Origin of the sequence: Polaribacter sp. 20A6, from assembly GCF_011378915.1 — a bacterium.
Lineage (GTDB): Bacteria > Bacteroidota > Bacteroidia > Flavobacteriales > Flavobacteriaceae > Polaribacter > Polaribacter sejongensis.
The window spans coordinates 57,672-519,044 of sequence record NZ_WTPZ01000001.1 but is presented as its reverse complement, the minus strand read 5'-3'; the positions used below and the strand labels follow the sequence as shown (position 1 = coordinate 519,044).

Sequence of the window (461,373 nt, the reverse complement as noted above, 5' to 3'; positions counted from 1 at the left end):
AATGTGTTTATGAAACGGAGAATAAGCGGCTTTATGAAACGGTAAATCACTACCAGAACCCAACAAAGGTTGATTAAAAATAATGCTTTGCCAGTCTGAAGTATTTCTATCATACTGACCTGATGCAATATTTTTACGGATTACAGTAGCCATTTTTTCAGCAGTTTCTGTATCACCTTCCCAAGTTGCATAAGTTAAAAGAGATTCGAAAGAAGAAATATTAGCGGGTCCACCACGCATATCTCCAAAAACCACTAAATTTCCTCGTGCATCTAACCATCCTAAATTTGCCAAAGCAGCCTTGGTTATAATAGGGTTACCGGCCAAAGTATTTATACCAGATTTATACAACTTTACGCCCATTTCTAATACTAAGGGAATCATACCAGAAGCATATCCTGGAGATTCTGGCCATAAACCTGTAGTTTTATTATAGAACTCCATGATTACAGGCAAACCTGCAAAATGATCTGACGCTTTTACTTCTGTATAAAACGGAATGTAATATTCTTTCCCTTTTCCATCCTCATAAAAATCATTAGACTCTAAAACAAGCATACTATTCAGTATATTTTTATAACGGTTTACATTCCAGTTTCCATGTTTCCCTCCTCTAATCAATCCAATTTCTATAAAACGTTTAAACACATTACCAGCAACTTCTGTAGTGGTTTTGTTTAATATTTTTAAATGAGGATGTGGATTTGCATTTAAATAATTATACAGAAAATCGTAAGCAGCAGCAGCAGGAATTTGTCTATCGTCATGAATCACTTCATAATCATAGAAGCCCATAATACCACCAGCTTCATAACCACCAGGTCCTTTAGTAGATTGCTGAGGATCTAAAGGTGGCTGCATATAATAGGTACCTAATAACCAAGTCCATAAAATATCCGAAGAAAATTTAGCATATTTTTCTTCTTGCGTAATATAATAGGCAAAAGCCGCTTTTTCTGCTAACTTTAAAATTTCCATGTTGTTTGCACGAATCATGTGTCCTGTTTCTTTATAAGGAATTAAAACAGGTGTTTTGTCTGCGCTAGATCTGCTAACCCCTAATAAATCTCCAGATTCGTTATACGGAATTCTATCTTCTAGAGGTACGTTTACATAATCATTCCAAGTACGCATACCAGGTAATCTTACTGTTGGTAAAGGTGCATTTCCTTCTCCATAATCCCAATTTTGTTTCTTAATATAACATTGTGTAAAATGTTCTCCATCTTTCCAATACATTGCTAAACGCGATACAATCCATTCCGGATCTTTAATATGACGCGTTACATAAGGCGTAATTTCTTCTTGTAATTTTTTCCAAGATGCTTTTGCCCAAACTTCACTTTCTATTTTAGACAAAATCTCTTGCCTATCAGATTTATCTGCAAAAACTCGAGGATGATCCCCTATTTTTTGAGCGTGTATAAAACTTTTTGTTAAAAATAAAATGATTAATAATGGAACTAATTTTGATAATTTCATCTGGATAAAAACTATTTTATGACTATTATTTTTAATTACTTTTTAATGAAGCGGAACTGTTTCTATATCTGGATTGTTCTTTGCTTCTAAATATTTTCTTAATATTTCTTGATCTAATTCTGAACTATCTCCATATTCTTTACGTAATTCTACTAATTGTTTTTTCAGTTTTATCACAACGTCTGCATACGCAGGATCATTAATAACGTTATTCATTTCGTTTACATCATTTTTACGATCATACAACTCCCATTCATCTACATCATAATAAAAATGAGCCAATTTATATTCTTGCGTAATAATAGCATAATGCCTTTTTACCATGTGAATCCCAGGATATTCGTAATAATGATAATAGACAGCATCTCTTGTCCATTCTTCATTATTACCCAATAATAACGGAATTAAACTTTCCCCTTGCATATCTGAAGGTGGCACAATATGAGCTGCCTCCAAAATAGTCTGGGCAAAATCTAAATTCTGCACCATTTCTGTATTTGTAGTTCCTGGCTTTATTACGTTTGGCCACTTTATTAATAAGGGTGTTTTAAAAGATTCATCATACACAAAACGTTTATCGAACCAACCGTGCTCTCCCAAGTAAAATCCTTGATCTGATGTGTATATAATAATGGTATTTTCATCTAACTTGGTTTCTTCTAAATAATCTAATAAACGTCCTACATTTTCATCAACCGAAGCAATACAACCTAAATAATCTTGCATATAACGTTGGTAACGCCATTTCATTAATTCGGTTTTATTCATAGAAGGATATTTCTTTTTAAAGTCTTCCATCATTGGTTTATAAACCGAATCCCAAACAGCTCTTTGTTCTTTATTCATTCTACCAACTTCACGCTCAAAAGCTTCTAAATCCCAACCAGACATATCTTTTATGCCTAATTCTGCCATCATTTCTGGATACAATTTAGAATCTCCAGCCCAATTCATATGCGTTAAAAGATTCATTTCTGCTGTTTTAGCAGCAGTTCCTCTTCCTTCGTAATCATCAAACAACGTTGCTGGTTCTACAAATGTTTTTTTTGTGTATTCTTTAAAATGACGAGGTGCAGGCAACCACTCTCTATGTGGTGCTTTTTGCATAGAAAACAACATAAAAGGTTTGTCTTCTTTTCTGTCATTTTTTAACCAATTTAGGGTCATATCCATAATGATATCGGTTACATAACCTTCAACTGTAATTCTACCATCGTTGGTGTTAAAATCTGGATTGTAATATTGACCTTGACCCGGAAGGATTTTAAATTCGTCTATTCCCTTTGGATTATTTCCGAAGTGTAACTTACCAAACATTGCTGTTTGATAGCCTGCCTTTTGCATCAATTGTGGAAACGTCATTTGAGATTCATCAAACGGAAAAACATTATCTACCTTACCATGAATATGTGTATGTTTTCCTGTTAAAATAGTTGCTCTTGATGGCGCACAAATAGAATTAGACACACAAGCATTGGTAAACTTTACACCTTCATTTGCAATACGATCTATATTTGGAGTTTCAATTAAATGATTACTATATGCACTTATTGCCTGATATGCATGATCATCAGACATCATAAAAATAATATTTGGTCTTTTTTGTGGTAACGTTTTTTTCTCTTTTTTTTGCTCTGTTTTACAGGAAATCACCATACCTATAAAAAGCAAAAGTGATATTTTTTTAAAAAAAATAATTCTATTTCTCATTTTAATATTTTATGGTGTTTATATTTTTACAATATGAATTACAAAACCATTATTCTTTTTTATGGTTAAATTTAATTTTGAGGTATTATTTATTTCAATTTCCTCTATTTTAACATGTGTTCTCGTTTTTACCGTTTCATCATCGGTATATACTTTTGCTTTATATGTTTGATGATCCGTTAAAAAAGAAAAGTCTAAAGAAACCTTACGTTCTGTATTTCCATTGATTGCTCCAACAAACCAATCATTTCCTTTTCTACGAGCTATAATTCCTATTTTAGTTATTTCGGCCTCTAACACTTTCGTTTGATCCCAAGTGGTAGGTACTGCATTAAAAAACTCTAATTCAGGTTCGTTTCCTATATGACGCGTATCGCCCCATAAACCATCTAATTTTTCTGGTGAAGCCGCTGGTTTGTCATACCAATATAAAAATTGTAGTGGACTAAAAATACAAACTGTTTTTGCTAATTGAGAAGCTCTAGATCCCATTTTATCAACTCTACTACTGTAATAACAAACCGTATTATCTGAGGCACCTGCAAGATTTCGTGTAAACATGCTAATTAAAGTATGTTCATTTGGTACTGTTTCCTCGTCTCCACGAATCCCCTCTTGAGTTAAAAGATTAGGATACGTTCTTGAAAATCCTGTTGGCCTATATTCATCATGTACATCTACAATTAGACCGTACTTGGCTGCTTTTTTTATAGCCTCATGCATCCATGTAGTTGCGTCTTGATCTCCAACACGTACAAAACCAAATTTAATTCCTGCTACGCCCCATTCTTTAAATAAAGGCAGTAATTCGTCCAATTGTTTTTCTAAAGATCTACGGTTTACGTATAAAATAAGTCCTATTCCATTCTCTTTTCCATAAGTAGTAACCGCTTTCATATCTAAGGGACCTTTTGATCTTTTTAAATCTAAAGTAACAGTAGTGGCATCCGAACTATTTTTCATTTCATCTCCATACCAGCCTGCATCAAACATAATATATTGCATATTGTGTGAAGCGACAAAATCTATAGCGGCAAAAGCTCCTTGGGTTGTTAATGTAGTTTCTCTTAAAACTTTTCCTGGTTTAATCCAAGATTCGTCAGCAATTTTAGATGGATCGTTTAGGTTTTGAATTATGTAATTATTTTCTAAAAGTTCACCTTCATTTTCCCCCATCATTACTACTCTCCAAGGAGATTGAAAAGGTAGTTTTTTATAAATGTTTAAACCAGTTTCTCTTTCTGCTAAAATAGCACCTGTAATAGTATCTTGTTTTTGATCATTCATTTTACCATCTAATGTTGATAAAATACTGTATTTAGAAGAAGTCCCTTTATCAAAACTCAATCTTGCATAATCCACTAGTTTTGCTTCTGCCAAAGCAATTATTAAACTATCATTTATTTCGATAACTAAAGGTCTTTCGGAACCTACTTCTAACTCCGTTAAAGGAATTCTTTTATATTCTCCTTGTGCCGTTAAAACACCTGGACCTCTTTTAGGAGTTGACCAAAGCTGATGGTTTTCTTTAAAGTTATAATGAATTTTTTCTCCTAAACTTATTTCTGTAATATTTTGTTGATTCGGAATTTCATAAGCAAAAGCAATTCCTTCGTTATAAGCTCTCCCTATAATATTAAGGTAACTATCACCTAATTTTAAATATATTTTAACTTGATTGTAATTATCTGGAATAATACTTAATTCACTAAAATTAGAGTTCCATTCGTTTTCTACTGTAGACTCTTCTATATTTAAAACTGACACTTCTCCTAAAAAATCTATTTCTTCAGAAACAAGCTCTAACACAGAGGGTAATACTACTTCTTTATTTTCGTATTTTATAGAAAACGAAAGTTCGTTATTTTTCTTATTCTCTAAAAAAGTGATTTTTTTAGTTTCATCTGGAGACCTTAATTCTATAAATTTTGGCTTGTTACAGTTAAATAATAACAAGAAAATTAAAACAATTACATACTTAATTGATAAATTATTCATATAATCTTATTTTTTTTAACATTTAACACCAGTTCTATATATTTGATATAATTAAAGAGTAAATATCAATTTTCACGCACCCAAACATGACTCCCGTCTAATAATTCTTTATATTGAATTTCGAATTCTTTTTTAATTTCATTAAAAACTTCTAATTCTTTTAAAGACAAATCTTGTAATTCTTTTTGATCTTCCTTCATATTAAATAATTGAAAATCTGTTAGTTTGGCACTTTTTACAAACGCTTCGTTACCATCATATAAATTATGAATATTTGGTAATGTTTTATTATCGATTTCTAAACGTCCCATAATTTTCCAATCTCCCATTCTCATAGCAACTCTTCTTTCATTTAAAGCATCATAAAAAGCCCAAATTAAAGGTGTTTTTCTATCAAAATTACCTGTATTTAAAAGTGAGTTAAAAGATTCTCCATCCAATTTTCTATTTGGTAATTTTGCGCCTGATAACTCTGCAAATGTTGGCAAAAAATCGAGTGCAGAAACTACTTTATCAAATGTACCTGTATAAGTTTCTTTCCCTAGCCACTTTACAATTCCGGGTACTCTAAAACCAGCTTCGTTTGTCCATAATTTCATTCCTTTTAATTCTCCAGGAGAACCGTAAGAATGTTTAGCTTTTGGATGTCTATTTAATGTTTCAGGACCGTTATCTGAACTAAAAACGATTAAAGTGTTCTCTCCATAATTTTTTTCGATATATTCAACTAATCGTCCAACAGCAATATCCATATTTTCTACATTGGCAAAATATTCTGCTTGTTCTCTATTTTTTGATTGCGGTAAATATTTTTGAACCAAATCTTCTGGAGACGCAATAGATTCATGTGGTTCATGAAAAGCAACTTCTAAAAAGAATGGTTTATCTGAGTCTTTTTTATTTAACCAATCAATAGCTTCTGTAACTACAATCTGACTACTAAAACCTTCCATTGCTCCTACTGCTACTCCATTTCTAATAAAGTTTTTTGGATTTTTATGACTTGGTGAAGCATTGTTGTGTGTAGCCATCCAATGATCGAAACCAAAATCGTTTGGTTGCGGTTGTTTATCAGAATTAAATTGAGAACTACAATGCCACTTACCTACCAAACAAGTTTCATATCCTACTGATTTTAGCATTGCAGGAATTGTTTCTTCATGAGCCTGAAGGTGTACTAAATCTCTATTATCTTCACTTTTTTTATGACCAGGAATAAAGTCGTAAACTCCTGCTCTATTAGGACTTCTACCTGTTAACAAACCAACTCTAGAAGGGGAGCAAACTGGTGCTGCCGAATAAAAATTAGTTAATTTAATTCCGGATGAAGCTAATTTGTCTAAATTCTCTGTTTTAATAATAGGATGTCCAAAAGAGCCCAAATCTCCATACCCTAAATCATCACATAAAATCACAATAATATTTGGTTGTTTTACGCTTTCCTTTATAGTAATTTTACCATCAGATTTTGATGTTTGTTTTGATTTACAAGAAATACTTATTACAAGAATAATGAGTAATACATATTTTAATTTGTTCATCATCTTTATTTAATTATTAAAGAAATCGTTAAAAAACAATAGTTGATATTTTATAGAATTACTCCAATATTTGTTGGTATGTCCACCAGGTCTTTCTATATAATCATGTGGAATATTTCTTTGTAATAATTTTTTATGAAGTCTTACATTAGCATCATAAAAAAAATCATCTACACCACAATCAAAAAGAATTTTCAAACTGGTTTTATCTAATAAATACACCATATTTATTACCGTATTATTTTCCCAAGTTTGTTTATTATCAGCATAAACACCCAATCTTTTTGAAAGATCCCATCCTAAAGGAAACGGTCTAATATCTACACCACCACTCATACTTGCAGTTGCTCCCCAAATATCTTGATGTTTAAAAGCTAAATACAAAGCTCCATGACCTCCCATAGAATAACCAGAAATTGCTCTATTATTTTTGTTGATAATTGTATTGAATGATTTGTCTATTTCGGTAACTAATTCTTCTGAAATATAGGTTTCATATTGCATGGTTTTATCAATAGGGCTATTAAAATACCAACTTGTTTTGTTTCCGTCCGGACAAACAATAATTACATTATATAAATCTGCATATTTTTTTAATTCTGGTGCTTTTTTTAACCACGCTTTATAATCTCCACCAGCTCCATGCAATAAATAAACAACAGAATATGCTTTTCCTTTTTTTGAATATGAATCTGGAGTGATTACTACATTTTTTATATGCTTATTCATCGATTTACTATACAAATTTAAAGTATCTACTTTAGCTGCAAAAAGCTGAAGTGAACAACAACAAAAAAGTATAAATCCGAATATATTTTTCATGTTATAAAAGTTTATTTTTACTATTTCTTTAAAATAATATCCTCTAATTCTTCTAATGTTTTTCCTTTTGTTTCTGGCATCATAAAGGCTACAAATAGCAATTGTAAAACCATCATTCCTGCAAATACTAAAAATACCATTCCACCTCCAATTGCTTTTAACATAAAAGGAAATAATGAAGGAATAAGTGCTGCTAAAACCCAATGTGTAGAACTACCAAAAGATTGCCCTGAAGCTCTTAAATGATTCGGGAAAATTTCTGATATAAATACCCAAATTACGGTTCCTTGCCCAATGGCATGTGCACCAATAAATAAGAATAAGAAAAAAGGAACTGCCATACCTGTCCACTCTAAAAAGAACGCTGCAGATAAAAGACTTAATGAAATAATATACGCTGCAGACCCAACATACATTAAGGTTTTTCTTCCTAATTTATCAATTAAAAACACACCTAATAATGTAAATACAAGATTGGTAACTCCTAAACCAATACTATTTAATAAAGCTGAACTTTCTTCTAAACCTGCTGCTTCAAAAATACGTGGCGCATAATATAAAACGGCATTAATTCCAGAAAACTGATTAAAAAATGCTATTAAAAAAACCAAGATTAATGGAAATCTATATTTTTTAAGAAATATGGTTTCTGTTTTATCACTTTTTTCATTGTGAGAATTAAAATCGCTAATTTCTTTTTCAACATCTGCATTTTCATCAATAAATTTTAAAATTTCTCTTGCTTCTGTTTCTTTTCCTTGAGATAATAACCACCTAGGACTTTTAGGTAATTTTAATGCAAATAACATATATAATACTGCAGGAATAGCCTCTACACCTAACATCCATCTCCAAGCATTTTCGCCAATATCACTTAATAAATAGTTAGATAAATAAGCAATCATAATACCGAAAACAATATTAAATTGATACATAGCAACCAAACGCCCTCTGTCTTTTGCCGGTGCAATTTCTGAGATATATGCTGGTGCCGCAATGGTTGATGCTCCCACTCCAATTCCTCCAATAAAACGAGCAAAAGCAAATATATATGGATCGTTTGCAAAAGCAGAACCTATTGCCGAAACAGCAAACAAGACCCCAATTGCTAGAAGTGTATTTTTTCTTCCGTATTTATTAGTTGGTATGCCTCCAAAAATGGCTCCAAGTACGGTTCCCCATAACGCCATTCCCATAACAACAGAACCATGAAAAGAATCTGAAGATCCCCATAAAGCTTGTAATTTTTGATCGGCTCCAGAAATAACAACTACATCAAATCCAAATAGAAACCCAGCTAAAGCTGCGGTAATAGACCATAATAATATTTTTTTGTTCATCTTATATCTTAATTTAGTTTGTTCTTCTTAATACTACTTTAATGGAATAACCATATTCCAAGTTTTTGTTCCGTTACCAAATCCTCCAGGACCATTCATTGTTGCAAAAAAGATATGTGTTGGTTCTCCATCTTCAACTAAAACAAAAGGGCGTTCTAATTGTCCTTGTTTAATTATTTTTCCATTATTCCACTGTATCGTTTTCGTATATGCTTTTGGCTTATCATCAATAACCCAATTAATTCCGTCTTTAGAATGTGCTAAAACACCATCACCTTTTCCTCCTGTTAATAATCCTCTTTGGTCTTTTGCAATCATGTGGTATCCTTTGTTATCACTCCATAAATGAGGATCTTCAACTTCTCCAAATTTTTCCATTGAAAATAATGGTTCATCACCAACAACAGTATATCTACCATCAAAATGAGGTGCTGTAGCAACACCAATACTCATATCACTTTGTGCTATTCCATCTTCTTTATAACTTCTTCCTTTAAATAATAAAACTACCGATCCGTCCTTTTTAATTAAAGGAGATGGATTGGATGTTAAAAAACTGTAATACGAATTCGGTTTTATATCTAAAATTGGTGATTCTTTTCGCTCCCAAGGTCCGTAAGGACTTTTAGAGGTTGCTATACCAATGCGTTTACTCCATCTTGCAGCAATACTCCATTTACTACCTAATTTAAAGTCTTTTAAATTTTCTTTATTAACATCTTCAAAAGGATGTGTAGACCCCATATAGTATAATATATAAGTATCTTTATATTTTACAATTTTTGGATTGTGGCAAGATTTTCCGTCCCAATATTGTGCGCCTCTTTCTCCTAAAGCAACATCTTTAAATTGATAAGGTCCTTCTGGTGTTTTAGAAGTTGCATGCACAATTTCAGATTTAATCATCCACCCTGGATGAAACGGTAACATTTTTGGCCAACGAGATGCATACATATGATACATATTATCATCTCCTTTTATTACCGAGCTTCCCCAAACCCAATAATTTTCCATTTCTAAACCTCCATTAATTGGCGCTTCTTTTAAATTATCAAAAATGACATTCTGTGCCTTGGTAGACATGATACATCCGATAAATAAAAGAAGAAAATATTTCATTTTTTAAAATGGTTTTATTTTTTAATAGGTATCAATTTTATATTTTTTAGATTGATCGCATTCCATCTTCCTGCAACTGGCATGATAGACAACTCATACTTCCCAGCTGTATCAACGTTAAAATCTCCTAAATCGACTGTTTTAAAACGTTTTGGATTTGTACCTGTTTTAGAAACTTTTACAATTTTAGTTTTTCCATTAAGCGTTATTGCAATTTCTGAATTTTCTTCTAACAACGAATATCCTAATTCAGCCTCAAAATTACCTGGTTTATCTATTTGAAAAGTCCAATACACACGTGCAGTTTCACTTTCCCAATGAGATATACAATCCCATTCTTCATGATATAAGGCTCCTGGTCCTTGTAAATTTTCATATTGTGCTCTGTATGCAGATAATGTTGCCAATCCGTTTTCATCTTGACCTAAAGGTTTTATAGGCAATGCATTTGGCATTTCCTTCAATTTTAAAACAATAACAGAAGCTATACTGTTTGGTGCATTTCCTGTTATTTTAACCTGAATTCCATCATCAAAGGCTACGGTTTCAAATGTTCTGCTTTTATCATTTAATAAATAACAAGATTCTACATTATTTTTTAAACGAATTGGTAAAGACGCTCCATCTTCCCAATCATATACATGAAGATATAATAATGCTTTATTATTTTCTGTTTTCATGGTAATTCTTCCCCAATCTGGTGCTGTACTTGTAGGACTCGCCTGTGTACCATAAATAGCTTCAGAATTTTTAGACATCCAAGTTCCAATCGCTTTCATGCGTTCTACCGCTTGTGGTTTTAAAATTCCTTCATGGGTTGGACTCACATTTAGTAAATAATTTCCTCCTTTACTACTTTGGTCTATCAAGTTCTTAATTAAAGTAGTGCTTGATTTAAAATCATCATCATCACTACGATATCCCCAACTTCCACTAACTGGTTGACATAATTCCCAATATTTAGCCTCCGGCTGATGTCTTGGTCCGTTTCTTTCAAAAGTTTTATGATCCCCAGGGTAATCATCTCCCAAACGATCGTTAGTAATTATTCTTGGTTGCAACGCAGTTGTAATATGATGCAAACTATCTACCACAGATTTTGTCATTTCTCTTGGTGTATCCCACCAAAAAATTGAAATCGGACCATATTCTGTTAATAATTGCTTTACTTCTGGTAAGGCTTTTTCATACACATACTCATCACTACTTACTCGTTTTAAATCTTTATCCCAAGTATTTCCTAAACCTCCTGGATGATGCCAATCTTGTGCCTGAGAATAATAAAAACCAAATTTTAAACCTTGTTTTTGACATTCTATAGACAACTCTTTCATTACATCTCGTTTAAAAGGAGTTGCGTCTACAATATTATAATCTGTTGCTTTAGAATCGAACATAGAAAAACCATCGTGATGTTTAGCTGTTATAACGATATATTTCATACCAGCCAATTTTGCTAAACTTACAAACTCTCTTGCATTGAATTTTTCAGGATTAAACTCGTCTGCAAATTTCTCGTATTCTGCAATCGGAATTTCACCTTTATTCATAATCCACTCTGCACTATTAGAAACTTCTTTACCTTTATAAAAACCAGCAGGGACCGTGTAAATTCCCCAGTGAATAAACATACCAAATCTTGCTTCAGACCACCATTCCATGCGTTCTTCATCAGTAATATTTTCTACTTTAATATTCTTAGTAACCACTTGTTTTGTGTTTTTTACGCTACAACTAATTACCAAAAGAATCAAAAGTAGTACTAGTGCCGGTTTTTTCATATTTGTATATTTTACTAATTTAAACTCTATTACTATTATTTAGTTTCCCCTGCTGCAACTTGCATTTTATTTAAACGCACTAACGCTTCCATATAATAATAATCTGCATAAACAATTGGTACATCAATTTCAGAGTTATGAGGTAAATGACCTGTTGAATGTAATAATAAAGCTTGGTTTGTATCTCCACTTAAATATTTATCGCTAGAAAGTTCTTTAATATAACTCACTGCTGCATTATAATACTTTGTTTTTAATTTTTCATCTTTAACCAACGTAGACAACTCTAACATACCAGCAGCAGCAACTCCTGCAGCAGAAGCATCTTTAGGTGCATTTGGTATTTTTGGATCATCAAAATCCCAATAAGGTATTTTATCTTCTGGTAAACGTTCCATATAATGGTCAGATAATTTAATTGCTGTATCTAAAAATGCTTGCTCTCCTGTTTCTCTATATGCCATAGAAAAACCATAAATACCCCAAGTTTGTCCTCTTGCCCACATAGATTCATGTGCATAACCTTGGTGCGTGTATCCTCTTAAAAATTCTCCTGTATTTTCATCAAAAGAACCAACATGATAAACAGCATTGTCTTTACGCACAATATGTTTCATGGTTACTTCTGCATGACTTTTAGCAATGTCATATAAATCTTTACTCCCTCCATTTTTAGCTGCCCAAAAAAGCAACTCTAAATTCATCATATTATCTATAATAGTATTGTATTTGAATTTATGCATTTGACTTGGCCAAGATAAAATAGTACCAACTTTAGGGTTATATAAAGTAGCTAAAGTATCTGCAGCTGCCAATAAAACTTCTTTATACGCTTCATTACCCGTTAATCTATAACCATTACCGTAACTACAATACACCATAAATCCTATATCATGATTATCTGCCTTTGTATATGCTATTTCTTTAAGAGGTAATGTAAATCTTTCTGCCTGTTTTCTTATTTCTTCATCTTTAGCGTATTCATAGGCAAACCATAAAGCTCCAGGATAAAAACCACTACACCAATCTTTTACATCTACAAAATTCCAGTTTTTATTTCCCTTGTCTATATTTCTAGGAAAACTGTCTGCACTCACCAGTTTTGAGGCAACTTCTTTAGCCTTTAAGGTGGTGATATCTAATACCTCTTTTGTATTAAATGCATCTAATTGTATTACAGTCTCTTTCTCTTTCGTTGAATTGCATGATATTACTATAAGTAATACCGCTAAAAGCATTAATGTTTTTTTGATTATCATCTAATTTGTTTTTTAATTGATTTTTTTTTTTAAAACTATGAGTTGACAAAAAACATTCAACCCCAATTATACTGGTTACAATTATAATAACAATACTAAATAATGAACATAACTTATAACTCAAAGGCTATAAAACATCATCCTTTTATCTACTTATCACCCATTTTAAAGGGTGAAACTGCCTTTATTAGAAATAAGTCAAGAAAAAACTCAAATAAATCTATAGGCGCAATCCTAATACCTATAGAGGTATTATTAATTCTTATAAATAATAAAACTTAAAAAAAATCAATTTTAAGGTTATAAATTATATCTGATAATCAAATTATTAAAAAAAGATAAAACTGTCATAATACTTCACTTTTTGAAACCTTTTATAATAGAAAGTTTATTTCAAAAAATTTAGTTGCTAATAATAGTAGCTTATTTACTTTAATTATAAATGAAACAATTAATAACAAGACCAATTTTGTACTTGTATATTGTAGAGAAAGTAAGAATGATAAAAACAAAAAAAATAGATATGATTGTGAATTAATAATAAATAAAGAAAAAGATACAATTTGTAAAAGTCAAAGAATAACTTACAACAAAAGAATCTTTATTTAAAAAGATAAAAAAGTTACACTGCTTCTATAGCATTAAAAACAGTGCAACTTAACACTACTAATTCCCCTTCTTATAATCTTCTAAAAATTGAGCCAATCCACTATCTGTTAAAGGATGTTTTAACAGTCCTGTAATAGATGATAAAGGTCCTGTCATTACATCAGAACCTAATTTAGCACAGTTAATTACATGCATTGTATTACGTACAGATGCTGCTAAAATTTTAGATTTAAACCCGTAATTATCATAAATTAATCTCATTTCTGATATTAAATTTAACCCATCTGTAGAAATATCATCTAATCTTCCTAAAAAAGGAGATACGTATGTTGCCCCTGCTTTAGCAGCTAATAATGCTTGTCCTGCAGAAAAAATTAGTGTCATGTTTGTTTTAATTCCTTTATCAGAAAAATATTTACATGCTTTTACACCATCTGCAATCATTGGTAATTTTACCACTATTTGAGAATGTAACGCTGCTAATTCTTCTCCTTGCTCAATCATTCCATCATAATCTGTTGCAATTACTTCTGCAGAGACATCTCCTTTTACAATGTCACAGATTTTTTTATAATGGTCTAAAATATTTGCTACCCCTGTAATTCCTTCTTTTGCCATTAAAGATGGATTTGTAGTTACACCATCCAAAACTCCTAAAGCTTCTGCTTCTGCAATATCATTTAAATTTGCTGTGTCAATAAAAAACTTCATACGTTTATTTTTATACTGTTTTTAAATATGCTAATACTTGTTGACTTACTTTTTCTCCTGTAAAACCAAACTTATCATCTAAGATGTTTGCTGGTGCAGAATACCCAAAATGATCTAATCCAAACACTTTACCTGCATCTCCAACCAAACTTTCTAAGTTTACAGGTAAACCTGCTGTTAAACCAAATAATGGTTTGTTTTTAGGAATAACACTTTGCTGATATTCTTTAGACTGTAATCGAAATACTCCTTCAGAAATTACAGAAGCAATGTTTACTTTTAAACCATTTTCAGTTTCTAAAATTTCTGCAGCAACTACTAAGGTTGCTACTTCAGAACCATTGGCTACTAAAACAACATCGGGGTTTGCTACTTCTTTTACCAAATAACCACCTTTTTCAGCAGCTAAAGCTTCTTGATATCTTGATGCTTTTGAAGCTGGTAAATCTTTAATTCCTTGTCTTGATAAAATTAAACCTGTTGGTGTATTTTTATTTTTTAAAGCCATTTTCCAAGCAACGCTTGTTTCTGCAGAATCTGCAGGACGTAAAGCCATAAAACTAGGATTTCCACTATGGTTTTTTAATTTTTCTAACAATCTAATTTGTGCTTCTTGCTCTACAGGTTGATGCGTTGGTCCATCTTCTCCAACTCTAAAAGCATCATGTGTCCACACATATTTTACACCTAACTCTTGAATTCCGCTTAATCGAATCGCTGGTTTCATATAATCTGAAAAGACAAAGAAAGTGGCCACTACAGGAATAATTCCTCCGTGTAATGCAATTCCGTTTGCAATACAAGACATGGTTAACTCTGCAACACCTGCTTGTAAGAATGATCCAGAAAAATCGCCTTTTTTAAGTGCATGTGTTTTCTTTAAGAATCCGTCTGTTTTATCTGAATTTGATAAATCTGCAGAAGAAACAATCATGTTTTCTACCTTTTCCGCTAAATACCCCAATACTCCAGAAGATGCTGCTCTAGTTGCTAAGCCTGCTTTGTGTGCTATTGATTCAAAATCTAATTCTGGTAATTCTCCTGATAAAAAGAAATCTAATTTTTCAGCTAATTCAACATTTGCTTCTCTCCAAATGGAAATATCGGCTTTCTTATCTCTCGCTTCTACTATTTTTCTATCTAATAAATCTTTGTAAAAAACACTTACACCTTCATAAATATCAAAAGGTTTTTCAGTATTTGCTCCTAAATGTAAAAAGGTTTTAGTATAATCTGCTCCTGTTGCCCCAATTGGCTGACCGTGTAACTCACATTCACCTTCAAAAGTTTTATCATCTGCAGTAACACAACCTTTTCCCATTATTGTTTTACCAATAATTAACGTAGGTTTTTCTGTTTCGTTATTTGCATCTTTTAATGCTTTTCTAATTTCATCATGATTATGACCATCAATTGTAACTACATTCCAACCCCAAGCTTTGTACTTCATCTCCGTATCCTCAGAAGTTACTTCGTCTGTTGGTGTAGATAATTGAATGTCATTAGAATCGTAGAACATAATAAAATTGCTTAACCCTAAATGCCCAGCAATTCTACCTGCTCCTTGAGATATTTCTTCTTGCACTCCTCCATCAGAAATAAAACCATAAATTTTATGATCCATCCAATTTCCAAAACGTGCTTCTAAAAATTTAGCCGCAATTGCTGCCCCCACTCCCATAGTATGCCCTTGTCCTAAAGGTCCTGATGTATTTTCTATCCCTCTTGCAACATCTAATTCTGGGTGACCAGGAGTAATTGAACCCCATTGTCTAAAGTTGGCAACATCGTCTTTTTCATAGTTTCCTAAAAGATAATACTGTGCATACATTAAGGTTGATAAATGTCCTGCATCCATAAAGAAACGATCTCTAAAAGCCCACTCCATATCCGAAGGGTCAAAATTAAAGAATTCTGAATATAAGATGTGCATAAAATCTGCACCTCCCATGGGGCCTCCTGGATGTCCTGAATTTGCTTTTTCTACCATGGCAACACATAATGCTCTAATATTATCTGCTGATTGTTGGTCTATTTTATTGTTCATGTTTATTTTTTATAATAAACTTCGTTTAAAAACTTTAGCTTAAACGAAGCTTATTCCTGTTTTATAATTTAATTTTTAAGGTTATTTTTTCCAAAGTTTTTCCATTTCCTCTAAAGTTTTTCCTTTTGTTTCCGGAATGTATTTCATGATAAATAACATCGCTAAAATACTCATGATACCATACACCCAATACGCAAATCCATGATTGAATAAACCTGTTAAATATGAATTATCATTCATCATCGGGAATGTTAAAGAAACTAAATAGTTAGAAACCCATTGCGCCGCAACAGCAATTGCCAATGCTTTTCCTCTAATTTTATTTGGAAAAATCTCTGCTAATAACACCCAAGTAACCGGTCCCCAACTCATTGCAAAACTTGCTACATACAACATCATACAAAACAATGCTAAATAACCCGTTGCACCTGAATAAAAAACAAAACCTAATGATAACATGGCTATCGCCATACCTAAAGCTCCAATAATCATTAGTGGTTTTCTACCGTATTTATCTACAGTTTTTACCGCTACAATAGTAAATAAGAAGTTTACAACACCTACTATAATGGTCATTAATAATGCACTATCTGTACCCGTTGAAATGGTTTTAAAAATTTCTGGAGCGTAGTACAACACGACATTAATACCTACAAATTGTTGAAATATAGATAACAAAACTCCTATTATGATAACTAACCACCCAAAAGACAACAAGTTTCCTGATGATGTATCATTCATAGAATCTTGTATTTCTGCTAAAATTTTAATCCCCTCTTTTTCTCCATTTACTTTTACTAATACCTCTAATGCTTCTTCTGGTTTGTTACGTAACACTAAAGAACGTGGTGTATCTGGTACAAAGAATAAAAGCCCTAAAAATAAACCTGCAGGAATTACTTCTGATGCAAACATCCATCTCCATCCAATTTCATTTAGCCATGCATCAGAACCTCCACCTCTTGAAATAAAGTAGTTTACAAAATAAACCACCATAAAACCACCAACAATAGCTAGTTGATTAAATGACACTAATTTTCCTCTACTACCTGCGGGTGCAATTTCCGCTATGTATAGCGGAGACAACATAGATGCTAAACCTACTCCAATACCTCCAATAATTCTATACACAATAAAAATGGTTGAAAACGTATGATCTAATTCACCAATAGGCGCTATAAACATTTCTGGCATTGCAGAACCTAAAGCGGATATTAAAAACAAAACAGCTGCTAAAATCAACCCTTTTTTTCTTCCTAATTTTTTACTGATAACTCCTCCAAACAGACCACCAATAATACAGCCTATTAATGCACTTGAAACTAAAAATCCTTTAAAAGCACTTGCGGCTGTTTCTGACATCCCTTTGGGGATTACAAAAAAACTATCTAAAGAACCTACTGTTCCAGAAATTACACCGGTGTCATACCCAAATAATAAACCTCCCAAAGTTGCCACTAAGGTTAGTTTTATAAGGTATCCTGAATTTGTTGAATTTGCCATAATATGTTTTAGTTAATTGTTTCTAACACTTCTGCTAAAATGTAGTTTAAAATAAGGTGTATATAAAAAGACCTCTTAGATTTTAAAATCTAAAAGGCCTATTCTTTTTATATATATTGATTGATAATATTTTCGAATAATTCTTGTTTACCACTTTGTAAACTTAATTCTCCGTTTTCTTTAGCTATTTTGTACAAGTCTGACAACTCCAATTTACCTGTTTCAAAATCTTTTCCTTTTCCTGCATCAAAAGAACTGTATCTTTTTTCTCTTAATGAATTATATGAAGATGATTGTAAAATTTTATCTGCCGTAAGTAACGCTCTAGCAAACGTATCTGCTCCACCAACATGCGCATGAAAAACATCTTCTAAATCTGTAGAGTTTCTTCTGATTTTTGCATCAAAATTAACCCCCCCCCCTTGTAAACCACCTGCTTGTAGAAATACTAACATCGCTTCTGTAGTTTCTTGAATGTTATTTGGAAACTGATCTGTATCCCAACCATTTTGGTAATCTCCTCTATTTGCATCAATACTACCCAACATTCCTGCTTTAGCTGCAACAGCCAATTCGTGTTGCATGGTATGTTGTGCTAGAGTTGCATGGTTTACCTCAATGTTTATTTTAAAATCTTTATCTAAACCGTATTCTTTTAAAAATCCGATAGCTGTAGCCGAATCAAAATCATATTGGTGTTTCATTGGTTCCATTGGTTTAGGCTCAATAAAGAAGGTTCCTTTAAACCCTTGCGCTCTTGCATAGTCTCTTGCCATGGTTAAAAATTGGCCCATGTGGTCTAATTCACGTCCCATATCTGTATTTAATAAAGACATATAACCTTCTCTTCCTCCCCAAAACACGTAGTTTTCTCCGCCTAATTTAATAGTAGCATCTAAAGCCAATTTTACTTGACCACCTGCTCTTGCAACTACATCAAAATCTGGATTTGTAGCAGCTCCGTTCATGTAACGTGGATTAGAAAAACAGTTTGCTGTTCCCCATAATAATTTTACACCGCTTTCTGCTTGTTTTCCTTTAATGTAATCTGTAATGATCTCTAATCTTTTTTCTGATTCTGCAAATGTTGCGCCTTCTTGCACTAGATCATAATCATGAAAACAGAAATAATCAAACCCCATTTTGTTGATGAATTCAAATGCAGCATCTGCTTTGTCTTTTGCTGCTTGAATAGCGTCTGAAGATTGATCCCAAGCAAAATTTTGTGTTCCTGGTCCAAAAGGATCTCCTCCTTGTCCGCAGAATGTATGCCAATAGGCTATTGAAAATTTAAACCAGTCTTTCATTTTTTTTCCTGCAACCATTTGTTCCGGATTGTAGTATTTAAACGCTAACGGATTGTCTGATTCTTTACCTTCGAATTGAATTTTATTAATTCCTTTAAAATATTCTTTACTTGCCATTTTGTATGTTGTTTAAGTGTTTATTTGTGTAATTGATGTTTTATGTACTGCATTCGCGTTAGGGATTGCAGTGGAAATCCTTTTTATGAGTTACTAATAAAAAGATTGATGCCTTTCGACTTCGCTCAAGATAAACTCCAAGCCCGACCTTTTTAGGAACGCACAAATACTATTTATTTAAAACGAGTTCTAACTCTTTTTTCCAATTTTGATAAGCTTCTAAATATGGTTTTTGGTCTTTAAAAGGCATAAAAGTCATAACGTGATCATTGTCCATTATCGCTTTGCTGAAAGCTTCGAAATCTCCTTTATGAAGATTTGCCGCTCTTGCCGCACCAATTGCACCGGTGGTATTGTAGATTTCTATTTCTTGCTGAATTAAAGTGGCAACGGTATTTGCAAAAATTTCTGAACGAAATAAATTATCGTTTCCTGCTCTTATAACACTTGGTTTAATTCCGTCTGATTTTAAAATTTCTATTCCGTATACAAATGAGAACGCAATACCCTCTAAAGCTGCTCTACACATGTGGCCTTTATGATGATTATTAAGGTTCATATTTACAATACGTGTACCTATTTCTTTGTTATTTAACATGCGTTCTGCACCGTTACCAAAGGGAATTAAGCAAACTCCGTCTGAACCAACAGGAATTTCTGAAGCCAAGTTATTCATCTCTTCGTAAGAATTTACATCCAAATTATTTAGCAACCAACGATACTGAATTCCGGCTCCGTTAATATTTAATAGTTTACCGATTCTTTTATTTTCTGATGAATAATTTACGTGTGCAAAATTGTTAACGCGCGTACTTTCTTTTCCTGATAAATTATCTGTAACCGCATAGACAACACCAGATGTTCCGCCAGTTGCAGCAACTTCTCCGGGATTAAATACGTTTAAAGAAAGTGCATTATTTGGTTGATCTCCGGCTCTGTAATAAATTGGAGTTCCGGCTGCAATACCGCTTTCTTGCTCTCCTTTTTCATCCACTAAAGATTGAATTCCGAAGGTGTCTACAATATCTGGTACTAAAGATTTGTCTATCCCGTAATATTCTAAAAGGAAATCTGCTACGGAATTGTTCTTAAAATCCCAAAAGATACCTTCTGATAAACCTGAAATTGTGGTATTTATTTTGTTTGAAAATTTATATGCCACATAATCTCCTGGCAACATAAATTTATAAATCTTCTTATAAATATCTGGCTCATTTTCTTTTACCCATTTTAATTTTGAAGCTGTAAAGTTTGCTGGTGAGTTTAATAAATGTGAAGCACATTTTTCTGTTCCAATTCCAGCAAAAGCCTTGTTACCAATCTCTACCGCTCTACTATCGCACCAAATAATACTTTTACGAAGTGGTTCTCCTTTTTTATCTACCAACACTAAACCGTGCATTTGATAAGAAATACCAATTCCTTTTATTTGGGTTCTGCTAACATTATATTGCTTTTTCAAACTTGTAATGGCGTTACAAATATGTAGCCACCAATCGTTTGGTTTCTGTTCTGCCCAACCGTTTTTCTGAGCAAACATGCTCATTTCCTCTTTGGGTTCTTGTACAACTCCCAAGCTTTTACCGGTTGCAATTTCTACTAGTGCAGCTTTTATGGAAGAGCTTCCAATATCTAATCCTAAGTAATACATAATTTTACAATGATTCTCTTATTATTAATTTTGTTGGAACATAATACTGCATTGGTTTTTCTTGTAATACAAACTCTGCAGCCTTGGTTCCTAATTCTTTAAAATCTGTTGAAATAACTGATATTCCTTTATAAATAAATTTTTTCATTGGTGTTTCATTGTAGGATAAAAAACCAACATCAACCCCAGGTTCTAAATTTTTGATTTTACATTGTTCTAAAAAAACACCTAACATTCTATCGCTTGTGCTTATATACGCAGCATCTTTTTGGAGAGAGAAAGCATTAGGATCTGTAACTATTTGATATTTAAATTGAAATAATTCACAATATTTTTTAAAATAAGTAATCGTTTCTATCGGGTGATATGTATAGGTTGGATATAAAAAAACCAGTTCTTTATACTTTCTAAAAACATCTACTGCTTCTTTTAAAGCTTCATAAAAAGAGTTACCAAAGTCTTGAAAAACATAATTATTACTAGTATTGGAATGTACGCTCCAATCTATCAACAATAATTTATCATTATCAATGTCTGCTAATACAGAAGGTACCTCATCATTATTAAAAGTCATAACTACATACTTATAATATTTTCCGGCTGCATTGTTTAAAATTGTTTTAAAATTATCTATATTATAATGATGAAACTGCACATCTGTAATAATATTATCTGGCAAATTATTAACAAATGAATGGTACAAAACTTCTTTATAAGCCTTAAAAGTATCTAAGAGTAATAAAACTTTTTTAGTTTCATTTGCTACATAATATCCTTTATTAGGTACAGATTCTATAACACCATTTTCTTTTAAAATTGAATACGCTTTAAAAACGGTATCTCTAGAGAGCTTACTCATTTTGCAAATTTTGTTTACAGAAGGTAAAGCATCTCCTTTTTGTAATATATTTTCTCCAATAGCATCATTAATAGCATTTACCAATTGCTGATATTTTGGTATATCGCTTTCATGATTAATGGTTAGTGAAATTATACTTTTATTCATGTTTTTCTATGCTGTTATTTAAATATGTTACTATTCTTTAGATGGCTTTTTTATTTGTTTTAAACCTGCTGCCCAAAGAATTCCTCCTTCAATCATTTTTATAAACCGAACATCTGTATAAGATTCATTTGTATGCCCTAAACCTGTATAAAAGACTCTACCTCCATCATAATTATGAAACCAAGTTATTGGATGTCTTTTTGTATGCATTCTTTTTCCTTGATAAGAACTTTCGTCTAAAGAAGCCAATACATTAACGTATTTTGCAACAGGCTTTATAAAATTATACCATTCGTCTTTAAAAACTTCTTCTTTTTTTAAGTGATTAACTGCAGGATGATTACTAGACTTGTCAATCATCAAACTTGCATTTTGCACCTTTGGATGATCTTTAAAAGTAGCTCCCACCATTTCATTATACCAACCCCATTCTTTTTCCGTATCGGAAGCAGCATGAATACCTACAAATCCATTACCTTTTTCTATATATCTTTTAAATACTTTTTGCTGCAGATCATTAAAAATATTTCCGGTTGTATTTAAGAATACCAACACGTTATATTTTTTTAAATTTTCATCAGTAAAATCATTAGAATTTTCTGAAAAGCTAACATTCCAATTATTTTTAGCCCCCAACTCGGTCATTAGTGTAACACCTGCTGGAATAGATTTATGGCGAAAAGCTGCCGTTTTAGAAAAAACTAAAATATTTGGATTACTATTTTGAGACTGAATACTACCAACTATAATTAATAGAAATAAAACAATAAAAGTTATTTTCTTATAAGACATTTTTAATAATTTAAATTTGGTGTAAAGACTACATTAAAATCATTCTGTTCTGTTCCGGTATGCAACAGTGTAAATATATATTTAAAATTTTAAAAAATTGATATAATACTTTATTAAATAAAAATAAATTTATAAAAACTATAATTTTCAGAATAAAAAAAACACTTAAAAACAGAATTATTTCTTTAAAATATTAATATCATTAACAAAAACTTAGCATAACTTATAATGCAAACTACATAAAGCATAATCCTTTTATTAGTCTTTAAAATCTAAAATCAACATCATTTTTTTTAACACTTAAACTCTCTAAAAACGTTTAATAAAAGTATATTTATATTTTTAACAGCATACATTAATAACAACTATCAATTCATCTCTTAAAATATAATAATTAAATGCTTTTTAAACTCCACAATTCTTATTCTCTAAGTAATTTTTATTCAATTTTGAAATTAAACCAACAAACTAATTAAGTAAAACACACTTTTTAGATTGTATCTTCTATAAGTTAAAATTTTCAACACAATTAAAAAATCAGATTTACATTCTTTTCAAAGACCTAAAAAGAACATGTAAAAATAAAGATTACACATTCATATATAATATTATGTTAAAATACTATTACCATTACATAATTAACAAAAAAAAGAGATAATAACCTCATATCAATGATTTAACAGGGTATAATTTATTAAATGGATGATATTTTATGTCCTTTGAATACTAATTTACAATCTGTTTCTCTAATAATTTTTAACATTGTTTAACGATTTAATAACAAAGAAAATCGATACAAATTAATTAACTTAAAAAAATAATTTATGACTAAACTAAGACAATGTCAGATTAATCTGAAAATTTTCGCAAGTCTATTTTGGATAGTGGGCTTTGTGATTTGTGGTTCATTTACACAGTTGCACGCAGCCACACCAACTTATTCTTCTTTTGACAACAACCAAGACAGAACTATAACTGGTCAAATTTTAGGAGCAGAAGACAAAATGCCTCTTCCTGGAGTAACTATTATAGTAAAAGGAACAACTACTGGTACAGTTTCTGATTTTGATGGAAATTATACTATTAGTATTCCTGAAAATGCAACTTTAGTTTATTCTTACTTAGGCTATGTTACTAAAGAAGTTATTGTTGGAAATAGTAACTCTATTAATGTGAGTCTTATATACGACTCTACTACATTAGATGAAATTGTTATTGTTGGTTTTGGTACACAGAAAAAAGCTACACTTACAGGATCTGTAGCACAAGTAAAAGGTGACGAAGTTATAAAAGGGAAAGGAACATCTAGTGCTGTATTAGCATTACAAGGTGAGGTTCCTGGTTTAGTGGTAACACGTTCATCTACTCGTCCTGGTGTAGAAGGAACTTCTATTAGCATTCGTGGAGACATTTCTGTTAATAGTATTAGTCCTCTTATTTTATTAGATGGTGTAGAAATTTCACAAGGAGACTTATCTGCAATTAACGCAAATGATATAGAAACTTACTCTATATTAAAAGATGCATCTGCTGCAATATTTGGAACTAAAGCTGCAGGTGGAGTTATACTTGTAACTACTAAAAAAGGGAAACAAGGAAAAATGAGAATTACTTATAAAGGTGAAACTCAATTAAATTTACCTAAAGAATTCCCTGTTGCAAATATGAGTGAATTTGCAGATGCATGGTTAGCAGCAGCAACAAATGATGCTATTGATTTTGTTGATGGTGATGGAAATGCTCAAACAGCAGCAACAAGTTTTAGATTTTTTACAGAAGAACAGTTTCAGATGATGTCTAACGGAACATTACCAACAGCTCCAGATTCTTTTTATGTATTTGGTAATGATCATTACTTTTCTGATACGAGTCAGTTTGATGCTGTTTACGGCACAACGATTACAGAAAGACATGATTTATCTCTTTCTGGAGGTAATGAAAATGCTACCTACAGAACATCTTTTGGGTATGCAAACGAACGCTCTCCAATAGCATTTGTATACGACGGACAAAAACGTTACAACTTTAGAACAAATGTAGGATACAAAGTAAATGATTTTATAAAAACAGATTTTAATATCTCTTATAACAGTAGCACTATAGACACACCTACACAAGGTATTGGATTTGGAATTCAAGATATGAATATTTTTCCACTGTATAATCCTGATGGACAATTTTACGATAATTTTGGAGGAAACAATCCTCTTGCATATTTAAAAGAAGGTGGTCGTGTAATAAACCGTACTAATGTATTTCGTTTAGGAGGTAAGATCTCGGTAGACTTAGACAAATACGTAGAAGGATTAGCTTTCTCTTACTTTGGAAACATAGCAATGACACAAAGTAGAAAAAATAAAACCTGGAAACCTGTAACAATGTACGATTGGGAAGGAAACGAAACAAGTACTCCAACAACATTATTTAACTCTAAATTAGAGGTAACAGAGGCAGATTACGTATTTCAAAACCATATTTTTCAAATAAATTACAACCGTTCTTTCGGAAATCATAATTTAGGTGTTATGGCAGGGTATACAGCAGAACAGTCAGAAACAGATAAATACTTTATGTCTCGTTCTAATTTAGTTGATGCATCTCTAAATGATTTAAATGCTTTTGATACTCCTACACAAACAAATAGTGGAGGAAGTAATGTAGTTGGTTTGGTATCTTATTTAGGGAAAATAAATTACAATTACAAAGAAACTTATTTATTAGAAGCGTTAGGTCGTAGAGATGGTTCTTCTCGTTTACACCCAGACTATAGATGGAAAAACTTCTTTGGAGCCTCTACAGGTATTGTATTCTCTGAAATGTCATTTATGGATGATAGTAAAATTAACTTATTAAAATTACGTGCATCATACGGAGAAACAGGTTCTGTAACAGGTATTGGTGCTTACGATTATTATTCTAGTATTGGTAATGGTACTGTATTGTTTGGTAATACGCCACAATTAACATCAACCTCTAATATTAGCGGAATGACTTCTTTAAACCGTACTTGGGAGCGTGTATCTACAAGTAATATTGCTGTAGATTTTGGGCTATTAGATAATAGATTATCAGGTAGTGCAGAGTATTTTATTCGTAAAAATGATGATATGTTAGTTAATATTACATATCCAGAAATAATAGGTGCTACTGCTCCAAAAACAAATAGTGGTAATTTTAAAACTAAGGGTTATGAATTATCTTTAAACTGGAGAGATCGTATTGGAGATGATTTTACATACCGTGTTGGTCTTGCTTTTTGGGATAATGAAGGTGAAGTTACCAAAATGGAAGGAAAAACAACCATTGGTTTAGGTAAAAATAGTATTGTAGAAGGAAAACCATTAAATGCAATATATGCATATAAAACAGATGGTATATTATCTACAGAGAGTCAAGTATTAGATTATTATAACCAATATGGTTTTACAGATCCTTCAGACCAAACAGACATGAAAAACAAAACAAAGTTGCCTAATTACAGAAGTGCAGATCGTTTAGTACCAGGAACCGTAAACCGTGTAGATGTTAATGAAGATGGTATAATTAATGAAGACGATTTAGTTTACGTAGGCGATGCAAATCCTCATAAAAGTTTTGGTATTAATTTAGGATTCACTTATAAAAACTTCGATTTTAGTGCTTTCTTTCAAGGAGTTGCAGACATAAATATTGTTAGAACAGGTTCTCTTTCTTATCCATTTATGCAATGGTGGACAAATCAAAACCCGATTTTTACAGATAAAACCTGGACACCAGATAATCAAAATGCCGAATACCCTGCAGCTTTTCTTAACGGATCTAGAAAAACATGGAATTATGGAAATTTAAATGATGTTAATGTTATTAAGGCTGCATATTTAAGAGCCAAAGCAATATCTATTGGATATGGATTACCACAAGACGTGTTAGAAAAATTTGGAATGGATAAAATTCGTTTATCTATAACTGGTAACGATTTGTTTACAATTTCTAATATAAAAGATGGTTTAGATCCAGAATTTGGTGAAGGAACAAGACAAGGAAGTTTAATCCCTTTTTCATCTGCATTGATCTTTGGTCTTGAAATCGGATTTTAATTACTAATTTTAAATTTAAAGAATATGAAAAACATACATTATAATATAAAAAGAATAGGTCTAACAGCCATTGTAACGGCATTCATGTTTGCAGGATGCTCAGAATATCTAGACCAAGAGCCACTAGATTCTGTTACAGAAGCTGTTTATTTTACAACTCCGGAACAGTTTGAATTAGCTGCCAATTATTTTTATCGTCAATCATTTGGTTATGATGATGGAGACCAATCTTCAGATTTATCTGGAAATCTAGAAACTTCGCCTTCTTACGGTCAAGGTCAAACTTCTATTCCTACTTCAGACGAAATTTGGGATAATAATTATGATCAAATGAGAGAGGCCAATCAACTGATAGAAAAAGCTGCAGAATATGACGGAAATCAATCTGAAATAACAAGCTATGTAGCAACAGCTCATTTCTTTAGAGCTTGGAATCATTATAAATTATTATTACGTTTTGGTGGTGTACCAATAGTTACTCGTTCTTTAGACGTAGATTCAGAAGAATTACACGCTCCAAGAAATAGTCGCTACGAAGTAGTTAATCAAATATTTATTGATTTAGATGTAGCCATTGCAGGTTTACCTTCAGAAAACACAATTCCAGATTCTGAAAAAGGGAAACTTTCTACAGAAGCTGCTAAATCTTTTAAAGCTCGTATTTTATTATATGAAGCTACTTGGGAAAAATACGTAGGAACAGCAACAGACGGTGATGGACTTAACGTAGGAGCAGGATCTAATAAACCTGCAGGATATCCTAGTGTAGAAGAAATGTTAACAGAAGCAAAACAACAATCTTTAGCAGTTATTAATAGTGCAGCTTACCAATTATGGGATCATCGTGCAGAATTTGGAGATAGAAATTTATTTTATCTATTTAGTTTAGAAGATGATGGCTCTAACCCTGCTGGATTATCTAAAGCAAATAATAGAGAGTTTATTATTCAAACGGTTTATGACAACCCATTAAGAAGAATAAATCAAAACTTAACACATTCTAAAAAACATACACCTTCACGTAAATTAATGGATATGTATTTGTGTTCAGATGGTTTACCTGTACAACACTCATCAGTTTTTGAAGGCTATGATGAAATGATTTCAGAATTTCAGAACAGAGATTATCGTCTAACAAGTTTTGTTAGCGAACCTCTTAAAGAATATTGGGGTTGGGGAAATAGTACAAATGGTGGAGGTGCACAATATGGTGTAGATTTTGCAGATGCTGGTACAAATTTCGATTATAGATATGTTCCTCAATTAACAAGTCCTGCAGCAGGACGTAATATTGGATACCAAGGTGTTAAATTAACAACTGAAGATAAAGGAAGTGAAACTAAAGATGAGTCTTTTAATTACCCACATTTACGTTATGCAGAAGTATTATTAACATATGCTGAGGCAAGTGTAGAGTTAGGAGGAGGTGCAATTTCTGATAGTGATTTAGATATTTCTATTAATAAAATTAGAGAACGTTCTAATGTAGCACCTTTAACAAATGCATTAATTACTCCATATGCAGATTTAAATATGTTAGGAGAAATACGTAGAGAGCGTGCTATTGAGCTATTTGGTGAAAACCAACGTTTCAATGATTTAAAACGTTGGGGTATTGCAGAAGAAGAGCTTAGTCATGCTGTATCAACAACATACGTAATAGGTACAGAATTTGAAACAGCTGTAGACCCAAAGAACCCTAGTTCTACAATTTATAATCCTTCTGCATTCTCATATGGTACAACAACTACTGAACAATCAGTATCAAGTTACGCAGGTATAGCAACCACTAAACCAGGAGCATTAATTTTAGATATTTCAGGAAACAGAAACTTCTCTATAAGTAATTATATAGATCCTATTCCTTCTGTTCAGATAGATCAAAACCCAGAATTATTACAAAACCCTGGTTGGTAAATAATTGTTTTATTATTTGAATTATTTTACAATTAATTACAGCTGTAGATATAAAATATCTACAGCTGTTTTTTTTTATATAAGAACTTTACATTTATACTAAAAGTTGCATTTGGAAACGCTATTTCTATAGCTATAAGTTTACCATATTTTACCAATTTAAAGCTGAACAACACCTACACATCTAAAAAACACCTTCTTATACACACTAAATTAGTGTATAAATTGAATCGTTTATAAAAAAACTTTTTTTAACTAAACATAACTTTCCTATCGATATAACAATAATGTTTTATCATAATTTTTTGTCTTCTTAACAAATTGCAAAAGACATATTCAATTTAAAGTTACCTTACCTAAGGTTCGTTAAAATGAACGTTTAAAATTAGACGAAGTTCTTTCTTTTACAATTATAAACTCATTAATAGTTTGAAAAGATTATAAAGAGTCTATTATGAGAGTGAATAATACAATACTAATAATTAGATATGTATTGAGTTTCAATAATATTTATCTTTTCTTACAAGCCTTGTTTTTAATTATATTTTACTGTCCCAATCAATTATAAAAACAATTGCTTAAAACTTAATTTTAAAAGATAATAAGGCGGTTCCAACCACAATCCCTAATATATAATAGGGAAAAACATAAAGCACTTCCCTGAATATATAAAGTAGGACTATATTAAGGAAAGCCTTAATCAATCATTTAAATGAAATATTGTAGTATTGAATTATCAAACAATGAAAATTGCTTGGCTAAAAAGGTAATTGATATGTATAATTTCCACAAAGAAAAACCCAATACGTTTTAGTAAAACATATTGGGTTTTAAATTATTTATATGGATAAATAATTGATATCGATGCTACAACAAATCAAACTGTCTAGGTAACCAAAGTGTTAATTCCGGGAAATAAGTAATTAGTAACAACACACCTATCATTACCAAAAACAAGGGCAATAAAGGCTTTATTACTTGTTGTATTTTTAAATCTGCAACACTACATCCCACAAAAAGAACCGAGCCAACTGGTGGTGTACAAAGTCCAATACATAGATTCATGATCATAATAATTCCGAAATGAATAGGATTCATTCCTAATTCTGTTACTATTGGTAAAAAGATTGGTGTAAAGATTAAAACTGCCGGAGTTATATCCATAAAAACTCCTACAAATAATAATATTAAGTTGATAATAATTAAGATTATTACCGGATTATCACTAATAGCCAATAACGTATTACTAATTTCTTGCGGAATGTTTTCATAACTCATTACCCAAGACATTGCAATAGACGTTGCTATTAAAAATAGTACAATTGCAGATGTTCTTATTGTTTCTAAAAAAATTGGAGAGAGATCTTTTATTGTAATTTCTTTATAAACAAAACCTAAAACCAATGTATAAACTACCGCAATGGCAGAAGCTTCCGTTGCTGTAAAAATTCCGGCTACAATTCCTCCAATTACTACAACCAATAACATTAAACTAGGGAAAGCTGCAAGAAATCGTTTAAAAAACTCTTTAAAAGTTACTAATTTATCTGTCGGGTATTTTTTTATGATTGAATAAACTAAAGCAACAACCATCAAAGCAAAACCAATTAACAAACCAGGCACATAACCTGCTATAAATAATGCCGCAATAGAAACTCCTCCACTCGCTAAAGAATAAACAATTAATACGTTACTTGGTGGTATAATTAACCCTGTTGTAGCACTTGTAATATTTACAGCAGCACTAAAAGACTTATCATAACCTTCCTTCTCCATCATTGGGTTCATAAAACCACCAATGGCAGAAGCAGCCGCAACTGCAGAACCAGAGATTGCTCCGAACAACATACACGAAATAATGTTTACAAAAGCCAAGCCTCCAGGAAGTGGTCCTACAATAGCCTTAGCAAAATTGATTAATCTGACGGCAATTCCTCCCCGGTTCATAATTTGCCCTGCTAGGATAAAAAACGGAATTGCAGACAATGTAAAACTATCTAAAGATGTTGCCATTCTTTGCGCCATTGTAGCTACAGTTGGCAGAAAAGGCATTGAACTTAACAAGGTTAATAGGGCTGCTAAACCAACAGCATAGGCTATTGGGACTCTTAATGATAAGAAAATTAAAAAGCTGGTTACTAAAATTAGGACTTCAACTAAATTCATATCTTTTTAGGCTTTATTTAATTTTCTTTTATTAATTAATGTATCTATGGTGTAATAGCAAATTAGAATTCCAGAAATAGGAACCACTAAATAAACAATTCCCAAAGGAATCTCTAAAGTTGCAGATGTTTGACCGAACTGGAAGCTTAACTGACACAATCTAATTCCTCCAATAACCATTACTATAAAGGCAAAAAAGAAAGTAGATAAGTAGACAATTCCATCAAAGAAACTTTGTTTTTTTGCAACTACATGTTCCGGTATTAAATCAATCGCTAAATGTAAATGTTTACCAGTTGCATACGCAGCCCCCAATAATCCTATCCAAATTAGAGAGAAACTAGAAATTTCATCTGTTATAGTACTTGGTGCTCCTAAAATAAATCTTGAGAATACCTGCCACACAACACTTAACAACATTATTGTTAAGATTAAAAGCACTAATTTTTCTAATATATTATCAATTTTCGCTCTCATTATTGTTTGTTTTTTATGGATAGTATTAAGGACTTCATAGCTTCATTATCAGCAAACATATCTAAAACACCTTGCGTCTGTTCTTCAAAAGGTACTTTATCTGGATAAAAAACCTCCACACCTGCTTTTTTAACTGCTGCTAGAGATTCTTTTTCTGATGCTGCCCATAATTTTCTTTGTACAATTGTACTTTCTGCAACCGCTTCTTTTAACCAACCTTTCTCTTGTTCATTAAATCGTCCCCAAGTATCTGTACCAATTAATAAAACATCGGGTACCGACGTGTGTTCATCCAAAGAAAAAAACTTACAAACCTCATAATGTTTTGAAGTATAAAAACTTGGAGGATTATTCTCTGCTCCGTCTACAACTCCTTGTTGAAGTGCTGTATATAATTCTCCCCAAGAAATTGGTGTTGGAGACCCTCCCAAATCATTAACCATAGCAACTGCCATGTTACTTTTTTGAACTCTTATTTTTTTACCCTTTAAGTCTGCAGGTGATTTTACTGGTTTTTCTTTCATATAAAAACTTCTACTACCCGCGTCATAAAAAGTTAAACCTCGTAGTCTAAATTTTTCTCCTTTCAATAATAAATTGTCCCCTATCTCACTATCAAAAACACTAAACATATGTGTTTTATCTCTAAACATGTAGGGCACACTAAACACTTTATATTCTGGTATAAAATTCTCTAAAACAGCAGCAGATACTTTTGTAATATCTAAACTTCCAATTTGCAATAATTCTAAACATTCTCGCTCCCCACCTAATTGGCTACTTGGGTAAATGTTTACAATTAGTTTACCGTCTGATTTTTCTTTTAGTCGCTCCCCTAAAATTACCATTGCTTTGTGAACTGGATGTTGTGTGTCTAAAGCATGAGCTAACTTTAAAACTTTTACTGTTTTCTCAGTTTTACATCCAGATAAAGACAAGAGAAAAACAAAAAGAAAAGCAGTAATAACAGTATTTCTATTAATCATTATGTATAAAATTTATTAATTGTAAATTTAAAAACCACAACAGTTTATACATATAATTTATAAACCAATTCTATAACCTATTACCCATTTTGAAGTAAAAATGCCTAAAATAACTTTGTGATTAAAGCCCTTAGACTGTACGATTTCTTTTAATGTTATTCTGAGAGTTCATAAAACGTAAGACTTTTAAAAAGCAAGTAAACTTTTGTTTATTTTATAGATTGATATTATTAAACACACTTGTATATATATTTAGTTAAAATGAAACTAATGCCATCTTTGTTTAAATAAAACTTAAAAGAAAAAATATAAGTTATAAACTATCAATATAAATTTAGCTTTTCGATTTCTTATAGTGTAGAAATTCATCTAAAAAATAAATCCCTGAAGCAGCGCTTCAGGGATTTATTTGAATTTAAAAAACTTAATTGAATCTATCCATATTTCCTCAATACAAATCAATTTCGATTTTTCTCCTACTCCATTTTCCATATTCTAAGGAAACTGGTTTTAAAAGCTTCATCATTATTCGTTGATATACTATTTTCTAAATACGTTTGTATTTCATTCATTCTATGACTTCCTGAAGGATGGGTAAAAGAACTACCTCCTAACAAGTTTTGTAAAAAAGAAAAGTCTGTACTTAATAAACAAAACTCATTATTCAGTTTTGATTTAATTAAATGAATTGCAATTAAATCTGCTAAATATTCTGCTTTTTTATAATCGTTTGTGATACTACCCTTTGGTATGCTACCTTCTAAACCAAATAATCTTGCTTGCGGAATGGTTACTATATGTGCCACTTCATGTGATAAAGCAAATAGTTGAATATGTTTTTTTGTTACGTTTATCAAACCTTGGCTTATTTCTACATAGCCAAAACTAGCACCCGCATTTATGCTTAAATCACTTTTATCAATTTTAAATTCTGTAGGTATTTCTACATCAGAATATTCTTTAAATAAGGGTAAAACAGACTCGTTATATATTTTTATAATTTCTTCTTCTTTTGTTAATGGAATAATTTCATTTTCAGGAAGTATAACTTCGTTAGAGGAATTTGAATTGCAAGCGCACATCAAAAAAACTAAGAATATTAAACGGAATTTCTTCATTTAAAATAAGTGTTATATAAACAAACACCCTTAAAATTAAGGGTGCTTGTTTTAAAAATAAAAAAAAGGGGGTTGTTATTGATGCTATTTATTAATTAGCGTAATATGTAAATGTTTTTTCTACAGTATTTCCTCCATCATAAGAAGTATAAGAAGCACTTAAAGGGTAGTTATCAGTATTATATATATAAGTAACAACATCATCCGCTAAAGAACCAGAAATAGGGTTATTTGTATTTATTGATTCAATTCCGACATTAATAGCAGCATATGCGGTTGGATACATTCCTTTAAAAGGGTTATTATTAATATCGTAAGTAGCAATGTAATCAGTTCCGTATCTAACTTCTTTTGTAACGTTTCCATCAACAACAGTAAATAAAGTTTCAGTTACTTCATCTTCATCTCCTGTTTTATCTGTTCTTTTCTCAGAGATTAAATCTCCAAATTCATTATATGCATAATTATAAACGTACGTTAATACATCATCTACAGAATAATCTGCTTCTGTAATTTTTCCAGATTCATAAGTATAAATAGTGCTTTGATTAGTTGCTGTTACTTTTTTCTCTATTATTTGATTTTTATCGTCATAAACCAAATCAGTTACCGTTGTAATTATAGTTCCCCATTCATCTGCTTCTTTAGTTATTGAATTAGCAAAATTAGCATCGTTATAAGAATATGTAGTTGTTGATAAACCAAACCAAAGTTCATCTACCTCATAAGTTTTTAATTGAGAACCACTACCAACTTCACCACGAACAGTTATAGTTACAGTATAATTTTTAGTAGTAACTTCATCTTCTGCAGTTACCGTAAAAGTTTTAGCTTCACCATCTACAAAAGAAATTGCTGCACCAGAAACTGGAGAAACAGTTGCATTTTCTGAAACCATAATTGTAGGAACAACGGCAGTTAAGTTTGTTCCAAAAGGAACAGTAACAAGAATATCGGTTCCTAAGTCGTAAACAATATCAGCTGCATTTACACCATCAATAGCAATTGAAAAATCGGTAATAGTTGCCAAAGATGATTCTATTGGAGCATCATCATCACTTGAACATGAAACAGTTGTTACAGCTAAGGTTAAAAAAACAGTAAGAATCGAAAAAATTTTCTTCATAATTTAAATATTTAATTGGGTTATTTTTATCTTATTATTAAAATTGTAACCTATAAGATAATAAAGGGTTACAACTGTTTTTATTTATAAATTAGGGTTATTAATAGTAGCATCATTAGGAAAAGGAATCACATATCTAGCATCGTTTTCCTCTAATATGTAGGTTACTCCGTCAAAAATCTTAGTTAATTTAGGTTGCGTAGTTCTTCTTAAATCATTCCATCTTTGACCTTCAATAGCAAACTCTCTTCTACGTTCTTCTAAAATTTCTATTTTTAGGTCGTTACTTTTTAATGAATTTACGTTTGCTTTATAAGTATTAAAACCATCGGTTGTATATCTATTTTCTGCAAATGATATTAATTTTTCTTTTGCTAAAACATCTTTATTTAACGCAGCTAAACATTCTGCAATGGTTAAATGTAATTCGGCTGTTCTATAAGAAACTTTAAATTTAGTTTCTGCCCCTTTTTTAGAACTAAAACTTCCGTCTGTATTTTGCTTAAAATAAAGTGGAAAACGTAAATCTGTCGTTTGATTATAAGCGTTGATTAAAGCATCTGAAATGGTTGTATTACTAACCAAATCTACAGAAGCAATGGTTTCTAATGCCAAAATAGATTCTACGGAGTTGTATTCTGATGGCATTATAGAAGTATCAGCATTCAGATTTTGAATTTCAGCATTTATAGCAAGTGCTTCATTTGCTACGTCTATTGCTTTTTGCCATTCTTGTTGATATAAATACACACGCGACTTCAATGCTTTTATAGCAACTACAGAAAATCTATAATTATATCCTACATCTTGTTTTTGAATGTTTATTAATATTTCTGCTTTAGCAAGATCACTTAAAATTAATGCATACACTTCTTCAACCGTTTGCACATCATATTCCTTTTCTGCATCATATTCTGTAGTAATTGGCACACCAGCATCTGTATTTGCTGTTGCTTTATTGTAAGGTTTTGCGTATAGATTTATCAATTCAAAATACTGCATTGCACGTAAAGCGTACGCTTCTCCTACCAATTGTTCTTTCTCTGACAAATTTCCTTCTATAGTGGCTTCACTATTTATTACATGATTGGTGTAAAAAATAGTATTGTAAAAAGTAGCATACGGAAAAACAGTTGTTAAAGGACTTGGGTTTAGATCATTCCAAATAAAAAGATCTTGATAAAACTCTATTCCAGCTGCGTCTGCACTTAAAGATAATTCATCGGTTCTGTACGTTGTTAAAACCTTATGATTTTTGGCTATTGAATATGCTGAAGTTAGAAAACTTCTATACTCTTCTACAGATTTAGGGATTACTTGCCCTACTAGTTCAATATCTAAGTATTTATCACAAGAGATAAAACTTAAAGTGACAAAAATGCTATATATTAATTTTTTCATAAATTATTTTTTAAAAAGAAAGATTAAATCCTGCTGAAATAATTCTAGGAATAGGTTGTGCATATAAACTACCATACGTTTCTGGATCAAAAAAGCCATCATAATCTGTTCCGATCACAAATAAATTACGTCCTTCAAGGTTAAAGTTTAAGCTTGATATTTTTAACTTTTCTAACTTTTTGATAGGTATTGCATAACTCAACTTAATACTACTCACTCGGATATAAGAAATATCTTTTACCCAAATATCTAAGTCATTATACGTTTGTCCGTCATCTGAAGAATTGAACCAAGTGTACACTAAATCGGTATCGAAACCAGGAGAGGTTGCTCCAATTAATGCTGGATAATTACCAGTTCCTGCTTTTAAAATATCTGTACTATAATTATTTCCGGGTTGTGCTAAGGCAAGGTTATAACTTGGAGCAGCTTTTACAGTTTGTTTTATATTAAAATTAGTTAATACACGTAAATCAAATTGTTTGTATTTAAAACTATTTCTAAATCCACCACTAAACTTCGGTGTTCCATCGCCCACATAAGAATATAAATTTCTGTGTTCTTCTCTTGTTAATTGACTTCCGTTGGTTCCTGCTTCTAAATTATAAAAATCTACTGCAGAAACTTTTTTACCATCTTTCCAAAATAATGGTAATCCGTTGCTATCTAATCCTGCAGTTTTAATTGCAAAAATGGCATTTACACTATATCCTTTTAAAGAAGGTTTAAAGTCTTCTTCTCTAATTTCAATATTATCAACAATACTTTTATTGTGAGAGATATTTAAACCACTTGTCCATTTAAAATTAGGTGTATCAATATTGGTGGTATTTATAGCAAGTTCAAATCCTTTATTGCTTACAGTAGCCCAATTGGTATTGATAAAATTATAACCACTTTCTAATGGTACAGATCTTAAACCTATTAAATCGGTACTTTTTCTTGCATAATAATCTCCTGAGATATAGATTTTATTATTTAATAACCCTAAATCTAAACCGACGTTTGAGGATACTGTTTTTTCCCATCTTAAATTTCCATTAGGTGCGTTTAACGCTCTAATAGTTTCTTCGCTAACTCCCGGAAGAATCGATTCTGTATAATATTCTCCAACCACAAAAGGTGATGTAGACTTATCAATATTCCCTTGCACACCGTAAGATGCTCTTAGTTTTAAATCGGTTACAAAATCAACATTATACATAAAGTCTTCTTTATATACATTCCAAGAACCTGCAAAAGACCAAATAGGTAAGTATCTATATTTAGGATTTACCCCAAATAAGTTAGAACCATCATATCTTAAACTTGTAAAAGCTGTATATTTTTTATCGTATGTATAAGAAGCTGTTCCGAAGAAAGAAGCGTATGCATTTTCGCTCAATGTTTTTTGATAAGGATCAAATAAAGAATTGGTTAATGAACGTTCATCTGTAATAGCAACAGAAGTTAAAGTGTTTGCATTGTACCCAAAACCTTTGGTATGAATTTGTGTTCTTTTGTTTCTTCTAAATTCTGTCCCTAACATAACATCTAGTTCATGAACATCATTAAAAGAAGTGTTGTAATTAGCAGTTGTTTTCCAGTTATATTGAAAAACATCTGCATTCCAATTCTGAATAATTCCACCTTTAGGCATATAATAAGAAGTACCTGTAGATGATGCATATTCAGATCTTTGCTCATATTTACGGGTATAGTAACTGTCTTCTGCACTATACTTTTCAGTTTTATCAAAATCTAATTGTAAACCTAATTGTGTATTAAAGTGAATATCTTTATTCAATTTATAACCAACATCAAAAATGGCTTTTAATGAGCTTGATACTAACTCGTAATTCGTATTTTCTCTTTCTTCTAAAATATTATAATCTAGATTTAAATCTGATCTTTCTACCAAATCTGGATCATACATATAATTGCCATCCGCATCCTTTACTTTTAAATATGGATTGGCATTTCTTGAGTAATTAGAAGGATTTGTATATGCATCTGCTCCTGTAATATAAGAAGATGTTGTGGTTTGACTACCAAATAACGCTACACCAACTTTTAGTTTTTCGTTAACCTTAAAATTATCTTTTAACGTAATATTAAATCGTTTCTGACCTGTACCTTTCGTTGTTCCTTTTTCATCGAAAATACCTGTAGAAAAATAGTAATCATTATTTTCTGTTCCTCCAGAAAGACTAACACCATATTGTTGGTTTATAGCCATTTCATACAACTCATCTCCCCAATTAGTATTGGTGTTTTTTAAGTTATTGATATCATTTTGAGCATCACTAGAAATACTACCAAAACCATTATCTCTAAAATTGTCATACTCGCTGTAATTATTCAAAATTCTAGCAACTTCACCTCTATCTTGTTGATATTTTAAATCGGATCTACTTGCCAAAAGTAATTCGAAATCTACTTTTTGAGCAGAATTCATTAAATTCAACTTACTAAAATCTGGTTTTTGAGTTACAAATACATTCGCATTTACATTTATGCGCATTGCTCCTTTTTTTCCATTTTTACTAGTGATCACAATTACTCCATTTGCTGCTCTTGCACCATAAATAGAAGTAGCAGAAGCATCTTTTAAAACCGTAATACTTTCTATGTCTTCTGGATTTAAACCTGCAATTGGGTACGATTGTAAATTATCGATATTATCTTTATCTCTAAAATCTTGTGGAATATCATTTCCTTCTAACGGAATTCCGTCTAACACCCATAAAGGATCTGAAGAACCATTTAAAGTTGCAGCTCCTCTAATAGATATTTTTGAAGGTGCACCTGGAGCACCACTTATAGGCTGAATAGATACACCCGATAATTGCCCAACCAACATTTGATCTACACTAGCAACACCTGCTTGATTGATATCTGTCATTTCTACCTCTGCATAAGAAGAGGTTATTTTGCGCTTTTCAATTTTTTGATATCCAGTTAAAACAACTTCATCCAAACTTTCTGAACTCTCTTTTAAAGTAATAGATACGTTTGAAGTAATTTTAGAAACATCAATTTTTTCAGTTTCATATCCCATATAAGAAACCAAAAGAAACTTAATGTCTGCTCCTATTTTTAGAGAAAAATTACCATCAAAATCTGTGGTAGTTCCCAACATTGTGCCTTGTATAACTCCGTCTGTATTGGTTGTATTTCCTATAATTGCAGACGATGCGTACACAGATGCACCAACAATTGGCATTTTAAAGCCAGCGTCAATAACTTTTCCGTTGATTACTTTTTCTTGCTGTGCAAAAAGTAAACTAGGAATAAAAACTAACAGGTATATTAATTTCTTCATGATTTAATTTTTCAAATTATATTCAATTCTTGCCATTAAATCACTATAATGTGCTTTAGTAGCTCTATTTCCTCTATTTTTCTTTCTTTTTAAAAGCACCAATATTTTCTCTAATGCAGCTCTTTTACTAGTTCCAATATCTGCAACTCTAGGTAAATATGAAAAGTGTACATTTTTAAAATTATTAGCGTCTTCAGAAATTGTATTTTCCTTTGTTTTTTCTAACAACTTATTTCTATCTACAGTTAAAACATCTACATAGTTTTTCTGTGTAATACGATCAAACATATCTAAAGATGCTCCTTTCTGAGTTTTCTGAAAAATGGCTTCAAATAAACGATCAAACACATACTCTTCTGTAAAAACGTCTGTATCATCACTTTCTAAAACTTTGTTTTCCGTAATTCTCATCAACCTTTCTGTCTTTATCAAAGCATAAATAACATTTGTTTGATGAATGCGTAACATAGAAACAGGTGAGTAATATCTTTCTCCGTCTGGAGCATCTCTTACGGCAAAAACTTTATTTATAATTTCCGGCATAAATAACCATTTCTGAGGTAAAACAGCATTTTTTATAATATAATTCAATGCTTCCTTCTGTCTTTTAACAGATACAGGTTCAAAGGTATTTTTACCATCTCCATAAACGGTATTGTTAACATAAACACCACCAATATTTGCCATTACATGACCGTTATAAGTTCCCCATTGATCTATAACCGCTTTGTACAATTTAGATGCTTTGTAATAATCTTGCCCTTCTGCCGCTGTCCAATCTAAAATGTTTGGCAATATTCTCTTTAAATTCTTCAATCCGTATTCACTTGCTTTTACAGCATCATCTCCCAAATCTTCACTTTGAGACCTTGGATCAATTATTTCAGCTTGTTGCGGTCCATAAAAATATAAAGGATCATTTTCGTGCTGACGAATCCATTGGTTTAAAATAGGAAGTTCTTCGTGAGCAGACGTATTTTCAATCCAACGATATCCCCAATCAATTGCATAGGTATCATACACACCAATTTTAGGTGTAATATCCGTAACCTTATCTTCTGGTTGCGCTACATAATTAAAACGAGCATAATCCATAATAGACGGTGCTGTTCCTCCCATTTTAGAGGTAAACGTTTTAGATCTTAAAGAATCTACTGGGTAGCTAAATGATGCGCCCATGTTATGTTTTAATCCAAAGGTATGGCCAACTTCGTGCGATGAAACAAAACGAATTGCTTCTCCCATATGTTGATTTGTAAACTTGTTTGGTCTTGCTTTTACATCAATAGGACCTGTTTGTACACGAATCCAAGAATGCAAACCCTTCATTAAATTATGCCACCAAATAATATCCGATTCTAATATTTCTCCACTTCTAGGATCTACAATAGAAGGTCCCATAGCATTCTGTTTTTCTGATGCTGCATAGGTAATTACAGAATATCGTACATCATCTGCATCAAAATATTTATCCTCTTTAGAAGGAAACTTTACTTTTAATACATTTTTAAATCCAGCTGCTTCAAAAGCAACATTCCAATCATACACACCCTGTTCTATAAAGGGACGCCATTGTTTTGGGGTAGCAGGATCTAAATAATAAATGATTTGTTTTTTTGGTTGCACCAATTCTCCACGTTTATATTTTTCAATATCTTCCTCTTTAGGCTCTAACCTCCATCTTGTAATCATTTCTCTAGATTCAACTTCTTGTTGATCATCAGAAAAATAATCCATTGGTTTTGTAAAATACCCAATACGTTTGTCTGAAAAACGAGGTTTCATTACATCTGTTGGTAATAAAATAATATTTGTAGTAACACCTATTGATAAAGGTAAAGCAGCACTTCCGCCTTCTTTTACAGAGGTCGTTAATAAAGATTTTACAACAATGTTTTCTGGAAAAGATTTAATGCTTTCTAAAATAGATAAGTTTGTTTTTACACTTCCCCCCAAACCAATATTGGTTAATACATCACTAAAACTTTGCTCTTTACCATTAAAAATTTTATTCACTTTAATAAATACAGAAGTGGAATCGGTGTTTTTGGTTTCAATTTCAAATTCTTCTATAATAGATTCTCCAAAGTTATCTTTTACTGATAAAGTAATTGCATCATTTTCGGGAGATTGAACCCTAGGATTTATCGTTTTAACCCAAACTTTATTTAAAACAGTGTCTTTATAAAATCGAACAAGTTTGGTTTCAAAAGTCATTCCTTTGTTTAATCCATGTCCGTTTAAGGCATAAGGAACGCTAGATACTTTATTTACAATTAATAAATCTCTTGATAATAATGAATCTGGAACTTCAAAATAGTAATCTTCTTTTATAGCATATACATTGAACAATCCTTTTTTAACGTTTCCTTCTTTTAAAAATTTCTGATACGTCAATTTTTTAGCATCAGTTGTTTTTATAGAGTCTTTTTTCTCTTGGTGATCTTTCTTTGCATTTTCTTTTTTACTCTGAGAAAAACCAGAAAAACTAATCAGAATTAAAATAGCAACAATTAAATTCTGAACCAATAAAGTACCTTTTAAAGAGGTTGTTTTCATAAATGATATTATTAAAACATCAAATTTGCTTGTTATTAACAACTTAGAAAAACAAAACAGAGTGAACTCATTAAAAAACGGAGTGAAATGCTATTTTTGAGTAATATATGGTAATTTACACACGTATTCATCACCAATTACTCCCGTTTTAAAGGTGTAAATTTGATAATATTGGTATGTATTCTCTAAATAATTCAACCCAATATAATAGCTATCCTTGGTTTTACACTTTCTTGGTGTGTAATTATTTTTGACCGTAATAAACTCTTTATCAATAAAAATCTGAATAACCAACGGATTTTGTTTTGTTATTTCATTGTGTTTTATTGCATTTTCTACCAACGTTTCTAAAGATAGAAAGGGTATTTTTTTAAGTAAAATGGTTTCATCACAATTATTTTTAATTATTACATGTAAACTCTTATTAAATCTAATTTCTTGTAAAAAAATATACTGTTCTAAAAAGCTCATTTCTTTTTTTACAGAAATTAAATTCCCTTCTCTCTCATCTAAAAGGTATCTATAAACATCGGCTAACTTTAAGACAAACTGTTGTGACAAATCTGGATTTACATCAATTAAAACATGCAGTGAATTTAAACTATTGAATAAAAAGTGAGGATTTATCTTTTTCTTAAGTTGATTCAATTGAAGAATTGCATTTTCTTTCTGATACTTTTCATTGCTATATATTAATTGCTCCTTCTCTTCTACTACCTTTAAATTTTCTACATATTCTTTTTTTAACTGCAATCTAGAAGCTATTAAAAGCAACATAAATGTAGTAAATGCTAAAAAACTAATCCAAGAAAAATATCCTTGTAAATTTTTTGTGGTTTCTTTTAAATGAATATCAACAGGAAAACTAACGACAACAATTAAAGGAGTATTTCCTATTTTAATGGTATCGAAATATCGTAAAACCTCTAAATCTAAAAACTCTGATATGGCTTTATCTTTAAGAGAGTTGATATTATTTGGTACATAGTATCCATTAATTTTAAGAGAACTATTTAAAATTTGTTCAATAGAAATGGTACTAAAATAAGTGTCTATTTTTTTCCCTATGTACGCCGTATCCGGATGCAACATACAAATACCGTCTTTATTGGTAACTACCGTATAACCACCATCTCCTTTATAAGTTTCAGAAAAATAGCGCCAAAATGAAATTAAATCAACATCATAACCTGTATAAACAACGGTATTGTTTGGTAATTTTTTAATATAGATTTTCCTATTAATTACGTTATTTGATCTCGTTATAATAGTATCTATAACCACCTCATCTTCTACAAAATGAATATTTTTTAGAAATGTATGTATTTCGTTTTGATACAAAGAATCTTTCTTATTCGAAAAATGAGTTTCACTTATTGTATTAGGTAGATTTATGGACACAAAACTATTATAAATGCTATGATTCTCTATAGCCAAATCTGAAGTGAATAGTAATTTCTCCTTTAAAAATTCAAAAGAATTATTTTGTGAATTTCTAAGAATTTTTTGGGAGTTTTTGAAAGAGTTATTCAGTTGATTAAATTCAAAAGCTACAATATTTTCTTTGGATTTTAAATTACCTTGAATAATATCTTGAATTAAATCTTCTGTAACCGATGTAATTTTAGGCGTAATTAATGAACTTCCAATAAAAAAAACAGCAATCAACAGCATACTTATATATAAATATTGCTGATGCTTTTTTAAACGAGTCCAAAATATAGAGGTTTGCATATTAATTATTTAACCATTCTTTAAAAGGACGCACATTTTTTGAACTAATTAAAACAAAATCATTTTGTTTAGAAGAAGGTTCTAATTCTATTTTTAAACGATTCTGACTGTATTTGATAATTGTTTTTATAGCTGTATGTCTTACAATGAATTTTCTATTTATTTTAAAAAAATCTTTTTTTGATAACTTTAAATCTAAATTCATGATTGTATCATCATACAAAAAACTGTCTCCTTTAATTGTATATAAAAAAAGAGATTTGTTTTCTGCCATAAAATAGGCAATTTCATCAGCAGTTATAGAAATTAATTTTTCGCCTCTAGAAACTAAAAATCGTTGTTGCGCTTCTTTTATTTCTTTAGTTTTTTTAAAATGATTTAATAGTTTTTCTAAATCACTAGAATCATTAGCAGGAGTTATCGCGTAGTTTTTATACTTTTCTAGCGCAGTATTTAATTTATGTTTGTCGTATGGCTTTAATAAATAATCAATAGCAAAAAATTGAAATGATTGAATTGCATACTGATCAAATGCTGTTGTAAAAATAATTGGAACATTAATTTTTAAAGCTTCAAAAATCTCAAAACTTTCTCCATCTCCTAAATGAATATCACTTAAAATTAGATCGCACGAGTTATGTTGAAACCACGCTATAGATTGTGCAACACTTTCTAATCGCTTTATAATGTTTACAGTGAAATCACTTTTTAACAGTAATTTATCTAAAGACGCAGCTGCTAAATCTTCATCTTCAATAATAACAATATCCATTCTAAATTATTTATATTTTTATAAGCCGAGGGCAACTTACTCAATATTATTATAAATAATTATGGTTATTTATAATGATATTGAAAAGCAAAAATATGAAACTAAAATTTAGTACTACTTTGTTTATTAGAACCATCGCAAAAATTAAAAAATTCATTTTATTTAAACGAAACAAGAAATTTACTTTACTTCTTTACGTTTGTCTAATGCTATTCTAATTTCTCCAGCACGTTTTTCTGAAAGGTCATAATTTCTCATGATGTACATTGCAATAAGAGTTCCTGCTATAGGAAACCCTGAAAAGAATAATCTCAACCCAATAAGTGCCTCTTCTGTCTGAATATTAACTGCAGAATCAAACCCTACAACAGATAAAATTGCACCACTTAATCCACCAGCAATTCCGAACCCGAACTTCACCATCCACCAGTAAATAGCACCAAAAACACCTTCTCTACGTTTACCCGTATTTAGCTCATCTAAATCTATTACATCTGCTGTCATAGACATCATTAAGGTAAATAAACCTCCAATACCAAAAGAAAAGAAAGGCAAAGCAAAAAGAAACATATAGGGTTTACCAGGAATAAACAAGAACCATAACATAATATAACCAACTACAGAAATCCCTTGAGACACCATAAAGGCTTGTTTTTTACCTAACATTTTAGACATTTTAGCCACAATAGGAATCACTAAAAAAGTAGTTACCAAAGCTCCAACACTTCCAAATAGCGTTGGCCAAATTCCTGCGGCAGCAGCATCTCCTTTAAAAAGATAATACACAATAATAAAAAAGGTAAAACTTGCTACGGTATTAAATGCATTAAAAACAAAGAAAGTAGCAAAACATAGTTTCTTAAAAGGTTTAGATTTAAAAGCTTCTACAAAGTTATTTCCTATTTCTTTTAAACTTCCTCCAATATTTTTTAATGTTAAAGAAGCATAATTTTCATTTATAGTAGACTTACTTTTGATAAAAATAGCAGGTACCATTGCACAAATTGCAAAAATAACGCCTACCCAAACAGCCAATTCTCTTACCGCAACATCTGCTGTAACATACCATTCTGGATCATACATAATAACCCAAAACCAAGGCGCAATTACCCAAGCCCATTGACCAACCCATTGTGCCACTGCCATGATACTTGTTCTCTCATGAAAATCGTCGCTCATCTCATAGCCCATAGCCACATAAGGAACACTAAAAATGGTAAGACCTAAATAAAAAGCAAATGACGTTAATAAGAAATACCAAAAATTATAATCGAGCGAGTTTTCTCTAAACAACTGCCACATAATTATAAAAGAAATCCCCATTACAATGGCCCCAATAAAAACATATTGTCTTCTTCTTCCCCAACGAGATTTGGTATTGTCTGAAATGTATCCCATAATAGGATCTGTAATCGCATCAAAAATTCTTGGCACTAAAGAGATAACTCCCCACATCCATCCTGGAAAACCTAAATCTTTTACCAAAACGACTATAAATATTCCTATTACAGCTGGAAACATTTGATTTGCAAGCATACCTACTCCAAAGGCAATTTTTTGACTCAATGGAACTTTAGAAGACGTTTTAGTATAAGACATAATTTAGATTTTATTTAGTTGCTATCATTATCGTTTGTAATGCTTGTGCATCTATATTTATAAGTGTTTCTTTTTCTCCTAAAGAGATTTTAAAACTTTTCTTTGTTTTTCCTTCATTAAAAACTACCACAGCTATAGAACCATCTGGATTTTGAGCTGCTGTAACTTGCAACTCTTTATCAGAATTTTCTAAACCAATTACTTTTGCTTCTGGTCTAATGTATTTACTAAAATGTGCCATGGTGTAATACAATGGTGTAAAATAAACTTCATCGTTTTCAGGATCTACAATTACCGGAGCAACACACCAGTTCTCAAACCAGTTTGGTCCTCCTTTTGTATCTAAAACCATGTTCCAGTCTACCCAACCGTCTACCCAATTATTTAGGCAACCAATAATATCTCTTGCATATCTATTTACAGGAGCATATTTTGGGTGTAAATATTTATTTTCTGGTTCTCTCCAGTCATATCCCCAATCTGTTGCTTCTTTTTTCCAATACCAAGCATCGTCTTGCCAAACAGGTATTTCAGAATCGATACATCCTTCTGTTTCAATTAAGTATTTTTCTGGTGCTTTATTATGTGCATATTGTAATGCTTCTGGGAAAACTTCATAGGTACTTTCATACCAATGAATAGCAGTTCCATCAAAATATTTAGATGAACTTTCACTTCTATACATTTCATCTACCCATTCTTTTAAGCCTTCTCTATTTTGATCGTAGCCTAAAATAATTTTATCGCCATACCCCTCTTTTTCTAATCTTGGACCTAAATGAAACTCAACAAAATCGGTCATTTCTTTAGGCGTAAAATGCATACTCTCCCAATTATTTCCATTTCCGTGTGGTTCGTTTTCTACAGTAAACCCCCAAATATCAATTCCTTCTGCCTCGTAAGCATCTATGTATTTAGAAAAGAATAATGCCCAAGTATCATAATATTTTGGCAATAATTTACCACCAACCCATTTGTTATTATCCTTCATCCACGGAGCAGCTGTCCAAGGAGAAGCAAATATTTTAAATCCGTCTTTAGACGCTTTCATGGCATCTTTTATCATCGGAATTAAATCATCCATATCATCTTTAATAGTAAAGTGTTCTAAATTAACATCATCTGCTACCGGAGAATATGAATACTGACTGATAGAAAAATCACAAGAATTCATGTGGGTTCTTGTTAACGAATAATTTGCGCCTTCTTCTGAGAAATACGCTTGAATAATGGTATCTCTATTTTTCTGACTTAATTTATTTAATAAATAAGCAGATGATTCTGTAAAAGCACCTCCAAAACCAGTAATTGTTTGAAAGGTTTTATCAGTATTTAATGTAATTGTAGCTGCATTTTCAGCAGGAGTAAAATCAGTAATTTTAGTTAACTTATTTCCTGCTTCCGAAGTTTCATAAACATCCACAGATAATTTATTATCCTTCTGGCTACAACTAATCATTATGACTAAAAATAGTGTGTAAAAAAAATAGTTTGTTTTCATTGTTGTTATTTTTATCTATTATATTCTGTGTTCGGAACCAAAACATCGTTTATTAATGCTTCTTTATTTCCATTATATGTTTTTGTAATTTCTTTCCCGTTTCTTGTTAAACCCTTAAAAATACCTTTATCAACCAAACTCCAAAGTGAATATTTAGCTTCTCCTTTTAAGTTGATTAAACCAAAGTGATTTTCAGATCCATTTGAGTTATTTGCATCTTTCCATTGTTCATCAAAAGCTTCAAAATAGAAACAAGAAATTCCTTCTTTATGCGTCCATTCTCTTAAATGTTGATAATACAAACCTTGCTTATATTCATCTGTAGCTCTAGAACCATTTACGCCATAATGCCCACTAGAAATAGTTGCCCAACCAGTTTCGCCAATATGAATCGTTTTGGTAGCATCTATACTTTTTACATAATTTACAACATCACTATATTGTTTTTTAGCAAACGTAAAAGCACGCAACATGGCATTGTCTACCTTTTCTTTGTCAGATAAACTTTTTTCATTTTCAAGAACTTTCCAAAATTCTGGATTATAGTGAGAATTATGATATGCATACGTGTGCATAGAAACATAATCGACCGCTTTAATTAAATCTTCTAAGTCTTTGGTATGATAAACAGGATCTCCGCCTCCCCAAGAAGCAAAATCATCTGAACTTGTAATCCAAACATCTTTAGACAATGCGCCGTTTTTCTTTAAATTTTGAAGATGATTTACCCATTTTAAAATTACATTCGGTTGCACAAAATAACTTGCCGCCCATTTTACCATCGCTTCATTACCCACTGCAATTACTTTTACAATGTCTGGATATTTGTTTGCCAACGCTACTGCTCTTGCAATTTCTCCTTCATTTTGATCACTTTCAATATCATGATTTGGTTCTTTGTCCGTCCAAGCACTTAAACAATCTATCCAAGCCCCCAACATTACATACATTTCAAAATTGGCATCATCTTTTTTAAGTTGATGAATGGCTTCTAAAACATTCGCGGCATGTGGTAATTCTGGTTGTACATTATAGGTTCTTAAAATCTTAATACCCATTGCCGAAAGAATTTTTAAATCCTCTTTCAACTCTTTTATTGTAGGTTGATTTTCTCTTGAATTCTCTCTATAACCTCCATAAGAAATGGCTAAATACTCTGGATTTCCTAAAATATGTTCTGCTGTTATTACTACCTTTTGCTCTTCTTTTAACTTCACTTTAGAATTACAACCAACACCAAAAATTAACACAATAATTGCAAACAAATTTTTTATAATTGAATTCATATTTTTGATAATTAAATGCTATTTACACATCAAGATTTATAACCTTGAATATATTTATTTAGAATACCGATTTGTATAAGAAACATAGCATTTAAATTGACACTATATTTCAGTTTTACCCTTAGCCTAGTCTACCTTAAAGCATACGTTTTGATTTTTTTTTACTTATTACGTAAATCAATCGTTTGAACAGCTCTAGGTGCTATTTTCGTTGTAAAAGTCTTAGTTTCTAAAACAATCGATACTTCATGAGCTTCTTCATTTTGGTTAAAAACAACCACAGCAATAGAACCATCTGTATTTTTTGCAGCTGTATATATTACGCCATCTACTGCTTCACCTTTTACACCGATTCTGTGTGCATCTGGGCGAATGAACTTACTAAAATGACTCAATAAATAATATAAAGGCGTATAAATTACTTCGTCAGTAACAGGATTGATAAGTACTGGTGCGCTATTAAAATTATCGTAAGGATTTGGTTGTCCTTTATTACTAAGAATGCTACACCACTCAATATATCCTTGAGTTCCGTGGTTTAAATCTGTAATAATATCGTTTGCATACGTTTCGAAAGGCACAAAAGTACCTGCATAATCTGTACTTGATCTCCAATATTGACCAATTGGATCATTGGCATCAATATCTATACTAGATTCGGTATGAATCATCCCTTTGTTTGGCCAATTCTTCTGTAATTCTGCCAATTCTTTTGCATACCAATTATTCTCTTTTAACTCTGAATTTGTATACCAATGAAAAGCAGTTCCCCAAGCATATTTAGATGCTTCTGGATCTTCATACGTTTTTGCAACATAGTCATTCATTGTAGACTTATTATGGTCATAAATCAATACGTGCAATCCAGCATCTAAATCATCAAGATTAAGATGACCATCTTTAACCAATTGAGGCCCCAAATGATCTCTTAAAAAGTCTCTCCCTTGTTCTGGCGTAAATCCATTACTATCCCATTGTGCATCATGCGCATGTAATGGTTCATTCTGTGGCGTAAGCCCCCAAAGAGTAATACCTTGTTCTTTATATGCAGATACATATTTAGACATATATTCAGCCCAAAGGCCATAATATTCCGGTAGTAAACTACCATTAGTCATTTTAGCAGTTTCTCCTGATTTCATCCAAGATGGAGGACTCCAAGGTGAAGCAATAATCTTAAAATCTGCACCAGGAATACTAGCTGCTTCTAAAATCATTGGAATAAGATCATAGTTTGGATCTATCAATTCAATGCCACGTACCTGATCGTTTTCTTCCCCAGAAAATCCTTTCATATCTTCATGGATACTAAAAGTTGAAAGATCTTCATCTCCCTCTTCTACGTAAGTGTAATGATTGTTTGAATAATCACTACTGTTAATGTGCGTTCGTGTAAGCGTAAAGCCAGCACCTTCTGTTGGACTAAAAAGTTTGGCTAAAACTTTTTTACGAGAATCGACTGGTATGGTAGCTAAATTCCATGCTGAAGATTCAGTAAAAGAAGCACCAAAACCATAATACTTTTGATATTCTTCATTAGGAAAAAGCTGTAATGTTACTTTTTTTACTTCTGTAGCAGGTGTTTTAACTTCATCACTTGATAGTAATTTAAGGTTGTCACCAGCTTGTGATGTTTGATAAACATCTGACACATAATTTTCATAAGCACTTTTTGGTGAGCAGCTAACAAAAATTATGGATATAAATAAAAACCATAACCCGCCAATATTTAGAATATCAGATTGCATATTCATTTTTCCAGTATAATTTTTCATTTTCCTTTTGATATTAAATATGTTCATTCCTTACTATATTTTACGAATACTCCACCAACTGTAAAGCAAAAACCTTACAGCTGAGTTGTATTATTTACTTTTTTACTGAAACCTCTATGCGATCTATTTCTCCTGTTCTTTCGAACATCATTTTAGAAATAGCAATGTTAAGAGTTAAACTTTCTGAGTTTTCTTGTTCTCCATTCACAAAAAAGATAGTTACACTTTCTTTACCTGTATTTTTATAAATAACAGGCACTTGACAATACGTAAAACAAAGCGAACCTTTTTCTAAATCAATCAATTTTGCTTCTTTATTAATTGCGTTATATTTAAAAGTTTTAGGAGTTTCTACAAACTCACTTGCTCTTAATAACCTTGGATTAAAGTTTATTTTTCCTTCTTTTACAAAAACGCCTAACTCACCTATTCTACTTAAAACATCTTCTTTAACCTGACCAGTCATTCCTGGTTGCTGTGCTCCTTTTCCGCCTGGTGTATGAGAATATGGATCTGTAGGAAATGCACCATATAATTCTGGTGATTTGTGTACTCCAATTCCTGCCTGAATTTCATAATAATGATCTAATAACGCACCAATAAGAACCTCATCTTCATTATTTTTTATTGCTAACAAGCAATTTTCTTGCACTGCTAACAACAATTTAGAAACCATGTGCCAATAAATAGAACCTAACCCTTCATAACCAAAAAAGGTTCCTGAACGACCTGTAAATGCTTTGTGGTTAAAAACCTCTTCGAAAATAGTTGCTAATAATTGCCCTTCTTTTTCAACTAAATCTACATACGTTTCTGGTAAGTCTTTAAAAGTTGCTTTTAAACTATTTGCGTTGTTAAAATTGGCATTAAAATGATAGGTACCCAAAACATCTTTATTAATGATTTGCGTATTGTTATCTGTAATTAATTTTAATAACAACTCAGAGTTTTCTACTGAAGATTTCGGAATTATATTCTTTTCATCAAAACGAGCTAATTCTTTATTCGGATATAAAATATAACTGTATTGATCTTCTCTAAACAGCGCACTTGCTTTCATTCCGTCTAAAACTTTTAAAGCTTCTTTTGACGATAAATAGCCAGCACTTAAAACAGCAACTTGCCCTTCTAACATTTCAGACAAATAAGAAACAGACACTTCTGTATCGTTTTCAATTGTCATTAAATTATAAGAATGATATAAATTATCTGTACGTTTATTTGCTTTTATGGTATGATCTAAATACTCTTTTGTAATGGTAAAAAAGTCTAAAAGAGCTGCTTTTTTAAGAATAATTTTATCACTAGAAAATCCGTTTTCATAAATTGAAGTTCTAAATTTACTTCCAGCTTCACCTAAACCATCTAAAACAGTTTTTCTTTCTGCATCAGAAAATTTTCTTGATAAAATATTTTTATTTTGATTAAAAGTAGTTACAACTTCATTAAAAAATGTTGCTAATTCTGAAGAAACGGCAACTTCTTCTGCTGTTGATTTTACAACTACTTTTTCGAAGAAATTAATAAAACGATTTAGGTAGTTAAGTGTTACCATAGAAACACCGTTACCAACCAAAGCGTTGTTTGCGTCATTCCATTCTGGTCTTTGAGTGTTCATCCAAATTCCACCTTCAGGAATAAAATTAGATACTTTTGCTAAAACGGTAGCTAATAATTTCTCGATTAAATTTACTTTATAAATAAAATAATTTTCATCTCTTAGTAAAGCACCATCAGCACCTAAACGTTCTCTTCTTTGTTCTATATTTTCTTGTTCTTCAAAATCAAAATCAATTGTATCTTTTGGATTTTTTAAAATATCTTCATATTTCTTAATTCTATAAGGCACATTTGCATAGACAAAAATAGCTTCAGAAAAACGTTTTTCTAATTGATTTGGATAATGGTTTTCTATAAATTCTAAGAATTTTAATAAGTAAATTATCTGATGATCTCCCCAATATCCAATATAAGACCAAGGGTCATTTTCTTCAATCGTTTCCCAATCAAAACCATCTTTTGTAACTCTATACGGATTGTAGCCATCAAAAGTAGTTGCATTTAAAAACTTATGAATCATGCTTTCTATAAACTCTGGATACGAATGCGCTAGAGTTTCCCAATTCTGGAAAATATCTCGCCAATTCCCTTCATAATCTAAAATTTTAGAACCATCAATTTCATTTTTTGTATTGATAGAAAACTTATTCCAAGGTCTACTTGGGTCTCCATGTCTTCTACTAAACTTTAATGGTAAATATTCAAAACAAAGTCTTTTAAAGTTTTTATCTTCATCTTTTTCTGCAATATTTAGAATAACATCTAATGTAAATAAATCTGGTAATGCATTTAAAAGGTCTTCTTTTAGTTTTAGAACTTTTTTGTTTGCTTTACCAATATATTTTATAAAATCTTCTTTTTCAATTTTATAATCATCATCAAAAGTACCACCTCTCATTAAATTGAAAAGCGTATTTGCAAAATGTCTTGTGTTTACCAAAGCATCATCGGTTACTTGTAAACCATCTGCTGCTCCAGTTAAAGCAATTAAGTTTTTTGTCCCTAACTCAATATCTTTAGTAATAATTTCTAATAAATTTTTATCTTCTTTTATTGCTTTAGAAACTTTTTGAATATCACCAATTGTTTGATTTACGTTTGCAATAAAACGCCATTCTTTAGATTCATTAGCTTCTAAGGCGATATCAGAACTAATAAAATAAGCTCCTTTTTCTGCTTTTACATCTACCTCTTGTTGTAATTCTAGACCTCTTCTAAAATTATTTAATTGTAATGATGACAATAAATACATAGGATTATCTACCCCTAAAGACCAAACAATATTTGCTTTTAAAGCTTCACTTGGCTCTGCTTTATCAACAATAATTGCACTTAAAGCATAAACACCTAAACCAACTTCTTTTTGTAATTCGCTCTTTTTATAGGCGTCTACTAAATTACTATAAGAGTTTTGCAAATCTGTAGTTACATCCGAAGGAATAATATTTTGCAAACCATCTAAAAAAGTAACTTCAATTTTTTCAGGTGAATTATTAATTAAAGTCGATTTTTTTACAAACCCAAATTGATCAGAAGAACTCCATTGATATCTAAAAGTGATTCCTAAATCTTCATTAATTTCTTCGAAAATAACTTTATTACCAAAACTGTTTTTATATAAATTTTGTTTTGTTTGATATAAACCTATCTGTCTTTGAGAAAAAGGTTCCCAAACATACGTTTTGTCATTTTTAGTAACTTGAAAAATAGATTTACTCCCTGTTACATCTGCAGACTCTGTAATTTTATCATCTGTATAATAAGGAAAAAGTGAGTATTCACTATTTTTTCTACCAGCAGATAAACCTCCATTACTAGAAATAAACATCCAATGGTTAGAGTCTGAAACAATACTCATAAAAAAAGGTCTCATTTCATTGCTATTCGAAATTTTATAATACACTTCATTTTCGAAGTTTATCATTTCTCCTTTTACCTCTTGCGCTTTAAACGCTGCTTTATTATTTCCTAAAAAAATAGTCTTTTTTGTCATCAAAATTATTTTTTGAACCTCTTATAATTCATTTAAAGAGGTTGTTATTTATTGATTCCACAAGGTGCTTTTCAACCTTATAGAATTTTATATATATACCTACAGGTTTAGAAACCCTGCAAGAAGAAGCGCTTGAAGCTTCGTTAAAATTTTATTTCTTTAAAATGCTCCGAAATCAAATCGGTTGTCATTCCTTTTGCATATGGATTTAATTCATGTGCTTTTTGTAAAGCAAAATAAGCTGCCCTAGGTGATAATGTGTAAAAACCATTTTTATCTGTTAATCCTTTTGCACAGATACCAAACCATTCTTCATTCATGTTATTTGCTCCTTTTTCATAATCTATTGCATAGCCTGCATTAGACCAAGAAGCATGATTATCATGAATATTTAAGCCTGTAGTTTGTCCATTTTTCCACCAGCCATCACTAAATTGAAACGTAAAACCTCCAATAGCATTTTCTGCCTTACCTAAGCCTGCCACATTTTCATAAATCTCTTTCCAATTTTCTACCATATAATAGGCTTGCATTTTTTGATCTTCTTTCTGGGTAATTGAGTTAAAAGCATCTGCCCCAAATTCTGTAAATAAGATAGGCATGTCTAATGTGTTTTTTACTTTTTCAAATGCGTCTCCAAAAGACTTTCCTCGGTACATATTTGTTCCATAAATATCTACGTCTTTACATTCTTCTGCAATAATATCTATATATAAATCGTCTCCGTTACAAATAGCAACGGGATGATTTACATCTATATTTTTCATTATAACAGCTGCTTCATTCATTAATCGATACATTGCTCTACCTCTTAACTCTCCTATTTCTTTCTTTTCATTTTCTCCTTCTGGAAAATCTTCTGTTTCTGAACCAGACCAAAAAAGTCCGTAGTTGTTTTCGTTACCTAAAAGAAACATTAATAATCCCGGAATATCTTTATAGGTTGTTGCCATTTCACTTACTTCTGTAAGTAAACTTTGTTGTGCGTCTGAATTTCTGTAATCTGTTTCTGGTTCCCAGTTGCCATTTATAGCAACTCCGTATCTACCAAAAGAGTGGTTTAACATGGTATAAATGCCATAATTTTTATAGATATACGTAATCCATTTTGGTTGAATCCCTTTATAAACACGAATTGTATTAACGCCCATGTCTTTCAGCAAAGTCATTTCTGTATCTAATGCCGTTTTTATAAATGCTTCTGGTTGTTCCCACAAACTATAAGCGAAATTTGTACCAACCGGAAAATAATCCCAATTCATTCCATTAATTATAAAAGCTTCTCCATTTACAACTAATTTCATTCCTTGTTCATTCTTTAAAACAGCAACTTTATCTGTCTTGTTATCACAAGAGTTTAAAGTAAAAAAAAGTAGGATTATTGGTAAGAAAATGTATTTCATAAATATCAACTTTAATGCGTAAGTTTTTAATGTATCATCAAACTAAAGAGAAGAAAAAATAAGGCCAGCCATAAAACACTGACCTTATTAAATAAACCAAAAAATATTATTGATATACTTTTACATAATCTATTTCCATGGTATCTTCTGTAAATGTATCTGCTACATCTCCACCAAGAGTACCTCCAACGGCTACATTAAGAATTAAAAAGAAATCTGCATTAAATGGCAATGTTTCACTGTTTGTCATTTCATAAAACATTACATCATCTAAATAAATTTTAACAGACTCTTCTGTCCATTCCATACCGTAAACATGAAACTCTGAAGCTGCATTAGAAATCGCAGTAGTTTCTCCATAACTTGCGTTTGAAGAACTAGCATCATCAAACCAATGTAAAGTTCCTAAAGAGGTATTTTTATCATCTCCTGTTTGCTCCATAATGTCAATTTCTCCACATTGTGGCCAACCAACAGTTGGAAAGTTAGATCCCAACATCCAAATTGCTGGCCAAGTTCCTGCCGCAGCTGGTAACTTCGCTTTTACCTCAACTCTACCATATTTAAATTGATACAATCCTTGAGATTTTAATCTTGCAGAAGTATAACCATCACTTACATCAGCTTTAGCTGTAATAATTAAAGAACCACCTTCTACCTTCACATTTTCTGCAGCTTCTGTATAAGTTTGTAATTCTCCATTACCCCAACCACCTGCACCTAAATCATAGGTCCAATTTGCAGCATTAGGGGCTCCATCTGTATTAAAATCATCTTCCCAGACTAAATTGTTATAAGTATAATCAGGAGTAATTGCACCTTCCACAGGTTTGGTTGATGTAAATTTATGATACCAAGCAGCACCACTTCCTGAAGCAGAATTTTCTATAATTCTAACTATCATCTCATCATTAGTAATCGAAATAATATCATACGTGCTAGCACCTACATACCATCCCATAAATCCTCCATCTGCAATTTCGAATTCTGTACCTCTATAAGGTTCATCATTATACGATCCTTCTGTTCCTGCTTTAGATGTTGATGGTCCAAAAGCAACCGTTTTTACACCAAACATTGTCGTTGCTACCGTTTCATCATAACATTGATCTCCATCTACATCTATTAAATCTCCATAAGTACCAGGTATAAAAGCTGGTCCAACAGTTTGCTCAAAAGTAAGTCCGTTTGCAGTTCTTGTAAATACAAACTCATTATCATACATACAAGATTTTTCATCATCCCAGGCCTTAATTCCATTCCACCAAGCCTCATATGCAAACTCTCCATTCCCATAGTCATCTGTAGCTGGTCCCATACCTACATGTACTGCAACATCTGCTTGCCAATACCATTTTTTACTATCACCTACGTTTGCACCACTTAAAAAGTTTTCTGCCTCCACATCAGAAAAAGAACTATAAACTTCTACATCTATTGTTTTTGTTGATGAAACGCCACCTGTACCATTTGCTTTTACAACAACGGTATATAGATTTACACCTACTTTAGAAAACCTTTTTGTTAAGACTCCTGATGGTGAAGCTTGTGCAACTCCATCAAAATAATATACATAAGAAGAAGCATTGGCAGCTATTGCTGTTAAATTTACAGAACCACTTCCGTCTCCGTAAGGATTATTAGCATCTACACCTACAACTTCTGCCGTTATTACGATGTCTGTTGGAGAAACAATTTCTCCGAATTCGTACTCATTCTCTTGACATCCATAAAGGACTGTCATTAAAGAAAATAAGATTATATAAATATTTTTAAGTTTTTTCATAATCATTATTTTAAAATTGTGATATATCATCTAGATAAATAGTATAATTAGCAGAACCATCTCCTTCTGTACCATTATCCATTATTAAAACTAGGTTTGTAAAGTCTACAGAAGTACTTATTCCAGAAAAATCAAACGTTAACTCCTCCCAAGCATTCGCTGTGGTTGTAGTTGCTGTAATTTCTGCTGAAGCCACGGTATTTGGCCACGGAGTAGCATCTTCAAATTTTAATAGTACATCTAAACCTGCTCTTGGAGACCAAACTTTAACTTTAACACTTGTTCCTCCAGTAAAACTAAATGGTGTAGGAACTGTAATTTTAGATCCTGCCCAAAGTTGACCTGCATTTTTTACAAGTTTTGCAACCATTGCAGATGCGTTTCCGTTTGTGTCTGGATTTGCAATTACAGAAATTGCACCACCATCAAAAGAACTTAATATAAACTCTGGTTCGAAATCTAAAACAGGACTTGTAGAAATATCATCTACGTAAATAGTGTAGTTAGCAGATCCATCTCCTTCCGTACCGTTGTCCATTATTAAAACTAGATTATTAAAATCTACACTCGTGCTTATTCCAGAAAAATCAAATGTTAACTCTTCCCAAGCATTCGCTGTAGTTGTAGTTGCTGTAATTTCTGCTGAAGACACAGTATTAGGCCACGGAGTAGCATCTTCAAATTTTAACAATAAATCTAAACCTGCTCTTGGAGACCAAACTTTAGCAGTAATTGTTGTATTAGAAACATCAAATGTTGACGAAATTGTAATTTTAGATCCTGCCCAAAGCTGACCTGCATTTTTTACAAGTTCTAAAACTGAAGAAGATGAATTTCCATTTGCATCTGGATTTGCAATAACGGAAGCAGATCCACCATCAAAAGAACTTAATTCATAATCTGTTTCAAAAGTTAATGGAGTTACACCAGTAACTGGCGCTGAACTCGCTTTGTAAAAATAAAGATTGTCTATAAACACAGACCCCGAACCTTCAAACTTGAATTGGTGAATATCATCTACTGATAAACCTTGCTCTGTAAATGCTGAAATAGGAATGTTAATCGTTGTCCAAGCATCTTTTGTTAATGCTGTTTTTATCATTTTTTCTCCGCTTGCAACACTAATTAAATAGGTATCTAATTCTGTAGCATCTGCAGTCCAAACATCTAAATGAAGAAACTCCATACCAGAAATATCTTGTGTTTCACCAATTTGAATTCCTTGATAGTTTAAATTACTATACTGAATCATAGCATCACCATTTAACTCAAAAGGAGTATAAACAGTTGTTTGGCTCCAATTCGGGTTAAAATCTGTACCTGCAACATCTGTATAGGTATCACTAAAAATAGAAATAACATCTGCAGCGTCTCTTGCTGGTTGTGTATTTGCTGATTTTAAAGGTGCTAAAATAGCAGTAACTTCAAACTCACCGGTATATTCTGTTGTTTCAATTGCACCACCTTTAGCTATTACTTTTACATTGTAAGTACCTGCTGTAGCGTATTGATAATTTATGACATCTCCAATATTAGCTGATGCTGCTGGTTGAGCTACATCTGCTTCTCCTGAATAAAAATCGTAAGTAGCTGCAAAATCTGCTTTCGCGGTAACATTTAATTGTTTAGAAATTGCAATATCATTTTCTATAGTAACTTCTAAATTTTCTGGAGCTTTAAAAGAAACGACTAATTCTTGTGTTGCTTCTGCTGTATCTCCTTTAGTATTATAAGCTACCACTTTAACATTATACGTTCCTTCCTCATAGGTATGTTGCGCCATTTTACCAGCCTCAACACCTTTTTCTTCTGCAGATGCATCTCCAAAAGACACATCAAACAAGGTTGCACCAACCGCAGTTGGTAAAATAGTAACCAAACCAGAATTATCTTGCGATAAATTATAACTAGCAGCAACATTAGATGGAGGTGCTACATTATCTAAGAAGTCTAAAGATCTATCTTCTTCTGTACAAGCATTAATAATCAAAAGTATTACTAATGCTTTGTATATTATTTTTAATTTCTTCATAATTATTAGTATTTATCGTTTTGTTTCCAATTTCCTTGTGAAAATTGTATTTCTTCAATCGGAATTGGAAAAACCTCATTTTTACCCGTTGTAAAACCTGGTATTTGAGCCCCTCTACCTGTTCTTACCAAGTCGAAAAATTGATGACCTTCTCCTACTAATTCTACTCTACGCTCTTTATAAATTGCAGCTGTTAAATTAGAACCTGTTGTAACAATATTATGATCTGCATCACCAAAAGCTCTTTCTCTTACTCTGTTTAAATATGTTTTAGCTTTAGCATCATCTGCTGATGGTTTTCTATTATTAGCTTCTGCTGCCATTAATAAAACATCTGCAAAACGAATAGCTCTATAATTATTAGGGTTTGTTAAGTTTAAGTCTCCTGCTGCTTCTTCACTTCTTTTTCTAGGAAGATATTTTCTATTAAAATAACCTGTATGCTCATAACCTGTAGTAAATTTTGCTCCAGTTGAAGCTGCCCATGCATCAATATCTAAAATAGCAACCTCTTTTCTGTTATCTCCATCTTCAAATTCATCTACCACTTCTTGAGTTGGTACATTAAAACTAAATCCTGAAGTAAATAAACTTCCTTCATATCCTCTTACACCCTGATACCCAACGGCAACATTACCTTCACTACACTGTAAACAATCGAAACTTGCACCTTGTGTATCTGTATATTGCACTTCAAAAACAGCACCTGTACCGTTTTCTCCGTCAAATTCAAAAATTTTGTCATAATCAGATTCTAAAACATATCCTCCGTTATTTATAACACTTTCTAGAACAGTTGCAGCTTCATCAAATTTATCTTGATATAAATAAACTTTTCCTAATAATGCTTGTGCTGAACCTTTTGTTGCTCTACCAACTTGAGGCGCTGTATACGTCATGTTTGCAATTGCATATTCTAAGTCTGCTTCAATTAATGCATATACATCTGCTTTTGGCGATCTTGGTATTGTTTTTTCATCACCCAAAACAAAACGACCGTCTGCTTTAATAGGAATATCTCCAAACCATTTTACCAATTCAAAATTATAATACGCTCTTAAGAAATAAGCTTCCCCAAGAATTACATTTTTACCCGTAAAGTCGGTTTTATCTTTAAACTCAATAATATAAGCAGCTCTATTAACACCTCCGTACATTAGGCTCCAAAGGTCTTGAAGTTGATCGTTAACAGGAGTATGCGTCATATCATCTATTTGCTGATATCCAGGAACATCTGTAGCTGTTTCTCCACCACACAAAGTATTGTTAGAAGCTATTTCTCCCATTAATACATTTCTAAATGTAGATTGTAAAGGATCATAAGCTGCCACTAAGGCATTGTAATAATCTGTTTCTGAATTGAAGAAAGATTCAGAATCTTCTGCATAAACTTTTGCATTATCTAAGTATTCATCAGAACAAGCACTTAAAAGAAGTAAACTTGCCATAAAGATGAATCCTAATTTTATTATTTGATTGTAATTTCTCATCTTTTATTTTTTAAAATTCAACATTTAAACCTAACAAAAACTGTCTAGCAGATGGATAGTTACCAGAATCGATACCTGCACCAATTGCTCCGCCATTAATAGAAGGATCATAACCAGTGTAGTCTGTTAGCGTAAATAAGTTATTGATAGAAGTATATAATCTTAATTTAGACAGCCCTACTTTTTCTAATAAATCTGGCGCAAAAGTGTATCCTATTTGTATATTTTGCATACGTAAAAAAGAAGCATCTTCTACAAAGAAATCTGAAAACAGTCTGTTGTTTGTAGCATCGTTAGTTAACCTAGGTACCGAGTTGCTTGTTCCTTCACCTGTCCATCTATCTAAGTAATAAGCTGGTTTATTCACATTTGGTAAAAAACGTTCAAAATTTCTAACCATGTCTTTTCCTAGCTCTGCATATAAATAAGAAGTAAAATCCCAGTTTTTATATTTTGCAGAAATATTGAATCCCATATAGAAATCTGCTTGCGGATTACCAATGTTCACACGGTCGTCAAAGTCTATAACACCGTCGTTATTTGTATCTTTATATCTGATATCTCCAGGAGAAGTAACACTTGCTCCTAGCCCAGTTTGCGAAGGATGTGCATCTACTTCTGCTTGTGTTTGGAAAATTCCGTCTGTTTGTAAGCCTAAGAAATAACCAATTGGTTGTCCTACTTCCATTCTTGATATAGGAAGGTTACCGATTCCAAAATCACCTCCTTCTACAATAGCGTCGTCTAAAACATCTGTTACTTTGTTTTTTACATAGGTAACATTGTATCCAAAATTTAAAGAAAAATCTTCTTTAGAAATAGCATTGTAATTAATTGCCAATTCTCCACCTGTATTTTTAGAAGTACCTGCGTTTACCGTTGGGTTTTCACCTCCTGCTGCGCCAGAACCTAACAAACCAGAAACTGGAAAGTTTTCAATTAGTAAATCCTTTCTTGTTTCTTCAAAATAATCTGCAACAATAGTCAGTTTATCATCAAATAAGTTGATATCTAAACCAATGTCCAATTTTTCTGCTGTTTCCCATGTTGCTGACGGATTAGACAAAGCGCCTTGTGCAGTACCATCAACTAAATTTCCATCAAAAACATATTCTCCTTCACCATCTAATAAAGATCTATATAAATTATCTCCAACTAAATTACCTAAAGTACCATAACTAGCTCTTAATTTTAAAAAATTAATAGTTTCATTATCTTTTAAGAAGTTTTCATCAGAAATTTTCCAACCTGTAGTTACAGACCAAAAATTATCTACTCTTTGATCTTCTGCAAAAACAGAAGCACCGTCTCTTCTAATTAATCCAGAAAATAAATATTTCCCTTTATAATCATATTGAGCTCTACCAAAAAAAGATGTTAATCTAATATCTCCACTACCTGTATCTATACTTCTTTGCTCACTTTGTGAGTTTGTTAAACTAATATCTGCAAATTCATAAGAATTATTTGGCACATCAAAACCTGTAGCATAAATACCATCAAATAAATCATTCTGTACACTTGTACCTGCTGTAAAAGTAGTATTATGATTTTCTGCAAACGTTTTCTGATAGGTTGCAAATGTTTCCCAATTTACTCTTGTAGAAGTTGCTTTAAACTGATAAACAGAACTTTGTGTTTTATTATATACTTTACTAGAACCATAGTTTTGAATAGGTGTAAATGTGCGTTGCTTTTCGTTATAAATCTTATAACCCACACGCGACACTATATTTAAACCTTCTATTGGCTTGTATTCTAATTTAAAGTTTCCTTCAATTCCGTTACCTTCATTTTCACCAAATGTGTTGTTTAATAATGATAAAGGATTTACAACTTCAATTCCTAAAAAGTTATTTGTATCCTCTTCATTTACTCCAAAAGTAGGAGCGTAATTTAAACCATTAAATAAAAGAGAAGCATCAAAACCTTCTGAAGCACTCGTATAATAGTTTGCTATTAAAGAAAAATTTAATTTCTCACTAATATCAACTCCTAGGTTTAATTTAATATTATTTCTAACAAAATTAGATTTTTCTTTTGCAATAATTCCATCTTGTTCTGTACGAGAAGCACTTACAAAATATCTAAAATTTTCTCCACCACCAGATAAACTAATATTATGGTTTACTAACATTGCGTCATTAAAAAGTTCATCTTGCCAATTAGTTCCTACACCTAAATCACTAATATTACTAAAAGGAACAGTTTGTCCACTTGCTGCGTATGCTTCATTTAAAACTAAAGCATATTCTGTTGCATTTAAGTAATCTAATTTTTTAGTAGTTTGTTGAAAAGCAGCATATGTATCATATTTTACAGTTGCTTGCTTATTTTTCTTACCTCTTTTAGTAGTTACCAAAACAACACCATTTGCACCTTTTATACCGTAAATAGCAGCTTGTGCATCTTTTAAAACAGTAATAGATTCAATATCATTTGGGTTTATACTATTTAAATCACCTTCATAACCATCTACAATTGTTAAGGGTTGGTTGTTTGTATTAGAACTAACCCCTCTAATTAAGATATTTACTTTTGCACCAGGTGCACCAGATGAAAGATTAACTGCAACACCAGAAGTTGTACCTTGTAATGCACTTGTTGCATCAATAGGTTTTAAAGCTTCTAAAGTTTTTTCTCCTACAATAGATACAGAACCTGTAACATCTTTCCTTTTTTGTTTACCATAACCAACAACAACAATTTCATCTAAAGCCTCTGCAGACTCTTCTAAAGAAACATTTAATGTTTGCTGATTTACCACAACTTCTTTTGCAGCATATCCTAAATAATTAAATACAAAAGTTGCTCCTTCCTCCACTTTGGCAAAACTGTAAAGTCCATCAAAATCTGTTTCAGTTCCAACTGTTGTTCCTTTAATTAATATACTTACTCCCGGCAATGGATCACCCGTTTTAGCATCTTTAACAACACCCTTTACTGCTATAGTTTGCGCAGAAGCACAAAAACCTATAAGTAAAAGGAGTAATAATGTGATTTGTTTTCTCATGAATAAGGTATTTATTATTTTGATTATAAAATTATAGTTAAATTATAGTTAAATGGCAAAAACAGCCACAACAAAAAACATACATCACAAATAAAACGGCAAAAAAATGATGAATCCTCAATAAACACAAGGCTTACAGAATATATGAAATATTAACCCAAAACATAATTATATTACCCTTGTATAGGTATTGTAGTGGTGAAAAAAAGTAGTGTTTGGGTATTAAATCTCCAAAATGTAGTTTGTTAGGTTCTCATCATGAGCTAAACCCATTTTTTTTCTTAATCGGTATCTTTTAACCTCAACACTTCTCGGAGAAATGTTTAATAAAGGAGCTATTTCTTTAGAAGATAGGTTTAACCTTAGATAAGCACAAAGTCTTAAATCGTTTGGAGTTAAACTTGTATGTTTGTCCTTTACTTTTTTTAGAAAGTTTTTATCAGCATTGTTAAATGCTTCTTGAAACATTTTCCAATCATCTGTATTGTTTAAGTTCTTATCAATAATCTTAACTACTTTTGAGATATCTTTACTCTCACTGTTTGCCAATTCAGTTTTAATAGTATTTAAAAAATCATTCTTCTTTATAATATTCATTGTAGAACTTGCCAACTCTCTACTTTTACTCTCTATATCTACTCTTAACTTATCATTATTAAGTTTCATTATTATTTGAGCACTTTCTAATTCTTTTAGCTTTAATTCTTTTTGAGCTTTCTCTAATAGAGATTTACTTTTAAGTTTATACCTTCTTCTATAATAAATATTTATCAAAATAATAATGAATAAAACAGCTATTACATAAAATACGATGTATAGATTACTTAAATAAAAAGGGCGTTTGATAGAAAAGTTAAAAGATTTAATGTTTGCTATCTGATTTCCATATTTTCCTCTTACCTGAAAAATATAGTCTCCATAAGGTAGGTTCTCATATAATTGAGATGAATTCTCCGTCCAATCGGACCAGTTGTTAGACAGTCCTTCTAATCTATATTGATATTCGTTTTTTATCATTTTATCATACTTAGAAATACTATATGAAAATTCTATATTGTTGTGCTTATTCTCTAACACTGGTGCTTCTGTCAATGAAAGGGCCGTTTTTACACCATCTATCTTATTTACAAGTACATGTTGAAGGGAAATAGTTACGTTCTTTTCTTTTTTTACAAGAGCATCATTTAAGAGTAAATACCCGTGAGAAGTACCTATTAAATAATTATCTGCACTAATTTGTGTTAAGTTCTCGAAACCTAAAACATTATTTCTGATGCTACCAGCAATAGGAATTGCTTTTACTTGCGGGCTTAAACTAATACTATTAGAGGTTATAAGAAGTATATTATTATTAGAAAAACTATACAACCTGTTCTCTTGTTCCGCTAATTTTCTTATCGTTGTAATATTCTCTAAATCATTTATTTTTTTTGAAAACAAAGAATCTACTTTAAAACTACCATCAGTTTGTTTTTTATATATTCCTACTGAAGATGAGTAGAATAAATCATTCCCAAAAGAAAAAACATTAGACCCATACCCTATTTGGGGAATGTTTATTTTCTTTTTTTTGATCACTTTAGTATAGCTTTCATCAATTTCTAGTTCATAGAATCCTTTCAACTCATGATTTACATATAATTTATCGTTATAAAACTCATAAAACCGACTAGAAATATCGAATCCATCAATTTTATTTTTAAACTGCCAGCTCCCATTATCCTTTTCTAAAATAGATAAACCGTCATAACCACCTTGAATAAGAATATCCTTATTGTTTGGTACTTCTTTTATATTCCAAGTACCAAGTTCTTTAGTTATAGCACTTATTATCTTTTTATTTTTAATAACAAACGTTCCTTTATCATGTCCACAGAAAAGATTTCCTTCAATTTCTTTCAAAAACCAAACTTGACCTTCTGTATTTTCAATTAACTTAAACTTTAAATTTTTATCTTTAAAAAACAATCCCTGATTGGTCCCCAAATAAAGTTGATTATCAAAAAACAAAGAAGTATAAATAGTTCCTAAAGCGCCATCTTCATCTTCAAAAATTTTAAATGCTGATGATACATTTAAGTAATTTATACCGTTATCTAAACCAACCCAAATATTATGAGAATTGTCTTGAAATAAAGAAAGTGCAGTATTGTTACTTAATCCTTTTTTTCGATTTATAGTAGACGTAATTTCTCCATTTTCACTCAGAAAAATAATACCATTAGAAATTGTACCAAGCAAGAAACTTTTATCCTCTAATTGAATAGCACTAAAAATTAAAAAACTGTGTTTATTTAAATCCGTTTTTTGTTGTGTAATACCTGTTTCCTTTACCGTAACAAAACCTTTTTCTTTGGATAAAAAAAGCAATTCTTTATTATGATAAAAACAATTAATAATTTTATTATCCTTAAAAAAAGCATCGTTTGAGAAAACTTTTTCTTCTCCATTTTGGACAGAAAATAAACCTACATTCTTTTTTTGAAAAAAAATGGTATTATTTGATACAAAAAGTCCAGAAATAATTTCTTTAGATTCTATTATTTTAACCTCTTTAGAAACGGTATTCAAAAAATAAATTCTTGTATTGGATTTAAAAAGAATCCAATTTTGATAAAATTTGACATCCCAGAATTCTTCTCCTTCTTTTAATTTTATTGATAACTTTTCTACTAATGAGCTGTATTCTAATTGTCCTTTTTCATTTTTTTCCCAAAAGCCAAAATCCATAAAAGAACCTGAATAAATTATTTTGTCTTTAACTTTTACAGATCTTAAAATGGGGTTTGAAATATGCGTATATAGTTGCCACTGTTCTCCATTATATTCGAGAAGCCCACCATTATTAGCTACATATATTAAATTATCTTCAGACTGCGCTATTCCCCAATTCTGATTTTGACCTTTATAATCTTCTGCTGTAAAAATTTTAATTGGAGGTAATTCTTGTGCAAATCCAACAACATTAATAAAAAAAAATATAAATAAAAATCTATACATAACTTGTAACAATATGTTTGGTTACTAAATTACATTAAATATCATTAAACAAGACTAAAATCAATAACCTGTATGGTTTTTATTTTGATAATAAACCTCACTAATAAACAATATAGCAACCCAATTACCTTAAGCTCAATTATATGCTTGTGATAAAAATAATTCTATTTTTTAAGCTTATTATATCTTTATTTTTTACTCTTCGTTCAATGGTTTTCCTATGGTTGCCAAAATTCCACCATCAACATATAAAATATGTCCGTTTACAAAATCGCTTGCTTTAGATGATAAGAAAATTGCTGCACCAGCCAAATCATTAGGATCTCCCCATTTTCTTGCCGGAGTTCTGTTTACAATAAAATCGTTAAACGGATGGCCTTCGACTCTAATTGGGGCTGTTTGTGAAGTTGCAAAATACCCTGGACCAATACCGTTTATTTGAATATTAAAACGCGCCCACTCAGTCGCCATGTTTTTAGTTAACATAACCAAGCCTCCTTTTGCTGCAGCATAAGCCCCAACAGTATTTCTCCCCAACTCGCTCATCATAGAACAAATATTAATAATTTTACCAGATTTTCTTTCTATCATTCCACGAACTACGTGTTTAGAAACAATAAAAGGACTCACCAAGTCGATATCTACTACTTGCTTAAAATCTGCAACTTCCATATCTACCAAAGGAGTTCTTTTAATAATTCCGGCATTATTTATCAAAATATCAATGACACCAACTTCTTTTTCTATTTTTTTAACGGCAGCAATAACCTGAGCTTCATCTGCCACATTAAATTGATAACCAAAAGCTGTAATTCCTTCTTTTTTATATTCAGCAACGGCATTGTTAACTTTTTCTTGTGATGAATTTCCATTCACAACAATAGTAGCACCTGCTCTCCCTAAACCCATAGCCATTGCCATTCCTAAACCATGTGTAGAACCTGTAACTAAAGCTACTTTTCCTGTAATATCAAATAATGTTTGAGACATATTTTTATCTTAATTTTATGTTTATGTATTGTGAACTTATCTATATTGGTCTTTTTTCTTATTCTGATAAAATTAAAGAATAAAAACTTAACTTTTAATTATATTTATTTTTTTATGTATATCAAACTTTAAACTTCGTTTGTTTAAACAGTACTTCTCTTTAATTTAAAATAATTATACTGACTTCTAATTTAAATTTCTAAGCTAAATAAGCGTCTTGTTCGAGAATTACCATGGTTTATTTTTTTTTATCAACGAATATTTTATAACCATAAAATAGTCTTTTAAAAACAGTAAAATTAATTATGAAGTTATAAAATAGCTTATTATTGTAAACTTAAAAGTCTAAACCGTTCAAAAAAATGACAATTCAAGATTTAGTTGGTACATATTCTATTATTGGAAGTAATCAAGATGCAGATGAAAACTCCTACAAAGGAGAACTTCATTTATCTTTAGATGAAAATAAAAGAATTGTTGCAAAATGGATGATTGATGAAACTCAAGAACAAGTTGGTACAGGTTTTTTTAAGAATAACATTCTTGTTATTAACTTTAAATACTTAGGTTTTGAAGATAAGATATATAAAGGCGTAGTGGTTTACCAATGCCTTAGTAAAGATATTTTAGAAGGTTTTTGGTCTGAAGAATTGGGTAACCCAAAATTCTTGGGAAAAGAAAATTGTTTTAGAGTACAAAACTCTAAAACAATTTTAAATTAATTTATAACTTTATTTTGGCACACTTGCCTTATAAATTTCAACCTCAGAATCTGTAGTAATTTTATACGTTGTATTCGCTTTTATAAGTACAGACTGCCCTTTATCTAAAGAGATAGTTTCATTATTCTGAAAAACAGTAGCAGCTCCTTTTAAAGCCATTAATATCTCTACAGAATTTGAAGTTGAAGAATGAGATACTGTTTTTGTCAATTCAATTTTACTTAATTCGAAGTCTTTAGCTTTAGTTTTAAAAACAACTTCTCCATTCTCTTTATTTTCCTCACCGAATAAAATAATAGGAATCGTTTCTTCAAATTTTGTATTTTTTATAAGCTCTTCAACATCTATGTGCTTGCTAGTTAATCCTGCTCTTAACACATTGTCTGAATTTGCCATTAACTCCATATTTACTCCTTCTAAATACGCATGTGGCACACCTGCATCTTGAAAAATAGCTTCTCCTCTACTTAAATTTAAAATATTAAAAAAGTAAATAGAAAAAATACCTTTATCAATGTCTTCAGAATCTTTATTGTTTAATGATTTGGCTGCCCAATATGCTGGTGAAGATTTTTCTAATTCATTATTTACAAATTTTGGAAGAATTCTTTTTACCAAAGGTCTCAAAATTGTATTTACTTCTTCTTGTGAGTATTCCATCACTTTTTTATAAAGCCCTAAATAACCTTCTTCTAAGAAGGTATTTAACAAGAAACTTAACTCTAAAGTTTCTTTTAAGTTTTTTGCTAGTTTTTCACTTTCTAAAAACCCATGCAAGAGCCAAAAATCAGTTAAAGCCACCATTATTTCTGGCTTGTGATTTTCGTCTTTATAATTTCTATTATCGGCAGTTAAAGGAATTCCTTGTTCATTTTCTTTTTTGTACCCTATTTTAGCAGCAGCAATACTTGGGTGTACTTGAATAGATAGCATTTTACTTACATCTAAAACTTTGAATAAATATGGTAGTTTACCAAAGTCTTTTGCAACTTCAGCTCCTAAATTTTCTGTTATATTTTGTGCTAAAAACTCATCTAATGAAACACTACCTTCCTCAGTAATAACTTTTGAAGGTGCTTTTAAATGTGCTCCTAACCAATATTCTGCATACGTAGTGTTTGGCTTTATAGTTTCTGAAACTAAATTAGGAATGAAGCTTTCTCCTCCCCAATCATAATTTTGCACTTTACCTTCAATTCTAAGTAGTTTGTTGTCTAAGTTTTTCATAAGTTGTTTTACTCCTTTTTATTATATCAGATTAAAATCTGTTACTTTCCGTAAAAATATTCATTTTTTTTTATTTAACATCTGAATATGTTTCTATAATGCATAAAATATTTACTTTATACATTTGATATTTACTAAAAAAATTACTTATCATAAAAAAACTCCAACTTTTCAGTTGGAGTTTTAAATTTATAAAAATAGTTTAGACTATTTTCTTACTGCTTTTACAATAGCTAAAGCTGCTCTCACATCTTTTTCTAACTTAGCGTAATCTTCATTTGCTATAATTTCTTTAGAAATTAATTTAGATCCCATTCCAACGCAAGTTACACCTGCATCAAACCAACCTTTTAAGTTTTCTTCAGTTGGAGAAACTCCACCTGTTGGCATTAAGCTAGTCCAAGGTTGAGGTCCTTTTACTCCTTTTACAAATTGTGGTCCATAAATATCACCAGGGAATAATTTTACGATTTCACATCCTAATTCTTCTGCTCTAGTAATTTCTGTTAAAGTACCACAACCAGGAGACCATAATACTTTTTTACGGTTACAAGCAATTGCAATATCCTCTCTTAAAACCGGAGTTACAATAAAGTTTGCTCCTAAAGCCATGTATAAAGATGCTGCTCCTGCATCTGTTACAGAACCAACTCCCATAATCATACCTGGTAATTCTGCAATAGCGTATTTAGTTAACGCTCCAAAAACTTCGTGAGCGAAATCTCCACGTGCTGTAAACTCCATTAAACGAGCTCCACCATCGTAACATGCTTTTAATACTTTTTTACTTAATTCTATATCGTTATGAAAAAATAAAGGAATCATTCCTGTTTCTTTCATTACTTGCGCTACTTCTAATCTTGAAAATTGTGCCATTTTTTTATTGTTTATTTGTGTAATCGTTTATTTGTGTAATTGTGTAATTGTGTAATTGTTTGATTGTGTAATTGTTGAATTGTACCTGAGTGTTACAGTTACACAATTTAACAATTAAACCCTTTAACAATTTTAACTCCAGTTTAATATTTTTTTGAAATCATATGCTTCTGGATTGGTAACATATTTCTTCGCATTTTCATAGTCCTTTTCTTTTAAAAAGAATAAGTTTTCTATGAATAATTGTGCCATATCAGAGTTAATATCTACTAATCTTGGTGGAATTTTACCATTTTCATCTTCAAAATCTTTTAGATATAAAGGTGAAATATCTCCATTAGAATTAGCACTTACAATACAACCTGTAGCACCTTGATCAAATAATTTTTTAACTCCAATACCAAGTAAAGTACATAAGGTTAAATCGAATGCTATAGGATTACAACATCTTAATTCATACCCCAATTCTACTGGTCTAGATTTAATATCTAATCCTATTTCTTTTAATTTAACTTGCAGTAAGTAATTAAATATATGCGATTTACTTACGTTCCCTAATTCTGGATGTCCGTGATCATCATAGGTAAAATTAATCCCTGAATTGATGATTTCTTTTTCTTCCATAAAGTGAAAAACACCTTCGCTAATTAAAGCGACACCGTATTCTACACCCATAACTTTACATTTTATAATAGAAGAAATAATCATATTGATTAACTTCTCGAATGTAATGGTTGTTTTGTTAAACATTTCTGGAATAATCACCATTTGGAAATGACATGCCGAAGCAATTCCAAACGCCAAATGTCCAGCAGAACGTCCCATTGCAGACATTACAAACCAATTTTCACTAGTTCTTGCATCTTCATAAACCGTATTTCCAATACGTACACCTTCATCTTTTGCGGTATGAAAACCAAATGTTGGGTTTCTATCTGGCAAAGGTAAATCGTTATCTATTGTTTTTGGTACATGAATATGTCTAACGTCTAACGCTTCACTTTTTAAATATTTGGTTAATCTATTTGCTGTAGAAGCGGTATCATCTCCACCAATAGTAACCAATAATTTTACATTATTTTTCTTAAAAAAATCTGCTTTAAAATCACTGTCTTTAGGTTTAAATCTACTCATTATAAGACTAGAACCACCTCTACTAAAAATACGATCTGCACGATGAAAATCAAAAATCTCCAATTCAGGATTTTCCGAAAGCAATCCTTGATATCCATGATGGACACCAATTACCTCATAACCATCTTTCATAAAGGTTTTAGCAACAGTACTAATTACTGTATTAATTCCTGGAGCAGGACCACCTCCACACATTATAGCTACAGATTTCTTCATATTTTATCGTTGATTTTAAAATTAGTATGTGTACAGTTATAAATTTGTTTAACTGTTAAATAGTGTAAACTACTTAACAGTTAAACAAGAAACTAGATTTATCTAGCTACTCTTCCAGATGCATCACCACCCATCAATTTATTTACTTCTGCAACTGTAACTAAGTTTGCATCACCTTTAATAGTGTGTTTTAAACAAGATGCAGCAACTGCAAAGTCTAATGCATTTTGATCGTTATCTGGGTAAGTTAATAATCCGTAGATTAAACCTCCCATAAAAGAATCTCCACCACCTACTCTATCTACGATATCTGTAATTTGGTATTGACGTGTTTGTAACATTTCATTTCCATCATATAAAACTCCTGCCCAAGTATTGTGAGATGCAGAAATAGAACCTCTTAAAGTAGTAATTACCTTTTTAGCTCTTGGAAATTTCTCCATCATTTGCTTACAAACAGATAAGAAAGCTTCTGCTTTTACATCATGTCCTGCTGTTTGAACTGCAGCTCCATCAGGCTTAATTCCGAAATGCATTTCTGCATCTTCTTCATTTCCTAAAACTACATCACAGTAAGAAGTTAATTCAGTCATAATAGACTCTCTATGTGCGTCATCACAGAAATTCCATAATTTTGCACGGTAGTTTAAATCTGTAGAAATAGTAATTCCTTTTGCACTAGCTGCTTTTAAAGCTTCTAAAGTTACATCTGCTGCACCTTGAGAAATTGCAGGGATAATACCTGTCCAATGAAACCATTCACATCCTTCAAAAACTGCATCCCAATCGATCATTCCAGATTCTACTTCTGCAATAGCAGAATGCGCTCTATCATAAACCACTTTAGATCCTCTAGATACAGCACCAGTTTCTAAGAAATAAATTCCTAAACGGTCTCCACCATAAACAATCTTATCTACACCAACACCTCTTTTACGCATTTCCATCATTGCACACTCACCAATATCATTCTTTGGTAAACGTGTTACAAAATCTACATCTATTCCGTAGTTTGCTAATGATACTGCTACGTTAGATTCTCCTCCTCCGTAAACTGCATCAAAATTATTTGCTTGTGAAAATCTTAAAAATCCTTGAGGAGCTAATCTTAACATGATCTCTCCGAATGTTACTACTTTTGCCATTTTAATCCTTTTTTAAATATTATAGTTAATTGGTTAAACGTTTAAGCAATGTTTCAAAATAAAATCAAAAGGAAAGAAATGAACTATCGTTTTGATTATATTAAATATCGAATTATATTTGCTTAATCGATTAAGCAAATATATAAAAAAAAGTATTATCAAAAAGAAAACTACCATAAAAGATATTGCAAGTGTTTTAAACATCTCTCCAGCAGCTGTTTCTAAGGCATTACATAACGACTCGCGAATAAGTGAGAAAACAAAAAAAGCCGTTAGACAAGTTGCAAAAAACCTAAACTACCAGCCCAATCACCTAGCAAGTGCGCTAAGAAGTGGAAAAAGTAAACTTGTTGGTGTAATTGTACCTAGAACAAATAGCAATTTTTTTTCATCTGTAATACAAAATATAGAAGAAGTACTAAATAAAGAAGGCTATAACATTATAATCACACAATCTAACGAGTCTTTTAAAAAAGAATGTGCTAGTATAGATACTTTATTATTTACGCAAGTAGATGGTATTATTGCTTCTATGGCAAATGAAACTGTCGACTTAAGTTATTTTGAAAAAGTAAAAAAAGCAGGAATTCCTTTAATTACATTTGATCGTGGAGAAAATGATTTAAATGTAGATTATATTGGTATTGATGATTACAACAGTAGTCATTTAATAGTAGAGCACCTTGTTGCACAAGGTTGTAAAAGAATTGCACATATTGGTGGTTTTAAACGTACTCGAATTTTTAACAACAGAATTAAAGGATATATAGATGCTTTAAATAAACACAACTTACCTCTCATAGATGAGTTATTAATAGAAAGTAACCTAACAACTGAAGATGGTAGAGAAAAAATGCATCAATTACTAGCATTAGAACATAGACCTGACGCTGTTTATGTAGCTGGAGATTATGCAGCTCTTGGTGCGTTGCAAGTGTTAAATGAAGAAAAAATTAGTATTCCAGATGAAATAGCTTTGGTTGGTTTTGGTAATGAACCTTTTAGCTCTATGGTTACCCCTTCTATTACAAGTATAGAGCAACATAGTGAGGAAATAGGGAAACTCGCAGCTCTATCTTTTTTAGAACATGTTAAAAATGATGTTGTAAAACAAACACTTACCAAAAAGATTTTAGATGTAGAATTACTTATTAGAGATTCTTCTAATAGAAAACACTCCTAACCTTTTCTTTTGCTTATTTTTGTTAATACCTAATAGACAATAATCAAACCTTATGAAACAATTAATTATTTTACTTTTATTGATTATTGCCTTTTTTATTGGATACGGACAGTATTCTCAATATCAAAGATTCAATTCTCCTAATGTTGATTATAAAACGACAAAAGAAATAGATAACGCTTACTACAACCAGGAAACGGTTATTAATTATTATAAAGCTATTGAAGATTTAAATAGTTTTTTAAAACTGCAGTGGACAGCTAATCATATTGATGTTAGAACTCCAGAAGAGGATACAGAAGAAACTAAATTAGCCGTTAAAAACTATGCTGATAAAGTTGCTACTCTTAAATTTTATGAAAGCAAATTAGAACAATCTGCTGTATTAAAAATGAAAGGTTTGTCTAATGAAGAAATTCAATTTTTAGAAAATTCAGGAACCGACTTAAAATCTCACCAAAAATCAATTACAGTTAACAAAATTAAAAGTATGTTTAATCCTGATAAAACAATGTTTTCTGGGTATAAAAGTGCTTTAATATTTGAAGTTCAAAAGCAATTAAATCAAAAGGGATTCGAGATAAAATTAGATGGGGTTTATAAGCTTGAAACTTTAAATGCGATTAAAGGTTTTGAAGAAAAAAATAACCTTTTTGTAGATGGTGTTTTAGATGTTTTAACTCTAGACGCTTTATTTGAATAAAAAAACTGTCTAAAAAAAAATGTCAATCTGAATTTATTTCAGATTCTTATGAAGATTGAACTTCAGTAAGTTGATCTACAGAAACAAGATAAGTATATCAATATTTAATCCTTATTTAGACAGCTCTTTTAAACTTATTTCTTGTTTTTAGGAGTCTTACCGGGTTTCTTTGTTGCTTTTGCTTTCTTTTTCTTAGGCATTTTTCCTTTTATTCTCTCTTTTTCGATAACAATATCTGCCATAAATTCTGAATTAAAAGTATGCTCTTTTGCTAACTTTATAAAAGTAAGAGCTGTTTTATAGTCTTTTAATTGCTCATGTAAAATTGCTTTCTTTAAATATAAAAGTGCTTTATCAGATCCTTTTACTGTTAAGGCAAAATCTATAAAATCTTCTACTTCTTTATAATCTTCATTCCATAGAAGTGTATTTATATAAGGTGTATACACCTCAAAAGCATGAATATTTTCTGCTAAAGCCTGTTTAAAATATACAATTGCTTCTTCATATTTATACAACTTTTCCGCATAAACTCTACCCATTAAAGTTAATGCCATTGTATTTTTATCATCATAAGATAATGCAAAGTTTAAAGCTTCCATTACCTCCTCTAAATCGAAAGGGTAACTTTCTAATGCTTTAAAAATATAATTATTTACCAATGTTCCCATATTATTTCTTTATTTGTCATTTTACAAAATGACTCTTTATTTTTTCAAAAAAACACCGTTTTAAGCTGACAGCAACCAACTTTAATAATATTTTTTTTTGTGTACTTAATATTATAATTTACAACTTTTTTTTGTAATATCTAAATAACACACTTATTTTGTTTACCTATTCATCAATTATGCCATTTTCTAATAGATCTTTATTTTATGAATAATTGCTAGTTAAATTGCTTCTAAATACGCTGTTTTTTAGCAAGTACAAAAGTACGCTCTGTTTGCCCTATTCTTACGGATATTTGTATTATTTTTTTGATTGGTTTTTCTTTTTTTAATAAATAGAAAAAAGGAGTTCAAATACAGACTAAAAAAAGCCTTCTTTATAAAATTTTATTCATTCTTTTATTTTGTTCTATTGTTAGCAATCTTGCTTGCGTTAGGGATTGAAACGGCATCCTTTTTGTTTTTCTCAAAAAGATATAGTGTAAAGCCCGACCTTTAGGTAACGCCCTGAAAATAACTTAATTTGCATAAAAAAAACGTCCAAAAATAAATTTTTACCGTTTGCGTTACTACTTTGATAATTAAATTTTACTGTTTCTCTAACAAAACAAGATCAAATTCTGAATCTATAATTACTTTTCCGTCTTTAACTTCTACTTTATCTGCTGATGCTTTTTCTTTACAACTAAAAAAAATATAAGTACACTATTACCTGTCTTTTAGTTTTTTTAAGACACTAAAATTACTGTCCGTATTTGTGCAGTTATAGAGAGTTTAACAAACTCTTTGAATTATTGATATGTAGATAAAACTTACATGATGTATTGCCATCAATTGGTTTTAAAAAAATTATAAAAAAATAGTCCAAAAAATTAATTTTGGACTATTTTACTGTTTTTATTTTTTTTAACCTAAAACATCGACCTATAAAGCAGCAGTTTAGCGTCCTTTTTAGGTGATTTAAATATAATCAAAAGTTATTACTTTTGTTATTTTATTATGATGCATAATATGTATGTAAATTGGTTACATTTCCAAATTTTGATTGTAAAAACTATTGTACCTAATAAATTAATTCATTTTCTTAATACTAATCGCTAATCCACCTCCTTCAGCTAAAGGAAATTTTAGTTTAGAAGTGCGTTGTAATTCTATAGTTTGAAACTCAATATCTAATGGATTCTTGTCCCAATGAGCATTTTTACCGTCTTTGTAAATCTTAGCTTCGTATAATTGATTGTCATCTAAAAAACTAAAATCTACTTCAATTTCTCTTGAGTTTTCATCAGAAATACTTCCTAAAAACCAATTACCTGTTCCACGTTCTTTTCTAGCGATTGTAACAAATTCACCAACTTCTCCATCTAAAACTTTGCTTTCAGACCAATCTATACCAACATCTTTAATAAATTGAAGTGGTTTTGGGTTCGCCTCATAATGCTCTACTAAATCTGCAGCCATTTGAACTGGACTGTAAATAACCACATATAAAGCAAGTTGATGCGCCAAAGTTGTATTTACCTGATTATTCTTTTTATAGTCATCAAATTTAATATTAAAGATTCCTGGTGTATAATCTATAGGTCCTGCCAACATTCTTGTAAAAGCGACAATTGGTAAATGCTCAGGAGGGTTTCCTCCATCAGAAGACCAAGCATTAAATTCTTGACCTCGTAAACCTTCTCTAGAAATTATATTTGGATATGTACGTCTTAAACCTGTTGCTTTTATGGGTTCGTGTGCATTTACAGCTACTTGATATTTTGCTGCTTTTATGGCTGCATTGTTATATTGATTCACCATATATTGTCCATGATGATATTCTCCTTTCGGTAAAATTTTACCAACATAACCAGATTTTACTGCATGCATTCCATATTTCTGCATTAATGCATACGCAGCATCTAGTTGTTTTTCATAAGTCGCAGTTGCTGCAGAAGTTTCATGATGCATAATAATTTCTACACCTTTTTCTTTTGCATACGCAGTAACTTCGTCTAAATTATAATCTGGATAAGGAGTTACAAAATCAAAAACACCTTCTCTGTCTTCAAAACCAATCCAACGTTCCCAACCAGTATTCCAACCTTCAACTAAAACACCACCAATATTATTCTTTGCTGAAAAGTCGATAAAACGTTTTACATTTTCTGTGGTTGCTCCATGTTTTCCATGCGCTTTTCCTGTATCTGTCCATTTTCCATCAACCATTTCCATTCCATAATCCCAAGAAGATTTTCCTAAGTGCATTTCCCACCAAACTCCTGTATATTTCATAGGTTTAAACCAAGAAACATCACCCAATTTATTTGGTTCGTTTAAATTTACAATTAAGTTAGATTGAATTAAATCTGGTGCATTTTCAGTAATCTGAATCGTTCTCCAAGGGGTGTGAAATGGCAATGTTCTTTTTACTTTATAAGTTGTATTTCTAGAACCTACTAAACTACTTTTAAAAGATAATTTATCTGTATCAACTTTTAAAGTCATTCCAGAATAATTTACCAAAGCAGCTTCATGAAAACTTAAATGAATGCCATTTTCACCAACTAAAGTAACTGGTGTATTTACAGCATTTTCTGGAATGTATGTTTGTCCTAAACTTGGGTGGTTTCTTTTAACAGATGCATCAATTTCTGATAACTTTGTAGTGCTATACAAATGCTCGTAAATATCCCAATCTCCGGGAATCCAAAAAGTTTTATAGTCTTCTGTTAAATTAAATTGTGTATTTTCTTCAGTTATAAAAGCTTCCGAAAAATTATCTTGTTTTGGGAATTCATATCTAAAACCAACACCATCATTGTATATTTTAAAAACAATATTTAACTTTCTTTTTAAATCTGATTTTTCCTGCAATTCTACTCTTAATTCATTGTAATTATTTACAACATCTAATTGCTCTCCCCAAGGCATTTTCCAGGTTTCGTTAAATTCTTTTGTTGATGATTTAATGACTTTAAAATTATCTAAAAATGGTTTACTGTTTTCAAAATCGAAACCTAAAGAAGATTCTTTTATGATTGATTTATTCTTAAAAAAGACAGTATAAAAAGGTTTTCCTTGTTTATTTAAAGAGAATTCAAGAGAAATAGCTTCATCTGGAGAAACTAAAACCTTTTCTGATTTCATCCAACAAGAAGACAAACTAATACAAATAACTACTAATAAAAACTTAATTTTCATAACTTATTTTTTTTTCTAATAAGACCACAGTGTCTTTTGATGTAAAACTTACTTTTCCTTCTTTAACTTCGACTGTTTGATTTGAGTAAAAATCATTTATTTTTTCGCCATTATTAAAGATTGAAGAAACAATAATTTCTTTATTTCCTTGTGGTAAATTAAGTCCGACTACAACTTTATCATCGTTTCTAACTCTAGAAAAAACCAAACCATTTTCTTCAGAAATTAATTCATGCTTTCCTGCTCCAACAGCCATATGATTGGCTCTAAACTGACCTAATTTTTGCCAATGTTCTAAAATTTTCTGAGTTTCTTCTTTCGATTTAATGTCTTCCCAATTCATAAAAGAACGCAAGGTTGCATCTCCCACAGTGCCTTCTATGGTTAAATCTCTTGCCGATTCATCTCCATAATATACTTGAGAAGTTCCGGGTGTTAACAACAACATTGTTGCCGTTTTATAAGGCTGCTCTCTTTCTTTATCAAAAGGCTGACCATCATCATGCGAGGTTAAATAATTTAAAATACCGTATCCTTTAATATCTGTATGTAAAAGGGAATCATATTTTTGAAAAACAGAAGCTGCTGCCATTTGTTTCACATTCCATTTCAACTCAAAATTGATTAAACTTTGAAAAGCATTGTCATAATAATTGATTTTCTCTCCACCTAAATCAAATGCTTTTCCATCGGATATGGTGTAATTATACACCTCGCCTACTAAATAAAAATTGTTTTCATCTAAAACTTTCTCAGGATTATTTTTTTTGTAAATAGCAAAAGCAGCATCGCATTCTTCTTTAAATTCTTGCCAGACAAATTCTTCTGTATGTTTTACGGTGTCTACTCTGTAGCCATCAATTCCGAATTCTGTAATATAATCCGTTAACCATTTCATAATGTAAAAACGTGGTGCTCTTGGGTGACCAGTTCTTGCAAAAAAGGCATCTAATTCTTTTACTTCTTGATCGTAACGTCCTTCTGCTTTCCACTTTTCTACCAACTGAATTGGCAATTCTACAACCTCATTACTTTCTGTTTTAATGTCTGGTAAATTTTCTACCAACGTACAAGAAACCGTATTTTCATAAGAATCATACGTACAAGCTGGTCCCGTTCTTACCCAATCTGAAGGCCAAACCGGATCTTTTTCTGTAACTGGACCTGTGTGATTGATAACGGCATCTAATAAAATACGAATTCCGTTTTTATGCGCAATAGCTACCAATTCTTTCAAGTCTTCTTTGGTTCCAAAATTCGGATCTATACTTGTCCAATCTTTTGTCCAATAACCATGAAAACCATAAGATACACCAGTACCTTCATCGGTTCCACCATGAATTTGCTCTACAATTGGCGTCATCCAAATGGCATTGATTCCTAGTTTGGTAAAATAACCTTCTTTTATTTTTTGAGTAATTCCTTTAATATCTCCACCTTCAAAACCACGTAACTTTCCTGTTTCTTTAGTTCTTTCAAAATTGATATCATTGGTGGTATCTCCATTATTAAAGCGGTCTGTCAATAAAAAATAAATATTTGCGCCTTCCCAAACAAACTCTTTTTGAACTGTTTGTGTTGCTACTTTTTCTGTTGATGAATTTTCTTTACAACTAATAATAGTTGCTAACAAGATGAAAAAAACAAGGTTCTTCATAATTATATTTTATGTTTTAAATCTCAAAGATTTTAACCCCCTTTGAGGTTTATGCTATTAATATTTAACTTTAAGGATAAAAGATTCTAATGGTTTTAGATCTACTCTAACTCTAGCTTCTCCGTTTTTTACTTTTAAAGTTGATGAATACTCTTTATACAATTGATCTTCTACTTGGTATTCGCCATCTTTTAAATTCCATTTTGCAATAATATCTTGAGATAAACCTAACTCAAATCCATAGGTGTCATTTGCATTAAAATTAGAAACAATAATTAATTTTTCATCATCGCTGTAACGTACAAAAGACAAAACTCTTTCATTATACCATTCTGTATGCTGACGGTTAAAATGATGAATATCTTGGTACTCGCCCATTAAGGCATCACTTTTAATGGTAAAGTTTAATAAACGTTTGTAAAAATCTCTTAGGGCTAGTTCTTCTTTTGTAGATTGCCCGCCATCATACTCTTTACCGTTTACCCAACGTTGTAATGTTGGCACACCAATATAATCGAAAATAGAAGTTCTAGATGGACTTCCAAATCCAGCATTTTCTGCTCCTGGCTCTCCAAATTCTTGTCCGAAATACACCATTGTTGGTGCTGTAGAAATGGTTGCAGAAACCACCATTGCTGGTTTTCCTTTTAAGGCGTCTCCGGCAAACTCCGGACTCGCAATTCTTTGCTCATCATGGTTTTCTAAGAAATGCAACATATTGTGTTCAATATCTTTTAAATCTTCTTGAATTGGCGCAATATGATCTGTTAATCCATGACCCTGCATAATATTTTTTATGGTATCATACAACTGCACTTTGTCATATAAATAATCCATTTTCCCTTTTCGGATGTAATTTCTATATTCATTTGGGTTGTACACTTCTGCCAATAGAAAAGCATTTTCATTTTTCATTTTAATAGCAGAATTCATAAAACTCCAGAATTCAACAGGCACCATTTCTGCCATGTCATATCTAAATCCGTCTACTCCTTTTGCAGTCCAATACAATGCAATATCTCTAAATTTAATCCAAGAACTAGGTACTTTTTTGTCTTGCCAAAACTCAAAGTGTTTTTTGTAATCTTCGTTATCAAAACCTTCTGGTAATTCGTCAAAATCTTTTTTCCCCTCAGGAGAAACACCATAATTTACTTTTACAGTTTCGTACCAATCATTAAAATGAGGTTTTGCAGCTCGTGAACCATTACCTGTCCACTTTGCAGGATTTTCATCAAATTTATGATCTGATAACGGATTTTTCTCTCCGCCTAAAGGCGCATATCCATTTAAAAAGTCTGGCACTTCAAATGCTTCATTAGGTACATAATAAAAGTTATTATCTACATCATACTCCACTGTTTTATCATCATCTGCACCAAAGTCTTTGGTTCCTTCTGGGTTAGATAAACTTTGATAATTTCTAGCAACGTGATTTGGTACAATATCTATAATTACTTTCAATCCATTTTTATGAGAACGCGCTATTAAAGCCTCAAATTCCTCTAATCTGTTTTCTACATTTACCGCTAAATCTGGATTTACATTGTAATAATCCTTAACCGCATACGGAGATCCTGCTCTACCTTTTACAATATCTGGATCGTCATTTGAAATGCCAAACTCTGTATAATCTCTAATTACATCATGATGCGGAACACCTGTGTACCAAATATGTGTAACACCCAAATCTTTAATTTCAGACAAGGCTTTATCTGTAAAATCATTGAATTTACCAACACCATTTTCTTCAATAGTTCCCCAAGGTTTATTAGTGGTATTTGTATTACCGAATAATCGTGTAAATACCTGATAAACCACTGTTTTTTTCTCTTGATTTGTATTCATCTTCTTAGTTTTTGGTGTTTTTTCTGTTGAACAACCAATTATTATTGCTAAAACTGAAACAGATATAACGCTGTATATTTTTTTCATAATTGATTTTTTATTTTAATGATATTTTTACTTTTAATTCTTTATTAGGATTCCATTTTAATGGAATTGTAAGCATATTTTTTTCTGATGAAATTCGTTTTCTTTTTCCATCAACTTTTACCTTTTTAGGATTCCAGTTGATATTATGTAATACCAACGTAATTTCTTTTTGTTCTGGATTCCAATTTTCACCAAATCCTGCTTTCATTTCAAACTCTAAGCAACCTTTGGTTAATTCAGATTCAAATTCTAGAATTTCATAAGCTCCTTTTTCAAATGCATTAGAAAGCAAACCATTGTCATTATAAAGCGTTCTTTTACTTTCTTTAACCGAAGCATCAAAATAATAATGAACTTCTAAAACATCACCTTTATAAGCATCTGTAGTTTGCACTAATTTTGCCATCGGTATAAAAGCACCTCCTCTAACATAGGTAGGAATTGTTGCTTCCTCTAATTCAACAGATTTTGTTTGTCCACCAACAACTTTTTCATCTGTATAAAAATTAAACCAATTGGCAGTATTTGGAAAATAAATTTCTTTGGTTGCTACCGAATCTTTTAAAATTGGTGTGATTAAAAAATCATTTCCCCATAAATATGTCGTTGAATTAGTCATCAATTTTTCATCGTCTTCTTCAAAGAAAATAGGACGCATCAATGGCGTTCCTTTTTGATTGTTCTCAAATGCTACATTATAATTATATGGCAATAATTTATAACGTAATTCAATGGCTTTTTTTGTCAATTTCTTAGCTCTATCACTTCTAAAAACAGGTTCACTTGCAACATCTTCTTGAGCATGAGGTCTAAATATCGGTTGAAAAACACCATATTGTAACCAACGGATATATAAATTATCATCTAAATTGGTGCCAGCAAATCCGCCTAAATCAGAATGCATGTATCCCAAACCTTGCATTCCCATTTGTAAGGCAATTTCTGGTTGAGATTGTAATCCTCCCCAAGTTCTGTTAACATCTCCAGACCAAGGAATCATACCGAAACGTTGCGAACCAGAATAACCTGCTCGCATTAAAATAAAAGGTCTCTCATTTGAAAAATCTTTTTGATATCCTTCAAAAATTAAACGAGCCCAATCATGCCCGTAAATATTATGAACTTCGTCTGCTGTTTTATTCTGAAAATTCACCCAAGAAGGCAAAACTTCTGGTTCTCCTAAATCTCCCCAAAGCCCTTTTGCGCCTAATTTTATAAGTTCTTTATATATGTTCCAGAACCATTCTTTCCCTTCTTTTTTATAAATATCTACAATACCTGTATTTCCAAAATAGAAATCATATTTTGCGGGATTCCCAATTGAATCTGTTGCTAAAACTTTTTTTGCTGCAGCTTCATCCCACTTTTTAGAAGTGGATAAAATAAAAGGTTCTGTAATTAAAACCGTTTTTACACCGTTGTCTTTAAGTCCAGAAATCATTCCTTTCATATCAGGAAAAGAATCTTTGTAAACCTCCAAATTCCCCATAGTTCCTTGTAACTCTTTTCCAAACCAGTATAAATCTAAAATTACAGCATCTACAGGAATTTTTTCTTCTTTAAATTTTGCTATAGTAGCTTCTGTTTCTTTTTGTGAATGGTAACCAAATCTACTCGAAAAATTACCTAAAGTCCAACGAGCTGGTAAAGGTTGTTTCCCTGTTAAATCAGTATAATTATTTACCAAATCGATCCAAGAATCACCTACAATAACTTGATACGTTTTACGACCAGAAATGGTTTCATACGTTAAAGAATTGTCTTTTTTACTGTCTAAATCTAAATAACCAATAGGAGCATTATCAAAATGAAGCATGTATTTTTTTGATGAAATGACTAAAGGAATCGTAAAATTCATTAACTCCGCATGCGTTTCATAACCATACTGTGCTCTGTTATAAAGTGGCAATCTGTTGCCTCTTCTATTCATACCCAAAGCTCTTGATCCTGCACCATATAAAACCTCATCTGAAGTTAAATTGAATTCAATTTTTTCCGTTTTATTGGCAACAATATTGCCTCTAACCAAATCCATTGGTTCGTGTTCTGACTTGAAATAACCTGCTTTTTCTGAAGTAACAACTTCATTATTATATGTATAAATAATTTGAAAAGGTTTGTGTTTTACAAGTACCGAAATTCCTTCTGAAAAGAAATTACTTTCGTTTGCACTAATTACAGGAGTAATGTCTACTTCTGATGGTTTTAAAACTACCGCATGAGATTCTTTAACTTGCTGCTCACCAGCAGGAATAAAGCTAGTTTCTACAATTTTTGTATTTAAAAATGTAACAATATACAAACCATCATTCACATTAATATTAAAACCATTAGCTGTTTGTTTTATGCTTTTAAAAACTCTGTCTGTATTCTGTGAAAATGAAAAAGTTGTTATAAAAAGTAATAAAAAAAATATTTTATAATTCTTCATATTTTATGTTTAAAAACCCAAAAGGTTTAGACCGTACTACTTATATTTTTGTTGTTAAAAGAACACTACCTTTTTCTGATAAATGAATTTCATTTCCCCAAATAAAAGTATCGCCCGTAATAATGTTTTTTAAGGTTTTACCCTCTAATCCAACCTCTTCAAATCGTTTTAAATCTATTGTAATTGGTTGGTCATTTTTATTGATAATATTTACAACCGTTTCATCACCCTTTGTTCTAAACAAGAAATAAGTCCCCATGAAAGGAGCAAAATGAATGGTTTTACCATCATGAATCGCTTTACTATCTTTTCTATAATTCAAAATCTTTGTAATAAAAGATTGCATGTCTTTTTGGTATTCATTTAATCCTTCACCAGTAAAAGCATTTACAGCATCATCTTTAAAACCTCCTGGAAAATCACTTCGTATTAAACCATGATCTCCGGGGTTTGCAGAATCATTCATTAGAATTTCTGTACCGTAATAAATTTGAGGAATTCTTGGTAAGGTTAACATATAACTCAATCCCATTTTTACTTTTGAGGTATCTTCCCAAAGCTCTGTAAAAACTCTTGTTTTATCATGATTATCTAAAAAGACAAACACATCTTTTGGAGATGCATAATGAAAATCATTGGCTAAACCTTCATATAGTTTTATCAAACCTTTGTCCCATTCTTCTTCTTCATTAATACCTTCTACAATGGCTTTTTGCATTGGAAAATCCATAGGAGATTTTAAATTAGACTCATAACCATCTCTATTATTAGCCCCTTTTTGCCAATAACCAACAATTAATGGATTGTAACTCCACTCTTCTCCAACAATAGAAAAATTAGGATATTCATGCATAATAGCACCTGCCCAATCACTCATAAAGTTTTTGTCTGGATAAGGGTATGTATCTTGTCTAATACCTCCTAAACCCAACGTTTCTATCCACCAAATACTATTTTGAATAATGTATTTTGCTAAAAACGGATTTCGCTGATTTAAATCTGGCATTGCAGGTGTAAACCATCCTTCATTATTTCCTTTTAAATCTGCTTTTGATACGTATATATCTTGATTTGTAGTTCTTCTATGGTTAGACCCAATATTGGTTTCATTGTTCCAATTATCTATATTGTCCTCATAATTTTTTTGATTGTTTAACCAATCACCAAAAGGTAAATCTTCCATCCACCAATGCCCAATTCCACAATGATTTGCAACTTGGTCCATGATTAATTTCATGTCTTTTTCTCTTAATTTATAAGCTAACTCTTTATATTCTGATAAATTTCCGAAACGAGAATCTACTTTATAATAATCTGTAATTGCATAGCCATGATACGAACTTTCTGCCATATCATTTAAAAGAACTGGCGTTGGCCAAACAGTTGTAAAACCAAGGTCTGAAATATAATCTATGTGATTTATAATTCCTTGTATATCGCCTCCATGACGCTTGTAATTATCAGAACGGTCTATATCTGTTTCTTTTAATGCTGTATTGATATTATTAGAATCATCTCCGTTTGCAAAACGATCTGGAGTAATTAAATAAATAGCATCAGAACTATTAAAACCTATAAAATCGTCCGACTTTTTATCTCTTGATTTTAACTCGTACGTATGTGTTTTTTTTGTGCTATCTGCAAAAGTAAAATCGATATTAAATTCCCCTACTTCTGTAGACTCATCAATTTTTAAATCGATAAATAAATAATTATTACTTCTAGCTTTGTGTACTTTTTCGATAGTAACTCCTTGATAAGAAATAGAAGGTATTGCATCACCAATATTTTCTTCTTTTACTAATAATTGCAACGAAGTATCCTTAAAACCCACAAACCAATTTGGTGGTTCTACTCTTTCAATTTCGTTTATTACTGCTGTAATTTCCTTAGTAACCTCCATTTTATTTTGTTCTCGTTTTTGGCATGAAAACAAAAATACAATAACAGAAATTATAAGAACATTTAAATGGTTGTATTTTAATAGTTTCATTTTATCCTATTTAAACCTCAAAGGTTTTAAAAACCTTTGAGGTTTGCTTTGTTACTATTTATTCAATTTCTTCAAAATTATCACTTTGTTCATTTTCTTTATGAACATGAATAAAATTATCTTTATCATCAAAAAATTCAATCACTTCTTCTCTCTTCAAAATTGTTGGTTTTGATGATAAAATAGATTTATAAGAAGAATATAAATATTCTTGATAATTATCTGTAAAACCATGTTTAAGAGGATTTAAATGAATATATAAAATTACATTTCTTAAATATTTTAAATCCTTAATTCTATTACGTTTAAATCTAACTTTAAACAAACTACCTTCTCTGTTGTACTTTTTATTTATTGCCTTTGTATAAGCATTAAATAAGTTAGAAAAAGGTTGAGATAATTTCTCTAAATTTATTTTATTAATAGATGATAACTCTTCCCTTGATTTTATTTTAATCAATAAATGAAAATGATTTTTCAACAAACAGTATGCATATACATCTGCAATTGGTGAAATATGCTTTTTTATTAAATTTAAAAAATGTGAATAATTACTATCTTCAACAAATAAATTTTCTTTATTATTTCCTCTATTATAAATATGGTAAAAATGGTCAGGTTCTAAAACATCATATTTTTCCATATTTTTAATTCGATTATTATGTAAACCTCAAAGGTTTTAAAAACCTTTGAGGTATCTATTTATATTTATTTACTTGGTGACACAGTTACTTGTTCTCCATCAACTAAAATATCAATTGATTCTTTTCCTTCTAGTGTAAACTCAGTTCCTGTTTGAGAAACATTTACTGTAATTACTTGATGTCTAAAATTCACTTTAAATGAATAGGCTTTCCATCCCTTAGGAATTTTTGGAGCAAAAGAAAGCGTGTTATTTTGTACTCTCATTCCCCCAAAACCTTCAACGATACTCATCCAAGTTCCTGCCATAGAAGTAATATGCAATCCTTCTTCTACTTCGTGATTATAATCGTCTAAATCTAAACGAGAAGTACGTAAATAGAATGTATATGCCTGATCCATTCTATCTAACTTTGCAGCTTGAATACTATGTACACAAGGAGACAATGAACTTTCGTGCACTGTATATGGCTCATAAAAATCGAAGTGACGCTCTAATTCTTCCGTAGAAAAATCATCTTCGAACATATAAAAACCTTGCAATGTATCTGCTTGTTTGATGTACGGAGAACGTAAAATTCTGTCCCAACTCCATTTTTGGTTAATCGGTCTCTGGCTTTTATCTAAATCTGCAACCGTAATTAATTCTTTATCTAAGAAACCATCTTGTTGTAAGTACACATTGTGTTTTTCTGAATATGGAAAATACATATCATCTGCAACACTTTTCCATTTGGCCAATTCTTCATCAGAAAATTTTACTTTTTCTTTAATTCTGATATAATCAGAAATATGGTCTGTTTTTACAATTTCGATATTTTCTAATGCATAATTAATACACCATTTAGCAATGTAATTTGTATAAAAGTTATTGTTGATGTTATTCTCATATTCATTTGGACCAGTAACTCCCAAAATCATGAATTTGTTTTTATCCGAAGAAAAAGTTGCTCTTTGCTGCCAAAAACGTGCAATAGCAATTAAAACTTCCAATCCTTTTTCTGGAATGTAAGAATAATCGTCTGTAAAACGGTGATAGTTATAAATTGCAAAAGCGATGGCACCATTTCTATGAATTTCTTCAAAAGTAATTTCCCATTCGTTATGGCATTCTTCACCATTCATGGTAACCATTGGGTACAATGCTGCTCCGTTTGTAAAACCTAACTTCCCTGCATTTTCAATCGCTTTATCTAAATGATTGTATCTGTATTCTAACAAAGTTCTTGCTACAGATTGGTCTTTAGTTGCCATGTAAAAAGGAATACAATATGCTTCTGTGTCCCAATACGTACTTCCTCCATATTTTTCTCCTGTAAACCCTTTTGGACCAATATTTAAACTAGCATCTGTACCTAAATACGTTTGGTTTAATTGAAAAATATTAAAACGGATTCCTTGTTGTGCTTTTACATCACCTTCTATGGTAATGTCGCTCATGCTCCATATTTGTGCCCAAGATTCCTTTTGTTTTTCTAACAAAACATCAAAACCAAAACTAACAGCTTTGTCTAAAGCTACTTTTGCTGCAGCAACTAATGCGTCTTTATCATAATCTCTATCCACTACATAACCACCAAATTTATGGATGGTAAATGCTTCATTTTCTTTAATCTCTTGTTGATATGTGCAAGAAATTAAATTTGAAGTTTGCTCGCTTTTACAAGGTACCTCAACTTCTTTATTGTCTACAAACAAACGAGATTCCATAAAAGTACACGTGTAAAAATGTGTTTTCATGGTTCTTGCCTCAATATAAGATTGTTGGTTATTTTGAGAAACTTTTAAAACATCCCAAAATTGATCGTCCCAGTTGGTATCTTCATTGGTAATTCCTGCATCTATATAAGGAGTATACGTAATTTTAGCATCAGAATTTAACGGAGTTATCGTATAACTAATCGCACCAATTTCATCTAACTCTAAACTTAAAAAACGTTTTGCTGCTACTTTAATTTTGATTCCGTTTTGTAAAACAGCTTCAAAATCTCTAGACAACCAACCTTCTTGCATGTTTAGTTCTCTCTTAAATTTAGAAACCTCTTTACAGGTGTTTAAATCTAATTTCTCTGCATTGATCAATACGTTAATACCAATCCAATTTGGAGCATTTAATACTTTTGCAAAATACTCTGGATATCCATTTTTCCACCATCCAACTCGTGTTTTATCTGGGTAATAAACACCACCGATATAACTTCCTTGAAAAGTTTCTCCTGAATAATTTTCTTCAAAATTAGCTCTTTGTCCCATGGCGCCATTACCAATACTGAACAGGCTTTCTGATGATTTTACTTTCTCTGAATTAAAGCCTTCTTCTATAATAGACCATTCGTTTGGTATGATATAATCTTGATTCATTTTGTTTTTTTAAGATATAAGAACAGAGATGCTAGACCGCTACGCTTTTAGACTGATTCTTGTTCTGTAATTTATTTTGTTATCTTGATTCTTTTAGTCTTGTTTCTATTCTCGACCTACTTATTTATCAATCAGTTCCTGAATAAACTCAACACTAATTTCCGTAAAGTCATTGTAGTTAAATTGTGCTTCAGAAAGTATGTTTTTATCACCAATACCAATACTGATCATTTTTGCTGCATTTGCCGCTTCTACACCAGCTACTGCATCTTCAAAAACCACACAATCAGTTGCATTTACACCTAATTGTTTTCCTGCCAACAGAAAAACTTCTGGATCTGGTTTTGCTTTGGTTACATTATTACCATCTACAATAGCATCAAAATAATGTAAAAGACCTACTTTTTCTAAAATTGGTTGTGCATTTTTACTTGCAGAACCTAAGGCAATCGGAATGTTTTGTTCTTTTAAAAAAGCTAAAACTTTAGGTACATCAGGTAAAATTTCTGAAGCATCCATATTTTCTATATACTTTAAATAATCTACATTTTTTTCGATCATCCAAGTGTCAAATTCTTCTTGTGTTGCTGTTCTATTACCAATTTCTAACAAAATTTCTAAACAACGTTTTCTACTTACGCCTTTAAATAATTCGTTTTGTTCTTTGGTAAATTCGAAACCTAATTCGTTTGCTAATTTTTTCCACGCTAAATAATGATATTTTGCTGTGTCTACAATAACTCCGTCTAAATCGAATATAAATCCTTTTTTCATCTACTTTTCTTCTTTATTTTTAAATAAAATTAATTTTAGCATGTATTAATTTTATCTAAACTATTTATTTTTTTTAAGTCCCTTCTTGATAACTAATTGCATTTTTATTGGTAATTAATAAATTACATAAACCTGCAATTATTAAACTTATTCCTGCAACTGTCATTGCATTTATAGCATCTTCACCTAATAAATTAGATACATAATTAATCCCCCCTAATGCTGCAATAATTTGCGGAATTACAATAAACATGTTAAATATTCCCATAATAACACCCATTTTCTTTGGGTCTACAGAACTAGATAACATGGCATATGGCATAGACAAAATACTACCCCAAGCAAAACCAATTAATACAAAACAATATTTTAAATTTTCTGGTGATGCATAACTCATCGCTAAAAACCCTAAACCACCAATAATTAAAGAAAACATGTGTACGTATTTTCTGTTGATGTTTCTTTTAGATGTATATAAGGTTAGTAGCAAGGCAAATGCCATAGAAGACAACCCGTAAATCCCCATTGCAGAACCTACTGAATTAGAGGATTCTTGAAATTTTGTATTGGCGATTCTAAATGCTTCTGCTTGCACAGTGTCTGCCATATTAAAAGCAGCCTCTATTGGAGCGGGTGTATGAAATACGTGTTCCGTTAATGCAGGATTTGCCATAGACCACATGGTAAAAAATGCAAACCATGAGAAAAACTGAATCACTCCCAACTTTTTCATTGTAGTTGGCATGCTACCAATATTCTCTAATATATCAGGAATAAAATTATTCTTTTTTGCTTTTTCTTTTTCAAACTCTTCCATGTCTTCTGGCGGATATTCATCCGTTGTAAAAACGGTAAAAAGAATACTTGCCATAAAAACAACTGCACCTATTGCAAAAGCAACTTTTACAGACATTGGTACAACTCCAGATGCAGCTTCATTACTAACACCAAACTGAGAAACCATCCATGGTAAGTTACTTGCTACCCAAGTTCCTATTCCTATAATTAATGTTTGTACAACAAAACCATAAGATCTTTGAGATTGAGGTAACTTATCTGCCACCAATGCTCTAAAAGGTTCCATAGAAATATTTATGGAAGCATCTAAAATCCATAAAAAACCAGCAGCCACCCATAATGCAGGAGATTGTGGTACAAAAAATAGTGCTAATGAACTTAAAATTGCACCTACCAAAAAGTAAGGCTTTCTTCTCCCCCATTTTACACTCCAAGTTCTATCACTCATATAACCAATAATTGGTTGTACAAGTAAACCTGTTAAAGGTGCGGCTATCCAAAGCAAAGGAATATCTTCTTTTCCTGCGCCTAGTGTTTGAAAAATTCTCGACATAAATCCACCTTGTAAGGCGAATCCAAATTGTATTCCTAGAAACCCAAAACTCATGTTCCAGATTTGCCAAAAACTTAATTTACGCTTTTCCATTTATCGTATGCTATTAAGTTAATATTACGATAAGCGTTTAGACTTATCAATTCATAAATTTTGTGGAATGTAATTTATTGATAAATCGTAAATATCTAGCAAAGGTATGTGTTTTTTATATATGTGAAGAAAAGGAAAGTAAAAATCTACGACGACGGTTTCGTAGATTCTCGTAGTTTTAAATCGCTAGAAATCACGATTTTTTTAGGTTTAAATACTTCAGATTCTTTTTCTATTCGTTCTATTAAAAGTTCAACTGCTTGTTTCCCCATTACAAAACCATGTTGTGCAATTGTTGTAATAGAAGGTGAAGAATATCTAGAGATTAAACCATCTGTAAAACCTATTACAGAAAAATCTTCTGGTATTTTATGTCCTTTTTGTTTCGCTGCTCTCATTGCCTTAGCTGCATAAATTTCATTTACAGCAAACACTGCATCAATATCTTGTTCAAATACTTTTTCTATTTGATCAGAGATATCAGCTTCTTCATCAATTTCAAGGATTAAATTAGAGTCTGTTTTAATATAAGCTTCTATCAATGCTTTTTCATAACCTTGCCTTCTTAAAGCTCCTACATTAACGTGCTTTGGTGTTGTTATTAGCGCAATTTTTTTTCTACCATTTTCTAACAAATGCTTCGTCGCTTTATAACCGGCACCAACATCATCTACCACTACTTTATCACACAAAATTTCATCTACAACTCTATCTATTAAGACCAACGGAATTTCTTCTGCCACTAGATCTTCAAAATGCTTAAAGTCTTTATTTTCTAATGTTCCACTTGCAATGGAAACAATTAAACCATCTACACTTCCGTTTGATAAAACTTTTAAGGTATCTACTTCTTTCTTATATGATTCATTAGAGAAACAAACCATAATATGATACCCTTTTTCATTAGCACCTTCTTCAATCCCCATAATTACTGTAGAGAAAAAATGATGCACTATTTTAGGTAAAATAACTCCAATTACTTTTGTTTTTTGATTCCGAAGTTGAAGCGCTAAACTGTTAGGTTTGTAATTATAGTAATCTGCATAAGCTTGAATTTTTTCTTTAGTCTCTCTACTTATTTCATGACTATCCTTTAAGGCTTTTGAAACGGTAGACGTAGAAACTCCTAATTCTTTCGCAATTGTTTTTATAGTAATTTTTTGCTTCATTCTTTATTAAATCTAAAATATTAGCGTGATTTTTTATTAATATGATGACAATCTCATAAGAAAAGTTGTTAACACGAAAACGTTTTCGTGATTTATATCATGTTGTAAACATATTACTAATATCTATATTTACAATGTGGAATGTAAATTTATTGTAATCAAAAAAGTCAAATTTACAGTTATTATTTAACAAATTATACATGGAAAAATTTAAATTATTGTTAATTGGAATTCTTTTAACAACCTCATTTAGCGTGTTTGCACAACAAACAGTTAAGGGTGTTGTAAAAGATAAAACATCTGGCGATCCTTTGCCTGGTGTTAGTGTAGTTATTAAAGGTACTACTAGAGGTATGCAAACCGATTTTGACGGAATCTTTACTCTAGATAAGGTACAAACAGGAAACGTACTTGTCTTTAGATATTTAGGTTTTTCAGACAAGGAGGTTACAATAGGTACAGATTTTAATCTATCTGTAGTATTAGAAGAATCTTTAGAATCTCTAGACGAAATTGTTGTAGTAGGTTACGGTTCGGTAAGAAAAGAAGATTTAACAGGTACAACAGATTTATTAACAAGTAAAGATTTTAATAAAGGACCTATTGTTTCTGCACAATCACTTATTAGTGGTAAAGTTGCAGGTGTAAATGTAATTGCGGGTTCTGGTGCTCCAGGAGATGGACAAACCATTAATATACGTGGTACAGGTTCTTTATCATTAAATAGCCAGCCATTATATGTTATAGATGGTATCCCATTAGACAATGGTGGTGTTGGAGGATCTAGAAATCCATTAAACTTTATAAACCCTAATGATATTGAAACATTTGTAGTTTTAAAAGATGCGTCTTCTACTGCTATTTATGGTTCTAGAGCTGCAAATGGGGTAATTTTAATTACTACTAAAAAAGGTAAAGACAGTGAGTTTAAGTTTAACGCAAGCTCTCAAACAACTGTTTATACTTTAAGAGATAAAGTAGATGTTTTATCAGCAAATCAATTTAGAAGTTTAATAAATGATATTGGAACACCTAACCAAATTGCTTTATTAGGTGATGCTGATACAGATTGGCAAGAAGAAATTTATACAACTGCTATAGGGCAAGATCATAACTTTAGTGCATTAGGTAAAATTTATGGAATACCAATGAGAGCTTCTTTAGGATATTCTGAACATGAAGGAATTTTAAAAGGAGATAACTTACAACGTACAACTGCTTCTATGAACTTATCTCCTACTTTATTTGATAAACACTTAAAGATAGATTTTAACGTAAAAGGAATGTACACCGAAAATGAATTTGCAGATAGAGGTGCAATTGGTGGAGCGGTGTCTTTTGATCCTACACAATCTGTGTATGATGCAAATTCTCAATACGGTGGATACTTTGCATGGTTAGACGCTGGTACCGGAAACCAAAACAACTTAGCACCAACAAACCCTTTAGCATTATTAGACTTAATAGATGATTCTGCAGAAATTAGACGTTTTGTAGGGAATGTAAAGTTTGATTATAAAATACATGGTTTAGAAGATGTTACCGCAACAGTTAACTTAGGGTATGATACTTCTAACAGTCATGGTAGAAAAGTTACTTCAGAACTTATTCCAACTTCAGATGCAACTTTTAATGGTTCTTTATCAAGATTTACTCAAAATTCAGACAACAAGGTTTTAGACGCCTACTTAACGTACGCTAAAACTTTTAATGAAAAGCACAACTTAACAGCAGTTGCTGGTTACGCATATCAATCTTTTGAATATGATAACTATAGTTATGATAGTGAAGCGGAAGAAGATGGTAATACGTATGAATTTATAGACAAATCTAAAAACGTGTTATTATCATATTTCAGTCGTGCTAATTACGATTATGAAGGTAAATACTATTTAACAGCAACCGTAAGAGCAGATGCTTCATCTAAATTAAACCCAGATGATCGTTGGGGATTCTTCCCATCATTTGCTGCAGCTTGGAGTATTCATAAAGAAGCTTTTATGGAAGATTCTTTCTTTAATGAATTAAAATTACGTGTTGGTTACGGTGAAATAGGTAACATTAATGGTTTAGGTGATTATCAGTTTTTAACTAGGTATCAAGGTAGTACAGATACTGCTAACTATCAATTCGGAAACTCTTTTTATCAAACTTTTAGACCAGAACCAATTAATACCGATTTACGTTGGGAAGTTGGAAGAACTTTAAATCTTGGTGTAGACTTTGCTTTTCTTGATAGAAGAATTACAGGTTCTGTAAATGCTTATTTAAAAGAAACAAACGATCTTATTGCTAGTTCTATTGTAGACCCTTTTACAAATTTTGGAAACAGAATTAACGCCAACATTGGTAACATGGAAAATAGAGGTTTAGAGTTTAACTTAAACACAACCCCTATTAGAACAGATAATTTTGAATGGACAGTAGACTACAACATTTCATTAAATGATAATAAAATTACCAAATTATCTGCAGACCAACCACAAGGAGGAATCTCTACAGGGGTTGGTAATAATGTACAAGTACATAGAGAAGGTGAAACTGCAAATAGTTTCTTAGTTTTTCAACAAGTGTACGATGCCAATGGAAAACCTTTAGAAGGGGTTTTTGTTGATAGAAATAACGACAATATGATTAATGATGATGATAAATACATTAATGAGGATCCTTTTGGAGATGTTTTAATGGGCTTTAACACAGGTGCTAGTTATAAAAACTGGGATGTATCTATACAAACTAGAGCTAGTTTTGGTAACTATATGTACAATGATGTTGCTGCAAATAAAGGTGTTGAAAAAAACGCTACAAACAACAGTATATTATCTAATTTACATGCAGATTACTACAATAGTGGTTTTACAGTTATTAATGATAGAACGGCCTTAAGTGATCATTTTGTACAAGATGCTTCTTTCTTTAAAATTGATAACATTTCACTTGGTTATACTTTAGATAAGATAGAAAACACAACGTTTCGTTTTTATGGATCATTACAAAATGTTTTAACAATAACCGATTATGATGGTTTAGATCCAGAAATTAACTTAGGAATCGATAATGATTTTTACCCAAGACCTAGATCTTTTGTATTAGGCGTAAATGTTAACTTTTAATAAAAAGAAAAATGAAACAAAAATTTAAATATTTAATTGTAATCATGTTATTCTCTTTAGGAGTTATATCATGTCACGAAGATTTGAATCAATTACCTATTGATCCAGATAGTTTTACAGAACAAGATGTGTTTTCTAATGCAACAGAAGCACAAGGAGCACTTGCTAAATTATATGCTAGTTTGGCTTTAACAGGTCAAAAAGGACCTTCAGGTGAGGCAGACATACAAGATATTGATGAAGGTTTTTCTCAATATTCTAGAATGTTGTTCAACTTAAATGAATTAACAACAGACCACGCTGTAGTTGGTTGGGGAGATGCAGGTTTACCAGATTTACATGGAATGTATTGGTCTGGTAGTAACGATTTTTCTGAAGCATTGTACTATAGGTTAGCACAAGAAGTATCTTTTTGTAACTCATTTATAAATAATGCAGCTGTTTTAACAGATACGGAGGTTGCAAGTTATATTGCAGAAGCTCGTTTTTTAAGAGCATTTGCTTACTATAATTTAATGGATATATATGGTAACGTACCTTTAGTTACTTCTGTTTCCACTGAGTTGCCAATGCAAGCATCAAGAACAGAAATATTCAATTTTATTGAAACTGAATTATTAGAAATTCAAGATGAATTAAAAGTAAGTGGATCTAGTGAGTATGGTAGAGTAGATCAAGCTGCTGCTTGGGCATTATTGTCTAAATTATATTTAAATGCTGAAGTTTTTACTGGTACAGCAAAATATGCAGAAGCAGTAACGTATTCTAACAAAGTAATGACTTCTAGTTATTCTATTAATACGGTAGATGCCAATGGAAACGGAAGTGCTTATGACGAACTTTTCTTAGCAGACAATAACACAAACGGAGCACAAAATGAATTTATTTTTGCCTTAAATTTTGATGGTCTTAGATCTCAAACTTATGGAGGTACTACATTTTTAGTACATGCTGCAATTGGTGGAAACATGAATGCTACAGAGTTTGGTGTAAACGGTGGCTGGGGAGGCTTAAGAACTACCAAAAACTTGGTTAATAAATTTGATGCAAACGATAAAAGAGGAATGTTTCATTCAGATGGTCAAACTTTAGAAATCGAAGAGATTCCTACTTTTGAAAATGGATATGCTGTTACTAAATTTAAAAACATCGATTCTAATGGAAACCAAGGATCTGATGCTGCTGGAGATTTTGTAGATACAGATTTACCGTTAATAAGATTAGCAGAAATCTATTTAAACTACGCAGAAGCATCTCTTAGAGGTGGCGGCGGAGATTTAGGATTGGCTGTAACTAAAATTAACGAATTAAGAGAAAGAGCTTTCGGAAATGCAAGTGGAAACATTAGTACAGCAGACTTAACTTTAGAATTTGTTTTAGACGAAAGATCTCGTGAGTTGTATTGGGAAGGACAAAGAAGAACAGATTTAATTAGATATAATTACTTTACTTCTGATACGTATTTATGGCCTTTTAAAGGTAATTCTAAAAATGGATCTGGAGTTCAAGATTATAGAAACCTTTTTCCTTTACCTAACAATATTATAACAACGAATCTTAATTTAAAACAAAATCCAGGATACTAATAACTAAAGACATGAAAAAAATAATAAATTCATTATTCGCTCTTATTATTGTATCAATTGGTTTTACCAGTTGTGAAGATATTAATGACAGAGTAATCATAAACCCAGATGTAGCAGCTACAACAGCGTTGATTATTCAAGAAACTGCACCTATTGTACTTTTAGAGGAAAATCAAGATGAAATTGCTCTACATACAACTTGGACAGCACCAGATTTTGGTTTTGATGCAGTGCCAACGTATAAAATTCTGATAGATTTAGCTACAGGAGATTTTAGTAGTGCAGAAACCATAGAAATTGGTGATAAATTAGAGAAATCATTTACAACTTTAGAATTAAATTCTATTGCATTAGCTTTAGGTGCAGAAGCAGGTGTTGCTTCAGATTTGTCTATCAAATTACAAGGTTTTATTGGCAATCAATTGTTAATTAATACTAATTTACAAACCATTAGCGTAACTCCATACTCTAGTATTTTAGACTTATCTACTACATGGGGAATTATTGGTTCTGCTGCTAATGATTGGGGTGCAACTCCAGATTTACCATTCTACACAACCAGTACTGCAGGTGTTTTAGTAGCATACGTTACTTTAATTGATGGAGAAATTAAATTTAGAGAAAACAATGAATGGACCAATGATTTTGGAGATAACGGTGCAGACGGAACTTTAGATACTGGTGGAAGTAACATTGCTGTTGAGGCTGGTGCTTATAAAATTACCATGAACTTAAATAGCAACACCTATAAAATAGAAGATTTCTCTTTAGGCATTGTGGGTTCTGCTTATAATAATTGGGGAGAAACTCCAGATTTTGCTCTTACTTACGATTCTTATTCAGATCAATTTAGAGGAATTGTAAAGTTATTAGACGGTGAAATGAAGTTTAGAATGAATAATGATTGGGGTACCGCTTACGGAGAAGGTGCTGCAGGATACCTAGACACATCTGGAGGTGATATTGCTACTACAGCTGGTAGATATATTGTTACTGTAAACTTAAATGATCTATCTTATTCTTTAGAACCAATAGAAGATATTTGGGGACTTGTAGGAGAAGCAACTCCTAATGGATGGGATGGTCCAGACGTATTATTTACCAGAGATTGGTCTCAACCAAATGATGATATTTGGGTCCTAAATAAAGTAACACTTAAAGATGGTGAATATAAATTTAGATCTAATGGAGCATGGGCTTTAGATTATGGAGATGATGGAGCAGATGGTGCTTTAGAAAAAGGTGGTGCTAATTTAGTAGCTACTGCTGGTACATATTCTTTTGTATTAAACTTTACAGATCCAGAAAACCCAACGTATACAATAAATTAATTTTTTTTTAAACTTTACAAAGACTACCCCTAAAAGCGGTAGTCTTTGTTTTTTAACACGATTACTTATGAAAAAAATTACACTACTTTTATTATTAATAACTACTTTAAGCTATAGCCAGGTACAAAATGCTACCTTTTCTGTTTCCCCTACTACTTTTAACGAGAGTGATGAAATAGCCATAACGGTCTCTGGTATTACAACTGCTTCTTGGGGAGTTTCAGATATCTATTTATGGACTTGGTCTTATGATATCAATGATGCAAACTCTATGGATTCTCCAACAAATGGAAGTTGGACGAACTCTAACGAAGCTCAAAGACTAACAAACAATAGCAATGGTACTTATTCAATAACTTTTAAACCATCAACTTTCTATAACAGAACTGGCTTAGGACGTATTGGAATGCTAGTAAAAGCTAAGGATGGTTCTGGAGATAAGAAAACTCAAGACCAATATTTTGAAGTTGGCGCTTATCAATTAACTTTAAATGCTCCTACAACCACTACAACCATTCTAAATTCTGGAGAAACATTACCAATTGCTGCAACAACTTCATTATCATCAAACTTTAGCTTAAAAGCAAATGGAGCTGTTATTAATCAACAAAACAGTACATCAACATACAACCACACTCCTACTGTTACAGAAAATACTACCTTTATTCTAGAAGCTACAAATAACGGAGAAATTAAAAGCACAACATTTAAAGTTATTGTAAAACCAACGGTTTCAGAAGCACCTGTTCCTGCAGGCTTGAAAGACGGAATTAACTTAAATCCATCAGACAATTCAAAAGCTACTTTGGTTTTTTATGCTCCCGAAAAAGAGTTTATTCACCTAATTGGTAGTTTCAACAATTGGGAAATTAACAATGCCTATTTACTTAAAAAAGACAGTGCTACAGATCGTTTTTGGATAGAACTTACAAATTTAACTCCGCAAACAGATTACACGTATCAATACATCATCAATGCAGATTTAAGAGTTGCAGACCCATACTCTACTGTAATTTTAGATGAATATAACGATCAATATATAAACGCAACAACCTATCCTAATTTACCAAGTTATCCTACAGGAGAAACCAACCACGCAGTTACTTTATTAAGAACTGGAGATGCAGATTATGTTTGGCAAACGACCAACTTTACGAAGCCAGAAAAAACAGACTTGGTTATTTACGAACTTTTAATAAGAGATTTTGATGACTTACATTCTTATGATGCTGTAAAAGCAAGATTAGATTATTTAGAAGAACTAGGTATTAATACCATCGAGTTTTTACCTGTTATGGAATTTGACGGAAATGAGTCTTGGGGATACAATCCTTCTTTTCACATGGCTTTAGATAAATATTATGGCAACACTACTGCTTTTAAACAATTTATAGACGAATGCCATCAAAGAGGTATTGCTGTAATTATAGATGTTGCTTTTAATCATGCTTCCGGACAAAATCCGTATTATAGAATGTACAATACAGACAATGGTGGTTATGGCGGACAAGCAAATTCAGACAGCCCTTTTTTCAATCCAACGGCAACACATTCTTACAGTGTTTTTAACGATTTTAATCACTCTAAACAAGCTGTAAAAGACTATGTAAAAAGAGTTTCTCAATATTGGATTGACGAATATAAAATTGATGGTTTTAGATGGGATTTAACCAAAGGATTTACTCAAAATTGTGCTTCTGGAGATGCTTGTACAAACGCATATCAGCAAGACCGAGTAGATGTTTTAAAAGAATATGCTGATGATCAATGGGAAATAGACCCTAATTTTTATATTATTTTCGAACATTTAGGCACCAACGAAGAAGAAACTGAATGGGTGAATTATAAATTAGATGAAGGAAAAGGAATTATGGTTTGGGGCAACCACAATCATCAATACAACCAAGCGACTATGGGCTATGGTACTGAAGCTGATTTTTCTTGGATTTCTTACAAAAACAGAGGTTGGTCTGTACCTGCAAATGTTAGCTATATGGAAAGCCATGACGAAGAGCGTTTAATGTATAAAAACGTACAATTTGGTAACGCTAGCGGAAGTTATAATATTAAAGACTTAAACACAGCATTAGCTAGAGAAGCATTAGCAGGCGCTTTTTATTTTACAGTTCCTGGACCAAAAATGATTTGGCAATTCGGAGAATTAGGATATGATATTTCTATAGAAGAAAATGGTAGAACAGGTAATAAACCAATTTTATGGAATTACTTAGACAATGTTAATAGAAAGAATTTAAAAGAAACTTGGTCTAAATTAATTCAATTAAAACTGAAATATGATATTTTTGAAACTTCAGATTTCACTTTAAATGTTGGTAATGCTAACGGATTAAATACAATTCATTTAACAGATGCATCTGCCTCAGACATACAAAACATTACTATTATCGGTAATTTTGGTGTAACCACGCAAAGTATTTCTCCTACTTTTCAACAAACAGGAACCTGGTATAATTTATTAGAAGATAACACTACAATAACAGTTACAAATACAACTGCTAGTATTTCGTTAGCTCCAGGTGAATTTAAAGTGTATGCAAATAACCCGGCTTCTCTTTCTTCGGATGATTTTACGTTAGACGATAAAAACTCTATGAAACTGTACCCTAATCCAGCTAAAACACACTTTGTTCTTTCTGATAAAACTAATGAAGTTACCATTTTTGATATTACCGGAAAACAAGTAAAATCGTTTTCTAAAGAAGCAATAGACAGCAATTACTTTGAAGTATCAGCCTTTAAAAAAGGTGTTTATTTTATTAGAATTAAGGATGTAAAGAACCAAATTCTTACTAAAAAATTGATTATAAATTAATTTTTGATTTTAATAAACAAGAAGTTGTCTAAAAAAGTGAATTTTTGTCAATCTGAATTTATTTCAGATTCTTTTGAAGTTTGAATTTCAGAAAGTTAAGATGCTGAAACAAGTTCAGCATGACAAGGTTTATTACTTTTTAGACAGCTTCTTGCTATTTTTAAACTTTGATATATTCTAAACTCCAAATTGAGTTAAGTGATGGTCTAAATGTTTATAAAATGAATTATTCCATTCTACCGCAGTTAGTTTACCAAAAGAATTAGACTCTTTACCTTCAAAATGAGTTTCTCCTAATTCTTGGGTTTTAATAATGTAATCTACTAAATTTTTCTTTTCTACTTCAAATTCTTTATCATCAGCAATAATGAATTGAGATGCAGTTCTTCCATTTTTAGCATAAGGTTTTTCTGAAACAACAATATTTTTAACAATCATCTTTAAAATCCATTTGGTAAAAGCATTTGGTTTAGGATATTTTTCTGTAAAAACCATCTCATAAGAAACAGCACAATGCGCTAACATTTGAGATACAGACATTTTTCCCCAAGTTGGATTTGTTGTAGCCGATAAATTATTGATTCTTTTAATTACGTCATTTGTAATTTCTTTTTCGAAAATATTTTTCATTCTAATGTAATATTTTAAACAATAATTCTTTTAATATATCTTTTTGAGATTGACTTGCGCCAACACCTTTACTTTTTACATCTGCATCTCTTAAAAAGGCAATTATTTGTGCCACTTTACGCATTGGGTAATTTCTAGCGGCTAAAAAATATTCATCAACAAAATAAGGATTAACACCTAGCGTTTTTGCCACAGAACTTTTAGATTTGTCTTTTAAACCATGAAAAGAAAGGAGTTGTGTAAAATACCCATTCAACAAAGAAATGGTCATTACCAAAGGATTGTTCTTTGGGTTTTCTGCAAAGTAATTTATAATTCTATTGGCTTTTACAATATCCTTCTCTCCTACTGCTTTTCGCAATTCAAAATTGTTAAAATCTTTAGAAATACCAATATTGTCTTCAATATGCTTATCACTAATAATAGATTCTTTAGGCAGAATTAGCATTAATTTATCTAACTCGTTAGAAATTTTACTTAAATCTGTTCCTAAAAACTCTACTAACATCTGAGATGCTTTGGGTTCTATTTTATACTTTTTACCACTTAAAACTCTACGAATCCAATCTGAAACCTGATTCTCATACAGCTTTTTACTTTCATAAATTAAACCTGTTTTTGCAATTGCTTTGTGCAGTTTTTTACGCTTATCAAGTTTTTTATATTTATAGTTAAAAACTAAAACAGTGGTTGGTTGCGGATTCTCTGCATAAGCAACTAACTTTTCTATATTTCTACTTAAATCTTGGGCTTCTTTAACAATTATAACCTGTCTTTCGGCCATCATTGGGTAACGTTTTGCAGCAGAAACAATATCTTCTATGCTTGCATCTCTACCATACATTACTTGCTGATTAAAACCTTTTTCGGCTTCCTCTAAAATATGTTCTTCTATATAGTCAGAAATTTTATCAATATAATAAGGCTCATCACCCATTAAAAAATAAATTGGCTTTATAATTCCTTTCTTTATATCTGAAACAATGTCTTTTATTTCGTTCATTTACTTACTTTTGACTGATGCAAAAACTTAACCTACCTTCTTATAATTTCAAACTCAAAAGTAGCGAAAATAAGACGCTTATTTTTGATAAATTGAGAAAAAAATATATGGTTTTAACTCCAGAAGAATGGGTGCGTCAACATTATGTTTCTTTTTTAATTGAAGAAAAAAAATATCCTACTACCTTAATTGCTTTAGAAAAACAATTAACCATTAATAATCGCAAAAAAAGAACGGATATTTTAGTTTTTAATAAAGAAGGAAACCATGAGATTATTGTAGAATGCAAAGCACCTTCCATAAAAATCACACAAGACACTTTCGATCAAATTGCACGATATAATTTAAAGTTAAAAGCCAATTACTTAATTGTTACCAATGGTTTACAGCATTTTTATTGTAAAATGGATTTTGAAAAGGAAACCTATATTTTTTTAAAGGATATTCCTAATTATAAATAACAATTGTCATTGTTTAGCTATTAAAATATATAACAAAACACCTTTACTTTAAAGAAAATGAAACCCCAAATAAGCGGACTTATTTTATACTTTTATTAAGACAAATTATATAAAAAAACTAACTTATAAACAGTAAATTCGCATTCTTGAAAATAGCAATCGTCATATTAAATTGGAATGGTCAAAAACTGTTAGAACAGTTCTTACCATCGGTTATAAATTTTAGTTCTAAAGAAGCTAAAATCTATATAGCCGACAATGCCTCTACAGATTCTTCTGTTACCTATGTAAAAGAAAATTTCCCAACGGTTAAAGTAATAGAAAATACTATAAATGGTGGATATGCAAAAGGATATAACGATGCATTGCAATCTATTGATGCCGATATTTACTGTCTTTTAAATTCTGATGTTGAGGTTACAGAAAATTGGTTAGAACCGATTAAAACTGTTTTTAGAAATGAAGAAAACACGGCTATTATTCAACCAAAATTATTAGATTTTAAAGACAAAACGAAGTTTGAATATGCAGGTGCTGCCGGTGGTTTTATAGATTTATATGGCTATCCTTATTGTAGAGGACGTCTATTTAATCAATTAGAAAAAGACAACGGGCAATTTAATGATGAAGCTACTATTTTTTGGGCTTCTGGAGCTTGTTTATTTATTCGCTCTAAAGTATTTCATCAACTAGGTGGTTTAGATGAAGATTATTTTGCGCATCAAGAAGAAATAGATTTATGCTGGAGAGCACAAAATAGAGGTTTCAAAATAAAATATGTGGGCGCTTCTACGGTATACCATGTTGGTGGCGCTACTTTAGAAGAAACAAACCCTCATAAAACATATTTAAACTTTAGAAATAGCTTACTAAATATTGTAAAAAACGTTCCTAAAAGATGGTTTCTATTCGTTCTTTTTTCGCGTTTAATTTTAGACGGAATTGCAGGTTTAAAGTTTCTATTAGAGTTAAAACCTGTTCACACCTTAGCTATTGTTAAAGCTCATTTTAGCGTTTATAAAAACTTCTTTAAGTTTTTAAAAAAACGTAGAGCTTTACATAAAAAACAAGATTACAATTTACATACAAGTATTGTTTGGCAGTATTTTGCGTTGGGTAGAAAAAAGTTTGACGAACTAAAGTAATTCCTTTTCTAAAACTTCTCTCCATTTACCAGACTCTGCATAGTCTTTAATTACTTTATTTCTTTCAATTAGAAAATGCTGCATATATTTTTTTAGGAAAATAAAATCAGCAATTTCTCCAAGAACACCAAAAGGAGAAACATAGTCAAAAACATCTTTTACAATCACTTTATCGCCTTTCTGCTCAAGAAAATGTTCATGTCTAAAACTTTTAAAAGCTCCATGAACCATTTCATCTGCAAAAAAAGTTGGTGCTTTAAAATCTGTTATAATAGAAGTTAATTCTTGGGAAAAACCTAAATGCTTTGCTCTCCAAGTTACTGTTTCATTAAGTGATATTAAGCCAAAAGTTTTGCCTGCAATTGCTTCTTCTTTAGAGTTTTTTGTAGAAATTTTATGTAAATCGATACTTCTAATTAAATTGAAAACAATATCAATATCAGCTATATTAATAATGGTTTCTAAGTGAATTTTTGGCATTACAAAATATCTAAACTTCCTTTACCTTCTCTTATTACTTCCGGATATCCATCTGTAAAATCTATAATTGTAGATCCTTGATTGTCTCCATAGCCACCATCAATAACAATATCTACCCGCTTAGACCATTTTTCAAAGATTAATTCTGGATCTGTAGTATATTCTAAGATTTCATCTTCATCTCTAATAGAAGTAGATACAATTGGGTTACCCAAAGCTTCTACTAAAGTTCTAATAATATTATTATCTGGAATACGAATACCTACCGTTTTTTTCTTTTTAAAGACTTTTGGTAAGTTGTTACTTCCAGGTAAAATAAAGGTATAAGGACCTGGTAATGCTCTTTTAAGAACTTTAAAGGTAGCACTATCTATTTGCTTTACATAATCTGACAAATGGCTTAAATTGTTGCAAATAAAAGAAAAATTTGCTTTTTCTAATTTTACGCCTTTTATCTGAGCTATCTTTTCTAAAGCCTTATTATTGGTAATATCGCAACCTAAACCATAGACAGTATCGGTTGGATAAATAACCAAACCGCCACGTTTTAAAACAGCAACAACTTTGTCTATTTCTTTTTGATTTGGGTTCTCATTATATATTTTGATAAATTCTGCCATATATTAAATATACAAAAACTCAACCTGATAACCAATCATGTTGAGTTTTTTATTTCTGGGAAACTTATTTTTATTTAAGATTTATCTACCATTCTAAATCCTTCACCATGTATATTTAAAATTTCTACATGTTCATCTGGTTTTAGGTATTTACGAAGTTTTGCAATATAAACATCCATACTTCTAGATGTAAAATAATTGTCATCTCTCCATATTTTTGTCAATGCTAATTCTCTTGGCATTAAATCATTTTTATGAATTGCCAACATACGTAACAATTTACTTTCTTTTGGAGATAATTTTATAGGTTCTCCATTTTCACCAATAGATAAATGTCTTAATTTAGAATTGAAGAAAAAGCCTCCAATAACAAATTCGAATTGTTCTGATTCTGCAGTTTTATCGGTGTCTTTACGCTGTAAAATCGCTTTAATTTTATGCAGTAATACTTCCGAATCAAAAGGTTTGTTTAAATAATCATCTGCACCAACTGCATATCCTTTTAAAACATCTTCTTTTAAAGTTTTTGCCGTTAAGAAAATAATAGGCACTTCTTTATTGGTAGTTCTAATATCTTGTGCTAAAGAAAAACCATCTTTACGAGGCATCATAACATCTAATATACATAAGTCATAATCGCTGTTTTTAAACATGATTAAACCTTCTATACCATCTTTAGCGTGTGTTACATTATAATCATTTAATGCTAAATAATCTTTTAAGACTGTTCCAAAATTTGGATCATCTTCAACTAATAAAATTTTTTTACTTCCCATTGTTATGTTTTTAAATTAAAGGTAATTTTACTGTAAACGTACTTCCTTTTCCTTTTTCACTTTCTACAAAAACAGTACCATGATGTTTTTCTACAATCTCTTTTACATAAGCTAAACCAAGTCCATGGCCTTTTACATCATGTATGTTTCCTTTTTGTTCTCTATAAAACTTATCAAAAACTTGTTTTTGAACTGCTTTACTCATTCCTATTCCTTCATCTTTTATTTTAAAGATAAAGAATTTATTAGCACTTTCTGTGTACACATTAATTTTTGGTGCACCTTCAGAATATTTTAAACCATTTTCTAATATGTTAACAATTATATTTGTTAAATGAAATTCGTTACCAGGAATTTCTGTTATAATTGCTTCAAAATGTGTATTTATAGTCCCTTTTCTATCAGCTATTAATAAACTTACATGTGTAATTGCATCTTCTATTGTGTCGTGCATATCAATAGTTTCCTTACTAATATCTAACTGATTTTTTTCTAACCTAGATATTCTTAATACATTTTCTACTTGAGAGTGCATTCTTTTGTTCTCGTCTCTAATCATTTTTACATAACGCAACACTTTTTCGTTATCATTAATAATCTTTGGATTCTTAATGGAATCTAAAGCAAGGTTAATGGTAGCAATTGGTGTTTTAAACTCATGCGTCATATTATTTATAAAATCAGTTTTTATTTCTGATATTTTTTTCTGTCTAATCAATTGATATAAAGAGCTAGAAAAAGCGATAATAATGATAAAAATAAAGGACAATGAAAGTATTAAAATACCCGAAAGACCAGAAAGTATGTGTTTATCTTTAGACGGAAAAGTTACATACAACTCATACTCAACGTCCCCATTTTCATTAAAAAAAAGAGGATACGGATAGCTTTCTTTTTTGTTTATAGTGTAATATCCAGATTTTAGCTTTGTAGCTAAACCATCTTTACTATAAACACCATATTTAAAATCTAAATATACATTTCGTTTTTCTAATTCTTCCTTAATCGTATTATTTAAATCGTTATTACTTATTCTTTGATGAAGAGGTGTAATTTTCTTATAATCTTCAAAATATGCCGAATTATAAGCATTTTCTATTTTCTTAAATCTTTTAGTAAAAGAGTATCTATTTTCATCTGTAGAAGAAAAAGCATTGTCTACTCCTTTAATTAATCTTGAATGAAAAAAATCTTGTTTACCAGTAACTCTTTTTACTATGATAGAATCATTGTCTAAAAACTCTGTTGGTAATTTAAAATTTTCTTCTAAATAAGTAGTCCCTATAGAAAAACGCTCTTTCGTAATAGTATCTATTTCTTGAAACAAATAATTTCTTATTTGAGCGTCGTTAGCCAAACCAACGTTATCAAAGAAATCTTCCATTTTTTTATCAAAAAAAGCTTCCTCTTTATCATTTATTCTTTGAGTTACATTACCCAAAGATTTTTGAATATCATTCTTAAATTGCTCATTTCTGCTTTCAACCGCATTGTTTATCCAAAACAACTGCACAGCAATAATTCCTATCAAGGAAATGCTCATTAAAACCACAATAAGAACAAACATTTTCTTACCCATACATCAAAGTTACGGCTTTCAAAAGTTGATTTTATTGTTTTTAACCTAAATTAACAACTTTACTTTAAATTTAAGACTCTTTTAACAATCCTATTGAATAAAATTAAATTGAGACCTCCTTTTTTGTTAAAATATTATGGATTTTAAGAACCTGAAAATGAGTATTTTCTTTACTTAAATTGGTAATAACATAGTTAGATTGTAGTAACTTTTTATCTTCTAACCATTGGTTTTTTATTCTGTTTTCTACCGCTATTTTAGAACTGTTATCTCTTAGCATTGTTCTTTCTATTCTAACGTTAAGAGGTGCGTAAACAGATATAATAATATCGCATTTTAGATTGCTTTTACTTTCAAAAAGAATTGCATTTTCATATAAAATATACTCTTTATCTGCATGTAACTTTACAAATTCATTAAAGTGATTTTTTACTTCGGGATGTACAATTCCGTTTAACGCTGCTAATTTACTTTTATCCTTAAAAACAAGGTTCGCTATAAAAGGTCGGTTTAATTGATTATCTAGATAAGATTCATCTCCAAATTCTTCAATAATTTTACCCTTTATTATTGGAGAGGTGTTCATTAACTTTTTAGCTTCTAGATCTGCATTGTAAATAGCAACCGTATTAAAATTGGCAAAAATAGTAGCTACTGTAGTTTTACCGCTTCCTATACCACCTGTTAAACCTACAACCATTTTATTTCTGAATTAAAAAATCTATTTTATTAGGTATCACTTTAAAACTTTTAACATAATCTGGTTTTCCTATTACTTTAGGTAACAAATACCCCAGGTTATTATCTTTAGAAAGATTATAATCACAAACTACCTCAAAAAAGTTTTTATCAATTTTATTAAAGTTAGAAAGGCCTACTACATAAACTATTTCTACAGTTTTATTAAGTATCGTTAAATCTACTCCTCTTGGAAGGTTTTTTATTGTAAAGGGAACTTCTAAAGTACCCTCTGTAAACTTCTCTACTTTACCACTAATGGTTGTAAATTTAGCATTAAACTTAACGTTACCAGAGTTTTTAGGCAACACAATTTCAACATCTTTAGAAAAATCTTCTCTAACATTCTCTAATTTTATTACTTTTAAATCTATGGAAGTTATGTTCTTTACTTGTGCTTCTGGACCTGAGATTAAGATACTATCTGGTTCTACACTTACTGGCTCTAAAATATCATAACCAATTTGATATTTAATATCTAAATTTGGTTTTAAAGGCACTTTTTTAGAAGTTAAAGTACCAATATCTAAATAAATAGTATCCAACACAATTTGTTGTAATTCAATGCCAGAATGCAATTGTTTTTGAATTGTGTTAACTTGGTTTTTTGTTAAAAAATAATAGCTCCCAGAAGATTTTTTACGCAAACTATTAGCATTTAGGGTAATTGTTTTATCACCAAAACCAGATCTTATAATATTAAAACCAGTAGATTTTACAATGATATCTATTTCTTTTGTAGGCTTATTTTCTAATAATTTATCTTGAGGAATATTTTTATAGTTTACAGAAAAAGTGAGACTAGTGGTATATTCTTTAGAAAGCGTAATTAAAAACCACATTAAAATAGAGGCTATTAAAAAACTAATAAAACTTTTCGTTATTTTTCTATTCTTTATCAAGGTAGTAAATCAATTTTAATGCAATCTACACAAAAGCTTGTTAACAAAAAAGTGAGCTGTATCTAAAAAGACATAGCTCACTTAATATTTTAATTAACTAACTATTTATTTTTTAGCTGGTGCTAATTTTTTGTTTGTTAATTCCATAGAAACAGCAGAACGTTCAAACTTAATTTTCCCTGCTCCAGTTTCTATAGTTACGGTACCTTCCGCTTCATTAATTTCAGCTATTTTACCATGAATACCACTAGAAGTAACCACTTTTGCTCCTTTTTTAATTTCAGATTGAAAAGCTTTTTCTTTTTTCTGACGATTCATTTGTGGTCTTATCATAAAAAAATAAAACACAACAATAATTGCTAAAAAAGGCAACATGCTCATTAAACTACCACTCATTCCTTCTTGTAAAAATATTACAGTATACATATTTTTTTATTTTGCTTTTGGTGTTACAGAACCTTTAATTGTTAAAACCTGTCTACCAGCTTCTGTGTTTGTTGTTAAGGTTACTGTTTTCTGTTGTCTATTTGGTCTACCGTTTGTATTAAACTTCACATCAACAGTACCCGTTTCTCCTGGTTTAATTGGTGCTTTTGGCCAAGTAGGAACTGTACAACCACAAGAACCTTGTGCGTTTGTAATTACTAAGTCTGTTTTTCCAGAGTTGGTAACCACAAAACTAGTTTCTACCAAATCTCCTTCATTTACAGTACCAAAATCATAGATTGTTTTATCTAATGAAATTAAAGCTGTTCCTTTTTTAATTTCATTATCTCTAGATGCAGCGTTATCTAAATTTTCTTGGTTTACTTTTTTAACGGCACTTCCTCCGTCTTTACAAGCTGTAAAGAAAGATGCTGTAATTACAAATGCTAATAAAATTGTTATTTTTTTCATTATGATTTAATTTTGCGTAAAAATAATAAATTAATTACCTAAAACAATAGTTTAAAGCAATCCTCTACCTATTTTAACAATTCTTTTACTTTCTATAAATTCTTTAGAAATTTTATCTAAAACTCCATTAATAAAGTAGCTACTCTTTTCTGTAGAATAATCTTTAGATATTTCTATATATTCATTAATAGTAACTCTGGTTGGTATAGAATGGAAATTAAAAAACTCTGCAATTGCCATTTTAATTAGAATCATATCTATATCGGCAATTCTATCTGTTTCCCAGTTTGGTGTTTTTTCTTCAATAATAGATTCGTACTCTGTATTATTTAAAACTGTTTTCTTAAACATTTTAGATACAAAATCTTCATCATCCTTGTCTTTATATAATTTACCTAAAACAAAAATAGTATTATCTTTCTGCTTACTTAACGTTTTTACAACCCAAGTATTTACAAAAGGAATATCATCTGACCAAGAAATCATAGTGTCTTCAAAATATTCTCCTAATTTTTCATTTGGTGCAATAATTTCTTTAAAGAAATCAATTACAAAAGCTTTGTCTACTTTATAAGAATCTTCTTCAGTAGCTAAATATTTTTTATACAAATCGCTATTTTGCAATTTCTCAAAAATAATTTTTACATACTCATCATTTTCTTCCCAGTTATTTACATCATTTAATTCAACATAACCTTCTATACTTACGCTTTCTGCGATGGTATTTATCAGTCTATTGTTTAAAAATTTGTTGTTTGGGTTTAAATCTTCTTTGGTAGCAAGAATTTTCTTTTTAGAAAGTGCTATTTTTTTAGCTGCTAATTTTTGTACTTCTACCAATAACTGTAGGTTTAAAACGTACAAATCGTACATTTTTAAAATACTATGTTTTAAAAATTTTTCCTCTTTAATGATATCATCATTATAAGAATGTAACATAGCGTACACAGATTGCATTACTTTAACTCGAATATGTCTCCTGTTAATCATTTTCTAAAGAACTTATATATAAATTTGGGTGCAAAAATAGTGTTATTTTACTTTTATTCGACTACCTTTTTATTCTTTTTTAAGAATTAATTCTATCCTGAATCTTGTATCTTTGCATTTTTACTTATTTAACAAAAAAATAATTTATAGATATTATAATTATTGTAATTTTATTTTTTTAAAAATTCAATATTCATTGAAGGAACTAAGACACGTAAACAAATACTTTTCTAAATATAAATGGCGATTATTAATAGGTTTATTAATAACTGTTTTAGCCAAATTTTTAGCTTTAAAAATACCTCAAATAGTAGGAGACTCTTTAAACATTGTTGAAGATTACCAAAACGGAACCGTTACTAATTTAGAAGACGTACAGCATCAATTATTAATAAACGTACTTCTAATTATTGGTGTCGCTATATTATCTGGATTTTTCACTTTTTTAATGAGACAAACGATTATTGTTACTTCTAGGTTGATAGAATTCGATTTAAAAAACGAGATTTATCAACAATACCAAAGGTTATCTCTTAATTTTTACAAAAAAAACAGAACAGGAGATTTAATGAATCGTATTTCTGAAGATGTTTCTAAAGTAAGAATGTATGTTGGACCTGCAGTAATGTATACCATTAACATGATTGTTTTGTTGGTTGTTGGTTTTACTCAAATGATGAGTATTGATGTGGAGTTAACCATGTACACTTTAATTCCTTTTCCTTTATTATCGATTTCAATATTCGTTTTAAGTAAAGTAATACATAAAAGAAGTACAATTGTTCAGCAATATTTATCAAAATTAACCACTTTTAATCAAGAGTTTTTCTCAGGAATTAATGTGGTTAAATCTTACGGAATTGAAGCATCCATTATAAAAGACTTCGATAAAATTGCAGATGAAAGTAAGGAAAAGAACATACACCTTCAAAAAGCAAATGCGTTATTTTTTCCGTTGATGGTCTTTTTAATTGGTATTAGTAACTTATTGGTTTTATATGTTGGTGGTCAATTATATATAGAAAATGAGATACAAATAGGTACCATAATAGAATTTATGTTATATGTAAATATTTTAACTTGGCCAGTAGCTGTTGTAGGTTGGGTTACTTCTATGGTGCAGCAAGCAGAAGCTTCACAAGCTAGAATTAATGAGTTTTTACAGCATGTACCAGAAATACAAAATAACAGCAATTTACCAATAGAGTTAAAAGGAAATGTGACCTTTAAAGATGTTACTTTTACGTATGATGATACTAATATAACTGCTCTAAAGAACATTAACATTTCAGTAAAATCTGGCGAAACCATCGCTATTTTGGGTAAAACAGGTTCTGGAAAATCTACCATTATAGAATTAATTTCTAGGTTGTATGACACTAAAAAAGGAACAATCATATTAGACGACATCCCTATTAAAGAGGCTAATTTAGATGCTGTTAGAAGTCAGATTGGTTTTGTGCCACAAGATCCATTTTTGTTCTCTGAAAGTATAGAAGATAACATTAAATTTGGTAAAGAAGATGCCACGGAAGAAGAGATTATTGCTGCAGCTAAAAATGCAGATGTACATAAAAATATTATCGATTTTCCTAACGGATACAAAACCGTTTTAGGGGAACGTGGTGTAACGCTTTCTGGTGGACAAAAGCAGCGTGTTTCTATTGCAAGAGCAATAATAAAGAAACCTAAAATTTTAATTTTTGATGATTGCTTGTCTGCTGTAGACACAGAAACTGAAGAAAAAATCCTTTCAAATTTAGAGAGAATATCAAAAAATATTACCACTTTTATAATTAGTCACAGAATCTCTTCGGCCAAAAATGCCGATAAAATTATTGTTTTAGATCAAGGAGAAATTATACAACAAGGAACTCATAATCAACTAATAAACATAGACGGTTATTACAAAGATTTGTATGACCAACAACTTTTAGAAAAAGAAATTTAATGTTTAACCTTGCTACATAAAATATTTTGTTAGATTTGTTAAGTATAAAAAAAATATTATAATTACTATTTTACAAGAATTATGGCAGAGAGAGCAGAGAGAGTTGAACAGGAAGAAATTTTTTCACAAGTATTAAGAGCAGGAAGAAGAACTTACTTTTTTGATGTAAGAGCAACAAAAGCAGATGATTACTACTTAACTGTTACGGAGAGCAAAAAGTTTACACATGATGATGGATCTTTCCATTACCAAAAGCACAAAATTTACTTATATAAAGAAGATTTTACCGATTTTCAAGAAATGTTAGGTAAAGCAACCGACTACATTTTAAATGAAAAAGGGAGCGAAGTAATTAGTGAGCGTCACCAAAAAGATTTTAAAAAGGAAGAAGGAACTGAAACTACTGAAGAAGTAAAATCTACAGAGAGTTTTACAAATGTTTCTTTTGACGATATATAACAGTCTTAAACTATTTTTGTATTTGCTTAATTGAGAATACCAAATAGGAATAAATAAGTACGTTAAAAATATTTTATTTCAAGTTTTACACAAAAAGAAAAACCGCAAATTTACTATTTGCGGTTTTTTGATTTTTGTTTAAACTATATTTGGTTTATATACCCCTAAAAGGGTTTGAAACCCTTTTAGGGGTAATATTCAATAAATTAAAGTACTTTCTTAATTGTCTTAGTCTTCGCAACAGTTTCTTCCCATTCTTTTTTTGCTGAACTATCTTTTGTAATTCCGCCACCAACATATATAGAAGCTATTTTATCTGCGACACTCATGCATCTTAAATTTACAAAAAGAGAAGAATTTTTGTTTTCAATATTTAGTTCTCCTAAAAAACCGCTATAAAAAGTACGTTTATAGTTTTCATATTTAGAGATAAACTCTTCGGCTTTTTCTCTTGGAAGACCACAAACAGCAGGTGTTGGATGCAAACTTCTAATTAATGTTTTTAAATTGGAAGTAAACCTCAACTCACCTTCTACACTACTTCTTAAATGCAACAAATTCCCAGCTCTTACCGTTTCTGTCTTATCAATTTTAAGATTGGTAGAAATTGGTTTTAATTGACTTTCAATAAAATCTGTAACTAATTGCTGCTCATCTAATTCTTTACCTCTCCAAACAACCTCCTCGGTATCTACATAAACTTGAGTACCTGCTAAAGACATCGTTTTAAAAGTATTTCCGGTAATATTTAAAAGTGTTTCTGGAGTGGCTCCAAACCACAAACCTACTTTTGGATGAAACCAAACATATACAAATGCATTTGCATAGGTATTTAATAATTTTTTAAAAGTAAGTAGCACATCAAATTCATCTAATTGAATTTCTTCTTTTCTAGAGACTACAACTTTAATAAGCTCGTTATTATTTATTTCATCTAGCGCTTTTTCTACCAAATGAAGATGTTTTTCTTTATCAGAACTTACCTCGCTTGATACAGTATCATTAAGAGATAAATTTTCTTCAATTAAAATATTTTCATGAATAAATTCTGATTTTTCTAAAGGAAATAAAACCGCTTTTTCATCAGCATTAAAAGGCGCAAAAACAAATCCGGTTTCTTTAAATTGAGTTGTAAAATGCAATGTATCATCCTTCATAAAAAATCCATTAACGGATTCTGTATTCGGTTTTCTATAAACTACAAAAGGGATGTTTCTTTTGTAATTTTCTTCAATTTTATTAAAAATAATATTCAATGTGTTGTATTTATGATCTCTTAGTTAAAACAATATTGGTCATTTTTGCTACGGAAATTAAATCGTCATTTTCGTCAACAATTCTAACTTCCCATAAATGCGTTGTTTTACCTTTATGAATGTTCTTTGCAGTAGCAAAAACCATACCTTCTCTTTTGCTTTTTATATGATTTATAGACAACTGAATTCCGTTTACAAACTGCGTTTTACTATCTATAAAAAAATTAGAAGCTGCACTACCCACACTTTCTGCCAAAGCCGCAGTTGCGCCACCATGTAATTGTCCGTAAGGTTGATGCACCCTAGAGTTCACAGGCATTTTTGCAGTTAAAAAATCATCACCAAGAGCAACATATTCAATATCAAGAGTTTCCATTAATGTGTTTTTAGAACTCTCGTTAAATGCTTTTAAAATAGCAACTGTATCCATATCATTCGTTTTATATGGTAAAAGTACATATAAAATTTTGTATTTTTGCAGCAGAAAAACGAAACCATTTCATGTACAAAATACGCATAATTTTAGACACAAAAGAAGATGTAATCAGAACTATTTTAGTTGATGACAACTTAAACTTAGAAGATTTACATGCAACAATTGCAAAATCTTTTGGTTTTGGAGGTCAAGAAATGGCTTCTTTTTATAAAACCGATGATGAGTGGAACCAAGGTGAAGAAATTCCGTTGTTTAATATGGAAGAGATTGGAGAAGGTGTTTCTATGCAGACTTGTATTTTAAATGAGACGTTACCCCAAGAAGGTGATAAACTAATTTATGTGTACGATTTCTTAAAAATGTGGACTTTCTACGTTGAAGTTATTGAGGTTTCGGCTGATAAAAAAGATGATTTACCACAAATTATTTTAACTGTTGGTGAAATACCTAGTGAAGCTCCAGAAAAAGAATTTATTGCAGAAAAATTAGACGATGGTTTTGGTGATGAAGAAGACATTGATGATGAGTTTGGTCATTTTGATGATGATTACGACTTTACTGAATATTAGGAAATATGTGTAATTGTTTAAGCGTTTATTTGTGTAACTGTGTTTAAAATTACACTTACAATAATTATTAAGCATCTAGTTTTAACAATTACACTTTTACACATTTCAACAATTACCAAAATTTCCCGTAACAAAATTGTAAATTAGTCGTCTTACAAACATAATCGACTAAATCAATTTCTTTGGAAACTATCTTATCACTAAAAAATCTCGATAAAAAATACGGAAAAGTTCACGCAGTAAACAATCTTTCTTTTGATATAGAGAGAGGAAATGTGTACGGAATTTTAGGTCCTAATGGAAGTGGAAAATCTACCACTTTAGGAATTATCTTAAATGTTGTAAACAGAACTTCTGGAGAGTTTTCTTGGTTTGACGGAAAACTAACTACACATGAAGCCTTAAAAAAAGTAGGTGCTATTATAGAGCGACCAAACTTCTACCCTTACATGACAGCTACTCAGAACTTAGCTTTAATTTGTAAGATAAAAGAAATATCCACAGAAAAAATTAACGAGAAACTTGCAACTGTAAACCTTTTTGACAGAAAAGACAGTAAGTTTAGTACGTTTTCTTTAGGAATGAAGCAACGTTTAGCCATTGCTTCTGCCCTATTAAATGATCCTGAAATTTTAATTTTAGACGAACCTACAAATGGTTTAGATCCACAAGGAATTCATGAAATTCGTCAGATTATACAAAATATTGCAGCAAACGGAACCACTATTTTATTAGCTTCCCACCTATTAGACGAAGTAGAAAAAGTATGTTCTCACGTAGTGGTTATAAGAAAAGGTGTAAAATTATACGCAGGTCGTGTAGATGAAATGACAGCTTCTAATGGTTTGTTCGAGTTAAAAGTAGAAACGAACGAAGATAAATTAATGACTATTTTAGAAGAGCATCCTGCAATTGGTAAAATTAGTAAAGATCACGAAACCATAGTTGCTACTTTAAATAGCGAAATCTCATCAACAGAAATAAATGAATTTCTATTTAAAAAAGGGATTATTCTATCTCACTTGGTAAAACGTAAACCTAGTTTAGAGCAACAATTCTTAGATCTAACCAACAACAATTAATCACCTTTTAAACTACAAAGTCATGTTAAGACTACTTACTATAGAATTTCATAAATTAAAACACAACAGTGCCAGTAAAGTATTATCACTTATTTACTTTGGCCTACTTACCTCTATTGCATTAATTGCAGTGATAAAATTTGATATTGGTCCAATAAAATTCCATTTAGCAGATATGGGTATTTTTAATTTTCCATACATCTGGCATTTTAATACTTACGTGGCTTCAATTTTAAAGTTTTTCTTACTCTTGGTTATTGTTTCTATGATGGCGAATGAGTATAGTTACAAAACGTTAAAGCAAAATTTAATTGACGGTTTAAGTAAAAAAGAATTTATACTCTCTAAATTTTATACAGTAGTTGTATTTGCTTTAATTTCAACCATTTTTGTATTTGTTGTCTCTTTAATTTTAGGTCTGATATATTCAGATTACAATGAATTTTCTATAATCACTACAGATCTAGTCTACTTATTAGCTTTTTTTATAAAACTAGTTGGTTTCTTTTCTATGGGGTTATTTTTTGGAATTTTAGTAAAACGTTCTGCTTTTGCTGTTGGTGCTATGGTAGTTTGGCTTATAGCAGAAAGTATGTTTAAAGGATATTTATTTTGGACTTTTAGAGATGCAGACAAAACAGGTGAATCTGTAGATGCTATTATGCAATTTTTACCTCTAGAAGCTATATCAAACTTAATAAAAGAACCTTTTTCTAGATTAGGTGCTGTAAAGTCTGTAGCTAGCCAAATAGGAGAAAGTTTCACAAAAAGTTACGATGTACATTTTTCTTCTATTCTTATTGTTTGTTTCTGGACATTCATATTTGTTTACCTTTCTTACAGATTGCTACAAAAGAGAGATTTATAAGCATATTAGAATCTATTAATAGTATAATTAAATAAAAAAAAATCAATAAACTTTTGTAATTTGGCATTAAATTATTGTGTTGTTAAAATTGTTTAACCACTAATAATAAGAATACTTAATTTAATATTACAATGCGCAAAAGTTTCCCCCACGTATTATTACTTTTTTTCTGTTTTATTACTTTTCAAAATATAAATGCACAATTAAGTAGAAAGCATTTTATTCCGCCATTAACTTACGCTGAAGTAGGAAATGCAAATCCTGAGGAACAATATATTTATATTTCTACTCCAAGCAATCAAAATGTAAGTTATACAGTTACACAAGTTGGTTCTACTACACCTATTACCGGTATTATCACTAATACTTCTCCGAAAGAAATATCTATTGGTACAGGAAACAGTCAGCTTTTTGTAGATTCAAGACAAACAAGTATTGTGCATTCCGATAAAGGCTATATAATTGAAGCTAGTGATGTTGTGTATGTTTCTGTAAGAGTTTTAGCTGGTTCTCGTGCACAAGCCGGTGCATTGGTTAGTAAAGGTGCTTCTGCTTTAGGAACAACTTTTAGAGCAGGAATGTTTACAAATCAAAACCCTCAAACCAATTACTTAAATTTTATTTCTGTGATGGCTACAGAAGATAATACAACAGTAGATTTTGATGATTTACCAACTGGAATTTTAATCAAAAATTATTCTGGGAGTTTACCAATTTCTGTTACTTTAAATGAAGGCGAAAGCTATGTTGTAGCTACAAATTCTTTTGATAACACGATAAATAGAGATGGTCTAATTGGTACTTTAATTACTTCAGATAAACCTATTGTTGTAAATATAGGTTCTGCAAACGGAAGTTTTCATAATGGAGGTGGTAGAGATTATGGAATAGACCAAATTGTAGGAGTAGATAAAATTGGTTCTGAATATATTTTTGTGAAAGGTGACGGTTCTAATGGTTGGGAAAATGTATTAATTGTTGCACATGAAAATAATACTGATATTTTTATTAACGGGAATATTACTGCTGAAACAACTTTAAATGCAGGAGAGTATTATTTGATTGAAGGAAATGAGTACAATTCCAATGGAAATATGTACGTACAAACTTCTCTTCCTGTTTTTGCATACCAAGGAATTGGAGCAAATACAAGTGAAGCAAATCAAGGTTTATTTTTTGTTCCGCCTTTAAGTTGTGAAAACCGAGGTAAAGTAGATAATATTCCTAATATTGAAGATATCGGCGCTACAACTTTTGATGGTGGTATTACTATTGTTACAAACAAAGGAGCTACTGTTAATATTAATGCTCAACCTATTTCTACCTATAGCACTTCAGGACCATATGATGTACAAGGAAACCCAAATTACGTTACCTATAAAGTAACCAATTTAACAGGTAATATTTCTATTGAAAGTAGCGGAGAATTGTATTGCGCTTATTTTAACCAAAACGGTGCTGCTTCTTCTGGTAGTTTCTTTTCTGGTTTTCCTTCTAACCCTGAAATAAAATTTGATGTAGCTATTGCTACTTTAGGAAACTGTCTTGGTAATGGTTTAGAATTACAAGTTGCAAATTCTGACTTATTTGATACTTTTGAATGGTTTTTCAACAATGTTTCAACAGGAATTATTACTCCTAAAATTACACCTACTAAGCCAGGAAACTACAAATTAGTTGGTACCATTGGTTGTGATCCGCTCAACTTAAAAACTTTTGAATCTGTAGAAATCCCAGTTAGTATTTGTCCTGATGATTATGATAACGACGGCATTATAGACAACTTAGATATTGATATAGACAATGATGGAATTTTAAATATTGATGAATCTTTAGGAAACAAAATCATCGATTTAACAAATATTAGTTCTCCAGTTGTACAAGAAGATTTAACTCCAATTACAGCTAATTTAGCATCAGAAAACACCACTTTTAGTGGAGATGCAAATGGTAATTTTGTTAGTACGGCTAATACTGGTACTATATCAAACTCTAGATACACTTTAACATTTACTGATGATAATATCAACTTTAAATTAACTCAAAATACTACAAAAGATCACACTATTTCTTCTGAAGAATATTTTATCCTAAGATTATCTCAAGCAAATAAAAATATTACATTAGTAGATCCTGACAACCAGATTTTAGTAGACTCTAATTTTGATGATGAATTTGAAGATGATTTTACGCAGTTTTCATCATCAGTTATTAAATTTAAGTTTAAGTCAAATTTAGTAGGGAATACAAGTACATTTCAATTTGTAGCCAGTCAAATTAACAATATCACTTTTGAACATTATAATAACAATAGCAGTGCTATTTCTACATTTAATGGAACATTAGGTTTAACATGTTTCTCATTAGACTCAGACGGTGACGAAATTGAAAATATGTTTGATCTAGATTCTGATAATGACGGAATTCCAGATTTATATGATGCTTACGGCCAAAATATAACATTATTAAAAACAGATACAAATCTTGATGGTTTAGATGATGTTTTTGATTCCATCACAACAAATTTAGATACCGATGGAGATGGCGTTAACAACTATTTAGATTACGATTCTGACAATGATGGTATTTATGACGTAATTGAAGCTGGTTATGGAGATTTTGATACTGATAATAATGGAAGAGTAAACGGGGATTTTGGTACAAATGGTTTGTTAAATGACTTAGAAACTTTACCAGATTCAGGTGTTTTAAAAACTCTGATTAAAAATTCTGATAGCGCTACAATAATCGTAGCTAATCAAGATACTTTCTCTGATTTTGTTGATTTAGATTCTGATGGTGATGATTGTTTTGATGTCATTGAAGCTGGTTTTACTGGAGATGGTTTTGGTAAATTATTTGCAAATCCTTTTGAAGTTGATGCCAATGGTAAGGTTAAAAACTCTGATGGATATATAAATCCTATTAACGCCAATTACACAACCTCTGCCCCTATTATTATAATAACATTTAACGATGTTACTTTTTGTGAAGGTGATACAGAAACAATTACTATAGATGCTAATGCAGATAATTTTGAATGGGAGTTTTCTACTGATGGTACAATATGGAACACAGTCTCTGACGATACTTTTTATTCTGGTAGTACTACAAATTCATTACAAATTACAAATACACCTTTACTTTATGACAACTATCAATACAGAGTCGTTTTAAGTAAAATAGGAAATACGTGTGGATTAATTTCTAATGCAATTACTTTAACCGTAAACCCTAAACCAGCATTATTAAACAATGAAATCCTACTAAAACAATGTGCCGATGACGTAAGTAGAAATACCATTATAAACCTTTCAGAAGCAGAAGTTAATATAATTGAAACTCCAGAAAATTTTACTTTTGAATATTATGAAACTGAAATCGATGCGATTAATGGTAATACTACCAAAATAATTAAAGACATAGAAAATTACCCTGTTACTAATGGTTTAGCAGAAGCTGGTGTAAGAATAATTTCTGACAAGGGCTGTTATTCTACAGCTAAAATTGAAGTTGAAGCTTCTTATGCTGATGATGTTTTGTATGATAAAATCTTCGAAGAATGTGATGATTTTATTGATATTAATGATGAACCAGATGGAATTACTAATTTCAACTTTAATGAAGCAAGACAAGAAGTTATCGATCTTTTTCCTTTAGTAATTCAAGGGGATATTGAAGTCTATTTTTATGAAACAACCTCAGATAGAAATGCCGCTATAAATGAAATTTCAAATATTTCTAACTATCGTAATACCTCTTATGCTTACAATCAAACTATTTACATCAAAATAAAAAACAGGAACAATAACGATTGTGAAGGAATTGGAAAATTATTTCTAAAAACCAATGCTATCCCTGTTTTTTATATTGATGGTGAAGAACCTAATGACCCTATAATTATTTGTGCAGAAAATAGCCCGTATTTATTAACTGTGGATACGTTTGGTGATTACAATTATGAATGGTTAAAAGACGGTGCATCATTTGGTGGAAATACAAAAGAAATTATAATTGAAGATGCCGGAATTTATACAGTTATAGCATCTAGTAAAACAACATCTACAAGCAGAAAAACCTGTTCATTACAAAAAAACATCACCGTTTTTAAATCAGATTTCGAGAATTTAGAAGAAAGTTTTGTTACCATTACAGATGATCTTTCTATTATAAATTCTAATTTAAATATCCGAATAGACATTCCTAGAAATCCTTTAATTAACGAAGAATTTCAATATGCATTAGAAGATGAAAACGGAATGACAATTCGCTCTTTTCAGGACAGTAATATTTTTGAAGATATAGAAGGCGGAATTTATAAAATAATTGTTGAAAATAAAAATGGTTGTGGTTTTTCCGAGCTAGTGGTTTCTGTTATTCAGTTTCCAAAATTCTTTACTCCAGGCGGAGATGCAAAAAATAATACTTGGGCTGTAAAAGGAGTTAATACCACCTTATATCAATCAAACAGCACTATTAATATCTTTAACAGATATGGTACATTAGTAGCACAAACAACCATAAATAGTGACGGTTGGGATGGTACCTATAATGGTAAACTCCTTCCTTCTAACGATTATTGGTTTTCTGTACAACTAATACCTATTGATACTGAAAAAAAGCCAATTCTTAAAAAAGGACATTTTTCTTTATTGAGAAAATAAAAGCAGCTTTTTAAAAATAAAAAGAGGTCTTCTAAAAAAGTTTTAAACCTTGTCATACTTAACTTGTTTCAGTATCTAAACTTACTAAATTTAAGTAATCCTAAGAATCTGAAATAAATTCAGATTGACAAAAAAACTCCTTTTTAGTCAACCTCTTTTTTTTATCATTTTAATCAAAAGAATATTTCTTAAATTAGCATAAATTAAGAAATAAATTTCGATGGATATCAACTTCAATAAAAACGAAGATTACAATAAATTGTTAGCATCAGATCTAAAAAGAAGATTTGCCAAAGTAAAATTAGGTGGTGGTCAAAAAAGAATTGACAAACTGCATGAAAAAGGTAAAATGACCGCAAGAGAAAGAGTCGATTATCTATTGGATAGCAATTCTAAATCTATAGAAATTGGTGCTTTTGCAGGTGAAGATATGTATGCAGAACATGGCGGTTGTCCTTCTGGAGGCGTTGTTGTAAAAATGGGATACGTAAAAGGAAAGCAATGTATAGTGGTAGCAAACGATGCTACTGTAAAAGCAGGTGCTTGGTTTCCTATTACAGGAAAAAAGAATTTACGTGCTCAAGAAATATCCATAGAAAATAGATTGCCAATTATTTACTTAGTAGATTCTGCGGGTGTTTATCTGCCTTTGCAAGATGAGATTTTCCCAGACAAAGAACATTTTGGTCGTATTTTTAGAAATAACGCCATTATGAGTAGTATGGGAATTACACAGATTTCTGCCGTTATGGGAAGCTGTGTTGCAGGTGGTGCGTACTTACCAATTATGAGCGATGAAGCTTTGATTGTAGATAAAACTGCCAGTATTTTTCTTGCCGGAAGTTATTTAGTAAAAGCCGCTATTGGCGAATCTATAGACAATGAAACTTTAGGCGGTGCAACTACACATTGCGAAATTTCTGGAGTTACAGATTACAAGGCTAAAGACGATAAAGATGCGCTAGATAAAATAAAGTTCATTATTGATAAAATTGGTGATTATGACAAAGCAGGTTTTAGTAAAACCGAAGCTTTTCCTCCAAAAGAAAATGAAGATGATATTTTCGGAATCCTTCCGAAGGAAAGAAACGCACAATATGATATGTTAGAAATCATTAAGCGTTTGGTAGATAATTCAGAATTTGAACAATACAAAGAAGGCTACGGAAAAACAATTATTACTGGTTACGCTCGTATTGATGGTTGGGCTGTTGGTATTGTTGCCAATCAACGTAAACTAGTAAAAACACAAAAAGGAGAAATGCAATTTGGAGGAGTTATCTATAACGATTCCGCAGATAAAGCTACCCGTTTTATTGCCAATTGTAATCAGAAAAAAATACCGTTGGTTTTCTTACAAGATGTTACCGGTTTTATGGTCGGATCAAAATCTGAACATGGTGGAATTATAAAAGATGGTGCAAAAATGGTAAATGCAGTAAGTAATTCTGTAGTTCCAAAATTTACAATTGTTATTGGTAATTCTTACGGAGCAGGAAATTATGCCATGTGTGGTAAAGCATACGACCCAAGGTTAATTGTTGCGTGGCCAAGTGCAGAACTAGCAGTAATGAGTGGCAATTCTGCTGCTAAAGTATTGCTACAAATAGAAACGGCATCCCTAAAAAAACGTGGAGAAGAAATAACACCAGAAAAAGAAGCTGAGTTATTCGATAAAATAAAATCGCGTTATGACAAACAGATTTCACCTTATTATGCCGCTGCCAGAATCTGGACAGACGCTGTAATTAATCCGTTAAGAACTAGAGATTGGATTTCTATGGGAATTGAAGCTGCAAACCACGCTCCTATTACAAAACAATTTAATATGGGCGTTTTACAAGTTTAAATTTATGAAATACCCCTGGATTGATATTGTAAAAGGTATAGGAATTATTCTTGTTGTTTTAGGCCATATTAAAGGTGGTTATAGCCAAAGCCTAATCTTTCTTGTGCATATGCCGCTTTTCTTTTTTATATCAGGCTATTTATTTAAACCTCAAGAGAAAAAAAAGTTTTTTTTAAAGAAAACAGTATCCTTATTACTTCCTTATTTTACTTTTTTAATTATCTTATATCCAATAGAATATCCTTATTCTGATAGTAAAAATATTTTAAATTATATTTTGAAACCAATATATGGTGGACAACTTTTAAATAATGGTTTAATAGCATTTTGGTTCATAACTTGTCTTTTTTTAACTCAACAAGTCTTTAATTTAATTATTCATAAAATAAAGTCTAAAAAAATTTTTGGCATTGTTATGTTCTTGTTTTTAATAGCTAGTTATATAAATTCAGAAATTTTTCCTTACTTTAGACTTCCTTGGAATGCTAATATTGTTTTAGCCGCTATTCCTTTTTTTTACTTTGGTTATCTGTTCAAACAAAACAAAACCTCAATAAATTCATTATTTATACTGGTTTTAAATGCTTTATCCGCATATATTATTTACCTTAAAGTTCCAATTGAATACGATATGAAAATTGCTAATTACGGTATACCTTTTATTAGTTTTATTTTATCACTAGCTTCTATTTTATTTATTATTTTAATTTCAAAAAGAATACAACATCTCAATTACATATCTAATATGCTAAAATATATCGGTAAAAAATCCATTATTATAATGTTTTTACATCAACCAATATACATTTACCTTAGGAACTATAATTTAAACATCATTCTAGTTTTTGTACTAATTATTAGTATTTCTTGTTTATTATATATATTATTTAATTTAAATATATTTACTAGAATTTTTTTCTTGGGATCTAAAAAAGACTTAGATAAATTTAAAAATAAAATCAACATCCAAAAGTGACTATTATCATACTTAATAGTTCCTTTAAAACATATTTTTGCAAATACAATTAACAAAAAAAATGAGTAAAGCTATATATATTGCCGCAATTGAATCCGACAGTGGTAAATCTTTGGTGTCATTAGGTCTTTTAAGAATGATGCTGACCAAATCTTCTAAAGTAGGATATTTTAGGCCTATTATCAACGAAGTTAAAGACAGTAAATTTGATGATCATACCAACACTGCTATTAACTTTTTTAACTTAGATATCGATTATGATGACTGTTATGCATATAAGCACAATGAAGTTGTAGAACTTTTAAGTGAAGGAAAAACAGATGACGTTATTCATAAAGTAATTAAAAAATATAAAAAGCTTGAAGCTAAATATGATTATGTTTTAGTAGAAGGTACAGACTTTTCTGGTGAAGGTGGTTTTACAGAGCTAGATGTAAATTTAATGATTGCCAAAAACCTAGGTATTCCTGCTTTAATAGTGGGGTCTGGAAATGGCAAGAAAAAGAAAGATTTTGTAAACACCATGCAACTTACTTATAAGTCTTTTATCAAAAAAGAAGTTGATGTAATTGGTATTATTGCTAATAAAATTGAAGTTGATGAGGTAAACTACATTCAACAAGAATTAGAAAAAAGTTTTCCAGAAAACTTACAAATAAACGTAATTCCTAAAATTGACTTTTTAGCATATCCAACCGTTAGAGAAGTTTTACAAGCTTTAGAAGGAAAAGTATTATTTGGAGAACAATTTCTAGACAATGCCATTGGAAGTTATAGTACTGGAGCTATGCAACTGCGCAACTATTTAACAAGAATTAGAGAAAATGCTTTAGTAGTTACTCCTGGTGACAGAGCAGATATTATTTTAGGTGCTTTACAAGCAAATGCTTCTACCAACTACCCAAAAATTGCAGGTATTGTTTTAACAGGATCTTTACTACCAGAAGAATCCATTACCAAACTAATTGAAGGGGTACAATCTAGCGTACCTATTATCTCCGTTAAGGGAGGTACTTTTGGTATTACCAATAAGATTGGAGCAGTAAAGTCTAAAATTTACGCAAGCCACAACAAAAAAATATTACTATCTCTAGATACTTTTGACACCTATGTAAATGCAGAAGGTTTAACAAACACACTTACCTCGTACAATTCTGTAAAGTTAACACCAAGTATGTTTCAGTATAACCTATTGCAAAAAGCAAGAGCTTATAAAAAACATATTGTTTTACCTGAGGGTGATGATGAAAGAATTATTACAGCAGCAGCACGTTTACAATTATTAGACATTGTAGATTTAACTTTATTAGGAGACAGAAATGTAATTCAGTATAAATGTGATCAAATTGGTTTGCAAATAGATTTAGATAAAATAAACATTCTAAATCCAGAAGATTCTATACACAATGATACTTTTGTAAAAACATTGTATGAAGCTCGTAAACATAAAGGCATGACAGAAACCATTGCCGAAGACTTAGTAAACGATGTTTCTTATTTCGGAACCTTAATGATTATGAATGGTCTAGCAGACGGAATGGTATCTGGTGCAGTACATACAACCATGCATACCATAAAACCATCTTTACAGTTAATTAAAACAAAACCAGGTGTATCTGTAGTTTCTTCTGTGTTTTTTATGTGTTTATCAGACAGAGTTTCTGTAATGGGAGATTGTGCTGTAAACCCAAACCCTAATGCAGAACAATTAGCCGAAATTGCAATTTCTTCAGCACAATCTGCAGAAGCTTTTGGTATAGAAGCAAAAATTGCCATGTTGTCTTATTCTTCTGGAAGCTCCGGAAAAGGAGAAGAAGTAGAAAAAGTGAGAAAAGCTACAGAAATAGTGAGACGCTTACATCCAGAGTTAAAAATTGAAGGACCTATACAATATGACGCAGCCGTAGATATGTCTGTGGCAAAAACAAAAATGCCAGATTCTGAAGTAGCAGGACAAGCGTCTGTATTAATTTTCCCAGATTTAAATACAGGAAACAATACCTACAAAGCTATACAAAGAGAAACAGGTGCTTTAGCAATTGGCCCAATGTTACAAGGTTTAAACAAACCAGTTAACGATTTAAGTAGAGGTTGTACTGTAGAAGATATTTTTAACACCGTTTTATTAACAGCAATACAAGCACACCAAGGATAGGATAATATGAATATTTTAATTTTAAACGCAGGTTCTTCTTCTTTAAAGTACCAATTAATAGAAATGCCATCACAAGTAGTAAAATGCGTTGGTTTAGTAGAAAGAATTGGTATGCAAGATGCTATTTTCACACATGAAAAAGATGGTGAAAAACATTCTGAAGTTAGTCCTATTTTAAACCATGAAATTGGTTTAAAGAAAGTATCAGATGCTTTATTAAATAAAGAAATTGGTGTTATTTCTTCTGTTGATGAAATAAAAGCAATTGGTCATAGAGTTGTACATGGCGGAAGCAGATATAGTGGTACTGTAGAAGTTGATGAAAAAGTAAAATTTAATATTAAAGATTTATTTAGCTTAGCTCCTTTGCACAATCCTGCAAATTTAACAGGTATAGAAATTGCAGAAACTATCTTTACATCTGCAAAACAAGCTGTTGTTTTTGATACTGCTTTTCATCAAACAATGCCAAAAGAAGCTTTTCAGTACGCTATACCAACTAAATACTTAATAGAAAACAAAGTTAGAGCTTATGGTTTTCATGGTACAAGTCATAAATACGTATCAGAAAAAGCAATAGAACATTTAGGTAAAAAATCATCAAAAATAATTACAATTCATTTAGGAAACGGTTGCAGTATGGCAGCTGTAAAAGATGGAAAATGTATTGATACTTCAATGGGTTTTTCACCAACAAATGGATTAATTATGGGAACAAGATCTGGAGATATAGATCATTCTGTTATTTTCTTTTTAATGAAAAAATTAAATAAAACAGCAGATGAAGTGAATGATATCTTACAAAAAAAATCTGGAATGTTAGGTTTAACTGGTTATTCTGATTTAAGAGAAATTGAAGAAAAAGCAGGTAATGGTAATGAGGAGTGTCAAATTGCTTTAAATTTAGCAGGCTATAGAATTAGGAAATTTATAGGAGCTTATACTGCTGCTTTAAATGGATTAGATGCTATTATATTTACGGCTGGTATTGGAGAAAACTCAATTTTAATGAGACAAATGTCTTGCGAAAATTTAGAGTTTTTTGGTATTGAATTAGATGAACAAAAAAACGACATTCGTTCTAAAGAAATTAGAGAAATTCAGAAAGATACAGGTAAAGTGAAGATTTTAGTAATTCCTACCAATGAAGAACTAGAAATTGCAAAAGAAACTTATGATTTGTTAAAATAACAAACCTATTTTACATAAAAAGAGGCTGTCTAAAAAGTAAGTTTTTTGTCAATCTGAATTTATTTCAGATTCTTATAAAGATTGAACTTCAGTAAGTTGAGATACTGAAACAAGTTCAGTATGACAAGATTTAAACCTTTTTAGACTGCTTCTTTTTTAGGAATACTTTTCCTTTTAATTTTTAATAATTCTTTTGGTAGCAACACTACCTTTTTCTGATTCTATTTTCAATAGATAAACACCATTCACTAAATTTGCTATATTTATTTCATTTTTGGTTGATGCAAATACTTTTTTTCCTAAAACATTAAATATTTCAATATTCTTTAAAGTAAAAAGAGCATCATCAATCTTTAAAATATTTTTAGTAGGATTTGGAAACACTGCAAAATCAATAGAACTAAAGTCTTTTACACTTGCAGTTGCTTCTCCATAATAATAAGTATTCCTGTAATTTGAATCTTCAACAGAACCAATTAATTTATTAATAAATTTAGTATCCTGCCCAGTTAAAGCTTCAAAACCATGTCTATCTATAAACGGATGTATAAAACTGCTCATTATTTGTGTCTCATCAAAAGTATAACTCATTTCATATTCACTTTCATAAGAGCCATCACTATAATCAAAATCTTCCTCTAATATTAAATTATCGTTTGCATCATAATTGTATTCTTCCTTATAACTAATATCATAAGCACTTCCATTCCAATCATACGAAACAAGGTTTGCAATTTTATTATTTGCATTATAAGTATACACATCCTTATCATCAAGACTCCAAGAGCTACCATTCCATTCGTAATAAATAAATTCAGAAACCAAACCATTAACTCCGTAACTTATAGTAATTTTTGAAGATGAATCTTGATCATCACTTTCTGCAATCAATACCCAAGCAGAACCATTCCAAGAAAGGTCTATTAATTCTGTAATTTTGTTATTCGTATAGGTATAAGTAGATTTATTTTCATTAACATAAACACCATTACTTAATTCTAAACTTGTAGATTCAATAAGTTCATTATTAACATTATAGATATAATTTGTTTTATATCCGTAAGTAACATTTCCTGTACTAGAATCATAGCCTTCATAAGATTCACTTGTAATTTTATTGGAACTATTATACGCTATTGTTTCTTTACGACTATATTCCCATAGAGAAGTAATACTATTCCAATAATAATAATTTTCAGATGTTAAATTATTATTGGTATCATATTCGTACACATATTTAGCACTATTTAACCAATTTGTTCCATCAAAATATTTTTCTACAGAAGAAGTCAGTTTTACTTGCCCAAGCAATGTAAATGAGCAAGAAGTTAAAAGTAATAAAGTAATTTTTTTCATAATTTTTATATTTAAAGGTTTCACTTTAAAGTTATAGAAAAGATATACTCAGCACAATACCTACAAATAGGTATATTTCTAAAAAATCCTTGTTTAAAAAATTGTGAATCAACTTGCTAATTTTTACATTTGTATTTATAATTTTTATAAAAACATCATTAGAAATGGGAAGAGCATTTGAGCTTAGAAAAGGACGAAAAATGAAACGTTGGTCAGCAATGGCAAAAACCTTTACTAGAATTGGTAAAGATATTGTAATGGCTATTAAAGAAGGCGGTCCAAATCCCGATTCTAACTCTAGATTAAGGGCGGTTATGCAGAATGCAAAAGCTGCAAACATGCCTAAAGACAACGTAGAACGTGCTATTAAAAAAGCTACAGATAAAGATACTGCAGACTATAAAGAAGTTTTGTTTGAAGGATATGCACCTCACGGAATAGCCGTTCTTTTAGAAACTGCAACAGACAATAATAATAGAACGGTAGCCAATGTTAGGTCTGCTTTTAATAAGTGTGACGGAAATTTAGGTACTTCTGGCTCTGTTGTTTTTATGTTCGATCATGTGTGTACTTTTACTATCAAAAAAGAGGATATTACAATCGACTTAGAAGAATTAGAATTAGAATTAATCGATTTTGAAGTGGAAGAAGTTTTTAATGACGAAGAAGGAATTATTATTTATGCTCCTTTTGAGCAATTTGGAGCTATCCAAACTTACTTTGAAGAAAATAATACAGAAATTTTATCTTCAGGATTTGAAAGAATCCCTACTACAACCACAAAATTAAACGAAGAGCAACAAGCCGATGTTGAAAAATTGTTGGAGAAGCTAGAGGAAGATGATGATGTGCAAAATGTATTTCATTCAATGGAAATGTAATTTTTTTTTGGCGTTTCCACAAGGGTCGGGCTATTCGTTACAAGTCCTCGCCCTTTCGGGCTGTGGGCTTTCTACTGCTATCCCTAACGCAAGAAGATTTTAGATTTTAAATATTTATAATACATACAAAGACCTCAGATATAACAACTATCTGAGGTCTTTGTTTTTTATAAAATCAGAATAACAAAACATCATGTGACTTATTTAAAAAAATGGTGTCATATAAATGAAGTGTACTTAAAAAGATACTTCTAACAAAAATCAAAAAAAAGAAACCAGCGTCCTAACAACGCTGGTTTTATTGTATATGATTTTTAATCATTGAATTAAATTCTTCGTCACTCCCTAAAAAAGAAGTTTGTATTCCCAGAAAAGAAAGCTTCTCTACCCTATTTTCTAAACGTACATAATCTTTTTCTGTAGTTAAAATAAGCTTTTTAGAAGATTTTAAATCTGTATACTCTTTCTTAATTTCTTCTATTTCATTCTCTGTAAAATGATGATGATCGGGGAACTTTAAATGCTTAAAATTCACGTTCTTCTCCTTTAAGAATGATAAAAGCGGTGTTGGATTTGCAATTCCAGTAATTAATAAAACTTCATAGTTCTTTAAATCATCAACCAAAATAGAATCAAATCCAGCTATTTTATCATCATAAGAAATCGTTGTAAAAAACACCTTTTTATGGAACTTCTTTAACTTCTCTTCAATTTTATTTTTTGAAGACTCCGTTAGATTTACAGGGCATTTGGTTACCAAAATAACATCTGATCGCTTTGCTCCTCTCCTACTTTCTCTTAAATTTCCTGTCGGCAATAAAAAATCATCCGTAAATAAATCATCATACTTTGTCAATAAAATGTAAAAACTACCTTTTACTTTTCTATGTTGATAAGCATCATCTAATAAAATAACTTCAGGAGCATTGTCTGTAATTAATTTAGAAATTCCTGCTACTCTATTTGCATCAACAGCAACATCAATGCTATTAAACTTTTTAAAGTATTGCAAAGGTTCATCCCCTACATCTTCCGCAGAATGCGTACTATTAAGCAACACAAAACCTTCCGTTTTACGTTTGTATCCTCTACTTAAAACAGCTGTCTTAAAACCATCTTTTAATAAACGAATTAAATATTCTATTTGCGGAGTTTTCCCTGTTCCCCCCACACTTAAATTACCAACCACAATTACCGGAACCTTAAAAGAAGTCTGTTTAAAAAAACCTACTTCAAAAAAAAAGTTTCGTATGCTAGTGACCACATCATAAATAATGGCAAACGGAAATAGTAAAAATCTTAGAAATTTCATTAATTCAAAAATAAGCAGGTTACACACATTAAAAAAGAAAAAAACACGAATTTCACGTATATTTCTTTTGTGAAATTTATCTATTATTTTAATTGCGATATTTTTTATAAAATAAATTAATTCCTTGCATAAATTTATAGGAAATCACACCTAAAAAGCAGGTAATTTATATAGATTCTTACAAGGAAAATGTTAACTTTGATTTTTGACACAATATTTATTTATGATCATAAAAGACATTACCAACTACTTAGAAGAATTAGCACCTTTAAACTACGCTGAAGATTTTGACAATGTTGGTTTATTAGTGGGAAATTATAATACAACCGTTTCTGGTGTACTAGTAACTCTTGATACCTTAGAAAAAACGGTAGATGAAGCAATTGCAAAGAATTGTAATTTAATTGTAAGCTTTCATCCCATTATTTTTGGAGGTTTAAAAAAACTAAACGGAAATTCTTATGTAGAACGTGTGGTTTTAAAAGCTATAAAAAATGACATAGCAATTTATGCAACGCATACAGCCTTAGACAACTCTAACAATGGTGTTTCAGCTAAAATGTGTGAAGTTTTAGGCTTAGAAAATCCTAAAGTTTTAATTCCTAAGAAAGGAATTATCAAAAAACTAACCACGTATGTTCCTACTAAAGATGCAGAAGCATTAAGAAATTCTCTATTTTTGGTAGGTGCAGGAAATATTGGAAATTATGATAATTGTTCTTTTAATATTTTAGGAGAAGGAACTTTTAGAGGTAATGAAAATTCGAATCCGGTTGTTGGTAAAAAAGGAGAAAATACTACTGAAAAAGAAACTTTAATTTCTATCATTTTCGAAAGTAAAAATCAAGCTGCTATTTTAAAAGCATTAAGAGCAAATCATCCTTACGAAGAAATAGCCTACGAAATTATCACTACAGAAAATATACATCAGAATATTGGAATGGGAATGATTGGAGAACTTCCATCGGAGATGGATGAAACCGACTTTCTTTTATATTTAAAAGCCACAATGAAAACAGATTGTGTACGCCATTCTAATTTAATCAATAAAAAAATAAAAAAAGTAGCTGTTTTAGGTGGATCTGGTAGTTTTGCCATTTCTAACGCAATAAAAGCAGGTGCAGATGCATATGTGAGTGCAGATTTTAAATATCATAAGTTTTTTAAAGCCGAAAATAGTATCCTTTTGGCAGATATTGGACATTATGAGAGTGAACAGTTTACAAAAAACCTTTTGGTAGACTATCTTACGAAAAAATTTAGTAATTTTGCAGTCATTTTATCAGAAGAAAGTACAAATCCTATATATTATATATAAACATGGCAAAGAAGAAAGAAATTTCGGTTGAAGAAAAGTTAAGAGCTTTATACGATTTACAATTAATCGACTCTAGAATTGACGAAATTAGAAACGTTAGAGGTGAACTACCTTTAGAAGTTGAAGATTTAGAAGATGAAGTTGCCGGATTAAACACGCGAATTGCGAACTTAAACCAAGACGCAGCAAACTTAGAAACTGACATTAACAACAAAAAATTAGCTATTGATGAGTCTAATGGGTTAATGAAAAAGTATGATGAGCAGCAAAAGAAAGTTAGAAATAACAGAGAATTTGACTCTTTATCTAAAGAAATTGAATATCAAGATTTAGAAATTCAATTAGCTGAAAAAAGAATTATTGAATACAAAGCAAAAATAGCTCAGAAAAAAGAGGTAATTGATGCTACTAACGAAAAGTTAGCAAAACAAGAAAAACATTTAGGCCATAAAAAAGCTGAATTAGATGCTATCTTAAAAGAAACTGAAAAAGAAGAAGAGTTATTGGCTCAAAAATCTGAAGAGTTTTCTCAAACTTTAGATGCACATTTATTTTCTGCTTATACAAGAATTAGAACTAAAGTAAAAAACGGTTTAGCAGTTGTTGCTATTGAGCGTGGAGCTTCTGGAGGTTCTTACTTTACAATTCCACCTCAGGTGCAATTAGAAATAGCAAACAGAAAGAAAATTACTATCGATGAGCATAGTGGTCGTATTTTAGTAGATGCCGCTTTGGCTGAAGAAGAAAAATTAAAAATGGAGAAATTCTTTTCTTAATCTTTCTACTCATAAATTATAAAAAAACTCGAAGCTTAAAAGCTTCGAGTTTTTTGTTTTATAAGAAAAGTGGCTGCCTAAAAAGGTAGTTTTTTGTCAATCTGAATTTATTTCAGATTCTAAAGAAACCGAACGTCTATAAGTTGAGATACTGAAACAAGTTCAGCATGACAAGATTTCCCCTTTTTAGACTAGCTCGTTTTATTTATTAACACTACAAGATATTTTATACCAATTTTATATTTCGCTAAAAAAATTGAAAATCTAAATGTCTTCCTGAGCTTGTCGAAGTACATTCAGGAACCAAAATAAGGTATTCGACAAAGCTTTTACCCAGCAAATGCGAAGAGCTCAGAAAGACATGTAATTTTTATAATTATATAAGTCAAAAACTAAAAATCACAAAAAAACTCGAAGCAAATTGCTTCGAGTTTTAAATTTAATATACTTTATAATTAAATTAGTAATCTAAGTTCTTTATGTAACTTAACTTTTCTTTCCAAATAGCCAAATCTGCCTTAAACTCATTTACTCTATTTTTTACATTTAATACTAAAGGATTATCATCTGTAGCGTTAGAAAAGAAACCTAAATTGTTTTCTAATTGCTGAATTTCTTTAACAACTTCATCAATTTTCTTTCTAACAAACATTTGCTCAGAATCTAACTTTCTAACATCGTCATCTGCCGCAAGGCTATCTACAACATGTGTAAATTTTAACATGGCAACTTCGTTCTTATCTAAATCTAAACCACTTAAGGCTCTATCTATTAACTTGTTAAATTTACCATCTATATGTCTTGCATTTCTTGGCAATGCACCTAAACTTCTCCAGTTACTTATAATTTCGAAAATACCTTCTTTAGTAGGATCTTTTAATTCTTTTACCGTTTCTAAAAATTCTTTTTTAGCATCTACAACCTCTTGTTGCTCTTTATTTAAAGAGTTTTTCTGATCGTGGTACCTATCAAAATAATGGTTACAAGCCGCTTTAAAACGCTTCCAAATATCATCAGAAAATTTACGAGGAACATGACCAATTTTTTTCCAATCTGCCTGTATCTTCTTTAAAGTATTTGTAGAAGATTCCCAATCATCACTTTCTTTTAAAGATTCTGCAAGTTCTATCAACTCCATTTTCTTCTTTAAATTATCTTGCTGATCGTTCTTTTCGTGTTTGTAAAAAACATTCTTAGCACTATTAAATTTCTTTGTAGCCGCTTTAAATTTTTGCCAAACTTCTTCACTTTTAGAATATGGAAGTTTACCAGCATTAAAATACTCTTGCCTTAACTCTTCTATATCTTTAATACTTTTTTGCCAATCGTTATGCGTTTTATTATTAGCCGTATCATAAGCATTTAGCTTTTCTACCACCAACAATTTCTTCTCTATAATTTCTTGATGTTTAGAACGCATTTCTCTAAAGTGATCATGCCTTCTATCGTGAATTTTTTTAGTAGCTTCACTAAATTTCCCCCAAACATCTTCTCTCATTTCCTGAGAAACAGGTCCAATATCTTCTTTCCAAATTTTATGTAAATCTTGTAACTCTTTAAAAGCAACATTAATATCAGCTACTTCTGCCAATGCATTTGCTTTTTCTATAATTTTTAATTTTTCTTCTAAATTATGTTTAAAATCTAAATCTCTAAAATCGTTGCTTAAATGTAATAAATCATAAAAACGCTCTACATGATGATGGTACGTTTTCCATGTATCATTATAATGGTTCTTAGAAACAGGTCCAATAGTTTTCCAAGAATCTTGCAATTCTCTAAAACTCTTATACATCGTTGCAGTATCTGCATTTTCAATTAAATCTTTTAATTGCTCAATAACAGAAAGTCTTTTTTCTAAATTAGAAGAAAGTTGCTTATCTAAATCATTATAATGTGCATCACGTTGTTTTTTATAATCAGACAACAGCGTATTATAATCCGTTTTTATAGGGCTAGAAAATTGAAAATCGATAGAATTACCTCCTTCTTCTAAAAAAGCTGCTTTCTTTTCAGCTAAAAGAGCACCAAATTTCTGATTAAAAGCACTTTTAATACCTTCAACTTGAGTTTTTATTTTTTGAACAGGATTGTTAGAAAGTGTTTTTTTAAGTTCTAAAACTAAATCTTCTAAAGATAATTTTGTGTAATCTACAACATCAGATTCTTCTTCTTTGTCACTGTTTTTTTCAGCATCCTTAGCAATAGACTTCTCTATTTCATCAACCGCATCAACAGTATCATCTGTTTTTTCAAGATTTTCTACAGCTTCAACTTTTTTAGTTTCATTTAAAACTTCTTCTACTTTCTTTTCCGTCTTATCAACGTTTACTTCATTTTTTTCTAACATATCTACAATGTTTAAGGTCTACTATAATACTACTATTATATATCTTATAAAGATACTGACAACTTACTAAATCTACAAACTATCTAACTATAAAATAACATAGATAATTTACTTTTGGGCGTTCCCTTGCAGGTCGGGCTTTCTTTTACAATCTTTTTATTCATACTTCATAAAAAGGATTTCCAATTCAATCCCTAACGCGCTACGCTAACCTACTACCAAAAGAAAAACTCCGGTAATTTGATTCACTTTTAATTACGTATTCCAAATTCTCCAAGATTCCTCTGCTTGTAATTGCAACATTTCATATCCGTTTTTAATTGTTGCTCCTTGTGCTTTTCCTTTGGCTAAAAAAGTAGTTACTTCCGGATTGTAAATTAAATCGTACAACAAATGATTCGCTGTAATAAATTGATACGGAATATCTGGACATCTTTCTGTATTAGGAGATGTACCAACTGGAGAAGAATTGATAATAACTTGATATTTCTCCATCATTTCTTCCGTTAAATCTTGATAAGAAATTTCTTTTTTACCTTCTGGTTTTCTAGAAACAAATTTAAATTTAATATCATTCTTTTTTAAGGCATAAGCAATTGCTTTAGAAGCGCCTCCTGTTCCTAAAATTAAAGCTCTTTTATGATGTTTTTTTATCAATGGAAATATTGATTTCTCAAAACCAACAACATCAGAATTATAACCTTTTAAATTTCCTCTTTTAGTAAATTTAATAGTATTTACAGCTCCAATAGCTTTTGCTGTTTCATCTAATTGATCTAAGTATTTCATTACTTCTTCCTTATAAGGAATGGTAACATTTATTCCGCCTAAACTATCTCCTCCTTCTTTTATTACAGCAGTAAAATCTTCTATTTTTTGAATATCAAAATTAACGTACTTACATTTTTGTAAATCTAATTTTTCAAACTTTTCTGTAAAATACCCACGAGAAAAAGAATACTCAATATCTTTTCCTAATAATCCAAAAACTTTATTTTTTCCTTCTCCCATAAAAATCTATTACTAAAATTAACAAAATACCTAACACAATATAAAACACAGCTGTCCAGGTTTCTAAATTTGAAAAATCAGGAACAAAACGTTCGTAATTTTCAACAATCTTATTTCCTTTTTGATCAATTAAAAAGTTGCCTTGTTCTTGTAAATACATTGCTTTTTTCCAAGGCCAAACAATCCCTAATGATCCCGTAATAAAACCTATAATAACTGCATTTACAATTTGATTCCACCGTTTTAAAACATATCCTAAAACATGACTAATAGAAACCAAACCAAAAGCAGAACCTGCCGTAAAAACACTAATTATTTTTAAATAACGTACTTTTATAGGATCGGATAAAACTTTAAAATCTCCCAATAAAAGACTTGTAATTACATTGAATAATACATTTACAGAATCTACCAATAATAACACATAATTCCCTAACAAAATCAAGATAAAAGACCCAGAAAGCCCTGGAAGCGTCATCCCCGAAACACCAATAATTCCGCATACAAAAACAAACCAAAGATTGTCGTTTTCTGTAGCTGGTGTTAAAAAACTAATTCCAATTCCTATAGAAGCACCAATAATTAGAGATAGTATATTTTTAAAATTCCATTCGCCAAAATCTTTACCAATATAATAAATAGAGCCAATGATCATTCCAAAAAACCAACTCCAAACATACAGTTCAAAGTTCACTAAAAAATAATCTAGAACTAAAGAAATGCTGAAATAACTAAAGACACTTCCGCCCATAACTAAAAGCAGAAACGAGCCATTTATGTAGCCATAAAAACTTTTAAACCGACCATTTAGCAGCAACCTAAATGCTTTTAAGTTTACCTTTCTAAACGAGTAAATTAATTCTTCATAAAAGCCAAAAACGAAAGAAACCGTTCCACCAGAAACACCAGGAACTTTATTTGCAGCACCCATTGCCAACCCTTTTAAGAAAAGGATTAATTTCTGTAAAAAAGTTCTTTCTATTAACATTTATTTTTTCTCTACGGCTAATTTTTCCATTCCTAGAATAATTACAAAACCAACAACCGCCAATACAATTGCCATGGTTAACTCTGCATCTCCATTAAAAGAAAAAGGACTTACACTTTGTTCGTTAAATGCCACTTCTACTCCATGAGAATTTGTACGCCATGTTAAGGTTTCTTTCCAAGGCCAAATTTTATTTAAAGAACCAATTATAAAACCAGTTAAAGCTGCTAAAGTTATATTCTTATAATGTTTAAACAACCATTTTAAAACTCTAGAAAATGTTAATAGACCAATAATTGCACCAGCCATAAAAACTAAAATCGTTTTAAAGTCTCTATTATTTAAAGCATCTAAAACAGGTTTATATGCACCTAATAATACTAAAATAAAAGAACCCGAAATTCCAGGTAAAATCATTGCACAAATAGCAATTGCTCCTGCAAGAAATATAAATAACGGAGAAGAATTTTCTGAAACTAAAGGATTTAGAGTCGTAATATAATACGCTAAAAAGGCACCTAAAACTAAGACTATTACAGAAATAGCATTCCATTTTGTAATTTGCTTAGCGATGTAAATGATACTAGCCAATACCAAACCAAAAAAGAACGACCATAATAAAATAGGCTCATTTTCTAATAAATATTTAATAACTTTTGCTAAAGAAATGATACTTATAAAAATACCTATAAATAATGACGCTAAAAAATTACCATTTAATTGTGTCCAAGCTGCTTTTAATCCGTCTTTTTTTAACGTTTTAAATAAGTCTAGATTTACGTTGCTAATAGAACCTAATAGTTCTTCATAAATACCAGAAATAAAAGCAATTGTACCTCCAGAAACTCCAGGCACTACATCTGCTGCACCCATTCCCATTCCTTTTAAACCAATAATTAAATAGTCCTTTATATTTCTACTCATTTTCTGTTTCTTTTTTTAGAAAAACGAAGATAATAGAAATTTGAGAAAGATTAAGAAAAGCTTAGGATTTTCAAGGTATTCAAATCAAAAAAAATCGATGTATAAATTTTATAATCGCTTTTATATATCAGTACATAAAAACCTACTTCTTATGTACCTTAACTGATTACTTTAAAGTAGCTACTAAATATATTTTTGCCAGTTAGAGCACAGTTGAGAACTAATTGATTACTAAAATAGTTTTCGACTCTTATAATCTATATAATTAACTATTTACCTCTAACCCTTTTTTTAAGATCACTTCCTTTTTAGCTCTTAATTTTAAAGAAATAGCAGCAATAACAAAATAAATTACCGTTAACAACCATAAATGATTCCATTCTTTTAAAACATCTAAAAATGAAGCTTCCATTTGTGTTAATTTAACAAAGCCATTCATACCAGGTGTAGATGGAATTATTTCTGAAATAAATTTATAAAACTTAGAAAAACCTTCAACAGGAAAAGACAAGCCGCTTAACATTAAAGACGGAATAGAAAGCAATACTAAAAAGACAATAGAATCTTCTCTTCTTTTAAAAAAGGAACTGATTGATATTCCTAAAAATACCACAGAAAATATATACGGAATTATAAATACGTAAATTGATAATAATGAGGAACGCACCGGAATTCCAAATAGCGTGTACACAACGCCAACTTGAATAGGAATAATAACGATATAAATTAAAGTATATAAACACGCTTTTGCTAATAAAACAGAGATTACACCTCCTTTACTTAATATTCTTGGAAATTCTTTATGCGTAGAAACATTTTCTCGTCGAGATCCACTTAAAAGACCAATTCCCATTAACAGTACTAATTGAATAATTAAAGCTGTTAACATCGGAATTAAATAAGTTGCATACCCAGAATTTGTATTAAACAAACTAGTTGATATTGCTTTTATAGGCGTATAATTTTTCTGAGCAGCATCCATAGAAACTCCTTTAGCCATTTCTTTTTTTATTGAAATTCCGGCACTAAAATATCCGTTAACCGCAGTAACATCTCCTAAAACACGTTTGTAAAACAACATATTTGCAGCGTCAGAAAAAGTAGTAATGGTAGTTTGTCTACCACTTCTAATATTCTTTTCAAAATTCTTTGGAATCATAACAATTCCTTGTACTTCTCTTGAATAGTAGGCTACTTTAGCTGCTTCCAAATCGGCAAATGACGTTATTGTTTTTGTACCTTCTGTAGCCGCTAACATAGCAACGTAATCTCGACTCATTCTGGTACCATCTTGATTTACAATTGCTACCGGAACTTCTTTAATTATTTGATTTGAATATATATAGGTATACACCACCAAAATAATAAGGGTCACAGATAAAAAAGTACTCGCCACCGCTTTATCCGATTTAATTGAATTCCATTCGGTACGAAATGTATTCTTAAATGAGATGATGCCTTTGTAAAATAATTTATATAATTTTTTCATTTTTAAATGCTGTGATTAAACTTCCCTTTTAAAAACAATCTTTTTAACTTAAACCAACTTATTGAAATCGGCACAATACACAGAACAACTAAGATAATGATTGCCTTTAAAGAGTAAAATACAGGAAAACCTCGTTGCGATTGATCTAATAATAATTCAAAGAAATGGGTAAACGGAAAAACCTGACTCAACCATTGCAATATTTCTGGCATTCCAAAAATTGGAAATGTAATTCCTGAAAAAGAAAGACTTACAGCACCAAAACCAGAACCAATTGTTAAGGCTTCTCTAAAACTACCACTAATAGCAATAAAGAATAATGCAAATGATTGATTTGCTAAAATCAATAAAAGTAAACCAACTAAAACGGTTGTTTTACTACCAAAAAAAGGAAAATCTTGCCATACGTACATACTTAATAGTGTAATAATGCCTACAAATAAAAACCAAATAGTATAAGGTAAAACTTTTCCTAAAATAATAGCAGATAAACTTCCGTTTGTAATGCTCAATAACTTATTTCCTTTGCTATATTTTAAATCTGCTCCAAAACAATAAATAGTGGTTAGCATTACAAATAATTGAAAAAACATCGTTAAAAACCCGGTATTTAAGTAATAAGAGTAATTTGTATACGGATTAGACAATACATGATTATTTGCTTTTATAGGTTGATAATTCACCAATGCTTGTTGCTTTGAAACTCCTTTTTTACGTTGCTTTTCTATGTTTACACCAGCCGAAATTGTTCCAATTACTTTTCGAAATGCTTTGTATTCTAAACCACCAGCCAATAAAAAATTACTATTGTACTGGTTGATGATGTTTACTTGTTTTCCACTTTTTAAATCGGCTTCAAAATTTTGAGGAATTGTAACGACACCATACGCTTTTCCTAAGCTAATTAATTCTTCTCCTTTTTGCTGATTTATAGGAAAAAAACCAATTTTAATATCTGGCGCAGCATCTAACTGAGTAATTATATTTCTTGAGGTTGCAGTATGATCTAAATCTACCACAGCAACAGGTAAATCTCTAGCAACACCTTCACTTAAAAGCGTATTGAAAAACAAAATGGACACAAAAGGCAATATTACTGCAAGAACAAAAGTCGACTTACTGTTAAATAACAGTGCGATCTCTCTTTTTGCAATCCGTAAAGAGGGTTTCATTTTAATCATTAAATTGAGAATAATCAATTAAAATACTCATTCCAGGTCTTAACTCTACTTCTTTTTCAACAGGCATCGCCTTAATTTCAAAAGTTCTAATATCAAAATCTCCAGTAGCTTTTGTTGCACTCCAAGTAGCATAATCTCCTAAAGCAGCCACATAATAAATTTTAAATTGTACTTTTTTATTGTTTAAAGCGGGAATCGTTGCTTCAAAAACACTTTCTTTTTTAAAATTGAAAAGACTCGTTTCTTTAATATTTAAGATAGCGTAACTATTTGTTAGATCAACCAAATGAGCCACTGGGTAACCTGCTCCTATTAACTCTCCTTCTTCTGGTAAAAAATCAAGAACTTCTGCATCTATAGGTGCAATAATATTACGCTCATTTTTGTAACCTTCTAACTCAATTAAAGCGCCATCTGCTTGTTTTACCATTGCTGTTGCAGCATCTATATCTTCATTTCTAGCACCTTTTTTTGCCATTTGATACATACTTAATGCCGCTTCTTGGTCTTTTAAGGCAACTTCTTTTTTAGCAAATATTTCATCTCGTTTTTGTTCAGAAATTACACCATCCTCAAATAAGTTTGCCATACGAGTGTATGTCTTATTCATTACATTGGCTGCGGCTGTTGCTTTTTCATAGACACTTTTTGCAGCTCTAATTTCTTCTGACCTTGCTCCATTTTGTGCTTTGTTCTTTTGAGCATTAGCAGCATCTCTTAAAGCTAACGCTTGTTGCTCTTTTGCCATAATTTCTGGACTTAAAAGCGTTGCTATCAATTGTCCTTTTTTTACACTTTCTCCTTCTTTTACTTCAAAAGAATTGATACGTGTAGGTATTTTAGACGACAAATAAATTTCTTTTGCTTCTATTCTACCTTGTAAAACAACTGATTTAGGTTTCGTTAAAAACCACACACCTGTAAGAACTATAATTGAAATAATTACAACACCTATTAATGATTTTATAAATTTTGGATTTCTCATTTTAATTTTATTATTAATTTTGATTTAAGAAAGAAGCTGTTTTTCCTGTAAGTACCATTAACTCTCCGTAAGCTACATTGTACTCATATAAGGCTTTTATTTTATGTAATTTAATTTCTGATAACTTTAGAGTTGCGTCCATCACTTCTAGTGAAGTTCCGGTTCCTTCTTCAAAGGCACGTGTTCTCATAAACTTTAGTCTTTTTGCCAATGCTTCATCAGTATGTAAACTCTCGTATTGCTCCAGTTCCTTTTGCATGGTATTATACAATTTTTCTGTGTACGTAGTTAAATTTAATCGTGCTTGTCTGTCAATTTCTTCTACTTGAGAAATTTTGTATTTAGATGCTTTTATTTTATGCTCTCTTTGAAAACCGTTAAACAACTCCCACTCTACACCAACACCAACAAACCATTTGGTATCTACTAATGGCAAATTATCTTTCCAAAGGATGTATTTTCCCGAAACTCCTACTTTCGGAAAATAATCACTCTTTTCTACTTGTACACCTACTTTTGCTAACTCTTGATTTTTTTCAATGATTTTTAACTGTTCATTTTCAGTCAACATATCATTGGTAAATTCTTGCAAAGGTTTTACAATGGTTGGTTCCTTAAATTCACTACTGAAACCAGAAATTGAATTTACTCCTATTAAATTCTGAACAGCCGTAGTAGCCAAATCGACATCTTTTTTAGCGCCTAACAACTCTCTATTTGCATTAGACAAAGCTACTTTAGCGTTTAAAGTTTCTACTTCTGGAATAATACCATTTTCGAAAAACTTAGTTGCTTGGTTGTTATGTAACAAAATAACATCATATACTTCTTGTCTTAACTGCACCGCTTCCTGTGCTAATTTTAACTTAAAAAAGTAATTGATTAACTGAATCGTTAATACATCTTCTTTAATTTTATGCTTGGTTTCTGACAATGCTAATTTTATTTCTGAAGCTTTGTTAGCGGCATTAATTTTTCCACCTGCATAAATTGGCATCGATATGTCTGCAGTAGCAAACCCCATATTTTTTTCTTGCAGAGTAAAATCCCAACTTCCTAAAACGGATGCAGGATCTGTAATTCCTAACAAACCACCCACCATATTTCTTTGCTCATTTAAATCTGCCGAAATATCTTTATCTAAATGCATATAGGTACCAGAAACACCTATCGTTGGTAAACGCAATCCTTTTGTAGCTTTGTGCTCTTCTTCCATCGCTTTTACTTCAAAGCTAGAGGCTTTTGCATCTCCGTTTTTAGACAACATTAAATCATACGCTTGCCTTAAGGTAATATCTTGGGCGTTTGTAAATGTTGTTATAAAACCTAATACAACAGAGAAAAATACTCCTATTCTATTCAATTTCATTGATTTATTTTTTAAATTGATATTCACTTATTTTAAAATATTTAAAATATTGTCAGTTAGTTTATCTACATCATCTATAGTAACTTCTTGTTCTCCAAAAATATTTTTTCTTGTAAAATTGATATAATCCACGGCATAAACCAAAATGTGATAATGCAATTGATACACCGTTGTTTCTTTCGAAATTTCTCCAGATTTCACTCCAATTTTTTTTATGCTGTTCATTAACTCAGCACTTTTTTCTTTAATGATTTCTGATGCAAAAAAGTTTTCATTATGTAGCAATTGATAAAAAAACTTAGATGCATTTGGCTCATCTAAAAAGTAAGTTACTCTATTTCTAATAAACTCTTCTATAAGTGGTTTAATAGTATTTGAGTTTATGGTTAATAAATATTCTAGCTCTTTATATAAAGAGTCTACCTTATCATGATAAAGTTCATTTATTAAATCTTGTTTACCAGTATAAGTTCTATACAAATACCCACCACTTACGTTTGCCTTTTTAGCAATCATTGCAATTGTAGTTGCTTCAATACCATGTTCTACAATGGTATGCATAATTGCATCTTTAATTCTTGCTATTTTATCTTCATCAATTTTACGCGCCATACTTAGAATTATTTTCCGAATACAAAGTTATGAATAAATGTTCATTCATTTATTAAAAGAAAATATTTTTTTATCATTAATAAATATAAAACCTTAAAGTATAAGCATAAAAAAAGCATCCAAAAATACTGAAAATCAATATTTTTAGATGCTTAATATAAAGTTTTACTTGAATATTACTTATTCAAATACATTTTACGTCTTGCGTATAAATCATAAAACTGATCGTCTCTTAAACTATCAATAAATAAAATACTTTCACCAGTAGACTTCATTTCTGGTCCTAGTTTTTTATCAACGTTCGGGAACTTGTTAAAAGAAAATACAGGTTGCTTAATTGCATACCCTTCTAATTGAGGATTAAAATTAAAATCTGTTACTTTATTATGACCTAACATTACTTTAGTTGCATAGTTTACATACGGTTCTTTGTATGCTTTTGCAATAAAAGGTACTGTTCTAGATGCTCTTGGGTTTGCTTCAATAATATAAACAATATCATTTTTAACTGCAAACTGAACATTTATCAATCCTACCGTTTTTAATTCTGTTGCAATAGTACGCGTATGATCTTTAATTTGTTGTAAAACTAAATCTCCTAAATTAAATACAGGTAAAGTAGCATTAGAATCTCCGGAATGAATTCCACAAGGCTCTATATGTTCCATTATTCCAATAATGTACACATTACCATCTGCATCACAAATTGCATCTGCTTCTGCCTCTATCGCTCCATCTAAGTAATGATCTAATAGCAATTTATTACCAGGCATTCTTCCTAATAAATCAACAACATGTTTTACAAGCTCTTCTTTATTGATAACAATTTTCATTCCTTGTCCTCCTAATACATAAGAAGGTCTTACTAAAATAGGGAAATCTAATTCGTCTGCTAAAGCCAAAGCTTCATCCGCAGTTTCTGCGATACCAAACTCAGGATAAGGAATGCTATTGTTTTTTAACAATTCAGAGAAAAGACCTCTATCTTCCGCTAAATCTAAAGCTTCAAAAGAAGTACCAATAATTTTAATTCCGTATTTAGTTAACTTTTCAGCTAATTTTAATGCAGTTTGCCCTCCTAACTGTACAATAACTCCTTCTGGTTTTTCATGACGAATGATGTCGTATATATGTTCCCAAAAAACAGGTTCGAAATATAATTTATCAGCTGTATCAAAATCTGTAGAAACTGTTTCTGGATTACAGTTAATCATAATCGTTTCATAACCACATTCTGCAGCTGCTAAAACACCATGTACACAACAGTAATCGAACTCAATTCCTTGTCCAATTCTATTTGGTCCAGAACCTAAAACGATGATTTTCTTTTTATCAGTTACAATACTTTCGTTTGCAATAATAATTTCTCCGTCTGCAGTTTCAATCTCGTTTTCGAAAGTTGAATAGTAATAAGGAGTCTTTGCTTTAAATTCTGCAGCACAAGTATCAACTAATTTAAAAACACGTTGTACTTTTAATTCTTCTCTTTTTGTATAAACTTCGCTTTCTAAACAGCCCAACATATGCGCTATTTGTCTGTCTCCGTATCCTTTTTGTTTCGCTTCTAATAATAAGTCTCTGCCTAAAGTATCAATTTTGTAGGTAGAAATTTCTTTTTGAAGTTGAAATAACTCTTCATATTGTTTTAAATACCACATGTCTATTTTTGTGATATCGTAAATCTGAGTTAAAGGAATTCCCATAGCAATGGCATCGTAAATTGCAAACACACGATCCCAACTTGCATTGGTTAATTTTTCTATAATTTGATTGTAGTCTGTGTACCCTTTACCATCTGCACCTAAACCGTTTCTTTTAATCTCTAAAGACTGTGTTGCTTTGTGCAATGCTTCTTGGAACGAACGTCCAATCCCCATTACTTCTCCAACAGATTTCATTTGTAAACCTAAAGTTCTGTCTGAACCTTCAAATTTATCAAAATTCCAACGTGGTATTTTTACAATTACATAATCTAAAGTTGGCTCAAATAAAGCAGATGTAGATTTTGTAATTCCGTTTTCTAATTCATCTAATGTATACCCAATCGCTAATTTTGTAGCAACTTTTGCAATAGGATATCCTGTTGCTTTAGACGCTAAAGCGGATGAACGAGAAACACGAGGATTAATTTCAATAGCAATAATATTTTCTTTTTCGTCTGGCGACACTGCAAACTGTACGTTACAACCACCTTCAAAATCTCCAATAGAACGCATCATCTTAATAGACATGTCACGCATTTTCTGATACGTTTTATCAGAAAGTGTCATAGCAGGTGCTACTGTAATAGAATCTCCAGTATGAATTCCCATAGGATCCATATTTTCGATAGAACATATAATGACAACGTTATCGTTTTTATCACGTAATAATTCTAATTCGTATTCTTTCCAGCCCATCATTGCTTTATCAATCATCACCTCATGTATTGGTGATGCTTCTAAACCAAAACTTAAAAGTTGGTCAAAATCTTCGGCTTTGTAAACAATAGAAGCTCCTGCCCCACCCAAGGTGTAAGAAGAACGAATTACTAAAGGAAAGCCAAATTCTTGTGCAATTTCTTTACCTTTTAAAAATGAAGTAGCTGTTGCTTGAGGCGCCATTGGCACATCAATCTTTAACATTAACTCTCTAAACTGCTCTCTGTCTTCTGTAATATTAATAGCATCAATGTCTACACCGATTAATTTTACATTAAAATCTTCCCAAATTCCTTTATCATCTGCTTCAATACAAAGGTTTAATGCGGTTTGCCCACCCATTGTTGGTAAAACAGCATCAATTTGTGGATGCTCTTTTAAAATTTGAATGATAGATTTGGTTGTTAAAGGCAACAAATAAATATGATCAGCCATAGATGGGTCTGTCATAATTGTTGCAGGATTTGAGTTGATTAGAACTGTTTCTATTCCATCTTCTCTTAAAGAACGTAAAGATTGTGAACCAGAATAATCAAATTCACAAGCTTGTCCAATAACAATTGGTCCAGATCCAATAATTAAAACTGATTTGAGGTCTTTTCTTTTTGGCATTGTAAGTTGTTGTGTTGTTAAGTTTTACAAAAATAGTTAGTGCTTGGGTATAAAAAAAGGCATTACTTAAAAAAGTAACACCTTATATATTAACAAATGTTAATCATTTATTTTTTATGTCTAGTTTCAGTAGAAACAGAAATTTTCTTTCTTCCTTTAGCTCTTCTACGAGCTAAAACCTTTCTACCATTAGCAGAAGCCATTCTTTCCATGAAACCATGTTTATTTCTTCTCTTTCTCTTTGACGGTTGGTAAGTTCTTTTTGGCATTATCTGTATTTTTAAATGTCTTCTATTATTATTTTACTGCTTTAAATTCTACTCTTTTAAAGCGTTGGCAAATATACAACTGTTTTTATTTATGGCAAACACTATTTTAAAAAAAAATGAAATATTTTTTAACGAGACAAAAGTACAAGTTTTGTAAATCTTTTCACCTTTTTTATTTGACAGAATTTTTAGAGTTAGTACTTTTGCGCAAACCTAAGAATACCATGAGTAATACTAAATATGTTTTTGTAACAGGAGGCGTAACATCATCCCTTGGAAAAGGAATTATTGCTGCATCATTAGCAAAATTATTACAGCAAAGAGGATTTTCTGTAACTATCCAAAAATTAGACCCTTATATTAATATAGACCCAGGAACTTTAAATCCGTACGAGCATGGAGAATGTTATGTTACAGATGATGGAGCAGAAACAGATTTAGATCTAGGTCATTATGAGCGTTTTTTAAACATTCCTACAAGTCAATCTAATAACGTAACTACAGGTAAAATTTATCAATCTGTAATTAATAAAGAGCGTAAAGGAGAATTTCTAGGAAAAACGGTGCAAGTGATCCCTCATATTACAGACGAAATTAAACGTAGAATCCAGATTTTAGGAGAAACGGGAGATTACGATATTGTAATTACAGAAATTGGTGGAACTGTTGGTGATATTGAATCTTTACCATATGTAGAGTCTGTTAGACAAATGCTTTGGGAAAAAGGAGAAGATAATGCTATTGTTATTCATTTAACATTGGTTCCTTTTTTAGCTGCTGCAGGTGAATTAAAAACAAAACCTACGCAACACTCTGTAAAAATGTTAATGCAAAGTGGTGTGAGTCCAGATATTTTAGTGTGTAGAACAGAGCATGAAATTTCTGACGACATTAAACGTAAACTGGCTTTATTTTGTAATGTGAAGCAAGAAGACGTAATACAGTCTATAGATGCAGAGACTATATATGATGTTCCTAACCTAATGTTAGCGCAAGGTTTAGATACCGTTGTTTTAAATAAATTAAAGCTTTCTTCTAAAGGAGAACCAGAATTAAAAGTTTGGAACAACTTTTTAGAGAAACACAAAAACCCAAAGCACGAAGTAGAAATTGCCTTAATTGGTAAATATATTGAGTTACAAGATTCTTATAAATCTATTACGGAAGCTTTTATTCATGCAGGTTCTACTCATGAAACTAAAGTAAAAGTACGTTGGGTACATTCAGAAAGTTTAACGCCTAAAAATGCAGAGAAAAAACTAAAAGGTGTAAATGGTATTTTAGTAGCTCCTGGTTTTGGTGATAGAGGTATTGAAGGTAAAATTAGAGCCGTAAGATATGCAAGAGAAAATAATATTCCTTTCTTCGGAATTTGTTTAGGAATGCAAATGGCGGTTATTGAATTTGCAAGAAACGTTTTAGGTTTAGAGAATGCAAGTTCTACAGAAATGAACAAAAGCACTAAAGACCCTGTTATTAATTTAATGGAAAGTCAGAAAGATGTTACCGAAAAAGGTGGAACCATGCGTTTAGGTGCTTGGGATTGTGAGTTGAAAAAAGATTCTAAAATATACAAAGCTTATGGATCTGACATGATAAGCGAGCGTCATAGACACCGTTTTGAGTTTAACAACGATTATTTAGAACAAATTGAAGCTGCCGGAATGAAAGCAACAGGTTTCAACCCTAAAACAGGTTTGGTAGAAGTTGTAGAAGTACCTGCACATCCTTGGTTTGTTGGTGTTCAATACCATCCAGAATATAAGAGTACCGTTTTAAAACCACATCCTTTATTTGTAGATTTTATTAAAGCTGCCTTAAAACAGTCTCAAAAATAAAAAAGTATTTAATTAAAAGCAGTCGAAACTTAAATATTTCGACTGCTCTTAAAGTGACATTATAAAAATTAGGAATACTATTTGAACTACATAGTTAGTATCAAAAATAAAGTAGCAAAAATTATATAAAGCTGCTTTTTAACTACATTTGTCGCGTTTTTATCAAAAGATATTTTTGGTTTAATGACAAATTGACATTTTAAAATAACACATGGAACAAAAAAAATTCGATATCAATTCTTTTATAGGAATGTTATTATTAGGAGGTATTTTATTATACTGGATTAACTCTACCAAACCAGATGAAACTACGGATCCTTCTACGAATACTGAACAAATTGTAGACACTACAAACAACACATCGAATACTTTTACAGAAAACACACCTGTTTTTGAAAACGATTCTTTAAAACAAATTGCTTACACAACTAAACTTGGTGCTTTTGCACAAAGTGCAATAAAAGGTTCTAACGGTACTTCTGTTTTAGAAAATGACTTGGTTAAATTAACCGTTAGTAATAAAGGGGGACAAATTATAGAGGCTGAAATTAAGAATTATAAAACACACGATTCTTTACCTTTATATATGATAAAAGACAAAAACGCGTCTTTTAACATCAATTTTGGTACTACAGACAATAGAATTTTAAACACCAAAGACTTATTCTTTGAACCTTCTATTTCTAAAAATGGAGAAAGCACAATACTTTCTATGAAATTAAAAGTTTCAGACACACAATTTTTAGAATATAGATATGAGATGAAACAAAAAAATTACATGGTTAATTTCGCGGTTCGTTCTCAAGGTTTAAGCAATGTAATTAACTCTTCTACCCCAATTAATTTAGATTGGTCTTTAGATGGTTATGCACATGAAAAGAGTGTAAAGACAGAAAACACTATGTACTCTCATCTGTACTATAAAACAGAAGATGATGTAGATTATTTAAACGCTGGTAACACAGAAATTTTAAATGATGTAGATTGGATTTCTTATAAACAACACTTCTTTACATCTATCTTATTAACTGATACTCCTTTTAATAATAGTACTGTAACTTCTACAGATCTTATTAAAAATGAAGAATTAGATACGGTTTTCACAAAACGATATGAGTTAAAAACTCCGTTAGAACTAGCTAGTGGTGAATTAAATTATAACATGAAATGGTTTTACGGACCAAGTGATTATAACTTATTAAAGACTTTTGAAGGTACTGATTTAGATCATACAGCAGATTTAGGTTGGGGAATTTTTGGTTTCTTAAACAGAACTGTATTTTACCCAGTATTTAATTTCTTAAAAGGATTCTTATCTAACTACGGATTAATTATTATTTTAATGACAATTGTTGTTAGAATCATCATGTCTCCGTTAGTATATAAATCTTACTTATCAAGTGCTAAGATGAAGGTGATTAGACCTGAGTTAACGGCTTTAAATGATAAATACCCTGGGAAAGAAAATGCTATGAAACGTCAGCAAGAAACCATGGCTATTCAGCGTAAGGCTGGTGTAAGCATGTTATCTGGTTGTATTCCTGCCATATTACAAATGCCAGTTTTCTTTGCATTATTCAAGTTTTTCCCAACAAACTTAGCCTTAAGACAAGAGAACTTTTTATGGGCAAATGATTTATCTTCTTATGATATGATTTATCAATTGCCAATTAAAATACCTTTTTATGGAGATCACGTAAGTTTATTTCCAATATTAGCTTCTGTCGCAATTTTCTTTTACATGAAAATGAACCAAAGTCAGCAAGCAAATATGCAGCCACCTACACAAGAAGGTATGCCTGATATGGGAAAAATGATGAAGTATATGATTTACTTCTCTCCTATTATGATGTTGTTTTTCTTTAACAACTACGCAAGTTCATTAAGTTTGTACTACTTTATTTCTAACTTACTAACGATTGTTATTATGTTGGTAATTAAGAATTTTGTTATTGATGAAGATAAAATTCATGCTCAAATAGAAGAAAACAAAAAGAAACCGGAAAAGAAGAAAAGTAAATTCCGTCAAAAAATAGACGATGCTATGAAGCAAGCACAAGAGCAACAAGCACAACAAAAAAAGAAGTAACTAAAAGGTAAAATATTTAGATCATAAAAAATCCAAAACTTAATTGTTTTGGATTTTTTTTGTTTAAAAAAGAAATAGTAATTCACAAATAAAATACCTAAAAATAAAACATATTCTTTCCTCCTAAAACAGTTAATATTACGGAAACCCGTAAGTTTATTAAAAAAAATGAAAGTAATTTTAAATAATTAAAATATAAGTCAAACCTTAATTTAATTTATCAAAAACATTGAACTTATTTAAATAAAATAGATCACAATAAATAATGTCTGAACAAGCTGAAAAAGGACTTTAAAAAGGAGTAGGCAAAATTATATAACATCAATTAAATGAAAAAAACTTTTATTATTATGGTTATTGCTGCTGCACTAACATCATGTAAAACATCAAGCTTATATAGTGGCGGTTATCAACAACAAAATCAGACTCAAACAATTTTATCAAGTTCAAATTTTAATGTACTAGGTAGTTTTACAGGTACAGTTACAGAAAAAATATTGACAGGAAACATTACAAATAAAGAAGGAATTATCTCTAGAGCTAAAGCTAAAATGTTAGAACAAGCAAAAGCAGCTGGTGTAGAATTAATTGGTAGTAGAGCTCTTGTAAACGTATCTGTTGATTTAATTGAAACTAAAAAAAGAGTTTCAGCAACTATGACTGCAGAAATAATAGAGTTTAAATAATAACTGAGATCGGTTTTTTAAAGCAGTAACTTTAATAAAAGTAATAACAAATAACCTAAATTTAATAATATGGATTTTATTATCGGACTTGTAATAATCGTTGTAATCGTTTTTTTAATAAGAGCATTTGGAGCGTGGATGCTTAGAATTGATGAAGTTATTACTAATCAAAAATTAATTTTAGAAGAATTAAAAAAAGCTAATTCAAAGAAACAAGTTGAATAAATAATTACAAAATTGATATAAAAAAGCCTTTAAAAGACTGAAATTTATTCAGTTTTTTAAAGGCTTTTTTCATTAAATTTATCTAAAAGTTTACCAACAAGTCTAGCCCTGATTGAAGTGGTATCCTTTTTGTTTTTCACAAAAAGATATAACGGAAAGCAGGAAATAGCTTCAAAAAAAAAAGAAGTTATCTAAAAAAAGATTTTTTGTCAATCTGAATTTATTTCAGATTCTTATGAAGATTGAACTTCAATAAGTTGAGATACTGAAACAAGTTCAGTATGACAAGATTTAACCTTTTTTAGATAACTTCTTTACTATTATAGTATAAATTGCTTTGTAAAAAAAAGACACTATCCTAAAATCTGTGTAAGTTAAAAACTAACAACCTATAAAATATTTTTGATATTTTACTAAAAAAAGAATCAATATAGAATTATTACATCCAATTTCCCCCAGTATTCCTCTATAATTAGCTGTTTTAAATTATATTTTTATTCCCTTAAATCATCGGTTCAAGAGAATACACCAACTATATAGGTATTTAAAATTCTTTTTTAAGCTATATTTAATTTATTATATACAGTATTAATACCATTTATTGCTTAGAACTTCGACTTCTTGTTTAGCTTTTTCCAAAATTTCTGTCGCTTTGTCTTGGTATTGTTGTAAGCCAAATGCTGTAATACTTTCTGATGGTATGCCCATAAATCCAAAACAGGTAGCAACTAACGGAGATCCAAAATTAACATTTTTTAATGGTTCACTATTAAAATCGCCTCCACTTGTCATTAGTAATACTGCTTGCTTATTCCCACACAACCCTTTAGGCCCTGTTGCTGTTTGTGTAAATGTTTTACCCGCACTAATTACGGTATCAAACCATGCTTTTACAGTAGCAGGAATTGAAAAATTATAAAGAGGACTTGCTAAAACAATAAAGTCGGCATCTAGTATTTGTTGTACTATTTTATCATTATGATACATTCTTTTTTGTTCATCTTCACTTAAATCTACACCACCAAAATTTCTTTTTACATATAGATTAAGGTTTTCTTCTAACAATAAATCAGGAGCTGTTTTAGCCAAATCTAAAACAGTAATTTTTGTTTTATCTTTATTTAATGCTGTAAAATGATCTACTAATATTTTAGTATTAGATCCTATTCTTGGTGTATAATTTACTATTAATGTGTTTTTCATCTTCTTATCTTTATTTATAACACAAAAATATATAATTTTGCTATACAATGTATATCGATATACAAAAGTATAGCAGTATACTTTAGTATACCAATAATCTATTTTAAGAGTATTATGAATTTAGAAAACAAACATAAAGAGATACACACACATCAAGAATGTAAGACTTTTATTCTTCCGGTGCGTGATGTCCTTGAACTGATAGGCGGAAAATGGAGATTGCCTATAATTATTGCACTTTCATTTCAAAACCACCGATTTAAAGAGTTAGAGCGTCAAATAGTAGGAATTACTCCTAGAATGTTATCTAAAGAATTAAAGGATTTAGAAGTAAATGGATTGGTAAATAGAACTGTTTTTGATACAATGCCAGTATCTGTAGAGTATAGCCTTACCGATTACGGAAAATCTTTAGATAAAGTAATAGAAACTATAAGAGATTGGGGTGTAAAACACAGAACAAAAATAATAACAGACGAAACTAGTTAAAATTAGTAGAAAGAAAAACTTTCAAGTATAGGTCTAGAAATAATTAAGCTTTTTATTGATAACCAAGGCTGACAAACAAATCTATCCCTGATTGAAGCAATTTTTTGAACTCTTTTTTATTCCTTTTCAGTATAAAATAAGCAAGTATCTTTCGACTACGCTCAATATAAACTCCAAGCATTAAATAGCTTCAAAAAAAAAGAACGTCCTATATAATTAGAACGTTCTTTACTTATTTTTTTTAACAGATTGCTATGTAAACTTGCAATGACAAAAAGAATCTAATCTTCCGTTTCTGTTTCTACTTCTGTATCTGAATCCTCTTTACGTTCTTTAAACTTACGAGTTCCTTCATACAAATCGTACTTTACAAACTTACAGTTTAAATCTCCATTTTTAAGGGCAATTCTTTTAGAAGTCCTTAGTCCTACGCATTTTAAAGCATCTGTATCTGAAGTAATTAACCAAGCTGTAGAACCAGGATAATTATTTTTAAGTGTATCTCCTATTTTCTTATAAAACTCTTCTGTATCAATGTTTAAACGCTCACCATAAGGTGGATTAAATAAAATAGTAGTGTTACCAAAAACTTCTTTTGTTGAGTTAAAAAAGTTAACGTGGTGCACCCCTATAAAATCATCTAAATTGGCATTTGCAACATTGTCTTGTGCTTTTTGTACCGCAGAAGGCGCTTTATCAAACCCCATTATTTTAAAATGAGAAGAACGTATTTTCTTTAATAAGGATTCTTGAATGGTAAAATACAAATCTTCATCATAATCTTTCCAATTCTCAAAAGCGAATAATTTTCTGTTGATGTTTGCCGGAATATTACAGGCAATCATAGCAGCTTCAATTAAAATGGTACCAGAACCACACATTGGGTCTATAAAGTTTTCCTCTCCAGTATAACCAGACAATAAAACCATACCTGCAGCCAAAACTTCGTTTATTGGCGCAATATTAGTCGCTGTTCTATACCCTCTTTTATGCAAAGAATCTCCGGATGAATCTAAAGAAACGGTTAACCAGTCTTTTTGAATGTGAATGTGAATTTTTAAATCTGGATAATCTAAATCTACATTTGGTCTTTTACTATATTTATGTCTAAAGTAATCTGCAATTGCATCTTTAGATTTTAAAGAGATATAATGTGAGTTAGACGTAAAATTCTTAGAATTTACGACAGCTCCTATTGCAAAGGTACCTTCAGTTTCTAAATAGTTTTCCCATTTAATTTTCTGAATTGCTTCATACAAATCTTCTTCATCGTAGATTTTACAAACTTTAATCGGTTTTAAAATTCTTACAGCTGTTCTTAAAGCAATATTTGCTTTGTACATAAAACCGCTATCCCCTCTAAAAGAAACCATTCTAACTCCCTCATTAACATCTTGTGCTCCTAGGTCTCTTAACTCTTTTGCCAAAACACCTTCTAAACCGAAAAGTGTTGTTGCTGTCATTTTAAAATCTTTGTTCATGCTCATAAAATTGACTGCAAAAATACTATTTATAAATAGCTTTTATACTAATTAAGAAATTCATTTTACAGAACGTAAGATTTGGTTACTTTTACAGACTGAAATGTCTATAATGGCAAAAGTCTAAGAATGGCCAATAGCAATGAAAGTAATTCGCTGGTTATTGCAAATTTTATAAAAATGAAAACAAAAGATTGGTTTACAGATTGGTTTAATACCCCTTACTATCACACACTTTACAAGGAACGAAATGACGATGAAGCGCAATTGTTTATGAAGAATATTACTTCTTTTTTAAGCTTGCCAAAAACAACGCATATTTTAGATTTACCATGTGGTAAAGGGCGTCATTCTGTGTTTTTAAACTCTTTAGGTTATACTGTTACTGGTGGTGATTTGGCAGAAAACAGTATTAATGCTGCAAAAGAATTTGAAAATAATACATTAAAATTTAATGTGCATGACATGCGCAAACCTTTTCATCATACGTATGATGCTATTTTTAACTTATTTACAAGTTTCGGGTATTTTAAAGACGATAAAGAGGATATTTTAATTCTAGAAAACATTAAAAACGGCCTGAACAAAGACGGATTTTTTGTATTCGACTTTTTAAATGCCGAAAAAGTAAAGCTGAATTTAGTAAAGAAGGAAATAAAAACTGTAGATAATATTACCTTTCACATTGAAAGAGAAATAAAAGATGGGTTTATCTTAAAGCATATTTCTTTCTTTGCTGATGGAGAAAACCACTCTTATACAGAACAAGTAAAGTATTTAGACCTTGCTAAAATGACCACATTTTTAGAAAAAGTAGGATTTACAATTACAAGCGTTTTTGGAAATTACAACTTAGATAACTTTGAAGCTAAAACTTCTGATCGATTAATTATTATTGCAAAATGAGTTATGTCTTATTATTAACAGCAGTTTTTATTGGTTCTTTACTGGTCTATATAATAAAACCAAGTAAAAAAGCTGTTCGTCTATTATTAGCTTTTAGTGGTGCCTATTTGTTATCTGTTACTATTCTACATTTACTGCCAGAAGTATATGCTGAAACTACAGAATATAAAAAAATAGGAATTTTTATATTAATCGGAATTATTATTCAGTCTGTATTAGAATCTTTTTCTAAAGGAGCAGAACACGGACATATTCATATTCATTCTGATGGTAAAGAGTTTCCAACCTTGTTATTTATAAGTTTGTCTTTACACGCCTTTTCCGAAGGTTTACCTATTCATCACGCAGGTGATAATTTGTTATGGGCAATTATAGTGCATAAAATACCAATTGCATTTGTTTTAACAACCTTTTTAATTCAGACAAAATACTCTAAAAAAATAACGTTTATTTTCTTGATTGTTTTTGCATTGATGAGTCCTCTTGGATTATTATTAGGTGATAAAATTCAATTTTTCACAACCTATGCAAAAGAAATAACAGCTATAATTATTGGTGTCTTTCTTCATATTTCTACCATTATTCTTTTTGAAGGATCGGAAAATCATAAATTTAATTTGAAAAAATTTATTGCCATTATTTTAGGAGTATTACTTACTATTTTTACTTTATAGAATTTTACTTCTTTTACAAAACAAAAAAGCACCTATTTCTAGGTGCTTTTTTGTTTTGTAATAAATATTCTACTAATAATTTTCTTTGTACTCTATAAGAACCTGTATTAATTAGCTACTTCATTTATAAATTTAATTCGCATTAATCTTAATTCCTCTTCATCATAATCACCATCAAATTCATCTAAAGACTCTTGTATATTATCAGAATCTGCTTCCATAAAATAATCATGAATTTCTTCTTGTTGATCTTCGTCTAGTAAATCATCTAAAGCATAATCAATGTTCAGCTTCGTTCCAGAAAAAATAATTCCTTCCATAGCCTTAATTAATTCTCCCATTTCAAGTCCTTTTGACTTTGCAATATCTTCTAAAGGTAATTTTTTATCCGTATTCTGAATAATAAAAAGCTTTAAGCCAGAATTTGTCCCTGTACTTTTTACTATTAAATCATCTGGTCTTAGAATTTCATTTTCTTCTACATAAGTAGCAATTAATTTTACAAAATCCTTTCCAAATTTTCTTGCTTTACCTTCTCCTACTCCATGAACTGTAGAAAGCTCCGCTAAGTTAATTGGGTATTTTAAAGCCATATCATCTAAAGATGGATCTTGAAAAACAGCAAATGGAGGCACTCCTTGTTTTGTTGCTACACTTTTACGTAAATCTTTTAATAGTTTTACTAACTTATCATCAGCAACACCTCCTGAAGATTTAGCATTTGTAATAATAGAGTTATCATCTTCTTCACTATAAGAATGATCTTCTGTCATCATAAAAGAAGTAGGATTCTTTATATAAGCATCTCCCTTTTCAGTTAATTTAACAACACCATATTGTTCTATTTCTTTCTTTATTAAGTTCACCACCAAAATCTGTCTGATTAGTGCCATCCAATAAAGTGCAGATTTATCTTTACCACTTCCAAAAAAGGGTTGTAAATGCGTTTTATGAGAAGTTAATAAAGCATTTTCTTTTCCTACTATTGTATTTACAATCTCTTTAGATTTATACTTTTGTAAGGTCTTTTTTACAACATTTAATAAAAGTTGAACGTCTTCTTTAGCTTCGTGTTTTTTCTTCGGATTTCTAGAGTTGTCATCCATATCTGCTCCATCTCCATGTTCAGCGTCGAATTCTTCGCCAAAATAATGCAACAAATATTTACGTCTGTTCATAGACGTTTCTGCATAACCAACCACTTCTTGCAATAATGCATGCCCAATTTCTTGCTCTGCAACGGGCTTGCTTGCCATAAATTTCTCTAACTTTTCTATATCTTTATACGCATAGAATGCTAAACAATATCCTTCTCCGTCATCACGACCCGCTCTACCTGTTTCTTGATAGTAACTTTCTAAACTTTTAGGAATGTCATGATGAATTACAAAACGCACATCTGGCTTGTCTATTCCCATACCAAATGCAATCGTAGCAACTACTACATCACAGTCTTCCATTAAAAACATATCTTGATGCTTTACTCTTGTTTTAGCATCTAAACCTGCATGATACGGAACTGCTTTAATTCCATTTACTTGTAAAATCTGAGCAACTTCTTCAACTTTTTTCCTGCTTAAGCAGTAGATAATTCCAGATTTACCCATTCTTTGTTTTACAAAGCGAATAATATCTTTTTCTACTTCCTTCGTTTTTGGTCTTACCTCATAAAATAAATTAGGTCTATTAAATGACGCTTTAAATCTATTCGCTTCCGGAATCCCTAAAGTTTTTAAAATATCTTCTTGTACTTTTTCTGTTGCAGTTGCCGTTAAACAAATAACAGGTACATTATCTATGGCCTTAATAATATGTTTTAGATTTCTATATTCAGGTCTAAAATCGTGTCCCCATTCAGAAATACAATGCGCTTCATCAATCGCTACAAAAGAAATCTTCTGAGTTCTTAAAAAAGTAACGTACTCTTCTTTTATCAAAGATTCCGGCGCTACATACAAAAGTTTTGTAATTCCGTTCGTAATATCTTCTTTAACTTGAGCTACTTCTGTCTTATTTAAAGATGAATTTAAAACATGTGCCACACCATTGTGTTCAGAAATACCTCTAATTGCATCTACTTGATTTTTCATTAAAGCAATTAATGGAGAAACTACGATAGCAGTTCCTTCTGTCATTAATGCAGGTAACTGATAACAAAGAGACTTTCCTCCACCTGTTGGCATTATTACAAAAGTATTGTTATTCTCAACAATACTTTTAATTACTTGCTCTTGTAAACCTTTAAATTTATTAAATCCAAAGAACTTTTTTAGAGGGGTATATAAATCCATTTTTATTAAATATTATTTTAACTTTAAAATCAACTCACAAACATACTATTATATTTGCTCTAATTATTATTTATAGTAAATTTGCTTGTTTCTTAATCTAAAGATATAACTTTTTTTTATTCTGATAAAACACCAAACATTTGAAAAAGACAAACACAATTATAAATACTGCCAGAGAAACTATTTTAACAGAAAGTAATGCTATTGCTAATTTAGCAAAATTAATTGATGCGGACTTTGAAGAGGCCGTTAATTTTATTTTAAATTCTAATGGAAGGGTTATTGTAACCGGAATTGGTAAAAGCGCAAACATTGCTGCTAAAATAGTTGCTACATTTAATTCTACAGGAACACCTGCTATTTTTATGCATGCTGCAGATGCTATTCATGGAGATTTAGGAAATGTACAACAAGACGATGTTGTTATATGTCTTTCTAAAAGCGGTAACACTCCAGAAATTAAAGTTTTAGTTCCATTGATAAAAAATTATGGAAATAAAATAGTAGCAATTACAGGAAATGTAGACTCCTATTTAGGCGAACATGCAGACTTTACATTAAATGCTTATGTAGAAAAAGAAGCGTGCCCAAATAACCTAGCACCAACAACAAGTACAACTGCACAATTAGTTTTGGGTGATGCACTAGCTGTTTGTTTACTAGATTTACGTGGTTTTACAAGTAAAGATTTTGCAAAATACCATCCTGGAGGCGCTTTAGGTAAGCGTTTGTACTTAAGAGTATCTGATTTGGTAGAGAAAAACCAAGTTCCTGTTGTTAACGAAACAGATAGTATTGCTAAAGTTATTGTAGAAATTTCTGAAAAAAGATTAGGGGTTACTGCTGTTTTAAATAAAGAAAAATTAACCGGTATTATTACCGATGGAGATATTAGAAGAATGCTTTCTAAATCTACACAAATTTCTCAAATTACAGCAAAAGATATAATGGGTAAAAACCCAAAAACTATTTTAGAAGATGCAATGGCGGTAGATGCATTAACTTTAATGGAAAAAAACAGCATTACACAAATGTTAGTTGTAGATCATAAAAACAAATATGTTGGTGTCGTACATTTACATGATTTAATTAAAGAAGGTATTTTTTAATGGCAGAGCAACAAAAAGAAATGTCCTTTTTAGGTCATTTAGAAGAATTAAGATGGCACTTGGTAAGAAGTGCTGCCGCAATATTTATCATAGCAATTGTATTATTTGTGTTTCAAAAAGAAGTGTATGAAAACTTCTTATTAGCACACAGAAAATCCGATTTTATAACCTATCAACTATTTTGTGATTTTTTCACTTTTTTTAAGTTGGATAGTAGCTTTTGTAATGTTGTTTTTAAAGATAACTTAATAAGTTTAAAGCCCACCCAACAATTAATGAATTCTATTTGGTCTTCATTTATATTGGGTATTATACTAGCTTTCCCATATTTATTATGGGAAATTTGGCGTTTTGTTGCACCTGGATTAACAAAAAAGGAAGTAAATAAGTCTAGAGGATTTATTTTTATAGCTTCTTTTTTATTTTTCTGTGGTATCGCATTTAGCTTTTATGTAATTGCACCTATTTCTATACACTTTTTGTATAATTATCAAATTACAGATTTAATTCAGAATAACTTTACAATGGACTCTCATATAGGTTTAGTGACCAATATGTTATTAGGTGTTTCTATTTTATTTGAATTACCTGTTTTAGTTTACTTTTTAACCAAAATTGGTTTGGTAACACCAGAGTTTTTAAGAAAATATAGAAAACATGCTTTAGTAGTTGTATTAATTTTAGCAGCTATTATTACACCACCAGATGTTGCTAGTCAAGTAATTGTAGCCATTCCAATTCTTATTTTATATGAAGTAAGTATTAGAGTTTCTAAAATAGTAATAAAAAAACAAAATAAAGATGCACGAAAAGGTACAGGAGTTTAATGACTATCGTCAGAAAATGAACGATAAAATTTTAGATTCTGACAATAAAGTTATAAAAAGGATATTCAATTTAGACACAAATACCTTTAAAGAAGGTCATTTACCAGTTAAAACAAAAGAGCTTTTAGGTTTAGTGGCTTCTGCGGTTTTACGTTGTGATGATTGTGTTCAATACCATTTAGAAGCTGCTATGAAAAATGGAGTTACTAAAGAAGAAATGATGGAAACGATGTCTATTGCTACCTTGGTTGGTGGTACTATTGTTATTCCGCATTTAAGAAGAGCTGTTGAGTATTGGGAAATGCTTCATGAAAAGGTTTAATTGTTGAATTGTTTAAACGTGTAATTGTTAAATCTTTATAATTATATTAAGATTTTAATACTTTACAATTATTACTTTTACAAACAACAACAATTACACAATTAAACGTTTACACAATAATACATTGTAAAGAAATATGATTTTAAGAGCAGAAAATATAGAGAAGATCTACGGAAGTAGAAAAGTTGTTACCGGAATCTCTTTAGAGGTAAAACAAGGTGAAATTATCGGACTTTTAGGTCCTAATGGAGCTGGAAAAACAACTTCTTTTTATATGATTGTTGGGATGATAAAACCAAATTCTGGTAAAATTTTCTTAAATGATGAAGAAATTACCGAAGATGCCATGTATAAACGTGCTCAAAAAGGGATTGGTTATCTAGCACAAGAAGCTTCTATTTTTAGAAAATTGTCTGTTGAAGAAAATATTATGTCTGTTTTACAATTTACAGATTTATCAAAAAAAGAACAAAAAGAAAAATTAGAGTCTTTAATTGAAGAGTTTAATATTGGCCATGTTCGTAAAAACAGAGGAGACTTATTGTCTGGTGGAGAAAGACGTAGAACAGAAATTGCACGTTGCTTAGCCTCTGATCCAAATTTTATTTTATTAGATGAACCTTTTGCTGGTGTAGACCCTATTGCTGTAGAAGATATACAAAGTATTGTAGCTCATTTAAAAGACAGAAACATCGGTATTTTAATTACAGATCATGATGTACAAGCTACTTTAGCCATTACAGACAAAACCTATTTAATGTACCAAGGAAGTATTCTAAAAAGCGGAACTCCAGAAGAATTAGCTGCAGATGAAATGGTTAGAAAAGTATATTTAGGTAAAGATTTCGAATTGAAAAAGAAGAAGATATTTTAAGCTACTTTTTTTATAATTACTAATATTAGCCCTTTCAGTTTTAAAATTGAAAGGGCTTTTTTTATATAAAAATCAATCAGGAACTATTAGACCACTAAAATAGGTTTGACCGCACTCAACTACACATATTAATTGTTTTAAACTATAATCCTTGCAGTTAAATACTTACCTATTAATTTAAAAATCTTATTTTATTTTTCACAGACGCTTTTTGTAAGTCTAACAGATTTAAACTGTTTCTTTTTTTCTAAAATTACTAATAATAGATAAAGTTACATAAAGTATAATTATTAAAGGAATTGAAATATACTGTAAGAAGATAATCATTAATAAAGAAACTAATAAAAACAAATATTTCACCAAATTACTCTTAACAGAATACTCTTTAAACTTTAAAGAAAATAAAGGCAACTCTGCATTCATTAAATAGGTTAATAATAAAGTAATTGCAATTAAAAAATAATTATTTCCTATTAAATTTTGAGCAAATTCTACTGTAGAATATTCTTGAATTAAAGGCAAAGAAATGATAAACAAACTCATTGCAGGCGTTGGTAAACCTATAAAGGAATCTGATTGTCTCGTATCAATATTAAATTTAGCCAATCTATAACAAGCTCCTAAAGTTAATAGTAAACCTACAAAAGGCAAATAATTGAATTCGTTAAAATCATATAAACCAGAAGTGTTTTCTATTAATAGTTTGTAAACAATAATTCCTGGTACAACACCACTTGTAACCATATCTGCCAAAGAATCTAGTTGTTTCCCTAACTCTCCAGAAACATTTAACAATCGAGCGGCAAAACCATCAAAAAAATCAAATAGAATACCTAAAAGAACAAATAAACCAGCAAAAACAAAATCTCCTTCCACAGCAAAAATTGTTGCAATTGTTCCACAAAAAAGATTACCAAGCGTTATTAAATTAGGAATGTGTTTTTTTAAATTCATTTTAAGGTTTTATTTAAAGGCTAAAATAAGAAAATCGATTTTATTGGTTTTCATAATCCTTAAAATTTTGCAATATTTGTACTAATATTTAAGAACTTGCCACGAATTCACCAATAAAATCAAAATGAACGCTTGTAACATCTCATTATTTTTGATTTTAAACTTTACAAACAGAAAAAATGCCTTTATTAACCTCAGACTTCACTCCTACCTTCCTTTTTAAAAGTGGTCATTTAAATACTATTTATAGATCTGTTTTCTCAAAAGAATCCTGTAACTATAAAAGAAAAAGAATTTCTACATGGGATAAAGATTTTATTGATTTAGACTTTTCTCTAGTTGGTTCCAAAACCTTAGTTTTATTAATTCATGGCTTAGAAGGAAGTTCTCAATCTAAATACATCGTATCTACAACGAAACACTTAAACCAAAAAGGGTTAGATACTGTGTGTTTTAATTTAAGAGGTTGTTCTGGCGATGATAATTTGCTTTTAGGTACATATCACAGTGGAAAAACAGAAGATGTAGATTTTGTTATAAAGCATCTTCTAGACAATTATAATTATGACAATATTATACTAGTTGGTTTTAGTTTAGGAGGTAATTTAACCTTAAAATATATAGGAGAGCAATCAGAAAATATATCACCTAAAATAAAGGGCGGAATTGCAATTTCTGTTCCTATTGATATTGCTTCGGGAGAATATGAATTAGAGAAATTAAAGAACAAAATCTATTTAGAGCGTTTTTTAAAAAGTATGAAGACTAAAATTTTAGATAAGGCTGCAAAGTTTCCTGAATTTAATTTAGATAAAGATCAACTAGCAAAAGCTACCCGATTTAAACATTTAGAAAGTCTATATACAGTTCCTGTTTTTGGTTTTGAGAGTCCAGAAGATTATTGGGAAAAAGCAAGTGCAAAACCATACTTATCAAAAATAGAAACACCAACTTTACTGATCAACTCTAAAGATGATACTTTTTTGTCCGATAAATGTTTCCCTATCGATGAAGCAAAAAATTCTAAAAATTTCTTCTTTGAAACTACAACTTATGGGGGGCATTGTGGGTTTATCTCTTCTTTTTACAACGCTAAAAACAACTGGTTAGAACTTAGAATTGAAAGATTTATCAGGCAAAATATTCAGATAAATCTATTATAAACAATATCTTTAAAAAACTACTGTTATTTTAGTATGTTTTTAGATATTTGTTACTGATAATTTTCATCCTTTGAAACAAAAAATATTATTTTTTATACTACTTAGTCCACTTCTTTTATCTGCACAAGCATTTAGAAGTTACTCTAATGAATTTTTAACTATAGGAGTTGATGCTGCTGGACTAGGAATGAGCAAAAGTGTTGTTGCTACAACCAATGATGTCAACTCGATCTATTGGAATCCTGCGGGATTAGTAGGTATAGAGGACTATCAAGGATCGTTAATGCACGCCTCTTACTTTGCAGGAATAGCCAATTACAACCATGCAAGTTTTGCAATGCCAATAGACAAAGAAAGTGCGGTTGGAATTTCTATAATACGTTTTGGTGTAGATGATATTTTAAATACTACAGAATTAATTGACAGTGATGGAAACATCGATTATAATAGAATTCAACTTTTTTCTTCAGTAGATTATGCTTTTAACTTTGCGTATGCTAGAAATTTAATTTTTAAGGATGTTAAATTTGGTGTAAATGCTAAAATTGTTAGAAGAATTATTGGGGATTTTGCTTCATCATATGGTTTTGGCTTTGATGCAGGAATTCAGTTTGAACGCAATTCTTGGAAGTTTGGCTTGATGGCTAGAGACATTACCACCACTTTTAATAGTTGGGCGATTAATGAAGATGAATTTAACAAGATTAAAGACGCCATTCCTGGGCAAAATCAAGATTTACCAGAAACAACAGAAATCACCAAACCAAAATTACAATTAGGAGTAGCTAAAAGCTGGAGAATAGGCCGTATGTTTAATCTTCTTTCGGAAGCAAATGCAAATATGCGTTTTACCAAAACCAACGATATATTTTCTTCTGATGTAGTAAGTATAGACCCAGCAATGGGTTTTCAGTTAGATTATGATGAATTAGTTTTCTTAAGAGCTGGTGTTGGTAATTTTCAATACATCACAGAATTCGACAATTCAAAATCGCTTTCTATGCAACCCAATTTTGGTGTTGGTTTTAAATACAATGGCATAAAAATAGATTATGCTTTAACAAACATCGGTAGTGTTGGTAACGCATTGTATTCAAATATTTTTTCAATTACTATAGATTATAGTTTTTTTAGACCTTAATTTTTATGAACAAAAAGTACTTTCTCTTACTATTTTTACTTTCCATATTTTCACCCTTAAAAGCACAACTACAACTTTCTGAATATGCAGAAGTTAGTATTGTTACTGCAGGACCAGGAGAAGAATTATATGAAGCTTTTGGACATTCTGCTATTAGAATTAAAGATCCCGTTTTAAAATTAGATTTAATTTACAATTACGGAATGTTTGATTTTAATCAGCCTAACTTTTATACAAACTTTGCAAAAGGAAATATGATTTATAGCTTAGCTCGCTATGATTTTAAATACTTTATAGCTAGTTACAGAAGAGACAAACGTTGGTTAAAAGAACAAGTATTAAATTTAACTACGCAAGAAAAGCAACGCTATTTTAAATTCTTAGAAAAAAATGCTTTGCCAAAAAACAGCAACTATCAATACGATCCTTATTTTGATAATTGCGCTACCAAATTAAGAGATATTACCAAAACCATTTTAGGTGATAAAGTTGTTTTTGATGATAACAACCTAGAAAAAAACCTCACATTCAGACAATTAACAAACAATGAAATTCCTTGGAATTCTTGGGGAACTTTTGGATTAAATTTAATAGCAGGTACAAAACTAGATGAGCAAGCAACTTTTGAACAATATATGTATTTACCAGACTATGTATATAGTTCTTTTAAAAGTGCTACCGTTTTTATTAAAAATCAACCACAAGAACTGATAAAGAATGAAATTGTACTTCTAAAATTTAAAGAAAAAGAAGCTAAGATTTCAATTTTTAATCCTTTTTTAATCTTTAGTCTTATAGCTCTATTAGGTATTTACATTACATATAAAGACTTTAAAAACAATAAAAGAACCAAATCTTTAGATTTTACCTTATTCTTTGTAACAGGTCTTATCGGTTGTGCATTGTTTTTTCTTTGGTTTTTCTCAACACACTCCACAGCTCCAAATAATTTTAACTTATTATGGGCATTTGCTCCTAATGTAGTAGTTGCTTTTCTATTATTGAAAACTCATCAACCAAAATGGTTGAAAAGATACATGCAATTATTACTATTATTTCTAGTAATAATCCCTGTTCTATGGATTGTAGAAATTCAGGTGTTCCCTGTAGTTATAATCCCTTTATTAGTATTACTTGTAGTAAGGTATTACTATTTATCAAAAAAAATTATTGCCCTTTAAAATATAAGACCGTAGTAAATGTCTTTATAAAAATCTTAAAATCTAGAAAAGCACTACGCTCTTTAATATAATACAAATCGTAGCGCAATTTAGTTTCTTGCTCTTCTATAGTATTTGCATACGGATAATTTACTTGAGCCCAACCTGTTAAACCAGGTCTAATAACGTGCCTAATTGTATAAAATGGTATCTTATCTTCTAAATCTTTTACAAACTCTGGCCTTTCTGGTCTAGGACCAATTAAACTCATATCTCCTTTTATAATATTAAAAAACTGAGGCATTTCGTCTAATCTAGTTCGTCTTAAAAAATTTCCAAAAGTAGTAATTCTAGTATCATTTTTTTTAGCCCAAACAGCTACACCTTTTTCGGCATCTCTAACCATAGACCTCAACTTAAAAATTCTAAAAGGTTTACCATTTTTTCCGACTCTTAATTGTGTATAAAATAAAGGACCTCTGTTTGCGATAATATTACCAATAAAAATTAACGGAATAACACATAAAAAACCTATTGCTCCTACTAATGAAAGTAATATATCTACAATTCTTAAACCAAAAAGATAGAAATTATTAGAATTATTCTTACTAAAATTGATGTGTCTATAAAAATTATGATCTAAATATTCTCTAGGAATTCTAACATTTACATTTTCATAAAAAGTTTCATAACTCACAATATTTACGCCTTTCTCAAATAACAAAATAAGCTCTTTGTTTAGACGATTTACTACTTCGTCAGAAAGATCTCTTTTTGATACAATAACCTCTGAAATTACATTATTTTCCAAAATTGAGGATATAGTAGTTTTAGAAATATCCATATAACTATCAATCCCTTCTAACTTTTTATCTGACAAATAAGCATGCACATGATGAAAAGAATCACTATTAACTTGAGTCAATAATTTTTTAATTCTTTCTGAATTACCAATAAAAATGACTGACTTAAAATACTTTGGAGAAAATATTAAAGATATATAGATGAATCTCCAAAGTAAAAGTGGAATAAAAGAAATTAAGAAAAAATAGACTATTTGTAATCTATTCTGTGGTAATTCTGGTGCAAAATAAGGCGTAAAAACATAAAAAATAGTTGTGGTAAAGACTGTAAGCACAGTTGCTCTAACAGTTAAATACCTATTATTAGAAACATTTAAGCCGTAGAGCTGAAAAATTTGACCAAAAATTAGAAAATAAAACATCAATAATAGCAACCAATTAAGAATGGCATTGCTTTTAAATTTTATGTATGTAAAATTGATAAATAATGAAGCTAAATATAAATTAAAAAGAAGAATAATAACATCTATTATTCTTAAGAAAAGCTTTCTTTCCGATACATTAAAGTAAGATATTTTTGTAGCCAAACGATATTATTTTATATAACTCATTTAAATTAATTCAACTAAACACCTAATTGAAATAAATATTAAAAAAAATTGTGGGAGATGATGACAAATTTATAAAAAGAATACTAATTTATAAGTGCTTTAAAGTTATTTATAAAAAATAATGTACTCTGTTCCCTTCCTTTGTTATTTACATGAATTCTATCATAAAAAAATTGGTCTTTATTCTCCAAAACAGCAGAATGATTTATAACAAAATCACCCAACATACTATTAAAAGTATACTTTTCTGATTGATAAGGAGCAATATAAATTATTAATTCGCAATTATTCTCATTTAAATAATTTTTAATCTCTTTAATTATTGGATTTGTAATTTCTGTATGTATTTCTTTTATTTTAGAAATACTTTTTTCTTTTTCATGACCAGAAGACGGATAAGAATAGTTACCATAAGCATCAAATTTATTTCTAAACTGAGGTTTTAAAGCACTTAATGCTGCCGGAAGCAACAACTCTAAATTATAGTAAGAATATGCGAAAAACGGATTGAAATTAGCATTAGTTAATATATTTAAAGTGCTATTTTCATATTTCTTAAAATGGTTTTTTATATAATTTCTATTTACAAAAGGTGCAAATCGATAATCATTGCTACCTAATTTTGATGGTGTATTTAAAAAGTGATTCGCATCTAAAACCAATATCAAATACTTTGCTTTAAAATTAGATTCAAAGAAATGTTGAACCATTAAAAACTGAGTTTTTAAATCGGTATCATCCATAGATAGGTTAACACCATTTGTCTTTAGTTTTTCATCAATTAAACTTGTATTAATAGTCGTTAACCCTCTACTAGAACCAACTACAAAATAATCTAATTTTTTATCTGGATTAAATCCGTTTACTAAAAATGCACTTTTGTAAAAACTAGATTTTCTTAAAAAATAACTAGCAGAAAAACCAATTATATTTCCTAAAAGTAAAGCTAAGGCCGAAAAGTAAATTATTTTTTTTATAAATTTCTTCATCTTTTAAAATTGAAAATAGATAAAATCTGCATGATTTTTTATAGCTCCCAAAAAAGCCGTTAGTAAACATAATAGAATTAAAAAATAAGAATTAAAATAGGTTTCAACTCTTCCTTTTTTATCATTATAAAACTCAGTTGCTATTAAAAAGAAAATACTACAAAACGTAATTCCAGTAATAATTAAGTATTTACTTGTTGAAGCATAAAAATCGCCTCCGGTAGAGAAAGTAATTATTCTTGAAATATAATTAAAAGCATCTGTAATTGTTAGAGATCTAAATACAATCCAAGAAAACATTACTAAAATAAAAGTACTAACAATTTTAAAACCATTTACAATAGCGTTAGATTTCTTAACCTCTGTTTTTCTCTTCTTTATTGCAATAAAAAGTGGAATATATAAAACAGCATGCATAAATCCCCAAAAAATAAAGGTCCAATTTGCACCATGCCAAAACCCACTAACTATAAATACAACACCTACATTTCTTATCGATTTAAGTAACGTTCCCTTACTTCCGCCTAGCGGAATATATACATAATCTCTAAACCAAGTAGAAAGAGAAATATGCCAACGTTTCCAAAATTCACCAATATTTTTTGATAAATAAGGAAACTTAAAATTGGTCATTAAATCGATATTAAAAAGTCGGGCTGTACCAATTGCAATATCTGAGTACCCAGAAAAGTCTCCATATATTTGAAAGGAGAAAAGGAATGCTCCTATTAAAAGAGATTCAAAAGATTGATTTTCATAATTATTAAAAATTCCATTTACTATAATTGAAGCATTATCTGCAATTACTATTTTTTTGAAAAAACCCCAAACAATTAATTGTACACCAGAAACTGCTTTATCATAAGAGAATATTCTTTTCTTATAAAACTGGGGTAGTAAATTAGTCGCTCTTTCTATTGGTCCTGCAACTAATTGCGGGAAAAAGCTAACAAATGATGAAAATGCTAAAAAATTAGGTGTTGGTTCCAACTTTTTTCTATAAACATCTATTGAATAACTTAAGGTTTGAAATGTATAAAAACTAATACCAACCGGTAAAATAATGTTTAATCTATCTGCTGAAATAGAACTTCCAAAAAAAGTAAAAGCAGCTGTAAAACTATCTAAAAAGAAATTATAATATTTAAAAAAACCAAGCAAGCCTAAATTAATTACAATGCTAATTGTTATTAATAATTTCCGCTTAGAGACGTTACTTATTTCTCCAAGTTTTTTACCAATCAAAAAATCGACAATAGAACTAAAAAGGATTAAAATAAGAAAACGCCAATCCCAAAAACCATAAAAAACATAACTAGCTATTAAAATAACTGCATTTTGTTGTACCGCTTTTTTTGAAAAAACAAACCAGTATAAAATGAAAACGATGGGCAAAAAGACCGCAAAATCTACAGAGTTAAAGAGCATCTTTTAGTTTGAGTTTATAAAATTTTGAAGTTCAATCATCTGTTTTTCTAAATTAAACTCTTTTAAATGAGCATATATCGAATTTTTAGAATGGACTATATAGGTTGTATTATCCATATTGTTTAGGTTAGAAATATTTTCACTTAAAGCATCAAAATCATTTGGCTCAGAAAATAATCCCACCTTTTGTGCTTGTATAATTTTTTCTGCTTCACCAGATCCAATATATAAAATAGGAACTCCTAATTGCATTAATTCAAAAATTTTAGAAGGTACGGCTCCGTAAATTTTATTTTTTAAAGGAACAAAACCAATATCGTATTTCCTTATTTCATCTTTAATTTCTTTTGCAGATTTTATTCCATGAAAATAAATATTATTCTCAGGGTTTTTCGATAATTCTATAATTTGATCTTCTTCCATTCCTGCACCATAAATATGTAATTCTGCACCAATTTCTTTAAAATCAATTTGATTACAAATATTTAAAATCCCCTGTGCATAGCCTAATAAACCTGCATAAACAATTTTTAAATTCCCTTTACTTTTTTCTTTAGTAACATACTCTCTATAGTTAGGCACATTTCTATAAATTAAAAACTGTTTATCTACAACTCCTTTTATATGTGATATTATTTCTTCTGATTGTCCTATAATCTTATCAGCCAGTTTATAATTTAGCTTTTCTATTTTTTCTAAGAAACTATAAAAAAAACCTTTTTTTATAACCTCTAATTCTAATGCCGATAATGGCCAAATATCAGAAACATTTAAAATATTCTTACATCTTAAAACCTTTGTTAATACTAAACCAGAAAGTGCTACTAATAGTGGTGGAGATTGAATGATAAAAACATCTGGTTTCTTTCTTAAAAAACTAAAAACAGAAAACCAAAAAGACAATGCAAAAGACAACATACTGAATAAACGGATAATTGCATTTTTAGATGTAGAAGGAAAAATCCAATATCTTTTTACTATAATTTCATCTATTTCTTCTTCAATAAAAAATTTCCCACTATACTTTTCAAATATTTTACCTTTTGGGTAATTGGGTAGCGGACATATAACAGTTACTTTATTGCCTTTATCTTTTAAGCCTTCTGCCAAATTTTTTATCCTATTTGCAGCAGCGCCCATTTCTGGGGGATAATAATTAGAAATAATTACAATATTTTTACTCACAGTTATAACTTAATTATTTAATATTATTATTTTTTAAAAGCCTAGACTCTACAATTTGTGGTTTTCCTGATTTTGATGCAGCTATAAATTGCACTTCTGTATAATGAATTTTAAAATCATCGTCTAAAATATACTTTTGCAACTCATTAGTTACATTTTCTAAAACACCTTTATTGAATCCAGTATCTTTAATGTATTCAATATTTATTTCTCCTTTTTTCTCTTGAATAACTTTGAATTGTTTAATCTCTGGAACATACTCAAAAATACCTGTAAATGAATGAACTGTCAGTTTTTTATTTTGAGATAAAAGAATAACATCCGTATCTCTACCAACAATTTTTTCTAATAAAGGATATTTAAACTCCCTGTTCTTTGGGTATTTTTCTTTTGGTAATTTAATTGCTAAATCACCTATTTTATAACGAATTAACGGCATTGAATAACCATCTAAACGTGTTACAACCACATGACCTAATTCTCCATCTTGCAAAGGCCTATTATCATCATCTAAAATTTCTAAATACACATGTGGAGTCATGATATACTTATATTCTAAATCTTTTTCACTAGCAATTAAAAAACCTTCATTACAACCATATGTATCATATACTTTTGTTGTAAAAGCTTTTTCTATATTTTTTTTATAATGACTAAACATTTTATCTCCAAAACTTATGGCTCCTTTAAAATGTACCTTATAATTATGCTCTAAGGCATATTCTGCAATAATATTTAAAGAAGATGCATAACCTGCTAAATAATAATTTTTAGTATTATTTATTTCTTTAAAAAGGGATGCCAATTGTTCTTCTGTTAATGAAAAAGCCGTGATATATTTTGTTTTAAACAATCCATCTTTAATAGTTTTTAAAACACCTCTATTAGGTGACATACCTGTTTGTACAACAGTGTTTCCTAATTTATAACCACTCCACTCCCACCAATGAGACAAAATAGCTCTAATATTTGACTGCTCTTCTTTATTCATAAAAACAGTGCTTTGTATACCAGAAGAGCCACTACTCGAATATGTAATTAAATCTGTTTTTGTTACTTTTCTAGAAAGTAAATTATCTGCGTTTGTTCTTATGTCATTTTTAGTTAAAATAGGGAAACTTTCTAACCATTTATAAGGGTCGTTTCCTTCTAATTGAATTGATTTATATTTAGAAACATTATTTACGGTGTGTTCTAAAATATTTTTTAAATTCTTTTTCTGAAGATCTTCTAATTCACGTTCCGATAAAGTATCTACTTCCCGCCAATACTTTAATTGCTTTAGATAAGATGATTTATTTATGAAATCTCCAATCGGTAAAAAAACATTTTCAATTAATTTGTTATAAATCATTTTAAAATTTTAAACCATTTATACTTTATAACTTCCCAATCAAAAGTTTCTGCCTTTTCTCTTGCTCTCTTAGATAATGTCGGGTGCTCCACTTTAACTACATCTATAATAGCATTGGTCATTGCCGTTACGTTTTCTTTTTCAACTAACAAACCATCAATTTTATCATCAATCAAATAAGGCATACCACCAACATTAGTACTTACAACAGTTAAACCTAAAGCCATTGCTTCAATTACACTTATTGGTGTATTATCAAAATTAGTCGTATTTATAAATATGTCATATTCTGTTGATTTCTTATGCCAATCTTCTTTTGTTAAAACTCCAGTGAGTTCAACAGAACTCTCTATATTATACTCTTTTATTAACTCTAATGTTTTCTGATGAGAGTCATCTAAAAAAGGACCGATCATGCATAATACTGCATTCGGATATTCTTTTTTTAACTCTAAAAGAACCTCTATAGCTAATGTAGGATTGTAAAGGTGTTTAAATGATCTTACCCATAATAATTTAGGTTGAATATTAGTTCTATTGTTGTAATTATAATCCTTTAAAGAAATTATATTAGGAATAAATTCAGTTTTAAAGTTCTCAATATTAAATGCTACTTTTAAATAATTTGAAGGTGCTACGTTTTTATATGAATTTTTAAATATTGTTTTGGACAATTTAGGACTTGAACTTAATCTCTTAGGTAAGTTCCCACCATGTAAGATTGGAATATATTTAATATTATAAATTCGTGCCAATTGTGAAGTAAATAAAGCAAAATAAAAATTTGTTGTACTATACGTATCTATAAGAATATAGGTCACTTTATTTCTATTTTTAAAGACAGCAAAACACATATCAATTAATCGAATCAGTTTATTAGTTTTAGAAGAAGATTTGACCAAAGAATATCCTTCAGATTCTAATAAAGAAGAAAGCAAAGTCATTGTTGTCTGATACTTTGTTTTTTTTGATAAATTATTTCCTATGTAGAGAATTCTCTTATTCTTCATCTATCAAATCATTTTCTATATCTGTAATTCTTATCAGACTTAAAGCATAAATAAAACCTGGTAATGCCACTCTCATTGCTGAATGGTTAATTGTTAAAAACCACATCATATAAAATGCAATTATAAATCCTTTTTGAAAATTATTCGCTTTAAAAAAATTAATGAGCGGAACAATTAACAATAATAGCAGTAAAACAAAACCTATAAAACCATGCTCTTCTACCAACCTACCAACTTCATTATGTGAAGCTGCTGTTATAGTCTCATTAGATTTCATTCTTTCATATTTACCATTACCTACACCAATTCCCAATGGGTTTTCAAAGAAATTATTAAATTGAAATGCTATTAAATCTCCCCTACCTGTAGAAATATCTTTCTTTTGTATTCCTGCCGCATTTTTACCGGTGTATCGATTATCTAACATTCCCCCTGTTATATTAGAAGTATAAACCCAGATAGCAATTAGAAAAAAACCAAGAATTAGCACATACTTAAAAATTACTTGGAAACTCATTTTTTTATATAAAATGAAAAAAAATGCAAAAAGAATTAAGGCAATGGCTGCTGTAAAAATCCCTCCTCTAGAAAAAGTTAACAAACCTCTATAAATAAAGTAAATTAAAAAAAAAGCATCTAAATAAATATAGCCCGTTAATTTTTCTTTCAATAGTAAAAAAACAGCAATAATAAGAATCCCAAGACCAACTGCTGTAGCCACTTGGTTAGGCCCAAATCCACCTGATGTTTCTGACATTGCAGCACCACCAAAAAGAATTTCTTTTAAATCTGGAGTTCTAAAATACATATACGTAATCATTGAAAACAATGGTAACAACATAAAGAACAACGCATCTAATAGTTTTTGTTTACTTATAGGTCTATAATAAAAATACATAGCACAAATTCCTAAAACCACAGGACCACTTAAGTTAAACACAATATTTGTACGTAATGACTCTCCTTCCGGAACTTGTGTAAAGACAATACCCAGTAATAATAATAAAATATAAAAAAGATAGTGTACAGAAAATCGTTGTTTAAAAGGCCCAAAAATGATACCTAAAACTAAAAATAACATTACTCCATATTTTCCCGTTTCATAAAGAAAAACACCTTTAATCATTCTTAAAAATATTTCTCCTCCCGCCATGTAAGAAGCAAACAAAAAAGCTTCTTCATTTCTATTATTTGAACTAACAATAACTACTAAAGGAATAATAAGACATATTAATCCATAAAATTTAGGGAACAATGGAAGAGTACCTAAATACCCAATAAGAATATGGATACATATAACTTTAAGTTTATTATTTAATATATATTGAATCAAATTATAAGGTGTATATATTTTTTAATTGAATTATAAAACTCTCTTGTGAATATTTATTTTGAACATTTTTAAAGTGCATATTTCCAAAAGAACTTCTTTTATCTGCTGAAAGTACATACTCTTCTAGCGCTTTTGCCAGCGCAATACTATTTTCTTTTTCTACAACAATTCCAGATTTACCATTTTCTATTACTTTACTGCATTCACCAACATTAGTAACAACTACCGGTAGTTTTGCCAATCCATATTCTAATAAAGTAACAGGTAAACCTTCTGAATTTGAAGATAAAGCTCCAATTGTTGCTTGATTAAGGACATGTTCTATATCTAGACATAGATCATAAAAATAAACAGATTCATCTAACTTATTTACAGAAATAAATTGTTTTAACTTTTTTGAATAATTATCATTAAAGTCTTTACCAATAAAGTGCAAGGTCCAATCAGGATACTTAATATATACGCTATTAAATGCTTCTAAAAGATTCAAATGATTTTTCACCTCTCTTAAAGATGCTAAAATTACAATTCTTTTATTATCTTTTCCTTTTAATTTTGTTGTTTTACTTTTATTTATAAATTGAGGGAAATTATCTAACTTTATTGATTTCTTGTGTTTTAATTGATTAATAGCCCAAAGATTAAGCTCTTCGTTTACATTAATAATTCCATCAAAAAAAGTGCTAATAAATTTTATTACAAAAAACTTAAATCCTTTTAAATTAACATAATTTCCTGTATGATTATGCCAAATAATCTTCACTTTAGGATAAATTATCTTTATGCAAAAAGCAAAAAAATAAGATGTAGTATGCGCATGAATAATACCTATATTATTCTTCTTTAAATATTTCTTAAATCTGAAAATAGCAGAGAAATCAACACTACTTTTCTTTTCTAAAAATAAGAAACCGATACTTTTATTTAAATTATCTTTTAATACTCCTTCTTTTCTTGTTGTACATAAATGTGAATTAATCCCTTCAGAACTTAAAGCATTTGCTATGTTAACAGCAAGAACTTCTGCCCCACCAGTATCCAAAGAATCTATCACTTGTATAACTCCTAAATTATCCATTTAAAAGTATTTTTTTATTTCTGATGAAAATTTTTCCAAAGTATATTGCTGAGACCACTTTTTAGCGTATAAAACTTGTTTTTGATACCTATTCTTATCATTAATATAATTTTCAATAACAGTCACTATTTCATTAGCTTTTACATCACTTTCTACAATAGTACCTCTAGTTCCATTTCCTAACATACTTTCTACACAAGAAACTTTAGATGAAATTGGTAAACATCCCCAAAACATTGCTTCCGCAACTACCTTAGGCCAACCTTCAGACTTTGATATGAAAATTAAAAAATGTGCTTTTTGAAATGCTTTTTTAACAACTTCTTTAGATTGATTTCCATGTAAAATAACGTTTTCGCTAAGATTATTTTGTTCAACATACTCTTTAACCTTTAAAAACTCTACACCATAACCATACATATCTAACTTTGCTGCAATATTTTTTGTTAAAAGTTTTTCTATAACTTTAACGCTTAATAATGGCTGTTTACCTGATGTAAAAGCACCGACAAATATAAAATTAATTTTAGAAGAAAAGTCTTTTTCAGGGACATCTATAATTTCCTTATTAACATAAGATGCTGTAAAAAAAGGAACAATATTTTTTGATTGATGTTCCCATTCGCCATATACCAAGACTTTGCAATTTTTAGTTAAAAAGGTGTTAGAAACAATCCATTTTTGAATTCGATAACTTACTGGTTGTTTACTTTTAGGATCCCAATTACCAGCATATTTAACCGTTTTAGGTTTAGATGGAAATAAAATTTGAACAAAACATCCTAATAGACCTACATTTCCTGGACATCTTAAATGTATATGATCTGCCCAAAAACAAGCTTTTATAATTTGAATTAAAATATATGGAATTTTAAATATAGAAAGAATTTTAGTTTTTAAAGACAATACATCAAAAACTGGTATCTCTTTTAAAGTAACATTGTTAAAATTGTAAACTACTTCTATTGCTGAAATTTCTTCTTTAGAAATAGGAGCAACAATTCTCGTTTCAGATACATTCTGTAACCATAAATTCATTTCACGAACATAAGGTTCGTAAGCATACCATTTTTGATTTTTACTTTTATGCACCGCATGTGTTATAATAGCAAACTTCATACTTTTAAAGGTTTATTAAAGAGTAAACTAATCCACCCTATTTTTCTACCTAGTGCTTCGGTAAATGCTTCCTTTTTCATATTTCCTTTTATGCAATTAGACAAACGTATTGTCATTAACAATAATACTGTAGCATTCCATTTTACTCTTGCTTCAAAAGATGGTTTCGGAAATTTTGTACGCCAAACATACCAACCATTTCTAACCACCATTTTTCCGTAAGTATACTTATTAGGTCTGCCTCCGTCTTCATGATAATGATATAAAGTAGCGGAAGTATTTACGTATAAATTATAGCTTCTAGAAACTCTTAAACAATATTCTAAATCTTCATACAAACCATAGCCTTCAAAATATTCTGAGAATTTAATGGTATCTACTACTTCTTTTTTAAAGGAAGAAACTCCTCCCATAAAATACTCTGCTTTATAGGTTTTATTATTTGGAGGTAAGCTCCCAACCGAAAACCCATTTGAAAACTCTGGCATTATACAAGGTGGTTGATCCGATAGTAACCCTAATCGTTTACGTAAAACATTTCTACTTCCTAAATCTCTAACATAACCATCAATTTCAAATTCTTTAAACGTTGGTTTTTCATCCTTTATTAAAGACCTCCATTTCACCTCATTTAAGATATACCCTCCAACTCCTCCAGCTTCTGGTTGTTCTTTATAAGTGGCAATTAAATTTTTAAAATAAGGTTTTTCTAAAATAATATCATCGTCTAAAAAACAAACAATATCTATATCTCTAGAAACTTTTGAAATCCCAAAATTACGTTGCTTTGTTAATCCTCTATTTGCTTTATCAACTTTAAAATAGACAAGATTTTTAAACGTATTTTGCTCTAAAACAAGTGTTGTTTTGTCATCTGCAGAACCATCAATAATTAAAATCTCATCAGGATATACTTCTTGCTCTTCAACGGATTGTAACAACTTTAAAATTGCTAAAGGACGCATGTATGTGCAAATAATTAAACTAAACTTCATTTGCAATATTTTTTTTATAAAAGGTGATATTTTTTGTTGTAATTATTTTAATTGAAAAATTTTCAACCACTTCTTTATGTGCCCTCTCTCCTATTTTTTTACATAAACTTTTATCATCTAAAAGTTGTATTATTTTACTAGCAAACCCGTCATGATTTTTAGGATCTTCTAAAAGTCCGGTTTCTTCGTTTTTAATAATTTCTTTTGCCCAAGAGTAATTAGTGTTTACAATTGCTTTTTTTAAATACATGGCTTCAATAGTAACCATACCAAAAGATTCTGCCAAAGAAGGAAATACACAAATTTGAGTTTTAGCAATTACTTTTGTTAATTCGTTATAGGGAACCACTCCTAAGTATTCAAAATTAGTTAAAGCTTCTGCAGATAGTAAATCTTTAAACAAACCTAATGTAGATGTTTTTGTTTGTACATCTGGCACATCAATTCCTAAAAAAGATAGCTTTGTATCTGGTCTTTCTAAAATAACTTTATTAAAAATAGCTGCTAATTCTAAAATTCCTTTTTTACGTATAATAGAACCAAAATACAAAATCGTATTTTCTTTTACGATAACGTCAGTATGTGTTGGTATCGTTTCAAAAAACAATCCATTCGGAATAACAGTTCCTATTTTTTCAACTTTAAATATTTTATTAGAAAGCTGTAATACAAAATCAGAAACTCCAATTACAGCGGTTGCATTTTTATAAGCTACTTTTTCAAAAAAATAATTTTTCTTACTTTGTGGTCTTTTATCAAGATTACAGAAAAAAGCATCCGTGCCGTGTAATCTTAAAACATGTGGTATTTTAAACTTCATAAAAGCCGTAATACCGGTCCAATCTACTGCTTCTAATAGATCTATTTTATCTTCTGATATAATTTTATTTATGTACGTATTCAGTTGTTTTCTATATAGGTAAAAACCGAAATATTTAAATTGATTCTTCTTGATTTTATGGATGGTTAAATTTCCTTCTTTAATAATTTCCGTACAATCTTGACCGTAAATAAAAACAGAAACTTGGTGGTTCTCTTTTAAAATACCAAGAATAATATTTTTTGATGACGTACCAATTCCTGCGCAAGCAGTGGTTATTTTTTTATGCGGATATTCTGGAAGTAAAAAACCTATGTGCATATGTTAAATTATCTTACTTAATACGTTTATATAATTCTCTGCAAAACCTTCTATGGGGTGTTTCACAATTGTTTTTGCCCATTTTTTTTGTTTTAAAATTGCTACATTATTTTCTTCTTTAATAATTTTAAAAATTACTGCAAATTCACTTTTACTTTTAATGTGATAAATAGCATTATCAGATTCTTTTAAACTTTTAAAATGTACTAGTTTATAAATTTCATCAATAGAAAATAATGGAGAACTATTTTTAACAGTATAATCTAAATAAAAAGCTGGTTTATTTAATAATGTTGCATCTAAGCCCATGGTAGAACCAACATTTATCATAGCATCTGTATAATAAATAATAGAAAATAATACTTGAGAAGCATTAAATTCTGTGTTTTTTGTGTGTATAACCTTTGTAACATTATCGCTATTCTCACTTAATAAATTATCAAACCTATTAGATCCTTCCGTTGGGTGTGGTCTAAAAATAATATGAATATTTTCCTTACTTGAAATATTGTGTTTTTTTACTTCTAAAATTAAATCTTCTAAATATTGAGGCTCATCTTGACCAATTGCTTTAAAGTTTGCCGAAAAACAAATATAAAATGTTGCCTTTGGTATTTTAAATTCTCTAAAAAAATCTTCTCTATTTATTAATTTTTGATTCGAATTATAATCATGAAATTGAGGAGTACCCGTTGTAAAAACAGTCTCTTTTTTTACAGTTGGATAATAATCTACCAATTCATTTTTCATATAATTACTCCAAACCACATAGTAATCTGCATCTACTAGCTTATTACCTTTTACAATATTATCCCAAGAATGAATAGATGTTAACACCTGTACATTGTTCTTTTTGGCCGCTAATGAAACACCCAATGTTATACTTGTAGATTGATGTGTAATTAACAACATATCTGGGTTTTCTTTCTTTAGAATCTCTGTAGATTTTTTATAAAAGCTTGTTTTTTCTACAAAACTATTCAGTTTTTTTTCTAAAAATAAAATTCCTTTATCAGACTTAAAAAAGTTTGAAAAGAAAATAATACTTTTAAATTTTAAAGCATTTTTAAACCCTTTTACTCGTTTAAATCTTCTATAAAAAGTATGCGTATTTTGTTCTTTAATAGTATCAAAATACTTTAAACTTGCTTTTTCTTTTAAATATTTTAAATATTCTATTTTGCCATTAAAATCTAACTGTGGTAATTGAATTGAAGCGTAATTGGTCTCGCCATCATACCAAATTTTTAGATCGTATTTCTCATCTAATAATTTTAAAGTGCCAGAATTTTCGTAGTTATCATAATTCGATTTATTTACAAAAACAATTAATAATTTCTTTTTTTTAATTGACATTGGCCGTTTTATTATTAAAATTACTTAAAAATAATAATAGCGATATCACCCTATGTAAAAAATAGATTCCTCTACCAGGATTATCTACTTGTTCTTTACACAAATCTATTAGTTGTTCCTTATCAAAAAACTCTTTTAAATACTCAAAGTTTTCTTCAATAATATCCATGTAAATAGCTCCAACATATTCGTTAAACCTTAAATTCCATTCTTGTACTGTATTGGTTGTTTTTTTCAACGGATCTTTAAAGTATTTTTCTAGTTCGGCATTCGAATTCATAATAATTTGAAGATGTAAATTATCATCAGAAAAATTACTTTTTTCCAAACCATAACTATGTTTCATAAAATCGTATGCTAAAAAAGGCGATGTTTTATCAGAAAATGCGGTAAGTGTTTTATGTCTATTTCCAAAATTACCTGGCATTCTTGCATTTCTATAAAAACTGATAGAAATTGGATTGCTCTTATCTGAATAATAGGTAGTTTCTAACAAGTCTAAAAGTTGGTTTCTTTCTGATAAAAAGAACTCTTTATGCTTTGCATTTATAATCTTATTTACAAAAGTAGCCGGAGTTAAATATTCATCAAACTGTTCCTTATCAGACAAATTATGATCTAATAGAAGACGGACACAAGCTCCTGCTTCTCCCATTAAGTAATTACTTTCACTCGCTATTTTAGAAGCAAAATTAGCCATATCTACATAAGATAAAGTACACAAACCTCCAGAAACACTAGAAATATGATTAGCCAGTTTTAAAAAATTAGAATTATCTACATTCTTAAAGTTTTTAAACGGAACTCCTAATTCTTCACTTATTATTTTACCTTGTTTAACATCTGCAGAGTTTTCATGTCCGAAGTTACAAAGCTTAATGTTTTTTTCTTTCTGTAAGGTGCTCAAAATGGTTAAGCAATCTCTACCAGCAGTAATACCAACCGTAACATTTTTGAATTTATTAGACTCTTTACTAAAAGCTTTAATCGCTTTTTTTAAGTTAGGTTTATTTTCTAAAAAATGAAACTTATTTTCTATTATTTCAGTATTATGGATGGTATATTTATAAGAGGCTTTTATTTTACTTACTTCTTTATAGAGTTCTGGATACGGATTTACTCGATACCCAAAAGTAAGTTGAGAAAATAAACCTAAAGGAGATATTGTTAATGTTGTATTTAACTTTTCCGCATTATTAAAGTTTTCGAAAAAGATAAAAGAATTATCATCCTTTTTTAAATAGTAAAAAGAACCAATACCTAAAGCGTCAGACACTACTTGTGTTTTATTTTCTTTTTTATCATGTACAAAAACCTGAAAAATTCCGTCTAAATTGGATAAATTAGATTTTAAAACCTGTCCTTTACCTAAAATAACATTAGAAATAAACTTCTTAAATTGCTTTTTTTTATTATCCGAAGAAATTAATAAAAATATAAAACGATCTGTTGTACAGCTTAAATGTTTACTTCCTTTTAAATCCTTTTTGGGTTTAAAAAAAGTGTACTTAAACTTTTTATTAGTAACAGTTACATGCGTATTAATTGCCTTCTTTAGTACTATCTTCATTATTTTACTACTTATTCTTTACAATACTTTCTGCTTTTTCCCAATCTTTTAAAGTATCTATATTTACATGATTCTCTTTAGGAGTCACTAAAAAAGCTACACTATTTCCATACAAAGAGTTTTGTTCTTCTATAACATTGGTTTTTGTAATATATACACTTCCGTCCCTATGATAAGCCAATGGAAGTTCTTGTCTTCTGGGAATAATACTTTTTTCTCCAGTAGCTATTTTCAAATTTCCATCATCATTCATTTTAAAAGTCCAATGCGGATTGTACTCATGCGGAACTTCTTGCACTGAAACTAAAGAATCTGTATCTTGTGCTATAAATTTTTCGATTGCTTCATCTAAAAAAGCTAAAGTTCTAAAAGGACTTATAACTTGTAATAAACAAACAGCATCAAAATATTCTCCTTTATCTTTATAAAACTGTAACGCATGCTTTATAACCGGTAAAGTTGGCGATGCATCTTCTGCTAAATTAGCTGGTCTTTTAAAAGGAACTTCTACTCCTAAACCTTTAGCGATATCAATAATTTTATCATCATCAGAACTTAAAACTACTTTAGATAAATACTTAGAAGCCAAAGCAATTTCCGACGTGTATTCTAACAAAGGTTTTCCTCCAAGTAATTTTATATTTTTACCTGGTACTCCTTTAGATCCTCCTCTTGCTGGTATTAAGCCTAGAATTCTCATTAATAAGTTATAGTTTTATGAAATAATAAAGGAATTTGGGCCAAAACATCAGCTATTTTTTTACCTGATTTTCCATCACCATAAATAGTAGAAGATGAAATATTTTTATTATTAATTTGAGTTAATATCGCTTCTTTTATAATGTCTTTATTATAATCTACATCTAAGACATTATCTCCTCTTTCTCTTCTATTCTGACGACTACCAAGATTAACAACCGGTACGCCTAAATAAGAACATTCTCTAATACCAACACTAGAATTCCCTATTAAACATTTAGAATTCACTAATAAAGTTAAAAAGTCATGAGGCTCCATGTTTTTAAAGAAATGAATATTCTGAGGTTTATTTATTTCTCTAAATTGTCTAATTCCACTTGAAGTTCCGTCTGATCCAGCATCTACATTTGGCCAAAACCAAAATGTAGGAATCCCTAATTCTACAACCGCATGTAATGTTTTTAAAACATCTTCTTTTGCTGCCTTATATTCTGTGGTTACCGGATGTTGCATTACAACAATATATCCTTTTTCTTTCCACTCTAAAGAAGTACCAACTCCTCCGTATTTTTCTACGGGATTAAAATCTAACAAAGGTTTTTCTTTAATTTCTTTGGCTAAATCTATAGAAGGGCAACCTGTATTTATTACATAATCAGGATTCTCGCCTAACTTTATTACACGCTTTTTAGCATCTTCCGAAGCTACCAAATGAATATCTGCTAACTTTGTATTTGCATGTCTCACTTTTTCATCAATATTACCAGTAACCTCACCACCTTGTATATGTATAAGAGGTATATTTTGATAAGCAGCTGCAATAGAAGTTGCAATAGTTTCAAACCGATCTGCAATAGTAATAACGGCATCTGGTTTTAAATTATAGAAAACATTGGCTAATTCCATAACTCCTAAACCAGTAGTTTTGGCCATAGCTGTTGGGTTTTCTCCCTCTAAAACCATAAACACTTTTTCATTAATTTTAAAACCATCTTTTTCTATCACATCTACAGCATTGCCATATCTACCTAATAAGGCAGAACCTGCAATAACTAATTGTAACTCTAATTTAGGATGGTTTTTTATAGCTGTAAGTGCTGTTTTAATTCTACTGTAAGAAGGTCTTGCAGTAACCACAACACAAATTTTTCTTTTTAACATATTATTCTTTTAAATCGCTAAAATTTAAAAAATCCCATTGATTAAGATCTTTATTTAACTCTTTTCCAATGACATCTTTATAATCACTTGCTAAAATACCAAATCCCTTTGGTTTTTTGGTTTCAAGGTCAGAAAAAGTTATTAAATGTCCTTTTGGTAAATTCTTATTAACAGCTAAAGATTTTTCAAAAATTTGTTTTAACTCATTAAAACTAGAGTTTTCATTTTTATCTATTGGGTTGTTTAAAGCCTCTTTTATTTTTCTAACCGCTTTTACTAACTGTTTCGTTTCTTTAAAATTCAAAGACGCTTTGGCATCAGGACCAAACATTTCTTTATTAAAAACAACATGAAACTCTAAAATATCGGCTCCTAGAGCTACTGCTGCAATACTAGCTTCTATAGACGATGAATGGTCTGAAAAACCTACCGAAACATCATATCTTTCCTTTAATTCTTTAAGTACATTAAAACCAAACTGTTTTGGAGCTGTTGGATATGCTGTGGTGCATTGTAAAATAGAATACTTAGCATTTCTACTTTTTAAAAATGCCACCGTTTTATCTAATTCTTCATAAGAACTCATTCCCGAAGAAATAAGGATAGGTTTCCCTGTCTGAATAATCTTTTCTAATAAAACGAAATTATTTACCTCTCCAGAACCTATTTTGTAACGTTCTACTCCAACTTCCTCCAATAAATCAACCGCTGTATTGCTAAACGGAGAACTTATAAACTCTAAACCAACTTTAGTACAATGTGCCTTTATTTCTTTCCATTGTTCTAAAGTAAATTCCATTCTTTTCCAATAATCGAAACGAGTTTTATCCTCATAAGAAAAATTTACACGAAAAGGTTCTTCACTACTACTTTCTGCAGCTGCAATATGTGTTTGAAATTTAATTGCATTACAACCTGTCTTAGCAACCGCGTCAATATAAGAATGTGCTAAACCTAAACTACCATCATGTGCCTGTGCAATTTCTGCAATTATAAATGTTTCTTTCATTTGATTTTTTGTAAAAATGTGCTTAAATTTTCTTTTTGTGAAGCAGTTGTAAAATGATTTTTAAATAGTTGTTTTCCTTCCAGTGCTATTTTCATCCCTTTATCATTTGTGTTATATAATTCTATAATTTTATGACCCATATCTGTTAAATCGTCACATAAAACAGCATTTTTATTGGTTACCTCCGGATAACATTCTACCGCTGCTTTTGTGGAAACTAAAACTTGCTTATGATTAAAAACGACAGGGACTCTAGTTCTTGTTCCTGTATTAAATTCCCAAGGAATAATATGAAAGTCTCCTGGTAAAAGAACATTGTCTAATTCTTTAACAAACCCTAAGGAAACGATACTTTTATCAAAATTTATTAAATTCAATAGTTTTTCTGATGCTCCCTTTAACTTCCCTATAATAACTAATTCTACAGTTGGTATTGCTGTTTTAATTGCATCCCAACATACAGTCAAAAATCTTTCCAAACCAATTCTGTTTGCTGTTGTTCCCATACCGCCAAGATGTACTATTTTAGGCGTTTTATTTGGTTTAACATCAACTTCTATATTGATATAAGTAGTTGGTAGATAAAGCGCCTTTTTTTGATGTTCTAAAACCTCATTTGTTTCTGTATAAGAACCAGAAACAACACCTGCTACAGTTTTTATTAAATTTATTTCAACTCGTTTTTTCTGAAAAGTATGAAAACGTTTGTTTAAATTCTGATTCGGAGTTCTTAACTTCGCCAACTTATATTCCCAATCATGGTGACTATAAATACTTGGTGTTTTTAAATTAAATGCAGCGACCATTATTGCATTCCATCTCCATTCTGCCCAAATAAAATCGATTTTATGTTTTATAATAATGTTTTCAATAAACTCTTTATTCTCTTTATTGATAAAATAATATTCAAACTTTGTCGGATTAAAAATAGCATCACTTAAACGCTTTATTCCTTTATTCGGTTGTTTTTTAACCACGGAATAAGATATAATAGTATCTAACTTTTCTCTAACATCAGTATAATCATCATTATTAAAAACACTTACATCATTCCATTGTGTAGCTAATAATATAATTTTATACCCCAACGAATGCAACAAATCTACATGACTAAAATATACAGATGCACCTCCGCTCGAGTTTAAGTCTATTTTACTATTGTTTACAATAAATAATACTGTTTTTGAACTCATTTTATAATCTTAAATATTATTTTCTATGGCAGCATAAGCGTCTAAAACACGGTTTCGAATTTCTTTGTATGCTAATTTCTTTGCAATTTCTTGATTCATTAAAAAAGCTTTTTCTAATAACTCATCACTTTTTAAAGCTTTAGATATCAATTTAGAAATTTCGACAGCATCTTCTGGATTCTGAATTAAAAATCCATTTTCACCATCGGAAATATAGTCTTCACTTGCACCACCAGGGTTCGATTGAATAGGAAAAGCACCTAAAATAATTGCTTCTAAAAGTGTGTTTGGTATTCCGTCTGAAATATTATTACCAATGGAAATTTTAGCTTTCGCAAATAACTTTAATAATTCATTCTGACTCACTTCTTTTTTTCTACTTATATATGCTATATTCCATCCATTGCCATTCATTTCTTCAATTTTATCAATAACGTTATCGTGTGCAGAATAAACCAAAATTTTATAATCAATTAAATCATTCTTTATCGACTCTAAGGCTTTTAAAACAACTAAAGCTCTACCCGCCCAATGATGATATCCTTTAATAATAATTAAGTCTTCTTTGGGAATTTCTGCAACAGTATCTTTTATTTTTCCTAATTGATAACCGCCACCACCAGGGAAAACACCTGCAACTTCATTTTTAAACCCTAAATCTTTTGCAATATCGATATCTCTTTGATTATCAACAAATAGATAATTCAAGTTAAAAAGGACTTGTTTTATCTTTTGTTGATGTTTCTTTTCATTTTGATATAAATACAAATCACTTCCCCAAGAAAAATACGCCCATTTAAAATCAATTTTTTTTCGAACTTTTAATAAAGGATACGTTTGCGATTGCATTTCTAAAGAATGTACTAAATCTGGTTTGAGTTCTTTAATCAACTCTTCTAGTTTTTCTGAAGCAGTTACCTTTAAATAGGGCTCTATTTTATTAAAAACACTTGGTGTTTTTTTTTCAAGAAAAAACTCCCCCTTTAAATAAGGTACTTTTCTTTTACTCCAACCTGTACTATAATTAGTCCATAATAAATCTTTATGAATAGGTCTATCTAAGCAATCGAACACATAAACTTCATGTTCTGTATCTTTTAATTGATTGATCCATCTTGCTGCATGGATGTATTGAAGGCATACGAATAGTATTTTCATAAACTTACTTTTAAAATACTATCTAACTTTTTGGTGAATACTTTTGCTCCTTTTACATTTAGGTGATCTGAGTTTTCATAAAAAACTAAATCTGTTGACATAAAATCTAAAGCTTCAATTACCTCAATATCCTTTAGGTTTTTAGAAAGTATTTTATGAATAATTTTACTGTATTTGTAATTGGTTAATGAATAGAAGTATTTAGAATACGGAGGTAAAACTAAAATTAATTTGACATTATTAGCTTTACATTTGGCATTTAATTTCTTAATTCTGTTTATGTTTTTTTCTATTAAAGAGTTGTTTTTAACACTTACTTCTAATCGTTTTAACTTCTTAATAATATCTGGGTCTTTTACAAATAAAGTATTATTTGCCCTCCAACCTTTTTTAGATACTTTCTGTTTCTTCATAAAAGAAAGAAAATAACTATCATTCATTAATTCCCTAAAAGGTTCATTGATGATTAAGCTATTTTTTAACACACCTTGATCATATTTTTTAATTTTAAAAAAATTATAATATAATCGCATCTGACCTTTATGATATTCATTAATCGCATTTAATTCGCCAAATAAAGAATAGTAAGATATCGGAATTAATACTGCTTTTAATTTTTCTCTATTTTCTACATTGTTAATCAATAAATCTATATCCGTGTTTAACTCCCTTGCCTTTGTTGCAATATTTACCGCGTTAAAATTAGAGACACTATCAGCTAACACTCCAAAGCCTAAATGTGAATTTCCAGAAATTAAAACCTCTACATCTTTATTCTGTAATAAACCGGCTTTATAATTATACGTATTTTTATTATTTGGAAATACAAATAAATCAAGAATAATAAATAAACAAACTATGATTGCTAAAAGTATTGAACTATTTTTTAAAAATAATTTCATTGTATTAAAATTGAAAATATATAAATGATGTTTTTTCTGCAGAAGACATTGAATACAGCACTACAAAAATAAATAATACATAGAAAATCTTTCGATATTTATTTTTAAAAACAACGATAACCTCGTCACGTCTAGAAAGCCATTCTATAAGAATGAAGATAAACAATATTGGAAACATTCTTTTTTGTCGAATCACAGAAGGCCAAAAGTTAGAAACATCAAAGATACCACCAATATATTTTACGGCTTCTGTAATGGTTGCTGCTCTAAAAAACACCCATGCTAAGCAAGTAAGTGAAAACGTTCCTATAATACTTAAAACTTCTTTCAAGGAAGTTCTTTTGATATTCTCACATATAATATCTGTGTTTTTTCTATTTCTATTTGTTAATAATAACGGTATAAATAACAACGCATTTATAGCTCCCCAAGCAATGAAAGTCCAGTTTGCACCGTGCCAGAAACCACTTACTAAAAAGATTATAAACACATTTCTTAATTGAAATATTTTAGATCCTCTAGAACCTCCTAACGGAATATATACATAATCTCTAAACCATGTGGTTAAAGAAATATGCCAATTACGCCAAAACTCTGCAATATCTCTAGAAAAGTATGGATACTTAAAATTTCTCATTAAATCGAAACCAAATAATCTGGCTGTTCCTACAGCTATATCAGAATACCCACTAAAATCTCCATAAATTTGAAAGGCAAAAAAAACGGCTCCAATAATTAAAGTCAATCCAGATTGTTCTTGGTAATTCTCAAAAATCTGATTTACATACACAGCACAATTATCTGCTATCACTACTTTTTTTACCAATCCCCACAAAATCAGTTTCATACCAGAAACGGCATAATCATAATTAAATTTTCTTTCTTTACTGAATTGAGGTAATAAATTGGAAGCTCTTTCTATTGGCCCTGCCACTAATTGTGGAAAAAAAGACACAAAACTAGCAAAAGAAACAAAGTTATTAGACGGAGATAATTTTTTATGATACACATCAATCGTATAACTTAATGTTTGAAATGTATAAAATGAAATTCCGACTGGTAAAATGATTTGTATACTAGAAACATTCATTTGTACGCCTAACTGCTCAAAAGCAGCTATGAAGTTTTCAATAAAAAAATTGTAATATTTAAAGAAACCTAACATTCCTAAGTTAAAGGCCAAACTTAATCCTAAAGCCCATTTTCTTTTTGTTTTTTCATCGGTTACTTCTAAATATTTTCCGATTGAGAAATCGATAAGTGTGCTTAAAAATATTAAGGACAAAAAACGCCAATCCCACCAACCATAAAAAACATAGCTTGCCAGTAAAATTAAAACGTTTTGTTGCTTGGTTTTCTTAAAAACAAACCAATACAAAGCAAACACGATGCATAAAAAGATTAAAAATTCTATGGAATTGAAGAGCATTTAATATACGATATCTAATTAAAAATTATTATAAATATTTATAGCCTTTATTAAAAGCCAAATAAAAGAGTGTAAAAATTAATGTTTTAAAAAAACTATAAAATTTATAATTTTCAATTTGCTTTTTTAAAGTTTCTTTAAATAGATAGTATTTAATTTCACTATTACTAACTAACGCCATTCTAAGAAATATTTTATGCCTAAAAATAATAAACTCTGTTAATTTTATAGCATTAATCCCTTGTTCTTTAAGGATTTTTTCATGCTTTTTTCTAGCAATAAACTCAGATTTAATCTCCCTTAAATTTAATTTATCTAATTCATAAGACAAACTATTTTCATGTGCTCTATATAGCATTAACGGCATCTTTAAGACCTTTATCTTAGGATTCTGATAAAGCATCCTTAAATTAAAATCCCAATCATCTAAATTACCTAAAGTTTCATCAAACATTTCTTTTTGATTGTTTAAAAATGATCTATTCCAAAATGCTGCTCCTGTTAAGAAACTAACATTTCCCACAAGATAGTCTTCTATTAAATTATTTGAAAACACTTTTATTTCTGAAATAAAATCTAAATTATTTCTAAAGACTTTAATGGGAGCTACTATTAAATCTCCTCCATTCACAATTCCTTTTATATAATTTTCAAATGCATTTTTATCTAATAAATCATCACTATCAAACCATTGAATATAGTTTCCTTTACTAATTTCAAACCCATAATTACGACAAGAATTTGCTCCTTTACACCTATTACTCGGTCTTTTATGATATTGAAAACGATTGTCTTTCTTAATATACTCGCTTAAAACAGAAGTAGTATTATCATTAGATCCATCATCTATAACAATACACTCCCAATTGGTATAGGTTTGTGCTATTATAGAATTTAATGTTTCACTAATTATATGAGCTCTGTTATAAGTTGGAATAATAATGGAAATGAAACTTGCCTCTTTCAACATTTTAATTAGTTTTTAAAAAAAAGGTTTTCTTAATTAAGAATAATAAAAACCTTCTTATTAATTTTAAGAAAGCAAAAAATTTAAAATTTTTAAAATGGTATTTAAATAAAAAAAACCAATCAGACATTGTAAGTTTCTTTTTGAATAATTTTAAATAAATTTCATAATACTTCAAAAAATAAACTTGTAATTCTTCAGGAAATTCTTTTAATCTTTCAATAATATTATTTTTATAAAATAAAAGTAATGCTTTATTTTTAAGATCAAAATTATTATCCATACCTGTTATACTAGAATTAGATACACCAATCGTTAAACAAGAAGAATTTATTGAGTAAATATATTTATTTTCAGAAAAATCTAACCAAGCTTGATCATCTGAATACCAAGCTAAAGGGTAGTCTCTAAAACCATGTTTTACATATGCTTGTTTAGTAAAAACATATTCAGATAAAGAAGAACGGGTTAAATCTTTTAAATTTCTATAGTAAGCATCTCCTGGTTTTTCCCATACTGGATGTGTGTATAAACAGGATAACGTTTTTTCTTCAATATCTAATGATTGTGTCGCAAACCTAACAACATTTACTTTTTCACGAAACTCATTGTATGAATTATACCAAGAAGCCACTACAGTACTTTCTAAAAAATCATCATCACCTAAAATCATAATCCACTCTTCATTATCTATTAAATCAATACAACGTTCCCATTGTTTAACTAAAGAAATAGACCCTAAATTTGATTCAAATTTTTTATATGTAAAACTAATTTGACTCCTATATTTTTCTAAAAGATTATTCGGACATTCTGAACTTGCATCATTTCCGATATAAACATTAAAATTTTTGTTGTTTTGATTAACCAAAGATTTTAATGTTTCTTCAAAAAAAGTTAGCTTAAAATATGGTATTACTATCGCTAATTTTATTTTTTCTTTAAACATATTTTATTATAAATTTAAAATATCTGAATTATAAACATTTTAAATGTAACCTGTTAATGTACCTAAATATATTCTCATTTCTTTTAGGTTTTTACAAAATGTAATTTGATAATACCTAAATTAAATAGGTTTAGATTATAATTTAATTACTCAGAAATCATATTTCGTATTTTTTTTGTAATAGTAAAATATCCTTTCTTATTATAATAAAATCTATTAAGAATATAAATACTATAAAGTGCTACTTGCTGAGAAACACTGATTTCAAATTCTTCTTTAAACAACTTAATTATTTTTATAATTATTTTACTATTATTTTGTTTCTTATAATATGCTTTTATAAAAACAAATAATTTTATAACAATTTCCTTTTGTAATTTTTCTTTTTTCTTTTTATCCAAAGATTTAAAAATATTAGCATATAAGATATAGAAATTTTCAAAAACGGTGTCTATAAAAATTTTATTATTATACCTTTCATTACTTTTTGTATCATTTCTATAATAACAATCTGTTCTGTCGATAGAAAGGTATTTAGGTACTAAGTTTTTTAAGACTCTAATATTAAAATCTACATCCTGAAACCTTAACATTTCTTCATTAAAATAGATTTTATTTTTAATCAAACTACTTTTAAAGGTTACCCTATGAATACTCCAAGGTAATTTATCACCAACTATAAATTCATCAATATTGTGTTCTAAATTAGCTTTAAAAATAAATCTATTTTCATCTACTTTAAGGTCACTGATTTCAGTAAACAAGCCCATAGAAGTAATAATCATATCTACATCATTCTTTTTAAAAGAATTAATTCTTTCTTCTAATGCCGTTTCAGAGAAGACATCATCAGAATCAAAAAAAATAATGTAATCACCTTTTGCTATATCTAAACCATAATTTCTACAGGCATTTGCACCTTTTTTTCTTGTACTTGGTCTGGTATAATAATGAAAACGTTTGTCTTTTTGAGTATACGCTTCTAAAATAGCCAACATATTGTCTGTAGAACCATCATCAACAATAATACACTCCCAATTACTGTAGGTTTGAGCTACAATTGAATTTAGAGTTTCTTTTATTAGTTTTGCTCTATTGTATGTAGGAATAATAATAGATACGAGTGGATTGATTTTCATAAATAATTAACTTATGCACTAAAAAATTATATTAACTTCTAAACAATTATTGTCTTTTTATTAATAGCCTCATAAGCAACACCATATAAACCTTTATCTATACGAAGGTGTAATTTATTATCATAATTATAAATAAAAGAATTATCTTTTTCTAAAATATTTGCTCGCTTATAAGCGACTAAAGTAGAATATGAACTTCTAGAATTACCTATAAAATTCTTTGCATTACAGCATATTTCAAAATTAATTGCCGCATTAATTTCGTATTCGAGATTAGGGTTGTAGAAATAAGATACTGTATAATTTAATTTTTCTAAATAATCAATTATTTCAGGGTGGTTTTCACCTGATGTAAAAAAGATGTTTTGAGAGTTAATAACCTTAGCTATCATTTTCATAATGTCTTCTAATTCCACTAAAACCAATTCTTTTTTATCAAAAGTTTTTTTAACTTTAGCATAATTTCGCCAATCAGATTCTGTTCTTATCTGAAGTGCTATGTCTAAATTATTTGAAAGGTAATCATTTACAATCTTCTCATATTCTGGCTTAAGCTTTAACGCTCCCAAAACTCTATGTTTAGTTGATTTTGAACTAATTTCACATAACTCACGTTCTTTTGTTAGCTCTTTTTCTGAATAATTATAAAGATCTATTTTATTATAAACAATCTTAAAATTTAAAAAATCTAAATATTTATTTCTTAAAACTTTATCTTTTGGAATGATTAAATCTTTACCATTATTATAATCACTCATTACTTTATTAAAATAATCAATATCATAAATATCAGAAAAACGAATACTTTTTCTCCACCCAAAATCAGGCTCAATTATAGAATATCCTTCTTTTAATGCAATATCGCAAGCACTAAACAAGCAATGAAGTTTATTACATAAACCCCATTTCAATTGTATTTTTAAGAATTTATTTTCATTATTTCTAAAAAATTTAATTTCTATATAATCTCGTGTTTTAAGTAACTTTCTCTTTATCTTGACTAAAGTATTATTCATTTATATATTTTTTTAAGCTTTTGTATGTAAGAATATTAATTAAAATTAATTTTAGTTTATTTATTTAAGACATCTTTTATGGCATTATCTATATATGCTATATGAATGTCTTTCGAAAAATTCTCCTTAATATATCTACAACCTAATTCACCCATTTTTTTAGATAAATCAACATCTTTTATAACCATAATCATTTTTTCTGCCATTGCTTCAACATCGTGTTCATCAACTAAAAATCCACTTTCATTATTTATAATGACTTTTTCTATACCTGCATGAAAAGTAGATATCACAGGTAAACCGGTAGCAGAAGCTTCTAATATAGCCACAGGAGTTCCTTCAGAGTCACCATTAATTGCTACAATTGAATGTTGTACAAAAGCGATGCTATTAATTAAATTATTTTTCACTTCTTCCGGAGTTATGCGGCCTAATAAAGTTACATTACCACCTATTTTTAAAAATCTAATTATATTTAAGCACGAATTAAATAAGGGACCATCCCCTGCAAGTTTTAATTGAGCTTCTGGAAATTGTTTTAAGACCTTTTGGAATGCTAAAATTGTATAATATGGTGCTTTTTTGTCTACAAAACGACCAACACCAAAAAAAGTTTGACTTTTAAATTCGGGTGTTAACTCAAAAAAAGAATCACTAGGAGCACAAGGAGTCTCAATAATTTTATTAGCTTCACAAGTCATACTAATAAGTGTTTCTTTTATTTTATGAGAAACAGCAATAATTTTTTTAGAATATTTAAATAAACTTTTATACCTTTTGTCATATTCTACCAATATACTTTCTACACTTGCATCATATCCATGGAATATTGGTATTAACGGAATTTTCAGTTTCTTACAAACATTTAAAACTGCTACAGCAGTCATACCATATTCAGCTACAACAATTTCTATTTTTTCTTTTTTAAAAGAAGCTAACAGCGCTTGTTCTTCTACTTTTAGTGTTGTTATTTTTAGCTTTTTTTTGATTTTAAATAAAACTTTCTTACTGAAACTACACAAAGAATCATATTTATCATTGCTTTTTGGTATGTTTCCGTTGAAATAAAAAATTATAGTTCCTGTAATTTCTCTTCTATGTTGCTGTATAAAAGTTTCTGAGTAGCTACTTTTATTTGGAGATAAGAGTGCTATTTTCATGATGCTTTTTTAAAAAAAATAAAAGATTTTGTCAATATTTTAAGTTGATCTGTAAAATTGATATGATTTTTCCCTACTTTATATACATTAAAAAATTGGAATAATACCTTTAAAGAGTATTGTTTTCTTCTCAAAAAGTAGTTTCTAAATTCCTTGGCTTCCAAAGAATTTAAATACTCAGTAAATATACTTTTTTCAAAAAAAGAATGTGAATTTGCTAAAAGTATTTTTTTCTTTAATTGTGTAAAACTCTTTATTTCTTTAAAATTTATACTTTTTGTTTTTATTAATATATGCTTTAAAACTTTTTTTTCCTGTTCACTTAAATTACAATTTAAATTTTGCAATAATCTTAACCTTACTTCAAAAGCTTTATCAATTCGTTTTACTTCATTTTTTTTAGTTATTTGCTGTTCATGAACGCGATAATGTACTAATATTTTATTTAAGTTATAATATCTCCCTTTATTAATTAAACGTACCCATAAATCATAATCTTCAGCTGGTTCCATGTTAAAATTGTAAATAGTTTCCAATTCTAATAACACACTTTTCTTAATCATAACAGAAGGATGCAAAATGCAATTTCTATTCAATAAACCTAATTTAATTGCTTCATGATTTTCCGGAAAACAAACCTCTTCTTGTTGACCAATAATCTTGAAACTAGCTCCGCATAAAATATAATCTTGATTACTTTTTAGAAAATTAAATTGTTCTTCAAGTCTGGTGGGTAATGAAATATCATCAGAATCCATTCTAGCAATATATTTACCTTTAGAGTGTTTTATAGCAAAATTTAAGGTTTTGCTTATTCCCAAATTATGACTATTTCTATATAGCTTAATTCTTTCATCTTTAAAGGATTCTAGGTATTCAAAACTACGGTCTGAAGAACAATCATCAACAATTATAAATTCAAAATTAGTAAATGTTTGATTTAAAATACTTATAACAGCTTCTTTTATATAATCTTCACAATTATAAACTGGCATCACAACAGACACTGGTAATTGTTCTTTTAAAGTCTTATCCATGATTCTGGTATTATGTCGTTAGAACTCTTATTTGCTTCTTCATTGGCATACCAGTTTCGTGGAGCAATTACCTGTTTTTTTGAATTATTATTCAACCAAGCACCCCACCAACTAAAAGAACTATTTGCTATAATATTATGATTACAACTACTCATTAAAAATAGATCATTCCAACTATCAACACCTGAGTTATCTTTTACAAAAATTGTACTAAACCCAATATCACTAAACTCTCTTTCACACCAATCAATTTCGTCAGAAAAGAATACGAAAGTTACATTTTTATATGTGTTTGTAAAATATTCAATCGCTTTCAAATAATACTCTTTAGTACAAATTCCGTGAAAATCTTTAAATTTCTTTTCGCTAACATAATCACCTCTTCTTATATGTATACCAACACTGTTTTCACTACCAGTTATTTTTTTTAAAAAGCTTTTATTTTTCATTCCAAGATCTTCAATTGGAAAAGAATATAATTTTCTTATATAATCTTCCCAACCCATAAGATATTTATAGCTTTGAAAATAGCCTTCTAAGTATATAGGACCATTTAAACATAATAATTTTGGCTGGTAATTTAAAGAAGGCTCTTTATACACTCTTGCATATTTAACACCTATTTTTTTCTTTATTTTTTTTAGATACGAGTTCTTTAGAAATTTCTTACGTTCCCCTTCTGAAGCTATCTTAAAAAATTTATCAAATATTGATAATTCATAATTTCTAGGTGTTGCACCAATTGCCACATTATCGTAATATGTGTTGTCTATTTTCACTAGTTGTTTACTCTTCTCTGCAACAATAGAAGCAACTGCAAATTGAAACATTTGGTTTCCTAAACCTCCTTTTAAGTTAATTATTATCATCTTTTTTAGCTGTAACAATTATTCAAAAGAAAACTAAGTTCCTTTAAATAAATTCATAATTTTTTAAATAATCTATAATAGTTCTGTAATAATTCTTTTTAAATTAGCCTTCTATATATTCTTATAATAGCATCACCTTTTTCAAATATATAACATGTTTCAAGTATGCCATTTATTCTAATTCTTTTATAATAAATGACTGTTTTACTCTATCAAAAGTAATTAAAGGAGCATAATTAAAATGTTTGACTTCTATCTTTTTAATAAAAAAATTAAAGACAAGTCGCATAAAGTAATTACTATTATTTTTTCTTTTTTTAAGACTTCTAATTTTATTTGTTATATTAAAATCACTTTCACTAATTTTAGAGTCTACTTCTAATTTTAAAACTTCATTTGCTTCCACATAATACTCATCACTATTTTCTAAAGACAACTGGTTTTTAGATCTCATTCTAAAACCACTTAATAAAGCATGAACTGAATATAATTTTTCAAACCTAAAAAAACGTGTCCAAAGTTCTAAATCTCCTGCTAATTTTAAGTTTTTATTAATTTTTGCGCCAGAAGCATTCCATAAATATCTTCTCCAAAAAACAGACTCTTGTTGTATCCACTCAAAGTTATTACTATAATACATAAATTTAGACCATCGTTTAAAGTTATCTACTTGTATGGTTCTACCAGCTTCATCATAAACTGCAGGAATCCCCATAAGCCAATGAACATCTTTAAAATTTGAAAAAATTTCAGAAACTATAGAAAAAGCTCCTCTTGTATACATATCATCTGAGTTTATCCAAGCCATAATTTCTCCAGTAGATTTTTCAAAACCCTTTTGTACCGCATCATATAAACCTGTATCCCGCTCAGAAACCCAATAAGCTAAGTGTTTTTCATATTTTTTTATAATCTCTAAAGAACCATCAGTACTTCCTCCATCAATAATTATGTATTCTAAATTAGGATAATTTTGATTTAAGACTGATTTTATGGTTTCTTCTAAAAATGCTGCTCCATTGTAATTTGGAGTAACAATAGATATTTTCGGATATTTTAGACTCATTAAGTAATAAATGATTTTTTAACTAAATTTATATTTATTTATCGATAATAATTAATTAATTATCATAAATCCATAATTTTTTGATGTAAAATCAGTTCCAGTATCCCCTACAACTCCTTTTGCTATCACCTTTACATGTCTTGATATTTTAACTATAAACTCAATATTGGGGTGGGTAATATCAATATCTAATAAAAATTCTTGTTTCGTTAAAGTACTAGGTAATTTAATTAGTTCAATAATTTCAAAACCACCAGTTTTATAACTTTTTAATTCACCATTAAGATGACCTGGTGCATATAACATTTGTAAGTTTTCTTTCTCATCATAAAATCTTACTTCTAAATTCATTATTTTAGGAGAGAGTAAATTTCCTTTTATTTTTATATTTAAACTAGAATTTTCTTGATCAATATAAACAACATTATCTAATTGATTATTAATACTAATATCTTCAATTAATACATCTCCATTCTGATAATTAATACCATCAATAATATTAGCTACTTTATGCTTACCCATATTCAAATAATAATCTACTGCATCATCAGTATTTCCTGTGTAAACAACACCTCCATTACCTAATACAATAGCTCGTGTACATAAACTCCTAACTGCAGACATATTATGGCTTACAAATAAAACTGTTCTTCCATCTCCATTAGAAATGTCTTGCATTTTACCAATGGCTTTCTTTTGAAACTCGGCATCTCCAACGGCTAATACTTCATCTATTATTAAAATATCTGGTTCTAAAAAGGCAGCTACAGCAAAAGCCAAACGTACTGTCATACCACTAGAATAACGTTTTGTAGGCGTATCAATATAACGTTGACAGCCTGAAAACTCTACAATTTCATCTAACTTATTCGCTATTTCTTTTTTGGTCATACCTAAAATAGCACCATTTAAAAAAATATTTTCACGACCTGTCATTTCAGGATGAAACCCTGTACCAACTTCTAATAAAGAAGCTATTCTTCCGTTAGACTTAATAGAACCTGTTGTAGGACCAGTAACTTTAGATAAAATTTTTAACAAGGTAGATTTTCCTGCTCCATTTTTTCCTATAATACCTAGTACTTCTCCTTTTTGAACTTCAAAATTAATATCTCTTAGTGCCCATACATAATCAGACTCTCCTTTTGTTGCACGGTTATTTACATCTCCTATTTTTAAAAAAGGATCTTCTTTACCTCGTATTTTAAACCACCAGCGTTTTAAATCGTCACTCATGGTACCAGAGCCTACAAGACCTAATCGGTATTGCTTACTTAAGTTTTCTATTTTTAAAATTGTTTCGCTCATTTAATGCTTTTATTATTAGTAAGAATTTTTTATTCTTTTAAAATCTGCTTCCAACTAATTTAAACTGTATCAATAAAATTCTTTTCTGCTTTGTTAAATACGAGTACACCTGCAACTAAAATAAAAACAATAATCCCTACAGAATAGCCAAACATAGTTGTATTTAACGTACCAGAACCTAACAGTATATAACGTGTTGTTTCAATTATAAATGTTAATGGATTATATTCTACTACCCAAGCGTATTTTGGTAATTTTTCTATAAAATAAGATACCGGATACATCACTGCAGAAACATACATTAACAGCTGTAAACCAAAACTAATTAAAATATTTAAATCTCTATATTTGGTTACTAAAGCAGAAATAATCATTCCCAATCCTAAACCTAACATTCCCATTAAAATTACCATCAATGGAAATAGAGCTGTATATTTATTAAAACTAATCTCAGCTCCATTTACATAATAATATACGTAAAACACTAAAAATATAAATAACTGAATTCCAAATCTTAACAGATTTGATATAACAATAGACATCGGCATGATCATTCTTGGAAAATAAACTTTACCAAAAATACCTGCATTCGACGTAAAAGTATTAGAAGTTGCTGTAAAACAAGCTTTAAAATAATTCCAAACGGTAATTCCTGCTAAATTAAATAAAAAGGGAGGCACATTTCCTGTAGAAATATTAGCCACATTGTTAAATATTAAGGTAAAAATTATTGATGTAAACAATGGTTGAATTAAATACCATAATGGCCCTAATATCGTTTGTTTATAAACTGTAACAACATCTCGTTTTACAAAAAGCATCAACAAATCTCTATACTCCCAAACTTCTTTTAAATTTAAATCGAATAAATTGTTTTTTGGCGTTATTTCAAAAAGCCATTTTTCTTTGTTCATTTAATAATATTTCTGAAAAACAAATATAATTTATTTTATGTTTTGGGGTATTTAATATCTGTTATAAATTGTAGTTTTTATACATTTAAAAAACAACTTATAAAATGTCTGCTAAAAAAATAGTGAGGGAAGCGATATTAACAAAATTAATACCGTTGCAAATGTAGTATAAACAGTTGATTGTGTAAAATTTTTAAACCTAGTTCTTTTTTTAATGAATTATAGATGATTACTAATACTACAATAATATTTTAGACAATATAAAGAACGCAAAATTCTCTATTCAAAAAGAACCATATTACTTTATAAATCATTTAAGAATAATAGTACTCTACAAAAAACTCTCAACCCCCAAATCATAACTCTTTAACCCAAAACCTAAAATAACACCTTTACAAACTGGCGATAAAAAAGAGTGATGCCTAAACGTTTCTCTTTGATGAACATTAGAAATATGTACCTCAACAACCGGAGTTGTAATACCACTAATAGCATCTGCAATAGCAACAGAAGTATGCGTATAAGCACCGGCATTTAGAACAATACCATCGTAACTAAAACCAACTTCGTGCAATTTATCTATGATAGCACCTTCACTATTAGACTGAAAGTAGTCTAATTCGACATTCTTATACTTTAGTTGTAATTTTCTAAAATAATCTTCAAAAGTTTCTGAACCATAAATTTCTGGCTCTCTTTTTCCTAATAAATTTAAATTGGGACCGTTTAGTATCAGTAATTTCATAAAACAAAAATACATTTTTTTACATAAAAAAACGGAAGCTTTTCAGCTTCCGTTCATATATAATAAATATCTAACTATTACAGTCCAAACATTACGCCCAAACTAACATTGTTCATCTCTAAACCATCATTTGAAATTCCGGAATAAGAAACATTTAGCTGTGTAGTACCACCAATTTTATAGCCAACTACAGGTCTATAATAAAAACCGCCATCTAAATCTTCACTCAAACCTACTGCATAACCAAGGTTTGCTCCAACTATAAATTTTTCTGAAACATTAAATCTTGCGGCACCAGATATTGGCAAATAAGAAGCATCCGAGACTTCTACTGTTCCAAGTGCAGTATCTATATCTTTTCCAAAAAAATGAGAATACTGAACAGACGGACCTAAGGTAAAACCATCAGCTACAGGAAACATATAATTTAATTCTGCTCCTAATGCTGCTCCATAGAAATCATTGGCATCTCCTGTAGGAATACCTACATTTAACCCTCCGTTTAAAACACCTTCTTGTGCATTTGCTGCACTTACACCCAACATTGTTGCAAAAGCAACTATCAATAATTTCTTCATAATATTTAAATTTTTAAGTTCTATACAAAAGTAAATCAGTACTGCTTTTTACATGAACGGAAAAGATTTAAAAGTTGACTCAAATGATATTCGGTAAATTTTGAGCATAAAAAAACGGAAGCAAAATGCTTCCGTTTTTAATATATATCTTTTTATCAATTACAGTCTATATCCAATACCTATTTGAAAAGTACTAAATTTAATAGAATTACCAGACGGAGCATCCTCTAATCTATTTGTTAAACCAACTGAATATCTAGCTGATGCAAACACTTTATCAGAAAAATCATAACCAGCTCCAAAACCTAATCCTAAACCAAATTTATTAACCCCTGTTGTATCACTATCTAATATATAATCAAACTGAGGTCCAGCTTGAACATTAAACTCCTCTGAAACATAATACTTTGCCATAACTGGAACAATCAACTGATTACTACTATCACCATCTTTATAAGTAGATGCAAAATGAATTTCTGGTTGGATATTAAATTTTTCATCAATTTTAAATTCTCCAAAGAATCCTACATAAAATCCAGAAGCATCTGTAGACAAAGTGAAATCTTCTACAACAGAAACTTTAAGGCTTAATTGATGAAAACCAGCAGTAACACCATAAGAAACTTCTTGAGCTTTTACACTTCCTAATCCTGCAAACGCAAGCGCTGCAATAACTAATAATTTTTTCATAATATTTATTTTTTATTATAGCTCGAAATTAATCAAAAAAAAGAATAATCAAATAATTTTTAAGAATAAAAAAAAGAATAATTTAATTTTAATATCGCTAAAAAACATATTTCATAATTTTTAGGTTCTAACAAATTGATAATTAACTTTTAATATCTTTATCCCATGAAATGGCAAAACGCAATTAGAGATTTTCAACTTTTTTTAAGGATAGAAAGAGGGCTTTCTAAAAACACAATTGATAGTTATACGAGAGATTTAGAAAAACTGATGTTGTTTTTAGAAGAAAACGAAATTAACCTCACTCCTATTACTATTGATGAAGAGTCTATTCAGCAATTTATTTATGAAGTTGCTAAAAAAGTGAATCCTAGAAGTCAGGCTCGTATTATTTCTGGTTTGCGTAGCTTTTTCGATTATTTAATTTTTGAAGATTATAGAGAGACCAATCCTACGGATTTAATTGAAGCTCCAAAAATTGGAAGAAAACTACCAGACACCTTGTCCGAAGATGAAATTAACAGTCTTATTTCTGCGATCGATTTAAGCCATCCGCAAGGCGAAAGAAACAGAACTATTTTAGAAACCTTGTACAGTTGTGGTTTGCGTGTAAGTGAACTCATCACCTTAAAAATTTCTGATTTATTTTTTGAAGAAGGCTTTGTAAGAGTAATCGGAAAGGGAAATAAACAGCGTTTTGTACCGATTCATTATGCTGCTCAAAAATATATTTCGAGTTATATAAAAGATATTAGAGCACATATACAGCCACAAAAAGGCTTTGAAGACACTGTTTTCTTAAACAGACGTGGCAAAGGATTAACTAGACAGATGATTTTTATCATTCTAAAAAATCTATCTATAGAAATTGACTTAAAGAAGAAAATTAGTCCGCATACGTTACGCCATTCTTTTGCTACACATTTATTAAAAAATGGTGCAGATTTAAGAGCGATTCAACAAATGTTAGGTCATGAAAGTATTACCACAACCGAAGTGTATGTGCATTTAGATAAAAGTTATTTAAAGGAAGTGGTAGAAACCTATCATCCTAGAAAATAAAGCCCATCCTAACCTTCCCAAAGGGAAGGAACTCATGCTCTTGAAACTACAATACTGAGTAACTTTATGTGATTTCTCTGCCGAAATTTCAGAATAAAAAAGACAAAACTGAGTAAAAACTATAATCGTGTCACTTCGACCTTTTAAGAGAAGTTTCACAAGAAACTAACACAAGTTTGAGCGACTTTACGGGATTTCTCCTTGCGTCGAAATGATAAATCAGTGTGCTATGCTTTGTATTATTTTTGATAAAGTTAAAAAAATGGTTCTAGATACAATTTCGAAAAAAATAAAAATTACTAAAAAAGAGAGTTTCGAAATAGATTCAAAAATAAAAAAGACTGTCTAAAAAGGTTTAAACTTTGTCATGCTGAACTTGTTTCAGCACCTAATTCTAAGAACTTGAAATAAATTCAGGTTGACAAAAAAACAATTTAAAGACAGCCTTTTTTAGGTTGATAAAACACTTATTTTATAAAAGAAAAAGGTTTCCCAATCGAATCTGTTGTTATTTCTAAATCTAAAAGTTTGGCTACAGAAGCTGCTACCTGATTTGTATACAATTGTTCTTCCGATACAATTTCTCCTTTTGCATCAATTTCATTTCCAAAAGCAAGCACCCAAACTTGGTCTGTATCTTTTACGGAGTCTCCATGATGTTTCCAGGTTTCTAAAGGTTCTGTACCTCTACCATGATCTGTAGTAATTATAAAAGTCGTTTTTCCTTTATAAAAAGAATTTTGTTGGGTAAAATCCCAAAGTTTTTTAATGAATGCATCTGTTCTATTTGCAGATTTTAAATATGCATCATACTCTCCATCGTGTGCAAAATCATCGGTTTCTCCGTAAGAAATAAACACCAACTTAGGATGTTTCTTTTTAATCGTTTCTAAAGCATAATGATGTGTAAAAACATCTAAACGAACACCTCCCCAAGGACTCGGAGTTTCTGCTTGCAATTCATTTAAGAAAACTTCTTTATCTGACAAATCCGATCCTTTTGCATTTCTGAAACCTGCATTTACATACAAACCACTTCTTTCTTCGTTGATGATAGACGGAAAAACATCCCAACTACCAAAAGCAGCAACTTTACCTTTATAAGCGTCCGATTTTTCTGCTATTTCTAAAAATGTAGTATTCGGATTCGGAATTTTACGATTGCTATTAATTCTTGCATCGTCTGCTTTACCTGTTAAAATTTCATTATAACCAGGATACGAAAAATGCATTCCGTTGGTTAAATTCATTTTACTTCCTTCCCAACGATTCCCATGTATTTGTCCGGTTTTAGCAACCTTACTCCAAATAAAAGGAAGCAATACTTCTCTTCTTTCAGTTGCAGATTCCCTCCAAAACTCTTTTTTCAAACTTTTAGGGTTTCCCACATATTCTTTATTTTCTACCAATAAAGAATCGGCACCAGAAAATAATTCTTGCCAACGTAAACCATCTAAAGTAATTACAAAAACCTTGTTAGACGCATCTTCTACATTAGCTATTTCATTCTTTTTTTCTAGCGTACACGCAGCCAACATCAACAGTAAAAAGACACTCGATAATTTTAATATTTTCATTACTTAATTGTTTTAAATGTTTTTATTGCAGACCAATCACTCCAATTTAAAAATTGATCTCTGTATCGAACACGCACGTAATACGTTGTGTTATTATTTAGCTTTCTATCTAAAATCTCATCCGTTAAATCATCATCCTTTTGTCTATTTTCTCTGTAATACCAATTTTCATGTTGTTTCCAAGAATCATAAGTTGGTTTCACAAAATCTTCTGTGGTTGATACTTGCCAATTAACACCAGCATGAAAAGCATCCTTTTTATCACTTTTAAAAGAATTTGCTTTTAAAACTACTTTATAAATAGGTTGTGCATCTTTGCTAAAATCAACTAAAAGAGGGGTTTTTGGTTGAATTGTTTTCTTAAAAACCGTTATACTATCTCTTAACTCGTTGTTTCTAGATTTAATATTATTACCTCTACTGATCCTTTTTAAAGTAAAAGAAGGGTTTTCTTTATCTGGGTCTATCGTTGCCAACACAAAACCATATTCGTCTTGAGTTACCGTAAATTCATCATAATCTCTTCCTTCAAATTCGCCCCAATTATCAATAGCGCCTCCGGCGGAAGCAACATTTACCCAAAGATGTTTGTGCTTTTTAGACTGTCCTCTAGAATACCCGTGCGTATGTCCGAAAAAATGTAAACTTGGCTTATTCGATTCTTCTGTAAAATCTTCTAATAATTTCACTACTTTTCCTGAGAAATCTTCTTCACCAGGAATCCATAATTCCGATTTATGCGGATGATGTAATTGCGCAAAAACAAAATCTATCGAATCATTTTTAGCTGTTTTAGCCAACAACTCCTTTAACCAAACCAATTGTTGTTTTATATCTCGATATCCATCGTTAGAATCTAAACCGATAATTCTGGTATTTGCATAATCTTTAAACCACCAATGTTCTGCATATTCTGGACTCCCGTTTTTTGGCAAACTAAAATATTTAAAGAAATAATCTGAATTCTTTTCATGGTTCCCAGGAACTGGATACACAGGCACTTGAGAAAACAATTTTTCTGATTGCTTAAAAAAATGCGCTTCCCATTGATTAAAAGTAGTTCCTGTAACCACTAAATCTCCAGGAATTACCACCATTGCAAGATTGTCTGAAATATCGCCTTCAAAATTCTTTTTAAAATAAGGTAAAACGCCTTCTTCAACTACTTCTTGAAATTTTGTTGGATGCTGCCAATCATTTTGCATATCACTCATAGCAACTAAGTTTATCTTTTTAGATCCGCCAGCAAAAGGAGGCGTTTTAAATTGATACACTTCAGAAATTGCTTTTCCTGTTTGTACTTTATAAAAATAGGTTGTAAATCTAGTTAAGCCGGTAACAGCAACTTCATGTACTCTTTTTTCTGAAAAATTAATATCGAAAGAAGTTCCGGTTGCTTTATTCTTTAATTTGTTCTTTTTTGTTCCCCAATATACGATTGCTTCTTCACCAAAATCTGTTTGCCACATAATTTTGATTGAAGTTGGTTCTGCGTCTTGCAAATAAGGTTTTATTTCTATTTTTTGCGCCAATAAAAACTGCGTGCAAAACAGTATTGAAAATGTAATGAATATCTTTTTTTTCATTTTTCTTTAAATTAAGAATAAGAAGTTATCTAAAAAGTATTAATTCGTGTCATACTGAACTTGTTTCAGTATCTCAACTTACTGAATTTCAATATTCATAAGAATCTGAAATAAATTCAGATTGACAAAAAAACTCCCTTTTTAGACAACTCCCTATAAATTACTTTTCTATTGTAACCACCAAGTCAATTCTCTAATTCCATCATTAGAACCACTAAATTGTCTGTCAATTGCTTCCGTAACATTGGTTGCATTGTTATTGTATTCATCTAAAGGATAAATCCATCTTGTTGGAGGCGTATCTGAACCTAAATATGGAAATTCTGGATATCCTGTTCTTAAATGATCAAAATACATATTCCAACCACCTTGTAAAAAAGAAGTCAAATATTTCTGAGTTAAAATTAACTCTAATTTTTCTGCATCTGTAGTCGCATTTAAAAAGTTCACTTTTGTTCCTGCAATATAATTTACAGCTTCAGTTGATGTATAATACGCTTCATACCCTTTTGCATAGGTATTATAAAATTGGAAATTTGCTTTAATTGCGTTTTCATAAAAAGCTTGTGCATTACCAGAAGGAATCCATCCTTTTACTGCTGCTTCTGCTAAAATAAACTGAACTTCAGAAAAACTTAACACATTATGTGCTTCTGTGGTTGGATCTGCTGTATATCTATCATTTACTTTAGATACATCTCCGGCTGCTGCCACTAAATTCACATCGTTATAAGCCGCGATAGGATTTCCTCCTGCGTAGGCAGTAAAATCATCGATTGATAAACCTGCTTCTTTTGCATTTTTAGTCTGACCTGCAATAGCGAATAATCTTTTATCTCCTCTTTCTACCAACATATCTATAAAAGTAGATGCCATGTATAATCCAGAACCATACCCACTAGAATTGAATTCTGTATATCTAGAATCTACTACATCTACAAATTCTAAACGTGCACTTTCTTCTGGAGTTGTTATTATAGATTCTGAATTGTAAATAGAAGCAAATTCATTTTTAATGTTTAAAGAGGAGCTTCCTTCCTTTTTAGAAAGTGTCAATAAAACTTTTAAACGAAAAGAGTTTACCAACTTTTTCCATTTACTAACATCACCATTAAAAATAGGATCTCCCGTAATAATACTTGTTCCGTCTAACAAAGTGTTTGCCATTTCTAACTCACTTAAAACACCTGCAAAAACATCTTCTTGTGTACTGTATTTTGGTTGATATAAGTCTTCCGTTTCTCCTTTTAAAGCGTCTGCATAAGGAACATCTCCAAAAGTTAACGCCAAATCATAAAAATAATACGCTCTAAAAAAGTAGCCAATTCCTTTGTAAGAATCATCTGCTATTCTATCTGCTTCTTCCATCATTTTTGTAACCTGTCTTAAGCTATTGTAAGCATCAAAACTTGCTCTGTCCCATTTGTAAAACTGAGAAGTACTTTCTCCGTCTGTTTGCACAATCATTCTAGAAGCATACATTGCGCCTGTTCCTTTCACCTGAAAAGCAGAAGTTGTAATATTAGTTAACAATAAATCTGGATGCGTTACGCTTACTTTATTTGGATTGTCGTTGATGTCTAAATCTTCACAAGAAGAGACTACAACCGCCATCATTAAAAATACTATTATTTTAAAATTTTTCATTTTTATTAAAATTTAAAAGTTAAACCTAAACCTAAGTATCTTGTAGAAGGATCTTGTAAATTATCATCATTTCCATAATCTGGATCAATGATATCTGCCTTTTTTAAGATGAATAAGTTGTAACCGTTTATACTTGCATTAATTTGTTTGATTCCTTTAACTTTTAAGACATTTGTTAAATCGTAACTTAAAGCGACAGTTCTTAATTTAAGGTAAGATCTATCGAATACATTGGCAAAAGTTTCGCTTTCCTCCTCTGTAACCTGTGCTCTATACGGATAGTTTTGAGACCAAGCTTGCCAGCTTACTGGTGATGAATGTGTTGCATACGTTCTAGTATCTGAAGTTACTGTTCCGTTTAAATCTCTTTGTACAGAACCACCAGTTACATTTACACCTGTTGGCACATATACGGTTCCAATACCGTTTGCATATTCTGCATCTCTAAATTCTGTAGAGTTTGGATGCTTACCACCCCACCACATTTTTTCTACTGTTAAAGACCTCATTAAACCTCCCCAAACGCCATCAATACCAACTTTTAATGAAAAGCCTTTGTATTTAAAAGTGTTTTCTAAACCAAATCTAAAATCAGGATTTTTATTTCCTATATTTTGTTCATATGGATTTTTGGTTGGCATCCCGGTATTGGCATCTAAAATTAATTCTCCGTCTGCAGATTTTTCCCAAACGGTTGCATAATATGCATCAGTTCTATCATTTAATCGTAAGCTATTATATTGCTCAGCTCCTTCATCTAATCTTGTTAAGCGTTGTACTTTTTTAGACCAGTTTGCTAAAACATCCCATCTGAAATCTGTATTTTTAATTGGTGTCGCTCTCACAGAAACCTCAAAACCATTGGTAGTAAATTGGTGTGCATTTTCTTTTCTTGATGAAAAACCAGATCCTAAAGAAATTGGTAAATCAATAATCGAATTTTCATCTATAGCATTATAATATGCAAAGTCTAAACCAATTCTATTGTTTAAAAAACCTGCACTTAAACCTAATTCTACATTGGTAGTTAAAGAACCTTCTATATCTGGATTTACCAAACTCCCTGAATACGATAATTCTGGACTTCCATCAAAAGTACCTGCATTGTCATAATAAGAATTTATTTGATATGCACTTAAAGATCTTTTTACTTGCGCCCAAGAACCAAAAGCCTTTAAATAGTTAATAGATTCTGGTAATTCAATCCATTCTGAAACAATGGTACTTAATGAAACTGAAGGATAGAATAAAGAATTATTATCTGTTGGTAATGTAGAGTGCTTATCTGTTCTACCTGTAAATGTTAAGAATAACTTGTTATCAAAATCTAATTCTAACATTCCGTATAAACTGTTTACAGATCTTTCAGAAAAATCGGTGCTTGCTATCACGTTTCCTTTTGTATTATTTAAACTATACAATTCAGGAACAATAATACCATCTGTAGCATTGTACTCTTGTTGGTATTTATGATATTCTGATGAAGCTCCTGCATTGACCCCTAAAGAAAATTTATCTGTAATTTCTTTATTATAGGTAGCTAATAAATTATAATCTACATCTACAGAATTGGTATTCCATGTTTTATAATCTCCATCTCTTGGGTCTCCGTAGTTCAAATAAGACTTCGGACTTTCTCTGTTTTCAAACCGATCTTTCATCACAGCAGAACCCATTGCCTGAACACTAAAATCATCTGAAATTTGATAATTTAATTTCAACTGTCCATTTAAAACATTTGAGTCATATCGCTGATTTAATTCATTGGCAGCAAAATACACGTTGTTATACCAAGCATAATTAAAGTTTGCTTGTCTATATCCTTCCTGACCAGGAATATATCTGTGCTCATTCAATTCTTGACCATTAACATCATCTCCCATCCAAATTAAGATAGTGTACATGTGGTTTTTAGGTCCGTAACCATGTCTAGGATAATTCGGAGAGAATACTTTGTTATACGCCAACTTGCTATCCAACGTTAACTTCTCTGATAATTTTGTTGTTGAATTAAAAGTTAATCCACCTGTTTTTAAATTGGTGTTTGGCACTCTACCTGTATGCGATTTGTAGTTACCAGATAATCTATAAGAACCATTTTTAGAAGAATTTGCTACAGAAAAAGAAGTCGTATTGATAACTCCTGTTCTTAGAAAGTCTTTTAAATTATTATGATATTCCCAATCAATTGGCACTCTAGAATAACGAGACTTATCATCATATTTTGTTCCGCTTACATCTCCCCACCAAGGAGTAACATCACCAGAAACATTGTCTTTTATAGGACTATTCCATTGTGCTATTTTTACTCCAGGCTCAAATTTTGGTCCCCAGATCATATCTCCATCAGAAATACCACCATCTTGTCCGTCCCAAAATTCATATTGTCCGTTAGAACCATTTCCGTATTCTGTTTGTGTTTCCGGAAAAACCGTAAAACCTGCACTTACCATGGTATTATGAGAAACTGTAATTTCTAATCCGTCAGATTTCTGACCTTTAGAAGTTGTAATTTGTATCGCTCCATTTCCTCCTCTATATCCGTATAAAGCAGAAGCAGAAGTTCCTTTTAAAACCGTAATATCAACAATATCATCCGGAGAAATATCATAAAAATCTGTACTTACAGGAATTCCGTCTACAACAATTAATGGCGATTTCCCTCTTAAAGTAAAAGAAGGCGCCTGAAATAAACCTGTAGGATTACTAACCGTTAAACCTGCAACTTTACCAGTAATTAAACCTGCAGCATTTGGCGCAACAACTTCTTTAATAGTAGAAGCATCTACTCGTTGAGTTGCGTAACCGACTTTTTTCTGTTCTCTTTTAATACCTAAAGCCGTTACAATAACTTCGCTTAGTGCATTAACTTCTGGTAACATTGTAATAGTAATATTGTTTCTATTTCCAATAACAATATCTTGACTTTGGTACCCTAGAAATTCGACTCTTATAATACTTGTTGCATCTTTAAACTCTATTTTAAAATTTCCATCAAAGTCAGATGTAGTCCATTTATTACCATTAACTATATGAACACTTGCTTCTGGTAACAAAGCACCTGTTTCATCTATTATTTTTCCTGTTAAGACTTGCTGAGAAAAAGCAGCTGTCCCAAGAAAAAGTGACATTAAAATTAAAAATTTACTTAAAAATTTGTGTTTCATTTTGTAGTTAGTTTAGTTTAATACTCAAGCTACAAAGCAAAAAATATTAAGTTAAATCAACCTAAAATGAACGTTAGTATATTGCAACCAAAACAAAAAAACAGGATAAGATTGTGTTACCTAGAGTTGGTTTATTGAACTTATATTAACATTAATTTAAGAAACATCGAGATAAAAAAAACCTTAAGAATACACTAAAGGCTAATTAATTTTTAATTTATCGGGTTCTACAAAACCTTTGTTATAAGGTCTTTAAAATCCTGGTTTAAGAAAATATTCACTTATTTTCATTGGGTTTTTATCTTAGTAAATACTACAAATATTTACCCTATAAAAAAGCTTTCGCTAATGTTACAATAAAGAAGCCAAATGCCTAGAACCACAAATATTAAGAAATGTATAGAAGCAAAAATCCCCACCATAAACATGGTAGGGATTTTTAAAAATATTTTGAGAACACAACAGTGTCTCTTCCTTTCAGGAAGAATAGGATGGGCTTCTTTTACTTAGCCACATTCACCGCTCTTGTTTCTCTAATAACAGTTACTTTTACTTGACCTGGGTATGTCATATCATTTTGTATTTTCTGAGAAATACTAAAAGATAATTCAGCAGCTTTGGTATCATTTACCTTACCACTTTCTACCATTACACGTAATTCACGTCCTGCTTGTATAGCATATGCTTTTTGAACACCTGGAAAACCAAATGCTATGTTTTCTAAATCTTTTAAACGCTGAATGTAAGAATCTAACACCTGACGTCTTGCTCCTGGTCTTGCTCCTGAAATAGCGTCACAAACTTGTACGATTGGCGCAATTAACGTTTTCATTTCAATTTCGTCGTGGTGAGCACCAATTGCATTACAAACATCTGGTTTTTCACCATATTTCTCAGCCCATTCCATACCTAACAATGCGTGTGGAAGTTCGCTTTCCGTATCTGGCACTTTACCAATATCATGTAATAAACCAGCACGTTTTGCAACTTTTGCATTTAAGCCCATTTCCGAAGCCATAATACCACAAAGATTTGCTACTTCACGCGAGTGTTGTAATAAATTCTGTCCGTAAGAAGAACGATATTTCATTCTACCCACCGTTTTAATCAATTCTGGATGCAATCCGTGGATACCTAATTCTATTACAGTTCTTTTACCAACTTCAATAATTTCTTGGGTAATTTGATTCTCCGTCTTTTTAACAACCTCTTCAATTCTTGCAGGGTGAATTCTACCATCGGTTACCAACTTGTGCATAGACAATCTTGCAATCTCTCTACGAACAGGATCAAAACAAGAAAGAATAATTGCTTCCGGAGTATCATCAACAATAATTTCTACACCTGTAGCAGCTTCTAAAGCTCTAATATTACGTCCTTCTCTACCAATAATTCTACCTTTAACATCATCAGACTCTAAGTTAAATACAGACACACAGTTTTCTACTGCTTGCTCTACACCTACCCTTTGTATGGTTCCTAAAACTACTTTTCTAGCTTCTTGTTCTGCTGTTAACTTCGCTTCTTCAATAGAAGTTTGTACAAAAGCCATTGCTTCTGTCTTCGCTTCATCTTTTAAAGAAGTAATCAATTCCTTTTTAGCATCTTCTGCCGATAAACCAGAAATTTGCTCTAGCATATCTACATGACGCTTGTGCATTTTTTCTAATTCTGATTCTTTATTTTCTAAAAAGTCTAATTTTTTATTAAACTCTCCTTCTTTGTGTTCTAAAGATTTATTTAATCTTTTATTTTTATCTACTTCAGAGGCTACTTGAGATTCTCTATCTCTAATACGTTTCTCTACATCAGAAATCTTTTTCTCTCTTGTAAGAATTACTTTTTCATGCTCAGCCTTTAATTCAATAAACTTTTCCTTTGCCTGTAATATCTTTTCTTTTTTTACAGAATCGGCATCTATCTTAGCTTCTTTTAAGATTGTTGCGGCCTCTTTTCTAGTGCCACTAAGTATTTTTTTTCCTTTTGCTTTTTCCATCGCTTTAGCGATCAAAAATCCACCTGCAATTCCTATCAAAACTCCCACAATAATGGGAAGTATCATTCCATCCATAATTTAAATTTAATATATAAAAAAAGCCTACATTAGTGAGGTTTTTTAAACTCCAAATATGGTTACTTATAGGACTAACTAACTGTTCAAGGATCCATTCTAGATGGCTTGCTTTAGTAGTTAAGACTCATCCTTCATAATTGAATCGTGTTGAGTTTAATAAACAATGTACTAACGTAGGCAGTGTGTTGTTAATGTATATTTTAAAGAACTTATTTTAAATGAGAATCAACCAAATTAGTCAACTCTTTTATTCTATCTACTACTTCTCTATCTGTAGAATCCTTTTCTAATGAAGTTATTTCTGCTTTAGAAGCAAACTGTAACGCACACATAGCTAAAACATCTTGTTTATCGCTTACTGCGTAATTTTCTTCATACATAGAAATTAATTTATTAATAGCAGTTGCGGCTTTTCTCATGCCTTCTTCCTCTTTAGTGTTGTTCACACTTAAAGGGTAAGTTCTACCTGCTATAACAATATTAATTTTAAGTTTTCCCACAATTTAATGAACTTTATTTGTGTAACTGTATGATACACTTGTCGATTTCTCGAATTAAAGTATTTATTTTGAGTTTTGTATCTCTTGTATTTGTTCCACTGCCGTCTATAGTTTTGGCAACCTTAAGCAATTCATACTCTTTTTTCTGTGCTGCTAATAATTGCTCTCTTTCTTTTAATTGATGTTGTAATTTATTGGTATTCTGAAGCAGAATTTCATTTTCATTCTTCAAAAATTCATAATTTGACAATAAGCTTTCTAACTTATCTTCCAGTAAATGAATTGCTTCAATTGTATTACCCATCTATATTATTAAGAATAAAACTATAGCTACAAAGTTAACATTCTGTTTTAAACTTTACAACATTTTGTTGCTTATTTTCTTTAGTATCTCCTAAATACCTAAAATGCTTTAGTTAACATTATGGAATTCAAATTGTTTAGACATAAATTATTACGTAAAGGCTGGATTTAGAAAGTAAGAATATGATTAAAAATGATTATTACTTCATAAAAAATAATGACCGCTTCGCTTTTAGAATTAAGAACCAATCCCCGACTCTAACAACCTAGTAAACAAGTAAAAGATGAAATAAAAAATTTGTGAAATGGATTGTTTAAGGTAGTTTATCAAACTAAAAATATTTACATTTAAACGATTTATTAAAATTCAAACTAGTTAAAACATTTAATTGAAGCACCTTCTTTTTTGTGTTTTTTAACACCAAAGCTCTACTTGTTTTTTAATTGGCATGAATAAGTTATTTTATGAAAAACTAAAGATGAACTCTTTAACCCAAAAATGATTTTCACTATTTTTGCAGAAAACATTTTCATTTTGAGACAAACTCTATTGCTATTTACATTTTTATGCACTTTTTTTAGTTATTCCCAAGAAAAGTACCCAAAAGACTATTTTAGAAATCCCTTAGGTATCCCTACTATTTTATCGGGTACTTTTGGCGAGTTAAGAAGTAACCACTTTCATTCTGGGGTAGATATAAAAACACAAGGTAGAGAAGGTTTAAAAATATATGCAGCTGCAGACGGTTATATTTCTAGGATAAAAGTTGCTCAATATGGTTTTGGTAAAGCAATTTATATAACACATCCAAACGGGTTTACAACTGTGTATGCCCACATAAGCAAATATGCTGATAAAATTCAGGAACACGTAAAATCTGTTCAATACAAACAAGAAAATTATGAAACTGGAAATTTATTTTTTAAAGCTGATAAATTTCCTATAAAAAAAGGAGAAATCATTGCTTTTTCTGGTGATACTGGTAGTTCTGGTGGACCTCATCTACATTTCGAAATAAGAGATACAACCACAGAAAACATCATCAATCCTTTGTTTTTTGGGTTGAAACCTATTGATACAAATCCACCTACTTTTTTAGCATTAAAAGTGTATCCATTAGACCAAAATGCTAGAATTAACAATAAAAATAGAAGTACGGTTATATCTCTAAAAAGTATAGAAAAAGGAAAATATAAAGTGGATAAAATTGCTGCTTGTGGACATATTGGTTTTAGTGTAAATGTTTTTGACCAACTAGACAAAGCATCCAATAAAAACGGAATTTTTAGTTTAGAAATGCTTGTAAATGGAAAACGTTTTTATCATCATGATGTAGAAACATTTTCTTTTGCAGAAAGTAAATTTATCAACTTACATATAGATTATCCGCACTATAAAAAGTACAAGAAAAAATATCAGAAAACTTATAAAGAAGAAGCTAATAAACTATCTACATATAAGGGGTTAATTGATAATGGTATATTAAATATTGAAAATGGATTGAATTACAATATAGAAATTATTGCAAAAGACTATAAAGGAAACACAAGTACCTTAAAAATACCTGTTAGTGGTGTAAAAAACAATACCATTTTTACACAACCAAAAGACACCACTGCCTATAAAATAGTTGCTAAAAACTTTCAGAAGTTTAAAGAAGAAAATGTTACAGTTGCTTTTCCTAAGAACACTTTTTATGAAGATGTCTATTTAGATTTTAAGGTTGATAAAGGCGTTGCTAAAATTCATACTCCTAGTATTCCTTTAGATAAAAGTTTTACATTAACTTTTAATGTTTCTAAATATTCTGAAGCCGAAAAAAAACAACTTTATATAGCGAATGTAGAAAACTCAAAATACCCGTATTACCTAAGCACTCGAAAAAAGGACAGCACCTTTTATACAACCACAAAAACGCTGGGTAAATATGCTTTAGTTTCAGATACTCATAAACCTAAAGCTAGCGTATTGTATTTTAAAAATAACGATTGGATTTCTAAAAGAGAAACTATTAAAGTAAAGATTTCTGATGTTGGTTCTGGAATTAAAAACTTTAGAGCTACTTTAGATGGAGAATGGATTTTAATGGAATACAATCATAAAAAAAGAATATTAACCTATAATTTTAGTGATAAAAAATTGGTTGGTAGCAAACATATCTTTAAAATTGTAGTCTCGGACAATGTTGGAAATACGAATACGCTTTCTACAACGTTCTTTAAAAAACAAGTAAACTAAAACCTACGTGAAAAAAATCTTACTCTTTTTATACTTTCTGCCTGTTTTTGCTTTTGCTCAAAAAACCACCATTCTTAAAGGAACGGTTAATGATAAAAACAAACAACCTATTGAACAAGTTTCTATAAAGTATAATAACGTTGGTACCACCACAGATAAAAACGGAAACTACTCTATTCGAATTCCATTTAAAGAAGAAATAACGCTAGTTTTTAGTCATTTATCCTTTAGAACTTTTACAAAAAAATACATTGGAAATAGTAGAAATGGCGTCCGATATTCTGTTGTTCTTTCTTCAAAAACAGAAGAATTAGAAGAAATTGTAATTAAAGATAATGTAAGAAACGCCCAAGGTATTAAGAAGATTGATGTTGCAGTTGTTAAAAATGTAATTGGACCTAATGCGGGTGTAGAAAACGTATTAATGACTTTACCCGGTGTTAGTAATAACAACGAACTAAGTACGCAGTACAATGTAAGAGGTGGGAATTTTGATGAAAATTTAGTCTATGTAAACGGAATTGAAATTTACAGACCTTTTTTAATTAGATCTGGCCAACAAGAAGGCTTAAGTTTTATCAACTCTAATATGGTGCAGAATATTAATTTTTCTGCTGGTGGATTTCAAGCTAAATACGGAGATAAATTATCATCTGTTTTAGATATTACTTATAAAAAACCTACAGAAACTGCCACCACAATAGACGCTAGTTTATTAGGAGCAGGTGTTACATTTGAAGGCCGTTTTTTAAATAATAAATTAAGCACCATTACGGGTGTTAGATATAGAGACAATAGCTTATTTGTAAATAGTAAACAAATTGAGACTAATTTTAGACCACAATTTACAGATGTACAAACCTATTTATCTTATGACTTTTCAGAAAAATTTACATTAAATTTTCTAGGAAACTTTTCTCTAAACGATTATAATTATCAACCAATTTCTAGAAGCACACGTTTTGGTACCGTTGCAGATCCGTTAGAATTAATTGTTTTCTATTCGGGTCAAGAGGAAGACAAATATTTAACGATGTTTGGCGCTTTGTCTGCAGATTTTAAAGTGAATGATCATTTTACTTTAACAACTACAGTATCTAGATACAATACACAAGAAGAAGAACATTTTGATATTGCTGCAGCCTATAACTTAGGGGAAGTTGATGCCAATATTGGATCAGAAAATTTTGGTGAAGTAGATTTCTCACAAGGAATCGGATCACAATTAAATCATGCTCGTAATGATTTGGATGCTTTAATTACCAATATCCAGGTAAAAGGAACTATTAAGAAAGATGATATACAATGGAATTTTGGAGCTAAATATCAAAAAGAAGATATTAGAGACCGAATTAGAGAATGGGAAGTAATAGATTCTTTAGGTTTTTCTATAAGACCTCCAAACCATTCTTCTAACAATCAACCGTACGAACCTTTTGAAGGTGAAATCACTCCTTATCAAAACATCAGAAAAGATAATAACGTTGCCATTAATAGACTCTCTGCCTTTGTACAATTTAACCAACGTTCTTTTTGGAATGAGCATGAAGTTTTTTATAATTTAGGTATTAGAACTCAAAGTTGGTCTGTTACAGGAAACGGAATCGAGTCTAAAAACCAAACAATTATTAGTCCTAGAGGTCAATTTGCAATAAAACCGAATTGGGATAAGGATATGCTGTTTCGAATTTCTGGCGGATGGTATTCTCAACCACCTTCTTACAGAGAGTTAAGAGATTATAATGGTGATATTAATGTAGATGTAAAAGCTCAAAAATCGATTCACTTAGTTACAGGAATGGATTATAGTTTTGATATGTGGGACAGACCATTTAAACTAACCACAGAATTGTATTACAAAGATTTATCTGATGTAAACGCCTACTCTATAGACAATGTTAGAATTCGTTATAGAGCAGACAATGTTACAGAAGCGTATGCAACCGGATTGGATGTTCGCTTAAATGGTGAGTTTGTTCCTGGTAGCGAAAGTTGGGTAAGCTTAGGCTATTTAAAAACTGAAGAAAATATTGATAACCAAGGATATATTCCAAGACCTTCTGACCAACGAATAAAATTCGGAATTCTTTTTCAAGATTATGTTCCTAATTTACCAAACTTAAAAGCATATTTAAACTTGGTGTACAATACAGGTGTTCCTGGCGGCTCGCCTTCTTATGCTGATGTGTATGACTACCAAAGTCGTTTAAGAGATTATAAACGTGCAGATTTAGGAGTTTCTTATATTTTTGTGGATGCTAATAAACAATACGAAACGGGTTGGTTGTCTAAGTTTAAAGAATTATCCGCAGGTTTAGAGCTTTTTAATATGTTTGATATTCAAAACTCAATTACCAACACTTGGGTAAGAGATGTGTATTCTAAAACACAATTCGGTATTCCGAATTATATGACGGGTAGAGTTTTAAACTTAAAAGTAGGTATGAAGTTTTAATTCATAAAAAAAGCGGGCTGACATACATCAGCTCGCTTTTTCAAATTCAAACAAAATTACTTTCACTTTTTCACTATACTTCTAAGACTTCCCTTTTAGGAGCTTCTATAATATTCGTTGTATTTTTATATTTCGATAAAATGCTACTTTAATAAGCAAAAACATGAAACGCTTTTGCATACTGATACAAATCAAAGATGGATTCTAATTCTAATTTTTGTTTTATATTTTTTCTGTGCGTACTAACCGTAGTAGGCTCTATAAAAAGTTGTGCTGCAATTTTATTTGTTGTATTTCCATGAACAACCAATTTAAAAATTTGAAGCTCTTTGTTTGTTAATGAATTAAACTTAGATTTATTCAATTTTTTAAAACGCTTTTCTTCTTGTAAATTTTGAGAAAATTTACTAAGCGTAGACAAATCGTGTAAACTTAAATTATAAAAGCTAAGAAAATCTTCTATAAGGTTTATTGGTATTTCTTTATCTTTAATTTGATATTTATTACCAATAATTTTTAATTCATTATAATCATATAATTTTTTAACTTCCATATTTTTTTCTTTTTCATCAACAAAATTAAGCGGAAGTCATAAAAAAAAACCATACTTTAGTAGGGTATTTAAATTCTATTTGTGAAAATAAAACTAATATTCCTCTTACTAGTACTCACTTTAAATTCTTTTTCACAAGAGGAATCTTCTTCAATATATCATTCAATTTCCTTTTTTAAACAACCTTCTAAAGACACTGTTTCTATTACAGAAATTATTAAAAACTATGAATTAGGCAATTTTAAAAAAGAAGAGCAACCTAAAATTTATAAACATTTAGGAGAAAACACTTTATGGAATCACTTTTCATTATTACCAGCAACTTCAACAAAAACAGCATACAAGTACTTTACAATTGCAAACCCATATTTACCTTATGGAAAAATTTATTTAAAAAAGGGTAATCAAATCGACACACTTTACAAAGTATCTAATAACAAAGAATTTCCGCATAAAAATATTTTTTATAGACATCCGGTCTGGAAAATACCAGTAGATAACAATACAAAAACCGATGTTTTTCTGGAAGTTAAAAACAAGGATACTAGAACAAGAATGTCTTTCTTTCTAGAGACAGAGAATCAGTTTTTAAAGCGTGTAGAAACAGAATATTTTTATTTCGGAATGTTTATCGCATTTCTAATTTCGATGGCATTTATACTGGTCTTTTTTGCCATTTTAAAAAAGGAGTACACTGTTTTATTTTATCCTTTATACATTTTTACTGTTTTAATAGAATTTCTAGCTGGTAAAGGAATTGGAGTGCAATACTTCTGGTCAGGAAGTGAGTTTGCTATCAATAATATTAGAAGCCTTAGTCAGACAATTGGAGTAGCTTGTATTGGTTTTTTTTATATGAAGTTTTACAAATTAAACAAATCCCAAGTAATTCCTAAACTACTTTTTAAGATAGGAGCCTACATTGCGTTAACACTTTTACTATTCTATATCTATAAATTTTTCTTTGGCGGATTAATTGTTTTATACCTCTATGTTTGGACAATCTTAAAAGTAATTGCTTTTATTTGGGTATTAAATCACCTCTACTTAACCATTACAAAACAACTACCAATTTATTTAGTTATCGCTTTTATACTGCCAATTTTAGCAATAATAAGTGGTCAAATTATAAATCCAAGTGTCCACAATAGTTTGTATATAAAATTTAGCGGATCTACAATTTATTATATCACATTGGTTTTAGAAATTTTACTATTTACTCGATTTATTTTTGGTTCGGTCATAGAAACTCAGTTTAAATATTTTAAACTCAAAAAAGTGAGTAATGAATTAAAATATAATTTTCAAAATAAAACATTAGCCTTTCAACATACAGAAAGAAACAACTTAGTAAATAATGTTCATGATACTTTTGGAGGATATTTAGAAGCTTTAAAACTACGCTTATTGCAGAAAGATGAAAAAACACCAGAAAAAGTAGAAGAAATTTTAGATGCTTTTTATAAAGATTATAGATATTTATTAAACAGCTTGTACGCTCCAAAAGTTAATGCAGATAACTTTGTTGATAGTTTAATTGAATTCTGTACTAAAATAGATAATTTAACAAAACACAAAATCAGTTATAATTTCGACCTTAAAAACATCGAATTGTCGCAAGATAAATGTGTACACTTATATCGAATAATATCTGAGCTTACTACAAATGCTATAAAATACTCTAAAGCATCAGAAATTAAAATAACGCTAAACCAGCATAAAAACCAACTAATTACACTAAAAGTAACTGATAATGGAATTGGTTTTGATGAAAAAATAATAATCAAGAAAGGTTTCGGTTTAGAAAGTGTGAAAAACAGAGTAAAACAAATTAACGGAACTTTACAAATAAAAAAGGTTCGAATTTCGAAATTAATATCCCCATTACAAATGACTAAAACCCCAATAAGAATAGTTATTGCAGACGATAATCGTTTTTTTTGTGATGCTTTAAAAGACAGCTTAAATGTTCATTCGAAATTAAATGTAACCAATACTTTTATCACACTAAAAGAATTAATTGCATTTACAAATTATCAAAACTTAGATGTTTTAATCTTAGATGTAAATTTTAATGGAACATGTTCTTTAGATTTTATTGATAAAATAAAAAAAGGAAACAATCATTTTAAAATCATTGTATTAACCACCATGAATAATAATTTCATCAAAGAAAAAGCGATACATAAAGGGGTAGATGTTTTTGTTGGAAAAGATGAAGACTTACAAAATTTTAAAGATGTAATTCTAAATTGTTTCGTTAATAAATCTGTAAAAAAAGGAAAAACCTCCTCAAAAATAAATATTGACAACTATACATTTACAAAACGAAAATTAGAAATTTTACAAGCCTTATTTTTACATTCCGATAAAAATGAAAAAGAACTTTCTGCAATATTACATATTACAGAAAGTTCTTTAAAATCTCATAAAAGAGAGCTATTTGAAATTACAAATACTAAAAGCACACCTGAACTTATAAAGTTCGGAATTCAGAAATCGTTAATCATTGCTTAATCTAAAATCTGAGCGGCATGTGCCTTTGTTTTCACTTTTAAGATAATATCTTCAATTACACCTTTTTCATCAATTACAAAAGTGGTTCTGTGGATTCCATCATATTCTTTCCCCATAAACTTCTTTGGTCCCCAAACATTAAAAGCTTCAATTACAGCTTTGTCTTCATCTGCTAAAAGCGGAAAAGGCAATTCGTTTTTATTTATAAAATTTTGTTGTCTTTTTTCCGAATCTGCACTTACTCCTAAAACATCATATCCTTTTGCTAAAAAAGATTGATAGTTGTCGCGTAAATCACAAGCTTCGTTAGTACAACCCGGAGTACTTGCTTTTGGGTAAAAGAATAAAACTAATTTTTTACCTGCGTAATCAGAAAGTTTAATGGTATTTCCTGCGTTGTCTTTTGCTTCAAACTGCGGAGCGTTATCTCCTATTTTTAGTGATGTCATTTTTTTTGTTTTTAATTACAAAGATACAAAGTAACAAAGTATTCTTGAAGTCTAAAGTCGGTAGCTTATTAATAAATAACTATGTTTTGTATAGTCTCATTTTAATCATCCATAAATCAATTAAAATCTCAAATGTCACACTGAATTTGTCGAAGTTTATGTAAAATAGTCTTCGACAAGCTCAGACATACATACGCTAGGTAAATTGTTATTGGATATATTTAACCAGAAAAGAGAGCTTAATAATAAAAACATTGTCAAATTAGCACCAAACCCAATAAAAACTCTAAATGTCACACTGAGCTTGTCGAAGTGCAACCAAAATAGTCTTCGACAGATTCAGACTGAAATATTATAGATAAATTATTATTTAGCATGATTAACAAAAAAAGTGAGTTTAATAATAAAACATTATCAAATTAGTCCCCAAATTAATTAAAATCTCAAATGTCACACTGAGCTTGTCGAAGTGCATTCAAAATAGTCTTCGACAAACTCAGACAGACATATAATAGATAAATTGTTATTGGATATATTTAACCAGAAAAGAGAGTATAATAATAAAACATTACCAAATTAGGACCAACCCCAATTAAAACTCCAAATGTCATAAGTGCATCTAAAATAGTCTTCGACAAGCTCAGACAGACATACGCTAGGTAAATTGTTATTGGATATATTTAACCAGAAAAGAGAGCTTAATAATAAAAACATTGTCAAATTAGCACCAAACCCAATAAAAACTCTAAATGTCACACTGAGCTTGTCGAAGTGCACTCAAAATAGTCTTCGACAAGCTCAGACAGACATACGCTAGGTAAATTGTTATTGGATATATTTAACAAAAAAAGAGAGTTTAATAATAAAATATTCTCAAATTAGCACCAAACTCAATGAAAACTCCAAATGTCACACTGAGCTTGTCGAAGTGCTTTTTTCAATCTAAAAGTTAATTATAAAAAATAAATAAGGTTTCAATTAGAACTTTGTAACTTGCAGACTTGTAAATTTTGTAACTTCGAATAATGACTAAAAAAGAAAAAGTACAATTTGTAATTGACACACTTCAAGAAAAATATCCTGAAATACCTGTTCCTTTAGACCATAAAGATCCTTATACGTTGTTAATTGCTGTTTTATTGTCTGCGCAATGTACAGATGTTAGAGTGAATAAAATTACACCATTGTTGTTCGCTAAAGCGGATAATCCTTTTGATATGGTAAAAATGACCGTAGAAGAAATTAAGGAAATTATTCGTCCTTGTGGTTTATCTCCAATGAAGAGTAAAGGGATTTACGGATTGTCTAAAATTTTAATTGAAAAATATGACGGTGAAGTTCCCCAAACTTTCGAAGGTTTAGAAGAATTACCAGCGGTTGGTCATAAAACGGCTGGAGTTGTATTGAGTCAGGCTTTTGGAATACCTGCTTTTCCTGTGGATACCCATATTTTAAGACTAATGTATCGTTGGAATTTGAGCAACGGAAAAAGTGTTGCACAAACAGAAAAAGATGCAAAACGTCTGTTTCCTAAAGAAATTTGGAACGATTTACATTTACAAATCATTTGGTACGGACGTGAATATTCTCCTGCCCGTGGTTGGGATTTAGATAAAGATATTATTACTAGTACAGTTGGTAGAAAATCAGTTTTAGGCGAATATCATAAAAAAAATAATACACCTTAATTAAGGTGTATTATTTATACTAAAAAGAAGTTTTATGAACTAGGTATTGCTTCACCTATTAACGTTTCTCCTGCTATTATTTCAAAAGTATTATTAACAGCTGCAGTATCGTGTAAAGCATGTACTAAAGTTTGCGCAACATCATCTCTACTAATTTCTCCAGGTTTATTTAACTTGGTACTCAATTCTATTTTACCTATTCCTTTATCATTATTTAAAGCTCCTGGTCTAACAATAGAATAAGGAACATTACTTTCTCTTAAATAAACATCTGCATTTTGTTTTGCTTTTAAATAATCTTTAAGCTTGTCTGAACTTTCTGGGTTATCTGCTCCCATAGAACTTAACATTACAAACTTTCTAACTTTTGTATGCTTACCAGCGTCTATTAACTTCTTAGCACCTTCTTGATCGACTGCTACTACTTTTTTGCCACCAGAACCGGCTGCGAAAATAATTTTATCAATATTTTCTGTTGTAAATGAAACGTCCTTTTCTAAATCTGCTAAAATAGTGGTTACATTTTCATCTTCAAACTGCTTTTTCTGACTCTCTTTGCGAACCATAGCAATTGGATTAAAATATTGTGATTTTTGTAATAAGTGTACTATCTTTTTTCCTGTGGTACCATTGGCACCTGCTACTAATATATTTTCCATGACTGCAAGTTCCGTAAAAGCCAAAGACTCTATTAACTCATATAACATAAAAAAAGATGCATACAAAAAAAAGCCCCAACGTTAGTTGAAGCTTTTTCCTCTCTTAATTCAAATTCAATTCAATGAAGTCTTTTGATTTCGTTTTTACAAAAGTTAGCGATTTGGAAAAATTAATCAAAAATTGAACTGTTTCTTGTTTGGGTTGCATCTGTAAATCAGAAGGCTTTTTTGAGTAAAGTTGCATCATATAGTTTGTTTAATAAATTGGTTATAAACTACTAACGACACCTTTTTTCATTTATTGTTAATCTACTAAAATAATTTTATGTTTCTCTATTAACTTACGCATATTTATAAGCGCATAGCGCATTCTACCCAATGCAGTATTAATACTAACACCTGTATTTTCGCTAATTTCTTTAAAACTCATATCTTTATACATACGCATTACCAAAACTTCTTTTTGTTCTTCTGGCAATTCATTAATAAGCTCTCTAACATCTGTATGTATCTGATCTTTTATAATTTGTTTTTCAGCATTTAAGTTTCCATCGCCTAACACAGAAAAAATATCAAACTCACTTGTATTTTTAAAAGAAGGCATTCTGTTAGTTTTTCTAAAATGATCTATCACCAAATTATGCGCAATACGCATAACCCAAGGTAAAAACTTACCTTCTTCGTTATAATTTCCTTTTTTTAAAGTTCTAATAACTTTTATAAATGTATCCTGAAAAACGTCTTCTGTAATATCTCTGTCGTGTACTTTACTATATATAAAGCTAAACAATCTTTGCTGATGTCTTTTAATTAAAACCGCTAAAGCTGCTTCATTTCCTTTAATGTAATCGCTTACTAAAGTACTATCTGTATTTGAGTTTTTCTGCATCATAACTACTGTTGAAGAACAAGTTGCTCTTCTTTTTTTATTATTAAATTAATAATTTAAAAGTAGTTTTTTATGTATATGCGTCTAATTTAGTGGTGCTTATGAAAGCCAAATATCAATATTATTTTTTAAATCGACAAATATTTTAGCAAAATTCATTCACATTTCTTTTAAAATGGATTAAAAAAACGGTATTTTTATAGCTTATATTTTTCATAAATGAAGACTGACATTTCTAAAGTAAATCCGAAAGAAAATATTATTATTAAAGGAGCTAGACTCCACAACCTAAAGAATATAGATGTAGTTATACCAAGAAATAAATTGGTGGTAATTACAGGTCTTTCTGGTTCTGGAAAGTCATCTTTAGCTTTTGATACGCTATATGCAGAAGGTCAAAGACGTTATGTAGAGAGTTTATCTTCGTATGCGCGTCAGTTTTTAGGGAAATTGCACAAACCAAAAGTAGATTATATTAAAGGTATTGCACCCGCAATTGCCATTGAGCAAAAAGTAAATTCTACAAATCCACGTTCTACCGTAGGTACCTCAACAGAAATTTACGATTATATTAAACTTCTATATGCTAGAATAGGTAAAACCTTCTCTCCTATTTCTGGTAAAGAAGTTAAAAAAGACACCGTTTCTGATGTTGTTAATTTTGTAAAAGAGTTTGATGAGAAAACAAAACTATTACTATTAGCGCCTATTTCTATTGATGAAAACCGCGATTTAAAAACCGTTTTACAAGTTTTAGAGCAACAAGGCTACGCACGTTTAAAATGGAATGATAAAGTGTACCGAATTGCAGATTTTCCGCAAGCGGATTTTAAGAACGAACCTTTATATTTAGTAGTAGATAGAATTGTAACAAAAGACGATGAAGATTTTTACAACCGATTAGCAGATTCAATTCAGACTACTTTTTTTGAAGGAAAAGGTATTTGTTTTATAGAAAATTTATCCGATAATAAAGTCGCTGAATTTAGTAATAAGTTCGATTTAGACGGAATGTCATTTCTAGAACCGAACACACATTTATTCAGTTTTAACAATCCGTATGGTGCTTGCCCAACTTGTGAAGGGTATGGAAATGTAATTGGTATTGATGAAGATTTGGTCATACCAAATACAGGTTTATCAATTATGGAAGATTGTATTTTTCCATTTAAAACACCTTCTTATATTCATTATAAGGAAGAATTAATAGATGTTGCTTATCAGTTTGATATTCCTATTCACAAACCTTGGTTTCAACTTACAGAAGAACAACAAGAATTGGTTTGGAACGGAAATAAATCATTCAACGGAATTCACCATTTCTTTACTGTTTTAGAAGAAAAGAGCTATAAAATTCAGAATAGAGTCATGCTTTCTCGCTACCGCGGAAAAACAAAATGTACGTCTTGTAACGGAAAACGTTTACGACACGAAACTAATTTTGTCAAAATAAATGATAAAACAATATCAGACTTAGTAACGCTTCCTTTAGATGAATTGGCAGTCTTTTTTAAGAACATCAAACTAGACAAATACGAAGAAAAAATAGGGAAACGTTTATTAACGGAAATCAACAATCGTTTGTTGTTTTTAACCGATGTTGGCTTGTCTTATTTAACTATAAACAGAACCTCTAACACACTTTCTGGAGGTGAAAGTCAGCGTATTAATTTGGCAACTTCACTAGGAAGTTCTTTAGTGGGTTCTATGTATATTTTAGATGAACCGAGTATTGGTTTGCATCCAAAAGACACAGAAAGATTGATTGGTGTTTTAAAAGATTTACGAGATTTAGGAAACACAGTTGTGGTAGTAGAACACGACGAAGATATTATGCGAGAAGCCGATTATATTATAGATATCGGTCCAGAAGCTGGTACTTATGGCGGACACGTAGTTGCCGAAGGAAATTTTGATGAAATCTTAAAATCAGAATCTTTAACTGCTAAATATCTGAATGAAGAATTAAAAATTGAAGTTCCTACAAAGCGTAGAACTTCTAGAAATAAAATTGAAATTATTGGAGCTAGAGAAAACAATTTAAAAAATGTAGATGTTACGTTTCCATTAAATTGTTTGTCTGTAATTACCGGAGTTTCTGGTTCCGGAAAAAGTACGTTGGTTAAAAATATTTTGTATCCAACAATGCAAAAAAAACTGATTGGTCACGGAGAAAAAGTTGGCCAACATACAGAAGTAAAAGGAGATTTTGACACTTTAAAACACGTAGAATTTATCGATCAAAACCCTATTGGGCGTTCATCTCGTTCCAATCCGGTAACATATATAAAAGCGTATGATGATATTCGTTCTCTATTTGCAAATCAAAAATTATCAGGCATTAGAAACTACAAACCAAAACACTTTTCTTTTAACGTAGAAGGCGGTCGTTGCGAGGTTTGTAAAGGTGAAGGAGAAGTTACTATAGAAATGCAATTTATGGCAGACGTGCATTTAGAATGCGATGTTTGTAACGGAAAACGCTTTAAAAAAGAAGTTTTAGAAGTAAAATTTGATGGTAAATCTATTGACGATATTTTAAACTTAACCATAGATGATGCTGTTGCATTTTTCTCGGAAAATTTAGTTCCTAAAATTGCTAGTAAATTAAAACCTTTACAAGATGTTGGTTTGGGTTATGTGCAATTAGGTCAGTCTTCTTCTACCCTTTCTGGTGGAGAAGCGCAACGTATAAAATTAGCGTCATTTTTGGTAAAAGGAAACACCAAAGACAAGGCTTTATTTATTTTTGATGAACCTACAACAGGTTTACATTTTCATGATATTAAAAAATTATTGGCATCATTTAATGCTTTAATAGACAAAGGGCATTCCATTATTGTCATAGAACACAATATCGAATTAATTAAATGTGCAGATTACATTATAGACTTAGGTTTAGAAGGTGGTAAAAATGGTGGAAACCTTATTTTTCAAGGAACTCCAGAAGATTTAGTTAAAAATAAGGAGTCTTATACAGCTAAATATTTGGCTGAGAAGTTGGTTTATTAAAAGCTATTTCCTGTTTTCACTACTCGCTTTTTTTATGCTGAACAAAAATCAACATAAAAAAGAGCTCAGACAAATAGCCTGTCTTGAGCACAGTTGAAAGGTTCAATCAGGGCTAGACTTGTTGTAGACTAATTGAAAAACTAAGATTTTTTAGCTTATTTAATGGTGAAAAAACAGCTTTTAATTAAACTATTTTTTAAGTTTACAGAAACAGAAAACTATTATGTATAAAATTTTAAATTTAGTACTCTTAATATTTAGCTTTTCTACATTGCAATCTCAAAATTACAATAGTTATTCTAAGCAATTTAATTCTCTTTATGGAGCTAAAAGTGAAGTAGACATTACTCATTTAAAAAGGTTTGGTTTTCAAGATGTATTTGATTACAACGATAGAGATTTTATAGAGAATAAAGATTCTGTGCATGTAATTTCTAAAATAAAATATGTTTCTATAAAAATTTCAGAAAATTTAGATGTTAAAGCTATCATAGAAAACTTAGAAAGCTTACCAAATTTAGAATATATACGATTTAACACACCTGCTGCGTTATTTAGGGACGGAAAAGTAGAAAACATCGTTTTTCCTGACAATCTTTACAAACTAAAAAACGTAAAAACAGTTTCTTTAAAAGGAGACTTTTATTGGAATTATGATGTTTTTATTAATACAGTCTCAAAACTACCTAATTTAGAAAACCTATCTTTAATTTATGCTTCTTTTCCTAGTAAAGTTTTTCAAAATCCTAATTTTCATAAATTAAAACATCTACTTGGCTTATCTTATTCTGGTTCTAATAAAATTCAGTTTCCAGAAAGCATAAAAGAATTCACTAACCTAACATCTTTAAGTTTAAGTTTTGACTCAAATGAAAACTCGAAAAAAGAATTATCTAAACTCTACTATTTACCTAATTTAAAATTTTTAAATCTAAATTATATTACTATAGAGGATATAAGTCTACCTAAATTTAAATATTTGAAAGAACTTTCTCTTTCATCAGTAGAAATTAAAAGTTCAGATAATTTCTTTTCAGATCTTTCTAAAATAAAGCCTTTAGAATCATTAATATTATTAAACAATAAACTGTCATTTCCAAAAGAAATTCCGCTTTTAAAATCGTTAAAAAACTTTTATAGTTCTAATAATTCATTAGGAAAAACATTACCAAATAATTTTTACAACCTTACTAATCTTAAACATTTAGAAATTCAAGGAAGTAAAGTAGCTTCAATATCAAATGATTTAAATAATCTTAAAAAACTTACAATTTTAAAGTTATATTTCAATGAAATAAAGACCTTACCTAATAATATTAGTAGTTTATCAAACTTACAAAAACTATTTTTAAATAATAATTTAATAGAACAATTACCTGTTAATATTGAGCTTCCAAAGTTATCATATTTAAATTTAGATAATAATAACATTCAGTATTTACCAAATTCTATAACAAATTTAAAAAATCTTGACACTTTAAATTTAGAAGAAAATTATATTAAAAAACTTCCTAAAGATATAGGAAGCCTAAAGAGCCTTAAACAATTAAATTTAGAATTAAATGATTTTACAGAACTACCTAAATCAATAAAAAAACTAGAAAATTTAGAAAACCTTAATATCTCTAGAAATAAAATAACAGAATTACCATCAAATTTCGGTAATCTTCATAAACTTAAAACATTAGATGCTGGCTTTTGTTTGTTAAAAAAATTGCCAACATCATTTGGTAAATTAAAGAGTTTAGAAAAATTAGTGTTGACAAATAATAATTTACAATCACTCTCTAAAAATTTTGGAGAACTTGAGAATTTAAAAAAGCTATATCTTTACAATAGAGAATATTATAATTTTGTTTTTGACAGAAACTTCAAAAGAGATTCTACCATAACTTTAAAGGTTTTAACAAATAATATAACTGTATTACCATACTCTTTTTCCAATTTATCAAAATTAGATTTTATAGAACTTTCTTTAAATCAAAATATTGATGAAAATATTTTATTTGAGATTCTTAAAAAATCAAAATTTAAAAATTATACAATTAATTTAGAAAAATGTAATATTAAAAAGTTACCAGATAATCATTGGAATACAATAAAAGCAGCATCCATAGATGTTAGAGATAATTTAATTACATCAATTCCAAAAGATATAATAAACGCTGAATGTCTAAATGAATTAAATTTAAATAGAAATAAAGGAATAAATACCTACAGAGGTAATAAAACACAACTCCAATTGCTTTTTGTTGAAGAAGGTTTTATCAAGGAGAAAGACCTAGAAAAAACAGATGAATTGGCAATTGCTTATGCAGAAACAGCAAACAGAAAGATTCGTAATAAAGAATATATAAAAGGAGTTGAATATGCAGAAAAAGCATTTTCTATAAATAAAAAAACAACTAATAAATATTTATATAAAGATAGTTATATAGAAGCTTTATATTATTCAAAGAATTATCATAAATCTATTTTGTTTACTAATAATCAAATAAAAAAAGACACTTCTGAGCATGTACGATTTTTAAACTCTATTATTCCTAATTTTAAATACAAAGCTAAAAGTGAGCTTGCAATAGGTGATACTATTCAAGCATTAAAAACGTTAGAAATAGTTAGTACAAAGTTTAATGGAAATAAATGGACAGAAGCAGGAATGTTATCAAAAAAAATAAATAAAGATTCTCTTTCTAAAAAATACTTTGAAGAATCTTATCAATTTTATAAAAAATACATTAATAATAATCCTAAAGCCTGGGGATATCATTTAAGTTTAATTGAAGCCTATATAATTGGTGATAATATAGAATTAGCTAAAGAACACATAAAAAATATAAAATTTTTAAAAATTGATGATAAAAATTACAGTTCTTTAGTATCATATTTTGAAATAATTATAAAAATAATTGAAAAAATTAACTATACTCCTAATTTTGCAGAATTTAAAAATTCTTTAGAAGAGAATAAAGTCAACTTAAAAAGTTGGAGTTTTCAATTAATTGAAGACTGGGTTCAGTTAGCTAGTTTAAATAAGACTCAGAAGATAAAAATAATTAGATTAAATAATCTTTACAAATAGAATGATTACAAATCTAACAGACAAACAGAAAATAAACTGGGTAAGAATCCTTGCTATTCTTGCGGTATTAGTAATGATGGTGTACGCACCAAAGTTATGGTTGACTACTAAAAATTTCCCTGTAATTCCATTGTTTGACTGGTTGCCAATTCCTACCTATCCGTTCGATTATATTTTAGCTGGATTCTTTTTTGCAATACAAATTCTATACATTTTTCAGAATAAAAGATGGCAAGGTTGGACGATTCTTGCACTCTATCTCTTTTTAGCTTTAGTAGATCAAAACCGACTTCAACCCTACTTTTATCAGAGTTTCTTAACCATTTTAGCTATAGAAATTTTCAACAGAAAAGCAAATCCAAGAAAAATATTATATGCCATAATTTTAATCTTTTTTGCTACTTATTTCTGGAGCGGAATTCAGAAATTGAATGAAGCCTTTTACATTCAATGGTTGGGTGCTATCAACAAACATTTTAGTTTTTTACCACAATGGTTTTTAGTAGCTTTTACCTATGCAGTGCCTTGGTTAGAGGCTTTAATGGGCATATTATTGCTCTTTAATAAAACAAGAAAATTCGGAGTTGTTTTTATTCTTTTAATGCACGGTACTATTACCGTTTTACTATTTTATTTAGGATATGGTTACAATGTGGTACCTTGGAATATTCAGAACATGATAAGTGTAGTAATTCTATTTTGGACGCTTAAAACATCAAATGCTTTTGAATTTTTTATAAAATATTTCAATACACAAAAATTAGCCATTTTGGTTTTTACCATTATGTTGCCCTTAGCAAACAATCTAACTGGTTTTTATGACAATCTGTTATCATTCCATTTTTTTACAGCAGATTTAAAATATTACATTATTTATCTAGATGAGGAACTACAAGAAAAACTACCAGAAAACGCACAAAATTTCTACAGAACTTTTGAAGGTAAAACCTATATAAACGTTATAGAATGGTCTTCTGACCAAAACAAAGTTTTATTTTATCCAGAAGATAGAGCCATTGAATATTTAGACACCTATCTACGTTCTTTTGCAGAAGATCCAGATAAAGAAGGCTTAACCCAATTGGTAAATTATAATCAAGTTATTAAGGAATAAAAAAGCCATTTAAACTTTCGTTTAAACGGCCTTTCCAACTAAAATAACAATCTAAAGATTGCTGAGGGACTATTTTATTGCAATAAACTATATACAAATTCAGGATATCCACGCTCTCCTGCATCATTAGTTAATGCTAAAAATTTTAATTTATATAAATTACCATCGGTATCAGTTACCACATAAAAGACATTCTCTTTCAATGAAGGTAAACTACTAGGTCCTCCCCCGTTTCTCCAACTACTTCCAATACTTCTTTGGTCTGTAGTAAATTTAGTAGCATCTACATCGGTTATAGAAAAATCATCATAAGTAAATGCATCTACTTCTGTATCTAACTTATAAACTTTAGCATCTGATTTTGTATTATTTGTTACATAATCTGGATATACATAAGGTCCTGCAGTAGGAATTAAGTTTGTAAAAATTGTAAAATTTAAATCCCATTCGTTTTTTAAAGGTTCTACACTAACTTCATTTTCAGTATTAAAACTAAAAAAAGTAAAATGATATGCTTCATTTTTAGAAATAGTAATTTCTTTGTGTGTAGTAGCATCTAAATCGGCATACTGTAAGATATAATTATTACCATCTTTCAAAATTCTAATTTTTTTCCAACCTCTAGCTTCTCCATTAGCAGAATAACTACCTGTTGCAGGTGCAGTAGTATCTACTTCATACCCAAGATTTACTAAATATACTTTGTTCTCAGAATCCGTATCAGAAATTTCAGAAATCGCAGTTTCAAGAATATTTCCATTTGGAGCATCAACAAAAGGAGCACTTTCATCTGTATACGTATTTGTTCTTACCAATGGTTGTAAATCGATTACTTCTTGATCTGAAGATTTAACTTCATCAATATTAGTAGTAGAAAGTGCTGCAGTTGCCATAGAAATTGATCCATTTAAGCTAACTCTAAATTCTGATCCTGAATAGAAACCTAAATCCCAAGAGTCTCTTTTACCAACAGTAGTTGTATTTGTACTTAAATCTACATATACTTGATTTGGTTCATTTGGTCCACCAACTTCTGGTGAAATTGCTGCTCCGTCTATAACTACAGCTATTGGTGCTATTGGTGCATCTTCGGAGTCACAACTTGTAAACGAAAATACAGCTGCACATAAAATAAAGGTTAAAAATTTGTTTGTCATGATTTTAATATTTGGTTATTAGTGTTTAAAAATTAAGGTTATATAATAGTTTTAAGTAGTAAGAACGGCCGTAACCCAATAACAACGAACTATCGTTTGTTGCGTGTGCTACTCCGTCTGTACTTGCATTACTAACATTCACATTAGTAACATCAAATAAGTTTCTTCCACCTAAAATGGCTTGAATTTTATTGTTAAAGAATGATTTTTTTATAGAAGCATCTACCCAATTATAAGCGCTTGTAGTAGATTTAGAAAACACAGAATTTCCATTTTCATCTACTCCAGATGAAATATAGTTTTGTTGATTGCCATTGTGTTTAAACAATACGGTAAGTGATGTTTTCCATTTTTTGATGTTATAATTAGCACTTGTATTTAGTTGTAAAGAATACAAAAAGTCGTTTTCTGCATTTACTTCATTAGTAGCAATTCTAGAAACACCTTGTAAAGTAGCTCCTAAATTAAATGTAAAATTGTCTTTTTTAATACTGTTTTCAGAAGTGATTCCCCATAATTTATAAGCATCAATATTAATGTATTGATATTGTAGAGGAGTTGGATTTACAATTGCCAAGTCTATTTTATCGGCAACATCTAAATAGCTAACTTTAAAACTATTTAATAAAGAAAAATCATTAATGTAACTGTATTTTTTTAGGTTGATAAACGCTGAAAATCCATTTTCTGGATTCAAATTTTCATTTCCCCTCACATCATGATTAGAGTCTACAAAGTAATAATACAATTCTTCAAAATTTGGCGTTCTGTAAGAGGTACCAATGTTACCACGCAACTCAAAACCTTTGTTCAATAAATAACGAGCACTTAGAGAAGCTAATAATTTAGATTTAAATAAGGAATTATACTCGTATCGTACACCAGGTCTTAATGTAAAAGCATCAGAAAACTTTAATTCTGATGAACCATAAAAAGCATAATTGTTCTGAGATTGGGTTTTATCTTGTTGTGTAACATCACCAGAAGCTTGGGTATCAAAACCATTTATAAACCTTGTTTCATATCCTAACTGAAAGTTTAAAAAATCGTTTTTAACCAAATTATTGATGCTTCCTTTAGAAAAGAATACTTTACTAGATTGATATACTTCATCCGTTTCGTTACTTTTTTCTGTACTTAAAATGTAGTAGTTAAATTCGTTTAAATAACGCTTTTGTTGCTGATAAGAAACTGAAGCACTGTAGTTAGCTCCAGAGTTTAAACTACCTACAAGATTTACATTATTTACAAATCTATGCGTTCTAAAAATTTTATCCGTTGCAGACGGATTACTCGTTTGTGCTTGTGTGTCTATATTGGCTCTAACAGCAGCGTCGTAATAATTTATAGTTTCATTAAAGTATTCAAACTTATAAAATAACTGAAAATTTTCTTTTTTATACTGTACAAAAGCATTGGTATTTAATTGCTCTTTTGGCAACCAATCATATCCTCTTAAACCATTATTCTCATAATAATTCTTTCCCTGTTTTCCGTTATAAAAACCTGCAAACTGATTGCGATTTACGCCAACTCTAGCAAGCCAATTTTCGTTTATATTATGTCCAACATTTAACGCCTGTATATGTCTACCTTCATCAAACCAAGCATATTCATCACTTACCGTTTCTTCTTGTAAAGACGCATTAATATTCCACTTATTAGTTATCGATTTTTTTGTGATAATATTGATGACTCCAGAGACTGCATTTGCGCCATACTCTACGCCCATTGCGCCTTCCACAATTTCTATTTGCTCAACATCATCTAAATTAATCTGTGTTAAATCGATGTTGTTTCCAAGTCCATTGTCACTTACTAAAGGAATATTATCAACCAAAATATTAAAATATTGAGCATCTAATCCGAAGAAAGAGATTGTAGACTTCCCTGTTTGAGAACTAGGTACAATCGTTAAGTTCAAATTAAAATTTAATACATCTGCTAAATTGTTTGCTGCCTGACTTTCTATCTGCTCCCTTTTAATGACAGTTACATTATGTACAGATTTTTTTACAGATTGAGGATTGTATTGCCCCGTTATTACAACTTCATCTAAATTTGTAATTCTAGTTGAATCTTTTTCCCTCTTTTGACCAAAAGTTGAAAAAGAAAAAAGTAATAATGCAATTGTAATCTCTCTATTTAGAAACATTCTTAATAATTTTCGACAAATATATATCTTATTTTTAATCAGTCTAAATAAATTGTATATTTTTGTCAAAATATTTATAACCAAAAATTTTTAAAAATGAATAAATTATTATTGAGTACACTACTACTTTTCCTTTCCATTTCTGTAAATGCACAAAGCAAGAAAAAGAAAGATCAAAATGCGATAAAAGAAATGTGTGGTTGTTTTGAAGTAACCTTCAATTTTGCTGAAACTTTTAATTATAGTAAAGACTCCACTTATAGACCTTCTAAAACTAAAGTAGATAAAGGCTTAGAATGGGCTGGTTTGGTAGAGGATAGTAATAACAAAATATCAATTCAACATTTACTACAAGTTGGTAACCCAGCAAAACCGATGATTATAAAACATTGGAGACAAGATTGGGAATACCAAAACACTGATTTTTACATGTATAATGGGGATAACAATTGGGTTTTTGAACAAAAAGACAAAAAAGATGTTAAAAAACAATGGACACAAAAAGTATATCAAGTAGATGATAGTCCGCGTTATGAAGGATCTGGTTCTTGGGTTCATGTAGATGGAAAAAGCTATTGGGAAAACACAACAACGGCTCCATTACCAAGAAGAGAATACACCAAAAGAAGTGATTACAATATTACATTAAGAGGTAATAGACATGAAATAACCAATTATGGTTGGGTACATGACCAAGACAATAGTAAAATAATTCGCGAAGCAGGAAAAGAAGACGTTGTTTTAGCTAAAGAAAAAGGATACAATACTTATGTAAGAGTTGCAGACAGCAAATGTAAGGCAGCTGCAGATTGGTGGCAAAAAAACAACGATAAATGGCAATTGGTAAGAAATAAATGGAACGAAGTTTATGGCAGAAACACCAATTTATCTTTAGAAACTAAGGTTGAGTTTAAAGAATTATACAAACATTTATTTTCTGATGAAATAACAAAAGAAGAAGAAATTAACACCATAATAGAATCATTTGTAAAAAAATAAAAAATGAAAAGAATTAAACTAGTAGTACTCGTAGCAATATTATTTATAAGCACAGTAGCTGTAGCACAAAGAAAGCAACAGCAACAATCAAATGTATTTTTAGATAGAGATTTTTGGGGTACAAACCCAAGTATAGAAGTTATTGATCAAAAAATTGCACAAGGCAACAATCCTAGTGAAGCCAATAAAGGTGGTTTTGATGGTGTAGTATATGCCATTTTACAAAAAGCACCAAATGCATCCATTAAATATCTACTTTCTAAAGAAGGAAATGATGTTAACAAAATTACACATGACAAGAGAACCTATGTTTTTTGGGCTGCTTATTTAGATAACTTAGAATTAGTTACCTATTTGATTGAAAATAATGCCGATTTAACCTTAAAAGATTCTCATCAATACTCTCCATTAACATTTGCTGCAAATGCAGGAGTTACAAATACTAAAATGTATGATTTATTGATTAAAAATGGATTAGACATTGCAACTGACACCAACGGACACGGTGCAAACGCTTTACTTTTATTACTTCCTTCATTAAAAAACTTAGATTTATTAGATTATTTTACATCAAAAGGATTGTCTTTAGACAGCACTGATAATGATGGAAACGGTGCATTTAATTATGTTGCTAAAAAAGGAAATAAAGAAATGCTAAACTTATTAATAAAGAAAGGTTTACCATACAAAAACTTAAATAAAAATGGTGAAAATGCACTTTTATTGGCGACAAGAGGTGGCCGTGGGGGTTACAATTCTTTAGCCTTTTTTAAATACTTAAATAGCTTAGGTCTTGATGCAAATGTTACGAATAAAGACGGACAAAATGCTTTCCATTTTTTAGCTTCTGGTAATAAAGACATTGCTACTTTTAATTATTTTTTAAGTAAAAATGTTGATATCAATCATGCTGATAAAGAAGGAAACACACCTTTATTAAACGCAACTGGTAGAAATTCTTTAGAAATCATTACTTTTTTAGCTGAAAAAACAAAGGATATTAATCATACAAACAAGCAAGGAAATTCTGCTCTCTCAATAGCTGTAGAAAGAAACTCTAGTGATGTTGTGGCATATCTAATTAACCAAAAAGCGAACATAAATGTAACTGACAAAGACGGAAATACTTTAGCGTATTATTTGCTTAATAGTTACAACGAAAGAAGAAATAATGATTTTGCTCCAAAAAAGAACCTACTTGTTAAAAACGGATTGAAATTAAACCAAATTCAGGGTGGTAACAACACATTATTTCACTTTGCTTTAGACAATGAAAACATCAAATTATTAAAAGAAGTAAATTCTTATGGCGTTGATGTAAATACAAAAAATAACGAAGGTTATACGGTACTGCACTTAGCAGCTATGAAATCTAAAGACACTAAAATTATCAACTACTTATTAAGTATTGGTGCAGATAAAAATATAAAAAACGAATTTGAAGAATCTACTTATGATTTAGCTTTAGAAAATGAGTTATTAAAAAATACTGATATTAAATTTTTAAAATAAAAACGAAGAATGAAAACTAGAAATATATTTAAAATAGCACCTATTATAATTGCAATCGCATTTGCATTATTCAGTTTTAAAAGTAGCGAAACAAGTTCATACAAATGTATGATTCAGTTAACCAATTACACCGGAGAAGGAGCTTATATTGTAATTTCTCTAATAAATTCTGATGGAGAATATGAAGAAACCCTAAATGTGCTAGGAGACGATGATGAATGGTACTCTAACCTTGAAGAATGGTGGAAATTTCAAGGGACAAAACGTAGCGATATTGATGCCATTACAGGAGCAACAATTAGCGGAGGAGAACGTGCTATTAGTGTTGTAAAAATTGATGATAGTAAAATTGATGCTGGGTATAAAATCCGTTTTGAAACTTCTGTTGAGAATCAAGAATATTACAAAGATGATGTAGAATTTGAATTAACATCAGAAAACGTTAAATCTAAAGTTGAAGGAAAAGGATTTATTCGTTACATAAGAATAATGCCACAATAAAAAAATTTATAATGACGATTTCCATTTGGAGATATAGCCACTTAACGTTGGTTATATCTTCTACCTTATTTATTGTATTAGCTTCTATAACTGGTATTATCTTAGCTTTTGAACCAATTTCTGATAAACTTTCTCCTTATGATGTTGTAGATATTAATACAGTTTCTATTCAAGAAACCATTGCTGTTTTACAAAAAAATTATGATGAAGTTATTACTTTAGATGTTGATGAAAATGGTTTTGTAGCTGCAAATGTTGTTTTAAAAAACGGTAAAAGCGATACCTTTTATATCAACCCTAAAACGGGAGAAAAAGTTGGTGAAATTTTACAAAAAAAACCAATTTTTGAATTTGCAACAAATTTACATCGTTCATTATTTTTAAAATCTACCGGTAGATTTATTATTGGTTTTGTTTCCTTTCTATTGTTCTTAATTTCTGTTACAGGAATTGTATTAATTACAAAAAGACAAGGTGGAATTTCTAAATTTTTCTCTAAAATAGTTAAAGAAGATTTTAATCAATATTACCATATAATTATTGGTAGATATACTTTAATACCTATTATAATAATTACATTAACTGGTGTATATTTATCTTTAGATCGGTTTTCTGTATTACCAAAAGACAAGAATAAACATGTAGAAATTGCATCAAAAAAAGCAACAGAAAACAATAGTAATTTCGATTTCTTTAAGTCTACAAAATTAGACGAAGTTAAAAGTATAGAATTCCCTTTTTCTCAAGACGAAGAAGATTATTATTACGTAAAACTAATTGACAAAGAAGTTGCTGTAAATCAAATTTCCGGAAAAATTGTAAGTCTAAAAAAACAATCTTTAGTTACTTTTGGTTCTTATTACAGCGTAATACTTCATACAGGAAAAGGCTCTATTTTATGGTCTGTTGTATTATTACTTTCTTGTTTTGCTATTCTATTTTTTATCTTTTCTGGCTTTGCCATGACTTTAAAAAGAAGGAAGAAAACTAGCTTGGTAAAAAATAAATTTACTAAAGACGAAGCCGAATATATAATTCTTGTTGGTTCGGAAACAGGAAGTACCTTTAACTTTGCAACTGCGTTTTACAATGCATTAACTACATCTGGAAAACGAGTTTTTTTATCAGAATTAAACCAATATACAACTTATAAAAAAGCAACCAACATCATTATATTCGCTGCAACTTATGGTGAAGGAGAAGCGCCTATAAATGCGACTAAATTCATTCAAAAAATTGAAAAAGTACAACAACAAAATATTTTAAATTTTTCTGTAGTTGGTTTTGGCTCTAAAGAATATACACAGTATTGCAAGTTTGCTATTTTAGTACATGCAAACTTACAGCTGCAAGACAACTTCACGCCTACTTTACCCATTTTTAAAGTAAATAATCAGTCTTTTTCTGATTTTGACCAATGGTTACAAGAATGGAATGCTTTCTACAAAATGGAACTCACCATAACCTTAGAAAACCTTCTCAATTCTAAGAAAGAGGAACAAGAGTTTAAAGTGGTACGTAAAACAGAAATTAATATTGATGAAACTTTTTTAATACAATTAAAATCAACTAAAAAAACAAAATTCGAATCTGGTGATTTACTTTCTATCACTCCAAAAAATGAAACCAGAAGTCGTTTGTACTCTATAGCCAAAGTAGACGACACCATTCTGTTAAGTATCAAAAAACATGAATTCGGACTTTGTTCTAAGTATATCAACAGTTTACATAAAGAAGACACAATGATCGCTAACATTCAAAAAAATGTGGCATTCCGTCTTCCGAAAAAAACAAAAGAAGTTATTTTAATTGCCAACGGAACAGGAATAGCACCCTTTTTAGGAATGATTCATCAAAAAAAATCAAAAACCAAAGTCCATTTATTTTGGGGGGCAAGAACAAAAGAATCTTTTAAAATTTACAAAAACGATATACATACTGCCTTAGAGAATAATACACTAACTTCTTTCCACGCCGCATATTCTCAAGAAGAAAAAGAGAAAGTATATGTTCAAGATTTATTAATAAATCACGGAACACTAATTGCAAATACCATACATAATGGAGGTTTAATTATGATTTGTGGATCTATATACATGGAAAAAGGAGTCACCAAAGTATTAGAAGAAATAACTAAAAAACATTTACAATCTTCATTACATAAATTTAAAGAAAACAATCAAATAAAAACTGACTGTTACTAAAAATTAAAAAAAATGTGTCAAAAATCTAGAATAATATCAAGCGTTAAAAACGGAGAAATATCAATCTGTGAAAATTGTAAAAACTACAACCTTGTTTTCAATAATATCTTTTTTCAGTTTGATAAAGAACAACTGAATAAGTTTAGAGAATATGTTGCAGAAATAGATGTTAATTATTGGTTAGACTATAGCGCAAACACAACACAAAAAAGAAAAATACCTGTACCTACTTTTCATCAGAATTTAGTGTTGGTTTTTGACTCTTATGAAATTGAAGAATTAAAAATACTTTTAGGCATTAATACAGGTAACAGAAGTAAAATGATAACGACTGCAGACATTGATTATAGTTTAATCTTGAATTAAAACACGAATTCTAATTCATAAGCAACGGATTCTAAAAGTGATAAAATCAACCTCAACTTCTACGTTACTTTTACAGTGTATTAACACTTAAAAACGTAGAAATTATGAAAACTATATTAAAAAAATCAGTATTTGCAGCAGGTATTATCTTATTAAGCAGTCCGTTTATTAGTTGTGATAATAAGAAAATAATAAAGGAAGATAAAGCAATAGTTCTTGCAGAAAAAGTTGCTCCCATTAAAGATGAAACTACTATAAAAATTACTTCTAGAGAACCCATTGTTTTTATTGCAGGTTTTGACGTAGGAAATGAAACCTATTACACCAACGCTAGAGCTTATTTTGAAGAGAAAAACATCAAAATAATAGACGGACAATATTCTCTAGAAGAAATAATTGTTTGGCTAAATAAAAATGCCAACAAAAATCCTTACGGAGATGTTCATATTGTAAATAACAGCAATCCGTATAAAGGCATGAATTTAGAAACCATTGTTAAAGGAGATAAAATTACCGCAGAAACTTTAAGAAAAACGATAACTCAAGGTACTTTACCAACGCTAAAAAATGTAGTTAATAAAGACACTAAAATAGTTTTTCATGCTTCTGGATTGGTTGAAAATACAGCATTGTTAAAAACGCTAAAAGATGCTTTATCCGCTCCTACATTACCTAAAGTTATTGCGTCTCCTTATTACACCATTTTTAGTGGTAAATTTTCTAACTATTATTTAGCACAACCTTATTATGTATTTTACCCTACAGCTCATTCGCCAGGAAAAATAGATTTATCTAAAGAGATTGCCAATAAATATCCAGAAGAAAAAGACATTAACTGGTATGATGCTTTAAATAATGAAGAAGAAAGATATGTTGGTGATGCGTATACCTCTCAGTTCTCTATACCAATTAAATGGGAGTTTGGTTACCACAATACAGATAATGAAATGCCGATATTTACTTCAGAAAAAGAGGTGATCGATTGGATTAAGCAAAACGAAGAATTAATGGTAGAGATTAATAATTATAACATTCCGTTAGATAAATACAGATGGACATGGAATAGAAAAAACAGCACCTTAATTATTAGAGGTAGAACAACGGGTTTGGTGGTGTTAAAACCCTTAATTAAACCGTATGGAGATTTAAAACACATAGAACCAGACACCAATAACAAACGCTTGTATGCTATAAAGTAAATTGAAATAGAAATTGTGAAATACAGCGTTTTTAAAAATATAAAAACGTTGTATTTAGGTTCCCATTTTCACTGGAATGACAATTTTAAAGGGTTTGAGGTAAAAACCTCAAGATTTTTTTAATTAATAAACGCCATTACACAAAACTAAAAATGAGGTAATGGCGTTTTAATTAGTAAGTTTGTGATTATGAAAATATTTTTTGAAATTTTAAATTCATTAAGTCATTATGTAAAGGGTATGCCTAAGAACCGACTGAGTTTATTGTTTTTTCTTTTTTTTATTCTGATAAACCAAACATACTCACAAAACCTACAGCTACAAAATTTTTCTATTTCTGATGGATTACCATCTACTACTATAAATGATATTCAGCAAGATGAAATAGGCTATTTATGGCTGGTAACAGATAAAGGTTACTCTAAGTTTGATGGTGTAAATTTCACTAACTACAAACAAGAAAATGCAAATTGTATTTTTATTGAAAAGGATAAAATTTATATCGGTTTAAAAAACGGACTTCTGGTTATACAGCACAATAAATCTACCTTTTTTGAAAGCAAAGAAATTCTAAAAATAAAATCTATTGACGATAAAATTATCTTAGCTACTGTACAAGGTGTTTGTGAATTTAAAGAAAGCTCAATACTGCCTTTAGAAATACAGCACCAAATAGATTTTTCTATAATTCATGATATTGTTTCCTTTAAAGACATTATTTACATAGCTTCTATAAAAGGTTTATGGAGTATAGACAAACTATACAAACCTTTAAAAATGAATAAACTTATAGAAGAGAATACCACTTCCCTTTTAATAAGCAACAATCAATTAATTGCAGCAACAGAAATTCAAGGATTAATGATTATTGATGATCATACTGTTTTAAAAAACATCGCAACAATAGAAAATATTTCTTCCATAAAAAGAGTAAAAGATGAAATTTGGGGGGCTTCTAAAAAAAATGGGTTAGAAATTTTAGATGCCAACACCTACATTTTTAAAAGGAAAATAAACAAATACAATGCATTTATTTCCAGCCAAATAAACACTGTTTTTAAAGACAAGCAAAACTCAATTTGGATTGGTAGTTCAAACAAAGGTTTATACAAATACAATTCTACAACAGAAACGGCTAACCCCAAACTCTTTATTGAAAATATTGCGGTTAATTATAAATCAATAGACTCTTTAAACATAAATAAACTAGCCTTAAAACCAAATGAAAATAACATTTCGTTTTCTTTTAAAACAATCGATTTAAAGAACCCTAAAAACATCGAATACCGTTATCAACTAAATAATGACTTTACGCCTTGGAGTCCTCAAAATAAAGTTGATTTCGCAAATTTAAAGGCAGGAAATTATCAATTTACAGTTCAGTCTAAAGAAGGTAGTTTACTTAGTAAAAAAGTATCTTTTTCTTTTTTTATTGACACTCCTATTTATCAAAAAGCATGGTTTATAATATTATGTGGAGCAATTTTATGTCTGCTTTTAGCGCTTTTTGTTGAGCTACATATAAGAAAACTGAATAAAAAAAATCAGCAAAAAATTGATACTTTAAAAGTAGAAAATCATTTACTGACTTTAGAACAGAAAGCATTGCAGTTGCAAATGAATCCGCATTTTATTTTTAATGTTTTAAACGGAATAAAAGCACTTGGTAATGCTGGAAATTCTAAAGAATTAAATAAAACTATTTCACAATTTTCGGTACTTTTAAGAAGTGTTTTAAACAACTCTCGTTTAGAAGAAATTAGCTTACAAGAAGAAATAGATACCTTAAAAAACTATTTAGATTTAGAACAAAAAATGAATTCAATGTCTTTTAAGTACACTATTGAAACTTCTTTAAATAATATTGATTCAGAAGAAATTTTAATTCCGCCAATGTTATTGCAACCCTTTGTAGAAAATTGTATTAAGCATGCTTTTCAGCCTAATAAAACAGCTGCAAAAATCAAACTTCTTTTTGAAGTTAGAAATAGATTCTTGCATTTTACCATAGAAGATAATGGGATTGGTTTTCATCAATCTAAAAAAGAAAAAGTAAAATCGAATCATCAATCTGTGGCTTTAGAAGTTACCAAAGAACGAATTCAGCATTTATCAAAATACAACTCATTTTCTATTGAAGAAATAAAAGACAAAAATGAAATAAAAGGAACCAAAGTTGGATTTAAAATTCCTTTAAAAACAGATTATTAAAAAAATGGAAAGAAGAAAATTTATAAAAAACACTTTACTTACAGGAGTTGGAGCAAGTATTGTGGGTGGACTTTATTCTTGGCAAATAGAACCTTTTTGGTTGGAATTTGTACACGTAAAAATGCCCATTAAAAATTTACCAAAAAACTTAATAGGAAAAACATTAATGCAAATTAGTGATGTTCATGTGGGGAATAAATTTGACCGTAAATATATTATTGATTCTTTTAAAAAAGCAAGTCTTTACAATCCAGATTTTGTAGTGTATACTGGCGATTTTGTTTCTTACGAAACATCAGAACAATTTGATCAATTAGAAGAAGTGTTTAAATATGCCGTAAACGGAAAACTAGGAACTGCAGGCGTTTTAGGAAATCATGACTATGGTATTAATTGGTTAGAACCCAAAGTTGCAGATACTATATCGAATATTTTAGATAGAGAAAACATTACTATTTTAAGAAACGATGAAGTTAATTTTAATGGTTTAAATTTTCTTGGGATTGATGATTATTGGGGTTCTAATTTTAATCCTGTAAATATTATGAATAAGTACGATGCTAAAAAAGCAAATGTAGTTCTATGCCATAACCCAGATGTTTGCGACTTAAATGTTTGGAATAATTATAAAGGATGGATTTTATCTGGACACACACATGGCGGACAAGTAAAACCACCATTTTTACCCCCACCTATTCTTCCTGTTAAAAACAAAAGATACTCTTCTGGAGAATTTGATCTATATGATGGTAGAACCTTATATATAAATAGGGCACTCGGTAACTTACACCAAGTAAGATTAAATGTAAGACCAGAAATAACTATTTTTGAATTAGAAGAAGAAGAAGTATAATATGAAAGAATTAACCGCAATTTTAGTAGATGATATGCCTGTAGCTTTAGAAATGTTAGCAACTGATATTTCTAACAATCATCCAGAGATTAAAATTATTGGAAAAGCAAAATCGGTAGTAGAAGCAGCAAAATTGTTACGCAAACAACAACCAGATATTTTATTTTTAGATATTATGTTAGGAGACGGAACTGGTTTTGATATTCTAGAAATTTTTCCTGATTTAAAGTCGAAAATTATCTTTGTTACTGCAAGTGATGCTTTTGCTATTAAGGCATTTAAATTTGCAGCCATAGACTATATTTTAAAACCGTATTCCGATGAAGACTTGGCTATTTCAATAGAAAAAGCGCAAAGCCAAATTCAGCCAGATAAAGAACAACTACATGTTTTGCAAGAAGCAGTAACTGCACCTAATAATAAGCCTAATAAAATATCTTTACATACTTCAGAAAAAATAATTGTTGTAAATATTGAAGATATAATCCGTTGTAAATCTGACAATAATTACACTACCTTTTACTTTAAAGACAACTCAAAAATACTCGTATCTAAAACATTAAAATATTATGCAGATATGTTAAAGGAAGTCGGCTTTCTACGAGTACACCAAAGTCATTTAGTAAATACTACCTTTATTAAAGAGTTTATTAAATCTGATGGTGGTTACCTAATACTTACAGAGGGATCTAATATTCCGGTTTCAATAAGAAAACGAACCGAAGTATTGGAAGTGCTAAATTCTTTCTAAAAGAGCTAATATGGATTATTTATTACTATTTCAGTAAACTTTAAGATAAATAAAAGAAATTAAACAAGATATACTGAAGAAGTGTACTTAAGTGCGCACGAGAAGATTCGAACTTCCACGTTCTTGCGAACACAGCCCCCTCAAGGCTGCGCGTCTACCAATTTCGCCACGTGCGCATTTGTATAAAGCAAAAATGTTAAGCATATTGCTTAACATTTTCTTTGTGACCGGGCTGGGGCTCGAACCCAGGACCCTCTCCTTAAAAGGGAGATGCTCTACCAACTGAGCTACCAGGTCTTTTTTGTAAACCGGTTGCAAATATACTATCAAACATTTGAATAATAAGCATTAAATTGATTTTTTTTTATAGATATTTGCATAAAAACACAAATAGATGAAAATAGTACTTTTAGGTTATATGGCTTCAGGAAAATCTAGTATTGGTAAACGTCTTTCTAAAAAGCTGTCAATGAATTTTTTAGACTTAGATGATTACATTATTGAAAAAGAAAAAATGTCTATTTCTGAAATATTCAAAACCAAAGGAGAAGTCTATTTTAGGTTGATAGAAAACAAATATTTAAAAGAAATTCTAGCAAAAGACAAAGATTTCATCCTTGCTTTAGGTGGCGGAACACCTTGTTATGCAAATAATATGGAAGAAATTAATAATTCTGACGCAAAATCGATCTATTTACAAGGTAGCACAGCTACAATGATAGAGAGGTTAATTAGAAAAAAAGCAAAAAGACCATTAATAGCTTCTTTAGGAGATGATCAAATTCCAGAATTTGTTGCAAAACATCTTTTTGAAAGACGTCCTTTTTATGAACAAGCAAAGACTATTGTAAAAATAGACAATAAAACTAAAGCAGAAGTTGCAGAAGAATTAGAAGACTTATTAAGCTAAATAAGCTATTGCTTCTTTTCCTGAAAATTCTACTTGTATATGCTCTTTGATAGAGGTAGATAGAGAAATTCCTTTAAAATCTGCCTTTACAGGGTATTTTTTATGATTTCTATTTACCAATACAGCAGTTTTAAATCTCTTTAGCGGAACGTCTAAAAAATGCTTAATACCATAAATTAAAGTCGTTCCAGAGCTTAAAACATCATCTACCAAAACTAAAGATTTATTTTTATAATCTTCAACATTTAAAGTTGTGGTAATAGCTTTTAAAGGATTTTTCTTATCAATATTCACCTTACAAAGAGTCACTTTTAAAGGTGATATTTCTTGTAAAACTTCCATTAATTTTTCAGCAAAAAGATATCCATTACCTACAATACCAGCTAAAATAACTTCTTTTTCCGAACTATTCGTTTCGTATATCTGATACGCAATCCTTCTTATTTTTTGAGAAATTTGTAATTGATTTAATATAATGCTACCTGATGTTGTCATATTTCTTCTGTTGTATCTTCTTGATAATCGTCTATATCTCGCCTGTCTTTTTTAGTTGGCCTACCTGTACCCTTTTTTCTATAGTAATCTTTAGCGTATTTTAAAAGCTCTGTTTTTTCAAACTCTTCTTTTGGCGTTACATCTTTTCTATAAAGATCTACTATTTTAGCTCCAACTCTACTTTCTGGTAAATCTAAAACTTTTATTTGATAATTGATTTGATTTTTTCTAACGAATATCAATTCATCTCCAAACACTTCTTTAGAAGGCTTTAAACTTTTGTTATCTATCTTAACTTGTCCTTTCTTACAAGCTGTAGAAGCCAAACTTCTTGTTTTAAAAACCCTAATACACCACAAATATTTATCAATTCTCATAAAAATAATTAAAATACAACGTTTGTCTTTTTACAAAGGTATAAAATTGGTAAATTGCACGCTCTAATTTTAAGATTAAATGAATAAAATAAAAAATATTTTTGCATTTGCAATTATTTCAATTGTACTATATTCTTGTAGTAACACAAGTTCTGTAGCAGTAGATGATTTTGATTACGAAGCACAAGCTTTAATAGACAATGATACTTTAGTTCAGTTTTTAGAAAATCATTATTATGATACTTCTGTAGACTCTGTAAAAGCAATAGTAGCAGGCCAAACACCTCTTTATGAAACAGTAAGAACCATGGATATTACTGAAAATGATATAGATTATAAACTATATTATTATGTAAATAGCGAAGGCACACCTAGTATAGAAAAAGGCTACCCTACAGTAATGGATTCTGTTTTTGTAAAGTATTCTGGTCAAAGAATTGTGGCAACAGATAGCATTAGTCCTGTTTTTGACGCTAACGATGGTGTATGGTTTACGCTTAATGCTGTTATTAGAGGTTGGTCTCATGGTTTTACGAACTTTAAAGGCGGAGACAATGTAACTGAAAACGGACCTATTACTTATGAAAATGGAGGAAAGGGTGTTTTATTTATTCCTTCTAGCTTGGGATACGGAAATGTAGGAAGTGGTAGTATTTTAGCAAATGAAAGTATTTTCTTTTATATTGATTTGTTTGATTTTGTAAAGGATACCGATCATGACAATGATGGAATTCCTTCTATAATGGAAGATCCTGATGGGAATGGAGATCCAAGAGATGACGATACTGATTTAGATGGTGTTCCTAATTATTTTGATGCTGATGATGATAATGATGGTGTTTCAACTATAAATGAAGATGCAAACGGCGATGGAGATCCTACAAACGATTTTAGCGATCCTAACAATCCTGACTTACCAGATTACTTAAATCCTGATATTAATTAAGGAATTGAAAAAAAAACAAAGAACTCTTAAGAAATTAAGAGTTTTTTTTTGTCCTAATTTTTCACTTTTCATCAAAATAACGAGACAAGAAACTTTAAGAAATAGAATCGTTAAAACAACTTAAATAAGCACATTAAAAAAGTTTTCTATAACTTTGTTCATATATAATCTCATCAATGGAATACAGCGTATTTTAAAGGTCTTCTGATCTAAAAAATGATAGTAATTCTAAAGGTTTACAGCTTTTAAATGAGTAGAGTTTTACACCAACATTACCATTTAAATCTGTTTTAGATACATTTAGATTAAAACAATATAAACTAACGTTACTAATTACTAAAGTTACAATAAAACAGAAATGCACAACTTGTAGCCTAATATCCACTTTATAAAATCGTAGAATAAATAATAATAGAAAGAGGATTCCAATACCTAATAAACATCAAAATGAACCTCAACAATCCTATTACACTTAGATTAGAAAACAACAGAAAACAAAAAAAGCTCTTGAAAATTTCAAGAGCTTTTTAATATTAAATATCGTATTTATTTACAACTTTAAAGAAAGTCCAAATATTATTTGATTTGTTCTGTTATCTACGGTAAAATTATCTGTAACAAAATTAGCCTCATTGTTAGTCAAGCCTCTTTCCCAACGTACATCTACACCTATATTACCAAACTCTACTCCTACCCCCATTTGAAGCCCAACAGAGAATTTATCAAGTTCATCAGAAGTAAATTCTTTATAACTAATTTCATCATCTAAAATGTATTGAAAAGAAGGACCAATAAAAACATTGGCAAATCCTAAGAATTTTTTACCTACCAAAACAGGTACATCTAATTTCTTAAATGAATAATCATCTGAACCGCTTGCTTGCTCAAATTCTGTCTTAACTTGTGTATAAACAATTTCTGGTCGTAAGTATAAACCACCTAAAACAGGAATATCTCCTCTAAACCACAAACCTACATGATAACCAGTTTTAGCTTCTGCTCCTCCATCTACAATATCTTCTGCAGAGTTTTTAAAAGAGTCTTCTCCTGAATTATTATAGTTTACACCTGCTTTTAAACCAAAATCTACCTGAGCATTTGACAATTGTGTAAATCCAAAGGCCAAACAAAACATTAAAATTACTTTCTTCATCATTTATTATTTTAAGTTACTATTAAAGATATTTAAAATACTAACGCTTTTATTTTCTAGAAATTACTTTTTTAACAGCTTTTACAACTGCAGCAGCGTCTAAACCATATTTAGCCATTAATTGTTCTGGTGTTCCAGATTCTCCAAAAGTATCATCTGTAGCAACAAATTCTTGAGGTGTAGGTGTATTTAAAGCCAATGTTCTTGCAACACTCTCTCCTAATCCTCCTAATTTATTATGCTCTTCTGCAGTAACAATACAACCCGTTTTAGCAACAGACTTTAAAATAATGTCTTCATCTAAAGGTTTAATGGTATGAATATTAATTACCTCTACAGAGATTCCTTCTGCTTCTAATTGTTCGGCTGCTTGTAATGATTCCCAAACTAAATGCCCTGTTGCAACAATAGTTACATCTGTTCCTTCTGTTAATTGAATTCCTTTACCAATTTCAAATTTTTCATCTGTTGGCATAAATACAGGTACTTTTGGACGACCAAAACGTAAATATACAGGTCCATCAAAATCTGCAATTGCAATTGTTGCTGCTTTTGTTTGGTTGTAATCACACGTATTAATTACCGTCATTCCTGGTAGCATTTTCATCAACCCAATATCTTCTAATATTTGGTGTGTTGCGCCATCTTCTCCTAAAGTAACTCCTGCATGAGATGCACAAATTTTTACGTTTTTACCAGAATACGCCACAGATTGACGAATTTGGTCATACACTCTACCTGTAGAAAAGTTAGCAAATGTACCTGTAAAAGGAATTTTACCTCCAATTGTTAATCCTGCAGCAATACTAATCATATTTGCTTCTGCAATACCAATCTGGAAAAATCTCTCAGGGTTTTCTTCAATAAATTGATCCATTTTTAAAGAACCAATTAAATCTGCACATAAGGCAACTACGTTTGGGTTTGTTCTACCTAATTCTGTTAAACCATCTCCAAAACCTGAACGAGTGTCTTTTTTTTCTGTGTACGTGTATTTTTTCATTATAAATTTGTTGTGTTGTAAAATTTGCGTAAAAATAAACTTTTATTTTACTTTAGAGAAGAGAAAACACATAATAGGTAAAGACTTTTCTAAATATTACAAGCAAGCTTGATAAAAAGCGTAGATAAAAGTGTTTTAAATTGGTTTTTAGATTTTTCGAACCAACAGTTCATCATTTTATAAAACCTCATCATAAAAAACTTTAGGCACAAAAAAAGCTTCTTATTTCTAAGAAGCTTTTTTTTTTGGGTGGAAGACGGGACTCCTTTCGACTCCGCTCAAGATAAACTTCTCGTCCCAATTTAATTTCAAAAAAACTTTGGGCACAAAAAAAGTCTCTTATTCCTAAGAAGCTTTGTTTTTTTTGAGTGGAAGACAGGACTCCTTTCGACTCCGCTCAAGATAAACTTCTCGTCCCTATTTAATTTCAAAAAAACTTTAGGCACAAAAAAAGCTTCTTATTTCTAAGAAGCTTTGTTTTTTGGGTGGAAGACGGGACTCGAACCCGCGACACTCGGTACCACAAACCGATACTCTAACCAACTGAGCTACAACCACCATATAATTGCGGCTGCAAATATATATCTTTTTTCTAATTCAACAAAATAAAATATTAAATTAATTTACTTAAATTTTCTACAGCCACATAACGCTCTGTAGTAAAGCCTTCTGCAGATTCCACTCCAATCAATCTTCCTAAATCTTTTGCTCTATAATCTACACTATCTGTAAAGTTCTTACTTGTAATAGGTGTTTCTGGCTCATTACTGGTCGGATCGTAGAACTGAGAAGTGTAGGCTAACACAGATTTCTTCTTAATATCCATAAATCCGGTAACATCAATTACAAAATCTGGAGTTATATTTTTCCATTGTATATAATGATATACTAATTTTGGTCGCCACTTTTCTTGCAACTCTCCTCCTACTTCTGTTTCAATTTTTAAAAGACCACTTAAAAAACATGCATCAGAAACTAAATTACTTCCTTTTGGATGATCTATATGACGATCATCTACAGCATTACACAAAACAATTTCTGGTTGGTACTTTCGTATCATTTTAATGACGGCTAATTGATGTTCTTTATCGTTTGTAAAAAAGCCATCAGAAAACCTTAAATTTTCACGCACAGTAACCCCTAAAATCTTTGCCGAATTAGCGGCTTCAATATCTCTTAAATCTGCAGAACCACGAGTACCTAATTCGCCTCTTGTAAGATCTACAATTCCTACCTTTTTCCCTAAAGAAATTTCTTTTGCAAGAGTAGCTCCACAACCCAATTCTACATCATCTGGATGGGCTCCAAAAGCCAAAATATCTAATTTCATATATAATGTACTTATTTAATATAAATTAATTTTTCATCAGTTTTTACTATAAAAAACATTCCGTTGTCTTAAAATAGACAACAAATTCATCGTTTTATTAATTAATCTACAACAAAACAATAAATTGAATCATCAAAAATAATCATTTTTTAAAGAAACGTAATAAGAAATTATTTCTATTACGTTTTCGTATTTAATTTTATATAAAGTGGACATCTTTTTGTTAGGATTATCATAAAAATCTGCTGTTCGGCGCCAGTATGATATATGTCATAAAACAACCTCTATAATGTGAGTAATTTTACAGTATAGAAAAACAATAATATAAAAGCCAACAAATTGGCAATTGTAATACACATTAATTAATAAATATAAAATTATGGAAACCAACAGAAACATGGAAACCTACGGATTAAAAAACGTAACTGTAAAATGGAACTTATCTCCTGCTGAACTTCAAAAAATTACTATTGAAAAAGGAATGGGTAAAGAAACCAAAAATGGAACTTTAGCTATTAATACAGGTAAATTTACTGGTAGATCTCCTCAAGATAGATTTATTGTAAAAGATGACTATACAGCAGACAAAGTTTGGTGGGGAAAAACCAACAAACCAGTTTCTCAAGAAAACTTCGATAAATTAAAAGCGAATGTAGTAGATTACTTATCTAACAGAGAATTATATGTAAGAGATGGTTATGTATGTGCAGATCCAACTTACAAAACAGATATTAGAACTGTAACAGAATACCCTTGGTCTAGTTCATTTGTGTTTAACATGTTCTTAAGACCTTCTGAAGAAGAGTTAGCTAATTTTGATGAAGAATGGTTGGTTTTATGTGCACCAGGTTATGTTTGTGATGATCCAAAAGCATACGGAATTCGTCAAGGAAACTTCTCTATCATTAACTTTACTGATAAAATTGCTTTAATTGGTGGTTCTGCTTATACAGGAGAAATTAAAAAAGGTATTTTCTCTGCATTAAACTTAGTATTACCAATAGAAAGAGATGTATTACCAATGCACTGTTCTGCAAATGTTGGTGAAGATGGAGATACAGCAATTTTCTTCGGATTATCTGGAACAGGAAAAACAACTTTATCTGCAGATCCAAAAAGAAAATTAATTGGTGATGATGAGCATGGATGGACAGCAGAAAACAATATCTTTAACTTTGAAGGTGGATGTTATGCTAAAGTAATTGATTTATCAGAAGAAAAAGAACCAGATATCTTTAGAGCAATTAAGCCAGGTGCTTTATTAGAAAACGTAGTATTCAATAAAGAAGGAAATGTAGATTATATGGATAGCACAATTACACAAAACACACGTGTAAGTTACCCAATTTATCACATAGATAACATTGCAAAACCTTCTTACGCAGGTAACCCAAAAAATATTTTCTTTTTAACTGCAGATGCTTTTGGTGTATTGCCTCCAGTTTCTAAATTAACTCCTGGACAAGCTGCATACCACTTTATCTCTGGATATACTGCTAAAGTTGCAGGTACAGAAGCAGGAATTACAGAGCCAGTACCATCTTTCTCTGCTTGTTTTGGTGAGCCTTTTATGCCATTACACCCAACAAAATACGCTGAAATGCTAAGTAAAAAAATGACTGAAGCAGGTGTAAATGTTTGGTTAATTAACACAGGTTGGTCTGGAGGTCCTTACGGAACTGGTTCTCGTATTAAATTAAAATACACAAGAGCAATGATTACTGAAATTTTAAACGGAAGTTTAGATAACATCGAATTTGAACAACACCCAATTTTCGGTTTATTTATGCCAAAATATTGCCCTAACGTACCTACTGAAATGTTAAACCCAATGAATACTTGGATAAACAAAAGTGCATACATTAGTAAAGCAATTCACCTAGCACACTTCTTCCACTTAAACTTCGAGAAATTTGCAAATGAAGCATCAGAGCACATTATTGAAGGTGGTCCATTAATTGATGAACACCACAAATTAGATCACATGTAGAATTTATTATTCCTTTTTACATTAAAAGCAAAGAGTTTAACTCTTTGCTTTTTTTATTGCTTGTAATATATCTTCAATTAGATCTTCTGACTCTTCAATACCTACAGAAAAACGAATTAATCCATCTTTAATTCCTCTTGACAAACGTTCTTCTTCACTTAATAAAGCGTGTGTTGTTTGCACCGGACTTACCGTTGTACTTTCTAAACCTGCTAAACTCATTGATGGTTTTATCAATTGTAAATGATTCTGAAATTTCATTGCATCAATTCCTACTGATAATTCAAAAGACATCATTGCACCAAAACCTTTCATTTGCTTTTTAGCCAACGCATACTGCGGATGACTTTTTAACCCAGGATAATAAACGGTATCAATATCTGTATTACTTTCTAAAAACTCCGCCATTTTTTGCGCATTTTTAGTCTGTTCTTTTACACGTAAATTCAATGTTTTTAAACTTCTTTCTAACAACCAAACGGTTTGATCACTTAAATTCCCTCCAAAATTGATGGCAGTTTTCCATATTCTCTCAATATGCTCTGTAGTTGCGGCAATGGCTCCTGCAGAAATATCTGAATGTCCTCCCATATATTTAGTAGCAGAATGTAACATAATATCAATACCAAAATCTATAGGATTCTGATTAATAGGCGATGCAAACGTATTGTCTATCATGGTTAAAATTCCGTTTTCTTTTGCCAAGTCAGCAATTGCTTTCATGTCTGTAATACCTAACAAAGGATTAGAAGGCGTCTCTATGTATAAAACTTTGGTATTTTCTTTTATTAAAGGTTTAAAATCTTCTACTTTATCAGATTCTGTAAATGAATACTCAATTCCGAATTTATCAAATTCTGATACAATAAAATTATAGGTTCCTCCGTAAATCACTTGCTGTATAACTACATGGTCTCCTTTTTGTAAAAAAGCAAATAAGGCCGCAGAAATAGCCGCCATACCAGAACCAAAAATTAAAGCATCCTCCGTTTTTTCTAATGCAGCAATCTTCTTGTGCAACATTTCTTGATTCGGAGTGTTAAAATAACGCGGATATCTTTTTACGTCTACCCCATCAAAAGCATAAGAAGTAGAAGTATATATTGGAGAAACTGCTCCTTTATATTGTTCGTCTTTAACTTCACCAACATGCACACAAGTCGTGTTTATTCCTAGTTTCTTAGATTCTTTCATTTCTATAATTATTTTATGATTGCTAATTTAGTAATTCCTTATGCAATCCACTAAAAAAAACAATATCTTCGTTTTATGATATCTGTATTACTCGTTGGAACTGGAAATGTAGCCACTCATTTATATACTGCTTTTTTAAAAGCTGATACTATTGCTATTACGCAAATTAGTTCTAGAAAATTAGAAAATATCCCAGAAGCAGATCTTACAATTATTGCTGTTTCAGACGATGCAATTGCTGAAGTTTCTTCTAAAATAAATAACAAGTTTGTAGTACACACCTCCGGTGGATGCGCTATTGACGAGTTAAAAAACGAGCATAACAAAGGTGTTTTTTACATGTTACAAACTTTTTCGAAAGGAAAAGATGTCAATTTTAATGACGTTCCTTTTTGCTTAGAAGCCACCAATAAAAAAGACCAACAACTACTTGATGCAGTTGCAAAATCGATAGGACAAAAAATTTACAAAGTAGATTCTGAACAAAGGAAGGCTTTACATGTTGCCGCTGTGTTTGTAAACAACTTTACCAATCATCTTTATAAAGTTGGGAATGATATTTGTACAGAACATAAAGTCCCTTTTGAGGTTTTGCTTCCTTTAATTAAAGAAACTGCTTCTAAAATTGAATCTTTATCACCTGAAAAAGCACAAACAGGACCAGCAGTTAGAAAAGATAAAAAAACAATAAAAAATCATTTAGATTTGTTGAATATAAATCAACAAGAAATCTACCAACTTTTAACAAAATCAATTCAAAATTCGGTTGATTAAATTTATTTAAAACGAACAATGTCACTTTTAGCAATGTCTAGAAGTTTTATAAAATATAAATATGGAAATTAGTTACAAACAATTATTACCACAAATAAATACTTTAATTTTTGATGTAGATGGTGTTCTTACCAACGGTATGGTTACAATTATGCCCGATGGAGAATTAGTAAGACACATGAATATTAAAGATGGTTATGCTTTAAAAACAGCAGTAGATAAAGGCTTAAATGTTTGTATTATTTCTGGAGGAAAAAACGAAGGAGTTAGAACTCGTTTAGCCAACTTAGGTATAAAAGACATCTATTTAGGCGCTCACGATAAAATTAAGCAATACAACGAATTGGTAGAAAAGTATAATTTAAAACAAGAAAACGTATTGTACATGGGAGACGACATTCCTGATTACCCAGTTATGAAATTGGTAGGAATGCCTTGTTGCCCAAATGACGCTGCTCCAGAAATACAAGGTGTTTCTAAATATATTTCTTACAAAAAAGGTGGAGAAGGTTGTGTGAGAGACGTTATTGAACAAATTTTACGTGTTCAAGGGAAATGGGAAAATAATTTTAGTGCAAAATATGACTAAATGTATATTTGTTAAATTTAAAATGATAACTTACAAACCATTAAAATAAATTAGACCTCGCTTATCGATGTCTTTATAAAACAATAAAAACATGAAAAAATCGCTTTTTACATTCGTACTATTAATTATTTCTTTTTCTATGAGTTCACAAACCATTTTTGGAAAATGGAATTCTAAAAATGATGAAACAGGTAAAGTTGACTCTGTTGTAGAAATCTATGAAAAAGACGGAAAAGCCTTTGCGAAAATAATAGACATAAAAAATCCTGACAGAAAAACTGCTGTTTGTAGTTTATGTGAAGGAGAAAATAAAGACAAGCCTATTTTAGGTTTAAATATTTTATCTGGTTTAGAAAAAGATGGTGACGAATGGTCTGGAGGTACTATTTTAGATCCAAGGAACGGTAAAGTATACAAAAGTTATGTTGAATTAGTTAAACCAAATAAATTGAAAGTTCGTGGATATATTGGCCTTTCATTATTCGGTAAAACTACTTACTGGGAAAGAGCTATATAAATTATAATTTCAGTTTTTTTTTCAAAATTTCACTAAATTACTATGGAGAACATCCATTATACAATTGAAAGTAAAAGTCTTTCTACTAAAAGCACTTTGGTAGAAAACATTTTAAAAGGGATACATAGTTTCCCTAATTTAAAAAACAAAAAAGGATTTTTATTTTCAAATTCTATTTTAGATACATTTATAGACGAAGAAGCAAAACACAGCAAGCAAACCTTAACAAGTAAAGAAAATAGAAGTATAAGAACCTTGTCTAGTGGCGAGCAAAAAAAGGCTTTACTGAACTATTTGCTGCAACAAAAACCAGACTTTTTAATTTTAGACAGTCCGTTTGAAAGTTTAGATATTGCTTCTGTTTCTAACTTAAAAGAAGATCTTATTGCGTTATCTTCAGAAATTATTTTAATTCAGCTTTTTAATAGAAAAGAAGAAATTTTACAGATAATAACACACGTTTTAGAAATTGAAAATGATGAGATTATTGAGAATGTTCCTATAGAAAAATATATTTTTAAAGAAATTAACTTCGAGTTTAATGGCGAAGTTCCTAAACCGATTACGTTCTACAAAAACATACCAGAAGAGCTTATAAAACTTCAGAATGTACATGTAGAATATGATGAAAGATCTATTTTAAAAGACATTAATTGGACCATCAATAAAAATGAATTTTGGCATTTAATTGGTCCTAATGGTTCTGGAAAAACCACCATTTTATCCATGATTTACGGAAACAACGTAAAAGCTTTTAGACAAGAAGTCTATTTATTTGGCAGGAAAAAAGGGTCTGGAGAAAGTGTTTGGGAAATAAAAGAGAAAATAGGCTATTTTAGTCCTGCTATTTTAGAATTATTCAAAAGAAAAATTAGCGTTTCTCAAATGGTGCTTTCTGGTTTTTTTGACAGCGTAGGCTTATACCAAACTCCAACTACACTTCAAATTAAAATAGCAGATGATTGGCTTGAATTATTAAACTTAAAGAGCAAAAGAAACACTTCCTTTCAAGATCTTACTACCGCAACTCAAAGATTGGTTTTAATTGCAAGATCCATGATAAAACATCCGCCATTATTAATTTTAGACGAGCCATTAATCAATCTTGATAACCAAGGAACAGCTATTGTGGTTGCTTTAATTAATAAAATTGTAAAAGAAAGCGACACCACTATACTATTTGTATCTCATAGAGAAGTAGAAAACTTAAATCCTAACTTTATTTATGAGCTAACACCTAGTAAAAATGGCTCCACAGGTAAAATAAAAGAAAATAGTTAGTTTTTCTCTTCTAACATTGGTACAAAAGCAAAATCTCCCAACTCGTGTTTTTCGAATTCTGTGGCAGATTTTCTAATAAACAAAGTCATTATTTGTGTTTGATCTCCAACTGGAATTAACAACCTACCTCCTACTTTTAATTGAGACAATAAAGGCTTTGGTACAAAAGGAGCACCTGCAGTCACTATAATTTTATCGAATGGCGCTTCTACTTTTAAACCAATATATCCATCACCAAAAATAAATCTTTTAGGGTTATATCCTAACTTAGGCAAAAACAAAGACGTTTTCTTAAACAATTCACGTTGTCTTTCTATAGAATATACCTCTGCCTTTAACTCTAACAAAACAGCGGTTTGATATCCTGAACCGGTACCGATTTCTAACACTTTTTCACCTGGCTCTACTTGTAATGTTTGCGATTGAAAAGCCACTGTATAAGGCATAGAAATAGTTTGCTCCGCTGCAATAGGAAAAGCTTTGTCTTGATACGCATGAGATTCAAAACTACTATCAATAAATAGATGACGTGGAATTTTACGTACTGCATTCAATACATTTTTATCAATAATCCCTTTTGCGTTTAGTACTTTAGCTAGTTGGTTTCTAAGGCCTTGGTGTTTAGAAGTATCTTTCAATTTTTATAAATTTCTGGAGTCTAAAAATAGTAATTAATCCATATACATAAGCATAAAATTGTATCTTTGTTTTTGGCTGATTTTTAAATCAGTAAAACTAAACTAATGTCCTTATAATGAGCATCGTTGCTGCAAAGCAAGTAATCTAAAATAACAACGATACTAAAAGAGTTATTTTACTTTGTTCTAAAAGACTAAAAATATAATATATGCTTAAAGTAGGAGTATTAGGTGCTGGGCACTTAGGAAAAATTCATTTACGATTATTACAACAATCAGACAAATACAACTTAATAGGTTTTTTCGACCCTTCTAAGGAAAACGCAGCAAGTGTTGCAGAAGAATTTGGCTACACCGCTTTTGATTCTGTAGAAGCTTTAATAGATGCTGTGGAAGTTGTAGATATTGTAACACCTACTTTATCTCATTTTGATTGCGCTAAATCTGCCATTGAAAAAGGACGTCATATTTTTATTGAAAAACCCATTACAAAAACTGTTTTAGAAGCGGAAGCTTTAAAAACCTTGGCAAGTCAATTTCATGTCTTAGGACAAGTTGGACATGTAGAACGCTTTAACCCAGCCTTTACTGCCGTAAAAGACCAAATTGAAAACCCAATGTTTATTGAATGCCATCGTTTGGCAGAATTTAACCCAAGAGGTACAGATGTGCCTGTAGTGTTAGATTTAATGATTCATGATATTGATATTATTCTTTCTGTTGTAAAATCTACTGTAAAAAGTGTACACGCAAGTGGTGTAGCTGTTATTTCTGAAACTCCTGATATTGCAAACGCAAGAATTGAGTTTGAAAACGGATGTGTCGCTAATTTAACTGCAAGTAGAATTTCTATGAAAAACATGCGTAAATCTCGCTTTTTTCAAAAGGATGCCTATATTTCTGTTAACTTTTTAAGCAAGGAATCTGAAGTTGTTAGAATGAAAGATGTACCTGCAAACCCAGATGAATTTGCAATGATTTTACAAAATGCTGAAGGAGTAAAAAAACAGATTTATTTCGAGAATCCTGAAGTAGAAAATAACAATGCAATTTTAGATGAATTAGAATCTTTTGCTGGTTCAATAAAAAGCAACACATCTCCTGTAGTAAGTCTAAGACAAGGAACAGAAGCATTAAAAGTTGCACAAATGATTATTGATTGTTTTTAATCGCAGAGCGATAGTCTATTCTACCTAAGTATGGCTTGAAATGAAAATATTTGTTGCGGAAGCATAGCGCTTCATTTTAGGGCTAGATTCTTGATTTAAAAATAACAAGGAACCAATATTTACTTTAAAAAAGCGAATAGTTTTTTGAATAAATAATGAAGTTTATAAGTAATTGCGTTAGGGATTGAGCGGTTTGTTTGAGCTCTTTTGAGGTACGAAAAAAGCGAGTAGCGAAAGCCTGTTAAAACGCCCAAATAAAATAGAATATACATGAAAAACATAGCTATTATTGGAGCTGGAACCATGGGAAATGGAATTGCTCACACCTTTGCACAGTTTAATTACAACGTAAGTTTAATAGATATTTCTGAAGCTTCTTTAGAGAAAGGAATGAATACCATTGCTAAAAATTTAGATAGAATGGTGGCCAAAGAAAAAATTTCTGAAGCCGATAAAACCCAGACCTTAAAAAATATTAGCACTTTTACTTCTATTAAAGACGGTGTTAAAAATGTAGATTTAGTAGTGGAAGCAGCTACTGAAAACGCTGTTTTAAAAGCGAAAATTTTTAAAGAATTAGATGAAGTTTGTGGCGAAAACACCATTTTAGCAACCAATACTTCTTCTATTTCTATAACCCAAATTGCAGCAGCAACTAACAGGGCTGATAAGGTTATTGGAATGCATTTTATGAATCCGGTACCGATTATGAAATTGGTGGAAATTATTAGGGGTTACAATACTTCTAATGATGTGATGGAAACTATTGTTGCGCTTTCTAAAAAGATTGGTAAAATTCCGGTGGAAGTAAATGATTACCCTGGTTTTGTGGCAAACAGAATTTTAATGCCAATGATTAATGAATCTATTGAAACTTTGTACAATAATGTTGCTGGCGTAGAAGAAATAGATACCGTAATGAAGCTTGGTATGTCGCACCCAATGGGTCCTTTGCAATTGGCAGATTTTATTGGTTTAGATGTTTGTTTGTCTATTATGAATGTTTTATACGATGGTTTTAAAAACCCTAAATACGCTCCTTGTCCGTTATTAGTAAACATGGTAATGGCAGGTAAATTAGGTGTAAAATCTGGAGAAGGTTTTTATGATTATTCAGAAAGCAGAAAGGCAGAAAAAGTCGCTAAAATGTTTTCTTAATCACTATCTATAAGCGCAATAATCCTAATCAAATGCACAAAAAACAACTTCTATTTTTTTTATTTTTCACACTTATTTATTCTTTAAAAGCGCAAGAAAATAAAAAAGGAATTCTAAACATTAAAAAGGTAGGGGTTTTATATAATACTGTAAATGCTAACAACTTTATATTTGAAGATGAAGATTATAAATACACTTCAAAGACCTTAAAGTTACAAGCTTTTTACAACTTAGGAAAATGGAGGTCTTTTGATTTTGAATTGATTGTTCAACCGCAAATACAGGTTATAAAACATCAATTATTAAACTCCTATTTCGTATTACCTTCAGAAGAAAATTTTGAGGATAAAATAATTGAATTTACAACGCCTAAAACAATGCATTTATATGCATTTGAATTGGGCTTTGTGATAAAGAGAGAGATTGTTAAAAACTTAGATTTTCAGTTTACAGCAGGTCTAGGCGTAGCAACTATAGATACCAGAACAGAACGTTTGGCAAAAGGTTTTACATTTTTAGAAAATGCTTCTCTAGGATTCTCTTATAAAACTACTAAAAAAACAGCTTTATATATTGGAAGTAATATAGGACACATTTCTAACCTTGATTTTCAATCTCCAAATAATGGATACACTTTTTTAGGCTTTGAAGTTGGTGTTTCTTATATAATAGAATAAATAAAAGGCTTAAAATAAAATTCCTATTAGAACCTGAAATTAATTTCAGGTTCTAATAGGAATTGATTATTGAGGTAATAAGATGCTGAAACAAGTTCTGCATGACAAGTTTTACTTATTTACCCAACCAAGAATTTAACATCCAGATTGTTTTTTCTTGTTCTGCAATAAAATCACTCATCATAGAGTTTGTACCTTCGTCATTTGCCTCATCTGAAGATTCTAGTATTGTTCTTTCGTTTTTTAATAATTCTGAAAGTGAGTTTACAACCAGCTCTACTCCTTCCACATCATTAGAAATATTTTTTCCAACAGGAACTGTTGCCAAGTTTATATAATCTGTAAAAGTATGTAATGGCTTACCTTGTAATGTTAAAATACGTTCTGCAATCTCATCTATTTTCACTTGAGAATCTGTATAAAACTCTTCAAACTTTACATGTAGTTCAAAGAAGTTTTTACCTTTTATATTCCAGTGCAATCCTCTTAAATTCTGATAATAAATTTGAAAATTCGCTAACAAACCGTTTAATTCATCTACTAAATTTGCAGTTTCTTTTTTATCTAATCCTAATATTGACTTGTTCATGATATTGTTTTTTTTTGATACATCAAATTTATGAGAAATTTAACCAGATAATGCATCATTATAATTGATAGTTTTAATATCTTTATCAAAAAATTTTATACATAATGACTATTACCCAATTAAAATATGTTTTATCTGTTGCAGAATACCAAAATTTCACGGTCGCCGCAGAGCACAGCTTTGTAACACAACCAACGCTGAGTATGCAAATTCAAAAATTGGAGGACGAATTAGGTGTTAAGATATTTAATAGATCTAAGAAACCAATTGAGCTAACTGAAGTTGGTAAAAAAATCGTAGAACAGGCAAAAGTAATTGTAGATGAAAGCAATAGAATTTTAGATATTGTACATCAACAAAAAGGGTATATAGGAGGCGAATTTAAACTGGGAATTATCCCTACAGTTATGCCGACTTTATTACCGATGTTTCTACAAAACTTCACTAAAAAATATCCGAAAGTAAAGTTGATTATTGAAGAATTAACTACCGAAGAAATTATAAGAAAATTAACTGATGGACACATCGATGCTGGTCTTGCTGCGACTCCACTAGAAAATGAAGCAATTAAAGAAAGACCTTTATATTACGAGCCTTTTGTAGGATTGATACCACAGAACCATAGATTATCTAAAAATAAAACCATTACTGCTGAAGAGTTAGAAATGGAAGATATTTTACTTTTAGAAGATGGACATTGTTTTAAAGACAGCATCATTAATTTATGTAGCACTAGAAAAGTAGATAATAAAAAAGGTTTTCAATTAGAGAGCGGAAGTTTTGACACTTTGATAAAACTATCTAAAGAAGGATTAGGAATGACATTGCTACCTTATTTACACACTTTAGACTTGAATGATGAGGATAAAAGTCATTTAAGAGAATTCACAACACCTCCTCCAGCAAGAGAAGTGAGTTTAATATATCATAAATCTCAATTGAAAATGCAATTAATTGAAGCCTTAAAGAAAACAATAGATGGTGTTGTTAGAGGTGCCATTTCTTTTTCTGATGTAAAAATTATTAGTCCGTTGCAGAAGAAATAAAAAGACACGAATTTCGCAGATTACACATAATATTAATGTAATCAAAGACACTCTTTTATCGCATTTAATATTCTTGATGCTTTAATCTAAATAGCAAAAAAAGCCCCACAAATTTTAGAAATTTGTGGGGCTTTTTATTTTTAGATATTGAATTTTTTTTAAACTCGTTTCTCTTAAAAAATTAAGAATACATTTTATCTCTTAATTCTTTAATTTTAGGATCTGATAAATAATCATCGAAAGTAGAATATCTATCAATTACACCTTTTGGAGTTAACTCAATAACTCTATTGGCAACTGTTTGTGCAAACTCATGATCATGTGTTGTAAACAGAATAGTTCCTTTAAAGTTGATTAATGAATTATTTAAAGCTTGTATAGATTCTAAATCTAAGTGATTTGTTGGCTCATCTAAAACTAACACATTTCCTCTCTTCATCATCATTCTAGAAAGCATACAACGCACTTTTTCTCCTCCAGAAAGCACGTTACTTTTCTTTAAAGCTTCTTCTCCAGAAAAAATCATTTTCCCTAAGAAACCCCTTAAAAACACTTCTTCACGTTCTTCTTCTGTTTGGGCATATTGTCTTAACCAATCTACTAAATTTAATTCTCCGTCTTGGAAAAAAGAAGAATTATCTAACGGTAAGTAAGACTGTGTTGTTGTAACTCCCCAATCGAATTTACCAGCATCTGCCTTTTCATTATCAGTAATAATTTGATAAAAAGCAGTTACAGCTCTAGAGTTTCTAGAAATTACTGCAATTTTATCACCTTTATTTAAGTTGATATGTACATCATCAAACAATTTATCTCCTTCAAATTCTTTAGACAAACCTTCTACATTTAAAATCTGATCTCCAGCTTCTCTATCTCTATCAAAAATAATAGCAGGATAACGTCTACTAGATGGTTTAATTTCATCTACATTTAATTTCTCGATCATTTTTTTACGAGAGGTAGCTTGTTTAGATTTAGCCATGTTTGCAGAAAAACGACGGATAAACTCTTCCAATTCCTTTTTCTTTTCTTCTGCCTTTTTATTTTGTTGTGCTCTTTGTCTTGTAGCTAACTGGCTAGACTCATACCAAAATGTATAATTACCAGAATAATTATTTATTTTACTATAATCGATATCAGATATATGAGTACAAACAGCATCTAAAAAGTGTCTATCATGCGAAACTACAATTACACAGTTATCAAAATTTGCAATAAAGTTTTCTAACCAAGAAATAGTTTCAAAATCTAAATCATTGGTAGGCTCATCCATGATTAATACATCTGGATTTCCAAAAAGTGCTTGTGCAATTAATACACGTACCTTTTGTTTACCATCTAAATCTTTCATTTCTGCATAATGCAAATCCTCAGAAATACCTAAGTTAGATAACATTGCTGCAGCATCAGAATCTGCATTCCAACCATTCATCTCTTCAAAAATTATTTGAAGCTCACCAATTTTCTCAGCATTTTCATCTGTATAATCTGCATACAAGTCATCAATTTGCTTTTTAATCTTAAACAGCTCTTTGTTTCCCATTACCACTGTTTCTAACACAGGGAACTCATCAAAGGCATAATGATCTTGCGTTAGCACAGACATTCTTTTACCTTTTTCTAAATGAACTTGCCCAGAAGTTGGTTCTTGAACACCTGAAATAATTTTTAAGAAAGTGGATTTTCCTGCTCCGTTTGCGCCAATAATTCCATAACAGTTTCCTGTTTGAAATTTAGTATTAACATCATCAAACAAAATTCGTTTCCCGAATTGAACAGATAAATTAGAAACTGATAACATACTCTATTATTTTTAATTTTGTGCAAAAGTACAAATTTGATTTATCTTTTACCCCTTGATTTAAAACGGTTTTCAATAAATTATAATTTGGTTTTTATGACCAATTTAAGAACTATTTTAACAATGAATTAACAACAATAGCCTACATGAATACCTAACTTTGTTATAAAGAATAGATCCATAGTGTACATGATTAAAAATCTACTTCATATAATTTTATTAATTACAATTACCGCCTTTGTAGGCTGTACTTCTAATTCTAAAAATACAGCAACTTATTTTGGTGGTAAGATTATAAACCCAAAATCTAAATATGTTGTGTTATTTTCTATGGAAAAAGTAATAGATACTTTGTTCCTTAATAAAGACAATAGATTTTTAGGGAAATTAGAAAATGCCAATGAAGGTTTGTACTATTTTGCACATGGTAATGAAAACCAATTTATCTACTTAGAACAACAAGATAGCTTAATGCTGCGCTTAAACACCTGGGACTTTGATGAATCTATTGTGTATGCAGGTAAAGGTGCAGAAAGAAATAACATTTTAATAGATTGCTTTTTACAAGAAGAAAGAGACAATAAAATGTTTTACAAATTAAATCAATTAACGCCTGATAAATTTATTAAAAAGACAGATTCTTTACTGGTTTTAAAAGATAAAACATTTAAAGAATACGCCATGAACCATCCAGGAGAAACAAAAGGGTTTAACCGCGTTTTAAATGTGGCACTTACCTACCCTATATTTTCTAGAATAGAAAAATATCCTATTGCGCACCTAAGATATAAGCATAAAAAAGACTTTCATAAAGTGAACAAGTCCTTTTATAAGCATAGAGCATCTGCAGGTGTGAATAATGATTCTTTAATGTATTATCAACCTTACTCTAAATACGTTAGAAATTTTTTATATAACAGCACATATTCTTTAGGCCATAAACCAATGACTAATGAATATTCTTCTGACTTTACAGTCGATTTATTAAAAACAATAGACAAGAATATTACATCTGATGCTTCTAAGAATGCTATTCTAAAGCAAACAGTTATTAGTCATTTTTATAAAAAATCTAGTTGCAACGTAAATAAAGAAGCTTTTGAAACTTATTTTAAACTAAGCACAAATACTAAAGACAAAGAACATGTAAAACTATTGCTATTAGACAGTGAAGAATTACATAAAGGTCAAGAATTGGTAGATTTTACCATTACAGATTTAACGAACGGCACTTATTCTATAAAAGAGATTACAAAAAACAGAAATACATTTCTATTGTTCTGGAATCCAGAGAATACAACACCAATGTATATCTCTTCTAGAATTAATTATTTAAGTAGACAATTTCCGGACGTACAATTTATTCAAATAAAAATTGATGGAAGTGCACAGGATAGAATTGAGCAATTAGATATTAAAAATCAATTTTTTATTACAGAAGACAGTGAAGCCAATAAGTTCTTAACCAGTAAAATGACAAGATCTATTATCATTAATAAAGAAGGAATTATTACAAATGGTTTTGCTTCTATTTCTTCTAAAAAATTATATTCTGATTTAAAAAAGCTAAGAGATCACTAATTTATTTCGATAATCTAAAAATTAGTTGTACATTTGCACGATTTTTATTCTGAGTCTAACTCATTAATAATCAGGTCGAATTTATAATCGGGTTTGCAGGTGGGCGTTCTGTGAATCCAAAAAAACACAGTAATGTCAACATTTTTAGAATTAGGTTTAAAAGAACCGATTAACAGAGCATTGACGGATTTAGGTTACGAAAAACCTACCGTAATTCAGGAAAAAGCAATTCCACAAATTATTTCATCTACAGACGATTTAAAAGCATTTGCACAAACAGGTACAGGTAAAACTGCTGCTTTTAGTTTGCCAATATTAGAGCTTTTAGATACAAGCAGTAAAAACGTACAAGCAATTATTTTATCACCAACAAGAGAACTTGCAGTTCAGATTGGTAATAATATTAAAGACTTTTGTAAATATTTACCAGATGTTAAAGTAGCTACCGTATATGGTGGTTCTAGTATGGAAGATCAAATTAGATCTTTAAAAAGAGGTGCACAAATAGTAGTTGGAACTCCAGGTAGAACTGTAGATTTAATTAATAGAAGAGCTTTAAAATTAGGAAACGTTCAATGGTTAGTCTTAGACGAAGCTGATGAAATGTTAAACATGGGTTTTAAAGACGAATTAGATAAAGTTTTAGAAGCTACTCCAGAAACAAAACAAACGTTATTGTTTTCTGCAACTTTTCCAAGAGAAGTAGAAGCAATTGCGAAAAACTACATGACTAAGCCAGTAGAAATTACTTCTGGTGAAAAGAACGCAGGTTCAGACAATGTAAGTCACGAGTTTTATGCAGTTACTGAAAGAACTCGTTACCCTGCTTTAAAAAGAATTGCAGATTTAAACCCTGATATTTATGCAATTATCTTTTGTAGAACTCGTAGAGAAACACAAGAGGTTGCAGACAATTTAATAAAAGATGGTTACAGTGCAGATGCTTTACACGGAGATTTATCTCAAGCGCAAAGAGATTCTGTTATGGGTAAATTCCGTAAAAAAACAATTCAGATTTTAGTAGCTACAGATGTTGCTGCTCGTGGATTGGATGTTACTGAATTAACACACGTAATAAACCATAAATTACCAGACCAAATAGAAAACTACACACACAGAAGTGGTAGAACTGGTAGAGCTGGTAATAAAGGTATTTCTATTGTTTTAGTTAACGGTAAAGAAAAAGGGAAATTACGCCAGATTGAAAGAATCATTAAGAAGAAATTCTTAGAAGGTAAAGTTCCTTCTGGAAAAGAAATTGTACAGAATCAATTAATGAATTTAATTGATAAAGTTCAAAATACGGAAGTAAATGAATCTGAAATGGAAGAATTTTTACCAAGTATTTATGAAAAACTAGAATCTTTAGATAGAGAAGAGTTAATCAAGAAATTTGTTTCTTTAGAATTTAATACGATGTTAAAGTATTATGAAAACTCTAAAGATTTAAATGATTTATCTTCTAGAGACAACTCTAGAGCTAGAATGGAGAATGAAAACATGACCCGTTTCTTTATCAATATTGGTAGAAAAGACAACTTAAACCCAGGTAAATTAATTGGTTTAATTAATGACCAAAACATTGGAGATAAGATTGAAATTGGTTCTATAGATATTTTAGACACTTTCTCTTTCTTTGAACTTGATAAAAATTTCGAAGACCAAACATTAGAAGCTTTTGCTAGCAATCAACCAGATTTTGACGGACGCTCTGTAAATATAGAGATTACTAAGAAAGAACGTTCTGGTGGTGGACGAAGAGGTGGTAAAAAACCTTTCGGTAAAAAAGAAGGAGGCGGTTTTGGAAGACGTAGAGGTTCTGAAGGTTCATCTAGAGGAGATTCTTCTAGTAGAGGAAGATCTGACAGACGTTCTTCTGATAGACCAGACAGATCAGATAGAAGTTCTGGAAGTGGTTCTGGAGAAAGAAGATCTTCTGGCGGTTTTGGAAGAAAACGTAGAGAAAGTTAAATAGTATTAAACTATATATACAAACCTCATCATTTTAAAATGATGAGGTTTTTTTATGCCTAAAAATTTAACATTATTTAAAACCATTATATAGAAAGACGCTTACCTGAATGATCACTTAAATTCAATTAATTTCCTTAATATTTCAAATTCATTTGGTAACTTATATACGAAACCGATTTCTTAGATTTTTAAAGAATATGATAAATGTTATAGATATATTTTTCTTTCATAACCTACATTTGTATAGATATTAATCAACTTAAAATAAATTAAAATCATGAACAGGTTTGTAGCCATTATCGTAATTTTTGCACTGATAAGTATAACATCTTGTAAATCTGATAAAACAGAGACACATACAAAAGAACACCAACCACATTGGAGCTATGATGGAGAAACTTCTCCTGAACATTGGGTAGAAATAGAAAAAAATTCTGATTGCGATGGTAATAGGCAATCTCCTATTAATATTATAGATATTGATACAAAACCTACACAACAAAAAGATACTCTGTTAAAAGTATTATATACCCCAAAAACAGCATTAAAACAAGTTACTAATAACGGACATTCTATTCAGTTTGATTTTGAAGCTGGAGATTCTATACAATATCACGGAGAGATCTATCACCTATCTCAATTGCATTTTCATGAGCCTTCTGAACATACCATAAACGGTATACGCTATCCCTTAGAAATTCACTTAGTACACAAAAGTAAATCTAACGCGTATACAGTTATGAGTGTTTTAGCTAAAGAAGGTGCAAAAAGTCAGTTATTTGAATTCTTTGAAAGCTTTTTACCTATAAAAGTAAATACAACTAAAGAGATTCATCAATCCTCAGACCTAACAACCTTATTTCCAAAAAACAAAAACTTTTATACTTATGGTGGTTCTCTAACAACACCTCCATGTACAGAAAATGTAAATTGGATTATTTTTAAAGAACCTATTATTGTTTCTGTTGATGAAGTTTTAAAATTAAAGAACAATATGCCAAAAAACAATTATAGAAATGAGCAACCATTAAATAACAGAGAAGTATCTATAAATACGTTTCAATAAAATTTTAAATATTTTAGAAACCTGATAAATATCATATAATGCTTTCTAAACAATATATAATTTAGGTGTTCTAATAAAGAATTTATTGAAAAATAGGATCTATTTTTTTAATTCTTTTTAGATTAAAGTGTTGCAATCTCTATCATATATGATCCCTAAATCATTTGAGACTGTTTCACTTTTTATTTTTTTTCCATATAATTATCAATATGAATTATTCCCTAATTCTGAAAAGGTTTTACAACTTTATGAAAAATAAAAATTAGAGATCCAAACTTCTAAACACAAAAAACCGAGCTATAAAGCTCGGTTTTTTATAATATCTAAAAAGATAAAAAATTACACCATAGAAGCTGCAATCTTTTTATAAGTACCGTTTTCTAACAATTCTCTAATTGCAGAAAATGCAGTAATTGTTTCGTCTATATCTTCTTGTGTATGTGTTGTAGTTGGAATTAATCTTAAAATAATTAATCCTTTTGGTATTACAGGATATACAACAATAGAACAAAAAATTCCGTGGTTTTCACGTAAATCATTTACCATAGCCATTGCTTCTGGTATATCACCTTTTAAAAATACTGGTGTAATACATGTTTGTGTAGTTCCTAAATCGAAACCTGCATCACGTAAACCAGATTGTAAAGCATTTGTGTTTCTCCACAAAGTTTCTTTTAATTCTGGCATTGTACGTAACATATCTAAACGTTTTAATGCTCCTTTTACCATTGCCATTGGCAACGATTTAGCAAACATTTGAGAACGCATATTGTATTGTAAATACTGTATTACTTCTTTATTACCTGCAAAGAAAGCTCCAATACCAGCCATAGATTTTGCAAACGTTGCAAAATAAACATCTATTTCATCTTGTACTCCTTGCTCTACTCCTGTTCCTTTACCGTCTTTACCTAAGGTACCAAAACCATGAGCATCATCTACTAAAAGTCTAAAATTATATTCTTTTTTAAAGGCAACAATTTCTCTTAAACGACCTTGCTCTCCACGCATTCCAAAAACACCTTCAGAAATCACTAAGATTCCACCGCCTGTTTTCTCTGCCATTCTTTGAGCACGCTTAATGTTTTTCTCAAAACTTTCCATGTCGTTATGCTTGTAAACAAAACGTTTACCAGCATGCAAACGAACACCATCTATAATACACGCATGTGTATCCATGTCATAGACAATAATATCGTTTTTAGTTACTAAAGCATCAATAGCAGACACCATACCTTGGTATCCAAAGTTCACCAAATATGCAGCGTCTTTTTCAACAAATTCTGCACACTCTTTTTCTAATTGTTCATGAAATTCTGTATGTCCAGACATCATTCTGGCACCCATTGGGTAAGCCATACCATGTTCTGCAGCTGCAGCACCATCTACCTTTAAAACTTCAGGATGATTAGCCAAACCTAAATAATCGTTGATACTCCAAGTAACAACTTTCTTACCATTAAAAGACATTCTGTTAGAGATTGGTCCTTCTAACTTAGGAAAAACATAATAGCCTTCTGCTTGTTTTGCCCATTTACCTAAGGGACCTTTATCTGCTTCTATTCTTTCAAATAAATCTTTCGCCATGTGCTCTATTTTATTATTGTTATTCGAAACGCAAAGGAACTGCTTTTTTTGCAGTTAATCAAATTGCGTTTATTTCTATTCTTTTTACAAAAATTTGTTTTCTTTCATCCAATCATCGCTATAAATTTTATTCATATAACGAGATCCATGATCTGCAAAAATTAACACTACAAAACTATCTTCATTAAACATCTCTTTTGCAGCATATTGTTTGGTAGCTTGCATAACAGCTCCACTTGTATATCCTGGAAAAATACCTTCTTTTCTAACAATGTTTCTAGCCTCTAAAGCAGCTTCTTTATCAGATACTTTTTCATAGATATCTATCACATCAAAATCGGTAGCCGTAGGAATTAAGTTTTTACCCAACCCTTCAATTTTATACGGACTTACTTCATTTAAATCCAACTCTCTAGTTTCGTGATATTTCTTTAATACAGAACCTATTGCATCAACACCTAAAACTTTAATATTCGGATTTTGTTCTTTTAAATATTTCCCAGAACCAGATATTGTACCTCCTGTACCACTTGCAACCACTAAATGTGTGATTTTACCTCCTGTTTGTTCCCAAATTTCTGGTCCAGTTGTTCTATAATGTGCTTCTGTATTTAGCTCATTAAAGTACTGATTTATATAAACTGAATTCTTTGTTTTTTTATGTATTGCTTTCGCTACTTCATAATAAGATCTTGGGTCTTCTGGTGCTACGTTTGCTGGACAAACATGTACCTCTGCTCCCATCGATTTTAATAAATCAATTTTATCTTTAGAAGATTTATCACTTACTGCTAATATACATTTATACCCTTTAACAATACTTATCATTGCCAAACTAAAACCAGTATTACCCGAAGTAGTTTCTACAATGGTAGCTCCCTTTTTAAGGATACCTTTTTTTTCTGCGTTTTGTACAATATGTAAAGCAATTCTATCTTTAGCTGAATGACCTGGATTAAAAGCTTCGAACTTTGCGTAATAGGCACCAGGTAAATTTTTGGTAATCTTATGAAGTTTAATTAGTGGGGTTTCACCTACTAAATCTAATATTGAATTGGTAATTCCTTTGTTTCTCGTCATTCTCTCACTGTTCTCAAAGTAAATGTCATTACGATTTTGCGCTACGTATTTATCTTTTATTGCTAAAAACAGCTTCGTTACGCTCGCAATGACACTTATTTGATCTTTGATTCTTGCAGCAAAAGTACGGTTAATCCTTAAATACTGAAACTGTTTTTAATACTTAATTTATTTGGTGTCTAATTTATCTTCTAATGCTAAAAAGAAAGAATACATTTTAGCTGTTTCTTTTAAAGCATCAAAACGCCCCGAAGCACCTCCGTGTCCTGCTTCCATATTTGTTTCTAATAACAGTAAATTGTTGTCTGTTTTTAACTCACGTAATTTTGCAACCCACTTTGCTGGCTCCCAATATTGTACTTGAGAATCATGAAAACCTGTAGTAACTAAAATATTCGGGTAGTCTTTTGCTTTTACTTGGTCATAAGGTGAATACGATTTTATATAATCGTAATATTCTTTGTCGTTTGGATTTCCCCATTCGTCATATTCTCCTGTTGTAAGCGGAATACTGTCATCTAACATCGTAGAAATTACATCTACAAAAGGAACAGAAGCAATAATTCCGTTATACAATTCTGGGTTCATATTTACAATAGCTCCCATTAACAAACCTCCAGCAGAACCGCCCATAGCGTATAAATGCTCCGGTGATGTGTAGTTGTTATCTATTAAATACTGAGAACAATCGATAAAATCATTAAAGGTATTTTTCTTATTCAACATTTTACCGTCTTCATACCATTCTCTTCCTAGGTATTCGCTACCGCGGATGTGCGCCAACGCATACACAAAACCTCTATCTAATAAACTTAAACGAGTGGTAGAAAAACTATCTGGAATGGTGTATCCGTAAGAACCATATGCATATTGCAATACCGGTGTATTATTATTTAGCTCTGTATCTTTATGATAAACCAAAGAAATAGCTACCTTTTTACCATCTCTAGCACTTGCCCAAACACGTCTACTAACGTAGTTTTCTTTGTTGAATTTACCCCCTAAAACTTCTTGTTCCTTTTTAACCTCTTTAGATTGATCTTTCATATTAAAATCAATCACAGAACTTGGAGTTGTAAAAGAATTGTATGAATAACGAATAACGTCAGTATCAAAATCTGGATTAGCATACACGCCTACAGAATAGGTTTCTTCATTAAAAGGTAAGTAGTAATCTTTTGTTTCATCCCAACGTTTAATACGTATTTTATTTAAGCCATTAGTACGCTCTTCTAAAACTAAATAGTCTTTAAATATTGAAAAATCTTCTAATAAAGTATCATCTCTATGCGGAATTACATCTACCCAATTCTCTTTTGTGGTATTAGTAATTGGAGTTTTCATCAACTTAAAGTTGATGGCATTATCTTTATTAGTTAACAAGTAAAAATAATCTCCAAAATGCGCAACACTATATTCTAAATCTCTTTCTCGAGGTTGTAGCATTGTAAATGCTCCTGTTGGATTGTCTGCATCTAAATACTGTGCTTCTGTAGAGATTGTGTTGTAAGAACCAATAATAATGTATTTATCAGATTTAGATTTGGTTACATACGTACCAAATGTATCATCGTTTTCATGAAAAACTTCTACATCTTCAGAGGTTGGTGTACCTAAAACATGTCTAAAAACCTTTTCACTTCTTAATGTTTCTGGGTTCTTTTTGGTGTAAAAAATAGTTTTATTATCGTTTGCCCAAACAGAGCCACCTGTTGTATTTTCTATAATATCTTTATAAATTTCGCCAGTTTCTAAGTTTTTAATTCTTAAAAAATACTGTCTTCTACTTACTGTGTCTGTTGCAAAAACGGCTAATTTATTATCAGAAGAAATATTTAAACCTCCTAATTGATAATAATCGAAATCTTTAGCCATTTCGTTTACATTAAAAAGCACTTCTTCGTCTGCCTCTAAATTTTCCTTTTTACGGCTATAAATTGGGTATTGATTCCCTATTTCATAACGCGTAATATAAAAATAACCGTTGTCTTTATAAGGTACAGAAGAATCGTCTTCTTTTATTCTACCTTTCATTTCTTCGAATAATTCTTCTTGAAACGGTTTTGTATATGCAGTTACCTCATTATAATAGGTGTTTTCCTCTTCTAAATAGTTTACTACTTTTTCAGTTTGAGTGTCTTTATCAATGGCATTTTTTTGCTCATCAGACAAACGCATCCAAAAATAATTATCTATTCTAACATCTCCGTGTTTTTCTAACTCTGTAGGCTGTTTTTCTGCTACTGGAGTTTTTGCATCTGTACTTTTCATGGTCTCATTTTTACAAGCGGTTGCAAATGTAAGGCTTAATACAACGAAAGGAATAACTATTTTTCTCATTTTTGGTTGATTTAAATTCTTATAAAAATACTAAATTTGTAACAAACTTAAATTTTAATAAAAAAATATGTTAGGAGACTTATCAGGAATGATGAATAAGCTTAAAGAAGCTCAGCAAAAAGTAGAAGAAACAAAAACAAGATTAAATTCTGTTTTAGTAGATGAAGTAGCCGCAGATGGTAAACTAAAAATAACTTTAACAGCAAACAGAGAAATTAAATCTATTTCTATAGATAATTCTTTGCTAGAAGATGCTGAAGAATTAGAAGACTATTTAATTCTTGCTTTAAATAAAGCCATCGAAAAAGCAACCAAAATTAATGATGCAGAAATGGCTGTTGCCGCTAAAAGCGGAATGCCAAACATACCAGGAATGGACATGTTTAAATAATTACAGATGTTTTTAAGTACAAATGATTATTTACTGCCTTGTTTAAATAAATCTCTTTTCGGGATAGATTGCCCAGGTTGCGGAATTCAAAGAGCTTTTATGCTGCTTACAAAAGGAGACTTTGTAGCTGCTTTTAAAATGTATCCTGCAATTTACACGTTACTATTATTTGGTCTATTTATATTGATAACCTTTAAATTTAGATTTAAAAACAAGCAAAAAATAATTATATCATTTGCAACCATAAACGTGCTTGTTATTATAATTAGTTACTGTATTAAAATGAAACCTTTATTTACACTTTAAAAAAAATCAATGGAAAAACAAAATTTACCCAATGCAACTACTTCTTTAGTACTTGGTATTTTATCTTTAGTAACTTGTATTTGTTATGGAATTATAGGGCTGCCTTTAGGTATTATCGCTTTAGTTTTAGGTAACAAAGCTATAAAAGAATACAATTTAAACCCAGAGAACTACAATAGCGTTGGTAACGCTACTGCAGGGAAAATAACAGGAATTATAGGTATCATCTTAAACGCAATTTTTTTATTGGTAATTGTATGGTTCTTTTACCAAATAGGTTTAGCAACTTTAGAAGATCCAGCCTTATTAGAACAAAGAATAAATGAGATTTTTGGGCAATAACCACAATATATAATAAACTATAAATACTGTAATTCTTACTAAGAGTTGCAGTATTTTTTTTTACGATTCATTTATATTTAACGTTATATAAACACATTAAAGAGTGTCTAAATTGTATTTTTGCTGTTGATATTTAATCAAGTAAAAAAAATGACAAATACCGAAAAAAAGAAGAAGTCTTTAGTCTCAAAAATTCTTAAATGGGGTTCTATAACTGCTCTTGTATTGATAATAGCAGTAATTTCAATTCCCTTTCTGTTTAAAGATAAAATTGTAGTGATGGTAACCAATACCATTAATAACAATATAAACGCTACGGTAACTTTTAAAGAAGCAGACCTTAGTTTACTTAAAAACTTTCCATTAATTAGTTTAACGGTAAACGATGTGGTTGTAGCTAATAAAGCACCGTTTGTTGGTGATACTTTATTCAATACAAAAGAATTAAGCTTATCTTTAAAACTAACAGAACTTTTTAAAAACTCTGAAGAAACGCTTTCTATAAAAAGTATTGCTACCAAAGAAGGAGATGTCAATATTATATTTGATAAAGAAGGAAATGGAAATTTTGATATTGCAATAGCTTCCGAAGAAACGCCTACAACAAGTAGCGAAAGTACTTTTTCTTTAAACATTGAAGACTATGAGTTAGAAGACATCAATTTTAATTACATAGACAGAAGTAGCAACACTAAAATGAGTTTAGACAGCATTTACCATTCTGGTGAGGGAAATTTTGCTGAAGATGTTTTTAATTTAGATACCCAAACAACAGGTTATTTATCTTTAGATCTAGACGAAACAAACTATTTAAGTAATGTAAAAATTTCTTTAGACGCCATACTTGGTATCGATTTAAAAAACAGTAAATACACCTTTAAAGAAAACACAGGCTATATAAATCAATTGCCCTTAGAGTTTGATGGTTTTGTTCAATTAGTTGATGAAAACCAATTATATGATCTTACATTTAAAACACCAACTTCTTCTTTTAAAAATGCATTAGCATTGTTACCACAACAATATGCAGGTAATTTAGAATCTATTAAAACGGAAGGTAATTTTGAAGTAAATGGTGTGGTAAAAGGGACTTTATCAGAAACTACAATTCCTTCATTTAATATCGAAATTATTTCTAAAAACGCCTTGTTTAAATATGCCGATTTACCAAAATCTGTAACCAACATAAACATAGATACTAAAATTGTAAACAAAACAGGTTTTGTTAAAGACACCTATGTAAATATTGATCAATTCAACTTTAAAATTGATGATGACACCTTTGCTGCCAATGGAAATTTCAAAAACATTACCACCAATCCATATATTAATTTAACAGCAAAAGGAACTATTAACTTAGCTAATATTGGGAAAGTGTATCCTGTTCCCATAGAACAAGAGTTAGAAGGTCTTTTAAATGCAAATATTTCTACTAATTTTGATATGAACTCTGTTGAAAAAGGAACCTACCAGAACATTAAAAATTCTGGGAACCTAACACTTAGCAACTTTAAATATGATGGTAAAGATGTTGCTAATACTTTTTATATTGATAAAACATCTATCGTTTTTAATACAAACATTATTAAATTAAACGAGTTTAAAGCTAAAACAGGTAGTTCAGATTTAGCTATCAATGGAAATTTAGATAATTTTTACGGTTTCATTTTTAAAGATGAAGTTTTAAAAGGAAACTTTGTTTTAAATTCTAACAATTTAAAAGTTGGCGATTTTATTACAGAAAGTACACCTGTTGTTACAGAAGAAAAAACAAATACAGAAACAGCGGCAAGCTCAACCTTAAAAATACCTGCTTTTTTAGATGTAACTCTAACTGCAAGTGCAAAAAAAGTAGTGTATGATAATATAAATTTAACCAATGTTTCCGGACAATTGTTAATTCATGATGAAACAGTAGATTTAAAAGATTTAAAATCTGATATTTTTGGTGGTAATATTGGTTTTGACGGTAATGTTTCTACCCAAGGAAGTACTCCTAAATTTAAAATGGATTTAAACCTATCTAAATTAAATATTGGAGAATCTTTTGGTTCTTTAGAAATGTTAAAATCTATTGCTCCAATAGCAAAAGCAATTGAAGGAAAAATGAATTCTACAATTACTGTCTCTGGTGATTTAAATAAAGATATGACACCTAATCTAAAAACCATTACTGGAAATTTATTAGGACAGTTGTTAGACACTAAACTAAAAGCTAGTAATTCTAAAATGTTAACTACACTAACAGAAAAAGTAAGTTTTTTAGATATAAATAAACTAAACTTAAACGAAGCTACTGGTGCATTTTCTTTTAAAGATGGTAAAGTTACTGTAAAACCAATTCCTTTAAACTATCAAGATATTGGCTTAACAATTTCAGGGACACATGGTTTTGATCAATCTATGAATTATAACTTAGTTTTTGATGTTCCTGTAAAATATTTAGGTACAGATGTAACCAATATAATAGCTAAACTAAAAGCTAAAGATGCTGCAAATATTAAAAGTATTCCTGTAAACGGAACATTAACGGGTAGTTTTAATAGTCCTAAATTTACTTCTAATATTAAAGATGCAACGGCAAACCTAGTTAAGGATTTGGTTGAAAAACAAAAAAATCAATTGATAAATCAAGGAAAAGATAAGTTGAAAGATTTAATAAGTGGTGACACTAAAAAGGATTCTACTAGCACAGAAACTGCAAAAGACAAGGTTACCGATAAAGTAAAAGATGTTTTAGGTGGTCTTTTTGGAAATAAAAAGAAAGATACTGTTAAGAAAAATTAATAAGGTTCTTCTAATTAATACAACAATTCTCATAAGCCATATCAAAAGGGTATTTCACGTTATTTAATAAACTGAAATATCCTTTTGTATGGTTTTATTATTTCCTGTATAGATACATCCTAAAGAACTTATTTAATATTAAATAGAAATCATAGTATGGCATCCATCTAAAAAAAAACTATTTACAATGATGTTTAGCTGGTTTATTCTATATTAATCAGTTTCGTTTATGAGAGATATTCAAAATCTATATTTTTATCATTTATAAAAAATATAACAACTAGACCACTAACCTAATAATTAGTAGACTTAGTAAAAAGCAAAGAATATTAAAAACCGTAAGTAATAGAAATTATGTTACGATTTAAACTTATTGTGTGATTAAAAATAGTTGTAAAGCTTTGTAAATAAAAAAGCAACTTATTTCTAAGTTGCTTTAAAAGTTTAAAATGGTGATAAAATATTTTGGGGGAAAATTAAACATTTTGGGGAATCACTTATTATGTAATCAAATATAAATAATAAGTCTAAATTTTACACAAAAAAATAGGTAACAAAAAGTAACAAAGTACTTTTCAAACGTAACAAAAAGTAACAAAAAAACAATGTATTAACAGTAATCGATTAAAAGTCAATTATTTAAACAAAAAAAAACAAGCTATACTTCTAACTTTTGAATAAACATCTCTAATTTTTCACCTTTAGGTACATTCATTTTCTTTCTTATTCTATAGCGTGTAACTTTTATTGCATCTGAACTTGAATTTCTAATTGATGCTATTTCTTTAACCGATAAATTTAACCTTAATAATGAGCATACTTCTCTTTCTGTTTTAGTAAGCTCTTTATAAGTAGTAACTAACATATTATCAAAACCATCATTAATTATATCAATCTTATTTTTAAGCAAAGTTAATTTACTATCTGTTGTAATTTGTTGCTGAATTTTAAAAGATAAATCTTTAATATAATTTTTCACTTCAACTGAATCAGTCGATTCTCTTTGATTTTTAAGCTTTAATAAAAGTTGTTTTAAAAACTCTAACCTCATTGAATTATCTGCAACTAAACTTCTAATATCTGTTTCAGATCTTTTGAACTTTTGCTGTAAAACCTCTTTTTTAATTTTCTCTTTTTCTAAATTCCCTTGTATTATTTTATTTTTATTAACTGAATTTCTATAAAATAAAATAACAAGAGGAATACCTAATAATAAAAAAACAAAAATTATAATTAAGTACAATCTCTTCTCAAAAACTTCTTCTTGATTTAATATTTGCAAATTTTTGGTTTCTACCTTGTGCTTATTTTCTAACTCAGTCTCTTCAAGTGTGTTTGTTAATTGAGATTTAATAATAGAGTCTGAATAAATTTTATGTTTTTGTTGATATAGGTAAGCTGCTTTATAATTTTTCAATGAATAGTTAACCTTTGAAATTGAGCTATAAGATTTTGCTAACCGCAGTTTAAAATTTTCCTCTTCTGCTACTACAATAGCAGAATCTAAATATTTCTCAGCTTTATCGTATTCGTTCAATTCATTATATGCAGCAGCAATGTTATGATAATTTACAGTTATAAGTAGTTTCTTATTTTCCTTTTTAGCATATTTTAAAACTAAACTTCTAACATTTATCACTTCAGCATATCTTCGCTGTTTATAATACGTATTCGCTATGTTATTATAAACATTATAAACTCTATTTTCTTTCTTTATTTTTTTAAAAAGATAAAGTGCTTTATTATAAAAATAAATTGATGAATCTAATTTTTTTAATCTAGTGTAGTAATTTCCTAAATGTAGATAACCTTTTCCTATTAATGTTTCACTTCCTCCTTCACTTAATTTCAATCCTTTTTTGTAGAATTCAAATTCTTTATCCATTTGGTTTTTATATCGATATACATATCCAATATCAAAATAAACAGAAGCTAAACGTTCTATATCATTATTATCTTTAAAGATATCTTTTGCTTTATTAAAATACCTAAGACTTGTACTTAAATTGCCTTCATTTTTCTCTACAAATCCTAATTTAAATAAAGCCCTACCTTCCATCAAATTATTCTTACCCTTATTTAAAGCCAAAGCTTCTCGATAAAAATATTCCGCTTTATTACTATTTTTAGAATAAAAATACTCGCCACATTCATATAAAAACAGTGCTTTTTTTTCGTCTGTTTTTATAGATTTTACAATTTCTTTTTTTGAAATAAAAATAGAATCTAGATTCTGAGAGTTGCTTTTTAAAATAAAAAGAAATAAAAAGAAGAATATAGTTTTGAAGTACATTTTTTTGTCAGTGCTATTTTTACTTTTACAAAACAGTAGGTATCACAAAAGTTAAAGCAAAATACAACTAAAATTAATATCAATAAAAAAAACGATGTAAAAAAAAGGCAAAACGAATCGTTTTGCCTTTTTTATCTTTTAAGAAACCCATTCTTTAGGATTTTCTAAAACCTTAATCAACCTTTCTTCTTCAGAATTCTCTTCTGGTTGATGGTTGTATTTCCATTGTACAATTGGCGGTAAACTCATTAGAATACTTTCTATTCTACCGTTGGTTTTTAAGCCGAACAAAGTACCTCTATCATGCACTAAATTGAATTCTACATAACGTCCTCGTCTTACCTCTTGCCAATCTTTATGTTCTTTTGTAAACGGAAATTCTTTTCGTTTTTCTACAATTGGCACATAACTTTCTAAGAAACTGTCTCCTACTTCTGTTACAAAATTGAATCTATCTTCTATAGAAAATTCTTCTGTTTCCTTTTGATAATCGAAAAACAAACCTCCTATTCCACGTGCTTCATTTCTGTGAGCATTCCAGAAATACTCATCACATACTTTTTTAAACTTCGGATAAAATTCTGGATTATGTTTATCGCATGCATTTTTACAAACTGTATGAAAATGAGTAGCATCTTCATCAAATAAATAATACGGCGTTAAATCTTGTCCACCACCAAACCACTGTGTAACGATGTTTCCTGCTTCGTCATACATTTCAAAATAGCGCCAATTTGCGTGCACTGTTGGCACAAATGGACTTATTGGATGTAAAACGAGACTCAATCCACAAGCAAAAAAGTTACCTTCTTTTACTTTAAACTGTTTTCTTAACGCTTCTGGTAATTCACCATGAACAGCAGATATGTTTACACCACCTTTTTCAAAAACTTTTCCGTTTTCAATCACACGAGTTCTTCCACCTCCACCTTCTTCTCTTTTCCAAAGGTCTTCTTGAAATTTAGCTCCGCCATCTACCTCCTCTAACTTAGAAGTAATTGTGTCTTGTAAGTTTTCTATGTATTTATAAAATTGATCTTTCATTTAATTGCAATTTTAGTCATATTTATTTTTTTAGTGGTTAGCAATAGCGTTTCTACTACAGCCAAAAAGCAGTAATAAAAAAAACCAAAACTAATAGCCGTATGTGGTCTTTCCATAAACTCTCCACTTGCTGTTAAAGTTTCAAAATATCCAGACGAATTTAAAAATTCTTGTGTTAGTCCTAATTCTCCAAAAACACCATTTGAAAAAAGAGTGATAAAGATAAGTATAAAGTATAAAATTGCTGCCGAAATAGAAAACAGTATCGCTCTACTTCGTATCTGAATATCGACTTCTGAAAATGCAAAGCGCATTCTATTTAATACAACTAACAAGTATATAATTAATATATCATTGCCTTCCATTGCTGACGAAAATCCCCAGGCAAATAAACCATAAAAAGGCACCAACAGAAACAAAGATAATCTTTTAGGCATAACAGCCATAAATACACCTGAATGTACCATTATAAACTCAAAAACCATTAAGATAGCCATTGAAGATATTTTAGAAACATCAGAAGCTTCTGGTTGAAACCAAATAACAGAAAATTGATAAGCAATAATAAGTTTCATTATTATGCCTGCATACTCAAAAGGTTTGTCGTATTTTTTTAAAAAATTCACTTACTATTTTCGGTATTTAATAAGGCCACCGTTTTTACAGATGCAGCTGTTACAGAAAGTGGTAAAACGATAATGATTCCTATTACAGGAATTAGCATGCACATCATAAAAACAATTCCATTACCAATAGCAAAACCTTTCTTTTTTCCTACAAAGTTGATGCTATCTTTATAATTAAAATGTCTTTCTAAAGTATAATCCATATTTCCGAAACCGACATAATAAGCTTGTAATAAAAATAATAAAGCGGTAAAAACAATTCCTATTAAGGGAATAAAACTTAATAATAACAACGGAATCGTTAACAGTAATTCTTTACTTATGTTTCTTAAACTAATTCTAATTCCTCTAATTAATTGTTCTTGAAAGCTCGTTTTTCTGTGGTTGTGTTTTAAATTTCCAATGATATGAATTTCTATCTTTTCTGATACAGGGCTCATAAATGGAGCTGATAAAGCCATTACAATATGCTTGTACAGTAAAAAACCAATAACCAAAACAAAGAGTCCTCCAATTACGGATGTAATGGTTGTAAATGTTTCTTTTCCCCAATCCCAAATCCAGATTTTAGCTAAAAAAGCACCAATATTATCGGATAATCCGTAGGCTGTAAAACCAATAATTGTTGCCGTTACCACACTAATTACTATTGGAATTATAAAGTATTTCCAGAGTTTTAATTGAGATATTAAACCAAAAGAACCTACGTAGGCACTAATACCTGAAAGTATATTTTTAATCATTAGCGTTGGCTTGCGTTAGCGATTGAAATGGCATCCTTTTTTAATGTCAGTTCGAGTAAATTTGCTTTTTTGCAAATTTGTATCGAGAACAAATTAAAAAAGATATAATGTAAAGCGCGACTTTGTGTTGTTTTTTCAACACAAAGTAACGCCCAAATATTTATTTTATGAAGCTTTATACTCTTTTACCGCGTCTATAAATGCTTTTGCATTTTCTAACGGAATGTTTGGTAAAATACCGTGACCAAGATTTACTACCAATTTGTCTTTACCAAATTCGTTAATCATTTGGTGCACCATTGTTTTGATAACTGCCGGTGGCGAAAACAATCTTGTAGGATCGAAATTACCTTGTAATGTAATATTTCCTCCAGACAATTTACGCGCAGTTTTTGGAGAACACGTCCAATCTACACCTAAAGCCGAAGCGCCAGATTTAGACATCTCGTCTAAAGCAAACCAACAACCTTTACCAAAAGCAATTACCGGAGTACTATCTTTTAAAGCATCGATAATTTGCTGCATATATTGCCAAGAAAATTCTTGATAATCTACTGGAGATAACATTCCTCCCCAAGAATCAAAAACCTGAACGGCATCTACACCAGCTTCAACTTTTGCTTTTAAATACGCAATAGTTGTGTCTGTAATTTTTTGTAATAAAGAATGTGCTACCACAGGATTTGTGAAACATAATTCTTTTGCTTTATCAAAGTTCTTAGAACCTTGTCCTTGTACACAATAACACAAAATTGTCCAAGGTGAACCTGCAAAACCGATTAACGGCACTTCATCATTCAACTTTTCTTTGGTTGCTTTAATAGCTTCCATAACATAGCCTAAAGTATCTTGAATATCTGGAACAATTACGGAATCTAAATCTTTTTGAGTACGAATTGGATTCGGTAAATAAGGACCAAAATTGGGTTTCATTTCCACATGAATATTCATTGCTTGTGGAATTACCAAGATATCTGAAAACAGAATTGCTGCATCCATTCCGTATCTACGAATTGGTTGCACCGTAATTTCTGATGCTAACTCAGGAGTTTGGCAACGTGTAAAAAAATCGTACTTTTTCTTGATTTCTTGAAATTCTGGTAAATATCTTCCTGCTTGACGCATCATCCAAACTGGTGGACGGTCTACAGTTTCTCCTTTTAATGCTCTTAAAAATAAATCGTTTTTTATCATCTTATATGTTTTTGTTTCCTAGGTTGTATTCTTCTTCCCCTAAGCAGTAATTTTCTATATCTTTATTATTTCCATACACCACTAAAACGTCATTTTCCATCACTATGGTTTCTGAGTTTACTCTCCCAACACTCTGTTTAACACTATGTTTTTTACCCATAAAATTTCGTTCATATTTCTCACGAATAATAGTAATTAAGGTCAGTTGATATTTATTTGTGGTATCTAGTTCTTTTAATGTTTTACCAATAAAATCTTTTTTTGCTTTTACTTCTGAAATCGTAAAATTATCGTCTAATTGATAGTTTTCTAAAGTAGATTTAAAATTGATTTGTTTGGTTAATCGGTTTGCTGAATCTTGTTCTGGATGTATAATAGCGTATACTCCCATCGCTTCGAGCACTGTATCATGAATAGAAGATAATGCACGACTGATAATTTTTACATCACATAGTTTTTTTACAATTGCTGTGGTAATAATTGCGGCTCCTTCATTCTCCCCAATAGCAACAATAACCTTATCGGCATCTTTTAATGGTACCGCATTGTAAGCTAGTTCGTTGGTGGAATCCATACAAATGGCATGAGAAACTTGGTCTTTTAATAAGTTAATTTTCTCCATTTGTTTGTCTATAGCAATTACTTCGTTACCTGTTTCGGTTAGCCTTAATGCGAGTGCGTGTCCAAAATTTCCAAGTCCAATAACTATTATTTTCATTTGTATAAATTTGTTTAATTCGTTATAAACTAGCCTTAGTTAATTAAAATATTTTCTTTAGGATATTCATAAAATTGATGATTGATTTGACGTAATAAACCAATCATTAAATTGAGCATTCCTATTCGACCTATAAACATGACCAAAATGATAACGTATTTGCTAGACTCTGTTAATATTGGCGTAAAATTTAAACTTAATCCAACGGTACTATATGCCGAAAAACATTCAAAAATAACAGATAATATTGGAGTGTCTTTGGGTTCAAAAATTAATAAAGCTAGAATAGCAGTTCCAATTACAATAAGCGAGATACATAAAATTGCAAAGGCTCTACTTGTTGATTCTGATGAAATCCGTTTTCCAAATATTTCCGTACGACTTTTACCTCTAGAAACCGTAAAAATATTTAATGTTGCTAATGCAATAGTGCTTGTTTTTACACCACCACCTGTTGATGCAGGAGAGGCTCCAACCCACATTAAAAATATTACAAATAATAATGATGGTACAGTCATTTGGCTATAATCTATCACATTAAAACCTGCTGTTCTAGGACTTACCGAGTTAAACGCAGCATTTGTGAGTTTACCTACAATTGTAGTATGCTCTAGCATGGTATTATTATATTCTGAAATAAAGAAAAACACCCACCCCGTAACAAGCAAGATAGCCGTAGTATAGATTACAATTTTTGTATTTAATGTAATAATTGGCACGCGTTTATGTACCGTATTTTTTTGAAATAACTCTATAACCGATATTTTAATTTTTTTGTAGAAATTAAATATAATATTGTGTCCTAAACCACCAAAAATAATAAGCATCATAATAACCCATTGAAAGCTATAATTAAAACGGATACTTTCTTGAAATAATCCAGAAGGAATAATAGAAAAACCGGCATTACAAAATGCTGAAATAGAATGAAATACAGAAAAGAATAACTTATTTTTAATAACCATATTATCTGTCACTGAAAAATAGATAAATACCGCACCAATTAGTTCTAAAACAACCGTAAAGGCAACTACATTTAATGCCGCTCTAAAAACATCTTTCAATCCTTCTTGAGCAAGAAAATCACGTGTATTTAAACCTTCTTTAAAAGAAGAACTTCCTCTAAAAAAAAAAGCAAAAAATGAGGTAAAAGTCAAAATCCCTAACCCACCTAATTGAATTAAAACCAATATAATAGATTGTCCTATCGTGGTAAAATCATGACTGGTATCTAAAACAGCTAAACCCGTTACACAAACCGAACTTGTAGCCGTAAAAAGAGCATTTGTAAATGTTATTCCATTAGAGGTAGCACTTGGTAGCATAAGTAAGAATGCTCCTAAAACGGCTAAAATAAAAAAACTCCCTACAAATACAATAGCAGGGTTAAAGTAAACTTCATAAACGTAACGAACTAAAACAAGTAACCTTAAAAGAAAGTATAAAATAAGCCCGAACTCTAGAGTTGGTTTTATTTTCTGTAAGATAAAATGATAATCATTATTAAAATGGACAACAGAAACAACAATAGAAATCATAAGTAAAACAGCGATAATTGCAATGTTTACTAATGCAATATTCTTGGTTTTCTTATATTTTCCAGCAAAAAACTTAATGGCGTTAAACACCAATAATGCGGTAGATAAAACGATTAATCCAAAAACATGTGGTGATGTAAAGTTATCTGCATGATCGTAACCAAAATCAAAAACAATAAAAAACAATACAATAATATCGAAAAACCGATAAATGTAATTTAGTAATGATTGTTTTCTTAATTTAGGCATTTTAATACTTAATTACTTTCTGCAACCTTTTTCATTCCTGCATCAATAGCCTTACTTATTTTCTTAATATCCTTGTCTGATAAAGCTGATGATAAAAACCATGCTTCAAACTGACTTGGAGGTAAGAAAACTCCGTTTCTAATCATTTCCCAGAAAAACACTGCAAACTTTTTAGTATCTGATAATTGTGCTTCTACAAAGTTGGTAACTTCACTATTTACAAAGAAAGGATTTAACATAGAACCAAATCTATTTACTGTTAAAGCTACATTGTATTTCTTAGCAGTTTCTAATAAAATCACTTCTATTATGCTACCTGTTTCTTCAAATTGTTTATACGGATTTTGCTTTTTCAGTTCTGTTAAAGTCGCAATTCCGCCTGCCATAGCAATTGGGTTTCCACTTAACGTACCTGCTTGATACATTCCTCCTAAAGGTGCAACTTCTTGCATTATTTCTTCTCTTGCTCCGTACGCTCCAACAGGGAAACCTCCACCAATAACTTTACCCAAACAGGTAATATCTGCTTCTACGCCTAATAATTCTTGCGCTCCACCAAACTTAGAACGGAAACCAGTCATTACTTCATCAACAATTAATAACGCTCCTTTTGTTTCTAAATACGCTTTTAATTCTACTAAAAAATTATTTTCAGGAATTACAACCCCCATATTACCAGCAATTGGTTCAATAATTACACCTGCAATATTGTCGTCATTTTCAAAGTGTTTTTTTACACTGTCTAAATCGTTATAATTAGAAATTAACGTGTTTTTTACGGCTCCTTCAGGAACACCTTTAGAACCGGGTAAACTTAATGTTGCCAAACCAGAACCTGCCGCTACTAATAACGCATCTTGATGCCCATGGTAACAACCTGCAAATTTTATAATTTTATCTTTTCCGGTAAATGCTCTTGCCAAACGGATTCCGCTTAAAACAGCTTCTGTACCAGAATTTACAAAACGAACTTTGTCCATTCCTGGAAAAGCATCACAAACTATTTTTGCTAATTTTATTTCATTCTCTGTTGATGCTCCAAAAGAATATCCCTTTTGTAATGCTTTTTCAACAGCTTTTTGTACTTTTTTATGCCTGTGACCTAAAATCATTGGCCCGTAAGAAAGTACTAAATCTACATATTTGTTTCCATCAACATCCGTGATTTTAGTTCCTTTTGCTTTTTTGATAAACAACGGATTTCCTCCAACTGATGAAAAGGCTCTTACGGGAGAATTTACTGCTCCTACTAGATTTTTTAATCCTTTTTTATATAATTTTTCTGATTTCTTGAATTCCATTTTTCTAGATTTTTGTCTGGTCGAGCGCAGTCGAGACCTTTATAAAACCTCTCGACTGCGCTCGAGGTGACATTGTAACTTTATTTTCTCAACAGTACTCTTGCTGCTTCTTTAGCAAAATACGTAATAATAATGTCTGCTCCTGCTCTTTTCATAGACAGTAAGCTTTCCATCATTACTTTTTCACCATCAATCCAACCTTTTTCTGCCGCGGCTTTTACCATTGCATATTCCCCACTTACATTGTAACATGCAATCGGACGGTCGAAATTGTTTTTTAAATCTCTAATAATATCTAAATAAGACAATGCTGGTTTTACCATTAAGATATCAGCTCCTTCTTGATCGTCAAAAGTTGCTTCACGCATTCCTTCGTCTCTGTTTGCAGGGTCCATTTGATAGGTTCTTCTGTCTCCAAAGGTTGGTGCAGAATCTGCAGCATCTCTAAAAGGACCGTAAAAAGCCGATGAATATTTTACAGCATACGCCATAATTGGTAAGTCTACAAAGCCTGTATTGTCTAAAGACTGACGAATCATATCAATCGTTCCGTCCATCATTCCAGATGGCGCAACCATATCTACACCTGCTTTTGCATGCGATATAACTTGTTTAGCAATATTGACTAACGTAGCGTCATTATCTACATCATTGTCATGAATAATTCCGCAATGACCGTGAGAAGTATATTCACAAAAACAAACGTCTGTAATTACATATAAACTTGGGTAGTTTTTTTTGATAAAACGAATTGCTTGTTGCATAATTCCGTTATCATTCCAAGTTTCTGTTCCTTCATCATCTTTTGTAGATGGAATTCCGAATAACAAAACAGCAGGAATATTTAATTCAACCACCTCATCTAATTCTTTAGAAATCAGATCTAAAGAAAAACGTTTGATTCCTGGCATAGAAACAATTTCCGTTTCTATATTTTCTCCTTCTTCAATAAAAAGTGGATAAATAAAATCGTCTACAGATACTTTAGTTTCTCTAACTAACCTTCTAATTCCTTCTGTTTTTCTTAATCTACGAGTTCTAAACATAACTTTTACTTATGTCAGGTCGAGCGCAGTCGAGACCTAATTTATAAAAACCTCTCGACTGCGCTCGAGGAGACACTCTTTATTATTTTTAACTAGTACAAGTTTACAAATTCTACAAGGATTTAAAAAACTTGCAGAATATTTGTAAACTTGTAATATGCATTAGAGATTGAAACCTTTCGACTTCCCTCAACACAGGCTTCTTCCTTTTTTCTTATTCGAAAAAAGATATAGTGTAAAGCCCATTAAAACGCCCAAATAATTATCTTTTTTAATACCTATAATTTTATATCCCTTGCAGGAAATACGTCTTTATCTTGAATAATACAAGTTCACCAATTCTAGAAGACTATCTACACTTGGCATGTTTGCTACTTCTACTTTTTCAAAATATTTTCTTGCTTCTACTGCTGTAGTTTCTCCAATACAAAAAGCAACTCTATCTGGGTTGTTTTCTTCTAAATAGCTTTCAATTCCTGATGGACTGTAAAACAAAACTCCAGAAACTTCATCATCAATTTTTTCTGAACTTAACATGGTCTTGTAAGCCTCTATTTCAGTTACTTGTATACCTTCAGCTTTTAAAGAAGCTGGTAAAACATCTAACCTTAGATTACTACAAAAATAAGTTACTTTTTTTGTATCTAATTCTTCTGCTAAATATTCCGCTAATTTCTTAGCATTTTTTGCAGCATGTGCAACTTTACCAATTCTGTTTTCAATCAGTTTTTTAGTTCTTCTACCTACACAGTAAATATTCTTAAAATTCATTTCATCTCTTGTGAAAGAATTTAAAAGTGCTTCCACTCCATTCTGACTTGTGATAATAACGTTTTTTATTTCGTTTTTCATCACCTTAGCAGGAATTCTATTAAAACGGATTTTAATAAAATCGCTATCTTTTATACCAATTTCTTCTGATAAAATTTCTTTTTGAAGCTCAGAAAGTTTCTTTGTAGAAAATATATTTTGTAATGTTTCAACAGCATCTTCTGCGTCTTCTGCCATTAATTCTTTTCCACCTTTGTTAATTACATAATCTGCACAATCTTTAGCTAAATAACGATGGCTACCAACTTTTGCTGTTTTAGCAACTGAAATCTTTTTAGAACCATCTTTTTTTAATAAAACGCCTCTAAAGCTTATCTCTTCTGTTTTTCCATCAATATAAGCAACAGCACCAATTGGTGCAGAACAACCACCTTCTAAAAGATGTAAAAACTCACGTTCTATTGTTGTACAAATTTCTGTTTCTTTATGGTTTAATTGCTCACAAGCATCTAAAGAATAATCATCTTTTTGTAAACAAGTAACCATAATTGTACCTTGTCCTGGTGCAGGAGTCATCCAAGAAAGACTAATAGCGTCTTCTGGTTTTTTTCCAATACGGTATAAACCTGCAGCTGCAAAAATAGCTCCATCCCAAGTTTCACTTTCTTCTAATTTCTGTAAACGAGTATTTACATTTCCTCTTAAACCTTCTACTTTATGTGTTGGATATCTATCTAACCACATTGCTTTTCTACGCAAACTTCCGGTAGCAATAATTCCACCAGGTTGTCCAAAAAACTCTTCATTTCCTTTTAATATTAAAACATCAGAATAATCATCACGTCTTAAAACAGCTGCTTGTGTAATTCCTTCTGGTAAAACTGTAGGTACATCTTTAAGAGAATGTACGGCAATATCAATATCACCATTTAACATAGCAATATCTAAATTTTTAGTAAAGACACCTGTAACTCCTAATTCATATAAGGGTTTGTCTAAAACAATATCTCCTAAAGATTTTATAGGAACAATTACAGACTCATAGCCTAATTCTTTTAATTCTTTGCGCACTTTATTAGCTTGCCAAAGCGCTAATTCGCTATCACGAGTTCCTATTTTTATTATTTTCTGCATGGAGTTTTTGATTAAGATTTAAAAACCTTATTAATTACTTGTAAGCTTTGTGTAACAGATGTTTCTTCATCTTTTAAGTGTTTCACAAATTGGGTGGTTATTTTCTGTATAAAACGTGACGTTAAAATTTCGGCCTGACTTTCATCAAAACCAGCAATTTTTTTCTTCTGAAAATTAATTTCGTCAGTTGTAATATTTTCTAATGATTTCTTTAAAGCAGCAATTGCTGGCGTAAACCTTCTATGGTTTAGCCATTCATTAAACTCTGCTTTATGAGTCTCTATAATTGCTTCTGCATACGGTACTTCTTGCTGACGCACCGCTAAAGTTTCATGTGTAATTTTAGAAAGTTCATCTATATTTACTAAAGTAACATCCTTAAAATCAGCAACATCTTTTGCCACATTTTCTGGCATCGATAAATCTAAAATTAATAAATCTTTATTTTTAGCAATAAGTTCTTTTGTAATAGTAGGTTTATCTGCTCCGGTAGAAACAATTAAAACATCTGCTTTTTCTATTTCTTCAGATAAGTTTTCTATAATTGCTTTTCTAATAGTAGCATGTTCTTTTACAAATTCTGTTGTTTTTTCTTCCGTTCTATTAATTAGACAAACAGATTTATTTTGTGTGTATTCTGCTAGGTTTTTACAAGTGTATTTCCCCATTTTACCCAAACCAAAAACTAAAATATTTTTAGAATTATAATCTGGTAAATGTTTAATAAGATATTGAATAGCAGCATAAGAAACAGAGGTTGTTCCTGAGCTTAATCTTGTTTCATTTTTAACTCTCTTACTTGCTTGCAATACAGAGTTAATCAATCTTTCTGAATACGCATTGGTCGTTTTTAAAGATTTTGCTACTTTGTAAGACTGTCTTAATTGCCCTACAATTTCGTAATCTCCTAAAATCTGACTTTCTAAACCGGTACCAATTCTAAATAATTGATGTATTGCTTCTTGATTTTTATAAACGTTAGAAACCTTAGAAAATTCTTGAATGGTTCCTTCAGAAAACTCACACAATAATTCTATTAATTGACATGGTCTTTCTGCAAAACCACTTATTTCTGTTCTGTTGCAGGTAGAGATAATAAAGACCCCTTTATACCCTCTCTCTTTTGAAAGTTTTAACAACGAAATTTGATTTTCTTTTGATAAAGAAAATTTTCCACGTGTGTTAGCATCCGCTTTTTTGTAACTAACGCCAATATTATAAAAGTGCTCTTGCCTGTGCTCTTGCATATTATTCTAAAAGTTGGACAAAAGTATAAACTTCAATTAGAAAAAAATGTCGCTTAAAGGACTATTTATATCGTTATATGTTTTTTAATTAATTTTTATCCATAAAACACCCGAAAAGCATTACTTTTGCTACGTAATTGAGTTTTTATTTCTTTTTATATAGAATGATTCTAAATAAAAAAAATGAAACTAAAAAGATAAGATATGTTCAAAAATGTCGGAGAAAGTACATTTGAAGAAATTACTTTAGAAAAAGGGTTTTATGTGCTTCATTTTCAGAACGAAAGTAAAGAAGTAGAAAACTTTGAAAGGAAAATAAATAATGCCTTTATACAAATCCACTTTTGTTTAAGAGGTAAATCTAAATTTTTATTCAATAATGGCACCTACTCTTTTGACGTTCTAGACAATAGAGCAATTTTATTATACAACCCGCAAGGAGTTTTACCCATCAATTTAGAGATTCAACCAAAAACTACATTGGTATCATTGTTAATTTCTATCGAAAAATTTCACTCTTTATTCTCTAAAGAATCTGGTTATATTCCTTTTTTAAGTAATGAAAACAGTAACAAGAAATATTACGACGACACAGAAATAAAACCAACTGTTTCTATTATTTTACAACAAATTATCAATTCTAAAACAAATAACTCTATTAGAGATTTATATGTTAGAGGTAAAGTATACGAATTGTTAAGCATCCATTTTCAGAAAGAAGAAAATCCGGAAGGTGAATTTTGTCCGTTTTTAGTAGATGAACAAAATGTTTTAAAAATTAGAAAAGCAAAAGAAATTATTATTGCAAGATTGTCTGAACCACCAAGTTTGCAAGAACTAGCCAATGAAATTGGTCTAAACATAAAAAAATTAAAAGAAGGTTTTAAACAAATTTACGGAGATACCGTTTATAGTTTTCTGTTTGATTATAAAATGGAATACGCTAGAAAATTACTAGAGAGCAATCAATATAATGTAAATGAAGTTGGTGTAAAAGTTGGTTATAGTACCTCTAGCCATTTTATTGCAGCCTTTAAAAAGAAATTTGGCACAACGCCAAAGAAGTATGTAATGAGTTTGAAAGAGTAATCAGTAATCAGTAATCAAAATTAAAAAATTGGAACAACTTACACATTACGACATAGAAAATAATCAAAAGCAATTTCCAATAACAATTGTTTGCGATGCCATTAGAACACCCGAAAACATAGGAATGTGTTTTAGAATTTCGGAAAGTTTTGGAGTGCAAAAAATTTATTTTCATGAGAATTCACCTACCACAGAAAATAGAATTGTAAAAAAGACGGCAAGAAATACCGTAAATCAAATTGAACATGACGTTTACAACAATTTTGATGCGCTAATACACCAATTAAAGCAAGAAGGAAACACCATTATTGGTATAGAAATTACTGATAAAAGTATCGATATTCAAGATTTTAATTTTAAAAATTATGAAAAAATCGTATTACTTTTGGGGAGCGAAAGAAACGGAATTGAAAACATCAATTTACTAGACGAAACAATTGCAATACCAATGTACGGTAGAAACTCTAGCATGAATGTAATACACAGTTTAGCGATTACATTGTATGAAGTTACCAATCAGTTGGCAGTAAGCAGTAAGCAGTAAGCAGTAAGCAGTAAGCAAAAATTAAATTCTGAAACAAGTTCAGAACAAAAAACAAAATAACAAAAGTCTATTTTTTCAACCTAAAAACTTGAAACTTTGAAGCTTTGAAACTTTTTTAAATGAAGGGAATATTACTTAACAATTTAGGATCACCAGACTCTACAGAGACACAAGACGTTAAAAATTATTTAGGAGAATTTTTAATGGATGAACGCGTAATTGACATTCCGTATTGGAAACGTTGGTTACTAATTAACGGAATTATCTTACAAACAAGGCCAAAAAAAGCAGGTGCTGCTTATAAAAAAATCTGGTGGAAAGAAGGTTCTCCGTTAGTGGTAATATCTCAAAGATTTACAGATAAAGTAATTAAAAAAGTAGACCTTCCGGTGGCTTTAGCTATGCGTTATGGTTCTATGACCATGGAAAAAGGGATTAAAGAATTGGTCGATAAAGGAGTTACAGAAATCTTTTTAGCACCATTATATCCGCATTACGCCATGTCTTCTTATGAAACGGTTGTTGTAAAGGCTGAAGAAATTTTAGCAGAGAAATATCCGCAAGTAAAATTAGACGTTTTACCTGCTTTTTATAATGAACCAGATTATATAAAAGCAATGAGTAACAACATTGCAAATCATTTAGAAGGGTTTGATTATGATCATATTTTGTTTTCTTATCACGGTATTCCAGAGCGTCATATCATGAAATCTGACGTTACCAAAAACCACTGTAAAATAGATGGTTCTTGTTGTGAGCGTAATTCGGTTGCACACCACACGTGTTACAGACATCAGTGTTTTGAAACGACCAAGGAAATTGCGAAAACCTTAAATTTAAAAGAAGGTACGTACAGCAATTCTTTTCAATCTCGTTTGCTAAAAGACCCTTGGTTAAAACCATATACAGATTTTGAAATCGAGAAATTTCCAGGAGAAGGTAAAAAGAAACTAGCCGTAATTACACCAGCATTTGTTGCAGATTGTTTAGAAACTTTAGAGGAAATTGCAATGGAAGGAAAAGACGAATTCTTAAAATTTGGTGGTACAGATTATAAACACATCCCTTGTATGAACGATAATGACGATTGGGTAGATGTGATGGTAAAATGGATTAACGACTGGAGAAAGAAGTAAACAGTATTCAGTCTCAGTCTCAGTCTCAGTCTCAGTAAGCAAAAATCAAAACTTTGCGCCTCGGCGTCTTTGCGAGAAGTTTTTTTGAAACTAAATTTATAAAAAATGGATTTCCTTTACGTAAAAGCATTACATATTATCTTCGTAGTAACTTGGTTTGCTGGTTTATTCTACATAATTCGCTTATTTATTTACCACGTAGAAGCAGAAAAAAAACCAGAACCCGCTAAAGAAATTTTACAAACACAATATAAATTAATGAGTAAAAGGCTATGGTATATGATTACTTGGCCTTCTGCTATTTTAGCAAGTTTTTTTGCTTTTTGGATGTTGTATAAAAATCCTATTTATTTAGAAATGCCTTGGATGCATGTAAAATTAACTTTTGTTTTAGCCTTATATTTCTATCATTATTCTTGTCAGAAAATATACAAGCAATTACAAAATGATATTATAAAATATTCTGCTTTAAAATTAAGAATATGGAATGAGGTGGCAACACTTATCCTTTTTGCAGTGGTATTTTTAGTTACGCTACAATCTGCCATTAATTGGATTTGGGGTGTTGCAGGAATTATTCTTTTTGGAGTTTTACTAATGTTAGGCATTAGACTCTACAAAAAAATTAGAGAAAAGAAATCTTGGGAAAAAGCCGAGAGAGAGGTTTTAGATAAAGAGTAAACAGTCTCAGTTGGCAGTCTCAGTTGCTCACTGTTGACTGCTACTGTAAACTGAATACTTTTTTTTAACTTCTTATACTCTGTTCAAACGGAATTCTATTTACTATAGATCTTCCTAAAGTAACTTCATCTGCATATTCTAATTCATCACCAACAGAAATTCCACGTGCAATTGTACTCGTAGTAATTTCAAATTTTTCTATTTGTTTAAAAATATAGAAATTGGTTGTGTCACCTTCCATCGTAGAACTTAAAGCAAAAATTAACTCTTTTACTTCACCGCTTTCTACTTTTTTTATTAGGCTTTCAATTTTTAAATTCTGAGGGCCAATACCTTCAATCGGAGAAATCTTTCCACCTAAAACATGATACAATCCATTAAATTGCGACGTACTTTCTATCGCCATCACATCTCTAATATCTTCAACCACACAAACAATCTCGGGATTTCTTTTTACATTATTACAGATATCACACAAAGCTGTATCAGAAATATTGTGACACTTTTCACAATTCTTTACATCATTTCTTAAATGCAATAAAGCCTCCGATAAAAACTTGGTATTATCCGAAGGTTGTTTTAATAAATGTAATACCAAACGCAATGCAGTTCTTTTACCAATTCCTGGTAAGCGAGAAACTTCATTTACGGCGTTTTCTAAAAGTTTTGATGAAAAATCCATAGCCGTCAAAATTACGAATTATCAATTATCATTTACGAATTAATCCTTTAAAATTTTTAAAAAGTATATCTTCGTAATTGTTAAATCGTAATTCGTAATTTATCTAATGCAACCACTTTACATACTCCTTTTAATAGTCGCTTATTTCACGGTATTAATCGGTATTTCTTACCTCACCGGAAAATCTGCAGACAATAAAACATTTTTTAAAGCAGACAACTCCTCTCCTTGGTATTTAGTTGCGTTTGGTATGATTGGTGCTTCACTTTCTGGCGTTACCTTTATCTCGGTTCCTGGTTGGGTAGAAACAGATTCTATGAGCTATTTTCAAATGGTTTTAGGGTATGTTGTTGGTTATGCAGTTATTGGTTTGGTTTTACTTCCGTTGTATTATAAACTAAATTTAACTTCAATTTACACCTATTTACAAGATCGATTCGGAAACTATTCTTACAAAACTGGTGCTAGTTTCTTTTTACTCTCTAGAATCGTTGGCGCTGCGTTCAGACTTTTTTTAGTCGCAAATGTGTTGCAAGCAATTTTATTTGATGCTTACGGCGTTCCGTTTTGGGTTACTGTTTCCATCACTATTTTATTAATTTGGTTATATACTTTTAAAGGAGGTATCAAAACTATTGTTTGGACAGATACTTTACAAACCTTATTTATGCTAGTTGCAGTTGGTGTTTGTATTTACACCATTTCTAGCGAAATGAAAATTGACAATCTCTTTACGTATGTTGCCGATAGCGAAATGTCTAAAACCTTCTTTTTTGATGACATAAAAGCTGGAAATTATTTCTGGAAACAGTTTTTATCAGGAGCATTTATTGCTGTTGTAATGACTGGTTTAGACCAAGATATGATGCAAAAAAACTTAACGTGTAGAAATTTAAAAGACGCACAGAAAAACATGTTTTGGTTTACGATTGTGTTGGTAATTGTCAACTTTTTCTTTTTAGCTTTAGGTGTTTTATTAACAGATTATGCCCAACAAGCAGGAATTGACGCACATAAAGACGAGCTTTTTCCAATCATAGCAACACAAGGAAACTTAGGTTTGGCTACTGCCCTATTCTTTTTATTGGGTTTAATTGCAGCAGCTTATTCTAGTGCAGATTCTGCGCTAACTTCTTTAACCACTTCTTTTAGTATTGATATTTTAGAAATTGATAAAAAGAAGGATAAAAATGAACAAGAAAAAATTAGAAAGAAGATTCATATTATATTCTCTTTTGTATTGATTGCAACCATTCTAATCTTTAAATATTTTATTGCTGATGCGAGTGTTATTGCAAAAATATTCACATTTGCAGGCTATACGTACGGACCTTTATTAGGTTTATATGCTTTTGGAATGTTTACTAAAATAAAAGTTAAAGATAAATTAATACCAGCCATTTGTATTATTGCTCCGATTCTTACGTATATAATTAGTTATTATTCTAAAGAAAAACTTGGTTTCGACTTTGGCTTTTTTGTATTGGTTTTAAACGGCTTTTTAACCTTTATAGGATTGTCTTTAGCGAAGAAGTAATTTGGGTTGTTTCTAAGCTTATTTTTAGATAAATTCGCTAACTTGTGATATAGTTATTAAAACGAGGATATATCAGTGTTAACGTTGGCTACATGAATAAAATGAAAAATAAAATTTCAAATATTAAGTTTACAAACGACGAACACATAAGTGAAGACTCATTTTTATGGAGATACATTGATATATCAAAATTACTTTCATTTTTAATAAACAAATCATTTTTCTTTACACGTTTAGATAAATTTGAAGACAAAAAGGAAGGTATAACTTCAAATCATTTATTTTATAAGAAGTTAAAAAGTGAGACTGAAAATTATTCTGTATTTGACAACATTCGTAATACTATCTCTCTTCACGTTGGCGGAAAAGAAATGAATAGAATTGACGAAGAAATCAAACAAATACAAAAATCTAACTTTGCAAATTGTTGGTTTATAGCTGACGAGTATTCTGAATCAGTAGCAATGTGGAATTTATACAGTTCACCTAATAGTGTCGCAATTAAAATTAAATATTCCGAATTTAAAAAAAACATATTAAAAAATGGTTTTAATGGTTATGGAAGTGATTTAGATATAGTTTGTAGTCAAATAAAATACGTGAACTTTTTAAATCCAAATCATAATGAAATTGAATTAATTGAATCTGTTTTCTTAAAGGACTCAAGTTTTAATCATGAAAACGAATTTAGACTTGTGTTAAAAAAAGATTTCAAAGAAATACCAATTGAATATAATGCTGGAATTCACAGAAAAGAAAGTGAAAAACTTCATCAAATAAATGAACCATTTGGTTATAATTTGATACTTAATGAATTTGAAAAGTATAATTTTGAAATAGTGTTTCACCCAAAATCACAAGACTGGATAAAAAATGATATCAAAAAAATTCTTAAAATAGCGAATGTTAGTATAAAATCGAGTAATTCGTTATTAGAACTATAATAGCCTATTGTCAACACCATATAAATTTTATTACTGGTTTTAGCTCATCTGGGAAATTCCTCCTTAAACCATCAAAAAAACAACTTTTGGCTGTATACACAACAACAAAAAAATTAATTTCCATAATTAGCTCCTAACCTTCACCTTACTTTTAGCAGCTTTTATAGATACCAAAAAGTTTGATATACTATTTATCAAAAACAACACTACTTTAAGTCTATAAATTAATAAAAAAACTAGAATAACAAACCTTATGAACAACAAAATAATAACCTTTTTTTTAGTTATCTTATTAAGTAGTTGCGTAACATACAAGTATAAAAAACAAGGTTTTGTAACCAAGAAAGAATACTTAAAAGAGATTCCTTTTACCTACGAAAACGGATTTATATTTATACCAGTAACAATTCAAGAAAAAGAGTATAATTTTCTTTTTGATACAGGAGCTGAATTAAACCTAATTGATCCAACAATATCAAGTGAATTAAATGTAAAACAGCTAAAAAAAGGAACTGTTTCAAATGGTAGTGATTCAGTAAAAAAAGTAGAGCGAGTTCAAATAAATTCTATACAAATAGCAGGTATTGAATTTCAGGAGACTGTTAGTTTAATTTGGGACGTATCTAAATTCGGAAAATACATTAGATGTAAAAAAATAGATGGTATCATTGGAAATAATTTGATGAGAAAAGCCAATTGGCAAATAGATTATAAAAAACAACTTATTAGAATTACAGATAACAATGAAAGATTTGAGATATCAGATAATTCTGAAAAAATAAAAATGAATTCTGAAGATGTTGGTAATGTATATTTAAACCTAAAAATAGGTCAAAAATCGAATTATTTCACTTTTGACACTGGGTATAATGGCTTTATTCAAACAGGAGACACAACTTTATTGAAAGACAGTCCATCGATTACAAAAGTTGGATTAAAAGGTGTAAATTTTACAGGAGCAAAGCAAGGAGAGACACACATAAAAAAAATAGATAGTTTTCATATAAATGAACTTCCATTTAAAAAACCTTCTTACCTTTTAATTAAACCAGGAAACTCTTCCCTTTTAGGTAATGATTTTTATGAAAACTACATAATTACAATAGACTGGAAAAATGATTATTTAGTTTTAGATAAGACAGAAAAAACAGATACTATTTTGCCAAATATTTATGAAGTTGGTTTTTTTACAGATTATGAAAATAGTACAGTTACAGTAGCTAACATATATGATAAAAGCAAACTAGTTGGAAAAATAAAACCGAATTCAAAAGTATTAAAAATCAACAATATAGATTTAATTGAATTAAAAAAAACAGGTGAATTCTGTGACTTTTGGAAAAAAGAATGGAAAAGCCTTATTACCAACGACATTTTAAAAATTGTTGTAGAATCTGATGGGATAAAACAAACAGTAGAGATAAACAAAATTAAAACACCCTGGTAATATCCTATAAAATTAACTGCAGATTTTAGTTTATTTTATAAAGTAATAGGCAACTGATTTTCTTTTGCCTTTTAGTATTTAAAACACGTAAAAAAACTCAAAAACAATAATTACTGTTTGTGTAAATAAATAACATGAAAAAATCAATTTCAATTATTGGCTCCGGACCTTCAGCACTACTTTTAGCTGCATTTTTAGATATTAAAAAATTTGATGTTACTATTTATGAAAAAAATAAAACAGCAGGTAGAAAACTTTTGGTTGCCGGAAAAGGTGGTTTTAATTTGACACATTCAGAACCTATTCTAGATTTTATTGAACGTTATACTCCTAATGATGTTTTAAAAAATGCTTTATTAAAATTCACCAATGATGATTTTAGAAATTGGCTACAATCCATTGGAATTCCTACCTATATCGGCAGTAGCAAGAGAATTTATCCAGAAGAAGGAATAAAACCAATAACCGTTTTAAATACTATTTTAAATCATTTAAAAGAAAAAGGAATCGTTTTTAAATACGAACACACTTTTTCTGGTTGGGATGTAGAAAGTAATTTAATAATCAATGACAAGATTATTCATTCTGATTACACGGTTTTCTCTTTAGGTGGCGCTAGTTGGAAAATTACAGGTTCTGACGGAAGCTGGTTAGAAACATTTCAAGAAAAAGGTGTAAAAACACTACCATTTGAAGCTTCTAACTGTGCTTTTAAAATTGATTGGAATCCAGATTTCATCAAACAAAATGAAGGAAATCCTTTGAAAAATATTGCCATTTCTTGTGCTGACAAAACACAAAAAGGAGAAGCTGTAATTACCAAATTCGGAATCGAAGGAAATGCAATTTACGCTTTGAGTCCGCAGATTAGAGTACAACTAAAATCCGAAGAAAAAGCAATAGTTTACATCGATTTTAAACCTACTTTTTCATTAGAAGAAGTGAGCAATAAAATTGTAAATTCCTCTTTTAAAAACACCACACAAATTTTAAAAAAAGAGTTAAAATTAAGCGCTTCTCAAATAGAGTTACTTAAAATTCATCTTTCTAAAGAAGCGTATTTAAACGCAGCAATTTTATCAAAAAACATTAAAAAATTTCCTTTAGAAATTACAGACTTAGGTAAGTTAAATGCAGCGATTTCTACCGTTGGCGGAATTGAATTAAATGCAGTAGACACTCATTTTCAGTTACATAAAATTCCAAATCAATTTTGTATTGGTGAGATGTTAAATTGGGATGCACCTACTGGAGGATATTTAATTCAAGGTTGTGCAAGTTCTGGAGTTTATCTTGCTAAACATATCAACAAAAATCTTTAAAAAGGCTGTTTTAGAGTGTTAATACTCTTAAAATATTCTGTATTTTTACTGTATAGAATTTATATATAATGTCTAAAGATTTAAGTAATTACAGAAAATCCTACGAAAAACAAGAACTTTTAGAAAGTACTTGTCCAGAAAATCCCATGGAATTTTTCCAGACTTGGTTTCTAAAAGCCGATACATCAAACATGGTAGATGAAAGTAACGCCATGACTGTATCTTCCATTGGTTTAGATGGTTTTCCTAAAAGCAGAGTTGTTTTATTAAAAAAATTCACTTGGGAGGGCTTTATATTTTACACCAATTACAATTCCGAAAAAGGAAAAGCAATTGCAGCCAATAACCATATTTGTTTGTCTTTCTTCTGGCCTGCGCTAGAACAACAGATTATTATAAAGGGAAACGCAGAAATATTAGCCGAAAACTTATCTGACGGTTATTTTGATTCTAGACCAGACGGTAGCAAATTAGGTGCCTGGGCATCTAACCAAAGTGATGTAGTTACTTCTAGAGAAGAATTAGATGGTAATTTAAAGACTTTTGAAAACCAATTTGAAGGAAAAGAAATACTAAGACCTAAACATTGGGGAGGTTATTTGGTAAAACCAATTTCCATAGAATTTTGGCAAGGGAGACCAAATAGAATGCATGATAGAATAAGATATACCTTAGAAGAAGATTTTTCTTGGAAAAAAGAAAGATTAGCACCATAAATATTTATATTTACAACTCAACAATTAGAATTGAATGAAAACTTTATACATTGTTAGGCACGCAAAATCTTCTTGGGAATACTCAGGAATAGAAGATATTGACAGACCTCTAAAAAAACGCGGCATAAAAGACGCACATTTAATGTCTAAATTCTTATCAACAGAAATAGACAGACCAGATGTTTTTGTATCAAGTAGTGCCAACAGAGCGCTACATACAGCAATTATTTTTTGTGAAAACTTCGAGTTTCCTTTATCTAACCTTCAAGTAAAAAGACAATTGTACAGCTTTAGCGACGGTTATTTAGTAAAAACAGTAAATGCTTTAGACGATGGTTTTAATTCTGCTATCATTTTTAGCCATGATCACGGTATTAATACCTTTGTAAATAAGTTTGGTAACAAACCTATTTCGCATGTATCAACTTGCGGAGTTGTAGGTATTCAGTTTGAAGATAAACATTGGAAAAACATAAAAAAAGGGAAAACGTTTATGATAGAATTCCCTAAGAACCATAAATAAAATAGTTTGTTAGAAATTAAGAAATATGGAGCTATAGATATTGGATCAAATGCAATTAGATTACTAATATCCAACGTTATAGTATCTGACGACAAAGAGCCTCAGTTTAAAAAATCTTCTTTAGTGCGTGTTCCTATTCGTTTAGGAGCAGATGCTTTTGTTGGTGGAATTATCTGCGAGAAAAACATCACCAGAATGATTAATGCTATGGAAGCATTTAAGTTATTAATGGATGTAAATGGTGTAGAAAGATATAAAGCCTGTGCAACTTCTGCGATGCGAGAAGCAGAAAATGGTAAGGAAGTTGTTGAAAAAATTTTTAAAGAAACTGGTGTTAAAATTGATATTATTGGTGGTAAAGAAGAAGCCGCTATAATTTCATCTACAGATCTAAATCAATTAATACAAGGTGATAATTCTTACCTTTATGTTGATGTTGGTGGTGGTAGTACAGAGTTTACCATATTTTCTGAAGGTAAAATTCTTACTTCTAAATCTTTTAAAATGGGAACAGTACGTTTGTTAAGTAACAAAAAAGCTGTGAACAAAGAAATTTTTGCCAACGTAGAAAAATGGATAAAGAAAAATACTAAAGATTTAAAGAAAGTATCTTTAATTGGTTCTGGCGGTAACATTAATAAGTTATTTAAAATGTCTGGACGAGCAGAAGGAAAACCTATTTCTTATATTTATCTAAATGCTCAGTATCAATTCTTAAAACAAATGACGTATGATGAACGCATCTCTGAGTTAAGTTTAAACCCAGATAGAGCAGATGTTATTATACCAGCAACCAAAATTTACTTGTCTGCTATGAAATGGAGTGGCGCTAGAAAAATTTATGTTCCTAAAATTGGACTGTCTGACGGTATCATTAAAAGCTTATTTTACAAAAAGTTGTGATTTTTTTATGATTTCTTTAACATAATTTGTATTTTTGGGTAACATGATGTGACTTACTAAAAAAGTTTGTGTCATAAAACTGAACTATTAACACAAAATACAAGTTTATTATGAAAAAAATTTTACTAAGTGCTACATTATTAATGTTTGGAGCAACAGCGTTTGCTCAAGACTTACCACAGAATCCAGAACCAGGAAAGTGTTATGTTCGATGTAAAACTCCAGAAGTTTGGAAAAACGAAGATGTTACAATAGAAGTAGCTCCGGCTTACAAGAAAATTGTTACACATCCTGCAGAATACAATACTGTTACAGAAAGAGTATTAGTAAAAGAAGCTGGACAACGTTTAGTTGTTGTACCTGCTGTATGGGAAAACAAAACAGTTAGCTATACTGCCAAAGTAGATGCAAATAAGTTAAGTGTAGTTAATGCTACTTTTAATTCAGATTCTCAAACAATAGAAACAAAAGCTGCTTCTGCTAATTGGGAAATGAGTGAAAAAGCACCTGATTGTGAATCTAGCGATCCTAACGATTGTAGATACTGGTGTTTTGTACCTGTTGCTGCTCAATATGTAACAGTACCTTTAACTAAATTAGATAAAGACGCAACTACTGTATCTAACAAAGTTCCTGGATATGATAAAACATATACTACTAAAGTAATGGTAACGCCACCTACTACTAAATCTATTGAGATTCCTGCAGAATATGGAAGCATCAATAAAACAGTTTTAGTAAAAGATGCATGGCAAGAAGAAGTTACTGTTGATGCTAAATACAAAACGGTTACTAAAGAAATTTTAGTTAATAAAGGTGGATTAACAACTTGGAAAGAAGTTGAGTGTGAATTAGTAAACAATACAATTTTACCAATTAACTGGAATTTAGGAAGCGCTACTTTAACTTCTACAGCTAAAGGAATTATCGATACAAGATTATTACCTGTTTTAAAAACTGGTGTATCTGTAGCTTTAGAATCTCATACAGACTCTAGAGGTACTAAATCATCTAACCAAGACTTGTCTGAAAGAAGAGCTCAAGCAGTAACTAACTATTTAATTTCTAAAGGTATTAATCCTAGTAAATTAACTGGTAATGGTTACGGTGAAGCTAAATTAACTAACAGATGTGCTGATGGTGTTTCTTGTACAGAGGCGCAACACAGAGCTAATAGAAGAACTACATTTAGAGTAGTGAATGAAAAATAATTTTATTTTTCTAATATAATTTAGAACAACAAAAACCGAAGCATATTGCTTCGGTTTTTTTATGCACTAAAACTAGATATAAGAACCTATAACAGAAAGTGTTGTTAAGTTATAAGCTTATTGCTTAATAATTTTCGATAACAGATTGAATAAAAGGATAATAATAATCGGTAAGAATTAATCCTTTTTTATAGCCAATCATTTTTCCTTTATGATTTACAAAAACTAACGTAGGAAAAGATCTTATTTTAAATTTTCTTTTTAATTCATTATTTGCCTCTAACATCTCCGGAGAAATTAAATCTATATTTCTAGGACTATCTGCCTCATACAATACTAAGTCTTTATCTGCAATAGCCTTAAATTTTTCTGTATGAAAAAGTTTCTTATCTAAAACAATACATGGACCACACCAATCTGATCCTGTAAAATAAATAAGTACTGGTTTATTTTCTTTTTTAGACTTCTTTAAAGCATCACTATAAGAAGGTTCCCAGTTTATATGAACTGATTCTTCTATATTAACTTCTTGCTCTTCTGTAGGCTGTTCTTGTGCCACAATATATGTAAAGGAAAAAAAACAAATAGTAAATCCTAAAATAACTTTTTTCATGAATGGTAATTTCATCAAAAATATCAAAAATAATACCATAAAAAAAACTCCATAGAAAATTCACCTTAATTAGGAATTTAAAAAGGATAATATCTCTCCATTTAAAAGGTAAATCTGGTAAAGAACATTAGGAATGAAAAAACAAAAAGCCGTAATTAAAAAATTACGACCTTAGGTTATTCTTAGAATATAATAAATTCAATCCCCCAATTTAATTATTATGTATTATCGTCAGAATAAATACAAATATATAAAAAATTTAAACATTTTTCAAGATAACTGTTACATTTAGTTATTAATTATGGTAAATTTAAAATAATGATAAGAATAATATAATATTATTAAATAGTGAAGAAATTTAGAGCACTATTATATGAATCTTAAATGTATAGAATTTGTCCTTTTATTATTTCAGAGAGAAAGTTTCTCTTTCGGATATAATATTATAAAATATTGAAATATTGAAAATGAATGTATAATCCTAACTTCTTATTGTAATAACTCTAAGGTCTTGGTACGTTGAATTTTATTTGTTTCGGTATCTATAAAATTAGCAACAAAATAAATTTCTTTCGGAATCTCGAATTTAGTAAGTGATTTTAATTGCTTTATTTTTAATTTTAAAGCAACTTCTGCCTCTAGTGAGGCAAATGGTTGTTCAATCATTAAAACAAGCTTCTGCCCTAGCTTATCATCTGTGATACCCGCTACAAAAAAACGGTTGCTAATTATTTTTGATAATTTCTCTTCTATTTTTTCTGGATGCAATTTTACTCCTCCAGAGTTTATTACATTATCTAAACGCCCTAACCATTCAAATCGATCATCAGCAACTAAATGAATGCTATCATTTGTAAAAATCACTTCATTGGAAACCTTTGGTGCTTTAATTACCAGACAGTTTCTAACATCTTTATAGATTTCTACATTTGGTAATGTTTCATAAAAGTCCTTTTGTGAAGATTCATTACTATTACTATTCTGCAATGAAGTAAAATTATTCAACCTTTTAACGGCAATATGAGTAATGGTTTCCGTCATTCCGTAAGTAGCAAAAATACTACAAGTAGAACTCTGAATTTTATCTTGTAATTGATTAGAAACTACGCCTCCACCAACAATTAATTTCTTAACTTGATGTAAGGAATTGATAGAATTCTCTAACTGTAACGGAACCATTGCAGAAAAATCATACTGTTTTGTTATCCCACGTAGTGGATAAGAAGATGGAGCTACCATATCTAAATGCCAGCCTAAAGTTAACGCCCGTACCAACATCATTTTACCCGCAATGTATTCTGTAGGCAAACATAATAATGCTGTTGTGTTTTCTTTTAAATCGAAAAAACTACCAGTGGCCAAAGCAGAATTGATCATCTGCTTTTTATGTAATTTTATGTTTTTTGGAACACCTGTAGAACCAGAAGTTTTAACTGTGATAAAATCATCGTATGAAAACCAAGTTTCTAAAAACGGATATATTTCATCAGTAAAACGAGATGCATAGGTTAGAATTTCATCTACAGAAGCAAATGAAACACCATTTAATTGAAAGCTACTATGAAACTTATCTATTTTCAATCTTCTAAAATTCTATAATTTTCTTTTAAATTAACCGGCTCAGTAATCTTGCCCGTTAATTTTTCTTTCCAATTTTTCCATCCATATTTCTTAGAAAAAATAAATAATAGAATTGGATATAAAACCAACACAGGAAAAAACATTTCCCATCCTACAGAAGGTTCTGAGGTATCTACATACAAGGCATCCGTTTGAAAAACCGTCCAATTTGTAGTTACAAAAAATGCAGCTACAATATTATTTATAGCGTGTAAGCCAATTGCCAACTCTGTCCCTTCGTCCATTAAAGTGGTAATTCCGTAAAAGAATCCCGTACCAATATAAAAAACCATAGAAATATAGCCTAATTTCTCTACCTCTGGATTTGCACCATGTAATAACCCAAAGCAAACTGAAGTTATAAATAAAGGCACCCATCTATTTTTAGCTAAAATTCCCAAACCTTGCATAAAGTATCCTCTAAACAACAACTCTTCAAAACTAGTTTGAAAAGGTAAAAACAGAAAAGAAACTGCTATTAAAGTAAAGAAAGGGATCGGTTTAAAATTCCACTCATAACTTTCTGGTGATAGAAAAATACCACTCATAATTACAACGGCAGAAACGATTCCCCATGTAATAAAGCCAAACCAAAAACGTTTCCAATCTATCGATTTCCTACTGGTAACCAACGATGTTAAAGGTCTTTTATGAATATACTTAATTGCTATTAAAAGACTGACTAAGCCAAAAAAGAACATTAGAATCATAAAAAAAAGGAAGAGATTTTTATCGATGTCTAATGTCATAAAGTTATTTTCTCCAGCGGCAATAAATTCAGAAAAATTTGCAGAATGCATAATAGCTAAAGCTGTTAAAGGCAACACACCAATAACTTGCCAGCCAACAAAAACGACTATAATAGTTAATACCCAATGAAACCATTCATTGTTTCCTTTATATGCTTGTTGTATAAAATTCATATTTATAAATTAAAATCCCAATTTTGAGTTTGATTATAATGCAAAGCTCCATTTTTAACTTCTAACGGACTCGTAAAATTATTTGTAAACAAGCCACCAGTACCTAAGCCTTGTGGTAAATTACTTTTTAAGGTATGTGTAAATTGTGCAATAGCATTTAACCCAATATTACTTTCTAATGCAGAAGTTATCCACCAATCAGTATTTATTGCTTCTGCACATTTAATCCATTTTAAACTCCCCGCAAAACCGCCAATTAAACTCGGTTTTAAAATGATAAACTGAGGTTGAATTGTTTGTAATACTTGTTTTTTGTCTTCGGATGAAAATATACCTATCAGCTCTTCATCCAATGCAATTGGTAAAGGCGTGTTGGCACATAAAGCAGCCATTTCTTGCACTTGCCCTTGTTTGAGGGGTTGTTCTATAGAATGAATTTCTAATTCTGATAAACGCTTTAATTTTTCTAATGCATTTTTAGGATTAAAAGCACCATTAGCATCTACTCTTAATTCTATTTCTTCAGATGAAAATTCTTTTCGAATGGATTTTAGCAATGCTATTTCAGCTTCAAAATCAATAGCACCAATTTTCATTTTGATGCAAGAAAAACCAGTTTCTAATTTTTCTTTGATTTGCTTTTTCATAAACGCTTTTTCTCCCATCCAGATAAGTCCATTTATGGCAATAGCTTCATTTCCTTTTGTAAATTCTGATGGAAACAATGTAAACTGATCTTCGCTTTTAAGCGATAAAAAAGCCTGTTCTAGTCCGAATTGTATAGACGGAAACTCACGTAGCTCATTAAGTAGAAAAGACAAACCTTTGTTAATGTTCCTACAAGCCCAAATTAGTTTTTCTTCATAATTAACTACATCATCTATACTTAAACCTCTAAACAAACCGGTTTCTCCAATGCCTGTTTTACCTTTTTCTTCTAAAATAATAAACCACGTTTCTTTGGTTCTTAAAATTCCTCGTGAAGTACCACTTGGATTTTTAAAATTGAGCGTATATTTTTTGTGAGTAGCGTGTATCAAAAGAATTTATTTTTTATAAAATATTTATATGAATACCGACTTTTTTGTGCTTTACCACAGTCAATAAAATATTTTTAACGGTCTTATCAACGAAAGAAAAAGAATTAATCTTCTTTTTTATCTTCTACAAAAGCTTTAAAATTATCTAAATAAGATTGATCTTGCTCCATGAATGTTCCTTTAAAATATGGAAAAATACAAGCCATTAAAAAAGTATCACTTTGGCAACTTGCATTTAAAGTAACCGTAGTAACTCCATCTTTTTCTGTAAATATATAATCGTCTTTTTTAAGCATACCCTGTGCATTAAAAAACAAGGTTACTTTTTCATTGGGTACGTACGCTAGCACTTTTTCCGTCATTGTTATTTCTTGCCCTTGGTTTAAAAGAACAATTTTATAGATGCTTCCTATTTTTCCAGGATTTTCATTAACAACCTCAAAAGACTGTACTTCTGGAATCCAGTTATTTACATCCTCTGAATTATTAAAAGCTGTAAAAACCTCCTCTACAGACTTATCTATAGACACTTCTGCGGTATACGTTGTTTCTTTTACAATTAAACCTGTTAGTAAAAAAATCACTATAAAGGTAGAGATGATTATTAATATTACTTTTATTGTTTTCATTTTATAAATTTATATTTCCTCCTATTTCTAATATAACTAATTCTTTATTTTTTGATGAGAATTTAATTTTGGCATCATTTACATCTATTTCAATTGGAGGAAAAGTATCAAAATGACAGCCTATTACTTTAGTGCATTCCACTAAATCACTTGCAATAATTGCGTCTTCAACTCCCATTGTAAACGTATCTCCAATAGGAAAAATAGCCGCATCAAGTTTTGTTGTTAAAGGAATTAGTTTCATATCCATGGTAACAGCCGTATCTCCTGCAACATATACGTTTTTATCTTTAGATGAAATAACAAAACCACCTGGCTCACCGCCATACGTGCCATCTGCAAAAGAAGAGGTATGAATTGCATTTACATACTTCGCAGAAAAGTGCTCCGTTTTAAAAGTTCCTCCATGGTTTAATGCTGTTACTTCTAAATCTTTTGATCCATAGTACATGGCTATTTCATAGTTAGAAACAATAACTGCCTTTGTTCTTTCTGCGATTACTTCTACATCTAAAACATGGTCTTGATGCGCATGGGTTAATAAGATAAAATCTGCTTTCAAACTAGAAATATCTATATGAGAAGCCAATGCATTACCCGAAATAAACGGATCTATTAAAATAGTTACTTTATTAATTTCTATAGAAAAACAAGAATGCCCTAAATATTTAATCTTCATATCTTACAATTATAATTGAATTCTAATTTACAATATTTGTCCAATTCCAAAAAGGATTGCAAATAAAAAAGTACTCAATGCTACTTTCTTTAATTCACTATCTAATTCCGAAGGTACCGTGTTGTTTGCAACCGTTTTTACGTTTTTAAGTAATGGCACAAAAGCCATTAAGAAAATGAGTTGATAAACAGTTTTAAAATCTAAAAAAGTATAGACACAAGCAGTAATTAAAGCACCAAAAATCAATCCATAATGGTATTTTTTTGCTTTTAATATTCCTAACTTTACCACTAACGTATTTTTATTATTTTTTTGATCCTCTTCCCTATCTCGTAAATTATTTAGATTTAGAACCGCTGTGCTTAGCAACCCAACAGATATTGCGGGTAGAAAAACAGTAAAATCTATCTGTTTTGTAAATAAGAAATAACTACCTATAACACTTAGTAATCCAAAGAATAGAAAAACAAAAACATCTCCAAAACCACTATATCCATAGGCTGAATTACCAACTGTATATTTTATAGCTGCTGCAATAGAAGCAATTCCTAAACCTAAAAACAGTATTGAATACCCGAAATTTTCTTTTCCGAAAGAAACATAAATTAACAATAATGCAATTATCAACGTAATGATTGTTGTAATTATCATGGCAGATTTCATTTGTTTCGGAGTAATTGCTCCTGATGAAACCATACGTGCTTCTCCTGTTCTATTTTTATCGGATCCTTTAATTCCGTCTCCATAATCGTTTGCAAAATTAGACAATACTTGAAAACCGATAGTGGTTAAAACTGCCAACCAAAAAATAGGCGATTCTAAAATTGAAATCTGATTATTTAATTGATCACTCCCTAAAAAACTTCCAACAATAATTCCTGAAACCGATAAAGGTAAGGTTCTTAATCGTGCTGCTTTTACGTAACTTTTTACATCCATAAATCTGTACTACTTTCCACTTTAAATAAAGTATAATTGTAAATTTTTATCGCCTCGCTTTTTTCTATACAAGGAAGTTTAATTTCTCCAGAAGCGGTTTGAAAGACCAAATCTACAACCTTATTTCTTTCTTGAAAAAAAGTTTGCATCATTTTAATATTTTGCACCTTAAAAAACGGTAAATATGTTAAATGAGTGTCAAAAAATCCAGAACCAACTAGCAAAACATCATCGCTTATTTTATAAAATCTTTTATTGAAAATTAAACTGACAAAAAGGATAAATAAAGGAACCAATAAAACATTCCCTAAGAAAACCAATCTGTCCAAAAAAGTAAGATAAAGAGCCCCGTTTAATATCAACAAAAGTATAAAAGACAAAAAATACATTCTCTTTTTTAAATAAACATGCACCTGCTTTTTTTCTAAATGATCTACTTCAGAAAAATTGAAAAGCAGTTCTTTAACCTTACTAACCTGAGCTGTCTTACAACCAACAATTCGTATTAACTTATCTTTTCTTTTTCCACTTACCTTGCCACTAACAGCTTGTTTAAATGTGATAAAGAAAATGCCTAGAATCTTTTTTATTGGATTTGTAGAAACAGTAATACTTTGAATTTTATCCTTTTTTAAAATAATAGATTTCTTGGTAAGCAATCCTTGATAGATTTCAAAATTCTGGTCTTTTATAAAAACAGTTAAATTAAAATGAAATAAAAACACTCTGATAAAAGAACTTAAAATAGCTATAAAAACCAGTAAAATAAAGAGCACAATAAATACAAATACGCTTTTATGAAACGAACTACCACTCTTCTCTATGTATTCATTTAATAAATAATCTTTTCCAATACCGTTAAATAATTGCTCTAACTGCTGATAAAGTCCTAATAATAATGCTAGAAAAATAAGTAAACTTTGTAGGTGGTTTTCTGTTAAACTAACCTTTAGCAATTCTAATAAACTTATTTTTAAAAAAGGCTTTTCTGCAACACTTTCCTCTTTAAGTATGTTTGAATTATAAGATGAAAGTTCACTTTTAAGTGCTTTTGCTTTTTGAAAAGATAATGCCTTTATAGAAATTTCTGTTTTATTAGACCCAGCAGTTTCTATATTAACTTCATGAACATTAATAATTTGCTGAATAATATTTTGCTTAAAATTTATGTTCTGAATTCGATCAAAAGAAATGGAAGTACTTGTCTTGTTTAAAATTCCTTGCTTTAAGATAAAGTGATTATTTTGAACCTTAAACTGAAAGTTTTCATAAATCAAAAAAGCTCTAATCAGAAAAAATAAGAACAAAAACCCGAGTCCTAAGTAGATATAGAAAAATATACTCTCGTTAAGCTCAGAAAACTTCTGAATAAATAAGAACAGCAAAACCCAAAAAGATTTTAATACTTTATACAGTAACTTAAGATAAATTACAAGTATTCCTTTTTTAGATTGCTTAGAAAATTGGCTAAAATCAAACGTGTTATTCATTGATTTTTTGACTGATAAATTCTTTTATTTCTATAGCTTCTTTTTTGGTAATACCTTTTATTTCTAAATCATCACTACTATCTCCTGCCGTAAAAACACTTAAGGAAGCCAATTTAAAAAACCTAGAAAAAGGACTTTCATCTACTTCTATATGCTGAACTCTAGAAAACGGTACTGTTGTTATTTTTTTGTAGAACAGACCACTTTTATAAGAAATATCTTTTTGTCTAACCGCGTATTTCCTTTTTTTAAATCCGAAGTAAAGTAAAAGTACTGTGAAAATAAAAACAATTATAAAGGCGATATAGATAAGGTAAACATAAGGACTAATTCCTTCAAGAAAATTATAATAACTTGCTAAGTAAATCCCTAATAAGGCAGCAGTAAAAATTAATAATACATTAAATAAAATGACTTTTAAATAATTCTTATGAATCGGTTTAAAGGCTATCTCGGTAATATTTGGTAAATTAGAAACCAATTCGTTTTCAAACATTTAAATTATTTTAATGTTTTTATCTACAAATTATTAGCTTCGGCAATTAACTCAGCAATATCTTTAACAACAACTTCTGCTTCTTTTTCTTTAAATTTAATTCCGTCTGTCATCATGGTATTACAATAAGGGCAACCAGTTGCTATAATATTTGGCTTGGTTTCTAAAGCATCTTCTGTTCTTAAAACATTAATCTCCTTATCCCCTTTTTCTGCATCTTTAAACATTTGCGCTCCTCCTGCTCCACAACATAAAGCGGTGGATTTATTGCGTTTCATTTCTGTTAAATTGACACCTAACCTTTTTATAAGTTCCCTAGGAGACTCATAAACATCATTGGCTCTACCCAAATAACAAGGATCGTGAAACGTTACTCTTTTACCTTTTAAAGTAGTATCATCAATTTTTAAACGACCTTCTGCTATTAAGTCTTGTATGAATTGTGTGTGATGAAAAACCTCATATTTTCCTCCTAAAGAAGGATATTCATTTTTTAAAGTATTAAATGAATGCGGATCGCAAGTAACAATCTTTTTCACTTCGTAACCATTTAGCACTTCAATATTCATCATTGCTTGCATTTGAAACAAGAACTCATTTCCTGCTCTTTTTGCGGCATCTCCAGTAGAGGATTCTTCCGTTCCTAAAACAGCAAAATCTACCTTAGCCTGATGTAATATTTTTACAAATGCTCTCGATATTTTTTTTGCTCTATCATCATAACTTCCTGCTGCGCCAACCCAAAACAACACTTCTGGTTGCTTTCCTTGAGCCATCATATCTGCCATTGTTGGTACCATCATAAATTATAAATTTTAAATTATGAATTAATACAATTCATAATTGATAATTGTTAATTGAAAAATTATTTTACTCTTCGTTAGCCCAGTTTAACCTGTCTTGTTGATTATATTGCCAAGGAGCTCCATTATTTTCGATGTTTGTCATCATCATATTTAACTCTTGTGGCGCTGCACTTTCTTCCATTACTAAATATCTTCTCATATCCATAATTATAGAAAGAGGATCTATGTTTACAGGACATTCTTCTACACAAGCATTACAACTTGTACACGCCCAAAGTTCTTCTGGAGAAATATAATCGTTTAATAATTGTTTACCATCATCAACAAAAACACCTTTATTAGCATCGATATTTCTACCAACTTCTTCTAAACGATCACGAGTATCCATCATGATTTTTCTTGGTGATAATTCTTTTCCGGTAAGGTTTGCAGGACAAGATGATGTACATCTACCACACTCCGTACAGGTGTATGCGTTTAATAATTGTACCCAGTTTAAATCTGCAACGTCAGATGCTCCAAATTTTTCTGGAATTGCTTCTTCCGCTCCTTCAGCTGGAGCTGCATAAGGATCTGCATCTGGATCCATCATTAATTTTACTTCTGTAGTAACAGAATCTAAATTGGTAAACTGCCCTTTTGGGTTTAAATTTGCAAAATAGGTGTTTGGAAACGCTAATAAGATGTGTAAATGTTTTGAGTAATATAAGTAGTTTAAGAAAACTAAAATTCCTAAAATATGAATCCACCATGCAGTTCTTTCTATTGTATGTAAACCTTCTGGAGAAAAACCATCAAATAACGGTGCTATAAACTGACTGATTGTATTCCCTACTCCTGCTTGCTGAAAACTAGCGTCTGTAGCATTCATAACCAAAAACAATGTCATTAACACCATTTCAAAATAAAGGATATAATTTCCATCATTTTTAGGCCAACCTTTCATTTCCTTACTTAAGAAACGTTTAATATTAGATATATTTCTACGTAACCAAAAAACAATAACAGCTACAAAAACTAAGACTGCTAATACTTCGAAAACACCAATTAAAAATCCATATATACCATTACCTAAAAGCCCTTGAAAAACTCTGTGAGTTCCAAATAACCCATCAATAATAATTTCTAAAACTTCTATATTTATAATGATAAAACCAACATACACAATAATGTGAAGCGCTCCTGAAAAAGGTCTTTTTACCATTTTAGATTGCCCAAGAGCAATCATCATCATATTTTTTAAACGCTCAGGCTTTTTATCCGTACGATTAACCTCTTTTCCTAATTTTATATTTCTAAATAATTTGCGAATATTCATCACAAAAAAACTAAGTCCTAAAGCTAATGCTAAAGCAAAGATTATGTTTGGTAAGTATTGCATATTCGTAAAGGGTTTATGTGAAATTAGTTGTTTTCTTCGTTGTCTAATTCGTCGTCTTCAGTAGGTGTATAAGGCTTTGCTTTTTTACCAAATAATGAAAAGTGTACAAATCGCTTAGGGTTCAACTTCATTTCTCTAAGCAATTCTTCTAGTTCTTTAGAAGCGTTTTCTAAATTTGTGTACATCGCTTCATCAGTAATTAATTTACCAATAGTACCTTTACCAGAATTGATACCTTCTAATATTGTATTAACAGAAGTAAGCGTATGTTCTGCTTTTTTCACAATCCTGCCAATATCTGCATTTGCTAACGTATCTGAAACTTTTGCAAAATTTTCTGTAATTGTTTTTGTGTTTTTTACACTTGCTTTTAAATCTGAAGAAGTAGCATCTATCATTCCGTTTACAGAAGACATCATCTTATTTACTTCATTTAAAGTAGCTTCTAAGCTAGAAACCGAATTTTTTAGACTATTCTGTGTGTTTGTATCTAAAATATTGTTTACATTTTTAAACAATGAATCAGCTCTTACCATTACTGTCTCTAACTTTGCCTGTATAGGATCTAAACGCTCACCAATAGAAGTAAATAAACTAGATTCAATTTCACCTTTAAGATAATCTCCAGAAACAGCCATTTCTCCTTCATAATTAGGTATTATTGCTAAGTTAGAACCACCTAAAGGGCTTGGAGAATATATTTTTACAATACTCTTTTTAGAGAAATCAAAATCTTTTTCAATAGCGAAATTAACTACTAATTGCCCTTTTTTATCATTTGACTTATTAAAAGCAATATCTATAACCTTACCTACTTTTAATCCATTAATAGTTACTGAGCTAGACTCCGTTAAACCACCAATATTGGTGTATTCTACTTTGAAGTAACGGGTACTTCCATCAAACAAGTTTTGACCTTTTAAAAAATTATATCCCCATATAAATATGAATATAATAACAATAGCTACAATTCCTGTTTTTAATTCTTTAGACATCCATAAAAGTTTAATAACAAAACTACTAATAATTTTTGGTTGAAACCATCAAATCTATTGTATTTTAAGCGCTTCTTGTACAGAGATCTTTTCTCCATTCTTAAAAGCAACAATAAAAGCAGATGTATATCCTTTAGATTTTGCCACCCTTAAAGATTGTTTTACACTACTATAGTTAGAAGTATTTCCAAAATAATATTTATAAAAACTCCCCACAGGAACTCTTTCTACATCTTTTAAACCTTTAAAATTATATGCTTTTGTTTCTATTTTATTTTTTCCTGAGGCAACTTGCACTTTGTATTCTACATTACCTACTACTTTGCTTTCTGACACATTATTATTTACAGTGTTTAGTTTTAAATTACCTATATAATTTAAAACAGCCGCTGTAATGGCAGTTCCCATTTGTTCTTGACCTTTTTTAGAGTTTAGATATCTACCTTCTGTTTTATTGGTTAAAAAACCTAATTCCACCAAAACACTTGGCATAATTGTTTCTCTTAAAACCTGAAAATTATCTTGCTTTACCTTTCTATCGTGTCTTTTTAGTTTAGAGGTAAAACTATGTTGAATTAAACTCGCAATTGCTAAACTTCTATCTAAGTTTTCTTCCTGTAAAAGCGATAATCCGATTACAGATTCTGCTGAATTAGAATCAAATCCTTTATACTTCTCTTCATAATTATCTTCATAAAAAATGGCAGCATTTTCCCTTTTGGCAATTTCTAGGTTCTTTTTATTACCTCTTAACCCTAAAACAAAAGTACCAGCACCGTATGCATTAGAGGTATGAGAGTCGCAATGAATAGACAGAAATAAGTCTGCTTTTGCATGATTTGCTATTTCTCCTCTTTTCCATAAATCTATAAAAACATCATCATCTCTGGTATAAACAACTTTTATATCACTCGTTTTAGATAATTTTTTACCGACAATTAACGCAACTTTTAACGCTATATTCTTCTCTTTATAACCGTTACCCATGTTACCAGGGTCTTTACCACCATGGCCTGCATCAATAACAACTACATATTCTTTTTGCCCAAAGACTAATGATGGGTTCATTAAAAATGAGAACACAAAGAGAAAAAATAGAAGATTTTTAACTTTGATATTAATTTTGTGATTTTCTTTAATTTGCATCAATAAAATTTAACTAATTTTGGCTTCGTAAATTTGGTGTTTCAAATATTGAGCCATACTTTTAACCTTTATACAAAAATAGCATTTAAAGCCTTGCAAACAAACCTATCATACATTCTTTTATTTTGCGGCATATTTTTTATAGAAATAGGCTTTTCTCAAGAACTAAAATCTGAAGAAAAAACAGCAATTACTAATGTTGAGAAAGATTCTCTATTTAAAAGTAAGAGAGATTCTTTGGCATTAAAAAACACAGATTCTATTTCTTTAGACTCTATAAAACCTAAAGAGACTATAGAAGACATTATTGTGCATGTTGCTACAGACTACACCATACAAAACGCAAAAGACCAAACGGTTACTCTTTATAACGAAGCAAACATCACGTATACAGATATTGATTTAAAAGCAGGTTTAATTGTTGTTGATTATAAGAAAAACACTCTTTTTGCAAAAGGAATTATAGATAGTACAGGCTATGTGCAACGTCCTATATTTAAACAAGGAAGTCAGGAATCTGAACAAGATTCTATTATCTATAATTTTAAAACTGAAAGAGCTTTAATCTACGGATTAAAAACAAAACAAGGAGAAATGTTTACGTATGGAGAAAAAACCAAACGTATAAATGACTCAACTATTTATATAAGAAACATTCGTTTTACGACTTCAGAGAAGAAGAATCCGGATTATTACATAGCAACTGACAAAGCTAAATTAGTGCCTGGAAAAAAGATTATTGTAGGAACTAGTAATTTAGTTTTAGCAGACATACCTACACCTATATTTTTACCTTTTGCCTATTTTCCAATAACAGAAACAAGTGTTTCGGGGTTTTTAATTCCGTCTTTTGATACTGGTAGTAGTGATAGAGGTATTGGTTTTCAGAACGGTGGTTATTACTTTGCTATTAGTGACTATATGGATTTAACGGTTTTAGGTGATGTGTATTCTAACGGAAGTTGGGGTTCAATAATATCGTCTAACTATAGAAAGCGGTACCGTTTTAATGGTTCTTTTAGTTTAAATTTCGAAAACAATATAAGTGGAATTAGAGGTTTTGATGATTATAGTAAATCTAACAACTTTAACATTAGATGGTCTCACAGTCAAGATGCTAAGGCGAGTCCTAATTCTAGTTTTTCTGCCTCTGTAAACTTAGGTAGTAGTAAGTTTTTTAGAGAATCTCAAAATCAATATAATATAGCAGAGACATTAACAAATACATTTAACTCTTCTATAAATTATAGCAAAACATTTGTTGGCACTCCTTTTAACATGAACCTTACCGCTAGTCATCAACAAAATACAAATACAGAAGCTATAACAATGACTTTACCCTCATTAACGGTAAATATGAATAGGATATACCCATTTGCAGGAAAAAATGGTATACAAAAAACTCCTATTCAAAAAATGGGGTTTAATTACACCATGCAAGGTCAGTATTTAATTAACACTACAGATGATGAGTTTTTTACACCAAAAATGTTTGAAACAGCAAGATCTGGAATGCAACATAAAACAGGAACCAGTACTAACATAAAAGCCTTTAAATATTTTACATTATCTCCAAGTGCTAATTATGAAGAAACTTGGCAGTTTGATTATATTCAAAAAGATTATGATGTTACCGATAATGTTGTGGTAACTGATACTCTTAGAGGTTTTAAAAGCTATAGAGAGTACAATGCAGGAGTTAGTTTATCTACAAATATTTATGGTACTTTTAATTTTAAGAAAGGAAGATTAAAGACCATTCGTCATACTTTTAGACCTTCTGTTTCTTATTCTTACAGACCAGATTTTAAAGATAAATACATAAAACAAGTACAACAAAGTGCAGACGCTACAGACTTATTAGACTACACTGTTTATGACCAAGGTATTTATGGTGCTCCGTCTTCTGGATTAAGTAATTCTATCGGTATTTCTTTAAACAACGTTTTAGAAGCAAAAATGGCTCCCAAAGACCCAGATAGCGATGAGGAAGATGAAAAAATAACGATTTTAAATAATTTAAATTTTAGTAGTTCTTATAATATTGCCGCAGATAGTTTACGATGGTCTCCAGTTAGTTTTTCTGCAGGTACACGTTTGTTTAATGATAAGTTATCTGTTAATTTAAGTGGTTCTATGGATCCTTATAAAGTAAATAGCGACGGTGTAAGAATTAACGAGTTTAATGCAAATATATTAAGATTAACAAATGCTAATTTAACGGCAAATTACTCTATATCTAGTACCGATTTTGATAAAGACAAAAAGGACAAATCTAAACAAAGCGGTAACGGAGGAGACAATAATGTAGATGTTATTGGTGCAGATATTAATCCTACTGGTAGAGATAATAGAAACAACGCTGGTAATACAGAAGAAACAGATAAAAAGAAAGAAACCCAGCTATATAAAGCTGACATCCCTTGGTCTATCAATTTAGCCTACTCTACTAATTATACAAATAATGGTATTGACGGCGGTAGTATTGGTGTACACAGTATTATGTTTAGTGGTAATTTAGAACTCTCTCCAAAATGGAAAATGGGCTATTCTTCTGGTTACGATGTTAAAGGAGGTGCTTTTACGTTTTCTAGATTCAATTTCACGAGAGATTTAGATAGCTGGCAATTTAATTTTAATTGGGTTCCTTTTGGTACAAATTCATCTTATACCTTTTTTATTGGTGTAAAATCTTCTGTCTTATCAGATCTTAAATGGGATAAAAGCAAACCTGCGGATAGAACGTTGTTTTAAAAAACATTATTCAGTATTCAGTATTCAGTATTCAGTATTCAGTATTCAGTATTCAAAACTAAAATACTTAGACTCTCTCATACGAACAATCGTTAAAACTTATTAACTTTGTTACTTTAGAATTCTCTAATTTAGAAACATAAAATCTAATGAAAAAAATAATAACAACTACAAAAGCACCAGCTCCAATAGGACCATATAATCAAGCTGTATTAAGCGGAAATACTTTATACACTTCTGGTCAAATTGCGATCAATCCAGAAAATGGAGAATTGGTTTTATCTTCTATAAAAGAAGAAACAACTCAGGTTATGGAAAATCTAAAAGAAGTATTGGCTGCCGCTGATATGACTTTCGAAAACGTCATTAAAACCTCTATTTTTATTTCTGACATGCATAATTTTGGAGAAATAAATGCTATCTACGGAAACTATTTTAACGAAGAAACAGCTCCTGCAAGAGAAACTGTAGAAGTAGCTAACTTACCGAAGTTTGTAAATGTAGAAATAAGTGCAATTGCTATTAAATAGCAATTGCCTTCATTAACAAGTCTGCAGAAGCAGGGTTTGTTGCTAACGGAACATTGTGTACATCACAAATTCTTAACAGCATTATAATATCTGGTTCGTGAGGGTGTTTTGCGTGAGGATCTCTAAAAAATAAGACCATATTGCATTTACCTTCTGCAACTCTTGCTGCAATTTTCGCATCGCCTCCAATAGGACCAGATAAGAATTTTGCAACTACAAAACCCGCTTTTTCTGCTTTAGAACCTGTAGTTCCTGTAGAAACTAACTTTATATTTTTTGTAAGCAAAACTTCTTTATGTTCATTTAAAAACTGAACCATTTCTGCTTTTTTGCCATCATGTGCAATAATTGCTATTTCCATAAAATAGTATTAGATTTATTTAATCTAAAGATAAAAAAAAAGCCTGATAGAAAATTAATTCTATCAGGCTTTTTATTATATGTAAGCTACTTTATATTATAAAGAAGCAGCATATTCGATTAAATCAACAATCTTAGTTGAATAACCCATTTCGTTATCATACCAAGAAACAACTTTTACAAAGTTATCGTTTAATGCGATACCAGCTTTAGCATCAAAGATAGAAGTACGAGTATCTCCAACAAAGTCTTGAGAAACTACCATATCTTCAGTGTATCCTAAAACACCTTTCATTGCATCACTTTCTGAAGCAGCTTTCATTGCAGCACAAATTTCTGCATACGTTGCTGGTTTTTCTAACTTCACAGTTAAATCTACAACAGAAACATCCATAGTAGGAACTCTAAAAGCCATACCAGTTAATTTTCCGTTTAATGCAGGAATTACTTTTCCAACAGCTTTTGCAGCTCCAGTTGAAGAAGGAATTACGTTACCAATTGCAGAACGTCCACCTCTCCAGTCTTTCATAGAAGGGCCATCAACAGTTTTTTGAGTTGCAGTTGCAGCATGTACAGTTGTCATTAAACCTTCTGAGATACCCCAGTTATCGTTTAATACTTTTGCAATAGGAGACAAACAGTTTGTAGTACAAGATGCATTAGAAAAAATCTTTTGATCTGCTTTTAATTCTGTATTGTTAACACCCATAACAAACATTGGTGTATGATCTTTAGAAGGTGCAGATAATACTACTTTTTTAGCTCCTGCTTCTAAGTGCTTCCCTGCAGTTTCTTCTGTTAAGAAAAATCCTGTAGATTCGATTACATATTCAGCTCCAATTTCATCCCATTTTAAATCTGCTGGGTTTCTTTCTGCTGTAATTCTAATTTCGTTTCCGTTTACAACTAACTTACCGTCTTTTACATCAACAGTACCATCAAATGCTCCGTGAACTGAATCGTATTTTAACATGTAAGCTAAATAATCTACGTCTAATAAATCATTAATTCCTACTACTTGTACGTCTTTTCTATTTACTGTAGATCTGAATGCTAATCTTCCAATTCTACCAAATCCGTTAATTCCTATTTTAATCATTTTACTAGTTTTTAATTAATTATTTTTTATGTTGTTATGATATCAGAAATTCTAAGTAACTCGTGGTTTATAGAATGTCCACCAGCAATTGCTACTTTAATATCTGTACTAATTACTAAATTATCTTTTAAACCTACCATTAGATTTGTTTTACCATCTAATAATAACTCTACCGCTTTTACACCTAGTCTACTTGCTAAAACTCTATCGAAACAAGAAGGAGAACCTCCTCTTTGCATATGACCAAGAATACTAACACGAACATCATATTCTGGTAAGTTTTGTTCTACATAACTAGCTAGTTCGTATACATTTTTACCAGATTTATCACCTTCTGCAACTACTACAATACTAGATGATTTACCTGCTCTTCTACTTCTTTCTAAAGATTCTAGCATTCTATCTAATCCTAAATCTTCTTCAGGAATTAAGATTTCTTCTGCTCCTGCTCCTACACCTGCATTTAAAGCGATAAAACCTGCGTCACGCCCCATCACCTCAACAAAGAAAAGTCTGTTGTGTGAAGATGCTGTATCTCTAATTTTATCAATTGCTTCTACGGCTGTATTTAAAGCGGTGTCATACCCTAATGTATGTGAAGTTCCAAAAATATCATTATCAATAGTACCTGGAATACCTACTACAGGGAAACCAAATTCTTCGTTAAACAATACTGCTCCAGTAAAAGATCCATCTCCACCAATTACAACTAGTGCATCTACCTCACGTTCAATTAAGTTTTCGTAAGCTTTCTGTCTACCTTCTTTGGTTCTAAACCCCTTAGATCTAGCAGATTTTAAGATTGTTCCTCCTTTGTTAATAATATTATGAACGCTCCTTGCATTTAAATCTACAAGATCATCTTCAATTAAACCTTCATATCCTCTATATATACCTACACAACCTAAACTATAATAGGCACAAGACCTAACTACTGCTCTAATTGCGGCGTTCATTCCTGGAGCATCTCCTCCAGAAGTCATAACTGCTATTTTTTTAATTTTCTTCATATCCTGATGTAAATTTACTGCTTTATAACCATTTAAAATAATAAAATTACGAAATCGTTTTAGGCTAATTTTCGTTATTATAAGTGAAAAGTAGCTATTTTTTTTTAATTATTTTAATGGTATACATTATTGTTTTGTTATTATTTTTTCAGACGCAAAAATAACCATGAACTCGAAAAAATTAAATGATAAAAATCACTTTTGTTTTAATAAATTGTAAGTTTATTAGTTTCCTTCGAAATTTATTAACTTATTCTTTAATCTTAAGGTAGAATCTCTTTTTATGAAAGTTTCGTTTTCTCTAACAACCTTTTTCTTTCCTTTAATTTTTCTTAACAAGCCAGAAAGTGTATTAAAATTAACCTGATAAGAAAGTCCGACACCTTGCGTATAGCCTTCTTCTTCTGTAGAATATTGTATTTCGTTTTGTCTATTAAAAATAACACCTCTAAAATTACCCTCTTTATTTAATAGAATTTCAACTTTTACCTCACCAACCACACTAGATTGCGTTTGTGTACCAACAGGTACTCCCACTTTACCGTTAATAACAACTTTATCTCCTAATTGTGTACTTACAGAAACATCAACCTGATTATCTGTATATAAACTTCCTATATCTGTACCACTATTTCCTTGCTGATAATCTACTCCTAATTGAAATTTACCATCAGGATTATTTAATAAGCTAGAAAAAGCGGCAGACACTGCACTAGAAGCTGTATTAGAGAAGGTTTCACCTGCATTAAAATCTGCTCTATCTGGGTTTGCAAAACTACCAAAAGCAAGTAATGATATAAATTGGGTTGTTTTCTCGTTTACATTATTATCATTTAAAATAAACTCTAACTCACTCGCAATCGATGGATCTACATTTGTTAATTGAATGTCTAAATCTTGTTTAGAACTAAATAAACCTCCTGTAATTTTGGTTACTAGATCTACCTCAATCTTTCTATTAGAATTAAAATTTTGCAATAAAACTCCCGGGTTGGCTTTTGCCTTATAAATTGCTGTTACATCTAAATTGGCTTCATACGGATTTCCGCTCCAAGAAACCGTACCTCCTTTTTGTATTAAGAATGGTTTACTTACAATGCCTCCATATTTAAAATCGTAAACACCACTATCTATCATATAATCGCCAAACATGTTAAATTTACCGCGCGTATTTATCTCTATCCTTAGATTTCCTTTACCGCTACCAGTTAACTGACTCCCATTCACCTCATCTATAACCACCTGAGCCGTTGCATCGCTTGTTACATCTAAATCCATATTTAAAGACAATCCTTTAATAGCTTCTAAAGCAACCTCTTTTTGTTTTTCTTGAATTCCAGTTTCCTTCGTTTTAAAATGGATTAAATTATAGCTATCTACGGTTTCTATATCTTTTAAAGGAACAACAAATGCAGTACCAGGCATTGTTTTAGCATTAATATCTATTGTTAATTGATCTGTTAACCCTGTAATATTAGCAGTACCATCTATAAAAGCAGAACCATAATAAAGTGATTCATCAGTATTTTTAGTATCTAAAACTAATAAATTATTGCTCTCTATTTCTATATTTAAAAACCACTTTTTAAAATTCAAATGGGTAATATCTCCAATAAGCCTCCCACGACTTTTATGCTTGGTGTCTACCAATTTCACTTCTTCAAAAATAAACGACTGTTCTTGTAAACTGATTATAGATTCTCCTTCAAAATCATAATCTACATTAAGGTATGGAAACTTTAAACCTGCATTTTTAAGGGTTAAAGTACCTTCCATTTCGGGGTTTCCCAAGAAACCTCTTAAAGAAAAATCTCCATTGGCAGTTCCTCTTATAGATGATAAAACGTCTTGCCCGAGCGGACTGAAAGCATCTAAGCCAAATTCTTCTAAGTAAACATCTAAATCTATTAAAGGTCTTTTTTCTGAAAAATCTAAAGAACCAGTTGCGGCAATACTTTTTACCTTTTCATTATTTATAGATAAATCTACTTGATACTTTTTATAAGAATTGTTTCCTTTTACATTTAAGGATAAATCTCCTTGTTTAAAATTATTGACTTGAAAATCTGCAATAGAAAGTAATGCTTCCGGATTGTAAACACCTTTACTTTGAACAAAATCTACGTGACCAGACAAAACTCCTTTTAACGCAAGACTATCAATTTTAGGTAAAAAACTCTCTAACTTTACTTTTGTAAAATCGGCTAAAAGCACTTTCTCAGAATCTCCTTTTACACTACCAGAAAACTCTATTTTTTGCTCGCCAGAAGTAAATTTAAACTGACTAAAGTTAAAATCATTTTCTTTAATATTGAAAGTAACTTTATTTTTATTTAATACGTCTGGGTTAATCTCCCAAGTATTTTCTTTAAAGATTAAGGATGATTTTTCGAGACCAACAACAGATTTTCCTTCCGGATTAAATGTATAGAAAAAATCGAGATTAAAATTTTCATTCTTTTTATTACCTCCTTTAAATTCTGATTTAAAGTACAAGGTATCATTCTGATTTAAACTTAATAAATTTAATTTAGAAACATTATAATACTTTGTATTTACTTCGGATGCTGTTAAATGTGAATTATAAAGCGGATTTTGATTGTCTGTTCTCAACAAAATATCTTTTACTTCACTACCATAAGCTTCTATTTTGGGCGAAGAAAACGTTAACCTTAATTGGTTTTTATCTGCTTTAATTTTACCTTTTATCTTTGTGTTGTTATCAATAGAAATCTCAGGAAAAAACACCGTAACAATTTGATTATAAATCGTGAAATTAAAATCTAGAAACTGATTTGGTGCTACAGTAAAAGGTGTATAGTTTGTATAAACACTACCCAATGCATTTTGTGCAACGGGTAACAATTCAGAAAAAGAAAATTTACCCGTAAGGTATCCTTCTGCAATATCTTTAGAGACTACTTCTATTGTTTTAATACTATCTTTTAAAGAAGATAATACATTAAATTCTTTAAAATTAAATTCTTCTTTTTGGTTTGTGTATAAAATATTTGTAAAAGTTGCTTTTCCAGTAATATCATCAAAAGTATTTCCTTCTACATCTAATACTATATCTCCCTTTAAAACAGCAATACTATCTCTTGTAAAAAGGTTTGTTTCTTTTAAATTAAGGTATTCTATATTCGATTTAAAATCGAACTTATTAATATCTGTAGACAAATCTGCCAATCCGTTAAACTTCATTTTAAAGTTAACGTCATCTATATTTAAATCTCCATCAAATTTATTATTTTGATATTGGCCATTTGCTTCAATATTTTTATAAGTATATTTTTTAAAATTAAGCTCTGCTACAGTACCTATAAAAGAAGTATTAATATTATCCAATTTAAAACCACTACCTTTTACATCTCCTTTTAGGGAAACATCACCAAATAAGGGATCATTAAACAGCTCACCAATATCAAACGTATTTAAGGCAATTTTTCCGCTGTAGGCAGCATAATCAATATCGTCTATATTAGAAATTTGCAAGTCGGATACAACATTCCCTATTTCAGATTGTAAGTCTAAATTAGCTTTAATTTCTTTAGAGGTAACATGTACTTGCCCTTTTAAAGTAAATCTTCCAAATTTAGCAAATTCCGATGGCAGTGTCTTTCCCAAAACATTAGGTAAAATACTTTTTAAGTCATAATAAGTAGCTGTTACATCTCTTAAATTACCATTAAAAACAAAACCTTTTTCAGAATCTACCGCATTTACAAAACCTAAATCACCAATTACTTTAATGCCTCTATTAGAGCTTAATTTAAGATTATTTAATGAGAAGTTATTCAACCTTCCTTTAAAGTCTCCCGTAAAAGTAACGATATCATTTCCATACAACTCTTTATAATACTTCTTTAAATCTGGTATAGAAATAGTGCTTTTATTAAAATCGGCTATAATATCTACCTTATTATTAAAGTCTATTAAATCTTCTCTTTTGTAGTTAAAAGCTATGGTACCTTTAATATTTGATTCTCTAGTTTGTAATGATGTATTTACAAAATGCATTTCCGTTCTAGAATACGAAAAATCTGTTGTTAAGTTTGTAACCTCTAAACCTCTATTATCCACAAAGAAAAGACCTCTTATGTTCGATGAAAAATCAGGTCCATAAACCAATAAATCTTGTAAATTTCCACCTCCATTACTTGCAGAAAATAAAATAGGATTATTACTATTTTCGTTGATCAATTTATAATTTAAATCGCTCACATAAACGTTATCAGACTTTAAGATAAAGGGTTTGGAGAGAGAGTCTTTTGGAGTGCCGTCATTAAAATTATCTATAAAAACAGCCATAGAGTCATCTTTTTCTCCTTTATAGGTTTTCATATAAACATAAGCACCGTCTAAAGAAATACTACCAAGATTCACTTTATTATCTAAAAAATTCTTGGCATTTAGAATGGAACTCGATAATTTTTTAACATAGATTAAAGTATCTTGATGATGGTCTTTAATATCCACTCCTTTTAACTGAATATTCCCTAAAAGGGATAGGTCTATTTTTTCTATAGAAATATTCGTATTAAAACCTTCATTAAGTCTTTGGGTGGCATAACTACCTAACTTTGTTTGTACAGCAGGTAAAGAAATCAAAATAAAAATGAACAGTAAAAAGAGTACAAAGTACCCAAGCCATTTCAGTATTATTTTTCCAACTTTTTTGATAATTTTTTCTATTTAAAATGAGTGTAACAAAGATGATATATAGTAATCAAAAACGTTGCCAATTACTACAAAGAACGTGCAAATTTAACAAAGAATTAAATTTCTATTCTTAAAAAAGGAAGACAACATAAAATAATCCTTAATTTTGCTTTAAATTATCATTTTTAATGAAAAAACAGGTTTATATATTAGGGATAGAATCTTCTTGTGATGACACAAGTGCCTCAGTAATTTGTAACGCAAAAGTGCTGAGTAATGTTGTTGCTAACCAAGAAATACATTCTAAATATGGTGGTGTTGTTCCAGAATTAGCGTCTAGAGCGCATCAACAAAACATTGTTCCCGTAGTGCAACAAGCTATAGAGCAAGCAAATATAACTAAAGAAAATTTATCTGCAATTGCATTTACAAGAGGTCCTGGTTTAATGGGATCTTTGCTTGTAGGTACTTCTTTTGCAAAATCTTTAGCCTTAGGTTTACAAGTCCCTTTAATAGATGTAAATCATATGCAAGCTCATATTCTATCTCATTTTATTGAGGATGAAAATAGCAAAATGCCTCCTTTTCCTTTTATCTGTTTAACCATTAGTGGCGGACACACACAAATTGTAAAAGTGACCAATCATTTTGAAATGGAAGTTTTAGGTGAAACCATTGATGATGCTGTTGGTGAAGCTTTTGATAAATCTGCAAAAATTTTAGGCCTTCCTTATCCTGGAGGTCCTTTAATAGACAAACATGCAAAACTAGGAAATCCGAAAGCTTTTCAGTTTACAAAACCTAAAGTAGGCGATTTAGATTTTAGTTTTAGTGGATTAAAAACGGGGATTTTATATTTTATTCAGAAACAAGTAAGAATAAACCCAAATTTTATCGAAGAAAATTTAGATGACATTTGTGCTTCTATACAATATACAATTGTAGAGATTTTAATGGATAAATTAAAAAATGCGGTAAAACAAACAGGCATTAAACATATTGCTATTGCTGGTGGAGTTTCTGCAAATTCAGAAATTAGACATCGTTTACAGTTAGCCGAAAAACATTTTGGGTGGACCACCTATGTTCCTAAATTTGAATATACAACCGATAATGCTGCAATGATTGCCATTACTGGTTATTTAAAATACTTAAACAACGATTATTCTGATGTTTCTGTAACTGCAAAAGCGCGATTAAAAGTTACTGAGAATTCTTAGGAACTTTTTAAATAAAACAAACATAATTAACAAACTGAATTTCTACTCCTTGAAAACATTAAAAAACAGATTTCTATTCAATATTTATTATTTTCTATTATGGATAGGATATTTTGCGTTTGCACGATTATTTTTCCTTCTTTTTTATGTTGATAAGACGAAAGAGTTAGACTTTTTAACGACACTAAAAACATTTATTTACGGTGTACGATTAGACAGTTCTTTTGCCGCATATTTATGTTTTACTCCGTTTTTAATCATCATTTTTTCTGTTTTTATCAATTCAAAAATAATTGGAACCATTATAAAGTGGTATTCGAGTATTATGATTGTTATTTTAAGTTTATTACTAATTATAGATGCCAGTTTATATCAATCTTGGGGAACGCGTTTAGATACTGCTTTACTAAAGTATTTAAATACTCCAGAAATTATGATTGCTTCTGTTTCTACTTTTCAAAAGATAACCGGAACTCTATTTTGGATTGCAACTTCTTTTGTCTTTATAAAATGGTTCAACAACATTATTTCAAAGAAAATAGCAAAGGTAGAAAAAGGTTTTTGGCTACAAGCGGTGCTGTTTTTCTTAATAACAGCGGCATTAATTATACCAGTAAGAGGCGGTTTACAAACCATACCTGTTAACCAAAGTAATGTTTACTTTTCTAGTAATATGTTTGCAAACCATGCATCCATAAATTACGCTTGGAATTTTTTTAACGCACTTACACATAAACCGGACGGAAAAAACCCTTATAATTTTTTTGATAGTGAAATAGCTAAAAACACCATCAAAAAAAGAAGATCTCAACTTTTAACAGCTGATACTGACAGTATTTTAAACACCACAAAACCCAACGTAATCTTTATTATCTGGGAAAGTTTAACTGCAAAAGTTGTAGGCTCTTTAGGAGGCGAACCTAATGTAACAGAAAACCTAAACAAGCTCTCTAAAGAAGGTATTTTGTTTACCAACTACTATGCGAACGGAGATAGAACAGATAAAGGGATTCCTGCTATTTTAAGTGGCTACTATCCGCAACCATCGCAGAGCATTATGAAAATGCCAAATAAAAGTAGAAACCTACCAATGTTACCTAAAAAAATGATGGATTTAGGCTACAATACTTCATTTTATTATGGTGGCGATTTAAACTTTGGTAACATGAATACCTATTTACGAAATTCAGGAATTACCGATTTTGTAGATGGTAATGATTTTGATGAAAAAGATTGGAACTCTAAATGGGGAGCGCACGACCACGTGTTTATGAAGCGTTTAGCAGACGATTTGACTAAAAAACAAAACGAACCTTTCTTTAAAATAGCGTTAACACTTACAAGTCACGAGCCTTACGAGTTCCCTGACACCTACAAATTTGGAAAAGATACGGAAGAAAATAAGTTCAGAAGCGCGCATGCTTACACAGATAAAACCATTGGTACATTTATTGATTTTGCAAAACAACAACCTTGGTACAAAAACACCTTAATCGTTATTATTGCAGATCACGGGCACCGTTCTCCAGCACACAAAGGCACCTTTAATGCGCCTATAAAATTTCAAATACCTATGTTATGGTTAGGTGGCGCTCTAAACAAAAAAGGAATTGAAATAGACAATATTGCTAGTCAGGTAGATTTGTCTTACACGCTTCTAGACTTACTAAAAGGAGATAATTCTGAATTTAAATTTAGCAAAAACATCTTTAATACCTCCGATAAACAATACGCACATTATATCTTTAACAAAGGTTTTGGAACACTTTCTAAAAACGGGCTCTATTTATTTGATCATGTTAGCAAGAAAGCAATTTTAGAAGAAGGTAAGGAAGCAGCAAAATTAGACTCTTTAGGAAAATCGATTTCTCAAGAAGCTTTTCAAGATTTTCTAGAACGTGATTAGGTTTATAAAAAGTAATACTAAAAATTATAAGATTTCTTTTATTTAATCGATTATTGAGGAAGAAAAATACTTTTAATTTTCTCAATAAATTCAACAATAGTATAAGGTTTGGAGATAACTCCAGAAAAACCTAATGTTAAATACCTTTCAATATCTTCGGTAGAAGCATTGGCTGTTAATGCTAAAAAAGGAGTTGTAGCATTAACGTTTGTAATAGTCGCTTTCTTTTTCATCAATTCTTCACCAGTCATATTTGGCATGTTGATGTCTAATAAAACAACATCAAAAACTTCATTTTCAATTTTAGAAAGCGCCTCTAAACCATCATTTACAATGGTTACATTCACTTTTTCCTTTTTCAAAATATGCGCAACTATTGTTTGATTCATCAGGTCATCATCAGCCACTAAAATATTTTTTCCTTTTAAATCGATATTTTTATTCTTAACCTCTTCTGATATTACTACCTGTTTCTTTAATTTTGATTTTTTTTCAAAAGGAATTTCAATAAAAAAGGAAGCTCCTTTATTCAATTCACTTTTCACAGAGATATTACCATTCATGGCTTCTACCAAACGTTTTACAATAGCCAATCCTAAACCAGCTCCACCATAAACACGATGGTCATTTAATTCGTTTTGTTGGTATTCTTCAAATATTTTTAAACGTTGAGACTCGCTCATCCCTCTACCAGAATCTGTAACTTCAAAGATTACGGTAATCTTATTTTTTGTTTCAGCAGCTATCTTTAAACTTATAACAACTTTCCCTTTATTGGTAAACTTAATAGCGTTGCTAATTAAATTTGATAGTACCTGTTGAATTCTTACAGCATCACCTAAAACAATTTCCGGCAGTTTATCTGATGCTAAAAAAACTAGTTCTACATTTTTATTAGTATGAATATGCTGAAAATCGTTTTTACAATTCTGAATGGTTTCTAAAATAGAAATTTCTTCATTTACCAAAACCAATTTACCAGCTTCTATGCGAGATAAATCTAAAATATCATCTACTATAACCTTTAAATTTTTTCCTGCGGAGGATAAGTTTTTAATGTATTCGGCAACTTTCTTATTCAATTTTTCTGATGAAATCATTTCAGAATATCCAAGAATTGAGTTTAATGGATTTCTAATTTCATGACTCATCATTGCTAAAAAACGAGACTTCTCTTCGTTCGCTTTATCCGCAATTTTTCGTAGTTTTTCTAATTCAATATTTTTCTCTGCAAGTTCTCTTTTGATAAAGAAAATATCATTTCTATTTTGATTTAGCTCACTTACATATTTATATACATTGCTTCTATTATGTATTAAAATAGTAATTTGAGTATCCTCTTTAAAAAGTTCTAAATCTATATTATATTCTGTGTTTTCAGAAACAATAACCATTCCCTCTAATAAAAAGGGATCATTTAACGGTAAAGCTTCTAAAGTTCCTTCTAAGAAAGGACAAAAATCGTAAATAGAATCTTGAATTATAAATGCAGTTTTAGCAAAGCTCCCTGCAACAATGTTTGTAATAACTCCAGAATAATCGGTAGTTAATTGTATAAAAACATCATCTATTTTTGCAGGTATCAATAGTATTATTTTAAAGCTAATGTGGTTAATTTCATAAAAGCATCTTCAACATTTTCATCTTCTTTGGCACTGGTAATTAAATCTATATGTACAGAAACTTTCTGTACTACATTTTCTAATTCTTCTGCAGAAAGTAAATCTTTTTTGTTACCAACCACCGTTATGTTTTGCAAACCAGACAATTCTTTAACCATATTTAAATTCTCGTCTATAGTTAAATAGGTTTCCTCTCTGCTTACATCAAACACAAACATTGCCGCATTAGCCCCTAAAAAATAAGCTTTGGGTATTTTATCATTGCCACTTGTACCAGCAACATCCCAAATCATCAATTTAATAGTTTCATTTTTATATTCCATTATTTTTTTACTCACTCTAACGCCAATTGTACTGATGTAATCTTCAGAAAACTCATTTAAAACAAACCGTCTAATTAAGGATGTTTTACCAACACCAAAATTACCAACGAGTAGTACTTTTTTTGCAATCATAAATTCTGAATAATTTTTACTCTTTAATCAATTCGTTTAAAATTAAATTATTCAAACGCTCTTCATCCGATAAATAAGAGCGATCTCTTAAAATAATTTCTGATAAGTTGTTTATATTGTCAGTCAATTCTTCTGCAATCTCTTCTGTGATAACACCAGAAGTTGCAATGGCAATATAAATAGTTTTAAAGTTTTTTATAGAAAGCTGAAAAGTTTCGAACTTTATATTTTCTAAATCCTGACCTTCTTTAGAAAAGGCATCTTCAGCAAAAGATTTAATAGCTGTTAACATACCTGAGATCATATCTTTATCTGCAATATTCCCTCTAGAATAATTTCCAGAAAGTAAACCAGATTCTTTTTCTATGATAAAAACCTCTTCTATAACAAATTCAAAAACCCCTTCTAAAATAATACCAGCATCATTTCTTTTTCCTTTAAAAAATCTTTTAATAATTTGTTGAATAGAGAATTTCTCTTTTACAGTTTCATTGATACTGTCTGATAATTTAGTGATTTCTGCAACAATAAATTTCTTAACCATTTTACCCATAATTGGGTATAAGGCTTCTACAACTTCATCTTGAGAGTCTCTTATTTGAACTTTTATCGTCTCTGTAATGGTGTCTCCAAAATCTCTTGAAAAATTATTACGTAAGTCAGTAATTTTTTCATCTACAAGAGGTGCCACTCTTTTAGAAAGTTTTTCTCTAAGGATAATTTCTTCACTAAGAGAATCAAATTTCTCTCTATCATCAGCTAATAAAAGGTCTCTGAGCAACTCAAAACGATTGTCTTTATTGTTATCTGCAGGCATTTTTTTCATTTATTCTTGCAACATCAATGCAATTTTCTCTAAAGCTTTACCTAATTTTTTTCTGTCTGCTTTTTCATCATCTAAATCAGCTAATCTTTTATCTAAATCATCATTCAAGTCTTGAAACTTGTGCTCCATTAAACTTTCTAGATCTGCTAATTTATTTTCTAGGTTTGTAACAGACTCAGATAGATTTTTATTAGTTTGATCCTTTAATGTTTTTATCTGGTCGTACACATCAGCAAATTCTGTACTATATTGCTGCATGTTTTCTCCAAAAATCAAGTCTCTTACCGCTGCAATTCTATCATCAATTTTATGATTTTCAACTGCAGGTTGTTTATTTTCTGAATTTTTTTCCATTTATACTAAAAGTTGGTTACTGTAAGTAATTGTTATTGTTCTTAATGAGTGGTAAAAATTAGGCACTCCTAACAAATATACATCAAAAAAGAGTTTTTATAATCTTAAACTGTTATTTTTAAACCATCATAGGCTAAAAACACGTTTTCGGGTAACATTTTAGATACCTCATCATGAAAACCTAGTTTATGACTAATATGAGTTAAGTAAGCTTTTTTAGGTTTTACTTCAGCAATAAAATCTAAGGCTTCTTGTAAATTAAAATGAGTAGGATGCTCTTCTATTCTTAATGCGTTTATTACTAAAACATCTAAATCTTTCAATTTCAATTTCTCTTCATCAGAAACCGTTTTTACATCTGTTAAATAAGCAAAATCTCCAAACCTGTATGCAACAATAGGTAATTTTCCATGCAAAACTTCTATAGGTGTTACCTTTACTCCTTCTACATTAAAACTTGTTTTATCTACCAACTTTGGCAATACACTCGGCGCACCAGGATACCTGTTTTCTACACTAAAAATATAATCAAATCTTTTTTCTAAACTTAGCAAGGTTCTTTCCAATAAATAAATTGGCATTTCCCCAATTTGATAACAAAAAGCTCTTAAATCGTCTAAACCACCAATATGATCTGCATGTTCATGCGTAAAAAAGACGCCATTTAAAGATTGTACATTCTCTCTTAACATTTGCTGTCTAAAGTCTAAACCACAATCTACAGTATAAGAAACATGGTCCCAAGAAATTAAAACAGAAGACCTTAAACGTTTGTCTTTTAAGTTTTTAGACAAACAAACAGGGTGATTACTTGCAATCATAGGAATTCCTTGTGACGTCCCTGTTCCTAAAAAGGTAATATTGAGTTGTTTCTTGGTAAAGTTCATTCCAACAAAAATAGCATAAAAATTGACTGATAGCCTTCTATTTTAGTACATTTGTTTCAACCTTAAAAAATAGCATTATATGGCAATATCTTTAAAAGGAGATCAAGAGATTAGTAGTGTTCCTACAATTAAAAGCAAAGCGCTAAGAATTAATTTAAATAGAGATATTTACGGAACGTTTGCTGAGATTGGCGCAGGACAAGAAACTGCTCGTAACTTTTTTAGATCTGGAGCTGCTTCAGGAACAATAGCAAAAGCAATGAGTGCTTATGATAAAGATTTTTCTGATGCTATTTATGGCGTAGAAGAAGACAATCGTTATGTAACTCAGCCGCGTTTAAAAAAAATGTTAGGTCACGAAATCGATTTAATGGAAGATCGATTAAGCAGACAAAAACATCCAGATAAATTATTCTTTAGTTACGCCAACACAGTAACTACTATAGATTTTGCAAAACAATTTAAAGGACACGGTTGGGTAGGAATTCGTTTTCAATTAGACCCTCTAGAAGGCTACAATGAAATTGTTTTACACTTACGTTTTAAAGAAACGGATGCTCGTTTACAGCAAGAAACCTTAGGTATTTTAGGTGTAAATCTAATTTATGGTGCTTTTTATCTGAATGATAATCCTAAAGATTTAGTAAAATCTTTTTACGACAACTTAAGCAATGACCAGTTAGAAATTGATATGATTAATTTTGCTGGACCTCGTTTTATGTATGTAGACAACCGTTTAATGAGTTTACAGTTGCTAAAAAATGGTATGACAAATGCCGTTATGTTTGGCCCTGACGGAAATAACTTATTACCAGCACAAGTTTTATATAAGAAAAACATTTTAGCTTTACGTGGAAGTTTTAGACCTGTTACTAAGGTAAATATGGACATGTATGAAAAGTCTAAAAAAATATTTTTATCCGAAAATAAAGTAGAAGAAAATAAAACGCAAGTAATTTTCGAGATTACCCTAAGTAACCTAACTTCTGAAGGTAAAATTAATGAAAGAGATTTCTTAGACAGAGCAGAATTACTTTGTTCTCTAGGACAAAATGTAATGATTACAAGCTTTCAACAATACTTTAAATTGGTAGAATATTTTAGTGAATTTACCAAAGAAAGAATGGGCTTAACCATGGGAGGTCAAAATCTTATAGAACTTTTTGATGAAAAATATTACCGTAATTTAAGTGGAGGAATCTTAGAAGCTTTTGGTAAATTATTTTACAGAGACTTAAAAGTATATACCTATCCTTATCATGATACGGAATCTGACGAATATATTACAATAGAAAAACTAAAGGTTCACCCAAGAATGAAAGAACTATACAAGTTCTTTAAAAACAACGGAAAACTTGTTAATATTGATGATTTTGACAAAGATATCTTAGATATTTTTTCTCGTACTATCTTAAAAATGATTTTAAACGGAGAAAAAGGCTGGGAAGAAATGTTACCTGAAGGAATTTCTGATACCATAAAGCAAAAAAGACTTTTTGGTTACTCTAGAACAAGAGTCAGAAAATAAGCATTAAACCTTTTATTACTTATTAAGTCTAAACTTTATAAACTATTATAGTTGACAGACGAAACTATTTTAATAGAACAGTTAAAAAATATTCAGACTAAAGATAAAGCGTTTAGAGAGCTTATAACTCTCTATAAAGAACGCTTGTATTGGCACATCCGTAAAATTGTGATTTCTCATGATGATGCAGATGATGTTTTACAAAATACGTTTATTAAGGTTTTTAAAAATATAGATAAGTTTAACCAGGAGAGTAAGTTATTTTCTTGGATGTACAGAATTGCAACCAATGAGTCTATTACTTTTATAAATAAAAGAGCTAAAAAACGAAGTTTAGACATTGCTGACTACCAACAAGAATTAGCATCTACTCTAGCGAGTGATGATTTTTATACAGGTGATGAAATTCAAATTATTTTACAAAAAGCAGTTGCAACATTACCACAAAAGCAACAACTTGTTTTTAACATGAAGTATTTTGATGAAATAAAATATGATGAAATGTCTGAAATTCTAGAAACCTCTGTTGGAGCTTTAAAAGCTTCTTATTTTCATGCAGTTAAAAAAATTGAACTTTACATAAAAAAAGAAGCCAATTAAACCTTTCTATAATTAAAAGGTCTAAAGAGTATCATGGAAAACAAAATTAAAAATAGCGAAGAGTATTTAAACTCAATATTAGGAAAGAAAAATAGTTTTTCGCTTCCTAAAAACTATTTTGATACAATTGAAGATGCTGTTGAAACAAAATTAGCAGAAGAAAACCTGACTAAAGAAAATGGTTTTGCAACACCAGATAATTACTTTAAAAATTTAGAAGATAATATTCTATCTAAAGTTTCAGCACCTAAAAAAGAAGCTAAAGTCATTTCTTTTAAAGAAAGAATTTTAAAAATAATTCCTATTGCTGCTGCGGCATCAATCATTTTATTTATCGGGTTAAATTCTTTTGAGTTTAACAAGACAGAAGAACTAACCATAGACTCTTTGTCTGATGACGATATGGAGTTTTGGCTAAATTCTACTACTATACATACTAATGACATTGCTATTGTATTAGAAAATGACCTATTAGAAGAAAGTGACTTTTATTTTTCATCTTTAGAAGATGAAAACATTGAAGATTATATAAATTCTATAGACAACACTTCATTTTTAAATGAAATAAACTAAAATTAAGAATATGAAAAAATTGATAACCCTTATTTGCATTACCCTTTTTTGTACTCTTACCTTGTCTGCTCAAGACAATAAAGGAAGTAAAGAGAAAATTAAAGCACTTAAAGTTTCTTATTTAACAGAACAACTAAACTTAACACCCAGTGAAGCTGAAAAATTTTGGCCTATTTACAACGCATATTCTAAAGAACAATACTCTTTAAGATATACACTTAGGTATAAAATTAAAAATGCAATGAAAGAAGAAGGTGAAACTAGCGCTTTTTCTGAAAGTGAGGCACAAAAGTTAGTAATGTTAAAATTAACAACAGATCAGAAAATTTACGAATCTCAGAAAAACTTTATAGACAACATTAAAAAAGTAATTTCTTATAAAAAGATTGTTCAACTACAGTTAGCAGAAATGGATTTTGGCAGAAAACTAATGAGTAAATACAAACATAGGAGATCAGAATCTAAAAATTAAACAAAAAAAAAGGAAGCTAAATGCTTCCTTTTTTTTGTTACTTAATTAATGCCATGCAAGAATATAATTCTGGTTTATTAGAAGTAAACTGTCTTAACCAAATCGTTAGCTCATCTACTTCATAAGGTAACAATCGACTTAAGGCCTTTTCTAGTTCTTTACAAAACAAATCTGAATTAAAACTCACCTTTTTTAGTACCGTTTTAGTGTACTCAAACATTGCTCTAGCCATTTCTATTAATTAAATTAGACAATAAAACACAACTACTAAATCGTTATAGTAGCTTTACCAAAAGTAACGAAAAAAACCATCATTTTATAAATGATGGTCTTAAATTATGCTTAAAAAATTGTTAAGATTATAATGTATTAATCTTTTCAACTAATCCTTTCGCTTTTTCTTCTAATTCTAGGTTGATCGCTTTAAAGTGCGCTTTTTTGTTTTCTACCTTACTGTTGTTAACTTTAGCAACTAAAGTGTCAAAAGTTTCGATAGCTTCATCAATAATCGCTTCTCCTTTTTCTGGTGCATTTTTTAAGATTGAAACATCTAATGCATATTCGATAACATCACCTAAAACGTAATTGATATCTTTTTTTAAGTTTTTTATACTTGCCATAACTTCTTTAAAATTTAATTTTGCAAAGTTAGGTGTTTTTATCTAATTGTTTCTGATATTCTTCAAAAAATAAACCAATATGATATCCGTCTACTAATGCATGGTTTGCAGCAATAGCTACAGGCATCATTATTCTATCGTTTTCTTGATAAGTTTTACCAAAAGATAACTTTGGTATACTTTCATTTTTAACTCCAGAAACGGGTTCTTTTTGACTCGTAAATGTAAACCAAGGTAAAGCCGAACAATAAATACAACTATCTGACACTATTGGAGGAAATAAATCTGTAGAATTTAAAATTCTCTCTTTCTCCTCTAAAAAGTTCTTATTGAATATTTCTAAATCTTCTACATAATGAATAAAAGAAAAACCAAAAGTATAGTCTTCTCTTGCAATGGTTGCCGAAGCATGAATTGTATCACAGATAAAAACTTTATCTTCTTGTATTCTGTACTTAAAATTTTCTATGCTGTTTAACGCTACCAAACAAGCATGCAAATACATGGCAAAGAAAGATTTCTTTTCTAACTTAGATCTTTTGTATAGCGCAGTAACATCAACATTAACCGTCACTCCAAAAAAAGGATCTTCTAAATTTCTAAAATGTTCGTAATGTTGTTTTCTATTCCAGTTTTCAATATCTAAATACTTCATAAAAAGGGAACGATGTCTTTAATGTTAGCAACTGTTTTGTAATCTGAATCAGATTTTTCTTGATCACTCACTTCTTCATGAACCCAAGTGGTATGAAACGGAACATGAATGGCAGATGCACCTAAAGCAACTAATGGTAAAACATCTGACTTTAACGAATTACCAATCATTAAAAATTCTGATGGCTTGATATCTAAACGCTTTATCAACTTCTTGTAATCTTTCGACTTCTTATCACTCATCACTTCTATGTGATGAAAATGTTTTAGCAAATTAGATTTCTCTAGCTTTCTTTCTTGATCTAACAAATCTCCTTTGGTAGCAACAATCAATTTATATTTTCCTTGAAGCAATTGCAACACCTCTTCTACTCCATATAGCAATTCTATAGGTTTATCTAACATCTCTTTACCGATGTTTAAAATTGCAGCTATTGTTTTTTGATTTACATTATAATTAGAAAGCTCTAAAGCACATTCTACCATCGATAAAATAAAACCTTTTACGCCATAACCATAATAAGCTAAGTTTTTAATTTCTTTCTTAAAAAGCTCTTGGTCTATTTTATTCTCGGTCTCGTACTTTGCTAATAATTTTGCAAATTGATGTTCTGCATCTCTAAAATAAGTTTCGTTTACCCACAAAGTATCATCCGCATCAAAAGCAATTACCTTTATGTTGTTACTTATTTTCATGATTTATAATTTTAAAAATTGAATTGCTTTTTCTAAATCTTCCGGAGTGTCTATACCTACAGCTTCTACATCTGTTTCTACCATTTTAATTTTTTTACCAATTTCCTGGTATCTAATGGCTTCTATTTTTTCTGCAGCTTCCAATGGAGTCATTGGCGTATTGTAAAAATCTATTAACGCTTGCTTTCTAAAAGCATACACGCCTTTGTGTTTATAATACTTAACCGCAATATCTTTATCTCTATGAAACGGAATTACACTTCTAGAAAAGTAAATTGCCAAATTATCTACATCGGTAATTACCTTCACATTATTAGGGTTTTCGATATCTTCTTTATTGGTAATTTGTACTTTTAAAGAAGCTAAATCAATCTCTTTTTTATCGTCTTTTTTAAAGACATCAATTAATTTAGAAAGCGAAACTTCATCTATAAAAGGTTCATCACCTTGTACATTAATTACAATATCTGCTTCAATATTTTCTACTGCTTCGGCAATTCTATCAGAACCACATTCGTGTTCTTTGTTACTCATAATTGCTTTTCCGCCTGCGTTTTCGATGGTTTCAAAAATAATATCAGAATCTGTTACAATAAAAACATCATCAAATAAATTGGTATGCAAAGCGGCTTCATACGTTCTTAAAATAACAGGTTTCCCTCCTAAATCTTTCATTAACTTTCCAGGGAAACGAGATGCACTATATCGTGCAGGAATCATGGCAATTATTTTCATAAATTATATTTAAAAGGTACTAGTAAAATGATTACTCTCCAGAATAACGCACAAAGTTTCTTCGTGTTTCGTATAAAGTTACTTCTATTTCTAAGTTTGCTGGTATGTGAGCTCTTAATTTATTATAAATAACTATAGAAATATTTTCTGCAGTTGGATTTAAGGTTTTAAATTCCGGAACTTCAATATTTAAGTTTTTATGATCAAAAGGCTCTTCTATTTCTTCTTTAATCAATTCTCTTAGCAAGCCTAAATCATACACAAAACCAGTAATAGGATCTACTTCACCAAACAATGCCACAATCATTTCATAATTATGACCATGGTAATTTGGGTTGCTGCATTTACCAAATACTTCTGCATTTTTCTCATCCGACCACTCTGAATTAAACAGTCTGTGTGCCGCATTAAAATGTGCTCTTCTATAAACTTTTACTTTAGGCATTTTTTAATTTTTCAAAAGATTTATCAAAAATAATTTTAAACCACTCTGTGTATTCATTTGGATTGTTCTCCATGTCTTTTTTAACATCAAGTAAAGTCATCCACTTATAAGCTTCTACTTCTTCTTTATTTATTTTGGGAGCATCGTTATAATAACCAACCATCACATGATCGAATTCATGCTCTGTTAAACCGTTATCAAAAGGTGCTTTGTACATAAACGAAAAAACTTCCTTTATCTCCGTAACAAATCCCATTTCTTCCATTAATCTTCGTTTACCTGCAGCTAAATTTGTTTCTCCATCTCTTTGATGAGAACAACAGGTATTTGTCCATAATAAAGGCGAATGGTATTTGTGTGCAGCTCTTTGTTGCAGCATTAATTCTCCTTTATCATTAAAAACAAACACTGAGAAAGCTCTATGCAATACTGCTTTTTCATGCGCTTCCATTTTTGCCATCAATCCAATCGGATTGTCTTTTTCATCTACTAAAACTACTTGTTCTTCCATATTCGCAAAAATAAGAAAATCAATGAGTATTAAATCATAAAATAATTACAAAACCCATAAGAGTTTTCTTTTCTTTTATTTTGATAACATATATTTGTAATTCTTAACGCCCAATTTGTTTCATGAAAATTTTCTTAAAAGCATTTTTTATAGTTACCATAATTGCATTTTATCAATGTAAAGATGAAAAGAAACCTGTAGAAAAACAAACTAATAAAAAAAAACTAGAAGAGAAGGTTGTAAAAGCGTGGGATAGCCTAAATAGTAAAAATACAGAGGCTTTTTTAACCGAATTTGGCAAACAAAACCCAGAAACCATTGTAGAAATTACAACCGATTTTGGTAAAATAAAATTGCGTTTGTTTGAAGATGTGCCTATTCACAGAGCAAATTTTATTTTCTTAACCAAAATAAAATATTTTAACACCACTGTTTTTTATAGAATTGCTAAAAATTTTGTGCTACAAGGTGGTAATTCTGATGAAATGTACACCCAGAGAGAACGCAGAAAATATGGGAACTATCTATTAGAACCCGAATTTAGAAATAACAGAAAACATAAATACGGTGCATTGGCCGCTGCCAGACAATGGGACAACAACCCTAATAAATTATCAAGTCCTTTTGAGTTTTATATCGTTCAGAGTAAGAGAGGTGCTCATCATTTAGATAATGAACATACTGTTTTTGGTGAAGTTATTTCTGGTTTTGATACCATGACAAAAATGTCTAAAGTAGAAGTTGGCGTAGATGAATGGCCTATTGATGATGTAAAAATGCACATCGAGATTATAGAATAAAGAGCTATTCCATAGAGAATTGTTAAGAAATGATACTATTAGTGTCTAGCAAAAAAGGACTTAAGACCCCTGCACTAAAAGACACAAGAAACAAGACTTTCTCAAATAACTATTTTTAAGTGCTTTGTCCGTTAAAAGAAAAACTCAATAAAAGCCTGTAAAATAGGTGTCTTTTTTTTCTTATTATCACCAATCAACAACCTTTTATCAAGGATACTAGACATGCTTCTAAAGCAAATATTTTTCATTTAGAAACAGACCTCAGCGAATTGAATCCTTAGCTATCGATCTGCGATTAAAATCACTAAAAAAATTATAGAATAAACCCTATCTTTGCACCTCAAATTTTGTAGATGACATTTTTAGAAGAAATAGCACGTAGAAGAACTTTTGGTATTATATCGCATCCGGATGCTGGTAAAACCACATTAACAGAAAAATTACTACTTTTTGGTGGCGCAATTCAAGAAGCTGGTGCTGTAAAAAATAATAAGATAAAAAAGGGAGCAACTTCCGATTTTATGGAGATTGAACGTCAGCGTGGTATTTCTGTTGCTACTTCTGTTTTAGCTTTCATTTATCAAGATAAAAAAATAAACATTTTAGATACTCCTGGTCACAAAGATTTTGCAGAAGACACTTTTAGAACTTTAACTGCTGTAGATAGTGTTATTGTGGTAATTGATGTTGCAAAAGGTGTGGAACCGCAAACCGAGAAATTGGTGGAAGTTTGTAGAATGAGAAGCATACCAATGTTGGTTTTTATCAACAAGTTGGATAGAGAAGGAAAAGATGCCTTTGATTTATTAGATGAAGTTGAGCAAAAACTAGGTTTGCGAGTTACTCCAATGAGTTTCCCTATAGGAATGGGATATGATTTTAAGGGTATTTATAATATTTGGGAAAAGAAATTAAATCTTTTTTCTGGTGATAACAAAACCTCTATTTCCGAAGGTGTTGAGTTTGATGATTTATCGAACCCAGAACTAGACAATATAGTTGGTAAAAAAGCCGCAGATACTTTACGTGAAGAAATAGAATTGATAAGCGAGGTTTACCCCGATTTTGACAGAGAAGAGTACCTGAGCGGTTCACTCCAACCTGTATTTTTTGGTTCTGCTTTAAATAATTTTGGAGTAAAAGAATTGTTGGATGCATTTATTGAGATTGCTCCTGCTCCACAACCTAAAAAAGCAGAAGAGCGTTTAGTAGATTCTAAAGAGAAAAAAATGACTGGTTTTGTGTTTAAAATCCATGCAAACATGGATCCAAAACATAGAGATAGATTGGCTTTTATTAAAATTGTATCGGGAACTTTTAAAAGAAATGCACCTTATTTACATGTTAGAAATGGTAAAAAAGTTAAGTTTTCTAGTCCGAATGCATTTTTTGCAGAGAAAAAAGAAATTGTAGAAGAATCTTTTCCTGGTGATATTGTAGGAATTCATGACACTGGTAACTTTAAGATTGGAGATACTTTAACAGAAGGAGAAGAGTTGAACTTTAAAGGAATTCCTAGTTTCTCTCCAGAACATTTCCGTTACGTAAACAACGCAGACCCAATGAAATCTAAACAATTATATAAAGGTTTAGATCAATTAATGGATGAAGGTGTAGCGCAGCTATTTACTTTAGATATGAATGGTAGAAAAGTAATTGGAACTGTTGGTGCTTTACAATATGAGGTTATTCAATACAGACTAGAACACGAATATGGAGCAAAATGTTCTTACGAAAATTTAAGTGTTCACAAAGCGTGTTGGGTAGAACCAGAAGATATTAAGAACGATGAATTTAAAGAATTCAAACGTGTTAAACAACGTTATTTAGCAAAAGACAAACAAGGTCAGTTAGTGTTTTTAGCAGATTCTGAATTTACCATACAAATGACACAAAGTAAATATCCAACGGTAAAGTTGCATTTTACAAGTGAATTTAAAAAATAATTATGATGAAGAAATTTCTTTTTTTACTGCTAGCAACTCTCAGTTTTAATGGAGTTTCACAGACTTATGATTTATCAGATTTTAAACCTAAAGAATTACACAATTCTATTCGTTTAAATTATATTTTAATAGACCAACCCAATAAAACATACGATTACGGAGATGGTAGTACCTACACACTTCAACCAAGAATGGGTTTATTTGGATTAAATTATAATTTTCCTTTAAATGATTGGTTATATACAGGTGCTGGTTTTCACGGAGCAGTATATGGAGATCAAGGTGGTTTATTTACTTTAGGAGTAAATTTAGGGGTAAATACTCAACTTTATAAAAACTTATACTTCGATGCCAACGTGCATGTAGGAGGCGGTGGTGGTTTTAGAAGCTTAGTTGATGGCGGTGGAATTATCTACCCAAATGTAGGTTTACAATATAAAAATAACGGATATGCATTCGGTTTGCAATATGGGTATGTAAACTTTTTTACTGGAATTCAAAAAGGAGATAATATTTCCTTTTTTGTAGAAATACCAACCTCATTAAGAACTGCATCTTACAAACATGCTCAAAAATCTTTTACGGTTAACAATGAAACCAAAGATAAAGTTTGGACCAAACCTGCTGTAAAAAGTGTACAACAAATTACTTTTGATTATCTTTTTCCAATAGGATCTTCAAGAAACGATGGTCTTGGAAACTTTAATAATACCACTCCACTTACCCAAACATTAAGTCTTTTAGGATTTGAGTACCAACGTTATTTAAACAAAGACACCTTTGTTTACGCACATGTAGACGCCATGTATGGTGGTTTAAGAGCTGGTTTTATGGATGTTTTTTTCGGTATTGGTAAAAACTTTGTAGAAACAGAATATGTAAACTTTTTTGCGAAAGCAGGAATTGGAGCTGCAGGTGGTAGAATTTTCCCTGAAGGTGGTTTAACCATGTACCCAAGTGTGGGTGCAGATGTAAAAGTTACCAAAAATTTTGGATTAGGTCTTCATGGTGGTTATCATAAATCTGTTAGTGGTACTTTTGAAGCTTATACAGCCGGTTTTAGTTTAAAATATTATGGTTTAAGCGGCGGAATAAAAGATCCTTATACAGCAGAAAAAATTAAATATATAAATACCCAAGGAATACAAATTGGTGTGCAAAATCAAACTTATTTTGATGTTGCCATTCTTGACAGACCATACAAAGAACATGATTTAGAGCTAATAGCATTAAAAGTTAATTACGATCTAAACCATCGTTTTTATATAGCTGGAGAAGCTTCTTTTGCTTATTTAGGTGGAGCAGGTGGCTATGCTCATGGAATTTTTGGATTAGGAATAAAATCAAACAAATTTTTAAATGATAATTTTTCATTATTTGCAGAAGCTGCAGCAGGTGTTGCAGGTGGCGGTGGTGTAGATTCTGGCGAAGGTGTTTTAATAAGACCTACCGCAGGTATTAATTATCATTTAAACGATAACTTTTCGTTTACAGCTTCGGGCGGACAAATGTGGTCTCCTAATGGTAACGTAAACTCAACAAATTTAAATATTGGTTTTACCTATGGTTTATCAATTTTAAATGCTAAAAAATAATGTATTCTGAATTTGTTTCAGAAACGTATCAATAACAATAAAATCTTGATGTATTTCAAGATTATTAGTAATGTCAGTTCGAGCGCAGTCGAGAACTATTAAATGAATAAAACATCTCGACTGCGCTCGAGAAAACAAAAAAGTAAATTAAAAGATTATGAATAACGGAATTTATGCAAAATTCACCACTCCAAAAGGTGAGATTTTAGTACAATTAGAACACGAAAAAGCTCCTGGAACTGTTGGTAATTTTGTTGCTTTAACAGAAGGAAATTTAGAAAATGCTGTAAAAGAGCAAGGAACTCCTTATTATGATGGATTAAAATTCCACAGAGTAATTCCAGAATTTATGGTACAAGGTGGTTGTCCACAAGGAACAGGAACTGGTAACCCAGGTTATAAATTTGATGATGAATTTCACCCAGATTTAAAACATGATGCTCCAGGAAAATTAGCAATGGCTAATTCTGGTCCTGCAACAAACGGAAGTCAGTTTTACATTACCCACGTTCCTACTCCATGGTTAGACGGTAAACATACTGTTTTTGGTTCTGTAATTGAAGGGCAAGATGTAGTTGATGCAATTGCTCAAGGAGATGATATGACTGTAGAAATTATTAAAGTTGGTGCAGAAGCAGAAGCTTTTAATGCTGTTGAAGCTTTTAGAACTTTTGAAGGATCTAGAGAAAAGCGTGAAGCTGCAGAAATAGCAAAACAAAAAGCATTGTTAGATACAGTTGCTGCTGGTTACGATGAAACTGCAAGTGGTTTACGTTACCAAATTTTACAAAAAGGAACAGGAAAAAAAGCTACTAAAGGCGCTGGAGTTTCTGTACACTATAAAGGTCAATTATTAGACGGTACTGTATTCGATTCTTCTTATAAGAGAAAAGAACCAATCGACTTTAATGTTGGTGTAGGTCAGGTTATTTCTGGTTGGGATGAAGGAATTCAATTATTACAAGTGGGTGACAAAGCTCGTTTTGTAATCCCTTCTAACTTAGCGTATGGTTCTGCAGGTGCAGGAGGAGTTATTCCACCAGATGCAACACTTATTTTTGATGTAGAATTAATGGCTGTAAAATAAGAATAATATTCTTTACAAGTTATATAATTACAAAAAGCTCTCTGATTTCAGGGAGCTTTTTCTATGTAAAAAAGTTTTAATACGATTTACAAATAATTATTTTGTGTAAATAAATTTCAAGTTCATAAAGAGTTCTCGATACAATTTTTATTACGCTACCGCTTCATAAAAATCACTCGAACTGACATGCGAAATATTTAATAACAAATCGTATAATACTTAAAATATGCTTCTCTAATACGGAATGATTTTTAAAATGATTGCTAACATTTTAAAACAAGTGCTGCCCACTAATAAAGGTTCTTAAAAGAAATTAGCTATCAACAAAAAAAACTCAGGCAACCATTTCAAAAAATTTAGCGTCTATTCATATGAATGGTTAAACAAACGTTTATCCGTACTAAAAATAAACAAACCTTAATTATGAAAATCAACCAACTTTTTTACTCAATTATTGCACTAGTATTACTTTCAAGTTGTGCCTCTTCTAAAATAAATAAAATCGTTAAACAAGGAAATGTAGTTCAAAACGATTTTAAAGTGACTGTGCCATTTGAATACCGTAAAGGGCTTATTATCCTTAAAGTTTCTATACAAAATGAAGAATATGATTTTATTTTAGATACCGGAGCTTCTAACGTACTTTCAAAAGAATTAGCAGAGAAACTTAACGTTAAAACCTTGGGTAGTGAAAACGTTACCGACATCCATAAAACGAGCCAATTAATTAACTATACTAAAATAGATGATATTCAAATAGGTGGAATTAATTTTCAGCATACAGTTGCGGCTATTACAGATTTTAACAGTGGCGAACTAGCTTGTTTAAATGCAGATGGTTTTATAGGTTCTAATTTAATGCGATTTGCTATTTGGGACTTCGATTTTAAAAACCAGTTAATTACGATAACCGATAATGAACAGAAATTAAATATTCCTGCAGATGCAATAGAGTCAAAAATGTTTATTGGTACAGCAGCGAGTCAACCATCTATTATTAGCTATATAAATGGAGATAGAGCATTAAATAATATGATTGATTTAGGTAATAACGGCACACCACATTTAGCACATGGAGATTTTGTAAAGCAGAAGGAATCTAATAAAATTAACAAATATATTTCAGGTTCTGGATATACTAGCATAGGAATGTATGGAAAAGGAAAAAAGAAAAATGAGTATTCTGCAAAAGTTGATGAGATAAAAATAGGCGAACATCTTATAAAAAATAAGGTAATGCGGGTTAAAGATGGTAAAACAAACCTTGGAATTTCATTTTTTAAAAATTACAGATTGATTTTAAACTGGAAAGCAAGAAAGGTTAAAATGATTAAAGAAAGAGATACTAATAATACAGAATTAAATCATTTTGGTTTTAACCCTTATTTTAATGGTAATAAGGTTTATGTAGATTTTATATATAATGAAACCCCAGCATCTAAGGTCTTACAACTCGGAGACCAAGTATTAGAGATAAATGATATTGATTTAACAAACATAACTGATAACAATAAATGTGTTTTTTTTAACAATGGTTTTGTCCCAAAAGAAACTGATGAAATAACAATTAAAGTTTTAAGGAATGGAGAAAAGTTAGAATTTCAGTTAAAAAAAGCTATGATACTTTAAACAAACAGAACAGCTAACCCTTACAAAAATAATTACTGTTTAGTGATTCCGAAAAAGTTAGTTGCATGTTTCTAACTTCTGACTTTACTTCGAAAATTCCTCGTATTCAAACCCGAAAATAATCGTAAACATTATTACAAAAAGCTCTCTGATTTCAGGGAGCTTTTTGCATTTGGGTGTGCGTAATTAATAATAGTATATAAAGAAATTGACAACAATTTAAGAAAACAACTGGACTACCAAATATACCTACTATTAGGTATTGACTTTTAGAAACAAAGTTTATAACTTGAAACCAACTAAAACCAACTAAAATGAAATCTTTTTTTACAATTACATTCTCACTTTTATGCTGTTTTATTTTTGGACAAACAAATCCTCAAGTAATTTTTTCATCACCAGATTTAATTCAAGGAACTGGGCAAATTGGAACTACGATTGAAATCAGTACAGATTCAGACTTTACATCTGAACATCAAGTTGCAGTTGACAATAAAGGCGAATTTAAATTCACGTTTCCTACATCATTAACTGTTGGAAACAATATTATAATATGGTCAGTAAATTCTAAAAAAGAGATTTCACAGAGAATACTTGTAAAAATTCAGCAACCTGACTTAATTCTTCAAAATTTCAGTAATGGAAATCTTTCTACTAGAAACATTGCCAACTACTCTGTTGCTGGTAAAACAGTAAAATATAAAGCTACTATTTGGAATACTAATTTTTCAATACCACTTGCGAGATTTAATTTTACTAAAGACGTCCAACAAAAAAATGGAGACCTTTTGCTTTTTAATTCGATTGGAGCAGGTTTTGGAATTAGTGCAGGAGAGTTAAGCGAGACAAGAGATATACAGGGAAATCTAATTAATCAAGAATTTGTTAATACATTGGGATTACATTTAGGATTTCTATTTTCTGCAGGAACTGGAGATGACACTAAAAATGTTTTTGCACCTACTTTGAATTTTAGTGTTTTAGACTTCCAAATTGGTGTTGGTTATGAACTTGGAACTTTATCGGAAAACCAACGTCCAACTTTTTTGACTTTATCCTATGCGATTCCCCTTTATAAACTTAAAAAAGGTAGTTTCTGGATATGGAAAAATTCTAAACCAATAAACGACCCAATGCAATCAAGACTTGGTGAATAAGAAAGCCAGTTACCAACACCCGTAACCGTTGCACAACCATATAATTTAGAAGTAATTCGTATTTAAAACACTTGTTTTAAATACGAATTACTCACTTTTAATAGTACAATACTCTAAATTTTGGTGCACTTAAAAATGAGTAAATCACTTGTATAAAGTAGTATTTTTATAAATAGTTTTTAAAAAGCTGTTTTTATAAGTTGCCACCCTATAAACTTTTGTTAATAAGTTGAAACAAATGTTTAAACATTTAAATAGCACGCACTTGTTATTTATTGTAAATTTAGACTACCAAATTCTTCCCATTTGCTATGAAAGAATTTTCCCAAAAAATGAAACTAATTACTATGTATATCCCTTTTAAATAATGGATGTCCGTAATTCAAGTTAGTATATAAAGAAGCTGTGCTTAATGCAAAAAAACTGAGAACTAATCAAAAACATTGAATGGAAAAAGAAGCAATATTCAAACAGTTACAATCTTGGACAAATAATATTCCACTTATAATTCTTGGAAGTGGAGCTTCTGTTCCTTTTAAACTTCCTTCAATGTGGGTTTTAGGAGACTATATAAAAAACTCAATTAGTTTTACAGACACAAAAGACCAAAATCAATTCACTGAATTTATTACAGAATTTGATAAAACTGGAGATTTAGAGACAACACTTACAAAACTTCAATTAAGAGAAAATGTACTTTCAGAAATTGTAAATAAGACTTGGGAATTAGTAAATAAAGCGGACTTAGAAGCTTATGAATATTTTATAAATAACAGTAATGACTTTCCTTTATCAAAACTACTTGAACATTTTTTAGACACAGCAGGAAAAAAAGTTTCTATAATTACAACAAATTATGACAGACTTGCAGAATATGCTTCAAGTTTAGCTAAAGCAGTTATTTGTACTGGTTATTCTCAAAACCCTATTGGGCATTTTTCTAACAGTATTCAATCAAATAATTTAGCTTCTCTTAAAGGTTATAAAGGACAAGTGAATATTTGGAAAGTTCACGGTTCTTTAGATTGGTTTAAATCTATAGAAGATGAAAATATCCAATTACCTAATAGACAAAATATTCCACAAAATTATAGACCTTTAATAGTAACACCAGGTATTAGTAAATTTTACGAGACGAGCTTTGAACCATACCGAACAATTTTTGCACGATCAGATAATGAAATTGATTCAGCAAATGGATATTTATGTATTGGGTATGGATTTAATGATGAGCATGTTCAACCTAAACTTATTACACAAATAAAGAACAATAAACCTATAATAGTAATAACTAAAGAACTTACTCCAAAAACAAAGCAATCAATTATTGATAATAATTGTAAAAATTATATGCTTATCGAAGAAGCAAATTCCAAAGACACAAAAATTTATTCTTCCAAATTTGGAGAAGTAATAATTGAGGATACTTCTTATTGGGAATTAGGCGAATATCTAAAACTAATAATCACATAAAACAACACTCTATGGCAATATTTAAATTTGAAGAATCTGCAACAATCGGAACTGTTTTTAGTGTCGATACTGCAACAATCATAGTGAAAGTTGATGAATTAGATAAACTTCGTAAACTTCAAGTAAATCATTTAATTGCAGTTAAAAGTTCAAAAGCTGGACAACATTTAATTGGTATAATAAGTAGGATTACACGAAAAGTTTCTGATGATGAAAATCCTGTAAATGAAGATTTAGGAATGACAAATTTCTTACTAACAGAAAATATTCTAAAAGTAAATTTAATAGGAACATTAATTGACAAACACGGAGAAAAAGAGAATGTATTTAAAAGAACTTTAGACACAGTACCCGAAATTGAAGCAAATTGCTTTCCTATAGATGGAGAAAACATTACCAAATTTATGCGAACAATATCTTCGCAAGAAAACTATAAAGTACCACTTTCTTTGGGTAAATACTCAATTGACGAAAATGCAGAAGCATTTTTAGATGGAGATAAACTTTTTCAAAGACACGCAGTAATTGTTGGTAGCACTGGTTCTGGAAAATCTTGGTGTGTAGCAAAATTAGTAGAACAAATTGCAAAACTTCCAATGGCTAATTCTCTATTATTTGATATACACGGAGAATATAGTGGGGAAAGTTTTAAAGCTGATGGAATTCAACATTTGAAAATTGCAAATCCAGCAGATTTAGGTAAAACAGGAAACCTTGAGAATAACGTATTGATGCTTCCATATTGGCTTTTAACTTACGAAGAGATGTTAGCTATGTTATTAGATAGAAGTGATAGCAACGCTCCTAATCAAGCAATGATTTTTTCTAAAACAGTTTTTAACGAAAAAGTAAAATTTTTAGACAGTATTGGAGATAGTACATTTAAAGATAGTATCACAATTGACAGTCCTATTCCATACAAAATGGAGAATGTTATAGCTGAAATTACACGATTAGATACTGAAATGGTCGCAGGTTCTAATGGTAGAGAAAAACAAGGTCCGTTTTTCGGAAAATTAACTCGTTTTATTCAAAGATTAGAAGCTAAAAGTCAGGACAAAAGACTTGGTTTTATGTTTCAAATTTCAGATGACGAACTTGAAATTGATTGGTTGAATAAATTGTGTAATTCATTAATGCAAGGTTCAAACAATAATGATAAAAAAGCAGGAGTAAAAGTTATTGACTTTTCAGAAGTTCCTTCAGATGTTCTACCATTAGTTATTGGATTAGTTGCAAGAATTATTTTTACAGTTCAACAATGGACTGCAACCGATAAAAGACACCCAATTTGCCTATTATGTGATGAAGCTCATTTATACATACCTGAAAGAACAAGTCAAGATTCCGCTTCTGAATTGGGATTAAAGAATTTTGAAAGAATTGCAAAAGAAGGTAGAAAATACGGAGTAAGTTTAACTGTTATTAGTCAACGTCCAGCAGAAGTAAATAGAACTGTTTTAAGTCAATGCAATAACTTTATTTCATTAAGGTTATCAAATGCAGAAGACCAAGCTGTTATAAAAAGACTTCTTCCTGATAATCTTTCAGGTTTAACTGATGTTTTACCTATTCTTGATATTGGAGAAGCTTTAATAGTTGGAGATTCTTCACTTTTACCTACAAGAGTTATAATAGACGAACCAACAATTAAACCTCAAAGTGCAACAATCAAATTTTGGGAAGAATGGAGTAATGAAAAGGCTGAACAAGATATTTCAAGTGCAGTAATTGGATTAAGAAGGCAATCGAAATAAAGCAATAAACTAAATAAAATTCTGTGCTAAAAAACAAATAAAACTCATTAGTTTTTCACTAAATCACTTCTATAATTATTATCATATGTTTATCCTAATTTAGCAATAGCTTATTTTAAAAACTTATTACAAACACGCAAGCAATTCTCACTCATAATATTTTATTTCTAAAACATAAAAAAGGCTGTCTAAAAAGCAATAAACCTTGTCATGCTGAACTTGTTTCAGCATCTTACTTACTGAAATTCCTATTCAAAAGAATCTGAAATAAATTCAGATTGACAAAAATTCACTTTTTAAACAACCTCTTTTTATAGATGTAATCTACAAATATACTTTGCTATTTTTCACTAATAATAGTCAACTCATCTACAATATGTTTTGCGTTTGAGTATTTATCTATCAACCAAAGTACATATCTAATATCAACATTAATAGTTCTTTGTAAGTTTGAGTCGAAAATAACATCACCAGCCATTGCTTCAATGTTTCCATCAAAAGCCAAACCAATTAATTCACCTTTTCCATTTACAACAGGAGATCCAGAGTTACCACCAGTAATATCGTTATCCGTTAAAAAGTTTACAGGTAACTGACCACGCTCATTTGCGTAACGTCCGTAATCTTTCTTTTCGTAAATATCTAACATACTTTGATCTAAATCAAACTCAGGATCGTTTGGTTTGTACTTTTTAATCATCCCCTGAAAAGTAGTATAATTATTCTCATTCGCATCGTTTCTCTTATCCGCTGGTAAAGCTCTTACTTTACCGTAAGACAATCTTAACGTAGAGTTTGCATCAGGATATTTAATATTACTCAATCCAGATTCACGCAATCCTTTTACTAACAATCTAAAAGATGCTTTAAAATCATTTTCTGCTTGCACCAAACTTTCTGGGTTCTCTCTATACTTATCTAATAACTGATTAGACAATTGCAATAAAGGATCACTATTTAAGATCCCTTCATTTGGGTATTGTAAATAAGCCTCTACTCCTTCTTTAGAAGTAAACATACTCAACTTAAAAATAGCTTTTACATACGCAGAAAAATCATTGTCGTTCTTTCCTCCTACTTCTGCAACCAATTCTGGCAATGAGTAATTAGATTTTGATGCTAACAAACCTAATTGTTTTGCAAAAACCTCTTCTTCTAAAGGCAAGTAAAAATCTTTATAAGAACTCTCTATAAGCGCTTGTAATCTTGGTAACATATTTGCACGCTCTGCTTCATTTGCAGCTGTATATTGCTTTAAAGCACCACCAATTCTGTATGGTAAAACAGCAAATTTACTAGAACGCAACATCCCTAATAAGTAGTTGGTTTGTTTTGCTTTCTCGTTAGTTAAACTATAGTAATTATTAATGTTCTCAATAACTTTTCCGTAGGCTTCTTTATTGTCTTTTTTCTTAGCCCATCTTGCAAACTTCGCTTCTACTTTACTTTTCTTTTCAACCGTTTTATGTTCTGTTAAAGCGGTAATCATTCCACCTCTATTTTTCCAATAGTTGGCAATTCCGGCGTAAGCAGATGCATACATTAGATTTACAGACTCATCTGCATTCATGTATTTTTTCATAACATCCATACTTAATTTAGAACCTTCTACCCAAGCAGGATAAGCATATTTTACGTTTTGCTCTACTCCTTGTGCAGGCATCCAACGGTTTGTTCTACCTGGATATCCTAAAATCATCGCAAAATCGTTTTCTTTTACACCATCAATATTAACAGGTAAATGATATTTTGCTTTTAAAGGCACATTGGCAGTAGAATATTCTGCTGGTTCTCCATTTTCATCTGCATAGACTCTAAATAAAGAAAAATCACCGGTATGTCTTGGCCATTCCCAGTTATCTGTATCTCCACCATATTTACCAACATTTTCTGGAGGTGTACCTACTAAACGAACATCATTATAATCTTCATACACAAAGTAGTAAAACTCATTACCTTCATAGAAAGAACGAACTGAAACCGTATATTTTCCACCTTCGTTATTTTCTTTTTCAATTTTAGCAATTTCTCTATTAATGATTGCTTCACGTTCTTTTTCACTCATTTTATCATTTACAAGTGATAAAATACGTTTAGAAACATCATCCATTCTTACAAAAAAGCGCACATATAAGCTTTCTGGTTTCAATTCTTCTTCTTTAGAACCTGCCCAGAAACCATTTTTTAAATGATTTTGTTCTGCTGTAGATAATTCTGCAATTGCATTGTAACCACAATGGTGGTTTGTTAACACCAATCCGCTTTCCGATACGATACTTGCTGTACAACCTCCGTTAAACTGCACGATACCATCTTTTAAACTTTGATTATTAACACTATAAATTTCTTCTGATGTTAATTGTAATCCCATTTTTTGCATATCACGATGATTTAATCGCTCTATATGCATTAAAAACCACATTCCTTCATCAGCCAATGCTGAAGGAATTGAGACCATAAATACAATAAATGTAATAAGTATTTTTTTCATTTTATCTTGTTTTAAATATGGGATAAAAATACTAAAATTTAGGCTCTTTTTAGAACTGATAAGATGTTAAAATATGTTATTTTTCACGCTATTGATAGTCTGAAAATTATCTTTTTTAACCAGTTTATTTCTTCAACTTATTTTTGATCTTTCTTAGAAAAAAAAGTTACTGTTTTTAACATAAGAATAGCTTAAATCGAATAATCTAAGAGAAATAAAAAACTTTTAGTCGCACAAAAAAACGCTTTAAAAACAGAAATATAATTTCGTTTTTAAAGCGTTTTTTATAAGTATTCTATCGATAAGATTCGTTGCTGCTTTTAAATCTTTATTTAAGCTAAAAACACCTTAACAATCCTTATTCGTAATCCTTCATTTCATCATCATAAAAAGCACCTGCTTTATCCATTAAATCTGCTAATTCGGTTGCTATATCTTCTTCACTTTCTCCTGTTAAATCTTCAAACCACTCTACTTCATCATCTTTTAAGTTGATTAAAAAACGAGGAAACTCTGTGTGTAACACAAAAATATCTTCAGGAAATTTACTGTTATCGGCTAATAAAAATTTAGGTAAAGTCATAATATTTTATTGATTATAGATGCTGTCTGTTCGAGCGCAGTCGAGAACTAATTTTATTATTTAAAGAACCTCTCGACTGCGCTCGAGGGGACACCATTATTTTTTCTCTTTTATCAACTTTAAAGTTAATGAATTAAATCTGATAAATAGTAAAATAGAAGCTGTTGTTAAACCTGCAAGCAAACCTAACCAAATACCAAAACTACCATACATTTCTTCGCTTCCGAAATAATAAGAAACCGGAAAACCGATAACCCAATAAGAAATAAAAGTAAGAATTGTAGGTACCTTAACATCTTGTATACCACGCAAAGCTCCTAAAAAAACAACTTGTATACTGTCTGATATTTGAAAAAATGCAGCTGCTATTAATAAATTTGAAGCAATAGAAACTACTTCCATATTGTCTATATAATTTGTAGTATCACTTAAATCTACATAAATCATTGGTAAACTTTTATGAAAAATAAAGAAAAGTAATGCAAAAAACACTGCTAATAACACTCCTAATAAAAAGATAGAAAAAGCAATTCTACGCAATTCTTTATAATCTCGTAATCCTTTTTGGTTTCCTACTCTAACCATAGCAGCAACACTTAAACCCGTTGCAACCATAAATGTCATAGAAGATAAGTTTAAGGCTATTTGATTTGCTGCTTGTGGGTTTTTCCCTAACAAACCACTTAACCAAACTGCTGCTGTAAAAATAGCAACTTCAAAAAACATTTGCATAGCGCTTAAAGAACCAATATTCACTATTTTTTTTATCGTTAGAACATCTAAAACAAAGAATTTTATATTTCTTACTATTTCTGCAGATCTTTCTTTATAACGCAGCAATAACCACAAGTAAAGCACCATTACAACTCTAGAAATTAACGTACCATACGCTGCACCAATAATTCCCATTTCTGGAAAACCAAATTTTCCAAAAATTAATAAATAGTTTAAAACAATGTTTATAACATTTGCAATTAACGCTGCATACATTGGGTATTTCGTCATAGATAGCCCATCACTAAACTGCTTAATTGCTTGAAAAATAACCAAAGGAATTAATGAAAAAGCAACCAAATCTAAATACGGAATTGCCAACTCTACCACTTCTTTGGGTTGTTTCATTAAATACATTAACGGCTTAGAGAAATAGACGCCAGCAAATAAGACAATACCTAAGGTAGTACATAAAAACAAACCACTTTTATACGTAGCTTTTGCTTGTTTTAGATTATCGGATGAATCTGCTTCTGCAATTAAAGGTGTAATCGCTGTAGAAAAACCAATACCTATAGACATGGCGATAAACATAAAACTATTACCCAAAGAAACCGCAGCTAATTCTGCTGTTCCCATTTGGCCAACCATTATATTATCTATAAAACTTACAAATGTATGCCCAAGCATACCTAACATTACTGGTGCTGCAAGCTTCCAGTTGTATTTAAATTCTGATGTATATTGAGAAATATTCACGTGTATTGTTCTTTTTACGGAGTGCAAAAATACAACTTGTAATTAGAATAAATCGTTGCTATCTGTAAAATAAAAATACAAAAAACCCACTTTTTTCAAAGTGGATTTTTAAGACTAATAAATACAGTTTTTTACATTGCTGGTTTTGGCAATAAAACAGCATCAATTACATGTATAACTCCGTTAGATTGGTTTACATCTGCAATAGTTACTTTAGCTTTCCCTCCGTTTTCATCAGAAATATAAACGTTTTTTCCTTTCATCCAAGCAGTAATGGTTCCTCCGCTTACTGTTTTAATTGCAGCTTTACCGTTTCCTTTTTTAATTAAGGCTACAATTTGCTTTGCATTCCATTTACCTGCAACAACGTGGTATTTTAAAATTGTTTGTAATTTCGTTTTATTTTCTGCCTTTAACAAAGTACTTACGGTACCTTCTGGCAACATATCAAACGCTTTATTGGTAGGTGCAAAAACAGTAAAAGGTCCTTCACTAGTTAATACGTCTACCAATTCTGCTGCTTTTACGGCTGCAACTAATGTAGTATGGTCTTTAGAGTTTACTGCATTTTCTACAATATTTTTAGAAGGGTACATTTCTGCTCCACCCACCATTTTTGTTTTTTCTTGTGCACTAAAATTTTGACTAACAACTAAACTAAGCATTAAAACTGTTACTTTAAAAAAATTTAAGGTTTTCATAATTTGATATTTAAATTAATAATTTGTGTTCAACATATCTACGAGATTTTTTTAGTTACGGTTTTAAAATAAATTTAAAAATAAAATGAATCACAAGAATATTTCCATAAATAATTTAATTATCATTACTTTTGAAGTTCTAAAAAACATACTAAAAACATACAAAAATGGCAAATATCACATTAAAAGGAAACGCAATAAATACAATTGGTAACTTACCTGAAACAGGAACTAAAGCAGCTGATTTTAAACTAACTGCAGTAGATTTATCTCAAAAAAGTTTATCAGATTTTGCTGGTAAAAAGGTAATTTTAAATATTTTTCCTAGTGTAGATACAGGTACTTGTGCTACGTCTGTTAGAGAATTTAATAAAAAAGCGGCAGATTTAGAAAATACAGTTGTTTTATGTGTTTCTAAAGATTTACCATTTGCTCAAGCTCGTTTTTGTGGTGCAGAAGGTATTGATAATGTAGTAATGTTATCTGATTTTGCTGATGGTAACTTCGGAAAATCTTACGAATTAGAAATTGCAGATGGTCCTTTAGCACATTTACATTCTAGATCTATTGTTATTATCGATGAAAACGGAAACGTTGCGTATACAGAACAAGTTTCTGAAATTGTTGACGAGCCTAATTATACAGCTGCTTTAAACGCAATTTAATTTATGAAGAATCCTAATGATAGCTTTATAAGAGGAAGACTTCGTAGTTTTAAGTTTGCCTTAAGAGGCATGTGGCTTTTAATGACTACAGAAGACAGCATAAAAGCACAACTTTTTGTTGCTGTACTTGCTACTATTTTAGGTTTTTATTTTAACATTTCTAATATAGAATGGATGTTTCAGTTTATCGTTATCGGCCTCGTTTTAGTGGCAGAAGCTTTAAACACTGCTATAGAAAAAGTGGCAGATTTTGTACACCCAGATTATCACGAGAAAATAGGTTTTATTAAAGATATAGCTGCAGGCGCACCAAGCTTTGCAGCTTTTACTTCATTAATTATTGCAGGTTTTATATACATCCCTAAAATAACGTTGTTATTTTAGGTGATTTTTTTTATTTACTGCTAAAAACGACCAAAAATTATTAATGGCTAAGAGAAGAACAAGTTCAAAAAAACCCTTAAATTCTTCGGAACAAAAACCGAGTATTTTTGCATATTTTAAAACAAGACAAGCAAAGACAATTTTAGGATCTTTCTTAATTTTATTTTCATTTTTTCTTTGTATTGCTTTTATTTCTTTTTTCTTTAATTGGCAAGAAGATCAAAGCATACTTAAAGAATTTGCAGATAAAACAGTTAGAAGCAAAAATTTACTGGGAAAAATTGGTGCTAATTTAAGTAACTTTTTCATCTACTCTGGAGTTGGAATAGCAGCTTTTATAGTCGCGTTTCAAATACTTTTAACAGGTTGGTATATCCTTTTTAAAAAGAAATTCTCTTCACTAATAATTTCTTGGAACTGGTCTCTTTTGGTAATGATATGGATTTCTATAACGTTAGGTTTTGCATATGACAAGTACGCATTGTTATCTGGTGTTATTGGTTATGAAATTAATGAGTTTTTACAAGCCTTTATAGGTAAAACTGGTTTGGTCATTCTTTTAACCTTCTTTTTTATTGCTTATTTAGTTTTACGTTATAAAGTTACTTTTGACAAGCACATAGAAACCTTAAAATTAAAACGAGAAGAAAGAGAAGCTAGAAAAGCAGAAGAAGAGGTTTTTAATGGAACAACACAAGAAACCGTTACACCAGTAAAAACTGTAGAAAAAACAGAAACGGTACCTTTAAAAACTGATCAGAAAGAAAAATCTGTTGTAGAATTATCTTTAGAAAAAAAACAACCAACAATTTCTAAATATTCTGATGTAACTTCTAAAAAGGAAGAAATTTCTTTAAACACAGAAAAAAATACTGGCCCTGTATTAAAAACTGAAATAGCGAAAGAAGAAGAAAAAGAGGTAGAAATAGATGTAGAGATTGATGTTGCTATTGGAAGAGATGAAGAACACTCTACAGAAAATTTATCCAATCAATTGGTAAAAGATTTTGGTGAGTTTGACCCTACTCTAGAATTAGGAAATTTCAAATTCCCAACATTCAACCTTTTAAAACAATACAATGAATCTATTTCTATAGATCCAGAAGAATTAGAAGCTAATAAAGATAGAATTGTAGACACTTTAAAGAACTACAAAATTGGGATTGCAGAAATAAAAGCAACTGTAGGGCCAACCATTACACTGTATGAAATTGTACCTGAAGCAGGAATTAGAATTTCTAAAATTAAAAATTTAGAAGATGATATTGCACTTTCTTTATCTGCCTTAGGAATTAGAATTATTGCTCCTATCCCTGGTAAAGGAACTATTGGTATAGAAGTACCTAATAAAAAATCGACCATCGTTTCTATGCATTCTGTAATTTCATCAAAGAAATTTCAAGAATCTACTATGGAATTACCTATTGCTTTAGGGAAAACCATTTCTAACGAAACTTTTGTGGTAGATTTAGCTAAAATGCCTCACTTATTAATGGCGGGTGCAACCGGTCAAGGTAAATCTGTTGGATTGAATGCAGTGTTAACATCACTGTTGTATAAAAAACATCCTGCAGAAGTAAAATTTATTTTAGTAGACCCAAAGAAAGTAGAACTTACTTTATTCAATAAAATAGAACGTCATTATTTAGCCAAATTACCAGACGTAGAAGAAGCTATTATTACAGACACGACTAAAGTTGTACATACCTTAAATTCTCTTTGTATAGAGATGGATAATCGTTACGATTTGTTAAAAGCAGCAATGGTTCGTAATATTAAAGAATACAACGCCAAGTTTAAACAACGTAAGTTAAATCCTAATGACGGACATCAATTTTTACCATACATTGTTTTGGTTATTGATGAGTTTGCAGATTTAATTATGACGGCTGGTAAGGAAGTAGAAACTCCTATTGCACGTTTAGCACAGCTTGCTAGAGCAATTGGTATTCATTTAATTGTAGCAACACAAAGACCTTCTGTAAACGTAATTACAGGTATTATTAAGGCAAATTTCCCTGCAAGAATTGCATTTAGAGTAACTTCTAAAATAGATTCTAGAACAATTTTAGATGCCGGTGGAGCAGATCAATTAATTGGTCGTGGAGATTTACTATATACAGCAGGAAACAATCTTAGTAGAATACAATGTGCCTTTGTAGACACGCCAGAAGTAGAAAAAATTACAGATTTTATTGGTTCTCAAAAAGCCTATGCAGAAGCGTATCAATTACCAGAATACGTAGATGATGAAAGTGGCACGAGTCTTGATATAGATATTTCCGATAGAGACAAACTCTTTAAAGATGCCGCAGAAATTATTGTTACGGCGCAACAAGGATCTGCCTCTCTATTGCAAAGGAAATTAAAATTAGGGTATAATAGAGCTGGTAGATTAATAGATCAGTTAGAAGCTGCCGGTATTGTAGGTGGTTTTGAAGGAAGTAAAGCAAGACAAGTGTTAGTTCCAGATTTTATAGCCTTAGAGCAATTATTAGAAAACGAAAAGAACCAATAGTCTCTCGATTACAATCGAGATGATAAGATTTATAATTATGAAAAAAGTAACTATTTTATTTTTAAGTTTATTTTTAACAACGATCACTTTTTCTCAAAATGCAGAAAAAGCAAAATCTCTTTTAGATGAAGTTTCTACTACCATGGGAGCTTATAAAAACATGTCTATTAGCTTTAGTCAAACCTTAAGCAACGAAGACGCAGGTATCATGGAAGGTGATGAACCACCAATTAGAGGAAAAATTGCACTATCCGGAGAAAAATATAGCCTTAATTACTTAGGAAATCAATTTATTTTTGACGGAAAAAAACTGTATGTAATTAATAATGACGAAAAAGAAATTACTGTTACAGATGGTGATATGAGTGGTGATGATGGTTTTATTTACCCTTCTAAATTATTAACTTTTTACAAAGAAGGTTATAATTTTGAAATGGGAAATTTAAAAAACTTAAACGGTAGAAAAATTCAACTAGTTACCTTAAGCCCAATAGATAGCACTTCTGATATTGTAAAAGTAGAATTGGCAATCGATGCAAAAACAAAGCACATTTATAAGTTGATTCAGACAGGTTCTAACGGTTCTAAAACAACCTTTACTATTAATGAATTTAAAAGCAACCAAAACCTGCCGAGTTCGCATTTTTCTTTTGATGAGGCAAAATACAAAAAGCTAAAGTTCTCAATAGATTAATAATTTTCCAATTAACAGAAATTTAGTAGCTTATTTCATCATAAGAAACTACTTTTGCCGAGATGAAAATTTTAGATAGATACATCCTAAAAACCTTTTTAGTTCCTTTTATAGCTACGTTTCTAATCGTGCTTTTTGTTTTGGTGATGCAAGTTTTATGGCAAACCTTCGAAAACATTGCTGGTAAAGGAATTAGCTTGCCTTTTATCTTAAAGTTCTTATACTACTCTACCTTAATTATTACACCACAAGCATTGCCTATTGGAGTCCTTTTGTCTTCCATTATGGCATTGGGTACTTTAGGTGAAAATTACGAGTTTGCAGCAGCAAAATCTGCAGGTATTTCGCTACAGCGTTTGGTAAGACCTTTAGTATTTTTAACACTAATTCTTAGTGGAGTTAACTTCTTGTTTTTAAACAACATTTATCCTTATGCCGTTTTAAAGCAGAAGAATTTATACTTAAATATAAAAAAGAAACAACCAGCACTAGCATTAGTACCTGGAAGTTTTAACAGTGATCTTCCTGGTTTTCAAATTAAATTTGATGAAAAATTTGATGAAGAAGGTAAAGACGGAAAAGAAGTAAGTTTATTAAAAAAAGTATTAATTTACGATTTAACTGCCGGAAAAGGGAACCAAAAAGTAATTACAGCAGAAAGTGGTAAGATTATCTCGGAAGAAGGAAGTAGATATATGACTTTTATTCTCTACGATGGTTACTACTATCAAGAACACGTAAAAACGGCTAAAACAAATTTACAAAGGAAAAAGATGGCAGCTTCTAATGCCACCTTTAAAGAGTACGAGTTTAACATAGATATTTCTTCCGTTACCGGAGACGATGATCTAAGTAAAACAGACCATACCAAAAACTTTATGATGCTTAGTTTAAATCAATTAAGCGACACCATACCAGATTTAAAAGCAAGCTATGATGAAGCTTTATTGCTAAAATCTAAGAACTTATATTCCACTGTAGTTGCAAGAGACTTATACCAGTACCCAGATTCATTAAAAACAGAAAACATAGATATTGACGTCCTAGAAAACTTTGACTTACAATCTAAAATTAATATTCTAAACTCTGCCACTACAAAAACAGAACGTACGTTAAGCTCTATAAAAAATGGTCAAACTTCCATTAAATACAAAAGAAAAAATCTAAATTTTTTCGACACAGAGTATTATAACAGAATTTCATTTTCGTTATCTTGTTTAATTCTCTTTTTTATAGGTGCACCATTAGGCTCAATTATTAGAAAAGGTGGTTTTGGTTTGCCTATGATATTAGCTATTGCCATTTACGTAACCTACTTCTTTAGCAATACGTTTGGTAAAAATTTAGCAGAAGAAAGTAAGGTCACCTCCTTTTTAGGTTCTTGGTCATCTGCTTTTATTATGGTTCCAATTGGTATTATTTTAACAAGAAGAGCTACACGAGACAAAGGGATTTTTAATATGGATGCTATTACGCAACCTATTATCAATTTTTTTAAAAAAATATTTACAAAAAAAGAAGCATAAGATATTATGACTGTTCAAAACACTAAAAAAAGTACAGAGTTAAATTCAATTTCAGCAGCAATTGAAGACATAAGAAACGGTAAAATTATTATTGTTGTAGATGATGAAAATAGAGAAAATGAAGGAGATTTTTTAGCTGCAGCAGAGAAAGTGACGCCAGAAATGATTAATTTCATGGCAACACATGGTAGAGGATTAATATGTGCTCCTTTAACAGAAAAACGTTGTAAAGAACTAGACTTACACGTTATGGTGAATAACAACACAGACCCAATGGAAACGGCTTTTACGGTTTCTGTAGACTTACGTGGTAAAGGAGTTACAACTGGTATTTCTGCCGGAGATAGAGCTTTAACTATAAAAGCATTGGTAGATAAAGACACCAAGTCTTTTGATTTAGCAAGACCTGGTCATATTTTTCCATTAATTGCTAAAGAAGGTGGTGTTTTAAGAAGAACAGGCCATACAGAAGCGGCTATAGATTTTGCTCGTTTGGCAGGTTTACAGCCAGCTGGTGTTATTGTAGAAATCATGAACGAGGATGGTACCATGGCACGTTTACCTCAATTGTTAGAAGTTGCTAAAAAGTTTGATATTAAAATTGTTTCTATAGAAGATTTAGTAGCTTACAGAATGGAGCACGATTCTTTAATTGAAATAAAAGAAGATTTTAATTTACAAACTAGATTTGGCGATTTTAGATTAAGAGCATATCAACAAACTACCAATAACCAAGTTCATATTGCATTAACAAAAGGTTCTTGGTCTAAAGACGAAGCAATCTTAACGAGAGTAAATTCTACTTTAGTAAATAATGATATTTTAGGAACCTTAACCAATAATGCCGACAAGAAACTAGACCAAATGTTTCAGGTGATTAATGATGAAGGAAAAGGAGCTATTATATTTGTAAATCAACAAAATCAATCTCAAAACTTATTGAGTAGATTGGCTACTCTAAAAGAGAATCAAAAAAACGGAAATATTAAAGCTCCAGAAATTAAAATGGACAATAAAGATTTCGGAATTGGTGCTCAAATTTTACACGATTTAAACATCCGTCAATTAAAACTAATTACAAATACACAACAAACAAAACGTGTTGGTATGATTGGTTATGGTTTAGAAATTGTAGATTATGTAGGGTACTAATCCTTTACCCCTATTTTATAAATCAACATTTTTTAATATTTTTTTTTTGAAATCAAATATCCTCTAGGCGCAACCTAGAGGATATTTGATTTCCATTAGAATAAGTTAAGTGTTAATTAAAGTTAATAAAACATACTACTTAGTATTTTTTATTAACTTTGATTTATGTTACAGAAACAAAAGTCGGAATTTACAAAACAATTAATTCTCGATGAATCCTTTAAATTATTTTATAAAGACGGTTTTAAAACAACTAGTGTCGATAAAATAATGGTAAAAACTCAACTTACCAAAGGTGCTTTCTATCATCATTACAAAAATAAAAAAGAATTAGGTCTTGCTGTTATCAAACTTAAAATTCAAAAAAGAGTTTATGAAGGAATGATCTCTCCACTCTACAACCCTGGCAATGCCATAGATATTTTAAAACAGACTTTTTTAGACAGAATTAAATCTTTCCCTTTAGATGAAAAGCAATCTGGCTGTCCAATGAATAACTTTATAAATGAAGTTGGAGACTCTGAAAAAATCTATCAAATTGCTTTAAAGAATATTGTTGAAGAATGGAAATCTGCATTGATACATTTAATTGAAAGAGGAAAAAAAGAAAATAGTATTCTACAATCCATTTCTAGTGAGGCTACAGCTATATATTTAATTAGTGCTTTTGAAGGCATTAGAGGAATACGAAAGCTATATGACAACGATGATATTCTTGACCAATATACGTTTGGTTTATCAGCTTATATCAATCAAATTAAAGTCTGATTTATTTTCATAAAAAAACACCACATAGTATCTTTTAATTAATAATTAATAAAAAATTAAAAAAATGAAACTAAAAAATAAAGTAGCTATTATAACAGGTTCCTCTAAAGGAATCGGGAAAGAGATGGCAATATTATTCGCAGAAAATAAGGCTAAAGTAATTGTAAATTACTCCAGCAGTGAAACTGAAGCGAATGAGACCGTAAAAACGATCATCGCCAACGGCGGAGAAGCAATAGCAATAAAAGCAGATGTTAGTATCAGAAAAGAAGTAACACATCTATTTGATAAAACCATTGAGGTCTACGGCAAAATAGATGTGTTAGTTAACAATGCAGGTGTTATGAAATCTAAGAAATTAAAAGACATTACCGAACAAGATTTCGATACCCATTTTAACATAAATGTAAAAGGCTTGTATAATACTTTACAAGAAGCAGAAAGTAAACTTGCTGATAATGGTAATATCATTAACATCTCTTCTAGCACCGTAAAATTAATGTTACCAACCTACGCTATTTACTCTGCTACAAAAGCTGCGGTAGAACAAATATCACGTGTTTTTTCTAAAGAAATCGGTAGAGGAATTTCTGTAAACGCATTAGCTCCTGGCCCAACTGAAACAGAATTATTTTTAGAAGGAAAATCAACAGAATTTATAGAACAATTAAGTTCTATGAATGCTTTTAACAGATTAGCAAAACCTATAGATATTGCTAGAGTCGCATTATTTTTAGCAAGCGAAGATTCTAAATGGGTTTCTGGTCAAGTTATTGGTGCAAACGGCGCTATGGTATAAACAATTAAAAATTAATTAATCCCCCGCTTTTTAATTCAATTGGCTGCTTATTTTGTTCAAACAAACGAGCAGTCAATTTACCTCTTAAAAAAACAGATTCATCTACCACTTCTAACCAACTTCCTTCACGTAATCCCAAAACAGCAGCTTCGTTAAAAACATGAAATTCTTTGATACGCGTTTCTCTCGTTTCTCCCATGTGAGTAGAACCTTCTATAGGATCTAAATAATGTGCATTTATATTAAAAGGGATACAACCTAAAGTTGTAAAACTTGGTGGATACACAATTGGCATATCATTGGTGTTCTTCATATTTAGACCACAAATATTACTTCCGGCACTTGTGCCTAAATAAGGTGTACCATTATCTAACACTTGCTTTAACGTTGATAATACATCATTTTTGTACAATTGATTCACCAACTCAAAGGTGTTTCCTCCTCCTGTAAAAATACCTTCAGAATCCTGAATTGCTTCCTTAGCATTTTCAAATTCGTGAATACCTTTTACATCAATATTAATAATAGAAAAAGCATTTTTTGCTATTGTAGTATAATCGTCATAACTAATTCCGCTTGGTCTTGCATACGGAATAAATAGTAATTGTTTTACTCCGTTAAAATGTGTTTTTAGAGTAGGTAATAAATATTCTAAATAGCTACTTCCGTGTACTGTTGATGTACTTGCAATAATCATTTTTTTCATAGTCCAAAAATAAGAATTTAACTATTCATTTTAACACAAGTTTACAATTCTCTTAATAGAGTTTTAAGACACGTATTTCTTTACTTTGTATTAATGTCAAAAGCAATTACTTTTCTTGCCTTTTTTATAAGTTTTCTATCCTTAGAAGCTCAAGAAAAAAGAACGAACCTAACTGGTAAAACTGTCTTAGATAGTTTGACTATTCCAGATGTTCATATCATTAACCAGAATACAAGTAGTGGTACGATTACCAATACCAATGGTTTTTTTGAAATACCAGTTAAAGTAGGTGATACTTTATATTACTCTCATTTAAAATATATAGACAAGCATATTGTTATTACAGACAAAATGCTTTCAACTAAAAAAATAAGCATTCCATTAGAAGAAGAAACGGTTGTTTTAAAAGAAATGGTACTAGAGAAACAACGTAGTATTTTTTACCAAGATCCAGAAATACTTCCTAATAATGGTATCGTCGTAGACGCAAAAGCCTTAAATTTACCTTATGCTAATGTAAAAGCAAAGGAAGATAAATCTATCGTAAAATTTCAATCTGGAGCTTCTGTTAATTTAGACAATTTAATAAATATATTAAACGGAAATGCAAAAAGGGAAAAACAACTAAAGGAGATGGCTTTAGAAGATACTGAACTTAAAAAGGTAAGAGACTATTTTACGGATGACTTTTTTATTACAGACTTAAAAATTGAAAAAATCTATATCAATCAGTTTTTAAATGACTGTATTGATAAAAATATAATTCGCGTATTTAAGAGAGAAAACAAATTAGATGTGCTAAACTTATTAATGAGGGAAAGCAAACTATTTCCTAAACGAGTAGTTGAGGAAGAACTATATTTAACAAACCAATAATAACCCTATTGAATGGAAAAAAAACTACTTACTATTTTTTTATTTGTTATAACACTCCCCTCTTTGTCTCAAAATAATGGGACGTTAATTTCTAGTAGAATTTTAGATTCTCTTGGCATTGTAAAAAACGCCAATATTATCAATCTAAATACCAATCAAGGTACATTTTCTTCGGATGCTGGGCGTTTTCAAATCTATGCTAAAAAAGGAGATACTTTAAGAATTTCATCCATCCAACACATCACCCAAAGGATAAAGATTACTCAGCAAATTATAGAAAATAAAGCGCTTATTGTTATACTAAAACCAAATACCTATGTTTTGGATGCATTCGAATTAAAAAGACATGACTTAATCGGTAGATTGGCGGTAGATGTTAAGAGTATACCTACTGAAGAAAAATACGCTTTATTAAAAAGTAATATGGATTTTTCTAATGTAGACTTCTCGTTGAAAGACCATAGAATTGATGCAAATGACAGAGCAAAATCTAAAGTAGTAAATACGGTTGCTAATTCTTATTCAGGAATTGATGCAGCAGGACTGATAGGTGGACTTTTTTCTTCTAAAAAATTCGAAAAATCAAGATTACTTGATGAAAAGTTAGATCGTAAGAGAGCATTGGGAAACAAAATATTACTAGAACTTGGTGAAGATTTCTTCTTTGAAAAATTAAAAATCCCTAAGGAGAAGTATCATCATTTTTTAGATTATTGTGATTATTTAGATCTCGATAAAATATATAACGAAAATAAAGTTTTAAAACTTATAGAAATATTTCAGAAAGAAAGTATCCCGTATTTAGAAATCATAAAAGAAGAATAAAACAGGCGTGCATGGAAAAAAAACTACTTCAATTTTTATTGTTTTTTGTAACATGCACCTCTTTATCCCAAGAAAGGCAAACCTTAATTTCCGGTAAAGTTGTAGACTCTTTAGGTACTGTCAAGAATGTAAACATCATTAACCTAAAGACTAATAAAGGTACTTTTTCTTCGGATGATGGCGTGTTTAGAATCTATGCTAAAGAAGGAGATTCTTTACAAATTTCGTCTGTGCAGCACATTACCAGAAAACTTAGAATAAGCAAAGAGATTATCAACAATAAATTTATGACCACTAGATTGGGAACAAATACGTTTGTTTTAGATGAATTTGAATTAAAAAAACATCATTTAATAGGAAGATTAGGTGTCGATATAAAAGACGTACCAACAGATAGAAAAGATTCTTTGTTACAAAAAACCTTAGATTTTTCTAAAGTAGATTTTAAACTCGTAGACACAAGAATTGATGCTAACATAAGAATGAAACCTCCAATTGTTAACACAGTTGCAAATTCATTTGGCGGTGCCGGCGGCAGCGCTTCAATTCCTTTTAAATTTAAAGATTTACTATTACGTAAAGAGTTGAATCGTAAAAAAGCTGTTCCAGATAAAATACTCATAGAACTTGGTGAACCATTTTTCTTTGAAGAATTAAAAATCCCGAAAGACAATTACTTTCATTTTCTGGAATACTGCAATCCTTTAGGTATAGAAGGTCTTCACAAAGAAGGTAATGTTTTAGAACTTATTAAAATATTTCAGAAAGAAAGTGTGCCTTATTTACAAATCATAAATAAGGAGTAATTTTTTTCTATGCTTGTAAAACTACTTCAACTTTATGTATTCATTTTAGCTTCTAATTCTTTAGCGCAACAAATACTGATTAATGGAAAAGTAGTAGATTCTTTAGGCATCATTAAAAATGCAAATATTATAAACCTAAAAACAAACCAAGGTACTTTTTCTTCGGATGACGGTACTTTTAGAATTTATGTTTCGCAAGGAGACTCTTTACGTATTTCATCGATACAGTACGTTACAGAAACCTTTTATGCAACGAAACAAAATATCAACAATAAGAAAATCATTATAAAACTAAAACCCACTACTTATGTTTTAGATGAATTTGAACTAAAAAAACACAATTTAACAGGACGATTAGGAATTGATTTAAAGGAAGTGCCCACAAATAAAAGAGACTCTTTATTAAGAAATGTTATGGATTTTTCTAACGTAAATTTAAAACGAGCTGAAGAAGATGATTATATAGACAAAAGAGTAAGACCACAAAAAGTAGAAACAGACCCTACACAAAGGTTTGGAGGTGTTGGTACTAAAATAACAATACCTTTTAAGAACAAAGAAAGCATATTACGTAAAGAATTGAATCGTAAAAAAGCAGTTCCCGATAAAATATTATCAGAACTTGGTGAACAATTTTTCTTCCAAGAATTAAAGATACCCAAAGACAATTATTTTCATTTTCTAGATTACTGTAACTCAATGGGCATCGAAAAACTTTATAATGAAGGTGAAATTTTAGAACTCATCAAAATATTTCAGAAAGAAAGTGTTCCCTATTTACAAATCATAAAAAAAGAGTAATTTGCCAAAATAATTGATTTTAAAATCACCATGACAACAAAAAAAACTATTTTACTTTTATTTATAATTCCGCTTCTCTCCTTCTCTACTCACAAATATTATCTGAGCCTTACTCAAATTGAATATAGAAGTGAATTGCAAGCTGTTCAGATAACAATTAATGTTTTTATGGACGATATTGAACTCGCCCTAAACAAAGACTATAATATTGACTTACAACTAACCACAAAGAAAGAATTAAAAGACAACGATGTTTATTTTATAAAATATTTAAACAAAAAATTACACTTAAAGGTTGATGGTGTATCTAGAGACTTTAATTACATCGGTAAAGAATATGATGGTGATTTAGTTTACTTTTATCTAGAAATAGAAGATGTTAAGGAACTCAAAAACATAGAAGTCACCAATAAAATATTGACAAATCACTTTCCAAAACAAGAAAATTTAATCAAATCTAAAGTTGGCAAAAAGCACAAAAGTCTTCTGCTAAATGCTAAAAATGATAAAGGTTTGTTAAAATTTTAACTCTTTTTAACTTTTTCTCCTACTTATCCTTAATTTGTAGGCAAATTAAACTCAGGCATACATGAAAAAAATTACACTACTCTTATTGAGCGTTTTTTTTGTTGGGACCGCTACATTCTCCCAAGAAAAAATAACAAAACAAGGTCATACCAACCAGAACAAGTTTAAACAACTTAAAGATGAATTAGCAACTCCAAATAGTCAAAGAACTGCTTCTGGTGCTCCAGGTGTAAATTACACGCAGCAAAAGGTAGATTATGTAATGGACATTGTTTTAGATGATGAAAATGAAAAAATAATAGGTAACGAGACCATTACATATCATAATAACTCTAAAGATGAATTGGAGTATTTATGGGTACAACTAGATCAAAATGTAAGAGCTAAGGATTCTAAGTCACCAGATATTCAGCCTAATAAAATCTCAAAAAGTATTACTAAAAGTACATTTGAAAGTACTTATAATTCAGAACCTTTTGATGGTGGATTTAAAGTTACGAGTGTTACCAATACAGATGGCAGCAATTTATCGCACACCATTAACCAAACGATGATGCGCATTAACTTAGTAAAACCTTTGGCTTCTGGAGAAACTTTTTCTTTTAAAATTGATTGGTGGTACAACATCAATAATCACAGAACTCAAGGTGGTAGATCTGGTTTTGAGCATTTTACAGAAAATGACAATAACAATTATGTAATTGCGCAGTTTTACCCAAGATTGTGCGTGTATGATAATGTAGAAGGTTGGCAAAATGGTCAATTTTGGGGAAGAAGTGAATTTGCTTTAGAATTTGGAGATTTTACAGTAAATATTACCACTCCTAAAGATCACATGTTAGGAGCAACTGGAGTTTTACAGAATGAAAGTGATGTTTTTACAAAAACAGAATTAAAAAGATTTGCTAAGGCTAAACAAACATTTGACAAGCCTATTGTAATTCGTACTCAGAAGGAAGCTACTAAAATAGAAAAGAGTAAATCTAAAGAAACAAAAACTTGGAAATTTGTTGCCAAAAACGTTCGTGATTATGCTTTTGCTAGTTCAAGGAAATTTATTTGGGACGCAATGGCAGTAGATATTAACGGTAAAACGGTAATGGCACATTCTTTATATTCTAAAGAAGCAAATCCTTTATACGGAGACCATTCTACGAAAGCAGTTGCACAAACATTAAAAACATATTCTAACTATACATTCGATTATCCGTATCACAAAGCAATTTCTGTAGACGGACAAATGGGAATGGAGTATCCACAAATTTGTTTCAATCCGGGGAGACCAGATTTAGCAGACGGTGGTTATTCTGACAGAGTAAAATACAGAATGATAAAAGTAACCATACATGAAGTTGGACATAACTTTTTTCCTATGATTGTAAATTCTGATGAAAGACAATGGACTTGGATGGATGAAGGTTTAAACTCTTACATGGAAATGTTAGCGGAATTAGCATACGATAAAGATTTTCCGATTGTTAGAGGATATCCGAAAAATATTGTAAAATATATGGCTGGAGATCAATCTAAAATTGCACCAATTATGTCTAAAGGAGACCATGTGTATGAATTTGGAAACAATGCATACGGTAAACCTGCAACTGCTTTATGGATTTTAAGAGAAACTATAATGGGACATGAATTATTTGATCATGCTTTTAAAACCTATTCTAAAAGATGGATGTTTAAACACCCAACACCTGCAGATTTCTTTAGAACAATGAAAGATGCTTCTGGTGTAGATTTAGACTGGTTTTGGAGAGGTTGGTTTTACACAACAGATGTTACAGACATTGGTATTAAAGGTGTAAAGAAATTTCATACAAAAGAAAATGAAGATAATGTAGATTTTATTGAAGACACAACTACAGGATTAGCTTTTGGAAATGCTAAAAGTAAAGACTCTAAATTTCATTATGAAATTACTTACAATAAACCAGGCGGATTGGTAATGCCAATTATTGTAGAATTCACCTATAAAGATAGTACTACAGAAAGAAAAGTATATCCTGCACAAATTTGGAGACTTAATGACAAAGAAATAACGAAAGTATTTTCTACGACAAAAGAGGTAACTAAAATTACCATAGATCCAGATTTAGAAACTGCAGATGTAGACACTTCTAACAATAGCTGGCCAAAAGAAACAAACAATAAGTTTGATAAATTTAAAAGCAACATAAAAGGATAACAAAAAGCACTTTAATTAAAGCGATATGGCAGCATATCGCTTTTTTTTATAAAAATTTGTTAAAGTTTTAACTTTTTTTAACAGATATGCTACTATATTATTAGCTTAGCTCACTATTTAATTCAAATAACTCAAATGAAAAAAATTTCTTTATTAGTTTTCTCTTTATTCTTTTTAGTTGCTACAAACTTTGGTCAAGAAAGAAGAAGAAGAGCAGAAACTCAAAAAACAGAGACACAACAAGGGCACACAGACCAAAACAAATTTAGACAACTAAAAGACGTTTTGGCAACTCCTAATGATCAACATGCTGCTTCTGGTGCACCAGGAAGTCAATACACGCAACAAAAAGTTGATTATGTAATGGACATTCGTTTAGAAGAAAGCACTAACAAAATTTATGGAGATGAAACAATTACGTATCACAATAACTCTAAAGATCAATTAGAGTATTTATGGGTACAATTAGATCAAAACATGAGAGCAGATGATTCTAAAACACCTTTGGCTAAATCTACAGGTGCAACTCCTTTTATAACTCCAGAGAATTTCCAAAAAGACTTTATGAATGAAGGGAAAGGTTTTGGATTTAATATTGAAGAAGTAGAAAGTAATGGTAAACCTTTATCACACTTTATCAACAGAACCATGATGCGTATTAATTTACCAAAACCATTGGCTTCTGGAGATACTTTTAAATTTAGTATTAAATGGAATTATAAAATAAACGATATTAATAAAGATGGTGGACGTTCTGGTTTAGAAACTTTCCCTGACGGAAACAACAACTATACTATTGCACAATTCTTTCCAAGATTAGCGGTATATAACAATGTAGAAGGATGGCAAAATATGCAATTCTGGGGTCGTAGTGAATTTGCGTTAGAGTTTGGAGACTATGAAGTAAATATAACAGTACCTGCAGATCATATTGTAGATGCAACTGGTGATTTACAAAATGAAAAAAATGTGTTAACGAAGACACAACGTAATCGTTGGGAAAAAGCAAGAAAAACTTTTGATACCCCAGTAATGATTGTTACACAGGCCGAAGCTGAAGAAGCAGAAAAAGGACGTGCTACCAAAACAAAAACTTGGACATTTAAAGCTGAAAAAGTTAGAGATTTTGCTTTCGCATCTTCTAGAAAATATATTTGGGATGCTATGGCTACCAACATAAATGGGAAAACAGTAATGGCCGTTTCTTTATATCCTAAAGAAGGAAATCCTTTATGGGAAGAGCACTCTACAAGAGCAGTTGCACATACATTAATTGAATATTCTAAATTAACGTTTGACTATCCATATTCTAAAGCAATTTCTGTACACTCAGAAAGACAAGGAATGGAATACCCAATGATTTGTTTCAACTTTGGTCGTCCTAATCCTGATGGAACTTATTCTGATAGAACGAAAAAAGGAATGATTGGAGTAATTGTTCACGAAGTAGGACATAATTTTTTCCCAATGATTGTAAATTCTGATGAAAGACAATGGACTTGGATGGATGAAGGTTTAAACTCTTTTGTAGAAATATTAGCAGAGTTTTCTTATGATTATGAGTTATTTTCAAAAAATCCGGCTAAAGAAATAACAAGATATATGGGCGGAGACCAAAGTAACATCTCTCCTATTATGTCTCAAGGAGATTACGTAAAGCAATTTGGACCAAACGCATATACAAAACCTGCAGCGGCTTTATACATCTTACGTACTACTATTATGGGACCAGAATTATTTGACCACGCATTTAGAACCTATTCGCAAAGATGGATGTTTAAACATCCAACACCTTCTGACTTCTTTAGAACAATGGAAGATGCTTCTGCAATGGATTTAGATTGGTTTTGGAGAGGTTGGTTCTATACTACAGATGTAACTGACATCGGTATTAAAGAAGTAAAACCTTTATACTTAACAGACAAACCTAATGAAAGAGTTGCCAAATTAAAAGAACAATACAAGCAATATTTTGATGGTTTAGGAGAATTAGTTTACATCACAGATAAGAAAGAAGATGCCAATGCAAAAGCAATGGATGCTCACGCAAATGGTAAAGAAGTTCCTTCATATTTATATGCAGTAGAATTTGAAAAACCAGGAGGTTTAGTAATGCCAATTATTGTAGGATTAACCTATGCAGATGGTACTACTGATAAACAAACATTTCCTGCACAGATTTGGATGAAAAATGACACTAGTGCTAAAAGAGTTTTTTCTTCTACTAAAGAAATTACAAATATAACAGTAGATCCAGATTTTGAAACAGCAGATGTAGATACATCTAACAACAGCTGGCCTAAAAAAGAATCTAATGAATTTGATAAATTTAAAAGTAAAGTAAATCAATAAGTAACTTATTACTTATCCTTATATAAAAAGCCTCACATTTGTGGAGCTTTTTTTTTATGATATAACTTTACAAGCAACTTGTTATAGTCAATTTAAAGAATTCTAAAAAATACGATTCTTTTTAATAAATGTTAAAACTCCTATTTCTAATTTAGGATTAAATTAGGATTTATACTAAGGCTATTTTAACTGAATTTTCTAACTTAGCTACTCTAAGAAATAACAATACAAACTAAATATAAAATTTTCATGAAAATCAATAATATATTAGAAGGTATCGGTAACACACCTGTTGTACGATTGGCAAAATTATTCCCAAATGCAAATGTTTGGATGAAACTAGAAAAAGCAAACCCAGGTGGAAGTATTAAGGATAGAATTGCATTGGCAATGATTGAAGATGCTGAAAGCAAGAACCTAATTAATAAAGATACAGAAATTATAGAACCAACCTCTGGTAACACCGGTGTTGGTTTAGCAATGGTAGCTGCTGTAAAGAACTTAAACCTTACTTTAGTGATGCCGGAATCTATGTCTGTTGAAAGACGTGCATTAATGAAAGCTTACGGAGCTAACTTAGTACTTACCCCTAAAGAACTTGGTTTAGGTGGTACTATTGCAAAGGCGCACGAAATGGTTGCAGAAAATAAAAATGCGTGGATGCCATCGCAATTTACAAATCCTGCAAATCCAGAAATACATCATAAAACAACTGCTCAAGAAGTAGTAAACGACTTTCCTGATGGTTTAGATTATTTAATTACTGGTGTTGGAACTGGTGGACATATTACAGGTATGGCAGAAGTTTTAAAAGAAAAATTTCCGAGTATAAAAGTATTGGCAGTAGAACCTACAGGATCTTCTATTATTTCTGGCGGAGAACCAGGACCTCATAAATTACAAGGGATTGGACCAGGATTCTTTCCTGAAACTTTCAATAAAGACATAATTGATGGCGCTGTTAAAATAACCAATGAAGAAGCTTTTGAAGAAGTTAGAAACATTGCAAAAACAGAAGGAATTTTAGTAGGTATTTCTACAGGAGCCTCGTTAGCTGCCGTTAGAAAACAGTTAGCAACCTTAAAAGGTGAAGAAGTTATATTAACCATGAATTATGATACAGGAGAACGTTATCTTTCTGTTGAAGGACTTCTAACGGAATAATAATTTACAAAAAGTATAATCATAGAAAAAGCCTCACAATTTGTGAGGCTTCTTTTTTGTCAATCTGAATTTATTTTAAATTCTTAGACCAATTTTATTATATAGCTAAAACAATTGAAAATCTAAGTGTCTTCCTGAGCTTGTCGAAGGACATTCAGTAACTAAAATAAGTTCAGTATGAAAAGACGAAATACTTTTTAATTAATAAGATTTATTTGAAAAATGAATCTACAAATTCGTGTTTATTAAACACTTGTAAATCATCGATTCCTTCTCCTACTCCAATATATTTTACAGGAATTTTAAATTGATCTGAAATACCAATAACAACTCCACCTTTTGCTGTACCATCTAATTTAGTAACCGCTAAAGAAGTAACTTCTGTAGCCAAAGTAAATTGTTTTGCTTGCTCAAAAGCATTCTGACCAGTAGAACCATCTAAAACTAATAATACATCATGTGGAGAATCTGCCACCACCTTTTGCATTACACGTTTTATCTTGGTCAACTCATTCATTAAGTTTATCTTATTATGTAAACGACCAGCGGTATCTATAATTACAACATCTGCATCTTGATTTACTGCAGATTTTAAAGTATCAAAAGCTACAGAAGCAGGATCAGACCCCATTTCTTGACGTACAATTGGCACATCTGTTCTGTCTGCCCAAACCTGTAATTGATCTATTGCTGCTGCTCTAAAAGTATCTGCGGCACCTAACACAACTTTTAATCCTTGTTTTTTAAATTGTGCTGCTAACTTACCAATAGTAGTTGTTTTACCAACTCCGTTTACACCAACAACCATTAAAACATATGGCATTTTGTTACCATCTTTATCTTTAGGAATTTCTGGAATTACAAATTCAGTTTCATTACCAACATGGGTTTCAGAAAGTAAACCTGCAATTTCTTCGCGCAGGATTCTATTTAATTCATCTGTACCAACATATTTATCTTTGGCAACTCTTTCTTCTATTCTTTCAATAACCTTAAGCGTTGTACCTACACCAACATCAGAAGCAACTAAAATTTCTTCTAAATTATCTAAAACTGCATCATCTACCTTAGATTTACCAGCTACCGCTTTTGTTAGTTTACCAAAGAAACTTTCTTTAGACTTTTCTAATCCCTTGTCTAAGGTTTCTTTTTTTTCTTTTGAAAATATTTTTTTAAAAAAACTCATCTTTATCTAATTATACTATAATAGCAATACGTTAAAAAACGTGCCATTTGTTGGGTTTGGTCAAATTGTCACTAAAAAAGCCTGCGTTAGCGATTGAAATGGCATCCTTTTCTTACAAAAAAGCAAATAATTTACTTTTTAAATAAAATACAATTATTAATAGCACAAAATTTTCTTAACTATAACAGTATAAGAAAAGATATAATGTAAAGCGCGACCTTTAGGTAACGCCCAAAAATACATAATTATAAGACGCAAAAAAAACTACTTTCTAAATTAGAAAGTAGTTTTATATATTTTATGTAGTAAATATTACTTTTTTGCTAAAAAAGCATCTACTTTAGAAGGATCCATAATTGATTCTACGAAAGTATAAGCTCCAGATTTTGGAGATTTTACCATTTTGATAGCTTTACTTAATCTTTTTGAAGATGTTTGTAACGATGCTACTGTTTTCTTTGCCATTGTCTAAGTTTTTTAATCTATGTGCTCTGTTCTGAGTTCTAGATAGTTTAATTATTTAATTTCTTTGTGAACAGTCATTTTCTTTAAGATAGGATTGAATTTTTTAATTTCCATTCTATCAGGAGTGTTCTTTTTGTTCTTTGTTGTAATGTATCTAGAAGTACCTGCTTTACCAGAAGCTTTATGCTCTGTGCATTCTAAAATTACCTGAACTCTGTTACCTTTTTTTGCCATTTGTATAAAATTTTAAATCGCTTGAGCGCTTATTTAGTTAAAAATCCGTTAGCTCTCGCGTCTTTTATAACTGAAGAAATTCCTTTCTTGTTAATATTTTTTAATGCAGAAGCAGAAACTTTTAATGTTATCCATTTATCTTCTTCTGGGATATAAAAACGCTTGGTCATTAGATTAGCGTCAAACTTTCTCTTAGTTCTATTTAAAGCATGAGATACATTGTTCCCAACCATTGCTTTTTTACCTGTTAATTCACAAACTCTAGACATCTTTTCGACAGTATTTATAGTGTTATCTCTAAACGAGGTGCAAATATACACTTAATTCTAATTCTGAACAAAACAATTTTAATTATTTTTTAAGAATTTCTTTATTTGCTATTTCTAAAGCCTTACTTACCGTTCTATTAATTACTTTTTCTCTTGGTTGGCCAAAGTCAAATTCTTGCACCAACTCTGTAGTATCCGATATAAAAGCAATATACACAATACCTACACTTTTGTCTGTATTATCTGTGCTTGGTCCTGCATTACCAGTAACTGCAATTGCATAATTTGTCTGCAATTTAGCCTTCGCTCCTCTTGCCATTTCTAAGGCGACTTCCTTACTAACAACGCTATACTTATCAATCGTTTCTTTGGAAACACCTAATAAATTAATTTTTGTTTCTGCAGAATACGTTACAAAACTACCTTTATAATAGTCTGATGCCCCAGCAACAGAAACTAAATTCGCCGCAATTTGACCTCCAGTTAAGCTTTCTGCCGTAGAAATTGTTTCATTATTTCTTTTTAACAACGCTCCTACTCTTTTTTCTAAAGAACTATCATCATCTAAACCGGTAATAATCTCTGGTATTAATTGATAAATTTCTGCAACTTTATCATTCAGTTCTTTTTCTAAAATCTCTTTATGAGCGCCTTTGGCGGATAAACGCAATCGAACTTTACCAAATGATGGTAAATATGCTAACTTAATATAAGTTGGTAAATTGTTTTCGAAGTCTTCAATTCTTTCTGCAATCATACTTTCTCCTTGCCCATAAGTCATAATTGTCTTATGAATAATGAAAGGTAATTTAAACTGCTTTTGAATTTTTGGTAATACCTCGTTGGTAATTAAACCTTTCATTTCATACGGAACTCCTGGAAGTGACACAAAGACAGTCTCGTTTTCATAAAACCACATTCCGGGTGCTGTACCAAAAACATTCTTTAATAAGGTTGCTTTAGATGGCAATTGAGCTTGATACCTTTGCACTTCATTAAAAGGATGATTTACTTTTATAAACATCTCCTTAATTTGCGCAATAACTTCTGGATATTCTATTAATTGATGATCATTAAAATATTCTGCAATTGTTTTTTTAGTGATATCATCTTTTGTAGGCCCTAGTCCACCTGTTAAAATAACAATATCTACTCTTTCTTGTGCTTCCTTTAAAGCGTTAAGAATATGTTGTCGATCATCTTGAATGGAAGTAATTTGATAAACTGAAACTCCTATTTTATTTAATTCCTGACCAATAAATTGTGAATTGGTATCTACAATCTGACCAATTAGGATTTCATCTCCTATTGTAATAATTTCTGCATTCATTATGCGCCTATTTCATTTATATTTTGATAATCTAAATTTTTATTCTTTAATCTTTTTCGTAAAAATCCGAAAAATAAACATGAAATAATAACACTCAATAAGACTGATAAATTTCTATTATATTCAAAATCTTGCTGAAGTTTAAAATCTGTAAAAAAGCCATAAATAAGTAAATAAATAATTCGGATTGTAAGAGATACAAAAAAACCTATACAAAAGTAAAAGATATTATTTTTTTGAAACCTTTTAGCCAAATACATAAAACAAACTCCAACAAATATTGATGCTATTATTTGTATTGTAAAATTTATCAACCTACTTTACTCTAATATTAAAAGCTTCTTTTCCTTCAATAACTCCTTTTAAGTTATCGTTTTCTACAACTTTCCCAACGCCTGCTGGTGTACCTGTAAAAATAATATCTCCTTTTTTCAAGGTAAAATATTGAGAAACATAAGCAATTAGTTCATCTGTCTTCCACAACATAGCATTGGTGTTTCCATCCTGAACAAGTTCATCATTCTTAAATAATTGAAATTTTAAGCTCTCTAAATCAAATTCTTCCTTCGGATAAAACTCACCAATAACGGCACTTCCATCAAATGCTTTTGCTTTCTCCCAAGGCAAACCTTTTTCCTTGCATTTTGCTTGTACATCTCTTGCTGTAAAATCGATCCCTAATCCGATTTCATCATAATATTTATGCGCAAATTTTGCATCAATATGTTTACCAACTTTATTTATTTTTACCAAAACCTCTACTTCATAATGAACATCATCTGAAAAAGGTGGAATAAAAAATGGATTTTTTCTTGGTAAAATAGCAGAATCTGGCTTTAAAAACACCACAGGATTCTCTGGTCTTTCATTTGCTAATTCTTCTATGTGTTTTGCGTAATTGCGCCCAATACAAATTATTTTCATACTCAATTACTAATTTTAAATTATGAATTACGAATTATAGAAATTCGTAATTCACAATTTGTAATTAAATTTTATTCTCCTGCTTCCGGAAAAACAATAGCTCTATTTCCTGAAACGATTATTTGATGATTCAAGTGGTTTTTAACCGCTCTTGCCAACACCAATTTTTCTATATCAGCACCAATTCTCTTTAAAGTTGTTGGTGTACTTTCGTGGGTTACCGGCTTTACATCTTGCTCAATAATTGGGCCTTCATCTAAATCTACCGTTGCATAATGTGCCGTTGCTCCAATTAACTTCACACCTCTTTCGTATGCTTTTTTATACGGATTTGCTCCTTGAAAAGCAGGTAAAAAAGAATGATGAATATTGATAATTCTCTCTGGATAATGTTTGATAAAATCTGAAGATAAAATCTGCATATACCTAGCCATAATAACTAAATCTACTTCATTAGCATCTAGCAATTGCACAACTTGATCTTCTTGATCTCTTTTGGTCTCCTTTGTTACCGGTAAATGATAAAAAGGAATATTAAACATATCTGCAACATACCTTAATTTATTATGATTACTGATAATCATCTTCACATTACAGTCTAAACGTCCTTCTTTAGAACGCTCTAATAAATCATATAAATTATGACTGGTATGCGAAACCATAATGGCTACATTTTGTTTTTTATCGCCATAATTAACAGACCAATCGATATCCAAAGGCGTTGCCAGTTGTTGAAAGTTATTTTCTAATGCTTCTTTAGAAATATTTGTTCCATCTGCATTTAGACGAACTCTCATAAAATATGTATTCTCAACAGAATTTACATATTGCTGAGAACTTAAAATATTGAATCCATTTTCATAAAAAAAAGTGGTGATTTTAGCTACCAATCCTTTTTGATCTGGACATTTTATTAAAAAAGAGACTACTTGTGGTTTCATTCTAATTAATTATGAATTACTGATTTTAAATTACGAATTACAATAATTCCTAATTCTTAATTTCAAAATTATTAATTGACTATGGTATCCATTTTTTAGGAAAGTTTGGTTTTCTCTTCTCAAGAAAAGCATCTCGACCTTCTTTTGCTTCATCTGTCATGTAGGCTAAACGAGTTGCTTCACCAGCAAAAACTTGTTGACCAACCATTCCGTCGTCTGTTAAGTTCATCGCAAACTTTAACATTTTAATAGAAGTCGGACTTTTTTCTAAAATTTCTTGTGCCCATTCGTAAGCAGTAGACTCTAACTCACCATGAGGAATAACAGCATTTACCATTCCCATTTCATAAGCTTCTTGCGCAGAGTAGTTTCTTCCTAAGAAAAAGATTTCTCTTGCTCTTTTTTGTCCTACCATTTTTGCCAAATATGCAGAACCATAACCACCATCAAAAGAAGTTACATCGGCATCTGTTTGTTTAAAAATAGCGTTTTCTTTAGAAGCTAAAGTTAAATCGCAAACTACATGTAAACTGTGTCCGCCACCAACTGCCCAACCCGGTACCACGGCAATGACTGCTTTTGGCATAAATCGGATTAAACGTTGTACTTCTAATATATTTAGTCTGTGATAACCATCTTCACCAACATAACCTTGGTGTCCACGTGCTTTTTGATCTCCTCCAGAACAAAAAGAATACACGCCGTCTTTTGTACTTGGTCCTTCCGCAGAAAGTAGCACAACTCCAATATTTACATCTTCGCCTGCATCGTAAAAAGCATCGTATAATTCTTTTGTTGTTTTAGGTCTAAAAGCATTTCTAACATTAGGTCTATTAAATGCTATCCTAGCAACTCCATTACACTTTTTGTAGGTAATGTCTTCGTATTCTTTAACAGTTTTCCACTCGGGTTGTATCATAATTTTGTATTTTGGACGTTCTTTTAGAAGAACAAAAAAATTGGTTACAAAAATAAAGATTCAAATTTATGATAAAGAAATCGTTCACCCTAATATTTATGTTGATTTGCCTTAGCGGGTATGCACAAAAAATTATAAAAAAAACAATTATCTCTGATTATGCTGATGATAAAAGGGACATAAAAATATATTTACCAGAAGGTTATGATTCTGAAGAAGAAAAAAATTATCCTTTAGCAGTTGTTTTAGATAGTGAGCTTTTGTTTGATGCGTATGTAGGAAATTCTGTGTTATTTGCTGCTAAAGACAAAGCACCAAAGCAAATTGTGGTAGGAATTGAAATGGCTAAAACCCGTAAAAAAGACACTTACTTTAATACTACAACAGGAGAATTAACTACAGACAACAAGAAATTTTATCAATTTGTAAAGGATGAAGTTATTTTTGAAATCGAAAGCAATTACAATACTTCTCCTTTTATTTCTATTGTTGGTCAAGGTACTTCTGCAAACTTAGTATCCTTTTTTTTAGGAGAAAAAATTCCACTTATCAATTCTTACATCTGTATAAACCCTCTTTTTTCTGATTTTATAGGACAGCAATTGCAAAGTTATAATTTACCGAGATATGAGAAAGAAGACAATACTTTTTACCTATACATAAACAACTCTACGTCGTTTTCTGTAGATAAACAAACTAAAATAGGAGAATTACAAGGAGGTTTAAAGTCTTTAGAGATAAAAAACCTAAACATTATAAACGACACCATTAACACACCAAGTAGCATATCTGCTATTAGTGAAGCAATTCCTAGAGCCTTAAATCAAGTTTTTCAAGTATACTCTGCTATTTCTAAAGAGGAGTTTGACAAAAACATAAAAGATTTATCGCCATCAGATGCGATTGCTTATTTAGAAAACAAATACTTAGAAATTGATTTCCTTTTTGGAAGTAATTTAGGAATTCGAGAAAGTGATATTTTTGCTATCGAGAAAATAATTATGGAAAAGGAAAATGGAGATCAGTTACTTCCTTTTGGTAAAATGATTTTAAAATTATACCCTTCATCTCCGCTAGGTGATTACTATATTGGTAAATTTTACGAAAGTAGTAAACAAATCAGTAAAGCAATTGTACATTATAAAATTGGTTACGGAAAAATGGATCCTGCAGACCCAAATGCAGATAGATTTTATGAAAACATTTTAAGATTGGGAGGAAGGTAAAAAAAACAGTTTTCAGTAGCAGTACCCAGTCAGTTTGACACTGCTGACTGCTACTGAAAACTGCTTACTTTTAAACAAGCTCTATTCTATCTTCTTTGATAAGAATTAGTTTTTGTCTGTATAAATTTCCAACAGCTTTTTTAAATGCCTTTTTACTCATTTTCATATGAAAACGAATAGAATCTGGAGAACTTTTATCAGTTAATAATAAAAAACCTTCTCTACTATCTTTTAGTTTTGTCAGTACTTTTTCTACATCAGAATCAATAACATTTCTAAAACCTTGTGGTCTTAAAGAAACATCTATTTTTCCGTCTTCACGAATTTGTTTCACATAACCAACAACCTCCATATTTTCTTCTAACTCCTGAAAAACTTCACTTCTAAAAAGTAAACCGTCAAATTCTTCATTAATTAAAACAGTATATCCTAAATTGGTTTCTGTCTCAATTACTAAACTGACCTTATCTCCTTCTTTCAAGTACATATCTATCTCTTCCGAGTTATCCTCACCATCTTGTAAATTCTCGTCTTCTTCGTATAAATCTTCTTGTAAACTCATTATTGTATGTATTTAAAATATGCTGATAAAATTAAATCATTTTCTTCACTTGGAGTGAAAATTTCTAATATTTTTGGTTTTTCTGATGTTTCATAAAAACCTTTTAATTGTGCCGTTACTGTTTCGGTAGAATCTGCCTTTAAATAATCTAACTCGTACATTTTACACAAATGTTCTGCAGTTAAAGTATGCGGAGTTTCAAAATACCTCGCAGCATTGGTAGTTCCTGGTCCCGGAATAATTTTAAAAATTCCACCACCAGAATTATTGATTAATATAATTCTAAAGTTCTTAGGTATGTTAGCATTCCACAACGCATTACTGTCATAAAAGAAACTAATATCTCCTGTTATAAAAACAGTCTGATTTTTATTTGCAAAAGCAGCTCCAACTGCAGTAGACGTACTACCGTCAATTCCGCTGGTTCCACGATTACAAAAAACGGTGTTAGATTTATCAATAGAAAATAATTGTGCGTATCTAATTATAGAACTGTTGCTAATTTGCAACTGACTATTAACAGGAATACTCTCTACAACCTGTTCAAAAACTTTAAAATCTGAATGTGTTGTTTTTGATAAATACTGTTGATGTTTTATGCGTTTTTCATCACGAATTTGCAACCATTTTTGCTGATACTTGCTTTCTTTTTTTATTATTTCTTTATTAAATTTCGAAAAGAAATCTAATGGTTTTATTTGTATAAATTCCGACAAACAAAAAAACGTATTTACTGCTTTCTTTTCATCAATATTCCAATGCTGTTTTGGTGGATATTTTCTTAAAAACTGTTTAATTTTCTTAGAAACAATCATCCCTCCAAAAGTAATTAGCACTTCTGGTTTTAAATCTTCAAACTGATTTTCATCCAAAGAAAAAATTAACTGATCTATAGAATTAACCGATTTTTCTTGATGTAAATTAGACGTTGTTTCCGTTAAGATCAATACAGATTCATCCTCTGCATACAAATCCATTAATTTATGTAAATCGGCCTCAGGATAATTAACACCAACAAGAATCATTTTCTTTTCTGCTGCATTCCATATTTTTGATAAATTATCATAATCAATATGAGAATTATCTAAAGAACTTAAAGAAATATGCGGAAAATTAAAACTTTGCATTTCTTCAACAGTTTCATACAAAGGCTCATCAAACGGAACGTTTATATGCACAGGTCCTTTTTGCGAAACTGCTATTTGCAAAGCTTCTCCTATTAACTGAGAATTACGTGTTTTAAACTTCTCGTTTTCAATTAAATTGGCAGCGAACAAAATATGATTATCAAACACATTTTCTTGACGAATCGTTTGTCCGTCTCCAATATCAATTAAATGTTTTGGTCTGTCTGCAGAAATTACAACCAACGGAATGTTGCTGTAAAAAGCTTCTGCAATTGCCGGATAATAATTTAACAACGCAGAACCAGATGTACATATAATGGCAACCGGTTTCTGAGTTTGTTGTGCAATACCTAATGCAAAAAAAGCAGCACAACGCTCATCTACAACACTTAATGCATTTATTTCTGGATGATTAGAAAAACCAACCGTTAAAGGAGCATTTCTAGATCCTGGAGAAATAACAACCGTATCAATATTAAATTGACTACATGCTGAAATTACAATTTGTGCGAGTTCTTTTTTAGGGTACATTTTTTTTCAGTAACAAAGTTACAAAGCTAAATTAGTTGCAAAGTTAAGCCTTATATTTATACAAACAGAAAGCCGCAAACTTTCAATTTTAACTTTGAAACTTTGCGACTTTGTAACTATTTTTAAAACTAGTTTCCTTTTTTGTAATCTGCTAAAAATGTAGCCAAACCACTATCTGTTAAAGGGTGTTTTAACAAACCTTCAATAGCGCTTAAAGGTCCAGTCATAACGTCAGATCCTAATTTTGCACAGTTAATAATATGCATTGTATTACGTACAGAAGCTGCTAAAATTTGAGTTTCGAAACCGTAATTGTCATAAATTAAACGAATTTCTTTAATCAAGTTCATTCCGTCTGTAGAAATATCGTCTAAACGACCAATAAACGGAGAAACATACGTTGCTCCTGCTTTAGCAGCCAATAAAGCCTGACCTGCAGAAAACACTAACGTTACGTTTGTTTTAATCCCTTTAGAAGAAAAATATTTACACGCTTTTACACCGTCTTTAATCATTGGTAATTTCACAACAATCTGAGGATTTAAAGCAGCCAAAGCTTCACCTTCTTTTACCATTCCGTCAAAATCTGTAGAAATAACTTCTGCAGAAACATCACCTTCTACCAACTCACAAATCTCTTTGTAATGGTTAATGATGTTTACTTCGCCAGTAATACCTTCTTTAGCCATTAAAGATGGGTTTGTAGTAACTCCGTCTAAAATACCTAAAGCTTGCGCTTCTTTAATTTGCTCTAAATTTGCAGTGTCAATAAAAAATTTCATTTGTATATATTTAGTTGTAATTGTTCTTAATAATTGTCATCTCGAGCGGAGTCGAGAGGTTTGGGGCGTTCGAGCAGGCTTTACGCACTCGCTTTTTTTGTTAAAAAACAAAAAAGAGCTCAAACAATTGCTTCAATCCCTAACGCAAAGATAGTTAGTTCATAACAATTCTTAGAAGTTAAATAAAGATATTTTCAGACCTCACAAGTTTAAAAAACCTGTGAGGTCTTAATCAGAATCTACAATTTATAATGATCCATCAAGATTTTCTCATATATTCTATCTGGCAAAATTCGCTTTAAAACAATAGAGAATTTCTCCATAAAACCACCTACTTTATAATGGATTTTCGGGTTTGTAGTCTCTATAATCTTATGTACAGCCTTTGCCATTTCTATCGGATCCATTCCTCCACTTACATGCGCATCCATCAAATTCAAATTCATCTGATAATTCTCTTTATAAGCAGAATTATCAAAAACGGGTGTGTGATATCTTCCTGCAGCAATATTAGTTGCAAAATCTCCAGGCGCAACACAAGCTACTTTAATTCCGAATGGCTTTACTTCCATACTTGTTGCTTCCGTTATGGTTTCTAAAGCACCTTTTGTAGCAGAATATAATCCTCTAAAAGGTAACCCCATATAACCAGCAATAGAAGTTACATTAATAATAGTTCCAGATTTCTGTTTACGCATTTGAGGTAAAGCAGCTTTCATTACATCTACAGCACCAAAAAGATTGGTGTTAAAAACAGCACGCATTTCATCGGTTGGAGTATCTTCAATTGGGCCCGTAATCCCCATTCCTGCATTGTTTACCAAAACATCTAACCTTCCTTCTTTCTGAATGATTAAATCGATAGCTGCATTAATAGTATCAACCTTTAAAACATCCAAAGCAATTAATTCAAAAGGAAAATCGGCAGTGTTTTTAGGGTTTCTACTTGTACCATATACTTTATATCCTTTTTCAGATAAAAAAACAGCAATAGATTTTCCTATTCCAGAAGAAGCTCCGGTAATTAATACGACTTTAGACATGAGTTTATAAAAATATTAAATGATTGAAAAAATTAAAAAACTCAGCATTAAATTTTTAATCGTTTAATTTTTGAATTCTTCAATAGAACCGCAAATATCTTAAAACTAAATGTAGAAAACTAAAAAGGAGAAAGTTAATAACTGTTCTAAAAAGAAAAAATTCTGAAGAAGTTCAGAATTAAATTATAGGAAATAAAAAATGGCAAGCTACCTACATCACACCGCTACAACCTAATACCTTTGCTGCGTTCCCGCCCTGGAGGATTCAAAGGGAGCTAGTTGTGTAGGACTTGCCGAGGCAAATTTACACGCTTTTTTCATATTGGCAATAAAAAAAGTGTAAATTTTATGTAACATTTTCAACACTCTGAATACTAATGAATTGTTGTGGTAGTAAACAAACTTTTATAAATAATTAAAAACTATCATCAATGAAAACAATATATTTGTATAACTAACTAAATTAAAAAAATGGAAGATCAAGCAAACAGTAAAAGTCTAATTGTAAATTATGGTGTTATTTTAGCAGTTGCTGGAATATTATTGAGTGTTATTACCTACGCAATGGGTGAACACCTTAAACCACATTGGTCCATTTCAGTTATATCTATTGGTTTAACCACAGCTTTAGTTGTTTTAGGTATAAAAAAATATAAAGAAATTAATAATGGTTTTATCTCTTGGGGACAAGGTGTTAAAATTGGTGTTGGTATTTGTATACTTTCTGCATTAATTACAGCCATTTATCAATATATTTTTATGACTGTTATAGAGCCTGACTTTATGCAACAAGCTATGGAAATTCAAAATCAAGCATATTTAGATGGAGGAATGACAGAAGCGCAAATTGAAGGCGCTAATGAAATAGCTCAGAAATTTCAATCTCCAGGTATTATAGCTGCTATTTCAATTATTGGTGCTGCAATATTAGGTTTTATTATTTCTGCAATTGCTTCTGCAATCATGAAAAAAACGGAAGAGGAAACATACTAAATTTTAATATTTAAGGTTTTCATACAAACTAAACTTTGAATTATAAATATTGAATAGAACAAACATGGATATTTCGGTAGTAATACCACTTCTTAACGAAGATGAATCTTTACAAGAATTATACGATTGGATTGCAAAAGTTATGCAATCCAATCGTTATTTATATGAAATCATTTTTATTGATGATGGTAGTACAGATAATTCGTGGAATGTAATTGAAAAATTATCCGCTGCACATACCGAGGTAAAAGGAATACGATTTCAAAGGAACTTCGGAAAATCGCAAGCTTTAGATGCTGGTTTCGACATGGCAAAAGGAGCTGTTGTAATTACCATGGACGCAGATTTACAAGACAATCCAGATGAAATTCCTGAATTATACGATTTAATTATTAAAGAAGATTTCGACCTAATTTCTGGTTGGAAAAAGAAACGTTATGACAACGTTATTACAAAAAACATTCCTTCAAAATTATTTAACGCTGCAGCCAGAAAAACATCTGGTTTAAAACTAAACGATTTTAACTGCGGACTAAAAGCCTACAAAAACGAGGTTATAAAAGCAGTAAAAGTAAGCGGAGAAATGCACCGATACATTCCCGTTTTAGCAAAAAACGAAGGCTATACTAAAATAGGAGAAAAAGTAGTACAACACCAAGCAAGAAAATACGGAGAAACTAAATTTGGAATGGACCGTTTTGTAAATGGTTTTTTAGATTTAATTACCATTTCTTTTTTATCAAAATTCGGTAAAAGACCCATGCACATTTTTGGTCTTTGGGGAACTTTAATGTTCTTATTTGGAACAACATCTGCATTTTATATTGGCGCTTACAAGCTTTACAAACTTTTTAACGGCATTAAAACAATTTTAATTACAGATAATCCTTGGTTCTATATAGCATTAACTTCTATGATATTAGGAACACTATTATTTTTAGCAGGATTTATTGGAGAACTCATTATAAAAACAAAAAGTAACGAAAAACACTATACAATTAAAGAAAAACTCAATTTCTAAATAGTATATTTGTATTTCAACTAAGCAACATAACTTTAAACGATGGATAATATTTTAGACAAAGCAAAACAATGGTTAACAGCTACTTTTGATGCTGAAACTCAAACTGAAATTCAAGAATTAATTAACAATAATCCTGATGCTTTAGCAGACAGATTCTACAAAGACATGGAATTTGGAACTGGAGGAATGCGTGGAGTTATGGGTGCTGGAACCAACCGAATTAATAAATATACATTAGGTAGAGCAACTCAAGGTTTGTCTAATTATTTAATAGAAAACGTAAAAAAAGAACAATTAAGCGTAGTAATAGCATACGATTGTAGACATAATAGTAAAAAGTTTGCCAAAGTAGTAGCAGATGTTTTATCTGCAAATAATATAAAAGTATTTCTTTTTGAAGATTTACGTGCAACTCCAGAATTATCTTTTGCAGTACGTCATTTAGGATGTGATGCAGGTATTGTATTAACAGCTTCTCACAATCCGCCAGAATATAACGGTTACAAAGTATATTGGGCAGATGGTGGACAAATTGTTCCTCCGCATGATGGTGGAATTATTGGAAACGTAAATGCTTTAGATTTTTCTGAAATTAAATTTGATGCAAACGAAGCTTTAATTGAAGTAATTGGCAAAGAAGTAGATGACGCTTTTATTGATGCTTCTGTTAAAAACGGAACTTTATCTGATAAAGTAGATCGCAAAAATTTAAAAATTGTATTTACATCTTTACACGGAACTTCTATTGTTTCTGTACCTGATGCATTGGCAAAAGCAGGTTATACAGATGTTCATATTGTTGAAGAACAAAGAGAACCAGATGGAGATTTCCCTACAGTAAAATCTCCAAACCCAGAAGAACCTGAAGCTTTAAAAATGGCAACTGACTTAGCGAACAAAGTTGGTGCAGATATTGTTATTGGTACCGATCCAGATTGCGACAGATTAGGTGTAGCTATTAGAGATACAGACGGAAACATGAAATTGATGAATGGGAACCAAACTATGGTTGTTATGACTGAATTCTTGTTGAAGAAGTGGAAAGAAGAAGGTAAAATGAACGGAAAACAATTTGTGGGATCAACAATTGTTTCTACTGAGTTGGTAAATGATGTTGCTGCAAGTTATGGTGTTGAGACTAAAGTTGGTTTAACCGGTTTTAAATGGATCGCTAAAATGGTTAGAGATTTTCCAGAGCTAGACTTTATTGGTGGTGGAGAAGAAAGTTTTGGATACATGGTTGGTGGTTTTGTAAGAGATAAAGATGCAGTAACTGCAACACTTTTAGCTTGTGAAGTTGCTGCGTATGCTAAACAAAACGGAAGTTCTTTCTATGAAGAATTATTAGCTATCTATGTTAAAAACAACTTTTATAAAGAACATTTAATTTCAATTACTAAAAAAGGAATGGATGGGGCTGCAGAAATTCAGCAAATGTTAAGCGATATGCGTAACAATCCATTGACTGAAATAGATGGTGAAAAAGTAGAATCTCTTTCTGATTATGACGCATCAACTAGAAAAAACTTAATAACTGGCGAAGTAACAAACATCGATTTACCAAAATCTAATGTTTTAATTTATCAAACAGAGTCTGGTACAAGAATTGCAGCGAGACCAAGTGGAACAGAACCAAAAATAAAGTTTTACTTTAGTGTGAACACATCTTTAGATACTAAAGAAAACGCTACTTCTGTAGAAGCTGCTTTAGATGCAAAAATTCAAAGAATTATTAAAGAAATGAAATTGAATTAATGGGATATTTTAAGGACATTCTAAAATATGAGAAAAAGTATCGAAAATTTACTATTTTAAATATTCTATTTAATATACTTTACGCAGTTTTTAATGTGCTTTCGGTATTGGCGTTTATTCCTGTTCTAAAAATTTTATTTGGAGAAGAAAGAGTAGCCGTTTCAAAGCCAATTTATAGTGGTATCGGAAATATTGGTAGTTATCTAGAAAATGAATTCAACTACTTTATTTCTCAAAAAATTATTAATGACGGAGAAATAAACGTGCTTTTATTTATTTGTTTATTATCACTGTCATTATTCTTTTTTAAAAATTTATTTAGATACTTAGCTTCTTATGCAATTGCTTTTTTAAGAACAGGAATTGTAAAAGATTTAAGAGATAACTTGTACAATAAAATTGTAGAACTCCCTATTGCCTATTTTTCAGAAAAAAGAAAAGGAGACATTATAGCTCGTATGACTGGAGATGTACAAGAAGTAGAAAACTCAATAATAAGCTCTGTACAAACCATTGTTAGGGAACCTTTAACAGTTGTTATTTCTATAACAATTATGCTGTACATGAGTTTAAAACTAACATTGTTTGTTTTTATTTTATTACCCGTTTCTGGATTTATAATATCATCTATCAGTAAAAAATTAAAATCTAAATCAGCAAAAGCGCAAAAGGAAACAGGTAACTTTCTCTCTTTTATTGAAGAAACATTAACTGGATTAAAAATTATTAAAGGTTTTAATGCAGAACATGTAATCGCAAAAAAATTCAATAACTCAACACTTCATTTTAAGCAATTAATGACAAGTGTTTATCATAGGCAAACATTAGCTTCACCTATGAGTGAGTTTTTAGGATCGGCAACAATTATTGCGATTCTCTGGTATGGTGGTACAGAAGTTTTGTCTAATACAGGTAATTTAAAAGCGAGTCAGTTTTTAGGGTACATTGTACTATTTTATACTGTTTTAAATCCTATAAAATTAATTACAACAACTTTTTATAATATTCAAAAAGGTGAAGCATCTGCAGAAAGAATTATGACAGTTCTAAATACAGAAAACACCATTAAAGACAAACAAGATGCATCCATAAAGAAAGACTTTACAAGTAAAATAGAATTTAAAAACATTTCTTTTAAATATAAAGATGAGTATGTTTTAAAAGACTTTTCTTTAACGATTAATAAAGGTGAAACCGTTGCTTTGGTTGGTCAATCTGGAAGTGGTAAATCTACCTTGGCAAATTTAATTACTCGTTTTTATGATGTTAATAAAGGAGAAGTTCTTATTGATGACAACAATATTAAAGACGTTACTAAAAAGTCCTTAAGAGATTTAATGGGCATTGTTTCTCAAGACTCTATTCTATTTAATGATACCATTGCAAATAACATTAAATTAGGAACACAGCAGGCAACTGATACAGCTATTTTAGAAGCTGCAAAAATTGCTAATGCAGATGAGTTTATTCAAAATTTACCAGAAAAATACGATACAAATATTGGAGATAGTGGTAACACACTTTCTGGCGGACAAAAACAACGTTTGTCTATTGCGAGAGCTGTTTTAAAGAATCCTCCAATAATGGTTTTAGACGAAGCTACTTCTGCCTTAGACACAGAGTCTGAACAATTGGTGCAGCTTGCTTTAGAAAAAATGATGCAAAACAGAACATCTCTAGTAATTGCACACAGATTATCTACCATTCAAAAAGCAGATAAAATTGTAGTACTAAAAAAAGGTAAAATTGTAGAGCAAGGTAAACACGACGAGTTACTAACTAAAAAAGGAGAGTATTTTAAACTGGTTACAATGCAGAGTTTAAGTTAAAAAGCATACTAATATAGTTATACAAAAAAGACCATTACTGATTAGTAATGGTCTTTTTTTGTCTTGTAACTAAAATTTTTATAATACTAATTTTGTTTCAATCCTAGTTTTAAGCCTTTTTCAATCATAAAATCATAAGAAGCTTGCTTTTCATTTGGTATTTCTCCTTCTAAAATAGCCTCTTTTATAGCTTCTTTAATTTGACCTATTTCTCTACAAGGTTTTAAATTAAAAGCTTCCATAATTTCTTCACCAGTAACTGGAGGTTGAAAATTACGTACTTGATCCCGCTCTTCTACTTCTTTAATTTTATCTCTTACCAACTCAAAATTCTGATGATAACGTTTAAATTTCTTCGGATTTTTAGTTGTAATATCTGCCTCACACAGCGTCATTAAAGAATTGATATCATCTCCAGCATCAAAAACCAAGCGTCTAACTGCAGAATCTGTAACTTCCGTTGCCAAAACAATCGGCCTAGAACTTAACATGACCATTTTCTGAACAAATTTCATTTTGTTATTCATAGGCATTTTTAAACGCTTGAATAACTTATATACCATTTTAGAACCAACAAATTCATGTGCATGGAAGGTCCAACCTACTTTTTTACTAAATTTTTTAGTTGGTGCTTTTCCGATATCATGCAATAATGCTGCCCATCTTAACCAAACATCTTCTGTGTTTTCAGAAATATTATCAACCACTTCTAAGGTGTGATAAAAATTATCTTTATGCTTCTGTCCTTCTACTTCCTCTACTCCTTTTAAAGCCATTAACTCAGGTAATATTTGCTTTAACAAACCTGTTTGTTCTAACAATAAAAAACCAATTGATGGTTTTGGAGATGACAAAATTTTATTCAATTCGTCTACAATTCTTTCACGAGTAATAATTTTTAATCGATATGCATTTCTAGAAATTGCATCTAAAGATTCAGTATCAATATTAAAATTTAACTGCGTAGTAAAACGAATGGCACGCATCATTCTTAGAGGATCATCAGAATAGGTAATATCTGGATTTAAAGGTGTTTTAATCACCTTGCTTTTCAAGTCTTCTATTCCATTGAAAGGATCTAATAAAGCGCCAAAATTATCTTCATTTAAACTTAAAGCCAACGCATTAATCGTTAAATCTCTTCTATTTTGATCGTCTTGTAGATTACCTTCTGTAACATCAGGATTTCTACTATCTTCAGAATAAGATTCTTTTCTAGCGCCAACAAATTCAATTTCGACATCATTATAACGTAACATTGCAGTTCCGTAGGTCTTAAAAACCTGTACTTTGGGTTTATTTGGCAATAGTTTAGAAACTTTTTGAGCCAACTCAATACCACTACCAACCGCTACAACATCAATATCTTTAGAGTTTCCTCTTTTTAAAAAAAAATCACGTACATAACCGCCAATTACATAACTCTCTATTTGTAACTCTCTGGATGCTTTGGATATAACATTAAATATTTCTAAAGAAATTGCTTCTTTAAAGAATTGTTTTTGCATGAATTTATGCTCTTAAAGTTCGAATATAAGTCACCAATCTATAAGTAATTGGTTATTTTACATTCATGTTAATTTACCGCAAATTTACTATATAAAACATGCTACACAAAAAAATGAATTACTTTTTCTTAAAATGATTTTAAGGTAATATTTACAAATACAATCAGCAAAGCAATAATCTCTAGGTTAAATAACACGCAATAAAACAACTTAATGATTGGTATCTATAGCTGCTTTGTTTTATTCAAGTCTTTAGCTATATGTATAAGTTAAAAACCAACGCTACATTCCTTCAAATATTGAAATGAACTTTATAACTGTGTATTCTAAAAATACTATCTTTGCGCTCCTATATAATACCTATGTTTCAAAAAATTCCGAGTTACATAAAATACATTTTTACAAATGTATTTTTTCTATTTATTTTCGCAGTACTTTTTAGAGGAATCTTCTACCTTCTATTTATACAAGTAGAAGATCTTGATCCATTAAAATTGCAAAAGGCTATTTTCTTAGGGCTACGTTTTGATTTAAAACTTGCCGTTATTGCTTTTTTCCCGCTAGCGATATTACTTTTAATCACAAATTTCCGTTTTTTTGAAAGGAAAATTTATAAAAAGATAGCGAATACATATCTCGTATTGACTTATTTGACTTTAACGTTATTCTACCTATTCGATCTTGGGTATTACGAGTATTTATCAATTAGATTAGATGCTTCATCACTTCGATTTTTAGGTAATTTAAAAATATCTAGTCAAGTTTTAGTGGAAAGTTACCCTATTTATAAAGGTATTATAGGGTTGATAATCTTATGTTTTATCATCTATAAATATGCCAATTTTGTTTATAATTTATTTTCAAAAGCACATCAAGAAATAACAAAAAAAGTAAAAGCTGTAATTATTATCCTAACCGTACTCGTTTTATCTTTTGGTATCTATAACAGTATCACCCATTATCCTTTGCGCTGGAGTGAGGCTTTTTTCTCTAAAAACACCATTGTAAACCAATTTGCTTTAAACCCAGTTTTATATTTCTTTGATAGTTTTTCATTTAGAAGTGAAGGAGCTAATATTGAAAAATTTAAAACCTATTATCCAGTAATCGCAAAGCATTTAAACTTACCAAAAGACACTATAAATTTTGCAAAGAAAGTAACTTTTAAAGAACCTTATAGTAAGAAACCAAATGTTATTTATGTAATGCTAGAGTCTACCGGAACTGCAACATTAAGTTTATACGGAAATCCCTTAAACTGTAGCCCTAAAATAGATTCTATTATAAAAGAAAGTTTAAGTTTCTCTAAGTTCTACGTTCATAAACCAGGAACTGCAGCAAGCGTTTTTGCAAGTGTTACTGGCTTACCAGATATAGAAGATGTAAAAACAGCTTCTAGAAACCCTATGATTATAGATCAACGTATTATTTTTGATCAGTATGAAGGGTATCAAAAGCAATATTTTATAGGTGGCTCTGCAAATTGGGCGAATATAAGAGGCGTATTTCAATCGAATGTAAAAGATTTACAAATCTTTGAAGAAGGTAGTTTCGAAGAAGAAAATAGAGCCGATGTTTGGGGAATTGATGATTACGATTTATTTAAAGAGTCTGACAAAGAATTTAAAAAACTACATGAAAGCGGAAAGCCTTTTGTTGCCTACATACAAACAGCAACAAACCACATGCCTTTTACAGTACCTGACCAAAAAGAAAGTTTTAAACCAATTTTAGAAGACGAAATAGACGAAGAAACCTTGTTAAAAGGAGGTTTTAGATCTTTAGGTCAATTAAACGCAATTAGATATTTAGATTTTAATGTTGCACGTTTTTTAGAAAGAGCTAAAGAAACTGGTTATTATGACAATACTATTTTTGTCTTTTTTGGTGATCATAGAGGTGGTATGAAAAAATTAAATTTCTTAAAAAATAATCAAGATGATTTAGGGATACAAGTACACCATGTACCATTTTTTATTCATGCTCCAAAATATGTAAAACCTCAAGTAGTTGATAAATATGCTAAATTGATAGACGTGTTTCCTACAGCAACAAGTATCGCTAAAGTAGACTATACAAATTATACTTTAGGAAGAGATCTATTAGATAGTACAAATACAGATACTGCTGCCTTTGTGTACTTACAAAGTAAAGGAGAAAAAGGTGTTGGTGTATTAAAAGATAATTTTTATTACGAGAAAACAAACATCTCTAAAAAAACAAGTTTGTACAGCTTAGATGCAAATACAGTAAAAGATATTCAGTTAGAGAACCCTAAAGTTGCACAACAAATGGATAGCCTTTTATCTGCTTATTATTATACAACCAAGTATTTATATTTTAACAACAAGAAAGCACCTAAATCTACAACTGTAGACTAAATATTTAAAGCTATAATTGGACTTCAAAATAATTAATCGTATTTATTTTGAAGCCATTTTTTGATATAAATTAGTTTTTCTGAAGGACATTGATCTAAACTCTGCATACATAGAAAGAGTTTATTTTGATCTTTCTCAGCTCTTTTAAGTTTATTCTTTAACCACCAAAAAGGTTTCTTGTAGTTTTGAAAATAAACTAATTGGAAATCATTTTTTAAAAAGAAAGTATCATTTTGTATTTCTAAATGATTTGCTAATGAATGCATTACAAATTGATTCGGATCCCTAAAACGATGTTTAATATTTGAATTTAATAAAGTTTTGTTTTTACTAAAAAAAGATTCTAATGTCGATTTTCTAATTGCGCTTGGTGTGTGTTCTGTGAAAAAATATTTATCAAAATTTAAAAACTCAGCAGATTTTTGTAATCCTTTTCTATGTTTATAAACTATTTTCTGTTTTTTATTGACAATTTTAGAAAACATATTTTTCAACTTTTTATGCCAAATATCATCGTAAAAAGAACACCAATAACCTCTTATAATAGGTTTTCCTTCAATAAAAAAATCTGTAACTTTCGTGTCTTTTTGTAAAAAAAAATCATCGTTAAAATAAATAAAATGCTCTGCTAAAGAGGGAATTTTAAATAAAAGTGTTTCTATTGATATTGAATTAAATACAGGTAAATAATCTTCATTACCCTCAAATATAACTTTATGATCTACAACAATAACATTCGGAAATTCTTTTGAAGCTTTTTCTTTGTCTTTTAAAAAACCTGGTGTTTGGTTATCTGTAACAATATAGATGTTTCTTACAAATTTAGCATATTTTAAAATTGATTTTACAGCAAACTCAATTTCATTAACTTGGTTAAACCGCATTTTAACAGCCTTACTATCCAATGAAGATTTGTTATCAAGAAAGTTAGATATTTTAGCTTTATGAATAGGGTCTTTACCATCTACCCAAGTAATCACAGCATCTATAATAAGATTTTCACTCTCTTGCATCGTAATTAAATTTAACTATAAATTAATTATATTTTTTATGAAGCCACTTTTTAATAAAAACTAATTTTTTAGCATCACATTGATCTAAATTTTGCAAACACATAAAGAGGTAATTTTTGTTATACTTAGCTCTTGTAAACTTTTTAAACGTTTTAAAGAATGTGTATGATTTCATATAAACAATTGCTAACTTTTTTTCTTGAATGCAAGTGTTATTTTTAAGTTCTATATGATTGGCTAAAGACTGTAAAATATATTGATCTTCATGTCTAAATTTAAATTTAATATTTTGTAATAAAATAGCTTTATTTTTTTTAAAAAAGTCAACTAAAGTAGATTTTCTTATTGGATGTGGTGAATGATGAATATTAAAACTCTTATCAAACCCTAAAATTTTGGAAGACGTATCTTTCGCCTTTCTGTATAAAACGGTATACTTTTCCTTTTTATTACTAAATATTCTATTCTTTACTATGTTTTTATTATGAGGCATCCATTTCCCTCTTAATACTGGCAATCCATTTATGAAAAAATCGTTAGGAGTCGTTTCATTAATTAAAAAGAAATCATCGTTAAAATAAATAAAATGCTCTGCTAAATTAGGCACTTTAAACAGCAACGTTTCTATTGAAAGTGAATTAAACGTAGGTAAATATTGTTCATTTCCTTTAAAAATAGTTTTATGATCTATTATAAATACATTGGGAAAGTTTTCTTTTGCTTTCTCTTTATCTTTTAAAAAACCGGGTGTTTGATTATCTGTAACAATAAATATATTTCGTACAAATTTAGCGTACTTTAAAATGGACTTTACACAAAATTCAATTTCATTTACTTGATCAAAAAGTGTTCTAAAAGAAGTATTGGTTCCAGTACTCTTATCACTTAAATAGTTTGACATTTTAGCTTTATGTACAGGATCATTTCCATCTACCCAAGTAATAACAGCATCTATAACAATTTCTTTAGATTCTTCCATTTAAATGCTTCTTATTATTTAATAACCATAACTTAATATATCTAGTTAACACACCATAAGCTTGTGTTTTTGCAACTAAAAAACCCGTAAAACCATCTAGAAACCCAAGGCGGATAAAATAATGAATAAAAAACCTTGCAGAGGGCTTTATCATTACATGATAAATATTCACTTTAACTCCTCTTTCATGTAATTCTTTGGCTCTAATTGCTGCATAATGATTCATTTTAGAAATATAATGATCATAATTTCTATATGAAAAATGGTCTATTTTATGTTTTAAAAAACCAATTTTTCCATTCGCTGCAATTCTCTCATGAACAACTCCTTTATAATTGCAATGTTCTTTTAAAAATAAACGAATTACTTTATCTCTCTGAAAACCGGAATAATTCACCTTTTTTTCGCAAAAATAGAAAGTTCTTCTTACATAAAAACCGACAAAACCATTCGGATTTTTAACCGCTTCTAAAATTTCTTCTTTTACTTCTGGCGTAACTCTCTCATCTGCATCTAAAATATAAATCCAGTTATGTGTGGCTTGATCAATTGCAAAGTTCTTTTGAGAAGAAAAATCATCAAACTTTCGCTTGATGATTTTTACATGTAGCTTTTCAGCTATTTCTAAAGTTTTATCTGTACTATAAGAATCTATAACAATAATTTCATTTGCAAAACTTACTGATTTAATAGCATCAGCAATATGAATCTCTTCATTTAATGTAGGTATAATTGCTGTGATTTTTGTCATAGTAACCTAATTCTTAAACGGCTACATCATATTCACGTAGCGCATCGTTTAAAGAAGTCTTTTTATTGGTACTTTCCTTTCTCTTTCCTATAATTAAAGCACATGGCACATTGAATTCTCCTGCTGGAAATTTCTTTGTATAACTACCAGGAATCACTACAGAACGAGCAGGAACAACTCCTTTAGTTTCAACAGGAACATCACCAGTAACATCAATAATTTTAGTACTCATTGTTAATACAACATTTGCTCCTAAAACTGCTTCTTTTTCTACTCTTACACCTTCTACAACAATACATCTAGAACCAACAAAAACTCCGTCTTCTATAATTACGGGTGCAGCTTGTAATGGCTCTAAAACACCACCAATACCTACTCCACCAGAAAGGTGAACGTTTTTACCAATTTGTGCACAAGAACCAACCGTAGCCCAAGTATCTACCATGGTACCTTCATCTACATACGCACCAATATTTACATAACTTGGCATTAAAATAGTACCTGGTGAAAGATAAGATCCTTTACGAGCAGACGCTCCAGGAACTACACGAACTCCCTGCGCTGCGTAATCTGTTTTTAAAGGCATTTTATCGTGGTACTCGAAAATACCAGCTTCTAAAGTTTCCATTTTCTGAATAGGGAAATATAAAACTACTGCTTTCTTAACCCATTCATTTACTTGCCAACCATCAGTTGTTGGTTCAGCAACTCTTAATTCTCCTTTATCTAATAAATCAACAACTTTTCTAATTGTGTTAATTGTATTTTCTTCTTTTAATAACTCGCGGTTTTCCCAAGCTGACTCTATGATTTCTCTAATTTCTTTCATTGTAATATGTATATTTGCGCAAATATAAATCTATCCACAAAAACGTGGACGAATATACGTTTTTTAAACAGATTATTACATCTTGTTTAAAATACAATTATCATTTATCTTCAATAAAAGACATAAGACCACTTTGTCTTTATAATCAAGAACTAAGACTTGATTATAACTACCTGACAAACAAATGTTTTTTTAATGATTGAAAATAAACTAGGATTATTTCACATCTATATAGATAGTAAGAGAATTTAAATAAATTTAACCAGATATTTTAAATATTTATACGGTATAAAACAAAAAAAACGTTAACTAATTGATAATATTTCAATTAAACAGTAGTTATTATATTATAACTTTTATTTTTGCAAAAAACATTTAATTTGGGTAAAATTCTCGCCATCGATTTTGGTAAAAAAAGAACAGGTATTGCAGTTACAGATGAACTACAAATTATTGCCTCTGGTTTAACAACGGTGAACACCGATGATTTAATTCCTTTTCTGAAAAAATATATTTCTGAAAATAAAGTAGATCTTTTTCTGGTAGGAAAACCGAAACAGATGAATAATACAGATAGTGAAAGTGAAGTTTTAATACTTCCATTTCTAAAAAAACTAGAAAACCAAATACCTCAAATTCCGTTGTTAAGAATAGATGAACGTTTTACTTCTAAAATGGCTTTTCAAACAATGATTGATGGTGGCTTAAATAAAAAGCAACGTAGAAACAAAGCTTTGGTTGATGAAATTAGTGCTACCATTATTTTACAGTCTTATTTATATAGTAAGTAATAAAACGCAAAGTTGTTAGATTATTTCTTAATGTTATTCTATTAATTTAGCAACTTTTACAATTTAGTTTTTTCATCCGAAGAATGAGAAACTCACTTTTAAACAATAGGTTCTTTTTAGATGTTTTCATCTTATTAGATCAAAGACAAAACTGTTTAAAAAATAAAACTTCAAAAAAAATTAAAATCCAATTTCAAAAAATTCGTAATTCGTAATTGTAAATTGTATTTTTGCCAATCTTAAAAATAAAGAAATGATATTACCAGTTGTAGCTTACGGAGATCCTGTTTTACGAAAAATGTCCGTAGAAATTGATGCAGATTATCCTAATTTAGAAAAATTGATTTCTAATATGAAAGAAACCATGTACAATGCTTCTGGTGTTGGTTTGGCAGCTCCTCAGATTGGTAAAGCAATCCGTTTATTTGTTATTGATGCTTCTCCTTTTGCTGAAGATGAAGATTTATCTGAAAAGGATAGAGCTGCTTTAAAGGATTTTAATAAAGTATTTATAAATGCTAAAATACTAAAGGAAGAAGGTGACGAATGGGCTTTTAACGAAGGATGTTTAAGCATTCCTGATGTTAGAGAAGACGTTTTTCGTCAGCCAGAAATTACTATTGAATATCAAGATGAAGATTTTAAAACTCATACAGAAACTTTAGACGGTTTAGCAGCAAGGGTTTTTCAACATGAATACGACCATATAGATGGAGTCTTGTTTACAGACAAACTTTCTTCCCTTAAAAAGAGGTTGATTAAAAAGAAATTAGAAAACATTTCTAAAGGGAAAATTAATGCAGACTACAGAATGCGTTTCCCAAATGCAAAAAAAGGTAAATAACAAAAAACCATGTCTTTTTCTAGCGCAGTCACAAACTATTTGTTTTTGATTTAAGAAAACGTTTGCCTGTTCTGGAAATGACATTTAATAAAATATACAAAAATGGAATTCAACAAAATTATTGCCGTAACTGGTAAACCTGGATTATTTCAAGTAATCTCACAATCTAAAAATGCAGTAATCGCAGAATCTTTAGTAGAAAAAAAACGTGTAGCAATTAATGCTGCTCAAAACGTTAGCTTGTTAGAAAACATAGCAATTTATACGTATGAAGAAGATGTACCATTATTAAACATTTTTACTTCTATGTATGAAAAAACAGAAGGTAAAGAAGCGTTATCTCATAAAGAAAGTAGTAAAAATTTAACCGCTTTTTTCTCTGAGGTTTTACCTGGTTATGACGAAGAAAGAGTGTATGCTTCTAACATAAAAAAAGTAATTCAGTGGTTTAATATGTTAGTAAAAGCAGGTATGGAATTCCCTAAAGTAGAAGAAGTTGCTGCTGAAGAAACTGAAAAAGAGTAAGCAGTTTTTAGTCTCAGTATTCAGTTAGCTTGTTTGTAGTATTAAGCATTAAATAATATAACAATTGTCATTCCGAACGAAGAATGAGGAGGAATCTCTTTTAGATTTCTCAATCGTTTATCAACACATTTCGAAATGACATTTTAATAAAACATCGTTTTGAATAGCAGAAAAGAACAATTAGCCGCTTTTAATAGATTGTTAGATATTATGGATGATCTTCGTGAGAAGTGTCCGTGGGATAAAAAACAAACTTTAGAAAGTTTACGTCATCTTACTATTGAGGAAACGTACGAATTGGCAGACGCTATTCTAGATAATGATTTACAAGAAATTAAAAAAGAATTAGGCGATGTGCTTCTGCACATCGTCTTTTATGCTAAAATTGGAAGCGAAAAAAAGGCTTTTGATATAGCAGATGTAGCGAATGCTATATGCGACAAATTAATACACAGACACCCGCATATTTACGGAAATGTTGTTGCCGAAACGGAAGAAGAAGTAAAACGTAACTGGGAACAATTAAAACTAAAAGAAGGAAACAAATCTGTTCTAGAAGGAGTTCCTAAAAGTTTACCTGCTGTTGTAAAAGCAAGTAGAATTCAAGAAAAAGTAAAAGGTGTTGGTTTCGATTGGGAAAAACCCGAACAAGTTTGGGAGAAAGTACAAGAAGAACTATCAGAACTAAACGAAGAAGTAAAAGCAGGTAACCAAGAAAACACAGAAAAGGAATTTGGTGATGTTTTGTTTTCTATGATTAACTACGCTCGTTTTATTGGTGTAAACCCAGAAAATGCTTTAGAAAAAACCAATAAGAAATTTATAAATCGTTTTCAGTTTTTAGAGCAAGAAGCTAAAAAAGAAGGCAAAGAACTTGCTGATATGTCTTTAGTTGAAATGGATGTGTATTGGGAAAAATCTAAAGAGTTTTTTAGGTAGTAAACTCTAAATATTTCTTTTTAAACAGAAGTTCATAAGACATATTCTTGTATCACATTAAACTTTTAAAATTTGGCTAAAGCCAATATTCATTTCATTAATTTTAGCACAGGCTGAAGCCTATGCCAATTCAAAACAAAACAATTTTATGTTTTTCAATTGCCTATGGATTTATCCATAGGTGAATAAAATTTATTACCACAATGGCTTTAGCCAAATTTATTTTTTCTTTGTATAAAATTGCGACTCTAAAAATCCTAATCCATATCCTAAAAACTGAGTTAAAGAAGTAAACATACTTAAAAACGCCACATACAAGTTCCTATTCTGTACTAAAGAATCAAGGAATATTAGCAAAAAATAAAATCCGTAAAAATAGAGCAATTGATTGTAACCAAAGATGGCTAAAATGATACTCAAATCAATTCCAATAATAAACAAAGAAGGAAACCAATAGGTTGGTTTTGCTGTTGTGGGATATTTTTTATTCAAAATAGGTCTTGCAGTTCCGAAACCAAAAGTCTGTTTAAAAAATTGCTGAATAGAGCTTCTCCTTTTATGATACACAAAAGCTTTTTCTATTAACTGTGTTTCACAACCATTTTCCCAAAGTCGGAATGTTAAATCGATATCTTCACCGTTTTTCATTTTAGAAAAACCTTGTGTTTTTTCAAATGCTTTCTTTGATAAACCAAGATTAAAACTTCTAGGCTGAAACTTACCGACAGCTTGTTTTTTCCCTCTAATTCCGCCAGTAGTTAATACGGAAGTCATGGAATAGTTAATTGCTTTTTGTAAGGATGTGAAGCTTTTATGTGCAGCATCTGGTCCGCCAAAAGCATCTGTATAATTTGTTTCTAATGCTTTTTTTACTTCAGATAAATAATGTGTTGGTACAATAACATCAGAATCTAAAATGATAAAATAATTACCTGAAGCATTTTGCATACCGAAATTACGGCTCGCTCCTGCCCCACTGTTTTCTTTAAAAAAGTATTTTAAATGAAGCTGAGACTTATATTTCTCAACAATCATTTCACTTTTTTCCGTAGAACCATCTTCTATAATTAAAATTTCAAAATCATTAGAAAAATCTTGTTTCGTAAGACTTTCTAACAACTCCTCTATTTCATTAGGACGATTGTAAACTGGAATTATTAAGGAAAAATTGAGACTCAAATTATAAATATTTTCAACGTTTTAAATGTTAAACCAATTTAAAGCGATCTTGTAAATGTAAAAAATTGAACGCTCATAAATCAAAAAAACAACAAAAAAATAGACGCTTTAGCTTAGTATAATTGAAAACGCCATCAAAATAAAAATAAAACCACTAATTTTATTTAACCAGACATTAAAATTAGGGTTGCTCTGTAGCTTTTGAGAAAAAAGACTCGCGAAAAATGACAGTCCTAAATACCAAATTGTACCTATAAGAGCAAATGTAACACCTAATAAGATAAAAGGTACAGGATTTTCTATTTCCAAAGGATTGATAAATTGAGGGAAGAAGGCTAAAAAGAATAATGCAACTTTCGGGTTTAACGTATTAGTTAGAAACCCTGACCAAAAATCACTTTTCCCTTTTTTTTGAGGTATCTTTTCATCACTATAATCCATTATTTTGTTACTGTTTTTAAGCTTTAAAAAACCAACATACACCAAATACAAAAAACCAACATATCTTATCACATCAAAAGCCAATTCCGATTTAGAAATCAACACAGATAATCCCAAAGCACCTAAAAAGGTATGTGTTAATACGCCTGCATTAATACCCAAAGCAGCATGTATTCCAGATTTTCTTCCCTGACCAATAGATTTATTTAAAACAAATACGGTATCGATGCCTGGAGTGATTACAAAAAACAATGCACTCAACATAAAAGCGATAAAATTTTCTATTCCCATGATATTCTTATATTAAAATAAAACTGAATACAAAGAAACTATTTTGCATCCTCTAGAAAAATACTTATTTTTGATTGATTAATGCAAAAAACGCATTAAATATGACAATTCAACAAATAAAATATTTTCTAACCCTTGCTAGCGAACTCCATTTTTGGAAAACAGCAGAAAAGGTATATATTTCTCAATCTTCTTTAAGTAGACAAATTCAGGCACTTGAGAGTGAAATGGGTATTCAACTATTTGAAAGAGATAAAAGAAATGTAAAATTAACGGATGCAGGTACTTTTTTAAGAGACCATTGGTCTACAATGATAAAAGAACTGGACCAAGTACACCGACAAGCAAAAAAAATTGATGAAGGTACATTTGGTTTTGTTTCCATCAGTTATCCTGGTTCTATTGCCTTTAAGTTTCTTCCTAATTTTTTAGAAGTTATCAACTCTAATCTCCCCGATTTAAAATTAGAATTGATTGAACCTACAGACGAGAGTCACGAAACATTATTGCTAAACTACGATACAGATATTGCTTTTAGTAGAGATAAAATAAACCATATAAACATAGATTCAATTAAACTAAACTCTGAACCAATTTGTGTTGTAGTACCCGAAAACCATTGGTTAAATGAAGCGTCTTTAAACAACATTAACGAGTTAAAAAACGAAAAATTTATTATTGCAGGCTTGCATCAAACAACTTTTTTTGCATCACTTTTAAGAACCTTTTTTGAAAAAAATAATTTTGAACCTAAAACAATTATAGAATCAGATTTTGGTGGCATGATTTTAAATCTGGTTGCTAGAGGACTTGGCATTTCTATTCTGCCGTATTCATATCAATTTTCGAAATCTAAAAACGTACGGTTTATTGAACTCAATGAAAACATCGATTTGTTTATCAATTGGAGAAAAAATGACCCAAACAAAACCATTAAAAAGATTGTTGATTTTAGTAAATTGGTAAAATAACACTCAAAATAATAAATGATTAAAAAATAAATTATTTTTAAAATTGGCTATTTTTAAAGTGTTTAACCTTCATCAATATCTATTATTTTAATAAAACAATGTAACAAATCCTTTAAATTAATCGTCTAAATAGAGAACTTATACCAAATGAATTTTAAAATGATTGATAATAAATTTGAATTATTTTTTCTTAATATGAAATAGAAAATGGAATTATAGCCTTAGTTATGGTTCTATTTTATATTAAAATAGTAAGGAAAAAGAAACGAATTTAATTGATCATTTTGATGTTTACTTGGTAATATCTACCAAACTCATTATGAAAAAAACTCTAACCTTTCTATTTTTATTTATTTTATTAGCTAGTTGCACCTCTCAAAAAAACTCAGAAGATTTTATTTCAACGACACAAGGACGTTATTTATTTAACGATAATGAAGTAATAGAAATCTTTTTTAAAGAACAGCAACTTTTTGCGAAATGGCGTGGAAATGATCATATTGATTTACTAAAAGTAAATGACAGCGCTTTTTACATGAAGGAATTAAATGAAAAAATACTGTTTGTGAGTCAACCAGAAATGCATATTCAATTGGCAGAAAAAAGAGAACATAAAGGATTAAAATACGACTTCCGAAAATTAAAGAATGGAGAAAAAACTCCTCATGAATATTTTGAAGCTCAACAATTTGATAAAGCGTTGGATGCTTTTAAAATGATTCAACAAAGAGATTCATTAAACCCAATTATAAGTCAAGGAACCTTAAATAGATTAGGTTATAAGTATATTAAAAAAGAAGATTTTGATTCAGCTTTAGAGATTTTCAAAATAAACGCTATATTATACCCAAATAAATCAAACGTTTTTGATAGCATGGCAGAAGCTTATTTTTTAAAAAAAGACACTGTTAATGCAATTATCAACTTTAAAAAAGCGTTAGCTATTAACCCAGAAAACAGAAATTCTGAACGTTTTTTAAAGAAAATAACAAAGAAATAAATGACACTAGAAGAACTAAAATATCCGATAGGAAAAACAAATATTCCTAAAAACATCACAAATAAAAATATTGAAGATTGGATTTCTATTTTGGAAAGATTTCCTCAAGAACTAGAATTCCTAACCAAAGACCTATCTGACAAACAATTAGACACACCTTACCGTGAGGGCGGTTGGACAATTAGACAAGTAATACATCATTGTTATGACAGTCATCATAATTCATATACGCGTTTTAAATGGGCTTTAACAGAAGACAAACCTGTTATTAAAGCCTATTATGAAGAACGTTGGGCAGAATTAGAAGATTCTAAATCTGACCCTGTATTTTTATCAATTGATGCTTTAAAAGCATTACATTCTAAATGGGTGTATTTCTTACGTAAATTGACGGATGCACAGTTAAACAAAACATTTATTCATCCTTCAGGAAATGTAGAAGTTAGTTTAAAAGAAAACATTTGTATCTATGCTTGGCACAGTAAACACCATTTTGCACACATAGAAGAATTGATGATTCGTGAAGGTTGGAAATAAAAATCACTTATGAAAACAGCTAAAGAATATTTTGATGAGTATGCAGTTAGTCATCAAAACGAAACAAACCAAGCGATACATTATATTTGTGTTCCTTTAATTTTTTTTAGTGTTATTGGTTTACTCATGAGTATACCAACCACCTTTTTAGAAAACACATTAAACTTATCCAATCCTTTAATAGAAAATTGGGCTGTAATAGTTGGGCTTGTTATTTCTATTTTTTATCTGCGTTTAGGCTTTTGGTATTTTATAGAAATGTCTTTGATAATTTTTATAGCAATTGCAGCTAATTTTTGGCTAGGTAATCAAGTAAACTTGCTTTTCGCTTCTTTAATTATTTTTGTTTTAGCTTGGATCGGTCAGTTTTATGGACATAAAGTAGAAGGTGCTAAACCATCATTCTTAAAAGACTTAGAATTTTTATTGATTGGTCCTTTGTGGGTAATACAAAAATTAGGAAAGAAAAAATAAAGAATGAAAGAAGAAATTACCTTTGAAGATTTTTTAAAAGTTGATATTAGAATAGGAACTATTATTGAAGTAAATGATTTTCCTAAAGCAAGAAAACCTGCCTATCAACTAAAAATTGATTTCGGCGCATTGGGCATTAAAAAGTCTAGTGCGCAAATAACAGATTTATATACAAAAGAAGATTTACTAAACAAACAAGTTGCTGTAGTTGTAAATTTTAAACCTAGACAAATTGCCAACTTTATGAGTGAATGTTTGGTGATTGGTGTTTATAATACAGCAGGAGATGTAGTTTTATTACAAGCCTCTAAAGAGATAAAAACGGGGAGCAAGTTAATTAGTGGTTTAAGGTTTAAGGTTTAAGGTTTAAGGTTTAAGGTTTAAGGTTTAAGGTTTAAGGTTTAAGGAATTTAAAAAAAATCACATAAAATCATCTTAAATATAGGATTTCTTTAAAAAAAAGATACAGATTATCTCTTGTCTCTTGTCTCTTGTCTCTTGTCTCTAAAAATTATAAATTTTACCAAAACAACTCTACATAAGTTAATTCTTCGGATTATTTAAAATAACTAAAGCTCCGATTACACCCGGAATCCATCCGCAAAGCGTTAGCAAAAAAATAATAAAGAAAGAACCACAACCTTTATCTATCACAGAAAGTGGCGGAAAGAAAATAGCAAGTAATACTCTTATAAAACTCATTTTTATATTTAGTTGGTTACAGAAATAAGACGAATTAAAAATAAATTTGTTACAGAAAAATGCTAAAAAATTAAAGTTTAAAAATGATATTTTCTATTTATAACCTCAACAAAATCAACATTAAATAACAAAATAGGTTTTATTTAAAATGAATTGTAAAAAAAACTCAAATATTATGTCAATAAAAGTGACTATCTTTATAAAAACGTGTCTTAAATTATAGCATATAAAAATAAATAATATGCTAACTAGTATTCTTAACTTTGCAAAAAACTAATCTATATTACTTATGAAAAAATTTTTATGTATTGTTTTATTTATTTCAGTAGCTATTGCATGTAAATCTACCTCTGCAGTTAGTACCAAATTAGACAATAAAACCGAACGTATTTTAAAAGGAAACTTTACAATGACTGCTGTTGACTTTCCTGGATCAGACTTTTTAAATGTAACTTCTTTTTACATAGCAGACTCTAAATGTTTTGTTGGTAGTGACTGGAGTTTTGTTTCTAATAACAACAAAGGAGAAATGGCACTTACTAGCCTAAGTACTTCTTGTAAAGAATTTAGCTCTCCAATAACTTGGTACCTAAATAAAGATGGAAAATTTGTTTTAAAAATCATTAACGACTACAAAGCAAAAGAAGTAAATAACGGTTTTGTTTTAGATATTATAAATGTAACAGAATCAAGCTTCCAATTGGTAGACCAAATTAACGTTGCAGGACAAACAAAAGATATTACTTACTCTTTTCAAAGAAAATAATTAAAAAAGAAACACAATGAAAAAATCAATAATTTATAGTTTATCAGTATTATTTATAACAGCAAGCATGCTTACCTCTTGTGAAGCTGTTAAAAATGCAAACAACACACAAAAAGGTGCCGGTATTGGTACTGCAGCAGGTGCTATTTTAGGTGCCGTAATTGGAAACAATGTTGGAAACGGTAAAAATTCTGAATTAGGCGCTGTTTTAGGTGGTGTAATTGGAGGTGTTACCGGTGGTGTAATTGGTAATAAAATGGACAAACAAGCTCGTGAAATAGAAGAAGCAATACCTGGAGCAGAAGTAGAAAGAGTTGGGGAAGGTATTATGTTAACTTTAGGTGAAAATGCCGTTAGATTTGATACTAATAAGGCAACATTATCTGCAAGTGCACAAGCAAACTTAGAAAAATTAGTTCCTATTTTTAATAGTTACGAAAACACTAATATTGTTATTTATGGTTACACAGATAGTACTGGTAGTGTTGAATACAACCAAACCTTATCTGCTAAAAGAGCAAATTCTGTAAAAGAGTACTTAACAACTAAAGGTCTTGAAAATGCAAGATTTGAAACCAAAGGTTTAGGTGTTAATGACCCTATTGCAACAAACGAAACTGCAGAAGGAAGAAGCCAAAACAGACGTGTAGAGTTTGCTATTGTTGCCAATGAACAAATGATTCAAGAAGCACAAAAAGAAGCTGGAAACTAAATATAATCTTACTTTAATAAAAAGGCTACTCAAATGAGTGGCCTTTTTTGTTTCATCAAACTATATTTTCCCTAATTTTGCACCACATAAACAATTAAGAATGCCACGTAGAGAACGAAATAAATTTGTAAAGAAGAATCAAGTTTTAGAATTAAAAATTGAAGATTACGCTTTTGGCGGAAAAGGGATTGCAAGAATCCAGTCTGAAGAAGGTAGTTTTGTTATTTTTGTTCCGAATACCTTGCCTGGTCAATTAGTAAAAGCACAAATAAGTAAGTCTAGTAAAAACTATGCAGAAGCGAAGTTGATAGACGTTTTAGAACCATCTGAAGATGAAGTAGAAGTTCCTTATCAAGACATTCCTGGTGCCCCTTATATTCAATTACCTATAGATTTACAGCATAAATATAAAAAAGAAAGCACTTTAACTTTATTTAAAAAAATAGGAAAAGTAGAAAATATTGAAGACCTATTTGATGAATTTGTAACTTCTCCAAACGTATTTCATTATAGAAATAAAATGGAATATGGTTTTTCTGCTATTGGATATGATAGAGTTACAAAAAGAGATAAAGATGAGTTTACATTAGGTTTTAAAAGACGTGGTGTTTGGTGGATGGGAGATAATTTAGAAAAAGATTCTGGTTTGTTTGATAAACAACTAGAAGACAATCTAAAAAACATTCGTCAATACTGTATAGACACTGGCTTAGAGCCTTGGCATGGACCAAAAAAGACTGGTTTCTTCCGTTATTTTGTGGTAAGAAAATCTTTTAAAACAGATGAGTTGTTATGTAATTTAGTAACTACTTCTCCAGAATTAGAGAATTTCGATTTACAGAAATTTGCTTCTTTTCTAAAAGATATTTTTGGAGATCGTTTAGCTGGTTTACTACATACTATTAATGATGAAACTGGAGATAGAACTATTGCAACTGCAGGTAGTTTAGATTTAGTGTATGGTAAAGATAAAATTGTAGAAGAGTTATTAGGTTTGAATTTTGAAATCAGCATGAAAAGCTTTTTTCAAACGAATCCTAAATGTGCAGAAAAATTATATTCTAAGGTTGTAGAATATGTTTTAGAAGATAAAACGAAAGTAGACAATACTGTGGTAATGGATTTATTCTGCGGAACAGGAACCATAGGACAAATTGTAGCTTCTAAAAGTGAAAATGCAAAAATTGTTGGTGTAGATATTGTAGCTTCTGCAATTGAAGATGCAGAAAAAAATGCTAAAAGAAATAATATTGATGGATTAAAATTTTATGCAGCAGATGTTGGTAAATTCTTAGTTGCAAATCCAGAATATAAAGATAAAATAAAGACCATTATTTTAGATCCTGCTAGAGCAGGAATTGCGCCTAAAACATTACAAAAAATCATCAATCTAAATGCAGACAGAATGGTGTATGTTTCTTGTAATCCTGCAACTCAAGCTAGAGATACAGAATTGTTAGCAGAGGCTGGTTATTTTATTAAAAAAATTAGTTTGGTAGATCAATTTCCACATACTAGCCATATTGAAACAGTGGTTTTGTTTGAGAAGAAATAACATTTATAAATTCTTATAAAAACTTCTACTAAGAACGATTTATAAGATTTAAGATAATTTTATTAAAACGTACAACTAATATTAAAAGGAATCATTATATATTGATACTTTAAAGTTAAAGCTAAAAAAATGAAAAAACTAACAGACTTCGAAATCAATAGAAAATTAGAAAAATTACAAGATTGGGATTATTATGACGATGCTTTGCATACAGATTTTGAGTTCGATAACTTTAAAGATTGTATGTCTGCCATGAATAGAATTGCGTTTGAATGTGAGGCTTTAAACCATCATCCAGAATGGACAAACAACTACAATACTTTAGATATTAAGTTAACCACACATGATGTAGATGGTGTTACAAAACTAGACTTTAAATTGGCTAAAGCCATAAATAAAATTGTAGAAGTTGAAGAATAGTATCTATAAAACACTCGTTGTTTTAGTAATTGGTTTGCTTATAAACACCTCATGTACTAAAGATGATTTCTGTCTACAAAACCCTGTTACTCCTAATTTGGTATTGCGTTTTTATGATGACACGAATAAGGAATCTACAAAAGATGTGAGTACTTTATATGTTTGGGCAGAAGGAAAAGATACCATCGCAGATTTTAATGGTACTAGTTTAGACTCTATTTATATTCCTTTAAATAGTTTAACAACAGAAACTGTTTATAAACTTTCTAACGGAACAGATGTAGATACTTTTACCATAACTTACACTCCAAAAGAAGAATATGTATCTCGTTCTTGTGGATATAAAATTACTTTTAATGATGTTACTTTTTATTCTGATAATACTTGGATAAAAGAATTTACACCATCAACATTAACAACACTAGACAATCAAAACACAGCACATGTACAAATATTTCATTAGCATCTGTTTCCTTTTTGTTTTTGTTAATGGGCAATCTCAAGAACAGAAAAAAGACACACTTATAAATGCTAAAAAAGATTCTATTGTCTATAAATCTAAATACGGATTAAGAGTTGGTGTAGACATTAGCAACCCCATTTTGGCACAATTTAATAGTTCTTACTCTGGATTAGAAATTGTAGGAGATTATAGAATTAAAAAAAACTTATACCTTGCTGCAGAAGTTGGTTACGAAGAAGAAACAACTACTGAAGACTATACAAACTCGACTGTAAAAGGAAGTTATTTAAGACTTGGTGTTAACTATAATGTCTACCAAAATTGGTTAGACATGAACAATGAAATCTTTATAGGAGCTCGTTATGGTTTTAGTCTTTTCGATCAAACTTTAAACACTTACACACCCAACGTTAATTCAGTATATTTCCCTGCAGATGAAATAACCTCATCTGTGTCAGCTACAGATTTAAATGTACATTGGACAGAGTTTATAATAGGTTTAAAAGTAGAAACCTTTAATAATTTCTTCGTTTCTTTTAGCGGTTCTTATAAAATTGCTATGAGTGTAAAAGAACCAGATAATTTTGAAACTCTTTACGCACCCGGCTTTAATAGAGTATTTGATAGTGGTACAGGTTTCGGGTTTAACTACACACTTACGTACTTAATCCCTTTTAAGAAAAAGTAATTTTATTACAACTTAGTATTTTTTAGTAACTTTATCATCCTTATTTTTTAAACAAAACATCATGAATAAAATTCCTAGTGTAAATTTAGTAGACTTTTTATCTTCGGATAAAAGCAAAAAACAACAATTTATTGATGAAATTGGTCATGCTTACGAAAACATAGGTTTTGTAGCTTTAAAAGGTCATTTTTTAGATGACAAATTAGTAGAAAGCTTATATACAGAAATTAAAAACTTTTTTGATTTACCTGTAGAAACCAAAGAAAAATATGAAATTCCAGGTATTGGAGGTCAACGTGGTTATGTTTCTTTTGGGAAAGAATCTGCAAAAGGAAAAAAAGAAGGAGATTTAAAGGAATTTTGGCATTTTGGTCAGTATGTAGACGCGGCTTCTAAATACGCTAAAGAATACCCAGAAAACGTTACGGTTAATGAATTGGCAAACTTTAATGCCGTTGGTAAAGAAACGTATCAGATGTTAGAAAAAACAGCTAAATATGTGTTACGTTCTTTGGCCTTGCATTTAGGTTTAGAAGAAACGTATTTTGATAATTATATTAAAGACGGAAATAGTATTCTACGCCCAATCCATTACCCACCAATACAAACAGAACCTAAAGGAGCAGAAAGAGCTGCAGCCCACGGAGATATTAATTTAATTACCTTATTAATGGGTGCACAAGGTAAAGGATTACAAGTGCAAAACCATAAAGGAGATTGGATTGATGCTATGGCAGCACCAGACGAATTAATGATTAATGTTGGAGACATGTTATCTCGTCATAGTAATAACAAATTAAAATCTACCATTCATAGAGTGGTAAATCCACCAAAAGAAATGTGGGGAACATCACGCTATTCAATTCCGTTTTTTATGCATCCCGTTTCTGATATGAAATTAGATGTTTTAGAAAATTGTATCGATGAAAATAACCCAAAACAATTTGAGGATATTACTGCAGGTGAATTTTTAGACGAAAGATTAAGAGAATTAGGATTGAAAAAATAGTTGGCAGTTCTCAGTCTTCAGTTAGCAGTAACAAGTTAACTGAAGACTGAAGACTGAAGACTGAAGACTGATAAAACATGGATTTTAAAGATCAATTAAAAAATTTATTTCCAGAGCATAAGGAAACTGTAGAACCTGTAAAAGAAAAATCGGATATTTGGTTACAAGATGATCCGATTATTTGCAAATACGAAAAACGTAAAGGAAAGCCAATTACAATTTTAGAAGGCTATACAGGCGCAACATCAGACTTTAAAAAGCTTGCAAAAGAAATTAAAACAAAACTATCTGTTGGCGGTAGCTTTAAAGATGATAAAATTATTATTCAAGGTGATTTTAGAGATCAAATAATGACCATGCTAAAAGATAAAGGCTTTAAAGTAAAGCGAGTTGGTGGATAAAATTTAGTACTCTTACAATAAATAATTACTGTAAACGTTATTAATAAATTATGAACTCGTCTATACTACATATTACAAATGGAGATAGTACTACAAACTATCTAAAAAAACTTAATTTCTCCGGAAGTTTTATTACTTGGAGAGAAATGTTATGTGAAGGAAAAACGACTGTAGATGTAGGAAGTGAAACTTTCTGGAAAAACAGGTTCGATTTTTTAAAAACTTCTTACAATATTAGCAAAAGGAAATTTATAGACTTTACTTTAAAAGAATATAGAACCCTTTGTAGTAAAAAGGAATCTAAAGAAATAGTCTTATGGTTTGATCACGATTTGTTCTGTCAGATTAACATGATTGCCGTTATTAGTTGGTTAAAAACCTATAGAAGTGGCTATCATATTTCTTTAGTAACTAGTGGTAAAATAAAAGGAAATAAGAAACTAAAGAGTTTATCTGAGCTTACAGAAAATCAAATTCAGCAACATTATAAAAACAGAATAGATTTAACTCAAGATGATATTGAGTACGCAGACTATATTTGGCAACTATACTGCTCAGACAGTCCGCTTAGATTAGAAACGGTCTACAAATTCAATCCAATGTCTCCTTTCACTTATTTAGTAGAAGCTTTAGAAGCACATTTACAAAGATTTCCTTCCATTAAAAATGGATTAAATAAAGTTGAAAACACTATTTTAGAAACTGCAAACACACAACAATTTTCTTCTAAAAATCAATTAGTACAGCAATTGTTAAAAACACAAACTGTTTATGGTTTGGGAGATATGCAGTACGAACATCATATAGAACAACTTCAAAAATTATTTACCTCTTTCGATCCTGTAAAATTATCTAGAAAAGGAAAAAAAGTACTAGAAAACCAGCTAAATTTTTATGGCGAACTTCGCAATGAAAATTCGTATCTTGGTGGAGCAAAAAAATATAGTTTTCTTTACAATCATCAATCAGAAAAACTATTACAAATTACATCTTAAATGTCTATAAAACAATCTGAACTTATCTTAAATCCGGATGGAAGTATTTATCATCTAAATTTAAGACCAGAACATATTGCCACAAATATAATTTTTGTTGGCGATCAAGATAGAGTCGATAAAATCTCTAAACATTTTGATTCTATCCAGTTTACTACTCAAAAACGCGAATTTAAAACAACAACAGGTACTTACAAGAACAAACAATTTACTGTAATTTCTACCGGAATCGGTCCAGATAATATAGATATTGTTTTAAATGAATTGGATGCACTTGTTAATATCGATTTAGAAACTAGAAAACCAAAAGAAAATTTAACTTCTTTAAATATTGTAAGAATAGGAACTTCTGGTTCTTTGCATGACGATATTCCGGTCGATTCTTTTGTAATTGGTTCTCACGGATTAGATTTAAACGGATTGCTTCACTCCTATCAAATTGATGCAATTTCTAATCCAGAAATTGAAAATGCTTTTGTAAAACATACCAATTGGAGTGCTAAAAAATCATATCCTATTGTTATTGAAAATAGCAAAGAATTAGAAGACAGATTAAAATCTGATAAAACACACCAAGGAATCACAGCTACTGCCGGAGGTTTTTATGGGCCTCAAGGTAGAATTTTACGTTTAGCGATACAAGACAATGAACTAAACCATAAGATTGATAGTTTTAGTTTTAACCAACATAGAATAACCAATTTAGAAATGGAAACCTCAGCTATTTATGGTTTATCTAAACTTTTAGGTCACAAAGCTTGTTCTATAAACGCAATTATTGCCAATAGAGCCAATGGATCTTTTAGCAAAAACCCAGGAAAAGTAGTTGCCGATTTAATAGAATATACACTTGAAAAATTAATTGAGTAGATGACAAACCTTACAATTGGCGGAGTTCCAGAGCATTTTAATTATCCTTGGTATTTAACCTTAAAAAATAAAGAATACAAAAAACACAACATCAATCTACGTTGGCAAGATTTCCCTGGCGGAACAGGTGCCATGTGTAAAGCTTTACGTGCTGGTGATGTAGATATTGCTATTGTTTTAACCGAAGGAATTATTAAAGATATTGCAGACGGAAACCCTTCTAAAATTGTACAGACATTTGTAAAATCTCCATTAATTTGGGGAATTCATGTAGGCGCAAAATCATCTTTTAAAAACATTGAAGATTTAGAGCACGCAACCATTGCCATTAGTCGTTTTGGATCTGGTTCGCATTTAATGGCTATTGTAAATGCTCACAACCAAGGTTGGGACATAGCCAATTTAAAGTTTAAAGTAATTGGCAATTTACAAGGCGGAATTGATGCTTTAACCAACGGAGAAGCAGACTATTTTATGTGGGAACATTTTACCACAAAACCTTTAGTAGACAATGGTACTTTTAGGTTAATTGACGATTGCCCTACTCCATGGCCTTGTTTTGTTATTGCAGTTAGAAATGAAGTTTTAGAAAATAATTTTGAAGAAGTTAAAAAAGTTTTAGACATTATTAATGGTAAAACAAAAGACTTTAAAAAAATTGATGCTATCGATAAAATTCTAGCAGCAAGGTACGAGCAGCAATTAGAAGACATCCAGCAATGGTTAAAAATTACCGAATGGAATGACGGAAAACCTATTTCTAAAAATAAAATTACACGCATACAAAATAAAATGGTTCAGTTTAACGTTATTGAAGAGAAGAAAAATTCGAGCAATTTCATAAAAAATATGTACATTTAGCACGAAAAACCATTATCTATGAAAAAAGTAGTATTTATTGCAGTTTGTATTTTAGGAATCCTTTGTTTTTCTTCTTGTAGAAGTACCTCAAAATCTTGCGGTTTAGCAGATAACACCACAACTATTCAAACAACCTTAAAGCAAGTAGATTTAACTTAAAATCTAATTGTTTCTTAATTTCAAATTCAATGAATCCGCGTTTACTGCGGATTTTTTTTGCTCTAAACCGCTATACCTCTTAATAGTAAGCTAACTATTCGTAAACTTTTTCATAAAGTTTATCTTACCTTTTTTTCATTTTTATTTTACGTTTACAATACATTCTCTTTTTATGTTTGAAAGAACTTAGAAATAAGATAATTGTTTACAGATATATTTAGAAAATCGTTTTCTTCATAAACATGTGTACATAAGAAACAATTCTTTTTCTTTTTATGAAACAAAATGAAAAAACAAAAAAAACGAAAGTTAGATTATGTTGTAATTTCAGACGTACATTTAGGTACTTATGGTTGTAGAGCTAAAGAATTATTAAATTACTTAAAAACAATTCAGCCAAAAGTATTAATACTAAACGGTGACATTATAGACATCTGGCAATTTAACAAACGTTACTTTCCTAAGTCTCATATGAATGTAATTAAACACATTACTTCTCTCCTTTCTAAAGGAACAACCATTTATTACATTACCGGAAACCATGATGAAATGCTTAGAAAGTTTAAAGGTTTTCAACTAGGAAACTTTAAAATTTTAAACAAAGTCGTTTTAAACATTGATGATAAAAAAGCATGGATTTTTCATGGAGATGTATTTGATATCACCATGAAACATTCTAAATGGTTAGCAAAATTAGGCGGAAAAGGATACGATTTTCTAATTCTAATAAACACCTTTATAAATTGGATTAGTAAACTCTTTGGTTACGGAAAACTATCACTTTCTAAAAAGATAAAAAACAGTGTAAAAAGCGCCGTTAAGTTTATTGATAATTTTGAAAAAACGGCTTCAGACATTGCCATTGAGAATAACTATAACTATGTAATATGCGGACATATTCATCAACCAGAAATTAGAGAAATTGAAAACCAAAAAGGTAAAACAACCTATCTAAACTCTGGAGATTGGATTGAAAATTTAACAGCTTTAGAATACAAAAATCACCAATGGAGTTTATATGAATATGCAAATGATGAAATAGCTCAAAACACTGAAAAGAAACTTAGTAAAAATGAGCTAAAGAATGCAAATAAAGAAGAAAAGAACAATTTTCTTTTTGAAGAATTACTAAAAGAATTTGATATTCAAAAACCCTTAAAATAATTAATCATGAAAATATTATATGCAATTCAGGGTACTGGAAACGGCCATATCACAAGAGCTAAAGAAATTATACCAATTCTTCAAGAGAAAGGAGATTTAGACATTTTAGTTAGTGGAAATGAGAGTAATTTAGATATTGGTTTCGATATAAAATACAAACTTCATGGTTTAAATTTTACATTTGGTAAAAAAGGGGGTATCGATTTTTGGGCGAGTTATAAAAAAATGAAATTGTCTCGTTTTTACAATGAAATTAAAAACTTCCCCATAAAAAAGTACGACTTAATAGTAAACGATTTTGAACCTGTTTCTGCTTGGGCCGCAAAGCTAAATAATATAAACATTGTATCTTTAAGCCACCAAAATGCGGTTTTAGATATTGCTTCTCCAAAATATGGAAAACACAAAATAGAAAAACTAATTTTAAAGCACTACGCACCTGCAAGTCTTCGGTTTGGTTTTCATTTTAAACCTTATAGTTCTGCTACTTTTACACCGATTATAAGAAAAAGTATTCGAGCTAAAAAAATAAGCAACAAAGGGCATATAACAGTTTATTTACCATCTTATAATGTGGCTAAAATTGTAGCCGTCTTGTCTAAAATACCTATTATAAAATGGCATATTTTTTCTAAAGAAAATAAACGTTTAATCTTTAAAAAGAACATTACCATTTACCCAATTAACGAATTCGATTTTATAAAAAGTATGGCTTCTTCTGCAGGAGTTCTTTGTGGAGCAGGTTTCGAAACACCTTCTGAAGCTTTATTTTTAAAGAAAAAGTTAATGGTAATTCCTATGAAAAATCAATATGAACAACAATGTAATGCTTTAGCTCTAAAAAAAATGGGGGTTTCTGTATTGAAAAAATTAAATAGAAAACAAGTTCTTAAAATAGCCAAATGGATTCAGAGTGATGTTTTTATTCCAGTGGACTACCCAGACACAACAGAAGACATTTTAGATGCTATTTTATTACCTTATGAAAATCAGACCGCTTTTCCTACCATTCTATCGTAGGTTTATTTAATTTCTTTAAAACAGCATTAGTTTTAGAAAAGTGCTTGCTACCAAACCAACCTCTCCAAGCGCCTAAAGGAGACGGATGCGGAGCGGTAAATACAGTATGTTTTTCTAAATTTATTAATTTTGTTTTACTTTCTGCAAATTTACCCCAAAGTAAAAAAACAACGTTTTCTTTTTCTTCAGAAATGCTTTTAATTACAGCATCTGTAAAATCTTCCCATCCTTTTTTTTGATGACTTCCCGCCTCATGTGCTCTGACCGTTAAAGTTGCATTCAATAATAAAACACCTTGTTTTGCCCATTTTTCTAAATTCCCACTTTGTGGAATTTCTTGATCTAAATCTGTTGCAATTTCTTTAAAAATATTTTTTAATGAAGGTGGTTGCTTCATTCCGTCTTTTACAGAAAAACACAATCCGTTGGCCTGATCTAGGTCATGATAAGGGTCTTGACCGATAATAACTACTTTTAAATCATTTAAAGAACAAAAATTAAACGCAGCAAAAATGTCTTCTTGTTTCGGAAAACATTGGTGATTTTTATATTCTGATGTTACAAAATTTGTTAATTCTTTAAAATAAGGTTTATAAAATTCTGATTGTAAAAGAGGTTGCCAACTTCTAGTAAGTATTGTATTCATAACAACAAAAATACTTCTTTTATTAGAATAAACTAAATAGACGCTTCCTTTAACCAAACCATTGTTTACTCTAATGTACCATCAGAAACAACTTAAAAACTCTTAGCTTTATACGTCTTTTAACTATTAAAAAACAATGTTTTACCTCTTTACTCCGCTAAAAACAAGCCCTAACTTTGAAAAAAATCAACTTTATGAAACTAAAACTACTTTCTCTAACTTTTTTATTTATTTCTAGCACGGTTTTCTGCCAAATTGTAAATATCCCAGATACTGAATTTAAACAAGCACTTCTAAACTACTCACCAAGTATAGATACTAATAATGATAATGAAATACAGGTATCCGAAGCCGCTGCTGTTACTGAATTAATTATTTCTGGCTATCAAGGTTTTGAAATTATGGGATTTTTGGAAGGCAGTCTTTCAGATTTTACAGGAATAGAAGCTTTTGTTAATTTAACCTCTTTAACTTGTAGTAATAATGATTTAACGAGTTTAGACCTATCTGCATTATCTAATCTAACATATTTAGATTGTGCTTCAAATATTAATTATAATGATTTTAGTGGAATGGCCATAGGTATTTCAACACTTATACTTCCAAATTCTGGAACATTAACAACATTAAATACTTCTTACAATAACTTATCTACTTTAGATCTTTCTAATCAAACAGCATTAACATCTGTAATCACAAATAATAATGTATTAACAAATTTAAACATAACAAATACGCCTTTATTAGAAAGTTTAAAATGTGAATATAATCAGCTTACATCATTAAACACCTCATCTTCTTTAGCCTTAACAAACCTAGAATGTTTTCAAAATCAGATTACTAGCTTAGATGCTACAAACAACACCTCCCTTATCACCTTAAAAAGTTATAACAATAACTTAACTAGTTTAACACTACCTTCTTCTAATACATTAACTCATTTACATTCTTGGAGTAATAGTATTACTACTTTAAATGCTTCTATCGCCACAGGTCTAATAGATATCTCTGTATATTCTAATTCTTTAACTAATTTATCAGTACCTGCTAGTACTACTTTAACAAAACTTTCATGTAATCAAAATAACTTAACAACTTTAGATGCTTCCATGGCTACAGGCTTAGTTAATTTAAACGCCTCTAATAACGCATTAACAAGTTTAACTTTACCAGTATCATCGTCTTTAAAAACTTTAAACTGCAGCACTAATCAACTAACAACTTTAGATACCTCCGTATCAACTGAACTAACCTCTATAAATGCTGCCAATAATTTATTAACAAGTTTAACCTTACCTTCTACAGCTACTTTAGTAACATTAATATGTAGCAATAACCAATTAACAACGTTAGACACAAGTTTAAATACAGGGTTAATTACTATAATTTGTAGTGATAACGCTATCAATTCTTTAGACGTAAGCTTAAATACAAGCTTGTCTAACCTTTCATGTAGTAACAATAACTTAACAACGATAAATACATTATCTAACACTTCTTTGTCTACACTTGGTTGTAATGGAAATCAAATAACAAGTTTAGACACTACAACAAGTACAACATTAAATAACCTATATTGTACAGGTAACCTTTTAACAGATTTAGATTTATCAAGTTTTACAAATTTAAATGCTTTACACTGTAACTCTAATCCTAATTTAAGCAGCTTAAATCTTAAAAATGGAAATACATCTAGCATTTCTGGTAATAATTTAGTCGCAAATAACAATCCAAATTTATTCTCTATTTGCGTTGATGATGCCACCGTTGCAGCAGGAATCTATGCAAACATAGATTCGCAAACCAACTTTACAGAATATTGTTCTTTTGTGCCTGTAAATTCTAATACAATAACTGGTACAGTTTCTTTTGATTTTAATAATGATGGTTGCGATGCTGCAGATACAAAATCTGTAAATACTAGAATTAATAGTACAAGTACCAATGTTAGTGCGGCGGCTTTTAGCGCTGCAGATGGTACGTATACAATTTATATAAATGACACGAATGTAAATACTGCGTTAATACCAAACTTTCCTTCGTATTTTACAGCAACTCCAACTACTCAAACCACTAATTTTACGGGGTCGGGTAACACAGAAACTATCGATTTTTGTATTACAGCAAATACTCAAATAGACGATGTAGAAATATATTCTTTTACAACATCGGAATCTAGACCTGGTTTTGATACACAGTTAAGAATATTCTATAAAAATAATGGTTCTACAATTATTCCATCCGGAGCGGTTACTTTAAATTTTAATGAAAATCAAGAAACATTTAATAATGCGAGTACCACACCAGACACTCAAACAAGTAATTCTTTAACTTGGAATTATACAAACCTTCTTCCTTTTCAAGAAAGTTATATTGATGTTCATTTTACCATAAATACACCTACAGATCCTATAAATCCGGTAAATGGAGGAGATACAATTACCTACACCACTTCTATTACACCTTTAACAGGTGATGCAACACCTACAGATAACACCCATGTTTTTTCTGATATTATTGTAAATGCTTACGACCCCAATGATGTGGTTTGTTTTGAAGGTGATAAAATTAGTACCTTACAAGTACCTAATGATCTAACGTATAGAGTTCGTTTTCAGAATACGGGTACAGCATCAGCAATAAACATTGTAGTAAAAGACATTATTGATGCAGATTTAGACATGGCTACTTTTCAGCCAATTGCAGCTAGTCATTCTTACAGAACTGCTATTACCAACACAAATAAAGTAGAATTTATTTTTGAAAACATACAATTGGCAGATAGTACTAGTAATGAACCTGCCAGTCATGGTTGGTTATTTTATAAAATAAAACCTAAAAGCACCTCAGTTATTGGTGATACTTTTAATACGACTGCGAATATTTATTTCGACTATAATGCACCTGTAATAACAAATACTTACAACACTGCAGTTTCTTTAGAAACTACGATTCCTGATAACAATTTTGAAATGGCATTAATAAATGCAGGTTTAGATAAAGGAACTCCAGATAACAAAGTGTTTACAGACAATATAAATACTATATCTAATTTAGATGTTTCTAGTAAAAATATTTCAGACTTAACGGGTATAGACGATTTTACAGCCTTAACTAATTTAAATGTTAGCCATAATCAACTTACATATTTAGATGTAAGTGCGCACACTTTATTAACCTCTTTAGACATGCAGTCTAATGCACTACATTCTTTAAATGTAAAAAACGGTAACAATACTCTTTTTACACTCTTTAATGCGATTAACAATCCAAGTCTAACTTGTATAGAAGTTGATAACGCTACCTGGAGTGCAAACAATTGGACAAACATTGATACAACATCAAACTTTGTGAATAATCAGGCTGAATGTACTGCATTAAGTACTAATGCATATAATACACTAGAGTTTTCTTTATACCCAAACCCGACTAACGGAAAAATGAATATTACCACTTTAGAGAGGTCTGAATTATTCATTTACTCTATTACCGGAAAAGAAATTAAAAAAAGAGACATAAACATCGGTAAGAATATAATTTCTAATTTAAATTTATCAAAAGGGATTTACTTCTTTAAACTGGTTAGCAAAGAAAAATCATCTACTAAAAAAGTGATTGTAAATTAATCACTCTCTAAAACATCCTTGAAAAAGAGAAATTAGATTTTCAATATTAAAACTCCATATTCTTTAAAAAATCATATGGAGTTTTTCTTTCCTTTAATGAAAACCAACTTATCTTAAATAAGGTTATCATTTATACAAATAACACCTTGTAAAAGGCTTAAAAATAAATACTTTGATACATCTCTAGTCATGTAATCGAATTATTTACTAAAGTAATTGGTAGAAATACCAGATTAAAAAACTATAAAAATGTATCCAAAACTATTAGAATATCAAAACATTACTATTTATACGTATGCAATTTGTATTGTTTTTGGTACACTATTAGCCATTTTATATACAAAATGGCAAACTAAGAAAAGACTAAATCTCGTTTTACCAAACATCTTTTTTTATTTAATCTTTATTACTGGTTATATGGGTGGAAAATTATTTTTATTCTTTGAAAGACCTATTTATTACATACAAAACCCCAAAAATATTTTTAATATTTTTTCTGGTGGATTTGTTTTTTATGGTTCCTTTATCTGCATAATAATATTTACTTTTTGGTATTTAAAAAAACATAAAATAACAATTTTACCTTTAATGGACATTCTAGCTATTACCACAACCATTGTGCATGCAATTGGTAGAATGGGTTGTTTTTTTGCAGGTTGTTGTTATGGCAAACCAACAAATTCTATTTTCGGAATGAGTTTTCCAACCACAAATTCTGTAACCGTGCACCCTACCCAATTATACGAAGTCTTTTCTATTCTAATAATTATGGGTTTGCTTTTTATCATTAGAAAAAACAAGAAATTTGATGGACAAATATTTTTTTCTTACATCATACTATATGCAATTGCAAGGAGTCTTTTAGAACTTTTTAGAGGAGATTTAAGAGGTTTTGTTATTCAAGATTACCTATCACATTCTCAATTTATTGCATTTATTTTTATAAGCATAACGGCTTATTTATATCTCAAATTAAAATCAAAAACAATAACTATTTAAACAAAAATTATGAAAAAATTAATTGTAAACACATTTATACCCATAGCACTTTTAATAACTGCTATTTTTATTATTGGAGCGGGTTGTTCTGGAGTTCCTGATTTAAAAGAATATGTATGGCATAAAGATTCAGATGGTGACGGATATGGTTTGGCAGGTACTGCTGTAATGGAAGGAGAACAACCAGAAGGATATGTAGAAAATGATATTGATTGCGATGACACTAATGCTGATGTCTATCCTGGTGCTACAGAAATACCAGATAATGATATAGATGAAGATTGTAACGGGAAATTTGCTTACACTTTTTATTCAGATAAAGATGGAGATGGTTTTGGTAGTGAAACTCCGATTATTATTGAAATTGAAAACAATACCACTGCTCCAGATAATTATTCTTGGTTTGCTGGAGATTGTAATGATGATAATGCAGAAATACACCCAAAAGCTGTAGAAATAGAAAAAAATGGAATCGATGATAATTGCGACGGAATTATAGATATTGTTGAATATTATATAGATGAAGATGGTGATGGTTATGGCTCACAAAAAGCTACTCCAGCAGAAGGGGTTACCAATAATTTAGATTGTGATGATACTGATGAAAAAATTCATCCTTATACCAGAGAATTTTTAGATGATAAAATAGATAGTAATTGTGATGGTAGCGATAATACATAAGCTTTATTAAAAGACAAACATCTCTTAAAGCTTGTTTGTAAAGATAAATGGTTAACTAAAAAAGTTATTGTAAATTAGTAATCCACAACCACATTTGAAAAAGAGAAATTAGAATTACCAATGTTAAAACTCCATATCACTTTATTTATAATTATGTTATGGAGTTTTTCCTATTCTCAACAATACACAAATATTACGGTAAAGGATGGATTACCTAGCAATCATATTTATAAAATTGTACAAGATGCTTATGGTTTTATTTGGTTTGCTACAGACAAAGGATTAGTAAAATACAATGGTAACACCTTAAAAACTTTTACGACAAAAAATAGTTTGTCTACCAATGATATTTGGGGAATTCATCCAACACCAGATGGTAATTTATGGTATTTATCTAAAACATCTAAATTAGGTTATATAAAAAACGATAGTGTTTATGCTTTTGAAAGTGAGGTTAAAAATGAAATATTCACTCCCAATTATACGAGTCAAATAGGCAACCAAATTATACTTACAAGTAATTCTAGAGCACATGAATTAATTAATGATAAATGGAAATTAGTCTCAGAAAAGACTTCCTTAAAAAAGGGAACACCAGTTTATCTTAAACACCCAACTATTACTTCTTACGAGACAAGTACTAATTTAGACACTATAAAATTAACCTACAAAAACGGAAATATAAAAAAGGTACCCAATCTTAAAAAGATTCTAACCACTGTCCATTATAGAGGTCAAATAACAGATAGTTTGTTTTATTGGACAGCAGATAAATATTATTCAATATTAAACTTAAATACGTTAAAACTGTATAAACGCAATTTTAAAGATGAAGTAGGTATCAGTAAATCTCAACACACCAGAATACAGCTCATAAACAATCAAATTCAAATTACAGGAAGAGGCTTTGTAGGTATTTTAGATGAGAACTATCACATTACAAAAACAGTTTTAATTCCTAAAAAATTAGATGCACATTTTGCAATGATTGATAAAAAAGAAACGGTTTGGATTGCTACTTTTTTACATGGTGTTTACAAATTGACTAAAGCTAAAAGAAGTATTAAATATGCTTATGAACACGAAAACATTCTTAAAACCAACAAGATAAACGATACTATAATTGCAAATATTTACAACAAAGGTTTTTTTAAATATCAACCTGACAAAAAAGATTTTATACCGTTTATTAACCAAAATAATTACATTTTTAGTTCTAATTATATAGATTCCTTAAAAACAGCTTTCTATATTTCGGAGAATAAAATTATACGTAAAAAAAATACTAAAGACTCCGAGGAGTTTAATTTTACAGAATACCCTTTTTATACAAATCAAACTGCTAGAGACTTAACTTATTATAACAATTATTTGTATGGTGATTTTACTGCAGGAATTAATAAAATTGATACAAACAACCTGAAAATACTTAAAGTTTATAACCAACGAGGAATTACCAATTTAATGGTTTTTAAGGATCGATTATTGGTGGCTACTACAAACGGCTTAAAGCAAATTAAAAATGAAGCACTAAGTGAAGTTACTTTTAATAAACAAATATTTTCTAAACCGATTCTAAGCATTACAAAAATATCTAAAACCCATGTATTGTTAAATACAGATGGATTTGGATCATTTATTACCGATTTAAATAAGATAGAACAATTACCAAAATCAGAATTTTTAATTGTTAATAATGCTTTTGTAGAAAACAAAGATATTTGGTTGGCCAGCAACTCTGGTCTTTTTAAATATGTATTAAAGGATGAGAATTATACTTTAGAAAAAAAATTAACAGTCGCCAACGGTATTCCTTCGCAACAAGTTAATGATATATATATTTATAACAATGACCTTATTCTAAGCACAAATAATGGTATTGCTATTTTACCCAAAAAACAAGAAATCACCAACCAGTTACTAGATATTTATATCGATAAATTAACGTACAACAACCAAACAGTAACTAAAAATAACAATACTTTTAAATACTTAGAAAACAACAATATTAGTATTGCAATTTCTAGAATAGATTTTACTGAAAACAACACCAACTTTAGCTATAATTACAAATTAGAACCACTACTAAGTGATTGGAAAGCTACTGAAACAACCAATATTAATTTTAATGACTTACAGCCCAATACTTATATATTTAAAGTTGAATCACAAAATATTAAAAAGAAAATTGAATTTACAATTACTCCTTTATGGCATCAAACATTTTGGTTTAAAGCCATCGTACTTTTAACTTTAACAAGTTTGTTTTTTAGAGCTGTTTGGTATTTAAGTAAACGAAGCCAACAGCAAAAAAGTAAAAAGCTTTTTCAAGAAAAACAACTTTCTGAGATTCAATTAAAAGCACTTCGCTCGCAAATGAATCCACATTTTGTATTCAACTCTTTGGCCGCCATTCAATATTTTATTAATGAAAATAATTTTGAAGCTTCAGAAAAATATTTAGTAAAATTTTCTAAACTAATTAGACGTTTTTTCGAACTGTCTAAAGAAACGACCATCACATTAACCGAAGAAATAAAACTGCTTACCAATTATTTAGAAATAGAAAAACTACGCTTTAGAGAAAAACTAGAATACCAAATTAATATTGATGATGCTATTGATATTAAAAACACGAAAATACCAACAATGCTGTTACAACCCATTGTAGAAAATGCTGTAAACCATGGAATTTTCAATAAATTTGATACAGGTACAGTGACCATCAACTTCAAAAAAGTAGATACTTTAACTTATAAAGTTTTAATTATAGATGATGGTGTTGGGTTTATAAACACAAAGTCCAAAAGTAAAAAAATAAAGTCTTCTAACGTTTTACAACAACGTTTAACCTATTTAAACACTTTAGAAGAATGGGAGATTTTGTATTTTACAGAAGAATTACATCCTAAAAACGATGAAAAAGGAAACATATCTACTTTTATAATTAAAAGCAAATAACATGAATACAATCTCTGCTATTATTGTTGATGATGAAATTTCTAACCTAAAAGGATTGGAGAAAAAGATGGCTAATTTGTTTCCAGACATAAGCATCATTGGTACTTACCAAAAACCAGAAGAAGCAATTACCAACATCACAAAACAACAACCTGATATTTTATTTTTGGATGTAGAAATGCCCCGAATTGATGGTTTTGAATTGTTATCAAAATTAAGAGAAATCAATTTTCAAGTAATTTTTGTTACTGCTTTTAGCGAATATGCTATAGAAGCCTTTAAAAAATGTGCTATTGGTTATATCTTAAAACCAATAGATGATGATGATTTAATAAAAGCTGTTCATAAAGCAAAAGAAAGTATCACTTTAAAACACGAGAACGAAAAAAATGCAAACCTTTTACAGTTTATTGCAGAAACAAATTCTAACTCAAACAAGTTAATTATACCAACTATTAAAGGTGTTTCTTTTATTCCGCAAAAAGAAGTAATACATATAGAAGGTTTTGATGGTTATACCAAGATTCATCTTATAGACAACACAGAAATCGTAAGCTCTTATAATATAGGGAAATATGAAAAGATGATGAATAATTTCTTCTATAAATGCCATAAATCTCACATTATAAACCTAGAAAAAGTGCGTCATTTCGAGAATGAAGGATATATTGTATTAGAGAACAAAAAAAGAGTGCCAGTTTCTAAAACCAAACGAAAAGAATTTATAGATTTGTGTTCGCAATAAAATCGATTTTTTTTGAACAATAACATATCATCCAAGACATTACAAGATTTAGAATTTTCTACAGTTTTACAGCATGTTGCAGAACATTGTATTTCTGGTTTGGGTAAAGAACAAGTTACTGAAATTGAACCTATCATTAATAAAAAAGCACTTTTTAAAGAGTTGTATTTGGTAAACGAATACGTTTCTTCTTTTGAGAGTGAAAATAGAGTTCCCAATCATAGTTTCGATAATATTACAGAAAATGTAAAACGTTTGGCTATAGAAAATAGCTTTGTAGAAACCGATGCTTTTCTAAAAATTGCCACTACTTCTTTAACTGTAAACGAATTGATTAAGTTTTTTAAGAAATTTAATGTGCAGTTCCCAACTTTTTTCGAACTTTCTCAACAAATTGAATTCACCACTTTTATAGATGATGAAATCAAAAAAATAATAGATATTTCTGGTGAAGTAAAAAATAATGCTTCAGACGCTTTAAGACAAATAAGAAAAGACATTAATAATGTACGTGGAAAAATTGGTGCAAGTTTTTCTAGCGCATTATCTAGAGCAATTTCTGCAGGTCATTTAGATGATATCAAAGAAACTGTTGTAGACAATCAGCGTGTTTTAGCAGTTTCTGCAATGCATAGAAAAAAGGTTGCTGGTAGTTTATTAGGTTCTTCAAAATCTGGTAACATCGTTTATATTGCGCCACAAGCAACACTTGCGTACTCTAGAGAATATCAAAATTTAATTTATGATGAAAAGCAAGAAATTGTAAAGATTTTACGAGCACTATCAGCTACTGTTCGTCCGTATGTTTATTTATTAGAAGAATATCTTTCGTTTTTAATTCATATTGATGTTGTTGGAGCAAAGGCTAAATATGCACAAGAAATGAATGCTGTTTTGCCTAAAATATCTAGAGAAAAAAAGATATTTTTTAAGAATGCATATCATCCCATTTTATGGAGAAAAAATAAACAACAAGATTTACCTACCATTTCTCAAAGTATAGAACTAAATGAAAAACAACAAATTATTGTTATTTCGGGTCCTAATGCTGGTGGAAAAAGTATCACTTTAAAAACCATTGGTTTATTACAAATAATGCTGCAAAGTGGTATTTTAATTCCTGTTGATGAACGCAGTCAGACGTATATTTTTGATACTTTTTTAACAGATATCGGAGACAATCAATCTATAGAAAACCAACTAAGTACGTATAGTTATCGTTTAAAAAACATGCGTAACTTTTTACGTAAATGTGGACCTAATACCTTATTTCTAATTGATGAATTTGGTACAGGATCAGATCCTGAACTAGGTGGAGCTTTAGCAGAGATTTTCTTAGAAGAATTTTATTATAAAAAAGCATTCGGAATTATAACCACCCACTACTCTAACTTAAAAGTCTTAGCAAACGAATTAGAGAATGTTACCAACGCAAACATGCAGTTTGATGAACGTACATTAGAACCGCTATATAGATTATTTATTGGACAAGCAGGTAGTTCTTTTACGTTTGAAGTTGCTCAGAAAAACGGAATTCCGTTTAGTATTATCAACAAAGCAAAAAAACGTGTAGAGACCGAAAAAGTTCGTTTAGATAAAACCATTTCTAAACTTCAAAAAGAACGAAACAGATTACAAAAGCATTCTGATAATTTAGAAAATCAACATTCTAAAGGACAAGAACACTTAGATAATTTACAAGAAAAAGAACAAAAAATACAAGATAAATTGTCTGGTTTTCAAGAACTGTATGATCAAAATCAGAAAATGCTTTCTTTAGGGAGAAAAACAAACGAACTACTTAACAAGTATTTTCAAACTAATAATAAAAAGGAATTAAATACCAATTTTAATAAATGGGTTGCAGATTTAAAGGTAAAACAAGTCATGAAAAAACCTTTGGCTCCTAAAACCAAAGCACAGAAACAAAAAGCTAAAGTTGCCGAAAAACAGCAACAAGAAATTATTAAAAAAGTAGAAAAAGAAGTTTTACAAAAAGTTGTTGAGGTTAGAAAGGAAAAGAAAATTGAAGCTGCCAAAATAGCGAAAGAAAAATCTGAATACATTTATCAAATTAATGATAGTGTAAAAGTTATTGGCTCTAATTCTGTAGGAACTATTGATATGTTAGACAAGAAAAAAGTAACTATTAACTATGGTTTCTTCACTACAAAAACAACTACAGATAAATTAGAGTTAGTAAAAAGAGCTAAAAAAACAAAATAATAACATCCATTTTAATATTAAAAAAGGTTCGCAAATTGCGAACCTTTTTTAAATATATAAACTAGGAATTAGATTCTAAATATTTTTAGCTAACCAGTCTCCTACTTCTTGTGTTCCGTAAGATTTTCCTCCGTCTGCTAAATCTTCTGTTACAAAACCTGCTTCTAAAGCTTTATTAACAGCCGCTCTAATTGCTTTTCCTTCTTCTTGTAAACCAAAGTTTTCAAACATCATTGCTGCAGATAAAACAGTAGCCATTGGGTTTGCAATATTTAATCCTGTTGCTTGTGGGTAAGAACCGTGTATTGGCTCAAACAAAGCATTTTCAGTTCCCACAGATGCACTTGGCATTAATCCCATAGAACCAGAAATCACAGAAGCTTCATCAGTTAAAATGTCTCCGAATAAGTTTTCAGTAATTAATACATCATAACTATTTGGCCATTGTACCAAACGCATTGCAACAGCATCTACAAATTCATAAGAAACCTCAACTTCTGGATAATCTTTTTCCATTGCTTGTACCGTTTCTCTCCATAAACGAGATGTTTCTAAAACATTTGCTTTATCTACACAACATAATTTCTTACCACGTGTCATTGCTAATTCAAAACCTTTTACAGCTAATCTTTGAACCTCAGCTCTTGTATAAACACAATTATCAAAAGCAGTTTCTCCCTCGTCTCTTCTACCTTTTTCACCAAAGTAAATACCTCCAGTTAATTCACGTAAAAAAACCAAATCAGTACCTTCTATTCTTTCTCTTTTTAAAGGAGATTTGTCTAATAAAGATGGAAAGGTAAACGTTGGTCTTACATTTGCAAATAAGCCTAATTTTTTACGCATTTTTAATAAACCTTGCTCTGGACGAACCGTTGCAGAAGGATCATTATCATACTTAGGATGCCCAATTGCACCAAATAAAACAGCATCTGAAGCCACACAAATATCATGTGTTGCATCAGGATAAGGTTCACCAACTGCATCAATTGCAGCAGCACCTGTTAAAGCTGGATTCCAAGTAATTTCGTGGTTAAATTTCTTTGCAATTGCATCAGATACTTTTACTGCTTGGTCAATTACTTCAGGTCCTATTCCGTCTCCTGCTAATAATGCGATATTTAATTTCATGTGTTTAATTTTTATTGAATGATTAAAAGATTGAATAATTCAATCTTTTAATTTTAAATTTTAAATTTTTAAATAATATTAAGCATTTTCTCGGTAGCTTTAATTGCAGATACTGTTTGATCTGAATCTAAACCACGAGTAATAAATTCTTTTTCTTCGTTTTTCCAAGTGATAATTGTTTCACACAATGCATCAGAATGACTTCCCGGAGGAATTCTTACTGCATAATCAATCAGCTTTGGTAAATCTCTTTTACTATGTATTTTATACAACTTTTTTAATGCATTCATAAAGGCATCAAATTGCCCATCTCCTTGTGCATGTGCTTCATATTGTACGCCTTCTACTCTTAATTGTAAAGTAGTAGATGGTTTCATTCCTTTGGCATGTCCTAAAACATAATTTTCTACAACAACACGCTTTTCAATAGCATTACTGTCTAAAACATCAGAAATAATATAAGGCAAATCTTCTTGAGAAACGACTTCTTTTTTGTCGCCCAATTCAATAATTCTTTGGGTAACTTTCCTTAGCTCTTCATCATTTAAACTCAGACCTAAATCTTGTAAGTTTTTCTGAATATTTGCTTTACCAGATGTTTTTCCTAATGCATATTTACGTTTTCTACCAAAACGCTCTGGCATTAAATCATTAAAATACAAGTTATTTTTATTATCTCCATCTGCATGAATCCCTGCAGTTTGTGTAAAAACATTTGCACCTACAACAGGTTTATTTACAGGAATACGAAAACCAGAAAAAGTTTCAACAAGCTTACTTACTTTATTTAATGCTTTTTCATTTACTGTAATTTCTACATCCTTTAAAAAATCATTAATTACAGCAATAACACTTGCCATTGGTGCATTTCCTGCACGTTCTCCCATCCCATTTATGGTTAAATGCAAACCATTTGCACCCGCTTTTATAGCTTCCATAACATTGGCTACTCCTAAATCATAATCATTATGACCATGAAAATCGAAATGTGTTGTTGGGTATTTTTCTCGAACTTCAGCAATGAATTTAAAAGTTTCATCGTGTGTTAAAATTCCTAAAGTATCTGGTAATAAAACACGTTCTATATTTAGAGCCGTTAAGAAATCTAAATATTCAAAAACGTATTCTTTAGAATTACGCATTCCGTTAGACCAATCTTCTAAATAAACATTAGTTTTAATGTTATGCGTAGCAGCCGACTCAATATTTGCTTTGATATCTGCAAAATGTTGTGCTGGCGTTTTTTTAAGTTGATGTGTTAAGTGGTTTAAAGATCCTTTGGTTAATAGATTCTGAACTTTCGCTCCAGCATCTAGCATCCAATCGATAGATTTTCCTCCATCAACAAAAGTTAATACTTCTATTTTGTCTAAAAAATTATTTTCAGTAGCCCAAGAAGTTATTTTTTTAACAGCTTCTAGCTCCCCTTCAGAAACTCTTGCAGACGCTATTTCTAAACGATCTACTTTTAACTCTTCTAAAAGTAATTTAGCGATTGTTAATTTTTCGGAAACTGAAAACGACACTCCTGATGTTTGTTCTCCATCACGTAGTGTCGTATCCATTATTTCAATCTTTCTTCTAGCCATATTCAACCTAAAAAAGTATTCTTAAAATGGTCTTGTTTCAGCGAATGCAGAAATTTCGTTTTCGATGTTTTTTAAGTAATCAATATCATCAAAGCCGTTTAACATATTGTCTTTTTTGTAAGTATTAATTACAAAAGATTCAGACTCACCAGTTGCAACTAAAGTTACTGTTTGGTTAGGTAAATCTACTTTAATTTCTGTTTTAGGATCTGCCATAATTGCAGCAAATAATGTATCTGCAAATGCTGCAGAAACTTGTACAGGTAAAACCCCTACGTTTAAACAGTTATTTTTAAAGATATCTGCAAATGCAGATGAAATTACGCAACGTAAACCAAAATCGTACACAGACCAAGCTGCGTGCTCTCTAGAAGAACCAGAACCAAAATTTCTACCTCCTACTAATATTTTAGAACCTGCATAAATTTCTTTGTTTAAAGGAAAATCTGCTTTTGGTGTTCCGTCTTGTTCAAATCTCCAATCACGGAAAAAATTGATATCAAAATCTTTACGCTCAGTTGCTTTTAAGAAACGAGCAGGAATTATTTGATCTGTATCTACATTCTCTGTAGGTAAAGGATATGCTGTACTTGTTAGTACGTCAAATTTATCGTAAGCCATGTTTTCTGTGTTAAGCGTTAGCGTTTAAAATTGTTCTTGGATCCGTTACTACTCCGCTAACTGCAGATGCAGCTGCTACCAATGGAGAAGCTAATAAGGTTCTAGATCCTGGTCCTTGTCTTCCTTCGAAGTTTCTGTTTGATGTTGAAACTGATAATTTTCCTGAAGGAACTTTATCATCATTCATAGCCAAACAAGCCGAACAACCTGGTTCTCTTAAAACAAAACCTGCATCTGTAATTATTTTATCTAATCCTTCTGCTTTTATTTGATCTACCACTTTATGTGATCCTGGTACTAACCAAGCAGTTACATTAGGTGCTTTTTGTCTTCCTTTTACAATAGAACAGAATCCTCTAAAGTCTTCTATACGTCCGTTTGTACAAGAACCTAAAAACACAAAGTCAATTTCTTTACCAATCATAGAATCACCTTCGTTAAAAGACATATATCCTAATGATTTTCTGTAAGTTTCTACTCCACCTTCTAAACTTTCTGCAGTAGGAATTGATTTCGTTACGCCCATTCCCATTCCTGGGTTTGTTCCGTATGTAATCATTGGCTCAATATCTGCTGCATCATAATTAAATTCAACATCAAACTCTGCTCCTTCTTCTGTATATAAAGTTTCCCAATATTTCATTGCGGTGTCCCAATCTGCTCCTTTAGGAGTTTGAGCACGACCTTTTAAATATTCGAACGTTTTTGCATCTGGCGCAATCATACCTCCACGTGCTCCCATCTCTATAGATAAGTTACACACAGTCATACGACCTTCCATAGACATATCTTCAAAAACATCTCCTGCATATTCAACAAAATAACCTGTTGCACCAGAAGTAGTTTGCTTAGAAATAATATATAAAGCAACATCTTTAGGAGTTACACCTAAACCTAATTTACCGTTTACGTTAATACGCATCGATTTAGGTTTTGGTTGCATAATACATTGTGTAGACAATACCATTTCTACCTCAGAAGTACCAATACCAAAGGCAATAGCACCAAAAGCACCATGCGTAGATGTATGAGAATCTCCACAAACAATAGTTGCTCCAGGTAATGTAATTCCGTTTTCCGGACCTACAACGTGTACAATTCCGTTATTAAGATCTCCTAATCCCCAGTGAGAAATACCATGCTTTTTTGCATTTCTTTCTAAAGCATCTAACTGATTTGCAGATAAAGGGTCTTCTACAGGTAAATGTTGATTTATTGTTGGTGTGTTGTGATCTGCTGTTGCGAATGTACGCTCAGGATAAACAACACTGTTTCCTCTACTTTCTAAACCTAAGAAAGCTACGGGACTTGTAACTTCGTGGATAAAATGACGATCTATAAAAAACACATCTGGTCCGTCTTTAACTTGACGAACAACGTGTGAATCCCATACTTTGTCAAATAATGTATTTGCCATTTGTTTGTTCTTTAATTATTTAAATGATAATCAGCTACCAAAAATAACATTTTATTGTGTTTTATAAATATTTAAACGTTTAAACATACTATACCCAACGGTTACACATTTTAATAAAACACTATATAACAAGTCATTACATTATTAAAAAATACGATGTCTATTTATTTTGTAGGGTTATAATTTATTTTAATTCTAATGTTTTTTTCTTTAATAAAAAATTAATAAATCAATACAAACCTTCCAAAAAAATCAATTAAATATCATTTTGACAAGACTAACGAAGAAATTATGAAAGATCTAATAATAAGATTCTCAATCTCTTGAAAAAAATTATTTCAAAATGACACATCATCTAAAATTAAAATATGTTTTTATAATACATTAAACCTTACACAGAAAGTTAGGTCTTATACAAAAACTTATTTATGAGATCCTATTTTCTTTTAATTGCGCTTTGTTTAAGTATCAATTTCCCTTTATTCTCTCAACAAAACACCAACCAGTTAACTGCAACTATTATAGGTTCTGGCTCACCTAAATTTAATACAGAACGTGCTGGACCTTCAGTATTAATTTCTTATAATAACATTAATATTTTGGTTGATATGGGTAACGGAACCCAAGCAAATTTAAATAAGAATAATACCAAAGTAAGAAGTCTAGACGGCTTGTTATTTACACATCATCATTTAGACCACAATGAAGAGTTTACGCCTATTTTTATTCAATCGCTTTTGGGCGGAAATAAAGTAACCATTTCAGGACCTGCTCCTACCACCACCATGGTACATAATATTTTAGATACTTATGAGGAAGATATTAATTATCGACTTTCTAAATCTGGTAGGAATTTAAAAAATGCCATTAAAAATAGCACATATACCGATTTAAAAGGGAATGACTCTTTTACTATTGGAGACATAAAAATTACCACCACTCCGGTAAATCACACCATTACTACGCTCGCATATCGTTTTGAAGCTGGCAACCAATCTATTGTAATTTCTGGAGATTTAACCTATTCTAAATCCTTATCTGTCTTGGCAAAAAATGCCGATTATTTAATTATGGATTCTGGTGGAGCTATTGAATTAGGCAAAAAAGCTAGACCTAACGGCAATCGAAACACTAGAAAAAACACCCAAAAAGCACATGTTAATTTGGCTGAAAGTTCTTTAATGGCAAAAGAAGCGAATGTTAAAAACGTAGTGTTAACTCATTTTAATTTTACAGATATTGACCAAGCAGCTACCACCGCAGAAATGCGAAAAAACTATAAAGGGAATGTGCTTTTTGCAAAAGATTTAATGAAAATTCCAGTAGATAAAAATATTGTAATTAAAAATAAAACAACGCAACAACTTTCTTACCAAATTGTAGACACTAATGTAAAAAACTTTTATTCTGATGTAGAAAGTATTTCTAAACCATCAGAAAACGAAGCATTTTACGGTCAGGATGCTAATTATTTAGGCAATACTCCTTCTTACAAAGACAATAACAACCAAACCATAACAGACAATGTTACTGAATTGATATGGCAAAAAGACATGGGAGAAAAAATGACTTTTGAGGAAGCTTTTTCTAAAGCCGAAAATACTACTTTAGGTGGTTATTCAGATTGGAGAATCCCTACGATTAAAGAACTGTATTCTCTTATTTTATTCTCCGGACAAGTAAAAGGTGAAAAAGCTATTAAAATGTTTATTGATACCGAATATTTTAATCAACCTTTAGGTGATGTAAATGCTAATGAACGTGAAATTGATGCTCAAACATGGAGTGCAACCGAATATGTTGGTAAAACCATGAATGCGGATGCTACTGTTTTTGGTGTAAATTTTGTTGATGGTAGAATTAAAGGATATCCTAAAAATAATCCTAGAACTAAAAATGAGAATAAAATGTATTTTAGAATGGTACGTGGAAATACAGACTACGGAGAAAATAATTTTATTGATAACAATGATGGAACTATTAGTGATTTAGCAACAGGATTAATGTGGCAAAAAACAGATGACGGAATAGGCAAAGACTGGAAATCGTCTCTTTCTTATGCTGAAAATTTAGAATTGGCTTCTCATTCAGATTGGCGTTTGCCAAATGCAAAAGAACTACAAAGTATTGTTGATTATTCGCGTTCTATACAAACAACCAATTCACCAGCAATTAATCCTCTTTTTGAAACTACAAAAATTACTGATCCGAATGGATATAAACAATATCCTTATTTTTGGACGAGCACTTCTCATTTAGACGGTAGAAATCCGTTTGCAAGTGCTGTTTATATTGCTTTTGGAGAAGCACAAGGAAAAATGAGAAATCGTTTAATGGATGTTCATGGTGCTGGAGCGCAAAGAAGTGATCCTAAAAGTGGTGTGAAAGAAAATTATCCAGAATATTTTGGTCCACAAGGGGATGTAAGATATGTCTATAATTACGTGAGAACTGTTAGAGACATAACACCAACCACAAAATTAAATACAGAAACATCAACAATACAAACACAAAAAGCAACAACTAAAACGGAACAAAAACCAGCTAAAAATAATAACAACAACAATACACCTCCTTCTTTTTCTGAATTATTAGAAAAAATGGATACCAATAAAGATAAAAAACTAAGCAAATCTGAAGTAAAAGGAAGGTTGAAAGAAAATTTTGATCAAAGAGATACAAACAGCGATGGTTTTATTACTGAAGAGGAAATGAAAAGAAGAGGAAATAGATAAAAAGCTACTTGATTGCTACTTTAAGAAAAGTTAGCAAGCAGTTCTAGCCCTGATTGAAACGACATCCTTTTTTATTTTTCATAAAAAAGATATAGTGGAAAGCAGGAAATAGCTTCCTAAAAAATTTATCATCCGTATAAAAAAAAATCAAGATAATTTCACATCTACTTTACAAAGCGATTACTTTGTTTCTAAAAAATGCTAGATACCATTTTATAATAATTTTAAAATTTTCTCTATATTTTCTTTGTGTGCCAAATCGGACCCTTCACTTAAGGTTGCAGATACACCACAGGCAACACCCCAACGCAACATATTTTTAGGAGTTTCGTTTTGTGTGATTGCATAAATTAAACCTGCCACCATACTGTCTCCTGCTCCAATAGTACTATTTACAGAAATTACGGGTGCGGCAACACGTTCTATTCCGTTTTTATGCGCCATAAACGCACCATCTTTCCCTAAAGAAACCACTACATATTGTGCTGTTTTATTTGTAACGAGTTGCATTGCAAAAGCTTCTTGTGCTGCTTTATTTAAAGATTCTTTACCAGCTAATCTGGCCAATTCCTTTTGATTCGGTTTTATTAAAAACAATTCGTTTTTTAAAACTTCGTTAAAAACAGGTCCGGAGGTATCTACAATTACTTTTATGCCTTTAGCTGTTAAATTCTGAATGATTTTAGAGTAATAATCTGTCGGCAATCCTTTTGGTAAACTTCCACTAATAACAAAAATATCATTTGTATCTACATGTTCATTTATTAACGCTTCTAAAGGCGCTAATTCATCTTCAGAAAACGGATTTGTAGGCATTCCAAATCTATATTGTAATTTTGTTTCTGTATTAAAGACCGCAAAATTCTCTCTGGTTAAATTAGAAATTGGCATACTAATTACTTGTACATTTTGTTCTTGTAACAACTCTACCAAATGCTCTCCTGTTTTACCTCCGTAAGGAAACAAACAATGACTTTCTACGGCCAACCTATGTAAAACTCTAGAAATATTAACACCGCCTCCTCCCGGATGATAGGTAATATTATAACACTCTAATTTATCAAAAGGTGTCATTTCATCTATTTTAGCACTTTTATCTAACGCAGGATTTATGGTAAGTGTAACTACTTTCATTATTCGTTTTTTGGTTATAGTAAAGATAGTATTCTTTTCTTTTTTCTATTGATGAAAAAATAAACAAAAAATCTAAACTTATTCTATAAGATTGAATATAAAATAATTAAAATGCTTTATCATTCACAATGATGGTTCATCTTGCATTATTAATTATAAAGCTACGAGATTCCTCAATCGTTTAAAAAAACTTATATCCGAATGGACATGCTGACCATACTTATTTCAATTCTTGTATATTGCATTCACAAATAAATATTATGAAAATAAACTTATTGTCTTGTGATGCACAAAGACCAGATAAAAGAGCCATTGCTAGATGTATTGTAGAAATTTCGATGAACATTTCTGAATCTTTATCTAATGAACTTACAGAAATTCTTATAGAAGGTGACGTTGTAGATATTGAGATGGAAGATAAAAATACTGGTTCTTCTTTAAGAGCACTAAGAAAATTAAGTATTGACTACGAAATCATAGAATAAAAAACACATGAAAAAAATTGCCTTATTATCTATTTGTCTCTTTTTTATGACTTCTTACGCGCAACAAAAAAAAATGTGGGCCAAGTCATTTTTAAATAAAAAAGCACCAGAATTAGTGGTTAGCAAATGGTTAACGGATAAACCTGAAACGGATGGTAAATTTGTTTTAATCGATTTTTGGGCAACTTGGTGTGGGCCTTGTGTAAAAGGTATTCCAGAAATGAATGCTTTTTATAAAGAGTTTGCTAAAGACATGGTAGTTATAGGTATCAGTAACGAATCTATGGCCAAAATTAAACGTTTTAATAAAGCTAAAATTGAATATTATAGCGCTATTGATAGAAGAGCAAGACTTAATAGAGCCTTAGAAATTAAAGGAATTCCGCATTGTATCATTATTAATCCTAATGGGATTGTTGTTTGGGAAGGTTGGCCACAACTAAAAGGTTTTGAGTTGACTTCGGAAGTTATACAAGGGCTTATTGATGCTTATAAAGCTTAAAAAAGCAAAATAGCTTAACCCTGATTGAAGCAATTTTTTGAACTCTTTTTTATGATGTTTCTGAATAAAAAAAGGGAGAGTCTTTCCACTACGCTCAAGATAAACTCATAACAAGAAATAGCTTCAAATAAGAACATTTATATGAAGCTATTTTTAAAATGTTAAACTGAATATATTCTTATTAAAATTTATCCATAACAGCATCACTTACTCCCATGTTAGAGAATCCGCCATCGTGAAATAAATTTTGTAAAGTTACTTTCTTGGTTAAATCAGAGAAAAGTGAAATGGTATAATCTGCACAATCTGCCGCAGAAGCATTACCTAACGGACTCATTTTTTCAGAAAAATTGATAAATCCGTCGAAACCTTTTACGCCATTTCCGGCTGTTGTTGGCGTTGGAGATTGAGAAATGGTATTCACTCTCACTTTAAAATCACGACCAAAATAGTAGCCAAAACTACGTGCAATAGACTCTAAATATGCTTTATTATCTGCCATATCATTATAATCTGGAAACACTCTTTGCGCCGCCATATAAGTTAAAGCAACAATAGAACCCCACTCTTTCATGGCTTTTTTATGATACAAAACATTTAAAACTTTGTGAAAAGAAACAGCAGAAACATCCCAACCTTTTTCAGTAAAATCGTAATTTGGATCTGTATAAGCTTTCTTTTTTCTAACATTTACAGACATACCAATAGAATGTAACACAAAGTCAATTTGACCACCTAGAATCTCCATAGATTTTTCTATCAAGTTTTCTAAATCTTCAATTGAAGTTGCATCTGCCGGAATAATTTGAGAATTTGTATTCTTTGCTAAAATATCTAATTCGCCCATTCTAATAGAAGCTGGCGCGTTGGTTAACACAAACTCTGCTCCTTCTTCATGTGCTCTTTGTGCCGTTTTCCAAGCAATAGAATTTTCGTTTAAAGCGCCAAAAATAATTCCTTTTTTTCCTTTTAGTAAGTTGTACATTTTGTTAGTGTTTGTTTTATGAGATTTCTCATTAGTTTATCTTGAGCGAAGTCCAAAGGCTAAAAAGCTCATTTCGAAATGACATTATAAACTTTTAAGTTTTATCTAAACTAATTCAATAATTCTTTTGCGTGGGTAAGTGCCGAATCAGAAATATCTTTACCACTTAGCATTTCTGCAATTTCTTTAACTCTTTCATCAGTAGATAAAAGTTTTAAATTAGTAGTGGTTACTCCTTTTACTTCTTGTTTATACACTTTATAGTGATTCGCTCCTTTTGCAGCAATTTGCGGTAAATGTGTAATAGCAATTACTTGCATATTAGCACTCATTTTTTGCATAATTGCGGCTATTTTATTTGAAACTTCACCAGAAACTCCAGTATCAATTTCATCAAAAATAATGGTTGGTAATTGTGTATTTTCTGATAAAATTGTTTTTACAGACAACATAATTCTAGACAATTCTCCACCAGAAGCTACTTTTTTCAATTCTCCAAAACTACCTCCTTTGTTTGCAGAAAAAAGAAATTCTAATTCGTCTTTTCCGTTTGCAAAATAATTTTTAGTTTGCTTTATTTTAATTGAAAAACTAGCGTTTTCCATACCTAAATCAGATAATAAAGCTTGTAATTCTTTATTTAATTTAGGAATTGACTTTGTTCTTGCATTCGAAATTAAATCGGCAACTTTATCTAATTTTAAAGAAATTTCATCTATCTCCTTTTGCTTCTCAATAATGACTTCGTCTGCAGATTCAACTTGTGCCACTTTTTCTGAAAGTTCTTCAAAAACAGCAATCAATTCGGCATTATTACTTACTGTATGTTTCTTCTGTAAATTATATAATAATTGTAATCTATCGTTTATTTCTTCTGCTTCATTCGGATTAAAATCTACATTTTCATTGGCATCTTCTAACTCAGAAACAATATCATCGATTTCAATCTTCACAGAAGTAACTCTATCTGAAAGTACTTGATATTCTTTAGAAAAAGTTGCAATTTTAGACAATCTATTTTCTAATGTATTTAGCAAATTCTGAATTCCGATTTCTTCATTCACCGTAATTTCTAAAGCTTCCGATAGATTACCTTTAATATCTTCTATATTATTCAGCTTTTCTAATCGTTCTTCTAAATCGTCTTGTTCTTCTGCCTTAATTTTTGCTTCTTCTAACTCTTTAAAAAGATGCAAATTGTATTCGTATTGCTGATTCGCTTCTTTCTGTTGTTCTTTTAATTTAGAAAATTCTCTCTTTAATTTACTTAACTGCGAAAAACCACGTTTGTAAGAAGCTATTTTTGCAGTATTTTTTGCTAAAGCATCTAAAATTGAAAACTGAAAAAGATTGTCTGATAATTCTATGGTTTGATGCTGAGAATGCACATCAATCAATTTTGTTCTTAACTTATTCAAAACAGACAACGTTACTGGCGTATCATTAACAAAAGCTCTCGATTTACCAGATGGCAAAATCTCTCTTCTAATAATAGTTTCTGCTTCGTAATCTAAGTCTACTCCGTTAAAAAAATCTTCTAAATTGTAATTCGCAATAGCAACTTTAGCTTCTACAACACATTTTGTACTTGTATCTTTTAATGATGATAAATCTGCGCGGTTACCTAAAACTAAACCTAATGCACCTAAAAGTATGGATTTACCTGCTCCTGTTTCACCTGTAATAATAGATAAACCTGAAGAAAAATCAATAGATAAGTGATTGATTAATGCGTAGTTATTAATGGAAAGTTGTGTTAACAAATGCTCGAAATTTTAGAAGCTAAAATTAAGGAAAATTGTATCAAGAATAAACAATAATTATAAGGAATGTTTTACTTAATATTTTTCCACTTAGCATTGTTATTCGGAGATATTTTTTTCACTATTTCAACCAGTCTATTTTTATTTCTAGAAGCAGCATCATCCGTATATAGATTTACAATTTCATCTGCTTTAGCATCAAAAAACACACGGATTAGATAATTACCAACTGTTTTATTGTAGATACTTTCTAAAGAGATTACCGCCTCTTCCATGTTTTGTTTCGCAATACCATTATTTAAAGAAAACTCATCTAATCCTCTTCTATGATACGTATAAGTAGCGGTTCTGTATGCTGAAAGTTTTGGTGACAAGAAACTATCAATCAATAAAAATCTATTTTGTTTTCCTACTACATTTTGCCAAGAAGCAATTCCACTTTGCTGCGCTTGTAACATTACATTCTCTGCAACTCTAAAAGACGTCTCTCCACCATTTCTTTTAAAAGTATCCGCATCCGCTCCCAAAACAATGTTTGCATAAAAAACAATGGTAGAGATTAAATTACTATCATAAGAGTTTTTATTAAAAATTAATGGGTCGAACTCATTGTATTTAAAATTGAAATCGTTGTCTTTTAAATTTAATACAGGTGATGCGTATGTAGAACCAAAAACCGGTCTTGTAGATTGAACTTGTATCGTTGCATTAAAATTATTTGCATCTCTAGAAGTAATGATAATTGTAAAAGCACAATCTATTCTCTCTTCTGGTTTTACATCGTTATTTGTCCATCTGGTTTGATTTACAAACTCTGACAAAGATTTTTCTAAAGTTTTAAAAACCTGCGTATTTGAACCTTGAACCTGGTTGTAGTTTACAGTTACCAAGCAATTCAATTCTTGCGCTTTTAACACAGAAACCGAAAATAAAAACAGAAAAAAGAATATAAGTTTACGCATTCGTTTTATTTTTTACTGTTTGGTCGAGCGCAGTCGAGATCTAAACTAAAACCTCCCGACTGCGCTCGAGGAGACTAGAAATTTTAAGAAATCTTCTTTAAAATTTCATTCATAATATCTTTGGCCACTTCTTCTTTCGATTTTAATTCGAATGATTTCTCAGTCAAATCTTTATCAATAATAGTAATTTTATTGGTATCTGTTGCAAAACCAGCACCTTTATCTTGCAAAGAATTTAAAACAATAGCATCTAAGTTCTTACGTTTTAGCTTCCCTTTTGCATTTTCTAGTTCATTATTGGTTTCTAAAGCAAAACCAACTAAAAATTGATTTTCTTTAATTTCACCTAAGGATGCTAAAATATCTTTTGTTGGTTCTAACTCAATTTCTAACGCAGAAGTAGTCTTTTTTATTTTCTGAGTTGCTACATTTTTTGGCCTATAATCTGCAACCGCAGCAGAAAGAATAGCAATATCTACTTCTTTAAAGTATTTGTGAGCTGCATTGTACATTTCATCAGCAGAAACCACACTTATTCTATGTACTAAAGAATGATTTATTTTTTGATGACTTGGACCAGAAATTAAAAAAACCTCTGCACCTAAATTAGCCGCTGCTTTTGCGATTGCAAAGCCCATTTTACCAGAAGAATGATTTCCTATAAAACGTACAGGATCTATTGCTTCATACGTTGGACCAGCAGTCAATAAAAGTTTTTTTCCTTTTAAAGGTAATTTCGATAAAATATCATTTTCTATAAATGACACTATATCTTCAGGCTCAGCCATTCTTCCTTCACCAACTAAACCACTTGCTAACTCACCAGAAGTTGCAGGGATAATTGTATTTCCAAAAGATTTTAATTTTTGTGAAATTTCTTTGGTTGATGGATGGATGTACATATCCAAATCCATTGCAGGCGCAAAATAAATAGGACATTTTGCAGATAAATAGACTGCTAATAATAAATTATCGCAAGTACCATTTGCCATTTTAGACATCGTATTTGCAGTTGCCGGAGCAACTACCATATAATCTGCCCAAAGACCTAAATCTACATGATTATTCCAAAGCTCATTTTCTTCATCCTCCTTATTATAAAAAGTAGAATAAACAGGGTTTTTAGAAAGTGTGGAAAGTGTAAGAGGTGTTATAAAATCTTTAGACGCAGGAGTCATAATAACCTTGACCTCTGCGCCTAATTTTATAAATAAACGGACTAAACCAGCCGTTTTGTATGCAGCAATTCCAGCAGTAATTCCTAATAAAATTTTTTTACCACTTAAAACAGACATTATTCTGTTTCTGGAGTTCTAAAATAAACTTTACCATTTAACCACTCTTCCATAGCCATAGCTGTTGGTTTTGGTAATCTTTCGTAAAATTTAGAAACTTCTATTTGCTCTTTATTTTCAAAAACCTCTTCTAAACTATCGTTATAAGTCGCAAACTCTTCTAATTTATCAACCAATTCTTTCTTTAAATCACCGTTGATTTGATTTGCTCTTTTGGCAATAATAGAAATAGCTTCATAAATATTTTGTGTAGGAGCTTCTACTTCATTCTTATTATAAGTAATAGTACTTAAAGGTGCCTTTGTATCTTTATAATCCATAATTAATTATTATTTCTTTTTTGAATTTTGAACTTCAACCTGTTTTGCAATCAATGCATCAATTCTTACTTGTTCTTTTTGTAAGGTCGCTAACATTATATTTGAATCTTCCATAAATTGAGATTCTGGGTAATTTCTTTTTAACTTATCGTATGCATCTATTGCATCCTTTATACGTTCAGGTTTTCTTCTATCATAACTTTTTAACACAAAGTCATGTGCCGCTTTTAACCTGTAATATAATGCCTCTTCTTTAAATTCAGAACCTAAAAAATCTGCTAATAAATTATCAAAAGCCTGTATTGCCGCTTTATAATTTCTTAAATCATATTCTGCTGTTCTATAATACGTTTTAGCAATTTCGAAATATTTTTTCTGAAGCTTATACCTTAATTCTTTATAATGTTGGTTCGCTTCTTCTATTTTATCAGAATCTGGGTATGTATTTATAAAACTTTGAAAAGCATCTAATGCCTTATTTGTATCCGTTGGATCTAAACTAAAACTAGGAGAAGCCAATTTATAGCTATACGCTGATAAAAAAGCTGCTTCTTCAAGCTTAGAGCTTTTAGGATAATTCTTTGCAAAACGATCAAAATAATAACCAGACATGCTATAATTCTTCTCGTTAAAATTAGATTGTGCTACCATAAATTGGATACGCTCCATTTGTGGTTTCCCTCTATAAGTTGGTGTTATTTTCTCAAACAAACGCAAAGCTTTACTAAATTTATTGCTTTCGTACAATTTCACAGCCATTTTATACTGCTCTTCCGTAGTACCTTTGTTTAAAACTTTTTGATATTCCCCACATGAAAATAATACAAGTGAGAACATCAATAAACACGCTAAATTTTTAATTTTTTGCATCGTGCAAAATTAGTGATTAAATATGGATAATAAAAGAATTTATTTTTTCTCAAATAATTCTTCCCTTTTAGCTCCTAAAACAACTTTAGGATAACTATTTCAATGAAAGTTCTAAACACACAGTATCAAGAATAACACATGAAACTAAAACGCTTTTTTTGACAATAAATTATGTCATACAATAACGACACAAAAGACGCAAAAAAAGCGATTAGTTGTTACTAAAAGTTTGTTAATATTATTGTTGAACAGGTGGTACTGCAGTAATTAATTGTTTAATATCATTATCAAACAGGTAAAAACCACCTTTATCATCACCAATTAACTTTATTTTATCTAAGATATTTCTAGCCAATGCTTCTTCTTCTATTTGTTCAGAAACATACCATTGTAAGAAATTATGAGTAGCATAATCTTTTTCTTGTAGGCAAATATCTACTAAATCATTTATACATGCAGAAACATGAACTTCATGATTAAATAATTCTTGAAACATTTCTTTAAATTCGCCAAATTCCACCGGAGGTGCATCTAATGCTGATACTATTGCATGCCCACCACGTTCATTTATAAATTTCACCAACTTTAACATGTGCATTCTTTCTTCGTCTGAATGTGCGTACATAAACTGTGCAACGCCTTCAAAACCTAAAACTTCTGCCCAAGAAGCCATTGACAAATATATTTGAGAAGACTGTGCTTCTACTCTAATTTGTTCGTTTAATGCTTTTTCTATAACTGGTGATAACATATTTTCTATTTAAAGTTCGCTACAAATTTAGCAATTTTAGATTGAAGTTCTGCACTTGCTTGCACTAAAGGTAAACGAACATCGTTTTTACAAAGACCTAACTCCTGTAAAACTGTTTTTATACCTGCAGGATTATTCTCTTCAAAAATATAATCTACAACATCCATCATTTTATAATGAATAGCATATCCTTCTTTATTATTACCTTGTAAACCATGGTTTATCATTGCAGAAAATTCTTTAGGAAACGCTTGTCCAATTACAGAAATCACACCAGAACCACCTGCCAAGGCAACTCCTAAAGCCATATCATCATCTCCAGAAATAATTAAAAAATCTGCTGGTTTATCTTTTAACAACGTATAATACTGTTGTTGGTTATTTCCTGCTTCTTTAACACCCACTATATTATCAAATTCATTCGCCAAACGTATTGTAGTTGCAGGCTCCATATTTTTTGCAGTTCTACCAGGAACATTATATAAAATAATTGGTAAATCTGTAGCTTGTGCAATGGCTTTAAAATGCTGATAAAAACCTTCTTGTGTTGGCTTACTATAGTAAGGAGCAACAGATAGAATACCATCTAAACCTGTAAAATCTCTTGTTTGTAATTCTTCTATAACTAAAGCAGTATTATTACCTCCAACACCTAAAACCAAAGGCAAACGTTTATTATTTGTCTTAATAATAACATTAATTATTTCTTGTTTTTCTTCTTTAGTAATGGTTGCACTTTCTGCGGTTGTACCATTGATAACTAAATAATCTGTTCCGTTATCGATGTTAAAATTCACCAATTTTACAAGTGCATCAAAATCTACACTTAAATCTTCTTTAAAAGGTGTTATCAACGCAACTCCAGTTCCAATAAATTTCTGCATTATTATGTATTTTATAAGGCGTAAAATTACAATTTAATGCTGAATTTCATCACTAAAAAAACAATTCTTACCAAGAATAAACAACTTTATTATTAAAGTTTAATTTTTTAGTTTTTTAAGAATTTGTAGGTATTTTTTTAATTCTGATGAAAACGCTTCTACATGTGCTGTACTTTCGGAAATTTCTAATTCATACAATTTAGAATTCACTCCAGAAAAACCGGCTTTAAAAGTAGCATTAGATTGTAAAACGGCAGTTTCTAAATACAAATTAGCTTCACTAAAATAACCTATTAATAAGTCGAATGGTTCTTCTAAAAAACTTTTAAAACTAGGTTCAATATAAATCCCTTTCCAATTGATATCTTTTTGTGTAAAGTATTTAAAGGAAGTATCTTTTGTAGCATCACTTTTCTTAAAACTATATATTCTAACATTTTTAACGCCTAGAACAGCTTCTATTTTTGCTTGTAAATCTATACTTAAAGAAATACTTGCCGTTGTTAAAATACCCACAGATTTAATTTCCTTTTGAGAAACATTTCTGCGTTCAGATACTTGTTTGATATTTTTATCAAACTTTTTTTTGATACTGGATTCTTTTAACTTCAAAAAATTCATTCTTAAAATAGATTATCTTGATAAAAATTAGAAATTAATTCTACTTAATTTCTAATAAAATAAATTGATTTAATTGTTTTCCATACACCTGAAAATTATCATCAGCAACTAAAAGTAAAGATTGGTTTCCATTTTCTAATATAGGTCCCAGTGTAATACCTTCTATGTTATCGATTATTCCTTCTGTTAACTGATCTTTAACCTCTTCAAAATTTAGTAATAAACGCTTTTTAAGCGGAATAAATTCAGCTTCTTTTAAGGCTTCAATCTCTAGAATATTCGTTGTTTCTTTATCGATTACTGCATCAAAAATTCTTACAATATTTCCGTAAGAACCATAACCACTTTGATACGTTCTTTCTATAATAAAAAAGTGATTTTCTTTATACTCTAAGATCGATGTTAATCCGTTTAAATTAATATTTCCTTTAGATGGTTTTGTAATATGTTCTAATTGATACGCATACTGCTTTGTCGCTTTTTTAGATGTTTTATCAAAATATGTAATTCTAATTGGTGAGGAGGCTTTTGTAAAAGTAGGATCTTCTCCATCTGATTTTAAAGGACCTTCCATAGCAACCCAAAACCCGTTTCCGTTTATACTTTTAGAAGAACCTTCAAAAACGGCATTGTGTTTTATATTTTTAGTATTACTTAAATTTTCAGGAAGTTGATAAGCTTCCATAAAATTTCCGTTAAAATCTGTTTTAAAAACGGTAGGACTTTTACCCTTATTAATAGATCCTTCTCCAACAAAATATACCGCTTCGGTTTCTGCTTCTACAAAAATGGATTCTAAATCTAAAGCGTTTTCTTTATAATAAGAAGTTGTAGTATCATTTAGTAAAATAACCTGTTTTAAATCTACAGCTTCTATATTATTTTTTTTGATCTTAATTTCTGCTTTTACAAAACGAGGATTTCTACCATCATCTACTACAAAATAATACGCTCCGTTTGCATAATCTACACCAGACAAACCGCCAATAATTGAGTTTTGAAATGCTATTGAATCTGCTAAAACAAATTCATCCAAAAAATTTAATTCGGTTGCTTTTTCTTGTTTACAAGAACAAAAAATAAGACAACCTAAAATACCTAAAACAAGACTTTTCATAATTTTAATTTTGAAAAAAGACCTTTCAAATTTAAAAAATGAAAGGTCAAATATCATAAAGCACTACAACTTTCTTCTGTTATCTTCAGATTGTGTATCTATTAATTTATTGTAAGGATCTACTCCTACCTCAATCGGTTTTTCATCAACAATAATTGTAATTTTATTATTGATCTCTGTAATCTTATGCTTCTTTAAATATAGTTCTTTTTCTTTCTTTTCTCCATCAACTTCTTCTTGCGCAAAAATACCAATATCAATATAATCTGCTAACGGAACTGATAAAATAGGTTTTTTCATATCATCTGTTTGATACGTTAAAGTATCTCCTACTTTTTCACCATAATAGCGTTTTCCCTTTTCATCATTTCTATATTTAGAAACTTCAAATTCTATTTCTACTTCGTATTTTCCGTTGTCTAATTCTGTAGATTTTACTTCTAAAATTTGGTTTCTGTACAACGTAATGGTTTCAAACATATCTTTAATTACATACTGTAAAGAATCTGGTGTTACCTCTCTAATATAATTTACCATTTCTACGGAAGTTGTATATGGAGCTTCTTGAAACTTCACTTTTTCTACATACTTTTTTAAAGCGCCATTTAAGTTTTCTTCTCCTATATAATCACTCAAAGCATAAAAAACTAAAGACCCTTTCTGATAACGGATATATCCTTGTCCGTCGTTATACATCAATGCATTTTCACGTTTTCTTTCCATCGTTCTTTGCATTAAATAATCATCCAAAGCTTTCTTTAAAAAGGTACGCATCTTCGGTTTTCCATTTTGATGCTCTAATACTTTTAACGAAACATATTCCGACAAACTTTCTGACAACATGGTAGCACCCAAAACATCTGCTCCAATAACTTGATGCGCCCACCATTGATGTGCAACTTCGTGCACTGTTACAGCAAAAGGATAATCTACCCCATCATCATTCGTATCATCTACAGCCGCAATAAACCCAAAGCCTTCAGAAAACGGAATTGTATTTGCAAAAGATTGCGCAAAAGTACCTTGTGTTCTTGGAAACTCTACAATTCTTAACTGTTTATGTTGATAAGGACTAAAATTTTTCTCGTTATACGTAACAGATGCTTTCATCCCTTTTAGCATTCTATCTAAATTATAATCGTGTGGTTTGTGATAATAAATTTCTAAACTAATACCATTCCACATTTCTTTTTTAACTTCATATCTTGCGGAATTAAACGCATAGAAATTCAACATTTTACTATCCATTTTATAATGGAAATGTTTACGCCCTTCTTCTGTCCATTCTTTCTGTAAATAACCTGGTGCAATTGCAATTTGATCTTCGGATGTAGAAACGGTAGCTTCAAAATCTATCCAATCAGAATCTTTAGAAATATATGTATTTCCTAAAGCGGTAGAATCTGTAGGTTCAGATTGTAAATTATTTGGTGGTAAACTGTACTTTTCTCTAATTTTATTGTCAGTCAATTCTCCTGCAGAAGAATATCCTAAAGTAGGAAACATAGAGAAATTATTTAAAAATGTTCCGTTTTCTAATACAGGCGATTTTCTTTGAAACATGGTATTTTCTTTACTTTTTACATGCACTGTAAGTTGTAAGGAATCTCCAGGTAGTATTTTTTTATCGAACTTATAAATATCAAAATTAAAAACTGTGTCCTCTAAGACCAAATTGTTTGGTTTATTAAATTCAAAGGTGTTTTCTAATGAATTATGATTTAAGAAAATACTATCAATTGCTTTATCCGATTTATTTATCATTGTAAAAACAGCACTTGCTTTGTACGTTCTTTTCTTCGGATAAATGGCTACATCTGCATTTACAGCTACAATTCTTGGTTGTTTATAATCTTCGTATTTTTTATAACTTTTTTCCCATTTAACGGCATTTAATTCGGCTTGTTTAGAAGCTGAGTTTTCATCTTCTGATTTTGTTTCTTGATAGATTGTAAGTCCTAAAGTTAAAAAAGTAACCAAAACAACCGTTAAACCAATTTTTTGAGGTGTTTTAAATCTTGCAACAGCAATATCCATTCTTTCAGAAAAAGAATTTGGTAATCCTCTAACCCAAAATAAAACACTTACAAGAAGTAATGATGTTCCTCCTAAAATCCAATAGATTTTATACCATAAATAGCGAGACAAAGCAGAGCCATAACCATTCATATCCGAATAACTAAAACCTGGACCTTCGTTATATTTAAAAATGGCTAACTCAATTCCTATTAAGTCTAAAAACGGAATCCCCATAGCAACGATTAACAAAACCAATAAACCTAAATATTGATTTTTAAACAACGTTTGTACAAATATTGCTAAGAAAGCCCAAATTGCATAGTTTAAAAATTTTAACCCAAACAACTCTTTTATATAATGACCAATTTCAAAATTATAATATCCTTGATACGCTTGAAACAACATACCAGAAACCATAATTACTGCCAATAAAACCAATTGCATTTTTAAAATTGCTATTAATTTAGAGAATAATAATGTCCAATTTGGTATTGGTGTGCTATCAACTAAATGACTAATTTTTGCAGTTCTTGCTCTTTGCACTAACATACCTGCGTATAAAAAAGTACAAACATTAATAACAAATAAACTAAAAATATTTCCTCCGCCCAACATTTGCCAAGTTACTGGTAATGTATCTGTTCCAAAAATTTCACTAGAAATAAATAAAGTTCCAAACAACATTAAAAGTCCAACGATAAGAATACAGATAAAAGGCAAACTTTTAAAAATGTATTTAAAATCGATGTTAGACAATTGCCACATTACTTTTAAATTCTGAATAAAAGAATAATCGTGAGACACTTTTGGTAACGTTATTCTTGTAACTCCGCTAAAATTAGATTTTGTAACTCTTTCTGATTTTATTTTTCTAAAAGAAAGTGTAATTGCGTTTTGTGTGAATTTAAAGTATTTATAAACCAATCCAAAAACTAAAGAAGAAATTACCAACCACAATAAGCGATTATAAATAACCAATTCACCTATTGGAATTTGCATTTCGTTTTGTTCAGAAACAGTCCAATATTTTGTATAATAAGAAGACGCCGAAGAACCATAAGGATCTAAAATAGCTAACAAAGTTGCTTGTTCTGGTTCAGATAAAATACTAGAAATAGCTCCCTGAACAAACATTAGAATAATTACCGTAATAAAACCAGCTGCAACACTTCTAGAAAATGTAACAATAGCAAAAACAACAGCACCAAAAAACAATACATTTGGTAAAATATAGACCAAATACGTTGTTAGATAAGTCATAATATTAAAATCACCAACAATATCAGCATTGGTTCCTGGAAAACGAAACCCAATAACCATTCCTAAAGCAACCACTAAAACAATAGCAGAAACCACTACAATTCCGCTAAAAAACTTAGCAAATAAGTAATTGGCTTTTGTAAACGGGTACGAAAATAAAATGGAGTGCATTTCACTTTTAAAATCTCTATAAATAGAAACACCAATAATTGATGGAAATAAAAAGAAAATTAAAATAGTAAATGCATTAAAAATACCTGTAACACCAATTGGCGAATTTACAATTCTAGAAGAACCAGTGGTACCAGAAACTCCATCCCAAATACCTGCAGAGGTTGCAGATAAAAAGAAAGAGATTAATAAAAATATTGAAATATAAATATAAAAAACAGGCTTGTTAAACCAGTATTTTAATTCGTGTTTAAAAATAGTTGAAAACATATAAAATGTGTAATTGTTATTTTGTGTAATTGTGTAATTGAAAGCGCACCCAAAACTTTAAACCTGAAACTTTAAACCAGTTCCGGCTCATCTTGTTTTAATGCAATAAAATACACATCGTCTAATTGCGGAGTTGCCGCTACAAAATCGTCAGAAGGTTT

Annotated in this window: 380 protein-coding genes, 3 tRNA genes and 2 other RNA genes (2 of these 385 running past the window's edge); 155 read left to right on the top strand and 230 right to left on the bottom strand. The window is 30.3% G+C overall.

Annotated features, from left to right (window positions below; genetic code table 11):
• From GQS57_RS02145 to GQS57_RS02070, 16 genes are all read right to left on the bottom strand, one after another.
• A protein-coding gene (locus GQS57_RS02145; protein WP_165730754.1) for a hypothetical protein crosses the window boundary here: on the bottom strand, positions 1-1,482 show its 5' portion. The gene continues 1,194 nt to the left of window position 1, outside the view; only the first 1,482 of its 2,676 coding nucleotides appear in the window; it begins with the start codon at positions 1,480-1,482; its stop codon lies beyond the left edge, outside the window.
• Between the two features lie 42 nt (positions 1,483-1,524).
• On the bottom strand, positions 1,525-3,192 hold the full coding sequence (locus GQS57_RS02140; protein ID WP_165730753.1) for a sulfatase: 1,668 nt from the start codon (positions 3,190-3,192) through the stop codon (positions 1,525-1,527).
• 18 nt (positions 3,193-3,210) lie between these two features.
• A complete protein-coding gene (locus GQS57_RS02135; RefSeq protein ID WP_165730752.1) occupies positions 3,211-5,190 on the bottom strand; it encodes a glycoside hydrolase family 97 protein in 1,980 nt (659 codons plus the stop codon).
• A 65-nt stretch (positions 5,191-5,255) separates the two neighbouring features.
• On the bottom strand, positions 5,256-6,734 hold the full coding sequence (locus GQS57_RS02130) for a sulfatase-like hydrolase/transferase (RefSeq protein WP_205860173.1): 1,479 nt from the start codon (positions 6,732-6,734) through the stop codon (positions 5,256-5,258).
• A gap of 6 nt (positions 6,735-6,740) precedes the next feature.
• Complete coding sequence (locus GQS57_RS02125) at positions 6,741-7,553, bottom strand: alpha/beta hydrolase family protein (RefSeq protein WP_165730750.1); 813 nt, start codon at positions 7,551-7,553, stop codon at positions 6,741-6,743.
• 20 nt (positions 7,554-7,573) lie between these two features.
• Entirely contained in the window at positions 7,574-8,893 is a 1,320-nt protein-coding gene (locus tag GQS57_RS02120) for a sugar porter family MFS transporter (protein ID WP_165730749.1), read from the bottom strand.
• A gap of 33 nt (positions 8,894-8,926) precedes the next feature.
• A complete protein-coding gene (locus GQS57_RS02115) occupies positions 8,927-10,012 on the bottom strand; it encodes a glycoside hydrolase family protein (RefSeq protein ID WP_165730747.1) in 1,086 nt (361 codons plus the stop codon).
• Between the two features lie 14 nt (positions 10,013-10,026).
• Positions 10,027-11,793 carry an alpha-L-fucosidase gene (locus GQS57_RS02110; RefSeq protein WP_165730745.1) on the bottom strand — a complete coding sequence of 589 codons (1,767 nt, stop codon included), beginning with the start codon at positions 11,791-11,793 and terminating at the stop codon, positions 10,027-10,029.
• Positions 11,794-11,828: 35 nt separating this feature from the next.
• On the bottom strand, positions 11,829-13,052 hold the full coding sequence (locus GQS57_RS02105; protein WP_205860172.1) for a glycoside hydrolase family 88 protein: 1,224 nt from the start codon (positions 13,050-13,052) through the stop codon (positions 11,829-11,831).
• Between the two features lie 666 nt (positions 13,053-13,718).
• A complete protein-coding gene (gene fsa, locus GQS57_RS02100; protein ID WP_165730743.1) occupies positions 13,719-14,372 on the bottom strand; it encodes a fructose-6-phosphate aldolase in 654 nt (217 codons plus the stop codon).
• 10 nt (positions 14,373-14,382) lie between these two features.
• The gene (locus tag GQS57_RS02095; protein WP_165730741.1) at positions 14,383-16,419 is read right to left on the bottom strand and encodes a transketolase; all 2,037 of its coding nucleotides are present in this window, start codon (positions 16,417-16,419) and stop codon (positions 14,383-14,385) included.
• Between the two features lie 81 nt (positions 16,420-16,500).
• Positions 16,501-17,922, bottom strand: a complete 1,422-nt coding sequence (gene xylE / locus GQS57_RS02090; RefSeq protein ID WP_165730740.1) for a D-xylose transporter XylE — start codon at positions 17,920-17,922, stop codon at positions 16,501-16,503.
• Between the two features lie 107 nt (positions 17,923-18,029).
• Positions 18,030-19,346, bottom strand: coding sequence for a xylose isomerase (xylA, locus tag GQS57_RS02085; RefSeq protein ID WP_165730738.1), 1,317 nt, complete (start codon positions 19,344-19,346; stop codon positions 18,030-18,032).
• Between the two features lie 169 nt (positions 19,347-19,515).
• On the bottom strand, positions 19,516-20,997 hold the full coding sequence (locus GQS57_RS02080) for a xylulokinase (protein WP_165730736.1): 1,482 nt from the start codon (positions 20,995-20,997) through the stop codon (positions 19,516-19,518).
• 4 nt (positions 20,998-21,001) lie between these two features.
• Positions 21,002-22,003, bottom strand: a complete 1,002-nt coding sequence (locus tag GQS57_RS02075) for a GntR family transcriptional regulator (RefSeq protein WP_165730734.1) — start codon at positions 22,001-22,003, stop codon at positions 21,002-21,004.
• A 30-nt stretch (positions 22,004-22,033) separates the two neighbouring features.
• Positions 22,034-22,795 (bottom strand): ThuA domain-containing protein, encoded by a 762-nt coding sequence (locus GQS57_RS02070; RefSeq protein WP_165730732.1) that lies wholly within the window; start codon positions 22,793-22,795, stop codon positions 22,034-22,036.
• An 824-nt stretch (positions 22,796-23,619) separates the two neighbouring features.
• On the opposite strand from GQS57_RS02070, the gene GQS57_RS02065 reads away from it, so the two are divergent.
• Entirely contained in the window at positions 23,620-26,871 is a 3,252-nt protein-coding gene (locus tag GQS57_RS02065) for a TonB-dependent receptor (RefSeq protein ID WP_205860171.1), read from the top strand.
• A gap of 24 nt (positions 26,872-26,895) precedes the next feature.
• The gene (locus GQS57_RS02060) at positions 26,896-28,788 is read left to right on the top strand and encodes a RagB/SusD family nutrient uptake outer membrane protein (protein WP_205860170.1); all 1,893 of its coding nucleotides are present in this window, start codon (positions 26,896-26,898) and stop codon (positions 28,786-28,788) included.
• Between the two features lie 867 nt (positions 28,789-29,655).
• On the opposite strand, the gene GQS57_RS02055 is transcribed toward GQS57_RS02060, so the two are convergent.
• The 22 genes from GQS57_RS02055 to GQS57_RS01950 form a co-directional block, all read right to left on the bottom strand.
• Positions 29,656-30,954, bottom strand: coding sequence for a TRAP transporter large permease (locus tag GQS57_RS02055; protein WP_165730730.1), 1,299 nt, complete (start codon positions 30,952-30,954; stop codon positions 29,656-29,658).
• A 6-nt stretch (positions 30,955-30,960) separates the two neighbouring features.
• Entirely contained in the window at positions 30,961-31,431 is a 471-nt protein-coding gene (locus GQS57_RS02050; protein ID WP_165730728.1) for a TRAP transporter small permease, read from the bottom strand.
• Positions 31,431-32,417, bottom strand: coding sequence for a TRAP transporter substrate-binding protein (locus GQS57_RS02045; RefSeq protein ID WP_165730726.1), 987 nt, complete (start codon positions 32,415-32,417; stop codon positions 31,431-31,433). Before GQS57_RS02045 ends, GQS57_RS02050 begins: the two co-directional genes overlap by 1 nt.
• Before the next feature lie 476 nt (positions 32,418-32,893).
• Positions 32,894-33,535, bottom strand: a complete 642-nt coding sequence (locus tag GQS57_RS02040) for a hypothetical protein (protein WP_165730724.1) — start codon at positions 33,533-33,535, stop codon at positions 32,894-32,896.
• Positions 33,536-33,626: 91 nt separating this feature from the next.
• Positions 33,627-34,661 carry a hypothetical protein gene (locus tag GQS57_RS02035; RefSeq protein ID WP_165730722.1) on the bottom strand — a complete coding sequence of 345 codons (1,035 nt, stop codon included), beginning with the start codon at positions 34,659-34,661 and terminating at the stop codon, positions 33,627-33,629.
• A gap of 84 nt (positions 34,662-34,745) precedes the next feature.
• Positions 34,746-36,062 carry a RagB/SusD family nutrient uptake outer membrane protein gene (locus GQS57_RS02030; RefSeq protein ID WP_165730720.1) on the bottom strand — a complete coding sequence of 439 codons (1,317 nt, stop codon included), beginning with the start codon at positions 36,060-36,062 and terminating at the stop codon, positions 34,746-34,748.
• A 10-nt stretch (positions 36,063-36,072) separates the two neighbouring features.
• Positions 36,073-39,366 carry a SusC/RagA family TonB-linked outer membrane protein gene (locus GQS57_RS02025; protein ID WP_165730718.1) on the bottom strand — a complete coding sequence of 1,098 codons (3,294 nt, stop codon included), beginning with the start codon at positions 39,364-39,366 and terminating at the stop codon, positions 36,073-36,075.
• Between the two features lie 3 nt (positions 39,367-39,369).
• Positions 39,370-41,925 (bottom strand): zinc-dependent metalloprotease, encoded by a 2,556-nt coding sequence (locus tag GQS57_RS02020; RefSeq protein ID WP_165730717.1) that lies wholly within the window; start codon positions 41,923-41,925, stop codon positions 39,370-39,372.
• A gap of 90 nt (positions 41,926-42,015) precedes the next feature.
• Complete coding sequence (locus tag GQS57_RS02015; protein WP_165730715.1) at positions 42,016-43,659, bottom strand: sensor histidine kinase; 1,644 nt, start codon at positions 43,657-43,659, stop codon at positions 42,016-42,018.
• 1 nt (position 43,660) lies between these two features.
• Positions 43,661-44,431 carry a LytTR family DNA-binding domain-containing protein gene (locus tag GQS57_RS02010; RefSeq protein WP_165730713.1) on the bottom strand — a complete coding sequence of 257 codons (771 nt, stop codon included), beginning with the start codon at positions 44,429-44,431 and terminating at the stop codon, positions 43,661-43,663.
• 180 nt (positions 44,432-44,611) lie between these two features.
• Positions 44,612-46,030, bottom strand: a complete 1,419-nt coding sequence (locus tag GQS57_RS02005; RefSeq protein ID WP_165730711.1) for an MFS transporter — start codon at positions 46,028-46,030, stop codon at positions 44,612-44,614.
• 10 nt (positions 46,031-46,040) lie between these two features.
• Positions 46,041-47,531, bottom strand: a complete 1,491-nt coding sequence (locus GQS57_RS02000) for a glycoside hydrolase family 30 beta sandwich domain-containing protein (protein WP_165730709.1) — start codon at positions 47,529-47,531, stop codon at positions 46,041-46,043.
• A gap of 11 nt (positions 47,532-47,542) precedes the next feature.
• Entirely contained in the window at positions 47,543-48,817 is a 1,275-nt protein-coding gene (locus tag GQS57_RS01995; RefSeq protein WP_165730707.1) for a glycosyl hydrolase family 17 protein, read from the bottom strand.
• A gap of 161 nt (positions 48,818-48,978) precedes the next feature.
• Positions 48,979-50,592, bottom strand: coding sequence for a glycoside hydrolase family 30 beta sandwich domain-containing protein (locus tag GQS57_RS01990; protein ID WP_165730705.1), 1,614 nt, complete (start codon positions 50,590-50,592; stop codon positions 48,979-48,981).
• A gap of 94 nt (positions 50,593-50,686) precedes the next feature.
• Positions 50,687-54,145, bottom strand: a complete 3,459-nt coding sequence (locus GQS57_RS01985) for a hypothetical protein (RefSeq protein ID WP_165730703.1) — start codon at positions 54,143-54,145, stop codon at positions 50,687-50,689.
• A gap of 143 nt (positions 54,146-54,288) precedes the next feature.
• Positions 54,289-55,548: a glycoside hydrolase family 2 TIM barrel-domain containing protein gene (locus GQS57_RS01980; protein WP_165730701.1), complete on the bottom strand. Its 1,260-nt coding sequence runs from the start codon at positions 55,546-55,548 to the stop codon at positions 54,289-54,291.
• Positions 55,549-55,654: 106 nt separating this feature from the next.
• The gene (locus tag GQS57_RS01975) at positions 55,655-57,334 is read right to left on the bottom strand and encodes a family 16 glycosylhydrolase (protein WP_165730699.1); all 1,680 of its coding nucleotides are present in this window, start codon (positions 57,332-57,334) and stop codon (positions 55,655-55,657) included.
• A gap of 10 nt (positions 57,335-57,344) precedes the next feature.
• Positions 57,345-59,366 carry a PKD domain protein gene (locus GQS57_RS01970; RefSeq protein WP_165730697.1) on the bottom strand — a complete coding sequence of 674 codons (2,022 nt, stop codon included), beginning with the start codon at positions 59,364-59,366 and terminating at the stop codon, positions 57,345-57,347.
• A gap of 5 nt (positions 59,367-59,371) precedes the next feature.
• Positions 59,372-60,814 (bottom strand): RagB/SusD family nutrient uptake outer membrane protein, encoded by a 1,443-nt coding sequence (locus GQS57_RS01965; protein WP_240915426.1) that lies wholly within the window; start codon positions 60,812-60,814, stop codon positions 59,372-59,374.
• Positions 60,815-60,866: 52 nt separating this feature from the next.
• Positions 60,867-63,869, bottom strand: coding sequence for a TonB-dependent receptor (locus GQS57_RS01960; RefSeq protein ID WP_165730693.1), 3,003 nt, complete (start codon positions 63,867-63,869; stop codon positions 60,867-60,869).
• A 222-nt stretch (positions 63,870-64,091) separates the two neighbouring features.
• Positions 64,092-66,869, bottom strand: coding sequence for a triple tyrosine motif-containing protein (locus GQS57_RS01955; RefSeq protein ID WP_165730692.1), 2,778 nt, complete (start codon positions 66,867-66,869; stop codon positions 64,092-64,094).
• A gap of 195 nt (positions 66,870-67,064) precedes the next feature.
• Positions 67,065-67,859 carry a gluconate 5-dehydrogenase gene (locus GQS57_RS01950; protein WP_165730690.1) on the bottom strand — a complete coding sequence of 265 codons (795 nt, stop codon included), beginning with the start codon at positions 67,857-67,859 and terminating at the stop codon, positions 67,065-67,067.
• 362 nt (positions 67,860-68,221) lie between these two features.
• Here GQS57_RS01950 and GQS57_RS01945 point away from each other — a divergent pair, with 362 nt between their 5' ends.
• Positions 68,222-68,581 carry a hypothetical protein gene (locus GQS57_RS01945; RefSeq protein WP_165730688.1) on the top strand — a complete coding sequence of 120 codons (360 nt, stop codon included), beginning with the start codon at positions 68,222-68,224 and terminating at the stop codon, positions 68,579-68,581.
• Positions 68,582-68,590: 9 nt separating this feature from the next.
• Here GQS57_RS01945 and manA read toward each other — a convergent pair whose 3' ends face one another.
• From manA to GQS57_RS01925, 4 genes are all read right to left on the bottom strand, one after another.
• Complete coding sequence (manA, locus tag GQS57_RS01940) at positions 68,591-69,808, bottom strand: mannose-6-phosphate isomerase, class I (protein ID WP_165730686.1); 1,218 nt, start codon at positions 69,806-69,808, stop codon at positions 68,591-68,593.
• 207 nt (positions 69,809-70,015) lie between these two features.
• Entirely contained in the window at positions 70,016-70,684 is a 669-nt protein-coding gene (locus GQS57_RS01935) for a bifunctional 4-hydroxy-2-oxoglutarate aldolase/2-dehydro-3-deoxy-phosphogluconate aldolase (RefSeq protein ID WP_165730684.1), read from the bottom strand.
• Positions 70,685-70,816: 132 nt separating this feature from the next.
• Entirely contained in the window at positions 70,817-72,034 is a 1,218-nt protein-coding gene (locus GQS57_RS01930) for a 6-phosphofructokinase (protein WP_165730682.1), read from the bottom strand.
• Between the two features lie 98 nt (positions 72,035-72,132).
• Positions 72,133-73,179: a sugar kinase gene (locus tag GQS57_RS01925; RefSeq protein WP_165730680.1), complete on the bottom strand. Its 1,047-nt coding sequence runs from the start codon at positions 73,177-73,179 to the stop codon at positions 72,133-72,135.
• Between the two features lie 154 nt (positions 73,180-73,333).
• On the opposite strand from GQS57_RS01925, the gene GQS57_RS01920 reads away from it, so the two are divergent.
• Both GQS57_RS01920 and GQS57_RS01915 read left to right on the top strand, forming a co-directional pair.
• On the top strand, positions 73,334-74,362 hold the full coding sequence (locus GQS57_RS01920; protein ID WP_165731269.1) for a LacI family DNA-binding transcriptional regulator: 1,029 nt from the start codon (positions 73,334-73,336) through the stop codon (positions 74,360-74,362).
• A 52-nt stretch (positions 74,363-74,414) separates the two neighbouring features.
• Positions 74,415-75,065, top strand: coding sequence for a peptidoglycan-binding protein (locus tag GQS57_RS01915; protein WP_165730678.1), 651 nt, complete (start codon positions 74,415-74,417; stop codon positions 75,063-75,065).
• A gap of 134 nt (positions 75,066-75,199) precedes the next feature.
• Here the strand turns inward: GQS57_RS01915 and GQS57_RS01910 are convergent, their stop codons facing one another.
• The 11 genes from GQS57_RS01910 to GQS57_RS01860 all read right to left on the bottom strand — a co-directional run bounded on the left by GQS57_RS01910 (position 75,200) and on the right by GQS57_RS01860 (position 93,328).
• Positions 75,200-75,736, bottom strand: a complete 537-nt coding sequence (locus GQS57_RS01910; protein ID WP_165730676.1) for a M48 family metallopeptidase — start codon at positions 75,734-75,736, stop codon at positions 75,200-75,202.
• 1,071 nt (positions 75,737-76,807) lie between these two features.
• Complete coding sequence (locus GQS57_RS01905) at positions 76,808-78,922, bottom strand: glycoside hydrolase family 97 protein (protein ID WP_165730675.1); 2,115 nt, start codon at positions 78,920-78,922, stop codon at positions 76,808-76,810.
• Complete coding sequence (locus GQS57_RS01900; RefSeq protein ID WP_165730673.1) at positions 78,912-80,579, bottom strand: alpha-amylase family glycosyl hydrolase; 1,668 nt, start codon at positions 80,577-80,579, stop codon at positions 78,912-78,914. The genes GQS57_RS01905 and GQS57_RS01900 overlap by 11 nt, the downstream gene beginning before the upstream one ends.
• A gap of 57 nt (positions 80,580-80,636) precedes the next feature.
• Positions 80,637-82,514, bottom strand: coding sequence for an alpha-amylase family glycosyl hydrolase (locus GQS57_RS01895; RefSeq protein WP_165730671.1), 1,878 nt, complete (start codon positions 82,512-82,514; stop codon positions 80,637-80,639).
• Positions 82,515-82,524: 10 nt separating this feature from the next.
• Complete coding sequence (locus GQS57_RS01890; protein ID WP_165730669.1) at positions 82,525-84,945, bottom strand: TIM-barrel domain-containing protein; 2,421 nt, start codon at positions 84,943-84,945, stop codon at positions 82,525-82,527.
• Positions 84,946-84,985: 40 nt separating this feature from the next.
• The gene (locus GQS57_RS01885; RefSeq protein WP_165730667.1) at positions 84,986-86,938 is read right to left on the bottom strand and encodes a glycoside hydrolase family 13 protein; all 1,953 of its coding nucleotides are present in this window, start codon (positions 86,936-86,938) and stop codon (positions 84,986-84,988) included.
• A 58-nt stretch (positions 86,939-86,996) separates the two neighbouring features.
• Positions 86,997-87,581 carry a transposase gene (locus tag GQS57_RS01880; protein WP_165730665.1) on the bottom strand — a complete coding sequence of 195 codons (585 nt, stop codon included), beginning with the start codon at positions 87,579-87,581 and terminating at the stop codon, positions 86,997-86,999.
• 65 nt (positions 87,582-87,646) lie between these two features.
• Complete coding sequence (locus GQS57_RS01875; RefSeq protein ID WP_165730663.1) at positions 87,647-89,941, bottom strand: glycoside hydrolase family 65 protein; 2,295 nt, start codon at positions 89,939-89,941, stop codon at positions 87,647-87,649.
• Positions 89,942-90,061: 120 nt separating this feature from the next.
• Positions 90,062-90,715, bottom strand: a complete 654-nt coding sequence (gene pgmB, locus GQS57_RS01870) for a beta-phosphoglucomutase (protein WP_165730661.1) — start codon at positions 90,713-90,715, stop codon at positions 90,062-90,064.
• A 73-nt stretch (positions 90,716-90,788) separates the two neighbouring features.
• On the bottom strand, positions 90,789-92,159 hold the full coding sequence (locus tag GQS57_RS01865) for an MFS transporter (protein WP_165730659.1): 1,371 nt from the start codon (positions 92,157-92,159) through the stop codon (positions 90,789-90,791).
• A gap of 146 nt (positions 92,160-92,305) precedes the next feature.
• Positions 92,306-93,328 (bottom strand): LacI family DNA-binding transcriptional regulator, encoded by a 1,023-nt coding sequence (locus GQS57_RS01860; RefSeq protein ID WP_165730657.1) that lies wholly within the window; start codon positions 93,326-93,328, stop codon positions 92,306-92,308.
• A gap of 200 nt (positions 93,329-93,528) precedes the next feature.
• On the opposite strand from GQS57_RS01860, the gene GQS57_RS01855 reads away from it, so the two are divergent.
• The 4 genes from GQS57_RS01855 to GQS57_RS01840 all read left to right on the top strand — a co-directional run bounded on the left by GQS57_RS01855 (position 93,529) and on the right by GQS57_RS01840 (position 102,191).
• The gene (locus GQS57_RS01855) at positions 93,529-96,441 is read left to right on the top strand and encodes a SusC/RagA family TonB-linked outer membrane protein (RefSeq protein WP_165730656.1); all 2,913 of its coding nucleotides are present in this window, start codon (positions 93,529-93,531) and stop codon (positions 96,439-96,441) included.
• An 11-nt stretch (positions 96,442-96,452) separates the two neighbouring features.
• Complete coding sequence (locus tag GQS57_RS01850; RefSeq protein ID WP_165730654.1) at positions 96,453-98,027, top strand: RagB/SusD family nutrient uptake outer membrane protein; 1,575 nt, start codon at positions 96,453-96,455, stop codon at positions 98,025-98,027.
• An 11-nt stretch (positions 98,028-98,038) separates the two neighbouring features.
• Positions 98,039-99,358 carry a SusE domain-containing protein gene (locus GQS57_RS01845; protein WP_165730652.1) on the top strand — a complete coding sequence of 440 codons (1,320 nt, stop codon included), beginning with the start codon at positions 98,039-98,041 and terminating at the stop codon, positions 99,356-99,358.
• 67 nt (positions 99,359-99,425) lie between these two features.
• Entirely contained in the window at positions 99,426-102,191 is a 2,766-nt protein-coding gene (locus tag GQS57_RS01840) for an alpha-amylase family glycosyl hydrolase (protein WP_165730650.1), read from the top strand.
• A 177-nt stretch (positions 102,192-102,368) separates the two neighbouring features.
• Here GQS57_RS01840 and GQS57_RS01835 read toward each other — a convergent pair whose 3' ends face one another.
• Together GQS57_RS01835 and holA are read right to left on the bottom strand one after the other, a co-directional pair.
• Complete coding sequence (locus GQS57_RS01835) at positions 102,369-102,821, bottom strand: DUF1569 domain-containing protein (RefSeq protein WP_165730648.1); 453 nt, start codon at positions 102,819-102,821, stop codon at positions 102,369-102,371.
• A gap of 1 nt (position 102,822) precedes the next feature.
• Positions 102,823-103,824 (bottom strand): DNA polymerase III subunit delta, encoded by a 1,002-nt coding sequence (holA, locus tag GQS57_RS01830; RefSeq protein WP_165730646.1) that lies wholly within the window; start codon positions 103,822-103,824, stop codon positions 102,823-102,825.
• Between the two features lie 17 nt (positions 103,825-103,841).
• Here holA and GQS57_RS01825 point away from each other — a divergent pair, with 17 nt between their 5' ends.
• Positions 103,842-104,285, top strand: coding sequence for a type I restriction enzyme HsdR N-terminal domain-containing protein (locus GQS57_RS01825; protein ID WP_165730644.1), 444 nt, complete (start codon positions 103,842-103,844; stop codon positions 104,283-104,285).
• Between the two features lie 146 nt (positions 104,286-104,431).
• The gene (locus tag GQS57_RS01820; protein ID WP_165730642.1) at positions 104,432-105,430 is read left to right on the top strand and encodes a glycosyltransferase family 2 protein; all 999 of its coding nucleotides are present in this window, start codon (positions 104,432-104,434) and stop codon (positions 105,428-105,430) included.
• Here the strand turns inward: GQS57_RS01820 and GQS57_RS01815 are convergent.
• The 9 genes from GQS57_RS01815 to nusB form a co-directional block, all read right to left on the bottom strand.
• On the bottom strand, positions 105,422-105,910 hold the full coding sequence (locus GQS57_RS01815; RefSeq protein WP_165730640.1) for an SRPBCC family protein: 489 nt from the start codon (positions 105,908-105,910) through the stop codon (positions 105,422-105,424). The two genes, GQS57_RS01820 and GQS57_RS01815, sit on opposite strands and share 9 nt — an antisense overlap.
• Positions 105,910-106,530: an L-threonylcarbamoyladenylate synthase gene (locus tag GQS57_RS01810; protein ID WP_165730638.1), complete on the bottom strand. Its 621-nt coding sequence runs from the start codon at positions 106,528-106,530 to the stop codon at positions 105,910-105,912. Before GQS57_RS01810 ends, GQS57_RS01815 begins: the two co-directional genes overlap by 1 nt.
• A 74-nt stretch (positions 106,531-106,604) precedes the next feature.
• Positions 106,605-107,306 (bottom strand): response regulator transcription factor, encoded by a 702-nt coding sequence (locus GQS57_RS01805; protein WP_165730636.1) that lies wholly within the window; start codon positions 107,304-107,306, stop codon positions 106,605-106,607.
• A 10-nt stretch (positions 107,307-107,316) separates the two neighbouring features.
• Entirely contained in the window at positions 107,317-108,885 is a 1,569-nt protein-coding gene (locus tag GQS57_RS01800; RefSeq protein WP_165730634.1) for a sensor histidine kinase KdpD, read from the bottom strand.
• Positions 108,886-108,988: 103 nt separating this feature from the next.
• Positions 108,989-109,585 (bottom strand): dephospho-CoA kinase, encoded by a 597-nt coding sequence (gene coaE / locus GQS57_RS01795; RefSeq protein WP_165730632.1) that lies wholly within the window; start codon positions 109,583-109,585, stop codon positions 108,989-108,991.
• A gap of 1 nt (position 109,586) precedes the next feature.
• Entirely contained in the window at positions 109,587-110,465 is an 879-nt protein-coding gene (locus GQS57_RS01790) for a CdaR family protein (protein ID WP_240915412.1), read from the bottom strand.
• Between the two features lie 165 nt (positions 110,466-110,630).
• Positions 110,631-110,951, bottom strand: coding sequence for a preprotein translocase subunit YajC (gene yajC, locus GQS57_RS01785; protein ID WP_165730628.1), 321 nt, complete (start codon positions 110,949-110,951; stop codon positions 110,631-110,633).
• A 6-nt stretch (positions 110,952-110,957) separates the two neighbouring features.
• The gene (locus GQS57_RS01780; protein ID WP_165730626.1) at positions 110,958-111,422 is read right to left on the bottom strand and encodes a DUF1573 domain-containing protein; all 465 of its coding nucleotides are present in this window, start codon (positions 111,420-111,422) and stop codon (positions 110,958-110,960) included.
• 51 nt (positions 111,423-111,473) lie between these two features.
• The gene (gene nusB, locus GQS57_RS01775) at positions 111,474-112,412 is read right to left on the bottom strand and encodes a transcription antitermination factor NusB (RefSeq protein ID WP_165730624.1); all 939 of its coding nucleotides are present in this window, start codon (positions 112,410-112,412) and stop codon (positions 111,474-111,476) included.
• 196 nt (positions 112,413-112,608) lie between these two features.
• Here nusB and GQS57_RS01770 point away from each other — a divergent pair, with 196 nt between their 5' ends.
• Together GQS57_RS01770 and GQS57_RS01765 are read left to right on the top strand one after the other, a co-directional pair.
• The gene (locus tag GQS57_RS01770) at positions 112,609-114,363 is read left to right on the top strand and encodes an ABC transporter ATP-binding protein (protein WP_165730622.1); all 1,755 of its coding nucleotides are present in this window, start codon (positions 112,609-112,611) and stop codon (positions 114,361-114,363) included.
• Between the two features lie 81 nt (positions 114,364-114,444).
• Positions 114,445-114,822: a PUR family DNA/RNA-binding protein gene (locus GQS57_RS01765; RefSeq protein WP_165730620.1), complete on the top strand. Its 378-nt coding sequence runs from the start codon at positions 114,445-114,447 to the stop codon at positions 114,820-114,822.
• A 206-nt stretch (positions 114,823-115,028) separates the two neighbouring features.
• Here GQS57_RS01765 and GQS57_RS01760 read toward each other — a convergent pair whose 3' ends face one another.
• On the bottom strand, positions 115,029-116,078 hold the full coding sequence (locus GQS57_RS01760; protein ID WP_240915411.1) for a chorismate-binding protein: 1,050 nt from the start codon (positions 116,076-116,078) through the stop codon (positions 115,029-115,031).
• Between the two features lie 10 nt (positions 116,079-116,088).
• Positions 116,089-116,508, bottom strand: coding sequence for a PaaI family thioesterase (locus GQS57_RS01755; RefSeq protein WP_165730618.1), 420 nt, complete (start codon positions 116,506-116,508; stop codon positions 116,089-116,091).
• Positions 116,509-116,579: 71 nt separating this feature from the next.
• On the opposite strand from GQS57_RS01755, the gene GQS57_RS01750 reads away from it, so the two are divergent.
• The 8 genes from GQS57_RS01750 (at position 116,580) to GQS57_RS01715 (ending at position 129,868) form a co-directional block, all read left to right on the top strand.
• Positions 116,580-117,083, top strand: coding sequence for a plasmid pRiA4b ORF-3 family protein (locus GQS57_RS01750; protein ID WP_165730616.1), 504 nt, complete (start codon positions 116,580-116,582; stop codon positions 117,081-117,083).
• A 182-nt stretch (positions 117,084-117,265) separates the two neighbouring features.
• Positions 117,266-118,165, top strand: coding sequence for an ABC transporter ATP-binding protein (locus tag GQS57_RS01745; protein ID WP_165730614.1), 900 nt, complete (start codon positions 117,266-117,268; stop codon positions 118,163-118,165).
• Positions 118,166-118,187: 22 nt separating this feature from the next.
• Positions 118,188-119,033 carry an ABC transporter permease gene (locus GQS57_RS01740; protein WP_165730612.1) on the top strand — a complete coding sequence of 282 codons (846 nt, stop codon included), beginning with the start codon at positions 118,188-118,190 and terminating at the stop codon, positions 119,031-119,033.
• A gap of 131 nt (positions 119,034-119,164) precedes the next feature.
• Positions 119,165-123,697 carry a T9SS type B sorting domain-containing protein gene (locus tag GQS57_RS01735; protein WP_165730610.1) on the top strand — a complete coding sequence of 1,511 codons (4,533 nt, stop codon included), beginning with the start codon at positions 119,165-119,167 and terminating at the stop codon, positions 123,695-123,697.
• Positions 123,698-123,917: 220 nt separating this feature from the next.
• Positions 123,918-125,546 carry an acyl-CoA carboxylase subunit beta gene (locus tag GQS57_RS01730; RefSeq protein WP_165730608.1) on the top strand — a complete coding sequence of 543 codons (1,629 nt, stop codon included), beginning with the start codon at positions 123,918-123,920 and terminating at the stop codon, positions 125,544-125,546.
• Positions 125,547-125,550: 4 nt separating this feature from the next.
• Entirely contained in the window at positions 125,551-126,522 is a 972-nt protein-coding gene (locus tag GQS57_RS01725) for an acyltransferase family protein (protein WP_165730606.1), read from the top strand.
• Between the two features lie 61 nt (positions 126,523-126,583).
• On the top strand, positions 126,584-128,677 hold the full coding sequence (pta, locus tag GQS57_RS01720) for a phosphate acetyltransferase (protein ID WP_165730604.1): 2,094 nt from the start codon (positions 126,584-126,586) through the stop codon (positions 128,675-128,677).
• A 6-nt stretch (positions 128,678-128,683) separates the two neighbouring features.
• Positions 128,684-129,868: an acetate/propionate family kinase gene (locus tag GQS57_RS01715; protein WP_165730602.1), complete on the top strand. Its 1,185-nt coding sequence runs from the start codon at positions 128,684-128,686 to the stop codon at positions 129,866-129,868.
• A 174-nt stretch (positions 129,869-130,042) separates the two neighbouring features.
• Here the strand turns inward: GQS57_RS01715 and GQS57_RS01710 are convergent, their stop codons facing one another.
• The gene (locus GQS57_RS01710; protein ID WP_165730600.1) at positions 130,043-131,224 is read right to left on the bottom strand and encodes a T9SS type A sorting domain-containing protein; all 1,182 of its coding nucleotides are present in this window, start codon (positions 131,222-131,224) and stop codon (positions 130,043-130,045) included.
• A 164-nt stretch (positions 131,225-131,388) separates the two neighbouring features.
• Here GQS57_RS01710 and GQS57_RS01705 point away from each other — a divergent pair, with 164 nt between their 5' ends.
• Complete coding sequence (locus GQS57_RS01705; RefSeq protein ID WP_165730598.1) at positions 131,389-132,105, top strand: YebC/PmpR family DNA-binding transcriptional regulator; 717 nt, start codon at positions 131,389-131,391, stop codon at positions 132,103-132,105.
• A 298-nt stretch (positions 132,106-132,403) separates the two neighbouring features.
• Here GQS57_RS01705 and lpxK read toward each other — a convergent pair whose 3' ends face one another.
• The gene (lpxK, locus tag GQS57_RS01700) at positions 132,404-133,417 is read right to left on the bottom strand and encodes a tetraacyldisaccharide 4'-kinase (protein WP_165730597.1); all 1,014 of its coding nucleotides are present in this window, start codon (positions 133,415-133,417) and stop codon (positions 132,404-132,406) included.
• A 223-nt stretch (positions 133,418-133,640) separates the two neighbouring features.
• On the opposite strand from lpxK, the gene GQS57_RS01695 reads away from it, so the two are divergent.
• Positions 133,641-134,735, top strand: coding sequence for a Nif3-like dinuclear metal center hexameric protein (locus GQS57_RS01695; RefSeq protein ID WP_165730595.1), 1,095 nt, complete (start codon positions 133,641-133,643; stop codon positions 134,733-134,735).
• 2 nt (positions 134,736-134,737) lie between these two features.
• Entirely contained in the window at positions 134,738-135,511 is a 774-nt protein-coding gene (locus GQS57_RS01690; RefSeq protein WP_165730593.1) for a zinc ribbon domain-containing protein, read from the top strand.
• 460 nt (positions 135,512-135,971) lie between these two features.
• On the opposite strand, the gene GQS57_RS01685 is transcribed toward GQS57_RS01690, so the two are convergent.
• The 11 genes from GQS57_RS01685 to rpmH form a co-directional block, all read right to left on the bottom strand.
• On the bottom strand, positions 135,972-137,861 hold the full coding sequence (locus tag GQS57_RS01685; RefSeq protein WP_165730591.1) for a DUF349 domain-containing protein: 1,890 nt from the start codon (positions 137,859-137,861) through the stop codon (positions 135,972-135,974).
• Between the two features lie 255 nt (positions 137,862-138,116).
• Complete coding sequence (locus GQS57_RS01680; RefSeq protein ID WP_165730589.1) at positions 138,117-138,872, bottom strand: shikimate dehydrogenase; 756 nt, start codon at positions 138,870-138,872, stop codon at positions 138,117-138,119.
• Positions 138,853-139,860, bottom strand: coding sequence for a DUF368 domain-containing protein (locus GQS57_RS01675; RefSeq protein ID WP_165730587.1), 1,008 nt, complete (start codon positions 139,858-139,860; stop codon positions 138,853-138,855). The genes GQS57_RS01680 and GQS57_RS01675 overlap by 20 nt, the downstream gene beginning before the upstream one ends.
• Positions 139,861-140,784, bottom strand: coding sequence for a DUF368 domain-containing protein (locus tag GQS57_RS01670; protein WP_165730585.1), 924 nt, complete (start codon positions 140,782-140,784; stop codon positions 139,861-139,863).
• Positions 140,785-141,049: 265 nt separating this feature from the next.
• Positions 141,050-142,273, bottom strand: coding sequence for an ABC transporter permease (locus tag GQS57_RS01665; RefSeq protein WP_165730583.1), 1,224 nt, complete (start codon positions 142,271-142,273; stop codon positions 141,050-141,052).
• A 2-nt stretch (positions 142,274-142,275) separates the two neighbouring features.
• Positions 142,276-143,445 carry an ABC transporter permease gene (locus GQS57_RS01660; RefSeq protein WP_165730581.1) on the bottom strand — a complete coding sequence of 390 codons (1,170 nt, stop codon included), beginning with the start codon at positions 143,443-143,445 and terminating at the stop codon, positions 142,276-142,278.
• A 1-nt stretch (position 143,446) separates the two neighbouring features.
• Entirely contained in the window at positions 143,447-144,439 is a 993-nt protein-coding gene (locus GQS57_RS01655) for an HlyD family secretion protein (protein ID WP_165730579.1), read from the bottom strand.
• A gap of 13 nt (positions 144,440-144,452) precedes the next feature.
• Positions 144,453-145,808 carry a TolC family protein gene (locus GQS57_RS01650; RefSeq protein WP_165730577.1) on the bottom strand — a complete coding sequence of 452 codons (1,356 nt, stop codon included), beginning with the start codon at positions 145,806-145,808 and terminating at the stop codon, positions 144,453-144,455.
• Positions 145,809-145,835: 27 nt separating this feature from the next.
• A complete protein-coding gene (locus GQS57_RS01645) occupies positions 145,836-146,420 on the bottom strand; it encodes a TetR/AcrR family transcriptional regulator (protein WP_165730575.1) in 585 nt (194 codons plus the stop codon).
• A 176-nt stretch (positions 146,421-146,596) separates the two neighbouring features.
• Positions 146,597-149,452, bottom strand: coding sequence for a carbamoyl-phosphate synthase large subunit (gene carB / locus GQS57_RS01640; RefSeq protein WP_165730573.1), 2,856 nt, complete (start codon positions 149,450-149,452; stop codon positions 146,597-146,599).
• Positions 149,453-149,559: 107 nt separating this feature from the next.
• Positions 149,560-149,721 (bottom strand): 50S ribosomal protein L34, encoded by a 162-nt coding sequence (rpmH, locus tag GQS57_RS01635; protein ID WP_036820926.1) that lies wholly within the window; start codon positions 149,719-149,721, stop codon positions 149,560-149,562.
• A gap of 224 nt (positions 149,722-149,945) precedes the next feature.
• On the opposite strand from rpmH, the gene GQS57_RS01630 reads away from it, so the two are divergent.
• From GQS57_RS01630 to GQS57_RS01615, 4 genes are all read left to right on the top strand, one after another.
• Positions 149,946-151,559 (top strand): CTP synthase, encoded by a 1,614-nt coding sequence (locus GQS57_RS01630; RefSeq protein WP_165730571.1) that lies wholly within the window; start codon positions 149,946-149,948, stop codon positions 151,557-151,559.
• Positions 151,560-151,770: 211 nt separating this feature from the next.
• A complete protein-coding gene (gene yidC / locus GQS57_RS01625; protein WP_165730569.1) occupies positions 151,771-153,648 on the top strand; it encodes a membrane protein insertase YidC in 1,878 nt (625 codons plus the stop codon).
• Positions 153,649-153,977: 329 nt separating this feature from the next.
• The gene (locus tag GQS57_RS01620) at positions 153,978-154,334 is read left to right on the top strand and encodes a DUF6567 family protein (protein WP_165730567.1); all 357 of its coding nucleotides are present in this window, start codon (positions 153,978-153,980) and stop codon (positions 154,332-154,334) included.
• A gap of 69 nt (positions 154,335-154,403) precedes the next feature.
• A complete protein-coding gene (locus GQS57_RS01615; protein ID WP_165730565.1) occupies positions 154,404-154,559 on the top strand; it encodes a hypothetical protein in 156 nt (51 codons plus the stop codon).
• Positions 154,560-155,147: 588 nt separating this feature from the next.
• Here the strand turns inward: GQS57_RS01615 and GQS57_RS01610 are convergent.
• Complete coding sequence (locus GQS57_RS01610; protein ID WP_165730563.1) at positions 155,148-155,762, bottom strand: FMN-dependent NADH-azoreductase; 615 nt, start codon at positions 155,760-155,762, stop codon at positions 155,148-155,150.
• Positions 155,763-155,876: 114 nt separating this feature from the next.
• Between GQS57_RS01610 and GQS57_RS01605 the strand changes: the two genes are divergently transcribed.
• A complete protein-coding gene (locus GQS57_RS01605) occupies positions 155,877-156,251 on the top strand; it encodes a helix-turn-helix domain-containing protein (protein WP_165730561.1) in 375 nt (124 codons plus the stop codon).
• Between the two features lie 281 nt (positions 156,252-156,532).
• Here GQS57_RS01605 and GQS57_RS01600 read toward each other — a convergent pair whose 3' ends face one another.
• Positions 156,533-157,732 (bottom strand): class I SAM-dependent RNA methyltransferase, encoded by a 1,200-nt coding sequence (locus GQS57_RS01600; RefSeq protein WP_165730559.1) that lies wholly within the window; start codon positions 157,730-157,732, stop codon positions 156,533-156,535.
• Positions 157,733-157,912: 180 nt separating this feature from the next.
• On the opposite strand from GQS57_RS01600, the gene GQS57_RS01595 reads away from it, so the two are divergent.
• Together GQS57_RS01595 and GQS57_RS01590 are read left to right on the top strand one after the other, a co-directional pair.
• Entirely contained in the window at positions 157,913-158,638 is a 726-nt protein-coding gene (locus tag GQS57_RS01595; protein WP_165730558.1) for a class I SAM-dependent methyltransferase, read from the top strand.
• A complete protein-coding gene (locus tag GQS57_RS01590) occupies positions 158,635-159,312 on the top strand; it encodes a ZIP family metal transporter (protein WP_165730555.1) in 678 nt (225 codons plus the stop codon). The genes GQS57_RS01595 and GQS57_RS01590 overlap by 4 nt, the downstream gene beginning before the upstream one ends.
• Before the next feature lie 107 nt (positions 159,313-159,419).
• Here GQS57_RS01590 and GQS57_RS01585 read toward each other — a convergent pair whose 3' ends face one another.
• Positions 159,420-161,603, bottom strand: a complete 2,184-nt coding sequence (locus GQS57_RS01585; protein WP_165730553.1) for an ATP-dependent DNA helicase RecQ — start codon at positions 161,601-161,603, stop codon at positions 159,420-159,422.
• 140 nt (positions 161,604-161,743) lie between these two features.
• Here GQS57_RS01585 and GQS57_RS01580 point away from each other — a divergent pair, with 140 nt between their 5' ends.
• From GQS57_RS01580 to lptB, 4 genes are all read left to right on the top strand, one after another.
• Complete coding sequence (locus tag GQS57_RS01580) at positions 161,744-162,712, top strand: SIS domain-containing protein (protein ID WP_165730551.1); 969 nt, start codon at positions 161,744-161,746, stop codon at positions 162,710-162,712.
• Positions 162,712-163,539 carry a twin-arginine translocase subunit TatC gene (gene tatC / locus GQS57_RS01575; protein ID WP_165730549.1) on the top strand — a complete coding sequence of 276 codons (828 nt, stop codon included), beginning with the start codon at positions 162,712-162,714 and terminating at the stop codon, positions 163,537-163,539. The genes GQS57_RS01580 and tatC overlap by 1 nt, the downstream gene beginning before the upstream one ends.
• Complete coding sequence (locus tag GQS57_RS01570; RefSeq protein ID WP_165730548.1) at positions 163,514-163,861, top strand: carboxymuconolactone decarboxylase family protein; 348 nt, start codon at positions 163,514-163,516, stop codon at positions 163,859-163,861. The genes tatC and GQS57_RS01570 overlap by 26 nt, the downstream gene beginning before the upstream one ends.
• A 136-nt stretch (positions 163,862-163,997) precedes the next feature.
• On the top strand, positions 163,998-164,735 hold the full coding sequence (lptB, locus tag GQS57_RS01565) for an LPS export ABC transporter ATP-binding protein (protein WP_165730546.1): 738 nt from the start codon (positions 163,998-164,000) through the stop codon (positions 164,733-164,735).
• 228 nt (positions 164,736-164,963) lie between these two features.
• On the opposite strand, the gene GQS57_RS01560 is transcribed toward lptB, so the two are convergent.
• On the bottom strand, positions 164,964-165,689 hold the full coding sequence (locus GQS57_RS01560; RefSeq protein WP_165730544.1) for a phosphatidylcholine/phosphatidylserine synthase: 726 nt from the start codon (positions 165,687-165,689) through the stop codon (positions 164,964-164,966).
• A gap of 179 nt (positions 165,690-165,868) precedes the next feature.
• Here GQS57_RS01560 and GQS57_RS01555 point away from each other — a divergent pair, with 179 nt between their 5' ends.
• From GQS57_RS01555 to GQS57_RS01545, 3 genes are all read left to right on the top strand, one after another.
• Complete coding sequence (locus tag GQS57_RS01555; RefSeq protein ID WP_165730542.1) at positions 165,869-166,852, top strand: YheT family hydrolase; 984 nt, start codon at positions 165,869-165,871, stop codon at positions 166,850-166,852.
• 70 nt (positions 166,853-166,922) lie between these two features.
• Positions 166,923-167,993, top strand: a complete 1,071-nt coding sequence (locus GQS57_RS01550) for a PorV/PorQ family protein (RefSeq protein ID WP_205860169.1) — start codon at positions 166,923-166,925, stop codon at positions 167,991-167,993.
• Positions 167,994-167,998: 5 nt separating this feature from the next.
• Positions 167,999-169,174, top strand: coding sequence for a DUF4105 domain-containing protein (locus tag GQS57_RS01545; protein ID WP_165730540.1), 1,176 nt, complete (start codon positions 167,999-168,001; stop codon positions 169,172-169,174).
• Here the strand turns inward: GQS57_RS01545 and GQS57_RS01540 are convergent.
• From GQS57_RS01540 to GQS57_RS01380, 33 genes are all read right to left on the bottom strand, one after another.
• Entirely contained in the window at positions 169,161-170,543 is a 1,383-nt protein-coding gene (locus GQS57_RS01540) for an exopolysaccharide biosynthesis polyprenyl glycosylphosphotransferase (protein WP_165730537.1), read from the bottom strand. The genes GQS57_RS01545 and GQS57_RS01540 overlap by 14 nt on opposite strands.
• Before the next feature lie 107 nt (positions 170,544-170,650).
• The gene (locus GQS57_RS01535; protein ID WP_165730532.1) at positions 170,651-171,556 is read right to left on the bottom strand and encodes a hypothetical protein; all 906 of its coding nucleotides are present in this window, start codon (positions 171,554-171,556) and stop codon (positions 170,651-170,653) included.
• A 3-nt stretch (positions 171,557-171,559) separates the two neighbouring features.
• Positions 171,560-172,984, bottom strand: a complete 1,425-nt coding sequence (locus GQS57_RS01530) for an MBOAT family protein (protein WP_165730531.1) — start codon at positions 172,982-172,984, stop codon at positions 171,560-171,562.
• A 3-nt stretch (positions 172,985-172,987) separates the two neighbouring features.
• Entirely contained in the window at positions 172,988-174,169 is a 1,182-nt protein-coding gene (locus tag GQS57_RS01525) for a glycosyltransferase family 4 protein (protein WP_165730530.1), read from the bottom strand.
• Positions 174,170-174,182: 13 nt separating this feature from the next.
• Positions 174,183-175,523 (bottom strand): phenylacetate--CoA ligase family protein, encoded by a 1,341-nt coding sequence (locus GQS57_RS01520; protein ID WP_165730529.1) that lies wholly within the window; start codon positions 175,521-175,523, stop codon positions 174,183-174,185.
• Positions 175,520-176,533: a glycosyltransferase family 4 protein gene (locus GQS57_RS01515; protein WP_165730528.1), complete on the bottom strand. Its 1,014-nt coding sequence runs from the start codon at positions 176,531-176,533 to the stop codon at positions 175,520-175,522. Before GQS57_RS01515 ends, GQS57_RS01520 begins: the two co-directional genes overlap by 4 nt.
• Entirely contained in the window at positions 176,523-177,866 is a 1,344-nt protein-coding gene (locus GQS57_RS01510; RefSeq protein WP_165730526.1) for an O-antigen ligase, read from the bottom strand. The genes GQS57_RS01515 and GQS57_RS01510 overlap by 11 nt, the downstream gene beginning before the upstream one ends.
• A 1-nt stretch (position 177,867) precedes the next feature.
• Entirely contained in the window at positions 177,868-178,944 is a 1,077-nt protein-coding gene (locus GQS57_RS01505; RefSeq protein ID WP_165730524.1) for a glycosyltransferase, read from the bottom strand.
• Positions 178,945-180,063: a glycosyltransferase gene (locus GQS57_RS01500; RefSeq protein WP_165730522.1), complete on the bottom strand. Its 1,119-nt coding sequence runs from the start codon at positions 180,061-180,063 to the stop codon at positions 178,945-178,947. It abuts the gene before it with no gap.
• Positions 180,060-181,058, bottom strand: a complete 999-nt coding sequence (locus GQS57_RS01495; protein WP_165730520.1) for a glycosyltransferase family 2 protein — start codon at positions 181,056-181,058, stop codon at positions 180,060-180,062. Before GQS57_RS01495 ends, GQS57_RS01500 begins: the two co-directional genes overlap by 4 nt.
• The gene (locus GQS57_RS01490) at positions 181,048-182,199 is read right to left on the bottom strand and encodes a glycosyltransferase family 4 protein (RefSeq protein WP_165730518.1); all 1,152 of its coding nucleotides are present in this window, start codon (positions 182,197-182,199) and stop codon (positions 181,048-181,050) included. Before GQS57_RS01490 ends, GQS57_RS01495 begins: the two co-directional genes overlap by 11 nt.
• A 3-nt stretch (positions 182,200-182,202) precedes the next feature.
• Positions 182,203-183,555 carry a hypothetical protein gene (locus tag GQS57_RS01485; RefSeq protein WP_165730517.1) on the bottom strand — a complete coding sequence of 451 codons (1,353 nt, stop codon included), beginning with the start codon at positions 183,553-183,555 and terminating at the stop codon, positions 182,203-182,205.
• The gene (locus tag GQS57_RS01480; protein ID WP_165730515.1) at positions 183,545-185,125 is read right to left on the bottom strand and encodes a hypothetical protein; all 1,581 of its coding nucleotides are present in this window, start codon (positions 185,123-185,125) and stop codon (positions 183,545-183,547) included. Before GQS57_RS01480 ends, GQS57_RS01485 begins: the two co-directional genes overlap by 11 nt.
• Before the next feature lie 7 nt (positions 185,126-185,132).
• Positions 185,133-185,825 (bottom strand): acylneuraminate cytidylyltransferase family protein, encoded by a 693-nt coding sequence (locus GQS57_RS01475; RefSeq protein ID WP_165730513.1) that lies wholly within the window; start codon positions 185,823-185,825, stop codon positions 185,133-185,135.
• On the bottom strand, positions 185,825-186,985 hold the full coding sequence (gene neuC / locus GQS57_RS01470; RefSeq protein WP_165730511.1) for a UDP-N-acetylglucosamine 2-epimerase: 1,161 nt from the start codon (positions 186,983-186,985) through the stop codon (positions 185,825-185,827). Before neuC ends, GQS57_RS01475 begins: the two co-directional genes overlap by 1 nt.
• 1 nt (position 186,986) lies before the next feature.
• Positions 186,987-187,994 (bottom strand): N-acetylneuraminate synthase family protein, encoded by a 1,008-nt coding sequence (locus tag GQS57_RS01465; RefSeq protein WP_165730510.1) that lies wholly within the window; start codon positions 187,992-187,994, stop codon positions 186,987-186,989.
• The gene (locus tag GQS57_RS01460) at positions 187,991-189,187 is read right to left on the bottom strand and encodes a glycosyltransferase (protein ID WP_165730509.1); all 1,197 of its coding nucleotides are present in this window, start codon (positions 189,185-189,187) and stop codon (positions 187,991-187,993) included. The genes GQS57_RS01465 and GQS57_RS01460 overlap by 4 nt, the downstream gene beginning before the upstream one ends.
• Before the next feature lie 9 nt (positions 189,188-189,196).
• Complete coding sequence (locus GQS57_RS01455) at positions 189,197-190,345, bottom strand: glycosyltransferase (RefSeq protein WP_165730508.1); 1,149 nt, start codon at positions 190,343-190,345, stop codon at positions 189,197-189,199.
• Positions 190,342-191,247 (bottom strand): hypothetical protein, encoded by a 906-nt coding sequence (locus GQS57_RS01450; RefSeq protein WP_165730507.1) that lies wholly within the window; start codon positions 191,245-191,247, stop codon positions 190,342-190,344. The genes GQS57_RS01455 and GQS57_RS01450 overlap by 4 nt, the downstream gene beginning before the upstream one ends.
• A gap of 4 nt (positions 191,248-191,251) precedes the next feature.
• The gene (locus tag GQS57_RS01445; RefSeq protein ID WP_165730506.1) at positions 191,252-192,676 is read right to left on the bottom strand and encodes an MBOAT family protein; all 1,425 of its coding nucleotides are present in this window, start codon (positions 192,674-192,676) and stop codon (positions 191,252-191,254) included.
• Between the two features lie 28 nt (positions 192,677-192,704).
• Positions 192,705-193,646: a glycosyltransferase family 2 protein gene (locus GQS57_RS01440; RefSeq protein WP_165730505.1), complete on the bottom strand. Its 942-nt coding sequence runs from the start codon at positions 193,644-193,646 to the stop codon at positions 192,705-192,707.
• Between the two features lies 1 nt (position 193,647).
• Positions 193,648-194,592 (bottom strand): glycosyltransferase family A protein, encoded by a 945-nt coding sequence (locus GQS57_RS01435; protein WP_165730504.1) that lies wholly within the window; start codon positions 194,590-194,592, stop codon positions 193,648-193,650.
• Between the two features lie 146 nt (positions 194,593-194,738).
• Complete coding sequence (locus GQS57_RS01430; protein ID WP_165730502.1) at positions 194,739-195,731, bottom strand: glycosyltransferase family 2 protein; 993 nt, start codon at positions 195,729-195,731, stop codon at positions 194,739-194,741.
• 38 nt (positions 195,732-195,769) lie between these two features.
• The gene (locus GQS57_RS01425; RefSeq protein ID WP_165730500.1) at positions 195,770-196,747 is read right to left on the bottom strand and encodes a hypothetical protein; all 978 of its coding nucleotides are present in this window, start codon (positions 196,745-196,747) and stop codon (positions 195,770-195,772) included.
• Between the two features lie 56 nt (positions 196,748-196,803).
• Positions 196,804-197,907: a glycosyltransferase gene (locus GQS57_RS01420; RefSeq protein WP_165730499.1), complete on the bottom strand. Its 1,104-nt coding sequence runs from the start codon at positions 197,905-197,907 to the stop codon at positions 196,804-196,806.
• The gene (locus GQS57_RS01415; RefSeq protein ID WP_165730497.1) at positions 197,904-198,944 is read right to left on the bottom strand and encodes a glycosyltransferase family A protein; all 1,041 of its coding nucleotides are present in this window, start codon (positions 198,942-198,944) and stop codon (positions 197,904-197,906) included. The genes GQS57_RS01420 and GQS57_RS01415 overlap by 4 nt, the downstream gene beginning before the upstream one ends.
• A complete protein-coding gene (locus GQS57_RS01410; RefSeq protein WP_165730495.1) occupies positions 198,929-199,813 on the bottom strand; it encodes an alpha-1,2-fucosyltransferase in 885 nt (294 codons plus the stop codon). The genes GQS57_RS01415 and GQS57_RS01410 overlap by 16 nt, the downstream gene beginning before the upstream one ends.
• Positions 199,814-199,985: 172 nt before the next feature.
• Positions 199,986-200,879: a glycosyltransferase family 2 protein gene (locus GQS57_RS01405; RefSeq protein ID WP_165730493.1), complete on the bottom strand. Its 894-nt coding sequence runs from the start codon at positions 200,877-200,879 to the stop codon at positions 199,986-199,988.
• A 51-nt stretch (positions 200,880-200,930) separates the two neighbouring features.
• Positions 200,931-202,187 carry an ABC transporter ATP-binding protein gene (locus GQS57_RS18960; RefSeq protein WP_165730491.1) on the bottom strand — a complete coding sequence of 419 codons (1,257 nt, stop codon included), beginning with the start codon at positions 202,185-202,187 and terminating at the stop codon, positions 200,931-200,933.
• Positions 202,188-202,246: 59 nt separating this feature from the next.
• On the bottom strand, positions 202,247-203,101 hold the full coding sequence (locus GQS57_RS01395; RefSeq protein ID WP_165730489.1) for an ABC transporter permease: 855 nt from the start codon (positions 203,099-203,101) through the stop codon (positions 202,247-202,249).
• A gap of 331 nt (positions 203,102-203,432) precedes the next feature.
• A complete protein-coding gene (aroQ, locus tag GQS57_RS01390) occupies positions 203,433-203,846 on the bottom strand; it encodes a type II 3-dehydroquinate dehydratase (protein WP_165730487.1) in 414 nt (137 codons plus the stop codon).
• A 77-nt stretch (positions 203,847-203,923) separates the two neighbouring features.
• Positions 203,924-204,424, bottom strand: a complete 501-nt coding sequence (locus GQS57_RS01385; protein ID WP_165730485.1) for a hypothetical protein — start codon at positions 204,422-204,424, stop codon at positions 203,924-203,926.
• 159 nt (positions 204,425-204,583) lie between these two features.
• Positions 204,584-205,114 carry a porin family protein gene (locus GQS57_RS01380; protein WP_165730483.1) on the bottom strand — a complete coding sequence of 177 codons (531 nt, stop codon included), beginning with the start codon at positions 205,112-205,114 and terminating at the stop codon, positions 204,584-204,586.
• 165 nt (positions 205,115-205,279) lie between these two features.
• Here GQS57_RS01380 and xerD point away from each other — a divergent pair, with 165 nt between their 5' ends.
• A complete protein-coding gene (xerD, locus tag GQS57_RS01375) occupies positions 205,280-206,176 on the top strand; it encodes a site-specific tyrosine recombinase XerD (protein WP_165730481.1) in 897 nt (298 codons plus the stop codon).
• 467 nt (positions 206,177-206,643) lie between these two features.
• Here the strand turns inward: xerD and GQS57_RS01370 are convergent, their stop codons facing one another.
• The 8 genes from GQS57_RS01370 to GQS57_RS01335 form a co-directional block, all read right to left on the bottom strand.
• Positions 206,644-207,753: an alkaline phosphatase family protein gene (locus GQS57_RS01370; RefSeq protein ID WP_165730479.1), complete on the bottom strand. Its 1,110-nt coding sequence runs from the start codon at positions 207,751-207,753 to the stop codon at positions 206,644-206,646.
• Entirely contained in the window at positions 207,753-209,339 is a 1,587-nt protein-coding gene (locus tag GQS57_RS01365) for a metallophosphoesterase family protein (RefSeq protein WP_165730477.1), read from the bottom strand. Before GQS57_RS01365 ends, GQS57_RS01370 begins: the two co-directional genes overlap by 1 nt.
• A 168-nt stretch (positions 209,340-209,507) precedes the next feature.
• Positions 209,508-210,986 carry a SusD/RagB family nutrient-binding outer membrane lipoprotein gene (locus GQS57_RS01360; protein ID WP_165730474.1) on the bottom strand — a complete coding sequence of 493 codons (1,479 nt, stop codon included), beginning with the start codon at positions 210,984-210,986 and terminating at the stop codon, positions 209,508-209,510.
• A gap of 5 nt (positions 210,987-210,991) precedes the next feature.
• Positions 210,992-214,153 (bottom strand): SusC/RagA family TonB-linked outer membrane protein, encoded by a 3,162-nt coding sequence (locus GQS57_RS01355; RefSeq protein WP_165730472.1) that lies wholly within the window; start codon positions 214,151-214,153, stop codon positions 210,992-210,994.
• 502 nt (positions 214,154-214,655) lie between these two features.
• Positions 214,656-216,224 carry a ribonuclease Y gene (gene rny / locus GQS57_RS01350; RefSeq protein ID WP_165730470.1) on the bottom strand — a complete coding sequence of 523 codons (1,569 nt, stop codon included), beginning with the start codon at positions 216,222-216,224 and terminating at the stop codon, positions 214,656-214,658.
• 47 nt (positions 216,225-216,271) lie between these two features.
• Positions 216,272-216,380: non-coding RNA, 6S RNA (gene ssrS / locus GQS57_RS01345), on the bottom strand.
• Positions 216,381-216,436: 56 nt separating this feature from the next.
• Entirely contained in the window at positions 216,437-216,730 is a 294-nt protein-coding gene (locus tag GQS57_RS01340) for a cell division protein ZapA (protein ID WP_368855177.1), read from the bottom strand.
• 10 nt (positions 216,731-216,740) lie between these two features.
• Positions 216,741-217,031: a hypothetical protein gene (locus GQS57_RS01335; RefSeq protein ID WP_165730466.1), complete on the bottom strand. Its 291-nt coding sequence runs from the start codon at positions 217,029-217,031 to the stop codon at positions 216,741-216,743.
• 534 nt (positions 217,032-217,565) lie between these two features.
• Between GQS57_RS01335 and GQS57_RS01330 the strand changes: the two genes are divergently transcribed.
• A complete protein-coding gene (locus GQS57_RS01330) occupies positions 217,566-219,269 on the top strand; it encodes a M23 family metallopeptidase (RefSeq protein WP_240915410.1) in 1,704 nt (567 codons plus the stop codon).
• Positions 219,270-219,276: 7 nt separating this feature from the next.
• The gene (locus tag GQS57_RS01325) at positions 219,277-221,724 is read left to right on the top strand and encodes a TonB-dependent receptor (protein WP_165730462.1); all 2,448 of its coding nucleotides are present in this window, start codon (positions 219,277-219,279) and stop codon (positions 221,722-221,724) included.
• A gap of 148 nt (positions 221,725-221,872) precedes the next feature.
• Here the strand turns inward: GQS57_RS01325 and GQS57_RS01320 are convergent, their stop codons facing one another.
• Positions 221,873-222,277: a helix-turn-helix transcriptional regulator gene (locus tag GQS57_RS01320; protein WP_165730460.1), complete on the bottom strand. Its 405-nt coding sequence runs from the start codon at positions 222,275-222,277 to the stop codon at positions 221,873-221,875.
• Positions 222,278-222,358: 81 nt separating this feature from the next.
• On the opposite strand from GQS57_RS01320, the gene GQS57_RS01315 reads away from it, so the two are divergent.
• The gene (locus GQS57_RS01315) at positions 222,359-224,794 is read left to right on the top strand and encodes a response regulator (protein WP_165730458.1); all 2,436 of its coding nucleotides are present in this window, start codon (positions 222,359-222,361) and stop codon (positions 224,792-224,794) included.
• Here the strand turns inward: GQS57_RS01315 and bcp are convergent.
• Positions 224,791-225,243, bottom strand: coding sequence for a thioredoxin-dependent thiol peroxidase (bcp, locus tag GQS57_RS01310; protein WP_165730456.1), 453 nt, complete (start codon positions 225,241-225,243; stop codon positions 224,791-224,793). The two genes, GQS57_RS01315 and bcp, sit on opposite strands and share 4 nt — an antisense overlap.
• Before the next feature lie 1,025 nt (positions 225,244-226,268).
• Here bcp and nth point away from each other — a divergent pair.
• Complete coding sequence (nth, locus tag GQS57_RS01305) at positions 226,269-226,931, top strand: endonuclease III (RefSeq protein WP_165730454.1); 663 nt, start codon at positions 226,269-226,271, stop codon at positions 226,929-226,931.
• Between the two features lie 32 nt (positions 226,932-226,963).
• Here nth and GQS57_RS01300 read toward each other — a convergent pair whose 3' ends face one another.
• Both GQS57_RS01300 and GQS57_RS01295 read right to left on the bottom strand, forming a co-directional pair.
• Entirely contained in the window at positions 226,964-227,590 is a 627-nt protein-coding gene (locus tag GQS57_RS01300) for an SDR family oxidoreductase (RefSeq protein WP_165730452.1), read from the bottom strand.
• 304 nt (positions 227,591-227,894) lie between these two features.
• Positions 227,895-228,482, bottom strand: a complete 588-nt coding sequence (locus tag GQS57_RS01295; protein WP_165730450.1) for an RNA polymerase sigma factor — start codon at positions 228,480-228,482, stop codon at positions 227,895-227,897.
• Between the two features lie 216 nt (positions 228,483-228,698).
• On the opposite strand from GQS57_RS01295, the gene uvrA reads away from it, so the two are divergent.
• The 3 genes from uvrA (at position 228,699) to GQS57_RS01280 (ending at position 235,687) form a co-directional block, all read left to right on the top strand.
• Positions 228,699-231,491, top strand: a complete 2,793-nt coding sequence (uvrA, locus tag GQS57_RS01290; RefSeq protein WP_165730448.1) for an excinuclease ABC subunit UvrA — start codon at positions 228,699-228,701, stop codon at positions 231,489-231,491.
• A gap of 223 nt (positions 231,492-231,714) precedes the next feature.
• Complete coding sequence (locus GQS57_RS01285; protein ID WP_165730446.1) at positions 231,715-234,573, top strand: leucine-rich repeat domain-containing protein; 2,859 nt, start codon at positions 231,715-231,717, stop codon at positions 234,571-234,573.
• A gap of 1 nt (position 234,574) precedes the next feature.
• Positions 234,575-235,687: a MauE/DoxX family redox-associated membrane protein gene (locus GQS57_RS01280; RefSeq protein ID WP_165730444.1), complete on the top strand. Its 1,113-nt coding sequence runs from the start codon at positions 234,575-234,577 to the stop codon at positions 235,685-235,687.
• Positions 235,688-235,761: 74 nt separating this feature from the next.
• Here the strand turns inward: GQS57_RS01280 and GQS57_RS01275 are convergent, their stop codons facing one another.
• Complete coding sequence (locus GQS57_RS01275; protein ID WP_165730442.1) at positions 235,762-236,844, bottom strand: HmuY family protein; 1,083 nt, start codon at positions 236,842-236,844, stop codon at positions 235,762-235,764.
• Between the two features lie 25 nt (positions 236,845-236,869).
• On the bottom strand, positions 236,870-238,999 hold the full coding sequence (locus GQS57_RS01270) for a TonB-dependent siderophore receptor (RefSeq protein WP_165730440.1): 2,130 nt from the start codon (positions 238,997-238,999) through the stop codon (positions 236,870-236,872).
• A 96-nt stretch (positions 239,000-239,095) separates the two neighbouring features.
• On the opposite strand from GQS57_RS01270, the gene GQS57_RS01265 reads away from it, so the two are divergent.
• The 9 genes from GQS57_RS01265 (at position 239,096) to GQS57_RS01225 (ending at position 249,595) form a co-directional block, all read left to right on the top strand.
• On the top strand, positions 239,096-239,998 hold the full coding sequence (locus tag GQS57_RS01265) for a DUF6607 family protein (protein ID WP_165730438.1): 903 nt from the start codon (positions 239,096-239,098) through the stop codon (positions 239,996-239,998).
• Between the two features lie 3 nt (positions 239,999-240,001).
• On the top strand, positions 240,002-241,510 hold the full coding sequence (locus GQS57_RS01260; RefSeq protein ID WP_165730436.1) for an ankyrin repeat domain-containing protein: 1,509 nt from the start codon (positions 240,002-240,004) through the stop codon (positions 241,508-241,510).
• A 9-nt stretch (positions 241,511-241,519) separates the two neighbouring features.
• Positions 241,520-242,011: a DUF2271 domain-containing protein gene (locus GQS57_RS01255; protein WP_165730434.1), complete on the top strand. Its 492-nt coding sequence runs from the start codon at positions 241,520-241,522 to the stop codon at positions 242,009-242,011.
• Between the two features lie 11 nt (positions 242,012-242,022).
• Positions 242,023-244,215, top strand: coding sequence for a PepSY domain-containing protein (locus tag GQS57_RS01250; protein ID WP_205860168.1), 2,193 nt, complete (start codon positions 242,023-242,025; stop codon positions 244,213-244,215).
• Between the two features lie 12 nt (positions 244,216-244,227).
• Complete coding sequence (locus tag GQS57_RS01245) at positions 244,228-244,581, top strand: DUF6686 family protein (RefSeq protein WP_205860167.1); 354 nt, start codon at positions 244,228-244,230, stop codon at positions 244,579-244,581.
• 104 nt (positions 244,582-244,685) lie between these two features.
• Positions 244,686-245,780 carry a hypothetical protein gene (locus GQS57_RS01240; RefSeq protein WP_165730432.1) on the top strand — a complete coding sequence of 365 codons (1,095 nt, stop codon included), beginning with the start codon at positions 244,686-244,688 and terminating at the stop codon, positions 245,778-245,780.
• Between the two features lie 189 nt (positions 245,781-245,969).
• Positions 245,970-247,991: a histidine kinase gene (locus GQS57_RS01235; RefSeq protein WP_165730430.1), complete on the top strand. Its 2,022-nt coding sequence runs from the start codon at positions 245,970-245,972 to the stop codon at positions 247,989-247,991.
• Positions 247,992-247,995: 4 nt separating this feature from the next.
• Complete coding sequence (locus tag GQS57_RS01230) at positions 247,996-248,844, top strand: metallophosphoesterase (RefSeq protein ID WP_165730428.1); 849 nt, start codon at positions 247,996-247,998, stop codon at positions 248,842-248,844.
• A gap of 1 nt (position 248,845) precedes the next feature.
• Entirely contained in the window at positions 248,846-249,595 is a 750-nt protein-coding gene (locus tag GQS57_RS01225) for a LytTR family DNA-binding domain-containing protein (protein WP_165730426.1), read from the top strand.
• Positions 249,596-249,687: 92 nt separating this feature from the next.
• Here the strand turns inward: GQS57_RS01225 and GQS57_RS01220 are convergent.
• Positions 249,688-249,771, bottom strand: a tRNA-Leu gene (locus GQS57_RS01220).
• A 48-nt stretch (positions 249,772-249,819) separates the two neighbouring features.
• Positions 249,820-249,892, bottom strand: a tRNA-Lys gene (locus GQS57_RS01215).
• Between the two features lie 97 nt (positions 249,893-249,989).
• Here GQS57_RS01215 and GQS57_RS01210 point away from each other — a divergent pair.
• Complete coding sequence (locus GQS57_RS01210; RefSeq protein WP_165730424.1) at positions 249,990-250,505, top strand: shikimate kinase; 516 nt, start codon at positions 249,990-249,992, stop codon at positions 250,503-250,505.
• Here the strand turns inward: GQS57_RS01210 and GQS57_RS01205 are convergent.
• Positions 250,497-251,000, bottom strand: coding sequence for a phosphoribosyltransferase domain-containing protein (locus GQS57_RS01205; protein WP_165730422.1), 504 nt, complete (start codon positions 250,998-251,000; stop codon positions 250,497-250,499). The genes GQS57_RS01210 and GQS57_RS01205 overlap by 9 nt on opposite strands.
• Entirely contained in the window at positions 250,997-251,377 is a 381-nt protein-coding gene (locus GQS57_RS01200; protein WP_165730420.1) for an RNA-binding S4 domain-containing protein, read from the bottom strand. Before GQS57_RS01200 ends, GQS57_RS01205 begins: the two co-directional genes overlap by 4 nt.
• A gap of 79 nt (positions 251,378-251,456) precedes the next feature.
• Between GQS57_RS01200 and GQS57_RS01195 the strand changes: the two genes are divergently transcribed.
• The gene (locus GQS57_RS01195) at positions 251,457-252,323 is read left to right on the top strand and encodes an FKBP-type peptidyl-prolyl cis-trans isomerase (RefSeq protein WP_165730418.1); all 867 of its coding nucleotides are present in this window, start codon (positions 251,457-251,459) and stop codon (positions 252,321-252,323) included.
• Between the two features lie 550 nt (positions 252,324-252,873).
• Here the strand turns inward: GQS57_RS01195 and GQS57_RS01190 are convergent.
• The 4 genes from GQS57_RS01190 to bshB1 form a co-directional block, all read right to left on the bottom strand.
• Positions 252,874-253,476 carry a porin family protein gene (locus GQS57_RS01190; protein ID WP_165730416.1) on the bottom strand — a complete coding sequence of 201 codons (603 nt, stop codon included), beginning with the start codon at positions 253,474-253,476 and terminating at the stop codon, positions 252,874-252,876.
• 49 nt (positions 253,477-253,525) lie between these two features.
• On the bottom strand, positions 253,526-254,479 hold the full coding sequence (locus GQS57_RS01185; RefSeq protein WP_068451827.1) for a transketolase family protein: 954 nt from the start codon (positions 254,477-254,479) through the stop codon (positions 253,526-253,528).
• Positions 254,480-254,962: 483 nt separating this feature from the next.
• A tRNA-His gene (locus GQS57_RS01180) sits at positions 254,963-255,038 on the bottom strand.
• A gap of 54 nt (positions 255,039-255,092) precedes the next feature.
• The gene (bshB1, locus tag GQS57_RS01175; RefSeq protein WP_165730414.1) at positions 255,093-255,809 is read right to left on the bottom strand and encodes a bacillithiol biosynthesis deacetylase BshB1; all 717 of its coding nucleotides are present in this window, start codon (positions 255,807-255,809) and stop codon (positions 255,093-255,095) included.
• Between the two features lie 379 nt (positions 255,810-256,188).
• Here bshB1 and pckA point away from each other — a divergent pair, with 379 nt between their 5' ends.
• Positions 256,189-257,799: a phosphoenolpyruvate carboxykinase (ATP) gene (gene pckA / locus GQS57_RS01170; protein ID WP_165730412.1), complete on the top strand. Its 1,611-nt coding sequence runs from the start codon at positions 256,189-256,191 to the stop codon at positions 257,797-257,799.
• A 36-nt stretch (positions 257,800-257,835) separates the two neighbouring features.
• On the opposite strand, the gene GQS57_RS01165 is transcribed toward pckA, so the two are convergent.
• Complete coding sequence (locus GQS57_RS01165; RefSeq protein ID WP_165730410.1) at positions 257,836-258,993, bottom strand: PLP-dependent aspartate aminotransferase family protein; 1,158 nt, start codon at positions 258,991-258,993, stop codon at positions 257,836-257,838.
• A gap of 75 nt (positions 258,994-259,068) precedes the next feature.
• On the opposite strand from GQS57_RS01165, the gene GQS57_RS01160 reads away from it, so the two are divergent.
• The 4 genes from GQS57_RS01160 (at position 259,069) to GQS57_RS01145 (ending at position 262,154) form a co-directional block, all read left to right on the top strand.
• Positions 259,069-259,767 carry a Rossmann-like and DUF2520 domain-containing protein gene (locus tag GQS57_RS01160; protein ID WP_165730408.1) on the top strand — a complete coding sequence of 233 codons (699 nt, stop codon included), beginning with the start codon at positions 259,069-259,071 and terminating at the stop codon, positions 259,765-259,767.
• 61 nt (positions 259,768-259,828) lie between these two features.
• Positions 259,829-260,356, top strand: a complete 528-nt coding sequence (locus GQS57_RS01155) for an HAD family hydrolase (protein WP_165730406.1) — start codon at positions 259,829-259,831, stop codon at positions 260,354-260,356.
• Positions 260,357-260,447: 91 nt separating this feature from the next.
• Entirely contained in the window at positions 260,448-260,873 is a 426-nt protein-coding gene (locus tag GQS57_RS01150; protein ID WP_165730405.1) for a DUF2147 domain-containing protein, read from the top strand.
• Positions 260,874-260,915: 42 nt separating this feature from the next.
• Positions 260,916-262,154: an ATP-binding cassette domain-containing protein gene (locus tag GQS57_RS01145; RefSeq protein ID WP_165730403.1), complete on the top strand. Its 1,239-nt coding sequence runs from the start codon at positions 260,916-260,918 to the stop codon at positions 262,152-262,154.
• On the opposite strand, the gene GQS57_RS01140 is transcribed toward GQS57_RS01145, so the two are convergent.
• Positions 262,151-262,792 (bottom strand): protein-L-isoaspartate(D-aspartate) O-methyltransferase, encoded by a 642-nt coding sequence (locus GQS57_RS01140; RefSeq protein ID WP_165730401.1) that lies wholly within the window; start codon positions 262,790-262,792, stop codon positions 262,151-262,153. The two genes, GQS57_RS01145 and GQS57_RS01140, sit on opposite strands and share 4 nt — an antisense overlap.
• Positions 262,793-263,001: 209 nt before the next feature.
• Between GQS57_RS01140 and GQS57_RS01135 the strand changes: the two genes are divergently transcribed.
• The 3 genes from GQS57_RS01135 to GQS57_RS18950 all read left to right on the top strand — a co-directional run bounded on the left by GQS57_RS01135 (position 263,002) and on the right by GQS57_RS18950 (position 265,796).
• The gene (locus GQS57_RS01135; RefSeq protein WP_165730399.1) at positions 263,002-263,961 is read left to right on the top strand and encodes a Gfo/Idh/MocA family protein; all 960 of its coding nucleotides are present in this window, start codon (positions 263,002-263,004) and stop codon (positions 263,959-263,961) included.
• Between the two features lie 270 nt (positions 263,962-264,231).
• Positions 264,232-265,119, top strand: coding sequence for a 3-hydroxybutyryl-CoA dehydrogenase (locus tag GQS57_RS01130; protein WP_165730397.1), 888 nt, complete (start codon positions 264,232-264,234; stop codon positions 265,117-265,119).
• 32 nt (positions 265,120-265,151) lie between these two features.
• A complete protein-coding gene (locus GQS57_RS18950) occupies positions 265,152-265,796 on the top strand; it encodes an acyloxyacyl hydrolase (protein ID WP_240915409.1) in 645 nt (214 codons plus the stop codon).
• A 115-nt stretch (positions 265,797-265,911) separates the two neighbouring features.
• On the opposite strand, the gene GQS57_RS01115 is transcribed toward GQS57_RS18950, so the two are convergent.
• Positions 265,912-266,385, bottom strand: a complete 474-nt coding sequence (locus tag GQS57_RS01115; protein WP_165730395.1) for a Dps family protein — start codon at positions 266,383-266,385, stop codon at positions 265,912-265,914.
• A 104-nt stretch (positions 266,386-266,489) separates the two neighbouring features.
• Here GQS57_RS01115 and GQS57_RS01110 point away from each other — a divergent pair, with 104 nt between their 5' ends.
• Positions 266,490-267,431 carry a hydrogen peroxide-inducible genes activator gene (locus tag GQS57_RS01110; protein WP_165730393.1) on the top strand — a complete coding sequence of 314 codons (942 nt, stop codon included), beginning with the start codon at positions 266,490-266,492 and terminating at the stop codon, positions 267,429-267,431.
• 181 nt (positions 267,432-267,612) lie between these two features.
• Here the strand turns inward: GQS57_RS01110 and GQS57_RS01105 are convergent, their stop codons facing one another.
• On the bottom strand, positions 267,613-269,232 hold the full coding sequence (locus GQS57_RS01105) for an ABC-F family ATP-binding cassette domain-containing protein (RefSeq protein ID WP_165730391.1): 1,620 nt from the start codon (positions 269,230-269,232) through the stop codon (positions 267,613-267,615).
• A gap of 189 nt (positions 269,233-269,421) precedes the next feature.
• Here GQS57_RS01105 and GQS57_RS01100 point away from each other — a divergent pair, with 189 nt between their 5' ends.
• The 3 genes from GQS57_RS01100 to GQS57_RS01090 all read left to right on the top strand — a co-directional run bounded on the left by GQS57_RS01100 (position 269,422) and on the right by GQS57_RS01090 (position 273,853).
• Complete coding sequence (locus GQS57_RS01100) at positions 269,422-270,813, top strand: hypothetical protein (protein ID WP_165730389.1); 1,392 nt, start codon at positions 269,422-269,424, stop codon at positions 270,811-270,813.
• A 132-nt stretch (positions 270,814-270,945) separates the two neighbouring features.
• The gene (locus GQS57_RS01095; protein ID WP_165730388.1) at positions 270,946-272,784 is read left to right on the top strand and encodes a DEAD/DEAH box helicase; all 1,839 of its coding nucleotides are present in this window, start codon (positions 270,946-270,948) and stop codon (positions 272,782-272,784) included.
• Between the two features lie 280 nt (positions 272,785-273,064).
• On the top strand, positions 273,065-273,853 hold the full coding sequence (locus GQS57_RS01090) for a carbonic anhydrase (protein ID WP_165730387.1): 789 nt from the start codon (positions 273,065-273,067) through the stop codon (positions 273,851-273,853).
• Positions 273,854-274,192: 339 nt separating this feature from the next.
• Here GQS57_RS01090 and GQS57_RS01085 read toward each other — a convergent pair whose 3' ends face one another.
• The 3 genes from GQS57_RS01085 to GQS57_RS01075 form a co-directional block, all read right to left on the bottom strand.
• Complete coding sequence (locus tag GQS57_RS01085; RefSeq protein WP_165730386.1) at positions 274,193-275,440, bottom strand: aminotransferase class I/II-fold pyridoxal phosphate-dependent enzyme; 1,248 nt, start codon at positions 275,438-275,440, stop codon at positions 274,193-274,195.
• 84 nt (positions 275,441-275,524) lie between these two features.
• Positions 275,525-276,520 (bottom strand): PLP-dependent cysteine synthase family protein, encoded by a 996-nt coding sequence (locus GQS57_RS01080; protein ID WP_165730384.1) that lies wholly within the window; start codon positions 276,518-276,520, stop codon positions 275,525-275,527.
• Positions 276,521-276,688: 168 nt separating this feature from the next.
• The gene (locus GQS57_RS01075; protein ID WP_165731263.1) at positions 276,689-278,791 is read right to left on the bottom strand and encodes a S9 family peptidase; all 2,103 of its coding nucleotides are present in this window, start codon (positions 278,789-278,791) and stop codon (positions 276,689-276,691) included.
• A gap of 136 nt (positions 278,792-278,927) precedes the next feature.
• Between GQS57_RS01075 and GQS57_RS01070 the strand changes: the two genes are divergently transcribed.
• The 4 genes from GQS57_RS01070 to GQS57_RS01055 all read left to right on the top strand — a co-directional run bounded on the left by GQS57_RS01070 (position 278,928) and on the right by GQS57_RS01055 (position 282,686).
• The gene (locus GQS57_RS01070) at positions 278,928-279,251 is read left to right on the top strand and encodes a YbaB/EbfC family nucleoid-associated protein (RefSeq protein WP_165730382.1); all 324 of its coding nucleotides are present in this window, start codon (positions 278,928-278,930) and stop codon (positions 279,249-279,251) included.
• A gap of 6 nt (positions 279,252-279,257) precedes the next feature.
• On the top strand, positions 279,258-279,557 hold the full coding sequence (locus tag GQS57_RS01065) for a DUF2752 domain-containing protein (RefSeq protein ID WP_165730380.1): 300 nt from the start codon (positions 279,258-279,260) through the stop codon (positions 279,555-279,557).
• A gap of 9 nt (positions 279,558-279,566) precedes the next feature.
• Positions 279,567-279,899 (top strand): CCC motif membrane protein, encoded by a 333-nt coding sequence (locus GQS57_RS01060; RefSeq protein ID WP_165730378.1) that lies wholly within the window; start codon positions 279,567-279,569, stop codon positions 279,897-279,899.
• Between the two features lie 150 nt (positions 279,900-280,049).
• Positions 280,050-282,686 carry an AsmA-like C-terminal region-containing protein gene (locus tag GQS57_RS01055; protein WP_165730376.1) on the top strand — a complete coding sequence of 879 codons (2,637 nt, stop codon included), beginning with the start codon at positions 280,050-280,052 and terminating at the stop codon, positions 282,684-282,686.
• A gap of 658 nt (positions 282,687-283,344) precedes the next feature.
• On the opposite strand, the gene GQS57_RS01050 is transcribed toward GQS57_RS01055, so the two are convergent.
• The 11 genes from GQS57_RS01050 to hemA form a co-directional block, all read right to left on the bottom strand.
• Positions 283,345-284,979, bottom strand: a complete 1,635-nt coding sequence (locus GQS57_RS01050) for a tetratricopeptide repeat protein (protein WP_165730374.1) — start codon at positions 284,977-284,979, stop codon at positions 283,345-283,347.
• 138 nt (positions 284,980-285,117) lie between these two features.
• Positions 285,118-286,023 (bottom strand): oxygen-dependent coproporphyrinogen oxidase, encoded by a 906-nt coding sequence (hemF, locus tag GQS57_RS01045; protein ID WP_165730372.1) that lies wholly within the window; start codon positions 286,021-286,023, stop codon positions 285,118-285,120.
• Positions 286,020-286,598, bottom strand: a complete 579-nt coding sequence (locus GQS57_RS01040; protein ID WP_165730370.1) for a hypothetical protein — start codon at positions 286,596-286,598, stop codon at positions 286,020-286,022. Before GQS57_RS01040 ends, hemF begins: the two co-directional genes overlap by 4 nt.
• Before the next feature lie 47 nt (positions 286,599-286,645).
• Positions 286,646-287,392 (bottom strand): EI24 domain-containing protein, encoded by a 747-nt coding sequence (locus GQS57_RS01035; protein ID WP_165730368.1) that lies wholly within the window; start codon positions 287,390-287,392, stop codon positions 286,646-286,648.
• A gap of 165 nt (positions 287,393-287,557) precedes the next feature.
• A complete protein-coding gene (gene hemE, locus GQS57_RS01030; RefSeq protein WP_165730366.1) occupies positions 287,558-288,586 on the bottom strand; it encodes a uroporphyrinogen decarboxylase in 1,029 nt (342 codons plus the stop codon).
• 1 nt (position 288,587) lies between these two features.
• On the bottom strand, positions 288,588-289,304 hold the full coding sequence (locus GQS57_RS01025) for a TrkA family potassium uptake protein (protein WP_165730364.1): 717 nt from the start codon (positions 289,302-289,304) through the stop codon (positions 288,588-288,590).
• A 35-nt stretch (positions 289,305-289,339) separates the two neighbouring features.
• Complete coding sequence (locus GQS57_RS01020) at positions 289,340-291,091, bottom strand: TrkH family potassium uptake protein (RefSeq protein WP_165730362.1); 1,752 nt, start codon at positions 291,089-291,091, stop codon at positions 289,340-289,342.
• Between the two features lie 8 nt (positions 291,092-291,099).
• Entirely contained in the window at positions 291,100-292,392 is a 1,293-nt protein-coding gene (gene hemL, locus GQS57_RS01015) for a glutamate-1-semialdehyde 2,1-aminomutase (RefSeq protein ID WP_165730360.1), read from the bottom strand.
• Between the two features lie 80 nt (positions 292,393-292,472).
• A complete protein-coding gene (gene hemB, locus GQS57_RS01010; protein ID WP_165730358.1) occupies positions 292,473-293,438 on the bottom strand; it encodes a porphobilinogen synthase in 966 nt (321 codons plus the stop codon).
• 312 nt (positions 293,439-293,750) lie between these two features.
• Positions 293,751-295,343 (bottom strand): hydroxymethylbilane synthase, encoded by a 1,593-nt coding sequence (gene hemC / locus GQS57_RS01005; RefSeq protein ID WP_165730357.1) that lies wholly within the window; start codon positions 295,341-295,343, stop codon positions 293,751-293,753.
• A gap of 11 nt (positions 295,344-295,354) precedes the next feature.
• On the bottom strand, positions 295,355-296,590 hold the full coding sequence (gene hemA, locus GQS57_RS01000) for a glutamyl-tRNA reductase (protein ID WP_165730354.1): 1,236 nt from the start codon (positions 296,588-296,590) through the stop codon (positions 295,355-295,357).
• Positions 296,591-296,794: 204 nt separating this feature from the next.
• Between hemA and GQS57_RS00995 the strand changes: the two genes are divergently transcribed.
• The 4 genes from GQS57_RS00995 (at position 296,795) to GQS57_RS00980 (ending at position 300,040) form a co-directional block, all read left to right on the top strand.
• A complete protein-coding gene (locus GQS57_RS00995) occupies positions 296,795-297,679 on the top strand; it encodes an AraC family transcriptional regulator (RefSeq protein WP_165730352.1) in 885 nt (294 codons plus the stop codon).
• Between the two features lie 28 nt (positions 297,680-297,707).
• Complete coding sequence (locus GQS57_RS00990) at positions 297,708-298,223, top strand: TrmH family RNA methyltransferase (RefSeq protein WP_165730350.1); 516 nt, start codon at positions 297,708-297,710, stop codon at positions 298,221-298,223.
• Positions 298,224-298,342: 119 nt separating this feature from the next.
• Positions 298,343-299,359: a ferrochelatase gene (gene hemH / locus GQS57_RS00985; protein WP_165730348.1), complete on the top strand. Its 1,017-nt coding sequence runs from the start codon at positions 298,343-298,345 to the stop codon at positions 299,357-299,359.
• Between the two features lie 105 nt (positions 299,360-299,464).
• The gene (locus GQS57_RS00980) at positions 299,465-300,040 is read left to right on the top strand and encodes a CopD family protein (protein WP_165730345.1); all 576 of its coding nucleotides are present in this window, start codon (positions 299,465-299,467) and stop codon (positions 300,038-300,040) included.
• Between the two features lie 64 nt (positions 300,041-300,104).
• Here the strand turns inward: GQS57_RS00980 and recR are convergent, their stop codons facing one another.
• On the bottom strand, positions 300,105-300,722 hold the full coding sequence (recR, locus tag GQS57_RS00975) for a recombination mediator RecR (RefSeq protein WP_165730343.1): 618 nt from the start codon (positions 300,720-300,722) through the stop codon (positions 300,105-300,107).
• A gap of 106 nt (positions 300,723-300,828) precedes the next feature.
• Here recR and GQS57_RS00970 point away from each other — a divergent pair, with 106 nt between their 5' ends.
• From GQS57_RS00970 to GQS57_RS00935, 8 genes are all read left to right on the top strand, one after another.
• Positions 300,829-302,259: a sodium:solute symporter gene (locus tag GQS57_RS00970; protein ID WP_165730341.1), complete on the top strand. Its 1,431-nt coding sequence runs from the start codon at positions 300,829-300,831 to the stop codon at positions 302,257-302,259.
• 101 nt (positions 302,260-302,360) lie between these two features.
• Positions 302,361-303,203: a hypothetical protein gene (locus tag GQS57_RS00965; protein ID WP_165730339.1), complete on the top strand. Its 843-nt coding sequence runs from the start codon at positions 302,361-302,363 to the stop codon at positions 303,201-303,203.
• 253 nt (positions 303,204-303,456) lie between these two features.
• Positions 303,457-304,650 carry a retropepsin-like aspartic protease gene (locus GQS57_RS00960; RefSeq protein ID WP_165730337.1) on the top strand — a complete coding sequence of 398 codons (1,194 nt, stop codon included), beginning with the start codon at positions 303,457-303,459 and terminating at the stop codon, positions 304,648-304,650.
• Positions 304,651-304,784: 134 nt separating this feature from the next.
• Positions 304,785-305,972: an NAD(P)-dependent oxidoreductase gene (locus GQS57_RS00955; RefSeq protein ID WP_165730336.1), complete on the top strand. Its 1,188-nt coding sequence runs from the start codon at positions 304,785-304,787 to the stop codon at positions 305,970-305,972.
• A 68-nt stretch (positions 305,973-306,040) separates the two neighbouring features.
• Complete coding sequence (gene pdxH / locus GQS57_RS00950) at positions 306,041-306,688, top strand: pyridoxamine 5'-phosphate oxidase (RefSeq protein ID WP_165730334.1); 648 nt, start codon at positions 306,041-306,043, stop codon at positions 306,686-306,688.
• 34 nt (positions 306,689-306,722) lie between these two features.
• On the top strand, positions 306,723-307,211 hold the full coding sequence (locus GQS57_RS00945) for a histidine phosphatase family protein (RefSeq protein ID WP_165730332.1): 489 nt from the start codon (positions 306,723-306,725) through the stop codon (positions 307,209-307,211).
• 6 nt (positions 307,212-307,217) lie between these two features.
• The gene (locus GQS57_RS00940; protein ID WP_165730330.1) at positions 307,218-308,114 is read left to right on the top strand and encodes a Ppx/GppA phosphatase family protein; all 897 of its coding nucleotides are present in this window, start codon (positions 307,218-307,220) and stop codon (positions 308,112-308,114) included.
• Between the two features lie 110 nt (positions 308,115-308,224).
• The gene (locus tag GQS57_RS00935) at positions 308,225-309,325 is read left to right on the top strand and encodes an OmpA family protein (protein ID WP_165730329.1); all 1,101 of its coding nucleotides are present in this window, start codon (positions 308,225-308,227) and stop codon (positions 309,323-309,325) included.
• Positions 309,326-309,449: 124 nt separating this feature from the next.
• Here GQS57_RS00935 and GQS57_RS00930 read toward each other — a convergent pair whose 3' ends face one another.
• From GQS57_RS00930 to GQS57_RS00870, 13 genes are all read right to left on the bottom strand, one after another.
• Positions 309,450-309,938 carry a thioredoxin family protein gene (locus tag GQS57_RS00930; RefSeq protein ID WP_165730327.1) on the bottom strand — a complete coding sequence of 163 codons (489 nt, stop codon included), beginning with the start codon at positions 309,936-309,938 and terminating at the stop codon, positions 309,450-309,452.
• A 489-nt stretch (positions 309,939-310,427) separates the two neighbouring features.
• Positions 310,428-311,519, bottom strand: a complete 1,092-nt coding sequence (locus tag GQS57_RS00925) for an AMP-binding protein (RefSeq protein WP_165730325.1) — start codon at positions 311,517-311,519, stop codon at positions 310,428-310,430.
• Complete coding sequence (locus GQS57_RS00920) at positions 311,516-312,481, bottom strand: CPBP family intramembrane glutamic endopeptidase (protein ID WP_165730323.1); 966 nt, start codon at positions 312,479-312,481, stop codon at positions 311,516-311,518. The genes GQS57_RS00925 and GQS57_RS00920 overlap by 4 nt, the downstream gene beginning before the upstream one ends.
• Positions 312,482-312,483: 2 nt before the next feature.
• Positions 312,484-313,521 carry an o-succinylbenzoate synthase gene (locus tag GQS57_RS00915; protein WP_165730321.1) on the bottom strand — a complete coding sequence of 346 codons (1,038 nt, stop codon included), beginning with the start codon at positions 313,519-313,521 and terminating at the stop codon, positions 312,484-312,486.
• Between the two features lie 104 nt (positions 313,522-313,625).
• Positions 313,626-314,150, bottom strand: coding sequence for an SRPBCC family protein (locus GQS57_RS00910; RefSeq protein ID WP_165730319.1), 525 nt, complete (start codon positions 314,148-314,150; stop codon positions 313,626-313,628).
• A 1-nt stretch (position 314,151) separates the two neighbouring features.
• On the bottom strand, positions 314,152-314,829 hold the full coding sequence (locus GQS57_RS00905) for a metal-dependent hydrolase (RefSeq protein ID WP_165730317.1): 678 nt from the start codon (positions 314,827-314,829) through the stop codon (positions 314,152-314,154).
• Positions 314,830-314,856: 27 nt separating this feature from the next.
• The gene (menA, locus tag GQS57_RS00900; RefSeq protein ID WP_165730314.1) at positions 314,857-315,768 is read right to left on the bottom strand and encodes a 1,4-dihydroxy-2-naphthoate octaprenyltransferase; all 912 of its coding nucleotides are present in this window, start codon (positions 315,766-315,768) and stop codon (positions 314,857-314,859) included.
• Positions 315,759-317,258, bottom strand: a complete 1,500-nt coding sequence (locus GQS57_RS00895; RefSeq protein WP_165730312.1) for a PH domain-containing protein — start codon at positions 317,256-317,258, stop codon at positions 315,759-315,761. Before GQS57_RS00895 ends, menA begins: the two co-directional genes overlap by 10 nt.
• The gene (locus GQS57_RS00890; protein WP_205860165.1) at positions 317,251-317,754 is read right to left on the bottom strand and encodes a PH domain-containing protein; all 504 of its coding nucleotides are present in this window, start codon (positions 317,752-317,754) and stop codon (positions 317,251-317,253) included. Before GQS57_RS00890 ends, GQS57_RS00895 begins: the two co-directional genes overlap by 8 nt.
• 23 nt (positions 317,755-317,777) lie before the next feature.
• Positions 317,778-318,557, bottom strand: coding sequence for a (Fe-S)-binding protein (locus tag GQS57_RS00885; protein ID WP_165730310.1), 780 nt, complete (start codon positions 318,555-318,557; stop codon positions 317,778-317,780).
• A 67-nt stretch (positions 318,558-318,624) separates the two neighbouring features.
• On the bottom strand, positions 318,625-319,941 hold the full coding sequence (locus GQS57_RS00880) for a (Fe-S)-binding protein (RefSeq protein ID WP_165730308.1): 1,317 nt from the start codon (positions 319,939-319,941) through the stop codon (positions 318,625-318,627).
• Between the two features lie 23 nt (positions 319,942-319,964).
• Entirely contained in the window at positions 319,965-320,936 is a 972-nt protein-coding gene (locus GQS57_RS00875; protein WP_165730306.1) for an MlaD family protein, read from the bottom strand.
• 54 nt (positions 320,937-320,990) lie between these two features.
• Entirely contained in the window at positions 320,991-322,004 is a 1,014-nt protein-coding gene (locus GQS57_RS00870) for an N-acetylmuramoyl-L-alanine amidase (RefSeq protein WP_240915408.1), read from the bottom strand.
• Positions 322,005-322,175: 171 nt separating this feature from the next.
• Here GQS57_RS00870 and GQS57_RS00865 point away from each other — a divergent pair, with 171 nt between their 5' ends.
• Entirely contained in the window at positions 322,176-324,836 is a 2,661-nt protein-coding gene (locus tag GQS57_RS00865) for a putative LPS assembly protein LptD (protein WP_205860164.1), read from the top strand.
• Positions 324,837-324,985: 149 nt separating this feature from the next.
• Entirely contained in the window at positions 324,986-325,366 is a 381-nt protein-coding gene (locus GQS57_RS00860) for a RidA family protein (protein ID WP_165730302.1), read from the top strand.
• Here GQS57_RS00860 and GQS57_RS00855 read toward each other — a convergent pair.
• The 4 genes from GQS57_RS00855 to GQS57_RS00840 all read right to left on the bottom strand — a co-directional run bounded on the left by GQS57_RS00855 (position 325,359) and on the right by GQS57_RS00840 (position 332,446).
• A complete protein-coding gene (locus GQS57_RS00855; RefSeq protein WP_165730300.1) occupies positions 325,359-325,727 on the bottom strand; it encodes a methylglyoxal synthase in 369 nt (122 codons plus the stop codon). The genes GQS57_RS00860 and GQS57_RS00855 overlap by 8 nt on opposite strands.
• Positions 325,728-325,823: 96 nt before the next feature.
• Positions 325,824-326,825, bottom strand: coding sequence for a type I glyceraldehyde-3-phosphate dehydrogenase (gap, locus tag GQS57_RS00850; RefSeq protein ID WP_165730298.1), 1,002 nt, complete (start codon positions 326,823-326,825; stop codon positions 325,824-325,826).
• 26 nt (positions 326,826-326,851) lie between these two features.
• Entirely contained in the window at positions 326,852-327,835 is a 984-nt protein-coding gene (gene pfkA / locus GQS57_RS00845; protein ID WP_165730296.1) for a 6-phosphofructokinase, read from the bottom strand.
• Positions 327,836-328,060: 225 nt separating this feature from the next.
• Complete coding sequence (locus GQS57_RS00840; RefSeq protein ID WP_240915407.1) at positions 328,061-332,446, bottom strand: translocation/assembly module TamB domain-containing protein; 4,386 nt, start codon at positions 332,444-332,446, stop codon at positions 328,061-328,063.
• A 239-nt stretch (positions 332,447-332,685) separates the two neighbouring features.
• On the opposite strand from GQS57_RS00840, the gene tsaD reads away from it, so the two are divergent.
• Complete coding sequence (gene tsaD, locus GQS57_RS00835) at positions 332,686-333,717, top strand: tRNA (adenosine(37)-N6)-threonylcarbamoyltransferase complex transferase subunit TsaD (RefSeq protein WP_165730294.1); 1,032 nt, start codon at positions 332,686-332,688, stop codon at positions 333,715-333,717.
• Between the two features lie 49 nt (positions 333,718-333,766).
• Entirely contained in the window at positions 333,767-335,623 is a 1,857-nt protein-coding gene (locus GQS57_RS00830) for an LTA synthase family protein (protein WP_240915406.1), read from the top strand.
• 50 nt (positions 335,624-335,673) lie between these two features.
• Here GQS57_RS00830 and GQS57_RS00825 read toward each other — a convergent pair whose 3' ends face one another.
• From GQS57_RS00825 to GQS57_RS00805, 5 genes are all read right to left on the bottom strand, one after another.
• Entirely contained in the window at positions 335,674-337,209 is a 1,536-nt protein-coding gene (locus tag GQS57_RS00825) for an ATP-binding protein (protein ID WP_165730292.1), read from the bottom strand.
• A gap of 5 nt (positions 337,210-337,214) precedes the next feature.
• The gene (locus tag GQS57_RS00820; protein WP_165730290.1) at positions 337,215-337,700 is read right to left on the bottom strand and encodes a Rab family GTPase; all 486 of its coding nucleotides are present in this window, start codon (positions 337,698-337,700) and stop codon (positions 337,215-337,217) included.
• A 16-nt stretch (positions 337,701-337,716) separates the two neighbouring features.
• Positions 337,717-338,517 carry a cell envelope biogenesis protein OmpA gene (locus GQS57_RS00815; RefSeq protein ID WP_165730288.1) on the bottom strand — a complete coding sequence of 267 codons (801 nt, stop codon included), beginning with the start codon at positions 338,515-338,517 and terminating at the stop codon, positions 337,717-337,719.
• Between the two features lie 9 nt (positions 338,518-338,526).
• A complete protein-coding gene (locus GQS57_RS00810; protein ID WP_165730286.1) occupies positions 338,527-338,880 on the bottom strand; it encodes a hypothetical protein in 354 nt (117 codons plus the stop codon).
• Positions 338,881-338,984: 104 nt separating this feature from the next.
• The gene (locus tag GQS57_RS00805; RefSeq protein WP_165730284.1) at positions 338,985-339,767 is read right to left on the bottom strand and encodes an MBL fold metallo-hydrolase; all 783 of its coding nucleotides are present in this window, start codon (positions 339,765-339,767) and stop codon (positions 338,985-338,987) included.
• Between the two features lie 79 nt (positions 339,768-339,846).
• On the opposite strand from GQS57_RS00805, the gene GQS57_RS00800 reads away from it, so the two are divergent.
• From GQS57_RS00800 to GQS57_RS00785, 4 genes are read left to right on the top strand one after another with little or no spacing between them, the layout of a single operon-like run.
• On the top strand, positions 339,847-341,295 hold the full coding sequence (locus tag GQS57_RS00800; protein WP_165730282.1) for a TonB-dependent receptor: 1,449 nt from the start codon (positions 339,847-339,849) through the stop codon (positions 341,293-341,295).
• Positions 341,296-341,346: 51 nt separating this feature from the next.
• Entirely contained in the window at positions 341,347-341,895 is a 549-nt protein-coding gene (locus tag GQS57_RS00795) for an RNA polymerase sigma factor (protein WP_165730280.1), read from the top strand.
• A 33-nt stretch (positions 341,896-341,928) separates the two neighbouring features.
• The gene (locus GQS57_RS00790; RefSeq protein ID WP_165730278.1) at positions 341,929-342,468 is read left to right on the top strand and encodes a hypothetical protein; all 540 of its coding nucleotides are present in this window, start codon (positions 341,929-341,931) and stop codon (positions 342,466-342,468) included.
• A gap of 10 nt (positions 342,469-342,478) precedes the next feature.
• Positions 342,479-342,940 (top strand): hypothetical protein, encoded by a 462-nt coding sequence (locus GQS57_RS00785; protein WP_165730276.1) that lies wholly within the window; start codon positions 342,479-342,481, stop codon positions 342,938-342,940.
• A gap of 37 nt (positions 342,941-342,977) precedes the next feature.
• Here the strand turns inward: GQS57_RS00785 and GQS57_RS00780 are convergent, their stop codons facing one another.
• From GQS57_RS00780 to idi, 7 genes are all read right to left on the bottom strand, one after another.
• Positions 342,978-343,172: a hypothetical protein gene (locus GQS57_RS00780; RefSeq protein WP_165730274.1), complete on the bottom strand. Its 195-nt coding sequence runs from the start codon at positions 343,170-343,172 to the stop codon at positions 342,978-342,980.
• Between the two features lie 127 nt (positions 343,173-343,299).
• On the bottom strand, positions 343,300-343,560 hold the full coding sequence (locus tag GQS57_RS00775) for a hypothetical protein (protein ID WP_165730272.1): 261 nt from the start codon (positions 343,558-343,560) through the stop codon (positions 343,300-343,302).
• 28 nt (positions 343,561-343,588) lie between these two features.
• Positions 343,589-344,215 carry a chloramphenicol acetyltransferase gene (locus tag GQS57_RS00770; RefSeq protein WP_165730271.1) on the bottom strand — a complete coding sequence of 209 codons (627 nt, stop codon included), beginning with the start codon at positions 344,213-344,215 and terminating at the stop codon, positions 343,589-343,591.
• Positions 344,212-344,910: an HAD family hydrolase gene (locus GQS57_RS00765; RefSeq protein ID WP_165730269.1), complete on the bottom strand. Its 699-nt coding sequence runs from the start codon at positions 344,908-344,910 to the stop codon at positions 344,212-344,214. The genes GQS57_RS00770 and GQS57_RS00765 overlap by 4 nt, the downstream gene beginning before the upstream one ends.
• Positions 344,911-344,913: 3 nt before the next feature.
• Positions 344,914-345,645 (bottom strand): 3-deoxy-manno-octulosonate cytidylyltransferase, encoded by a 732-nt coding sequence (gene kdsB, locus GQS57_RS00760; protein ID WP_165730267.1) that lies wholly within the window; start codon positions 345,643-345,645, stop codon positions 344,914-344,916.
• Positions 345,646-345,676: 31 nt separating this feature from the next.
• On the bottom strand, positions 345,677-346,090 hold the full coding sequence (locus tag GQS57_RS00755) for a 6-carboxytetrahydropterin synthase (RefSeq protein ID WP_165730265.1): 414 nt from the start codon (positions 346,088-346,090) through the stop codon (positions 345,677-345,679).
• A complete protein-coding gene (idi, locus tag GQS57_RS00750; RefSeq protein WP_165730263.1) occupies positions 346,083-346,601 on the bottom strand; it encodes an isopentenyl-diphosphate Delta-isomerase in 519 nt (172 codons plus the stop codon). Before idi ends, GQS57_RS00755 begins: the two co-directional genes overlap by 8 nt.
• Before the next feature lie 122 nt (positions 346,602-346,723).
• Here idi and GQS57_RS00745 point away from each other — a divergent pair, with 122 nt between their 5' ends.
• The 8 genes from GQS57_RS00745 to GQS57_RS00710 all read left to right on the top strand — a co-directional run bounded on the left by GQS57_RS00745 (position 346,724) and on the right by GQS57_RS00710 (position 358,045).
• Positions 346,724-347,401 (top strand): peptidylprolyl isomerase, encoded by a 678-nt coding sequence (locus GQS57_RS00745; RefSeq protein WP_165730261.1) that lies wholly within the window; start codon positions 346,724-346,726, stop codon positions 347,399-347,401.
• A gap of 353 nt (positions 347,402-347,754) precedes the next feature.
• Positions 347,755-349,347, top strand: coding sequence for a peptide chain release factor 3 (locus GQS57_RS00740; protein WP_165730259.1), 1,593 nt, complete (start codon positions 347,755-347,757; stop codon positions 349,345-349,347).
• Positions 349,348-349,352: 5 nt separating this feature from the next.
• Entirely contained in the window at positions 349,353-350,942 is a 1,590-nt protein-coding gene (locus tag GQS57_RS00735; protein ID WP_165730257.1) for a hypothetical protein, read from the top strand.
• 157 nt (positions 350,943-351,099) lie between these two features.
• Positions 351,100-352,029, top strand: coding sequence for a peptidylprolyl isomerase (locus GQS57_RS00730; protein WP_165730255.1), 930 nt, complete (start codon positions 351,100-351,102; stop codon positions 352,027-352,029).
• 423 nt (positions 352,030-352,452) lie between these two features.
• On the top strand, positions 352,453-353,658 hold the full coding sequence (locus GQS57_RS00725; protein WP_165730253.1) for an aspartyl protease family protein: 1,206 nt from the start codon (positions 352,453-352,455) through the stop codon (positions 353,656-353,658).
• Between the two features lie 314 nt (positions 353,659-353,972).
• Positions 353,973-354,815 (top strand): hypothetical protein, encoded by an 843-nt coding sequence (locus tag GQS57_RS00720; RefSeq protein ID WP_165730251.1) that lies wholly within the window; start codon positions 353,973-353,975, stop codon positions 354,813-354,815.
• 447 nt (positions 354,816-355,262) lie between these two features.
• Entirely contained in the window at positions 355,263-356,288 is a 1,026-nt protein-coding gene (locus tag GQS57_RS00715; protein ID WP_165730249.1) for an SIR2 family protein, read from the top strand.
• A gap of 11 nt (positions 356,289-356,299) precedes the next feature.
• Positions 356,300-358,045, top strand: coding sequence for an ATP-binding protein (locus GQS57_RS00710; RefSeq protein WP_165730247.1), 1,746 nt, complete (start codon positions 356,300-356,302; stop codon positions 358,043-358,045).
• Positions 358,046-358,385: 340 nt separating this feature from the next.
• Here GQS57_RS00710 and GQS57_RS00705 read toward each other — a convergent pair whose 3' ends face one another.
• From GQS57_RS00705 to GQS57_RS00690, 4 genes are all read right to left on the bottom strand, one after another.
• Positions 358,386-360,536 (bottom strand): S46 family peptidase, encoded by a 2,151-nt coding sequence (locus tag GQS57_RS00705; RefSeq protein WP_165730245.1) that lies wholly within the window; start codon positions 360,534-360,536, stop codon positions 358,386-358,388.
• Positions 360,537-360,894: 358 nt separating this feature from the next.
• Complete coding sequence (locus GQS57_RS00700; RefSeq protein ID WP_165730243.1) at positions 360,895-361,119, bottom strand: hypothetical protein; 225 nt, start codon at positions 361,117-361,119, stop codon at positions 360,895-360,897.
• A 96-nt stretch (positions 361,120-361,215) separates the two neighbouring features.
• Complete coding sequence (locus GQS57_RS00695; protein ID WP_368855176.1) at positions 361,216-362,592, bottom strand: MATE family efflux transporter; 1,377 nt, start codon at positions 362,590-362,592, stop codon at positions 361,216-361,218.
• A 131-nt stretch (positions 362,593-362,723) separates the two neighbouring features.
• Positions 362,724-363,293, bottom strand: coding sequence for a fasciclin domain-containing protein (locus tag GQS57_RS00690; protein ID WP_165730241.1), 570 nt, complete (start codon positions 363,291-363,293; stop codon positions 362,724-362,726).
• Between the two features lie 167 nt (positions 363,294-363,460).
• On the opposite strand from GQS57_RS00690, the gene tpx reads away from it, so the two are divergent.
• The 8 genes from tpx (at position 363,461) to GQS57_RS00650 (ending at position 371,799) form a co-directional block, all read left to right on the top strand.
• On the top strand, positions 363,461-363,958 hold the full coding sequence (tpx, locus tag GQS57_RS00685; RefSeq protein WP_165730239.1) for a thiol peroxidase: 498 nt from the start codon (positions 363,461-363,463) through the stop codon (positions 363,956-363,958).
• A gap of 3 nt (positions 363,959-363,961) precedes the next feature.
• On the top strand, positions 363,962-364,342 hold the full coding sequence (locus tag GQS57_RS00680) for a diacylglycerol kinase family protein (RefSeq protein WP_165730237.1): 381 nt from the start codon (positions 363,962-363,964) through the stop codon (positions 364,340-364,342).
• Between the two features lie 43 nt (positions 364,343-364,385).
• A complete protein-coding gene (locus GQS57_RS00675; protein WP_165730235.1) occupies positions 364,386-366,860 on the top strand; it encodes a DNA translocase FtsK in 2,475 nt (824 codons plus the stop codon).
• 37 nt (positions 366,861-366,897) lie between these two features.
• A complete protein-coding gene (locus GQS57_RS00670; protein ID WP_165730233.1) occupies positions 366,898-367,554 on the top strand; it encodes an outer membrane lipoprotein carrier protein LolA in 657 nt (218 codons plus the stop codon).
• A 62-nt stretch (positions 367,555-367,616) separates the two neighbouring features.
• Positions 367,617-369,080: an LptF/LptG family permease gene (locus tag GQS57_RS00665; protein ID WP_165730231.1), complete on the top strand. Its 1,464-nt coding sequence runs from the start codon at positions 367,617-367,619 to the stop codon at positions 369,078-369,080.
• 6 nt (positions 369,081-369,086) lie between these two features.
• A complete protein-coding gene (ribB, locus tag GQS57_RS00660) occupies positions 369,087-370,232 on the top strand; it encodes a 3,4-dihydroxy-2-butanone-4-phosphate synthase (RefSeq protein ID WP_165730229.1) in 1,146 nt (381 codons plus the stop codon).
• A 165-nt stretch (positions 370,233-370,397) separates the two neighbouring features.
• Positions 370,398-371,000 carry a TetR/AcrR family transcriptional regulator gene (locus tag GQS57_RS00655; RefSeq protein WP_165730227.1) on the top strand — a complete coding sequence of 201 codons (603 nt, stop codon included), beginning with the start codon at positions 370,398-370,400 and terminating at the stop codon, positions 370,998-371,000.
• A gap of 64 nt (positions 371,001-371,064) precedes the next feature.
• A complete protein-coding gene (locus GQS57_RS00650; RefSeq protein ID WP_165730225.1) occupies positions 371,065-371,799 on the top strand; it encodes an SDR family oxidoreductase in 735 nt (244 codons plus the stop codon).
• A 4-nt stretch (positions 371,800-371,803) separates the two neighbouring features.
• On the opposite strand, the gene pepE is transcribed toward GQS57_RS00650, so the two are convergent.
• The gene (gene pepE, locus GQS57_RS00645; protein WP_165730223.1) at positions 371,804-372,505 is read right to left on the bottom strand and encodes a dipeptidase PepE; all 702 of its coding nucleotides are present in this window, start codon (positions 372,503-372,505) and stop codon (positions 371,804-371,806) included.
• A gap of 93 nt (positions 372,506-372,598) precedes the next feature.
• Between pepE and GQS57_RS00640 the strand changes: the two genes are divergently transcribed.
• From GQS57_RS00640 to cysK, 8 genes are all read left to right on the top strand, one after another.
• Positions 372,599-373,381, top strand: coding sequence for a carboxypeptidase-like regulatory domain-containing protein (locus GQS57_RS00640; RefSeq protein ID WP_165730221.1), 783 nt, complete (start codon positions 372,599-372,601; stop codon positions 373,379-373,381).
• A gap of 12 nt (positions 373,382-373,393) precedes the next feature.
• Positions 373,394-374,206 (top strand): hypothetical protein, encoded by an 813-nt coding sequence (locus GQS57_RS00635; RefSeq protein WP_165730219.1) that lies wholly within the window; start codon positions 373,394-373,396, stop codon positions 374,204-374,206.
• An 11-nt stretch (positions 374,207-374,217) separates the two neighbouring features.
• Entirely contained in the window at positions 374,218-375,012 is a 795-nt protein-coding gene (locus tag GQS57_RS00630) for a hypothetical protein (protein ID WP_165730217.1), read from the top strand.
• A 9-nt stretch (positions 375,013-375,021) separates the two neighbouring features.
• Positions 375,022-375,813, top strand: a complete 792-nt coding sequence (locus GQS57_RS00625; RefSeq protein ID WP_165730215.1) for a carboxypeptidase-like regulatory domain-containing protein — start codon at positions 375,022-375,024, stop codon at positions 375,811-375,813.
• Between the two features lie 30 nt (positions 375,814-375,843).
• Positions 375,844-376,341, top strand: coding sequence for a DUF6702 family protein (locus tag GQS57_RS00620; RefSeq protein WP_165730213.1), 498 nt, complete (start codon positions 375,844-375,846; stop codon positions 376,339-376,341).
• Between the two features lie 61 nt (positions 376,342-376,402).
• Positions 376,403-378,532 carry a M1 family metallopeptidase gene (locus tag GQS57_RS00615; protein ID WP_165730212.1) on the top strand — a complete coding sequence of 710 codons (2,130 nt, stop codon included), beginning with the start codon at positions 376,403-376,405 and terminating at the stop codon, positions 378,530-378,532.
• 135 nt (positions 378,533-378,667) lie between these two features.
• Positions 378,668-380,884 (top strand): M1 family metallopeptidase, encoded by a 2,217-nt coding sequence (locus GQS57_RS00610; protein ID WP_165730210.1) that lies wholly within the window; start codon positions 378,668-378,670, stop codon positions 380,882-380,884.
• 249 nt (positions 380,885-381,133) lie between these two features.
• The gene (cysK, locus tag GQS57_RS00605; RefSeq protein ID WP_165730208.1) at positions 381,134-382,048 is read left to right on the top strand and encodes a cysteine synthase A; all 915 of its coding nucleotides are present in this window, start codon (positions 381,134-381,136) and stop codon (positions 382,046-382,048) included.
• Between the two features lie 211 nt (positions 382,049-382,259).
• Here the strand turns inward: cysK and ftsY are convergent, their stop codons facing one another.
• The 8 genes from ftsY to GQS57_RS00565 all read right to left on the bottom strand — a co-directional run bounded on the left by ftsY (position 382,260) and on the right by GQS57_RS00565 (position 388,316).
• The gene (gene ftsY / locus GQS57_RS00600) at positions 382,260-383,234 is read right to left on the bottom strand and encodes a signal recognition particle-docking protein FtsY (protein WP_165730206.1); all 975 of its coding nucleotides are present in this window, start codon (positions 383,232-383,234) and stop codon (positions 382,260-382,262) included.
• 312 nt (positions 383,235-383,546) lie between these two features.
• Positions 383,547-383,699: a DUF4295 domain-containing protein gene (locus GQS57_RS00595; RefSeq protein ID WP_165730204.1), complete on the bottom strand. Its 153-nt coding sequence runs from the start codon at positions 383,697-383,699 to the stop codon at positions 383,547-383,549.
• A 51-nt stretch (positions 383,700-383,750) separates the two neighbouring features.
• Complete coding sequence (rpmG, locus tag GQS57_RS00590) at positions 383,751-383,933, bottom strand: 50S ribosomal protein L33 (RefSeq protein ID WP_068449915.1); 183 nt, start codon at positions 383,931-383,933, stop codon at positions 383,751-383,753.
• Positions 383,934-383,962: 29 nt separating this feature from the next.
• A complete protein-coding gene (gene rpmB / locus GQS57_RS00585) occupies positions 383,963-384,202 on the bottom strand; it encodes a 50S ribosomal protein L28 (RefSeq protein ID WP_158838598.1) in 240 nt (79 codons plus the stop codon).
• Between the two features lie 82 nt (positions 384,203-384,284).
• Entirely contained in the window at positions 384,285-385,532 is a 1,248-nt protein-coding gene (locus GQS57_RS00580) for a competence/damage-inducible protein A (RefSeq protein ID WP_165730202.1), read from the bottom strand.
• A 315-nt stretch (positions 385,533-385,847) separates the two neighbouring features.
• Positions 385,848-386,456 carry a fumarylacetoacetate hydrolase family protein gene (locus GQS57_RS00575; protein WP_165730200.1) on the bottom strand — a complete coding sequence of 203 codons (609 nt, stop codon included), beginning with the start codon at positions 386,454-386,456 and terminating at the stop codon, positions 385,848-385,850.
• A gap of 71 nt (positions 386,457-386,527) precedes the next feature.
• Positions 386,528-387,397, bottom strand: coding sequence for a formyltetrahydrofolate deformylase (gene purU / locus GQS57_RS00570; RefSeq protein ID WP_165730198.1), 870 nt, complete (start codon positions 387,395-387,397; stop codon positions 386,528-386,530).
• Between the two features lie 79 nt (positions 387,398-387,476).
• Positions 387,477-388,316: a 1,4-dihydroxy-2-naphthoyl-CoA synthase gene (locus GQS57_RS00565; RefSeq protein WP_165730196.1), complete on the bottom strand. Its 840-nt coding sequence runs from the start codon at positions 388,314-388,316 to the stop codon at positions 387,477-387,479.
• 98 nt (positions 388,317-388,414) lie between these two features.
• On the opposite strand from GQS57_RS00565, the gene GQS57_RS00560 reads away from it, so the two are divergent.
• Positions 388,415-389,542 (top strand): alpha/beta hydrolase-fold protein, encoded by a 1,128-nt coding sequence (locus GQS57_RS00560; RefSeq protein WP_240915405.1) that lies wholly within the window; start codon positions 388,415-388,417, stop codon positions 389,540-389,542.
• Positions 389,543-389,612: 70 nt separating this feature from the next.
• On the opposite strand, the gene GQS57_RS00555 is transcribed toward GQS57_RS00560, so the two are convergent.
• The 5 genes from GQS57_RS00555 to ffs all read right to left on the bottom strand — a co-directional run bounded on the left by GQS57_RS00555 (position 389,613) and on the right by ffs (position 393,883).
• Positions 389,613-390,104 (bottom strand): DNA-binding protein, encoded by a 492-nt coding sequence (locus GQS57_RS00555; protein ID WP_165730192.1) that lies wholly within the window; start codon positions 390,102-390,104, stop codon positions 389,613-389,615.
• Complete coding sequence (gene menD / locus GQS57_RS00550; RefSeq protein WP_165730190.1) at positions 390,104-391,762, bottom strand: 2-succinyl-5-enolpyruvyl-6-hydroxy-3-cyclohexene-1-carboxylic-acid synthase; 1,659 nt, start codon at positions 391,760-391,762, stop codon at positions 390,104-390,106. The genes GQS57_RS00555 and menD overlap by 1 nt, the downstream gene beginning before the upstream one ends.
• A gap of 128 nt (positions 391,763-391,890) precedes the next feature.
• Positions 391,891-392,544 carry a fructose-6-phosphate aldolase gene (gene fsa / locus GQS57_RS00545; protein ID WP_165730188.1) on the bottom strand — a complete coding sequence of 218 codons (654 nt, stop codon included), beginning with the start codon at positions 392,542-392,544 and terminating at the stop codon, positions 391,891-391,893.
• A gap of 239 nt (positions 392,545-392,783) precedes the next feature.
• Positions 392,784-393,587: an SDR family oxidoreductase gene (locus GQS57_RS00540; RefSeq protein ID WP_165730187.1), complete on the bottom strand. Its 804-nt coding sequence runs from the start codon at positions 393,585-393,587 to the stop codon at positions 392,784-392,786.
• 197 nt (positions 393,588-393,784) lie between these two features.
• Positions 393,785-393,883: signal recognition particle sRNA small type (gene ffs, locus GQS57_RS00535), an RNA gene on the bottom strand.
• A gap of 175 nt (positions 393,884-394,058) precedes the next feature.
• Here ffs and GQS57_RS00530 point away from each other — a divergent pair.
• The 4 genes from GQS57_RS00530 (at position 394,059) to GQS57_RS00515 (ending at position 399,188) form a co-directional block, all read left to right on the top strand.
• Positions 394,059-394,580: a DUF4199 domain-containing protein gene (locus GQS57_RS00530; RefSeq protein WP_165730185.1), complete on the top strand. Its 522-nt coding sequence runs from the start codon at positions 394,059-394,061 to the stop codon at positions 394,578-394,580.
• A 64-nt stretch (positions 394,581-394,644) separates the two neighbouring features.
• The gene (locus tag GQS57_RS00525; protein ID WP_165730184.1) at positions 394,645-395,601 is read left to right on the top strand and encodes a glycosyltransferase family 2 protein; all 957 of its coding nucleotides are present in this window, start codon (positions 394,645-394,647) and stop codon (positions 395,599-395,601) included.
• Between the two features lie 42 nt (positions 395,602-395,643).
• Positions 395,644-397,359, top strand: coding sequence for a phospho-sugar mutase (locus GQS57_RS00520; protein ID WP_165730183.1), 1,716 nt, complete (start codon positions 395,644-395,646; stop codon positions 397,357-397,359).
• Positions 397,359-399,188 (top strand): ABC transporter ATP-binding protein, encoded by a 1,830-nt coding sequence (locus GQS57_RS00515; protein WP_165730181.1) that lies wholly within the window; start codon positions 397,359-397,361, stop codon positions 399,186-399,188. The genes GQS57_RS00520 and GQS57_RS00515 overlap by 1 nt, the downstream gene beginning before the upstream one ends.
• An 86-nt stretch (positions 399,189-399,274) precedes the next feature.
• Here GQS57_RS00515 and GQS57_RS00510 read toward each other — a convergent pair whose 3' ends face one another.
• Positions 399,275-400,696, bottom strand: a complete 1,422-nt coding sequence (locus tag GQS57_RS00510) for a CCA tRNA nucleotidyltransferase (RefSeq protein ID WP_165730179.1) — start codon at positions 400,694-400,696, stop codon at positions 399,275-399,277.
• Between the two features lie 641 nt (positions 400,697-401,337).
• On the opposite strand from GQS57_RS00510, the gene GQS57_RS00505 reads away from it, so the two are divergent.
• Complete coding sequence (locus GQS57_RS00505; RefSeq protein WP_240915404.1) at positions 401,338-403,077, top strand: LTA synthase family protein; 1,740 nt, start codon at positions 401,338-401,340, stop codon at positions 403,075-403,077.
• Between the two features lie 32 nt (positions 403,078-403,109).
• Here GQS57_RS00505 and GQS57_RS00500 read toward each other — a convergent pair whose 3' ends face one another.
• From GQS57_RS00500 to GQS57_RS00485, 4 genes are read right to left on the bottom strand one after another with little or no spacing between them, the layout of a single operon-like run.
• The gene (locus GQS57_RS00500) at positions 403,110-404,090 is read right to left on the bottom strand and encodes a Stealth CR1 domain-containing protein (protein WP_165730175.1); all 981 of its coding nucleotides are present in this window, start codon (positions 404,088-404,090) and stop codon (positions 403,110-403,112) included.
• Positions 404,091-404,112: 22 nt separating this feature from the next.
• Positions 404,113-405,069, bottom strand: coding sequence for a Stealth CR1 domain-containing protein (locus tag GQS57_RS00495; RefSeq protein WP_165730173.1), 957 nt, complete (start codon positions 405,067-405,069; stop codon positions 404,113-404,115).
• Complete coding sequence (locus tag GQS57_RS00490) at positions 405,056-405,820, bottom strand: glycosyltransferase family 2 protein (RefSeq protein WP_165730171.1); 765 nt, start codon at positions 405,818-405,820, stop codon at positions 405,056-405,058. The genes GQS57_RS00495 and GQS57_RS00490 overlap by 14 nt, the downstream gene beginning before the upstream one ends.
• A gap of 13 nt (positions 405,821-405,833) precedes the next feature.
• Positions 405,834-406,649 (bottom strand): 2,3,4,5-tetrahydropyridine-2,6-dicarboxylate N-succinyltransferase, encoded by an 816-nt coding sequence (locus GQS57_RS00485; protein WP_165730169.1) that lies wholly within the window; start codon positions 406,647-406,649, stop codon positions 405,834-405,836.
• A 380-nt stretch (positions 406,650-407,029) separates the two neighbouring features.
• Here GQS57_RS00485 and ruvX point away from each other — a divergent pair, with 380 nt between their 5' ends.
• The 4 genes from ruvX (at position 407,030) to mazG (ending at position 409,748) form a co-directional block, all read left to right on the top strand.
• Positions 407,030-407,440 carry a Holliday junction resolvase RuvX gene (gene ruvX / locus GQS57_RS00480; RefSeq protein WP_165730167.1) on the top strand — a complete coding sequence of 137 codons (411 nt, stop codon included), beginning with the start codon at positions 407,030-407,032 and terminating at the stop codon, positions 407,438-407,440.
• A gap of 253 nt (positions 407,441-407,693) precedes the next feature.
• Complete coding sequence (gene def / locus GQS57_RS00475; RefSeq protein ID WP_165730165.1) at positions 407,694-408,284, top strand: peptide deformylase; 591 nt, start codon at positions 407,694-407,696, stop codon at positions 408,282-408,284.
• A 102-nt stretch (positions 408,285-408,386) separates the two neighbouring features.
• Positions 408,387-408,809 (top strand): DUF5606 domain-containing protein, encoded by a 423-nt coding sequence (locus tag GQS57_RS00470; protein ID WP_165730163.1) that lies wholly within the window; start codon positions 408,387-408,389, stop codon positions 408,807-408,809.
• 159 nt (positions 408,810-408,968) lie between these two features.
• Positions 408,969-409,748: a nucleoside triphosphate pyrophosphohydrolase gene (gene mazG, locus GQS57_RS00465; RefSeq protein WP_165730161.1), complete on the top strand. Its 780-nt coding sequence runs from the start codon at positions 408,969-408,971 to the stop codon at positions 409,746-409,748.
• 219 nt (positions 409,749-409,967) lie between these two features.
• Here mazG and GQS57_RS00460 read toward each other — a convergent pair whose 3' ends face one another.
• Both GQS57_RS00460 and GQS57_RS00455 read right to left on the bottom strand, forming a co-directional pair.
• The gene (locus tag GQS57_RS00460; protein WP_165730159.1) at positions 409,968-410,927 is read right to left on the bottom strand and encodes a glycosyltransferase family 2 protein; all 960 of its coding nucleotides are present in this window, start codon (positions 410,925-410,927) and stop codon (positions 409,968-409,970) included.
• 108 nt (positions 410,928-411,035) lie between these two features.
• Complete coding sequence (locus GQS57_RS00455; RefSeq protein WP_165730157.1) at positions 411,036-411,659, bottom strand: LysE family translocator; 624 nt, start codon at positions 411,657-411,659, stop codon at positions 411,036-411,038.
• A gap of 101 nt (positions 411,660-411,760) precedes the next feature.
• On the opposite strand from GQS57_RS00455, the gene GQS57_RS00450 reads away from it, so the two are divergent.
• The 5 genes from GQS57_RS00450 (at position 411,761) to GQS57_RS00430 (ending at position 415,004) form a co-directional block, all read left to right on the top strand.
• Positions 411,761-412,630 carry a LysR substrate-binding domain-containing protein gene (locus GQS57_RS00450; protein ID WP_165730156.1) on the top strand — a complete coding sequence of 290 codons (870 nt, stop codon included), beginning with the start codon at positions 411,761-411,763 and terminating at the stop codon, positions 412,628-412,630.
• Between the two features lie 319 nt (positions 412,631-412,949).
• Positions 412,950-413,630 (top strand): type IV pilus biogenesis/stability protein PilW, encoded by a 681-nt coding sequence (locus tag GQS57_RS00445; RefSeq protein WP_165730154.1) that lies wholly within the window; start codon positions 412,950-412,952, stop codon positions 413,628-413,630.
• Entirely contained in the window at positions 413,631-414,167 is a 537-nt protein-coding gene (locus GQS57_RS00440; RefSeq protein WP_165730152.1) for a YfiT family bacillithiol transferase, read from the top strand. It abuts the gene before it with no gap.
• A gap of 9 nt (positions 414,168-414,176) precedes the next feature.
• Positions 414,177-414,641, top strand: a complete 465-nt coding sequence (locus tag GQS57_RS00435) for a DUF962 domain-containing protein (RefSeq protein ID WP_165730150.1) — start codon at positions 414,177-414,179, stop codon at positions 414,639-414,641.
• Positions 414,642-414,644: 3 nt separating this feature from the next.
• Positions 414,645-415,004 carry a tRNA-binding protein gene (locus tag GQS57_RS00430; protein ID WP_165730148.1) on the top strand — a complete coding sequence of 120 codons (360 nt, stop codon included), beginning with the start codon at positions 414,645-414,647 and terminating at the stop codon, positions 415,002-415,004.
• Between the two features lie 180 nt (positions 415,005-415,184).
• Here the strand turns inward: GQS57_RS00430 and GQS57_RS00425 are convergent, their stop codons facing one another.
• Positions 415,185-415,343 carry a YqaE/Pmp3 family membrane protein gene (locus tag GQS57_RS00425; protein ID WP_082864245.1) on the bottom strand — a complete coding sequence of 53 codons (159 nt, stop codon included), beginning with the start codon at positions 415,341-415,343 and terminating at the stop codon, positions 415,185-415,187.
• 289 nt (positions 415,344-415,632) lie between these two features.
• On the opposite strand from GQS57_RS00425, the gene GQS57_RS00420 reads away from it, so the two are divergent.
• From GQS57_RS00420 to GQS57_RS00355, 14 genes are all read left to right on the top strand, one after another.
• Entirely contained in the window at positions 415,633-416,109 is a 477-nt protein-coding gene (locus GQS57_RS00420) for a lipocalin family protein (protein ID WP_165730147.1), read from the top strand.
• 16 nt (positions 416,110-416,125) lie between these two features.
• On the top strand, positions 416,126-416,821 hold the full coding sequence (locus GQS57_RS00415; RefSeq protein ID WP_165730145.1) for an OmpA family protein: 696 nt from the start codon (positions 416,126-416,128) through the stop codon (positions 416,819-416,821).
• Positions 416,822-416,921: 100 nt separating this feature from the next.
• Entirely contained in the window at positions 416,922-418,376 is a 1,455-nt protein-coding gene (gene rlmD / locus GQS57_RS00410; protein ID WP_165730143.1) for a 23S rRNA (uracil(1939)-C(5))-methyltransferase RlmD, read from the top strand.
• Between the two features lie 129 nt (positions 418,377-418,505).
• Positions 418,506-418,796, top strand: coding sequence for a 4a-hydroxytetrahydrobiopterin dehydratase (locus GQS57_RS00405; protein WP_068450203.1), 291 nt, complete (start codon positions 418,506-418,508; stop codon positions 418,794-418,796).
• Positions 418,786-419,259, top strand: a complete 474-nt coding sequence (locus tag GQS57_RS00400) for a DUF6452 family protein (RefSeq protein ID WP_205860163.1) — start codon at positions 418,786-418,788, stop codon at positions 419,257-419,259. Before GQS57_RS00405 ends, GQS57_RS00400 begins: the two co-directional genes overlap by 11 nt.
• Complete coding sequence (locus tag GQS57_RS00395; RefSeq protein WP_165730141.1) at positions 419,240-419,947, top strand: DUF6048 family protein; 708 nt, start codon at positions 419,240-419,242, stop codon at positions 419,945-419,947. Before GQS57_RS00400 ends, GQS57_RS00395 begins: the two co-directional genes overlap by 20 nt.
• Before the next feature lie 61 nt (positions 419,948-420,008).
• The gene (locus GQS57_RS00390; RefSeq protein ID WP_165730139.1) at positions 420,009-420,956 is read left to right on the top strand and encodes an isopenicillin N synthase family oxygenase; all 948 of its coding nucleotides are present in this window, start codon (positions 420,009-420,011) and stop codon (positions 420,954-420,956) included.
• Between the two features lie 77 nt (positions 420,957-421,033).
• The gene (locus GQS57_RS00385) at positions 421,034-421,357 is read left to right on the top strand and encodes a translation initiation factor (RefSeq protein ID WP_165730137.1); all 324 of its coding nucleotides are present in this window, start codon (positions 421,034-421,036) and stop codon (positions 421,355-421,357) included.
• Positions 421,358-421,407: 50 nt separating this feature from the next.
• Positions 421,408-422,352 (top strand): DUF1835 domain-containing protein, encoded by a 945-nt coding sequence (locus tag GQS57_RS00380; protein WP_165730135.1) that lies wholly within the window; start codon positions 421,408-421,410, stop codon positions 422,350-422,352.
• Entirely contained in the window at positions 422,353-423,222 is an 870-nt protein-coding gene (locus tag GQS57_RS00375) for a nucleoside phosphorylase (protein WP_165730133.1), read from the top strand.
• Positions 423,223-424,083, top strand: a complete 861-nt coding sequence (locus GQS57_RS00370; RefSeq protein ID WP_165730131.1) for a substrate-binding domain-containing protein — start codon at positions 423,223-423,225, stop codon at positions 424,081-424,083.
• A gap of 18 nt (positions 424,084-424,101) precedes the next feature.
• A complete protein-coding gene (locus tag GQS57_RS00365; protein ID WP_157603647.1) occupies positions 424,102-424,242 on the top strand; it encodes a hypothetical protein in 141 nt (46 codons plus the stop codon).
• Between the two features lie 285 nt (positions 424,243-424,527).
• The gene (locus GQS57_RS00360) at positions 424,528-425,406 is read left to right on the top strand and encodes a UDP-2,3-diacylglucosamine diphosphatase (RefSeq protein ID WP_165730129.1); all 879 of its coding nucleotides are present in this window, start codon (positions 424,528-424,530) and stop codon (positions 425,404-425,406) included.
• A 6-nt stretch (positions 425,407-425,412) separates the two neighbouring features.
• Positions 425,413-426,426, top strand: a complete 1,014-nt coding sequence (locus GQS57_RS00355; RefSeq protein WP_165730127.1) for a glycosyltransferase family protein — start codon at positions 425,413-425,415, stop codon at positions 426,424-426,426.
• On the opposite strand, the gene GQS57_RS00350 is transcribed toward GQS57_RS00355, so the two are convergent.
• On the bottom strand, positions 426,410-427,072 hold the full coding sequence (locus GQS57_RS00350) for a uracil-DNA glycosylase (protein ID WP_165730125.1): 663 nt from the start codon (positions 427,070-427,072) through the stop codon (positions 426,410-426,412). The genes GQS57_RS00355 and GQS57_RS00350 overlap by 17 nt on opposite strands.
• Before the next feature lie 194 nt (positions 427,073-427,266).
• On the opposite strand from GQS57_RS00350, the gene GQS57_RS00345 reads away from it, so the two are divergent.
• From GQS57_RS00345 to GQS57_RS00320, 6 genes are all read left to right on the top strand, one after another.
• Positions 427,267-430,698: a T9SS type A sorting domain-containing protein gene (locus tag GQS57_RS00345; RefSeq protein WP_165730123.1), complete on the top strand. Its 3,432-nt coding sequence runs from the start codon at positions 427,267-427,269 to the stop codon at positions 430,696-430,698.
• Positions 430,699-430,947: 249 nt separating this feature from the next.
• The gene (locus GQS57_RS00340) at positions 430,948-431,697 is read left to right on the top strand and encodes a prolipoprotein diacylglyceryl transferase (RefSeq protein ID WP_165730121.1); all 750 of its coding nucleotides are present in this window, start codon (positions 430,948-430,950) and stop codon (positions 431,695-431,697) included.
• Positions 431,698-431,706: 9 nt separating this feature from the next.
• Positions 431,707-432,378 (top strand): putative metal-binding motif-containing protein, encoded by a 672-nt coding sequence (locus tag GQS57_RS00335; protein ID WP_165730119.1) that lies wholly within the window; start codon positions 431,707-431,709, stop codon positions 432,376-432,378.
• A gap of 153 nt (positions 432,379-432,531) precedes the next feature.
• A complete protein-coding gene (locus GQS57_RS00330; RefSeq protein ID WP_165730117.1) occupies positions 432,532-435,339 on the top strand; it encodes a histidine kinase in 2,808 nt (935 codons plus the stop codon).
• Between the two features lies 1 nt (position 435,340).
• A complete protein-coding gene (locus GQS57_RS00325; RefSeq protein WP_165730115.1) occupies positions 435,341-436,084 on the top strand; it encodes a LytTR family DNA-binding domain-containing protein in 744 nt (247 codons plus the stop codon).
• Positions 436,085-436,096: 12 nt separating this feature from the next.
• On the top strand, positions 436,097-438,310 hold the full coding sequence (locus tag GQS57_RS00320; protein WP_165730114.1) for a DNA mismatch repair protein MutS: 2,214 nt from the start codon (positions 436,097-436,099) through the stop codon (positions 438,308-438,310).
• 75 nt (positions 438,311-438,385) lie between these two features.
• On the opposite strand, the gene leuB is transcribed toward GQS57_RS00320, so the two are convergent.
• From leuB to leuC, 4 genes are all read right to left on the bottom strand, one after another.
• Entirely contained in the window at positions 438,386-439,441 is a 1,056-nt protein-coding gene (leuB, locus tag GQS57_RS00315) for a 3-isopropylmalate dehydrogenase (RefSeq protein ID WP_165730112.1), read from the bottom strand.
• A gap of 68 nt (positions 439,442-439,509) precedes the next feature.
• Positions 439,510-441,030: an alpha-isopropylmalate synthase regulatory domain-containing protein gene (locus tag GQS57_RS00310; RefSeq protein WP_165730110.1), complete on the bottom strand. Its 1,521-nt coding sequence runs from the start codon at positions 441,028-441,030 to the stop codon at positions 439,510-439,512.
• A 21-nt stretch (positions 441,031-441,051) separates the two neighbouring features.
• Positions 441,052-441,651 carry a 3-isopropylmalate dehydratase small subunit gene (gene leuD, locus GQS57_RS00305; protein WP_165730108.1) on the bottom strand — a complete coding sequence of 200 codons (600 nt, stop codon included), beginning with the start codon at positions 441,649-441,651 and terminating at the stop codon, positions 441,052-441,054.
• 10 nt (positions 441,652-441,661) lie between these two features.
• Positions 441,662-443,068, bottom strand: a complete 1,407-nt coding sequence (leuC, locus tag GQS57_RS00300; RefSeq protein ID WP_165730107.1) for a 3-isopropylmalate dehydratase large subunit — start codon at positions 443,066-443,068, stop codon at positions 441,662-441,664.
• Positions 443,069-443,496: 428 nt separating this feature from the next.
• Here leuC and GQS57_RS18820 point away from each other — a divergent pair, with 428 nt between their 5' ends.
• Positions 443,497-445,803: a DUF1566 domain-containing protein gene (locus GQS57_RS18820; RefSeq protein ID WP_205860162.1), complete on the top strand. Its 2,307-nt coding sequence runs from the start codon at positions 443,497-443,499 to the stop codon at positions 445,801-445,803.
• Positions 445,804-446,016: 213 nt separating this feature from the next.
• Here GQS57_RS18820 and GQS57_RS00290 read toward each other — a convergent pair whose 3' ends face one another.
• A complete protein-coding gene (locus GQS57_RS00290) occupies positions 446,017-446,937 on the bottom strand; it encodes a 1-phosphofructokinase family hexose kinase (RefSeq protein WP_165730105.1) in 921 nt (306 codons plus the stop codon).
• 260 nt (positions 446,938-447,197) lie between these two features.
• Here GQS57_RS00290 and GQS57_RS00285 point away from each other — a divergent pair, with 260 nt between their 5' ends.
• Together GQS57_RS00285 and GQS57_RS00280 are read left to right on the top strand one after the other, a co-directional pair.
• On the top strand, positions 447,198-447,422 hold the full coding sequence (locus GQS57_RS00285) for a hypothetical protein (protein WP_165730103.1): 225 nt from the start codon (positions 447,198-447,200) through the stop codon (positions 447,420-447,422).
• 7 nt (positions 447,423-447,429) lie between these two features.
• The gene (locus tag GQS57_RS00280) at positions 447,430-447,924 is read left to right on the top strand and encodes a TlpA disulfide reductase family protein (protein WP_165730101.1); all 495 of its coding nucleotides are present in this window, start codon (positions 447,430-447,432) and stop codon (positions 447,922-447,924) included.
• A gap of 181 nt (positions 447,925-448,105) precedes the next feature.
• On the opposite strand, the gene GQS57_RS00275 is transcribed toward GQS57_RS00280, so the two are convergent.
• The 12 genes from GQS57_RS00275 to GQS57_RS00220 form a co-directional block, all read right to left on the bottom strand.
• Positions 448,106-448,909 carry an enoyl-ACP reductase gene (locus GQS57_RS00275; protein WP_165730099.1) on the bottom strand — a complete coding sequence of 268 codons (804 nt, stop codon included), beginning with the start codon at positions 448,907-448,909 and terminating at the stop codon, positions 448,106-448,108.
• Positions 448,910-449,019: 110 nt separating this feature from the next.
• Complete coding sequence (gene recN / locus GQS57_RS00270) at positions 449,020-450,672, bottom strand: DNA repair protein RecN (protein WP_165730096.1); 1,653 nt, start codon at positions 450,670-450,672, stop codon at positions 449,020-449,022.
• A 71-nt stretch (positions 450,673-450,743) separates the two neighbouring features.
• A complete protein-coding gene (locus GQS57_RS00265) occupies positions 450,744-451,634 on the bottom strand; it encodes a DUF4835 family protein (RefSeq protein WP_165730094.1) in 891 nt (296 codons plus the stop codon).
• An 83-nt stretch (positions 451,635-451,717) separates the two neighbouring features.
• Positions 451,718-452,929 (bottom strand): bifunctional phosphopantothenoylcysteine decarboxylase/phosphopantothenate--cysteine ligase CoaBC, encoded by a 1,212-nt coding sequence (coaBC, locus tag GQS57_RS00260; protein WP_165730091.1) that lies wholly within the window; start codon positions 452,927-452,929, stop codon positions 451,718-451,720.
• Positions 452,929-453,249, bottom strand: a complete 321-nt coding sequence (locus GQS57_RS00255; protein ID WP_165730089.1) for a DNA-directed RNA polymerase subunit omega — start codon at positions 453,247-453,249, stop codon at positions 452,929-452,931. The genes coaBC and GQS57_RS00255 overlap by 1 nt, the downstream gene beginning before the upstream one ends.
• Before the next feature lie 9 nt (positions 453,250-453,258).
• Positions 453,259-454,119 (bottom strand): outer membrane protein assembly factor BamD, encoded by an 861-nt coding sequence (locus tag GQS57_RS00250; RefSeq protein ID WP_165730087.1) that lies wholly within the window; start codon positions 454,117-454,119, stop codon positions 453,259-453,261.
• Between the two features lie 238 nt (positions 454,120-454,357).
• A complete protein-coding gene (locus tag GQS57_RS00245) occupies positions 454,358-454,870 on the bottom strand; it encodes a ferritin (RefSeq protein WP_165730085.1) in 513 nt (170 codons plus the stop codon).
• Positions 454,871-454,875: 5 nt separating this feature from the next.
• Positions 454,876-455,754 (bottom strand): 4-hydroxy-tetrahydrodipicolinate synthase, encoded by an 879-nt coding sequence (dapA, locus tag GQS57_RS00240; protein WP_165730083.1) that lies wholly within the window; start codon positions 455,752-455,754, stop codon positions 454,876-454,878.
• Between the two features lie 99 nt (positions 455,755-455,853).
• Positions 455,854-456,375 carry a hypothetical protein gene (locus GQS57_RS00235; RefSeq protein WP_165730081.1) on the bottom strand — a complete coding sequence of 174 codons (522 nt, stop codon included), beginning with the start codon at positions 456,373-456,375 and terminating at the stop codon, positions 455,854-455,856.
• A gap of 40 nt (positions 456,376-456,415) precedes the next feature.
• Positions 456,416-457,492, bottom strand: coding sequence for an esterase-like activity of phytase family protein (locus GQS57_RS00230; RefSeq protein WP_165730079.1), 1,077 nt, complete (start codon positions 457,490-457,492; stop codon positions 456,416-456,418).
• 63 nt (positions 457,493-457,555) lie between these two features.
• Complete coding sequence (locus tag GQS57_RS00225) at positions 457,556-461,212, bottom strand: M1 family aminopeptidase (protein ID WP_165730077.1); 3,657 nt, start codon at positions 461,210-461,212, stop codon at positions 457,556-457,558.
• 71 nt (positions 461,213-461,283) lie between these two features.
• Positions 461,284-461,373: the final stretch of an ABC transporter ATP-binding protein gene (locus tag GQS57_RS00220; RefSeq protein WP_165730075.1), read on the bottom strand. The gene runs 798 nt beyond the window's last position; 90 of the gene's 888 nt are visible here — the last part of the coding sequence; its start codon lies beyond the right edge, outside the window; the stop codon is at positions 461,284-461,286.

What these genes read in the sequence shown, in the direction of transcription:
- GQS57_RS02140 (WP_165730753.1), bottom strand. Translation starts at nt 3,192, where the DNA reads ATGAGAAATAGAATTATTTTTTTTAAAAAAATATCACTTTTGCTTTTT.
- GQS57_RS02135 (WP_165730752.1), bottom strand. Translation starts at nt 5,190, where the DNA reads ATGAATAATTTATCAATTAAGTATGTAATTGTTTTAATTTTCTTGTTA.
- GQS57_RS02130 (WP_205860173.1), bottom strand. Translation starts at nt 6,734, where the DNA reads ATGATGAACAAATTAAAATATGTATTACTCATTATTCTTGTAATAAGT.
- GQS57_RS02125 (WP_165730750.1), bottom strand. Translation starts at nt 7,553, where the DNA reads ATGAAAAATATATTCGGATTTATACTTTTTTGTTGTTGTTCACTTCAG.
- GQS57_RS02120 (WP_165730749.1), bottom strand. Translation starts at nt 8,893, where the DNA reads ATGAACAAAAAAATATTATTATGGTCTATTACCGCAGCTTTAGCTGGG.
- GQS57_RS02115 (WP_165730747.1), bottom strand. Translation starts at nt 10,012, where the DNA reads ATGAAATATTTTCTTCTTTTATTTATCGGATGTATCATGTCTACCAAG.
- GQS57_RS02110 (WP_165730745.1), bottom strand. Translation starts at nt 11,793, where the DNA reads ATGAAAAAACCGGCACTAGTACTACTTTTGATTCTTTTGGTAATTAGT.
- GQS57_RS02105 (WP_205860172.1), bottom strand. Translation starts at nt 13,052, where the DNA reads ATGATAATCAAAAAAACATTAATGCTTTTAGCGGTATTACTTATAGTA.
- fsa (WP_165730743.1), bottom strand. Translation starts at nt 14,372, where the DNA reads ATGAAGTTTTTTATTGACACAGCAAATTTAAATGATATTGCAGAAGCA.
- GQS57_RS02095 (WP_165730741.1), bottom strand. Translation starts at nt 16,419, where the DNA reads ATGAACAATAAAATAGACCAACAATCAGCAGATAATATTAGAGCATTA.
- xylE (WP_165730740.1), bottom strand. Translation starts at nt 17,922, where the DNA reads ATGGCAAATTCAACAAATTCAGGATACCTTATAAAACTAACCTTAGTG.
- xylA (WP_165730738.1), bottom strand. Translation starts at nt 19,346, where the DNA reads ATGGCAAGTAAAGAATATTTTAAAGGAATTAATAAAATTCAATTCGAA.
- GQS57_RS02080 (WP_165730736.1), bottom strand. Translation starts at nt 20,997, where the DNA reads ATGTATTACTTAGGATTAGATATTGGAAGCTCTTCCATAAAAGCTGCA.
- GQS57_RS02075 (WP_165730734.1), bottom strand. Translation starts at nt 22,003, where the DNA reads ATGAATAAAAGTATAATTTCACTAACCATTAATCATGAAAGCGATATA.
- GQS57_RS02070 (WP_165730732.1), bottom strand. Translation starts at nt 22,795, where the DNA reads ATGTCTTATAAGAAAATAACTTTTATTGTTTTATTTCTATTAATTATA.
- GQS57_RS02065 (WP_205860171.1), top strand. Translation starts at nt 23,620, where the DNA reads ATGACTAAACTAAGACAATGTCAGATTAATCTGAAAATTTTCGCAAGT.
- GQS57_RS02060 (WP_205860170.1), top strand. Translation starts at nt 26,896, where the DNA reads ATGAAAAACATACATTATAATATAAAAAGAATAGGTCTAACAGCCATT.
- GQS57_RS02055 (WP_165730730.1), bottom strand. Translation starts at nt 30,954, where the DNA reads ATGAATTTAGTTGAAGTCCTAATTTTAGTAACCAGCTTTTTAATTTTC.
- GQS57_RS02050 (WP_165730728.1), bottom strand. Translation starts at nt 31,431, where the DNA reads ATGAGAGCGAAAATTGATAATATATTAGAAAAATTAGTGCTTTTAATC.
- GQS57_RS02045 (WP_165730726.1), bottom strand. Translation starts at nt 32,417, where the DNA reads ATGATTAATAGAAATACTGTTATTACTGCTTTTCTTTTTGTTTTTCTC.
- GQS57_RS02040 (WP_165730724.1), bottom strand. Translation starts at nt 33,535, where the DNA reads ATGAAGAAATTCCGTTTAATATTCTTAGTTTTTTTGATGTGCGCTTGC.
- GQS57_RS02035 (WP_165730722.1), bottom strand. Translation starts at nt 34,661, where the DNA reads ATGAAGAAAATTTTTTCGATTCTTACTGTTTTTTTAACCTTAGCTGTA.
- GQS57_RS02030 (WP_165730720.1), bottom strand. Translation starts at nt 36,062, where the DNA reads ATGAAAAAATTAATATATAGCATTTTTGTCACTTTAAGTTTTATCTCT.
- GQS57_RS02025 (WP_165730718.1), bottom strand. Translation starts at nt 39,366, where the DNA reads ATGAAGAAATTAATATACCTGTTAGTTTTTATTCCTAGTTTACTTTTT.
- GQS57_RS02020 (WP_165730717.1), bottom strand. Translation starts at nt 41,925, where the DNA reads ATGAAAACAACCTCTTTAAAAGGTACTTTATTGGTTCAGAATTTAATT.
- GQS57_RS02015 (WP_165730715.1), bottom strand. Translation starts at nt 43,659, where the DNA reads ATGCAAACCTCTATATTTTGGACTCGTTTAAAAAAGCATCAGCAATAT.
- GQS57_RS02010 (WP_165730713.1), bottom strand. Translation starts at nt 44,431, where the DNA reads ATGGATATTGTTATTATTGAAGATGAAGATTTAGCAGCTGCGTCTTTA.
- GQS57_RS02005 (WP_165730711.1), bottom strand. Translation starts at nt 46,030, where the DNA reads ATGTCTTATACTAAAACGTCTTCTAAAGTTCCATTGAGTCAAAAAATT.
- GQS57_RS02000 (WP_165730709.1), bottom strand. Translation starts at nt 47,531, where the DNA reads ATGAAAACAAACTATTTTTTTTACACACTATTTTTAGTCATAATGATT.
- GQS57_RS01995 (WP_165730707.1), bottom strand. Translation starts at nt 48,817, where the DNA reads ATGAATTCAATTATAAAAAATTTGTTTGCAATTATTGTGTTAATTTTT.
- GQS57_RS01990 (WP_165730705.1), bottom strand. Translation starts at nt 50,592, where the DNA reads ATGAAAAATTATACTGGAAAAATGAATATGCAATCTGATATTCTAAAT.
- GQS57_RS01985 (WP_165730703.1), bottom strand. Translation starts at nt 54,145, where the DNA reads ATGACAAAAAAGACTATTTTTTTAGGAAATAATAAAGCAGCGTTTAAA.
- GQS57_RS01980 (WP_165730701.1), bottom strand. Translation starts at nt 55,548, where the DNA reads ATGAAATACATTTTCTTACCAATAATCCTACTTTTTTTTACTTTAAAC.
- GQS57_RS01975 (WP_165730699.1), bottom strand. Translation starts at nt 57,334, where the DNA reads ATGAAAAAACTTAAAAATATTTATATAATCTTATTTTCTTTAATGACA.
- GQS57_RS01970 (WP_165730697.1), bottom strand. Translation starts at nt 59,366, where the DNA reads ATGAAGAAATTAAAAATAATATACAAAGCATTAGTAATACTTTTGATT.
- GQS57_RS01965 (WP_240915426.1), bottom strand. Translation starts at nt 60,814, where the DNA reads ATGGCAAGTTTACTTCTTTTAAGTGCTTGTTCTGATGAATACTTAGAT.
- GQS57_RS01960 (WP_165730693.1), bottom strand. Translation starts at nt 63,869, where the DNA reads ATGAGAAAACAAATCACATTATTACTCCTTTTACTTATAGGTTTTTGT.
- GQS57_RS01955 (WP_165730692.1), bottom strand. Translation starts at nt 66,869, where the DNA reads ATGTATAGATTTTTATTTATATTTTTTTTTATTAATGTTGTTGGATTT.
- GQS57_RS01950 (WP_165730690.1), bottom strand. Translation starts at nt 67,859, where the DNA reads ATGTCTCAAACATTATTTGATATTACAGGAAAAGTAGCTTTAGTTACA.
- GQS57_RS01945 (WP_165730688.1), top strand. Translation starts at nt 68,222, where the DNA reads ATGACAATTCAAGATTTAGTTGGTACATATTCTATTATTGGAAGTAAT.
- manA (WP_165730686.1), bottom strand. Translation starts at nt 69,808, where the DNA reads ATGAAAAACTTAGACAACAAACTACTTAGAATTGAAGGTAAAGTGCAA.
- GQS57_RS01935 (WP_165730684.1), bottom strand. Translation starts at nt 70,684, where the DNA reads ATGGCACAATTTTCAAGATTAGAAGTAGCGCAAGTAATGAAAGAAACA.
- GQS57_RS01930 (WP_165730682.1), bottom strand. Translation starts at nt 72,034, where the DNA reads ATGAAGAAATCTGTAGCTATAATGTGTGGAGGTGGTCCTGCTCCAGGA.
- GQS57_RS01925 (WP_165730680.1), bottom strand. Translation starts at nt 73,179, where the DNA reads ATGGCAAAAGTAGTAACATTCGGAGAGATCATGTTAAGATTAGCTCCT.
- GQS57_RS01915 (WP_165730678.1), top strand. Translation starts at nt 74,415, where the DNA reads ATGAAACAATTAATTATTTTACTTTTATTGATTATTGCCTTTTTTATT.
- GQS57_RS01910 (WP_165730676.1), bottom strand. Translation starts at nt 75,736, where the DNA reads ATGGGAACATTGGTAAATAATTATATTTTTAAAGCATTAGAAAGTTAC.
- GQS57_RS01905 (WP_165730675.1), bottom strand. Translation starts at nt 78,922, where the DNA reads ATGAAAATTAAGTTTTTATTAGTAGTTATTTGTATTAGTTTGTCTTCT.
- GQS57_RS01900 (WP_165730673.1), bottom strand. Translation starts at nt 80,579, where the DNA reads ATGAAGAACCTTGTTTTTTTCATCTTGTTAGCAACTATTATTAGTTGT.
- GQS57_RS01895 (WP_165730671.1), bottom strand. Translation starts at nt 82,514, where the DNA reads ATGAAAAAAATATACAGCGTTATATCTGTTTCAGTTTTAGCAATAATA.
- GQS57_RS01890 (WP_165730669.1), bottom strand. Translation starts at nt 84,945, where the DNA reads ATGAAGAATTATAAAATATTTTTTTTATTACTTTTTATAACAACTTTT.
- GQS57_RS01885 (WP_165730667.1), bottom strand. Translation starts at nt 86,938, where the DNA reads ATGAAACTATTAAAATACAACCATTTAAATGTTCTTATAATTTCTGTT.
- GQS57_RS01880 (WP_165730665.1), bottom strand. Translation starts at nt 87,581, where the DNA reads ATGGAAAAATATGATGTTTTAGAACCTGACCATTTTTACCATATTTAT.
- GQS57_RS01875 (WP_165730663.1), bottom strand. Translation starts at nt 89,941, where the DNA reads ATGAATCAAGATTATATCATACCAAACGAATGGTCTATTATAGAAGAA.
- pgmB (WP_165730661.1), bottom strand. Translation starts at nt 90,715, where the DNA reads ATGAAAAAAGGATTTATATTCGATTTAGACGGAGTTATTGTAGACACA.
- GQS57_RS01865 (WP_165730659.1), bottom strand. Translation starts at nt 92,159, where the DNA reads ATGGAAAAGCGTAAATTAAGTTTTTGGCAAATCTGGAACATGAGTTTT.
- GQS57_RS01860 (WP_165730657.1), bottom strand. Translation starts at nt 93,328, where the DNA reads ATGAAGCAAAAAATTACTATAAAAACAATTGCGAAAGAATTAGGAGTT.
- GQS57_RS01855 (WP_165730656.1), top strand. Translation starts at nt 93,529, where the DNA reads ATGGAAAAATTTAAATTATTGTTAATTGGAATTCTTTTAACAACCTCA.
- GQS57_RS01850 (WP_165730654.1), top strand. Translation starts at nt 96,453, where the DNA reads ATGAAACAAAAATTTAAATATTTAATTGTAATCATGTTATTCTCTTTA.
- GQS57_RS01845 (WP_165730652.1), top strand. Translation starts at nt 98,039, where the DNA reads ATGAAAAAAATAATAAATTCATTATTCGCTCTTATTATTGTATCAATT.
- GQS57_RS01840 (WP_165730650.1), top strand. Translation starts at nt 99,426, where the DNA reads ATGAAAAAAATTACACTACTTTTATTATTAATAACTACTTTAAGCTAT.
- GQS57_RS01835 (WP_165730648.1), bottom strand. Translation starts at nt 102,821, where the DNA reads ATGAAAAATATTTTCGAAAAAGAAATTACAAATGACGTAATTAAAAGA.
- holA (WP_165730646.1), bottom strand. Translation starts at nt 103,824, where the DNA reads ATGAACGAAATAAAAGACATTGTTTCAGATATAAAGAAAGGAATTATA.
- GQS57_RS01825 (WP_165730644.1), top strand. Translation starts at nt 103,842, where the DNA reads ATGCAAAAACTTAACCTACCTTCTTATAATTTCAAACTCAAAAGTAGC.
- GQS57_RS01815 (WP_165730640.1), bottom strand. Translation starts at nt 105,910, where the DNA reads ATGCCAAAAATTCACTTAGAAACCATTATTAATATAGCTGATATTGAT.
- GQS57_RS01810 (WP_165730638.1), bottom strand. Translation starts at nt 106,530, where the DNA reads ATGGCAGAATTTATCAAAATATATAATGAGAACCCAAATCAAAAAGAA.
- GQS57_RS01805 (WP_165730636.1), bottom strand. Translation starts at nt 107,306, where the DNA reads ATGGGAAGTAAAAAAATTTTATTAGTTGAAGATGATCCAAATTTTGGA.
- GQS57_RS01800 (WP_165730634.1), bottom strand. Translation starts at nt 108,885, where the DNA reads ATGGGTAAGAAAATGTTTGTTCTTATTGTGGTTTTAATGAGCATTTCC.
- coaE (WP_165730632.1), bottom strand. Translation starts at nt 109,585, where the DNA reads ATGGTTGTAGGTTTAACAGGTGGTATAGGAAGCGGTAAAACTACAGTA.
- GQS57_RS01790 (WP_240915412.1), bottom strand. Translation starts at nt 110,465, where the DNA reads ATGTGGTTTTTAATTACGCTTTCTAAAGAATATACCACTAGTCTCACT.
- yajC (WP_165730628.1), bottom strand. Translation starts at nt 110,951, where the DNA reads ATGTATACTGTAATATTTTTACAAGAAGGAATGAGTGGTAGTTTAATG.
- GQS57_RS01780 (WP_165730626.1), bottom strand. Translation starts at nt 111,422, where the DNA reads ATGAAAAAAATAACAATTTTATTAGCATTTGTAATTACAGCATCTTTC.
- nusB (WP_165730624.1), bottom strand. Translation starts at nt 112,412, where the DNA reads ATGATTAACAGGAGACATATTCGAGTTAAAGTAATGCAATCTGTGTAC.
- GQS57_RS01765 (WP_165730620.1), top strand. Translation starts at nt 114,445, where the DNA reads ATGGCAGAGAGAGCAGAGAGAGTTGAACAGGAAGAAATTTTTTCACAA.
- GQS57_RS01755 (WP_165730618.1), bottom strand. Translation starts at nt 116,508, where the DNA reads ATGGATACAGTTGCTATTTTAAAAGCATTTAACGAGAGTTCTAAAAAC.
- GQS57_RS01750 (WP_165730616.1), top strand. Translation starts at nt 116,580, where the DNA reads ATGTACAAAATACGCATAATTTTAGACACAAAAGAAGATGTAATCAGA.
- GQS57_RS01740 (WP_165730612.1), top strand. Translation starts at nt 118,188, where the DNA reads ATGTTAAGACTACTTACTATAGAATTTCATAAATTAAAACACAACAGT.
- GQS57_RS01735 (WP_165730610.1), top strand. Translation starts at nt 119,165, where the DNA reads ATGCGCAAAAGTTTCCCCCACGTATTATTACTTTTTTTCTGTTTTATT.
- GQS57_RS01730 (WP_165730608.1), top strand. Translation starts at nt 123,918, where the DNA reads ATGGATATCAACTTCAATAAAAACGAAGATTACAATAAATTGTTAGCA.
- GQS57_RS01725 (WP_165730606.1), top strand. Translation starts at nt 125,551, where the DNA reads ATGAAATACCCCTGGATTGATATTGTAAAAGGTATAGGAATTATTCTT.
- pta (WP_165730604.1), top strand. Translation starts at nt 126,584, where the DNA reads ATGAGTAAAGCTATATATATTGCCGCAATTGAATCCGACAGTGGTAAA.
- GQS57_RS01715 (WP_165730602.1), top strand. Translation starts at nt 128,684, where the DNA reads ATGAATATTTTAATTTTAAACGCAGGTTCTTCTTCTTTAAAGTACCAA.
- GQS57_RS01710 (WP_165730600.1), bottom strand. Translation starts at nt 131,224, where the DNA reads ATGAAAAAAATTACTTTATTACTTTTAACTTCTTGCTCATTTACATTG.
- GQS57_RS01705 (WP_165730598.1), top strand. Translation starts at nt 131,389, where the DNA reads ATGGGAAGAGCATTTGAGCTTAGAAAAGGACGAAAAATGAAACGTTGG.
- lpxK (WP_165730597.1), bottom strand. Translation starts at nt 133,417, where the DNA reads ATGAAATTTCTAAGATTTTTACTATTTCCGTTTGCCATTATTTATGAT.
- GQS57_RS01695 (WP_165730595.1), top strand. Translation starts at nt 133,641, where the DNA reads ATGATCATAAAAGACATTACCAACTACTTAGAAGAATTAGCACCTTTA.
- GQS57_RS01690 (WP_165730593.1), top strand. Translation starts at nt 134,738, where the DNA reads ATGGCAAAGAAGAAAGAAATTTCGGTTGAAGAAAAGTTAAGAGCTTTA.
- GQS57_RS01685 (WP_165730591.1), bottom strand. Translation starts at nt 137,861, where the DNA reads ATGTTAGAAAAAAATGAAGTAAACGTTGATAAGACGGAAAAGAAAGTA.
- GQS57_RS01680 (WP_165730589.1), bottom strand. Translation starts at nt 138,872, where the DNA reads ATGGGAGAAGGAAAAAATAAAGTTTTTGGATTATTAGGAAAAGATATT.
- GQS57_RS01675 (WP_165730587.1), bottom strand. Translation starts at nt 139,860, where the DNA reads ATGTTAATAGAAAGAACTTTTTTACAGAAATTAATCCTTTTCTTAAAA.
- GQS57_RS01670 (WP_165730585.1), bottom strand. Translation starts at nt 140,784, where the DNA reads ATGAGTAGAAATATAAAGGACTATTTAATTATTGGTTTAAAAGGAATG.
- GQS57_RS01665 (WP_165730583.1), bottom strand. Translation starts at nt 142,273, where the DNA reads ATGAAAAAATTATATAAATTATTTTACAAAGGCATCATCTCATTTAAG.
- GQS57_RS01660 (WP_165730581.1), bottom strand. Translation starts at nt 143,445, where the DNA reads ATGAAACCCTCTTTACGGATTGCAAAAAGAGAGATCGCACTGTTATTT.
- GQS57_RS01655 (WP_165730579.1), bottom strand. Translation starts at nt 144,439, where the DNA reads ATGAGAAATCCAAAATTTATAAAATCATTAATAGGTGTTGTAATTATT.
- GQS57_RS01650 (WP_165730577.1), bottom strand. Translation starts at nt 145,808, where the DNA reads ATGAAATTGAATAGAATAGGAGTATTTTTCTCTGTTGTATTAGGTTTT.
- GQS57_RS01645 (WP_165730575.1), bottom strand. Translation starts at nt 146,420, where the DNA reads ATGGCGCGTAAAATTGATGAAGATAAAATAGCAAGAATTAAAGATGCA.
- carB (WP_165730573.1), bottom strand. Translation starts at nt 149,452, where the DNA reads ATGCCAAAAAGAAAAGACCTCAAATCAGTTTTAATTATTGGATCTGGA.
- rpmH (WP_036820926.1), bottom strand. Translation starts at nt 149,721, where the DNA reads ATGCCAAAAAGAACTTACCAACCGTCAAAGAGAAAGAGAAGAAATAAA.
- GQS57_RS01630 (WP_165730571.1), top strand. Translation starts at nt 149,946, where the DNA reads ATGAGTAATACTAAATATGTTTTTGTAACAGGAGGCGTAACATCATCC.
- yidC (WP_165730569.1), top strand. Translation starts at nt 151,771, where the DNA reads ATGGAACAAAAAAAATTCGATATCAATTCTTTTATAGGAATGTTATTA.
- GQS57_RS01620 (WP_165730567.1), top strand. Translation starts at nt 153,978, where the DNA reads ATGAAAAAAACTTTTATTATTATGGTTATTGCTGCTGCACTAACATCA.
- GQS57_RS01615 (WP_165730565.1), top strand. Translation starts at nt 154,404, where the DNA reads ATGGATTTTATTATCGGACTTGTAATAATCGTTGTAATCGTTTTTTTA.
- GQS57_RS01610 (WP_165730563.1), bottom strand. Translation starts at nt 155,762, where the DNA reads ATGAAAAACACATTAATAGTAAATTATACACCAAGAATAGGATCTAAT.
- GQS57_RS01605 (WP_165730561.1), top strand. Translation starts at nt 155,877, where the DNA reads ATGAATTTAGAAAACAAACATAAAGAGATACACACACATCAAGAATGT.
- GQS57_RS01600 (WP_165730559.1), bottom strand. Translation starts at nt 157,732, where the DNA reads ATGAACAAAGATTTTAAAATGACAGCAACAACACTTTTCGGTTTAGAA.
- GQS57_RS01595 (WP_165730558.1), top strand. Translation starts at nt 157,913, where the DNA reads ATGAAAACAAAAGATTGGTTTACAGATTGGTTTAATACCCCTTACTAT.
- GQS57_RS01590 (WP_165730555.1), top strand. Translation starts at nt 158,635, where the DNA reads ATGAGTTATGTCTTATTATTAACAGCAGTTTTTATTGGTTCTTTACTG.
- GQS57_RS01585 (WP_165730553.1), bottom strand. Translation starts at nt 161,603, where the DNA reads ATGGATTTATATACCCCTCTAAAAAAGTTCTTTGGATTTAATAAATTT.
- tatC (WP_165730549.1), top strand. Translation starts at nt 162,712, where the DNA reads ATGGCAGAGCAACAAAAAGAAATGTCCTTTTTAGGTCATTTAGAAGAA.
- GQS57_RS01570 (WP_165730548.1), top strand. Translation starts at nt 163,514, where the DNA reads ATGCACGAAAAGGTACAGGAGTTTAATGACTATCGTCAGAAAATGAAC.
- lptB (WP_165730546.1), top strand. Translation starts at nt 163,998, where the DNA reads ATGATTTTAAGAGCAGAAAATATAGAGAAGATCTACGGAAGTAGAAAA.
- GQS57_RS01560 (WP_165730544.1), bottom strand. Translation starts at nt 165,689, where the DNA reads ATGAATTTAAAAAAACACATTCCTAATTTAATAACGCTTGGTAATCTT.
- GQS57_RS01555 (WP_165730542.1), top strand. Translation starts at nt 165,869, where the DNA reads ATGCCTTTATTAACCTCAGACTTCACTCCTACCTTCCTTTTTAAAAGT.
- GQS57_RS01545 (WP_165730540.1), top strand. Translation starts at nt 167,999, where the DNA reads ATGAACAAAAAGTACTTTCTCTTACTATTTTTACTTTCCATATTTTCA.
- GQS57_RS01535 (WP_165730532.1), bottom strand. Translation starts at nt 171,556, where the DNA reads ATGAAGAAATTTATAAAAAAAATAATTTACTTTTCGGCCTTAGCTTTA.
- GQS57_RS01530 (WP_165730531.1), bottom strand. Translation starts at nt 172,984, where the DNA reads ATGCTCTTTAACTCTGTAGATTTTGCGGTCTTTTTGCCCATCGTTTTC.
- GQS57_RS01520 (WP_165730529.1), bottom strand. Translation starts at nt 175,523, where the DNA reads ATGATTTATAACAAATTAATTGAAAATGTTTTTTTACCGATTGGAGAT.
- GQS57_RS01515 (WP_165730528.1), bottom strand. Translation starts at nt 176,533, where the DNA reads ATGAAGAATAAGAGAATTCTCTACATAGGAAATAATTTATCAAAAAAA.
- GQS57_RS01505 (WP_165730524.1), bottom strand. Translation starts at nt 178,944, where the DNA reads ATGGATAATTTAGGAGTTATACAAGTGATAGATTCTTTGGATACTGGT.
- GQS57_RS01500 (WP_165730522.1), bottom strand. Translation starts at nt 180,063, where the DNA reads ATGAAGTTTGCTATTATAACACATGCGGTGCATAAAAGTAAAAATCAA.
- GQS57_RS01495 (WP_165730520.1), bottom strand. Translation starts at nt 181,058, where the DNA reads ATGAAGTTTAGTTTAATTATTTGCACATACATGCGTCCTTTAGCAATT.
- GQS57_RS01490 (WP_165730518.1), bottom strand. Translation starts at nt 182,199, where the DNA reads ATGCACATAGGTTTTTTACTTCCAGAATATCCGCATAAAAAAATAACC.
- GQS57_RS01485 (WP_165730517.1), bottom strand. Translation starts at nt 183,555, where the DNA reads ATGTCAATTAAAAAAAAGAAATTATTAATTGTTTTTGTAAATAAATCG.
- GQS57_RS01480 (WP_165730515.1), bottom strand. Translation starts at nt 185,125, where the DNA reads ATGAAGATAGTACTAAAGAAGGCAATTAATACGCATGTAACTGTTACT.
- GQS57_RS01475 (WP_165730513.1), bottom strand. Translation starts at nt 185,825, where the DNA reads ATGAGAATTCTAGGCTTAATACCAGCAAGAGGAGGATCTAAAGGAGTA.
- neuC (WP_165730511.1), bottom strand. Translation starts at nt 186,985, where the DNA reads ATGTTAAAAAGAAAAATTTGTGTTGTGGTTACTGCAAGACCTTCTTAC.
- GQS57_RS01465 (WP_165730510.1), bottom strand. Translation starts at nt 187,994, where the DNA reads ATGAAAGAAACATTTATAATTGCAGAAATTGCACAGGCACATGATGGT.
- GQS57_RS01460 (WP_165730509.1), bottom strand. Translation starts at nt 189,187, where the DNA reads ATGAGTTCAAAAACAGTATTATTTATTGTAAACAATAGTAAAATAGAC.
- GQS57_RS01455 (WP_165730508.1), bottom strand. Translation starts at nt 190,345, where the DNA reads ATGAAAATACTATTCGTATGCCTTCAATACATCCATGCAGCAAGATGG.
- GQS57_RS01450 (WP_165730507.1), bottom strand. Translation starts at nt 191,247, where the DNA reads ATGAAATTATTTTTAAAAAATAGTTCAATACTTTTAGCAATCATAGTT.
- GQS57_RS01445 (WP_165730506.1), bottom strand. Translation starts at nt 192,676, where the DNA reads ATGCTCTTCAATTCCATAGAATTTTTAATCTTTTTATGCATCGTGTTT.
- GQS57_RS01440 (WP_165730505.1), bottom strand. Translation starts at nt 193,646, where the DNA reads ATGTTGAAAGAGGCAAGTTTCATTTCCATTATTATTCCAACTTATAAC.
- GQS57_RS01435 (WP_165730504.1), bottom strand. Translation starts at nt 194,592, where the DNA reads ATGTTTAAAGAAAAAATAAAATTAGCGATAGTAATACCATATTTTAAG.
- GQS57_RS01430 (WP_165730502.1), bottom strand. Translation starts at nt 195,731, where the DNA reads ATGAAAATCAATCCACTCGTATCTATTATTATTCCTACATACAATAGA.
- GQS57_RS01425 (WP_165730500.1), bottom strand. Translation starts at nt 196,747, where the DNA reads ATGAATAATACTTTAGTCAAGATAAAGAGAAAGTTACTTAAAACACGA.
- GQS57_RS01420 (WP_165730499.1), bottom strand. Translation starts at nt 197,907, where the DNA reads ATGAAAATAGCACTCTTATCTCCAAATAAAAGTAGCTACTCAGAAACT.
- GQS57_RS01415 (WP_165730497.1), bottom strand. Translation starts at nt 198,944, where the DNA reads ATGGATAAGACTTTAAAAGAACAATTACCAGTGTCTGTTGTGATGCCA.
- GQS57_RS01410 (WP_165730495.1), bottom strand. Translation starts at nt 199,813, where the DNA reads ATGATAATAATTAACTTAAAAGGAGGTTTAGGAAACCAAATGTTTCAA.
- GQS57_RS01405 (WP_165730493.1), bottom strand. Translation starts at nt 200,879, where the DNA reads ATGAGTCTAAAATATCCGAAAATATCTATTGTTACTCCAAATTACAAT.
- GQS57_RS18960 (WP_165730491.1), bottom strand. Translation starts at nt 202,187, where the DNA reads ATGAGCGAAACAATTTTAAAAATAGAAAACTTAAGTAAGCAATACCGA.
- GQS57_RS01395 (WP_165730489.1), bottom strand. Translation starts at nt 203,101, where the DNA reads ATGAACAAAGAAAAATGGCTTTTTGAAATAACGCCAAAAAACAATTTA.
- aroQ (WP_165730487.1), bottom strand. Translation starts at nt 203,846, where the DNA reads ATGAAATTACTGATACTAAACGGTCCCAATTTAAATTTATTAGGAAAA.
- GQS57_RS01385 (WP_165730485.1), bottom strand. Translation starts at nt 204,424, where the DNA reads ATGAAGAAATTATTGATAGTTGCTTTTGCAACAATGTTGGGTGTAAGT.
- GQS57_RS01380 (WP_165730483.1), bottom strand. Translation starts at nt 205,114, where the DNA reads ATGAAAAAATTATTAGTTATTGCAGCGCTTGCGTTTGCAGGATTAGGA.
- xerD (WP_165730481.1), top strand. Translation starts at nt 205,280, where the DNA reads ATGAAATGGCAAAACGCAATTAGAGATTTTCAACTTTTTTTAAGGATA.
- GQS57_RS01370 (WP_165730479.1), bottom strand. Translation starts at nt 207,753, where the DNA reads ATGAAAATATTAAAATTATCGAGTGTCTTTTTACTGTTGATGTTGGCT.
- GQS57_RS01365 (WP_165730477.1), bottom strand. Translation starts at nt 209,339, where the DNA reads ATGAAAAAAAAGATATTCATTACATTTTCAATACTGTTTTGCACGCAG.
- GQS57_RS01360 (WP_165730474.1), bottom strand. Translation starts at nt 210,986, where the DNA reads ATGAAAAATTTTAAAATAATAGTATTTTTAATGATGGCGGTTGTAGTC.
- GQS57_RS01355 (WP_165730472.1), bottom strand. Translation starts at nt 214,153, where the DNA reads ATGAAACACAAATTTTTAAGTAAATTTTTAATTTTAATGTCACTTTTT.
- rny (WP_165730470.1), bottom strand. Translation starts at nt 216,224, where the DNA reads ATGGATGGAATGATACTTCCCATTATTGTGGGAGTTTTGATAGGAATT.
- GQS57_RS01335 (WP_165730466.1), bottom strand. Translation starts at nt 217,031, where the DNA reads ATGGGTAATACAATTGAAGCAATTCATTTACTGGAAGATAAGTTAGAA.
- GQS57_RS01320 (WP_165730460.1), bottom strand. Translation starts at nt 222,277, where the DNA reads ATGGAAGTTAAAAAATTATATGATTATAATGAATTAAAAATTATTGGT.
- bcp (WP_165730456.1), bottom strand. Translation starts at nt 225,243, where the DNA reads ATGACATCACTAAAAATAGGAGATAACGCTCCGCAGTTTGAAGCAAAA.
- nth (WP_165730454.1), top strand. Translation starts at nt 226,269, where the DNA reads ATGACTAAAAAAGAAAAAGTACAATTTGTAATTGACACACTTCAAGAA.
- GQS57_RS01300 (WP_165730452.1), bottom strand. Translation starts at nt 227,590, where the DNA reads ATGGAAAATATATTAGTAGCAGGTGCCAATGGTACCACAGGAAAAAAG.
- GQS57_RS01295 (WP_165730450.1), bottom strand. Translation starts at nt 228,482, where the DNA reads ATGATGCAGAAAAACTCAAATACAGATAGTACTTTAGTAAGCGATTAC.
- uvrA (WP_165730448.1), top strand. Translation starts at nt 228,699, where the DNA reads ATGAAGACTGACATTTCTAAAGTAAATCCGAAAGAAAATATTATTATT.
- GQS57_RS01285 (WP_165730446.1), top strand. Translation starts at nt 231,715, where the DNA reads ATGTATAAAATTTTAAATTTAGTACTCTTAATATTTAGCTTTTCTACA.
- GQS57_RS01280 (WP_165730444.1), top strand. Translation starts at nt 234,575, where the DNA reads ATGATTACAAATCTAACAGACAAACAGAAAATAAACTGGGTAAGAATC.
- GQS57_RS01275 (WP_165730442.1), bottom strand. Translation starts at nt 236,844, where the DNA reads ATGACAAACAAATTTTTAACCTTTATTTTATGTGCAGCTGTATTTTCG.
- GQS57_RS01270 (WP_165730440.1), bottom strand. Translation starts at nt 238,999, where the DNA reads ATGTTTCTAAATAGAGAGATTACAATTGCATTATTACTTTTTTCTTTT.
- GQS57_RS01265 (WP_165730438.1), top strand. Translation starts at nt 239,096, where the DNA reads ATGAATAAATTATTATTGAGTACACTACTACTTTTCCTTTCCATTTCT.
- GQS57_RS01260 (WP_165730436.1), top strand. Translation starts at nt 240,002, where the DNA reads ATGAAAAGAATTAAACTAGTAGTACTCGTAGCAATATTATTTATAAGC.
- GQS57_RS01255 (WP_165730434.1), top strand. Translation starts at nt 241,520, where the DNA reads ATGAAAACTAGAAATATATTTAAAATAGCACCTATTATAATTGCAATC.
- GQS57_RS01250 (WP_205860168.1), top strand. Translation starts at nt 242,023, where the DNA reads ATGACGATTTCCATTTGGAGATATAGCCACTTAACGTTGGTTATATCT.
- GQS57_RS01245 (WP_205860167.1), top strand. Translation starts at nt 244,228, where the DNA reads ATGTGTCAAAAATCTAGAATAATATCAAGCGTTAAAAACGGAGAAATA.
- GQS57_RS01240 (WP_165730432.1), top strand. Translation starts at nt 244,686, where the DNA reads ATGAAAACTATATTAAAAAAATCAGTATTTGCAGCAGGTATTATCTTA.
- GQS57_RS01235 (WP_165730430.1), top strand. Translation starts at nt 245,970, where the DNA reads ATGAAAATATTTTTTGAAATTTTAAATTCATTAAGTCATTATGTAAAG.
- GQS57_RS01230 (WP_165730428.1), top strand. Translation starts at nt 247,996, where the DNA reads ATGGAAAGAAGAAAATTTATAAAAAACACTTTACTTACAGGAGTTGGA.
- GQS57_RS01225 (WP_165730426.1), top strand. Translation starts at nt 248,846, where the DNA reads ATGAAAGAATTAACCGCAATTTTAGTAGATGATATGCCTGTAGCTTTA.
- GQS57_RS01210 (WP_165730424.1), top strand. Translation starts at nt 249,990, where the DNA reads ATGAAAATAGTACTTTTAGGTTATATGGCTTCAGGAAAATCTAGTATT.
- GQS57_RS01205 (WP_165730422.1), bottom strand. Translation starts at nt 251,000, where the DNA reads ATGACAACATCAGGTAGCATTATATTAAATCAATTACAAATTTCTCAA.
- GQS57_RS01200 (WP_165730420.1), bottom strand. Translation starts at nt 251,377, where the DNA reads ATGAGAATTGATAAATATTTGTGGTGTATTAGGGTTTTTAAAACAAGA.
- GQS57_RS01195 (WP_165730418.1), top strand. Translation starts at nt 251,457, where the DNA reads ATGAATAAAATAAAAAATATTTTTGCATTTGCAATTATTTCAATTGTA.
- GQS57_RS01190 (WP_165730416.1), bottom strand. Translation starts at nt 253,476, where the DNA reads ATGAAGAAAGTAATTTTAATGTTTTGTTTGGCCTTTGGATTTACACAA.
- GQS57_RS01185 (WP_068451827.1), bottom strand. Translation starts at nt 254,479, where the DNA reads ATGAAAAAATACACGTACACAGAAAAAAAAGACACTCGTTCAGGTTTT.
- bshB1 (WP_165730414.1), bottom strand. Translation starts at nt 255,809, where the DNA reads ATGAAATTAGATATTTTGGCTTTTGGAGCCCATCCAGATGATGTAGAA.
- pckA (WP_165730412.1), top strand. Translation starts at nt 256,189, where the DNA reads ATGGAAACCAACAGAAACATGGAAACCTACGGATTAAAAAACGTAACT.
- GQS57_RS01165 (WP_165730410.1), bottom strand. Translation starts at nt 258,993, where the DNA reads ATGAAAGAATCTAAGAAACTAGGAATAAACACGACTTGTGTGCATGTT.
- GQS57_RS01160 (WP_165730408.1), top strand. Translation starts at nt 259,069, where the DNA reads ATGATATCTGTATTACTCGTTGGAACTGGAAATGTAGCCACTCATTTA.
- GQS57_RS01155 (WP_165730406.1), top strand. Translation starts at nt 259,829, where the DNA reads ATGGAAATTAGTTACAAACAATTATTACCACAAATAAATACTTTAATT.
- GQS57_RS01150 (WP_165730405.1), top strand. Translation starts at nt 260,448, where the DNA reads ATGAAAAAATCGCTTTTTACATTCGTACTATTAATTATTTCTTTTTCT.
- GQS57_RS01145 (WP_165730403.1), top strand. Translation starts at nt 260,916, where the DNA reads ATGGAGAACATCCATTATACAATTGAAAGTAAAAGTCTTTCTACTAAA.
- GQS57_RS01135 (WP_165730399.1), top strand. Translation starts at nt 263,002, where the DNA reads ATGCTTAAAGTAGGAGTATTAGGTGCTGGGCACTTAGGAAAAATTCAT.
- GQS57_RS01130 (WP_165730397.1), top strand. Translation starts at nt 264,232, where the DNA reads ATGAAAAACATAGCTATTATTGGAGCTGGAACCATGGGAAATGGAATT.
- GQS57_RS18950 (WP_240915409.1), top strand. Translation starts at nt 265,152, where the DNA reads ATGCACAAAAAACAACTTCTATTTTTTTTATTTTTCACACTTATTTAT.
- GQS57_RS01115 (WP_165730395.1), bottom strand. Translation starts at nt 266,385, where the DNA reads ATGAACAAGTCAATATTAGGATTAGATAAAAAAGAAACTGCAAATTTA.
- GQS57_RS01110 (WP_165730393.1), top strand. Translation starts at nt 266,490, where the DNA reads ATGACTATTACCCAATTAAAATATGTTTTATCTGTTGCAGAATACCAA.
- GQS57_RS01105 (WP_165730391.1), bottom strand. Translation starts at nt 269,232, where the DNA reads ATGTTATCAGTTTCTAATTTATCTGTTCAATTCGGGAAACGAATTTTG.
- GQS57_RS01100 (WP_165730389.1), top strand. Translation starts at nt 269,422, where the DNA reads ATGATTAAAAATCTACTTCATATAATTTTATTAATTACAATTACCGCC.
- GQS57_RS01095 (WP_165730388.1), top strand. Translation starts at nt 270,946, where the DNA reads ATGTCAACATTTTTAGAATTAGGTTTAAAAGAACCGATTAACAGAGCA.
- GQS57_RS01090 (WP_165730387.1), top strand. Translation starts at nt 273,065, where the DNA reads ATGAACAGGTTTGTAGCCATTATCGTAATTTTTGCACTGATAAGTATA.
- GQS57_RS01085 (WP_165730386.1), bottom strand. Translation starts at nt 275,440, where the DNA reads ATGGCGAAAGATTTATTTGAAAGAATAGAAGCAGATAAAGGTCCCTTA.
- GQS57_RS01080 (WP_165730384.1), bottom strand. Translation starts at nt 276,520, where the DNA reads ATGACGAGAAACAAAGGAATTACCAATTCAATATTAGATTTAGTAGGT.
- GQS57_RS01075 (WP_165731263.1), bottom strand. Translation starts at nt 278,791, where the DNA reads ATGAAAAGTACAGATGCAAAAACTCCAGTAGCAGAAAAACAGCCTACA.
- GQS57_RS01070 (WP_165730382.1), top strand. Translation starts at nt 278,928, where the DNA reads ATGTTAGGAGACTTATCAGGAATGATGAATAAGCTTAAAGAAGCTCAG.
- GQS57_RS01065 (WP_165730380.1), top strand. Translation starts at nt 279,258, where the DNA reads ATGTTTTTAAGTACAAATGATTATTTACTGCCTTGTTTAAATAAATCT.
- GQS57_RS01060 (WP_165730378.1), top strand. Translation starts at nt 279,567, where the DNA reads ATGGAAAAACAAAATTTACCCAATGCAACTACTTCTTTAGTACTTGGT.
- GQS57_RS01055 (WP_165730376.1), top strand. Translation starts at nt 280,050, where the DNA reads ATGACAAATACCGAAAAAAAGAAGAAGTCTTTAGTCTCAAAAATTCTT.
- GQS57_RS01050 (WP_165730374.1), bottom strand. Translation starts at nt 284,979, where the DNA reads ATGTACTTCAAAACTATATTCTTCTTTTTATTTCTTTTTATTTTAAAA.
- hemF (WP_165730372.1), bottom strand. Translation starts at nt 286,023, where the DNA reads ATGAAAGATCAATTTTATAAATACATAGAAAACTTACAAGACACAATT.
- GQS57_RS01040 (WP_165730370.1), bottom strand. Translation starts at nt 286,598, where the DNA reads ATGAAACTTATTATTGCTTATCAATTTTCTGTTATTTGGTTTCAACCA.
- GQS57_RS01035 (WP_165730368.1), bottom strand. Translation starts at nt 287,392, where the DNA reads ATGATTAAAAATATACTTTCAGGTATTAGTGCCTACGTAGGTTCTTTT.
- hemE (WP_165730366.1), bottom strand. Translation starts at nt 288,586, where the DNA reads ATGATAAAAAACGATTTATTTTTAAGAGCATTAAAAGGAGAAACTGTA.
- GQS57_RS01025 (WP_165730364.1), bottom strand. Translation starts at nt 289,304, where the DNA reads ATGAAAATAATAGTTATTGGACTTGGAAATTTTGGACACGCACTCGCA.
- GQS57_RS01020 (WP_165730362.1), bottom strand. Translation starts at nt 291,091, where the DNA reads ATGCCTAAATTAAGAAAACAATCATTACTAAATTACATTTATCGGTTT.
- hemL (WP_165730360.1), bottom strand. Translation starts at nt 292,392, where the DNA reads ATGGAATTCAAGAAATCAGAAAAATTATATAAAAAAGGATTAAAAAAT.
- hemB (WP_165730358.1), bottom strand. Translation starts at nt 293,438, where the DNA reads ATGTTTAGAACTCGTAGATTAAGAAAAACAGAAGGAATTAGAAGGTTA.
- hemC (WP_165730357.1), bottom strand. Translation starts at nt 295,343, where the DNA reads ATGCAGAAAATAATAAAAATAGGAACTCGTGATAGCGAATTAGCGCTT.
- hemA (WP_165730354.1), bottom strand. Translation starts at nt 296,590, where the DNA reads ATGCAAGAGCACAGGCAAGAGCACTTTTATAATATTGGCGTTAGTTAC.
- GQS57_RS00995 (WP_165730352.1), top strand. Translation starts at nt 296,795, where the DNA reads ATGTTCAAAAATGTCGGAGAAAGTACATTTGAAGAAATTACTTTAGAA.
- hemH (WP_165730348.1), top strand. Translation starts at nt 298,343, where the DNA reads ATGAAGGGAATATTACTTAACAATTTAGGATCACCAGACTCTACAGAG.
- GQS57_RS00980 (WP_165730345.1), top strand. Translation starts at nt 299,465, where the DNA reads ATGGATTTCCTTTACGTAAAAGCATTACATATTATCTTCGTAGTAACT.
- recR (WP_165730343.1), bottom strand. Translation starts at nt 300,722, where the DNA reads ATGGATTTTTCATCAAAACTTTTAGAAAACGCCGTAAATGAAGTTTCT.
- GQS57_RS00970 (WP_165730341.1), top strand. Translation starts at nt 300,829, where the DNA reads ATGCAACCACTTTACATACTCCTTTTAATAGTCGCTTATTTCACGGTA.
- GQS57_RS00965 (WP_165730339.1), top strand. Translation starts at nt 302,361, where the DNA reads ATGAAAAATAAAATTTCAAATATTAAGTTTACAAACGACGAACACATA.
- GQS57_RS00960 (WP_165730337.1), top strand. Translation starts at nt 303,457, where the DNA reads ATGAACAACAAAATAATAACCTTTTTTTTAGTTATCTTATTAAGTAGT.
- GQS57_RS00955 (WP_165730336.1), top strand. Translation starts at nt 304,785, where the DNA reads ATGAAAAAATCAATTTCAATTATTGGCTCCGGACCTTCAGCACTACTT.
- pdxH (WP_165730334.1), top strand. Translation starts at nt 306,041, where the DNA reads ATGTCTAAAGATTTAAGTAATTACAGAAAATCCTACGAAAAACAAGAA.
- GQS57_RS00945 (WP_165730332.1), top strand. Translation starts at nt 306,723, where the DNA reads ATGAAAACTTTATACATTGTTAGGCACGCAAAATCTTCTTGGGAATAC.
- GQS57_RS00935 (WP_165730329.1), top strand. Translation starts at nt 308,225, where the DNA reads ATGAAAAAAATTTTACTAAGTGCTACATTATTAATGTTTGGAGCAACA.
- GQS57_RS00930 (WP_165730327.1), bottom strand. Translation starts at nt 309,938, where the DNA reads ATGAAAAAAGTTATTTTAGGATTTACTATTTGTTTTTTTTCCTTTACA.
- GQS57_RS00920 (WP_165730323.1), bottom strand. Translation starts at nt 312,481, where the DNA reads ATGAATTTTATACAACAAGCATATAAAGGAAACAATGAATGGTTTCAT.
- GQS57_RS00910 (WP_165730319.1), bottom strand. Translation starts at nt 314,150, where the DNA reads ATGAAAACAATAAAAGTAATATTAATAATCATCTCTACCTTTATAGTG.
- GQS57_RS00905 (WP_165730317.1), bottom strand. Translation starts at nt 314,829, where the DNA reads ATGAAGATTAAATATTTAGGGCATTCTTGTTTTTCTATAGAAATTAAT.
- menA (WP_165730314.1), bottom strand. Translation starts at nt 315,768, where the DNA reads ATGGATGTAAAAAGTTACGTAAAAGCAGCACGATTAAGAACCTTACCT.
- GQS57_RS00895 (WP_165730312.1), bottom strand. Translation starts at nt 317,258, where the DNA reads ATGAATAACACGTTTGATTTTAGCCAATTTTCTAAGCAATCTAAAAAA.
- GQS57_RS00890 (WP_205860165.1), bottom strand. Translation starts at nt 317,754, where the DNA reads ATGTTTGAAAACGAATTGGTTTCTAATTTACCAAATATTACCGAGATA.
- GQS57_RS00885 (WP_165730310.1), bottom strand. Translation starts at nt 318,557, where the DNA reads ATGATGGTACCAACAATGGCAGATATGATGGCTCAAGGAAAGCAACCA.
- GQS57_RS00880 (WP_165730308.1), bottom strand. Translation starts at nt 319,941, where the DNA reads ATGCAATACTTACCAAACATAATCTTTGCTTTAGCATTAGCTTTAGGA.
- GQS57_RS00875 (WP_165730306.1), bottom strand. Translation starts at nt 320,936, where the DNA reads ATGTCTAAAGAATTAAAAACAGGAATTGTAGCTATTGTTATTATATTC.
- GQS57_RS00870 (WP_240915408.1), bottom strand. Translation starts at nt 322,004, where the DNA reads ATGAACCCATCATTAGTCTTTGGGCAAAAAGAATATGTAGTTGTTATT.
- GQS57_RS00860 (WP_165730302.1), top strand. Translation starts at nt 324,986, where the DNA reads ATGAAAAAAATAATAACAACTACAAAAGCACCAGCTCCAATAGGACCA.
- GQS57_RS00855 (WP_165730300.1), bottom strand. Translation starts at nt 325,727, where the DNA reads ATGGAAATAGCAATTATTGCACATGATGGCAAAAAAGCAGAAATGGTT.
- gap (WP_165730298.1), bottom strand. Translation starts at nt 326,825, where the DNA reads ATGATTAAAATAGGAATTAACGGATTTGGTAGAATTGGAAGATTAGCA.
- pfkA (WP_165730296.1), bottom strand. Translation starts at nt 327,835, where the DNA reads ATGAAGAAAATTAAAAAAATAGCAGTTATGACTTCTGGAGGAGATGCT.
- tsaD (WP_165730294.1), top strand. Translation starts at nt 332,686, where the DNA reads ATGAAAAAACAGGTTTATATATTAGGGATAGAATCTTCTTGTGATGAC.
- GQS57_RS00820 (WP_165730290.1), bottom strand. Translation starts at nt 337,700, where the DNA reads ATGATTGCAAAAAAAGTACTACTCGTTGGTAATTTTGGTGTTGGTAAA.
- GQS57_RS00815 (WP_165730288.1), bottom strand. Translation starts at nt 338,517, where the DNA reads ATGCCTGCAGATAACAATAAAGACAATCGTTTTGAGTTGCTCAGAGAC.
- GQS57_RS00810 (WP_165730286.1), bottom strand. Translation starts at nt 338,880, where the DNA reads ATGGAAAAAAATTCAGAAAATAAACAACCTGCAGTTGAAAATCATAAA.
- GQS57_RS00805 (WP_165730284.1), bottom strand. Translation starts at nt 339,767, where the DNA reads ATGAACTTTACCAAGAAACAACTCAATATTACCTTTTTAGGAACAGGG.
- GQS57_RS00800 (WP_165730282.1), top strand. Translation starts at nt 339,847, where the DNA reads ATGGCAATATCTTTAAAAGGAGATCAAGAGATTAGTAGTGTTCCTACA.
- GQS57_RS00790 (WP_165730278.1), top strand. Translation starts at nt 341,929, where the DNA reads ATGGAAAACAAAATTAAAAATAGCGAAGAGTATTTAAACTCAATATTA.
- GQS57_RS00785 (WP_165730276.1), top strand. Translation starts at nt 342,479, where the DNA reads ATGAAAAAATTGATAACCCTTATTTGCATTACCCTTTTTTGTACTCTT.
- GQS57_RS00780 (WP_165730274.1), bottom strand. Translation starts at nt 343,172, where the DNA reads ATGGCTAGAGCAATGTTTGAGTACACTAAAACGGTACTAAAAAAGGTG.
- GQS57_RS00775 (WP_165730272.1), bottom strand. Translation starts at nt 343,560, where the DNA reads ATGGCAAGTATAAAAAACTTAAAAAAAGATATCAATTACGTTTTAGGT.
- GQS57_RS00770 (WP_165730271.1), bottom strand. Translation starts at nt 344,215, where the DNA reads ATGAAGTATTTAGATATTGAAAACTGGAATAGAAAACAACATTACGAA.
- GQS57_RS00765 (WP_165730269.1), bottom strand. Translation starts at nt 344,910, where the DNA reads ATGAAAATAAGTAACAACATAAAGGTAATTGCTTTTGATGCGGATGAT.
- kdsB (WP_165730267.1), bottom strand. Translation starts at nt 345,645, where the DNA reads ATGAAAATAATTGCCATGATTCCTGCACGATATAGTGCATCTCGTTTC.
- GQS57_RS00755 (WP_165730265.1), bottom strand. Translation starts at nt 346,090, where the DNA reads ATGCCTAAAGTAAAAGTTTATAGAAGAGCACATTTTAATGCGGCACAC.
- idi (WP_165730263.1), bottom strand. Translation starts at nt 346,601, where the DNA reads ATGGAAGAACAAGTAGTTTTAGTAGATGAAAAAGACAATCCGATTGGA.
- GQS57_RS00745 (WP_165730261.1), top strand. Translation starts at nt 346,724, where the DNA reads ATGAAAATTTTCTTAAAAGCATTTTTTATAGTTACCATAATTGCATTT.
- GQS57_RS00740 (WP_165730259.1), top strand. Translation starts at nt 347,755, where the DNA reads ATGACATTTTTAGAAGAAATAGCACGTAGAAGAACTTTTGGTATTATA.
- GQS57_RS00735 (WP_165730257.1), top strand. Translation starts at nt 349,353, where the DNA reads ATGAAGAAATTTCTTTTTTTACTGCTAGCAACTCTCAGTTTTAATGGA.
- GQS57_RS00730 (WP_165730255.1), top strand. Translation starts at nt 351,100, where the DNA reads ATGAATAACGGAATTTATGCAAAATTCACCACTCCAAAAGGTGAGATT.
- GQS57_RS00725 (WP_165730253.1), top strand. Translation starts at nt 352,453, where the DNA reads ATGAAAATCAACCAACTTTTTTACTCAATTATTGCACTAGTATTACTT.
- GQS57_RS00720 (WP_165730251.1), top strand. Translation starts at nt 353,973, where the DNA reads ATGAAATCTTTTTTTACAATTACATTCTCACTTTTATGCTGTTTTATT.
- GQS57_RS00715 (WP_165730249.1), top strand. Translation starts at nt 355,263, where the DNA reads ATGGAAAAAGAAGCAATATTCAAACAGTTACAATCTTGGACAAATAAT.
- GQS57_RS00710 (WP_165730247.1), top strand. Translation starts at nt 356,300, where the DNA reads ATGGCAATATTTAAATTTGAAGAATCTGCAACAATCGGAACTGTTTTT.
- GQS57_RS00705 (WP_165730245.1), bottom strand. Translation starts at nt 360,536, where the DNA reads ATGAAAAAAATACTTATTACATTTATTGTATTTATGGTCTCAATTCCT.
- GQS57_RS00700 (WP_165730243.1), bottom strand. Translation starts at nt 361,119, where the DNA reads ATGACTTTACCTAAATTTTTATTAGCCGATAACAGTAAATTTCCTGAA.
- GQS57_RS00690 (WP_165730241.1), bottom strand. Translation starts at nt 363,293, where the DNA reads ATGAAAACCTTAAATTTTTTTAAAGTAACAGTTTTAATGCTTAGTTTA.
- tpx (WP_165730239.1), top strand. Translation starts at nt 363,461, where the DNA reads ATGGCAAATATCACATTAAAAGGAAACGCAATAAATACAATTGGTAAC.
- GQS57_RS00680 (WP_165730237.1), top strand. Translation starts at nt 363,962, where the DNA reads ATGAAGAATCCTAATGATAGCTTTATAAGAGGAAGACTTCGTAGTTTT.
- GQS57_RS00675 (WP_165730235.1), top strand. Translation starts at nt 364,386, where the DNA reads ATGGCTAAGAGAAGAACAAGTTCAAAAAAACCCTTAAATTCTTCGGAA.
- GQS57_RS00670 (WP_165730233.1), top strand. Translation starts at nt 366,898, where the DNA reads ATGAAAAAAGTAACTATTTTATTTTTAAGTTTATTTTTAACAACGATC.
- GQS57_RS00665 (WP_165730231.1), top strand. Translation starts at nt 367,617, where the DNA reads ATGAAAATTTTAGATAGATACATCCTAAAAACCTTTTTAGTTCCTTTT.
- ribB (WP_165730229.1), top strand. Translation starts at nt 369,087, where the DNA reads ATGACTGTTCAAAACACTAAAAAAAGTACAGAGTTAAATTCAATTTCA.
- GQS57_RS00655 (WP_165730227.1), top strand. Translation starts at nt 370,398, where the DNA reads ATGTTACAGAAACAAAAGTCGGAATTTACAAAACAATTAATTCTCGAT.
- GQS57_RS00650 (WP_165730225.1), top strand. Translation starts at nt 371,065, where the DNA reads ATGAAACTAAAAAATAAAGTAGCTATTATAACAGGTTCCTCTAAAGGA.
- pepE (WP_165730223.1), bottom strand. Translation starts at nt 372,505, where the DNA reads ATGAAAAAAATGATTATTGCAAGTACATCAACAGTACACGGAAGTAGC.
- GQS57_RS00640 (WP_165730221.1), top strand. Translation starts at nt 372,599, where the DNA reads ATGTCAAAAGCAATTACTTTTCTTGCCTTTTTTATAAGTTTTCTATCC.
- GQS57_RS00635 (WP_165730219.1), top strand. Translation starts at nt 373,394, where the DNA reads ATGGAAAAAAAACTACTTACTATTTTTTTATTTGTTATAACACTCCCC.
- GQS57_RS00630 (WP_165730217.1), top strand. Translation starts at nt 374,218, where the DNA reads ATGGAAAAAAAACTACTTCAATTTTTATTGTTTTTTGTAACATGCACC.
- GQS57_RS00625 (WP_165730215.1), top strand. Translation starts at nt 375,022, where the DNA reads ATGCTTGTAAAACTACTTCAACTTTATGTATTCATTTTAGCTTCTAAT.
- GQS57_RS00620 (WP_165730213.1), top strand. Translation starts at nt 375,844, where the DNA reads ATGACAACAAAAAAAACTATTTTACTTTTATTTATAATTCCGCTTCTC.
- GQS57_RS00615 (WP_165730212.1), top strand. Translation starts at nt 376,403, where the DNA reads ATGAAAAAAATTACACTACTCTTATTGAGCGTTTTTTTTGTTGGGACC.
- GQS57_RS00610 (WP_165730210.1), top strand. Translation starts at nt 378,668, where the DNA reads ATGAAAAAAATTTCTTTATTAGTTTTCTCTTTATTCTTTTTAGTTGCT.
- cysK (WP_165730208.1), top strand. Translation starts at nt 381,134, where the DNA reads ATGAAAATCAATAATATATTAGAAGGTATCGGTAACACACCTGTTGTA.
- ftsY (WP_165730206.1), bottom strand. Translation starts at nt 383,234, where the DNA reads ATGAGTTTTTTTAAAAAAATATTTTCAAAAGAAAAAAAAGAAACCTTA.
- GQS57_RS00595 (WP_165730204.1), bottom strand. Translation starts at nt 383,699, where the DNA reads ATGGCAAAGAAAACAGTAGCATCGTTACAAACATCTTCAAAAAGATTA.
- rpmG (WP_068449915.1), bottom strand. Translation starts at nt 383,933, where the DNA reads ATGGCAAAAAAAGGTAACAGAGTTCAGGTAATTTTAGAATGCACAGAG.
- rpmB (WP_158838598.1), bottom strand. Translation starts at nt 384,202, where the DNA reads ATGTCTAGAGTTTGTGAATTAACAGGTAAAAAAGCAATGGTTGGGAAC.
- GQS57_RS00580 (WP_165730202.1), bottom strand. Translation starts at nt 385,532, where the DNA reads ATGAATGCAGAAATTATTACAATAGGAGATGAAATCCTAATTGGTCAG.
- GQS57_RS00575 (WP_165730200.1), bottom strand. Translation starts at nt 386,456, where the DNA reads ATGAAAATAATTTGTATTGGGCGCAATTACGCAAAACACATAGAAGAA.
- purU (WP_165730198.1), bottom strand. Translation starts at nt 387,397, where the DNA reads ATGAAACCACAAGTAGTCTCTTTTTTAATAAAATGTCCAGATCAAAAA.
- GQS57_RS00565 (WP_165730196.1), bottom strand. Translation starts at nt 388,316, where the DNA reads ATGATACAACCCGAGTGGAAAACTGTTAAAGAATACGAAGACATTACC.
- GQS57_RS00560 (WP_240915405.1), top strand. Translation starts at nt 388,415, where the DNA reads ATGTTGATTTGCCTTAGCGGGTATGCACAAAAAATTATAAAAAAAACA.
- GQS57_RS00555 (WP_165730192.1), bottom strand. Translation starts at nt 390,104, where the DNA reads ATGAGTTTACAAGAAGATTTATACGAAGAAGACGAGAATTTACAAGAT.
- menD (WP_165730190.1), bottom strand. Translation starts at nt 391,762, where the DNA reads ATGTACCCTAAAAAAGAACTCGCACAAATTGTAATTTCAGCATGTAGT.
- fsa (WP_165730188.1), bottom strand. Translation starts at nt 392,544, where the DNA reads ATGAAATTTTTTATTGACACTGCAAATTTAGAGCAAATTAAAGAAGCG.
- GQS57_RS00540 (WP_165730187.1), bottom strand. Translation starts at nt 393,587, where the DNA reads ATGTCTAAAGTCGTATTAATTACCGGAGCTTCTTCTGGAATAGGAAAA.
- GQS57_RS00530 (WP_165730185.1), top strand. Translation starts at nt 394,059, where the DNA reads ATGGAAGATCAAGCAAACAGTAAAAGTCTAATTGTAAATTATGGTGTT.
- GQS57_RS00525 (WP_165730184.1), top strand. Translation starts at nt 394,645, where the DNA reads ATGGATATTTCGGTAGTAATACCACTTCTTAACGAAGATGAATCTTTA.
- GQS57_RS00520 (WP_165730183.1), top strand. Translation starts at nt 395,644, where the DNA reads ATGGATAATATTTTAGACAAAGCAAAACAATGGTTAACAGCTACTTTT.
- GQS57_RS00515 (WP_165730181.1), top strand. Translation starts at nt 397,359, where the DNA reads ATGGGATATTTTAAGGACATTCTAAAATATGAGAAAAAGTATCGAAAA.
- GQS57_RS00510 (WP_165730179.1), bottom strand. Translation starts at nt 400,696, where the DNA reads ATGCAAAAACAATTCTTTAAAGAAGCAATTTCTTTAGAAATATTTAAT.
- GQS57_RS00500 (WP_165730175.1), bottom strand. Translation starts at nt 404,090, where the DNA reads ATGCAAGAGAGTGAAAATCTTATTATAGATGCTGTGATTACTTGGGTA.
- GQS57_RS00495 (WP_165730173.1), bottom strand. Translation starts at nt 405,069, where the DNA reads ATGGAAGAATCTAAAGAAATTGTTATAGATGCTGTTATTACTTGGGTA.
- GQS57_RS00490 (WP_165730171.1), bottom strand. Translation starts at nt 405,820, where the DNA reads ATGACAAAAATCACAGCAATTATACCTACATTAAATGAAGAGATTCAT.
- GQS57_RS00485 (WP_165730169.1), bottom strand. Translation starts at nt 406,649, where the DNA reads ATGAAAGAAATTAGAGAAATCATAGAGTCAGCTTGGGAAAACCGCGAG.
- def (WP_165730165.1), top strand. Translation starts at nt 407,694, where the DNA reads ATGATATTACCAGTTGTAGCTTACGGAGATCCTGTTTTACGAAAAATG.
- GQS57_RS00470 (WP_165730163.1), top strand. Translation starts at nt 408,387, where the DNA reads ATGGAATTCAACAAAATTATTGCCGTAACTGGTAAACCTGGATTATTT.
- GQS57_RS00455 (WP_165730157.1), bottom strand. Translation starts at nt 411,659, where the DNA reads ATGGGAATAGAAAATTTTATCGCTTTTATGTTGAGTGCATTGTTTTTT.
- GQS57_RS00450 (WP_165730156.1), top strand. Translation starts at nt 411,761, where the DNA reads ATGACAATTCAACAAATAAAATATTTTCTAACCCTTGCTAGCGAACTC.
- GQS57_RS00445 (WP_165730154.1), top strand. Translation starts at nt 412,950, where the DNA reads ATGAAAAAAACTCTAACCTTTCTATTTTTATTTATTTTATTAGCTAGT.
- GQS57_RS00440 (WP_165730152.1), top strand. Translation starts at nt 413,631, where the DNA reads ATGACACTAGAAGAACTAAAATATCCGATAGGAAAAACAAATATTCCT.
- GQS57_RS00435 (WP_165730150.1), top strand. Translation starts at nt 414,177, where the DNA reads ATGAAAACAGCTAAAGAATATTTTGATGAGTATGCAGTTAGTCATCAA.
- GQS57_RS00430 (WP_165730148.1), top strand. Translation starts at nt 414,645, where the DNA reads ATGAAAGAAGAAATTACCTTTGAAGATTTTTTAAAAGTTGATATTAGA.
- GQS57_RS00425 (WP_082864245.1), bottom strand. Translation starts at nt 415,343, where the DNA reads ATGAGTTTTATAAGAGTATTACTTGCTATTTTCTTTCCGCCACTTTCT.
- GQS57_RS00420 (WP_165730147.1), top strand. Translation starts at nt 415,633, where the DNA reads ATGAAAAAATTTTTATGTATTGTTTTATTTATTTCAGTAGCTATTGCA.
- GQS57_RS00415 (WP_165730145.1), top strand. Translation starts at nt 416,126, where the DNA reads ATGAAAAAATCAATAATTTATAGTTTATCAGTATTATTTATAACAGCA.
- rlmD (WP_165730143.1), top strand. Translation starts at nt 416,922, where the DNA reads ATGCCACGTAGAGAACGAAATAAATTTGTAAAGAAGAATCAAGTTTTA.
- GQS57_RS00405 (WP_068450203.1), top strand. Translation starts at nt 418,506, where the DNA reads ATGAAAAAACTAACAGACTTCGAAATCAATAGAAAATTAGAAAAATTA.
- GQS57_RS00395 (WP_165730141.1), top strand. Translation starts at nt 419,240, where the DNA reads ATGTACAAATATTTCATTAGCATCTGTTTCCTTTTTGTTTTTGTTAAT.
- GQS57_RS00390 (WP_165730139.1), top strand. Translation starts at nt 420,009, where the DNA reads ATGAATAAAATTCCTAGTGTAAATTTAGTAGACTTTTTATCTTCGGAT.
- GQS57_RS00385 (WP_165730137.1), top strand. Translation starts at nt 421,034, where the DNA reads ATGGATTTTAAAGATCAATTAAAAAATTTATTTCCAGAGCATAAGGAA.
- GQS57_RS00380 (WP_165730135.1), top strand. Translation starts at nt 421,408, where the DNA reads ATGAACTCGTCTATACTACATATTACAAATGGAGATAGTACTACAAAC.
- GQS57_RS00375 (WP_165730133.1), top strand. Translation starts at nt 422,353, where the DNA reads ATGTCTATAAAACAATCTGAACTTATCTTAAATCCGGATGGAAGTATT.
- GQS57_RS00370 (WP_165730131.1), top strand. Translation starts at nt 423,223, where the DNA reads ATGACAAACCTTACAATTGGCGGAGTTCCAGAGCATTTTAATTATCCT.
- GQS57_RS00365 (WP_157603647.1), top strand. Translation starts at nt 424,102, where the DNA reads ATGAAAAAAGTAGTATTTATTGCAGTTTGTATTTTAGGAATCCTTTGT.
- GQS57_RS00360 (WP_165730129.1), top strand. Translation starts at nt 424,528, where the DNA reads ATGAAAAAACAAAAAAAACGAAAGTTAGATTATGTTGTAATTTCAGAC.
- GQS57_RS00355 (WP_165730127.1), top strand. Translation starts at nt 425,413, where the DNA reads ATGAAAATATTATATGCAATTCAGGGTACTGGAAACGGCCATATCACA.
- GQS57_RS00350 (WP_165730125.1), bottom strand. Translation starts at nt 427,072, where the DNA reads ATGAATACAATACTTACTAGAAGTTGGCAACCTCTTTTACAATCAGAA.
- GQS57_RS00345 (WP_165730123.1), top strand. Translation starts at nt 427,267, where the DNA reads ATGAAACTAAAACTACTTTCTCTAACTTTTTTATTTATTTCTAGCACG.
- GQS57_RS00340 (WP_165730121.1), top strand. Translation starts at nt 430,948, where the DNA reads ATGTATCCAAAACTATTAGAATATCAAAACATTACTATTTATACGTAT.
- GQS57_RS00335 (WP_165730119.1), top strand. Translation starts at nt 431,707, where the DNA reads ATGAAAAAATTAATTGTAAACACATTTATACCCATAGCACTTTTAATA.
- GQS57_RS00330 (WP_165730117.1), top strand. Translation starts at nt 432,532, where the DNA reads ATGTTATGGAGTTTTTCCTATTCTCAACAATACACAAATATTACGGTA.
- GQS57_RS00325 (WP_165730115.1), top strand. Translation starts at nt 435,341, where the DNA reads ATGAATACAATCTCTGCTATTATTGTTGATGATGAAATTTCTAACCTA.
- leuB (WP_165730112.1), bottom strand. Translation starts at nt 439,441, where the DNA reads ATGAAATTAAATATCGCATTATTAGCAGGAGACGGAATAGGACCTGAA.
- GQS57_RS00310 (WP_165730110.1), bottom strand. Translation starts at nt 441,030, where the DNA reads ATGGCTAGAAGAAAGATTGAAATAATGGATACGACACTACGTGATGGA.
- leuD (WP_165730108.1), bottom strand. Translation starts at nt 441,651, where the DNA reads ATGGCTTACGATAAATTTGACGTACTAACAAGTACAGCATATCCTTTA.
- leuC (WP_165730107.1), bottom strand. Translation starts at nt 443,068, where the DNA reads ATGGCAAATACATTATTTGACAAAGTATGGGATTCACACGTTGTTCGT.
- GQS57_RS18820 (WP_205860162.1), top strand. Translation starts at nt 443,497, where the DNA reads ATGAGATCCTATTTTCTTTTAATTGCGCTTTGTTTAAGTATCAATTTC.
- GQS57_RS00290 (WP_165730105.1), bottom strand. Translation starts at nt 446,937, where the DNA reads ATGAAAGTAGTTACACTTACCATAAATCCTGCGTTAGATAAAAGTGCT.
- GQS57_RS00285 (WP_165730103.1), top strand. Translation starts at nt 447,198, where the DNA reads ATGAAAATAAACTTATTGTCTTGTGATGCACAAAGACCAGATAAAAGA.
- GQS57_RS00280 (WP_165730101.1), top strand. Translation starts at nt 447,430, where the DNA reads ATGAAAAAAATTGCCTTATTATCTATTTGTCTCTTTTTTATGACTTCT.
- GQS57_RS00275 (WP_165730099.1), bottom strand. Translation starts at nt 448,909, where the DNA reads ATGTACAACTTACTAAAAGGAAAAAAAGGAATTATTTTTGGCGCTTTA.
- GQS57_RS00265 (WP_165730094.1), bottom strand. Translation starts at nt 451,634, where the DNA reads ATGCGTAAACTTATATTCTTTTTTCTGTTTTTATTTTCGGTTTCTGTG.
- coaBC (WP_165730091.1), bottom strand. Translation starts at nt 452,929, where the DNA reads ATGTCTGTTTTAAGTGGTAAAAAAATTTTATTAGGAATTACTGCTGGA.
- GQS57_RS00255 (WP_165730089.1), bottom strand. Translation starts at nt 453,249, where the DNA reads ATGGATTATAAAGATACAAAGGCACCTTTAAGTACTATTACTTATAAT.
- GQS57_RS00250 (WP_165730087.1), bottom strand. Translation starts at nt 454,119, where the DNA reads ATGCAAAAAATTAAAAATTTAGCGTGTTTATTGATGTTCTCACTTGTA.
- GQS57_RS00245 (WP_165730085.1), bottom strand. Translation starts at nt 454,870, where the DNA reads ATGTTATCACCAGTTATAGAAAAAGCATTAAACGAACAAATTAGAGTA.
- dapA (WP_165730083.1), bottom strand. Translation starts at nt 455,754, where the DNA reads ATGCAGAAATTTATTGGAACTGGAGTTGCGTTGATAACACCTTTTAAA.
- GQS57_RS00235 (WP_165730081.1), bottom strand. Translation starts at nt 456,375, where the DNA reads ATGAATTTTTTGAAGTTAAAAGAATCCAGTATCAAAAAAAAGTTTGAT.
- GQS57_RS00230 (WP_165730079.1), bottom strand. Translation starts at nt 457,492, where the DNA reads ATGAAAAGTCTTGTTTTAGGTATTTTAGGTTGTCTTATTTTTTGTTCT.
- GQS57_RS00225 (WP_165730077.1), bottom strand. Translation starts at nt 461,212, where the DNA reads ATGTTTTCAACTATTTTTAAACACGAATTAAAATACTGGTTTAACAAG.